Source organism: Halosolutus gelatinilyticus (assembly GCF_023028105.1).
In the GTDB taxonomy this organism is placed as follows: domain Archaea; phylum Halobacteriota; class Halobacteria; order Halobacteriales; family Natrialbaceae; genus Halosolutus; species Halosolutus gelatinilyticus.
The window spans coordinates 2863247-3318784 of sequence record NZ_CP095491.1 but is presented as its reverse complement, the minus strand read 5'-3'; the positions used below and the strand labels follow the sequence as shown (position 1 = coordinate 3318784).

At 65.6% G+C, this 455538-nt stretch carries 420 protein-coding genes, 7 tRNA genes, 1 other RNA gene and 4 pseudogenes (2 of these 432 only partly in view); 216 read left to right on the top strand and 216 right to left on the bottom strand.

Annotated elements, in window-relative coordinates:
• The 3 genes from MUH00_RS16295 to MUH00_RS16285 form a co-directional block, all read left to right on the top strand.
• Positions 1 to 344, top strand: partial view of an HAD-IIA family hydrolase gene (locus MUH00_RS16295; protein ID WP_247000374.1) — the 3' end only. 436 nt of this gene lie to the left of the window's left edge; only the last 344 of its 780 coding nucleotides appear in the window; the start codon falls outside the window, past its left edge; its stop codon occupies positions 342 to 344.
• 121 nt (positions 345 to 465) lie between these two features.
• Entirely contained in the window at positions 466 to 1380 is a 915-nt protein-coding gene (locus tag MUH00_RS16290) for a DMT family transporter (RefSeq protein ID WP_247000371.1), read from the top strand.
• Positions 1381 to 1440: 60 nt separating this feature from the next.
• Positions 1441 to 2493 (top strand): S66 family peptidase, encoded by a 1053-nt coding sequence (locus MUH00_RS16285; protein ID WP_247000369.1) that lies wholly within the window; start codon positions 1441 to 1443, stop codon positions 2491 to 2493.
• A gap of 18 nt (positions 2494 to 2511) precedes the next feature.
• On the opposite strand, the gene MUH00_RS16280 is transcribed toward MUH00_RS16285, so the two are convergent.
• Positions 2512 to 2967, bottom strand: coding sequence for an acyl-CoA thioesterase (locus MUH00_RS16280; protein WP_247000367.1), 456 nt, complete (start codon positions 2965 to 2967; stop codon positions 2512 to 2514).
• A 92-nt stretch (positions 2968 to 3059) separates the two neighbouring features.
• Here MUH00_RS16280 and MUH00_RS16275 point away from each other — a divergent pair, with 92 nt between their 5' ends.
• Positions 3060 to 4832, top strand: a complete 1773-nt coding sequence (locus tag MUH00_RS16275; protein WP_247000366.1) for a TraB/GumN family protein — start codon at positions 3060 to 3062, stop codon at positions 4830 to 4832.
• The gene (locus MUH00_RS16270) at positions 4829 to 5461 is read left to right on the top strand and encodes a zinc metalloprotease (RefSeq protein WP_247000364.1); all 633 of its coding nucleotides are present in this window, start codon (positions 4829 to 4831) and stop codon (positions 5459 to 5461) included. The genes MUH00_RS16275 and MUH00_RS16270 overlap by 4 nt, the downstream gene beginning before the upstream one ends.
• An 88-nt stretch (positions 5462 to 5549) precedes the next feature.
• On the opposite strand, the gene MUH00_RS16265 is transcribed toward MUH00_RS16270, so the two are convergent.
• From MUH00_RS16265 to MUH00_RS16250, 4 genes are all read right to left on the bottom strand, one after another.
• Positions 5550 to 6305 (bottom strand): CehA/McbA family metallohydrolase, encoded by a 756-nt coding sequence (locus tag MUH00_RS16265; protein ID WP_247000363.1) that lies wholly within the window; start codon positions 6303 to 6305, stop codon positions 5550 to 5552.
• Positions 6302 to 6997 carry a CDP-alcohol phosphatidyltransferase family protein gene (locus MUH00_RS16260; protein WP_247000362.1) on the bottom strand — a complete coding sequence of 232 codons (696 nt, stop codon included), beginning with the start codon at positions 6995 to 6997 and terminating at the stop codon, positions 6302 to 6304. The genes MUH00_RS16265 and MUH00_RS16260 overlap by 4 nt, the downstream gene beginning before the upstream one ends.
• Positions 6998 to 7124: 127 nt before the next feature.
• Entirely contained in the window at positions 7125 to 7727 is a 603-nt protein-coding gene (locus MUH00_RS16255; protein WP_247000361.1) for a GNAT family N-acetyltransferase, read from the bottom strand.
• Positions 7728 to 7800: 73 nt separating this feature from the next.
• Positions 7801 to 8376 carry a metal-dependent hydrolase gene (locus MUH00_RS16250; protein ID WP_247000360.1) on the bottom strand — a complete coding sequence of 192 codons (576 nt, stop codon included), beginning with the start codon at positions 8374 to 8376 and terminating at the stop codon, positions 7801 to 7803.
• Between the two features lie 219 nt (positions 8377 to 8595).
• Between MUH00_RS16250 and purM the strand changes: the two genes are divergently transcribed.
• Positions 8596 to 9597, top strand: a complete 1002-nt coding sequence (gene purM, locus MUH00_RS16245; protein WP_247000359.1) for a phosphoribosylformylglycinamidine cyclo-ligase — start codon at positions 8596 to 8598, stop codon at positions 9595 to 9597.
• An 83-nt stretch (positions 9598 to 9680) separates the two neighbouring features.
• Entirely contained in the window at positions 9681 to 10130 is a 450-nt protein-coding gene (locus tag MUH00_RS16240) for a hypothetical protein (protein WP_247000358.1), read from the top strand.
• Positions 10131 to 10143: 13 nt separating this feature from the next.
• Here the strand turns inward: MUH00_RS16240 and MUH00_RS16235 are convergent, their stop codons facing one another.
• Entirely contained in the window at positions 10144 to 10662 is a 519-nt protein-coding gene (locus MUH00_RS16235) for a macro domain-containing protein (RefSeq protein ID WP_247000357.1), read from the bottom strand.
• Between the two features lie 213 nt (positions 10663 to 10875).
• Between MUH00_RS16235 and MUH00_RS16230 the strand changes: the two genes are divergently transcribed.
• Entirely contained in the window at positions 10876 to 11037 is a 162-nt protein-coding gene (locus MUH00_RS16230) for a hypothetical protein (RefSeq protein ID WP_247000355.1), read from the top strand.
• Positions 11038 to 11257: 220 nt separating this feature from the next.
• Here the strand turns inward: MUH00_RS16230 and dpsA are convergent, their stop codons facing one another.
• Positions 11258 to 11803, bottom strand: a complete 546-nt coding sequence (gene dpsA / locus MUH00_RS16225; RefSeq protein ID WP_247000353.1) for a DNA starvation/stationary phase protection protein DpsA — start codon at positions 11801 to 11803, stop codon at positions 11258 to 11260.
• A 339-nt stretch (positions 11804 to 12142) separates the two neighbouring features.
• Between dpsA and MUH00_RS16220 the strand changes: the two genes are divergently transcribed.
• From MUH00_RS16220 to MUH00_RS16210, 3 genes are all read left to right on the top strand, one after another.
• Positions 12143 to 13444, top strand: a complete 1302-nt coding sequence (locus tag MUH00_RS16220; RefSeq protein ID WP_247000351.1) for an MgtC/SapB family protein — start codon at positions 12143 to 12145, stop codon at positions 13442 to 13444.
• 167 nt (positions 13445 to 13611) lie between these two features.
• Positions 13612 to 14688 carry a DUF2891 domain-containing protein gene (locus tag MUH00_RS16215; protein ID WP_247000349.1) on the top strand — a complete coding sequence of 359 codons (1077 nt, stop codon included), beginning with the start codon at positions 13612 to 13614 and terminating at the stop codon, positions 14686 to 14688.
• Positions 14689 to 14866: 178 nt separating this feature from the next.
• On the top strand, positions 14867 to 16207 hold the full coding sequence (locus tag MUH00_RS16210; RefSeq protein WP_247000347.1) for an aminotransferase class III-fold pyridoxal phosphate-dependent enzyme: 1341 nt from the start codon (positions 14867 to 14869) through the stop codon (positions 16205 to 16207).
• A 72-nt stretch (positions 16208 to 16279) separates the two neighbouring features.
• On the opposite strand, the gene MUH00_RS16205 is transcribed toward MUH00_RS16210, so the two are convergent.
• Positions 16280 to 18541 (bottom strand): cation:proton antiporter domain-containing protein, encoded by a 2262-nt coding sequence (locus tag MUH00_RS16205; protein ID WP_247000345.1) that lies wholly within the window; start codon positions 18539 to 18541, stop codon positions 16280 to 16282.
• 234 nt (positions 18542 to 18775) lie between these two features.
• Between MUH00_RS16205 and MUH00_RS16200 the strand changes: the two genes are divergently transcribed.
• Positions 18776 to 19141 (top strand): hypothetical protein, encoded by a 366-nt coding sequence (locus MUH00_RS16200; protein WP_247000343.1) that lies wholly within the window; start codon positions 18776 to 18778, stop codon positions 19139 to 19141.
• Positions 19142 to 19201: 60 nt separating this feature from the next.
• Here MUH00_RS16200 and purD read toward each other — a convergent pair whose 3' ends face one another.
• Positions 19202 to 20557, bottom strand: coding sequence for a phosphoribosylamine--glycine ligase (gene purD / locus MUH00_RS16195; protein WP_247000341.1), 1356 nt, complete (start codon positions 20555 to 20557; stop codon positions 19202 to 19204).
• Between the two features lie 224 nt (positions 20558 to 20781).
• Here purD and MUH00_RS16190 point away from each other — a divergent pair, with 224 nt between their 5' ends.
• The 5 genes from MUH00_RS16190 (at position 20782) to acnA (ending at position 27194) form a co-directional block, all read left to right on the top strand.
• Entirely contained in the window at positions 20782 to 21996 is a 1215-nt protein-coding gene (locus MUH00_RS16190; protein WP_247000339.1) for an MFS transporter, read from the top strand.
• Between the two features lie 49 nt (positions 21997 to 22045).
• Positions 22046 to 22573: a hypothetical protein gene (locus tag MUH00_RS16185; RefSeq protein ID WP_247000337.1), complete on the top strand. Its 528-nt coding sequence runs from the start codon at positions 22046 to 22048 to the stop codon at positions 22571 to 22573.
• Positions 22574 to 22664: 91 nt separating this feature from the next.
• Complete coding sequence (gene thyA / locus MUH00_RS16180; RefSeq protein ID WP_247000335.1) at positions 22665 to 23681, top strand: thymidylate synthase; 1017 nt, start codon at positions 22665 to 22667, stop codon at positions 23679 to 23681.
• Complete coding sequence (locus MUH00_RS16175) at positions 23678 to 24229, top strand: dihydrofolate reductase (RefSeq protein ID WP_247000333.1); 552 nt, start codon at positions 23678 to 23680, stop codon at positions 24227 to 24229. Before thyA ends, MUH00_RS16175 begins: the two co-directional genes overlap by 4 nt.
• Before the next feature lie 145 nt (positions 24230 to 24374).
• Positions 24375 to 27194 carry an aconitate hydratase AcnA gene (gene acnA / locus MUH00_RS16170; protein ID WP_247000331.1) on the top strand — a complete coding sequence of 940 codons (2820 nt, stop codon included), beginning with the start codon at positions 24375 to 24377 and terminating at the stop codon, positions 27192 to 27194.
• A gap of 102 nt (positions 27195 to 27296) precedes the next feature.
• Here the strand turns inward: acnA and MUH00_RS16165 are convergent, their stop codons facing one another.
• From MUH00_RS16165 to MUH00_RS16155, 3 genes are all read right to left on the bottom strand, one after another.
• Positions 27297 to 27536, bottom strand: coding sequence for a hypothetical protein (locus tag MUH00_RS16165; RefSeq protein ID WP_247000329.1), 240 nt, complete (start codon positions 27534 to 27536; stop codon positions 27297 to 27299).
• Positions 27537 to 27544: 8 nt separating this feature from the next.
• Positions 27545 to 27763, bottom strand: coding sequence for a hypothetical protein (locus MUH00_RS16160; RefSeq protein WP_247000327.1), 219 nt, complete (start codon positions 27761 to 27763; stop codon positions 27545 to 27547).
• Positions 27764 to 27878: 115 nt separating this feature from the next.
• Positions 27879 to 29108, bottom strand: coding sequence for a PQQ-dependent sugar dehydrogenase (locus MUH00_RS16155; RefSeq protein WP_247000326.1), 1230 nt, complete (start codon positions 29106 to 29108; stop codon positions 27879 to 27881).
• Positions 29109 to 29248: 140 nt separating this feature from the next.
• Here MUH00_RS16155 and MUH00_RS16150 point away from each other — a divergent pair, with 140 nt between their 5' ends.
• The gene (locus MUH00_RS16150; RefSeq protein ID WP_247000324.1) at positions 29249 to 31486 is read left to right on the top strand and encodes a thioredoxin domain-containing protein; all 2238 of its coding nucleotides are present in this window, start codon (positions 29249 to 29251) and stop codon (positions 31484 to 31486) included.
• A 98-nt stretch (positions 31487 to 31584) separates the two neighbouring features.
• Here the strand turns inward: MUH00_RS16150 and MUH00_RS23095 are convergent, their stop codons facing one another.
• Together MUH00_RS23095 and MUH00_RS16145 are read right to left on the bottom strand one after the other, a co-directional pair.
• On the bottom strand, positions 31585 to 31806 hold the full coding sequence (locus MUH00_RS23095; RefSeq protein WP_345780918.1) for a hypothetical protein: 222 nt from the start codon (positions 31804 to 31806) through the stop codon (positions 31585 to 31587).
• Positions 31807 to 31983: 177 nt separating this feature from the next.
• Complete coding sequence (locus MUH00_RS16145; protein ID WP_247000323.1) at positions 31984 to 32355, bottom strand: TlpA family protein disulfide reductase; 372 nt, start codon at positions 32353 to 32355, stop codon at positions 31984 to 31986.
• Positions 32356 to 32526: 171 nt separating this feature from the next.
• Between MUH00_RS16145 and MUH00_RS16140 the strand changes: the two genes are divergently transcribed.
• From MUH00_RS16140 to MUH00_RS16130, 3 genes are all read left to right on the top strand, one after another.
• Entirely contained in the window at positions 32527 to 33585 is a 1059-nt protein-coding gene (locus MUH00_RS16140) for a Leu/Phe/Val dehydrogenase (protein ID WP_247000320.1), read from the top strand.
• Between the two features lie 115 nt (positions 33586 to 33700).
• Positions 33701 to 34678, top strand: coding sequence for a PLP-dependent cysteine synthase family protein (locus MUH00_RS16135; protein WP_247000318.1), 978 nt, complete (start codon positions 33701 to 33703; stop codon positions 34676 to 34678).
• A gap of 158 nt (positions 34679 to 34836) precedes the next feature.
• Complete coding sequence (locus MUH00_RS16130) at positions 34837 to 35520, top strand: hypothetical protein (RefSeq protein ID WP_247000316.1); 684 nt, start codon at positions 34837 to 34839, stop codon at positions 35518 to 35520.
• A gap of 38 nt (positions 35521 to 35558) precedes the next feature.
• Here the strand turns inward: MUH00_RS16130 and MUH00_RS16125 are convergent, their stop codons facing one another.
• The 6 genes from MUH00_RS16125 to cyaB all read right to left on the bottom strand — a co-directional run bounded on the left by MUH00_RS16125 (position 35559) and on the right by cyaB (position 41953).
• Positions 35559 to 36149, bottom strand: a complete 591-nt coding sequence (locus MUH00_RS16125) for a DUF5804 family protein (RefSeq protein ID WP_247000315.1) — start codon at positions 36147 to 36149, stop codon at positions 35559 to 35561.
• A gap of 268 nt (positions 36150 to 36417) precedes the next feature.
• Positions 36418 to 37596, bottom strand: a complete 1179-nt coding sequence (locus MUH00_RS16120; RefSeq protein WP_247000314.1) for a tRNA sulfurtransferase — start codon at positions 37594 to 37596, stop codon at positions 36418 to 36420.
• 103 nt (positions 37597 to 37699) lie between these two features.
• Complete coding sequence (locus MUH00_RS16115) at positions 37700 to 38584, bottom strand: dihydrodipicolinate synthase family protein (protein ID WP_247000313.1); 885 nt, start codon at positions 38582 to 38584, stop codon at positions 37700 to 37702.
• A 104-nt stretch (positions 38585 to 38688) separates the two neighbouring features.
• Positions 38689 to 39945, bottom strand: coding sequence for an MFS transporter (locus MUH00_RS16110; RefSeq protein ID WP_247000312.1), 1257 nt, complete (start codon positions 39943 to 39945; stop codon positions 38689 to 38691).
• A 156-nt stretch (positions 39946 to 40101) separates the two neighbouring features.
• Positions 40102 to 41307, bottom strand: coding sequence for a methionine adenosyltransferase (locus tag MUH00_RS16105; protein WP_247000311.1), 1206 nt, complete (start codon positions 41305 to 41307; stop codon positions 40102 to 40104).
• A 103-nt stretch (positions 41308 to 41410) separates the two neighbouring features.
• A complete protein-coding gene (gene cyaB, locus MUH00_RS16100; protein ID WP_247000310.1) occupies positions 41411 to 41953 on the bottom strand; it encodes a class IV adenylate cyclase in 543 nt (180 codons plus the stop codon).
• 103 nt (positions 41954 to 42056) lie between these two features.
• Between cyaB and MUH00_RS16095 the strand changes: the two genes are divergently transcribed.
• On the top strand, positions 42057 to 43022 hold the full coding sequence (locus MUH00_RS16095) for an FKBP-type peptidyl-prolyl cis-trans isomerase (protein WP_247000308.1): 966 nt from the start codon (positions 42057 to 42059) through the stop codon (positions 43020 to 43022).
• 88 nt (positions 43023 to 43110) lie between these two features.
• Complete coding sequence (locus tag MUH00_RS16090; RefSeq protein WP_247000306.1) at positions 43111 to 43563, top strand: DUF7972 family membrane protein; 453 nt, start codon at positions 43111 to 43113, stop codon at positions 43561 to 43563.
• Here the strand turns inward: MUH00_RS16090 and MUH00_RS16085 are convergent.
• Entirely contained in the window at positions 43491 to 44117 is a 627-nt protein-coding gene (locus MUH00_RS16085; protein WP_247000305.1) for an RAD55 family ATPase, read from the bottom strand. The genes MUH00_RS16090 and MUH00_RS16085 overlap by 73 nt on opposite strands.
• Positions 44118 to 44328: 211 nt before the next feature.
• On the opposite strand from MUH00_RS16085, the gene pyrB reads away from it, so the two are divergent.
• From pyrB to MUH00_RS16065, 4 genes are all read left to right on the top strand, one after another.
• A complete protein-coding gene (pyrB, locus tag MUH00_RS16080; RefSeq protein ID WP_247000304.1) occupies positions 44329 to 45261 on the top strand; it encodes an aspartate carbamoyltransferase in 933 nt (310 codons plus the stop codon).
• A complete protein-coding gene (gene pyrI, locus MUH00_RS16075) occupies positions 45254 to 45742 on the top strand; it encodes an aspartate carbamoyltransferase regulatory subunit (protein ID WP_247000303.1) in 489 nt (162 codons plus the stop codon). The genes pyrB and pyrI overlap by 8 nt, the downstream gene beginning before the upstream one ends.
• A 350-nt stretch (positions 45743 to 46092) precedes the next feature.
• Positions 46093 to 46932 (top strand): hypothetical protein, encoded by an 840-nt coding sequence (locus tag MUH00_RS16070; protein WP_247000302.1) that lies wholly within the window; start codon positions 46093 to 46095, stop codon positions 46930 to 46932.
• A 227-nt stretch (positions 46933 to 47159) separates the two neighbouring features.
• Positions 47160 to 48107, top strand: a complete 948-nt coding sequence (locus MUH00_RS16065) for a hypothetical protein (protein WP_247000301.1) — start codon at positions 47160 to 47162, stop codon at positions 48105 to 48107.
• Between the two features lie 538 nt (positions 48108 to 48645).
• Here the strand turns inward: MUH00_RS16065 and MUH00_RS16060 are convergent.
• The 3 genes from MUH00_RS16060 to MUH00_RS16050 all read right to left on the bottom strand — a co-directional run bounded on the left by MUH00_RS16060 (position 48646) and on the right by MUH00_RS16050 (position 50850).
• Complete coding sequence (locus MUH00_RS16060; RefSeq protein ID WP_247000300.1) at positions 48646 to 49056, bottom strand: hypothetical protein; 411 nt, start codon at positions 49054 to 49056, stop codon at positions 48646 to 48648.
• Positions 49057 to 49208: 152 nt separating this feature from the next.
• Positions 49209 to 49976, bottom strand: a complete 768-nt coding sequence (locus MUH00_RS16055) for an enoyl-CoA hydratase/isomerase family protein (RefSeq protein WP_247000299.1) — start codon at positions 49974 to 49976, stop codon at positions 49209 to 49211.
• A gap of 205 nt (positions 49977 to 50181) precedes the next feature.
• Positions 50182 to 50850 (bottom strand): helix-turn-helix domain-containing protein, encoded by a 669-nt coding sequence (locus tag MUH00_RS16050; protein WP_247000298.1) that lies wholly within the window; start codon positions 50848 to 50850, stop codon positions 50182 to 50184.
• Between the two features lie 594 nt (positions 50851 to 51444).
• Here MUH00_RS16050 and MUH00_RS16045 point away from each other — a divergent pair.
• Positions 51445 to 52863: a glycoside hydrolase family 28 protein gene (locus MUH00_RS16045; RefSeq protein WP_247003991.1), complete on the top strand. Its 1419-nt coding sequence runs from the start codon at positions 51445 to 51447 to the stop codon at positions 52861 to 52863.
• 17 nt (positions 52864 to 52880) lie between these two features.
• Here the strand turns inward: MUH00_RS16045 and MUH00_RS16040 are convergent, their stop codons facing one another.
• Positions 52881 to 53528 carry a helix-turn-helix domain-containing protein gene (locus tag MUH00_RS16040; protein ID WP_247000296.1) on the bottom strand — a complete coding sequence of 216 codons (648 nt, stop codon included), beginning with the start codon at positions 53526 to 53528 and terminating at the stop codon, positions 52881 to 52883.
• Between the two features lie 141 nt (positions 53529 to 53669).
• On the opposite strand from MUH00_RS16040, the gene MUH00_RS16035 reads away from it, so the two are divergent.
• Positions 53670 to 54113 (top strand): ester cyclase, encoded by a 444-nt coding sequence (locus MUH00_RS16035; RefSeq protein WP_247000294.1) that lies wholly within the window; start codon positions 53670 to 53672, stop codon positions 54111 to 54113.
• 96 nt (positions 54114 to 54209) lie between these two features.
• Here the strand turns inward: MUH00_RS16035 and MUH00_RS16030 are convergent.
• Positions 54210 to 54283: transfer RNA gene (locus MUH00_RS16030), tRNA-Lys, on the bottom strand.
• A 154-nt stretch (positions 54284 to 54437) separates the two neighbouring features.
• On the opposite strand from MUH00_RS16030, the gene MUH00_RS16025 reads away from it, so the two are divergent.
• Complete coding sequence (locus MUH00_RS16025) at positions 54438 to 55892, top strand: DHH family phosphoesterase (RefSeq protein WP_247000291.1); 1455 nt, start codon at positions 54438 to 54440, stop codon at positions 55890 to 55892.
• Here MUH00_RS16025 and MUH00_RS16020 read toward each other — a convergent pair.
• The 13 genes from MUH00_RS16020 to MUH00_RS15960 all read right to left on the bottom strand — a co-directional run bounded on the left by MUH00_RS16020 (position 55889) and on the right by MUH00_RS15960 (position 68349).
• Entirely contained in the window at positions 55889 to 56182 is a 294-nt protein-coding gene (locus tag MUH00_RS16020) for a PRC-barrel domain-containing protein (protein ID WP_247000290.1), read from the bottom strand. The genes MUH00_RS16025 and MUH00_RS16020 overlap by 4 nt on opposite strands.
• Positions 56183 to 56265: 83 nt before the next feature.
• A complete protein-coding gene (locus tag MUH00_RS16015; protein WP_247000288.1) occupies positions 56266 to 57147 on the bottom strand; it encodes a helix-turn-helix transcriptional regulator in 882 nt (293 codons plus the stop codon).
• Between the two features lie 462 nt (positions 57148 to 57609).
• Complete coding sequence (locus MUH00_RS16010; RefSeq protein ID WP_247000286.1) at positions 57610 to 58734, bottom strand: phosphotransacetylase family protein; 1125 nt, start codon at positions 58732 to 58734, stop codon at positions 57610 to 57612.
• A complete protein-coding gene (locus MUH00_RS16005; protein ID WP_247000284.1) occupies positions 58731 to 60827 on the bottom strand; it encodes an acetate--CoA ligase family protein in 2097 nt (698 codons plus the stop codon). Before MUH00_RS16005 ends, MUH00_RS16010 begins: the two co-directional genes overlap by 4 nt.
• Before the next feature lie 96 nt (positions 60828 to 60923).
• Entirely contained in the window at positions 60924 to 61955 is a 1032-nt protein-coding gene (locus MUH00_RS16000) for a metal ABC transporter permease (protein WP_247000268.1), read from the bottom strand.
• Positions 61955 to 62695 (bottom strand): metal ABC transporter ATP-binding protein, encoded by a 741-nt coding sequence (locus MUH00_RS15995; protein WP_247000266.1) that lies wholly within the window; start codon positions 62693 to 62695, stop codon positions 61955 to 61957. Before MUH00_RS15995 ends, MUH00_RS16000 begins: the two co-directional genes overlap by 1 nt.
• Entirely contained in the window at positions 62692 to 63729 is a 1038-nt protein-coding gene (locus MUH00_RS15990; RefSeq protein ID WP_247000263.1) for a metal ABC transporter solute-binding protein, Zn/Mn family, read from the bottom strand. Before MUH00_RS15990 ends, MUH00_RS15995 begins: the two co-directional genes overlap by 4 nt.
• Before the next feature lie 177 nt (positions 63730 to 63906).
• Complete coding sequence (locus tag MUH00_RS15985) at positions 63907 to 64383, bottom strand: YbaK/EbsC family protein (RefSeq protein WP_247000261.1); 477 nt, start codon at positions 64381 to 64383, stop codon at positions 63907 to 63909.
• A 77-nt stretch (positions 64384 to 64460) separates the two neighbouring features.
• Positions 64461 to 64871 carry a DUF7988 family protein gene (locus tag MUH00_RS15980; protein ID WP_247000258.1) on the bottom strand — a complete coding sequence of 137 codons (411 nt, stop codon included), beginning with the start codon at positions 64869 to 64871 and terminating at the stop codon, positions 64461 to 64463.
• Between the two features lie 62 nt (positions 64872 to 64933).
• On the bottom strand, positions 64934 to 66073 hold the full coding sequence (locus MUH00_RS15975) for a YihY/virulence factor BrkB family protein (RefSeq protein WP_247000256.1): 1140 nt from the start codon (positions 66071 to 66073) through the stop codon (positions 64934 to 64936).
• 403 nt (positions 66074 to 66476) lie between these two features.
• Positions 66477 to 66752 carry a PadR family transcriptional regulator gene (locus MUH00_RS15970; protein ID WP_247000255.1) on the bottom strand — a complete coding sequence of 92 codons (276 nt, stop codon included), beginning with the start codon at positions 66750 to 66752 and terminating at the stop codon, positions 66477 to 66479.
• A 459-nt stretch (positions 66753 to 67211) separates the two neighbouring features.
• Positions 67212 to 67358, bottom strand: a complete 147-nt coding sequence (locus MUH00_RS15965; protein ID WP_247000254.1) for a hypothetical protein — start codon at positions 67356 to 67358, stop codon at positions 67212 to 67214.
• Between the two features lie 349 nt (positions 67359 to 67707).
• Positions 67708 to 68349, bottom strand: a complete 642-nt coding sequence (locus MUH00_RS15960; protein ID WP_321576074.1) for a hypothetical protein — start codon at positions 68347 to 68349, stop codon at positions 67708 to 67710.
• A gap of 310 nt (positions 68350 to 68659) precedes the next feature.
• Between MUH00_RS15960 and MUH00_RS15955 the strand changes: the two genes are divergently transcribed.
• Positions 68660 to 69379: a DUF7117 family protein gene (locus MUH00_RS15955; protein WP_247000250.1), complete on the top strand. Its 720-nt coding sequence runs from the start codon at positions 68660 to 68662 to the stop codon at positions 69377 to 69379.
• A 50-nt stretch (positions 69380 to 69429) separates the two neighbouring features.
• Here the strand turns inward: MUH00_RS15955 and MUH00_RS15950 are convergent, their stop codons facing one another.
• From MUH00_RS15950 to glyA, 3 genes are all read right to left on the bottom strand, one after another.
• Positions 69430 to 70323 carry a bifunctional methylenetetrahydrofolate dehydrogenase/methenyltetrahydrofolate cyclohydrolase gene (locus MUH00_RS15950; protein WP_247000249.1) on the bottom strand — a complete coding sequence of 298 codons (894 nt, stop codon included), beginning with the start codon at positions 70321 to 70323 and terminating at the stop codon, positions 69430 to 69432.
• Positions 70324 to 70521: 198 nt separating this feature from the next.
• Entirely contained in the window at positions 70522 to 71463 is a 942-nt protein-coding gene (locus tag MUH00_RS15945) for a hypothetical protein (RefSeq protein WP_247000248.1), read from the bottom strand.
• 105 nt (positions 71464 to 71568) lie between these two features.
• Positions 71569 to 72816, bottom strand: a complete 1248-nt coding sequence (gene glyA, locus MUH00_RS15940) for a serine hydroxymethyltransferase (RefSeq protein ID WP_247000247.1) — start codon at positions 72814 to 72816, stop codon at positions 71569 to 71571.
• A 207-nt stretch (positions 72817 to 73023) separates the two neighbouring features.
• Here glyA and MUH00_RS15935 point away from each other — a divergent pair, with 207 nt between their 5' ends.
• Positions 73024 to 75096 carry a hypothetical protein gene (locus MUH00_RS15935; RefSeq protein WP_247000246.1) on the top strand — a complete coding sequence of 691 codons (2073 nt, stop codon included), beginning with the start codon at positions 73024 to 73026 and terminating at the stop codon, positions 75094 to 75096.
• 391 nt (positions 75097 to 75487) lie between these two features.
• Positions 75488 to 76306: a transcriptional regulator TbsP gene (gene tbsP, locus MUH00_RS15930; RefSeq protein WP_247000245.1), complete on the top strand. Its 819-nt coding sequence runs from the start codon at positions 75488 to 75490 to the stop codon at positions 76304 to 76306.
• An 87-nt stretch (positions 76307 to 76393) separates the two neighbouring features.
• Here tbsP and MUH00_RS15925 read toward each other — a convergent pair whose 3' ends face one another.
• A complete protein-coding gene (locus tag MUH00_RS15925) occupies positions 76394 to 77560 on the bottom strand; it encodes a PGF-pre-PGF domain-containing protein (RefSeq protein WP_247000244.1) in 1167 nt (388 codons plus the stop codon).
• Positions 77561 to 77676: 116 nt separating this feature from the next.
• Positions 77677 to 78225 carry a hypothetical protein gene (locus MUH00_RS15920; RefSeq protein ID WP_247000243.1) on the bottom strand — a complete coding sequence of 183 codons (549 nt, stop codon included), beginning with the start codon at positions 78223 to 78225 and terminating at the stop codon, positions 77677 to 77679.
• Positions 78226 to 78257: 32 nt separating this feature from the next.
• Between MUH00_RS15920 and MUH00_RS15915 the strand changes: the two genes are divergently transcribed.
• The 5 genes from MUH00_RS15915 (at position 78258) to MUH00_RS15895 (ending at position 81828) form a co-directional block, all read left to right on the top strand.
• Positions 78258 to 78962 (top strand): RNase P subunit p30 family protein, encoded by a 705-nt coding sequence (locus MUH00_RS15915; RefSeq protein WP_247000241.1) that lies wholly within the window; start codon positions 78258 to 78260, stop codon positions 78960 to 78962.
• Positions 78946 to 79590 carry a class I SAM-dependent methyltransferase gene (locus tag MUH00_RS15910; protein ID WP_247000238.1) on the top strand — a complete coding sequence of 215 codons (645 nt, stop codon included), beginning with the start codon at positions 78946 to 78948 and terminating at the stop codon, positions 79588 to 79590. Before MUH00_RS15915 ends, MUH00_RS15910 begins: the two co-directional genes overlap by 17 nt.
• Complete coding sequence (locus MUH00_RS15905; protein WP_247000237.1) at positions 79587 to 80072, top strand: Rpp14/Pop5 family protein; 486 nt, start codon at positions 79587 to 79589, stop codon at positions 80070 to 80072. The genes MUH00_RS15910 and MUH00_RS15905 overlap by 4 nt, the downstream gene beginning before the upstream one ends.
• 4 nt (positions 80073 to 80076) lie before the next feature.
• Complete coding sequence (gene psmA, locus MUH00_RS15900; protein WP_247000234.1) at positions 80077 to 80829, top strand: archaeal proteasome endopeptidase complex subunit alpha; 753 nt, start codon at positions 80077 to 80079, stop codon at positions 80827 to 80829.
• A 273-nt stretch (positions 80830 to 81102) separates the two neighbouring features.
• Entirely contained in the window at positions 81103 to 81828 is a 726-nt protein-coding gene (locus MUH00_RS15895; protein ID WP_247000232.1) for a ribosome assembly factor SBDS, read from the top strand.
• A 98-nt stretch (positions 81829 to 81926) separates the two neighbouring features.
• Here the strand turns inward: MUH00_RS15895 and MUH00_RS15890 are convergent, their stop codons facing one another.
• On the bottom strand, positions 81927 to 82241 hold the full coding sequence (locus MUH00_RS15890; RefSeq protein ID WP_247000230.1) for an FUN14 domain-containing protein: 315 nt from the start codon (positions 82239 to 82241) through the stop codon (positions 81927 to 81929).
• A 380-nt stretch (positions 82242 to 82621) separates the two neighbouring features.
• Here MUH00_RS15890 and hflX point away from each other — a divergent pair, with 380 nt between their 5' ends.
• Complete coding sequence (hflX, locus tag MUH00_RS15885) at positions 82622 to 83926, top strand: GTPase HflX (protein ID WP_247000228.1); 1305 nt, start codon at positions 82622 to 82624, stop codon at positions 83924 to 83926.
• A 33-nt stretch (positions 83927 to 83959) separates the two neighbouring features.
• Here hflX and MUH00_RS15880 read toward each other — a convergent pair whose 3' ends face one another.
• Positions 83960 to 86350 (bottom strand): amino acid permease, encoded by a 2391-nt coding sequence (locus MUH00_RS15880; RefSeq protein WP_247000226.1) that lies wholly within the window; start codon positions 86348 to 86350, stop codon positions 83960 to 83962.
• Positions 86351 to 86591: 241 nt separating this feature from the next.
• Between MUH00_RS15880 and MUH00_RS15875 the strand changes: the two genes are divergently transcribed.
• Both MUH00_RS15875 and MUH00_RS15870 read left to right on the top strand, forming a co-directional pair.
• Entirely contained in the window at positions 86592 to 87752 is a 1161-nt protein-coding gene (locus tag MUH00_RS15875) for a thiolase family protein (protein WP_247000224.1), read from the top strand.
• Entirely contained in the window at positions 87749 to 88108 is a 360-nt protein-coding gene (locus tag MUH00_RS15870) for an OB-fold domain-containing protein (protein WP_247000222.1), read from the top strand. Before MUH00_RS15875 ends, MUH00_RS15870 begins: the two co-directional genes overlap by 4 nt.
• Positions 88109 to 88117: 9 nt before the next feature.
• Here MUH00_RS15870 and MUH00_RS15865 read toward each other — a convergent pair whose 3' ends face one another.
• On the bottom strand, positions 88118 to 88942 hold the full coding sequence (locus tag MUH00_RS15865) for a DUF7547 family protein (protein WP_247000220.1): 825 nt from the start codon (positions 88940 to 88942) through the stop codon (positions 88118 to 88120).
• 142 nt (positions 88943 to 89084) lie between these two features.
• Between MUH00_RS15865 and MUH00_RS15860 the strand changes: the two genes are divergently transcribed.
• From MUH00_RS15860 to MUH00_RS15850, 3 genes are all read left to right on the top strand, one after another.
• Entirely contained in the window at positions 89085 to 89750 is a 666-nt protein-coding gene (locus tag MUH00_RS15860) for a DUF7504 family protein (protein ID WP_247000218.1), read from the top strand.
• Between the two features lie 207 nt (positions 89751 to 89957).
• The gene (locus MUH00_RS15855) at positions 89958 to 90710 is read left to right on the top strand and encodes a ribonuclease H-like domain-containing protein (RefSeq protein WP_247000216.1); all 753 of its coding nucleotides are present in this window, start codon (positions 89958 to 89960) and stop codon (positions 90708 to 90710) included.
• A gap of 117 nt (positions 90711 to 90827) precedes the next feature.
• On the top strand, positions 90828 to 91226 hold the full coding sequence (locus MUH00_RS15850) for an acyl-CoA thioesterase (RefSeq protein WP_247000215.1): 399 nt from the start codon (positions 90828 to 90830) through the stop codon (positions 91224 to 91226).
• Positions 91227 to 91282: 56 nt separating this feature from the next.
• Here the strand turns inward: MUH00_RS15850 and ddfA (MUH00_RS15845) are convergent, their stop codons facing one another.
• From ddfA (MUH00_RS15845) to mct, 7 genes are all read right to left on the bottom strand, one after another.
• Positions 91283 to 91573: a DdfA family disk-determining factor gene (ddfA, locus tag MUH00_RS15845; protein WP_247003989.1), complete on the bottom strand. Its 291-nt coding sequence runs from the start codon at positions 91571 to 91573 to the stop codon at positions 91283 to 91285.
• A gap of 359 nt (positions 91574 to 91932) precedes the next feature.
• A tRNA-Thr gene (locus tag MUH00_RS15840) sits at positions 91933 to 92006 on the bottom strand.
• A gap of 12 nt (positions 92007 to 92018) precedes the next feature.
• Complete coding sequence (locus tag MUH00_RS15835) at positions 92019 to 92525, bottom strand: GNAT family N-acetyltransferase (protein WP_247000213.1); 507 nt, start codon at positions 92523 to 92525, stop codon at positions 92019 to 92021.
• A 94-nt stretch (positions 92526 to 92619) separates the two neighbouring features.
• Entirely contained in the window at positions 92620 to 93222 is a 603-nt protein-coding gene (locus MUH00_RS15830; RefSeq protein ID WP_247000211.1) for a CBS domain-containing protein, read from the bottom strand.
• Between the two features lie 119 nt (positions 93223 to 93341).
• Positions 93342 to 94103, bottom strand: coding sequence for a GTP cyclohydrolase III (locus tag MUH00_RS15825; RefSeq protein ID WP_247000209.1), 762 nt, complete (start codon positions 94101 to 94103; stop codon positions 93342 to 93344).
• 136 nt (positions 94104 to 94239) lie between these two features.
• Entirely contained in the window at positions 94240 to 94566 is a 327-nt protein-coding gene (locus tag MUH00_RS15820; protein ID WP_247000206.1) for a DUF5785 family protein, read from the bottom strand.
• Positions 94567 to 94648: 82 nt separating this feature from the next.
• Positions 94649 to 95827 carry a succinyl-CoA:mesaconate CoA-transferase gene (gene mct, locus MUH00_RS15815; RefSeq protein ID WP_247000204.1) on the bottom strand — a complete coding sequence of 393 codons (1179 nt, stop codon included), beginning with the start codon at positions 95825 to 95827 and terminating at the stop codon, positions 94649 to 94651.
• A 153-nt stretch (positions 95828 to 95980) separates the two neighbouring features.
• On the opposite strand from mct, the gene glmS (MUH00_RS15810) reads away from it, so the two are divergent.
• The 5 genes from glmS (MUH00_RS15810) (at position 95981) to citE (ending at position 101429) form a co-directional block, all read left to right on the top strand.
• Complete coding sequence (glmS, locus tag MUH00_RS15810; protein WP_247000202.1) at positions 95981 to 96421, top strand: methylaspartate mutase subunit S; 441 nt, start codon at positions 95981 to 95983, stop codon at positions 96419 to 96421.
• Positions 96422 to 97855: a methylaspartate mutase subunit E gene (locus tag MUH00_RS15805; RefSeq protein ID WP_247000200.1), complete on the top strand. Its 1434-nt coding sequence runs from the start codon at positions 96422 to 96424 to the stop codon at positions 97853 to 97855.
• Positions 97855 to 99132 (top strand): methylaspartate ammonia-lyase, encoded by a 1278-nt coding sequence (locus MUH00_RS15800; protein ID WP_247000198.1) that lies wholly within the window; start codon positions 97855 to 97857, stop codon positions 99130 to 99132. Before MUH00_RS15805 ends, MUH00_RS15800 begins: the two co-directional genes overlap by 1 nt.
• A complete protein-coding gene (gene mch / locus MUH00_RS15795; RefSeq protein WP_247000196.1) occupies positions 99125 to 100288 on the top strand; it encodes a 2-methylfumaryl-CoA hydratase in 1164 nt (387 codons plus the stop codon). The genes MUH00_RS15800 and mch overlap by 8 nt, the downstream gene beginning before the upstream one ends.
• A gap of 97 nt (positions 100289 to 100385) precedes the next feature.
• Complete coding sequence (citE, locus tag MUH00_RS15790) at positions 100386 to 101429, top strand: L-malyl-CoA/beta-methylmalyl-CoA lyase (protein WP_247000194.1); 1044 nt, start codon at positions 100386 to 100388, stop codon at positions 101427 to 101429.
• Between the two features lie 42 nt (positions 101430 to 101471).
• Here citE and MUH00_RS15785 read toward each other — a convergent pair whose 3' ends face one another.
• The 3 genes from MUH00_RS15785 to MUH00_RS15775 all read right to left on the bottom strand — a co-directional run bounded on the left by MUH00_RS15785 (position 101472) and on the right by MUH00_RS15775 (position 104399).
• The gene (locus tag MUH00_RS15785; protein WP_247000192.1) at positions 101472 to 101981 is read right to left on the bottom strand and encodes an OsmC family protein; all 510 of its coding nucleotides are present in this window, start codon (positions 101979 to 101981) and stop codon (positions 101472 to 101474) included.
• A 77-nt stretch (positions 101982 to 102058) separates the two neighbouring features.
• Entirely contained in the window at positions 102059 to 103429 is a 1371-nt protein-coding gene (locus tag MUH00_RS15780) for a hemolysin family protein (RefSeq protein WP_247000191.1), read from the bottom strand.
• 160 nt (positions 103430 to 103589) lie between these two features.
• A complete protein-coding gene (locus tag MUH00_RS15775) occupies positions 103590 to 104399 on the bottom strand; it encodes a hypothetical protein (protein WP_247000188.1) in 810 nt (269 codons plus the stop codon).
• A 119-nt stretch (positions 104400 to 104518) separates the two neighbouring features.
• Between MUH00_RS15775 and MUH00_RS15770 the strand changes: the two genes are divergently transcribed.
• Positions 104519 to 105076, top strand: a complete 558-nt coding sequence (locus MUH00_RS15770; RefSeq protein WP_247000186.1) for a hypothetical protein — start codon at positions 104519 to 104521, stop codon at positions 105074 to 105076.
• 262 nt (positions 105077 to 105338) lie between these two features.
• Here the strand turns inward: MUH00_RS15770 and MUH00_RS15765 are convergent.
• Both MUH00_RS15765 and MUH00_RS15760 read right to left on the bottom strand, forming a co-directional pair.
• Positions 105339 to 105422 (bottom strand) — tRNA-Ser (locus tag MUH00_RS15765).
• Between the two features lie 41 nt (positions 105423 to 105463).
• A complete protein-coding gene (locus tag MUH00_RS15760; RefSeq protein ID WP_247000185.1) occupies positions 105464 to 106204 on the bottom strand; it encodes a hypothetical protein in 741 nt (246 codons plus the stop codon).
• 106 nt (positions 106205 to 106310) lie between these two features.
• On the opposite strand from MUH00_RS15760, the gene MUH00_RS15755 reads away from it, so the two are divergent.
• Positions 106311 to 106529, top strand: coding sequence for a hypothetical protein (locus MUH00_RS15755; RefSeq protein ID WP_247000183.1), 219 nt, complete (start codon positions 106311 to 106313; stop codon positions 106527 to 106529).
• Between the two features lie 34 nt (positions 106530 to 106563).
• Here MUH00_RS15755 and MUH00_RS15750 read toward each other — a convergent pair whose 3' ends face one another.
• The 5 genes from MUH00_RS15750 to MUH00_RS15730 all read right to left on the bottom strand — a co-directional run bounded on the left by MUH00_RS15750 (position 106564) and on the right by MUH00_RS15730 (position 110490).
• Positions 106564 to 107211, bottom strand: a complete 648-nt coding sequence (locus MUH00_RS15750; RefSeq protein ID WP_247000181.1) for a uracil-DNA glycosylase — start codon at positions 107209 to 107211, stop codon at positions 106564 to 106566.
• Between the two features lie 115 nt (positions 107212 to 107326).
• Positions 107327 to 108343 carry a helix-hairpin-helix domain-containing protein gene (locus MUH00_RS15745; RefSeq protein ID WP_247000179.1) on the bottom strand — a complete coding sequence of 339 codons (1017 nt, stop codon included), beginning with the start codon at positions 108341 to 108343 and terminating at the stop codon, positions 107327 to 107329.
• A gap of 413 nt (positions 108344 to 108756) precedes the next feature.
• On the bottom strand, positions 108757 to 108999 hold the full coding sequence (locus MUH00_RS15740) for a DUF7976 family protein (RefSeq protein WP_247000177.1): 243 nt from the start codon (positions 108997 to 108999) through the stop codon (positions 108757 to 108759).
• Positions 108996 to 110072, bottom strand: coding sequence for an Mrp/NBP35 family ATP-binding protein (locus MUH00_RS15735; protein WP_247000175.1), 1077 nt, complete (start codon positions 110070 to 110072; stop codon positions 108996 to 108998). The genes MUH00_RS15740 and MUH00_RS15735 overlap by 4 nt, the downstream gene beginning before the upstream one ends.
• Before the next feature lie 94 nt (positions 110073 to 110166).
• Positions 110167 to 110490: a DUF7969 family protein gene (locus tag MUH00_RS15730; RefSeq protein ID WP_247000173.1), complete on the bottom strand. Its 324-nt coding sequence runs from the start codon at positions 110488 to 110490 to the stop codon at positions 110167 to 110169.
• Between the two features lie 117 nt (positions 110491 to 110607).
• Here MUH00_RS15730 and MUH00_RS15725 point away from each other — a divergent pair, with 117 nt between their 5' ends.
• The 4 genes from MUH00_RS15725 (at position 110608) to MUH00_RS15710 (ending at position 113713) form a co-directional block, all read left to right on the top strand.
• Positions 110608 to 110925, top strand: a complete 318-nt coding sequence (locus tag MUH00_RS15725) for a DUF5783 family protein (protein ID WP_247000171.1) — start codon at positions 110608 to 110610, stop codon at positions 110923 to 110925.
• A 136-nt stretch (positions 110926 to 111061) separates the two neighbouring features.
• Positions 111062 to 111265 (top strand): hypothetical protein, encoded by a 204-nt coding sequence (locus MUH00_RS15720; protein WP_247000169.1) that lies wholly within the window; start codon positions 111062 to 111064, stop codon positions 111263 to 111265.
• 153 nt (positions 111266 to 111418) lie between these two features.
• Positions 111419 to 112270 (top strand): eIF2B alpha/beta/delta subunit family protein, encoded by an 852-nt coding sequence (locus MUH00_RS15715; RefSeq protein WP_247000167.1) that lies wholly within the window; start codon positions 111419 to 111421, stop codon positions 112268 to 112270.
• A 156-nt stretch (positions 112271 to 112426) separates the two neighbouring features.
• Positions 112427 to 113713 carry a TIGR00341 family protein gene (locus MUH00_RS15710; RefSeq protein WP_247000166.1) on the top strand — a complete coding sequence of 429 codons (1287 nt, stop codon included), beginning with the start codon at positions 112427 to 112429 and terminating at the stop codon, positions 113711 to 113713.
• A gap of 24 nt (positions 113714 to 113737) precedes the next feature.
• On the opposite strand, the gene MUH00_RS15705 is transcribed toward MUH00_RS15710, so the two are convergent.
• Positions 113738 to 114436, bottom strand: a complete 699-nt coding sequence (locus MUH00_RS15705) for a ThuA domain-containing protein (RefSeq protein WP_247000164.1) — start codon at positions 114434 to 114436, stop codon at positions 113738 to 113740.
• A gap of 280 nt (positions 114437 to 114716) precedes the next feature.
• On the opposite strand from MUH00_RS15705, the gene MUH00_RS15700 reads away from it, so the two are divergent.
• On the top strand, positions 114717 to 115832 hold the full coding sequence (locus tag MUH00_RS15700) for a Gfo/Idh/MocA family protein (RefSeq protein ID WP_247000161.1): 1116 nt from the start codon (positions 114717 to 114719) through the stop codon (positions 115830 to 115832).
• 143 nt (positions 115833 to 115975) lie between these two features.
• Here the strand turns inward: MUH00_RS15700 and psmB are convergent, their stop codons facing one another.
• Positions 115976 to 116704 carry an archaeal proteasome endopeptidase complex subunit beta gene (psmB, locus tag MUH00_RS15695; RefSeq protein WP_247000159.1) on the bottom strand — a complete coding sequence of 243 codons (729 nt, stop codon included), beginning with the start codon at positions 116702 to 116704 and terminating at the stop codon, positions 115976 to 115978.
• A 194-nt stretch (positions 116705 to 116898) separates the two neighbouring features.
• Positions 116899 to 117078 (bottom strand): hypothetical protein, encoded by a 180-nt coding sequence (locus MUH00_RS15690; RefSeq protein WP_247000157.1) that lies wholly within the window; start codon positions 117076 to 117078, stop codon positions 116899 to 116901.
• Between the two features lie 304 nt (positions 117079 to 117382).
• On the opposite strand from MUH00_RS15690, the gene MUH00_RS15685 reads away from it, so the two are divergent.
• Positions 117383 to 117736 (top strand): DUF555 domain-containing protein, encoded by a 354-nt coding sequence (locus MUH00_RS15685; protein ID WP_247000155.1) that lies wholly within the window; start codon positions 117383 to 117385, stop codon positions 117734 to 117736.
• Between the two features lie 56 nt (positions 117737 to 117792).
• On the top strand, positions 117793 to 118332 hold the full coding sequence (locus MUH00_RS15680) for a CBS domain-containing protein (RefSeq protein ID WP_247000152.1): 540 nt from the start codon (positions 117793 to 117795) through the stop codon (positions 118330 to 118332).
• 118 nt (positions 118333 to 118450) lie between these two features.
• Here MUH00_RS15680 and MUH00_RS15675 read toward each other — a convergent pair whose 3' ends face one another.
• A complete protein-coding gene (locus MUH00_RS15675) occupies positions 118451 to 118861 on the bottom strand; it encodes a helix-turn-helix domain-containing protein (protein ID WP_247000150.1) in 411 nt (136 codons plus the stop codon).
• Between the two features lie 229 nt (positions 118862 to 119090).
• On the opposite strand from MUH00_RS15675, the gene MUH00_RS15670 reads away from it, so the two are divergent.
• A complete protein-coding gene (locus tag MUH00_RS15670; protein WP_247000148.1) occupies positions 119091 to 119636 on the top strand; it encodes a DUF8170 family protein in 546 nt (181 codons plus the stop codon).
• A gap of 57 nt (positions 119637 to 119693) precedes the next feature.
• On the opposite strand, the gene MUH00_RS15665 is transcribed toward MUH00_RS15670, so the two are convergent.
• The 3 genes from MUH00_RS15665 to MUH00_RS15655 all read right to left on the bottom strand — a co-directional run bounded on the left by MUH00_RS15665 (position 119694) and on the right by MUH00_RS15655 (position 123816).
• Positions 119694 to 120668, bottom strand: a complete 975-nt coding sequence (locus tag MUH00_RS15665; protein ID WP_247000146.1) for an aldo/keto reductase — start codon at positions 120666 to 120668, stop codon at positions 119694 to 119696.
• 275 nt (positions 120669 to 120943) lie between these two features.
• Complete coding sequence (locus MUH00_RS15660) at positions 120944 to 121327, bottom strand: hypothetical protein (protein WP_247000143.1); 384 nt, start codon at positions 121325 to 121327, stop codon at positions 120944 to 120946.
• Positions 121324 to 123816 carry a penicillin acylase family protein gene (locus MUH00_RS15655; RefSeq protein ID WP_247000140.1) on the bottom strand — a complete coding sequence of 831 codons (2493 nt, stop codon included), beginning with the start codon at positions 123814 to 123816 and terminating at the stop codon, positions 121324 to 121326. The genes MUH00_RS15660 and MUH00_RS15655 overlap by 4 nt, the downstream gene beginning before the upstream one ends.
• A 278-nt stretch (positions 123817 to 124094) precedes the next feature.
• Here MUH00_RS15655 and MUH00_RS15650 point away from each other — a divergent pair, with 278 nt between their 5' ends.
• Positions 124095 to 124454, top strand: a complete 360-nt coding sequence (locus MUH00_RS15650; RefSeq protein ID WP_247000139.1) for a winged helix-turn-helix transcriptional regulator — start codon at positions 124095 to 124097, stop codon at positions 124452 to 124454.
• Positions 124455 to 124532: 78 nt separating this feature from the next.
• On the opposite strand, the gene MUH00_RS15645 is transcribed toward MUH00_RS15650, so the two are convergent.
• Positions 124533 to 126011, bottom strand: a complete 1479-nt coding sequence (locus tag MUH00_RS15645; RefSeq protein WP_247000137.1) for a short-chain fatty acid transporter — start codon at positions 126009 to 126011, stop codon at positions 124533 to 124535.
• 63 nt (positions 126012 to 126074) lie between these two features.
• Between MUH00_RS15645 and MUH00_RS15640 the strand changes: the two genes are divergently transcribed.
• The gene (locus tag MUH00_RS15640; RefSeq protein WP_247000135.1) at positions 126075 to 127361 is read left to right on the top strand and encodes an MFS transporter; all 1287 of its coding nucleotides are present in this window, start codon (positions 126075 to 126077) and stop codon (positions 127359 to 127361) included.
• A 24-nt stretch (positions 127362 to 127385) separates the two neighbouring features.
• Here MUH00_RS15640 and MUH00_RS15635 read toward each other — a convergent pair whose 3' ends face one another.
• A complete protein-coding gene (locus MUH00_RS15635) occupies positions 127386 to 127832 on the bottom strand; it encodes a UPF0179 family protein (RefSeq protein WP_247000134.1) in 447 nt (148 codons plus the stop codon).
• 314 nt (positions 127833 to 128146) lie between these two features.
• Positions 128147 to 129310 carry a medium chain dehydrogenase/reductase family protein gene (locus MUH00_RS15630; RefSeq protein ID WP_247000133.1) on the bottom strand — a complete coding sequence of 388 codons (1164 nt, stop codon included), beginning with the start codon at positions 129308 to 129310 and terminating at the stop codon, positions 128147 to 128149.
• Positions 129311 to 129340: 30 nt separating this feature from the next.
• Between MUH00_RS15630 and MUH00_RS15625 the strand changes: the two genes are divergently transcribed.
• The gene (locus MUH00_RS15625) at positions 129341 to 129988 is read left to right on the top strand and encodes a helix-turn-helix domain-containing protein (RefSeq protein ID WP_247000132.1); all 648 of its coding nucleotides are present in this window, start codon (positions 129341 to 129343) and stop codon (positions 129986 to 129988) included.
• 326 nt (positions 129989 to 130314) lie between these two features.
• The gene (locus MUH00_RS15620; RefSeq protein ID WP_247000131.1) at positions 130315 to 130707 is read left to right on the top strand and encodes a DUF5518 domain-containing protein; all 393 of its coding nucleotides are present in this window, start codon (positions 130315 to 130317) and stop codon (positions 130705 to 130707) included.
• 192 nt (positions 130708 to 130899) lie between these two features.
• Here the strand turns inward: MUH00_RS15620 and MUH00_RS15615 are convergent, their stop codons facing one another.
• On the bottom strand, positions 130900 to 131880 hold the full coding sequence (locus tag MUH00_RS15615; protein WP_247000130.1) for a DUF7972 family membrane protein: 981 nt from the start codon (positions 131878 to 131880) through the stop codon (positions 130900 to 130902).
• Between the two features lie 256 nt (positions 131881 to 132136).
• Positions 132137 to 132550, bottom strand: coding sequence for a DUF5820 family protein (locus MUH00_RS15610; RefSeq protein WP_247000129.1), 414 nt, complete (start codon positions 132548 to 132550; stop codon positions 132137 to 132139).
• A gap of 619 nt (positions 132551 to 133169) precedes the next feature.
• On the opposite strand from MUH00_RS15610, the gene MUH00_RS15605 reads away from it, so the two are divergent.
• The 8 genes from MUH00_RS15605 to MUH00_RS15570 all read left to right on the top strand — a co-directional run bounded on the left by MUH00_RS15605 (position 133170) and on the right by MUH00_RS15570 (position 143040).
• The gene (locus MUH00_RS15605) at positions 133170 to 135242 is read left to right on the top strand and encodes a PrkA family serine protein kinase (RefSeq protein ID WP_247000128.1); all 2073 of its coding nucleotides are present in this window, start codon (positions 133170 to 133172) and stop codon (positions 135240 to 135242) included.
• Position 135243: 1 nt separating this feature from the next.
• Complete coding sequence (locus MUH00_RS15600) at positions 135244 to 137529, top strand: PrkA family serine protein kinase (RefSeq protein WP_247000127.1); 2286 nt, start codon at positions 135244 to 135246, stop codon at positions 137527 to 137529.
• Positions 137520 to 138848 (top strand): YeaH/YhbH family protein, encoded by a 1329-nt coding sequence (locus MUH00_RS15595; RefSeq protein ID WP_247000125.1) that lies wholly within the window; start codon positions 137520 to 137522, stop codon positions 138846 to 138848. Before MUH00_RS15600 ends, MUH00_RS15595 begins: the two co-directional genes overlap by 10 nt.
• Entirely contained in the window at positions 138841 to 140871 is a 2031-nt protein-coding gene (locus MUH00_RS15590; protein ID WP_247000123.1) for a SpoVR family protein, read from the top strand. The genes MUH00_RS15595 and MUH00_RS15590 overlap by 8 nt, the downstream gene beginning before the upstream one ends.
• A 54-nt stretch (positions 140872 to 140925) precedes the next feature.
• On the top strand, positions 140926 to 141198 hold the full coding sequence (locus MUH00_RS15585; RefSeq protein WP_321576073.1) for a HEAT repeat domain-containing protein: 273 nt from the start codon (positions 140926 to 140928) through the stop codon (positions 141196 to 141198).
• A gap of 81 nt (positions 141199 to 141279) precedes the next feature.
• Complete coding sequence (arsN2, locus tag MUH00_RS15580) at positions 141280 to 141726, top strand: arsenic resistance N-acetyltransferase ArsN2 (RefSeq protein ID WP_247000120.1); 447 nt, start codon at positions 141280 to 141282, stop codon at positions 141724 to 141726.
• Between the two features lie 65 nt (positions 141727 to 141791).
• A complete protein-coding gene (locus MUH00_RS15575) occupies positions 141792 to 142190 on the top strand; it encodes a secondary thiamine-phosphate synthase enzyme YjbQ (protein ID WP_247000119.1) in 399 nt (132 codons plus the stop codon).
• Between the two features lie 256 nt (positions 142191 to 142446).
• Entirely contained in the window at positions 142447 to 143040 is a 594-nt protein-coding gene (locus MUH00_RS15570) for a GNAT family N-acetyltransferase (protein WP_247000118.1), read from the top strand.
• Between the two features lie 743 nt (positions 143041 to 143783).
• Here MUH00_RS15570 and MUH00_RS15565 read toward each other — a convergent pair.
• Positions 143784 to 144443 (bottom strand): glycerophosphodiester phosphodiesterase, encoded by a 660-nt coding sequence (locus MUH00_RS15565; RefSeq protein WP_247000117.1) that lies wholly within the window; start codon positions 144441 to 144443, stop codon positions 143784 to 143786.
• A gap of 193 nt (positions 144444 to 144636) precedes the next feature.
• Here MUH00_RS15565 and MUH00_RS15560 point away from each other — a divergent pair, with 193 nt between their 5' ends.
• The 6 genes from MUH00_RS15560 to MUH00_RS15535 all read left to right on the top strand — a co-directional run bounded on the left by MUH00_RS15560 (position 144637) and on the right by MUH00_RS15535 (position 150586).
• Positions 144637 to 145095, top strand: coding sequence for a response regulator (locus MUH00_RS15560; RefSeq protein ID WP_247000115.1), 459 nt, complete (start codon positions 144637 to 144639; stop codon positions 145093 to 145095).
• 84 nt (positions 145096 to 145179) lie between these two features.
• Positions 145180 to 145902 (top strand): SDR family oxidoreductase, encoded by a 723-nt coding sequence (locus tag MUH00_RS15555; RefSeq protein WP_247000113.1) that lies wholly within the window; start codon positions 145180 to 145182, stop codon positions 145900 to 145902.
• A 650-nt stretch (positions 145903 to 146552) separates the two neighbouring features.
• On the top strand, positions 146553 to 147503 hold the full coding sequence (locus MUH00_RS15550) for a branched-chain amino acid ABC transporter permease (RefSeq protein WP_345780931.1): 951 nt from the start codon (positions 146553 to 146555) through the stop codon (positions 147501 to 147503).
• A gap of 92 nt (positions 147504 to 147595) precedes the next feature.
• The gene (locus MUH00_RS15545; RefSeq protein WP_345780930.1) at positions 147596 to 148909 is read left to right on the top strand and encodes a branched-chain amino acid ABC transporter permease; all 1314 of its coding nucleotides are present in this window, start codon (positions 147596 to 147598) and stop codon (positions 148907 to 148909) included.
• Positions 148902 to 149774, top strand: coding sequence for an ABC transporter ATP-binding protein (locus tag MUH00_RS15540; RefSeq protein WP_247000107.1), 873 nt, complete (start codon positions 148902 to 148904; stop codon positions 149772 to 149774). Before MUH00_RS15545 ends, MUH00_RS15540 begins: the two co-directional genes overlap by 8 nt.
• Positions 149771 to 150586: an ABC transporter ATP-binding protein gene (locus MUH00_RS15535; protein WP_345780917.1), complete on the top strand. Its 816-nt coding sequence runs from the start codon at positions 149771 to 149773 to the stop codon at positions 150584 to 150586. The genes MUH00_RS15540 and MUH00_RS15535 overlap by 4 nt, the downstream gene beginning before the upstream one ends.
• 148 nt (positions 150587 to 150734) lie before the next feature.
• Here MUH00_RS15535 and MUH00_RS15530 read toward each other — a convergent pair.
• Positions 150735 to 151985 (bottom strand): annotated as a pseudogene (locus MUH00_RS15530) (ABC transporter substrate-binding protein); the annotation flags it as partial.
• 347 nt (positions 151986 to 152332) lie between these two features.
• Here MUH00_RS15530 and MUH00_RS15525 point away from each other — a divergent pair.
• Both MUH00_RS15525 and MUH00_RS15520 read left to right on the top strand, forming a co-directional pair.
• A complete protein-coding gene (locus MUH00_RS15525; protein ID WP_247003986.1) occupies positions 152333 to 153877 on the top strand; it encodes an acyl-CoA carboxylase subunit beta in 1545 nt (514 codons plus the stop codon).
• Positions 153878 to 153886: 9 nt separating this feature from the next.
• A complete protein-coding gene (locus tag MUH00_RS15520; protein ID WP_247000095.1) occupies positions 153887 to 154243 on the top strand; it encodes a DUF8022 family protein in 357 nt (118 codons plus the stop codon).
• Between the two features lie 19 nt (positions 154244 to 154262).
• Here the strand turns inward: MUH00_RS15520 and MUH00_RS15515 are convergent, their stop codons facing one another.
• Both MUH00_RS15515 and MUH00_RS15510 read right to left on the bottom strand, forming a co-directional pair.
• Entirely contained in the window at positions 154263 to 154913 is a 651-nt protein-coding gene (locus MUH00_RS15515; protein ID WP_247000093.1) for a hypothetical protein, read from the bottom strand.
• A gap of 295 nt (positions 154914 to 155208) precedes the next feature.
• Positions 155209 to 156609 (bottom strand): cytochrome P450, encoded by a 1401-nt coding sequence (locus MUH00_RS15510; protein WP_247000091.1) that lies wholly within the window; start codon positions 156607 to 156609, stop codon positions 155209 to 155211.
• A 90-nt stretch (positions 156610 to 156699) separates the two neighbouring features.
• On the opposite strand from MUH00_RS15510, the gene MUH00_RS15505 reads away from it, so the two are divergent.
• On the top strand, positions 156700 to 157377 hold the full coding sequence (locus tag MUH00_RS15505) for a helix-turn-helix domain-containing protein (RefSeq protein ID WP_247000089.1): 678 nt from the start codon (positions 156700 to 156702) through the stop codon (positions 157375 to 157377).
• Positions 157378 to 157442: 65 nt separating this feature from the next.
• Positions 157443 to 159275 (top strand): acetyl-CoA carboxylase biotin carboxylase subunit, encoded by a 1833-nt coding sequence (locus MUH00_RS15500; protein ID WP_247000087.1) that lies wholly within the window; start codon positions 157443 to 157445, stop codon positions 159273 to 159275.
• A 74-nt stretch (positions 159276 to 159349) separates the two neighbouring features.
• On the opposite strand, the gene MUH00_RS15495 is transcribed toward MUH00_RS15500, so the two are convergent.
• The 3 genes from MUH00_RS15495 to MUH00_RS15485 form a co-directional block, all read right to left on the bottom strand.
• Positions 159350 to 159934, bottom strand: coding sequence for a class I SAM-dependent methyltransferase (locus MUH00_RS15495; protein ID WP_247000085.1), 585 nt, complete (start codon positions 159932 to 159934; stop codon positions 159350 to 159352).
• A 76-nt stretch (positions 159935 to 160010) separates the two neighbouring features.
• Complete coding sequence (locus MUH00_RS15490; protein WP_247000083.1) at positions 160011 to 160202, bottom strand: hypothetical protein; 192 nt, start codon at positions 160200 to 160202, stop codon at positions 160011 to 160013.
• A gap of 211 nt (positions 160203 to 160413) precedes the next feature.
• The gene (locus MUH00_RS15485; RefSeq protein ID WP_247000081.1) at positions 160414 to 161028 is read right to left on the bottom strand and encodes a DUF8159 domain-containing protein; all 615 of its coding nucleotides are present in this window, start codon (positions 161026 to 161028) and stop codon (positions 160414 to 160416) included.
• A gap of 100 nt (positions 161029 to 161128) precedes the next feature.
• Here MUH00_RS15485 and MUH00_RS15480 point away from each other — a divergent pair, with 100 nt between their 5' ends.
• Complete coding sequence (locus MUH00_RS15480) at positions 161129 to 162397, top strand: cation:proton antiporter (RefSeq protein ID WP_247000079.1); 1269 nt, start codon at positions 161129 to 161131, stop codon at positions 162395 to 162397.
• A gap of 129 nt (positions 162398 to 162526) precedes the next feature.
• On the opposite strand, the gene MUH00_RS15475 is transcribed toward MUH00_RS15480, so the two are convergent.
• The gene (locus MUH00_RS15475) at positions 162527 to 163141 is read right to left on the bottom strand and encodes a universal stress protein (protein ID WP_247000077.1); all 615 of its coding nucleotides are present in this window, start codon (positions 163139 to 163141) and stop codon (positions 162527 to 162529) included.
• 164 nt (positions 163142 to 163305) lie between these two features.
• On the opposite strand from MUH00_RS15475, the gene MUH00_RS15470 reads away from it, so the two are divergent.
• Both MUH00_RS15470 and MUH00_RS15465 read left to right on the top strand, forming a co-directional pair.
• Complete coding sequence (locus tag MUH00_RS15470) at positions 163306 to 164898, top strand: long-chain-fatty-acid--CoA ligase (RefSeq protein ID WP_247000075.1); 1593 nt, start codon at positions 163306 to 163308, stop codon at positions 164896 to 164898.
• Entirely contained in the window at positions 164895 to 165695 is an 801-nt protein-coding gene (locus MUH00_RS15465) for an enoyl-CoA hydratase-related protein (RefSeq protein ID WP_247000073.1), read from the top strand. Before MUH00_RS15470 ends, MUH00_RS15465 begins: the two co-directional genes overlap by 4 nt.
• A 114-nt stretch (positions 165696 to 165809) precedes the next feature.
• Here the strand turns inward: MUH00_RS15465 and MUH00_RS15460 are convergent, their stop codons facing one another.
• Positions 165810 to 166250 (bottom strand): dCTP deaminase/dUTPase family protein, encoded by a 441-nt coding sequence (locus MUH00_RS15460; RefSeq protein ID WP_247000071.1) that lies wholly within the window; start codon positions 166248 to 166250, stop codon positions 165810 to 165812.
• A gap of 323 nt (positions 166251 to 166573) precedes the next feature.
• On the opposite strand from MUH00_RS15460, the gene MUH00_RS15455 reads away from it, so the two are divergent.
• Both MUH00_RS15455 and MUH00_RS15450 read left to right on the top strand, forming a co-directional pair.
• Positions 166574 to 167779 (top strand): cation:proton antiporter, encoded by a 1206-nt coding sequence (locus MUH00_RS15455; protein ID WP_247000069.1) that lies wholly within the window; start codon positions 166574 to 166576, stop codon positions 167777 to 167779.
• A gap of 133 nt (positions 167780 to 167912) precedes the next feature.
• A complete protein-coding gene (locus tag MUH00_RS15450; RefSeq protein WP_247000067.1) occupies positions 167913 to 168578 on the top strand; it encodes an O-methyltransferase in 666 nt (221 codons plus the stop codon).
• Between the two features lie 4 nt (positions 168579 to 168582).
• Here MUH00_RS15450 and MUH00_RS15445 read toward each other — a convergent pair whose 3' ends face one another.
• On the bottom strand, positions 168583 to 169035 hold the full coding sequence (locus MUH00_RS15445) for a hypothetical protein (protein ID WP_247003985.1): 453 nt from the start codon (positions 169033 to 169035) through the stop codon (positions 168583 to 168585).
• Positions 169036 to 169222: 187 nt separating this feature from the next.
• Between MUH00_RS15445 and MUH00_RS15440 the strand changes: the two genes are divergently transcribed.
• The gene (locus tag MUH00_RS15440; RefSeq protein ID WP_247000065.1) at positions 169223 to 169735 is read left to right on the top strand and encodes a hypothetical protein; all 513 of its coding nucleotides are present in this window, start codon (positions 169223 to 169225) and stop codon (positions 169733 to 169735) included.
• Between the two features lie 58 nt (positions 169736 to 169793).
• On the opposite strand, the gene MUH00_RS15435 is transcribed toward MUH00_RS15440, so the two are convergent.
• On the bottom strand, positions 169794 to 170243 hold the full coding sequence (locus MUH00_RS15435; protein ID WP_247000063.1) for a DUF1467 domain-containing protein: 450 nt from the start codon (positions 170241 to 170243) through the stop codon (positions 169794 to 169796).
• 140 nt (positions 170244 to 170383) lie between these two features.
• Here MUH00_RS15435 and MUH00_RS15430 point away from each other — a divergent pair, with 140 nt between their 5' ends.
• Positions 170384 to 170872: a hypothetical protein gene (locus MUH00_RS15430; RefSeq protein ID WP_321576072.1), complete on the top strand. Its 489-nt coding sequence runs from the start codon at positions 170384 to 170386 to the stop codon at positions 170870 to 170872.
• An 18-nt stretch (positions 170873 to 170890) separates the two neighbouring features.
• Here the strand turns inward: MUH00_RS15430 and MUH00_RS15425 are convergent, their stop codons facing one another.
• Positions 170891 to 171706 carry a mechanosensitive ion channel family protein gene (locus MUH00_RS15425; RefSeq protein WP_247000061.1) on the bottom strand — a complete coding sequence of 272 codons (816 nt, stop codon included), beginning with the start codon at positions 171704 to 171706 and terminating at the stop codon, positions 170891 to 170893.
• A 627-nt stretch (positions 171707 to 172333) separates the two neighbouring features.
• Entirely contained in the window at positions 172334 to 173125 is a 792-nt protein-coding gene (locus MUH00_RS15420; RefSeq protein ID WP_247000060.1) for a creatininase family protein, read from the bottom strand.
• 168 nt (positions 173126 to 173293) lie between these two features.
• On the opposite strand from MUH00_RS15420, the gene nikR reads away from it, so the two are divergent.
• The 5 genes from nikR (at position 173294) to MUH00_RS15395 (ending at position 178020) form a co-directional block, all read left to right on the top strand.
• A complete protein-coding gene (gene nikR / locus MUH00_RS15415) occupies positions 173294 to 173719 on the top strand; it encodes a nickel-responsive transcriptional regulator NikR (protein ID WP_247000059.1) in 426 nt (141 codons plus the stop codon).
• A gap of 107 nt (positions 173720 to 173826) precedes the next feature.
• The gene (locus MUH00_RS15410; RefSeq protein ID WP_247000058.1) at positions 173827 to 174201 is read left to right on the top strand and encodes a cupin domain-containing protein; all 375 of its coding nucleotides are present in this window, start codon (positions 173827 to 173829) and stop codon (positions 174199 to 174201) included.
• A gap of 57 nt (positions 174202 to 174258) precedes the next feature.
• Positions 174259 to 174723, top strand: coding sequence for a hypothetical protein (locus tag MUH00_RS15405; protein WP_247000057.1), 465 nt, complete (start codon positions 174259 to 174261; stop codon positions 174721 to 174723).
• Between the two features lie 85 nt (positions 174724 to 174808).
• Positions 174809 to 175960: an acyl-CoA dehydrogenase family protein gene (locus tag MUH00_RS15400; protein ID WP_247000056.1), complete on the top strand. Its 1152-nt coding sequence runs from the start codon at positions 174809 to 174811 to the stop codon at positions 175958 to 175960.
• A gap of 134 nt (positions 175961 to 176094) precedes the next feature.
• On the top strand, positions 176095 to 178020 hold the full coding sequence (locus MUH00_RS15395) for a sensor histidine kinase (RefSeq protein ID WP_247000055.1): 1926 nt from the start codon (positions 176095 to 176097) through the stop codon (positions 178018 to 178020).
• On the opposite strand, the gene MUH00_RS15390 is transcribed toward MUH00_RS15395, so the two are convergent.
• Together MUH00_RS15390 and MUH00_RS15385 are read right to left on the bottom strand one after the other, a co-directional pair.
• Positions 178017 to 178589 (bottom strand): HalX domain-containing protein, encoded by a 573-nt coding sequence (locus MUH00_RS15390; protein ID WP_247000054.1) that lies wholly within the window; start codon positions 178587 to 178589, stop codon positions 178017 to 178019. The two genes, MUH00_RS15395 and MUH00_RS15390, sit on opposite strands and share 4 nt — an antisense overlap.
• A gap of 352 nt (positions 178590 to 178941) precedes the next feature.
• On the bottom strand, positions 178942 to 180921 hold the full coding sequence (locus MUH00_RS15385) for a 3-hydroxyacyl-CoA dehydrogenase/enoyl-CoA hydratase family protein (protein ID WP_247000053.1): 1980 nt from the start codon (positions 180919 to 180921) through the stop codon (positions 178942 to 178944).
• Positions 180922 to 181036: 115 nt separating this feature from the next.
• Between MUH00_RS15385 and MUH00_RS15380 the strand changes: the two genes are divergently transcribed.
• Positions 181037 to 182188, top strand: a complete 1152-nt coding sequence (locus MUH00_RS15380; protein ID WP_247000052.1) for an acyl-CoA dehydrogenase family protein — start codon at positions 181037 to 181039, stop codon at positions 182186 to 182188.
• A 262-nt stretch (positions 182189 to 182450) separates the two neighbouring features.
• Here the strand turns inward: MUH00_RS15380 and MUH00_RS15375 are convergent, their stop codons facing one another.
• Both MUH00_RS15375 and ggt read right to left on the bottom strand, forming a co-directional pair.
• A complete protein-coding gene (locus MUH00_RS15375) occupies positions 182451 to 182948 on the bottom strand; it encodes a hypothetical protein (protein ID WP_247000051.1) in 498 nt (165 codons plus the stop codon).
• Positions 182949 to 183035: 87 nt separating this feature from the next.
• Positions 183036 to 184841 (bottom strand): gamma-glutamyltransferase, encoded by a 1806-nt coding sequence (gene ggt / locus MUH00_RS15370; protein WP_247000050.1) that lies wholly within the window; start codon positions 184839 to 184841, stop codon positions 183036 to 183038.
• Between the two features lie 179 nt (positions 184842 to 185020).
• On the opposite strand from ggt, the gene MUH00_RS15365 reads away from it, so the two are divergent.
• The 3 genes from MUH00_RS15365 (at position 185021) to MUH00_RS15355 (ending at position 189250) form a co-directional block, all read left to right on the top strand.
• Positions 185021 to 185782, top strand: a complete 762-nt coding sequence (locus tag MUH00_RS15365; protein WP_247000049.1) for a helix-turn-helix domain-containing protein — start codon at positions 185021 to 185023, stop codon at positions 185780 to 185782.
• A gap of 130 nt (positions 185783 to 185912) precedes the next feature.
• The gene (locus MUH00_RS15360) at positions 185913 to 188528 is read left to right on the top strand and encodes a heavy metal translocating P-type ATPase (RefSeq protein WP_247000048.1); all 2616 of its coding nucleotides are present in this window, start codon (positions 185913 to 185915) and stop codon (positions 188526 to 188528) included.
• A gap of 143 nt (positions 188529 to 188671) precedes the next feature.
• The gene (locus MUH00_RS15355; protein WP_247000046.1) at positions 188672 to 189250 is read left to right on the top strand and encodes a hypothetical protein; all 579 of its coding nucleotides are present in this window, start codon (positions 188672 to 188674) and stop codon (positions 189248 to 189250) included.
• A 66-nt stretch (positions 189251 to 189316) separates the two neighbouring features.
• Here the strand turns inward: MUH00_RS15355 and MUH00_RS15350 are convergent, their stop codons facing one another.
• From MUH00_RS15350 to MUH00_RS15320, 6 genes are all read right to left on the bottom strand, one after another.
• On the bottom strand, positions 189317 to 189844 hold the full coding sequence (locus tag MUH00_RS15350) for a metal-dependent hydrolase (RefSeq protein WP_247000045.1): 528 nt from the start codon (positions 189842 to 189844) through the stop codon (positions 189317 to 189319).
• A 178-nt stretch (positions 189845 to 190022) separates the two neighbouring features.
• Positions 190023 to 190634: a DNA-3-methyladenine glycosylase family protein gene (locus MUH00_RS15345; RefSeq protein WP_247000043.1), complete on the bottom strand. Its 612-nt coding sequence runs from the start codon at positions 190632 to 190634 to the stop codon at positions 190023 to 190025.
• Between the two features lie 539 nt (positions 190635 to 191173).
• Positions 191174 to 193360, bottom strand: a complete 2187-nt coding sequence (gene katG / locus MUH00_RS15335; RefSeq protein ID WP_247000041.1) for a catalase/peroxidase HPI — start codon at positions 193358 to 193360, stop codon at positions 191174 to 191176.
• Positions 193361 to 193870: 510 nt separating this feature from the next.
• The gene (locus MUH00_RS15330) at positions 193871 to 195211 is read right to left on the bottom strand and encodes a RimK family alpha-L-glutamate ligase (protein WP_247000039.1); all 1341 of its coding nucleotides are present in this window, start codon (positions 195209 to 195211) and stop codon (positions 193871 to 193873) included.
• A 145-nt stretch (positions 195212 to 195356) separates the two neighbouring features.
• Positions 195357 to 196826: an oligosaccharide flippase family protein gene (locus MUH00_RS15325; RefSeq protein WP_247000037.1), complete on the bottom strand. Its 1470-nt coding sequence runs from the start codon at positions 196824 to 196826 to the stop codon at positions 195357 to 195359.
• A gap of 318 nt (positions 196827 to 197144) precedes the next feature.
• Positions 197145 to 197897 carry a GNAT family N-acetyltransferase gene (locus MUH00_RS15320; protein WP_247000027.1) on the bottom strand — a complete coding sequence of 251 codons (753 nt, stop codon included), beginning with the start codon at positions 197895 to 197897 and terminating at the stop codon, positions 197145 to 197147.
• A 200-nt stretch (positions 197898 to 198097) separates the two neighbouring features.
• On the opposite strand from MUH00_RS15320, the gene MUH00_RS15315 reads away from it, so the two are divergent.
• The 5 genes from MUH00_RS15315 (at position 198098) to MUH00_RS15295 (ending at position 202901) form a co-directional block, all read left to right on the top strand.
• Complete coding sequence (locus MUH00_RS15315; RefSeq protein ID WP_247000025.1) at positions 198098 to 199213, top strand: succinylglutamate desuccinylase/aspartoacylase family protein; 1116 nt, start codon at positions 198098 to 198100, stop codon at positions 199211 to 199213.
• 182 nt (positions 199214 to 199395) lie between these two features.
• Positions 199396 to 199824, top strand: a complete 429-nt coding sequence (gene sdhC, locus MUH00_RS15310) for a succinate dehydrogenase, cytochrome b556 subunit (protein ID WP_247000023.1) — start codon at positions 199396 to 199398, stop codon at positions 199822 to 199824.
• The gene (locus MUH00_RS15305; protein WP_247000021.1) at positions 199824 to 200189 is read left to right on the top strand and encodes a succinate dehydrogenase/fumarate reductase transmembrane subunit; all 366 of its coding nucleotides are present in this window, start codon (positions 199824 to 199826) and stop codon (positions 200187 to 200189) included. The genes sdhC and MUH00_RS15305 overlap by 1 nt, the downstream gene beginning before the upstream one ends.
• Position 200190: 1 nt before the next feature.
• Complete coding sequence (locus MUH00_RS15300; protein WP_247000019.1) at positions 200191 to 201054, top strand: succinate dehydrogenase/fumarate reductase iron-sulfur subunit; 864 nt, start codon at positions 200191 to 200193, stop codon at positions 201052 to 201054.
• A gap of 8 nt (positions 201055 to 201062) precedes the next feature.
• Positions 201063 to 202901, top strand: a complete 1839-nt coding sequence (locus tag MUH00_RS15295) for an FAD-binding protein (RefSeq protein ID WP_247000017.1) — start codon at positions 201063 to 201065, stop codon at positions 202899 to 202901.
• A gap of 55 nt (positions 202902 to 202956) precedes the next feature.
• Here the strand turns inward: MUH00_RS15295 and MUH00_RS15290 are convergent, their stop codons facing one another.
• Positions 202957 to 203151 (bottom strand): XapX domain-containing protein, encoded by a 195-nt coding sequence (locus MUH00_RS15290; protein WP_247000014.1) that lies wholly within the window; start codon positions 203149 to 203151, stop codon positions 202957 to 202959.
• 134 nt (positions 203152 to 203285) lie between these two features.
• On the opposite strand from MUH00_RS15290, the gene MUH00_RS15285 reads away from it, so the two are divergent.
• A complete protein-coding gene (locus MUH00_RS15285; protein WP_247000012.1) occupies positions 203286 to 203510 on the top strand; it encodes a MarR family transcriptional regulator in 225 nt (74 codons plus the stop codon).
• Positions 203511 to 203585: 75 nt separating this feature from the next.
• On the opposite strand, the gene MUH00_RS15280 is transcribed toward MUH00_RS15285, so the two are convergent.
• Positions 203586 to 204401 (bottom strand): HD domain-containing protein, encoded by an 816-nt coding sequence (locus MUH00_RS15280; protein WP_247000011.1) that lies wholly within the window; start codon positions 204399 to 204401, stop codon positions 203586 to 203588.
• Positions 204402 to 204448: 47 nt separating this feature from the next.
• Complete coding sequence (locus tag MUH00_RS15275; RefSeq protein WP_247000009.1) at positions 204449 to 204928, bottom strand: redoxin domain-containing protein; 480 nt, start codon at positions 204926 to 204928, stop codon at positions 204449 to 204451.
• Between the two features lie 1103 nt (positions 204929 to 206031).
• On the opposite strand from MUH00_RS15275, the gene MUH00_RS15270 reads away from it, so the two are divergent.
• The 4 genes from MUH00_RS15270 to MUH00_RS15255 all read left to right on the top strand — a co-directional run bounded on the left by MUH00_RS15270 (position 206032) and on the right by MUH00_RS15255 (position 209046).
• The gene (locus MUH00_RS15270; RefSeq protein ID WP_247000007.1) at positions 206032 to 206967 is read left to right on the top strand and encodes a D-glucuronyl C5-epimerase family protein; all 936 of its coding nucleotides are present in this window, start codon (positions 206032 to 206034) and stop codon (positions 206965 to 206967) included.
• A gap of 142 nt (positions 206968 to 207109) precedes the next feature.
• Complete coding sequence (gene tatA, locus MUH00_RS15265; RefSeq protein WP_247000004.1) at positions 207110 to 207421, top strand: twin-arginine translocase TatA/TatE family subunit; 312 nt, start codon at positions 207110 to 207112, stop codon at positions 207419 to 207421.
• Between the two features lie 11 nt (positions 207422 to 207432).
• A tRNA-Arg gene (locus MUH00_RS15260) sits at positions 207433 to 207505 on the top strand.
• 314 nt (positions 207506 to 207819) lie between these two features.
• The gene (locus MUH00_RS15255; RefSeq protein WP_247000003.1) at positions 207820 to 209046 is read left to right on the top strand and encodes a polysaccharide deacetylase family protein; all 1227 of its coding nucleotides are present in this window, start codon (positions 207820 to 207822) and stop codon (positions 209044 to 209046) included.
• 30 nt (positions 209047 to 209076) lie between these two features.
• Here the strand turns inward: MUH00_RS15255 and MUH00_RS15250 are convergent, their stop codons facing one another.
• Complete coding sequence (locus MUH00_RS15250; RefSeq protein WP_247000000.1) at positions 209077 to 210312, bottom strand: acyl-CoA dehydrogenase family protein; 1236 nt, start codon at positions 210310 to 210312, stop codon at positions 209077 to 209079.
• Positions 210313 to 210742: 430 nt separating this feature from the next.
• Positions 210743 to 211510 carry an SDR family NAD(P)-dependent oxidoreductase gene (locus tag MUH00_RS15245; RefSeq protein ID WP_246999999.1) on the bottom strand — a complete coding sequence of 256 codons (768 nt, stop codon included), beginning with the start codon at positions 211508 to 211510 and terminating at the stop codon, positions 210743 to 210745.
• A gap of 258 nt (positions 211511 to 211768) precedes the next feature.
• Here MUH00_RS15245 and MUH00_RS15240 point away from each other — a divergent pair, with 258 nt between their 5' ends.
• From MUH00_RS15240 to MUH00_RS15210, 7 genes are read left to right on the top strand one after another with little or no spacing between them, the layout of a single operon-like run.
• The gene (locus MUH00_RS15240; protein ID WP_246999997.1) at positions 211769 to 215491 is read left to right on the top strand and encodes an ATPase, T2SS/T4P/T4SS family; all 3723 of its coding nucleotides are present in this window, start codon (positions 211769 to 211771) and stop codon (positions 215489 to 215491) included.
• On the top strand, positions 215488 to 217551 hold the full coding sequence (locus MUH00_RS15235) for a type II secretion system F family protein (RefSeq protein WP_246999996.1): 2064 nt from the start codon (positions 215488 to 215490) through the stop codon (positions 217549 to 217551). The genes MUH00_RS15240 and MUH00_RS15235 overlap by 4 nt, the downstream gene beginning before the upstream one ends.
• A gap of 1 nt (position 217552) precedes the next feature.
• Positions 217553 to 218098 carry a DUF7287 family protein gene (locus MUH00_RS15230; protein ID WP_246999994.1) on the top strand — a complete coding sequence of 182 codons (546 nt, stop codon included), beginning with the start codon at positions 217553 to 217555 and terminating at the stop codon, positions 218096 to 218098.
• Between the two features lie 4 nt (positions 218099 to 218102).
• Positions 218103 to 218738 (top strand): DUF7288 family protein, encoded by a 636-nt coding sequence (locus MUH00_RS15225; protein ID WP_246999993.1) that lies wholly within the window; start codon positions 218103 to 218105, stop codon positions 218736 to 218738.
• On the top strand, positions 218732 to 219625 hold the full coding sequence (locus MUH00_RS15220; protein ID WP_246999991.1) for a hypothetical protein: 894 nt from the start codon (positions 218732 to 218734) through the stop codon (positions 219623 to 219625). The genes MUH00_RS15225 and MUH00_RS15220 overlap by 7 nt, the downstream gene beginning before the upstream one ends.
• Positions 219622 to 220125, top strand: a complete 504-nt coding sequence (locus MUH00_RS15215; protein ID WP_246999989.1) for a DUF7266 family protein — start codon at positions 219622 to 219624, stop codon at positions 220123 to 220125. The genes MUH00_RS15220 and MUH00_RS15215 overlap by 4 nt, the downstream gene beginning before the upstream one ends.
• Positions 220122 to 220901 (top strand): DUF7289 family protein, encoded by a 780-nt coding sequence (locus tag MUH00_RS15210; protein WP_246999987.1) that lies wholly within the window; start codon positions 220122 to 220124, stop codon positions 220899 to 220901. Before MUH00_RS15215 ends, MUH00_RS15210 begins: the two co-directional genes overlap by 4 nt.
• A gap of 49 nt (positions 220902 to 220950) precedes the next feature.
• On the opposite strand, the gene MUH00_RS15205 is transcribed toward MUH00_RS15210, so the two are convergent.
• From MUH00_RS15205 to MUH00_RS15145, 13 genes are all read right to left on the bottom strand, one after another.
• Positions 220951 to 222243 (bottom strand): hypothetical protein, encoded by a 1293-nt coding sequence (locus MUH00_RS15205; protein WP_246999985.1) that lies wholly within the window; start codon positions 222241 to 222243, stop codon positions 220951 to 220953.
• Positions 222244 to 222334: 91 nt separating this feature from the next.
• Positions 222335 to 223201: a CheR family methyltransferase gene (locus MUH00_RS15200; RefSeq protein WP_246999983.1), complete on the bottom strand. Its 867-nt coding sequence runs from the start codon at positions 223199 to 223201 to the stop codon at positions 222335 to 222337.
• Positions 223198 to 223716, bottom strand: coding sequence for a chemotaxis protein CheD (locus tag MUH00_RS15195; protein WP_246999981.1), 519 nt, complete (start codon positions 223714 to 223716; stop codon positions 223198 to 223200). Before MUH00_RS15195 ends, MUH00_RS15200 begins: the two co-directional genes overlap by 4 nt.
• The gene (locus MUH00_RS15190) at positions 223713 to 224945 is read right to left on the bottom strand and encodes a chemotaxis protein CheC (protein ID WP_246999979.1); all 1233 of its coding nucleotides are present in this window, start codon (positions 224943 to 224945) and stop codon (positions 223713 to 223715) included. Before MUH00_RS15190 ends, MUH00_RS15195 begins: the two co-directional genes overlap by 4 nt.
• Entirely contained in the window at positions 224942 to 225547 is a 606-nt protein-coding gene (locus MUH00_RS15185) for a chemotaxis protein CheC (RefSeq protein ID WP_246999978.1), read from the bottom strand. Before MUH00_RS15185 ends, MUH00_RS15190 begins: the two co-directional genes overlap by 4 nt.
• A 28-nt stretch (positions 225548 to 225575) precedes the next feature.
• A complete protein-coding gene (locus MUH00_RS15180; protein ID WP_246999976.1) occupies positions 225576 to 229139 on the bottom strand; it encodes an ATP-binding protein in 3564 nt (1187 codons plus the stop codon).
• Complete coding sequence (gene cheB, locus MUH00_RS15175) at positions 229132 to 230289, bottom strand: chemotaxis-specific protein-glutamate methyltransferase CheB (protein WP_246999974.1); 1158 nt, start codon at positions 230287 to 230289, stop codon at positions 229132 to 229134. Before cheB ends, MUH00_RS15180 begins: the two co-directional genes overlap by 8 nt.
• Complete coding sequence (gene cheY / locus MUH00_RS15170; protein ID WP_246999973.1) at positions 230286 to 230648, bottom strand: chemotaxis protein CheY; 363 nt, start codon at positions 230646 to 230648, stop codon at positions 230286 to 230288. The genes cheB and cheY overlap by 4 nt, the downstream gene beginning before the upstream one ends.
• A 136-nt stretch (positions 230649 to 230784) precedes the next feature.
• On the bottom strand, positions 230785 to 231585 hold the full coding sequence (locus MUH00_RS15165) for a chemotaxis protein CheW (RefSeq protein WP_246999971.1): 801 nt from the start codon (positions 231583 to 231585) through the stop codon (positions 230785 to 230787).
• A 232-nt stretch (positions 231586 to 231817) separates the two neighbouring features.
• Positions 231818 to 232594: a DUF5803 family protein gene (locus MUH00_RS15160; protein ID WP_246999969.1), complete on the bottom strand. Its 777-nt coding sequence runs from the start codon at positions 232592 to 232594 to the stop codon at positions 231818 to 231820.
• Between the two features lies 1 nt (position 232595).
• Positions 232596 to 233288: a DUF2110 family protein gene (locus MUH00_RS15155; RefSeq protein WP_246999967.1), complete on the bottom strand. Its 693-nt coding sequence runs from the start codon at positions 233286 to 233288 to the stop codon at positions 232596 to 232598.
• Positions 233288 to 233812 (bottom strand): transcription factor, encoded by a 525-nt coding sequence (locus MUH00_RS15150; RefSeq protein WP_246999965.1) that lies wholly within the window; start codon positions 233810 to 233812, stop codon positions 233288 to 233290. The genes MUH00_RS15155 and MUH00_RS15150 overlap by 1 nt, the downstream gene beginning before the upstream one ends.
• Positions 233813 to 233944: 132 nt before the next feature.
• Positions 233945 to 235492: a TrkH family potassium uptake protein gene (locus MUH00_RS15145; RefSeq protein ID WP_246999963.1), complete on the bottom strand. Its 1548-nt coding sequence runs from the start codon at positions 235490 to 235492 to the stop codon at positions 233945 to 233947.
• Positions 235493 to 235723: 231 nt separating this feature from the next.
• Between MUH00_RS15145 and MUH00_RS15140 the strand changes: the two genes are divergently transcribed.
• Positions 235724 to 235942 carry a hypothetical protein gene (locus tag MUH00_RS15140; protein ID WP_321576071.1) on the top strand — a complete coding sequence of 73 codons (219 nt, stop codon included), beginning with the start codon at positions 235724 to 235726 and terminating at the stop codon, positions 235940 to 235942.
• A gap of 170 nt (positions 235943 to 236112) precedes the next feature.
• Here the strand turns inward: MUH00_RS15140 and trkA are convergent, their stop codons facing one another.
• Together trkA and MUH00_RS15130 are read right to left on the bottom strand one after the other, a co-directional pair.
• Positions 236113 to 237447, bottom strand: a complete 1335-nt coding sequence (gene trkA, locus MUH00_RS15135; RefSeq protein WP_246999962.1) for a Trk system potassium transporter TrkA — start codon at positions 237445 to 237447, stop codon at positions 236113 to 236115.
• Positions 237448 to 237563: 116 nt separating this feature from the next.
• Positions 237564 to 238121, bottom strand: coding sequence for a tRNA (cytidine(56)-2'-O)-methyltransferase (locus MUH00_RS15130; RefSeq protein ID WP_246999961.1), 558 nt, complete (start codon positions 238119 to 238121; stop codon positions 237564 to 237566).
• A gap of 156 nt (positions 238122 to 238277) precedes the next feature.
• Here MUH00_RS15130 and MUH00_RS15125 point away from each other — a divergent pair, with 156 nt between their 5' ends.
• The 3 genes from MUH00_RS15125 to MUH00_RS15115 all read left to right on the top strand — a co-directional run bounded on the left by MUH00_RS15125 (position 238278) and on the right by MUH00_RS15115 (position 242798).
• Positions 238278 to 238763, top strand: coding sequence for a cupin domain-containing protein (locus MUH00_RS15125; RefSeq protein WP_246999960.1), 486 nt, complete (start codon positions 238278 to 238280; stop codon positions 238761 to 238763).
• Between the two features lie 482 nt (positions 238764 to 239245).
• The gene (locus tag MUH00_RS15120; RefSeq protein WP_246999959.1) at positions 239246 to 242458 is read left to right on the top strand and encodes a type 2 lanthipeptide synthetase LanM family protein; all 3213 of its coding nucleotides are present in this window, start codon (positions 239246 to 239248) and stop codon (positions 242456 to 242458) included.
• Between the two features lie 121 nt (positions 242459 to 242579).
• The gene (locus MUH00_RS15115; protein ID WP_246999954.1) at positions 242580 to 242798 is read left to right on the top strand and encodes a DUF8119 family protein; all 219 of its coding nucleotides are present in this window, start codon (positions 242580 to 242582) and stop codon (positions 242796 to 242798) included.
• Between the two features lie 64 nt (positions 242799 to 242862).
• Here the strand turns inward: MUH00_RS15115 and MUH00_RS15110 are convergent, their stop codons facing one another.
• From MUH00_RS15110 to MUH00_RS15080, 7 genes are all read right to left on the bottom strand, one after another.
• Positions 242863 to 243330: a universal stress protein gene (locus MUH00_RS15110; RefSeq protein WP_246999946.1), complete on the bottom strand. Its 468-nt coding sequence runs from the start codon at positions 243328 to 243330 to the stop codon at positions 242863 to 242865.
• Between the two features lie 3 nt (positions 243331 to 243333).
• Entirely contained in the window at positions 243334 to 245028 is a 1695-nt protein-coding gene (locus MUH00_RS15105; protein WP_246999944.1) for a VC_2705 family sodium/solute symporter, read from the bottom strand.
• Positions 245025 to 245474: a DUF4212 domain-containing protein gene (locus MUH00_RS15100; RefSeq protein ID WP_246999943.1), complete on the bottom strand. Its 450-nt coding sequence runs from the start codon at positions 245472 to 245474 to the stop codon at positions 245025 to 245027. The genes MUH00_RS15105 and MUH00_RS15100 overlap by 4 nt, the downstream gene beginning before the upstream one ends.
• 56 nt (positions 245475 to 245530) lie before the next feature.
• Positions 245531 to 247507 (bottom strand): acetate--CoA ligase, encoded by a 1977-nt coding sequence (gene acs / locus MUH00_RS15095; protein WP_246999942.1) that lies wholly within the window; start codon positions 247505 to 247507, stop codon positions 245531 to 245533.
• Positions 247508 to 247828: 321 nt separating this feature from the next.
• Positions 247829 to 250009: a bacterio-opsin activator domain-containing protein gene (locus tag MUH00_RS15090; protein WP_246999941.1), complete on the bottom strand. Its 2181-nt coding sequence runs from the start codon at positions 250007 to 250009 to the stop codon at positions 247829 to 247831.
• Positions 250010 to 250153: 144 nt separating this feature from the next.
• Positions 250154 to 252145 (bottom strand): acetate--CoA ligase, encoded by a 1992-nt coding sequence (acs, locus tag MUH00_RS15085; protein WP_246999940.1) that lies wholly within the window; start codon positions 252143 to 252145, stop codon positions 250154 to 250156.
• 249 nt (positions 252146 to 252394) lie between these two features.
• A complete protein-coding gene (locus MUH00_RS15080; protein ID WP_246999939.1) occupies positions 252395 to 252886 on the bottom strand; it encodes a universal stress protein in 492 nt (163 codons plus the stop codon).
• 152 nt (positions 252887 to 253038) lie between these two features.
• On the opposite strand from MUH00_RS15080, the gene MUH00_RS15075 reads away from it, so the two are divergent.
• Positions 253039 to 253290 carry a hypothetical protein gene (locus tag MUH00_RS15075; RefSeq protein ID WP_246999938.1) on the top strand — a complete coding sequence of 84 codons (252 nt, stop codon included), beginning with the start codon at positions 253039 to 253041 and terminating at the stop codon, positions 253288 to 253290.
• An 11-nt stretch (positions 253291 to 253301) separates the two neighbouring features.
• Here MUH00_RS15075 and MUH00_RS15070 read toward each other — a convergent pair whose 3' ends face one another.
• The 16 genes from MUH00_RS15070 to MUH00_RS14995 form a co-directional block, all read right to left on the bottom strand.
• The gene (locus MUH00_RS15070; protein ID WP_246999937.1) at positions 253302 to 254138 is read right to left on the bottom strand and encodes a hypothetical protein; all 837 of its coding nucleotides are present in this window, start codon (positions 254136 to 254138) and stop codon (positions 253302 to 253304) included.
• A gap of 42 nt (positions 254139 to 254180) precedes the next feature.
• On the bottom strand, positions 254181 to 254945 hold the full coding sequence (locus MUH00_RS15065) for a hypothetical protein (RefSeq protein ID WP_246999935.1): 765 nt from the start codon (positions 254943 to 254945) through the stop codon (positions 254181 to 254183).
• Positions 254946 to 254997: 52 nt separating this feature from the next.
• The gene (locus MUH00_RS15060; RefSeq protein ID WP_246999933.1) at positions 254998 to 255492 is read right to left on the bottom strand and encodes a hypothetical protein; all 495 of its coding nucleotides are present in this window, start codon (positions 255490 to 255492) and stop codon (positions 254998 to 255000) included.
• On the bottom strand, positions 255489 to 256559 hold the full coding sequence (locus MUH00_RS15055) for a hypothetical protein (protein ID WP_246999932.1): 1071 nt from the start codon (positions 256557 to 256559) through the stop codon (positions 255489 to 255491). The genes MUH00_RS15060 and MUH00_RS15055 overlap by 4 nt, the downstream gene beginning before the upstream one ends.
• A gap of 135 nt (positions 256560 to 256694) precedes the next feature.
• Positions 256695 to 258005: an outer membrane protein assembly factor BamB family protein gene (locus MUH00_RS15050; RefSeq protein ID WP_246999930.1), complete on the bottom strand. Its 1311-nt coding sequence runs from the start codon at positions 258003 to 258005 to the stop codon at positions 256695 to 256697.
• A gap of 1 nt (position 258006) precedes the next feature.
• Entirely contained in the window at positions 258007 to 258378 is a 372-nt protein-coding gene (locus MUH00_RS15045) for a DUF3209 family protein (RefSeq protein ID WP_246999928.1), read from the bottom strand.
• 54 nt (positions 258379 to 258432) lie between these two features.
• Positions 258433 to 259659: a CbiX/SirB N-terminal domain-containing protein gene (locus tag MUH00_RS15040; protein WP_246999926.1), complete on the bottom strand. Its 1227-nt coding sequence runs from the start codon at positions 259657 to 259659 to the stop codon at positions 258433 to 258435.
• Positions 259660 to 259720: 61 nt separating this feature from the next.
• Positions 259721 to 260455: a cobalamin biosynthesis protein gene (locus MUH00_RS15035; protein ID WP_246999924.1), complete on the bottom strand. Its 735-nt coding sequence runs from the start codon at positions 260453 to 260455 to the stop codon at positions 259721 to 259723.
• Positions 260452 to 260718 (bottom strand): ferredoxin, encoded by a 267-nt coding sequence (locus tag MUH00_RS15030; protein WP_246999922.1) that lies wholly within the window; start codon positions 260716 to 260718, stop codon positions 260452 to 260454. The genes MUH00_RS15035 and MUH00_RS15030 overlap by 4 nt, the downstream gene beginning before the upstream one ends.
• 26 nt (positions 260719 to 260744) lie before the next feature.
• Positions 260745 to 261803, bottom strand: coding sequence for a precorrin-3B C(17)-methyltransferase (gene cobJ / locus MUH00_RS15025; protein WP_246999921.1), 1059 nt, complete (start codon positions 261801 to 261803; stop codon positions 260745 to 260747).
• Between the two features lie 6 nt (positions 261804 to 261809).
• A complete protein-coding gene (locus MUH00_RS15020; RefSeq protein ID WP_246999919.1) occupies positions 261810 to 262727 on the bottom strand; it encodes a precorrin-3B C(17)-methyltransferase in 918 nt (305 codons plus the stop codon).
• Positions 262724 to 263719: a cobalt-precorrin 5A hydrolase gene (gene cbiG / locus MUH00_RS15015; protein WP_246999917.1), complete on the bottom strand. Its 996-nt coding sequence runs from the start codon at positions 263717 to 263719 to the stop codon at positions 262724 to 262726. The genes MUH00_RS15020 and cbiG overlap by 4 nt, the downstream gene beginning before the upstream one ends.
• A gap of 219 nt (positions 263720 to 263938) precedes the next feature.
• Positions 263939 to 264904, bottom strand: a complete 966-nt coding sequence (locus MUH00_RS15010) for a cobalt-precorrin-4/precorrin-4 C(11)-methyltransferase (RefSeq protein ID WP_246999915.1) — start codon at positions 264902 to 264904, stop codon at positions 263939 to 263941.
• Positions 264905 to 264908: 4 nt separating this feature from the next.
• A complete protein-coding gene (locus tag MUH00_RS15005) occupies positions 264909 to 265730 on the bottom strand; it encodes a cobalt-factor II C(20)-methyltransferase (protein WP_246999912.1) in 822 nt (273 codons plus the stop codon).
• Positions 265727 to 266371: a precorrin-6Y C5,15-methyltransferase (decarboxylating) subunit CbiT gene (gene cbiT / locus MUH00_RS15000; protein WP_246999910.1), complete on the bottom strand. Its 645-nt coding sequence runs from the start codon at positions 266369 to 266371 to the stop codon at positions 265727 to 265729. The genes MUH00_RS15005 and cbiT overlap by 4 nt, the downstream gene beginning before the upstream one ends.
• A gap of 198 nt (positions 266372 to 266569) precedes the next feature.
• The gene (locus MUH00_RS14995; RefSeq protein WP_246999908.1) at positions 266570 to 267886 is read right to left on the bottom strand and encodes a cobyrinic acid a,c-diamide synthase; all 1317 of its coding nucleotides are present in this window, start codon (positions 267884 to 267886) and stop codon (positions 266570 to 266572) included.
• Between the two features lie 191 nt (positions 267887 to 268077).
• Here MUH00_RS14995 and MUH00_RS14990 point away from each other — a divergent pair, with 191 nt between their 5' ends.
• Both MUH00_RS14990 and MUH00_RS14985 read left to right on the top strand, forming a co-directional pair.
• Entirely contained in the window at positions 268078 to 268263 is a 186-nt protein-coding gene (locus tag MUH00_RS14990) for a hypothetical protein (protein ID WP_246999907.1), read from the top strand.
• A gap of 215 nt (positions 268264 to 268478) precedes the next feature.
• Positions 268479 to 268649: a hypothetical protein gene (locus tag MUH00_RS14985; protein ID WP_246999905.1), complete on the top strand. Its 171-nt coding sequence runs from the start codon at positions 268479 to 268481 to the stop codon at positions 268647 to 268649.
• 78 nt (positions 268650 to 268727) lie between these two features.
• On the opposite strand, the gene MUH00_RS14980 is transcribed toward MUH00_RS14985, so the two are convergent.
• The 3 genes from MUH00_RS14980 to cobN form a co-directional block, all read right to left on the bottom strand.
• Positions 268728 to 269537 carry a cobalt-precorrin-7 (C(5))-methyltransferase gene (locus MUH00_RS14980; RefSeq protein ID WP_246999903.1) on the bottom strand — a complete coding sequence of 270 codons (810 nt, stop codon included), beginning with the start codon at positions 269535 to 269537 and terminating at the stop codon, positions 268728 to 268730.
• Positions 269534 to 270247 (bottom strand): precorrin-8X methylmutase, encoded by a 714-nt coding sequence (locus MUH00_RS14975; protein ID WP_247003982.1) that lies wholly within the window; start codon positions 270245 to 270247, stop codon positions 269534 to 269536. The genes MUH00_RS14980 and MUH00_RS14975 overlap by 4 nt, the downstream gene beginning before the upstream one ends.
• Positions 270248 to 270353: 106 nt before the next feature.
• Entirely contained in the window at positions 270354 to 274298 is a 3945-nt protein-coding gene (cobN, locus tag MUH00_RS14970) for a cobaltochelatase subunit CobN (RefSeq protein ID WP_246999901.1), read from the bottom strand.
• A gap of 34 nt (positions 274299 to 274332) precedes the next feature.
• Between cobN and MUH00_RS14965 the strand changes: the two genes are divergently transcribed.
• From MUH00_RS14965 to MUH00_RS14940, 6 genes are all read left to right on the top strand, one after another.
• A complete protein-coding gene (locus MUH00_RS14965; RefSeq protein ID WP_246999899.1) occupies positions 274333 to 276555 on the top strand; it encodes a VWA domain-containing protein in 2223 nt (740 codons plus the stop codon).
• A 113-nt stretch (positions 276556 to 276668) separates the two neighbouring features.
• Positions 276669 to 278258, top strand: a complete 1590-nt coding sequence (locus tag MUH00_RS14960; RefSeq protein ID WP_246999897.1) for a uracil-xanthine permease family protein — start codon at positions 276669 to 276671, stop codon at positions 278256 to 278258.
• A 112-nt stretch (positions 278259 to 278370) separates the two neighbouring features.
• Entirely contained in the window at positions 278371 to 279198 is an 828-nt protein-coding gene (locus MUH00_RS14955; protein ID WP_246999895.1) for an alpha/beta fold hydrolase, read from the top strand.
• A 193-nt stretch (positions 279199 to 279391) separates the two neighbouring features.
• Positions 279392 to 280048 carry a MaoC family dehydratase gene (locus MUH00_RS14950; protein WP_246999893.1) on the top strand — a complete coding sequence of 219 codons (657 nt, stop codon included), beginning with the start codon at positions 279392 to 279394 and terminating at the stop codon, positions 280046 to 280048.
• A gap of 38 nt (positions 280049 to 280086) precedes the next feature.
• Positions 280087 to 280245 carry a hypothetical protein gene (locus MUH00_RS14945; RefSeq protein ID WP_247004087.1) on the top strand — a complete coding sequence of 53 codons (159 nt, stop codon included), beginning with the start codon at positions 280087 to 280089 and terminating at the stop codon, positions 280243 to 280245.
• A 99-nt stretch (positions 280246 to 280344) separates the two neighbouring features.
• On the top strand, positions 280345 to 282444 hold the full coding sequence (locus MUH00_RS14940; protein WP_246999892.1) for an IucA/IucC family protein: 2100 nt from the start codon (positions 280345 to 280347) through the stop codon (positions 282442 to 282444).
• Here MUH00_RS14940 and MUH00_RS14935 read toward each other — a convergent pair whose 3' ends face one another.
• The 3 genes from MUH00_RS14935 to MUH00_RS14925 all read right to left on the bottom strand — a co-directional run bounded on the left by MUH00_RS14935 (position 282445) and on the right by MUH00_RS14925 (position 284340).
• A complete protein-coding gene (locus MUH00_RS14935; protein ID WP_246999890.1) occupies positions 282445 to 282873 on the bottom strand; it encodes a VOC family protein in 429 nt (142 codons plus the stop codon).
• A gap of 526 nt (positions 282874 to 283399) precedes the next feature.
• Positions 283400 to 284086 carry an SRPBCC family protein gene (locus tag MUH00_RS14930; RefSeq protein WP_246999888.1) on the bottom strand — a complete coding sequence of 229 codons (687 nt, stop codon included), beginning with the start codon at positions 284084 to 284086 and terminating at the stop codon, positions 283400 to 283402.
• The gene (locus MUH00_RS14925; protein WP_246999886.1) at positions 284083 to 284340 is read right to left on the bottom strand and encodes a hypothetical protein; all 258 of its coding nucleotides are present in this window, start codon (positions 284338 to 284340) and stop codon (positions 284083 to 284085) included. Before MUH00_RS14925 ends, MUH00_RS14930 begins: the two co-directional genes overlap by 4 nt.
• Positions 284341 to 284607: 267 nt before the next feature.
• On the opposite strand from MUH00_RS14925, the gene MUH00_RS14920 reads away from it, so the two are divergent.
• Entirely contained in the window at positions 284608 to 285528 is a 921-nt protein-coding gene (locus MUH00_RS14920; RefSeq protein WP_246999884.1) for a DUF7983 family protein, read from the top strand.
• A gap of 42 nt (positions 285529 to 285570) precedes the next feature.
• Here the strand turns inward: MUH00_RS14920 and MUH00_RS14915 are convergent, their stop codons facing one another.
• From MUH00_RS14915 to MUH00_RS14900, 4 genes are all read right to left on the bottom strand, one after another.
• Positions 285571 to 286128, bottom strand: a complete 558-nt coding sequence (locus tag MUH00_RS14915; protein WP_246999882.1) for a uracil-DNA glycosylase — start codon at positions 286126 to 286128, stop codon at positions 285571 to 285573.
• 125 nt (positions 286129 to 286253) lie between these two features.
• Complete coding sequence (locus tag MUH00_RS14910; RefSeq protein WP_246999880.1) at positions 286254 to 286598, bottom strand: hypothetical protein; 345 nt, start codon at positions 286596 to 286598, stop codon at positions 286254 to 286256.
• A gap of 956 nt (positions 286599 to 287554) precedes the next feature.
• The gene (locus MUH00_RS14905; protein ID WP_246999879.1) at positions 287555 to 288982 is read right to left on the bottom strand and encodes a sodium-dependent transporter; all 1428 of its coding nucleotides are present in this window, start codon (positions 288980 to 288982) and stop codon (positions 287555 to 287557) included.
• Between the two features lie 1262 nt (positions 288983 to 290244).
• Positions 290245 to 290319: transfer RNA gene (locus MUH00_RS14900), tRNA-Arg, on the bottom strand.
• 152 nt (positions 290320 to 290471) lie between these two features.
• Here MUH00_RS14900 and MUH00_RS14895 point away from each other — a divergent pair.
• The 6 genes from MUH00_RS14895 to MUH00_RS14870 all read left to right on the top strand — a co-directional run bounded on the left by MUH00_RS14895 (position 290472) and on the right by MUH00_RS14870 (position 294183).
• The gene (locus MUH00_RS14895) at positions 290472 to 290654 is read left to right on the top strand and encodes a DUF7511 domain-containing protein (RefSeq protein WP_246999877.1); all 183 of its coding nucleotides are present in this window, start codon (positions 290472 to 290474) and stop codon (positions 290652 to 290654) included.
• Positions 290655 to 290747: 93 nt separating this feature from the next.
• Entirely contained in the window at positions 290748 to 291605 is an 858-nt protein-coding gene (locus MUH00_RS14890) for a geranylgeranylglycerol-phosphate geranylgeranyltransferase (RefSeq protein WP_246999875.1), read from the top strand.
• A gap of 182 nt (positions 291606 to 291787) precedes the next feature.
• Positions 291788 to 292414, top strand: coding sequence for an RAD55 family ATPase (locus MUH00_RS14885; protein WP_246999873.1), 627 nt, complete (start codon positions 291788 to 291790; stop codon positions 292412 to 292414).
• 122 nt (positions 292415 to 292536) lie between these two features.
• The gene (locus MUH00_RS14880) at positions 292537 to 292953 is read left to right on the top strand and encodes a CoA-binding protein (RefSeq protein WP_246999871.1); all 417 of its coding nucleotides are present in this window, start codon (positions 292537 to 292539) and stop codon (positions 292951 to 292953) included.
• Between the two features lie 157 nt (positions 292954 to 293110).
• Positions 293111 to 293764 (top strand): helix-turn-helix domain-containing protein, encoded by a 654-nt coding sequence (locus tag MUH00_RS14875; RefSeq protein WP_246999869.1) that lies wholly within the window; start codon positions 293111 to 293113, stop codon positions 293762 to 293764.
• Positions 293765 to 293901: 137 nt separating this feature from the next.
• A complete protein-coding gene (locus MUH00_RS14870) occupies positions 293902 to 294183 on the top strand; it encodes a DUF7344 domain-containing protein (RefSeq protein ID WP_246999867.1) in 282 nt (93 codons plus the stop codon).
• 12 nt (positions 294184 to 294195) lie between these two features.
• Here MUH00_RS14870 and MUH00_RS14865 read toward each other — a convergent pair whose 3' ends face one another.
• A complete protein-coding gene (locus MUH00_RS14865; RefSeq protein ID WP_246999865.1) occupies positions 294196 to 295176 on the bottom strand; it encodes a PLP-dependent cysteine synthase family protein in 981 nt (326 codons plus the stop codon).
• 94 nt (positions 295177 to 295270) lie between these two features.
• Positions 295271 to 295606 (bottom strand): DUF5798 family protein, encoded by a 336-nt coding sequence (locus MUH00_RS14860; protein ID WP_246999863.1) that lies wholly within the window; start codon positions 295604 to 295606, stop codon positions 295271 to 295273.
• A gap of 238 nt (positions 295607 to 295844) precedes the next feature.
• On the opposite strand from MUH00_RS14860, the gene MUH00_RS14855 reads away from it, so the two are divergent.
• The 6 genes from MUH00_RS14855 to MUH00_RS14830 all read left to right on the top strand — a co-directional run bounded on the left by MUH00_RS14855 (position 295845) and on the right by MUH00_RS14830 (position 300109).
• On the top strand, positions 295845 to 296216 hold the full coding sequence (locus MUH00_RS14855; protein WP_246999862.1) for an Hsp20/alpha crystallin family protein: 372 nt from the start codon (positions 295845 to 295847) through the stop codon (positions 296214 to 296216).
• A 171-nt stretch (positions 296217 to 296387) separates the two neighbouring features.
• Positions 296388 to 296894 carry a hypothetical protein gene (locus MUH00_RS14850; protein WP_246999861.1) on the top strand — a complete coding sequence of 169 codons (507 nt, stop codon included), beginning with the start codon at positions 296388 to 296390 and terminating at the stop codon, positions 296892 to 296894.
• A gap of 125 nt (positions 296895 to 297019) precedes the next feature.
• Complete coding sequence (locus MUH00_RS14845; protein WP_246999860.1) at positions 297020 to 297562, top strand: flagellar basal body L-ring protein FlgH; 543 nt, start codon at positions 297020 to 297022, stop codon at positions 297560 to 297562.
• A 54-nt stretch (positions 297563 to 297616) separates the two neighbouring features.
• Positions 297617 to 297928, top strand: an RNA gene (ffs, locus tag MUH00_RS14840) — signal recognition particle sRNA.
• A gap of 409 nt (positions 297929 to 298337) precedes the next feature.
• Entirely contained in the window at positions 298338 to 299066 is a 729-nt protein-coding gene (locus tag MUH00_RS14835) for a helix-turn-helix domain-containing protein (RefSeq protein ID WP_246999859.1), read from the top strand.
• Between the two features lie 107 nt (positions 299067 to 299173).
• Complete coding sequence (locus MUH00_RS14830) at positions 299174 to 300109, top strand: DMT family transporter (RefSeq protein ID WP_247003981.1); 936 nt, start codon at positions 299174 to 299176, stop codon at positions 300107 to 300109.
• 262 nt (positions 300110 to 300371) lie between these two features.
• Here the strand turns inward: MUH00_RS14830 and MUH00_RS14825 are convergent, their stop codons facing one another.
• Together MUH00_RS14825 and MUH00_RS14820 are read right to left on the bottom strand one after the other, a co-directional pair.
• Positions 300372 to 300620, bottom strand: coding sequence for a YhbY family RNA-binding protein (locus MUH00_RS14825; protein ID WP_246999858.1), 249 nt, complete (start codon positions 300618 to 300620; stop codon positions 300372 to 300374).
• Positions 300621 to 300690: 70 nt separating this feature from the next.
• Complete coding sequence (locus MUH00_RS14820; protein WP_246999857.1) at positions 300691 to 300969, bottom strand: ribonuclease P protein component 4; 279 nt, start codon at positions 300967 to 300969, stop codon at positions 300691 to 300693.
• A 137-nt stretch (positions 300970 to 301106) separates the two neighbouring features.
• Between MUH00_RS14820 and MUH00_RS14815 the strand changes: the two genes are divergently transcribed.
• From MUH00_RS14815 to MUH00_RS14795, 5 genes are all read left to right on the top strand, one after another.
• Positions 301107 to 302192, top strand: a complete 1086-nt coding sequence (locus MUH00_RS14815) for a glycosyltransferase family 4 protein (RefSeq protein WP_246999856.1) — start codon at positions 301107 to 301109, stop codon at positions 302190 to 302192.
• 129 nt (positions 302193 to 302321) lie between these two features.
• On the top strand, positions 302322 to 304106 hold the full coding sequence (locus MUH00_RS14810) for an ABC transporter substrate-binding protein (RefSeq protein ID WP_246999855.1): 1785 nt from the start codon (positions 302322 to 302324) through the stop codon (positions 304104 to 304106).
• Positions 304107 to 304111: 5 nt separating this feature from the next.
• Entirely contained in the window at positions 304112 to 304963 is an 852-nt protein-coding gene (locus tag MUH00_RS14805) for a phosphatase PAP2 family protein (RefSeq protein WP_246999853.1), read from the top strand.
• A 121-nt stretch (positions 304964 to 305084) separates the two neighbouring features.
• Positions 305085 to 306851 (top strand): ABC transporter substrate-binding protein, encoded by a 1767-nt coding sequence (locus MUH00_RS14800; protein ID WP_246999851.1) that lies wholly within the window; start codon positions 305085 to 305087, stop codon positions 306849 to 306851.
• A 17-nt stretch (positions 306852 to 306868) separates the two neighbouring features.
• Positions 306869 to 307729 carry a phosphatase PAP2 family protein gene (locus MUH00_RS14795; RefSeq protein WP_247003980.1) on the top strand — a complete coding sequence of 287 codons (861 nt, stop codon included), beginning with the start codon at positions 306869 to 306871 and terminating at the stop codon, positions 307727 to 307729.
• Between the two features lie 20 nt (positions 307730 to 307749).
• On the opposite strand, the gene MUH00_RS14790 is transcribed toward MUH00_RS14795, so the two are convergent.
• Together MUH00_RS14790 and MUH00_RS14785 are read right to left on the bottom strand one after the other, a co-directional pair.
• The gene (locus MUH00_RS14790) at positions 307750 to 308163 is read right to left on the bottom strand and encodes a hypothetical protein (protein ID WP_246999849.1); all 414 of its coding nucleotides are present in this window, start codon (positions 308161 to 308163) and stop codon (positions 307750 to 307752) included.
• A gap of 191 nt (positions 308164 to 308354) precedes the next feature.
• On the bottom strand, positions 308355 to 309107 hold the full coding sequence (locus tag MUH00_RS14785; RefSeq protein ID WP_246999847.1) for a DUF2797 domain-containing protein: 753 nt from the start codon (positions 309105 to 309107) through the stop codon (positions 308355 to 308357).
• Between the two features lie 218 nt (positions 309108 to 309325).
• On the opposite strand from MUH00_RS14785, the gene MUH00_RS14780 reads away from it, so the two are divergent.
• From MUH00_RS14780 to MUH00_RS14765, 4 genes are all read left to right on the top strand, one after another.
• Complete coding sequence (locus MUH00_RS14780; protein WP_246999845.1) at positions 309326 to 311500, top strand: alkaline phosphatase D family protein; 2175 nt, start codon at positions 309326 to 309328, stop codon at positions 311498 to 311500.
• A gap of 140 nt (positions 311501 to 311640) precedes the next feature.
• Positions 311641 to 311988 carry a BsuPI-related putative proteinase inhibitor gene (locus MUH00_RS14775; RefSeq protein WP_246999843.1) on the top strand — a complete coding sequence of 116 codons (348 nt, stop codon included), beginning with the start codon at positions 311641 to 311643 and terminating at the stop codon, positions 311986 to 311988.
• Positions 311989 to 312057: 69 nt separating this feature from the next.
• Positions 312058 to 312972: a CbiX/SirB N-terminal domain-containing protein gene (locus MUH00_RS14770; RefSeq protein ID WP_246999841.1), complete on the top strand. Its 915-nt coding sequence runs from the start codon at positions 312058 to 312060 to the stop codon at positions 312970 to 312972.
• A gap of 2 nt (positions 312973 to 312974) precedes the next feature.
• A complete protein-coding gene (locus MUH00_RS14765) occupies positions 312975 to 314162 on the top strand; it encodes a DR2241 family protein (RefSeq protein WP_246999839.1) in 1188 nt (395 codons plus the stop codon).
• Between the two features lie 20 nt (positions 314163 to 314182).
• Here MUH00_RS14765 and MUH00_RS14760 read toward each other — a convergent pair whose 3' ends face one another.
• The 3 genes from MUH00_RS14760 to MUH00_RS14750 form a co-directional block, all read right to left on the bottom strand.
• Complete coding sequence (locus MUH00_RS14760; protein WP_246999837.1) at positions 314183 to 314776, bottom strand: DUF7524 family protein; 594 nt, start codon at positions 314774 to 314776, stop codon at positions 314183 to 314185.
• A 6-nt stretch (positions 314777 to 314782) separates the two neighbouring features.
• A complete protein-coding gene (locus MUH00_RS14755) occupies positions 314783 to 314977 on the bottom strand; it encodes a methytransferase partner Trm112 (RefSeq protein WP_246999835.1) in 195 nt (64 codons plus the stop codon).
• A gap of 68 nt (positions 314978 to 315045) precedes the next feature.
• Positions 315046 to 316407: an adenylosuccinate synthase gene (locus MUH00_RS14750; RefSeq protein ID WP_246999833.1), complete on the bottom strand. Its 1362-nt coding sequence runs from the start codon at positions 316405 to 316407 to the stop codon at positions 315046 to 315048.
• A 353-nt stretch (positions 316408 to 316760) separates the two neighbouring features.
• Between MUH00_RS14750 and MUH00_RS14745 the strand changes: the two genes are divergently transcribed.
• Complete coding sequence (locus MUH00_RS14745) at positions 316761 to 317066, top strand: hypothetical protein (RefSeq protein WP_246999825.1); 306 nt, start codon at positions 316761 to 316763, stop codon at positions 317064 to 317066.
• A 21-nt stretch (positions 317067 to 317087) separates the two neighbouring features.
• On the opposite strand, the gene MUH00_RS14740 is transcribed toward MUH00_RS14745, so the two are convergent.
• The 3 genes from MUH00_RS14740 to MUH00_RS23010 form a co-directional block, all read right to left on the bottom strand.
• Positions 317088 to 319688, bottom strand: a complete 2601-nt coding sequence (locus tag MUH00_RS14740; protein ID WP_246999823.1) for a DUF7527 domain-containing protein — start codon at positions 319686 to 319688, stop codon at positions 317088 to 317090.
• Positions 319689 to 319742: 54 nt separating this feature from the next.
• Positions 319743 to 320021 carry a UPF0058 family protein gene (locus MUH00_RS14735; protein ID WP_246999821.1) on the bottom strand — a complete coding sequence of 93 codons (279 nt, stop codon included), beginning with the start codon at positions 320019 to 320021 and terminating at the stop codon, positions 319743 to 319745.
• 306 nt (positions 320022 to 320327) lie between these two features.
• A complete protein-coding gene (locus tag MUH00_RS23010; RefSeq protein ID WP_321576069.1) occupies positions 320328 to 320738 on the bottom strand; it encodes a DUF998 domain-containing protein in 411 nt (136 codons plus the stop codon).
• A 211-nt stretch (positions 320739 to 320949) separates the two neighbouring features.
• Between MUH00_RS23010 and MUH00_RS14725 the strand changes: the two genes are divergently transcribed.
• From MUH00_RS14725 to MUH00_RS14715, 3 genes are all read left to right on the top strand, one after another.
• The gene (locus MUH00_RS14725) at positions 320950 to 321252 is read left to right on the top strand and encodes a DUF7344 domain-containing protein (RefSeq protein WP_246999820.1); all 303 of its coding nucleotides are present in this window, start codon (positions 320950 to 320952) and stop codon (positions 321250 to 321252) included.
• 385 nt (positions 321253 to 321637) lie between these two features.
• Positions 321638 to 322456 (top strand): TrmB family transcriptional regulator, encoded by an 819-nt coding sequence (locus tag MUH00_RS14720; RefSeq protein WP_246999818.1) that lies wholly within the window; start codon positions 321638 to 321640, stop codon positions 322454 to 322456.
• 291 nt (positions 322457 to 322747) lie between these two features.
• On the top strand, positions 322748 to 323128 hold the full coding sequence (locus MUH00_RS14715) for a DUF7344 domain-containing protein (protein ID WP_246999816.1): 381 nt from the start codon (positions 322748 to 322750) through the stop codon (positions 323126 to 323128).
• Positions 323129 to 323536: 408 nt separating this feature from the next.
• On the opposite strand, the gene MUH00_RS14710 is transcribed toward MUH00_RS14715, so the two are convergent.
• Positions 323537 to 324007 (bottom strand): DUF5793 family protein, encoded by a 471-nt coding sequence (locus MUH00_RS14710; RefSeq protein WP_247003979.1) that lies wholly within the window; start codon positions 324005 to 324007, stop codon positions 323537 to 323539.
• Between the two features lie 191 nt (positions 324008 to 324198).
• Here MUH00_RS14710 and MUH00_RS14705 point away from each other — a divergent pair, with 191 nt between their 5' ends.
• The 5 genes from MUH00_RS14705 (at position 324199) to MUH00_RS14685 (ending at position 330240) form a co-directional block, all read left to right on the top strand.
• Positions 324199 to 326040 (top strand): type II/IV secretion system ATPase subunit, encoded by a 1842-nt coding sequence (locus MUH00_RS14705; protein ID WP_246999814.1) that lies wholly within the window; start codon positions 324199 to 324201, stop codon positions 326038 to 326040.
• Between the two features lie 6 nt (positions 326041 to 326046).
• A complete protein-coding gene (locus MUH00_RS14700; protein ID WP_246999812.1) occupies positions 326047 to 328116 on the top strand; it encodes a type II secretion system F family protein in 2070 nt (689 codons plus the stop codon).
• 259 nt (positions 328117 to 328375) lie between these two features.
• Positions 328376 to 329053 carry a class I SAM-dependent methyltransferase gene (locus tag MUH00_RS14695; protein ID WP_246999810.1) on the top strand — a complete coding sequence of 226 codons (678 nt, stop codon included), beginning with the start codon at positions 328376 to 328378 and terminating at the stop codon, positions 329051 to 329053.
• 122 nt (positions 329054 to 329175) lie between these two features.
• Positions 329176 to 329246 (top strand) — tRNA-Gly (locus tag MUH00_RS14690).
• Between the two features lie 463 nt (positions 329247 to 329709).
• Positions 329710 to 330240, top strand: coding sequence for a DUF5946 family protein (locus MUH00_RS14685; protein WP_246999808.1), 531 nt, complete (start codon positions 329710 to 329712; stop codon positions 330238 to 330240).
• Positions 330241 to 330719: 479 nt separating this feature from the next.
• Here MUH00_RS14685 and MUH00_RS14680 read toward each other — a convergent pair whose 3' ends face one another.
• The gene (locus tag MUH00_RS14680) at positions 330720 to 331280 is read right to left on the bottom strand and encodes a DUF5806 family protein (RefSeq protein ID WP_246999806.1); all 561 of its coding nucleotides are present in this window, start codon (positions 331278 to 331280) and stop codon (positions 330720 to 330722) included.
• A 379-nt stretch (positions 331281 to 331659) separates the two neighbouring features.
• On the opposite strand from MUH00_RS14680, the gene MUH00_RS14675 reads away from it, so the two are divergent.
• Entirely contained in the window at positions 331660 to 331875 is a 216-nt protein-coding gene (locus tag MUH00_RS14675) for a ribbon-helix-helix domain-containing protein (RefSeq protein WP_246999805.1), read from the top strand.
• Between the two features lie 31 nt (positions 331876 to 331906).
• Here the strand turns inward: MUH00_RS14675 and MUH00_RS14670 are convergent, their stop codons facing one another.
• On the bottom strand, positions 331907 to 332200 hold the full coding sequence (locus MUH00_RS14670) for an amphi-Trp domain-containing protein (protein ID WP_246999803.1): 294 nt from the start codon (positions 332198 to 332200) through the stop codon (positions 331907 to 331909).
• Positions 332201 to 332314: 114 nt separating this feature from the next.
• Complete coding sequence (locus MUH00_RS14665; protein WP_246999801.1) at positions 332315 to 332866, bottom strand: hypothetical protein; 552 nt, start codon at positions 332864 to 332866, stop codon at positions 332315 to 332317.
• Positions 332867 to 332997: 131 nt separating this feature from the next.
• Here MUH00_RS14665 and MUH00_RS14660 point away from each other — a divergent pair, with 131 nt between their 5' ends.
• The 3 genes from MUH00_RS14660 (at position 332998) to MUH00_RS14650 (ending at position 335726) form a co-directional block, all read left to right on the top strand.
• Positions 332998 to 333573 carry a GNAT family N-acetyltransferase gene (locus MUH00_RS14660; protein ID WP_246999799.1) on the top strand — a complete coding sequence of 192 codons (576 nt, stop codon included), beginning with the start codon at positions 332998 to 333000 and terminating at the stop codon, positions 333571 to 333573.
• Between the two features lie 47 nt (positions 333574 to 333620).
• Positions 333621 to 334598: a flap endonuclease-1 gene (gene fen / locus MUH00_RS14655; protein ID WP_246999797.1), complete on the top strand. Its 978-nt coding sequence runs from the start codon at positions 333621 to 333623 to the stop codon at positions 334596 to 334598.
• 105 nt (positions 334599 to 334703) lie between these two features.
• Positions 334704 to 335726: a zinc-dependent alcohol dehydrogenase family protein gene (locus MUH00_RS14650; protein WP_246999795.1), complete on the top strand. Its 1023-nt coding sequence runs from the start codon at positions 334704 to 334706 to the stop codon at positions 335724 to 335726.
• 10 nt (positions 335727 to 335736) lie between these two features.
• Here MUH00_RS14650 and MUH00_RS14645 read toward each other — a convergent pair whose 3' ends face one another.
• The 3 genes from MUH00_RS14645 to MUH00_RS14635 all read right to left on the bottom strand — a co-directional run bounded on the left by MUH00_RS14645 (position 335737) and on the right by MUH00_RS14635 (position 339690).
• Positions 335737 to 336912 (bottom strand): NAD(P)/FAD-dependent oxidoreductase, encoded by a 1176-nt coding sequence (locus MUH00_RS14645; protein ID WP_247003978.1) that lies wholly within the window; start codon positions 336910 to 336912, stop codon positions 335737 to 335739.
• Between the two features lie 571 nt (positions 336913 to 337483).
• Positions 337484 to 338467, bottom strand: a complete 984-nt coding sequence (gene mvaD, locus MUH00_RS14640; protein WP_246999794.1) for a phosphomevalonate decarboxylase MvaD — start codon at positions 338465 to 338467, stop codon at positions 337484 to 337486.
• Between the two features lie 86 nt (positions 338468 to 338553).
• Positions 338554 to 339690, bottom strand: a complete 1137-nt coding sequence (locus tag MUH00_RS14635; RefSeq protein WP_246999793.1) for a coiled-coil domain-containing protein — start codon at positions 339688 to 339690, stop codon at positions 338554 to 338556.
• A 255-nt stretch (positions 339691 to 339945) separates the two neighbouring features.
• On the opposite strand from MUH00_RS14635, the gene nth reads away from it, so the two are divergent.
• Both nth and MUH00_RS14625 read left to right on the top strand, forming a co-directional pair.
• Positions 339946 to 340629 carry an endonuclease III gene (nth, locus tag MUH00_RS14630; protein WP_246999791.1) on the top strand — a complete coding sequence of 228 codons (684 nt, stop codon included), beginning with the start codon at positions 339946 to 339948 and terminating at the stop codon, positions 340627 to 340629.
• A gap of 109 nt (positions 340630 to 340738) precedes the next feature.
• Positions 340739 to 340990: a hypothetical protein gene (locus tag MUH00_RS14625; protein ID WP_246999789.1), complete on the top strand. Its 252-nt coding sequence runs from the start codon at positions 340739 to 340741 to the stop codon at positions 340988 to 340990.
• Positions 340991 to 341113: 123 nt separating this feature from the next.
• Here the strand turns inward: MUH00_RS14625 and MUH00_RS14620 are convergent, their stop codons facing one another.
• From MUH00_RS14620 to MUH00_RS14610, 3 genes are all read right to left on the bottom strand, one after another.
• Positions 341114 to 341926, bottom strand: coding sequence for an NAD(+)/NADH kinase (locus tag MUH00_RS14620; RefSeq protein ID WP_246999788.1), 813 nt, complete (start codon positions 341924 to 341926; stop codon positions 341114 to 341116).
• Between the two features lie 369 nt (positions 341927 to 342295).
• Positions 342296 to 343654, bottom strand: coding sequence for a M28 family peptidase (locus tag MUH00_RS14615; RefSeq protein WP_246999786.1), 1359 nt, complete (start codon positions 343652 to 343654; stop codon positions 342296 to 342298).
• 221 nt (positions 343655 to 343875) lie between these two features.
• Positions 343876 to 344130: an MTH865 family protein gene (locus MUH00_RS14610; RefSeq protein ID WP_246999783.1), complete on the bottom strand. Its 255-nt coding sequence runs from the start codon at positions 344128 to 344130 to the stop codon at positions 343876 to 343878.
• Positions 344131 to 344243: 113 nt separating this feature from the next.
• On the opposite strand from MUH00_RS14610, the gene MUH00_RS14605 reads away from it, so the two are divergent.
• From MUH00_RS14605 to MUH00_RS14590, 4 genes are all read left to right on the top strand, one after another.
• A complete protein-coding gene (locus tag MUH00_RS14605; protein ID WP_246999781.1) occupies positions 344244 to 345308 on the top strand; it encodes a polyprenyl synthetase family protein in 1065 nt (354 codons plus the stop codon).
• A gap of 97 nt (positions 345309 to 345405) precedes the next feature.
• The gene (locus tag MUH00_RS14600; protein ID WP_246999779.1) at positions 345406 to 345786 is read left to right on the top strand and encodes a DUF7541 family protein; all 381 of its coding nucleotides are present in this window, start codon (positions 345406 to 345408) and stop codon (positions 345784 to 345786) included.
• A gap of 43 nt (positions 345787 to 345829) precedes the next feature.
• Positions 345830 to 346141 (top strand): DUF6684 family protein, encoded by a 312-nt coding sequence (locus MUH00_RS14595; protein WP_246999777.1) that lies wholly within the window; start codon positions 345830 to 345832, stop codon positions 346139 to 346141.
• A 171-nt stretch (positions 346142 to 346312) separates the two neighbouring features.
• Entirely contained in the window at positions 346313 to 346633 is a 321-nt protein-coding gene (locus MUH00_RS14590) for a DUF7520 family protein (RefSeq protein WP_246999776.1), read from the top strand.
• A gap of 60 nt (positions 346634 to 346693) precedes the next feature.
• On the opposite strand, the gene acs (MUH00_RS14585) is transcribed toward MUH00_RS14590, so the two are convergent.
• From acs (MUH00_RS14585) to MUH00_RS14565, 4 genes are all read right to left on the bottom strand, one after another.
• Positions 346694 to 348685, bottom strand: coding sequence for an acetate--CoA ligase (gene acs, locus MUH00_RS14585; protein WP_246999774.1), 1992 nt, complete (start codon positions 348683 to 348685; stop codon positions 346694 to 346696).
• 746 nt (positions 348686 to 349431) lie between these two features.
• On the bottom strand, positions 349432 to 351132 hold the full coding sequence (locus MUH00_RS14575; protein ID WP_246999770.1) for an acyl-CoA mutase large subunit family protein: 1701 nt from the start codon (positions 351130 to 351132) through the stop codon (positions 349432 to 349434).
• Between the two features lie 84 nt (positions 351133 to 351216).
• Entirely contained in the window at positions 351217 to 351960 is a 744-nt protein-coding gene (locus MUH00_RS14570) for an NAD(P)H-binding protein (protein WP_246999768.1), read from the bottom strand.
• A 155-nt stretch (positions 351961 to 352115) separates the two neighbouring features.
• On the bottom strand, positions 352116 to 352922 hold the full coding sequence (locus MUH00_RS14565; RefSeq protein WP_246999767.1) for a CBS domain-containing protein: 807 nt from the start codon (positions 352920 to 352922) through the stop codon (positions 352116 to 352118).
• Between the two features lie 325 nt (positions 352923 to 353247).
• Between MUH00_RS14565 and dgoD (MUH00_RS14560) the strand changes: the two genes are divergently transcribed.
• The 13 genes from dgoD (MUH00_RS14560) to MUH00_RS14500 all read left to right on the top strand — a co-directional run bounded on the left by dgoD (MUH00_RS14560) (position 353248) and on the right by MUH00_RS14500 (position 375159).
• Positions 353248 to 354381: a galactonate dehydratase gene (dgoD, locus tag MUH00_RS14560; RefSeq protein ID WP_246999765.1), complete on the top strand. Its 1134-nt coding sequence runs from the start codon at positions 353248 to 353250 to the stop codon at positions 354379 to 354381.
• An 84-nt stretch (positions 354382 to 354465) separates the two neighbouring features.
• A complete protein-coding gene (locus MUH00_RS14555; RefSeq protein WP_246999763.1) occupies positions 354466 to 355176 on the top strand; it encodes a helix-turn-helix domain-containing protein in 711 nt (236 codons plus the stop codon).
• Between the two features lie 905 nt (positions 355177 to 356081).
• Positions 356082 to 359186 (top strand): glycoside hydrolase family 2 TIM barrel-domain containing protein, encoded by a 3105-nt coding sequence (locus MUH00_RS14550; protein WP_246999761.1) that lies wholly within the window; start codon positions 356082 to 356084, stop codon positions 359184 to 359186.
• Positions 359187 to 359887: 701 nt separating this feature from the next.
• A complete protein-coding gene (dgoD, locus tag MUH00_RS14545; RefSeq protein ID WP_246999759.1) occupies positions 359888 to 361042 on the top strand; it encodes a galactonate dehydratase in 1155 nt (384 codons plus the stop codon).
• 52 nt (positions 361043 to 361094) lie between these two features.
• On the top strand, positions 361095 to 361904 hold the full coding sequence (locus MUH00_RS14540) for an SDR family NAD(P)-dependent oxidoreductase (protein WP_246999757.1): 810 nt from the start codon (positions 361095 to 361097) through the stop codon (positions 361902 to 361904).
• Positions 361905 to 361978: 74 nt separating this feature from the next.
• Positions 361979 to 363082, top strand: a complete 1104-nt coding sequence (locus MUH00_RS14535; protein ID WP_246999755.1) for a Gfo/Idh/MocA family protein — start codon at positions 361979 to 361981, stop codon at positions 363080 to 363082.
• Positions 363082 to 363834 carry a hydroxypyruvate isomerase family protein gene (locus MUH00_RS14530; protein ID WP_246999753.1) on the top strand — a complete coding sequence of 251 codons (753 nt, stop codon included), beginning with the start codon at positions 363082 to 363084 and terminating at the stop codon, positions 363832 to 363834. Before MUH00_RS14535 ends, MUH00_RS14530 begins: the two co-directional genes overlap by 1 nt.
• 141 nt (positions 363835 to 363975) lie before the next feature.
• The gene (locus tag MUH00_RS14525; protein WP_246999751.1) at positions 363976 to 365307 is read left to right on the top strand and encodes an ABC transporter substrate-binding protein; all 1332 of its coding nucleotides are present in this window, start codon (positions 363976 to 363978) and stop codon (positions 365305 to 365307) included.
• Between the two features lie 259 nt (positions 365308 to 365566).
• The gene (locus MUH00_RS14520; protein WP_246999749.1) at positions 365567 to 366586 is read left to right on the top strand and encodes a carbohydrate ABC transporter permease; all 1020 of its coding nucleotides are present in this window, start codon (positions 365567 to 365569) and stop codon (positions 366584 to 366586) included.
• Positions 366586 to 367422 (top strand): carbohydrate ABC transporter permease, encoded by an 837-nt coding sequence (locus tag MUH00_RS14515; RefSeq protein WP_246999747.1) that lies wholly within the window; start codon positions 366586 to 366588, stop codon positions 367420 to 367422. The genes MUH00_RS14520 and MUH00_RS14515 overlap by 1 nt, the downstream gene beginning before the upstream one ends.
• Before the next feature lie 12 nt (positions 367423 to 367434).
• Positions 367435 to 368562, top strand: a complete 1128-nt coding sequence (locus tag MUH00_RS14510) for an ABC transporter ATP-binding protein (RefSeq protein WP_246999745.1) — start codon at positions 367435 to 367437, stop codon at positions 368560 to 368562.
• A gap of 188 nt (positions 368563 to 368750) precedes the next feature.
• Positions 368751 to 372962 (top strand): glycoside hydrolase family 2 TIM barrel-domain containing protein, encoded by a 4212-nt coding sequence (locus MUH00_RS14505; RefSeq protein WP_246999743.1) that lies wholly within the window; start codon positions 368751 to 368753, stop codon positions 372960 to 372962.
• Positions 372963 to 373137: 175 nt separating this feature from the next.
• Complete coding sequence (locus MUH00_RS14500) at positions 373138 to 375159, top strand: beta-galactosidase (RefSeq protein WP_321576068.1); 2022 nt, start codon at positions 373138 to 373140, stop codon at positions 375157 to 375159.
• Between the two features lie 808 nt (positions 375160 to 375967).
• On the opposite strand, the gene MUH00_RS14495 is transcribed toward MUH00_RS14500, so the two are convergent.
• The 14 genes from MUH00_RS14495 to MUH00_RS14430 all read right to left on the bottom strand — a co-directional run bounded on the left by MUH00_RS14495 (position 375968) and on the right by MUH00_RS14430 (position 390230).
• Positions 375968 to 377458 (bottom strand): DHH family phosphoesterase, encoded by a 1491-nt coding sequence (locus MUH00_RS14495; RefSeq protein WP_246999741.1) that lies wholly within the window; start codon positions 377456 to 377458, stop codon positions 375968 to 375970.
• An 81-nt stretch (positions 377459 to 377539) separates the two neighbouring features.
• Complete coding sequence (locus MUH00_RS14490; protein ID WP_246999739.1) at positions 377540 to 379069, bottom strand: NADH-quinone oxidoreductase subunit N; 1530 nt, start codon at positions 379067 to 379069, stop codon at positions 377540 to 377542.
• Positions 379069 to 380592 carry a complex I subunit 4 family protein gene (locus tag MUH00_RS14485; protein WP_246999737.1) on the bottom strand — a complete coding sequence of 508 codons (1524 nt, stop codon included), beginning with the start codon at positions 380590 to 380592 and terminating at the stop codon, positions 379069 to 379071. The genes MUH00_RS14490 and MUH00_RS14485 overlap by 1 nt, the downstream gene beginning before the upstream one ends.
• Complete coding sequence (gene nuoL, locus MUH00_RS14480; RefSeq protein WP_246999735.1) at positions 380589 to 382631, bottom strand: NADH-quinone oxidoreductase subunit L; 2043 nt, start codon at positions 382629 to 382631, stop codon at positions 380589 to 380591. Before nuoL ends, MUH00_RS14485 begins: the two co-directional genes overlap by 4 nt.
• A gap of 1 nt (position 382632) precedes the next feature.
• Complete coding sequence (nuoK, locus tag MUH00_RS14475) at positions 382633 to 382938, bottom strand: NADH-quinone oxidoreductase subunit NuoK (RefSeq protein ID WP_246999733.1); 306 nt, start codon at positions 382936 to 382938, stop codon at positions 382633 to 382635.
• Entirely contained in the window at positions 382935 to 383399 is a 465-nt protein-coding gene (locus MUH00_RS14470; protein ID WP_246999731.1) for a hypothetical protein, read from the bottom strand. The genes nuoK and MUH00_RS14470 overlap by 4 nt, the downstream gene beginning before the upstream one ends.
• Positions 383396 to 383677 carry an NADH-quinone oxidoreductase subunit J gene (locus MUH00_RS14465; protein ID WP_246999729.1) on the bottom strand — a complete coding sequence of 94 codons (282 nt, stop codon included), beginning with the start codon at positions 383675 to 383677 and terminating at the stop codon, positions 383396 to 383398. Before MUH00_RS14465 ends, MUH00_RS14470 begins: the two co-directional genes overlap by 4 nt.
• Before the next feature lie 37 nt (positions 383678 to 383714).
• Positions 383715 to 384176, bottom strand: a complete 462-nt coding sequence (locus MUH00_RS14460; protein WP_246999727.1) for a NuoI/complex I 23 kDa subunit family protein — start codon at positions 384174 to 384176, stop codon at positions 383715 to 383717.
• Positions 384173 to 385261, bottom strand: a complete 1089-nt coding sequence (locus MUH00_RS14455; protein WP_246999725.1) for a complex I subunit 1/NuoH family protein — start codon at positions 385259 to 385261, stop codon at positions 384173 to 384175. The genes MUH00_RS14460 and MUH00_RS14455 overlap by 4 nt, the downstream gene beginning before the upstream one ends.
• A gap of 1 nt (position 385262) precedes the next feature.
• The gene (locus MUH00_RS14450; RefSeq protein ID WP_246999723.1) at positions 385263 to 386927 is read right to left on the bottom strand and encodes an NADH-quinone oxidoreductase subunit D; all 1665 of its coding nucleotides are present in this window, start codon (positions 386925 to 386927) and stop codon (positions 385263 to 385265) included.
• The gene (locus tag MUH00_RS14445) at positions 386924 to 387631 is read right to left on the bottom strand and encodes an NADH-quinone oxidoreductase subunit B (RefSeq protein WP_246999721.1); all 708 of its coding nucleotides are present in this window, start codon (positions 387629 to 387631) and stop codon (positions 386924 to 386926) included. Before MUH00_RS14445 ends, MUH00_RS14450 begins: the two co-directional genes overlap by 4 nt.
• Positions 387628 to 388041 (bottom strand): NADH-quinone oxidoreductase subunit A, encoded by a 414-nt coding sequence (locus MUH00_RS14440; protein WP_321576067.1) that lies wholly within the window; start codon positions 388039 to 388041, stop codon positions 387628 to 387630. The genes MUH00_RS14445 and MUH00_RS14440 overlap by 4 nt, the downstream gene beginning before the upstream one ends.
• A gap of 365 nt (positions 388042 to 388406) precedes the next feature.
• Positions 388407 to 389039: an AIR carboxylase family protein gene (locus MUH00_RS14435; RefSeq protein ID WP_246999719.1), complete on the bottom strand. Its 633-nt coding sequence runs from the start codon at positions 389037 to 389039 to the stop codon at positions 388407 to 388409.
• Positions 389040 to 389066: 27 nt separating this feature from the next.
• A complete protein-coding gene (locus MUH00_RS14430; RefSeq protein WP_246999717.1) occupies positions 389067 to 390230 on the bottom strand; it encodes a 5-(carboxyamino)imidazole ribonucleotide synthase in 1164 nt (387 codons plus the stop codon).
• Positions 390231 to 390451: 221 nt separating this feature from the next.
• On the opposite strand from MUH00_RS14430, the gene ribH reads away from it, so the two are divergent.
• Together ribH and MUH00_RS14420 are read left to right on the top strand one after the other, a co-directional pair.
• On the top strand, positions 390452 to 390862 hold the full coding sequence (ribH, locus tag MUH00_RS14425) for a 6,7-dimethyl-8-ribityllumazine synthase (RefSeq protein ID WP_246999715.1): 411 nt from the start codon (positions 390452 to 390454) through the stop codon (positions 390860 to 390862).
• 54 nt (positions 390863 to 390916) lie between these two features.
• Positions 390917 to 392065, top strand: a complete 1149-nt coding sequence (locus tag MUH00_RS14420; protein ID WP_246999713.1) for a pyridoxal phosphate-dependent aminotransferase — start codon at positions 390917 to 390919, stop codon at positions 392063 to 392065.
• 34 nt (positions 392066 to 392099) lie between these two features.
• Here MUH00_RS14420 and MUH00_RS14415 read toward each other — a convergent pair.
• A pseudogene (locus MUH00_RS14415) lies at positions 392100 to 392207 on the bottom strand (universal stress protein); the annotation flags it as partial.
• Between MUH00_RS14415 and MUH00_RS23005 the strand changes: the two are divergent.
• From MUH00_RS23005 to MUH00_RS14400, 3 genes are all read left to right on the top strand, one after another.
• Positions 392194 to 392577: an HNH endonuclease gene (locus MUH00_RS23005; RefSeq protein WP_321576066.1), complete on the top strand. Its 384-nt coding sequence runs from the start codon at positions 392194 to 392196 to the stop codon at positions 392575 to 392577. The pseudogene MUH00_RS14415 and the gene MUH00_RS23005 overlap by 14 nt on opposite strands.
• A gap of 71 nt (positions 392578 to 392648) precedes the next feature.
• Positions 392649 to 392721 (top strand) — tRNA-Gln (locus MUH00_RS14405).
• 154 nt (positions 392722 to 392875) lie between these two features.
• Positions 392876 to 393088, top strand: coding sequence for a hypothetical protein (locus MUH00_RS14400; protein WP_246999710.1), 213 nt, complete (start codon positions 392876 to 392878; stop codon positions 393086 to 393088).
• A gap of 126 nt (positions 393089 to 393214) precedes the next feature.
• Here MUH00_RS14400 and MUH00_RS14395 read toward each other — a convergent pair whose 3' ends face one another.
• The 5 genes from MUH00_RS14395 to MUH00_RS23000 form a co-directional block, all read right to left on the bottom strand.
• Positions 393215 to 393430: a hypothetical protein gene (locus MUH00_RS14395; protein ID WP_246999708.1), complete on the bottom strand. Its 216-nt coding sequence runs from the start codon at positions 393428 to 393430 to the stop codon at positions 393215 to 393217.
• Positions 393431 to 393924: 494 nt separating this feature from the next.
• Positions 393925 to 394128: a hypothetical protein gene (locus tag MUH00_RS14390; RefSeq protein WP_246999706.1), complete on the bottom strand. Its 204-nt coding sequence runs from the start codon at positions 394126 to 394128 to the stop codon at positions 393925 to 393927.
• A gap of 411 nt (positions 394129 to 394539) precedes the next feature.
• A complete protein-coding gene (locus tag MUH00_RS23235; RefSeq protein ID WP_425603056.1) occupies positions 394540 to 394809 on the bottom strand; it encodes a transcriptional regulator in 270 nt (89 codons plus the stop codon).
• A gap of 56 nt (positions 394810 to 394865) precedes the next feature.
• Entirely contained in the window at positions 394866 to 395498 is a 633-nt protein-coding gene (locus tag MUH00_RS14385; RefSeq protein ID WP_246999704.1) for a hypothetical protein, read from the bottom strand.
• Between the two features lie 151 nt (positions 395499 to 395649).
• Positions 395650 to 395763, bottom strand: coding sequence for a helix-turn-helix transcriptional regulator (locus tag MUH00_RS23000; protein ID WP_321576065.1), 114 nt, complete (start codon positions 395761 to 395763; stop codon positions 395650 to 395652).
• A gap of 520 nt (positions 395764 to 396283) precedes the next feature.
• On the opposite strand from MUH00_RS23000, the gene MUH00_RS14375 reads away from it, so the two are divergent.
• Positions 396284 to 397990: a sensor histidine kinase gene (locus MUH00_RS14375; RefSeq protein WP_246999702.1), complete on the top strand. Its 1707-nt coding sequence runs from the start codon at positions 396284 to 396286 to the stop codon at positions 397988 to 397990.
• A gap of 369 nt (positions 397991 to 398359) precedes the next feature.
• Here the strand turns inward: MUH00_RS14375 and MUH00_RS14370 are convergent, their stop codons facing one another.
• The 6 genes from MUH00_RS14370 to MUH00_RS14345 form a co-directional block, all read right to left on the bottom strand.
• A complete protein-coding gene (locus tag MUH00_RS14370) occupies positions 398360 to 398812 on the bottom strand; it encodes a response regulator (protein WP_246999700.1) in 453 nt (150 codons plus the stop codon).
• 14 nt (positions 398813 to 398826) lie between these two features.
• Positions 398827 to 399171: a DUF7344 domain-containing protein gene (locus MUH00_RS14365; protein ID WP_246999698.1), complete on the bottom strand. Its 345-nt coding sequence runs from the start codon at positions 399169 to 399171 to the stop codon at positions 398827 to 398829.
• A gap of 549 nt (positions 399172 to 399720) precedes the next feature.
• Positions 399721 to 403347, bottom strand: coding sequence for a PAS domain S-box protein (locus MUH00_RS14360; protein ID WP_246999696.1), 3627 nt, complete (start codon positions 403345 to 403347; stop codon positions 399721 to 399723).
• Between the two features lie 211 nt (positions 403348 to 403558).
• Positions 403559 to 403813 (bottom strand): DUF302 domain-containing protein, encoded by a 255-nt coding sequence (locus MUH00_RS14355; RefSeq protein WP_246999694.1) that lies wholly within the window; start codon positions 403811 to 403813, stop codon positions 403559 to 403561.
• Positions 403814 to 404079: 266 nt separating this feature from the next.
• Positions 404080 to 404418, bottom strand: coding sequence for a hypothetical protein (locus tag MUH00_RS14350; protein ID WP_246999693.1), 339 nt, complete (start codon positions 404416 to 404418; stop codon positions 404080 to 404082).
• Between the two features lie 352 nt (positions 404419 to 404770).
• Positions 404771 to 406105 carry a DolP-mannose mannosyltransferase gene (locus tag MUH00_RS14345; protein WP_246999692.1) on the bottom strand — a complete coding sequence of 445 codons (1335 nt, stop codon included), beginning with the start codon at positions 406103 to 406105 and terminating at the stop codon, positions 404771 to 404773.
• A gap of 296 nt (positions 406106 to 406401) precedes the next feature.
• Here MUH00_RS14345 and MUH00_RS14340 point away from each other — a divergent pair, with 296 nt between their 5' ends.
• The 8 genes from MUH00_RS14340 (at position 406402) to MUH00_RS14305 (ending at position 416470) form a co-directional block, all read left to right on the top strand.
• Complete coding sequence (locus MUH00_RS14340) at positions 406402 to 407421, top strand: thiamine pyrophosphate-dependent dehydrogenase E1 component subunit alpha (protein ID WP_246999691.1); 1020 nt, start codon at positions 406402 to 406404, stop codon at positions 407419 to 407421.
• On the top strand, positions 407421 to 408446 hold the full coding sequence (locus MUH00_RS14335) for an alpha-ketoacid dehydrogenase subunit beta (protein WP_246999690.1): 1026 nt from the start codon (positions 407421 to 407423) through the stop codon (positions 408444 to 408446). Before MUH00_RS14340 ends, MUH00_RS14335 begins: the two co-directional genes overlap by 1 nt.
• Positions 408447 to 408468: 22 nt before the next feature.
• Positions 408469 to 408729, top strand: coding sequence for a lipoyl domain-containing protein (locus MUH00_RS14330; protein WP_246999689.1), 261 nt, complete (start codon positions 408469 to 408471; stop codon positions 408727 to 408729).
• Positions 408730 to 408841: 112 nt separating this feature from the next.
• Positions 408842 to 409969, top strand: coding sequence for a guanosine monophosphate reductase (locus MUH00_RS14325; protein WP_246999688.1), 1128 nt, complete (start codon positions 408842 to 408844; stop codon positions 409967 to 409969).
• 281 nt (positions 409970 to 410250) lie between these two features.
• On the top strand, positions 410251 to 411939 hold the full coding sequence (locus MUH00_RS14320) for an alkaline phosphatase family protein (protein WP_246999686.1): 1689 nt from the start codon (positions 410251 to 410253) through the stop codon (positions 411937 to 411939).
• Positions 411940 to 412063: 124 nt separating this feature from the next.
• Positions 412064 to 412726, top strand: a complete 663-nt coding sequence (locus tag MUH00_RS14315) for a helix-turn-helix domain-containing protein (RefSeq protein WP_246999684.1) — start codon at positions 412064 to 412066, stop codon at positions 412724 to 412726.
• A gap of 256 nt (positions 412727 to 412982) precedes the next feature.
• Positions 412983 to 414626, top strand: coding sequence for a twin-arginine translocation signal domain-containing protein (locus MUH00_RS14310; protein ID WP_246999682.1), 1644 nt, complete (start codon positions 412983 to 412985; stop codon positions 414624 to 414626).
• A gap of 206 nt (positions 414627 to 414832) precedes the next feature.
• Positions 414833 to 416470, top strand: a complete 1638-nt coding sequence (locus tag MUH00_RS14305; protein WP_246999680.1) for an oligosaccharide flippase family protein — start codon at positions 414833 to 414835, stop codon at positions 416468 to 416470.
• 102 nt (positions 416471 to 416572) lie between these two features.
• On the opposite strand, the gene MUH00_RS14300 is transcribed toward MUH00_RS14305, so the two are convergent.
• The 3 genes from MUH00_RS14300 to MUH00_RS14290 all read right to left on the bottom strand — a co-directional run bounded on the left by MUH00_RS14300 (position 416573) and on the right by MUH00_RS14290 (position 419568).
• The gene (locus MUH00_RS14300; RefSeq protein WP_246999678.1) at positions 416573 to 416989 is read right to left on the bottom strand and encodes a response regulator; all 417 of its coding nucleotides are present in this window, start codon (positions 416987 to 416989) and stop codon (positions 416573 to 416575) included.
• Positions 416990 to 417220: 231 nt separating this feature from the next.
• Entirely contained in the window at positions 417221 to 418279 is a 1059-nt protein-coding gene (locus MUH00_RS14295) for a glycosyltransferase family 2 protein (protein WP_246999676.1), read from the bottom strand.
• Positions 418279 to 419568 carry a polysaccharide deacetylase family protein gene (locus MUH00_RS14290; RefSeq protein WP_246999674.1) on the bottom strand — a complete coding sequence of 430 codons (1290 nt, stop codon included), beginning with the start codon at positions 419566 to 419568 and terminating at the stop codon, positions 418279 to 418281. Before MUH00_RS14290 ends, MUH00_RS14295 begins: the two co-directional genes overlap by 1 nt.
• Positions 419569 to 419742: 174 nt before the next feature.
• Here MUH00_RS14290 and MUH00_RS14285 point away from each other — a divergent pair, with 174 nt between their 5' ends.
• From MUH00_RS14285 to MUH00_RS23225, 7 genes and pseudogenes are all read left to right on the top strand, one after another.
• Entirely contained in the window at positions 419743 to 420720 is a 978-nt protein-coding gene (locus MUH00_RS14285) for a glycosyltransferase family 2 protein (RefSeq protein WP_246999673.1), read from the top strand.
• 118 nt (positions 420721 to 420838) lie between these two features.
• A complete protein-coding gene (locus tag MUH00_RS14280; protein ID WP_246999670.1) occupies positions 420839 to 422032 on the top strand; it encodes a sugar-transfer associated ATP-grasp domain-containing protein in 1194 nt (397 codons plus the stop codon).
• 290 nt (positions 422033 to 422322) lie between these two features.
• Positions 422323 to 423564 (top strand): PKD domain-containing protein, encoded by a 1242-nt coding sequence (locus MUH00_RS14275; RefSeq protein WP_246999668.1) that lies wholly within the window; start codon positions 422323 to 422325, stop codon positions 423562 to 423564.
• A gap of 165 nt (positions 423565 to 423729) precedes the next feature.
• A complete protein-coding gene (locus tag MUH00_RS14270) occupies positions 423730 to 424647 on the top strand; it encodes a hypothetical protein (protein WP_246999667.1) in 918 nt (305 codons plus the stop codon).
• Positions 424647 to 425666: a hypothetical protein gene (locus tag MUH00_RS14265; protein WP_246999665.1), complete on the top strand. Its 1020-nt coding sequence runs from the start codon at positions 424647 to 424649 to the stop codon at positions 425664 to 425666. Before MUH00_RS14270 ends, MUH00_RS14265 begins: the two co-directional genes overlap by 1 nt.
• A 204-nt stretch (positions 425667 to 425870) precedes the next feature.
• Positions 425871 to 426863: pseudogene (locus tag MUH00_RS23230) on the top strand (PAS domain-containing protein); the annotation flags it as partial.
• A 78-nt stretch (positions 426864 to 426941) separates the two neighbouring features.
• Positions 426942 to 427979, top strand: a complete 1038-nt coding sequence (locus tag MUH00_RS23225) for a sensor histidine kinase (protein ID WP_425603055.1) — start codon at positions 426942 to 426944, stop codon at positions 427977 to 427979.
• Positions 427980 to 428163: 184 nt separating this feature from the next.
• On the opposite strand, the gene MUH00_RS14255 is transcribed toward MUH00_RS23225, so the two are convergent.
• On the bottom strand, positions 428164 to 429504 hold the full coding sequence (locus MUH00_RS14255) for a polysaccharide deacetylase family protein (RefSeq protein ID WP_246999662.1): 1341 nt from the start codon (positions 429502 to 429504) through the stop codon (positions 428164 to 428166).
• Between the two features lie 235 nt (positions 429505 to 429739).
• Here MUH00_RS14255 and MUH00_RS14250 point away from each other — a divergent pair, with 235 nt between their 5' ends.
• Positions 429740 to 431431, top strand: a complete 1692-nt coding sequence (locus MUH00_RS14250) for an asparagine synthetase B family protein (protein ID WP_246999660.1) — start codon at positions 429740 to 429742, stop codon at positions 431429 to 431431.
• A gap of 139 nt (positions 431432 to 431570) precedes the next feature.
• Entirely contained in the window at positions 431571 to 432113 is a 543-nt protein-coding gene (locus tag MUH00_RS14245; protein ID WP_246999658.1) for a hypothetical protein, read from the top strand.
• Positions 432114 to 432140: 27 nt separating this feature from the next.
• Here MUH00_RS14245 and MUH00_RS14240 read toward each other — a convergent pair whose 3' ends face one another.
• The gene (locus MUH00_RS14240) at positions 432141 to 432731 is read right to left on the bottom strand and encodes a DUF7344 domain-containing protein (RefSeq protein WP_425603015.1); all 591 of its coding nucleotides are present in this window, start codon (positions 432729 to 432731) and stop codon (positions 432141 to 432143) included.
• A 378-nt stretch (positions 432732 to 433109) separates the two neighbouring features.
• Between MUH00_RS14240 and MUH00_RS14235 the strand changes: the two genes are divergently transcribed.
• The gene (locus MUH00_RS14235; protein WP_246999654.1) at positions 433110 to 434099 is read left to right on the top strand and encodes a DUF1616 domain-containing protein; all 990 of its coding nucleotides are present in this window, start codon (positions 433110 to 433112) and stop codon (positions 434097 to 434099) included.
• A gap of 687 nt (positions 434100 to 434786) precedes the next feature.
• Here the strand turns inward: MUH00_RS14235 and MUH00_RS14230 are convergent.
• Genes MUH00_RS14230 through MUH00_RS14215 form a run of 4 tightly spaced genes read right to left on the bottom strand, consistent with a single transcriptional unit; the run spans position 434787 to position 440237 of the window.
• Positions 434787 to 436766, bottom strand: a complete 1980-nt coding sequence (locus MUH00_RS14230; protein ID WP_246999652.1) for a glycosyltransferase family 39 protein — start codon at positions 436764 to 436766, stop codon at positions 434787 to 434789.
• Positions 436756 to 437718, bottom strand: coding sequence for a glycosyltransferase (locus MUH00_RS14225; protein WP_246999650.1), 963 nt, complete (start codon positions 437716 to 437718; stop codon positions 436756 to 436758). The genes MUH00_RS14230 and MUH00_RS14225 overlap by 11 nt, the downstream gene beginning before the upstream one ends.
• On the bottom strand, positions 437715 to 438785 hold the full coding sequence (locus MUH00_RS14220; protein ID WP_246999648.1) for a DUF354 domain-containing protein: 1071 nt from the start codon (positions 438783 to 438785) through the stop codon (positions 437715 to 437717). The genes MUH00_RS14225 and MUH00_RS14220 overlap by 4 nt, the downstream gene beginning before the upstream one ends.
• A 51-nt stretch (positions 438786 to 438836) precedes the next feature.
• Positions 438837 to 440237 (bottom strand): nucleotide sugar dehydrogenase, encoded by a 1401-nt coding sequence (locus tag MUH00_RS14215; protein ID WP_246999646.1) that lies wholly within the window; start codon positions 440235 to 440237, stop codon positions 438837 to 438839.
• A 357-nt stretch (positions 440238 to 440594) separates the two neighbouring features.
• Here MUH00_RS14215 and MUH00_RS14210 point away from each other — a divergent pair, with 357 nt between their 5' ends.
• From MUH00_RS14210 to glmS (MUH00_RS14200), 3 genes are all read left to right on the top strand, one after another.
• Positions 440595 to 441266: a helix-turn-helix transcriptional regulator gene (locus tag MUH00_RS14210; RefSeq protein WP_246999644.1), complete on the top strand. Its 672-nt coding sequence runs from the start codon at positions 440595 to 440597 to the stop codon at positions 441264 to 441266.
• Positions 441267 to 441805: 539 nt separating this feature from the next.
• A complete protein-coding gene (locus tag MUH00_RS14205; protein ID WP_246999642.1) occupies positions 441806 to 441952 on the top strand; it encodes a hypothetical protein in 147 nt (48 codons plus the stop codon).
• Positions 441952 to 443760 (top strand): glutamine--fructose-6-phosphate transaminase (isomerizing), encoded by a 1809-nt coding sequence (gene glmS, locus MUH00_RS14200; RefSeq protein WP_246999640.1) that lies wholly within the window; start codon positions 441952 to 441954, stop codon positions 443758 to 443760. Before MUH00_RS14205 ends, glmS (MUH00_RS14200) begins: the two co-directional genes overlap by 1 nt.
• A gap of 969 nt (positions 443761 to 444729) precedes the next feature.
• On the opposite strand, the gene MUH00_RS14195 is transcribed toward glmS (MUH00_RS14200), so the two are convergent.
• Positions 444730 to 445740 carry a carboxypeptidase regulatory-like domain-containing protein gene (locus tag MUH00_RS14195; protein WP_246999638.1) on the bottom strand — a complete coding sequence of 337 codons (1011 nt, stop codon included), beginning with the start codon at positions 445738 to 445740 and terminating at the stop codon, positions 444730 to 444732.
• Between the two features lie 481 nt (positions 445741 to 446221).
• Here MUH00_RS14195 and MUH00_RS14190 point away from each other — a divergent pair.
• From MUH00_RS14190 to MUH00_RS14165, 6 genes and pseudogenes are all read left to right on the top strand, one after another.
• A pseudogene (locus MUH00_RS14190) lies at positions 446222 to 446500 on the top strand (winged helix-turn-helix transcriptional regulator); the annotation flags it as partial.
• A 116-nt stretch (positions 446501 to 446616) separates the two neighbouring features.
• A complete protein-coding gene (msrB, locus tag MUH00_RS14185) occupies positions 446617 to 447027 on the top strand; it encodes a peptide-methionine (R)-S-oxide reductase MsrB (protein WP_246999636.1) in 411 nt (136 codons plus the stop codon).
• A 203-nt stretch (positions 447028 to 447230) separates the two neighbouring features.
• On the top strand, positions 447231 to 450005 hold the full coding sequence (locus MUH00_RS14180; RefSeq protein WP_246999634.1) for a leucine--tRNA ligase: 2775 nt from the start codon (positions 447231 to 447233) through the stop codon (positions 450003 to 450005).
• Positions 450006 to 450192: 187 nt separating this feature from the next.
• Positions 450193 to 450477 (top strand): DdfA family disk-determining factor, encoded by a 285-nt coding sequence (gene ddfA, locus MUH00_RS14175; protein ID WP_246999626.1) that lies wholly within the window; start codon positions 450193 to 450195, stop codon positions 450475 to 450477.
• Between the two features lie 145 nt (positions 450478 to 450622).
• Positions 450623 to 451225, top strand: coding sequence for a DUF420 domain-containing protein (locus MUH00_RS14170; protein WP_246999624.1), 603 nt, complete (start codon positions 450623 to 450625; stop codon positions 451223 to 451225).
• A 150-nt stretch (positions 451226 to 451375) separates the two neighbouring features.
• Positions 451376 to 452419 (top strand): S1C family serine protease, encoded by a 1044-nt coding sequence (locus MUH00_RS14165; RefSeq protein WP_246999622.1) that lies wholly within the window; start codon positions 451376 to 451378, stop codon positions 452417 to 452419.
• Between the two features lie 97 nt (positions 452420 to 452516).
• Here MUH00_RS14165 and MUH00_RS14160 read toward each other — a convergent pair whose 3' ends face one another.
• Together MUH00_RS14160 and MUH00_RS14155 are read right to left on the bottom strand one after the other, a co-directional pair.
• Positions 452517 to 453290 carry an ABC transporter permease gene (locus MUH00_RS14160; protein ID WP_246999620.1) on the bottom strand — a complete coding sequence of 258 codons (774 nt, stop codon included), beginning with the start codon at positions 453288 to 453290 and terminating at the stop codon, positions 452517 to 452519.
• Positions 453287 to 454240 (bottom strand): ABC transporter ATP-binding protein, encoded by a 954-nt coding sequence (locus MUH00_RS14155; protein WP_246999618.1) that lies wholly within the window; start codon positions 454238 to 454240, stop codon positions 453287 to 453289. Before MUH00_RS14155 ends, MUH00_RS14160 begins: the two co-directional genes overlap by 4 nt.
• Before the next feature lie 138 nt (positions 454241 to 454378).
• On the opposite strand from MUH00_RS14155, the gene MUH00_RS14150 reads away from it, so the two are divergent.
• Both MUH00_RS14150 and MUH00_RS14145 read left to right on the top strand, forming a co-directional pair.
• Positions 454379 to 455335, top strand: a complete 957-nt coding sequence (locus tag MUH00_RS14150; RefSeq protein ID WP_246999616.1) for a TIGR03557 family F420-dependent LLM class oxidoreductase — start codon at positions 454379 to 454381, stop codon at positions 455333 to 455335.
• A 103-nt stretch (positions 455336 to 455438) separates the two neighbouring features.
• A protein-coding gene (locus tag MUH00_RS14145; RefSeq protein WP_246999615.1) for a PIN domain-containing protein crosses the window boundary here: on the top strand, positions 455439 to 455538 show its 5' end (the start). Its footprint extends 176 nt past the window's final position; only the first 100 of its 276 coding nucleotides appear in the window; it begins with the start codon at positions 455439 to 455441; the stop codon falls past the right edge of the window.

Genomic DNA, 455538 nt, shown 5'->3' with positions numbered 1-455538 from the left:
GCACCGATCCGGACGTGACGATTCCGATCGAGGACGGCGCGATTCCGGGCTCGGGGGCGATCCTCGCCGCGATGGAGGCCGTCGCCGGCCGCGAACCCGACGCCGTCCTCGGCAAACCGTCCGCGATCGCCGCCGAAGCGGCGACGAACCGCCTCGACGTCGCCCCCGATCGGACGCTAGTCGTCGGCGATCGGCTCAACACGGACATCGCGCTCGGCGCCCGGGCCGGAATGGAGACCGCCGTCGTCCTCTCGGGCGTTACGGACCGCGACGCGATCGCGGCCGCGGACGTCGACCCGGACCACGTTCTCGAGTCGCTTGCCGACGTGGGGACGCTGCTCTAACCCGCAGCGATCGACGCCGTCCCGGACCCGCCCCGACCGACGCCGCCGCGAACACCGCGCGCCGAACTGCTCGAATCGCCGGTACCGCTAGGGATTTCCGATCGACGAGAGTACCGCTGTCATGGCCCGCGCGCTCGACGTGGCGCTGTTTCTGCTGCTGGCGGTGCTGTGGGGGTTCTCGTTTCCGGCGATCTCGGTCGGACTCGAGTACCTGCCGCCGATCCTGTTCGCGGCCGTCCGGTACGACGTGGCGGCGGTGCTGTTGCTCGGGTACGCCGCGTTCAGGGCCGGAACGCGGCTACCGCGGGAGAAAAACGACGTTCTGGCGATCGTCGGCGGCGGCGTGTTCCTCGTCGCCGGCAACGGGATGCTGTTCTACGGCCAGCAGAACGTCCCGAGCGGCGCGGCCGCGATCATCCAGGCGCTGGTCCCCATCTTCACGGCGCTGTGGGCGCTCCTGTTGCTCGGCGAGCGCCTGTCGCCGCTCGGCGCGGCGGGCGTCGCGATCGGCTTTGTTGGGATCGGCTTCGTCGTTCGCCCCGATCCGACCAACCTGCTGGCCGGCGACACCGTGGCCCGGCTCTTCATCGTCTGTCAGGTGGTCAGCGTCGCGCTCGGCACCGTCCTCGTCCAGCGCGCCGGGCCGACGCTCCCCCGCATCCCGCTGACGGGGTGGTCGATGCTCGTCGGCGCGCTCGTCCTCCACGCCGTCAGCGCCGGTCTCGGGGAGGCGCCCGCCGTCGGCGCACTCGCGTCGACGGCGGTGGCCATGATCCTCTACCTGGGGGTCTTCTCGACCGCGATCGCCTTTCTGATCTACTTCACCATCCTGGAAGAACACGGCGCCTTCGAGGCGGCGCTCGTCGCGTACCTCGTCCCGATCGTCGCGACGATCGTCGGCGTGTTCGTCCTCGGCGAGTCGATCACCGCCCTGACGTTCGTCGGGTTCGGACTGGTCGCGACGGGCTTTGCGCTGCTGAAGCGCCGCGCGATCGCGGACGTGACGGGGATCGCCTCCAGCGTCGGCCGGCCGTGACCGTGCGCAAGAATGCCAAACCGCGGTCAACTTTTTGAAACGTGGGTTCGACGATCGACCATGGACGAGTTCGTCACCCCGCCGCCGCTCGAACGGGGCGATCGGATCGCGGTCGTCGCGTCGGCGTCGAACGCGGGTTACCGGTTTCCCCACGTCTACGAGCAGGGGCTCGATCGGCTCCGCGATCGGTTCGACCTGGAACCGGTAGAGTTTCCGACGACGTCAAAGTCCGACGACTACCTGTACGAGCACCCCGAGAAGCGGGCACGGGACGTGATGGACGCCTTCGCGGATCCCGACATTCGCGGGGTGATCGCGGTCATCGGCGGCAACGATCAGCTTCGGATCCTGAAACACCTCGACCCCGACGTCCTCCGGGAGAACCCGACTCGCTTCTACGGCTACAGCGACAACACGAACCTCGCGTTGCACCTGTGGAACCTGGGGATCGTCTCCTACTACGGGCCGTGCGTCATGACCGAACTGTCGATGGAGGGCGGCCTCTTCGAGCACACCGTCGAATACACCGAGCGGGCGTTCTTCGAGGATTCGTTCGGCGAACTTCGACCCGCCGACGAGTTCACCGACGAAATCGGCGACTGGGAGAATCCCGACTCGCTCTCGGAACCGCGAGAGACCGAACCCAATCCCGGCTGGCGCTGGGCCGGCGGGGACGACCCCGTGGAGGGCCGGCTCTGGGGAGGTTGTCTCGAAGTCCTCGACCAGCAGTTCCTGGCCGATCGCTACCCCCCCGACGACGAGGCCCTGGACGGCGCGATTCTCGCGATCGAAACCTCCGAGGAACTGCCGGACCCCGCCTGGGTGACGGGCGTGTTGCAGGCGCTCGGCGAGCGCGAGGTCCTCCGACGGTTCCACGGGGTTTTGGTCGGTCGCCCGGCCGCCCAGTCCTACCTCGAGTCGCGGCCGCCCGAGCGGCGAGAACGGTACAGGCAGGAACAGCGCGAGGCGATCGAGCGCGTCTTCGCCGAGTACAATCCCGACGCCCCGATCGTCTCGAACCTCGATTTCGGCCATACCTGGCCGACGACGCCGGTGCCGATCGGCGCTCGCGTGGCGATCGATCCAGCCGCGAAAACGATTCGCTTCGAGTGAGTCGTCGGTTCGAGCGACCTATCGGGAGCCGCCGTTCCCGTTCTCGCCTTCCAGCGCCACTTCGCGGAGCCGCTCCCCTTTTTCGCTGCTGACGGTCAGATCGGGAACCGGGGTCGGCCGGTTCCGGTCGTCGATCGCGACGTAGACGAAGTAGGATTCGGTCGTCCGCTCGCGTTCGCGCGTCCGCAGATCCTCGCGTTCCGTGATTAGCCGAACCTTGATGCTCGAGTTGCCGGCGTCGTAGACGTAGGCCGTGATGTACGCCGTATCGCCGACCGGGATCGGACGCTCGAAGTTCATCTGATCGACCCGGGCGGTCACGCACGTCTCCCCCGAAAACCGCATCGCGGACATCGCCCCGATCTCGTCCATCCACTTCATGACGTTTCCGCCGTGGGCGACTTCGAGATTGTTCGCGTGGTTCGGCTGAACCATCTCCCGGTTCTCGATCAGCGTTTCCATCAGGTCCGTCATCGGTGACAGTTGCCGAACGACGGCAATCAGTCTTGCCGTCTCGGTCTCTCCCGTCCGATACTGGTAAAAGTCGTCGCCGAGTGTTCCCGACAATGAGCGATGCAGGTGACGCCACCGTGCCCGAGCTTCCCGACCCGCCGTCGGGCGAGCGCGGCTCGGTGCACGTCCTCGGGACGGCACACGTCTCGCAGGCGAGCGTCGACGACGTACACGAGACGATCGATCGGGAAGATCCCGACGTCGTCGCCGTCGAACTCGACGAAGGGCGGTACCGACAGATGCAGGGCGGTGCGCCCGACGACATCGAAGCGAAAGATCTCCTCTCGGGGAACACGGTCTTTCAGTTCCTGGCGTACTGGATGCTCTCGTACGTCCAGTCGCGACTCGGGGAGCGGTTCGACATCGAACCCGGCGCGGACATGCGGGCCGCGATCGAATCCGCGGAGCGAAACGGCCACGGGGTCGCGCTCGCCGACCGGGACATTCAGGTGACGATCCAGCGGTTCTGGCGCCGACTCTCGTTCGCGGAGAAGTTGAAGATGATCGGCGGACTCGCCCTCGGCGTCACCGATCCCCGGACGATCGGGCTGACCTTCGGCGCGGTGTTCGGGGTGTTCGCCGGGGTCGTCTTCGGCGCCTTTCTGGCGCCGTTGCTCGGGTACGGCGACCTCCTCTCGCTCGGCGTGACCGATCCCGCGACGCTCCGCTACGTGGGCGCCGCGGGCGTCGGCGCCATCGTCGGGTTGTTCATCGGATTACTCTTTCTCCCCTCGCTCGAGTCCGGAGGCCAGGACACCGGCGGGCTCGTCAACGGCTTCACGATCCGACTCGTTGGCGGCGTCTTCCTCGGGATCGCCGGCTGTCTCGCGCTGGTGGCGACCGGGACCTTCGTCGGCCCCTTCTCCGCGGCGGCGTTCGAAGGTGCCGGAGGGTACGGGATCCGCGGGATCACCGGCGCGCTGGCCGGACTCGGCGTCGGCGTCGCGACCGGGGTCGTCTTCGGATTCGTCCTCGAGGCGATCGGCGGCGACGCCGAGGAGATCGACGAGATCGACATCGAGGAGATGACCGACGGCGACGTCGTCTCGGCCATGATGGAGGAGTTCCGGCAGTTCAGCCCGCGCGGCGCGAACGCGCTGATCGACGAACGCGACGCGTACATCGCGCACAACCTCCACCAGCTTCGAGAGCAAGGGTACGACGTCGTCGCCGTCGTCGGCGCGGGACACAAGGCGGGGATCGAACGCTACCTGTCGAATCCCGGCGACCTTCCGCCGATGGAGTCGCTGACCGGAACCGCCTCGGGACGCCGGTTCTCGCCGCTCAAGATCGTCGGCTATCTCGTGATGGTCGGGTTCGTCGGCTTCTTCTTCCTGTTGCTCATGGCGGGCGTCCAGAACAGGTTCCTGCTCCAGCTCTTTCTCGCCTGGTTCCTGTTCAACGGCGTCTTCGCGTTCACGCTGGCTCGCCTGGCCGGCGCTCGCTGGACGAGCGCGGGCGTCGGCGGCGCGGTCGCCTGGTTGACGAGCATCAATCCGCTGTTGGCTCCCGGCTGGTTCGCCGGCTACGTCGAACTCAGACACCGTCCGGTCAACGTTCGCGACATCCAGACGCTGAACGAGATCATCGGCGACACGGATCGGCCGATTCTCGAGGCGTTCGAGGACATGTTCGACGTCCCGCTGTTCCGCCTGATCATGATCGTCGCGCTGACGAACATCGGGAGCATGATCGCGACGTTCCTGTTCTTTATCGTCGTCGTCCCCTGGATGGGACACGAGGTCGGCGGCGTCGAGGCGTTGATGGGCGAGCTCATTCAGGGCGCGGAGAACAGTCTCGAACTGATTCGGGAGATCCTCTCATGAGCTATCGAACGCGAGGGGAGCCGGAGCCTGAACTCACGTTCAGCGACAAGGAGCTGTTCGACCTCGGCCTCGCCTGGGTCACGCTGAGCGTCGCCTTCGCGCTGCTGCTGGCGCCGATTCATCTGGGAGGCGTGACCCTCGGCTCGTTCGTGGTGATGATCGGACTGAGCTTCGTCACCGTGGGCGTCGCCTTCCTGTTGCACGAACTCGCCCACAAGGTCGTCGCGATCGAGTACGGCCAGATCGCGGAGTTCCGCGCGGACTACCAGATGCTCTTCCTGGCGATCATGAGCGCTCTGATCGGCTTCCTCTTCGCCGCGCCGGGGGCGGTCTATCACCGCGGGCGGATCACGGTGCGGGAGAACGGTCACATCGCGCTCGCCGGACCGGTAACGAATCTCCTGCTCGCGCTCCTGTTCTTCCCGTTGCTGATCTTTCCGGGGATCCTGGGAACCGTCGGCCACCTCGGGGTCCTGATCAACCTCTTTCTGGCCGCGTTCAACATGATCCCGTTCGGCCCGCTCGACGGGAAGTCGGTGCTCCGGTGGAGTAAACCCGTCTTCGCCCTGGCGTTCGGCGCGAGCGGGCTCCTGCTCGTCGGCTTTTACTCGATCTTCGGATTCATCTAAGCCGACCGCTCGCGTCGACGGCCGGAACCGTCGGCGCGATCCGACGGCGGTCGGATCGCGTTCGGTTTCCGAGGTATCAGGTCGTCGCTCATCCGAAGTGGCGGAGCCGTCCTAGCCCGGATCGGAGTTTGAACCCGACGTTCGTCGCGTACTTCCGCGCCCACCGCGTCGTCGGGGCCAGCGAACCGATCGGGGCGGTTCGCCCCGCCGCGATCGCCGCGAGAAGGGCGTCTTGTTCGACCGGATCGGCCTCGTCGGACTCGAGGAAGACGTTCGTGTACGCCCTGCCGAGAACGCAGGGTGCGTGGGCGTCGCTGCCCGCGATCGTCGGCACGCCGCGATCGGCTGCAAATCGGAAGGCCTGGCGGTTTCGAATCCCGGTGAGTCCCATCGCGTTGTGGACTTCGATTCCGTCGCAGTCGTCGATAACCGACCGAGCGACCCCGTGACGACTCCGCTGAAAGGGGTGCGGAACGACGGCGATTCCGCCGCGATTGCGGATCTCGACCACCGTTCGATCGAACGGCCGACCGGGTTCGGGGCAGCGATCGACGCCGATCGCGAGAACGTGGCCGTCGCGACTCGACACTTCGGCACCCGGGATCCCGACCAGTCCGTACTCGGGAGCGATTTCGGCCGCCGCGAGCGACTGCTCGATCGCATCGTGGTCGGTGATACAGACGCCGTCCAGGCCGATCTCGGCGGCGCGTTCGAGGACGTCCACGATCCGCGTCCGACAGTCGTAGGATCCCTCGGAGTGGACGTGGAGGTCGATCGAGACGGACCGAGAGGCCGCGTCGACGGGTTCGGACGGTCCCCGGTCGGAGGCTCGGCCCGAGGTCATAGATAGCCGAGTTCGAGCGCGACGGCGACGACGCTCGCCGCGATGCCGCCGGCCGCCACGAGAACGTGGCCCACGTTCGTCTTGTAACAGCGATAGTTCGAGATCATGAGCGGCGCGACGGCCAGGACGAGGGCGGCCGTGATCCAGCCGTTCCAGGCGTCGACGAACTGCGCGAGGATGTACGCGCCGACGACCACGACGTTGACGTGAACGACCGTGATGCCGCGGTAGAAACTCCCCTGATCGTCCGAACTAAAGCCCTCGTGGGCGTGACGGACGAGCCGCAGGCCGCCGAAGCCGGCGATCGCGAAACCGACGACCAGGCTCGCCACGAACGTCGGCGCGAGCGCGACGTGGTAGATCAGCGCAGCGGTGACCAGATACGCGAAGACGTCGATGAAGGAGTCGATCTGGAGCCCGTACTCCGACCCGTAGCCGCGCCTCGCGACGTAGCCGTCGAGCTTGTCGAACCCGAACGCGGCGAACATGGCGACGATCCCCCAGTTCAGTTCGCCGGAGACGATGAGCAACGCGGCGGTCCAGGCGAACAGCAGCGACGTCAAACTGCAGTAATCGGCGATCGAGAGCGCCCTGAGAAAGTCGCCGTCGGAGAGTTGCGTTCGGTCGATCGTTGCCCGGGTTCGCCACTCGCGAAGGTTCCCCAGCCCGATCGGGGGGTCACGGTCACTCATAGCTGGCATCCGGAGCATCGGAGACCACGCAGATAAGTTTATTCGACATACTCTATATATCGAAAAATACCTCTAACAAGGTACACGAAGCTCTCGGTAGCGACTAGGCGATTGCTCTCAATAGCCGTCAGGGGTCGGCGGAGCGCCAGCGTTTTTCGAACGGGCCGCAGCGGACGTACCGCCGCCGGGTACCGGGATCGAAGCCGTGGGACTCGAACAGCCGCCGCGACGGACGGTTGTCGACCGCGATCAGCGCGTACAACGGGCGGACTCCCCACCGGCTCCGGGATTCTCCGATTGCCGCCGCGAGCAACCGCGAACCGAGACCCCTGTTTCGGTGGCCCGGGGCGACGTAGAGCCGCCAGACGTACGGACCGTCGAACGCCATCTCCCGATCGAGTTCCGCGATGTGGATCGTCTCGTCGAAACTGAGGAATACCTGGCCGATCGGCGTCTCGCCGTCCCGGGCCACTACCACCAGATCCGCGGCGCTCGCGTCGGCCGCCTTGTACGGCACGTCGAGCTCGTCCCGCGTCGCCTCGTCGGACGGCTCGCGAACCGCGAGGTCGATCGTCGGCGCTCCGCCGCCGTTCGGCGTCCCATCGTACGCCGAAGCGGGTCGGCGAAACGTATCCAGCGCGGCGGCCGCGAATCCGCGCCGGCGAAGGCGGTCGTAGAGCGCTCGACCGTACCGGTTTCGCGTGAGTTTCCACAGCGGAAGTCCGCCCATCTACCGCTCACCGTCCGTGGCCATGCGGCGGGCTTCGCGCTCGAGTCTTGTGAAGATGCGCGCTCGCTGCGGCTCAGGGGAGCGGTATCGATCGCGACGCGGCGTCGATCAGGTCGGGGATTCGCTTGCGGACGAGCGCGAAGAGTCCGGAGAACAGCACGAGCCCGATCGCGAGCCGATCGAACGCCGACGGCGTCGCGGTAGTGACGACGACGATCCCGCAGACGGCCGTCAACAGGAAGTCCTCGGGCGCGCCGGCGTACCGAACCCACCGCTTCGGCCGGTGCCATCGTCCGAGGAGGTGATTGTAGACCGCCTCCTGCGAGGTTCGTCGCCACGGCTCCGGCTCGACGCCGCCGCCGAGGACGTCCACGACGGAGTGGAGGGCTGCGGAGCCGAGAAACGCGAACAGTACGACGCCCGCGACGGTGCCGTCGGCGTGTAGCCGGAGGCCGACGACGCCGGTCGCGACGGGGAGCAGCGCCGGGAAGTGGAGCGTCTTTCGGTGAGTCGCGACGAGGTCCAGGTCGGGAGCGACCCCGCCGAGGAACGCCGCCGCAAGAACCGCCGCAACCGGAGCGGGTTCGCCGACTCCCGGAAGTGCGACCGCCGCGACCGCGACGCCCATCAACGCGTGCGTCGTCGTCATCATAACGGAGTCCTTCAGCGATCGCCCCGTCCTACGACGCGGACGACCATATGCGTAGCCGTTCGTACCGAACCGATCGCCTCGAGAGCGCCGGGTGCGGATACGTACTCGAACCGACCCCTCCGGTGGCGTCGCTACCCGTCGCCGTTCGACCGCGATCGCGGCGGCCGCGCCCGTCGGACCGGTGGCCTTTTGCTCGCGCCACGAGGTCGTTCACCCATGACCGATTCAGCGGGCGATGGGAACGGAACCGACGGGGAACGCCTCACCTACGCCGACACCGGCGTCGACATCGAGGCCAGCGACGATGCGACGGCGGCGCTGTTGCAGGCGTTCGGCAGTGGGCTGACCACCGAGTACGCCGGCCTGCTCGACATCGGCGATCGCTACCTCGCACTCGCGACCGACGGCGTCGGCACGAAACTGCTCGTCGCCGAGGCGGTCGGGGACTTCTCGACGATCGGCATCGACTGCATCGCGATGAACGTTAACGACCTCGTCGCCGCGGGCGTCGAACCCGTCGCGTTCGTCGACTACCTCGCGATCGACGAACCCGACGACGCCCTCGCGAACGAGATCGGCGAGGGACTGGCCGTCGGTTTAGAGGAGTCCGGGATGACCCTGCTGGGCGGCGAGACGGCCGTCATGCCCGAGGTCGTAAACGGCTTCGACCTCGCGGGGACCTGCGCCGGCCTCGCCGGCAAAGACGAGATCATAGACGGCGACGCCGAAGTCGGCGACGCCCTCGTCGGCTTCTCCTCGAACGGCATCCACTCGAACGGGCTCACGCTCGCCCGCGAGGCCGCAACCCGAAACCACGACTACGCCGACCCGTTCCCGGGCGACGAAGCGCGAACGATCGGCGAGGAATTCCTGCGCCCGACCCGGATCTACACCCACCTCCTGGAGCCGATGTGCGAACACGGCGTCCGCGCGGCGGCCCACGTCACCGGCGGCGGCTGGACCAACCTGCTGCGCATGGGCGATCGAAAGTACGTGATCGACGATCCCCTGCTCGCCCAACCGGTCTTCGAATTCGTCCAGGAGGAAGGCAACGTGACGGACGAGGAGATGCACCGCACGTTCAACATGGGCACCGGGTTCGTCGTCGCGCTGCCCGACGATCGCGCGACCGACCTCGTCGCAGAGACGGACGGGCAGGTCATCGGCCGCGTCGAGGAGGGCGCGTCGGTCGAGATTCGCGGACTCTCGCTGTCGTAATCGCGCCGTCGCTTCCGTCGACTCCTGACCGTCACGGACAGAACCTCCACAGATACTTACGAGATGTCACCATCCTCACAGGCATGAAGGTCGACGACCGGATCCTCGAGGCGGCGTTCACGCGGCTTCCCAAACACCGGTATCCGGAACCGGACGAGGACGACGCGATAGTCGATTTCGACGCCGGTCCGCACGATATCGTCGTTCTCGGACACGCCCGTAACGGCGACTCGAGGCATCACTTCGCGCCCGAGGAGGTTCGACTCGGTTCCGACGGCGATCAGGAAACGCTCTCCGTGACGATGCGGATCACGAGGAACGAAGCGGAAGATCAGTTGATACTGACGGGTCCGACCGTCTACTACTACCGGTTGCGCGTCGCGTTCGACGGACCGCTCCCGGAAGAGTACGAGATCACGCACCTCGACGAGGACGGGGACGCGCAGTTCGAGGTGAAGGAGATGCTCATGGTGGATTCAGAAACGTACCTCGAGGCATACGACGACCGACGAGCCGATCGGGACGAACGCTGACCGTCGTAGCCGGCTACTCGCCCGTCGAACCCCGGACCTCGTCCGCGATTTCGAGCAGCGTCCCGTACTCCTCGTCGCTGTACGCGATGAACCGGACGTCCGCGAGCGACGTCGGCTCGTACTCCCGGATCGTCTCGCAGATGATCCGCGCGCCGTCCTCGAGGTCGAAGCCGGCGACGCCGCAGCCGAGCGCCGGCAGAACGATCGATCGACAGCGGCGATCGTCGGCCGTCTCGAGCGCGTTTCGCGTCGCGTCGCGGATGCTCTCCTCGGTCGCCCGGCCGTCCCCGTAGTGAGGCATCGCCGCCGCGTGGATGACGTAGTCGGCGTCGAGATCGTACGCGTCGGTGACCGCGACCTCGCCGAGATCAACCGGCCCCTTCTCGGTGGCCTCCTCGTTGAGCCCTTCGCCCGCTCGCCGTCGGAGCGCGCCGGCGACGCCGGAACCCATCTCGAGGCTCGTTCCGGCGGCGTTGACCAGCGCGTCGGCGGACTGTTCCGCGATGTCGCCTTGCACGACGTCGAACTCCATACCCGCGACTATGATCGCATCCGGTTTGAAAGTGGGCCACGAAGCGCCGGACCGCCACTCTCGCGCCACCGCGCCCGTTCGACCGGTGCCGGACGGGATCGTCACCGGATCACGCGGCCGTCGGACGCTGTGGTTCGCGCTCCAGCACCAGCGGTCCCGCTGTCTTAGGCCAACCAAAACCTTTTTAGTTTTAGGCACGCCTAACTCCTCGTAATGGACGTACGTAGGCAGGAGGCCGACCTCGCGGCCGAACCCGAGGAGCCGCCGGCAGTCGTGACCAGCCACGAACCCCGTCCCGGCAAGGTCGTCTTTACCGAACGAAACAACACCGACGGCTGGATCGCGACCGATCTCATCGTCGATCTCGAGCCCTGACGCGTCCGCTTCGCGTCTCGTGGCATCTCCTTCGTCTCGATGAACGAACGGTTTCTGGGTGCCCCGTCGATCGCGGGACTCGGTCCTCGCGATCGACGGCCGTTTCGAACCGATGCGATCCGCTAGCTGGCGTCACCACTCGTCGTGTACCGATCGCGTCACAAAATGATGGGATCGACGGGCGTCGACGCGGTTTCGTCTCGGCCTCGTTCGACGTCGATTACTTCGTCGCCTCTTCGAGCACCAGCGTGTCGTCCTCGAGGTAGTGCTCGAAGTGGTGGCCGTCCTCCTCGGTCGTCACCAGGATCTCGCGCAGGATCTCGGCCGTCGCGTAGTCGCCGAGGTTCTCCGCGAGTTCGATGCTGTCGCGCAGCGACTCGATGATGTCGCCGTACATCTCGAGGTCGTTGCGCATCATCGTCCGGATGTCGTAGACGTCTTCGCCCTCGAACTCGACCGTCGCGCGCGCTTCGAGGTTCGCGGGGCCGGAGACGGGGACGCCGCCGAGCGCCTGCGCGCGCTCGGCGATCACGTCGGCCGCTTCCTCGACGTGCTCGTAGGCCTCCTCGAAGAACTCGTGGAGCGGAAGGAACTCGGCGCCCTCGACGACCCAGTGGTGCTTCTTGAGCTGGTGGTACAGGACGTACGAGTTCGCCAGCTCCGTGTTCAACGCGTCGACGATCTGTTCGGCTTTCTCCTGGTCGAGCCGGAGCTCGTTCCCCTCGACGGAGTCCGCCGACTGACGGACGGTTTTCTGGGTGCTCATCGTATGTCGCAGTACACGCGCAACCACCTTAAACGTTACCCATGGGAAAACAATTTTTGTCAACCTAAAAAATTCGTTTTCCGATATGCTGCCATCCGTTCTTGAAGTCTGAACTTCTGCGCGGTTCGGCGATCGTCGGCTCCGATCGATCCGTCGGGAGGCCGCGGCAGAATTGCGAACGTGGAGACGTGAGGCGGACCCCGCGAATCCGTCGACAGATCCGAAGGAAGAGCGATAGTGGCGGACGCTTCCGTCACGTGCGCCGATCGAGGCGCCCTGCGCGGCCGGAGAGTGATGGTCGGCATGCCGTTTATACGTGGTCGGCGAAAATTATCGGGGGTGAACGGAGTTACGTTGCAACTCGCGGACGCCCCGCTCGACGACGCGGTCGTCCGAATCGCGCTCGCCGGCGCGCTGGGGATGTTCCTCGGCCTGGAGCGCGAGTGGTCGCAGAAGTCGGCCGGCATCCGGACGTTCTCACTGATCAGTCTGCTCGCCGCCGTGTTCACCATTCTCGCGCTCGAAGAGTCCACCGTCGGACAGGGGCTGCTGATCCTCGGCGGGCTGCTCGTGATCGTCCAGGGCGTCCTGCTCGCGGTCAAGGGGCTGCTCGACGAGGAAGAGGACGCCGGGCTCTCGCTGACGACGTCGGTTTCGATGCTGGTCGCCTATGGCGTCGGGGCGCTCGTCGCCGCCAATTTCATCATCGAGGGCGTCACCGTGGCCGTCCTCTCGTCGCTGCTGCTCGTGCTCAAACGCGAGCTCCACGCGTTCGCGTGGGGACTCTCGCGCGAGGAGATGCGATCGACGACCGAGTTCGCGATCCTGGCGTTCGTCATCTATCCGCTGTTGCCTGCCCGGTACGACCTCACCGTCGGCCCGATCACGATCCCGCTCGAACCGCAGGTGATCTGGCTGATGGTCGTCGCCGTCGCGGGGATCGGCATCGTCAACTACGCGATCGTCTCGACCTACGGCGGCCGGGGCATCGCGATCACCGGCTTCTTCGGCGGGCTGGCCTCCTCGACGGCCGTCGTCGGGACGATGCTCGATCACGTCCGCCAGCGACCCGAGGCATCCTCGTACGCCGTCGCCGCGATCCTGCTCGCGAACGCCGCGATGGCCGCCCGGAACCTCGCGATCGCCGTCGGCTTCACGGTGGGTAGCGGCACCCCGGTTCTCGTCGAGGCGATCGTCCCGCTGGGGGCGGTCATCCTGATCGCGTTCGCGGTCGCCGCCGTCACGGCGGACTGGGGAGAATCCGGCCCGATGGAACTCGAGAGCCCGTTCTCGCTGAAGAACGCCCTCGGTTTCGGCGCCGTCTTCCTCGTCGTCCTCGTCTTCGGATCGCTGGCCGAGAACTGGTTCGGCACCCTCGGCTTCTACGCGACGGCGGTCGCGAGCGGCTTCGTCTCCAGTGCCGGCGCGACGACGTCGGCGGTCGTCCTCTACCGCGGCGGGCAACTCGGTGCCGCCGAAGCGACGATCGCGATCCTGCTCGCGACGGTTTCGAGCATTCTCGTGAAGGCGATGCTCGCGGCGACCTCGACGAACGACGGCTTCCGCAATCAGGTCGCGACCTACAGCGCGCTCCTCCTGATCGGCGGCGCCGTCGCGGCGGCAGCCATCGTCGTCATCTAGGGGCTGATCGATCCGATCGCCTCCCTCGAAACCGATCGGGTCGGTTTCGGCCGGCGCCACGTTCGTCAGCGGCGTGCACATCGCCCGGTTCGCCCGTTGACGCCCATCGTGCCAGTCTGTCGCACAGGACCAGTACATAGAAATGGAATTACCGGCCTGTTGTACCTATGACAGCCTTTGAATCGGTCGATCCGGAGCGAATCCTGTCGGGACGAAGCGATTTGATCGACGCCGACCTCGCGGCGGACCTCTCGCGATATCCGCTGGACAGCGTCGACACGGAGTTTCCACACTGGGTCGGTTCGATCGATGACCCCGACGAGTGGGAGCGGCCGGCGGAGCAGCATCCGGTGTTTTACGGCTGTTTCGACTGGCACTCCGCGGTGCACAGCCACTGGTGTCTGATCCGCCAGCTTCGGCTGTTCGACGACCACCCCGCCGAATCTGAGATCCGATCGGGGATGGACGCGCGGTTCACGGCCGAGAACGTCGACCGGGAAGTCGCGTACTTCGAGCGGAACGAGTCCTTCGAGAAACCCTACGGCTGGGCGTGGTTGCTGCGCCTCGCGGCGGAACTCCACCAGTGGAACTCCAATCGCGCGATGGAGTGGCGGGACGTCCTTCGTCCCCTCGAAGATCGCATCGTAACGCTCGTCGAAACCGAGTTGCTCGCGCAATTGAGACCGTTCAGGGTTGGCACCCACCAGAACACCGCGTTCGCGCTGCAGTGCGTCCTCGATTACGCGCGGGTGATCGGCGCCGACTCGCTCGCGGCCGAGACCGTCGACGCGTCGCGGGAGATGTTCCTCGACGACAAGGACTATCCGATCGAGTACGAGCCCCTCGGCTGGGACTTCCTGTCGCCGGCGCTGGTCGAGGCGGATCTGATGCGGCGCGTCCTCGATCGCGACGAGTTCTCGGCCTGGATCGACGGCTTCCTCCCCGACGTGACGACCGCACCGTACGATTCGCTTCTCGAACCCGTATCGGTGGAGTCGAAGGACGACGGTGGTATCGAACTCCACCTCGTCGGGTTGAACCTCTCGAAGGCGTGGTGTCTGGCCGACGTCGCGGCTGTTCTCGACGGGCACCGGTACGCCGACCCGCTCGAACGCAGCGCGAAGCGACACGCCGAACGCGGCCTGGCGCGGGCGTTCACCGACGATTACGCCGGGGCCCACTGGCTGTCCTCGTTCGCGTTGTACCTGGTGTCGAGAAACGACGGCGGCATCGCGCCGACGTGACGACGTCGGACACGTCTTCACCGTGGGAGGGGCGTTCGTCACGCAGATCCGATCACCGGTGTCGGTTCGAGAGCGATCGTGCGATCATTTGCGACGGAACTGGACAGATCTGGTTCCAGCGTCGGTATTCGATGAAAAACATCGGGTATTTTTACTCACCGGCGCTCCAAATGGATCCATGGACCGAGACACGGTCGAGCCGCAGGTCGAGCGGATACCCGGCGAGCGAGCGAAGCGGTGGGTCGACTACCACCACGAGTTCGCCGCCCCGAGCACCTACGTCTACGAATTCGTCTGGGACGCCCAGGCCGACGCGATCGGCCCCTTCTGCACCGACGTGGACGGCAACGTTCTCATGGACTTTACGAGCCACGTCGCCGCCGCGCCGCTCGGCTACAACAACCCCGCGGTCCGGGACCGACTCGACGCGTTCGACCTCGTCGATCCGCTGAAGATCGCCGGCCAAGATTTCTACGTCAGCGGCGGCGGGCCGCCCGAGGATCCCGACTTCCCCGGCCCGACGCAGCTGATGGATCGACTGATCGCGATGACCGACCACTACGATATGGATCGGGTCTTCCTCTCGAACTCGGGGGCCGAGGCGGTCGAGAACGCCATCAAGATCTGCTACGCGTCGGGCGGTCACCGCGCGGTCACCTTCGACGGGGCGTTCCACGGTCGCACCCTCGGCGCGCTCTCGCTCAACCGATCGAAAGCCGTCCACCGAACCGGCTATCCCGAGGTTCCCGGCGTCGTCAGCGTCCCTTACCCGGCGTCGGACGAAGCGTACGAAACCCGCTGGCGAACCGACGGCCCCGGCGGCAACGTCCTCGCGGACAAACTCGACCCCGACCGAGGGATCATCGATCCCGACGAACTCGCGTTCGTGATCCTCGAACCGATCCAGGGAGAGGGCGGCTACCGGGCCGCCCACCCCGAGTTCGCCCGCGACCTCGAAGCGATCCGGGACCGCTACAGCGTCAAGATCATCGCGGACGAGATCCAGTCCGGGCTCGGTCGCACCGGCGAACTCTGGGCCGTCGACCACCTCGACCTCACGCCGGACGTCATCACCAGCGCGAAGGGGCTGCGCGTCGGCGCGACCGTCTCCCGATCGGACGTGTTTCCCGAGCGGACCGGGCGACTCTCCTCCACCTGGGGCGCCGGCGACCTCATCGCCGCGATGCAGGGCGTGCTGACGATCGACGCGATTCACGAGGAGAACCTCCTCGAGAACGTCCGCGAGCGCGGCGAGCAGCTCAGAGCCGTCGTCGAGGAACGGGATCGCGAGGCGGTGGTCGACGTCCGCGGTCGCGGGCTGATGGTCGCCGTCGAGTTCGACACCAAAGCGCGCCGCGAGGCCGTCGTCGAGGCGGCGTTCGAGCGCGGCTTGCTCACCCTCGGCTGCGGCTACAAGACGCTCCGACTGCTGCCGCCGCTGGACGTGACCGAACGCGAGATCGACCTCGGCGCCCGGCTCCTCTTCGAGGCGATCGACGACGCGGACGATTCGAGGTGACGATCGCGTCCGATCCGGAACAAGCGCCCGGATCGCTCGGATCGTCGCCCGCTCGGGCTCCGGCTCCTCGACTCAGTCCGCACTGAGCACCGCGACTGGACACGGCGCGTTTCGGACGACGTGCTCGACCCGCTGCCCGAGGAACGCCCGTCGCGAGATCGACCGCAGATCCGATCCCATGACGATCGCGTCGGCGTCGGTCCGGACGGCGTGTTCGACGAGTTCGACTTCGGGAGTCTTCGCGGTCGTCACCGTCGTCAGCACCGAGGCGCCGAGCTGTCTACCGAACGCCGCCTCGCGCTCGACGATCTGCTCGCCGATCCCCACCTGCTGGGCGAGGTCGGGGTCGCCGGCGAACTGCTCGTCGGCTCGGGGCTCGTCGACCACGTAGACGATTTCGACGAGCGCGTCCTCCCTCGCGGCGATCGCGAAGGCGAGTTCGGCGGCGTACCGACTCGACATCGTCCCGATCGTCGGCAGCAGTATTCGATCGATCGGATCGTCGGGGACGTCGTCCGTTGCGGCCTGCGCGCTGACGATCATCGCGGGACACGGCGCCTCCTGGATGACCCGATCGACCGTCTCGCTGAACAGCGGCTCGTCGGGATCTCGCCCGGTACCCGCCTCGCCGAGAACGACCAGATCGTAGCCGACCGAGGCCTCGTCGAGGATCGTCTCGGCGACGCTGTCGTCCCGTTCCCGCGTGATCCGTCTCGGCTGTCGCGTCTGGTCGCCCAGGCGAGCCTCGACGGAGTCGAAGATCCGATCGGCCTCGGTGGAGTCGACGGCGGTGTTGGACTCCCGGACGGTCGGTCGCAGCCACGCGACGAGGCCGCGTTGAATTCGGGTTCCGATCTCCGCCGCTCGTCCGCCGCCGGCGTCGCGCGACTCGCTCACGCAGAGGACGTCGAGTTCGATCTCTCGATCACGGAGCAGCGGGGACAGCAGGCGTGCCGCGTACCGGGTGTCGACGCCGCCGCGGGTCGGGAGCAGGACCCGGGTAATGTTCTCGACGAAACTCCCCTGGAGGTACGCCTCCCGATCGATGCGCTCGCGCTCGTCGGGACTCATCTCGATCTTCGGAATCGACCACCGCATGATCGCGGGCGCCATCAGCGACGTCGCGATTGCGACGGCGACGATGATGCTGTACATCTCGGTCGTCAGGATGCCGGCGGCGAGGCCGATCGTCGCAACGACGATCTCCATCGCCCCGCGGGCGTTCATCCCGCCGCCGATCGTGATCCCCTCCCACCGCGAGAGGCCGGCGAAGGGGGAGACGCCCATGATGCCGCCGAACTTGCCGACGCAGGCCACCCCGAGGACGACGAGGCCGACGCCGAACACCGTCGGGTCGAGCAGCGCGACGACGTCCATCCGGAGGCCGGCGATCGCGAAGAAGATAGGCGCGAAGATCGAGAGGGTGATCACCTCGAACGTGTGCCGGAGGTCGTAGTCGAACCGCTTGACCTGCCCGACCAGGACGCCGACGACGAACGCGCCGAGAATCGCCTCGAGACCCATGTACTGGGTCAGCGCCCCCGCGGCGAGCGCGAGCAGCATGAGCGTCGATAGCATCGCGGCGTCGCTGCCGAAGACGTTGTCGACCCAGCGGATGAGTTCGAACGTGATCCGTCGGCCGATCGTGAAGGCGAGACCGAGGAAGACGATCACCGAGAGGATCGTCGTGAGCGCGGATCTAACGTCGAAGACGCCCGTTCGAGCGAGCCCCGCGACCGTCGCCAGGAGGATCCACCCGATCGTGTCGTCGACCATTCCCGCCGCGAGGATCAACTGGCCGATGTCGCGACGGATCACGTCGAGTTCGATGAGCACCTTGGCGATGACCGGGATCGCGGAGATGCTCATCGCGGTCGCGAGAAAGAGGCTGAAGACGACCCGCTGCTCGGGCGCCGCGATGAACTCCGTTGGCATAACCCATCCCAGGCCGAACCCGGTCGCGAACGGAACGAGGATCCCCCCGAGCGAGAGGACGATCGCCGTTCGGCCCTTGTTGAGGATGAGGTCGATGTCCGTCTCGAGCCCGGTGACGATCAACAGCATGATGAGCCCGAGCCAGGAGATCACTTCGAGCAGGTGGAACTGATCCGCCGGCACGACGAACAGCGCCTCGTAGATCCCCGGCGCGATCAGTCCGAGCACCGACGGGCCGAGGAGGACGCCCGCGAGCAGTTCGCCGACGACCGCCGGCTGGCCGATCGACCGGAAGGCTTCGCCCAGCGTCCGGGCGACGAACAGCAACACCGTAAGCTGGGCGATGACGAGGAACAGTTCGTGGTGTCCGAGCGGTTCGATAATCTGCATCGACGTCATTTCTGGATCCTGAAAACTCGAGATCGGTCTCTGTCGTAGTGTGCGACCCGCGAGCACTTTGTTCCACGGGATTGGTAGGTTCGATCACAGTCGTCGATCGGAGACAATCAGGTCGACGGCCGCCGAACGACCGATCACGCCGAGACGGGGGGTGAGCACCGCGAGGACTGCGCTGCGGACGGGCCTCACACTGAAAGCCCTACCCTCTTCCGACTATCGAGCCAAGTGACGTTCATGATCGGCGCGTTCACGCTCGGCAAGAAAGCGGTCACGTTCGGCTACAAACGCTACGGTATTCCGGGAGCGATCGCCTCCGGCGGCCTGGCGCTGGTCGGCTACGTCGCGGTCCGGCGCGCCCTGCGATCGGCCTCGGCGTCCGACGGCGACTCGATCGACGCCGCGCTCGACGCCTCGACGATCAAGAACGCGGTCGAAGCCCGTGGGCTGGAGGCCGTGACGGATCCGCAGACGCTCGACGAGGCGATCGATCCGGACGAACTGGGCTCGGACGTCGATACGGCGGATCTCAGCTCGACGGTGTCGGACGAGACGGACGAGATCACGGACGGGACGGACGAAGAATCGAGCGCGGACGGATAGGCGACGATCTGAATCGGAGGTCCGGACCGTCTCGCGGTACTCGCCGCACTATTTTCCGCGCTACTCGCCGCGGAGCTCGGTCATGTGATCGATCCGCCGCTGGACGAGATCAGCTTTCCCGATGTCGTGGCGCATGTGTAGCCCCTCCTCGCCGGCCACTTCGAGGGCGTCCTCGGCGATCGCCTCGGCCTCGTCGATCGTATCCGCGAGCCCGACGACGGCGAACGATCGGGAGGTTGTCGTGTAGATTCCGTCGTCGCGCTCGTCCACGCTGGCGTAGAAGAGCACGGCGTCGTCCGCGCTCTCTCGCGGGTCGTCTTGCTCCCCGCTCGATTTCTCCGTGGCGCGGACCGACCGCGCCACGCTCTCTTCGTCCACCTGAACCTCCGCGCCGGCCTTCGGGTCGGTCGGGTACCCCTCCGGCACGGCGTACTTGCACACCGTCGCCTGGTCTGCAAATTCGAGTTCCGGCGGTGCCTCGCCGTCGCGGGCGGCGACGAGCACGTCGAGGAAGTCGATCTCGAGGACCGGCAGCGTGTTCATCGCCTCGGGGTCGCCGAAACGGGCGTTGAACTCGACGACCTTCGGCCCCTCGGCCGTGAGCATGAACTGGCCGTAGAGGATGCCGCGATAGTCGTCGAGGGCGTCGACGGTCGCCTCGATGATCTCGACTGCCCGCTCGTAGTCGTCCTCAGTCATGAACGGCAGTTCGAACGTCGCGTCGGAGTAGCTGCCCATCCCGCCGGTGTTCGGCCCCTCGTCGCCCTCGTAGGCGCGCTTGTGGTCCTGGACCGCGGGCGCGGTCTCGAATCCGCCGTTCGCGACGATCGCCTGGATCGTGACCTCCTCGCCGACCAGCCGCTCTTCGAGGACGATCCGATCGTAATCCGACTCCCGGATGTACGCCTTGCCCTCCTCGGCGGTGACCTGATCGCCGATGACCTTCACGCCCTTCCCGCCCGTGAGGCCGGCGGGCTTGATCGCGAGGTCGCCGTCGTACTCGTCGATGAAGTCGCAAGCGGCCTCAGAGTCGTCGAAGGTTTCGAAGTCCGGGCAGCCGGGGATGTCGTTTTCCGCCATGAACCGCCGCTGAAACGCCTTGTCCGTCTCGATGCGGGCGTCGGCCTCCTTCGGCCCGAACGCGTAGACGCCGGCCTCCTCGAGGGCGTCCGCGACGCCGGCCGCGAGCGGCGCCTCGGGGCCGACGACGGCGATCGTCGCGTCGACTGCTTTCGCGTACTCGACGACCGCCTCGGGATCGGTCGTCTCGAGCGTCTCGAACTCGTTCGCGATCCGGGCGATGCCGGGGTTGCGGTTCCCCGCGCAGGCGTAAAGCGTTGCCTCGCTGTCCTCGAGCGCGCGAGCGATGGCGTGCTCGCGGCCGCCACCGCCGATCAGCAGGACGTGTTCTCGCATGGTCGCTAGCGGAGCGCACGAACCTGTAAGCGTTGCTCTTTCTACCGGCGGAAATATGCGCAATCGTGCATATCAGTTTGGGCAGTTAGGGGATGACGGCTCGCGCGTTGCCGTCCGGCTGCTACGCCGTTAGCTGCTCAGGACGCCAACGCCGACCCCCCGTCCGGTTCAACCGGCGATACGACCCCCCGGCGACTATTACGCTGCTCGGTATACGTCGGGGCATGTTCGACGGTCTTCGCGACCGCCGATGGCGATTTGTCGCCTCTGCGGCGCTCGCCGTCGGGTTGGCGGGGACCTACCAGTTCGCCTGGCCGGTGCTCCGCGGTCCGATCGGCGCGCAGTCAGGCGCATCGGGCCCCGCGCTGGGAACGGTGTTCACGGGGATGATCGTCGCACAGACGCTCGCGGCGTTTCCGGCGGGGTGGATCCGCGACCGGTACGGACCGCGACTCCCGATGCTCGTCGCGACGCTGTTCGTCGTGATCGGCTACGCGGGAACCGCGATCGCGCCGACTACGCCCGAACTCTACCTCTGGTTCGCGGTCGGCGGCGCAGGCGTCGGAATCGCCTACGACGTCGCGATCAACACTCCGTCACGGTGGTTTCGAACCAGGCGCGGGCTGGCGACAGGCGCGGTGAGCATGGCGTTCAGCCTAACGAGTTTCGCGCTCATCCCGTTCGTCCACCGCGCCGTCGACGCCGCGTTCGCGACGACGATGCTCGCGCTCGCCGCGGCCGCGGGCGCCGCCTCGCTGGTCGCCGCGTTCGTCATCAGGGATCCGCGGCCCGCGAGCGCGGCGCCGTCGAGCGGGGCGGCGAGCGACGGCGGGGAGGCCACGGCGGACGCGGCGACGGCGATGTCCTGGCGGTCGATGATCGAGACGCGGGGGTTCTGGCTGCTGTACACCGTGTTCGTCGTCGTCAACGGGGTCGGACTCATGGTCATCGAGAAAGTGGTCACCTACGCCGGGGAGCTGGGGCTCTCGACGGCGGAGGCGACCGCCGCGGCGTCGATCGTCGCGCTGGGGCAGGGCTCCGGGGTGCTGGCCGGGGGCGCCGCGTCCGACAAACTGGGCGCCGAGCGGACGGTCGCGGCCTCCCTGTTCCTCACCGGGTTCGCGATCGTCGGGGTCGTCGCGGCCGGCAGAATGGGGTTCGAATGGGCGTTCGTCGCACTCGCGGGGGTCACGATGTTCTTCCGAAGCCCGGCATTCGGCATCCTTCCGGGGGTCGTCAGCGAGCGCTTCGGCCGGACCTACTCCGGAGAGAACTACGGCGTGATGCTCACGGCGAAGCTCTGGGGCGGCGTGTTCGGCGGCACCGCGACGAGCCTCCTCGTCCTGCGAATCGGCTGGTCCGCCACGTTCCTCGTGGGCGCGGCGCTCGCGATCGCGGTCGGCGCGGTTGCACTCGTCGTCTTCGTCCGATCGTCGTAACCGACCGACGCCGGAACGCCTCGGGACGCGCGTCTCGCGGTCGCTTCACGTGAAAGCCGAGACGCCGGACGGCTGGGCGCGTCACTGGTTCCTGGGACTCGTTCACGGCTACGCACAAACCGTCGAACCCCTCCCGGACGGGCGCGCTCGACTCGAGATCGAGAATCAGGCCGAGGCGCCGCTGCTCGTCCGGTTCGTCGCGATCTACGGCGACGTTCCGAACCCGACGATCGACCCCCAGGGCGAGTCGTTCGATCGATCGTCACTCGGTGTCGATCCGGGCGTCGTCGGCGTCGGAGCGAACCGGCCGCTCTCGCCGTCGCGAACAGACCTCGTCATCCCGCCGAAAAAGACGCGGTCGTTCGAAACGACCTACGCGCCGTTCGCGTTCCCCGACGGTGCCGACGCGGACGATTGCGCCGGCGACGAACGCCGGGGGAAGGTCGCGATCGTGCACGGCTCCAGCGGGAGCGCCGCGTACGACTTCACGTACCGTCTCGACGGAGAGCCGACCGCACTGGAAGGGCGAACGGCGACGGTCTGCGACGGCGAAGGGTCGGACGACGGAGCACGCTAACGACGGGCGTCATCGGGGCTTTCCATCGTGGGTCGATCGATGGTGTCGAGAACTCAAACGCATATGTAGGGGCGCTCCAAATGACCCACTGATGCAACAGTACCTCGACCTCGTCGACGCGGTGCTCTCGGAGGGGACGTACAAGCCCAATCGCACCGGCGTCGACACGATTTCGTCGTTCAGCGAGCACTACGAGGTCGACCTCCGGGAGGGGTATCCGCTGCTGACGACCAAGTCGATGGACGGCTTCCGGTGGAACTCGATGATTCACGAGCTCTGCTGGTACCTCTCGGGCGAGGAGCACATCCGCACCCTCCGAAAGGAGACGGGAATCTGGGACGCCTGGGCCGACGACGAGGGGGTGCTCGACACCGCCTACGGACGGTTCTGGCGGCGCTATCCGATCCCTGAGGACGAGGCGCAACTCGACGGCGAGTCCTGGCCCGACGACGCCCACCGGTGGGTCACCGTCGAGGCCGACGGCCGGCGCACGTTCGACCAACTGCAGTACGTGATCGACACGCTCTTGGAGTCGCCGAACTCGCGACGGCTCGTCGTCAACGCCTGGCACCCCGCGAACGCGGCCGTCTCGACCCTGCCGCCGTGTCACTACTCGTTCGTCTTCAACGTCCAGGGCGATCGGCTCAACTGCCACCTCACCCAGCGATCGGGCGACGTCGCGCTCGGCATCCCGTTCAACATCGCCGCCTACGCGATCCTGACCAAGGTGATCGCGAAGCAGACGGGCTTCGAACCCGGTACCTTCGCCCACAGCGTCGTCGACGCGCACGTCTACTGCGGCCGCGGCGATCGCGGCGAGTGGTACGGCGAGAACCTCGACGCGTTGCAGTCCCGGCTGGCCGCAGTCGCCGATCGCGAAGAGTACCTCGACGTCAGGGCGTGGCTCGAATCCGAAGCGCCCGCCGAGACCGCGGGCGGCGAACGCCTCGATCACGTGCCCGGCCTGCTCGAACAACTGTCCCGCGAGCCCCTCGACCGACCGACCCTCGAGATCGACGCGACGTCGATCGACGATCTCACCTACGAGGACGTCCGGTTGCGCGACTACGACTCCCACCCCGGTCTCAAATTCTCGGTGGCCGAATGACCGGCGGCGGCGACGACCTCCCGGCCGCCGTTCGCGACACCGACCTCGAACTCGTCGCGATCGTCGCCGTCGCGGAAAACGGCGTCATCGGGAAGGACGGCGAGATGCCGTGGCACATCCCCGAGGACCTTCGGCACTTCAAGGAGACGACGATGGACCACCCGGTCGTTATGGGCCGGGTCACCTACGACGGAATCCTGGAAGCGATCGGGGAACCGCTTCCCGGCCGGACGACGATCGTCTTGACGAGTCGGGACCTCGAAACGCCGGAAAACGTGATCGTCGCGGACGGCCTCGACGCCGCGATAGAGGCGGCCAAAACCGCGGCCGCGGAGCGCCACGGCGGGACCGATCGAGCCTTCGTCGCCGGGGGCGCGACGGTGTACGAGCAGTTCCTGCCCGCGATCGACCGACTGGTCGTGACGGAGGTCCACGACGACCCCGACGGCGACACGCGGTTTCCGGAGCGGGATCGCGACGCGTGGCGCGAGGTCGATCGGGACAATCGCGACGGGTTCGCGTTCGTGACGTACGATCGGCGCAAATAACTGCGTTAGCGTTCGTACATTGGTATTTGTCCCGCCTTTCTAAGTCCAGTGCTACCGAAGACCATACCGATAAATACGGGGAATATAAGGATTCTACAGACGATTCTCGGGGGATTCAAATGCCATGAGTGTCTCTGGTTCGGCAATGGCAACTACCGACGTCTCGGATGCCATCCGAGAGTTCGAACACGGCGGTGAGACGTACAAAATGGCCGATCTCACGGTCTTGGAGGAGCAGGGGCTCTGCGATCTCGAGAAGCTTCCGGTGAGCGTCCGCATTCTGCTCGAATCGGTGCTGCGGAACGTGGACGGGGACCGCGTCACGGCGGACGACGTCCGCAACGTCGCCTCGTGGCAGCCCGACGTGCCGGACGCCGAGGTTCCGTTTACGGTCTCGCGGGTCGTTCTGCAGGACCTGACCGGCGTGCCGGCGGTCGTCGATCTCGCCGCGTTGCGATCGGCCGCCGATCGCAAGGGCGTCGATCCGACGGTCGTCGAACCCGAGGTCCCCTGCGACCTCGTGATCGACCACAGCGTTCAGGTCGACTACTTCGGCAGCGAGGACGCCTACGAGAAGAACGTCGAGATCGAGTACGAGCGCAACGAGGAGCGCTACCGCGCGATCAAGTGGGCCCAGCAGGCGTTCGACGAGTTCAACGTCGTCCCGCCGGGAACAGGGATCGTCCACCAGGTCAACCTCGAACACCTCGGTCGGGTCGTCCACGACCGCGAGATCGACGGCGAGCAGTGGCTGCTGCCCGACACGCTCGTCGGCACCGACAGCCACACCCCGATGATCAACGGCATCGGCGTCGTCGGCTGGGGCGTCGGCGGGATCGAGGCCGAGGCCGCGCTGCTCGGCCAGCCGATCAACATGTCGCTGCCGGAAGTCGTCGGCGTTCGCCTCTCGGGCGAACTCCCCGACGGCGCCACGGCGACCGACCTCGTGCTCCACGTCACCGAGAAGCTCCGCGAGGTCGGCGTCGTCGACAAGTTCGTCGAGTTCTTCGGTCCCGGCGTCTCCCAGCTTTCGGTCGCCGATCGCGCCACGATCTCGAACATGGCGCCCGAACAGGGCTCGACGATCAGCATCTTCCCCGTCGACGAGAAGACCCTCGAGTACCTCGAACTCACGGGCCGCGACGAGGAGCACATCGAACTCATCCGCGAGTACCTGAAGGCCCAGGGCCTGTTCGGCGAGCAGGACCCCGAGTTCACGGAGGTCGTCGAGTTCGACCTCGGCGAGGTCGAACCGAGCCTGGCGGGCCACAAGAAACCCCACGCCCGCATCCCGATGGGCGACCTCGACGAGCACTTCCCGACCCTGCTCCTCGAGCAGGGTGTCCTCGGTCCGGGCGGTGAACCCGCGATCGGCGACGGCAGTGGTGCGGCCGCAGGCGACTCGACCGCCTCGGGTCCCGGCCTCGCGTTAGACGAGAAGGTCCCCGTCGAACTCGAGGACGGCACCGAGGTCGAGATCGGTCACGGCGACGTGCTCGTCAGCGCGATCACGTCCTGTACGAACACCTCGAATCCGTCCGTGATGGTCGCCGCCGGGCTGCTCGCCCGTAACGCGGCCGAACAGGGGCTCGAAGTGCCGGAGTACGTCAAGACCAGCCTCGCGCCCGGCAGCCGCGTCGTCACCGAGTACTTAGAGCAGGCCGACCTGCTCGACGACTTAGAGGAACTGGGCTACCACGTCGTCGGCTACGGCTGTACGACCTGCATCGGCAACGCTGGCCCGCTTCAGGAGCCGATCGAGCAGGCGATCGACGAGTACGATCTCTGGACCACGAGCGTCCTCTCGGGCAACCGCAACTTCGAAGCCCGCATCCACCCGAAGATCAAGGCCAACTACCTCGCGTCCCCGCCACTGGTCGTCGCCTACGGCCTCGCGGGTCGGATGGACATCGACCTCGAGAACGAGCCGATCGGCACGAACGACGAGGGCGAGGCGGTTTACCTCGCGGACGTCTGGCCGGACAGCGAGGAGGTCCGCCGGACGATCCACGAGAGCGTCTCCCCCGAGATGTTCGAGGAGAAGTACGCGAGCGTCTACGAGGGCGACGAGCGCTGGGAGGCGCTGGACGCCCCCGAGGGCGAGGTCTACGACTGGGATCCGGAGTCGACCTACATCCGCGAACCGCCGTTCTTCCAGGACTTCCCGCTCGAGGCCCCCGGCGTCGAGAACGTCGACGATGCCCGCGCCCTGCTCACGCTCGGCGACACGGTCACGACCGACCACATCAGCCCCGCCGGGCCGTTCAGCGAGGACCTGCCCGCGGGCCAGTGGCTCACAGAGCGCGGCGTCGAACCCCACGAGTTCAACACCTACGGCTCGCGCCGCGGCAACCACGAGGTCATGATGCGCGGCACCTTCGCGAACGTCCGCATCAAAAACGAGCTGCTCGACGGCACGGAAGGCGGCTACACGATCCACCACCCGACCGGCGAGGAGAGCGAGGCGCAACGCGCCTCGGATGACTCGAGCGGAGAGCGAAGCGACCCGCGAGTGACGACCGTCTTCGAGGCCAGCGAGCGCTACCGCGAGGACGGCACCCCGCTGGTCGTCATGGCCGGCGAGGAACTCGGCACCGGTTCCAGCCGCGACTGGGCCGCCAAGGGGACCGACCTCCTCGGCATCCGCGCGACGATCGGCAAGAGCTACGAGCGGATCTACCGCGACAACCTGATCGGCATGGGCGTGCTGCCGCTGCAGTTCGAAGACGGCGAGGGCTGGGAGGAACTCGGCCTCGACGGCACCGAGCACTACACGATCTCGGGGCTGGAGGACGGCCTCGAACCCAACGCTGAACTGACCGTCACCGCCGAAGCCGACGACGGCGAGGTCACCGAGTTCACCGTGACGGCCCAGGTCGACACCCCGGCCGCGGTCGAGTACGTCGAGAACGGCGGTGTCCTCCACCTCGTGCTCCGCCGCCTGCTCCAGCAGGAAGCGGTCTGATCGGGACGATCGACGCGACGGCTCTTTCGGATTCACCTTCTCTTTCGGACGCGGCGACCGGTGAGCTGATTCTCTGTTCGACGATCGCGACCGGTCGTGCGATCACCAGAGCCAGGGCGACGATCCCGCGAACAATCCGAGAAGGACGAGCGGGAACGCGTACCGCCAGGTTCCGATCGGCGGTTCCGCGGCGGCTCCGCGGCGACGGCGGCTCTCGTACGCCAACCACGAACCGACGAGTATCGGCACCGATCCCATGACCAGAAACAGGACCGCGATCGAGGTCCGATCGAACCCGATCCGCCAGCCGTAGGCGAATAGCGCACTCGCCCAGCCGAGCAAGCCGCCGCTCAGCAGCGCCCCGTCGAAATCGGTCGCCGGACGCCGACGGCGGTGAAGGTGACGCCGATCGCCACGCACCAGGCGACGATGAACCAGTCGTCGAAGATCGCCGGCGCGACCGAAACCAGGCGCGAGAACCCGTACGCGAGGCCCGCGGGAACGATCGCTCCGACGAGATAGCTCTCGATCGCCGTCCGTAGTCGCGGCGCGGTCCGTGTACGTTCCACGACCAAAATCCATCAGGATCGGATATAAAAATTCTGTATATCCGATATCTACTATCGTACGACTCGCCGGGTTCGGCGTCATATCGGGTGCCCACACCGAGCAAAGTCAGGGACGCTACGCCGCGTCGGGAACCAGCCTAACCAGCGGCGCGTCATCTTCGTCGACGGCGACGTAGATCGCCCCGGACTCGGGAGCGATCGCGACGTCCCGAAGTCGCCATCCCTCCGCGGTGAGCATCGTTCCGACTGCCTCGATATCGGTGCCGTCGACGGCGAATCGGCAGAGGTAGCCGGCGGCCAGGTTACAGACGAGAAGGTCCCCCTGCCAGTCAGCGAAGGCGTCGCCGTCGTAGAACGCGATCCCGCCGGGCGGGAAGCCGCCGGTCGAGCAGGGCCAGTCGTAGACCGGCGCGATCACGTCGTCCCGATCGTCCGGATCGTCGCCCACCGGCTCGTCGGTGCCGTACTCGCAGGCGCTGGTTGCGACGGGCCAGCCGTAGTTTTCCCCGGCTTCGAGGACGTTGATCTCGTCGCCGTCTCCTTCCCCGTGCTCGCTTTCCCAGACGTCGCCCGTCTCGGGCCGGACGGCGAGCCCCTGCGGGTTGCGGTGGCCGAAACTGAACAGCGAGTCGATCGCGTCGGAGTCGTCGACGAACGGGTTGTCGGCGGGAATCGAGCCGTCCGGTTCCAGTCGGAGCACCGCTCCGAGTTCGGTCCGCGTATCCTGTGCGGTGTGTCCCGGGCCGAAGTCCTTGAACTGGCGATCCCCGACGGTCATATACAGCAGCTCGTCGGGACCGAAGACGATCCGCGAGCCGAAGTGAGCGTCGCCCTCCGCGGTCGGCCTGGCGGCCCGGAGTTCTTCGAACTCCTCGAGTTCGTCTCCGTCGGGGTCTAGTCGGCCCCTGCCGAGGTGGGTCGTGGACTCACCGCCGTCGGTCTCCGCGGCGTAGGTCAGGTACACCCAGTCCTCCTCGGGGTAGTCGGGGTGGAGCGCCACGTCGAGCAGGCCGCCCTGGCCACGGGCGTACACGTCGGGGACTTTGTCGACCGGCTGGCGATCGCCGGTCTCGAGATCGACGGTGAGCAGGCGTCCCTCGCGTTCGGTCACCAGCAGGCGATCGCCGTCGGGGACGAACGCCAGCCCCCAGGGGTGGGTGAGCCCCTCGGCGACGGTCTCGACCTCGTACTGGTCCTCGTCGTCGGGCGGGCGCTCCCACTCCTGTTCCCCTTGGATCCCCGCGAGCGCGTCCTGACAGCCCGCGATCGTCGCGAGGGTGCCGGCCGCGCCGCTCGCAAGGAGGGCTCGGCGGGTCGTCGTCTGATCGCGATCGGAGGGAGTCACGGTCGAACAGTCGATAGCTAGGGCGGCGCGGGCTTGATGGTTGGGGATACTAGCGTCCCAATCTGACGCCGATCGGGTGATACGGACGGATCCGGCCACCGTACGTCGGCCTTTTACGACTGACAACCGTACGCCACGATATGACCACGCCCACCGCGCGCAATCGGCTCGACGAGGAGGAGAGCCCGTACCTGCGCCAGCACGCGGACAACCCCGTCAACTGGCAGCCGTGGGACGAGCGGGCCCTGGAGGCTGCCCGCGAGCACGACGTCCCGATCTTCCTCTCGATCGGCTATTCGGCGTGTCACTGGTGTCACGTCATGGAGGAGGAGAGCTTCGCCGACGAGGCGGTCGCCGAGGTACTGAACGAACACTTCGTCCCGATCAAGGTCGATCGGGAGGAGCGCCCGGACGTCGACTCGATCTACATGACCGTCTGCCAGCTGGTCACCGGGGGCGGCGGCTGGCCGCTCTCGGCGTGGCTCACCCCCGAGGGAAAGCCCTTCTTCGTCGGGACGTACTTCCCGAAGGAGGGCCAGCAGGGGCGACCGGGCTTTCTCGACCTCTGCGAGCGGATCAGCGACTCCTGGACGAGCGACGATCGCGGGGAGATCGAGAACCGGGCGAATCAGTGGACCGACGCGGCGAAGGATCGACTCGAAGAGACCCCCGAATCCGTGGGCGCCGCGGAACCCCCGTCGAACGCGGTGCTGGAGTCGGCCGCCGACGCCGCGCTCCGGAGCGCCGATCGGCAGCACGGCGGCTTCGGCTCCGGCGGACCGAAGTTTCCCCAGCCCGCTCGCCTTCGCGCTCTCGCGCGGGCGTACGATCGAACGGGACGAGAGCAGTATCTCGAGGTGATCGAGGAGACACTCGACGCGATGGCCGACGGCGGCCTCTACGACCACGTCGGCGGCGGCTTCCACCGTTACTGCGTCGATCGGGACTGGACGGTGCCCCACTTCGAGAAGATGCTCTACGACAACGCGGAGATTCCGCGAGCGATGCTTTCGGGCTACCAGCTCACCGGCGAGGAGCGCTACGCTGAGGTCACCCGCGAGACGCTCGAATTCGTCGATCGGGAGCTGACCCACGACGAGGGCGGTTTCTTCAGCACCCTCGACGCGCAGAGCGCCGTCGAGCAAAGCTCGACGAGCAATCAGAACGCGTCGCGTTCTGATGATCTGGACGAAGATGGCGAGCGCGAGGAGGGCGCCTTCTACGTCTGGACGCCCGACGAGATTCGCGATATCGTCGACGACGAGAGCGACGCCGAGCTGTTCTGCGCGCGGTTCGATATCACCGAATCGGGCAACTTCGAGGGCCGGAACCAGCCGAACGTCGTGACGTCGATCGAGGACCTGGCCGATCGGTTCGACCTCGACGAAGACGAGGTGGAAGAGCGACTCGAACTCGCGCGAGAAGCGGTCTTCGAGGCCCGCGAGGAGCGTCCTCGACCGAACCGCGATGAGAAGGTGCTCGCGGGCTGGAACGGGTTGATGATCTCGACTTGCGCCGAAGCCGCCCTCGTGCTGGGCGACGACGACGACGCCGAGATGGCCGTCGATGCCCTCGAATTCGTCCGCGATCGGCTCTGGAGCGAGGACGAAGGGCGGCTCTCGCGCCGATTCAAGGACGACGACGTCGCAATCCAGGGGTATCTCGAAGACTACGCGTTCCTCGCGCGCGGCGCCCTGCACTGCTACGAGGCGACCGGCGATGTCGACCACCTCGCGTTCGCGCTCGACCTCGCTCGCGCGATCGAAGTCGAGTTCTGGGACGCCGATCGCCGCACGCTGTACTTCACCCCAGAGAGCGGCGAGTCGCTGGTCACCCGGCCGCAGGAACTCGATGACCAGTCGACGCCCTCTGCCGCGGGGGTCGCGGTCGAGACGCTGCTCGCGCTGGACGGCTTCGCGGCGGAGGACTTCGAACATATCGCGTCGTCCGTCCTCGAGACCCACGCGAACCGGATCGAGGCGAATCCGCTCCAGCACGCGACGCTCTGTCTCGCCGCGGACCGACTCGAGGCGGGCGCCCTCGAGATTACCGTCGCCGCCGAGGAGCTGCCTAACGAGTGGCGCGGCCGCTTCGCGGAGACGTACCACCCTGACCGGCTGTTCGCGCTCCGGCCGCCGACCGAGGACGGACTCCAGGCGTGGCTCGCCCAGCTCGCCCTCGAGGACGCGCCGGTGATCTGGGCCGGCCGCGAGGCCCGCGACGGCGAGCCGACGCTGTACGTCTGCCGGGGCCGGACGTGTTCGCCGCCGACGCACGATATCGAGGACGCGCTCGAGTGGCTGGGCGACGACGCGGCGATCGACGACGGCGGTCTCGACGGCGATACCGACACGTCACCGGACGGAAGCCCGTTCTGAACGCGGGCGATCGCACCGCCGATTCGAAACGGCGGAGAGGAGCACGAGTTCCTTGTTCGGAAGTACCCCGTGAAACTCGCGAGAAGCAGTCGTCTCGGTCACTCTTCGGTCGTCTGGTAGAGTCCGAACGTGTACTCCAGGCCGGACATGACGAGAGCCATCGTGAGCGCCTGAACGAGGAGGAGTTCCTCACTCAACAGTAGTCCGACTACGAGAACGCCGACACCTGCCGACGCTCCTAAGAAGATCGCATACGGTCCGCGAGAGAGTCCCCGAACCCACTCATCGCTGCGGTTGTAGAGACGTTTCACAGTATGCACGTTCTAACGGGACGGCAGCTCCTGATAAATATGTTATGAGAGCGCACGCACTCGCCGAATCGAACGGCTTAGTTTCAGACATCATTCCGAATAACGAGAGCGGTTACCAACTACCGGAAAAGCGGGACGCTCGAGTCGTCGATCGAGAAAACAGCAACGGTGCCGAGTGCGATCCGATTACAGTTCCTCCTCGAGTTGTTGGGCCAGCCAGATCGCCGGCGGCAGGTCCTCCGACTCGACGAATCGAACGATCTCCGTCCCGTCATCGTCCTCGACGACGATCGTAGGGATGTACTCGATATCGTACTCGTCGACGCCCGGACCCTGCTTGTCCCGATCGAGGGGGATCTCTTCGATTCGATCGTCGGGGACGTCGGCCGCGTCGAGGGCGGCGCCGAAGTCCGGGAGGAGCGCGCGGCAGTCCTTGCACCAGTCGCCACCCCAGACCTTGTAGGTCAGTTCGTCGCGGTGGGCCGCGAGCGTGTCGACGGTATCCTCGTACGAGGCGGCGTCCCACGTCGGGGTCGGCCGCATGGTTTCGAGACTCATGCCAGCGGCTTGCGCGGCGACGGGCTTAACAGCCGTGTTTTCCGCGACCCCGGCGGATCGGCTGCCAACCGACATCGTCTTCGACGACGATCGAAGGGAGCCGATCGGGTCGGCGGCCGTCTGCGGCTCGTGTCGATACAATTTTTACGTCAAACAAAAGAATTATCTAGTATGGTATTCGCGTCGATCAGTGACGGCGGCCACGAACAGGTATCGTACTTCGCCGATTCGGAGACCGGACTGCGAGCGATCATGGCGATCCACGACACGACGCTCGGCCCCAGTCTGGGCGGGACGCGGATTCTCGACTATGGCTCGGAGGACGAGGCGCTGGAGGACGTGCTCCGGCTCTCGCGGGCGATGACCTACAAGGCGGCCGCGGCGGATCTCCCGCTGGGCGGTGGGAAGGCGGTCATCGTGGGCGATCCGGACGAGATCAAGTCCGAGGCGCTGTTCGAGGCGTACGGCCGAGCCGTCGACTGCCTCGGCGGTCGGTACGTCACGTCCGTCGACGTCAACTCCGGCGTCGCGGACATGGACGTCGTCGCTCGGGAAACCGACCACGTCGTCGGTACCAGCGGCGGCCTGGACGATCCGTCGCCGATCACGGCCCACGGCGTGTTCCGCGGCATCCGCGCCTGCGCCGAGTCGGTCTACGGAACCGGCTCGGTTGACGGCCTCGAGGTCGTCGTTCAGGGGCTGGGCAAGGTCGGCAGGTCGCTCGCCGACGACCTGCTCGACCGCGGCGCGTCCGTCGCCGTCTCGGACGTCGATACCGAAGCGGTCGAGGCGTTCGCGCGGGAACGCGACGTCGAGGTCGTCCCGCCGGACGCGGTCTACGACCGGCCGTGCGACGTCTTCGCCCCCTGTGCGATCGGCGGCGTCGTCAACGACGAGACGGTCCCGCGACTCGAGTGCGACGTCGTCGCCGGCGGCGCGAACAACGTCCTCGCCGATCGCCGCCACGCCCGCGACCTTCGGGATCGGGGAATCCTCTACGCGCCGGATTACGTGCTCAACGCCGGCGGGCTGATCACGGTGGCGAAGGAGTACCTCGGCGGCGACAGGGACGAGGCGTACGCGGAGGCCGCCGCGATCGGCGACCGACTGCTGGAGCTGATCGACCGCGCCGACGACCGCGGGACGACGGTGCTCGAGGCGGCCGAAGCGTACGCCGAGGAGCGGATCGCGGAGGGCGATCGGAAGACGCCGGCGATTCCGGGGCGGTGACGCGGTAGCACGTTCGACCGACGCCGCCGGGTCGATTCTCGGCCGGCTCCGATACACCGGCACGACCTGCCTCTGTCCAGTACGGGTTTATGTCTCCGCTCCCTACGGGCCGCCAATGAGAGGCAGCATCCTGGACACGATCGGCTCTCCGCTCGTCCAGGTCGACTCGCCGGAGGGGGTGACCGTCGCCGCCAAGATCGAATCCTTCAACCCCGGCGGCTCGGCCAAGGATCGGCCGGCCCTCGAGATGGTCCGGACGGCCGAACGCGAGGGGGCGATCGAACCCGGCGACTGGCTCGTCGAACCGACCAGCGGGAACACCGGCATCGGCCTCGCGCTCGTCTGCGCCGCGCGCGGGTACGACCTGACGATCGTCATGCCGGCCGACAAGTCCGCGGAGCGCCGCCGGATCATGGCCGCCTACGGAGCGGAACTCGAGCTCGTCGACGGGAACATGGAAGACGCCCGCGCTCGCGCCGACGAACTCGAAGCCCAGGGCGCGGTCCAGCTCGGCCAGTTCGAGAACCCCGCGAACCCCGCAGCCCACTACAAGACGACCGGCGAGGAGATCCTGGCGCAGGTCGGCGATCGGGAGATCGACGCCTTCGTCGCTGGCGTCGGCACGGGCGGCACGATCTCCGGCACTGGAACGCGGCTCCGCGAGGAGTTCCCGGAGATGGACGTCATCGCGGTCGAGCCGGCGCGCAACGCCGTCCTCTCGACCGGCGAGCCCGGCGACGACGACTTCCAGGGGATGGGGCCCGGTTTCGTCAGCGAGAATCTCGACCGGGACCTGATCGATCGGATCGAGACGGTGACGCTCGAGGACGCGGAAGCGGAGTGTCGCCGGCTCGCCCGCGATGAGGGGATCCTCGTCGGCCAGTCCAGCGGCGCGACGAGCCTCGTCTCCCAGCGGATCGCCCGCGAGATCGCGGACCCGGCACTCGACTGTCCGGAGGTGCCGGACGCGTTCGACGAACCGGTCGCGGCGCCCGAACCCGACGGTGGCGAACGGGTCGACGACTGCCCGCTCGTGGTGACCGTCTTCTGGGACAGCGGCGAGCGGTATCTCTCGACCGGTCTGTTCGACTGAGCGGGTCGGGACGCGATCGCTCCCCGTCCGATCGGAGACGGTTGTTCGTCCGACCGAGGCCAGCCTCCGGGCCGGTTCTGGGATCGCATTCAGTCACCGAAATGGATCTTTTACCTTGGCCAACTCCTTTTACCAGCGGTGGTGTAGTTCGCGTCACGATGATGCGGCCATCCAGACGATCGAGACGCGACGTCCTCTGTGCGACGACCGGCGTACTGGCGCTCACCGCGGGTTGTCTCGCCGAAAACGATCCACAGGCGTCCGACGATACCGACAACGGGTCGAAGGACGGCGACGGGCAATCGGAGTCCGGCGACGGCGGCGACGGCGAGAGCGAGGACGGTAGCGAGTCCGAATTCGACGCCTACGAGACGCAACAGTTCTCCAGCCCCGACGTGCCGACCGAGCCCGACGTCGCGATGCACCTCGATCGCGAGGACGCCGAGGCGTGGCTCGCCGAGCGAGACCTCGACGAAGAGTCGCTCACCGAGTTCGTAACCGAAACCTCGTTCGACGAGTCGATGCTGGTCGCGCTCGAGGCCGACGCCCCCACGCCGTGTTACGCACTGGTGCTCGACGGGATCGCACTCGAGGACGAAACGTTGACGATCGACGCGGCGGTACGCGACGAATCCGCCGACGACGAGATGTGCGCACAGCAGGAAACGACCGTCGGGCTACTCGTCCGCGCGACGCCGCCCGGGGGACCGGTGAACGAACTCTCTGCGACGATCGTCGATCGGAACGGGACCGAACACGGGTTCGGTGTCGGCGTCGACAGCGCGAGCAATGAGGCGGGGTCGGACCGCGACGAGTCGAACGAGTCCGATACCGACGACTAGGTAAGTCGGCGGCGCTCCCCGCCCGATCGGGCAGCCGGTCAGGGCGCGTACTCGTTTTCCGTCAGTCGGACGACGAGCGTCTCCTCGACGTCCCGGAGATCGTACTCGGGGAGATCGCCGTCGGTCCGACGCACGTACAGCGGTTCGACGAGCCGTCTGCCGGTGACGGCAGCCGGGGATCGGTCCGATTCGTTCGCCGGATTCGACTCTGCGTCCTGGTCCGCGTTCGCGTTCGCGTTCGTGTCCGCGTCCGAATCCGAATCCGGATTCGTCTCGGCGTCCGATTCGGGACCGACGCGTTCGAGCCCATAGATCTTGCAGAACTCCCCGGTTTCTCGCGGTTCAACCTCGCCGTTTCGCAGCCGTCGGGCCAGCGATCGCGAGAGCCACTCCTCGTCGCTGACGCTCGGCTCCTGCACGAGCGCCTCGTCGACGAAGCGGATCAGGTACCAGTTGAGATCGTTCAACAGCGAGACGGCGGCGCCGACGCTTACCGTCCGAACCGCGATCGAATTCTCGAACGGCCGCCGGAGGTCGTACGTCGCGAGCGCCTCGCGCGCCGTCTCGCGGGAGAGCAGTTCGTACTGCAGATTCACATCGGTCTTGCCGATGAGACAGACCCGGGTCACTGTGAGAACGTGGGCACGGCGCCGTATTGGGGGTTTCGTCTCTCGATGGATCGTAGCTTGAACGTAGATACTGGATCGTTCGCTGTTAGGAACACTCCGAAAGCCCCTGGCCTGTTCGAGTCGGGGGCCTCGCTGCGCGCCTCCCTCACTCCGTTCGGATCGGTGCTTACTTCGCCCGCCTTCCTCGAACGGGCCAGCCCCTTTCAGTCCCACCCGGCGGTGGACGGACGAATAGGCGCTGAGGTGGGCCGATTATAATCGTCGCCGATCAGGGCTCGACCAGTTCCGCGTTTGCCGCCGCCTCTTCCGCGCGTTCGAACAGATCGTCGGGTTCGACTTCGAGCAGCGGTTCGAGGCGGGCGTTGGTCTCGGCCCGATCGGGCGCGACCCGGTTACAGCCGGCGTCGATCGTCGAATCGATGAAGGTGCCGATCTCGCGGGCCTTCGCGACGATGTCCTGTTTGTCCATGGTGAGCAGCGGGCGGTGGATCGGGAGCGTCGTGGCGCGGCTGGTGACGGCGAGGTTCTGGACCGTCTGGCTCGACTTCTGGCCGACGGCCTCGCCGGTGACGATCCCGTGTGCGTCGACCCGATCGGCCAGGTGCTCCGCGGCGCGGTAGAAAAAGCGCCGCATCGAGAGCATCCGGCCTTCTTCCATGGTCTCGACGAGGACTGAGAGCGTCTCGCCGCCGGGGATCTTGTACACCTGCATGCCGAAATTGGGCGCGTACCGCGAGAGGGTGCGGACGGTTTCCATCGCCCGCGCCTCGTGGTCGATCCCGCCGAACGGGCCCAGGTCGACGTACACCGGAACGACGGGACAGCCACGTTTCATCATCTCGTAGGCGGCGACGGGCGAGTCGATCCCGCCGCTGATCATCGCGATCACGGCCCCCTGGGCGCCCAGCGGCAGGCCGCCGGGACCCGGTCGTTTCTCGAGGTAGACGAAAGCGACGTCCTCGCGTACCTCGACGCCAAACGTGATATCGGGATCGTCGAGATCGACTTCAGGGTCGAACTCGCCCTCGACGGCCTCCCAGACGGCGGTGCCGCCCTCGCGGGCGAGCTCCTCGCTGCCGTAGGGTAGGCTCTTGTCCGCCCGTCGGGCGTCGACGGCGAACGCGCCGCCGTCGTAACGGGCCCGTGCGGTCTCGACGAGCGCGTCGAGGATCGCCTCCTTCTCCGTGCCGATCGTCAGCGCCGGACTCGCGGAAACGACGCCGAAGGCGTCAGCCGCCGCGTTTGTCGCGTCCTCGACGGCCGCTTCGGTGGTGTGGATCAGCGGGCGGTTCCAGCGGTTCTCGACGTCGCCCGGGATCGATCGATCGGCCAGGAGCGCCTCGAGATTCTCGACGAGAATCCCCTCCATGTACCGCTTGACGGTGTTACTCTTGGTGTTGACGTCCCCGTGGCGGACGAGGACGGTATCGGCTCCCGGCGGGTGCATGGACGGGGATAGTCGGCCGCGGCTATAAGGGGATTACGAGGGCGGTGCCGACGGCGGAGACGATCCGTGGTGCCGCGACGAGGACGGACCGATCGCGTCGCGATCAGCGATCGGCGGCCGCGAGCGCGTTGTCGATCGCCGACTCGATCGCCCCGGGGTCGTCGACCGACACCAGCGGCGGTCGGACCTCGTCGGAGGGGATCACGTTCCGTCCGACGAGCGCCGTCTTCGTCGCCGGGGCGAAGTCGTACGTCGTACACGTTTCGAACAGTGGTGCGATGACGTCGGCCTGCAGGTCTCGACTCCGATCGGCGCGGGGATCGTCGACGACCTCGCGGAAGACCTCCGGAACGACGTTCGATAGTGCGTTGATGCCGCCATCGGCACCCATCCTGAGAGACGGGACCAGGATCGCGTCGTACCCCTGCAGGCAGAGGAAATCGTCGGGCGTCCGTTCCATGACGGAGAGGAAGTACGCGAGGTCGCCGCTCGAGTCCTTGAGGCCGAGCGCCCGATCGTGCTCGGCGATCGCGGCGACCGTCTCGGGTTCGATCCGTCGGCCGACGCACTGGGGAATGTTGTACAGCAGGATCGGGAGCGAGACCGATTCGAGGACCGCCTCGAAGAACCGCCGGTTTCCGGCCGGATCGTTCGCGTTCGTGAAGTACGGCGCGACGATCGCGGCGGCGTCGGCACCGACCGCCGCGGCCGTCTCGATGGCGTCGACGGTTTCCGAAACGCTGGTCGCCGCAGCACCGGCGACGACCGGAACGTCCGCGTGCTCGACGGTGCGCTCGATCACCGCCAGTCGTTCGGCGGGGGCGAGGCTCGGAAACTCGCCGGTGGTCCCGCAGGGGAAGACGGCGTCGACGCCGCCCGCCTGCACGTGGTCCAGCAGGTCGACGAGCGCCGCCTCGTCGACCGATCCGCCGTCGAACGGCGTCACCAGCGGGGACGTGATCCCCCGTAACACGTTGCGAATGTCCATACGGGACGATGTCCGCGTTTCCTGAAAACGATTCGCATCGATCGATCTGCGCTGGGTCGGAAAAACTGCTGTGCGAGACAGTCGAAAATACCGATCGGCCTCGATCAAAGGGACGATTCCTCGACGGTCGGGCTCAGGTGGCCGGTGTGGCTGTAGACGCCCGCCAGCAGAATCACACCGGCGATGAGCGGGACGATCGCGCTGAGCGCGTACAGCACCTCGAAGCCGATCGTCTCGGCGAACGGAAGCGCGACCATCGGACCGAGGCCGCCGCCGACGTCGCCGAGGACGTTGTTCGTTCCCATCGCTCGTCCCATGCGATCCTCGGGCGTGAGGTCGGCGAGCAGCGCCGTCAGCGGGCCGCCGACGCCGCCCTGTCCGGCGCCGATCAGGACGCACGCGAGGACGAGCCCCTCGACGGTCGTGCCGTAGGCCAGTGTCGCGAATCCAACGCAGGCGGTGAGCAGAAAGGCGAGCATCACGGGGACGCGGGCGCCGACCGAGTCGCTCAGGGCGCCGCCGGCGAGCGTGAACACCGAGCCCGCGAGCACCGTGACGGCCATCAACATCCCCGACGAGCCCTGCGCGTCGAGCCCGAAGAGCGCGATTCCGCGATCGCCCAGCAGGAGCACGAGCGTCGAGAACAGGATCCCGATGTACGCGAAGTAGAGCCCGAAGTTGACGAACCCGATCGTCAGCGCCGGGAGGCTCCGATCGATTTCCCAGGGTTTCACGCTCCCCCGTTCGCCCTCGACGTGCGTCTCCGGGACGATCAAGTACGCGACGCCGCTCGCGAGCGCGGCGAACGACGCCGCGAGGACGAACGCCTCGACGTTCCCCCAGAGGTCGCTGACGACGCCCCCGAGGACGAGCCCCGCGGGGAAGCCGAACGTGATCCCCGCGCGGACGATTCCCATGCTCGTCCCGCGGGAGTCGGCCTCGCTCACGTCCGCGGTGATCGTGTACGCCGTCGCGAAGACGAGCGCGCTCCCGAGTCCCCACAGGACGCGGGCGACGACGAACCACGCCGCCGGTGTCGACGGGAGAAACCACAACACCGGCTCCGCCGAAAGGAGCGCGACGACGTACATGAACGTCGCGAGGCCCTCGATCGCCAGCCCCGCGATGAACGGCTTGCGGGTGCCGATTCGATCGACCAGCGCCCCCGCGGGAGCGTTGCTGACCAGCCGCGTAAACCGGTTCGCGCTCAGGATGAGGCCGACCGTAAACGCCGAGATGCCGAGCACCTCGCCGAGATTCGGCAGGATAGGGAAGATGACGCCGCCGCCGAAACCGACGAAGAAGGTGCTCGCGACGACGGCGAGGACGATTCGGTTGGAACTGGCGGACGGGAGTGACACGGACGATCGCTCGCGAGCGTATTTCGATTCGTAACCCGCTACTCGACTAGCACTGTGAGCCCGATAAAGGGTTTGTCGAATCCGGCGGTTCGATCGTCGAACCGATCGCGAGTCGAGTCGACGGAGAAAAGACGGTAGTAGTTCGGTTTCGACGCGTCAGAACGTCGTCAGTTCGCCGTCGATCACGCGGCGGGTGATCTCGGTCACGCCGGCGAGCTCCGCGTCGACGATCGCCTCGACGTCTCCGCGGACGTCCTCGAGTTCGACGCCCTCCTCGGTGACGACGTGGACGTCGGCGACGTGGGGCCGGTCGATCGGGCGGCCGATCTGGGAAAGGAGGCGCACGCGCAGGTCGCGGATGCCGTCGACCTCGTTCACAACCTCCTCGGCGATCTCGGTCGACAGGAGGTTGTAGATCTTCCCGATGTGGTTGACCGGGTTCTTCCCGCTGGTGGCCTCCATCGACATCGAGCGGTTCGGAGTGATGAGCCCGTTCGCGCGGTTGCCCCGTCCGACCGAGCCGTCGTCGCCCTGCTCGGCGGAGGTGCCGGTGACGGTGAGGTAGATCGAACCCTCCTCGTAGTCGTCGGCCGTGTTGACGTGGACCTCGACCTCGCGGTCGGTGTGCTCGCGGGCGACGCCCGCGACGAACTCGCGGACCGACTCGACGGCGTCGGCGTAGGCGTCCAGGTCGGCGATGTGCTCGTCGATCATCGCGGCCGCGACCGTGACGTCGATCCGATCGCCCTCGCGTTTGCCCATCAGCTTCACGTCGGGGCCGAGGTAGGGGTTTTCGCGCGCAAAGTCGCCGTTCAGACGCCGTTCGGCGTTCAGTACGATCCGCTCGGTTTCGGTCAGCGGCGCGTGTCCGACGCCGAAACTGGTGTCGTTGGCCATGGGGACGCTCACCTCGTCTTCGCCGAAGACCTCCTGCAGATCACCGCTCCCCTCGCCGAGTTTGACGTCGACGACGATGTCCTCGCCGTACTCCAGTTGTGGAATGTTCTCCTCAAGGTACTCGCGAGCGGCCGTGAGCGCGATCCGCTCGGTCGGGATCGTCAGCCCCTCGTAGTGTTTGGTCGCGCGGCCGACGATCAGCAGATAGATCGGATCGACGACCTCGCCGCCCCCGAACGCGGGCGCGGCTTCGCCGGCGACGAGTTGCGTCTCGTCGGTGTTGAAGTGCAACACCTCGCCGACGCGATCGAGGTACTCGCGGGCGAGCGCCCCGGCGACGTTTTCGGCGACCCCGTCGCAGATGGAATCGGGGTGTCCGATCCCCTTTCGCTCGACGATTTCGACTTCTTGGTCTTCGACCGCCTGGCGGTCGATCGGCTCGACCCGAATGTTCCGCTCGCTCATTGGCGGTCATAATCGGAGCGAGGTTCTATAACTTGCGGAAACAGGTACGGGCCGGAATATTCTCTCGGGTAATCGGGTCGACGCGCCGGCGAGAACCGAACGATCAGGGCCCGAGCAGGAGGCCGAGATACGAGGTTCGAACCTGGTCGTCCGGATCGAGCCCTACCCCCTCGAGGATCGCGTAGGCGCCCTCGCGCGCCGATTCGAGTTCGTTCTCGGATTCGACCTCGGTCTCGACTTCGACGTATTCGCCGACGTCGTCGACGGAGTCCAGCGTGATCGCGTACCCCTCGAGCGCGTAGCGATCGCGCTCTTTGCGGACGGTCGCCGCGGGCTCGAAGCCGAGATTCCGGAGGATGGCGTCCAGCTTCTCCCCGTCTCCCACGTCCGTTTCGATCTCCTCGCGAGTCTTCGACTCGTCGTCGATCAGCGGCCCCTTGTACGTGATCCGGGTCTTGTCGTCTCCAGTCTTCGGTCGTTCGCTCCGAATCCGCAGTGCTTCGTCGGTGTCCGCGAACGATCGGTGGGGCGCGTCGTAGTAGGTGTCCTTCTGCACGACCGCGCCGCGAGAGGTCGCCCCGCGATCGTCCAGTCTCGCCCGGACGGCCTCGAGATCGGCGGGTACCTTCACTTCGACCTCGTACATGCTCGTGGGAAGGGCGACCGATCGTAAGTATCGGTCGTTCTCGCGACGGACGACCTCAGGTGAAAACGTCGACCTTAAATGTAGACGGCGGGAGGTACAACGTATGACCGAGGATCAGGAGGCCGAACTCGAGGAGCAGGCCGATGACGCCGAGGAAGAAGCCGAGGACGCCGAGGACGCCGAAGGGCTCCAGCACGGCGACTTCGTCGAGCTCGAATACACCGCCTACACCGTCGAGGACGACCAGCTGGTCGACACGACCGACCCCGAAGTCGCCGAGGACGAAGGCGTCGACACGCAGGGACAGGAGTTCAAACCGCGAACGATCGTTCTGGGCGAGGGCCACATCTTCGAGGACGTCGAGGAGGCCATCACCGGGAGCGAGGCCGGCGACTCCGGCACCGTGACGATCGACGCCGCGGACGCCTTCGGCGAGTACGACCCCGACGACGTCCAGACCGTCAGCGCGGAGAAGATCGACGAGGACGATCGCTACCCCGGCGCGAACGTGCAGATCGACGGCCAGCAGGGCTACATCAGCACGATCATCGGCGGCCGCGCCCGCGTCGACTTCAACCACCCGCTCGCCGGCGAGGACGTCGAGTACGAGTACGAGATCGTCGACGTCGTCGAGGACCGCGAAGCGCAGGCCGCCGGCCTGTTCGAGATGTACCTCGGCTTCGAGCCCGAACTCTGGATCGAGACGGACGAGGTCGAGGAGGAGGTCCCCGTCGAGCCCGATGCAGATGAGGACGAAGAAGCGGGCGAAGATGCCGAACCCGAGTTCGAGACGGAGGTCGTCGAAAAGGAGTCGCTCTACCTCGAGGCCACGCCCCAGATGACGATGAACCAGCAGTGGATGATGGGCAAACAGCAGATCGGCCAGCAGATCATCGACCAGATCGACGTCGATCGCATCGTCGTCCAGGAAGTCATCGAAGGCATGGGCATGGGCGGACTCGGCGGTATGATGGGCGGCATGGGCGGCGGCGACATCGAAGCGGCGCTCGAGGACGCTGACGTCGACGCCGACGAGATCGTCGACGAACTCGAAGGCGCCGAGGAGTAACGCTCGGCGACCGTCGATCGGTAGCGGTCCACGAACGTTCGCGGATCGGATTTTTCGGCCCCCGCGTCGAAGACCGGGATCGGCTGCGGTGCTCGATACGACGAGCGAAGAGGCGGCGAAACCGCCGTCGGAGTCCGCAACCGACCGGATCAAACAGTGGCTCCTGCTCGACGGGGATCGGTCCGCGATCGCCGCGTTCGTCGCGATCGCGTTCGGGCTGACGTACCTGGCGCTCTCGGTTTCCGGCCTCGCTCCACTGACCGACATGCAATCGTTGTTTTACGCGTTCAGCGGGATGATCGCGGGCAACTTCACACTAATCACCGTCGTCGTGTCGATCAACCAGCTGCTGCTCTCTCGGGAGTTGCAGTCGCCGGGCGAACTCGAATCTGAGATCTCGGAGACCAGGAAGTCTAGCGCGGACGGCTCGCGGACGGCCGACGCGACGAGCGCGTTTCGAGCGCCGACTCAGGCGATGTCCCGACTGGTGTCGATCGCGACTTCCTCGACGAGTTCCAGTTTGATCGTCTCGGTCGGCTGATCGCCGCCGCGGAACTTCGGTACCGACAGGTGGTTCTCGATCTCCGTTCCGGAGAGCTCCGTGCGCAGATCGAAGACGGCGTCGGCGGCGTGTTCCGTTCGCGTTCTGTTCGGCGGTATGGGCTCTCCCTTCAGGCAGTGGAGGACGGCGATGCTGTTCGTCTCGAGCATCTGCCGCTTCAGATCGTTGAGAAACGCCATGTAGTCGCCGGCCTCGGTTCGCTCGAGGACGTCCATCGTGTCGATGATCAGGTTCGCGCCGTCGGGAAGCGCGTTGATAAGTCGCGTCGATTCCTCGAGCGGGGTGTCGCTGGTGACGCGTCTGATCGTCGGGCTCCCGACTGCCGACGGCGAGGTTTCGATCGCGTGGCGAACGGCCTCGTCGGACCGCTCGGTCGAGAGGTACAGCGTTCCGCGTGCGGCCGTTAGCTCGTACAGGAGGAGCTCGGACTGGCTGGCCGCGTCGGCGGCGTAGGCGACGATCGAACCCGGTGGCAGCCCGCCGTCGAGCTTCCGATCCAGTACGTCGATTCCCGTCTCCAGCCGACCAACCATACGATTATGACCAATTGCTGTAGTGTCTGTATAACTCTTTGCCTTGAAGTACATTCAACGAATCATCAATTTTCGACGACGCGTGCGCGCCGTCCGTCACGTTTCGATTCACGAGTCCACGACAGATGGCCGCGGCATCCGGGATAAATGCTCGGTCGGCCCGGCGTCGAATGGAGAGATTCAAGGGGAACGCAACTGCCTACACGAACGGATGCGCCACGATCACCTCATCACGAGTAAACAACTGTCGCGGGCGGACATCGAGACGGTGCTCGACCGCGCGGCCGAGATCGACGCCGATCCCTCGATCGTCGGCGATCGCCACGCGGACGCACTGCTCGGACTGCTCTTTTTCGAGCCCAGCACGCGGACGAAGATGAGCTTCGAGACCGCGATGAAACGCCTCGGGGGCGACGTCGTCGACATGGGCTCGGTCGAATCGTCGAGCGTTAAGAAGGGCGAGACGCTCGCGGATACGGTCCGGGTCATCGAGGGGTACGCCGACGCGCTCGTCCTCCGCCACCCGAAGCAGGGCGCGGCGACGATGGCCTGCGAGTTCGTCGACGTCCCGCTGCTGAACGCCGGCGACGGCGCGGGCCACCACCCGACCCAGACGCTGCTGGATCTCTACACGATCCGAGAGAACGCCGGACTCGACGACCTGACGATCGGCATCATGGGCGATCTGAAGTACGGCCGAACCGTCCACTCGCTCGCCTACGCGCTGACGAACTTCGACGCGCGCCAGCACTTCATCAGTCCGGAGAGCCTGCAACTGCCCCGCGAGGTCGTCTACGACCTTCACCAGCGGGAGGGGGCGCGGATCCGCGAGCACGAGTCGCTCGACGAGATCCTCCCGTCGCTCGACGTCCTCTACGTCACCCGGATCCAGCGCGAACGGTTCCCGGACGAGAACGAGTACCAGAAGGTCGCCGGCGAGTACCAGATCGACGCGGCGACGCTCGACGCCGCTTCGGACGACCTCACCGTGATGCATCCGCTCCCTCGCGTGGACGAAATCGCGCCCGACGTCGACGAGACCGACCACGCGGCCTACTTCGAACAGGCGCACAACGGCGTTCCGGTTCGGATGGCGCTGCTCGATCTCCTCCTGCGAAACGCCCGAGGTGAGACCGATGACTGACCGAGACGACAACTCCGACACCGTCGACGATCACAAACTCCGGGTCAGCAAGATCCAGGACGGGACCGTTATCGACCACGTTCGCGCCGGGCAGGCGCTGAACGTCCTCGCGATTCTCGGCATCGACGGCAGCGAGGGCGAGGAGGTCTCGATCGGGATGAACGTCCCCTCCGATCGGCTCGCGCGCAAGGACATCGTCAAGGTCGAGGGGCGAGAGCTGAGCCAGGACGAAGTCGACGTGCTCTCGCTGATCGCGCCGGACGCGTCGATCAACATCGTCCGCGACTACGACGTGATCGAGAAACACCGCGTCGAACGGCCGGACGTCGTCACGGGCGTCCTCTCCTGTCCGAACAGCGGCTGTATCACGACGGGCGACGAACCGGTCACCTCCCGGTTCGACGTCCTCGACGACGGCGTCCGCTGTGGGTACTGCGGACGGATCGTTCGCGACGACATCCCCTCGCTGATCGAATCCTGATCGCCGCGCGACCCAAATCGCCGATCGCCGATCGTCGACTTCGATCGAAACGGACGGACCGTCGATCGACAGACGAATCCGACGCGCGGACACCGATCGACCGGCATCGAGGTGACGACGCGGAGCCGTCGTATTCCGATTATGACGTTATTCAGAATATCTAAGTAGTTCGCGGTCGTACCGTCGGTACATGTCCCGGACAGTCAAGATCCTGCTCGCCCTGATCGCCATCGCCGTCCTCTACAAAGTCGTCCTCAGCGGCCCGTCCGAGGTCGACGTCGAGTACGAACCGACCGAGTAACCCCGCCCGATTCCGAACGGCTTACCCGCACGGCGCCGTACCCTCCAGTATGTACGGCGTCGTCACGCGAAACGCCGAAGAAGTACGGTGGCCGGAGTTCGATCGCGGCTTCTACGAAGTCAAAGACGTGACCGGCCGGTCCGAAGAGCCGATCGAGGACGCCGTGAACATGGTCTCCTGTTTCGGCGACAACGCGGCCGTCGACGCCGATCCGTCGCTCGCGACGGTCGACGACCTCGGCCGGCCGGCCACGCGCGATCGGACGTACTTCGACTGGGCCTACATCTGTCCGTCCCGCGAGGACTATCGCGAGGGCCTCCTGGAGATCATCGACGACTGCGCCGCGGCCAACGAGGACGTTCGCCTCGACGACATCGGCTTCCCCCGCGCCGAGTACTGTCGCTGCGGCGTCTGCGAGCGACGGTTCGAGGAGAGCGAGTACGACGATCGGTTCGAGTGGCGCGCGAGCGTCATCACGGACTTCGTCGCCGAGGCCGTCGACCGAATCCCCGGGACCGTCTACATGACGCTCTATCCGGATCCCTACCCGGGCCATCTCTACGAACGCGCCGGCATCGACCTCGCCGCGCTGGAAGAGCACGTCGACGAGTTCGTCGTGCCGTTGTACGACACGGCTTACGGGACGACCTACTGGCTCGAGACGATCGCCAGGGGGTTCGAGAGCGCGCTCGAGACGCCGTTCAATATCGAGTTGTACGCGGTAAACGTCGATATCGACAACCTGATCCACGCGACCGAGGTCGCCGAGGAGTACGGAACGGGCGTCTTCTTCGGCTACGAGGCGGGCAACGCTCGCGGAGCCCTGCGTCGGATGCGGGCGGACGAACGCGACGGCGTGACGCACGGCGATCCGGGTTCTGGGTCCTGAAACTGGTCTCGCGGGCCGTTTCCAATCGAGTATTACTGGCCGGGCGACGCTAGTTGCTCCGATTACTGGCGCGGCGACGGCCGGTGCGGATCGCTTCTCGCGGCGGTTCGAGCGTGCGACGTCGTTTCAACAGTTGATCCGGTTCTTCCGAGCGGAACTGACGACGCCCTTTATTGCGCTCACTCTCGCCCGTGACGAGCGAGGGTCGACCGACTCTCGTGTGTCCGATGACCGAGCAACACCACTTCCAGCAGCCCCGAGAGGAATCGACCGCGAAGGTGCAACAGGCGACGATGAACCGAGGCCAGGAAGCCATCGAGCAGACGATCGACCTCCAGCGAAACATGGCGCGGACCGCCCTGAGCGCGATGAAGTGGGGAGACACGGCGCAGCGACAGGGCCTCGAGATCACACAGTCGATGATGCAGGGGTTCCCGGGCCAGCAGTTCACGGAGGCGATGATGGAGAGTTACCTGCAGGGACTCGAGGCCGTGATGCCCGAGATGGAGCGAGCGATGGAGAAGGGCATGCGGGCCGCCGCCCAGCCCGGGATGGAGATGGGTCAGCAGCTGGAAGACGCGGGCCAGCAACCGGAGCGGACGGGACAGCAGATGGGCCACACCGACCAGGGGACCATCGGCGGAATGGAGACGCCGGACAGGGGAAGCCAGCAGACCGGCGATCGGCTGACCGGCGAACAGACGGGCCGACAACCGGCCGACCAGTCGACCCGTGGAATGGGGAGCGGACAACCGGATCGCTCGAGCCAGGGAACGGGCGGGCGATCCCAGCAGTACTCCCAGACCGGCGAATGGATCCCACGGGAGGGGCCCTACGGCGGCGAATCGTCCGGGGAAATGGGGCAGCGACGTCTCGAACAGCGGATGACCGGCGGCCAGCCCGGACGGCGATCGCCGTCGCAGACCGAGTACGAAACGCAGTCCCAGACGGGATACGACACCCGACCAGAGGACGGGATCGGAACCGAGCGCCAGTCCCACCAGGAACCGTTCGAACGCGAGACGAACCAACGGCGGTACGGCCGCGAAACTCAGCGAGAGCAGTACGGAGGGGAACAACAGGGCCGACGCGACCAACAGCGGGGTCGCGGCCGCGAGTTCGAGCAGACGACCCGGCGCGGCCGAACCGAACAGCCGCGGTCCGAGCGACGGTAATCGGGAGACCGGCCCACCGAGCGAATCGATACCGACCGACGCGAGTCCGGTCGGGGCCGGGACCGCCTAGCTGATCCCACGGGAGCGGGTTCGAGGCGGTGACGCCGCCGCTCAGGAGTCCGAATCGTTAAATCGGGACGACGGAGACGCCCGACGCAACTATGATACCGAGGAGCTGCCACGGGACGGCACGGAGGTCTCGGCCGACCGGAGCCGGCAGGAATGCGGCAACACTGAAGCTAACGCGTGCGGGGGAGAGCGATCGGAGTAACGGATCCGTCGCACTGCTACGGGGCAGTCCGCTCGTGTCGCGATGTCCCAGCCGTCCAGTTCGTCTTCGTCGGACTGCTAGGCCGTTCCCATCACCCGATCGCCTCGACTCTGAATCGCGCGTACAGACGCTCCTCTGACTCCAATGGCATCGTCGGCGCAGTGTTCGCGATGGGACCGCCTCAGTCGACGCTGCACGAATATCTCGGCACGTCCGCCGAGTGCGGAAAGAAATGACGAATTTCGCACGCGATCGCGGAACCCAGGCCTACCTGTTACGGGTGTCGTCGCCGAGGAGGTCGTCGTCATCGTCGCCGAGGAGATCGTCGTCTGAGCGGCGGTCGGTTCCGGTGTCGGTCGTTCCGGTTCCGGTATCGGAACCGGTCGCCTCCCTGTCCATGTCCGTCGTCCTCCCGGTGCCAGTCACGCCGCCCCCGGAGAGATCGTGCTCGAGGTGGACCTCGTCGTTCGTCACTCGAGCCACCGATCCCTCCTGGAGCGGATAGGTGTCCTCGTCGGATCCGCCCCAGCCGAGTTTGGCCTTGATGGTGTCCGTGATCCCCGGGTCCGGTTCGACGTGCGCTGTACCGTGCTCGACGTCCGCGATGATACCGACCTCGTCGCCGTTTGCGTTGACGACGCTTTTGCCGACGTCGTCGTCGGTAAATTGGGGTGACATTGCAGTAAACTAGACGGCGAAGAATAGGATGATGGTGGTGCTTGCGCTGGCTTGCGGTTCGAGTGGTGGCGAGCCTACAATTCGCCGGCCAGCGACGGGCCAGTCCTACGGAGATAGCGGCTTGCGTGCCTCGGAGCCACGCTCGGGGTGGTTCACGGGTCGAATTCGCGCCCCCGGTCCTCGAGGAAGGCGCTGACGCCCTCCGCGTGGGCCTCCGAGGTGCGGGCCTGAACCTGCAGCAGGTTTTCGTAGTCTAGGGCCTCCGACCAGTGGCGGGCCATGTTCTCGTGCATCGCCTGTTTCATCATGCCGACGATCTCGGTCGGCCGCTCGCGCAACTGGTCTATGGTCTCGTCGACCCGTTCGTCGAGGGCGTCGGCGGGGACCGCCTCGTTAACCAGATCGAGGTCGGCCGCCCGATCGGCGTCGAAGAATTCCCCGGTGAACGCGAGCTTCTTCGCCGCCCGCAGGCCGACGACGCGTGGCAGCATGAACGTCCCGCCGGTGTCCGGAATGAGGCCGACGCGTACGAACGCACAGGAGAACGTCGCGTCCTCGGCGGCGTAGGCGATATCGGAGAGCGCGACGATCGCCAGCCCCGCGCCGACCGCGTCGCCGTTTACCTTCGCGACGATCGGAACGGGACACTCGAGCATGGCTTCGACGACGCGACCGAACGTCTCGGTGACCTCGTCGTACGCCGCCTGGGGCCCGGCCGGTCCTTCGGCCATCGCCTCGATGTCGCCCCCGGCGCTGAAGGCGTCGCCCTCGCCCGTGATGAGGATCGCGTGGTACTCCTCGGGTGACGCATCTTCGATCGCGTCGGCCAGCCTGGCCGCAGTCTCCGTCGTGATCGCGTTGAGGACGCCCGGTCGATCGAACGTGAGCCGCAGTACGCCGTCCGCGCTGTCGACGTTCATACCCCGATCGTGACGGGCCGGCGTAATAATGATGCTCGTTCGAACGGAACGTGCGCGTCGGTCGCGGTCCGACCCGCGGCGAATCGGCTCGCGGCGATCCGATCGGCGGCGATTCGACTGGTCGACGTCGATCGAATAAAACGGTGCGATCGGCCGAACAGCGTGATTCTGGCGGAAACGGTCCCGTGAGACGTCCGGGGCCGGATCAGTTCGTGGGGATGGGCGGTGCCGTCGTCTCCTCCTCGGAGACGTTGAGTTCGGAGGTCACGAGCGCCCGGTACGCGCGGCGGAGCCGCTCGGACAGCGCCTGGTGCGAGATGTCGAGCTCCTCGGAGAGCTCCTGCATCGAGACCTCGCGCGGAATCTCGAAGTAGCCGTGGTCGATCGCCGCAACGAGGGTCTCGTACTGGCGGGCCGTGAGCCCGCACTGCGAGTGGGTCTCCTCGGTGACGTCGAACAGTCGAACGATCGTCGGCGAGACGTCGTTGTCCACGAGTCGATCGTAGAGGGTGCTGACGCTCTCGCGATCGACGAATCGAATGCTGAGCAGCCACGACCGGTTCGACGCGGACGCGCTCAGTACGGTGCCGCTCTCTTCGAGGACGACCTCGAAGACGTCGAGCGTGTCGGGGTCGAACTGGATGTCGTACAGCCAGCGGTCGCCCTCCGAACTGATCAGCGAGTACTCGCCGATCGCGGATGCGTCCGCCAGTGCCTCCTCGAGTTCCTCCTGGGCAGCGCCGGACAGCCACAGCCCGTGCCCGTTGGAGGCGATGACGCGCTCCATCTCACAGCTCAGTGAGGGGACCGCCTCGAAGAGCTCGCTCAGACCGGTGCCGTCCGCCGGAATCTCGATGTCTGCGATGGATGTCATGTGTCTCACTCCTTGCTACAACAGGGAGCACAATAACCCCGTTTCCAAAAGGATTAGCACTGATATTCCCGACTTTCACGATCGCTTACCACTTCGACCGCCAGCAGCGACGCGCCGACGGCCGCGGCTACCGCGCTGATCGGCGCGTGCCGACCGACGACGGCCACGACCGGTACCCGACGATTGCCGCTAGGACCACGGCCTCGACGAGGCGGTTCCCCGAAACGATCGTCCGCTCGATCTCGATGCCGTCCGAGGTGTTTCGTCGGAATCCCCGTGGGTGGGTAATCGTGGGACCGTCCCACGCACTTCGAGCCAGTGCAACTGTTTCGTTCGCCGCCGCGTCGCCGGGCTCGATCGCCGAACGCCGCGGCGGAGTGGCCGATCGCCCCGCCGTCGAGCCGACCCGTTTTGCGCCGGAAAATGGTTCCGCGCCAACTCGTTCGAATACCGCGACAGTTTCGAGCGGAACTTACGACGAGTATACGTAACACCCCTCGCTCTCGAGGGGGAGTCGTGACATCGAACCGCGAACGCAATCTGACGTGTAGTCGACGATCGTACCTGCAGGGCAGTCTCGTCGGTCTCGGATCGATGGTCTCGATCGCCGGCGTCGCGTCCGCGCACAGTCTCGAAGATCACTACGCAACCGTGGTCGACGTGGTCGATGCCGGCGCGGACGACGAGGGCGAAGAGTCCGTCACGCCCGTGCTTCAGGAGCACGCCGGCGACGATACGCTCCTCAAGTTCCCGTCGGGACGGTACTACATGGACGAACAGCTTCGGGTAACCGGCTTCGAGAACCTCGGCTTCGTCGGGGACGGGGCGACGCTCGTGCCGGCGAGCTACCACGAGTTCGACGGACCGCAGTACCGCCTGTTCCGGCTGGGGACCAGCGATAGACCGGGACGCGACCTCCGGTTCGAGAACTTCGACGTCGACCAGACGGCTTCGGACACGGGAATTCGCGTCATCAGCGCCGAAGTCGAGGACGGATTGTCCGTCCGCCGCGTCACGATCCACGGCGTCCACGACAGCGGGACGTGGGGCCCGGGGCTGTTCAACGTGCTCGATCCCGACGGGAGCGGTCTCGTCTATTGCTTCCGCGCGACCGACGGCGCACTCCACGTCGATGACGCACCGAACGACGGCATGTGGCGCGGCCCGACCGGAATCAGCGTCAACCAGCACCATCGCGGCACGCTCGTCTTCCGGAACTGCAGCCTCGGCGGCTTCCCGGACAACGGGCTGTACGTCTCCAGCGAGACCGGCCGGGTCGACGTCGAGCGCGGCTGGTATCAAAACAGCGGCACCGCCTCGATCCGTCTGAGCGGTCGCCGCGGAACGATCACCGACGCCGTTGCCGTCGTCAACGCGGATCCGCACGGCTCGGTCGGCCAGCACCCGATTCGCCTCGACGGCGGCGATCGGTTCGAGCTCGACGGCGTCACCGTCGACGCTCCGCAGCCGAACGGCGACGCGATCAAGATCATGAACGCCGTCGACGAAACGACGATCTCGAACGCGGAGATCACCGTCGGCGAGGCGCCGAACAACGGGATCATGATCGGTGCCGGAGCGGGGCCGACCACCATCGAAGACGTCGACGTCGAGGTCAACGGGAGCGCCAACGCGGTCCGGATCCTCGGCCAGGACGCCGGAGCGGTCGAACTGGACGACGTGCGGATCACCGGTGACGCCCCGGGGACCCGGCTCCGGCACGCGATCTACTGCGAGCGGAACGAGTCCCGGTTCACCGACCTCGACGTTCACCAACCCGGGGACGACAAACGCCGCGGACTCGAACTCCGCGGCGAGGACTACCTCGTCGCCGACAGCGAGTTCGAGACGACCCACGTTCCGATCGTCATCAACGGCGCCGACGGGGTCCGGATCGAGAACTGCACCGCGCGGACAATCGAGGGACCGCACTCCCTTCGAATTATCAGCGACTCGGGCTCCGTTTCGCTCGCGGACAACGACTTCCCCGCGGGCGTGCGGGACGATCGGTAACTGCTCTCGGAGTACGACTACCGATCGGAATCACCGGACGTGTTGGCGACGAATTCGTTGATGATCCGGCTCTCGGCGCGATGTAGCAGCCTACTCGCCGACGATCTCCGGACGTTCAGCGCCGTCGCCAACTCGGCGACCGTACACTCCCGAGGAGTCTCGTAGTACCCGCGCTCGATCGCCTCGTCGATGACTTCCCACTGGCGATCCGTCAAGAGCGCTCTCGAATCGGCGGATTGGGTCAATGACAGGATTCGGTACGGAATGCCGGCCGCGGCTAACTCGTCCGTGTATTTCGACAGCCGTTCGTGCGGGGCTACTAGCATCACGGTAAACCACCCGTCTCGGAGGATCGTCGGATAGAGCGAGACGTTCTTCGATCTGCGCAGCGGGTTATACGACTTCGAGCGCCGGGTCACGAATCGCAGCAGCACCATCTGCTCGTCGGTGTGAACGACTTCGAGAGAGCTGACTTCGGGCGCGTTTTCGAACCGCTGGACCAGCGCATCCCCGTCCGACGTCCGCACTTCGAGGATCACGAGCGCGCCCTCGTCGCGTAACTGGGTCGCCAGGATCCGGAATTCGGCGTCGGGAAACGCAGCGGAGATCGTCGCTAACCATCCGTCGACCGCCATCCCGTCGAGTTTCACTCGCAGTTTCGGCATCGTATCGCGACGGTAGCGCCCGGATGACTTAAAGACAGTACCATGTTTCTACGCGAACTCACGCCGATTCGTTTCCTTCTATCGATCGGGTTGCGACGAATCGGCAGTTCGGCGCGCGACCCGAAATCGAGGCCATCACCCATGTCCGATACGTCACTATCACCGCAAGAGGAAGAACACGAGCGAATCGCCCGGCGTATTCCGGAGACGGTCTTCGGAGACGGCGATCTCGACCTGCTCGACGAACTGTACGCGGAGGACGCCGTCGATCACAACGCTTTCGGGGACCAGCAGGGCCGCGAGGCGATTCGAGAGTCGTACGAAGCCTTTCTCCGGGCGTTTCCGGACGTCTCCCAGACCGTCGAGGACGTCGTCGTGGACGGCGACCGAGTCGCGATGTTCATCACGAGCCGAGGAACGCACGAAGGCGACCTCTGGGGAATCGAACCGACCGGAACAGAGATCGAGGTACAGCAGATGGCGTTCACCCGCATCGAGGACGGGCAAATCGCCGAACGATGGTTCCTCCCGGACAACCTGAGTCTCCTCCACCAACTCGGCGTCGTCGACTTCCCGCCGGAGTGACGCCGCTCCGATCGATTTTTCGCTCTCGTCCCTGTTCATCTCCGAAAAGGTAGCAACGCTCGCGGATCGATCGTCTACACGCGGAAGAACGGTTAGCGGGCCGGGCGCGATTTGAACACGCGACCGTCTGATTAAGAGTCAGACGCTCTGCCTAACTGAGCTACCGGCCCTACACCTCCGACTTTCGCCCACGGACTAAAATACGTTTCCTTTGGCAGACGGCGTGTCAGAGCGGGGCAAGCGTTCCTTGAACCGCGCTGATCGATCAAAATTCGTACTGATCTTCGGGAGCGTTAAGTGCTGTGGGTCCGACCAAACGGTCAAATGAGCACGGGGGTTACCATCTCGTCGATCTCTGATTACGCTATTCTGGGCTGCGGGAGCGTCGGCTACGCCGTCGCGGAGGAGCTCGTCGAGCAGGGGAAGGACGTCCTGATCATCGATCGGGACGAGAGCCGCGTCGAATCGCTCCGTGATCAGGACTTAGACGCGCGCACTGCCGACATCGTGGAAGCCGAGGCCGCTGACCTCGTCGCCGATCGGGACGTCGTGTTGATCCTCGCGTCCGACGTGGAAGCGAACAAACACGCCGTCGAGAACATCCGCGAACTCAACGACGGCCAGTTCGTCGTCGTGCGCGCAAGTGATCCCGTTTCGGGCGATGAACTCGAAGCGCTCGGCGCCGACATCGTCATCAACCCGTCCTCGGTCATCGCCGAGTCCGCGCTCCGGGCGCTGGAATCCGGCGAACTCGAGTACAACGCCGGGAAACTCGCCGCGTTGCTCGAACAGACGGGGACGCGACTGGCGATCGTCACCCAGGACAGCCCGGACCCGGACTCGATCGCCAGCGCGGCGGCGCTGCAGGCGATCGCCGACCACCTCGGCATCGAGTCGGACATCATCTACCTCGGCGACGTCGGCCACCAGGAGAACCGCGCGTTCGTCAACCTGCTCGGAATCGATCTGGTCCAGTGGGACGAGGTCGGAGATCGATCGATCTACGACACCGTCGCGCTCGTCGATCACGCGACCTCCGCGGAGTCGGAGATGGACCTCCCGGTCGACATCGTCATCGACCACCACGAACCCGAGCGCGAGTACGAACCCGAGTTCGTCGACATCCGGCCGAACATGTCCTCGACGTCGACGATCATGACGAAGTACATCCAGGAGTTCGACATGAACGTCTCCGAGGAGGTCGCCACCGCGCTCCTGTACGGTATCCGCGCGGAGACGCTGGATTTCAAACGCGACACCACCCCCGCCGACCTCACCGCGGCCGCGTACCTCTACCCGTTCGCGAACCACGACACGCTCGAACAGGTCGAGTCGCCGTCGATGTCCCCCGAAACCTTAGACGTCCTCGCCGAGGCGATCGCCAACCGGGACGTCCAGGGGAGCCACCTCGTCTCCAACGCCGGCTTCGTCCGCGATCGCGAGGCGCTCACGCAGGCCGCGAGTCACCTGCTCAACCTCGAAGGCGTGACGACGACCGCCGTCTTCGGCATCGCCGACGAGACGATCTTCCTCGCGGGTCGGTCGAAGGACATCCGGATCAACATCGGCAAGGTGCTCGACGACGCCTACGGCGAGATCGGCGAGACGGCGGGCCACTCGACGCAGGCCAGCGCGGAGATTCCGTTGGGGATCTTCACCGGCATCGAGATCTCGGAGGACACGCGGGACACGCTCCTCGAGTTGACCGAGGAGGCGGTCAAACGAACGCTGTTCGACGCGATGGGTGTCGAAGGGAGCGAAGGATCGAACGGCAGCTAGGCGACGAGTTCGTTCTCTTCCTCGTCCGGTTCGCGAACGCGTTCGACGACGTCGTTGATCAGGATGACGTCGCCGACGGCGCGGACCCAGCGGTAGGGAACGATGACGCCCTGTCCGCCTCGCGCCTCGTCCGCGAACAGTTCGCTGTTGAGGTTGCCGAGCGCGAGCCCGGTCACCGCTTGACCGTCGACGTTCAACTGGAGGTCTTCGACTTCGCCGACGAAAATGCCGTTGTTGGAGTACACTTCGCGACCGACGAGGGAGGTTATCTCTTGAGGAGTGTCGTCCATGTCAGGGCCCATGCGTGGCTGGCTCTTAATTCTTGGTCAGACGTGACAGTCGCGCGAACCCGAATTCGATTCGCCTGCGACGATCACCGGTTGTCCGCGAGGGTGAGCGGCCGCGCGTTCGCGCGGACCGACGCGAACTTCGTCCGCGCCCACTCCAGCGCCGCGGGACCGTCGTTGGCCAGCAGCCCCAGCGGCTCGCCGCCCTCGCAGACGACGAGGACGACGAGCGATTCGGACGCCCGATCGCCGGGTGAACGATCGGATCGCGAGCGATCGCTCGCCTCGCCGTTTTCGACGATCAGGAGGGCGTAGGGCAACGATCGAGCCGTCTCGTACAGCGCGAGCCGTCCGGACTCGAGCGCGTCGGCGGTCGGCCGCCGGAACCCGGTGAGCAACTCGCCGATCGCATCGCCGGGGAGCGCGACCTCGACGGAAACGCCGTCGCGGATCGCGCGGGTGTACGCGCCCACGAGGTGCGAGTCGAGACACGGAACGAACGCGCGGTGGTGCGCCTCGGATCGCGTCTCGAGGAGCGCCTCGAGAGCCGCGACCGGCTCGCCGGTGTCGGCCTCGAGAACCGCGTGATCGACGGCCTCTCGATCGATCTCCCGACCGGCGAACAGGAGGTCCGCACCGGCGAGGAGTCGCGGATCGATCGACGCGTCGGCCGGAAGCGCTCCGAGGAGCGCACCCGCGGCGGCGAAATCGTCGATCCGGTCGGCGAGCCGATCGAACTCCGCGAGCGCGAGCGTGCCGGCGATCGTCGTCCGATACTGCCCGTCGATTCGCTCGATGAGTCCGGCGGCTTCGAGTTCCGAGAGCCCCCTGTCGACCGTCGATCGAGACGCCTCGAGCCGCTCGGTGAGGGTCGCGGGGGTCGCGGATTTCGCTGCGAGGCCTCGCAGTACCGGCGCTCGTCGAAGCAAGACGCCGAGCACCGTCGGTTCGACCGCTTCCCCACCCATCGGTAACACGCACGCGACGGATACACAAAATAATTCTTGCCGCGGTGCCTTCGAACGGGGATATCCCGAAATACTTCCTGTCGAAACGCTCTTGAACGGGGAGACCGCACGAAGCGACGGCGGCGTTCGCGCACGACGGAACAGCGTCGGCCGGGGTGGATCACCCGTCGAGAGAGCGGCCCGAGTATTTAAAAAAGGGAAATGTTTAATTAGTAGTTTCAGGAACTGGGATGTGGACCGACGAATGAGTGTATAGGTATAGAGAGTGAAGTACCTGCTGCCGGGGTGCCTCTGACAACCGGCTCGGTTCCGGGGCGGCCGATTTGCCCGGATTGGCTCCCTGGGAACTATTTCGTGCGACGAATATCGATATTCCGACCAGCCTGCGATTCGTCCGCCGATCGGCGGACGCGTTTCGGCGCGGAATCCTTCGAGAGCGCGACGGCCGCCGAACGGCGGTCGTTACCGAAGGATCGCGTCGACGTCGGCGTGGTCGGTCAACAGCGTCTGCATGCGATCGACCGTCGCCGCATTCCGCGTTCGCCCGCTCCGGACGACGTCTTCGGCCCGTTCGACGGTCGTGAGCGTATCCGTCCGGACGGCCAGGACGGGAACGTCCTTCTCGGCCGCCTGACCGAGGACCGCGCCCGACGGGCGGTGGCCGCCGGTCAGGATGAGACACTTGACGCCGGGCGCTTCGAGGGCGGCCGTGTGGATCTCCGCGCGGTCGCCGCCGGTGATGACCGCGGCGTCTTTCGTCCGTCGGAAGTGACGCAGCGCGCTGTCGGCCCCCATCGCCCCGACGGTGAACCGTTCGACGTAGACGTCGTCCCCGTCATCGACGAGTCGCGTTGCGCCGAGTTCGTCCGCGAGCTCGGCCACGGTTACGCCGGACAGCTGTCGTTCGCTCGGCAGCACGCCGAAGACGGTGACGTCCCGGTCTTCGAGGAACGGAACGACATCGGTCTCGAGTCGATCGTAGGCCGCGTCGGGGACGTCGTTGAAGAGGACACCGTCGAGTCGATCGCCGAAGGCGTCGGCCGCGGCGAGGACGGCGTCGATATCTCCGGGAACCTCGTAGGGAGCGACGAGTGCCACGCGCGCGTCGAGCAGCTCCGCGATGTCCGCGTCGGTGAGGTCGACGATGCCGCCCACCTCGTAATCGCCGCCGCCCTCGAGGAACATCCGATCGCGGCCGTCGGCGAGCGACTCGAACGCTTCGCGGACGCGATCGCGGAGTTCGTCGCGATCCTCGCGGCCGCGGATCGCCTGCTCGATGAACGTCGGCGAGTAGACGATCGGTTCGAGGTCGTGGAGTTCGGCGTCGAGGTCGAGCAGTTCGCGCGCGAGCATCGGATCCTCGTCCAGCGTCTTGCCGACGTTGCTCTGCAGCCGGGTCCCCTTCGGTTTCATGTAGCCCACGCTGTCACCCTCGCTCGCGGCGAGTCCGGCCAGCGCCAGCGTGACGGCCGTCTTGCCCGTGCTCTCCTCGAGCGAACCGACGAGGACGGTCTCGACGCCGTCGCTCGCGTCGCTCGTACTGTCGTGGGTGTCGTGGGTGTCGTGGGTCGTATCTGCGTCGGTCATAGTTCCTCCGTATCAAGGGTGAGTCTGAGGTCGATCGCCCGTACGCCATCCGGCCCCGCGACGAGCGGGTTGACGTCGAGTTCGAGGATCGCCGGGAAGTCCGTCACCAGTTGCGAGAGCCGCTGGAGCGTCTCGACGACCGCGTCGACGTCCGCCGGATCCCGGCCCCGGGCGCCGCGCAGCAGCGGCGCGGCCTGGATCTCGTCGACCATCTCTCGGGCCTCGGTCTCGCCGATCGGGGCCACTCGAACCGACGTATCCTCCAAGATCTCGACGAAGATACCGCCGAGGCCGAACAGCAACAGCGGCCCGAACTGCGGGTCGCGGTTCATCCCGACGATGGTTTCAGTCGAGGCGTCGAGATCCAGCATCTCCTGGACCTGTACCCCCAGGATCGTCGCGTCGGGCTGGTAGTTGCGCGCCCGGGAGACGAGATCCTCGTAGGCGTCGTACACGTTTTCGTCCTCGACGCCGACCTTCACGCCCCCGATGTCGGACTTGTGGGTGATGTCGGGGCTGACGATCTTCATCACCACCTCGCCGTCGATCGCTTTCGCGACCTCGCGGGCGCGATCGGGATCGTCGACGATCTCGCCCTCGGGCGTCGGGATGCCGTAGGCGTCGAGCAGCGCCATCGATTCGACGCCGAGTCGATTGGTACCTCGCTCGGCCGCGCGCTCTAAGATCCCGCGGGCTCGCTCCCGATCGACGTCGAACTCGGTGGGGGCGTCGGCCGTTCGCTCGCGGACGGTTCGATAGCGAGCGAGCGCGTCCAGGCCGGCCACAGCGCGCGCGGGGTCAAAGTAGTTCGGGACGCCGACCTCCCGGAGCGCTTCCTCGGCGGCGCGGGCGCGTGTGCCGCCCATCAGGCAGGTGACGACGGGTTTGTCGTGGTCGTCGCGCTTCTCGACGATCGTCTCGGCCAGAACGTCGTACTCGAGCACCGCGGTCGGCGCGCTGACGACGACGGCGCTGCCCACGTTCGGATCGGCCAGCGCGAGATCGAGGGCCTCGCCGAACCGATCGACGTCGGCGTCGCCGATCGCGTCGATCGGGTTGTAGACGTTGGCCTCCTCGGGCATCGCCTCGGTCAGCGCGTCGATCGTTTCGTCGGTGAACTCGGCCATCTTCAGGGTCGAGTCGCCGACCGCGTCGGTCGTCAGCACGCCGGGACCGCCCGCGTTCGTGACGACCGCGACGCCGTCGGTCTCGGGTTCGGGAAGTCCCGACAGCGCGCGCGCGTAGTCGAACAGCTCCTGGACCGATCGAGCGCGGATGACGCCGGCCTGTTCGAGGCCGGCCTCGTAGGCCCGCTCGCTGCCGGCGATCGCGCCCGTGTGCGACGACGCGGCCTGCGCGCCCGCGTCCGTCCGGCCGGATTTGACGAGGACGATCGGCGTGTCGTTGGCGACCTCGCGGGCCGTCCGAACGAACTCACCGCCGTCGTCGATCCCCTCCAGGTAGCCGATGATGACGTCCGTGTCGGGGTCGTCACCCCACTCGCGGACGAAGTCCGTCTCGTCGAGTACGGTCTTGTTGCCCAGCGAGACGACGTCCTGAAAGCCGATCCCCTGCTCGTTGGCCCAGTCTAAGACCGCGGTGATGAACGCCCCCGACTGGCTCATAAAGGAGATCGAGCCGTCGAGCGCGCTCTCGGGACCGAACGTCGCGTTCATGCCGACGTCGGTCGCCATCACGCCCAGGCTGTTAGGCCCGACGACCGCGAGATCGTACTCCTCGGCGACCTCGCGGAGCCGGCGCTCGCGGTCCGCTCCCTCGCCGCCCGTCTCGGAGAACCCCGCGGTGATCACGACGACGTGTCGCGTCCCCGCCTCGCCGATCTCGCGGAGTGTCTCGATCACGGCGTCGGGCGGGACGACGACCACCGCGAGGTCGATCGCCGGCGCGCTCGTCACGTCCGGATAGCACTCGAGCCCGAGGACCACCTCCCGGTTTGGGTTGATCGGGACGACCGTCCCTGCGAACTCATCGCGCAGGTTCTCGACGATCGCCCGACCGACGGCCCCCTCGCGGTCGGTCGCGCCGACCACGCCGACGGTCTCGGGGTCGAATAGTTCGGATAACCGTCCCATCGAGTGAACCTTGTCGGAGGCTCCGGTTAAGCGTATAGCTTACTCCCAGAAGGCGGTGATACCGGAACGGAACGTCGTCCGGACGGCGTCGGCCGATCAGTGCATCGACAGCGCCGTCGCCGATCGGCCGGATGCGAGGACGGCGAGCAGGTAGATCGCGATCGCGACGACGACGATCGAGCCGCCGGCGGGGAGGCTCTGTGAGATCGAGAACGCGAAGCCGCCGACGATCGAGAGCTGGCCGAACAGGATCGAGAGGTACAGCGTCTCGCGGAAGCTGTTCGAGACCTGCGTCGCGGCCGCGACGGGCACGACGAGCATTGCGGCGACGAGGATGACGCCGAGGATCTGCATCGCGCCGACGACGACGATGGCCGTCATCACGACCAGGAGGGTGTTGTACCACGTCACGTTGAGTCGGGCGACGCGGGCGGCCTGCTCGTCGAACGTGATGAAGAGCAGTTGCTTGTAGGTTGCCAGCACCGCGACGACGACGATGAGGCTGAGAACGGCCATCATCCGGGCGCCGGAGGGGGTGACGATCGAGAGGTTCCCGAACAGGAAGTTGTCGATGCTGATCCCCGTCAGGCCCCGGCCGTAGCTGATGATGAGCGTGCCCACGGCGAAGCTCCCGGTGAGCATGATCGCGATCGGGACGTCGCCGTAGGTGTCAGTTCGTTCGGCCAGCCACTGGACGCCGAGCGCGCCGAGGACGCCGACGACGAGAGCAACGAGCAATAGCGACCCGCTCCAGCTGGTCGTCGCGCTGAACAGGAGGCCGATCGCGACGCCGGCGAACGCCGTGTGGGCGAGCGTCTCGCCGATCAACGCCATCTCGCGGTGGACGAGGTAGGTGCCGACCAGCGGGGCGACGACGCCGACGAAGACGCCGGTCGCGAACGATCGCCACATGAACGGGTGGTAGAAGACGTTCGTCCCGAGGACGTCGTCGAGCAGCCAGCCGGCTAACCGGAGCTGCTCGTAGACCGGCGCGACGAGCGGGTACGCCCGCAGCCAGTCGACGACGAGCAGCGCGGCCATCGCGACTGCCAGCAGCCCAGTGAGCGCGACGCCGGCGAGTTCGAGTCGGTATCTCGTGGATCCGGAGAGTGCGGCCGTCGAAGTCATTAGTGGTGGTGGTGGACGACCTGTCCGGTCGAGCCGTACGCTTCGGCGAGCGCGTCGCTGTCGACGAACGACTCGGTGTCGCCGTGGTGGTACAGTTCCGTGTTGATGCAGGCGATCCGATCGGCGCGATCGGTGACGACGCCGATGTCGTGTTCGATCAGGATGATCGTGATCCCGGACGCGTTGAGCGAGTCGAGCAGCCGGTAGAACGCGTCCCGAGACTCGGCGTCGACGCCGACCGTCGGCTCGTCGAGCGCGAGCAGGTCGGCCTCGGAGGCGAGCGCCCGGGCAATGTACACGCGTTGGCGCTGTCCGCCCGAGAGGTCGGTGATCCGCCGATCGGCCAGCTCGGCGATGTTCACCGTCTCGAGCGCCTCGTCGACGACCTCGCGATCGTCGTCGGTCAGCCGCGACAGCCCCGCGTGGGCGAACCGGCCCATCGTCACCGCCTCGCGGACGGTGACGGGCATCGTTCCGCCCCGGTTCGTCGCCTGCTGGGAGACGTAGCCGATGCGCTCGCCCGCGTCGAACTCGTCGACGGGCCGGCCGAACAGTTCGATCGAGCCCTCGTCGGGGCTGCGGAGGCCGAGCATGAGGTGCAGGAGGGTCGTCTTCCCCGAGCCGTTAGGGCCGATCAGCCCGAGGAAGTCACCCTCCTCGACGGTCAGCGAGACGTCTCGTACGGCCGGCTGGTCGCTGTAGGCGAACGTCACGTTTTCGAGTGAGACGACGGAAGTCACTGTGCTCCAAGTGCGTCTCTGAACGCGGGGAGATTTATCTCTTGCATTTGCTCGACGTATCCCCACCCCTGGTCGGCCCACTTCCGGAGCGTCCCCTCGATCGGCGTGACCGGGACGGCGTCGGTCGCCGCGCTGTCCTCGACGAGCGTCGCCGCGAGCGGCGGCAGATCGCCCTCGCCGGGCGCCGCGAACCGATCGTAGAGGATCGTGTCGATCCCCTCCTGCTCGATGAGCTCGATCGTGCCGGAGATCTCGTCGTGGCTCGGCTCGTCCTGGGGCGAGACGCCGATCGGCGAGTGAAGTTCGAACCCGTAGCGGACCTGGAGGTACTGGTAGGAGTTGTGGCCCGCGAGGACGCCCACGTCGCGATCGGCGTCGTCGATCAGCGTGCTGAACTCCTCGTCGATCCCGGCGAGTCGATCGTTGTAGGTAGCGGCGTTGTCCGCAAACGCGTCGGCGGCGTCCGAATCGGCGTCGGCGAGACCGTCGGCGATATTGGTCACGAGGTCCTGTGCGAGCACCGGATCGACCCAGACGTGCGGATCGATGTTCCCGTGATCGTGTTCGCCCCCCTCGTCGTGCTCGTGATTGTGATCGCCATGGCCGCCTTCCCCGTGCTCGTCGCGCTCGCCCGCGCCGTCGTGATTCCAGGCGAGCAGTTCGCCCTCGAGCCCCGCGAGAACGTCGATCACGGCGACGGTATCGTAGTCGGCCTCGAGCGTCTCCGCCGCGTCCTGCGCCCAGGAGAACTCGGGCGTATCGAGATAGACGAACGCGTCGTTCGAGGCGATATCTCGAACGAGGTCCCCCTCGGGTTCCCAGCCGTGGCCCATCTCGCCGATCGGAACCGGGTTCTCGAAGTCGGCTTCGTCCCCGGCCACCTCCCGGGTCCAGTCCCACAGCGAGAAGAAGGCGGCGTACCCGGTCTCGACGCCGTCCGCCCCGCTCGCAACGTCGTCGAGACAGCCCGCGAGGCTGCCCGCCGCGAGCGCCCCCGCACTGCCCTGTAGCACCGATCGTCGTGTCAGCTTCATACTCGTCCATACGAGCCACTGGCTAAAAGAGTTATTATCTTATTCGATATTATTATTAACTCGTGTCTGCCAAGGCGCCTTCGGTTAACAACAACTGGCGCAGTGACAGGGTGTCGTTGTTAACACCGTCCGATCGCGGACCCCGAACCGCTCGCCGCGACTCGAACGGCGAGCGGGTCACTCGGTGACCGGCGCCGGACGCGCGTTGGCGTACCGCCGAAGTTCGTCTGGGACGATCGGGAAGACGGCTTCCGGCGTCCCGGCGGCCGCCCAGACGGTCTCGTGGCCGAGGAGGGTCTCGTCCATCACGATCGGAACCGACTCGTCGTGACAGAAGGGCGGGACGCCCCCGATCGACCATCCCAGCGTCTCCTTGATCCGATCGGCGTCGGCCATCGAGACCGCGTCGGCCCGGGCGTCGAACGCCTCGGCGAGCGCGGCTTCGCTCACGCGGTTCGCCCCGCTCGTGACCGAGACGACGAGGGTCCCGTCGACGTCGAACGCCAGCGAACTGGCGATCTGGGCGACGTCACAGCCGACCGCCGCGGCGGCGTCGGCCGCGGTCTTCGTTCCTTCGGGAAACTCCTCGACGGCGGGGTCGAACCCGTAGCACTCCCGTGCTCGCTCGGCGAAAGTGGCTGCGCGCGGATGCATCGTCACCCACTGTTCGCTCCGCGGAGAAAAATCGTACTGATGACCGGTTCCGGACGTGACGGGTCGATCGCATCCGACTACTCGAGTGAGACCTCGATTTTGACGCCGTTGCGCCGCCGGTAAGCCGGTCCCGGATCGCGGACGACGTCGAAGACGTCGAACCTGATCACCAGCCGCCCGGCGCCGATCGTCGCCCGGAGGACGGGCCCGCGACTCGTGACGACGACGTACGGCGGCGCCGAGACGGGGGGTGCCGGGAGCTCGGCGCCCGCCGCGGCGACCGCATCCGCGAGCACGATCGGCAGCCGCTCGAGGGCGCCGCTCGATTCGAGGCCCGCCCGAAGCGATCGGACCACCCGCTCGGAGTCGGTCGTCCGCGAGGTATCCCACGGTGCCGCGACCTGATCCGCGCAGCGATCGATCGCGTCGACGATCGCGGCGTGTTCCTCCTGAATCCGACGGCGCGCGTCCCGTACCGGATGCGACACGGCTTGTGCTGGAACGCCGACGTACTAATGTGTCCCGCCTCTCCGGCCGGGTCGTCGCCGGCTTACTCGCTCCGACTCTGGACCGTTCCGACCCGCAGGCGGTCGACCCGCGCCAGGAGCCTCCGAAGCGCCCGATTCCACGGGGGTTTGCGGCGGGATTCGACCTGATCCCGGAGCGCCTCGTTCTCGCGTTCGAGTTCCCTGGTCCGCCGTTCGAGGCGATCGACGCGGTCTTCGAGTTCGTATCGACGCTCCCGCTGGACCGCCAGATCCTGCTGGAGTTTGTCTCGTTCGCGAGCGAGCGCCGACGCTCGCTCGGCGAGTCGGTCGCGCTCCCGTTTGACCGAGGTCGGGAGAGCGCCCCGTTCGGACGAGTCCCCCACGCCGGTCGCGCTCCCGGTGACCGCGTCGTCGCGATCGATGTGACCGGTGTAGGTCGCGTTGACGACCGCGCCGGTGAGCAGGACCAGGCCCCCGAAGTACAGCCACGTGAGCACCAGCAGGATCGCGCCGACCGGACCCGCGGATTCGGAGCCGCTCGCGATCGCCACGTACACTTGGAACAGCGACTGGAGGATCGCCCAGCCGATCGCCGCGACGACGACGCCCGGCACCACGTCCCGGATCGACACGTCGACGTCGGGAAAGAGGTAGTACATCGGCAGGAAGGCGACGGTGAGGCCGACGACGAGCAGAATCGGATTCAGCAGTCCGATAAAGAGGCTGTCGGGGAAGAAGGCGAACACGACGCTCGCCGCGCCCGCGGCGAGCAGCGCCAGCCCGATCGCGCCGAGCGCGACGATCGCATCCGTAAGCTGTTCGACGAACGAGTTCTCGGTCGCCGAGTTATAGATCTCCGAGAACGCGGTGTCGAGCCCGCGGAAGATCTTCAGCGATCCCCACAGGACCACGACCAGGCCGATGATCGACGACCCGGCGGTCGCCGGCGAGTCCTCGATCGCGCTCTCGAGCAGGAGTTGCCCGCTCTCGGGGAGAAACCCCTCGGTCGCGGCGGTGACCTGGGTGGCCAAGCCCTCGTCGCCGACGACCGTGACGAGGAAGAACACGAGAACGAGCATCGGAATCAGCGAAATGAACGCCTGATAGGCGATGCTGGCGGCCATGAACGGTACGTTCTTCTCTCGAATTCCGCTCACGACTCCCTTCGCGAACTGTACCGCACCGTGGCTCTCGGCGGACATACCGGCTCGGAGTCGCGCTGAACCGATAGCCGGCTAGCTTGCAAGTTCCGCTTCGTCGCGACCATCGCGACGGTGCGCACCGCGACGGCGAGGCGGCGGCTCATCGGCGCGAGAGACTATCGGCGATCCACCGACGCCGACTCCGATCGCCGCTTCCGCGGACGGAACTCGCACTCGGAGTCGATCGTCCGAGTCCGAGAACCCACGGCGCACCCGCGACGGTCTCCTCGACGATCGCGCGATTCGGCGCTTCAGCCGACGGCGGGGACGATAGGGAGAAACGGAACAGCAATAGCGACGTCGAGTCGCCGTAGCGTCTCGAAGCACACCCAGGTAGCGACGCTCACGAGGAGTCCGGCTACCGGCCCACCGGCGTGATAATCGATCGCGACGCGACCGCGCCTTACAGGTCGACGTACTGGGACTCCCACTCCCTGCGTGCTTCGAGTTCTCGGCGACCGCGCCGAGTGAGGGTGTAGAAGTTCGTCCGGCGGTCGCGTCGTCCCTTCTCGACCAGTCCCTTGTCGACGAGGGTGTCGAGGTTCGGGTACAGTCGACCGTGGTGAATCTCCTTCTCGTAGTACTGCTCGAGTTCTTCTTTGATCGCCAGTCCGTGGGGCTCCTCCTCGCCAGCGATGACGTAGAGCAAGTCACGCTGGAATCCTGTCAGGTCGTACATTGGGAAAGTACCACCTGAACTTACTGTCGAATTTTAATAAGGCTATCGGGTTGTTTCGATCGAAACAGGGCTATTACTATCGCGGGAGAGTCGTTTCGACCGCTTTCAAATGATAACGTCAGTGACGGATACGACGCGCGCATATACATAACCCCAGATTCATGTTTACAGTACAGAGAATACCTCTTTGGATACTTATCAACGGAAACGGCGACGGTGAGAATCGTCCGTAACCGGAGAGAATCCGGTGAAACGATCGGTGCCGTCGCTCCGTGTCGAGTAGAGTAAACAGGAAAGCAGATCGCGTGACGGGAAAAGTGTCACGCGATCGCTTGCCGCCCTGAATTGGTCCCCGCTGACGCTTCGGCCCTCCAAGCGAAGCGTCACGTGTTAGATTTTGCTGACAGTACTTAAATGTGTCGACACCGCCGGGGATAATTCCCGTTCCCTTACACGTACTCAGATGTGTTCCTCTTCGAGTACCCAGCCGATCGCCCGCTTGTAGTACGTGAACATCTCCCTGACACCGTCGTGGCGCATCTCGTCACTCTCGAGGTGCTCCGTGAGGAACTCGTACTGCTCGCGGATTTCTTCTTCGTCGCGCATATGCGCGGTCATTCGTCCCGCCGAGGCAAAAAACGTCCCCCGTCGAAATCGCTAGTCGCGCATTGGAATCGAAGGCGTCCGATCGCTCGATACGGCGCGTAACGTTTCGATCGTAAGTGCGACTTTTTCCCGAAAACAATTCGCCAATTGACACGAATCGCGCTCGAACGACGACCTGTCCGCGTTCGGAACGGTTCGATCGATCGCTCGAAAAATCTGACGGCAGCTCGCAAAACCATGACCAGACGGCGATCGGGTCGCACCGGCGGCCCCGATTCGGAGGTCGGGTTTCGACGCGGCGCGCGAACCGATCGCGCTCGGTCAGTCGCTCGGCGGGGAGCGTCGGTTCTCAGACCTCGGTTGCGTTCTCCGTCTCGTTCTCCGTTTCGTTGCCGGTTCCGCCCGCCCCTCCGGCACCGAGCGTCAGGGTGACTTCCTCGTCGCCGCCATCGATCTCGGCGTTGTCCTCCGCTTCTCCCTCTTCGTGTTCCGCGGTGACAGTGTATTCGCCGTTCTCGAGGTCGTCGAACTCGACCTGGCCTTCCTGGTCGGTTTCGTCTTCCTCTTCGGTCAGTTCGCCGGCGCCGGCGCCTCCGCCTCCGGTCTCATTTCCGGTCTCGTTCCCGGTCTCGTTTCCGGTCTCGTTTCCGGTCTCGTTTCCGCCCTCACCCATTCCGTCTTCGGTTTCGTTCCCGCCCATTCCGTCTCCGGTCTCGTTTCCACCCTCCGTCTCGTTGCCGGCGTCGGTTTCGTTCCCGGCTCCACCGTCACCCGTCTCGGCCGCATTGGCTTCCATGAGTCGAACGGTCGCACCTTCGACCGGCTCGCCGTTTTCGGTCTCGACGGTCACCGTGAGCGTGTACGTCTCGTCACCCGTTCCGCCTCCCGTCTCGTTACCGTCACTCTCGTTGTCACCCGACCCGTCGTCGCCGGATCCTCCCGAGCCATCGCCATTGGTTGCACCGTCGGTACAGCCAGCGAGAACGAGCACACTTGCGCTACCCGCTGCTGCAACGAACGTCCGTCTGTCCAGTCTTCGATGGGACATATATCCTCGTTGTACGGTCCGTTTGGTCTGACTGTGGCTTGCAGATGCTACCTGTTAATCACCTATTGCACAGCGTGTCACCGTCCGTGACGGTAACCAAACCGATCATCTCGGCTGAAACGGTCGAAACAGTTCAGTTCGATCGTACGATTCCGGGACGGTCGGGTCACCGACGGCGTTCCCCGACATCTCTACCCGCGGTTGTGTGCGGCGGTGCGGTGGGCCTTTTGGCGATCGGCCCCTACACGCGCATATGAAAATTAGGGGCGAGCGGGAGTGTACCGAGTGCGGGACGAGGTGGTCCTACTACGAGACCGGCAGCGTCGGCTGTCCGGCCTGCGGAAGCCTCCGCAGCGTCGGGATCGACGACCGGACCGAACACACCGATCTGCAGGTCGCGTTCGACCTCACGCCCGTCCGGAACGCGATCGACGAGCAGTCGACCGAGGACCTCGCGGCGCAGGCCCGCGAGGCGTGCCGCGAGTACATCCGTCGTCGGGGCTTCGTCAACGCCGGCAACCTCCGCGATCTCGACGATACTTACCTCGCGGCGAGCGAACTGCTTCACGTCGCCGACGTCGTCGGTCGCGAGATGCGCCTCGACGAAACCGAAGAACTGTACTTCCTCTCGCTGCTGCGCGACGCTGACGACGGCGGACGCCCCGCCACGGACGAGGTCCCACCCGCCCTACGCGGGCCGCGCGGACTCGCGTACGCGAACGCCATCCGCGAGTACCGCCGCGACGTCCGAACCTGGGCCGAGGACCGATCGCTGACGACCGCCGAACGGAGCGCGCTCGAGACGCTCGGCGAGCACGTCACCCGAATCCGCATGCTGGACGGCGACGTCGAGCCGCGACTGGCCGAACGGCTCGTCGAGGCGACGCGCGATCTGACGAACGGCCTCCGCGGTGACGAGTTCGCGTTCACCCGCGCGCAAGAACGGTTGGACGGCCTCGAGGTCGGCCGCTGAGCGTCGCGATCGCCGGTCCGGACCGGAAACTCGATCGGATCGCGCCGTCCTCAGGGGAGCTCGACCGGCACGTCTTCCTGTAGGCTCGCCGCCTTAACGGTGTTGTAGAGCAACATCGCCCGGGTCATCGGACCGACGCCGCCGGGAACGGGCGTGATGGCGCCGGCCTTCTCCGCCGCGCTCTCGAACTCGACGTCGCCGACGAGTTCGTACCCCTTCTCTGTGTCGGCCTCGATGCGGTTGACGCCGACGTCGATCACGATCGTTCCCTCGGCGATCATCGAGCCGTCGATGAGTTCTGGGACGCCGACCGCGGCGACGACGACGTCGGCGTTCCGGGTCTTCGCGGTGAGATCGTCGGTTCGCGAGTGACAGACCGTCACGGTCGCGTTGCCGTCGTCGGCTTTCTGGATCAAGAGGTTGGCGAGCGGCTTGCCGACGATGTCCGATCGGCCGACGATCGTCACGTCTGCCCCCTCGAGGTCGACACCGGCCGACTCGAGGAGCTTCTGGATGCCGTGAGGCGTGCAGGGACGAAAGCGGGCGTCACCGGCGACGAGGCGGCCGACGTTCTCGGGGTGGAAGCCGTCCACGTCCTTCGCGGGATCGACCCGGCGGATGACCTCGCGGTAGTCGACGTGGTCCGGAACGGGCGCCTGGGCGATGTAGCCGTGAACGTCGGGGTCCTCGTTGAGGTCGGCGATGGCGCCGTACAGGTCCTCGGCCGGCGCGTCGCCGGCGACGTCGACGTGGTGGCTCTCGATGCCGACCTCCTCGCAGTCCCGCCGTTTCATGTTCACGTAGGTCTGGCTGGCGGGGTCGTCGCCCATCAACACCGTCGCTAGGCCCGGTCGCGCGCCCGCGGCGGCGAGCGTCTCGATCGCGTCGGTCAGGTCGTCGCGAATCTCGCTCGCGACGGCGTTGCCGTCGATGATCTCGGTCATCACTCGAGAGGGTGGTCGCGAGGCTAATCAACCCTCGGATTCGTGCTCACTTCCGCTCCGGATGTCGGTAGAATATCCACGTACGTGGGTAAACCAATGGACAGACGCGATCGACCATACTCTGCGAGAATCCTCGTCCCGTCCGCGACCGCGAGACGCGCTGATGGTTCCGATCGCCTCGTCCCGCGGATCGCCGACTCACCGACTGGTTCCCGGCTCCGAGACCTCCCACTCCGCCGTCTCGCGTTCCGCGGTGACGACGGCGGCGTACTCGGTCGAGGGAGTGTAGTAGTCGCGTTTGCCGGCCGCCTCGGCTAGCCGCATCGCCTCTCGCTCGTGGATCTCGCGGGCCGCCCGGAGCGCGTCGTCGGTGAGGTCGACGGACGCCGCTTCGAGTTCTTCCGCCAGCCGATCCGTCCACGCGTCGTCGGGCAGCAAGCAGACGGCTCGATCGTCCACCGACAACGGCGGCCTGTCGGCGACGTGATCGCCCGTCCCTGCCAACTCCTGTCGCTCGATCGCTTCGAGGGCGGCCGTAACCGTCGACCGATCGGCGTCGAGTTCGGCGATCGTCTCCTCGAGAAGGTCGGGGTCGATCGGCGCGTCCAGCGTTTTGGCTTGTGGCGCGGGATCGCGGTCCGACTCGTGTCTGATCGTCTCCTCCGCGACCGGATCGCTGTCCTCGGCGACCCCCGGAAGCGGTTCGGCGGCGAACGGCTCGCCGTCGCGGAACCGAACCGGGACGAACCCGATCGTCTCGTCGGTCGTGATCGCTTCGAACAGGAGCCCCCGATCCGGCTCGTAGGTGTCGAGGTCGAGGCCGATTCCGTCCGGCGGATCGGCGTCGAGCAGCGGGTCCGGAACTGGTGCGACGACGGCCTCGCCCTCTTCCCGGAGTCGCCGCGCGTGCGGCGCGTCGCCCGTCGCGCGTTCATCGATCGCGCTCGTCACGAGCATCGGGAACTTCTCGCGCGCGTCGTCGTCGACCGCCCAATCGATCGGATCGCCGGGCCTGGCCCGCATTCGATCCGCGAGCGCGGAGACGTCGATCGCGAACGTCGACGCGGCCGTCTCCGCCGTCTCCCGGAGTTCGTGAAGCCGATCGTCGTCGGTCGTCGTGCCTATCGGACGCTTGGACATGGACGATCGTACAGGGAGTCGTCTGATAAGACGCGTGCCGGCGAGTGACAGCGTCCGCTACTTGGAGGACAAAAAACGCAGAAACCGCCGATCGTTGTGCCAGTCTTACTCGTACAGCGGGTTCTCGTCGCAGAGCGCCCGCACTTCTTCGCGGACCTCCTCGATGACGGACTCGTCTTCGGGGGCGTCGACGACCCGGGTAATCAGATCGGCGACGCGGCGGCAGTCGTCCTCGTCGAAGCCGCGGGTCGTCAGGGCGGGGGTGCCGGCGCGGATGCCGCTTGGGTCGAACGCCGATCGGGTCTCGCCGGGGACGGTGTTCCCGTTGAGGACGATACCGGCCGCTTCGAGGGCTTCTTCGGCGTCGCCGCCGGACGTCTCGGGGTGGCTCTCCCGCAGGTCGACGAGCACGAGGTGGTTGTCGGTCCCGCCGGAGACCAGCGAGAAGCCGTTCTCGGAGAGGCGCTCGCCGAGGGCCTTCGCATTCGTGACGGTCTGCTCGGCGTAGTCCTCGAACTCGGGTTGGAGGGCCTCCTTGAAGCCGACGGCCTTGCCGGCGACGTTGTGCATGAGCGGGCCGCCCTGACCGCCGGGGAAGACCGCCGAATCGATGTCGTCTGCGAACTCCTCGGTCGTCATGACGATGCCGCCGCGGCCGGCCCGGATGGTCTTGTGGGTCGACCCGGTGACGAAGTCGGCGACGCCGACCGGCGACTCATGGACGCCGGCGGCGACGAGGCCGGTGATGTGCGCGATGTCCGCGAGGTGGTACGCGCCGACCTCGTCGGCCGTCTCCTGGACGCGCTCGAAGTCGATTTCGCGCGGGTAGGCGGAGTAGCCCGAGACGATGACGTCGGGTTCGAACTCCTCGGCGAGATCGGCGAGGCCCTCGTAGTCGAGGTATCCCGTCCCGGGGTCGACCTCGTACTGCTCGACGTCGTAGAGCTGCCCGACGAAGTTCGCCGGGTGGCCGTGGCTGAGGTGGCCGCCGTGGGTCAGATCGAGCGAGAGGATCTTGTCGCCCGGTTCGAGCATCGCGAAGTAGACGGCCTGGTTGGCCTGCGTGCCCGAGTGGGGCTGGACGTTGACGTGTTCGGCGCCGAACAGCTCCGTGGCGCGATCGATCGCCAGTTGTTCGATCTCGTCGGCGTACTCGCAGCCGCCGTAGTAGCGCGACCCGGGATAGCCCTCCGCGTACTTGTTCGTGAGGACGCTGCCCTGCGCGTCGAGGACCGCCTCGCTGACGTGGTTCTCGCTCGCGATCATCTGCAAGCCGTTTCGCTGGCGATCGACCTCACCTTCGAGAGCGTCGGCGACGGCGGGATCGACGTTCCGGACGTGCTCGTGTTCCATGCGCGAAATGCGGTCTGCCGACCGTATAAGTGTAGCCTTCCCCGGCAAGTCGAGCCACTACATCGACGGCGGAAGCGTCCGATTCCACGCTCCGTCACAGCGCGCCGCACCCGGGTCGATCGCCCCAGCAACTGGTCCTCTGTTGTGATTTGTTTTTTCTGTTCACCCGATACATCTAACTTGTCGGAGTGAGATGTAGCACATCGAATGATAGAGTGGGAGGTTGGCGACGGAACCCTCCACGTGACCGACGCGGACAACGCCGAGCTGTCGGTTCGCGGGACGAACCTCCTCGTCGACGGATCGGGTCCCGACGTTCCGCGACCCGTCGACGACACGGTCGTGGTGACGGCGGAAGAGCTTCGGTTCCCCCACGCCGTCGTCTACGCCTTCTCGCTCGGCTCGTCCGATCGGTACGAACTCGATCCTGCGGGCGCACCGCTCTCGTTGCCGCCCGGCGAGTACATCCTCGATATCGACACCGAGATCAAGGCGTACCTGCGCTTCTCGGGCGCCGCAACGGTCGAGAAGACCGACGACTTCGAGTCGACCGTCGTCACGTTTCCCGAGCGGACCCGGACGATCCTCGGATTCCGGAGTCGCCACGAACTTCCGGCCGGGACGATCGCGGTTCCCGACACGCCCGACGGACTCGCGACCGCGATCTCTCACCTCGCCTCCTCGCACAAGACCACCGGCCCGGATCGAACGTATCCGACCCTCAGGGGCCACCCGCCGCTGATCGAACGCAACGACGACCTAGCGGTCGCCGATTGCATCCGATCGGACACGCCGGATACCGGAATCGAACTGCACGTGCCGCCGGAGTACGAGTCGCTGTTCGTTACGGCGCCGCTCGCGTACTACCTGCAGGCGGCGGTGCGGCTCGACGACGGCGAGCGACCGCGACTCCGCCTCGCCGACGTCGGCCGCGAGTCGGAACTCGCTTCGCTTCCCGACCTCGAGCACGACGTCGAACGGCTGCTCCGGAAGACGTTCTTCCTCGACTGCCTGGCACGCAACGCGGGGCCGTACGGAACCACGCTCGCGGAAGTGAATCTCCTCGAGGCGCTCGAACTCGACGCCGCCGAGCTCTACGACGCGTCCCCGCAGGAGCGACTCGACAGGTACCTCGACGTTCCGTACGCGGCGATCGAACACCGGCTTCCGGAGTGGCACCTCTCGACGTACGTCACGCCGAGCCGCGACAACGTCGATACGCTCCCGTTCCTCCTCGATCGCATGAGCATGATTTACCTGCCCCGAACATCGGAGCTGCAGGGTCGAGAGCTGGTCGAGCGCTCGCTCGAAGATTTCTACCGCAACACCCCGACGAGGGTCGGCCGCGCCAGCGCCGGCCAGGTCGCGTCGGTCGATATCGTCAAACCTGAACTCCGCAACGGCCGGGTCCACGGCTGGCTCGCGGACGGCGTCCCGATCGACGTCTTCAAGTCGGCGCCCGAAGCCTACCGCAACCGGCTGTCCTACCTCGAGCGAACGAGCGACGCCACGTCGATCTGCGTCGTCCTGAACGATCCGGAGATGGTCGGCGAGCACGACCACGTCGCGGAGATCTACCGCCAGCGGTCCACGGAGCTGACGATGGACGTCACCGTCACGGAGTCGCTCAGGACGAGCGAGCTCGCCCGGGTCTTCGAGAGCGACTACGATTTCGTCCACTACATCGGCCATTGCGAAACCGACGGCCTCCGCTGTCCCGACGGCTACCTCTCGACGACGAGCCTCGATCGGTGTGGCGTCCAGACGTTCTTCCTGAACGCCTGCGGCTCGTTCTACGAGGGGATGACCCTGATCGAGAAGGGCAGCGTCGCGGGCGCAGTGACGTTTACGAAGGTGCTCAACGACCACGCGGTCAAGGTGGGATCGACGTTCGCCAAACTCCTCGTTCACGGATTCAGCATCGAACGCGCGATGTGTCTCGCCCGTCGGCGCATCATGATGGGCAAAGACTACGCGGTGGTCGGCGACGGCACGCACTCGCTCACTCAGGGAGAGCCGACGACCGTGCGAATTGCCGAACTCGACGACGGCGACGACGAGTACCTGGTGACGTTCGACTGCTACTCGACGCGGGTGACCGGTTCGTACTACTTCCCGCACACCGAGGACAACGAGTACGCCTACCTCTGTGGCAACGAGTCCAACTTCACGCTCTCCGAATCGGAACTGGCGTCCCTGCTCGCGGAATCGGAGTCGTCGGTGATCTACAACGGGGACGTCTACTGGTCAAAAGAACTGTCGTCTCACTTCGACCCGTGAGCGGCCGCTCACGGCCCGCCGTACGTGCTGACTCGTTTTGCTCGCATCGCAGGGATTCGTCGTTGGTCGATTCGATGGTAGTTGGCGGCATCACGGACGGCCCACCACAGCCGATTGCGTGTTACACCCATACAATCGTGTAATAACAAACGGATAGTATATATCTATTGTCATCATTTGAATGACGCTTCTCGGTGTGGAAGAAACGGGTCGAATCGACCCCGACCGACCGTGTAACTATTCCAATGTGTTTGCACGAGATCCGCCGGCCCGTTGGTTGTCTGACGATTTTTGAGACAAAAATTTCCGGTTTGTCGGCCAGACGAGAAGTTGTCCTGTGCAAACGGCCACCAAAATTAAGTAATATGGGTTCGTTTACTTCTGCATAGGCATGACCTCGAATTTACTCAATCATCAGATTGACGATATCCTCGCGTCCGTGCTCGAGGACGCGAGCGGAGACGTGTACATGGTCAACCCGTCGCGAGAAGCTATCGAAGAGTTCGTGACCGTCGCAACGGAGTTCGACGGCACGCTTCCGGCAGTCCACATGCTCGCCGACGAGCGCACCCTGAAGGAGGTTATGGACGACTTCATCGTCGCTTCCAACGCCGCCGATCTCATCGTCGAGGACGCGCTCGCGCTGCGCACGCTCAAGGAGGCGCCGGAGAATTCGCTTCTGGTCACGGGAGATCGCGTCATCGCCGTCGTGCACGCCGGCGATCGCGTCGGCGGCCTCGTCACCGACGACGAGAGCTTCGTCGAGGATACCTACGAGACGTACGCGGCCCGCTGGGAGGACGCCGACACGTTCAACCTCCGAACGCCGCCGATTTCGAGCGTTCGCGATACGCTCTCCGAGGAGATCAGCCCCGACGCCGAAGAGGACTTCACCGCCATTCTCAACTCGCTCGAGACCGCCCGCGGCGACGGCGATGGCCTCGACGAAGTTACCATCTCGCTGCTGGTCGCCGCGAAGAACGAGGCCCTGCTGTACGACATCAGCAAGTGGGGCGAAGACGTCGGCATCGCCTCGAAGGCGACGTTCTCCCGCACCAAGACCAAGCTCGAAGACATGGGTCTGATCGACACCGAGAAGGTCCCGATCGATGTCGGCCGTCCGCGCCTGCGACTGAAAATCGGCGACGACCGACTGCGTGAGGCCGACAACGGCCAGCTCGCGACGGTCGCCCAGAGCATCCTCAACTAGTCGACGACAGTTTTCGACGAGGGGCGGTCCGTACGTTCGGTCGATCGCTCGTTTTTCGGAACCGTTCGATCGCGGCTGCGAACGCCGTCAGCGGCGGCGCTTGAACCAGTATATCGCCACGGTCACGACGATCACCGCGCCGACTCCCGCGGCGGCCGCGAACCGACGGAACGTCGCACCGTCGGACGCTCGATCGCCCCGCGAGTCGTCCGCTTCGGACGGAGGCTCGGTCTCGGATTCCGACGGCGACTCGCCGGTCCGGTCGGTCGCTCGAGGCGCGATCGCGAAGACAGAGAGGCCGGGCGACTCCGCCTCGAACGCGTGAAACGTCCGCGACGTTCCGACGTGTCGCGTCGGGAGCTCGGTCCACGTCCCGTCGTGAAGCCGATAGAGCGAGACCGCATCCGGTCTGAGGTCTCGCTCGACGAGTTGCGCGTCGGCGACGCGGAACCGGAAGGTGACATCGTCGATATCCCCGTCGGCGATCGTGTGATCGACGACCACGTAGCCGAGCGGCTCGCCCGCCGCGATCGACGAGAACGTCTCGCCGGCGGCGGGAGCGGTCCGGCTCTCCGAGATGGAGAGCGAAAAGTTCCCGTCGACGGTCGGCGTGACGTCCAGGCCGTCGAGCGCGAGGCCGTCGGCATCATCCCCGTCGACCGCAATCGACGCGGAGACGCCCGCTCGAGCGCCGTGGACGACGACGTCGACGCCGCTGTCGGGCGTCGGAGCGACGCTGACCGACAGGGGTGTGGCGGATCCGTTCGAGTCGTCACCGTCGCCGATCGTTCCCCCGCCGAAATCGCCGCCGTGGAACCCGCCCGGACCGCCCGGAGATCCCGTCCCGTCGTCGATCTCGTACCCGTTGACGTCGAGATCGACCGTCCGCACGTCGCCGGCGTGCCACTGGACGGTGGGATCTGCCTCGACGCCGTCGACGTAGAACCGGACGATCGCGCCCTCGTCGTCGGTCGTTCCGTCGACCTGCAGTTTCGGATCGAACGCGCCGGCGCCGCCGTAGCGGCCCGCGTCCGCGGTCGTGAGTTCGCCGCGGACCTCGCCGCCGACCGTCGCGGTGACGGTTACGCCCGCCGGAATCGGTTCCCCGTCGGCAGTCAACTCGCCGTAGTAGGCCGCCGGCGGTGGCGGCGGCGTCCCCGCGACGGGAGGCGCGACCGCGAACGCGAGGACGAAGACGACGCCCGCGAGGGCGAATCGAACCCATCGTCGCCGTGGTGTCGTGTATCCGGTCATCGTCGATTAGCTGGCGAAACCGCCGAACCACTCGTGCTGATCCAGGTCCAGCATTTCGGCGAGTTCGTCGTACGTGACGCCGTTCGGGACCCGAGCGGGGACCGTACTCTCTTCGGTCACGTAGACGAAGTACCCGCCGTAGGGGCTGACGGGCTGTTCGGTGACGTAGTCGTCGCCGACGAACCGATCGTCTTCGGTCTCCTGGAATTCGTAGCTGCTAAACCGAAACTCGTTCGGATGGTTGGGAAGTGCGGGCTGCCCCTCGGGAGTTCGTAGAGGTTGAGCAGATCGATCGCCGAAAGGGTCCGCCGCGCGTCGAAGGCGGCCTCCGCGGAATTGTAACTGCGGGGCGCCACGAACTGCCAGCCGGGTTCGAGCGTCCGCTGGGTCGGCCGCGCCGGCGTCTCGTCGCGGAAGTCGACCACCGCCCGCGCGTCGGTTTCGGGTATGACGACGACCGCCTCGAGTGCTTCAAGTCGGTCGGCGCCGTCGGCGAGAGCCCACGTCCCCGCGTCGGCGTCGTATCGGTAGATCGCGCCGTCGAAGTCGTCGAACGCCTCCGCCAGGGTTCCCTCGAGCCCGCCCGGCGTCCCGAAGGAGTAGACGCCGCCGCCGGTCATCTCGAGGTCGATCGCGCGCCCCGATTCCCGGTCGAAAAGACACAACGTCCAAGTCCGGCGCGCGCCTCGACGCGAGTATGTACGAAGCGATCCGCGCCTATCCCGACGGGGACAGTACGGTCGCCAGAGTCGCAAAGGCGGCGGCCGAGTACGGGTTCGAGGGCGTGATCGCGCGAAATCGCGGGGGTTCGCCCGCGGCGTACGATTCCGATCGGATCGCCAACGAGTACGGGATCGACGTCGTCGAGGGCGTCGAGATCCGGGCCGACGACCCCCGGCAGGCGAGCGGCGCGGTCGGAAACCACCGCAGTTCCGAGACGATCGTCGCGGTCGAGGGGGGGTCGAACGCGTTGAACCGGTTCGCCGTCGAGAACGAGAAGGTGGACGTGCTCGCCCGGCCGATGGCCGGGCAGGGAGACGTCAATCACGTCATCGTGAAGGCCGCCACGGAGAACGGCGTCCGACTGGAGTTCGACCTCTCCGACGTGCTCCGATCGGCCGGCGGGCGGCGAGTGCGATCGATCCAGTCGCTGCGCAAGCTCTCGGAGCTCGTCGACCACTACGACGCGCCGTACGTCGTCAGCGCCGGGCCCCGATCGCACCTCGAACTGCGCGCACCGCGGGAGTTGCAAGCGGTGGGCGAGCAGATCGGCCTCTCGGCCGAATTCATCGAGCGTGGGCTGGCCGAGTGGGGTCGGCTGGCCGAGCGCAATCGACGCATCCAGTCCGAGTCGTTCATTGATCCGGGGGTCGAACGAGGCAGGTATGAAGAAGAGCCTTGAGGACCACGCCGCCCGGTTCGACGAGAAAGCGGGCGAGTACGACGAGTCGAAATCCGACGAGTACCGCGCCTGCGCGAACCTCGTGATCGAACACGCCGCGCCCGCAAGCGACGATATCGTCCTCGACCTCGGAACCGGCACGGGAGCGATCGCGATCGCACTCGCGCCCGACGCCGACCGGGTCGTCGGCCGCGACATCAGCGAGGGGATGATGGACGAAGCGCGAACGAAAGCCGGCGAACGGGGAGTCGACAACGCCGAATTCGATCGGGGAACCTTCAGGGAACCGGAGTACGACGGGCAGGTGGACGTCGTCACCTCGAACTTCGCCATGCACCACCTCTCGGACGACGAGAAACGCGAGGCGATCGCGGTCATCGCCGACCTCGAACCCCGCAAATTCGTCCTCGGGGACGTGATGTTCTTCGGCGAGCCCGACCCCTCGGCACCGTTCTACGATCCCGAGGTGGACGATCCCGCGACCGTCGGCGTGCTCGCGGACGCCTTCACGGACGCCGGCTTCTCGCTGACCGCGGTCGAGCGCGTCCACGACCAGGTCGGCGTGCTGGTCGTCGAGCGGACGCCGACCGACGCGGACGAGGTGACCGACGAAGGCGCCGACGAATGAAACACCTCCCGAAACACCTGCGTCCGCGCTGGCGCTACCTCGCCGTCGAACTCGAGAGTTGGCCGGATGCATCGATCGATCGGCGGGCGTTCCAGCGCGAGGTCTGGTACGCTGGCCAGAACCTGCTCGGCGATCCGGGGAGCGCGGCCGCCGATCTGACCGTCGTCCGGTTTGCGTTCGTAGACGGCGTCGGTGAGGCGATCGTCAAGGTCAGACGCGGTGAGACGGAGCCGGCCCGGGCGGCGATCGCCTGCATCGACGAGATCGACGGCCAACCGATCGGGATACGGGTCCGCGGTATCAGTGGCACGATCCGTGCCGCTAATGAAAAGTATTTAGGGCGGCGCCGGCAAGATTCGGACAAGAGAAACGTCGTGTTCGGGAACGAGGAGCGAGTCGCCGTCGTGCGAACTGGATCTGCAGACGTGCGACTCGATGAGGCGTTCGCGGGCGCGACAGACCTCGATTACGATTTAGCGTGATACTATGCAGGGACAAGCCCAACAGCAGGCGTACGACCGTGGCATCACGATCTTCTCGCCAGACGGCCGACTCTACCAGGTCGAGTACGCTCGCGAGGCGGTCAAGCGAGGTACGGCGAGCATCGGCGTCCGAACGAGCGACGGCGTCGTCCTCGCCGTCGACAAACGAGTCCCCTCCCCGCTGCTCGAGGACTCGAGCGTCGAGAAGATCCACAAGGCGGACGACCACATCGGCATCGCGAGCGCCGGCCACGTCGCCGACGCGCGCCAGCTGATCGACTTTGCACGCCGCCAGGCCCAGGTCAACCACCTGCGCTACGGCGAGCCGATCGGCGTCGAGACGCTGACGAAGGAAGTCACCGACCACATCCAGCAGTACACCCAGGTCGGCGGCGCGCGCCCGTTCGGCGTCGCCCTGATCGTCGGCGGCATCGACAACGGCGAACCGCGACTGTTCGAGACCGATCCTTCGGGGACCCCCTACGAGTGGAAGGCGCTGGCCGTCGGCGCCGACCGCGGCGAACTCCAGGACTACCTCGAGGAGAACTACGACCCTGAAGCCGACCTCGACGGCGGCATCACGCTCGCGCTCGACGCGCTGGCGTCGGTCAACGACGGCTCCTTGCTCCCCAACGAGGTCGGGCTGGCGACCGTCGACGTTGAGACGGAGTCGTTCGACCACTTCGACTACGACCGGATCGAGAGCCACCTCGACGAGCACGACCTGCTCGCGACGGACGACGAACCCGACGAGTAACCACCGTAATCGAGACGGCCCGGGGTGGTTCGCGCGACTCGCGCGCGGCCATCCAGCGGTCGTGGCGTCTTTTCATCGGGACCGCTCTGTTCCGCCCGAGGGACACCTCCGGGGTGCGGTCGTTCGGCGTTCGATCGGAATCGAACCGGCGCTCGCACGGTCGCCCGTCGATCGGTTCCCGAGGCCGGGTCGGATCGGAGGCCGGACCGGATCGCGGCGTGAACGGTTCCCCGTCGGGAAACACTCTTTAAATTGGGGGCGGAACGTCCGGGTATGATATCCCTCGACGAGGCGGTGACGGCGCGACTCGAATCGCACGGGGCGCGCTTCGAAGTACTGGTCGATCCGGACGCGGCGCTGGCTATCAAACGCGGCGAGTTCGAGGGCGACCTCGAAGACGCGATCGCCGCGGAAGATGTCTTCGAGGATGCCGCGCGCGGCGATCGGCCCGCCGAGAACGACCTCGAGACGGTCTTCGACACCACCGATCCGCTGGAGATCATCCCCGAGGTGATCGAGCGCGGCGAGATCCAGATCACGGCCGAGCAGCGCCGCGAGATGCAAGAACAGAAGCGCAAACAGCTGATCGACACGATCGCTCGCAACGCGATCAACCCGCAGATGGACAACGCGCCGCACCCGCCCGAACGGATCGAGAACGCGCTCGAGGAGGCCGGATTCACGGTCGATCCGATGGAACCGGTGGAGACGCAGGTCGACGACGCCCTTGACGCCCTGCGACCGGTGATTCCGATCCGGTTCGAGGAGGTGACGATCGCGGTCCAGATTCCGCCCGAGTACGCCGGCAGCGCGCAGGCGCAGATCCGCCAGTTCGGCGAGCTCGAGCGCGAGGAGTGGCAACCGGACGGCTCCTGGATCGGCGTGCTCACGTTCCCTGCGGGGATGCAAAACGACTTCTACGACGTGGTCAACGAGCATACCAGCGGCGAGGCCGAGACGGAGATCGTCAAGGACAAAGACGATCTGAAGACGCGGTAGCGACCGTCGGGTCGTCGATCGGGGGCCTCGTCTGTCGGGGACTACACCGATCGCGGATCGGTGCGATCGCGCGCCCGTTTTGACCGCAGACGGTCCGCTCAGCCGCGGTGGTAGCCGATCAGGAAGCCGCCGACGAAGCCGACGCCGATCGACAGGACCGAGAGGACGGGTCCGGCCCAAGATCCGGCCGCGACCGCCGCGTCTCCGCCGGAGCCGACGAACGCGGCGGCGAGTCGACGCCAGTCGACGGCGACGATCCCAACCGACTCGAGGTACCGGACGATCATCAACTCGATCGCGAGGATGATCGCGAGGGGTTTCGCGAGTCGTTTCGTCCCGAACCCGAGACAGCCCCCGAGCGCTGCCGCCGCGAGTAGCCCGCTGCTGAGCGTCGTCGGATCGACGTCGATCATCACGCTCGGAGGTTAGCGACTAGGATCTTGACTGTTGTGATTAGCGGACAATCGCGCCTCGTGATAGTTCTGTCGGCAGTCGAACGCGAGACGGCGGCGGATTCCGATCGAATCGCCGGAGCGCGCCGTGCACGGGATTCAAGACGGTCGGGCGCGTACGGCGACGTATGAGCGTCGGCCGTTCAACGGAGGTGACTGACCGGCATCTCCACCGACCGTAACGTCGTGTCGCAGTCCGCTGGAGGTCCCCGCGATCCTCGAAGCCGCCGGTGTGTGACTGGTGCCACGAAGACGATCAGGCGTATCGACAGCGAACCAGACGTCGTCGACCAGCGACGCGTCCGCCGGACGGGGTTCGAGTTGTCCGCGGGTGATCGCCCGTGAAGGCGGTGATCGCGAAGCGGGTCGATTCGGGAGCCCCCGACACGAGCGAGATTCGCGACCTCGCTCGGGCCGCCGGATACGAGGTGGTCGACGAAGTGACTCAGTCGCGGACGGCCGATGCCGCGCTCCAGCTCGGCGAAGGGAAAGCCGAGGAACTCGCCGATCGGGTCGCGGAGACCGGCGCGACGACGGTCGTCTTCGACAATCGACTCGGCCCGTACCAGACGTACAACCTCGGCCGGCTCCTGCCCGACGGCGTCGAAGTGATCGATCGGTTCACGCTGATCCTCGAGATCTTCGGCCAGCGCGCCCAGACCCGAAAGGCACAGCTCCAGGTGGAACTCGCCGAACTCCGCTACGAACTGCCGCGCGTCGAGGCAAAGACCAGTCTCGCGAAGCGCGACGAACACCCCGGGTTCATGGGGCTGGGCGAGTACGACGAGAGCCGCGAGCAGGACATCAAAGACCAGATCAGCCGCATTCGGGACGAACTCGAGCGGATCGAGCGGACCGAAGAGCAGCGGCGGGAACGCCGCCGCGACTCCGGCTTCGACCTCGTCGCGCTGGCGGGGTACACCAACGCCGGGAAGTCGACGCTGCTGCGACGGCTCGCCGACGACCTCGACGTCGAGGCGAACGAGGACCTCCACCCGGACCTCGACCCGACGGCCGAGTCCGAGGACCAGCTGTTCACGACGCTCGGCACGACGACTCGTCGGGCCGACATCGACCCCCGGGACGTGCTCGTGACCGACACGGTCGGGTTCATCAGCGACCTACCCCACTGGCTCGTCGAGTCGTTCAAGTCGACGCTGGATTCGGTCTACCGGGCTGATCTCGTCCTGCTCGTCGTCGACGTCAGCGAGGACGTCGACGAGATCCACGAGAAACTCGTCACCTGTCACGACACCCTCTACGAACGCAACGAGGCGCCGATCGTGACGGTGCTAAACAAGATCGACGCGGTCGACGAGGACGAACTTGCGGAGAAGCGGGACGCGCTCTCGGCGCTCGCTCCGAACCCGGTCGCGGTGAGCGCCCGGGAGGGGACGAACGTCGACGAACTTCTCGATCGGGTCGATCGGGAACTCCCCGACTGGGAGCGCGAACGGCTCGTGTTGCCGATGACCGACGACACGATGAGCCTCGTCTCCTGGATCCACGACAACGCGAACGTCGAGGACGTCACCTACGGCGACGAGGACGTCCTCGTCTCCTTCGAAGCCCGCCCGGCAGTGATCTCGCAGGCTCGATCGCGAGCGAGCGAGTTGCGGACGACCGCGGCCACGGAATCGGCGTAGCGCACTGCCGTCGCCGCGAGAAGGCCGATTCCGTTATCTCTCCACGTCTCCGGATCGCTCCCGTTCTAAGACCGGACGATCCGGTGTTCCAAGCTTCGCGAGGTACCTGTAGATCGGGAAGAGGAGGTCCTCTGCCACGCCGCGAACGCTCGGCTCGCTCGCGTAGACGATAACGGGAACGTCGGCGTCATCCGCGAGGTCAATGACGCGATCCGGGGTGCTCCCGAGAATCCACTGCCGGAGGCGACGCGTCCGCGACGCACCGATAACGAGTATCCCGCCGTTCTCTACCGCCGTCGTCACGAGTCCCTCGGCGACCGAGTCGGCGGTGACGTTGTGAACCTCGACCGATCCCGCCGCCGGGAGGGCGTTCAGCGTACGTCCGGGATTTTCGGCAGTGCCGACCTCGCCGGTGGGGCGGACGTTGATGACGTGAATCTTCGATCCGTCTTCGGCGAGGTCGTTGACGAAGGGTAACAGCGCCTCGTGGTGCGGTCCGCCGCCCGCCCCGACGTTGACGGTGGCCGGCACCCCCAACCCTCGTTCGATGAACCCGCTGGAAAACAGCACGTCGCAGGGGGCGTCGAACTCGACGCGCTGGGTTACGTCGGCGCTTTCCTCCGGATACCCCATGAGAATCAGGTCGGCCTGCTCGTTTCTGGCCGCCTGGACGATGCTGAACCCGACGTCGCGCGAAATGTGCCCCTCGACGGTGTAGTCGACGTCGATGTCGGCAGCGGCGAGTACGTCGCCGATTCGCGACGCGCGTTCCTCGGCGGTTTCGGTGACCATCTCGCTCGGTGTCTGGTCCGGAATCTGGGTCACGTTGACGACCCGGATTAGCGGATTACTCGCGTGGAGACTCCCGATCGTTGCCGCCAGTCGAACGTGTGCCGGCGCGCGGTCGGGCCGACGGACGGGAACGAGGAGCCGGAAGCGGTCCGCGTCCGTCGCTGCCGTCCCGTTGCTGGTCGATTCGATCGGCGTTGCTTCGGCCGCGGATCCGCCGCCACTGGCGGCCGACTGCGCCGCCATCTCGTCCGGCGAGTACGGAGAGACGACCCGCTCGAACAGCTCTTCGGTCTCCGGAGCCCCGCCCCAGATCAGATAGGCGGCGAGCAACGCACCGACGAGTACCGTCCCGACAACGACGCCAATGGTCGGTAGATTCGTAATGAGTGCCAGGTTCGCCAGAATGCCGATGATCGGTACCAGCGGCACGAGCGGGACGCGGATCGGCCGCTCGATGTCGGGAAAACGCCGCCGCGAGACGATGAGCGCGATGTTGACGACCGACAGGGGAGCGAGCAGATTGAACGTCGCGAACCCGGTCAGAGCTTCGAGCCCGAGAGACATGCCGCCAAGTCCACCCTCGGCGGGAAACAGCATGATGAACCCGACGATGAGGGTGACGATGGTCGCAGTGACGGTCGTAACGCTCCAGAACGGCGTGCCGTAGACCGGATGAATGCGGGAGAAGCGCCGCGGTGCCTGCCCCTGTCGCCCCATCAGCGACCCGATGCTACTGGCGGCGAGCACGCTCGCGTTTGACGCACTCACCATGCTGAAGATCGCACCCGCAACGATCAGCGCCATGCCGATACTCCCGAGGAAGGCGTTCGCGACGCTTCCCATCGCCGTTTCGCCCTCTTCCGCGATGACTTCGGCCGGGATCGGGGCGTTGACCATCGCGACGATGACGAACGCGTAGAGGATCGTGACGGCGACGATGCTCGCCGCGATGGCGCGGGGAACCGTCTTTCGGGGTTCGATGATTTCGCCCGCGCTGGCAGCGATGGCCGAGAAGCCGAAGAACGTGATGAACGCGAGTGCGGCGATCGAGACGATTCCCGTGACGTCGGTCGAGACGGCCGCAGTGAACGTTCCGACCGTCTCTGCCGGTGCTTTGTACGCGAAGGCACCGGCGATGAACGCGATGAGAACGGCGACTTTCGCCCCGCTGACGAGGACCTGAAAGGTCCCGCTCTCCTCGGTCCCCCGGGCGTTTAGCGAGCCCAGAAGGATAGCTGCCAGCACGCCGATCGTTCCGTGAGGGACCGGCCACCCGTGTGGCAAGATGAACTCGAAGAACCACTCGTCCATCGTCGCGAGATAGAACGCGGTCGTCCCCGTATACCCCAAGAATAGTGACACGCCGACCGCGTATTCCAAGAGATCGCGATCGAACGTTCGCGAGCTGAACAGGTAGCCGCCGCCGTTCTCCGCGTAAATCGAGGCGAATTCGGAGTACGAGGCCGCCGTCACCCCCGCGATGAGCGCCGCGATGACGAACGCGATAACCGCGCTACTTCCGATCGCGGCCACCGCGGTCCCCGAGAGCGAGAAGATGCCGGCAGCGATCATCGTCCCCAGCCCCAGCGCGAAGGCCACCCAGAAACCGAGGGTCCTCGTGTGTTCGACCATAGCACAGGTTCGGCTGGGAATCCGGTAAACGTTCAGGCGTAACACGCAACCAGGCTCCCCCACCGAGAGCCCGTCACCGGCCTCGAACGAACGGCATCTGGATGCGATCCGACGAGCGTCGCGTCGTTCCCGGGTTCCGTCGACGGGGCGACGCGCGAGACGGGGACCACGCGTCGCCCCCCAAGCCGATCGCTGGCCCCAACCCCAACGATATAAATCGCTGACCCCAGTCCAGTAGGATATGGAACGTGTTGCAATCATCGGTGCCTCCATGACCCAGTTCGGGCAGCGCGAGGGCGAGTGGATCCTGGACCTCCTCGCGGAGGCCGGGATCGACTGCCTCGCCGACGCGGGTGTCGACGCGGCGGACGTCGAGCACCTGTACGTCTCGAACATGGCCAGCGGGGAGTTCGAGGGACAGACCGGGGTGATGAACGCGCTGGCGCACGACATCGACGCGATGCCGGCGTACACCCAGCGGATCGACCAAACGAGTTCGAGCGGCGGTGCGGGCATCTACGCCGCCTGGCAGTCGGTCGCCAGCGGGGCCAGCGACATGACGCTGCTGGTCGGCGGCGAGAAGATGACCCACAAGACGACCGGGGAGGCGACGGACGTGATCGCGTCGCTGACCCATCCGGTAGAGTACAAGACCGGCGTCACCCTGCCCTCGTTCGCGGGGCTGACCGCCCGCCACTATCTGGAGCGGTTCGACGCGCCCCGGGAGAGTCTCGCGAAGGTCGCCGTCAAGAATCACGAGAACGGCGTCGACAACCCGAAGGCGCAGTTCCGGAAGGAAGTCGACCTCGAGACGGTGCTCGAGTCGCCGATCATCGCCGACCCGCTGCGGCTGTACGACTTCTGTCCGATCACCGACGGATCGGCGGCGCTGATGCTCTGTCCCGAAGCCGTCGCGAAGGAGTACACCGACGACTACGTCGTGATCTCGGGTATCGACGGCGCGACGGACACGCACGTCGTCCACGAGCGCGAGGATCCGACCGTGATGGACGGCGTCGTCGAGAGCGGGACGGGCGCTTACGAGATGAGCGGGCGCGGACCCGAGGATATCGACGTCGCGGAACTTCACGACATGTTCACGATTCTCGAGTTCCTCCAGATGGAGGGGCTCGGCTTCGCCGAGCAGGGCGAGGCCTGGAAACTCGTCGAAGAGGGCTACACGGAGCGCGACACCGGCGAGTTGCCGATCAACACCTCCGGCGGACTCAAATCGAAGGGGCACCCGCTGGGCGCCAGCGGCGTCGCTCAGGGCGTCGAGATCTACGAACAGCTGATGGGCGAGGCCGGCCCGCGACAGGTCGAGGCCGACGTCGGCCTCTGCTGTAACGTCGGTGGCTTCGGCAACTGCGTGATCACGACCATCATGGAGGCAGCACGATGACGATGGACGCAACCCGGTACGAGGACGGCTCGATCAGCTACCCCGGTCACCCGCGCGGCCCCGGCGGCGCGGAACCGGCGGAAACGATCGACCTCAGCGAGTACACCGCCGAGGTCGTCACCTGGACGACGAGCACCGCGACGCCGCCGGGCGTCCGCGAACCCAACACGCTCGCGATCGTCGAGTTCGACGTCGACGGCGAACCGGTCCGGGCGATCGGGCAGGTGACGACCGACGAGATCGAGACGGGCGACGAGGTCCGCCCGGTCCACGTCGAGGAGCTCCGCGAACCCGGGGCCGGCATCCGAGAACCCGAGAGCCAGGCCTGGGACGGCTACCGGTTCGAACCGGTGTAAGTCGCGCCGTTAGTTTTCGTTTTCGTCGTCGTTCCCGTCAGTGCCGTCGGCGGCGTCACTGTCGCCGTCGTCGCGGTTCGATCCGTCTTCACCGTTCGTCCCGTCGTCCCCGCGGCTCTCGCCGGTATCGTCTTCACGCTCGTTCTCGTCCCCGTCCCCCGCGTCGTCTTCCGGCGCGTATTGATCCTTCAACGTCTCGAGTTCGGCGTCGACGTCGACGGCCGCGTTCGAGGGCTGATCCTCCTCGGTAGCCGTGTCATCACCGTCCGCGTCATCTCCGTCGCTCTCGCCCGGGCGGTCGATGTCGATGTCGACCCGAGTCCCGCCGCTCGATCGCTCGCCCGCGTCGAGTTCGTCCGTCACCCGCGCGAGGCGTCGATCGACGTCGTCGCGTAACTCGCGCGCCTCGGCGAGGAGATCGCGGGCGCCGTCGTCGGCTGACAGCGCGCCGTCGGTGGCAGCCCGCTGGAGTTCCTCCAGGACCGTATCGAGCTGTGACAGCGTCGTCCGCCGGAGCGTGCTCGCCCGTTCGGTCACGTCGTCGGCCGCGTCCGTCGTCCGTTCGCGGACCTCACGCTCGGTTCGCACGAGCCGGAGACCGCGCTGAAACGCTTCGAGGGCGCGGACGCTGGCCTCGAGTCCGGCGAGGAGCGCGGGGATGGCGACCTCGTCCGTCATCCGAAGCAGTTCGGTCGGAGACGGCGGGCGGGGAAGCGGCGGTCGGCCGCGAACGCTCGGTCGTCGATTCGTCGCCCGGAGCTCCCGACGAAGCTCGTCGACCGTTCGCGTGAGTTCGCGAACCGCCTCCGTAAGTTCGTCGTCGCGTTCGGTCATGCGTCACGTACGTCCTCCGATGCAAAAAGCCGGCCGATCGTTTCGCGGCCGCGATCTCGAGCCGGCGTTTCGCTCGAAATCCCGTTGAAAGAGGGTCCAGGTCGCAATATTTATTGGCGACCTATCTGTTAGTTATAAAAGAATGGAACGCGAGTCCGGGCGCGGCTCTTCCGATCTGGCGACGTTTGCGCAGGCGCTTACGACGCTCAAGCGGGAGGGGAGCAACCTGCTACTCGTGGGGGCGGACACGGCCGACGTTCATCACGCCATCTGTCACCGGTTGCTGGGGGAAACGAGTCACGGTTCGCGCTACCGGCTCTTCGTCACGAACGGCGACGATCGGCGGGTAGCTCACGAACGGGACTCGACGACGGAGACGATGCGGATGATCGACTACGCCGCGCTCGAACGCGCCGCGCTCGACGTCCCGACGGCCTCGGATCGGACGCCGATCGGGAGGCTCGGGATCGAAATCATCGAAGCGATCGACGACCTCGAAGCCGTGGCCCACGGCCTCGACCCGGCCGAACTCCGGGTCTGCGTCGATTCGCTGGTCCCGTTGCTCGAGGAGCACGCGGCCGAAACGGTGTTTCGACTGCTTCAGATGACGACCTCGCGGGTCGATCGCGCTCGGGGGATGGGCCACTACCACCTGCCGCTCGATCGAGCCCACGAGGCCGTCGTCCTCTTCGAACCGCTATTCGACGCGATCGTCGAGGTTCGATCGCGCGGCGATTCGTACGAACAGCAATGGGACCTCCGCGATCGGGGGCTGACCACCGATTGGCTCCCGCTCTCCCGCCGGTGAGCTGCATCCCATCGATCGGACGCTCTCACTCGGGCAACGGCGACGACGAGTAAGCGCATTGTTCGCTCACTCGCGCTCACGGGTCGCTACGCTCCCCGTTCGCGATTCGCGGTTCAAAGCGAACGAAGTGAGCGAGAACCGCGCTTGCTCCGAACCGCGCACTGGCCGATCCAAGCGTTTTTCACATCCCGGCGCCCCTGCACTGGTGTGCGAATCGAGAACAGTTTCATTCCCGTTCGCGGCGTCGGCGAGATCACCGAACGCCGGCTATGGGAGAACGGAATCACTCACTGGGACGAGTTCGACGGCAGCGTGGTCGGCGACACCCTCGCCGATCGGATCGAAACGTTCATCGACGACGGGCGAACCCACCTGGAACGGGGCGACGTCTCCGTCTTCGCCGACGCGCTCCCCGCCACGAGTCGGTGGCGGCTCTACGAGAACGTCAGGGCGGAGACGTGCTTTCTCGACATCGAAACCACGGGCCTGAACCCGAGTTGCAACGACGTCACGACGGTCAGCCTCCACCGGGACGGGGAGACGGCGACGTTCGTCAAGGGGCGCGATCTCACGGCTCGTCGACTCGAATCCGAACTCGCGGACGCCGCGTTGCTGGCCACGTTCAACGGGCAGCGCTTCGACGTCCCCTTCCTCGAAACGTGTTTCGATATCGACGTCTCCATCCCCCACGTCGATCTCATGTACCCCTGCAAGAAACTCGGTCTCGACGGCGGGTTGAAAGCGATCGAATGCGAGCTGGGGATCGATCGCGATGTGCCGGAGATCAGCGGTCGCGACGCCGTCCGCCTCTGGTACGAATACGAGGGTGGCGACGAAGCGGCCCTCGAGACGCTAATCGAGTACAACCGGGCCGACACGGCGAACATGGAGCCGCTGATGGAACTCGTCACCGATCGGCTCCACGAGACCGTCTTCGAAGCGGCCCGTTCTGACGGGTAACCGACGCACCGATCCGATGAGCGCGACTCGCAAATTTCCGCCGGCTGTACCGGCCGGCGGCGCCCCGCACGATCTCGCACGTACTTATACGGTCGTTCACTTCGTAGCCCCGGAAACATGACCGGATACACGTACGAAACCGATATCGACGTCCGGCTTCGGGACATCGATTTCATGGGCCACGTCAACAACGCCGTCTACGCGACCTATCTCGAACAGGCCAGGGAACGCTTTTTCATCGACGTCGTCGGCGTCTCACTCGCCGACGCGGCGACGGTCCTGGCGAACCTTGAGATCGACTACGCTCGGCCGATCGAGGCCGGCCAGGACGTCTCCGTCGCCCTCCGAGTTCCCGAACTCGGCGATTCGAGCGTCCCGATGGCGTACGAGATCCGCGCCGACGGACAGCGGGCGGCGACGGCGCGGACCGTTCAGGTGATCGTCGACCGGGAAACGGGCCGATCGGCGCCGATCCCGGCGGCGTGGCGGTCTCGAATCGAGGCGCATCGGGACTGACCGCATCGCCACTGGGGTTGGCGAGGTATCCGCGAAACGCGACAGAAGACGTCTGCTCAGGAACTCCGTTCGAGTTCGGCGAGTTCCACCTCACCGGAATCCGTTACGGCGACGTGATACCCGCAAAAGGGGAATTCGACCCGTCCGGTCGATCGACTCGCCCCGTTCTCTCGGGGGGCAAACAGTGAATCGAGCGCTTCGGGGTTGACCGCGTCGTAGAGTGCATCGTACTCCGGCGGTTCGAGATCGATCGGATCGATACCTTCGCGCTCGGCGATTGCAGCGATAACCTTGTAACTAAGTGACATGCCTTCGTCGGCATCCGAACGATCGAGCGAGAGTAGCATCGACCAGAGTCTTTCTTCGATCAGATATAAATCCTCTGGCCCCAACGCGTGCTTGTAGCACATATATGTCCTTCAATGACCGCTATCCGACACTCCAGTATATTTTGGACGTCGAGTTCGCAATGATCTATCGATATTCGATACTTACTGAACGTTTCAAGGGATAATATTCGTCGGGCAAGCAGGGGTTGTACGGACAGGTGACCGACTCATCCGTCGCGTGACACTATTCCGCGGTGGGGGAATTGATACGAGTTTCGATATCCTGCTGTCGATCTGTTCGATCGATTTCGGATCAATCGAGAGGACTACTAGAAGTACGTCATTTTCCCGGTCGCGTCGGATACCGGATCGAGGGAAGCCAGGGCGGGGATTTGAACCCCGGAAGTCTCGATTACAAGTCGAGTGCATGAACCGCCCATGCTCCCCTGGCGCTACCGATTCCTTATCCGTCCTCCTTTGAGTGTGTGTCGTTTTCCGACGAATCGTCGATCGATCGGGCCATCCCGATCCGGTAGGTGTCGTACCCGCGATCCCGGTAGAACCGTCTCGCGGCCTCGTTGTCGGCCATCGCTTCGAGGATCACCACCTCCGCGCCCCGGTCGGCGAGTTTCTCCTCGGCGACCTCGAGCAACGCGGCGCCGATTCCCCGATCCCGATAGTCGGGTTCGACGTAGAGGTTCGAGAGCAGCCCTCGCGTGGCGTCGAGTTCCAGCGACCCGCGCTCGATCGAGAACGTGGCGAATCCGACGAGGTCGTCGTCCGCGCGGGCGACGAGTAGGCCGCCCGTATGCAGGTGGGCGGCGAGTGTGTCCCGCATCGCCGTCCGGTTCGCCCCGGCGCGGACGTACGAGCCGTGATCGCGCTGGCTGCGAGCCAGCCGAACCCACAGCTCCGCGATCGCGTCGAGATCGGCCCGCGTCGCCGGCTCGATCGTCGGCTGAACGGTCATTACGCATCTTCTCGACCGCGAACCCGAAATGGCTTCTGCTCGGCACTGGGCGGGTTTCGAATGGGAAGCAAGGATCGGAGAACGGCGGCGACGCTCACACCGATCGACAGTCGGAACAGACCAGCTGCCCGTTGGCGTCCCACAGCGAGTCGGCGAGCGAGCCGCACGCCTCGCAGACGCCCTGCGTCGAGTACTCGTCGCCGCCGTTGGGGAGCAGTTGCGGTTCCTCGACGGCGGGGCGGGCGTTCGTCCCCTCGACGGGCCGTTCGTCTTCGATCGAGCGATCGATCCCCTGCGCAGGCGACGGTGTCGCCTGGAGCGAGCCCGCCGCGGTGATGACGTCCCGCTGGGTGACGACGCCGAGCAGTTCGTCCTCGTCCTCGACGACGATGTTTCGCACGTTTTCGCGGGCCATCGTGGTGGCGACGTCGGCGAGGGAGCGATCGGGGGAGACCGAGACGACCGGCGAGGTCATGACCTCCGCGACCGGCGTTTCGGCCGGATCGCCTTCGTCGGCGACGAGTCCGAGGACGTCCCACTCGGTCATGACGCCGATCGGTTCCGATCCGCGGAGCACGACGACGCTACTGGTTTGCTCTTCCCGCATCAGCCGGACGGCGCCGAGGACGCTATCCGACTCGCTGGCCCCGACGAATTCGGTCGTCAGGACTTCTCTGACCGACAGTTCCGATCCCATGTGCGAACAATACGCACACATCGGCTAAAAGCTACCTCCGGCACGTTTAAGAGAATACGCAGTGAAGTTCGACATTCCGGCGTCGTCCGGCGGTTTTTGCGCCCGAGAGAGCCGACAGATTACCAGTCGAGTTCGACCCTCGTTCCGTCGGCTCGACAGGTTTCGAGGGCGTGTTTCGCACCCATTCCGGCCTCGTGTGCGGTGGCCCCGCGGCCGACGCCGACCTGGAGTTCGACGTCGACTGTCGCTTGGACGTGGTAGATCGCGTCCTCGTAGTCGGCGGCCTCGAGGTCGGGACAGACGACGATGACGTTGTCTCCGCCGACGAAAAACGAGAGGCTGTCGTGGGCGTAGCGCATGTGTCGCATCAGTTCCGCGTACCCCTGTTCGATCTCGATGAACGTGTCGAAGGCGTTGAGTTCGTCCGTGTACTGGCCCGTGGCGTTGATCACGTCGAAGTGGGCGATCTGGACGTCCCCGTCGGTCCGGTACTCGTCTTCGACGACGCGACCTTCGAGACACTCCCGGCGGTTCTTGTCCTGCGCGCTGCCGGCGTTCTGAATCAACGAGGTGGCGTCGGCGAGCGCCTGCACCGGCGTCGTTCCGGTCGCGACGCCGAGGCTGAGCGTCACGGGATACCGGTTCCCCACGGACTCCTGGAGGAGTTCGTGGTCCGAAAGCGAGAGGCCGTTCGTGACGGCGATCATATTGTCGAAGCGGGTGAAGAACACGTACCCGTAGCGATTCCCGACGAACTGGGAGATGTCGGCGTAGAGCCGAGACTGGAGGGTCTGGAGGTCGGCTTCACGGCGCGGCTCCGGCGTCACCGTCCACGGCCCGTAGTTGTCGATCTGAACGAGCGTTACCTGCGTGTTGGTCACGGTGCCCGAAAATTTCGAACGGCCTCGTATAAGTGATACGTAATCCAGATTCGTGATGCGGCCGCGACGAGGCCACAGATCGACGCGATCGTGCGCTGGGCGGGCGATCGCACAACTGAATACGGAATCGCCCGGGTTACGCGGGTTTCTTCTCCGGATCCGACCCTTCCGGGTGGTACTCCCAGAAGCCGCCGGCGCGCATCGCGTTCCCGACGGCCTTGTGCATGTCGACCATCGTCTCGAACTCCTCGGGTTCGACGTACTCGAAGATCTCCCGGAGCGGAACGACCGTCCGGTAGTTGATCCGGATCGGATCGTCGCCGTACTCCTCGACGAACTCGTCGCGGGAGAGGGTGAAGTCCTCCTCCTCGTCGATCTTCTTGGCGATGATCGCCATGTCGTACTTGCGCATCCCTTCGCTTCCCTCCTCCCCGTCGGGATCGTGTGGCCAGTCCGCGCTCATACCCGGACGTGTGTGTGGGGGGCGCAAAAGGGTTACTCTTGCCCGCGGACCGACCGACCTCGCTTCCGGCGAGAGCCGTCCGTCAGTCGTCGGCCGTCGGCTCCGCGTCCGCCGTCTCGCCCAGTATCTCCTCGCGGTGTTCGTTCAGTAGCGGCGCCCGACCGCGCGGTCTCGGGTTCGTCGCCGTCATCTTGATCGGCGAGCCCGAGATCTCGACCTCGGCGTCGGCGCCGGGCTGTTCGACCGGAACGAGCATCTCTCGTGCGTGCACGTGCGGATCCTCGAAGATGTCTTCCGTGTTCTGGACTGGAGCGACCGGGACGCGTCCCTCGAGCGCGTCGATCAGCTCCTCGTTCCCGAGGTCGGCCGCCCACGCGGCGATCTCCTCGCGCAGTTCGTCGCGGTTCTCGAGCCGCGAGGCCGGGTCGGGGTAGTCGGCCGCGAGATCCGGCCGATCCATCGCCTCGCAGACCGCCCGCCAGTGGTTGTCGCCGAACGCGGCGATAACCGCGTGCCCGTCCGCCGTCTCGAAGGCATCGTAGGGGAACAGCGTCGGGTGGGAGTTGCCGCGTCGGGACGGCGGCTCGCCCGTGTAGGATTGCTGGTAGATCGCCCGCTCGGTCATGCTGATCATCGCGTCGTACATCGCGGTGTCGACGTACTGACCCTCGCCGGTTTGCTCGCGGTGGTTGACCGCCGCGAGGATCCCGATGCAGTTCAGCGTCGCCGTGAAGAGATCGCCGATTCCGGGACCGACCTTCGTCGGGGGGCCGTCCTCGTGGCCCGTGATCTCCATCACGCCGCCGAGCGCCTGCGCGATAAGATCGAACGAGGGCTGGCCCTGCCTGTGCGTCTCGCCCGTACGCGGATCGCCGAAGCCGCGGATCGAGGAGTAGATGAGCTCCGGATTGTACTTCCTGAGCGTCTCGTAGCCGAGATCGTACTTCTCCATCGTCCCCGATCGGTAGTTCTCGACGACGACGTCGGCCTCCTCGACGAGCGAGAGGAAGTCCTCGCGATCGGCCTCATCGCCGAAGTTCAGTTCGATGCTTCGCTTGCCGCGGTTGACGCTCTGGAAGTAGCCGCCGTAGGCCTCGTATTCCGGATCGTCGACGAACGGCGGGTTCGATCGAATGAGGTCGCCGCCGGGGCGTTCGATCTTCACAACATCCGCGCCCATGTCCGCGAGCAACATCGTACAGTACGGACCGGCGAGAACCTGGGTCAGGTCGAGGACGCGTAGGTTCGACAGTGCTCCCATGTAGGCGTTCATTCCGAACCAGCCCCAAAACCTTTACTATAGATCATGAAGATTTGTGATTGTGTCCCATACGAGGGCTGAAAACGTCCTTAAAGAATATTATCATGGAAGATCATTAAGTTTATAGTCGCGTCTCTCAATCGGTTGGATACGATGTCCCAAACGGTCGTCCTCGGCGTGATCGGTTCCGACGCTCACGTCGTTGGCATCACGATATTAGAGCAGGCCTTCAGTGCAGCTGGCTTCGACGTCGTCAACCTCGGCGTCCAGACCTCCCAAGAGGAGTTCGCCGAGGCAGCGGTAGCACACGACGCGGGCGCCGTACTGGTCTCCTCGCTCTACGGCCACGCCGAGCAGGACTGCCGGGGCTTCCACGAGGTTCTCGAGGAGCACGACGTGGACGCTGTCACCTACATCGGCGGCAACCTCGCCGTCGGACAGGACGACTTCGAGCGGACCCGCGAGACCTTCCGCGAACTCGGGTTCGATCGCGTCTTCGACTCCGAGACCGATCCGGAGGACGCGATCGCGGCCCTCAAACAGGATCTCCAGATCACTCCGACGGAGTCGAAGCGCGTCACCGTCAACTCCTAAATGATACGAGACGAACGCATACCCGCCGACGAGCTACGGCGTATCGACGAGGAGATCCGGTCCGACTGGTCCACGGGGGCGGACGTCGACTTCGAGGACGCGATCGCGTACCACGAGTCGCTGCCCGACGCCAAGCGGTTCGCGGACGTTCTCGAGTCGGCGACCAAGCCGCTCTTACAGCCCCGAGCCGGGGTGCCCCGGCTCGACGACCAGATCGAACTCCTCGAGTACCTCCACCGGGAGGGGCAGGCCGACCTGCTACCCACGACGATCGACTCGTACACGCGCGACAACGAGTACGAGAAGGCCCAGGAGGGACTCGAGAAAGCCCGCGAAACCGATGAGGATACCCTCAACGGGTTCCCCGCCGTCAACCACGGCGTCGAGGGCTGTCGCGAACTGATCGACTCGATCGACGCCCCGATCGAGGTCCGCCACGGCACCCCCGACGCGCGGCTGCTCGCAGCGACCACCTTCGCCGGCGGCTTCCAGAGCTTCGAGGGCGGACCGATCTCGTACAACATCCCGTACACGAAACGCCACGGGCTCGAGGAGACGATCGAGAAGTGGCAGTTCGTCGACCGGCTCGCGGGCGCGTACACCGAACGCGGCGTGCGGATCAACCGCGAGCCGTTCGGCCCACTGACCGGGACGCTCGTCCCGCCGTCGATCGCGATCGCGATCATGATCGTCGAGGGGCAACTCGCGGCGACCCAGGGCGTCCGCTCCATCACGCTCGGCTACGGCCAGGTCGGTAACGTCGTCCAGGACGTCGCCGCCCTCCGGGCGCTGCGGTCGCTCGGCGAGGAGCACCTCCCCGACGAGGTCGTCGTCACGACCGTCTTCCACGAGTGGATGGGCGGCTTCCCGCCCGACGAGGCCCGCGCCAACGGCGTGATCGGTCTCGGCGGGATGACCGCTGCGATCGCGAAGCCGGACAAAGTCATCACCAAGTCGCCCCAGGAGTTCCAGGGAGTTCCGACCAAGGAGGCCAACGCCGCCGGCCTGCGCACGACCCGACAAGTTATCGACATGGCGATCGAACAGGAGATCGACATCGACGGCGTCGGGGAGGAACAGGGTCTCATCGAGCGCGAGACGCGCTGCCTGATGGGTACCATCTTCGAGCACGGCGACGGCGACGTGGTTCAGGGGACGATCAAGGCGTTCGACTCCGGCGCGCTCGACGTCCCGTTCGCGCCGAGCGACAGCGCGCGAGGCGACGTTCTGCCGGCTCGCGACGACGACGGTCGGGTCCGCATCTACGAGTGGGCAGACCTCGCGATGGACGACGAGATCAAGGAGATCCACAAGGCGCGACTCTCCCAGCGGGCGGCCACGGAGGGTCGCGACCAGTCGTTTCGCATGGTGGCCGACGACGTCGATGCGATCAGCGACGGAAAACTCATCGGTCGACCCCAGGGTGATGTCTGATGCAAATCGAAGCAATCCACGCGACCCCCGGGTATTCGGGGTTCTTCTTCGACGACCAGCGCGCGATCAAGGACGGTGCACGGCAGGACGGATTCACCTACGACGGCGAGCCCGTCACCGACGGCTTCGACGAGATCCGCCAGGCGGGCGAGACGATCGTCGTCGATGTCGAACTCGCGGACAGGACCGTCCACCGCGGCGACTGCGCCGCGGTCCAGTACTCCGGGGCCGGCGGGCGCGATCCGCTGTTCACGGCCGCGGAGTACGCGCCCGTCGTCGAGGGCCCCGTCGCCGAGGCGCTCGTCGGCCGCGACGCGACCGACTTCCTCGACAACGCCGAACTGCTCGAGGAGTTGCAGGTGGAGGGCGATCGGCTCCACACGGCGATCCGGTACGGCGTCTCGCAGGCGCTGCTGACCGCTGCCGCGGAGGCCCGGCGGACGACGAAAACGGACGTGCTGGCCGACGCACTCGGCGCCGAACCCGCGACTGAGCCGGTGCCGGTCTTCGGTCAGTCCGGCGACGATCGGTACACGAACGCAGAGAAGATGTTCGTCAAGGGCGTCCCCGTCCTCCCGCACGCGCTGATCAATAGCGTCGAGAAGATCGGCAGGGACGGCGAGACCCTCATCGAGTACGTGGAGTGGCTGGTCGACCGATCGCAGGAACTCGGCCCCGACGGCTACGAGCCGCGGTTTCACGTCGACGTGTACGGGATGATCGGCGAGCTCTTCGGCGCACCCTACGATCGCGACGAGGTGATCGACTACTTCGCCGCGATCGAGGTGGCCGCCGCGCCGTACCCGATCCAGATCGAGGGGCCGATGGACGCCGGCGGCCGCGAGGACCAGATCGCGGCGATGGTCGAACTCCGCGAGGGGCTCCGATCGGCGGGCGTCGACGTCGACATCGTCGCCGACGAGTGGTGTAACACCGTCGAGGACGTGCGGGCGTTCGTCGACGCCGAGGCAGCCGATTTCGTGCAGGTCAAGACGCCCGATCTGGGCGGCATCCATCGCAGCGGGCAGGCGGTCCGCTACTGCGAGGGAACCGAGACCCAAGCGTATCTGGGCGGCACCTGCAACGAGACCGAAACCTCCGCACGCGCCTGCGCGCACGTCGCGCTCGCGACGAACGCCGCGCAGGTGCTCGCGAAGCCCGGCATGGGCTTCGACGAAGGGTACATGATCGTCGAGAACGAGATGCGGCGGACGATCGCCCGCCGGAAGCGAGACTGTACGACGACTGAGACAGACGAGATCACCGCAGATGACTGATTGGACCGATCCAGACACATTCGCAAAGGCGATCGAACAGGTCGAGACCAAGGAGAAGGGGAACTACTTCGAGAACTTCGAAGAGGGGGACGTCATCGAACACGATCCCGGTTTCACCATCACGAGGTGGGGCAACGAGGCGTGGATGAGTCAGACGCTCAACCACGACTCCGCCTACTGGCGGACCGACGCCGCGAACGCGCGCGGGTTCGACGAACCGCCGATCCACCCGGACTACCTCACCGCGGCCACGCTCGGCATCACCGTGGAGGATCTGAGCGAGAAGGGCGGCTACTTCCTCGGCCGCACCGACGTTCGGTTCCCCGGCGCGCCCGTCTACGCGGGCACCGAACTCCGCGTCGAGAGCGAAGTGGTCAGCACAGCGACCTCGAGTTCCCGCCCGGAGTACGGCATCGTCTCCTGGCGAACACGAGGGAAAGACGCCGAAACGGGCGAGGTGCTTTGCACTTACGAACGGACGAACATGATCCCGCGGCGCGAGCCGATGGCGACCGACGGAGGCAGTGGGGGTACCGACGGCGCGCGATCCTCGTCGGAGCGCAGCTCCGACGGTGGTGCCACAGCCGCCGAAGAAGACGGCGACGACGGTCCCGACCTCCCCGCGGAATTCGTCACGCCGGAGGGCGGCTACTTCGAGGACTTCGTCGACGCGCTCGATGCGGCCGAGGGTCGCGACGCCGCCGTCGCTTACCGCCACGAGCGCGGCCGCACGCAGGACAACGTCACCGTCGCCTCGTTGCCGCTCGCGACGCTCAACACCGCCAAGCAGCACCACAACGTCGACGTGATGGCCGACTCACCGTCGGGCGACATCGTCACCTACGGCGACGTCACCCGATCGACGGCGCTCGGCCACGCCCGATCGGACGAACGGACCTGGCGCGAGGTGGGCTTCGACGATGAGAAGTTCCACACCTTCGTCACGCCCGGCGACACCGTCTACGCGTTCACGCGCGTCCTCTCCGCCGCGGACAGCGTCGAGGACACCTCGACTGGCACTCGGATGTCGTCCGAGAACGACGTCTCGACCGACGAGGCGGGGACGGTCCGGTTCGAACACATCGCGTTCAACCAAGACGACGATCCCGTCTACTCGGGGACGCGAACGGCGGAGATTCAGAAGCGGCCGAATTGAACCGATCGGGCGCCGTCCGAACCGAGACGATCGACCACCACGACCGACCGCAGACATCAGCGATCCCAACGAATCCGGCCAACGCAACCACGAACACATGACCGACGACATCCGACTCTGTCGAACCTTCCAGACCGCACCGGCCGCCGTTCCGAAAGACGACTCGGCGAAGTACCTCCGTTCCGGCCTCGAGGCCGAGGGCTTCCAGGCGCCCGACTGGCTCGTCCCCGACATGGAAGACGGCACGGCGCCGAACATGAAGGACGAGGGCTTAGAGAACACGATCGACCTCGTCCCCGAACACGAGTTCCCGGGGGAGATCTGGCCTCGCGTCGAGTGGAGCTACGAGGACGCATCGTTCCGCGATCGGGGCCGCGAGCAGACCGATCGCCTCGTCGCGGAGATCGGCGACGAGATCGAGGGCGTCGTCGTCCCGAAGGTCGGCCGCGTCGAGGACGTGCGACGCGCCGCCGAGGTCGTCGCCGAAGCCGAGGCCGAACACGGGCATCCCGACGGCTCGATCGGCCTCTCGATCATCGTCGAGACCGGCCGGGCACGATCGGACCTCCGAGAAATCTCGAGGTTCGGCGAGCAGTCTCGGCTCACCGCACTCGTGTTCGGCCCCGTCGACTACGCCGCCGAACTCGGCGCCCGCGACCTCGGCGACGGTCGCCCGCGCTGGGACGCCCTCTTAGAGGAGCTCTCGAACGAGGCCAGCGCCGCCGGGTTACTCTCGATCGGCGGGCCGTTCGACGACCTGTTCAAAGAGCGCGCCGGCCTGACCTACTACAACGCGGACGCCTACGCGGACCAGGTCGAACACGAGGCCCACCTCGGGCTCGACGGCTCCTGGTCGCTGTACCCGAAGCAGACGATCCAGGCCAACACGATCCACATGCCCACGCCAGCGGAGCTGGAACGCGACGTGAGCAAGATCGAGCGGTTCAACGCGGCCAAGGCCGAGGGCACCGGCGCCGTCACCCTCGACGGCCAGATGGTCGACGAGGCCACGTTCAAGGTCTTCCGGAACACGATCCTGCAGGTCCGGGCGATCGACGAGACGCGGCCGGAGCAGACCGCAGACTACTACGACGCGGACCTGCTCGATCGGGCGCTCGATCTCGAACTGTCCTACAAGTAGCGGCCGCCGTTTTTCCGCCGGTTTCCGGGTAGCGCGCCGCCGTTACTCGAACGACCAGGACGTCTCGATGCTCGGCGGATTCTCCAGCGTCTGGTACACCACGCAGTAGCGTTCGGTGTACTTCTCGACCGCCGCTTTCGTGTCTTCCTTGAGGTCGCCCTCGACAGAGACGTCGAGGCGGATGTCCTCGAAGCCGACCGGGACGTCCTCGTCGACGCCCATGGTGCCGCGGAGGTCGAGGTCGCCGCCGGCCTCGACGCTCACGTCGGCGTCGACGCCGAAGTTCTCGATCACGGCCTGGGCGGTGAGTTGTGCGCACGCGGCGAGCGCCCCCAGCAGGAGGTCGCCGGAACAAGCGCCCGATCCGGGGCCGCCGGCCCCTTCGTGCAACTCCGCCTCGTAGATCGCGCGACCGATGTCGACGCTACACGCTCGGGCGTCCTCGTCCTGCTCGTCGCCGGTCGCGGTGAGCGTGATCTGGGCCGCTTCGGGGTTCTTCTCGTACTCCTTTTTCAACGGTTCTTGTTCTTCCCGCAAGTCAGTATCTACCACGCTAGTGTGTCTGGCCGGCACGAAAAAAGAAGCTATGGGGCGAGTGACCGCCCGCGGCCGGTGTCGGACAGCGTCGGTCAGTTGGACTGATCGGACTCGTCATACTCGACTGACTCTCCCCGCCGCTGTCCCTCCTGAATCACGATCGAGGAGACGCGAGCGCCGTCGACGCGATCGACCGTGAGCGCGTAACCGTCGACCTCGACTCGGTCGCCAGCCTCCGGCGCGCGCCCCAGTCGATCGAGGACGAGGCCGCCGATCGTTCCGAACTCGTCCGCTTCGAAATCGGCGTCCAGGCGCTCGTTGACCTCGGAGAGGGGAATGGCCCCGTCGACGAGGTACGCACCGTCCTCGCGGCGATCGATCGAGGGTTCGCGGCCGTCGACGTCGAACTCGTCGCGGAGGTCGCCGACGACCGCTTCGACGACGTCTTCGACGGTCGCGATCCCCTCGAAGACGCCCCACTCGTCGATCACCCCGGCGAGCTGGCGCTGCTCGCGCTGGAACTGTCGCAGGAGGTCGCCGATCGTGGCGGTCTCGGGGACGACCGGCACGTCTCGTGCGATGTCCCCGACCGTCGCGTGGTCCCACTGCCCGTCGCCGTCGTCGGCGTCGATCGCCCGCAACAGATCCTTGACGTCGACGTAACCGACCATCTGGTCGCCGTCGTTGGCGTCGAGAACCGGATACCGGGTGTGACCCGCGTCGAGGACCAGCGATCGAAGTTCCGAGAGAGGGAGATCGGCGGGGACGGAAACGACGTCCGGTCGGGGGACCATGACTTCCCGGACGGCCGTGTCGTCGAGTTCGAAGACGTGCTCGATCATCTCCACTTCGCCCTTATCGATCTCTCCCTCGTGCCCGGAGCGCGACAACACGGTCAGAATCTCCTCCTCGGAGAGCGTTTCATCGGTTTCCGAAGCGGGCGGGATGCCGATCAGGCGCGTGAAGAAGTTCGCCGTCCCGTTGAAGACGATGATTCCGGGGACGAACAGGTAGTAGAAGACCTTCATCGGAGGGGAGACCAGCAGGGCGACACGCTCGGCCTCGGCGATGGATATCGTCTTCGGCGCGAGTTCGCCGAAGACGACGTGCAGGAACGTGATGAAGCCGAAGCCAATGGCGAACGAAACGAGGTGGAGAGTGCCCTCGGGCAGGACGGGGGCGAGAACCGGTTCGAGCAACGCCGCGACGGCGGGTTCGCCGAGCCAGCCGAGTCCCAGCGAGGCGATCGTAATCCCCAGCTGGGTGACGGCAAGGTAGTCGTCGAGGTTTTCGACGGCCTCCTGCAGGAGTTCCGATCCCGCCTGCCCCTCCTCGACGAGCGTTTCGACGGCCGTCGATCGGATCCGGACGTACGAGAACTCGGCGGCGACGAAGAATCCGTTCAGGAAGACGAGAAAGAACGCGCCGGCCAGCCGCGCCGCGGAGAGCGCGACGTCTACCATCTCCCCCTCGCCGGAACCCGCGTCCGTCTCGACGCCGTCTGCTCGTCGGTCTCAAGCGTCCGCGATCGGTCGCCGATTGCGTTCGTGGCGGCGGCAGTGATCATACTCGAGTATCGTACCCCCGACGGGATAGGCGCACCGGAGACAGGTGCAACGAGGCCTAGATGGTGAGCAACAGGAGCGAGTACCCCGCCGCCCCGGCGGTGAACGACCAGAACCTGCTGCGGCGCTCGGATGGGAGTTCCTCCTTGATCACGTTGAGAACGACGCCCCCGGAGAGGAACGCGAACAGGACCGCGAGCGTGAACTCGCCGACGGTCGTCGCGTAGCCGACGAGGAGGCCGAGAACTACCGCCACGGCGAGCACCCAGCGGCCGTATCCGCGGTAGAACCGCCCGTGGTGATCGCGGAGGCCGACGTCGTTCACGACGAAGTGCATCGCCATCGCGACGAAAAAGAACGCCAGGTTCACCGCACCCGGCGTCTCGGGGTGGACGAGGAGGTAGCCGATCAGCGCGTTGTACGCGGCGAACGACCCCGTGTGCAGCCAGAAGACTCCGTCCGACGAGTCACGATCGTCCGCTCGCCGTGGGTGGTTCGACTCGGCGTTCGAGGTCGAATCCGCGAGATCGACGGGGGACTCGAACCCGACCTCGGCGAACCGTTCGAGCCCGTAGAAGGCGATGAACCCCGCGAGCGTGACGAGGTAGATGTGGTAGTCGATCGCAGCGAGGATCGTCCCGCTCTCGTCGATCGTCTCCGCGGCGGCCCCGACCTGGGGGAGGATGTGGACGAAGACGTACGCGACTGAGACGCCGCCGGCGAACGAGAGCCATCGGCTTCGCGGGATCGCGTTGAGGAATCGAAGTCGGCCCGCGAAGACGTGAACGAGCGCGAGACCGATCGCGAACAGCGGGGCGAGAACGTCGACGACCCCGCTCGTGGGAGCGACGGATAGCAATCCGCCCATCGGTTCCCTCGTCGCTGCGATCGTCGCGTGCATCCCTCTCACCACATTCGATCGTCACCGCCTTGGCCTCGCTGCAGGCGAGGCACCTACCCTCTTCCGCGACGTCGCCTCGAACGGGGATGGTCAACGCATTCTGGCTCGATCGGGACCTCGAGAGGACCGCGAGGTGGCTCGTCGATCGACACGTCACGAGCAGCGTCTTCGAGTGCTCGATGGTGCTCACGACCGCGATCCAATTGAACGGCTACCCGGAATCGCCGCCCGAGGCCGAGGGCCGGGACCTGTACTTCACGCACCCCGACCACCCGCTCACCCGATGGGCGGCGCGGTCGTACGATAACTGGCGGCTGCTCGAAGCGTACACGCGGGCGGCCCACGAGGAGTGGCGGTACCGGTGGGACCACGAGTCAGACGATCGACACGGCTGCTGGGCCACCGTTCGATCGCTGGACGCCGACGCGGTTCGGGACCTCGAATGGCCGACCGATCGATCCGAAGACCCGCCCCAGGTCACGGGACGGTGGACGGCCGACGACGTCGTCGACGCCTACCGCTACTACTACGCGAACGAAAAGCGCCACCTGTTCCAGTGGTCGAAGGACCGATCGATGCCGCCGTGGATCCCCGACTACACGGTGCCCGAGGACGGCGATCGATCGGATGATGGAGGTGAGTGAGCGGGAGGCAGACGATGGTTCGATCGCTGTCGCTCACGAAATCGCTCCAATAGGTCGCGGAAAAACGGTGGGGATGGGATTCGAACTACGCCCAGACGTGCTCGCTTCGCTGCGCGCGACTGGTCTAATTGAAACCCCGTCTTGACGCCTTCACACTCGCGATACTCCTCGTGGTTCGAAAGACGCTCCGCGTCTTTCGTCATCACGAGACGGCTTCGCCGTCTCGAACGACTGCGCTCGTCGTGGTGTGCTCGCGAGAAGGCGGTGGGGATGGGATTCGAACCCATGAGGCTTGACAGCCACCTGCTCTCAAGGCAGGCGCGTTAGGCCGCTTCGCTACCCCACCTCACCACCCCCTTTTCCTCGCGCCCAAAAATGGTTATCGGTCTACCCCCGATCGAGATCCCGGTCCGGCCCGACGACCAGCCCCAGTTCCTCGACGATCGCAGCCGTCGTCTCTCCTCCTGGTCGGTCGGTCGTCGATCGGGCGTCGAGCCCCGCGATCGTCGCGCACAGCCCCGCTTCGGTCTCGATCGTCGGGAGCGTCGGCGCGAATCCGAGGCTTCGATCGGCCTCCTCCGCTCGGGCCGAAAGCGTCGACAACGCGGGCGCGTCGTACGCGTCGGTGAAGTCGATCGTCTCGGCGAAGCCGGCGAAGTAGACCCCGCCGGCGGTCGACGGCCCGAGCACGACGTCGTGGCGGCGCAGGGTCATCGCCGCGCCGTCGAGTTCCATCCGGGCCACCAGCGGCGCCGTCGGTTCGAGGACGCCGACGCTCTGAGCGTCCTCGCGTTCGAGCAAGTGGGTGACGGTGTTTCCGACCCTGGCGGCGCGGGTCGACCCGACCTGGCGTTCGAATCGGACGTTTTCGACGTCCGGAAGGGCGTCGGCCGCGAGCGCTCGGATCTCGGCCTCGGGATCGCCGTTCGCGTGGTCGTCGGGAAGGGCCTCCGCGTCACGGTAGTTGACCAGCAAGTCGCCGCCGCTCGACGCGGCGGCCCGAAGCACGTCGGTCGCTGCGGCCTCGTAGAGCGCGACCGCCTCCGACTCCGAGACCGGCGTCCGATCGACGAGCGACGACAGCACCAGCCCGTCCCGGGGCGGATCGACCGGGACCACGATGATCATACGCTCACTCCGGCCCGGCCGGCCTTGAACGCGGCGCTTCCGCCCGGTCCGCACGGGACGTGCCATCCCCCGACGACTTATGAGGCCCGAGCGTGTGCGGTCCCGTATGGATATTCGAACGAGTACCGGGTTGCTCGCGACCCTCACGGCCGTCCTGCTGGGGATCGTCGGCGTCTGGGGGTTCGTCGACGGCTACCTGCTCGGTTCTCCCGGCGCATGGTTCGCGCCGACGATCGGATCGCTCGTCGTCGCCGCGATCGCCGTCGGGACGCTGGTGCTGCTCGGCGCTCGATCGAAGCGATGGCGCGAGAATCCCTACTGGTAGACGGTCCGCCTTCGCCCGCCGACCGAACTCGGTTCTAGCGCTCCTGGCGCCCCTTCGTCTGCCGGTAGTCCGACGCCATCAGCTCGACGAAGTGCTCGAGCCACGCCTGGGTCTGGTCGTCGGTCTGCTCGCGGGGCTCGATCATCGGGACGAGCTCGAAGCCGCGGCCGCGGATCGTGGTCGCATGCGTCTCCGGCAGCGAGAGCTTCTCCGCCGGTGTCGTCGTGTACTCCTCGCCGAGCTCCTCGAGGGCGCGCTCGCCAACGGGGACGAGGATCTCCGGGTTGATCATCCGGATCTCCGCGTTGAGGTAGGGCTCGCAGGTGTCCACCTCCTCGTCGGTGGGTCGCCGATCGGGATCGCGACAGCGGGTGAGGTTCGTCAGGTAGACGTTCTCGACGCGCGGCCGCTCCGGGGGCGATGTCGCGTCGCAGAGGCCCACCCGTTCGAGCATCCGACGAAGGGAGGTTCCGGCCGCGTCGTCGGCACCGCCGGGAGCCGCAAACGGGGCCCCCAGCTCGTCCGCGGTCGCGGTCGGTCGCTCGCCGACGAACAGGAAGTCAGCGCCGACGTCGCCGTAGCCGTGAACGACGTTGGTGCGCGTCTCGCAGAGCGCCGGACAGTTCCGACACTCCTCGTCCATGCCGAAGGGGTTCGCTCGGGATCGCTGATTCGCGTCCACATTCGATCCTGGCGGTAGAAAACTAAAAGCAACGCGCCTGACGGGCAACGTTCACGCGAGCGCCAAAATACTGCGGTCGACGAGACGAGGTTCGAAAATCGAACGGGTGCTGCGATTATTCTTGGGAGCGCGCCGCGTCGATCCATTGGGCGGCGTTCGCTTCCGAGATATCGGCGGCTTCGGCGACGGCGCTCGCTTGCGCGTCGGCGAGGTCGCCGATCGTCTCGATGCCCGCTTCGGCGAGGCGATCGGCGTAGGTCCGGCCGACGCCGTCGATCGATTGCAGGCCCTCGTCGGCAACTTCAATCCCGCCTTCGGCCGCGGTTTCGATCGCGTCGTTCGTTTCCGGCCTCGCGTCTGCGGTCGCCTCGGCGGCTTCGCCGACCAGATCCTGGGTGCTCTCCCGAGTCGTTTCGGCGACGTCTCCGGTTTGCTGCTGGGCCGTCCTGACGGTCTCGGTGACCCGCTCGGATTGCTGCTGGATGGCCTCGGTGGCCTGCTCGGTCTGTTGCTGGACGTTCTCGGTCGCCTCCTCGGCGAGCCGAACGCCCTCGACCGCCTGCTGTTCGGTCTCCTGTTGCGCCTCGATCACCGACTCGATTGACTCGGCGACCACCGTCTGCTGCTGCTCGGTCAGGTCGTCGAACGCATCGAGGAACTCCGACTCGAATTCGTCCCAGGCTTCGTCCTGCGTCCGTTCGAACTCGTCGAACCCCTCGTCGATGGCCGACCGGACGTCGTACCCGTCCGCGTCGAGGACCGATTCGATCGCGTCGAACTGCGCGTGCAGCAGGTGCTGGAACAGGTCGGCGCTCTGCTCGAACCCCTCGTTCAGCAGTTCCTGGGTCTGCGTTGCGTTCTCCTCGAACTGCTGGTCGATCGTCGATCGGACGTCGTACCCGTTCTCGTCCATCGCCGCCTCGAACGCCTCGAGTTGGGCGTCGAAGAGCTGGCGGACGAGTTCGGTTCCCTGGCTCTGAGCGCTTCGCTGCGCCGCGATTCCGTTGCGGAGGAGCGTTTCGGCGGCGTTTTCCTGCATTTCGAGTCCGCTCTCGAACAGTTGCTGGCTTTGCTTGATCGACTGGCGCTGCAGTTCGAACGTGGCTTCGATCGGTGTCGTTACGTTAGTCATGGAAATCACCGGATTCAGTGACGGGCCGTCGGGCGCCTCGTCGCTGGTTCGTATCCGGACGGAGCGGCCACACTCGGATAAGTAATACCCTTGCATGGGTACAAGAACCATCAGATGGTATGGAAATGCAGCCACCGACGTGCGAGGTGTGGGAATACGTTCATCGGATAGTGCAGGGACACGTGACCGATCGCGAATGCACATGAGCAGACAGTCAGTACCGGAATCGACACGGATCGGAGACGCCGCTACCAGACCACGAACCGCGGGGACGCATGGACTGCGCTCCGCCGATCGGCCGTGCTATCGGGTCGGTTCTCCGCGTTGGATTCGGCCGCTTTCGACGCAGTACGGACACTCGAACGATCGACGGCGTTCGGCGTCGGTCGACGACTCGAGCGCGGTTCGATCGGTCAGCGATCGAGCCCGCCGCGTTCGACGACCTCGAGGATGAACTTCACGTTTCGAACGATCTCTTCGGGCGTCGTCTCCTCGTCCTCGTCGTAGAGGTCGCTCGTCCGGTACAGAACGTTCGCCAGTTGTTTGCTCTCGCTGGTCTCGCCCCGAATCTCGTCGGCGATTTCGCGGAGGGTGGCGACGCGTTCCGGGTCCGGTTCGAACCGATCGTCCGCCTCGGTCTCGTCTGCGGCGGTCATCGATCGGCGGAGGGGGCCCGGTTGCGCTGCGTTTGAGAGATGCTGCGCCGGTGGACGATCCCGGTGTTGTTGGCGACGTTCTCGACGATCGTCCGGAAGGCGTCTGCGGTCCCATCCCCGTCGGCGAGGACGGTCGGCTTGCCGCCGTCGCCGCCCTCGCGAACGGACGGATCGAGCGGGATCGACCCGAGGAACGGCAACTCGTGTTCGTCGGCGAACGCCTCGCCGCCGCCGGAGCCGAAGATGTCGTGTTCGCCGCCGCAGTCGGGGCAGGCGAACGTCGACATGTTCTCGGCGATGCCGAGCACGACGGTGTCGTGCTTGGCGAACATCTCGAGGCCCTTGCGGGCGTCGTCGAGCGCCACGGCCTGGGGCGTCGTGACGATGACCGCGCCGGTGACGGGCATGGTCTGGAGCATCGTCAGCTGGGTGTCGCCGGTCCCCGGCGGCAGGTCGACGACGAGGTAGTCGAGGTGGCCCCACTCGACGTCCTCCGTTAGCTGCGTGATGACCTTGTGGACCATCGGGCCGCGCCAGATGACGGGATCGTCCTTGCCGGTGAGGAATGCCATGCTCATCAGCTTCACGCCGTACTTCTCGGGCGGGACGAGGGTTTCGTCCTCGGTGGCCATCGGCGGCTCGTCGGCGTCGACCATTCGGGGGACGTTCGGCCCGTAAACGTCGGCGTCGAACAGCCCCACGCGGGCCCCGAGTTGCGAGAGGCCGGCGGCGAGGTTGACCGCCACGGTCGACTTGCCGACGCCCCCTTTCCCGGAGGCGACGGCGATCACGTTCTTGACGTTCGGCAGGACCTGTTCCTCGGCGGCGAGGTCGTCGCGATCGGGGATGCTCGCGGAGAGATCGACCTCGAGGCCCTCCTCGGAGAGCGCCCCGCGAACCTCGCCGGCGAGGGCCGTCTCCGTCGGGGAGTACGGCGCGCCGAGCGCGAGATCGATATCGACTCGATCGCCGTCGATAGCGATCTCGTTGACGAGCCCGAGCGAGACGATGTCGTCGCCGAGTTCCGGATCTTCGACCGTCCGGAGGCGGTCGCGAACAGCGGATTCGTCCATACAGGTAGCAGCGGTCCGCGGTCGAAAAGGATTGTGTTCACTACGGACGGTGCCAGCGCTCGGTGACCCGGTAGGCGGTCCGGACGATCGATGACTACGCGTTAAAATCGAACCGCGGCCCGCCGTAAGTCGGCGGATCGGGATCGAGTTCGACGCCGCGTTCGTACCGGACGAAGTTAAGGTAGAAGGGCCGCCCGCAGCCGTCGATCGGTTCGCCCTCCGGATCGGTGACGGGGCCGTCCTCGCCGCAGACGAACGCGATCCCGTCGGCCGATTCGAGGTTCTCGTCGTCCGGGTGGGCGTACTCCCATCCCGGCTGGCGAACCGTGGTGACCGATCGGTCCGCGAGATCGGGCGCGCGCTCGACGCCGGTGACGGCGCCGCAGTGCGGACAGGCGTATCGGACGGTGACGGTCATCGGCGGGACTAGGTCCGTCACGGACGTAAGCCTGCGGACTTCACCGGAGGGAGTCGGCGATCGGCACCCGAATCCCGCTCCCACCAGCGTTATCCGTCTCCACCCGAACGGGCGGATATGACCGAATTCGACCCGGCGAAGTTCGAGGAGAAGTACGTCCACTACTTCGAGGAACTCCAGGAGGCGTACTCGAACGCCTACCAGCAGTTACACGGCCGGTACGACTCAGAGGTCCTCCGCGCGATCGATCGGCAGATACTGAGCGAGAGCGAACCCGTTTACGAGGGAAACGGCGAGTTCCGAGTCGACCTTCCGGACAACCCTGCCGATCGCGTTCCGAACGTCGCCGAGCACGACCAGTTCGAGGTCGTCCTCGAGGAGCTCGTCGATCGGATCGAGGCCGAGTTGTGTCGGGGCTTCGAGTTCAAGGAGTGACGATCGGGGCACGGGGTGCGACGATCGAGTGATCCGCGAGTACCGATCGGGTGATCCAAACCGACGATCGGACGTCCGCGACGCGTACCTGATTCGAAGGGACTAGCGTTTTGCATGTACTCGTCGTAGACCGGGCATGGACACGGAGGGTCTCGGGGAAGTCGCCGTCCACTACGTCGTGATGCTGATGATCCTGTTTCTCGCGCTGATGGCGTTGAACGCGGTGATCGAATCGCCGAGCTTCTGGCTCGAACTCGCCATCGTCTTCGTGGTGGCGTTTTCGTACCGACCGATCGTGCTCGGTCTCGGGATGGCCCCGAGCCGGTGGGAGCAGCAGTAACGCTGTACACCCCGCGTTCCGATCGGCGGCGGCGCTCGGGAACTGTCGTGAGCGTCCGTCGTCCTCGTTCCCGGTCCGTTCGGGACAGAGATCCGATCGTTTCCGGTGACGGTACCCGGAACACCTTTGCCGCTGACGGGAATTCGTGCAGGTATGATCGACGAGACGGTCGAGGAAATCCAGGAGATGAAGACCCACAGCTCCTCGGTAGTCGCCGTAAACGCGACCCGCGCCCTCGAGGAACTGATCGACCGCGAGTTCGCCACCGTCGAGGAGTACGAGCGGGCGCTCGAACGGAACGGGCGAGCGCTCCGTCGGGCGAATCCTTCGCACGCCTCGCTGCAGAACGCCGTTCGCGCGGTCGTCGACCAGGTGACGGCCACGGGAGCCGACAGCGTCGAGGAAGCCAAGGGGTACACGACGGAGGCGATCGCCGACGTCGTCGCGCAGGTCGAGTCGGGCAAGCGACGAGCGGCGGAGAACGCCGTGGCCCACCTCGAAGACGGCGCGACGCTGCTGACTCACGACTACTCCTCGACGGTGATCGAAGCCCTCGAACGGGCGGTCGAGGCCGGCAAGTCGTTCGACGTCTACATCACGGAGGCCCGGCCGCGATACATCGGGCGCAAGACGGCCCGGACGCTCGCCGAACTCGACGGGATCGACCCGACCCTGATCATCGACAGCGCGAACGGACTCTACCTGCCGAAGTGCGATCAGGTCGTCGTCGGGATGGACTGCATCGTCGACGACACGCTGTACAACCGGGTCGGAACCTTCCCGATCGCGACGACTGCGGCCCACCTCGACGTGCCCGTCACCGTCGTCGGCGCGTCGTCGAAGATCGTCACCGAGGGGTTCGTCTTCGAGAACGAGTTCCGACCGGGCAGCGAAGTCATGCCCGAACCCGCGGACGGGTTCGCCGTCGAGAACCCGGCCTACGACGCCACGCCCGTTTCGCTGCTCGACAGCGTCATCACCGACGACGGCCGCCAGGAATTCTGAGCGGTCGGACGCGGCCGCGACCGATCGTCGAAGAGGCCCCGGCCGCCGGTTCGATCCGTCGATCGTCCGTTCGATCGGGACGTCGGAGAGACGCGGGAACCTGACAGTCGCGCGCGCGTGCAGACAGGCTATCTCCTCGTCCGTCGTAGAGGTGTCATGCGCCTGGTACAGGTGTTCGTTCCGCACGGCGATCTCGATCTCGTTCTCGAGACCGCCGATACGACGGGCGTCGAGTACGCCGTCTCCGAGGAGACGAGCGGCGGAGAGTTCGAGGCGCTCGTCTCGATCCCCACCTCGCCGGAAACCGTCGAACCGTTTCTCTCCGCGCTTCGCGCCGCCGGACTCGACGAGGATTCGTACACTGTCGTCACGACCGCGGAGACGATCATCTCGAACCGATCGGGAACCGCCTCGGGCCCCGCCGCCGGGACCCGAATTTCGCGAGATGAACTGCGGTCGCGGGCCGCGGCGCTCGCACCCGCGGCGTCGACGTATTACCTGTTGCTCGTGGTGAGTACGGCGATCGCGACGGCCGGATTGTTGCTCGATTCTGCAGCGACGATCATCGGAGCGATGGTCGTTGCACCGCTGATGGGGCCGGCGCTCGCGGCGAGCGTCGGCGTCGTCGTCGACGACGAGGATCTCGCGAGTCGGGGCGTCGTCCTGCAACTCGGTGGGCTCCTCGCCGCGATCGCGACCGCGGCGGCGCTCGGCTGGCTGCTCAGAGGGACCGTGTTGCTCCCGCCCGGATTCGACATCACGACCGTTCCGCAGGTCAGAGAGCGAATCACGCCGAGCGCGCTCGCGCTCTTTCTCGCGCTCGGCTCCGGTGTGGCGGGGATCATCAGCCTCGTCCGCGACGTCGGCTCGGTGCTCGTCGGCGTGGCGATCGCGATCGCCCTCGTCCCGCCGGCGGCCACCGTCGGACTCGGCATCGCCTGGGGACACCCCGAAGTCGTCGTCACCGCGGGTACGCTCGTCCTCGTCAACCTGCTCTCGGTCAACCTCACCGCGCTGATCGTGCTGTGGGTCTCGGGATACAGACCTCACCGGTCGGATCGGGTCGATCACGCCTACGGGCGGCTGCGATCGCGAGTCGTCGTGCTCCTCGTCGCGATCGCCGTCCTCTCGGTCGTCCTCGGGGGCGTCACCTACGGGACCTACCAGACCGCCGCCGTCGAGCACGATATCCAGACCGAACTCGAGATGATGAGCGACGATTCCGTGTTCGGAGAGCTTCGGTTCCGAGCGGTCGACGTCGAGTACGAACTCGTCGACGTCTACACGGGTGCTCAGCCGTCCGTAACCGTCGTCGTCGAGCGGCCGCCCGGCGAACGGGAGCCGCCCGATTTCGCCGATCGCGTGCGCGATCGACTGGAAGACGCGGCCGGGGTCGACCTCGACGTCACCGTTGAACTCGTCGACGCGCAGCGAAGCGGCTGATGCCGCGGCGTCCGTCCCGCCGCGTCAGTCTCGCCGGCCGAACGATCGCGGCGAGCCCTCGACGGGGCTGGCCCAGTCGACGGCGTTGTCGATGACTTGCTGGACGGCCTCGTTCTCGTAGATCGGGTACGTCTCGTGGCCCGGTCGGAAGTAGAAGACCCGGCCCTTCCCGCGCCGGTAGCAACAGCCGCTGCGGAACACCTCGCCGCCCTCGAACCAGCTGACGAACACCAGCCGATCGGGTTCCGGGATGTCGAACGGCTCCCCGTACATCTCGGTCTCGGGGAGTTCGATCGACTCGTCGAGGCCGTCGGCGATCGGGTGGCCGGGATCGACGACCCACAGCCGCTCGGTGGCGCCGTCCTCGCGCCACTGGAGGCTACAGGAGGTCCCCGTGAGCCGCTTGAAGATCTTCGCATAATGGCCCGAGTGGAGGACGATCAGTCCCATTCCCTCTAGCACGCGCTCGTACACTCGATCGACGACCTCGTCGCTCACTTCGTCGTGGGCGACGTGGCCCCACCAACAGAGGACGTCGGTCTCCGCGAGCACGTCCTCGGTGAGTCCATGCTCCGGCTCGTCCAGGGTCGCAGTTCGAACCTCGCGGCCGCGATCGGTCAAGAACTCGGCGATCGTCTCGTGGATCCCGTCGGGGTAGACGGCAGCGGCGTCGTCGTCTTCGCGCTCGTGTCGAAACTCGTTCCAGATCGTGACGGCTCCCATACCCGAACTGTCGCGCTCGGACGATCTTAGCTCGGGCGGTTTCTCGACGCGAATACCGGATAAAAGTTTGGATACTGCTGTCAGAATCGGTCACTGTCTGATAAATCCTATCATTCTCGCTGAACGGTAGAACGATTGCACAGATTAATCAGTCACAACCCTTATTTTGGTCGCTACCTGTGTACCTCTATGGACTCCTGGAATCGCACGCAACTGACGTCGAAACGACTCGTTTCTCACCGATCGCTTACACGACCCTCAACGAAATCAGGTGTTTCGAATGAGTAGGGCAGGAGTCGGCATCGGGATCGTCGGACTCGGGGGAATGGGTCATCTTCATGCACGAAGTCTCGAGGACCTCGGCGCGAGCGTCGTCGCGGGTGCCGACCTCGTTCCCGATCAGCGGGATCGGTTCGCCGACGAGTTCGCCGCGAGGACGTATGAGACACACGAGGGGCTCGTCGTCGACGACGACGTCGACGCGGTCGTCGTCACCACGCCCAACCGATTTCACGAACCGATCACCGTCGACGCGCTCGAGGCCGGCTGTCACGTGCTGGTCGAAAAGCCCCTCGCCCACACGTTAGAAAGCGCAGAGCGCGTCGCGGCGGCCGCAGCCAGAAGCGACACCGTCTGCATGGTCGGCTTCCATAACCGCCACGCCGCGTCGATGGCCATGTTCGACGAACAACACGCCCGCGGCCGCTTCGGCGATCTGACGCACGTCGAAGCCAACTACGTGCGACGACGCGGCGTCCCCGGTCCCGGTTCCTGGTTCACCGATCCCGATCTGGCCGGCGGCGGCGCCTTGCTCGACATCGGCGTCCACGCGCTCGATTTGGCCCTCTACGCGCTCGACTTCCCGGAGATCGCGGAGGTCTCCGGCGTCACCCGGACGACGTTTGGAACGCGCGAGGAGTACGCCGACCCCGACGGATTCGGCGACAACTGGAACGCCGAAGCGGAGACCTACGAGGTCGACGATTCGGTCAGCGCGTTCATCCGGTGTGCCGACGGACAGACGATCTCGCTCGAAGCCGCCTGGGCTACGAACCGCGACGAGAGTATGGACTTTCGCGTCCGCGGCACCGAGGCCGGTGCGCGCTTCGACATCGGCGATACGAACATGACGATCCTCGAAGCCGGAACCGCCGGCTGTGACCACTACGCGGACGTCGATCTCGGCGGCGATCCGTCGTTGACCGGACACAGGACGCAGGACGAAGCGTTCCTCGAAACGGTCGTCGCCGGCACGGGCGCCGAAACCAACACGGTCGAGGAGGCGCTGACCGTCCAGCGCGTGATCGACGCGATCTACCGATCGAGCGATCTCGGTCACTCGGTCGCGATCGAGGAACCCGAGGTTCCGGTAGAGCGGCGCGCCCGGATCAAATAACTCTCCTTTCTCGCTTTCCCGTCGGCGGTTCGTTCACCGCATCGATCCGCCCTGCGATCGAAACTGGGCGTGGTCGATTACGGCCCGCTTTCGAGTCGATCGAACCGTGCGTGAAAAGCCGTCGAACCGCGTTCGAGCCCGTTCTAGAGCACTTCGTCGAAGTCGTGGTGGCCGTGGATCTCGACGCCCTCGTCGGTGATTTCACAGAGGAAGACGCCGTTCCCGGAGCCGGTGTCGCGCTCGACCGCGGACTTGATGCCGCGAGCGGCGATCGTTTTCGCTTCCTCGTTCGAGAGCCCCTCCTCGTAGGCCTGTTCGAGGTGACCGTAGGCGAGTTGCATCCCCGAGCCGGTGACGGTGTAGTCGTCCTCCATGACGCCGCCGGCGGGATCGATGCTGTAGACGTGACTGCCCTCGTCGTCGACGCCGCCCAGGATCGGGTGAATGGCGAAGAACGGACCGCCGCGAGCGAAGTTGCCGGCGAGGGTCGCGAGGGCCTCGATGCTCATGTTCTCGCCGCGCCGAGCCTCGTAGAGGTTGACCTCCGCGCGCAGGCTCGAAATGAACGACTGGGCGCCGCCGACGCTCCCGACCAGGGTCAACGCGCCGGTCGGGTGAATCTGCTCGACCTTCTGGACGTTCTTGTTCGAGACGAATCGGCCGCCGAGACTGGCGCGCATGTCCGTCGCGATGACGACGCCGTCGGCCGTCGTGATGCCGATCGTCGTCGTTCCGGTCTTGTTGACGTTCTGGAGATCGGCACGCGAGAGGTCGTTCTGGGGGAGCGAGCCGATCTCGGGCTCGTACGGGTTCGGATCGTCGGCCATCTGGTCGACCGTCCGGGAGAAGTCCGAGTCGTATGGTGTACGCATTGACGGAAGGGTACGGCCGGCACGATATAAAACCCCGGCGGTCACCGCTGGCGTTTCCGCTTTTTGCTTGTTTTGCTCCCGTGTGTGCGTGTGCGAAGCACGAACAGACCTCGGCGACTCGGTTGCGAGCGATCGACCGACGGTGCGACCGCTCGGCAGTTCGAGGGCGACAAAACGAGCGTGCGATCGGCGGCTTATTCCATCTGTGACTGTGCGGCCTCGTAGGCCTCTCCGACGCTCTCGAGGAGGCGGTGCAGCGGCAGCGTGACTCCGACCTGGCGGGTGATCATGGCGAGCGGCATTGCGACGATCCCGATCACAATGCACAGCTGGTACAGTGCAAACAGGGTCGCGCGGTACACGCGGGATTTCATCACGTTCAGCCGTGGCTCAGACGAGGGTAGTATATAAGCTTTCTTGAGTTACAAAAACCATAATGGTCGTTAATTATCTACTGGGTCGGCGCAGTCGTGCGGTTCAACTCCGGTTGAAATCGAGGCAACTTGAGGCGGAGTAATTTCGCAATTCGACTATCCAGGTCCGAATCCACCCGGCCAATTCTCGTAACTTATGGGCATGATCGGACTCACGTGCGCGCCTCGGCGCCGTCCCGCCCGTCGCTCCGGGTGCGGCAAACGGAACCGCAAAGCAGGAAACCCCCCGGGACGACCACGACGTATGGGAAACTATCTCGTCGCGATGGAAGCTGCATGGCTGGTCCGTGACGTCGACGCGATCGACGACGCGATCGGCGTTGCCGTCAGCGAAGCCGGGAAACGACTCAATAGCGCGGACATGGACTACGTGGAGGTCGAGGTCGGAGCGACCGGTTGCCCGGCCTGTGGCGAACCGTTCGACTCCGCGTTCATCGCCGCCGATACGGCGCTCGTCGGTCTCGGCCTCGAGATGGAAGTGTTCAACGCCGACGGCGAGGAGCACGCCTCCCGAATCGCCAAGAGCGAGGTCGGCGGCGCGCTGCGGGACGTGCCGCTGTCGGTGGTCGAAATCGTCGAGGTTTCCGACGACGAGTGATCGGCGGCCGGGGTGTCACCCAAACAGCTTTCTATAACCCGTAGTTATTGATTGGTATGGAACTCCCCACGCCTGCCGACCTGCGCCAGCGCCGGACGGAACTCGGGCTGACCCAGAGCAAACTCGCCGACAAAGCCGACGTCTCCCAGCCGCTGATCGCCCGAATCGAAGGCGGCGACGTCGACCCGCGGCTGTCGACGCTGCGGCGCATCGTCAACGCCCTGGAAAAAGCCGAGAGCGACGTCATCCGCGCGGCGGACCTGATGAACGAAGCCGTCGTGAGCGTCGCGCCCGACGATCCGGTCAGCGAGGCTGCACAAAAGATGGAGGCCGAGGCCTACTCGCAACTGGCGGTTATCCAGGACGGGATCCCCGTCGGCTCGATCAGCCAGAGCGATCTCGTCCGTCTCGACTCGGAGGCCCGGGACGAACCCATCGGGGACCACATGAGCGAGAGTTTCCCGACGGTCTCGAAGGACGCGACCCTCGACGAGATCAGCAACTTGCTGGAACACTACAAGGCCGTCATGATCACCGAAGCCGGCGAAACCGTCGGTATCATCACCGAAGCCGACATCGCCGCGCGTCTCTCCTAATCGGCTCGATTCGGCGGCGATCCGACGGCTGGCCGAGAGCGGCCACCCCGCCGACGATCGATGCGTCGCAGTCAACGGTCCCGCGCCGACGTCCCGTCAGGCCCCGCGTGGTCGGCGGTCAGCGATCGGGTCGGGGCGCGTTCTCGTATCTGATCATCTTCTCGGATTTATCGGAAATCGTCTCGTAGATGCGCTGAAGGGTCTCCTCCGCCCGGAGCAAATTGTGCGTTTCGAGGAACTGACGGCCCTCGTCGGTGAGGCCGTAGAACTTCCAGGGGTAGCCCTGTCGTCGGTCGTCGTCCGGAAGCGCGGCTTCCTCGACGATACCGATGTCGATCAGTTTCTGGACGTGCTTGTATACGGTCGCGTCGCTGACGCTCGGATTCAACTGCTCGAGTTCGTACATCGACGGTAACTGCTCGGGGTGTTGCAGGATGTTGGCGACGATCGCGAACCGCGTCTCTTGCGTGACGAAATGGAGGAGTTCGCGAGTCTCCGTTCCCCCGGCCGCTCCCACGTCGGTGCTCATGGCGCCACCTACGGCGTCCGCCACCAAGTAGTTTACCCTGGAGTAAATCACTCTGCAGTAAATCAGACTGTGCGTTCCCGCCTCGTGGAACTGATCCGATCGACGGGCGCGTACGGGAGATTCGAAACCGACTCGAAACGGAGTCGGCGGTGGAATCGGAACCGGTGATAGAATCGGAATCGGAAACGGGTGGGTAAATTCTATCAGGCACCCGCGTGAAACGGCGCTCATGACCGACGAGTCGCAGGTTCCCGAAGACGTGCTCGCGAGCGCGACGGATCGACTCGCGGCGGACGACCTCTCGATCGCGGACAACGAGGAACTCCTCCGCGCCCTGAGCGAACTGACGCCGATCTACGAGCGTGACCGGTCGTACTTCGTCCTCGGAAACTACGATCGGGAGCAGATGCGCCGCCTGAACCTCGTCGTCGATCGGCTCAACCGCCGACGAAGCGCCTACGCGTTCCGCATGTCCGACGTCCGCGGCGGCTGGGACAACGGCATCCAGAAGTTCTGTCTGATTGCGGACCTCGTCACGCACGTCGTCGGCGTCGCCGAGCAGGAGCCGAGCGGCTTCCTCGTCGAACAGGGGCTGCTCGTCGGGACCGAGGAGTACTTCGACAAGAGCTACGTCCTCAAGCGGGAGTACCCGGACGAGGACCGCCCCTACGGCTGGATGGAGGACGGCGTCTTCGATCTGCTCGAATCCGAGGAACGGCTGTACGAGTGGCGCACGGAAGCGGACCTGATCGCCGTAGTTGAGAAGATTCCCTGAATTTTCGAAGAATCTTCGAACCCGCTTCGAGAGTGTCCCGTGCCGATCACGACGGTATCAGGAGTGGCCCGACACCGGAACCGGTTCGTACGGCTCCTCGAGGTACGCGATGTCCGACGCCGACAGCGAGATATCGATCGCCTCGACGGCCTGCTCTAAGTGTGCGACGCTCGTCGTGCCGACGATCGGCGCGTCGACCCACTCTTTGTGCAACAGCCACGCGAGCGCGATCTGGGCCATGGTGACGCCCTCGTCCGCGGCGATTTCCGCCACCCGCTCGTTGATCTCCCGCCCGCCGCCCTCGCGGTACGGGTGCTCGTACAGGTACTCTTCCGTCTCGCCGCGTTTCGTCGCGTCGATCTCCTCGTGGGGCCGCGCGAGGTAGCCCCTGGCCAGCGGCGACCACGGAAGGACGCCGACGTTCTCCTTCTCGCACAGCGGCAGCATCTCCCGCTCCTCCTCGCGGTAGACGAGGTTGTAGTGGTTCTGCATCGTGACGAACCGATCGAGCCCCAGTCGGTCGCTCGCGTACAGCGACTCGGCGAACTGGTGGGCCCACATCGACGAGGCGCCGAGGTACCGGACGTGACCGCGGCGAACCGCATCGTCGAGCGCCCGCAGGGTCGTCTCGATCGGCGTGTCGTCGTCCCAGCGGTGGATCTGGTAGAGGTCGATCGTCTCCATCCCGAGTCGCTCTCGACTGGCCGCGAGTTCCTGTTCAATCGCCTTCCGGGAGAGGCCGCCGGAGTTCGGATCGTCCTCGCGCATCTGGAAGTACCCCTTCGTCGCGACGACCGACTCCTCGCGGTAGCCCTCCAGGGCCTCGCCGAGGATGCGCTCGGACTCGCCACGCGAGTACATGTTCGCCGTGTCGAAGAAGTTGATCCCGAGGTCGATCGCTCGATCGATGATCTCCGCGCTCTCCTCGTCGTCGAGGACCCACTCGCGCCAGTCGCTCGAACCGAAGCTCATGCAGCCGAGACAGAGCCGACTCACTTCCATGCCGGTGTCACCGAGCGTTGTATACTCCATGCCCGCGGCTACGACGGCATCCGGGAAAACAGTACGCGGGCCGGAAATCGACGACGCGATCGAGGATCGGTGTACTCAGACGCTGACTCCGGAATAGTCACAACTGATACCACCACGAAAGCCTCACCCGTATCGGCTGATCGGCCAGGCTAGGGGGGATGAAAGGGGCTGAGCTTTCGTGGTGTTCTCAACCGATGCGCTGCTGAAAGTTGCCACGCTAAACGTGCCCCTGGAATAGTCATTCAGATCAAAACTAAAGACGCCGTGATCGGGGCTCAAACGATCCCTCTGACCAACGAGCCGAGCATCGGCAGCCCGATCGCGCTGGCGACGACCAGATAGACGACTGGCGCCATCTCGATCGCGGGCCAGGTCGCGCCGCCGAGCGAGACGGCGAAGACGACGAGGACGAGGAGGCCGAACCCGATCGCGATGCCGATCCCTCGCCGGAACGACGGGGCGACGAGCGCGACGGCCCCGCCGCCGAGGACGAGGCCGAGCCAGTGGAACCACGCGGCGACCAGCCCGATCGCGACCGCTGCGACGAGTGCGACGAGGTGCGTTCGTCGATCGGTCCTGACGCGATCGAGTGCGGTCGCCGACGCCGCTCGAGGCGCCTCGTCCAGATCGCGTTCGGGTTCGCCGTCGTGCGCGCTCACGACGATCCCTCCTCGAAGGTGACGGTCGTCTCCGCGTCGTCGATCGACCGGGCCATGGACTTCTGTTCGTTGTCGACCCACCGCCGGAACTGATCGTCGTAGTGGGCCGAAAAGTAGTCACCCGAGTTGCCGCCGGGGAGGATCGCCGTGGCCTCGCCGCCGGGTTCGACGACCATCCGCCAACTCGAGCCGACCGCGTCGTCGACGCGGTAGTTCATGACGGTCGCGGGAGAGCCGTCGGCCGGGCGCTCCGGGTAGTTCAGGAAGGGCGCCTCCGAGCCGAAGGGGTGTTCGACGGCCCCGGTCGTGTTCCAGTCGCCGTAGACCTCCCACCCTTCTTCGTCGATCTCCTCGACCGTCGCTTCGAGCGCCTCGATCGCGAGTTCTGACCGCGATCGGCCCTCGAAGACGGGACTCTCGTCGGGGATCGTCGCGAGCACCCAGTCGTTGGGGTGGTAGGACGAATCGAGGTCCGCGTCCTCGAAGATCGGTTCGAAGACGCGCTGCCGGAAGTGGTCGATCCAGCGCGCGAACGCGAGCGCCCCGGCCGAGTCGCGGTCCATGCGGCGATCCCAGTCGGCGAGCGTTTCCGCGGCGTCGGCGGCCGCGTCCGAGACGCCTCGACCGTCCGAGTCGTCGCGGCCCTCGCGCTCGTCGATCGCCGCGAGAAGCTCCGGCACGAGCTGGTCGGCTCGGCCGTCTCGAGTGTCGGCCTGAAGGTCCCGATGGAAGTGGAGGTCGGTCGGCTCGCCGCGCTCGACCCGCTCGTCGAGGCGCTCGTAGATGCGCGCGCCGCGGTACGGCGACGCGTAGGCGACGCCGACGTAGTGGCTCGGATCGTCGGCGACCCGCTGGTTGGCCGTCGCCAGCACGTCGGGATCGATCGCGTGGGGCTTCTCCTCGAAGGGAACGAACCCGTCCCATGAGGACTCGCCGAACGGCTCGAAGCCCTCCCACTCGCCCTCGCCTGCGGAGCCGTCGAAGATTCGGTTTCCGGAGACGACCTCCCCGTTGATCCGTCGGATCGGCAGCTTGCCGGTCGCGTAGTAGAGCGTCCGCCCGTCGGCGTCGGCGTAGACGAGGTTCTGCGTCGGCAGGTCGAACGTCCGGGTCGATTCGAGCAGGTCGGCGAGCCCGTCGCTGCGCCCGAACTCGTAGATCGCCTCGGTCGTCCGGGTCGCGGTGTGGCCGGTCCACGCGACGCCGACCGTCCGCTCCTCGCGCTCGATCACTGGACCGTGGACCGTCTTGCGGAGGGTGAGCGTCCGATCCTCGCCGCCCGCGACGACGACCTCGCGCTCCTCGGTCTCGAACTCGCGCCACTCGCCGCGGTAGCGGTACCGATCGCCCTCGTCGTCGATCTCGTACCGGTAGCAGTCCAGCACGTCGGCGCCGACGTTGGTGAACGACCAGGTGCCGCGCTCGTTCGCCCCGACGACGACGAACGGCACGCCGGGGAACGTCGCCCCCCGGACCGACGTCTCGGGCGTCTCGACGTGCTGTTCGTACCACACCGGCGGCGTCATCAGCGAGAGGTGCGGATCGTAGGCGAGGATCGGTCGCCCGCTGACGGTGTGATCGCCCGAGACGACCCAGCTGTTCGAGCCGACGCCTGGCGGTGACTCGAACCGGGAGAGGTAGCTCGTCAGGGCCACGCCGATCGCGGTCTGTTCGCCCGAGGTGACGTTATCGCCGTTGCCGTCGCCGCCGCTCTCGGACCTCTTGGCGCCAGATCCGTCGCTGCGATCGGAACCGTCGGCATCGTCGCCGTCGTCGAGCCGATCGGCCTCGACCGCGTCCCGCAGGATCGGCGTCTCGTGATCCAGCCGGTCGGGATAGAGTTCGTCGGCGAGGTCCGCGCCGAGCCGATCGGCGACCAGCGCCCGTCGGAGCTCGCCGAAGTTCCCGGTCAGGTTCCACGAGATCTGTTTCTCCATCAGCATCGAATCGACCGGCGTCCACGGCCGGGGCTCGTACTCGAGGAGTTCGAACTCCAGCGGCAGCGGTTCGCGATCGATCGCGGCGTTCACGCCGTCGGCGTAGGCCTCGACGAGCGGTCCCGCCGGCGTCTCGGCGACGACGTCCCACGTCGCCTCGGCGGCGCCCGCGAAGTCCATCCGGACGTGGAACTCGTCGTCTTCGAGGGTCGCCTCGCCGACGACCGCCGAGAGCTGCCCGCGCATGACGCGCCGTTGCAGATCGAGCTGGAAGAGGCGATCGAACGCCTGCGCGTAGCCGACGGCGAAGTAGACCGCCGGTTCGTCGTCCGCCGCGACGTGCGGAACGCCGTCCGAATCGACCCGGAGGGTGGCCTCGCCGTATGGACTCTCGACCGACTCGGGAAGCGATCGGTCGGCCGCGTTCCAGGCGCGGCCGGACAGCGGTGCGAACGCGTCGAGGAGTTCCCGCGCCGACGAGAGCGTGAGGCCGCCGATGCCCGCCGCGAGCGCGCCGGCGAGCAGCCCGCGGCGCGTCGTGTCGGATGGCACAACGGGTCCCTTTCGGCCGGCCTGTCTTAACAGTCACGCCGATAACGTGTTCCGGGGGCGCCGTCCCTCACGGCGTCTCGGGATCGGTCCGCTCGACGATCGCTCTGACCGCGAAGAAGGCCGCGGCGGCGAACGGGCAGTACTGCCCGAGCAGGGCCCAAGCGATCGTCGTCGGGATTCCAATCGCGGTTGCATCTCCGTCCGAAAGGCGCTAACCTTCCGTTAGCTGGTTCGGTGCCGAACCCCTATAGTGGTGGAGGCCCAACGATCGGGCAGCCATGCCACGAGCCCGGACCGACGCCGAGACCCGCGAGCAGAACGCCGCCGCCTGTCCCATCATCGAGTCCCTCGAGCAGATCGGCTCGCAGTGGCGGCTCACCGTCCTCCACACGTTACTCGACGGCGAACACCGGTTCAACGAACTCAAGCGATCGACCGGCGCGAACGCCCGTACCCTCTCGCGGGTCCTCGACGACCTCGGCGAGATGGGGTTCGTCGAACGGCGCATCGAGGAGGATTCGCCGATCGCCACCTACTACAGCCTCACCGAGAAGGGCGAGTCGCTCGAACCTGTCTTCGACGAGATCGAGTGCTGGGCGGGCGAGTGGCTCGACGACGATCGCGTCGAAGCCCAGTAGTCTCGCCGAGGCCGCGCTGGTCGCGATCCGATCGGCCGCGATCGAATTCGGGACGAGGGACCGATCGAACCGATGCGGTCAGTACGGTAGGACGTACAGCACGATCGCCAGGAACGGGATCAGAGCGAGCAGCATCGCGATCGCGTAGCCGAACATCTCGCGGGCTCGAATCCGGGTGATCGCGAGCAGCGGGAGCGCCCAGAAGGGGTTCAACAGGTTCGTGTGTGCGTCCCCGACGGCGTAGGCCATCGTCGCTTGCCCGATCGGAACCCCCATTTCCTGGGCGGCCTCGAGGACCGACGGACCGAGGACGATCCACTCGCCGCCGCCGGAGGGGACGAAGAGGTTGACGACCGCTGCGGTGAGCCAGGCGATCACGGGGAACGTCTCGGGCGACGAGACCGCGAGCAACCCTTCGGCCATCGTCTCCGCGAGGCCCGATCCGGTCATCATCCCCTGGATGCCCGCGAAGAACGGGAACAGCAGGATGATCCCCGCGGCGGCCTCCGCGGCCTCGCCGAATCGTTCGCGGTAGACGGCCGGCCGCGTGTAGATCAACAGGCCGACGAACAGGAACGCGAAGTTCAGGACGTTCAGGTTGAGGGCGTCGAGCCCCTCGGTCGCGAACAGGTAGGCGACCACGGCGACGCCGGTCAGCGCGATGAGGCCGCCGAGGAGGAGGCTGTTGTCGATCCGCTCGGCCGGAACGGGCGTCCCGCCCCCGCTCGCGCCGGATTCCGGCGTCGATTCCCCCACCGCGCCGTCTCCAGCGGCAGTCCCGTCGGCGACCTCGTCGTCAGCGCCACCGTCCGTTGCCGTCGCGAACAATTCCTCTTCGGGAATGTACTCGCTGATCCCCGTCGATCGCTCCGCCGGGGGCGTCAGCAGGTACAGGACGATCGCGGCGAAGGCGATCGACAGCGCGGTGAGCGCGAGCGCGTACGTGCTGAAGATCGTCGCCGACGTGCCGAGGGGAGCGTCGACGATTCCGAGTTCGATGAACTCGTTCTCCGGGGTCGCGAGCAACAGGGGCGCCGACCCGGACAGGCCCCAGTGCCAGGTGAGTCCGAGGCCCATGTACCCCGCCACGCACAGCAGGGGATAGTGGACGTCGATGCCCTTTCGGTAGGCCGCCTTTCCCATCTCTCGAGCGAAGATGGCGCCCACGACGAGGCTGAATCCCCAGTGGACCCACGCGAGGGCCATCGAGACGACGCCGACGAGGACCACCGCCTGTCCGCTACTGGTAGGGACGGCCGCGAGTCGCTGCAGGCCGCGGTTGACCCAGGGGTGGTACGCGATCACGAACCCCGTCATGATGATCAACACCATCTGCATCGCGAACGTCAGGAACGCCCAGAACCCGTCGTACCAGTGAAACACCATGTCCGCCGGCCCCTGTCCCTCGACGACGACTCCGACCACGAAGACGACGTAAGACAGGATGACCGCGAACAGGAACGGACTCGGCATCCACCGCTCGACCGCGTTCGCGATCCGTTCTCCCGCGCGTTCGATGACGTTACCGCGTGCCGGTGTTGTTTCTCTCGACGACATCGGAACTATGTCATCAACCTTTATACTAATAATTATGTGACAATGTCTCGTTAGTTGGATCGTATGGACCCCGACGGCGAGACCGTTCGGAGATCGAGTGACTCCTCTCGGCCTAGTGACGTGATCGGGGGCGGCTGGCGGGACGTGTATCGCGGCTGGCACGTCGTCGCCGGCGGGTTCGTCGGCGCGTTCGTCGTCTTCGGCCTCTCGTACGCGTTCGGCGTCTTTCTCGAACCGATCCAACGCGATCTCGCGCTCTCGCGATCGGGCGTCTCGTTCGTCTTCTCCCTGCAGACGGTCGTGATCTACCTCGCCGCCGCCGCCCTGGGCGTGCTCGCGGATCGATTCGGGGTGCGGCGACTCCTGCTGTTCGGCGCGGTCGCGCTCGCGCTCGGCGGCGTCTGGACTAGCCGGGCGGAGACGTACGCCGAACTGCTCGCCGCCTACGGAGTCGTCACCGCGATCGGTCTCGGGGCGATCTACGTCGTCTCCTACGCGACGGTGCCGCGGTGGTTCGAGCGCCGTCGCGGCCTCGCGACCGGCATCGCGACGGCCGGATTGGGGATCGGAATGGTCGCGACGGCGCCCGCCGCGAGCGCGCTCGTCGGAACCGCCGGCTGGCGCGACGCCATCCTCGTCCTCGTCGTCGGCGCCGCGATCGCGATCGTCCTCGTGGCGCCGCTGTTCGCCGACGATCCGGCCGCGGCGGGCGTCGATCCCGGCAACGAGTTCCCCGCCGGTCCGCCGGATCGCGATCCGCCGGACTGGGCGGCCTATCGGCGGGAACTGACCGCCGTGGCGACCTCGCGGCTCTTTCTCCTCGTGTTCGCCGGCTGGGTGACCGTCTACGCGACGCTGTACGTCGTTCTCGTACACGTCGTCCCCTACGCCGGTGAGGCGGGCCTCGGCGAGGGAGCCGGCGCCGTCGCCATCGCGCTGATTGGGATCACGACGGCCGCGGCCCGGATCGGCGTCGGCGGCCTGGCGGATCGGCTCGGTCGGATCGAAACCTTCGTCGCGTGTTCGGCCGTGATGGGCGCGACCACCCTCGCTCTCCCGATCGTCGACTCCGCGATCGGGCTGTACGCGTTCGCCGTCGCCTTCGGCATCGCCTACGGCGGCAACGGCGCGTTGCTCTCGCCGCTGACGGTCGACCTCTTCGGGGCGGGGAACCCGAACGCCGTCTTCGGGCTCGTCTCGCTCTCGTTCGCCGTCTCCGGACTGACCGCGCCGTGGCTCGCTGGCCTCACGTTCGATCTCGCGGGGACCTACGCGCCCGCGTTCGTCGGCGCGGGAATCGCCGGCCTGTGCGGGGCGGGACTGATCGCGATCGCCGTGCGAGACGCGTAACTGCCGGCGGTCCGGCGGTCGTTCCTAGTCGTCGGGATCGAGTTCGACCAGTTCGAGCGATCGATCGAGGTGACAGACGTCGTGCGGCGGGTCGCCGTGGCTCCGCTGGATTCGGTACTCCCGATCGAACTCGAGGCCGTCGGGTTCGCAGTACTCGTGACTCGGGCACTCGACGTACGGACACGGGCCGGGGAGGGTCGTTTTGCTTCCGGCGAACGCGCCCTTCGAAGTGATGTTTGCCATCACGGGGACGGGCTCGACCTCGACCGCTCGAACGCCGCCGTCGTGCATCGCACACTCGAGGGTCTGGGCGTTCTCGCGCACATCCGTGACGCGGTACTTCCTGCCGGCTTCGAGGTTGAGACACTGGCTGCGGTACGGACAACCCGCGCAAGCGTCCGCCTCGCCGTGGTAGACGAACTCGGTCCCCGGTTCGGCGAGCCGGGGGCCGATGAGCGTAACGGTCGACATACTCCCGGATTCGATCCGATAGCGGTTAAGCCTCACGTCGGGACGGCGACCGGGTCGAGGGCTCCTCGTCCCGATCGCCGTACAAAGTGGTGAACGGGGATCGCTTCAGGTCGGTTCTCAGGCCGGCATATCTGTTGCGATAGTTGTACGCTCTGACTGCCCCAGCTTGAGCGTTCGTCATAAAACGCTGCATACTCGTGGTCTGTTCTCTCAGCGTTCTCCTTCCGCTTGTACACCATCGTGGTCGGCAGCCACTCGTCGTTGTCCGGTTGCAGGTTCCGGTCCACCGAAACGGTATTCGAAATCTGGTCAATTCAGGGAGTGATGACCACTTTTCCGGTCGCCTCACCGGAGTCCAACAACCCGAGGGCCTCACTGGCATCTTCGAGGGGAAATCGGCGGTCGACGTGAGTTGTCAGACTGCCGCCTGCAAGTAACTCGAACACCTGTTGGAGATCCTCGCCGAATCGATCCGGCCAGCGCTGGACGTAGTAGAACGTCGCTCGCCGATCGTTCGGCAAAACGGTCCACAGCGCGATGCGACCAAAGAGCGGGACGAATGGCTTCAATCGATGTCCGGTCGCGTCGAGAGCAGCGGCTACTCCGTACGAGACGAGCGTCCCGCCGGGCCCCAGCATTCGCCACGAATCGACAACGGCCGTCCCACCGAGATGGTCGAACACGGCGTCGACGCCATCCGGAGTGAGTTCGGCGACCCTGGAGGGAACGTTCTCAGTACGATAATCGATCGGCGTCGCCCCCATGGCACGGACAGTGTCGTGTTTCGCGGCCGACGCAGTTCCGAGCACCTGGACGTCACGCAACCGAGCGAGTTGTGTGAGTACCGTTCCAACTCCACCTGACGCACCGTGAACGAGGACGGTCTGTCCGGGCCGAACCTTCGCGACGCGGTGGAGCATTTGCCACGCCGTCACGCCGTTCGTGACAAGCGCGACGGCTTCCGCCGGATCAACGTCTGTAGATACCGGAACGACGTCGTCGGCCGAGAGAACGATGCGGTCAACCCATCCACCGGTTTCAGTGAGTGCAGCAACTCGCTGGCCGACCGAGAGATGGTCGACTCCTGTCCCTACGTCGATGATGTTGCCGACGATGTCGTAGCCGGGAACGAACGGAAACGAAGGCTGGTCGAAGTAGCGGCCGCGTAGCATCTGGACTTCGGCAAACGAGACGCCCGCTGCTTCGACGCGGACGAGGACTTGACCGTGTTCCGGGCGTGCGATCTGCCGCTCTCGTAACTGAAGGACATCCGGCCCCCCCTTTCGAGGCATGACGACCTCAGTCACCGTGACCGTTTCCTCGGACCCCGTGTAGCCAGTTGCAGCCCTCGACAGGCCGAGCGACTGTTTGATCGAGTCGATTCGAGGTCGTTCGAGCGAGTTCGTAGTCATCACTCTTCGATAGGCGCCCCTCAAGCCTGGCTCCGAGTCTAAATATCTTAACACGTTTATGTGCATAGCGGTATTTCGTTGGGCCGGGGATCATGTATGGCCGAAGTCCGTCTGGAAATCGAGGCGCCCGCAAGCGAGTGGTACGTCCAACTCTCTACCGAGCATCCGGCCGACGTGTTGAATCTACTGACGCTCTACGATGAGGGCTCACGATTACTCGGTGTGTTCGAAGTGGAGACGACCGATCTCGACGACCTACAGGGAACGCTGGACGAGATTTCGTCTATTATCGACTATGAGGTGATTCACACCGACGAAGGCTTCGCCGTTATCAAGTATATAGTAACTGAGTCGCTCGTCTATTCGGCAACAGTGGCGTCGGGAATTCTTCCGCCAGCCTCGGTCAGAGTTCAGGACGGTGTAATGTCCGTCGAAATAAAGATGCCACACAACCAATTGTCGGACGCGGTTACAGCTATCGAAGCAGTTGGAGGATCGTGTGAACTCCTTTCGGTCTCTGGAACGGGGGGTGCCGCAGGACTCCTAACCGATGGCCAACACCAGTTTGTAACCGAAGCGGTGCGACACGGTTACTACGACACACCACGACGATGTACGCTGTCCGAGCTAGCCGCCCTACTCGATGTCTCACCCGCGGCCGCGAGTACGATGGCCCATCGGGCCGAAGAACGAATCGTCAAAGAGTTCGTTCAGCGAGCCGACGGATCGCTGCCCAGCGAGTGATCTTCGACTCATTCGAACAACGCGTGGCTCTCGTTTCGGTTCGATTTCAAAATCCTTCGATAGAGTCGGTGTAATTGCCGCAAATGGACATTTCAGAATCCGTCTGGCAGTCCGGCAGAGAGCGACGATCTATTTCCAGTTGGGACGTAATCGGCATGCGTTTCTCTCTACGCATTCGAGGACCTCGGAGCACGTCGGGTACGGGTAGTGTTGGTCCTGCCGAGAATCTACAGCCCGGTAACTCCCTCGTTCTACGCCCGGTATGACCGTATTAGCATGTTAACGCGTTTTCTTACTCGGCCGTGTCGCGAACATCAGGATGCGCCATGAAATCAGAATGGAGCATGAACTGGAAGGCGATTGGAACTGGACTCGTCATCGGCGCCATCGTGGCGTTTGTTGGTGAGGGAAGCGCGTTTGGAGAGATGCTGTTCCCCGAAAACGCCGCGTACGTACTCGCCGGATTGTTCGGCGGCATGGCGGCTGGCTACCTCCGCGGTGATTCGATGCGGGCGGGTGCGTACGCTGGTGGGACCGTTGGTATCATCGGCGGTGTTCTGGCGCTACTCACGACGAGCGCCCTGTACGCGGGGGTCGGAGCCTGGGCTATCCCAACCGCGGGGCTAGTATTTGTCATCCCCGGCATTGTTGGCGGTGCAGTTGGCGCGATCGTGAACCGCAGTCGGCCAGTTCGTGATTCGGCGAAGGGAGCCGCGTAGTCATCGACACTGTGTTCGATGGGGGTTCGTGATGCCGAATATCCGATCTGGCTAACACTGATCATTTTCATTTAAATAACAGATGTTTGGACATACTTGAACAGGATTAAAAGCGTATGCGAGCGCACCGGTCTCAACTTCTGGCGCCGTGAAACGCTATGTCCTGTCGCTTGTCGCGGAAACAGGATCGAGTTAGTCGGTCGATTCCGGTATGAACGGCCCGTACGTCGCCGTTTGACGGGCGATCGTCGCCACACGGAGAATGTACGCGCTCAGTATCGCGAGCGGGACGAGCGTTGCGACGATTATCGCTCCCGCGATACCCACGAGCAACGCGTGTGGCACCGACAGCCCGGCGATATCTCGATAGACGAAAATCCCGACCGCCGCGATCGTCACTGCGGGGATACCGGTGTAGATGAGTAATCGAGATAAGCGCGCCAGCTGCCGTTCGACGACCACCGTTTTGAGAAATTGCCTCGCAGCGTCGATTTCGACGAACAGCTCGTGGATCCGTTGTAGTTCTTCCGTCGGTTGGTCGTCCCGGTCGGAGGCTTCCCTCTGGAGCCGTCGTATCTCGTAGGACTGATGCGAGTTATCGTAGCTGAGCACGACGGTGAACGTCCGAAGCATGCTCGCATCGGACCTCGCCAATTTGTCATTCGCTTGATCCGCTTCGTCGGCGATCGATCCGGCGACCGACTCGATGTCGGCTGTCGCTCGATCGTCCGCTGGACGGTTCCGTCCGCGCTGAAGGGACCTGGCAGTGTCCGAGATAGCCGAGAGAAGCGTCCCGAAAAAGGGAGTCGCGTAGGGTGAACTTACGGCGGTGTCAGTTCGCTCTTCGACGCGCTCTCGAAATTCCGTGATGTCGCGCCGGCGTTCGTAGAGGTCCTGTATCGACCCGAATTCGTGCGAGAGGACGATTTGATTCACCCCGACCGAGATCGGGATGAGCGTCAACAACCCGTTGACGGTGCCGTTGAGGTACCACATAACCCGCGTCGGCGTGGTTACCGTGGCGATACCGAGTACCCCAACCGCGAAAAACACCGCCCCGATCCCGAGCAGCATGACGAGCGAGACCAGCAGTCTATTTCCCGTCAGCAAGAACCATCGTCCGAGTCCCTCGGCAGGGCTGCGATCAGCCGAATCCACGGTCGTTTCGCGCATATTCTCCTAACGTACGCGAACGAGAGTTGCAATTATTAATGGTGAGTTTGCAGTTTCGTCGCCGGAAAGTGGTCCTCGAACTCGCCGGCGACCCGCTCACTTCGGGCCAGTACGTGGCGAATCGGTCAAATCGGACGTTTCCCGATTCGAGATACGGAATCCACGCCGCTGACCGCCGTTACGGCGTTGACGCGGCTCGCGGGCGCGGAGGAACATACCATACTGCCGTTCGTGCGTTCGGCTCCGGATGGCCGGATCACGAGTCGTCGTCTCTGCCGGTCAACTCATCGAGCTTCTCGAAGTAGCGCTCCCTCGGCACCTGGTATAAGCCCCGATAGTCGATCTCGCCGTCGTCGAACCGCCGCGCCAGATTGATCGCGCGGTCGATCGCTTCGCTCCGGTTTGCAAATCGGAACTGCTCGTCGAGCGAGACCTCGGGTTCGAGGTAGAAGGTGACGAACCAATCGTCTTCGATCGTTCGATCCGTGGGGTTGGTTCCGGGACGGCGCGTGCGCTTCCCGTGAGTCACGTACAGCGTCGGCAGACAGGGCGGCGGGAACTCAGTCGCGTCGAAGACGTCCGGCCGGTAGGCGAGCACCGCCCGGCCGTCGTCCTCGTCGCTCCAGACGGTCCACGACTCCGGCAGGGCGTCGAAATCCGTCTCCGTCATTACGCCCGGGTAGGGCCGTCGCGCCTAAAGCACCGTCGTCATCTCGCGGGTGGCACAACGACGTCGCGCCGCTCGGCGAGGAGCCCCGATCGACGGACGATCGTCGCTCGATCGCGCGCGAGCGAATCCGGCGGACGCAAGCCGTTCGTTTATACCGTTTCGCCCCCAGTATGGTCCGTGATACCTACTACCAATGAATGGTTCTGGCAATAATTGTGCGGAATTAAGTCCTGGTAAATATCTTTTGGGGCCAAGGTTAAGTAGCTGTATTACTCACTCATTAAATACTATCGGTATCCGTTCGCCGGACCGATCCACTCCGCGCCCGTCCCCGGCGCCCGCCGCGTACTCCGGCTATCCGGACGTCACACGGCGATAGTGGTACTAGCTCACACATGGCACGACAATTTCGCGCCGCCTGCGGCGATTCGCGCTCTCCGAGAGCCACGCCAGCAAATCAAGTGAGCACGTGGCATACGCGTCAGGGTGACGCGGCTTCGCGGTGGTCGGCGGTCCGGCCACGCGACGGGGCAGACGCTCGATCGGCGGTCGCTTCCCGCCGACTCGACGCAACGGACGGGAAGCGACGACAGGGGAACACCCAACTGGCAATGATACCATGACCGGTGACATCGAGACGCTCGAGAAGCTCAGTACGGATTACAAGGAATCGATGCCCGCGGACCTGCGGGAGACGAAGTCCTTCGACTGGTACTTAGAAGAGTGCTACGAGGATCCGAAGATCTCCCGCAACGCCCACCAACGCGTCGCGGACATGTTCGATTACTACGGCACCACCTACGACGAGACCGAAGGGGTCGTCGAGTACCAGCTCGCGTCGGAAGACCCGCTGAACGACGGCGAGAACACCTTCTACGGGAAGGTAATCCACCAGTCGATCCACGAATTCGTCAACAAGGTCAAGTCGGGGGCCCGCAGGCTCGGTCCGGAACGGCGAATCAAGCTCCTGCTCGGCCCCGTCGGCTCCGGGAAGTCCCACTTCGACAAGCAGGTCCGTCGCTACTTCGAGGACTACACCCTCCGCGAAGAAGGACGGATGTACACGTTCAAGTGGACCAACCTCTGCGACGTCATCAAGGATCAGGACCCGGCCGACGACACGGTTCGATCGCCGATGAACCAGGACCCGCTCGTCCTCCTCCCCCTGGAGCAGCGCCAGCGGGTGATCGACGACCTGAACGAGAACTTAGACGCGCCGTATACGATCCAGAACGAGCAGTCGCTCGATCCGGAAAGCGAGTTCTACATGGATCGGCTGCTGGCATACTACGACGACGACCTCCAGCAGGTCCTCGAGAACCACGTCGAGATCATCCGTTTCGTCGCGGACGAAAACAAGCGCCAGGGCCTCGAGACGTTCGAGCCCAAGGACAAGAAGAACCAGGACGAGACCGAGCTCACCGGCGACGTCAACTACTCGAAGATCGCCATCTACGGCGAGTCCGATCCCCGGGCGTTCGACTACTCGGGGGCGTTCTGTAACGCGAACCGCGGCATCTTCTCCGGGGAGGAGCTGTTGAAGCTCCAGCGCGAGTTCCTCTACGACTTCCTGCACGCCACCCAGGAGCAGACGATCAAGCCGAAGAACAACCCCCGGATCGACATCGACCAGGTGATCGTCGGCCGGACGAACATGCCCGAGTACAAGGACAAGAAGGGCGACGAGAAGATGGAGGCCTTTAACGACCGCACGAAGCGGATCGACTTCCCGTACGTGCTGTCGTACGAGGACGAGGCGCTCATCTACGAGAAGATGCTGAACAACGCCGACGTCCCCGACATCAACGTCGAGCCCCACACCCTGGAGATGGCCGGGCTGTTCGGCGTCCTCACGCGCATCGAGGAGCCCGACACCGAAACCGTCGACCTGCTCTCGAAGACCAAGGCGTACAACGGCGAGATCGACGAGGGCGACGACATCGACGTCAAGAAGCTGAAGGAGGAGGCCGCCGCGAAGGCCGAGATCGGAGAGGGGATGGTCGGCGTCTCGCCGCGCTTTATCGGCGACGAGATCGCCGAGGCGATCATGGACTCGAAGCACCGAAAGCGCGGGTTCCTCTCGCCGCTGACGGTGTTCAACTTCTTCGAAGAGAACTTGGAACACCACGGCTCCATCCCGGAGGAGAACTTCGAGCAGTACTACCGCTACCTCGAAACCGTCCGCGAGGAGTACCGCGAGCGGGCGATCGAGGACGTCCGCCACGCCCTCGCGTACGATATCGACGAGATCCAGCGCCAGGGCGAGAAGTACATGGACCACGTGATGGCCTACATCGACGACGACACGATCGAGGACGAACTCACGGGCCGCGAGCAGGAACCCGACGAGACGTTCCTTCGCTCGGTCGAGGAGAAACTCGACGTCCCCGAGGACCGCAAAAACGACTTCCGCCAGGAGGTGTCGAACTGGGTTTCCCGGCGCGCCCGCGAGGGCGAGGCGTTCAACCCGCAGGACAACGAGCGCCTGCGCCGCGCCTTAGAGCGCAAACTCTGGGAGGACAAGAAGCACAACATCAACTTCTCGGCCCTCGTGAGCGCCAACGAGTTCGACGACGACGAACGCTCCGCCTGGATCGACGCCCTGATGGAGCAGGGCTACTCCGAGGAGGGCGCAAAGGAAGTTCTCGAGTTTGCGGGCGCCGAGGTCGCCAAAGCCGAGATGGACGGATAACATGGCCGGCGACGATTACGTTACCGAGGCCGATCGCACGCTCGAGGAGACCTACGAGGAGCCGATGGCCCTCGCCACCTACGTCGATCGGGTCTTCGAGAACCCCACGATCGCCTCCCACGCCTCGAAGTACCTGCTCGAAGCGATCGAAGCCGCCGGTACGCGCGCCGTGGTCGAGGAGGGCGAGGAGAAGGAGCGCTACCGCTTCTTCGACGATCCGCACAACGACGGCGAGCACGCGATCCTCGGCAACACCGAGGTGTTGAACGGGTTCGTCGACGACCTGCGATCGATCGCGGCGGGCCGGGCGAAAGACGAGAAGATCGTCTGGTTCGAGGGGCCGACCGCGACCGGGAAATCCGAACTCAAGCGCTGTCTCGTCAACGGCCTCCGGGAGTACTCGAAGACCCCGGCGGGCCGTCGGTACACCGTCGAGTGGAACATCACGACGGCCGACGCCGGCGAGCGCGGGCTGAGCTACGGCGGCGATCCCACCGCCGCCGACGAGCAGAACTGGTACGAGAGCCCCGTCCAGACCCACCCGCTGTCGGTGTTCCCCGACGAGGTTCGCGAGCGGATCCTCGACGATCTCAACGCTCGACTCGACGATCACGTCCCGGTTCGGGTCGACGCGGAACTCGACCCGTTCTCGCGGGAGGCGTATAACTTCCTGGAGGAGCGCTACCGCCGCGAGGGCGAGGACGAACTGTTCTCGGCGATCGCCGACGACAAGCACCTCCGCGTGAAGAACTACGTCGTCGACGTCGGGAAGGGCGTCGGCGTACTTCACAGCGAGGACGACGGCCGCCCCAAGGAGCGGCTCGTGGGGTCGTGGATGCACGGGATGCTCCAGGAACTCGACTCCCGCGGGCGCAAGAACCCGCAGGCGTTTTCCTACGACGGCGTGCTCTCGCAGGGCAACGGCGTCCTCACGATCGTCGAGGACGCCGCACAGCACGCCGACCTGCTCCAGAAGCTGTTGAACGTCCCCGACGAGCAGTCCGTCAAGCTGGACAAGGGGATCGGGATGGACGTCGACACCCAGATGCTGATCATCTCGAACCCCGACCTGGAGGCCCAGCTCAACCAGCACGCCGATCGAAACGGCATGGACCCGCTAAAAGCGCTCAAGCGCCGGCTCGACAAACACCAGTTCGGCTATCTGACGAACCTCTCGCTCGAGTGCGAACTCATCCGGCGCGAACTGACCAACGAGACCGAGGTCTGGACCGCCGAGAGCTACGACGAACTCGCCGATCGCATCCGCGAGCCCGTGACCGTGGCGGTGAAAGGCCAGGACGGGCAGACGAGACGCGAGGAACTCGCGCCGCACGCGATCGAGGCGGCCGCCCTCTACGCCGTCGCCACCCGACTCGACGAGGAGGACCTCCCAAACGGACTCGACCTCGTCGACAAGGCGCTGATCTACGATCAGGGCTACCTCCAGGAGGGCGACACCCGCCGGGAGAAAGACGAGTTCGACTTCGACGACGACGGGCACGACGGCGACCACGGCATCCCGGTGACGTACACTCGGGACACGCTAGCCGAATTACTCCAGAGCGATCTGGACCGACACCACCCCGACCTCCCGGTCGAGGACGTCGTCATGCCGCGGGATGTCCTGAACGCGATGGCCGAGGGCCTCGCCGACGCGCCCGTGTTCTCGTCGGCCGAGCGATCGGAGTTCGAAAACCGCGTGGTGCCCGTGAAGAACTACATTTTCGACCAGCAGGAGTCCGACGTCATCGAGGCGATCATGCACGAGAAGCGCGTCGACGAAGAAACCGTCGAGGAGTACGTCGAGCACGTCTACGCGTGGGAGACCGAGGAGCCGCTGTACAACGATCGCGGCGAGCGCGTCGAACCCGACCCGCTGAAGATGAAGCTGTTCGAGGTCGAGCACCTCGGGCGGTTCTCCGAGTCCGACTACGAGTCGAACCTGCCGCGAGAGAGCGTCCGACAGTTCCGCCGCGAGAAGGTGATCACGTCGCTGAACCGCCACGCGTGGGAACACCGCGACGAGGACTTCTCGGTCCGGGACGTCGACCTCACGGCGATCCCGGTCATCAAGACCGTCCTCGAGAGCCACGACTGGGACGACGTCGAGCGCACGTTCGAGGACTTCGACCCGCGCCAGTGGGACGACCCGCCGAGCGGCACCCAGACCGAGTCCGTCAAGGCGGATACGATCGAGACTATGGTCGACCTCTTCGACTACTCGGAGGCGTCGGCCGAGCTAACCAGCAGACACGTTATGGGACAGGTGTGTTACAGATGGGACTGAGAGACGACCTCGAACGGTTCCGCGAAGTCGGCGAGGAGCGCCGCGAGGACCTCGCGGACTTCATCCAGTACGGCGACCTCGGACATAGTCGGCCGGGGGAGATCAACATTCCCGTGAAGATCGTCTCGCTGCCGGAGTTCGAGTACGACCAGCGCGACCAGGGCGGCGTCGGGCAGGGCGACGGCGGAACGCCGGACGTCGGGCAACCGGTCGGCCAGCCCCAACCCCAGCCGGGCGACGACGACGGCGACGGTGACGAGGCCGGCGAGGAGGGCGGCGAGCACGAGTACTACGAGATGGACCCGGAGGAATTCGCCCAAGAACTCGACGAGGAACTCGGGCTGGACCTCGATCCGAAGGGGAAGAAGGTCATCGAGGAGAAGGAGGGCCCCTTCACGGATCTCACCCGGACTGGACCCGACAGCACCCTCGACTTCGAGCGGATGTTCAAGGAGGGGCTCAAGCGAAAGCTCGCGATGGACTTCGACGAGGAGTTCGTCCGCGAGGTGTGCAAGGTCGAGGGCTTCGGCCCGCGCGACGTGTTCGAGTGGGCCCGCGGCGAGAACCTCCCCGTGTCCATGGCCTGGATCGAGGAGGCCTACGACGACATTCCCGCGAGCGAACGGGGCACGTGGGCGTCGGTCGACGAGATCGAGGAGAACGTCGATCGCCAGACCGTCCAGCAGAAGATCCGCCGCGAGGGGATCAGACACGTCCCCTTCCGCAGGGAGGACGAACGCTACCGCTACCCCGAGATCATCGAGGAGAAGGAGAAGAACGTCGTCGTCGTCAACATCCGCGACGTCTCCGGCTCGATGCGCGAGAAGAAACGCGAACTCGTCGAGCGCACGTTTACCCCGCTTGACTGGTACCTCACGGGCAAGTACGACAACGCCGAGTTCGTCTACATCGCCCACGACGCCGAGGCCTGGAAAGTCGAGCGCGAGGACTTCTTTGGCATCCGAAGCGGCGGCGGGACGAAGATTTCGAGCGCCTACGAACTCGCTGCCGAACTGCTCGAGGAGTACCCCTGGGCCGACTGGAACCGGTACGTCTTCGCGGCGGGCGACTCGGAGAACTCCTCGAACGACACCGAAGAACGCGTCATCCCGCTGATGGAGGAGATCCCGGCCAACCTCCACGCGTACGTCGAGACTCAACCCAGCGGTAACGCGATCAACGCGACCCACGCCGAGGAACTCGAGCGCCACTTCGGAACCGACTCCGACGACGTGGCCGTGGCGTACGTCAACAGCAAGGAGGACGTGACGGACGCGATCTACGAGATCCTCTCGACGGAGGGTGAGACCGATGAGTAAACGCAACTCCAACGCGGACCGATTCCGCAAGCAGGCGATCGCCACCGACCTCGAGGAACCGGTCACGGAGGCCAGAAACCTCGCGCAGAAACTCGGCCTCGAGCCGTACCCGGTCAAGTACTGGATCGTCGACTACGACGAGATGAACCAGCTCATCGCCTACGGCGGGTTCCAGTCGCGGTACCCCCACTGGCGGTGGGGCATGCAGTACGATCGCCAGCAAAAACAGGGCCAGTACGGCGGCGGGAAGGCCTTCGAGATCGTCAACAACGACAACCCGGCCCACGCCTTCCTCCAGGAGTCGAACACGATCGCCGACCAGAAGGCCGTGATCACGCACGTCGAAGCCCACTCGGATTTCTTCTCGAACAACGAGTGGTTCGGTCTGTTCACGGGAAAGCAGGCCGACGAGGCGCAGGTCAACGCCGCGGCGATGCTTGAGCGCCACGCCCGCGCGATCGACGAGTACATGTCCGACCCCGACATCGATCGCGCCGAGGTCGAGAAGTGGATCGACCACTGTCTCTCGCTGGAAGATAACATCGACCAGCACACGGTGTTCACCCGACGCCTCGACATCGAAGGGCCGGACGACGCGGAGATTGACGAGGACCTGGCGGCGAAACTCGACGAGCTCGGCCTCTCCGAGGAGATCAAAGGCGAGGTGTTCGACGACGAGTGGCTGGAGAAGATCGAGGGCGAGGAGGTGCCGGCGAACTTCCCCGAGATGCCCCAGAAGGACGTCCTCGCGTTCGTCCGCGAGTACGGCAAGCAGTACGACGAGGAGGCCGGTCGCGCCGTCGAGATGGAACCCTGGCAGCGCGACATCCTCGATATGATGCGCGCGGAGGCGTACTACTTCGCCGCCCAGAAGATGACAAAGGTGATGAACGAGGGGTGGGCCGCCTACTGGGAGTCGATGATGATGACCAACGAGCGCTTCGCCGGCGACGACGAATTCCTCAACTACGCCGACCACATGGCGAAGGTGCTCGCCTCCCCCGGTCTCAACCCTTACAGCCTCGGCTTCGAACTCTGGGAGTACGTCGAGAACACGACGAACCGCCGGGAGGTACTGGAGCGACTGCTGCGCGTCGAGGGGATCTCGTGGCGGAACCTGGCGGACGTCGTCGACTTCGACGGCGTCCTCGAGACGCTGGAGCCGCCGGACGCGCTCGACACGATCGACCCGGATACCCTCGACGACCTCGCGGAGCTGCCGGAGGAGTGGGTCGATCGCGAGGCCCTGGAACGAGCGCGAGAGGGCGAGATCGACGCCGCGAAGTATCCCTGGAAGGTACTCACGTACGAGGGACTCGCGCGGCGGCACTACTCGCTAGTCCGTCGGCAGCACCGCGGCTTCCTCAGTCGCGTGAACCAGAACGAACTCGAGCGGATCGGCCGCTACCTGTTCGACGACGCGCGCTACACGTCGGTCGAGGAGGCCCTTGCGGACGTCGACTACGCCGCCGGCTGGAACCGGATGTTCGACGTGCGCGAGAGCCACAACGACGTCACGTTCTTGGACGAGTTCCTCACGGAGGAGTTCATCACCGAGAACAACTACTTCACGTACGAACACTCCCAGGCGACCGGCCAGTTCCACGTGGCCAGCGACGCCGCGGAGGACGTCAAGAAGAAGCTTCTGCTCAAATTCACCAACTTCGGCAAGCCGACGATCGCCGTCTTTGACGGCAACTACAACAACGCCAACGAACTCCTGCTCGGTCACCAGTACAACGGCGTCATGCTCGATATCGGGCAGGCGAAGGAGACGCTCAAGCGCATCTTCGAACTGTGGGGTCGACCCGTGAACCTACTGACGATCGTCAAGGAAGTCGACGATCACGACATCGAGGTGGCAAAGCGCCGCAACCGCGAACCGGAACCGGAAGAGCGCGGCAAACTGATCCGGTACGACGGCCACGAGGTCACGCTGGAGGACGTCCCGTGGGAGGAGGTCGAGCACCTCGCTGCTGACGATGTCGACTACGACACGAAGCCCGACGAGTGGCTCGCGTGAATCGGCTCGCCTAACGTCCGTTTCTTCCTGAAATTCGCGCAGAAAACTGTCAAAATGCTTTTATCGCCGATTCGATATACAGCGGACACGAGGGACGGGGACGGGGGCGGAGCCGCCGAGCGGAGTCGCGGACCCGCCGCGTTCGACCTGCCGTCGGTACTCGCACGACTCGACGACGACAGCGCGCACGTCCGGGCCAGCGCGTGCGTCGCGCTCGGACACGGCCGAGCGGGCGAGGCGGCCGATCGGTTAAACGTGCTCGCGGAGGACGATCCGGACTCGAACGTTCGCGAGCGGGCCGCGTGGGCGCGCGGTCGGCTACCGTGAGGGTCGGTTCGTCGTCGGAGTCGAACGACGCTCGGTGCGACGCTGGAAAACGTATTAGCCCTGCTACCTGATAGGGCTCGTATGGCCGACGCGCCGATATCACTGACCCGAGCCGACGACGGGAGAGGGCTATCGTACCTCGAGTCCCTGCTGGAGGAGAACGACCTCCCGTCGCGGGACGTCCGATCGAAGCCCGAGTGTTTCTACGTCGGGTACGCCGACGAGGATCCGATCGGTGTCGGCGGGATCGAACGCGACGGGAGCGACGGACTGCTCCGATCGGTCGTCGTCGAGCGATCGGTCCGGGGAACCGGATACGGGACGGCGCTGTGCGACGCACTGGAGGCCGAGGCTCGCGGCGACGGGGTCGAGGCGCTGTACCTGCTCACGATGACCGCCGTGGAGTTCTTCGTCGCTCGTAGCTACCGGGAGATCGATCGCGACGACGCGCCCGAGGCGATTCGGGAGACGACGGAGTTCGCCGAACTCTGCCCATCGACGGCCACCTGTATGCGAAAGTCCCTGTAGCGTCCGGTCCCGACCGACGCCGCGCCGACGTAACGAACTTCGTCGTTCGCCCCGATCGCCCGAACGTGACACGCAACACGTTCACCGTCGAAACGGACGATCGACTGACGACCGTCGACGTGACCGATCGGATCGCCGACGCCGTTCCGGCGGAGCTCCGGTCGGGGACGTGCACGGCGTTCGTCCGGCATACGACTGCTGGCCTCGTCGTCCAGGAGAACGAACCCCGGCTGCGCGGCGATATCGAGTCGTTCCTCCGCGATCTCGTTCCCGACGAGGGTTACGCCCACGACGAACTCGACGGCAACGCTGACTCGCACCTCCGGGCCACGCTGCTCGGGCCGGACGTGACGATCCCGATCGTCGACGGCGACCTCACGCTCGGGACCTGGCAATCGATCCTGCTGGTCGAGTGCGACGGCCCGCGAACGCGGGAGGTGTCGGCGACGATCGTCGGAGACTGAGCGTCGGTATCGCTCCCGCCCGATCGATTTCGGGTGTGAGTCTTGCACCGCGTATTTTGCTCCGTCTGCCACGACGACCACTTTACAGGCTAAGGGCTCTGTTGAAACCCTTCGTGATTGATACAAACAGTCTGCTGAATACAGAGGATGGGTTCAGTACGACAGCATTGTTTGTTTCACGCCGAAACAGGTGAACTATCCGCTCAGTAGATCTGCGTACTCAACAATGATTACTGACGGCTACGAATAGTACACTATGTTTCCTGAACGCATCGAGACGGAACGCCTCCATCTCGAACGAATTTCACACGACACTGTCGATGTATTTGTTCTCCATGAGTTCTACGGCAATGGCGACGAAACTGCGGAAATGTTCGAATACTGGGATTCGAACCCTCACGACACGGTGAAAGAGACGTACGACTACGTGGACGAAGCAGAACAACTGTGGAACGATGGGGAGGCAGCAAAATACGTGATACGACCAAAGGAAGGCGAAGACGGGGCAGGTGCCATCGCTGGAACGACGGGCCTGTACCCCGACTGGGAGAAACGGTCTGCCAGCCTCGGTATCATCCTCGACAAGCGATCTTGGGGGCGCGGGTATTCAGGTGAACGAGCCGATGCCATCCTCTCTGTCGCGTTTGACCGACTCGACCTCGAACTCGTTGTTGCCGCCCACGTTGGCGGGAACGAGAAGTCTCGACGAGCAATCGAAAGGTACGTTGAATGGTATGACGGCCAATACGAGGGGCTTTTGCGGAATTGGCATCCACAGGCAGATACCGTAGCCGACGTTCACAGATACACGATTTCACGAGAGGAGTATTTCGAGGCATCCGACCGCTAATTAGTTGTTCTGCATTGGGCGATCACCGCCTTCGCAAATCGAGCCATATCTCATGCGACATTCGCGCTGTGTATTCAACACGGCTGCTAAAATCTATCACCGTTTGAGGGTTTCAACAAAGCCAGGCTAAGAGATCCCCTCGAAAGCTCCCGCGACGCTCGAGTCGGAGGGTTCGCTGCGGTTCTCGCCTCCCGGCGGTCGGCTGCGGTCCTTACTCTACGAGACGCTGCGCATCTTGCAGATCCCTCGCTCGTCGCACTCGCAAGGGCTGCGCCCGCCGTCCTCAGGCGACGCGGCCCCTTTCAGTCCCGCCCGAGCCTCGCCCTCCCCAGCCGACTCGTTCGCTCGCACACTCGCTCACTCGTCCCTCACGAATCGGCGAGGGATCCTCGCAATCGCTCGGATCCCTCGCCAGCGTGCCGTGGCCAGGAACGCGGCTCCGCACATCTACGAGCCGTGCCGCGTGACTCGGGGGAGGGCAGGAACAGTGTCAGACCTGGTGGATTGAAAGGACGAGGCGGGGTCGCGTCGGAGTGGAGTCGCTCAGGCAGCACTATCCGAACGAAGTGAGGATATCTGTCTGAGCGACCGCGGACCCGCCGAGGGCTTTCGTCGTGGTAGTTTCCGTTGAAAAGGCGAAGGAGCCACCCTGCAGAGATATCCCGAAGTGATCAGTCCACACCCGAAATCGATCGGACACAGCGTTCGGAACGCGGGAACGCAACTCACAACAGACCGGCGACTCAAACGCAGATCGGCCGATCGGCCGACACGTAGTCGACGCCGCGCAGCTCGAGCAGTTTGGCGGTGAGGGGCCGTTCGATCGACCACGAGTGAACTTCGAGGCCGAGCGACTTCGCCCGGGGGACGAGTCGCGTGGTGAGACAGCGCCAGTAGTTCGCGCCGATCACGTCGCAGTCGAGTTCCACCGCGGTCGTGACGGGCGCGTCGAGGTGGCGACTGGCCAGCAGGCCCGTGGGCTGGCTCGGATCGATCTCACGGACCGTCCGCAGTTCGGGCGCGAGAAAGGACGTCGTGACGACCCGGTTCTCGACGTCCTCGATCGCGTCCAGGATGTCCGCGGCGATCCCTAGCTCTTTCATCTCGAGGTTGATCTCGACGGCCGGCGGCAGGGCCGAGAGGACCTCTTCGAGCGTGGGAACCCGCTCGCCGGATTCGAGGACCGTGTACGTCCGGAGTTCGTCGAGACCGGTGTCGGCAACGGTGCCGATCCCGCCCGTGACGCGGTCGATCGTCTCGTCGTGAATGACGACCAGTTCGCCCGATCCGCAGCGGCGGACGTCGAACTCCACGGCGTCGGCCCGGCCGGCAGCGGACGTGAGAGCGGCGATCGTGTTCTCGGGTGCCATCGACGCGAATCCGCGGTGCGCGATCAGTCGCATTCGCCGCTAGCAACGGTCGCGAGCGGCATTAGTTCCTCGTCCGATTTCACGTTCGTCGACCGACCAGCGGGAATCGTAAACGACCGTCGTTCCAAAGTGGATAGGATGCAGCGTTAAGCACTTCCGGTAACTATCAGACGGTACCCCAGATGAGACGTTTTACCGTGTGGTGTCCTCGAGGAAGTGCTTCGTCATGACCGACGAGGCTTCCGCTCCGGCCGACGAGGTCCACGTTCTCCTCGTCGAGGACAATCCGGGCGACGTTCGGCTCACTCAGGAAGCTTTCGCCGCCGTTCCGACCGAGACCACCATTCATGTCGCGACCGACGGCGACGAAGCGCTCGAGTTCCTCACCGAGCGGCACGCGAATCCGTCGACTGCGGTCCCCGATCTCGTCTTGCTGGATCTGAACCTCCCCCGCATGGACGGCTTCGAGTTCCTCGAAGCGATCCAGGGGGAGCCGGCGGTAGCGACGATTCCGATCATCGTGCTGACGAGTTCCGAAGCGACGGAGGACGTCCGGGAGAGCTATGCGAAGTGCGCGAACGCCTACCTCACCAAGCCGACCGATCCCGACGCGTTCGTCTCGATCGCCAGCGCCGTCGAGCGGTTCTGGTTCGACGAGGCTGCACTGCCGCCGGTTCCCTCCTGACGAGCGGCGCGGCTCGGCCACGCCCGATTTCGAAGCGGGAAACCGACCCCGAAATTGATCCCACCGGACGACGCACTTTTTCGTATGGCACCGACCAGAACGTACGACGTCGACTTCGACGGCACGGTCGCGATCGTCACCGGCGCGAGCGGGGCTCTCGGGAGCGCGACCGTCGATCGGTTCCGGGAGGCCGGCGCGACGGTGTGCGCCGTCGACGTCGTCGCACCCGACGACGAGGACAGTCTGCTCGACCGGGATGAGGGAATCCACTTCTACGAAGCGGATCTGACCGACGAGGACGACGTCTCCGACCTCGTCTCGACGATCGTCGACGAACACGGCCGCATCGACCACCTGCTGAACATCGCCGGAACCTGGCGCGGCGGCGATCCGATCGAGGAGACCCCGGTATCGGAGTTCGACATGCTCGTCGACATCAACCTGAAGACGGCGTTTCTGGCCTCGAAGCACTCGCTCCCGCACCTTCAGGAGTCGGAGGGCTCGATCGTGGGCGTCAGCGCCCGATCGTCGCTTTCGGGAGGTGAGGGCGACGGCCCCTACCGGATCACCAAGGCCGGCATCCGGCTGCTGACCGAAACGCTGGCCGAGGAGAACCGGGGCGCCGTCCGCGCGAACTGCGTCATGCCGAGCGTGATCGACACGCCGGCGAACCGCGAGATGATGCCCGACGCGGATCACGAGTCGTGGGTCGATCCCGGCGACATCGCCGACGTGATGGCGTTTCTCTGTAGCGACGGCGCGTCGGTGACCAGCGGGGCCGCCGTGCCGGTCTACGGGGAGGCGTAAACGGCATCTGCTGGCTTCTAACGAGCGGTCGAGCTCACTCGGCCGCTTCCTTCTCGCGGTCATCGGTCGTACGCCTGCCGATGTGTGAGGGGGCCGATCGCGAGTCCAGTACTGACGCCTTCTCCGGCGCGTCGAGGCGGACGATTGCGCCGTTTGCAGACACTCGACAAACTCCCGTATCGGCCGTTCTCGCCCCGGCTCTCGTCCGTCTATGATTCCCGATATGTGTAACTCGGTTTGAATTGCGTGAATTATATCTACCCGCAGTGTAACAGTCAAGGCAGATATGTGCACAGTTGACGTGCAGCAGTGCTCGTACTGGGGGTGGGACATATGACTATACGACTGCGAAACCGGGCCGAGAACGTTTTCGATTGGTTCCGTTGTACGGACGAACGTACAATTTTCGTATGGTTGACTGATCTGCATAACATCACTATTCGAACAGGTGGGGGAGCGCCGAATTCGGCCGGAGGAACTGTATGAGCGTAGAAACCGCGCCCGATCGAGTGCGGCGAATAGCCGTCGAACAACCGCTGGCACTCGTCCTCGTCTTCGTCGCCGTCCTGTTACTGGTCGACATGGTTCGCCAGCTCGCGACCGGCGATCTCACCGTCGCTCGATTGGTTGCGCTCACCTGGGACGGTCTCATGCGAGGCTTGGTCATCGGCCTCGCCGGCGTCGGCCTCTCGATGACCTACAGCATATTGAATTTCGCCAATTTCGCCCACGGTGACTACATCACCGCGGGCGCGTTCTCGGGATGGGCGGCGACCTACATCGTCGCCGGCGGCTTCGGCTCCGAAGCCGACATGATCTCGCTCGCTCTCGTCGGCTCCGGCGGTTCCGTATTCGGCGGCGCGCTCGGAATCAACGTCGCGGAAACGCCGCTGGCCGTGATCGCGGGCCTGATCGTCGCCGGGGGGGTCGCGATCGTCCTCGCGCTCGGGGTCGATCGATACGGGTTCAAGCCGATCCGCGACGCCGGCGGGATTCCGCTGCTCATCACGAGTATCGGCGTCGCCTTCGCGCTCAGGTACCTCCTGCTGTTCGTCTTCGGCTCGGACACTCGCGGAACGACGGCGATCGGATCGATACCGCAAACCCGTCCGGAGATCGTCGACGGAACGGTTCAGTTCACCGCCCACGACCTGGCACTCATCGTCGTCGCAGGCGGGTTAATGCTCGGCGTTCACCTGTTACTCCAGCGGACGAAACTCGGCAAGGCGATGCGGGCGATGTCCGACGACGAATCCCTCGCGCGAATCACCGGCATCCCGACCGAGCGGGTCATCCGTTCGACCTGGATAATCGGCGGCGGACTCACCGGCGTCGCGGGGTACATGTTCGTCCTCTGGAAGGGGACGATCGCGTTCAACGACGGCTGGCTGTTGCTGTTGCTCATCTTCGCGGCCGTGATTCTGGGCGGTATCGGGTCCATCTACGGCGCGATCCTCGGGGGCCTGGTCATCGGAGTGACAGCTTCGACCGCGGTCATCTGGATCCCGTCCGGGTTTGCCCGCGCGGCAGCCTTCGTCGTGATGATCCTCGTCCTGGTGGTTCGTCCGCAGGGCATCTTCTCCGGGAGGGCGACAGCATGACCGATGCGGATTCCGGTTCCGACGCGGACGAATCCGGATACGGCCAGAGCGCCGCTCAAAACGTCTCCAGATTGTTTGGCTACGACGCGGCCATGCTACTGGCGCTGTTACTGGGGATCTACGTGGTCTACTTGATCGGCGGCCTCATCATCGGATTTCCCCTCCGCGGGCTCGTGAATCAGATCGGCCAACTCACGTTCTGGATCGCCGTCTTCGGAATGGCGGCGCTCGCGTTGAACCTCCAGTGGGGGTACACCGGACTGTTCAACATCGGGATCGTCGCGTTCATGGCGACCGGCGTCTACGTGACCGCGATCCTCTCGAAACCGGTCTACGGTTCCGGCACCAGCGCCGCGGAGGTCGGTGGGCTGGGACTTCCCCTCTGGATCGGTATCATCGGCGGCATGCTCGCCGCGGCGCTCATGGGCCTGATCGCGGCCCTTCCCGCGTTGCGCCTGCGCGCCGACTACCTCGCGATCGTCACCATCGCGCTGTCGGAGATCGTTCGCTTCACCCTGCTTTCGGATACGTTCAGCGGCTCCGACGTCGGCGGCTACAGGATCGGCCTCGGCGGCGGCGACGGGATCATCCTCGACTACGGCGATCCGCTCGAACTGTTCATCAAAGGGCTCAGTTGGCCGTTCGATCTCTTACTGGGACAGGAACACGTACTCTGGGAGGACGTGTACCTCGGCGCGATCGTCGAAACCGCCGGGCTCGTCATCACTACGAACCCGAAAGCCGTCGTGGATAACTTCGTCTACGCCGGACTGTTGCTCGTCGTGATGGGCGGGTTCTACGCGCTTCTGGTTCGAACGGGGAACTCGCCGTTCGGTCGAGTGCTCAAGGCGATCCGCGAGGACGAAGACGTCACGAACGCCCTGGGGAAAAACACGAATCAGTTCAAGATCAAGTCGTTCATGGTCGGTTGCGCCCTGATGGGGCTCGTAGGCATCCTCTGGTTCGGCACCCAGGGGTCGGTAACGCCGAACACGTTCCGACCGCGCATCACCTTCTACATCTGGATCGCCCTCATCATCGGCGGATCCGGCTCGAACACGGGGAGCGTCCTCGGCGGCGCTATCTTCGCGGCGTTCCTGTATCAGGGTCCGCGCTACTTCAAAAATATCGTCGAAAGCGCTCTCGGCGATCCCAGCGCGCCGCCTAGTTTCGGCCCTGCGATCGCGGAGCTACCGGACGTCGTTCCGTTACTGTTGTACACGCTCGACAGCCTCAGACAGCTTCAGCTGGTTATCATGGGACTCGTACTCGTCTGGCTCATGCACAACCGGCCGGAGGGGATATTAGGTCACAGGAAAGAGATCGCTGCGAGCGTCCCGTTAACGAGGCCGAGGCGCGAGCAGTCCGGCACCCTGGCCGCCGACGGGGGCGATCTCGATGAGTGAATCCAATCCCTCCGAACCGATTTCATCGCCGGGTCCGTCGTCCCCAGCGGACCGATCCGGGGAGAACGCCGGCAAGGACGAGCCTGCAGCCGCTCACGACGTACCGTTACAGGTCGAGAACCTCCGTAAGGAGTTCGGCGGCATCACCGCCGTCGACGGGGCGTCCTTCGAGATCGAACGCGGTACCATGACCGGGCTCATCGGTCCCAACGGCGCCGGCAAGTCGACGACGTTCAACTGCATTACCGGCGTCCACAAGCCGACCGCCGGCACCGTCCGATTCGAAGGAACCGATATCACCGGCTTGGAACCCTATCAGATCGCAAACCGGGGACTGGTGCGTACGTTCCAGATCGCGCGGGAACTCGAAGAGATGACCGTTCTCGAGAACATGATGGTCGCGCCGAAGAACCAGCGCGGGGAAGCGCTCTGGCGATCCGTCCTTCCGTACGCTCGCGACGGCGTCAAAGAGCAAGAGCGGGCGTTGCTCGATCGGGTGTGGGAGACGCTCGAGTTTTTCGACATCGATCATCTGGCCAACGAGTACGCCGGGAACCTCTCGGGCGGACAGCGGAAGTTGCTTGAACTCGCGCGCGCGCTGTTGACGGATCCGCAGATGCTGTTGCTGGACGAACCGTTCGCCGGGGTCAATCCCTCACTGGAAGAGCGGCTCCTCGAGCACATTCACGAACTTCGCGAGGAAGGCTACACGTTCCTCATCGTCGAACACGACATGGATCTCATCATGGAGAACTGTAAGCGGGTCATCGTAATGCACCAGGGTCGTATTCTCACCGAAGGGACGCCGAACGAGGTTCGCAACGACGAAACCGTCATCGAGGCATATCTCGGAGGTGACGTATGAGCGACGACCCGATCGACGCGAACGCGGGCGCCGACGGAACCGACGGGGGCGTGCGCACCGACGGCGCGGGAGTGACGAGCGCGGCGTCCGAGGTCGAACTCCACGAGGATAGCCTGCTGGCGGTGCGCGACCTCGATGCGGGGTACGGCGATCTGCAGATCCTGACCGACGTCTATCTCGACGTCGACCCCGGGGAGTACGTCACGATCGTCGGTCCGAACGGGGCCGGAAAGTCGACCCTCATGAAATCCGTCTTCGGGTTGACGGAGCACATGGGCGGGACCGTCACCTTCGACGACGAGGCTATCACCGGAAAGAACCCCGAGGATATCATCCACCTCGGCCTGGGCTACGTTCCCCAGAACGACAACGTCTTCTCCACGCTATCGGTTCGGGACAATCTGGAGATGGGCGCGTACATCCTCGACGAGGTGCCACAGGAACGCCTCGAGGCGGTGTTCGAGCGGTTCCCGATCCTGGAGGAGCGCCAGTCGCAGAAGGCCGGAAACCTCTCCGGCGGCCAACAGCAGATGCTCGCGATGGGACGAGCGCTGATGCTCGAACCCGAGCTACTGTTGCTGGACGAGCCCTCCGCGGGGCTCGCGCCGGACCTCGTCGACGATATGTTCGATCGGATCGACGGGATCAACGAGACGGGCACGGCGGTCCTGATGGTCGAACAGAACGCCAAGGAGGCCCTTCGGCGGTGCGATCGCGGGTACGTCCTCGTCGACGGGAAGAACCGCTACGAGGACGCCGGAACGACGCTGCTCAACGATCCGCAGGTTCGCCGGGACTTCCTGGGCGGGTAGCCGGACGAAACCGCTTTTTCGATCCCATCGTCGATTCTTCGATCGTCTCGATCCGTCGCCGGGGATCGAGCGCGAGGGCGACGCGACTACTCCGAGCGGGCGCAAAGAAAAACCGTCGACGTGTTCGTTCGATCGCCTAAATCTCGCCGTTGACCTGCATGGCCGGCAGCTCGGCGGCCTGGATCATCGGCCCGCCGGTCGACGCCAGCGCCCCGGTTTCGGGGAGCAGGATGCCGACTTTGATCGTCCGATCGAAGCCGCCGGGCCCTTCGTCGGCCATCTCGCCGGCGCCGTCGGGATTGTCGCTCTCGAAGGTCTGCGTCGTGACTTCGGAGGTACTGCCGTCGGCGAACTCCCACAGCGCGTACGTCGCGGACGCGGGATCGCCGTTTTCGTCGAAGTTCACCGCGCTGGACGCTCCGTTGTAGAAGACGTCCTTGCCGTCGGCCGCCGCCTCGACGCCCTCGACGAAGTTGCCGGGTCCGACTTCCATCCCTTCGGGATTGGCCACGCGACGCATCTGATCGCGGATGGCCGTACCGTCGTTCTCGCCGGCCGCGGCGTTGGCGAGGATCTGGACGGCCACCGAGTCGTACGACTGGGAAGTGAACACGCCCGGCGTCTTGTCGTAAGCGTCTTCGAACAGCGACTCGAAGGCGTCCTGATTCGGACCGCCCGCGGCCGGCGCGGTTCCGAGCACGTTACTCATGTCGGCGCCGACCTGCCCGGGAATATCCGGATCGCGCAGACCGTCGGGAACGAGGACGCTCTGGTTCTGATCGGCGACGCCGTAGAAGTCACGGAACAGCTGAATTCCGTCTTCCGGATAGCCGATCACGACGAGCGTGTCCGGGTCGCCCGAAAGCGCTTCGTTGACGACCGAGGAGTACGACGATTCGCCCTGGTTGAACGCGACCTGCGTCTGCATCTCTCCGCCGACGTCGCCCTCGAAGATCTCCGTGAACCGCTCGGAGAGCTGCTGGCCGTAGTCGTTGTTGACGTAGAGAGATGCCGCGGTCGAGGCACTTTGTTCGTCGGCCGCGACTTGGGCCATCACCTGGCCCTGCAGGAAGTCCGAGGGGGCCGTTCTGAAGATGTAATCGTCGTCTTCGAGATTCGTGACCGACAGCGCGGTACTGGACGGCGAGCACCCCACCACCTTACCGTCAATGAGAACTTCCTGACAGACCGGCACGTTCACACCGGACGACGCCGATCCGCAGATGGACGGAAAGCCCGCATTGACGAGCGAGTTCGCCGCGCTAACTCCACTCTGGGAGTTTGTCTCGGTGTCCTCGACCTTCGTCTCGATTTGCAAGCCGATCTCGCTCCCGCCGCCGCCGTCGCCGGTTTCGTTACCGTCGTCACCCCCGCCGAGACAACCCGCGACGCTGATCATTCCCGCTGCACCGGCACCCTTCAGAACGCTTCGTCTTTTGACGTGACGCGCCATACCATAGCAAGGAAACTCGGACTATATAGTAATTGCGTGAAATAGCAGGGTCGTTATATGGTGTCTCCACCAGATACGATTACAGTGTTATTTTCGTATCATCTCGTTTTCAGCGTGCGGATCAACCGATCGAACCGGCTGTTGCGATTCGATCGAAATCTATCCCGTGGCGTCCCAGAAGCCGCAGTTGCACCGCGTTCGCTCGCCCTCGATCGTCACGTTGCAGAACGTTTTTTGTCCGCGTCGCCGTTGTCTCGGCCGATGATTCGGCACGGAGGGCCCCGAACATGACCATGGAGAACCGCATCACGGAGTTAGAGGAGCTACGGGAGGAAGCGCTAAAGGGCGGGGGTGAGGATCGCATCGAACGGCAACACGACAAGGGGAAGATGACCGCCCGCGAGCGGATCGACTACTTCATAGACGACGGCACCTTCACCGAGTTCGATCAGCTCCGAACCCACCAGACGAGCCAGTTCGGGATGGAGGAGAAGAAGATCCCGGGCGACGGCGTCGTCACGGGCTACGGCGAGGTCAACGGCCGAACCGTCTTCGTCTTCGCACACGACTTCACCGTCTTCGGCGGCTCGCTCGGGGAGGTCTTCGCCGAGAAGATCTGCAAGGTCATGGACATGGCGATGGAGGTCGGCGCGCCGATCGTCGGCCTCAACGACTCCGCGGGCGCGCGCATCCAGGAGGGCGTCAAGAGCCTCGCCGGCTTCACCGAGATCTTCCGGCGCAATCAGGAGGCAAGCGGCGTCGTCCCGCAGATCTCCTCGATCATGGGCCCCTGCGCCGGCGGGGCGGTCTACTCCCCGTCGATCACCGACTTCATCTTCATGGTGAAGGACACGAGCCACATGTACATCACCGGCCCCGGCGTCACCAAGACCGTCACCGGCGAGGAGGTCACCCACGAGGAACTCGGCGGGGCGATGACCCACGCCGACAAGACCGGGGTCGCCCAGTTCGCCTGCGACAGCGAGGAACAGGCGCTCGACGACATCAAGCGCCTGCTCTCGTACCTCCCGCAGAACAACGTCGAGGATCCGCCGCAAGTCCAACCGTGGGACGACCCCGATCGGCGCGACGAAGACCTCGAAACCATCGTTCCGTCGAGCCCCCAGAAGCCGTACGACATGGTCAACGTGATCGACTCGGTCGTCGACGAGGGCTCGTTCTTCGAGGTCGCGGAGAACTACGCGAAGGAACTCGTCGTCGGCTTCGGGCGTCTCGACGGCCGCTCCGTGGGAATCGTCGCGAACCAGCCCCGGGTCAACGCCGGGACGCTCACGGTCGACTCCTCGATGAAGGGCTCGCGGTTCGTCCGCTTCTGTGACTCCTTTAACATCCCGATCGTCACCTTCGTCGACGTCCCCGGCTACATGCCCGGCACCGATCAGGAACACCGCGGCATCATTCGCCACGGTGCGAAGCTTCTCTACGCGTACTCCGAGGCGAGCGTCCCGCTGCTGACGGTCATCACCCGCAAGGCCTACGGGGGCGCCTACTGCGTGATGGCCTCGAAGAACCTCGGCGCGGACGTCAACTACGCCTGGCCGACCGCGGAGATCGCCGTCATGGGCCCGCAGGGTGCGGTCAACATCCTCTACCGGAAGGAACTCCAGGAAGCCGACAACCCGGACGAACTCCGCGACGAACTCATCGAGGAGTACCGCGAGGAATTCGCCAACCCGTACACTGCAACGGACAAGGGCTTCCTCGACGACGTGATTCTCCCCACCGAGACGCGACCGCGGCTGATCGACGACCTCGAGATGCTCGAAACGAAACGCGAGCAGAACCCGGACAAGAAACACGGCAACATCCCGCTGTAACGAGTTCCAATGGCATCCCAGAACCACGCAGACGGGGCCGACACGGCCCGGCCCGCGGCGGGCGAGGACGAACCCGGCGCCGACGAGGCGATCGAGGCGGGCCTGCTCCCCGCGGACGTCGCGATCGACATCCCCGACGCCGCGGACGACGAGGAGGCGGCGGCGATCGCCGTGGCGGTCGGCGCGCATCTCCACGACCACGCGCTGGCGGCGGCCGCCGCGGCGGCGTCGGACGAGGAGACGTGGGACGACAAGCGGTGGGCGTTCGCCGGCCGCGTCCGCGCCCAACAACACAAAACCGTCCGCGTCCCGCGCGATTCGCCGATCGATCCGTGGTCGGCCGCGGGTCGAACCGATCGATTCTGAGCAGCGGCCGATCCTGCGTTCAGTATTTCGGGTTCGGACGCATCGACTCGATCACGTCGACGGCGATCGCTTCGACGCCGTCGATGCAGCCCTCCTTGCGATCGTCGTGGTGTTGGACGACGACGCCGCGGACGCCGTCGCCGTCGTGGGCCGGGAGCAGGAATCGCCACTGCCGAGCCGTCTCCTCGCTATAGGTGCTTTGATAGAGCGCTATCTGCTCGCCCTCGTACGCGAGCGAGCGGTCCAGCCGCTCGTTCTGCCCGTGGAAGGTGACCCAGTTGGTCGCGGCCTCCTCGTCGGTGATCGGCGACTTGTGCTGTTGGACGAGCAGGTTCACCGGATACGACGTCGGCCGTTTCGACGCCACGTGTCCCAGTTGCGCGCCGACGATATTCCCGCCCTCGTTCAACTCCTCGTTGTACTGCTCTAACGTGTCCGGGTGGTCAAAGAGAATCGGGAACGATCGATCGCCCTGATCGAACGCAACGAAATCCCCGGTGAGACCGTCGCAGGGACCGCCGTCCCCGCCGTCGGTTTCGTCCGCGTCGCCGGAGCCGTCGGCGTCTCGATCGGCTCCGTCCGCGGATTCGCCGTCGGTGTCGTCTGCCTTGTCGCTCTCGGCGGCGTCGCTGGTACACCCGGCAAGTGCGCTCGTCCCCGCAAGCGCCATCAGTGCGAGGAGTCGTCGTCTACGGTACCGGCCGTCGGAACGGTGATCGGAATCCATGATGATTCGGGGAACGGACCCATCGAGCCGGTCGCGCCGACGTGGCGATCGACGTCGCCAGCCTGCGGTCGCCGCGGGCCGACGCCCGCGAGAACTCGATGCTGCGCCGTTCGGTCGACCGCACCGACGGCTCGAGCGGCGATATACTCATTCGATGAACGACGTTCACCGCGTGAAGCGCCGTCACCGGCGGTTCGCGATCGTCGGCGCGGGCGCCGGTGCTCTCGGCGGTCGATCGCTATCGCTCTCGAACCGTCACCAGCACGTCCTCGACGGGCGCCAGCGTGGCCGCGACTTTGAGTTCGGGGTCCGGATCGCTCTCCAGGTCGAACCGGACGCGCCGGGCGATCGTCGCCAGCACGAGTTGTAGTTCCATCCGCGCGAAGCGCATCGCGACGCAGTGGCGGGGCCCGCCGCCGAACGGGAAGTACGCGTACTCGGGCAGCGACTCGCGCATCTCGTCGGTCCAGCGCTCGGGCCGGAATTCGTCGGGATCGTCGTAGAACCGATCGTCGACGTGCAGGCGAAACTGCGGCAGCGAAATCTTCGAACCCTCCGGAATGCGGTAGCCGTCGATCGTGACGTCCTCGATCGCCTCTCTGAACTGGACGAACGCCGGCGGGTAGAGTCGCATCGCCTCGTCGACCACTTTCCCCGCGTACTCCAGGTTCGAGAGGTCTGCTATCGTCGGATCGCGATCGGGACAGACGCGATCGACTTCCGACTCAAGGCGGGCGCGAGCGCCGTCGTGCCGGGCGAGCAGGAGGACGGCGTAGGTGAGCGCCAGCGAGGACGTCTCGTGGCCGGCGAAGAGGAAGGTGACGAGTTGATCGCGAACTTCGGCGTCCGAGAGGGCGGCCCCGTTCTCGTCTTCAGCGTCGAGCAGCGTCGACAGGAGGTCGTCTCGATCGTCGCCGCCAGCGGCGCGGCGCTCCGCGATCAGCGTTTCCACCGCCTCGTCGAACCTGCGCATTCGCCGTTTGTACCGGAGGTTTCCGGGCGTCGGCACCCACATCGGGAGGAACGCCGAGAGGCGACGCGAGTCGCCGCGTTCGTTGAGTTCGCGTGCGGCGGCCGTGACGGCGTCGCGACGGTCGTCGAGATCGAGGTCGAACAGCGTCTTCGTGAGGATCTCGAGGGTGAGACCGGAGAACTCGCGGTTGGCCGCGATCGTCTCGCCGTCGGTCCAGTCCTCGACCGCGTCGACCGTACGATCGACGATCGCGTCGGCGAACGCGGCGACCTTCGCCGGGGTGAACGCCGGCTGGATGAGCTCGCGCTGGCGCCGCCACCGTTCGCCGCGGGTCATCAGCAGCCCTTCGGGGGCGAACTCGGGGCCGAACTCCTCGAAGTTGTAGCGCTCGAACCGGTGGGCGTCCTCGACGAGCACCCGTTCGACGTGGTCGGGGTGTAACAGCGTCGTCCACGTCTGGCCGGCGAGGCGGTACCGGACGACGTCGCCGTAGCTCGCCAGGTCGTCGTAGAACGCGAACGGGTCGCGGACGAACTGGAGCGTGTTCCCGATCACGGGCCAGCCGTCCGGCCCGGGCGGGGCCTCGCCGTCGGAACTGTCCGTCCCGTCTCGATCGCCGGTCTCCGTCGATCGGCGTTTCGCCGCCGAGGCGTCCGTGTTGCTCATACGAACGGCGGTAGGAACCGATCGCCGATGGCGCTTCGGTCGAATACACTAGCCCGTTTAAGTACCAGCGAACCGAACGCTCGGTGGAGCGTGAAGTACCTCGACGTCGCGTTTCGCCAGCCCGATCGGATGCTCCACCCGATGCAGCGACTCATCCGTCACGAGGACGCGGTCGTCCGGGACGAACTGCGGGCGTGGAACCTCGCCCCCGATCTGGACGTGGAGTACGAACTGTTCTACGTCGAGACGACCGATCGCGATCGGTACGTCGATCGCCTGGAGTCGACCGACTCCGTCCGGTCGTACGATCTCGTGGAGATCGACGACGAGGCGTGTTACGTCTACGTCTGCCAGGAGACCCGGGCGGAGGATCGGCTGTTTCGCCGGGCGTTTTCCGAGTTGAACCTCGTGGTCGTGCCGCCGATCGTCTACGACGAGGACGCCGCGATGCGGATGACGATCGTCGGCGCGGGCGCCGACCTCCGGGCGCTGCTCGAACACCTCCCGCCGGCGATCAAGTCGACCGTCCACGAGGTCGGGGAGTACGATCGACGCTACCCCTCGATCGCGGGCGATCTCACGGACCGTCAACTGGAGGTGATCGCCGCGGCCGTCGACTGCGGCTACTACGACGTTCCGAGAACGGGGTCGGTCGCTGACGTCGCCGATCGGCTCGACTGCGCGGCGAGCACGGTATCGAACCACCTGCAAAAGGCCGAGTCCGCGCTGATGCGTCGTCTCGTTAACCGCCGGTTATCAGCGAATTGACGGGGCCGGGGCGCTTCGGTGTTGCGAAAAAGTAAGGTAGTGGCCCCGTGACGCTTTCAACAGCAATGTTCAGGAAGGTTCTCGTGGCGAACCGCGGGGAAATCGCCGTCAGAGTGATGCGAGCGTGCGAGGAGCTGAACGTCGGGACCGTCGCGATCTACTCCGAGGCGGACAAGGACTCGGGACACGTGCGCTACGCCGACGAGGCGTACAACGTGGGTCCAGCGCGCGCGGCGGACTCGTACCTCGACCACGAGGCCGTCATCGAGGCCGCGCGGAAGGCCGACGCCGACGCCATCCACCCCGGCTACGGCTTCCTCGCGGAGAACGCCGAGTTCGCCCGGAAGGTCGAGGAGACCGAGGGGATCACCTGGATCGGCCCCGAAAGCGACGCGATGGAGTCGCTGGGCGAGAAGACCAAAGCCCGGACGATCATGGACGATGCGGGCGTTCCGATCGTCCCCGGGACGACCGAACCCGTCACCGAGCCGGAAGCGGTCAAGGAGTTCGGCGAAGAGCACGGCTACCCGATCGCAATCAAAGCCGAGGGCGGGGGCGGCGGCCGCGGGATGAAGGTCGTCTGGGACGAGAGCGAGGTCGAAGATCAACTCGAGAGCGCGATCCGCGAGGGCGAGGCGTACTTCGACAACCCGTCGGTCTACTTGGAGCGGTACCTCGAACAGCCCCGCCACATCGAGGTGCAGATTCTGGCCGACGAGCACGGCAACGTGCGCCACCTCGGCGAGCGCGACTGCTCGCTCCAGCGCCGCCACCAGAAGGTCATCGAGGAGGGCCCGTCCGCCGCGCTGACGGACGAACTGCGCGAGAAGATCGGCGAGGCCGCCCGCGAGGGCGTCGCCGCGGCCGACTACACCAACGCCGGCACCGTCGAGTTCCTCGTCGAGGAGGATCCCGACCGCGACGGCCCGCTCGGTCCCGACGCGAACTTCTACTTCCTCGAGGTCAACACCCGGATCCAGGTCGAGCACACCGTCACCGAGGAGATCACGGGCTACGATATCGTCAAACGTCAGATCCGGATCGCCGCCGGCGAGGAGCTCGACTTCGACCAGGACGACGTCGAGATCGACGGCCACGCGATGGAGTTTCGGATCAACGCCGAGAACGCCGCTGAGGACTTCGCGCCCGCGACCGGCGGCATGCTCGAAACGTACGATCCGCCGGGCGGGATCGGCGTCCGCCTGGACGACGCGCTCCGGCAGGGCGACGACCTCGTCACCGACTACGACTCGATGATCGCGAAACTGGTCGTCTGGGGCGAGGGCCGCGACGAGTGCATCGAGCGATCGCTGCGCGCGCTCCGGGAGTACGAGATCGAGGGCATCCCGACGATCATCCCGTTCCACCGGCTGATGCTGACCGACGAGGAGTTCGTCGAGAGCACGCACACCACGAAGTACCTGGACGAGGAGATGGACACGAGCCGGATCGAGGAGGCCCAGGCCCAGTGGGGCGGCAAGACCGAAAGCAGCGCCGCCGACGATGAGGACGTCGTCGAACGCGAGTTCACCGTCGAGGTCAACGGCAAGCGCTTCGAGGTCGAACTCGAGGAGCGCGGCGCCCCGGCGATCCCGACGGGCGGCGACGGCGGCGGTGCGCAGGCGGCCAGTCCGCCCCAGCCCGCGGGCGATTCCAGCGGCGGCGGGAGCGCCGTTGAGGCCGACGGCGAGACGATCGACGCCGAAATGCAAGGGACGATCCTCGGCGTCGAGGTCGACGTCGGCGACGAGGTCGACGCGGGCGACGTCCTCGTCGTGCTCGAGGCGATGAAGATGGAGAACGATATCGTCGCCTCCCGCGGCGGGACCGTTTCGGAGATTGCCGTCGAGGAAGGCGAGAGCGTCGACATGGGCGATACGCTGGTCGTCCTCGAGTAATCCCGACGCCCGCGAGTCCCCGAAAGTCACCGTTTTCGATCGGATCTCGACGCTCTATCGGAACGGCCGTCCGATCACCCGCGGCCGGCGTTCTCCGCGATCGCCGAAACCCAGTTCTCGTGTACGTCGACGCGCCTCGGCTCGAGTGCGGCCTCCCGGAGCGCGCTCCGGAGTTCGTCCGGACCGTAGTATTCGAAGTACCGATCCTCGCCGTCCCGCGGTTCCGTCTCCGATCGCTTCACGGAGAGGTAGACGATTCCGGCGTCGGCGAGGACGCGCCGGAACTCGCGAAGCGTCTCGACCGCGTCCGGCCGCGGAACGTGCAGGAACGAGGCGCAACTCCAGACGCCGTCGAACGCGCCGTTTCGAAAGGGAAGCCGGCGCATGTCGCCGCGCGCCAGCGACGTCGCGGGGAGCCGATCGCTCGCCGCGCGGAGGAACGACGGCGTGATGTCGAGGCCGGTCGCGTCGTACCCCGCCGAGACCATGGTTTCGAGGTCCGATCCGGGGCCACAGCCGACGTCCAGGATCCGATCGCCGTCGAGCGCGTCGAAGAACGCGTCGCCGAACCGGGCCGCGATCGACACGGAGCGGTACTTCTCGACGTAGGCGTCGGGATCGGACTCGTACGCGTCGAGGGTTCGCGAAACCTCATCCATGCGCGAACGTGTAAGGTGTCCTGAATAGGCGTTCCGGTCGGACGGGGTTGGGCGACCGTACCGGGCGCGTCGAATCCTACGAGGAGACCAGCGATCGGACGATATAAGAGATCGCCGTCGACGCGAGTATCGTGACGACGAAGATGATCGCGAGTCGAACGGGGAGCGAAGCGACGGTCGACTTCGCGATCCCGACGCTGACGAGCCCGGAAACGCCGCCGATGGCCGCCCTGATCCACCTCGAATCGATCGCCGTTGCGGATTCCACTCGGCGCGAAACCGCGATAATTTTCTCGGAGCCCCTCATTACACAGTGAAATCGATCGCGGAACGAACGTGTAAGCGTGTCGATCACTCCGAAGCTGCGCCTACCGGCGACGCGGTCGCCGTGTCCGTACGATCGCGCAGTAGTCGCGATACCGGGGATCGCGGACCGACCAGCAGCTGCCGCCGGCGATCCCGCTCCAGCAGAGTCGCGGTCACTCGCCCGGCGCCACGTCGGGCTCGGGCGGCTCTCGCCGCGTCTCGATCGTCCCCGCGACGAGTTCGCCGTACTCGCCGGCCGAGAGCCGATCCTGCACGTACCGAACCGCCCACTCCGTCGCGATCTCCGCGACGCCGATCGTCTCCCCGTCGGGCTCGAGGAAGACGAGTTCGAGGGCGAGCGCCCGGAATCCCGCGTCGACGAGCGCGGCGTACGCGCCGGCGATCGAGCCGACGATTTCGAGCGTTCCGTGGCGCTCCGGCGCCGTCTCGACGTACTCGAGGTGGAGTTGCTCGGTCTCCTCCTCGACGGTCTCGAACGCGACGCCTCGCTCCTCGAGCGCCGCGGTGAAGCCGTCGACGTCAGCGATTTCGAGCCCCGATAGCTCCTCGATCCGCGCTTCGAGGACGTCCGATCGCTGGCGGACGGGCAGGTCGGGGACGGCCTCGACGATCGGCCAGTGTTCGTTCGGCGGGAGTTCCTCGCCGACGTCCTCCGTACAACCGGCCAGCGCGATCGTCCCGGCGATCGCGGCGGCCCCCCGACGGAGGGCCGACCGGCGGCTCGTCCCGCGGGTGACCGACCGCTCCCGATCGGCGGACCGGCGCATGTGCCGTCCTGCAACGGGGACTCCGAAAAACGATCGGGTTGCAGGTAGCGACGGCCGGCTCTCGAAGGCTTTTCCGCGCGTTCGTGGTAGGGCGAGGTACATGGCCGTCGAGTTGTACGACGTGCTCCTGGTCGTGGTGGGGATCACGTTGCTCGGGATCGCCGTCCTGCCGCGGGTGGTCGCCAAGCGACCCATTTCGATGCCGCTGTTCTTCGTCGCGTTCGGCATCGCCGTCTTCGCGCTCCCGTGGTTTCCGGCGCCGGACCCGCTCGAACAGAGTCACCTTACCGAGCGGCTGGCCGAACTCGGCGTCATCGTCGCGCTACTGGCGCTCGGGCTGAAGATCGATCGCCCGGTCGGACTGCGGCGGTGGTCGGTGACGTGGCGACTGCTGGCGATCACGATGCCGCTGTCGATCGCCGGCGCGGCGCTGCTCGGCTGGTGGCTCGTCGGACTCCTCCTCCCGTCGGCGATCCTCCTCGGGGCGGTCATCGCTCCGACCGACCCGGTTCTGGCGTCGGAGGTGCAGGTTCACGATCCGGGCGAGGGGATCGAGGAAGTCGAAGAGGACGATCCCGAGGAGACGGCGGTAAACAGCGAACACGAGGTCCGGTTCGCCCTCTCCTCCGAGGCGGGATTGAACGACGGTTTCGCGTTCCCGTTTACGAACCTGGCGATCGCGACGGCCCTCGTCGGAATCGCCCCGGGGAACTGGCTCGGCGAGTGGCTGCTCGTCGACGTCGCTTACAAGATCGTCGTCGGCGCGGTTCTCGGGGCCGGCCTCGGCTGGGTGCTGGCGAAGATCATCTTCGCGACGATGCCGGAGACGCGGGTCGGCCAGTCGGTCAAGGGCGTCGAAGCGATCGCCGGCACCCTGATCGTCTACGGGATCACCGAACTGATCGGCGCGTACGGGTTCATCGCCGTCTTCGTCGCGGCGACGGCACTCCGGGAGTACGAACGAACGCACGAATACAACGAGACCCTCCACGAGATCTCGGAACTCTCCGAGCAGCTCCTGCTCGGCGTGATCATGGTGTTCTTCGGGGGCGCGATCGCCGGGGGGTTGCTCTCCCCGCTGGGCGCCGAGGCAATCGTCGCCGTGCTGGCGATCGTCTTCGTCGTCCGCCCGCTGGCCGGCCTCACCGGCCTGCTCGGCTACGACTGCCCGTGGGTCGAACGCGGCACGATCGCCTTCTTCGGCGTCCGCGGGATCGGCTCCTTTTACTACCTCGCCCACGGCCTGAACGAGGCGGCGTTCGTCGGCGCCGAACTCGTCTGGGCGATCGTCGGCGCCGTCGTGCTCGTCTCGATCGTCGTCCACGGCGTCACGGCTACGCCCGTCGTCTCGTACGTGACGTCGGAGTGATCGCCGAGGAACGGTCGACTCCTTTCTCGCGGCGCGTCGATCGCCCCGGCGCCCGATTCGCCGCCGCGACGGGCGCGTCTGCCCGCGGACAGCGCTACGATCGTCGGGACAAATCGGCGCGATCGGCCGTCAGTCGTCCCGACTCGCGATCCGCGCGTCCCCGCTGACGGCGTCGACGTGGACCTGCACCGGTCCGGACGCCGTCTCGAGGGCGACGATCCACGAGGCGCTGGTCCGGTGTGGCTCCTCGCGAACCGAGACGCCCTCGTATCCCGCGTCCGTCGCCGCCTCGCGAGCGAGGCGAGTCGCCTCCGCGGCGTCGTCGACCCGAATCCCGTCGGACAGTCTGACGGTGACGACCGGCACCTCGGCCATCCGGACGACCCGTTCCGTGACGCTCCCGGCCAGGACCCGGTTGAGTCCGGTCCGGCCCTGCGTTCCCATGACGATCATGTCGATCCCCTCGGCGTCGACGTAGTCGAGGATCTCCTCGTGCGGAACGCCCCGCTCGACGGACGTCCGCACGGCGAGTCCCTTCCCCTCGGCGTCGGCTTCGATTCTGGCGACCGCGGCCCGCGCGGATTCGATCGCCTCCTCGCCCTCGAGCGTGCCGAAGGGGCCTTCGGGAACGATCGACAGCGCGTGGACCGTCGCGTCGAACTGATCGGCGATCGTCAGCGCGTGGTCGATCACCCGGCGCGTGCCGTCGCTTCCGTCCGTCGGGATGAGGACGTCCTCGTACATCGCGTGACGGACGTTAGGAGCACGCCCGTAAATACTCTCGAGTTGCGCGGGCGATCGCCTCGGCCCGACTCGCCGGGAATGGTTACCTACGGTAAATCAAATTGCCCTATTAGCCAAACGATGTAAACCTTTTTTACGACACACGGAAACACATCTCTCTAACCATGGCAAATCTTGTCACGAGCATCGCGGCGGCCGTCGAGGAGCACGGGGACGCCACCGCGATCGGATTCGAGGGTACGGAGACGTCGTACGAGGAGTTCTGGGCGCAGGCGGGAGCGTTCGCCGCCGCCCTCGAGGAACGGGGCGTCGGCGCGGACGATCGCGTGGCGATCTACCTGCCGAACGTTCCCCCGTTCGTGATCGCCTTCCACGGAACGCTTCGCGCCGGCGGCGTGGTCGTGCCGATGAACCCGCAGTACAAGGCCCGCGAAATCGGCCACCTGCTTGGCGACAGCGGCGCAACGGTCGTCGTCGCGCTGGCCGATCTCGTCCCCTTCGTAAAGGAGGTTCAGGACGAGACCGACGTCGAACACGTCGTTAGCGTGGGTGAGACGGACGGCGGCGAGGCCGACGGCGTCACGCCGTTTGAGGAGTTCCTCGTCCGGGGCGATCCCGAGATCGTCGATCGCGACGGCGACGACGTCGCGGTCCAACCGTACACGAGCGGGACGACGGGCACGCCGAAGGGGGTCCAGTTGACCCACGAGAACCTCGCCTCGAACGCCTCGATGGCGGACGAGCTCATCCCCGACGGAATCGGCCCGGACGACAAACAGCTCGGCGTCCTGCCTCTCTTTCACATCTACGGAATGACCGTCGTGATGAACGCGACGCTGTTCAGCGGGGGCACCTACTACGCGGTTCCCCAGTGGGACGCCCAGGAGGCCGTCTCGATCGTCGAGGAGCAGGAACTGACGCTGATGCACGGCGTTCCGGCGATGTACAACGACATCATCAACCAGCCGAACGCCGAGACGTTCGACCTCTCCTCGCTGCGGCTCTGCGGCGTCGGCGGCGCCGGCATCCCCGTGGAGGTCCTCCGGCAGTTCGAGGAACTCTACGACGTGACGATCTACGAGGGGTACGGCCTGACCGAAACCAGCCCGATCACCCACTTCAACAGCCCGATCGACGGCCGCCGCGTCGGAAGCATCGGCAAGCCCGTCCCCGGCGTCGACTCGAAGATCGTCGACGACGAGTTCGAGGAGCTCGCTCCCGTCGAGCGGGGGCCGATAGACGAAGCCCAGGCGGACCTCGACGAGATCGCGGGCGAGATCGTCGTGTCGGGGCCGAACGTGATGAAGGGCTACTACGGCCTGCCCGGCGCGAACGAGGAGGCCTTCACCGAGGAGGGCGATGGACGCTGGTTCCACACCGGCGACGTCGGGTACCGCGACGAGGACGGCTTCTTCTACGTCGTCGATCGCGAGAAGCACATGATCGTCACGGGCGGCTACAACGTCTATCCGCGGGAGGTCGAGGAACTCCTCTTCGAGCACGAGGCCGTCGCCGACGCCGCCGTCGCCGGTATCCCGGACGAGCGCCGCGGCGAGACGGTCAAGGCGTACGTCGTCCGCGCGCCCGACGCCGGCGTCACGGAGGACGATATCAAGGAGTACTGCCTGACTCGCCTCGCGGCGTACAAACACCCCCGCGAGGTCGAGTTCGTCGACGAACTCCCGCGGACGACGACCGGCAAAGTGCAGAAGTTCAAACTCCGCGAGCGCGAGGGGACGGCGGAGGCCGGCGAATGACCCTCGGTGACGCGGTGCGCCTCGAGATCGAGGCCGACGGCGCCGCGACGATCACGCTCGACCAGCCCGATCGCCGGAACGCGCTCTCCAGAGAGATCGGCGCGGGGATCGTCGAGGCTCTGGAGGAGATCGAAGATAGCGACGCCCGCTGTATCGTCGTGGAGGGTTCCGGCGGGGCCTTTTCCGCCGGCGGTGACATCGAGGCGATGGTCGAGGGGATTCAGGAGGACGTCCCGATCGACGATCGGGTCCGAACCCTGGAACGGACGACCAGCAGGACGATCGCTCGACTGATCGAGTTCCCGCTGCCGACGATCGCGATCGTCGACGGTCCGGCGGTCGGTGCGGGGGCGAATCTCGCGCTGGCCTGCGATATGCAGCTGGCGACCGAGGACGCCGCGTTCGGCTTCGTCTTCCGGCAGGTCGGTCTGAGCGTCGACGCCGGTACCTCCTACCTCCTGCCGCGGATCGTCGGCGAGAACGTGGCGAAGGAACTCGCCCTGACCGGCGAGATCGTCGACGCCGATCGCGCGGCGGAGCTCGGGCTCGTCAATCACGTCTACGCCGACGACGAGTTCGACGAGAAGGTCGACGCGTTCGTCGAGCGGATCGTCTCCGGGCCGCCGGTTGCGATGCGCCACACGAAACGGCTCGTCGGCGAGGGCCTCGACAAGACCGTCGAACGGGCCATGACCGACGAGGCGGTCGCGCAGGGGATCGTCTTCGGCACCGACGATCACGAGGAGGGCGTCGCCGCCTTCTTCGACGATCGCGACCCGGAGTACGTCGGCCGGTGACGACGGGCGCCGTCGGCCGTCACTCACCGGTCGTCGCCCGCGGGCGACAGAGCGACCTACGACGTTCGATCGAGCGCGATCGAGCGGACGCTTCGGGGTCCGACAGGGTCGGCGCTACTCGCTACCGATCGGCAGCAGCGTCGACACGCGGGCGTTCTCCTTGAGTTCGAGGCCGCCGTCCGGGACCGAAAGCGGGAACAGCGGCAGGTGCGAGGTGACCTGCACGGTCGGGTGGGAGCCGCCTCGCGCCAGAAGTTCGTTCCGCGGCTGACACAGCAGCGGCGCGTCGGGATCGGTCAGGAACTCGTTGTGCTGGAGGACGTACCGGCCGCCCTCGAGCGTCCACCAGCCGTACTCGTCGTCGGGGTCCCGGAGCTCCGTCGGGACGGGATCGAGGTCGGCGTCCTCGAGTTCGTCGCCGCCGAAGTCGATCCGACCGGGGTCGGCGACCTCGTAAACGGCGCTGACCGTCAGATCGATCCCGTGCTCGTGGACCTGTACCGGTTCGTACACCAGGTTATCGACGAAACCGACGAGCGGATGTTCGTCGCTCATTTCAACGCTATCGACGGTCCGGAACGGCAAAAAATCTCGCGTCGTCCCGTCGCCCGGCGACGTTCGCCGTCGTCCGTCCGCGGCCTTCCGTACCGAGCCGTGAAACGCCGTGTTTACGGCGAAACGACGGGTAGGACGGGCCGAACGGGCTGCGTCACGACTCCCGGAAGCGGCTCGAGTCCGATCGGGCCGCCGTCGTCGATCGCTTTCCGTCGCGTGAGCGCCGGAACCGAGCATACGCACCCATTACTAATGCCGCCCATCGGCGAACGGACGATGGCATGGCTGTTGCTCGCGCTGGCCTCGCGAGGAGGGTCTCGTAGATGGCGTCGCTCGAACTGTTTCTGGTCGTCGGGGCGAGTCTGCTGGTCTCGCTGGTCCTGAGCGAGGCGATCGAACGGCTGGGCGAACCGGGCTTTCTCGGGGAGATCGTCGCCGGCATTCTGCTCGGGCCGTCGGTGCTCGCGCTCATCGGCACCACGGATCAAACGAGCCCGTTCATCCTCATTGCGACCATCGGCGGGCTCCTCCTGTTCTTCGACGCCGGCTACCAGCAGATCAGCCTGGACCAGTTGCTGGCCGCGTTCCGGCCGGTGCTGATAATCGGGCTCTCGGGCGTGATACTCCCCTTCGTCGTCGGCTACGTGATCGGCACGTTCTACGGCTTCGGACTCGAGGCGAGTCTCTATCTCGGGCTCATCCTCTCCGTCACCTCCGTCTCGATCGTCGTTCGGACGCTCCTGGCGCTCGACAAGCTCGACACGCAGTACGGCCGGTGGATCCTCGGCGCGTCGGCTGTGGACGACATCATCGGGCTCCTCGGAATCTCCCTCCTTCCCCTGTTCTTCGTCGCCGGCGGGACGGGGCAGACCCTCTCCGCACTCGGACTGGCCGTCCTCTTTTTCGTCGCCTTGGTCGTGTTCTACCGGTTCCTCCTGGATCCGATAGCGAACCTTCTCGCGAACTTTCAGGTCGACGAGGCGGACTTCATCGCCGTTCTCGGGCTCCTGTTCGTCTTCGGCTACGCGTCGAACGCGGCGAACCTCTCGTACTTCATCGGCGCGCTGGCGATCGGGCTGATCGTCTCGACGAACAAGCGACTCGAGGGCAAGGACCTCCAGTCGAACGTGTACGGGATCGCCTACGGCGTGTTCATCCCGCTTTACTTCGTCGCCATCGGCGCCCGAATGGACCTCGGCGCTCTGACCATCAGTTCGTTCATCGTCGTCTTCGCGATTTTCGGCCTCCTCTCGAACTTCGCCGCGGGCTACGTCGGAAACCTCCTCGCCGGGGGGCCGCGGGAACACTCGCTGATCTTCGGGTTCGCGTTACTGCCGCGCTCCGAGTCCGGCATCGCCATCGTCGCGCTCGGCGTTACCCAGGGCATCATCGACGAGCGGATCTTCGTGGCCTATCTGGTCGTCTTCGTGATATCGGTGCTCCTGACCCCGTCGCTGTTGAAGCGGGCGGTCGCCCGCGCCGAAGCGAGCGGCTCCGTTCCCTCGTCGACGAACGATAGTTCGGGGTGAGACACGGGAACCGCGACCGGGGTTCGACGGCGGCCGTCGCAGCGTTCGGCGGCGAGACCGCCTCGGGGAGGGCCGCTCGCCCGCGTCGACGCGCACCCCAACGGTTAGGTGTTGTCGGGTCGCGTCACACCGTATGTCAGTTCTTCCCGACGACGTCGAACGATTCGTTCGCGCGATCGGCCCCGAACCGGACGAGACGCTGCGCGAGATGGACGCCTACGCCGAACGTGAGGGGTTCCCCCACGTCGGCCCGGAGGTCGGCGCATTCCTCCGGTTCGTCGCCCGTCTCGCCGACGCGGAACGGATCTTTGAATTCGGCTCCGGCTACGGCTACTCCGCCTACTGGTTCGCCGAGGTGCTCCCCGAGGACGGCGAGGTCGTCCTCACGGAGGTCGACGAGGACGAACTCGACCTCGCCCGCGAGTACATGGCCGCCGGCGGCTACGACGACCTCGCCCGGTACGAACTCGGCGACGCGATGGCGACCGTCGACCGCTACGACGGCCCGTTCGACGTCGTGCTGATCGATCACCAGAAGTACCGGTACGCGGACGCCTTCGACGCGATCCGGGAGAAGGTTCCCGTCGGCGGCGTTATCGTCGCCGACAACGCGATTGCGGCCGGCCCGATCGAGTTCGAGAAGTTGCTCGCCATAGCCGAGGGAGAGACCCCGGAGGAGGTCAACGAGCACACGCGAGGGATCGCCGACTACCTCGATCGCGTGCGGACCGATCCGGCGTTCGAGACGATCGTGCTTCCGCTCGGAGAGGGGATCGCCGTGACTTACCGCGTCGACTGAGAACTCAGTAGTCGGACGCCGTCTCGCTGTCTAGGACCTGCTCTTCCGGCGCATCGGCGCCGGGCTGGGCGCCGTACTCCCGAAAGCCGAGAAACGCCGTGGCGGAACACGCAGAGAGCAACGCCGCCCACGTCGCCCCGCTGAGCGCGAGTACGATCGCGCCAGAGGGCCCCGGGGCGGCCGATCCGACGGCTTCGAGGCCGACGGCGTGAACCCCGGCGACCGCGAGAAAGGCGACCCAGCAGGCGAGCGCGCAGGACGCGAGCGTCCGCCGAGAGACCGCGTTCGCGTACCTCGCGAGGCAGTAGACGCCTGCGACTGCGAGCGCGGTCGCTCCGAGCGTCGGAGCCAGGGCGTCGACGGTGGCGGTCGCGGCGCCGGCACCGGCGAAACAACCGGACGAAACAGCGAGCAGGTGTCGATCCGAACGAGTGAGAGTCGGAATCACGTCGTGCACCGTTTTCGTGAGGGCAGTATCCCATCGGATAAATACCTGTTGGCTGTCCGCGATCGGCGATAGCGCGGCGCGATCGAACGGGCCGAAGTGGTCGAATCGATCGAGATCCGGCAGCAGGATCTCTGCTCGATCGAATGTTCCAAACGCCATCCTAATAAATATAACCTGAAGGGGGTATAGCTGTCGTATGAGCCGATCGCACACGTACGAGGGCAGCCCGGCGACGTTGCTGTCGATAGGGTTGTACACCAGCGGATTGAGTTCGGTCATCGCGGGACCGGTTTTCGGCAGTCTCGCAGCCGTGGCCGCGATCGGGATCTACGCCACTCGTGCCGACTCGATCCGTACCCAATTCGAAGAGTTCTACGAGACCACCCGAATCAAAAACGAGTGGTGGTGGTACGGTCCGGTTCTCTTATTACTCGCGTTGGTAGTAGTGAACGCGGCAGCTATCGCATCCGTCTCGGGATGGGTACCCGAAACGCTGGTCGTGTTGATCGTGCTCCCGCTGACCGTCGTCTTCGTCCCGTGCGTGGTATTCGATCATCTGTACTTGCAAAACAGCGGTTCGGATTGGACCCCGATGTGGCAGAGTTATCCGTTCGTTCTCGTCGTCGGGTATTTCACGTCGCTTTACGTGTCGATCGCCGTTCTGAGTTACTATCTTATTCGACGATCGATCGTCGCGAAGAAGCTGTGATTCGATTTCCTCCCGCTCGCGCACCGTCCGTCGATCCCCCGGTGAACGCGGCAGTGAGCTACTCGTCCCCCTCCGAGAGGATGCGCTCTTCGGGCGTCGGCGCACCGGGATGGATACCGTACGCGGCGAAACCGTAGAGTACCGTCATCGCGACCGCACAGCAGACCGTCGCGCCGGCGATCGACTCAAGGGCCACCGCGGCGATCGGTCCGTCGAGCGCCGCGCCGACGGCCGCGGCCGAACCGCTCGCGGGGGCCGTCGCCAGCGCGTACGGCAGAAACGCCGCGAACGCGAGCAGCCACCAGCGGCGGGTCGCGGTTCGGAGTCGGTCGGGGGCGCGCTCTCGGGCGGCGGTAGCGACGCCGGCGACGCCGAGGGCGATCAGGAGCAACGCGGGGAGCTGCCGATACGGCGACGCTAACGCGGCATTACTCGCGACGCCGAGCGTGACGAGGGCGACGGACCCGACGTGCAGCGGCGATCGGAGGGGCGAAAACGGCCGGTCCATGGCTGCTGGGCGGTAGCAGACAGCCGTACAAAACTCTCGCGAATTCACGCGCTCGGATCGCCTGGATCGACAACGGTCCGCGGCGCCGGTCGACAACAAAGGACGTATTACCGGTGCCGCCGAGTCGAACGTGAGAACGAATGTGGAGCGGGAGTGCGACTCGCGGAGACTCGGGGAACGCGGGCGACGAGACGCGGCTCCCCGGGCGACGGTGGGTAGCGATCGCGAAACGGTTCTGGAAGCGCCGCGTCCGCGAGCGCCCCGATCGGTACCAGGCGTACGTCTCCCTCCCGATCGACGGCGATCGACCGGGGGACGGCGAGATCCACGACTGCGTCGAGGACCTGGAGCGCGTGTTCGAGGGCCGGCTCGACGTGTACGCCCGGACGGACGGGATCGCGGTGGTGAGCGATCGTGTCCCGGCCGACCAGTTCGACAGGGACGCGTTCGAGACGACCCTCGATCGCCTCGAGGCGTGTTACGCCGGGACGCACTCGGTGGCGCGACTCGAGAAGTGGCGACCGGCGGGAAGTCGGCTCGTTAAATCCTTCGTCGTCGTCCCGGTTAAACCGCTCTTTCCGCGCGATTCCGCTGCGAGAGCGTCGCGGGTTCGATCGCCCGCGGAATAACGGCGACCGAAGAGCGGTTCAGTCGTCTTCGCTCGGGCCGGGACCGGGTTCGGAGCCGGGTTCGCGATCGCTGCTCCGGGTCTGACCTCCGGTCGGGCTTTCCGCTCCTCTCGATCCGCCGGAACCCTCCTCGTTCGGCGCGACCGAGGACGTCCGTCCCATCCAGCGATCGATGTTCTGGGAGACGTAGTCCTTGCCGCCCCAGCCGAACGCGACGCCGGCGCCGATCGCGACGGCGGCGGCGAGTCCCCACGCGAGCGCTCGCGCGAAGACGTAGAGGATGCCGACGTCGATCCCCATCGTGTCGAGGCCGATGACGAGCGCCGTGAAGTAGAGGAATATTCGCGCGCCGTTGGCGAACCAGCCCGCGTACGCGCTCTGGGTGGCGGCTTGCGTGCGTTCGATGGCGTCACCGATGAAGTCGGCGACGACGAAGCCGAGCACGATCACGAGCAACCCGGCGATGAAGGCCGGCAAGTACGCGACGGCCGTCGAGATCCACTCCGACAGCGTCGGGATCGCGAGGGCGTTCGCGGCCGCCAGAATGGCGAGGCCGTAGACGAACCACTTCGCGAGCTTTCCGAATGCGCTCGAGACGGCCCGTTCCGTGCCGCCGAGTATGCGCCCGAGCGGCGTCTCGAGGACCATTCGGTCGAGTTCGATGCCGTCGGCGATCCGGCGAACGATGCCCGCGGCGATGCGGCCGAGAATCCAGCCGATGAGAAGGATCACGATCGCGCCGACTAACCGCGGGAGGAACGTGACGAGATCCGCGACGGGATCCTGCAACCATTCAGGAACCTGTGCCTGTTGGGCGGGTTGTATCGGTACCATGTGTGAACGCCGTTGTCGCGTCCAGCCTTCGTAATTGAGTGTCTATTAAACCATCACGAAAATAACCTGTTCGTCCTGGAGACGGCGCGTCGATTGAAGTGTGCGTTATCGCGAATTGCGCGGCGACCGAAACGCGGCGCCGTAGGGAGAGAAGTCGCCGCGACAAGCGAGCCGGGCCGTATCGGAGCGATCCGAGATCACTGCGCCCGCTCGCGATAACAGAGAGTTGACGTCAAGAGTATCGACCGGGTCAGTTTTTCCGTCGCGGTCTCGGCCGACCCGGCACCAGCCGATCGACCGTATCTACCGAGTTTCGTTCATGATCGCCATCGCTCCGCAGCCGGTAACGAAGCCGATTCCGGACCCGGACCGCCGGGTTTCACCGAAGTCGTTCGGGAGACGATCGACGGCTGCTCGTCGAAACCGACCGTCGTCACGAAAACGCCGAAAGAGGCGGGTTAGGCGGCTACCTCGCGGCGGTTCGTGTTCGGAACCGGCGATCGGCTGACCGCTCGATCGGCGAACGACGCAATCCGATCCGAACACGTTCAATTTGAGTGATGAGTTCGGTAATAGACCATTAGCCGACCGATCCAGCCGTGTGCGCGTGTTGCGCTTAGCACTCCGCTATACCCCGTTTTCGGCCCCTGACTCGACGTGCGGTTCCGGCAGGAGGTCCGCGATCGGCCGATCGTCGAGCCACTCGAGCAGCGAAACCAGTTGCTCGGTCGCGGCGTCGAACAACCGTTCGCCGATCTCGGGCGTCGCGTCGGTCTGGTCGCCGAAGACGCCGTTCGGGCTGTTCTCGATCGCGTCGTAGAACGTCCGTGCGCCGTGGACGCGGGCGACCTCGTGATCGAAGGTCGCGCCGCCGTCGCGAGCCTCCTCGAGTCGATCCTCCCCGACCAGCTCCCCAGCGATGTGCATGCACATCGCCGTCTCCTTCGGGCCGCCGTGGGGGCCGAGCGTCTCGAACACCTCATCGATCAGTCCGGGGATCGACTCGTCCCACATCCACTCGATCGCGTACGCCGTCCCGTCCTCGTGCAACCGCCGACCGACTTCCCGGAGGTGGGCGACGTTGCCCCCGTGGGCGTTGACGTAGACGATGCGATCGATCCCGTGGTAGGTCAGGTTCCGCGAGAAGCTCTCGACGAAGTCCCGAAAGACCGGCGCCTCGACCCACATCGTCCCGGGAAACTGCCGGTGGTGGGAGCTAACGCCGATCGGCAGCACCGGCGTACAGAGGAACCCGGTCCGATCGGCCGCCTCGCGCGCGAGCGCTTCGGCGATCAGGTAATCGGTCCCCTCGGGGAGCTGCGGACCGTGCTGTTCGGTCGATCCGAGCGGGACGATCGCGACCGACTCCTCGTCGACGTACCTCGAGAGGTCGGGCCAGGTCTGGTGCGGGAGATACATGGGTACTCGTCGCCGCGGATCCGGAAAACGGCAGCGGCTGTCCGGCCGCTCGCTCGCGCTCGACGGGCGCCCGTCATCCCCGTTCCAATCCCCGTCGAATCGCGCCTCGGCCTTCTCGATCGAAAATCGATGATAAGCCTTAATAGTTTGTCCCGGTCGGATTATTACATGGCAGTCGTCAGCGTCTCCATGCCGGACGAACTCCTCGAGCGACTCGACCAGTTCGCGGAGGAACACGGCTACACGGGCCGAAGCGAAGTCGTCAGGGAAGCCTCGCGGAACCTCCTCGGAGAGTTCGAGGACACTCGACTCGAGGAGCGAGAGCTGATGGGCATCGTCACCGTCCTCTTCGATTACGAAACGACGAGCGTCGAGGAGCGAATGATGCACCTACGCCACGAGCACGAGGACCTCGTCGCGTCGAATTTTCACAGCCACGTCGGCGACCGGTACTGCATGGAGCTGTTCGTCCTCGAGGGCGAACTCGCGGACATCTCGACGTTCGTCGGGAAGATCAGGGCAACCAAGGACGCCCTGACCGTCGACTACTCTGTCACCCCCGTCGACGGGTTCGACCCGATCGCCCGGGAGTGACGGCGCGGCGTCGCCGGCCGAGTAGGGCGATTGGCGCATCCCGGCGACCGCGCTCCGCTCCGACGGGATCAGTATCATTTTACTGTCTTCCCGTAGAGGATCTGATCATGGCTTACCGGAAGGTGAACTACGAGGACGTCGATCAGGTTTCGAGCGCGATGCACTTTCTCAGCGATCCGCTCGAAACCGAGCAGGTGGGGGTGACGATCGCTCGCTGCGATCCCGGCTGGAAGAGCAAGCCCCACGACCACACCGACAACCGCCACGAGGAGATCTACGTGCTGATCGAGGGCGAGGCGACGGTCATCGTCGACGACGATCCCGTCTCGATGGAGACCGGCGACGCCCTCTGGATCCCGCCGGCGGCGACGCGACAGATCCGCAACGGCGGCCGGGAGAGCGCGTTCGTGCTCGTCAGCGCACCGAGCCTCGGCGAGGACGAGGGCGACGACGAGTGGCTGCTCTCCGGGTTCGCCGGCTAGCCAAGATCGGAAGCCGGAGGGTTTTGTAGCCCCGCGTCGTCCTCGACGGATGAGCGGATGTACTCGAAACACCACGCCGTCGTCTCGCTCGTCGTCGCCGGACTGCTCGGCTACGCGCTCGCGCCGATCGCCGTCGCCGGAACGACGGTTCCGACGCCGCTCGTGGTCGCGTACGGGGCCGCGGTCGGCGTCTTCGTCGACCTCGATCACCTGCTGATCGCTCGTTTCAAGACCGGGACCTGGGACGCCGTTCGGTTCTGCCTCGCCGATCCGATCGCCGCCGTCGCCGACCAGCGCCGGATCTTCGACCCCGGCGACGTCGGCGTGCTCTCGCGGCTGCTGAGCCACCTCCTGATCGCCGGCCTCGTCGTTCCGCTGCTCGCCCTCGCGAGCGTCCCGATCGCGATCGTCACCGGCGTCGTGCTCTACGTTCACGTCGTCACCGACGTCGCCTGGGACATCTGGCGGCTCGATCGCCACGCGAACCTGTCGACGGACGAACTGATTCGGGAGGTCCGCTAGGATGGCCGGATTCGCCGATCGAAGACGGAACCGGCTTGCATCGGTGTCCACCGCCTATTTGGGCGTTGCGGCCGACTGACACCACATGGATCTGCTCGACGACAGCATCGTCCCGGAACGCGCGCGCGGCGTCAAGGCCGAAGCCCGCGAGTTCGCCCGTGAGCACATCGAACCGAACGCCCGGGAGTACTTCCAGTCCGGCGAGTACCCACACGAGATCCTCGAAGCGGGCCAGGAGGCGAACCTCGTCGCCCAGGACATCCCCGAGGAGTGGGGCGGTCGGGGGTTCGACCTCCCGCAGTTGCTCGCGCTCACCGAGGAGTTCTACCGGGCCGACGCCGGCATCGCGCTGACGCTGCAGCTCGCGAGTTTCGGGTGCGAGATCACCTACGAGTTCGGGACCGACGAGCAGTGCGAGGAGTACGTTCGGCCGGTCGCCGAGGGCGAGCAGATCTCGGGGCTCGCCGTCTCCGAGCCGGAGACCGGCAGCGACCTGGCGGGGATGCAGACCCGCGCGGAGAAGGACGGCGACGAGTACGTCTTAAACGGCGAGAAGTACTGGATCGGCAACGGCGTCGAGGCGGACTGGGTGACCCTCTACGCGCGGACGGGCGACGACGAGGACAACCGGTACGCCAACCACTCGATGTTCATCGTTCCGACGGACACAGACGGCTACGAGGCCGAACACATCCCCGAGAAGATGGCGATGCGCGCCTCGAAGCAGGCCCACATCACGTTCGACGATTGCCGGATCCCCGAGGAGAACCTGATCGGTTCCGAGGGAACCGGCTTCATGATGCTCGCCGACTTCTTCAATCACGGTCGCATCGCCGTCGCCGGTCACGGCCTCGGGCTCGCCGCCGCCGCGATCGAGGAAGCCTGGGAGTTCACCCACGATCGCGAGGAGTTCGGCCGGACGATCAACGAGTTCCAGGCGGTCCAGCACGGCCTGGCGGACATGCTCATCGAGTTCGAGAGCGCCCGCGCGCTCGCGTGGCGTGCCTGCGAGAAGGTACAAAACCGGGACCACGCGGGCTACTGGGCGGCAATGGCCAAAACGAAGGCGACCGAGACAGCCGTCGACGTCGCCGAACAGGGCATGCAGTTCCACGGCGGCCGATCGATCCTCGACGAGCGGCGGATCGCCCGCGTCTACCGGGACGCGCGGATCCCGGTCATCTACGAGGGCGCCAACGAGGTGCAGCGGAATCTGGTCTACGGACAGGCCCCGTGAGGCGCGACGGCCGCGGGTATCGCTCGGAGCGACGGTTCGGTCGAAAGAACAATCCGTTCCCTCGTCGATGGGGCGACTATACCCGACCGAACCCGTCGTGACGGAGGTGGTCACGCATACCGAACCCGCCCGAGATGAACCGGCCGCGCGTCCTCTGCGTGAGTAGCGATCGCTCGGCTCGGGCGTCGATTACCCTCGCACTGACCGACACGCCAATCAACGTGGTCATCGCGCAGGATACCGAAACGGCCGTCCGCCGCCTCGAGCGGGAGTCGATCGACGCGATCCTCGTCGACGCGGATTCGATCGGCCGGCTCTCCGATCTGGTCGCGTCGATCGAGTCTGCGGCGCCCGAGACGCCGACGTTCGTCTGCTGGAGCGACGATGGCTCCATCGGCGTGCTGGGCGAGGTCGTCGGCTGCGAGGTCGATGCGGATTCCACGGGCCGACTCGCAGCCGTGATCACCGACCGACTCGCGGAAACGGGCGGAGCAGGGCCGTCGAGCGGTGACGCGAGTGCCATACCCGTCGAGAAGGGGGCGTCCAAACTCGACGCCATCGTCGGCCGGATCAGACGCCAACTGGTCGGCGCGACGTCGCCGGTCACCGTCGAACGGGTGCTCCGCGAGGAGTTTACCGAGAGCGAGGCGTTCACCTTCGCCTGGGTTGGCGAGTACGATCACGGCGAGCGAGCGGTCGTTCCGTGGCTGACCGACCCCGAGGCGATGGAGTGGCCGATGCAACGGACGTTCGCGATCGGCGACGGCGAACAGCCGTTGCTCGAACGGGCGATGCACGACCGGGACCTGCAGCACCTCCAGCCCATCGCGGGGAACGGTTCCGCCGTGCCCTTCGGCGACCACGCCGTTGCGCAGGGCGTCCGATCGGTCGCGATCGCCCCGCTCGCGTCGGCGATGGATCTCTACGGGGTGTTGGTCGTGTACGCACACGAGTCACTTTCGCCGCCCGAACGGGAGACGATCGCGTCGGCCGCCGAGACCGCGTCACACGTGCTCGAGTCGATCGTGGTTCGCGGTCGACTCGACCAGCAGGAACAGGCGCTTCACCGGTACGAACGGCTGGTCGAGACGGCGGGCGACGGCATGTGCGTCCTCGACGCCACGGGACACTTCACGACGGTCAACGACGCGGGCGCGGAGATGACCGGCTACAGTCGCGAGGGGCTGCTCGGCGAACACGTCTCGTTGCTGTTCGACGAGGACGACGTCGAGGCCGGCGAGGAGACGATCCGAACCCTTCTCGAGCGCGGCGATCGCTCCGCCGCACTCGAACTGTCCCTCAAGACGAAGACCGGCTCGACGATCCCCTGCGAGATCACGATCGCACCCCTCGTTCGGGACGGAACGTTTCGAGGCACCGTGGGCGTCGCCCGCGACGTTACGGAGCGAAAACGCAGCGAACGGAAACTCCGCGAGCAGAACGAACGTCTCGACGCGTTCGCTCAGATCGTCAGCCACGACCTTCGGAACCCACTCGGCGTCTCGCAGGGCTACCTCGATCTCGTGGCGGAAACGGAGTCGCTCGAACACGTCGAGAACGTCCGCGACGGGCTCGATCGCATAGAGTCGATCATCGAGGACGTCCTCGCGATCGCTCGGGACGGCGAGTGGGCGGCCGACGTCGACGTCGTCGATCTCGAACGGACGGCCGACGAGGCGTGGGAGCACGTCTCGACGCGAGAGGCGACGCTTTCGACCGACGAGACCATGTCGATCGCGGCCGATCGCTCGCGATTTCTCCGGCTGCTCGAAAACTGCTTCCGGAACAGCGTGGAACACGGCGGCAACGCCGTCACCGTCCGCGTCGGCCCCCTCGGAGAGACCGACGATTCGCGAGGATTTTTCGTGGAAGACGACGGCCGGGGCCTCCCGCAGGAGTTACGAGAGCGGATCTTCGATCCGTCGGTCTCGTCGTCTTCGGAGGGGCTGGGAATCGGCCTCTGGATCGTCAGAGAGGTCGCGACGGGACACGGCTGGTCGGTCACGGCGACCGAAAGCGAGAACGGAGGGGCTCGGTTCGAATTCGAAACCGGCGGCTAGTTCTCCGACTGGAGGTTCTGGAACGCGCCGACGAAATCGTCGTGGGACGTCATTCCCGAAACCGTCTCGTCGACCCGGCGTTCGAGTTCGTCGACGCGCTCACAGAGGGTCCGATACTCCTCGTTGTCGACGAGTTCCCGATCGGCCTTTTCGGACTCCAGCAGCGCCTTCTTTGAGACGAGTGCGTAGTACTCCTGGATGTCCGTCTCGTAATCCGATCGACCGACGACGTCGTCGACCATCCTCAGGAGTTCGTCCTTCGAGACCGGTTTGACGAGGTAGTCGTCGAATCCCATCTCGATGATGTCGAAGTCCGGATCGACCGCCGTCACCATGACGACGCGACAGTCGTAGCCCGCATCCCGGATTTCGGCCAGAACGTCGTCGCCGGAGAGCCCGGGCATTCGTCGATCCAACAGGACGACGCCGACGGATGCGGTCATCATCTCTAGGGCTTCCGATCCGTCGTAGGCCGTCTCGACCGTCCAGTCGGTGTCGAGCCAGGCTGCAAACAGATCGGCGAGACGAGCCTCGTCGTCGACGACGAGCACCTCGGGCCCGTCACTCATTGGCTGATCCCTCCGTTTCCGTCATCGATTGCAGCCACGGCCGACACATGGATCCTCTGTGTGATAAACCTCGCGACCACGCATCAAATTCGGGATACGACACGGCCGCTCGGTTCCTCGTTTCGCCGTCTCGATGGGCAACCTATCGCGTCGGGGAACGTGCCGGATTCGGAACCGCCGTCACCTCGACGACTTCCGCCTCGAGTTCGAATCCGGCCATCTGCGAGTTGCTATCGCCTGTCGGTGCGATCGATCGTCGGGAACCCGATTCACGACCCGTCAGGCAACTTCGCCGCGCGTGACGGTACGGTGACACCCCTCCGGACGGAGCCGATCCTCCAAGCGGTTCCGGTCACTTGCCTTCGAATTCGGGCTCGCTGTCGCCCATGAACGCGGTGATCCCCTCCATCAGGTCGTCGGTCGCCATCAGCTGGCCGAACGCGGCGGCCTCGTACTCGAGTCCGGCGTCGGTGTCGTGGCGGCCGGCGAGCATCGCGCGCTTGGTGTACTTGGTCGCGATCGGCGGTCCGCCGGCGAGGTCGGCGGCGAGGTCGAACGCGGCGTCTTCGAGCTCGTCGTTGTTGACGACCTCCTTGACGAAGTCGAACCGTTCCATCTCCGTGGCCTCGTAGCGCTCCGCGGTGAGGATGATCTCCTTGGCCGGCCCCTCACCGATCACGTTGGCGAGCCGCTGGGTGCCGCCCCAGCCGGGGATCAGGCCGAGGTTGAGTTCGGGTTGGCCGAATTCGGAGCGCTCGCTGGCGACGCGAATGTCGGCGCAGGTCGCCAGCTCCATCCCGCCGCCGAGACAGTAGCCGTCGATTCCGGCGACGACCGGCAGCTCGGACGCTTCGAGTTTGCCAAAGACCTCCTGGCCCTTCTTCGAGAGCTCGACGCCGCCGAGCGGATCTGCGCCGCCGGCGGCCATACTCTGAACGTCGGCGCCGGCCGAGAACGCTTTCTCGCCCTCGCCGGTGAGGAGGATCGCGCGAACCTCGTCGTCGTCTTCCAGGAGATCGATCGCCTCGGAGAGTTCCTCGAGAAGGTCGTCGCTGATCGTGTTCATGCGGTGGGGACGATCGATGACGACGTGGCCGACCATCTCGCCCGGATACTCGACGCGGATCGTATCGAACTCGACGCCGGCCTCGTCGTCCGCGTCGGGCTCGTAGAACGAGCCGATCTCCTCGGCGCGCTCTCGGAGGTAATCGGCGGGCTCGTAGCGCTCGTGGCCGCTCTTCTCGTGGGCCTCCTCGAGCGTCTCGAGGGCGTTCCCGAGGCCGAACTCGTCGACCACCTTGACGGGGCCGTCGGGGAAGCCGGCGCCGAGCTGCGTCGCTTCGTCGATCGACTCCGGCGGGGCGACGTCGCCGCCGATCAGCTTGGCGGCCTCGTTGGCCATCGACGCGATCAGGCGCTTCTCGACCAGTTCGGACTGCTCGTCGGTCGGGATCTTGGCGCCCTCGCCGTCCTCGTAGTCGTAGAAACCCTTGCCGGTCTTCTTGCCGAGTTCCTCGTTCTCGACTTTCTCCTCGAGCAGCGGACACGGCTCGTAGGCGTCGCCGAGCACCTCGTGCAGGTAGTCGAGCACGTGGTAGCTGACGTCGTTGCCGACCTGGTCGCCCAGCTCGAAACTCCCCATCGGTAGCCCCATCCCATACTTCGTCGTGGAGTCGACCTCGGCGATCGTGGCCTCGTTCTCGTGGACGAGCCAGCAGGCCTCGTTCATCAGGGGCACGAGGATGCGGTTGACGATGAAGCCCGGCGAGTCCTTGTGGACGCGCACGGGCGACTTGCCGAAGTCCTCGGCGAGGTCCTCGATCACCTCGAGCGTCTCCTCGTCGGTCTCGGCCCCGGAGATGACTTCGACCAGCTGCATCCGCACCGGCGGGTTGAAAAAGTGCATACCACAGAACCGCTCGGGGCGTTCGGTCACTCCCGCGAGTTCCGTGATCGAGAGGCTGGAGGTGTTCGTCGCGAAGATCGCGCGGTCGGGTGCGACCTCCTCGAGTTCCTCGTAGACGTCCTTCTTGATCTCCATCTTCTCCGGGACGGCCTCGATGACGACGTCGGCGTTCCCGCAGGCCTCCTCCATGTCGACCAGCGGCGTCACGCGATCGAGCGCCGCGTCGGCTTCCTCCTGGCTGAGCTGGTCGCTCTCGGCCAGTTTGCCGAGCGACCACTCAATCGACTCGTAGCCGTTCTGGACGAACTCGTCTTTGATATCGCGCATGTTCACGTCGTAGCCGGCGATCGCCGCGACCTCCGCGATACCGTGACCCATGTTCCCCGCTCCGAGAACTGCGATGGTGTTGATATCTTCCAGCTCCATGGTCACGTATGCTATCGCAACCTCTTTCAACGTTTCCCTCATCGATCGAAGAAACTACATTTAGGTTTATATCTGGTTACAAAGGATTTTACCGGAGGAATGGTAACGAACATCTATGGAATTCGGTCTCTCCGAAGAGCAGCAACAGATCCGCGACGAAGTCAAGCGGTTCGCGGAAAACGAGATCGTGCCCGTCGCCGAGGAGTACGACACGGAAGAGAAGTATCCGCACGACGTGGTCGAGAAGGCTGCGGAGATGGGGCTCACCGGCGCGTATATCCCGATCGAGTACGGCGGCGCCGGCTACTCCATCCTCGACACCGCGATCATCACGGAGGAGTTGTTCTCCTACGACCCCGGCATCGCGCTCTCGATCGTCTCGACGTCGTTCGGGACCGAAGCCATCCTCCGATTCGGGACGGAAGACCAGAAGGAACGGTTCCTCGAACCCGTCGCGATGGGCGAGAAGATCTCCGGCGCCGCGATCTCCGAACCCGACACCGGGTCGGACGTCTCGTCGGTTTCGACCCGCGCCGAGAAGGACGGCGACGAGTGGGTGATCAACGGCAACAAGATGTGGATCACCAACGGCAGCGTCGGCGACTTCTTCGTCGTGCTCTGTAAGACCAATCCGGATGCCCAGGGTCGGTACAACGGCTTCAGTCAGATCGTCGTCGAGTCCGATCGGGACGGCTTCTCGGCCGAGAAGATCACCGGGAAACTCGGCATCCGCGCCTCCGACACCGCCGAACTCATCTTCGACGACGTCCGCGTACCCGAGGAAAACCTCATCGGCACCGAAGACGCCGCGTTCATGCAGCAGATGCAGTTCTTCGACGAGACTCGAACGGCGGTCGCCGCGCAGGGCGTCGGCATCGCGAAGGGCGCGACCCGGGCCGCCCTCGAGTACGCCCAGGACCGCGAGCAGTTCGGCAAGTCGATCAGCGAGTTCCAGGCGATCCAGCACAAACTCGCCGAGATGGCCACCCAGACCGAAGCCGCGCGCAACCTGACCTACAAGGCCGCCTGGAACGTCGACGAGGAGAACGACATCACCAAACTCGCCTCGATGGCCAAGGAGTTCGCCTCCCGCGTCGCGGTCGAGGTCGCCGACGAGGCCGTCCAGATCCACGGCGGCGCCGGCTACGTTAACGACTTCCCCGTCGAGCGACTCTACCGCGACGCCAAGATCACCCAGATCTACGAGGGCACCACCGAGATCCAGAAGAACATCATCGCCCGCGAACTGCTCGGCAAAGGCTTCTAGAGCCGGAATTTCCCCTGAGAATTTCACGTTGCGTTCTTGCGATCCGACGGCAGCATAGCTGCCACGCGGGGTGTTGTCACTCGGTGAAATTTCGATCAAAAGCTACGGAAGACGGCCCTGCTCACGTCGTTCGCAGGCTGCGCCTTCCGAGCCTTCGTTCGCTCCGCTCACGAAGACGCTTCTCCCTCCGTTCCGGCCCGCGTAGCGGGCCTCCACATCAGTCGTCGGCCCACTCGTATCTGAGGCGTTTCGTTCACAACTCTCAACTGTTCCAATCGGAGTCCGAATCCGAATCGCCGTCGTCGGAATCCGAATCCGTATCTCCGTCGTCAGAATCCGAATCCGTATCTCCGTCGTCGGTATCGGAATCAGTGTCCCCGTCGTCGCTGTCCGAGTCCGTGTCGCCGTCGTCCCGATCCGTATCCGAATCGGTATCCGTATCGCCGCCACCGGATGTCCTCGCGCGATCGACCGCCGGCGCGTACTCCTGGGTGGCCGGCGCCCGATCCCTCCGGTCGGGCTCCGTCACTGCCGGCGACGTCCGTCCCTCGGGCACGGCGTCGGCGTCGAAGACGTACAGCACGACGGGCGGGAGGACGTAGGCGCCGATCGCGAGCGCCGCGAACCACGGGTCGACGAAGACGAGGATGCCGAAGATCGTCAGGGCGGCGGCGGCGGCGGCGTGGATCGGCGTGGTCGTGTACCGTCGGTAGAACGACCAGAAGCCGCGGAGTCGTCCGTCGACCGTCGGTGACGCCATCAAAGCGACGTACGTTCCCCGGAGGGAAATCCGTTAGTGCGCGTCGGCCCCGGTTGCCCGGGGACCGATTACGACCGAGCGCGACTCTCAGTCCCGATCGGGTCCGCATCCGCCACCGCTGCCGGGTCGATCGAGGCCGACGGCCTGGCCGGCGCGGTTCGGATCGGCCGCGCCGGTGAATTCGTCCTCGCCGATGTCGATGACCTGGACGTTTCCAAGGGTGCTGGGTTCGTCGTCCCAGTCCTGCCCCCACGCCGTGGTGGTGTCGCGGGCCGCCGCCGGGACGCCCTCGTCCCAGCCGATCCCGCCGCAGTAGTGGGTGTAGATGTTCGGCTCCGTGACCGCCTCCAGCGGGCCGAGTCCGTAGACGTACCGGTACAGGATCGTCTGCAGCGTCGTGGAGATGATCGACCAGCCGCCGGGCGACCCGGCGGTGAACTCCGGCTCGCCGTCGCGCAGGACCAGCATCGGACTCATGCTGCTCAGCGGACGCTTCCAGGCGTTCGGCTGGTTCGCGCCGCCCGGCGCGAAGTCGAAGTCCGTGAGCTCGTTGTTGATCATAAATCCGCGACCGGGGACCATCTTGCCCGAGCCCATGAACTGCTCGATCGTCGAGGTATAGGAGACCGCGTTGCCCCAGCGATCGACGACCGAGAAGTGGGTCGTCTGCCCGTCGTCGTGGATTTCCCCCGGATTGCCGCCGCCGAAGCAGCCCTCGGTGTCGTCCATGACCGATCGGCCCAGTTCGATCAGGTCCGCGCGCTCCTGCAGGTACTCGTCCGAGAGCAGTTCGTCGATCGGGACGTCGACGAACTCGGGGTCGCCCATGTGCTCCATCCGATCGCCCCACGCGACGATCGTCGCCTCGGCGATCAGGTGGTACAGCTCCGGCGATCGGAGCTCGTACTCGTCGATACCGAGGAACTCGAGCATCCGGAGGATCATCGCCACGACCGACGGGCCGGAGCTCGGGAGCGGCTGCCCGACGAGTTCGACGCCGCGCCACTCCTTGCGGACCGGCTCGTCGAGGGTCACATCGTACTCTGCGAGGTCGTCCGCGTCGACGGCGCGCTCTGGGTCGCGGGCGTGGCGCTGGATCTCGGCCGCGAGATCCTCGGCGATCGGTCCCTCGTAGAACGCGTCGGCTCCGTCGCGTTTGATGCATTCGAGGGTCCCGGCGAGATCCGGATTGGTCATCGTGTCGCTCTCTTCGTAGAGGGCGCCGTTCTCGTCGGTGAAGACGTCGAGGGCCGCCTCGTTGAACTTCGCTGCGTTGGTCGCGATCTGCTCGGCGAGGAACCAGTCGACCGTAAAGCCGTCGCGGGCCAGTTTGATCGCCGGGTTGATCAACCGTTGTCGGGATTTGCTGCCGTACAGGTCGCGCGCCGTCTCGAGCCCTTTTACCGTTCCGGGTGCGCCCATCGCCTCGCCGGTCTGGATCGCCTGGTCGAAGGGGATCTCGTCCCCCTGGTTGTCGAGGAACATGTCCGGCGTCGCCCCCTGCGAGGCGCGCTCGCGGCTGTTGACGACGTCGACCGAATCCGACTCGGCGTCGTAGACGACCATGAACCCGCCGCCGCCGATCCCCGAGCCGTGCGGTTGCGTGACGGTCAGGACGTACTGGAGCGCGATCGCGGCGTCGATCGCGTTCCCGCCCTCCCGGAGAATTCGCGCCGCGACGCCGCCGGCGATCGGATCGACCGTCGAGACCATCCCGCCCGCGGCGGTCACCTCCTGCCCGCAGGTGAACTGCGGGTGATCGCAACTGAAGCCGGGGACGTCGGTGACCTCCTGATACTCCCGAGCCGCGGTCGCCGGGGCCGATCCGACCGCGATCGCGCCGGCCGTCGTTCCGGTGAGCGCGAGGAATCGCCGACGATCGATCCCCGGCATGTTTCCGCCGTTTACGCCGTTTCCGCGTTTTCGTTCCCCGTCCGACGAGTTGTATCTTCCCGGCATAAGTCACGAACAAGGTACTGACATGCAGCAATGAATATCCCGTCAGATTTCAGGGCCTGAAAACGACCTCGCGAACCGGGAACCCTATTCCGCGCGACCGCGTATTCGCTCGTATGAGAGAATTCGTCTTCGCCCTCGAGTACGAACCCGGGACGAACCCCGTCGCCGACGTGCTCGCGGACCACCCGGACACGACGATCCGATCGCTGTCGTGTCACGTCACGAGCGACAGCCTCTGGCGGGTCGATCACGCCACCGGCTCCGAGCAGGCGCTCGCGGAACTCGAAGCCGCGTACGAGACGGCCGACTACTTCGCGGACTGTCTCGTCAAGGACGACTGCGGCGCCGACTGCGAGGTGCAGGTGCTCGATCGATCGAACGGGACGCTGGTCGTCTACACCTACTGGGAGCGGACGAACGTCTGCACGTCGGTTCCCCACGTCGCGCTCGAGTACCTCGGCGAGGGCCTCCTGTTCGAGACCTACCGCGAGGGGCGGCGCTACCGCTGGCGGATCGTCCTCGGCAGCGACGCGCCGATCCACGAGTTCTTCGACGCCCTCGGCGAGGAAGTCGGCGAGTGTACGGGCATCGAGATGCTGCGGGTGACGGAACTCGATCCCGATCGAAACCGTCCGGAGTCCGAGGGAGAGTTACCGGACGAACAGCGCGAGGCGCTGCGAGCGGCCGTCGAACGCGGCTACTACGAGACGCCGCGCCGGATCGAACTCTCCGACCTCGCCGACGAACTCGACGTGCCGCGATCGACCCTCTCCTACCGGCTCCGGCGGGCCGAGGCCAGCCTCGCGTCGACGTTCGTCGCGGAGGACGCATCGATCGAAACGCTGACCGCTCCCTCCGAAACCGCGGGGATCTGATCGCGATCGAATCGAGCCGGCTCGGTCGCGCCGAAGTCCGTTCGGTCCGGGACGACCCCATTCCGAACGGGCGCCGGATTTGGCGTGCGCCAAATAATCCGTATGGGTCCCGGGCTACTACTGGTTCGTAATGACTGCGTCTACTCCCTCATCTCCCGATACGCCGCCCGACGCGGCCCGGACACTCGAGTTGCGCGTCCCGGAGATGGACTGTCCCTCCTGCGCCGGCAAGGTGACGAACAGCGTCGAGCGACTCGACGGGATCGACGACATCGACGCGCAGGTGACCAGCGGCCGCCTCGTCGTCGCGTACGACCCGACCCGCGCCTCCGAGGCCGAGATCCGCGATCGGGTCCGCGCGGCCGGCTACGCGATCGACGACGCGGAATCGGAACTGACGGTTTCGGTTCCGGAGATGGACTGCGCCTCCTGTGCGAATAAGGTCGAGAACGCCCTCGCGAGCGTCGACGGCGTCCGCGAGATCGAGGCTCGCCCGACGTCTGGCCGCGTCACCGTCACCGTCTCCGAGGAGACCGGCCCCGAAGCGGTCGTCGACGCGATCGGCTCCGCCGGCTACGACGCGACGCCGGTGAGCGACGAGCGCGACTCGATTGGCGATCAGGACCCGGTCTGGAAGAGCCGCCGCGCCGTCTCGACCGGCGTCGGCGCCGTCCTCCTGAGCGTCGGCCTGGTGCTCGAATACCTGCTTCCGGCCGCCGATCCGACGCTGTTCGCCGCGATCGGTCGCACCTACGATCTCTCCGCGATACTGTTCGTCGCGGCCGCGGCGATCGCCGGGGCGCCGATCCTGCGAAACGGCTACTACTCGGCGCGAAATCGGAGTCTCGACATCGACTTCCTGATGAGCGCCGGCATCGTCGCGAGCGTGGCGGCTCACCACCCCTTCGAGGGCGCGACGCTCGCGGTGCTGTTCAGCGTCGCCGAGTTGCTCGAGCGATTCTCGATGGACCGCGCGCGCGACTCGCTGCGGGAGTTGATGGACCTCTCGCCGGACACGGCGACCGTCAAGCGCGACGACGGAACCGAGGAGACGGTGCCCGTCGAGACGCTCGAGCGCGGCGACGTCGTCGTCGTTCGACCCGGCGACAAAATTCCCGCGGACGGCACGGTTCTGGAAGGCGAAAGCGCGATCGACCAGTCGCCGATCACCGGCGAGAGCGTCCCCGCCGACAAGGCGGTCGGCGACGAGGTGTACGCCGGGACGATCCCCGAGTCGGGCTACCTCGAAGTCGAGGTCGAGAGCGAGGCCGACGACTCGACGATCGCCCGGATCGTCCGCATGGTCGAGGACGCCGAACGCGAGAAGACCGAGCGCGAGCAGTTCGTCGATCGGTTCGCGAACGTGTACACGCCGATCGTGGTCGCGCTCGCCGTGGGTTTCGCCGTCGTGCCGCCCCTGCTGGGGGCGTCCTGGAACTACTGGTTCATCGTCGGCTTGACCCTCCTCGTCATCGCCTGCCCCTGTGCGTTCGTCATCTCGACGCCGGTCAGCGTCGTCTCGGGGATCACGAGCGCCGCCCGTAACGGCGTCCTGATCAAGGGCGGTCGCCACCTCGAGGCGATCGCCGAGAGCAACGTCCTCGCCGTGGACAAGACGGGAACGCTCACCGAGGGCGACCTCTCGGTGACCGACGTCATCCCGCTCGAGGGCGCCGACGAGGAGACCGTCCTCCGCCGGGCGAGCGCCGTCGAACGTCGCAGCGAACACCCGATCGGGCAGGCGATCGTCGGCTACGCCGAGAAGCGGGGCGTCGCTGTCGCCGAGTTCGACGTCTCGAACTTCGAGGCGCTGACGGGCAAGGGCGTTCGCGCCGACGTCGACGGGCGAACCCACTACGTCGGCAAGCCGGACCTGTTCGACGGGCTCGCGGATCTCGAACACGCGCACGCGACCACCGACGGCGGTACGTCGCTCGCCGAACTCGGGTACGACGGGCAAGATCGGCCGCAGTGCGATCGCGAGGGCTGTCTGGACGTTCTGTCGGAGGTCGTCCCCGATCTCGAGGCCGAGGGCAAGACCGTCGTGATCGTCGGCACCGAGGACGGGCCGATCGGCGTCGTCGGCGTCGCCGACCGAGTCCGCCCCGACGCGAAGTGGGCCGTCTCGCGGCTGCAGGCCCAGGGCGTTCGCGTGGTGATGCTCACCGGCGACAACGAGGGAACCGCCCGCGCGATCGCGGCCGACGTCGGCATCGATGAGTACCACGCCGAACTGCTCCCCGACGAGAAGCTCGAGTGGATCGATCGGCTGGAGCGCCGGACCGACGACGGACGGGATGGCGACGATCGGGAGGGTCGCGTCGCGATGGTCGGCGACGGCATCAACGACGCGCCGGCGCTCGCGAGCGCCTCGGTCGGCATCGCGATGGGTGCTGCCGGGACCGATACCGCGCTGGAGACGGCCGACGTCGCGCTCATGGGCGACGACCTCACCAGACTACCCTACCTCTATGACCTCTCGCGGACGGCGAACGACGTCATCCGCCAGAACATCTGGTCGAGCCTGGCGGTCAAGGCCGTCCTCGCTGCTGGGGCCCCGCTCGGTATCGTGACGGTGATCCACGCGGTCGTCATCGGCGATATGGGGATGAGCCTCGGCGTGACGGGCAACGCGATGCGGCTCGCGCACGTGGACCCGGAGGTTCCCGATCGGTTCGAAAAACGGGACGAAGAGCGGTGCTGTTCGGACTCGCACTGCGCGAGAAACGAGTCGAGCCCCCGATAGTAGCCGTCGGTATCCCGGAGGAATTCTCCGAATCTGTAGGTAAGGTAGAGACTCCCGAGCGTGCCGCCCGCCGCACCGTGATCCACGGGTTCGGCGTCATCCTTAGATACAGTTCCGCACCTATGTGAATGTGATCACACCACATGAGCCACAACAGCGAACGGCAGTTGGAGCCTCGGACGATCGAAGGTGTCGAAGCGCTCGTCAGCACCGACTCCGGCGAGATCGTTCTCGACGTCCCGGCGGCGAACCCGCGCTACATCCGCATCGAAGAGGGCGATACGGTCCAGGAGGGTGATATCCGCGCGCGAACGGCGGAGGAACTCGCGTCCGGGTCACTCAGGAAGTGGACGATCGAGACGATCGGGCCGACGACGGTCATCGGGACGGAGCGAGAAACTGGCGAGCGCCGCGAGTGGGACCGCGAGTCGCTCGAACGAAAGCTCGCAACGGGGGGGCTCAGCACGAACCTCACGGATTTCGAGCGGGTGAACGTGAGCGGACAGTCGGACGTGGACGACGTGACGGTGACCGCCTACGGAAACGACAGCCGAAAGTTCACCCAGACGTACCGCCCCGTCGATAGCGACGGTGACGGGACCGAACGCCGCCTCGAACTGACGGAACCCGACGAGCGCGTTGAGACGTTCGACCCCGACCTGCGCGGGCGGTTCGATCGCGCGGTCGAACTCGCGCTGCGAAACGACGGGTACGCGATCTGACTCGCCGGTTCCGTTTTCCGCGCTCCCCTCGGCGGTGCGCGCTACTCGCGGCGGCTTCGGATAGCGCTATCCTTGGACCGCGCGCCGGATCGATTCGAGTCCCGGTCGACCGTCCCGCCACCACAGCGCGACGCCGGCGACGAGAACGATCGCTTCGAGCCACAGCGTCGTAACCTCGACACCCGCGAGGGTTCCGAGCACTTTCGTTCCCGTGTACGGTGGCATCGGCGTGATCGGCCAGAGCAGGAAGCCGAGTTCGCGGTAATCGCCGGCGAGCACGTGCCACGGAACGTCCGTCGCGACGTGGGAGCAGTAGCCGATCGCGAACGCGACGCCGAGCCGATCGTGTCCGCGACGCCGTGCGAGCAGCCAGACCGCGACGACCGCGGGAATCGCGAACAGCAGCGAGTGGCCGACAGTTCGACCGACGTCGACCGCGCCGAGCAGCCAGGGCGGTTTGTCGATCAGGTCCGGGACTGTGGCGCCAAGCGCGGCGACCATCGCGGGCGCCGACGCGGGCGCCTCTCCCCGATCGAGGCGCACGTAGGCCGCGTAGCAGACGTATCCGACGACGGGATGGACGATCGGCTGCATCCGCTCTCCGGTACCGGCGCCACCGTGCTAAATTCAGCGCCTGAGACCGAGTACCGACCCGGAACTCATCGGCGCCCAGCGTTCGCTCGCGGAACGCAAGTTCTGGACCCTTGACGATCTCGCGGCGTCGGACGGCGACGTCACGCCGCGCGAACCCCTCGGCGGTCTCGGCGTTCGGTCAGCCTTCGTACTCGGCCCAGATGTACCGCGACGCGAGGCTTCGGTGCGGCCGCCACGGCTCGGCGATCTCGCGCATCTCCGCCCGGGTCAGTTCCTCGCCCTCGTTGTACAGCCGTTCGATGCCGCGGCGGATCGCGAGGTCGCCGAGCGGGAGCACGTCGGGCCGCTGCAGGACGAACATGAGGTACATACGGGCGGTCCAGGCGCCGATTCCCTTGATATCCGTGAGTTCGGCGATCACCTCGTCGTTCGTGTAGTCGGCAAGCCCCTCGCGCGTGAGATCGCGCTCCTGGAACGCGAAAGCGGCGTTTCGAACGTAGTCGACTTTCGTCCGGGAGAGTCCCGCGTCCAGCAACTCGCCTCGCGGTGCAACGAGGATCGACTCCGGGGTGACGATGCCGTCGAGCGTTTCGAACACGCGATCGCGGACGGCGGCCGCGCTGGCCGTTGACAACTGCTGGTTGATGATCGACACGCAAAGGCGCTCGAACTCGTTCTCGACCGGTTCGAGCGGATGGGGATCGTGACGATCGATGACGGTAGCCATCACGGGGTCCTCCCGAAGGATGGTTTCCGGATCGTTCCGGACGGCGGGGTCGGGGTCAGCCATCGTGACAGTAACTCGGTCCGACCGACCAAAAGGACGTTGATAGGCGATGCGAGTCGAGATTTCCGAGTCCCGAAGCGGCGGTGTCGACTGCAGAGCCGCGGAGTGATCCCCGGACGTCGACCGTGCCAGCGCGCGATGGCGAACGACACACCACCGGCCGACGCGTGCGAACCGGAACGGCGACGGATGACCACCGACCCCGAACGGATCAGGGAGTGGGCCGAAGTGCGTGCCACCGTTCGTCCGGATTCGCGGCGGCGAAGGCCCGGCCACTCGTTCGCTCGCGCGGATCTCGGTCGGGACGAGTTCGAGGATTCACTCCGGCGGGGCGAGACCGTGACGACCGAACCGTCGAGACGCAGGTCGTCCAAACGCTGATCGTCGAACGGGACCCGATCGAGAGCGAGATGGTCGAGTCGGCCGTCGTCGACGATCGACCCGCTGTCGATGCCGAGGGCGTTGCGAGACCGGATCGGGGACCGTGGCTACGTTCCACCGAGACGTCGGACGCGGCTATCGATCCGGACGCTCGGCTGCGATCACTCGAGGTCGAAGCGATCGTTGGTCATCACCTTGTGCCACGTATCCACGAAGTCCTGTACGAACTGCTCCTCACTGTCGTCGGACCCGTAGACTTCCGCGATGGCTCGGAGCCGGGCGTTCGAACCGAAGACGAGGTCGACGCGGGTCGCCGCCCACTCGACTTCGCCCGTGTCGCGGTCGCGCACCTCGTAGATGTCGTGGGCGTCCGCGGGCGCCTCCCACCCCACGATGTCCTGGGTGTCCTCGGCGTCTTCGGCGGCCTCCCACTCGTAGTCCATGTCGAGCAGGTTCACGAAGAAATCGTTGGTCAGCGTCTCCGGCCGGTAGGTGAAGACGCCGAGCTCCGACCCCTTGTAGTTCGCGCCCAATGCGCGCATGCCGCCGACCAGCACCGTCATCTCGTCGGCCGTCAGGTCCAGGAGGTCGGCCTTGTCCACCAGCAACTCCTCCGCCGAACGGTCGTGGTCGTCGCCGAGGTAGTTGCGGAACCCGTCGGCCTTCGGCTTGAGCGCCTCGAAGGACTCGACGTCGGTCTGTTCCTGCGTGGCGTCGGTGCGGCCCGGTTCGAACGGGATCTCTACGTCGTACCCGGCGTCCGCCGCGGCCTTCTCGACGGCCGCGTTGCCGGCCAGCACGATCAGGTCGGCCAGCGAGACCCGAACGTCGTCGGATCGGGTGCCGTTGAAGTCCTCCTGAATCGCTTCCAGCGTCGAAAGCGCCGTCTCCAGCTGGTCCGGTTCGTTCACTTCCCAGCTCTTCTGCGGCTCGAGGCGAAGGCGAGCGCCGTTCGCGCCGCCGCGCTTGTCGCTGTCGCGGTACGTCGACGCCGACGCCCAGGCGGTTTTAACCAACTGGGAGACGGACAGGTCCGACGCGATGATCCGCTCTTTAAGTTCGGCGGTTTGCTCGTCGCCGATCAGGTCGTAGTCGGCGTCGGGGATGGGGTCCTGCCAGGTCATCTCCTCGTCCGGAACTTCCGAGCCGAGGAACCGCTCCGACGGGCCCATGTCGCGGTGGATCAGCTTGTACCAGGCCTTCGCGAACGCCTCCTGGAACTCGTCCGGGTTCTGCTGGAAGCGCTCGATGATCTCCCGGTAGTCGGGATCCCGCTTGAGCGCGACGTCCGTCGTCAGCATCATCACGTCTTCGTTCGCCGACGGGTCTTCGGCGCCCGGTGCGGCGCCGTCGAGTTCGCCGTCCTTCGCGGTCCACTGCCACGCACCGCCGGGGCCCCTCTCCGGCTCCCACTCGTACTCGAGCAGGTTGTTGAGGTAGCCCAGGTCCCACTGGGTCGGCGTGGCGTTCCACGGCCCCTCGATTCCGCTGGTGATCGTGTCGGCCCCTTTGCCGGAGCCGTGGCTGCTCTCCCAGCCGAGACCCTGCTGGTCGATCGAGGCCGCCTCGGGATCGGGACCGACGTGCTCGTCGGGATCGCCGGAACCGTGGACCTTCCCGAACGTGTGTCCGCCGGCGATGAGCGCGGCCGTTTCCTCGTCGTTCATCGCCATGCGACCGAACGACTCTCGGATCCGTTCCGCCGACCACTCCGGATCCGGCTCGCCGTTCGGACCCTCCGGATTCACGTAGATGAGGCCCATCACGGTGGCGGCGAGTCCCTCCCGAAGGGTATCCTTCTCGTCGAAGCGGTCGGACGCTTCCCACTCGGTTTCGGGACCCCAGTCGACGGCCTCGCTCGGCTCGAATTCGTCCTCGCGCCCGCCGGCGAAGCCGAACGTCTCGAATCCCATCGACTCGAGGGCGACGTTCCCGGCCAGGACGATCAGGTCGGCCCACGAGAGTTTGCGGCCGTACTTCTGTTTGACCGGCCAGAGCAGCCGTCGCGCTTTGTCGAGGTTCGCGTTGTCGGGCCAACTGTTGAGGGGCGCGAAGCGCTGCGTGCCGCCGGACGCGCCGCCGCGTCCGTCGCTGGTGCGGTACGTGCCGGCACTGTGCCACGCCATTCGAATGAAGAGCGGCCCGTAGTGGCCGTAGTCCGCCGGCCACCACTCCTCCGACGTCGTCATCACCTCTTCGATGTCCGCCTTCACTTCCTCGAGGTCGAGCTTCTGGAACTCCTCGGCGTAATCGAACTCCTCGCCCATCGGACTGACGCTGCTAGCGTTCTGATCGAGAACCTCCAGGTTCAGCCTGTTCGGCCACCAGCCTCGGTTTGACCGGGTCATCAACGGGATATTACCGCTTTCTCCTATTAAGATTTCCTAATCCGATGAGGAAGTCTTCGTTTCAGGCCAAGCAATTTTCTCCTATTGTAAATTTTCTTCAGTAGCGTGTTCGCGCCGTCTATTCGACACGGCCGCTGTAATCCGTCTCTCGTCGCGGGTTTCAACGAGGTTGACCGCGCTCCCTATTCGAGGGCGCAGATGGTGTCAGTCAACGGCCCCCTCTGAATCGGTGCTGCGGAAGTTCCGATCGTTCGGCCCGAGTTCGTCGGAGCCGGTCGGGAGCGGCTTCCGTTCCCTCTCGGTTCGGTGAGACGCACCCTGTGGTCACCGAATTCGCGTTTTTTGGGGATTTCGCTGGTCACCGCGATATCGCGCCCGACCGGACGGGAACCGGAACGAGAGAATTGAATGTAATTTACATTCGAAACGATAGATTTTCTATAGCAGCCAAGATAGCTTCCGAAATAGAAAGTCAAATCTCTCAGTCCCGCTCGGGCGTGTCCTCGCCGTTCACTCCTCCTCTTCGGGCGTATCGGGCACGTCCCGATCGACGCGTCGGCTGACGTCGACGCGGTAGTTCTCCAAGATGTCCCGACCCAGAAGGACGGGGTAATCCATGTGGCTGCGATCCTCGACGCTCGCGGTGACGGTGTGCTGGTTGCCGCCGACGCCGACGACGATGTCGACGACGGGGCGGCTCTTGGCGGTCTTTCGGCTGCCGGATTTGACTTTCGTGATCGCTTTGATCGGCCCGGCGCCGATGTCGGCGGCGAGGGACGTGTCGATACTCGTCCGGGTTGCGCCGGTGTCCGATTTGGCGTAGACGGTCGTCGAGCCGCTGGTTCCCGATAGGACGACCTCCTCGGTGTAACCGATGATGGCCGGCTCCTCGTCCGCCGTCGTCATCTCCACCGGGAGCGCCGTCGGCTGGGAGTCGTCGAGCACCGCGGAAAGGTCGCGAACGCGATCGGTATCGACCTCGCCGCCGGCCCGTTCGATCGCCAGTTGGGCGATGTACGGCGCCGGGCTGACCCCCGTCGCCTGGTAGAGGCCCTTGAATCCCGCCGTCGGGTTGACCTCGAGGACGAACCAGCCCTCTTCGCCCTCGACGAGGTCGACCCCAGCGTAATCGAGATCGACGGTGGTGGCGGCGCGCCGAGCCATCTCGCGGGCTTCTTCGGGCAGGTCGTTGGTAGCGTCCTCGACCGACCCGCCGAGTGCGACGTTCGTCCGCCAGTCGTTGTCCGGGGCGTACCGGTACATCGCGCCGATGATCCGGTCGTCGACGACGTAGACCCGGACGTCGCGGTGTCGCGCGTCGTCGCGATCGATGAGTTCCTGCAGGAAGGCGTATCGGTTGCCGACTTTCGCGTTGATCGGTTCGCCGGGGCCGATCTTCCACGTGCCGCCGCCGTGGGTGCCGATCGCCGTCTTGTAAACGGCTTCCTCGCCGTATCGGTCTCGGACGGCGTTCAGGTTCTCGTTACTGAGCGCCAAGGTGACGTCGGGGACTCGGACGTCGTTCGCGGCGAGTGCCGTCGCCGTCGAGAGTTTGTGGAGCGCGGTGAGCACCGCGTCGGGTGCGTTGAGCGTCGGTACCAGTTTCGAAAACGTGTTCGCGAGCCCGAGCTCTTCGGCCGGATGCTCCGTCTTCGAGAGCAACATCCGGTTGGCGATCACGTCGACTTCCGGTTCGATCACGACGCTCCCGTCCGTGACGCTGATCGACGTGTTCTCTGTTCGCAGCCAGGCCGTGTCGTGATCCAGCGCCTCGACGGCGTTGAGGATCGCTTTCGTTTCCTTGCTCGTGTGTAAACTCAGTACCCCCACGGTGACAGAATCGGCGGCCATATCCGATAGAGGGCAACTGTGCGGATAAATATTAGCACTGAACCGCAACCCTGCACCGCGTTTTCGGCCGATTCTACAGTCCGATAGCACGTTCCGATCGAGCCGCCGCTCGGGTCGCGTTACCGCGGATCGCCGCTCGCCCGACTCACGTCACCACCGATCGGACCTGGCTCGGATCGACCAGGCCGCTCGCCACGGCGAGCACCGCCCAGGTGAGCGCGCCGACGCCGATCGCCGCGGCGAGCATCACCACCCCCGAGATCAGCGGCGTCACGAGGAGGACGGCGATCGCCATCACGCCGGTGATGGCGCAGATGAGCCCGATCCGGCGCGCAAGCCGTTCGACCCGCAGCGAGAGTTCGCTGTGGACGATGTAGAGGTTGACCGCGACGTAGAACGTGTGGGTCACGACGGTCGCCGCGGCGGCGCCGACGACGCCGACCGTCGGGATGAGCAGGAGGTTCAGTCCGAAGTTCGCGAGCGACGCCGCTCCCTTCGCGATCGCCCGCGAACGAGCGCGCCCGAGGTAGTCCAATCCGTCGCTCGTCAGGTTCGTGATCGCCATGAGGACGACGAAGCCACAGAGAATCTGCAGGACGGGCACCGCGCCGGCGTAGTCGGCGCCGAACACCATCGTCACGAGCGGGTCGGCGACGATCGCGAGGCCGACCGCGGCCGGGATGTAGAGCAGCATCATCTGTTCGAGCGACGTCTCGTAGATATCCCGCGCCTCCTCGAGCTCGCCCGCCGCCTTCTGCTCGCCGAAGTTCGGCGAGATGGTGAACCCGAGCGCCTGTGCCGGCGCGAGCACGAAGTCCGTGATCTGTTTTCCGAGAGTGTAGAAGGCGACCGCGACGGGCGAGAGGAAGTAGCCGACGAGGACGATGTCGATCCGCTTGTCGATGACGTTGGCGCTCCGCGTGGCCGTCAGCGGTACGCTGTACTCGAGCAGCCGTCGCGCGAGGCCCTCCTCGTACTCGTCCGCCGGTTCGTACTCGCGGTAGAACTCGAGATAGAGGATAGTCAGGCCGACGGCGGCCGCGATCGCGTAGCCGACGATGTAGCCGAAGAACGCGCCGAGCGCGCCGAGTCCGAGCAGGGCGAACGAGACGGCGAAGATCAGCCGCGAGGCGCCGCTGATCGCCTGGACGGTCGCGCTGTAACCGAGATGGTTGAATCCCTGGAACGAGATCTGCGTGTAGGTGCTAAACGAGAAGGCGACGACGTAGAGGACGCCGGCCGCGAGAAACGGCGCGACCTGCTCGTCGCGCAGCAGGGTCGCGATCTCCTCGTGAAACCCGAGCAACACGCCGACCACGATCGTGAGCACGACGAGTTTGAACGCGATCGTCGACCGGATCAGGTGCGGAATCTGTCCCGGGTCCGCTTCGCGGTACTCCGAGATGTACCGCGCCGCGGACTTGCCCACCCCGAGATCCGCGAACAGCTGGATGATCGCGAGGATTCCGATCGCCCAGTAGAGCGCCCCATAGGCGTCGGGCTCGAGCAGGTACCGCGCCAGTAGAAACATCAGTAGCCCGCTCGAAACCATGTACACGGCTCGAGCGACGAACGTTGCCTTGAACCCGCGAACGATGTGCTCAGCTCTATTCATTCGAATGGAATCGACGACGTCTGAACGCCCGCACGCTCCCGTCAACGGTGCCGCCGAGGGAGTGGTCGGGAGCGGCTGGCCGGGCGAGAGCGATCGACTGTCGATGGAGCCGTCGTACCCGAACGGTCGACCGAGTGGTCAATTGTAATGCAGAGGACAACGGCCGGCCGACGACTGTAGCCCCAGCGAAACGGTCGGTAGCGGGACTCAACAGCAGCCGAAATGGTCAATTACACCTGAATTCAACGGGGTGCTGACCGAACCGTCGAGGCGAAAACGAGCGGGGTGTGAACGGCACCGGTAGCGAAGGCCGCCCCTTCAGAGGTAGGACGCGTCCCACCGGGTTCCCTTCCGGCGGTTGCCGCAGGTGTTACACTGGATGCGACCCATGGTGTCCATCGCGTTCTCGAGCGAATCGCAGTTGCCGCAGAACCAGCCGTAGCGTTCGGACGCGTCCAGCGTCTCGTAGGCGGCGTAGAACGGCGATTTGGAGCCGCGGGCGGCTTCACTGTAGCTGACGTAGATCGTTTCGCCGTCGAGTTCGAGTTCGTCGACCGCTCCCCACTCCTCGCCGCTTTCGATCTCCCCTTCGACGTAGACGTTCTCGGTGAACGTCTCGTCGCCGATCTCGACCTCGCGCCGGCTGGCGCGTTCGAAGCCGTGGTCCGCGTAGAACCCGTTGCCGCCCTCGTTGTCCTCCAGGACGAACCCTTGTATCCGATCGGCTCCCGAATCGAGGAGTTTCTCGCGGGTCCGAACCAGCAGCCGCACGCCGGTTCCCGCGCCGCGGTGGTCGGGATCGACGTGGAGCCAGAGGATCTGACCGGTTCGGCGGCGCTCGCCGACGAGTTCGCTCTGGGAGAAGGCGACCGGTTCGCCCTCGCGCTCGACGAGCAGAAAGAGCGTCTGATCGGCCTCGATCGCGTCGATCAACTCGTCGCCGTACCACTGTTCGATCGCGTCCTCGATCGTCTCCTCGTCGAGAAAGTCGGTGTACGTGGAGTTCAGCGAACCGCGGGCGATCGAGCGGATGTCGTCGACGTCCGTCTCCGTTGCTTCCCGTATTTCCATGAGCCAGTATAGCACGGCATGGTACTAAACGTATGCCCAGGGGGACAAAATCGCCCCCGTCGCGCTCGGGCGGTCGGAAACGACTTCGCCCCGGATCGCGGAGACGGCGAGTTGCCGCCGCCGACCGGCGATCGCGGGCCCGGCGTCACCGGAATCGCCGGGGGGAGAAGATTCACATTACTGCCGCCGGAGACTGGTATATGAGCGACACGCCCGACGACCCTCCCGACGATCGATCCGATCCCGGCGACTCCGACCCGATTGCGGACGCGTTTACGTACAACGGCGGCCGGGTCGACCCCGGTGAGTCGGCGAACATCCGCTACGGAATCAGCGAAACCTACCTCGGCGATCCCGTCCGGATTCCGGTCACGGTGATAAACGGCGAACACCCCGGGCCGACCGTGTTCCTCTCCGCGGCGGCCCACGGCGACGAACTGAACGGGATCGAAGTCGTCCGCGAGGTGGCCCACGACTGGGATCACTCGGAGCTCCACGGGACGCTCATCTGTCTGCCGGTGATGAACGTTCCGGGCTTTCTCGCCCAGGAGCGCTACCTCCCCATCTACGATCGCGACCTCAACCGATCGTTCCCGGGCCGGGAAGGCTCGACGAGCGCGAGGCGGATGGCCCACCGGATCTTCACGAACTTCATCGAACCCTGCGATATCGGCGTCGACTTCCATACCTCCACGCGCGGGCGAACCAACATGCTTCACGTCAGGGCGAACGTCGAGAATCCGACGGTCAACCGACTCGCCCACGCGTTCAGTTCGAACGTCATCATCGCCGGCGAGGGGCCGTCGGGGACGCTCCGGCGCGAGGCGACCGCCGCCGGCGTCCCGACGATCACGGTCGAGATGGGCGAGGCTCACCGGTTCCAGCGCAGCCTGATCGATCGGGCGCTGACCGGCGTCGCGAGCATCCTCGCGGAGTTCGGCCTCCACCCGGATTCGTCGGTCCACTGGCCGGGCTGGCGGACCGTGATCTACGACGACGACGAGAAGACCTGGCTCCGCGCGGACGCGGGCGGCATCGTCGACATGAAACGCGGTCGCGGCGCGCTCGTCGACGAGGGCGACGTGATCTGTACGATCACCAACCCGTTCAAGGAAGAAGACGACATCGTCACCGTCGAAGCGCCGTTCACCGGGCTGATCGTCGGCGTCCTCGAGAATCCCGTCGTCTATCCGGGGAACCCGCTCTGTCACCTCGTCGGCCTCTCGCCGGATACGCTGACGGCCCTCGAGCGCGAGCGCCGACCGCAACAGTCGCAGACGCGACTCGAAAACGGCGGTCCCGAGTCGTTCGCTTGAGAGCGGTTCGTCGGTCCGTCCCGAGAGAGCTGAATTGATTTGTGTCCGGCCCGAACCCGATCGGGTTCGGAGCCGGACGAGAAACTATCGGGATTCGAGTACTCTTTTCCGGAAGGGAACGGAACTGCGAGACGGCAAAAGTAACTTCTATACCGTCACGGTCAAACGATCCACATGAGCGTATGAGTCAGTCTTACAATCGCGGCCTCATCGAGGACTTCGGTCGGTGGAAGGAGTTCTCGGCCGGGATGTGGGCGTGGATCTTCCACAAGTTCACCGGGTGGATGCTGATCGGCTACCTGTTTACCCACATCGCGGTGCTGAGTACAGCTATCGGCGCGGCGAGCCAGGGCGATGGGATGATCGCAGCGGAGACGGATATGTACACGACGACGATCCAGGGCCTCGAAGAGCTCTTTATCGTCCGCATCCTCGAGGTCGGCCTGCTCGCGGTGGCCGTCTTCCATATTCTGAACGGCCTTCGCCTGTTGATGATCGACCTCGGCGTCGGACTCGACGCACAGGACAAGAGCTTCTACGCCTCGCTGGTCCTGACGGGTGCGATCACCGTCGCCAGCGTGCCGACGTTCCTGGTCGGGGTGAGCATCTAATGGCCGAGCGCTACTCTTCGTTCACGCCCGGCGGAACCGCGTGGTTCCTCCAGCGGATCACGGCGGCGTTTCTGGTCGTCACTCTCGCCTTCCACTTCTTCCAGTTGCACTTCGTCACCCACGCGGCGGACGTAACCTTTGCAGGCACGCAGCTCCGAATGGAGAACGTTGGATACTTCCTGACGATGGTGTTGTTCCTGATCGCCGCCGCCTTCCACGGCGTCAACGGCGTCTACAACGCGCTGGTCAACCAGGGACTGGACGGCACGCAAAAGAAGGTCGTCCTGGCGGTATTAGTCATCGCCGGCGTCGCACTCGTCGGACAGGGTATCTACGTCGCGATCGCTATGGCAGGGTGGAGCTAACATGAGCACGCAACAACCCGAAACCCAGGAAGCACCGGAAGACCCGGAGATGAAGGGCGCGAAGTCTCCGGTCGACGAACGAGAGCGGGAAGGCGGGATGGTCGACCAGACGGCGGTCGATCGTTCCGACCTCGAGGGGGAGACGGTCCACATCAAGGTGTTCCGGTACGACCCCGAGGTCGCGGACAAGCAGGAGCCCCGCTTCGACGATTTCTACGTACCGTTCGAGAAAGGGATGACGGTCCTCGACGCGGTCATGTACGCCCGCGACGAGTATGACTCGTCGCTGACGTTCCGTCACTCCTGTCGACAGGCCGTCTGCGGCTCCGACGCCTTCTTCGTCAACGGCAAGCAGCGGCTGGGTTGTAAGACCCAGATCGCGGACCTCGAACAGCCGGTTCGGATCGAACCGCTGCCACACCAGGAGGTCGTAAAGGACCTGGTCGTCGACATGGACCATTTCTACGACCAGATGCACGCCGTCGAGCCGTACTTCCAGCAGGAGGACCTTCCCGAGGGCGACCTCGAAGAGCAGCGCCAGTCGCGGGAGAACCGCGAGAAGGTCAAGATGTCGACGCGCTGTATCTGGTGTGCCTCCTGCGTTTCCTCCTGTAACATCGCGGCCGGCGACAACGAGTACCTGGGCCCGGCGGCGATCAACAAGGCCTACCGGTTCGCGATGGACGAGCGCGAGGACGACGAGATCAAAGAGCACCGACTCCGCATCTTGGAGCAAGAACACGGCGTCTGGCGGTGTCAGACTCAGTTCTCCTGCACCGAGGTGTGCCCGAAGGACATTCCCCTCACCGAGCACATTCAGGAGCTCAAGCGTGAGGCCGTGAAGAAGAACCTGAAATTCTGGTAACCGAAACTATGTACGAACACGACGTTATCGTGGTCGGCGCCGGCGGCGCCGGCCTCCGGGCCGCCATCGCAGCGCACGAAGCGGGCGCCGACGTGGCGATGGTTTCGAAGCTCCACCCCGTCCGCAGCCACACCGGCGCTGCGGAGGGCGGCATCAACGCGGCGCTCCAGGAAGGCGACGACTGGGAACTGCACGCCTACGACACGATGAAGGGGTCGGACTACCTGGGCGACGCCCCGGCCGTCGAGACCCTCGCGAAGACCGCTCCCGAGGAGACCATCAACCTCGAACACTGGGGGATGCCCTTTTCCCGCGAGGACGACGGTCGCGTCTCCCAGCGGCCGTTCGGCGGCCTCTCCTACCCGCGGACGACCTACGCCGGCGCGGAGACCGGTCACCACCTGCTGCACGTGATGTACGAGCAGGTCGTCAAGCGCGGCATCCAGGTCTACGACGAGTGGTACGTGATGAACCTGGCGACGACCGACGAACCCGATCCGAACGATCGCACCTGCCACGGCGTCGTCGCCTACGACGTCCAGTCCGGCAAAATCGACGGCTTCCGGGCGCGAAACGGCGTCGTCCTCGCGACCGGCGGGCCCGGGCAGGCGTTCGACCACACCACCAACGCCGTCTCCTGTACCGGCGACGGTCACGCGATGGCCTACCGCGCCGGCGCGCCGCTCGAGGACATGGAGTTCATCCAGTTCCACCCGACGTCGCTCCCCTCGACGGGCGTGCTCATCTCCGAGGGCGTCCGCGGTGAGGGCGGCATCCTCTACAACAACGAGGGCGAGCGCTTCATGTTCGAGTACGGCTACGCGAACAACTCCGGCGAACTCGCCTCCCGAGACGTCGTCGCCCGCGCCGAACTCACCGAAGTGGCGGAGGGACGGGGCGTCAACGACGAGTACGTCCACCTCGACATGCGCCACCTCGGCGAGGAGCGCATCATCGATCGCTTGGAGAACATCCTCCACTTGGCGGAGGACTTCGAGGGCGTCGACGGCCTCGTCGAGCCGATGCCGGTCAAGCCCGGCCAGCACTACGCGATGGGCGGCATCGAGACCGACGAAAACGGCCAGACCTGCATCGAGGGCCTCTACGCGGCGGGCGAGTGCGCCTGCGTCTCCGTCCACGGCGCCAACCGCCTGGGCGGGAACGCCCTGCCCGAACTGATCGTCTTCGGCAAGCGCGCCGGTCAGCACGCCGCAGGCGCCGACCTCGGCGATCCGGAGATCAAGACCGGCTTCGGCGAGGACGTCGAGGTCGAAGACGGCGTCGACCTCCCCGTCGAACCCGGCGACGCGGGTCTCGGCGCGGACGAGGGCGTCGCCGCGGACGGCGGGGTCTCGGCCGACGCCCAGGGTAGCCTCGAGCGCGCCGTCGAGCGGGAGCGCGAACGCGTCGATCGGCTGATGGACAAAAACGAGGGCATCCAGCACGCGGAGATCCGATCGAAGCTCCAGAACGCGATGACCGACTACGTGAACGTCTTCCGCACGAGCGACGGGATCAAGAAGGCGCTGCGGATCATCCGCGAGTGCCGCGAGGAGTACCAGGACGTCTACGTCGACGACCCGTCGCGGACGTTCAACACCGACCTCCAGCACACGATCGAGACGCGGAACCTGATCGACGTCGCCGAGACGATCGCCCTCGGCGCGCTCGTGCGCAACGAATTCCGCGGCGCCCACTGGCGCCAGGAGAACCAGGAGCGCGACGACGAGAACTGGCTCAAGCACACGCTCATCTCGTGGAACGAGGGCGAGCCGGAGATCTTCTACCGCCCCGTCATCCTCGAGGGCAAGGAGAAGACCTACGAGCCAAAGATCCGCAGTTACTGAGCCAAACCGCGGGCGATTTCGACGACTTTTTGCGACCGATCGCCGGGCCCCGCGATCAACTGCCGAGGGCTTCGAGGAGGTCCACACCGACGCCGAAGTAGTCGATCAGCTTGTAGCCGACGAAGATTCCGACGATTCCCATCACGCCGGGGAGTTCCGGCGGTGCGGGGATCGGAACGTTGAGAAAGCGAAACAGCGCCCCGGTTAGCAGTCCGGTCACGAGTGCGAGGACGGTAATGTGTGTTGACATCGGTTCTTCCTGCTGATTTTTCGCGGCGACTACAAAAGCATCGCGCCTGTCCCGTCGGGGATGGACCGACGCTCGATCGACAATCGTCGGAGACGGGCAGAAAGACTAACAGCGCACACGTGAATCCACCGCACATGGGCGCGTCACCGTCACGGGGGGAGGACGTCTCGGTTCCCGACGATCTCGATTCCGCGCGTGCGAAGCTCGTCTACCTGTACGTCGCGCTACACGGCGCCACGACGGTCGACGAGCTCCGATCGGCGCTCGGACTCAGCCGGGGGACGGTGCTCTCGATCACCGGAACGCTCCGCGGCGAGGGACACTTAGAGCGGACCAATCGGGGATTCGAAATCACCTGATCGGTGCCGTCGTCCGACCCAGCGCCGGGGGCGTTCCGTTGGCGCTGCGACCGGCCGGTGCCCGGGAGACGCGACCTACAGTTCGATCCGCTCGACGAGTTGGTCGTGGTTTTCGTTCGTGTTGACCGCGACGATCCGGATCTCGTCTTCGAGCCCCGAGCCCCGGAGTTTGGCCTTGAGCAGGTTGTCGACCTGGTAGACGCCCGCCGCGTTGGTCATCGCGATCTCGACCATCACGGGCCGGCTGTCGCCCTCCTGCAGCGACACGCTACTGATCGCCTGGCTCGAGAGGGTGTTGATGCCGCGACCGCCGTACTCGTAGGGGATCCGCGATCGGCCGCGCTCCATGTCGAGGGCGTCGGCGACGCGGATGACGCCCGCCTCGGTCGTCAGCGGCGTCTCGGCCTTGTGGTGACAGAGGATCGCGTGAAGCACCTCGGCCTTGACGCGGACTTGCTCGGCGAGGTCGTAGAACTCGGGGAGGATGCGATCGAGGACGTCCGCCGCGAGCGGGATCGAGTAGTAGACGTGTTCGTCGCGGTGGACGACGTGGCCGATGTCGTGCAGCGCCGCGGCCAGGGCGATGATGACGGACTCGTCCTCCTCGTCGAGACCCTGCTGGCGGGCCCCGTTGAAGTCCACGTCGCCGGCCTTCAGGAGTTCGTACAGACAGAGCGCGCGGTTGCGGACGATCTCGATGTGTTTCACGCCGTGGTCGTTGTAGCGCATCCGATCGACGGCGTTGACGTTTTGCGCTTCGAGGTAGGTCTGAATCTCCTCGTCGGTATCGACGAATTCGAGGACGCGATTGAGTTTTTCGTCGGGGAAATCGTGCTCCGCGTTGGGATCGTAGACGCGGCCGGCACTCTCGTCGTCGACAGAATCGCTCATACACGAACCTCGGGTGCGGACTAAAAAAGCGCTGCGACGGTGGTAGATTAGGCGGCGTCGGCGACGGCGTCCTCGACCTCGTCGTACTCCGGTTCGACCCCAGGATCGTCGCTGACCCACGCGTAGGCGATCTGACCGTCGCCGTCGACGACGAAGACGGAGCGTTTAGCGACGCCGTAGACGCCGAGGTCGGCGAAGTCCATCTCGACGTCGTAGTCCTCGATGAGCTCCTTGTTGAGGTCGCTGATGAGGCCGAACTCGAGGTCGTTCTGCTCGCGGAACTCGTTCAGCGTGAACGGGGAGTCGCGGCTGACGCCGTAGACCGTGGCGTCGACGTCCTCGAACGCCGCGAGGCGGTCCTGGAACGTACACATCTCCTCGGTGCAGACGCTGGTGAACGACCCGGGAAAGAACGCGAGGACGATCGGTGCCTCGTCGGCCAGGCGCTCAGAGAGGGTGAACGATTCGATGTCGCCGTTTGCGAGCGGTGCCGTGAAGTCCGGTGTGGCGTCTCCGGTCGTTGCCATCGTAGTCCACTTGCGAGTAAGACGGAAAGACAGTTTCGTTCGCGGAACGGAAATCGGGTGTTCGCGGGGGAGCATGGGGAAGTGACCTCCAGAACGAAATCGCAGGGATCCGCGGGGTGGCGATCGAGAACGGAGTCGTACCGACGATTTCAGGGCAGAAGCTCAAGGGTACGCGCCGAGATCCTACGGCAGGGGATGGGAACGAACGGAAGCCACCGCCGGCCGGTCGACGGCGATTCTGACTGCGAGCACGACCGTGACGTCGAGAGCCCGGCGGCCCGCTGTAACCACAAGAAACGATCGGCGACGGATCGACGACTTGGGCTGTGTTATGCCTGTCGCGAGACGAGCGCCAGCGATCGCGACCGATGGATCTGACCGGTCGGCGGGTCGTCGTGCGACGACCTGCTTCGATCTCGTCGGAACCGACGTCGACTCCGGCGGGGTTCCGTCGAAGGACCGTTCCGGTTCGATAACGTCCATGAAGGCGCTGCGTCGGGGACGTTTCTAGCTGAGTGGTCCAAAAAGATTATTTTCCCCATAGGTTAGGAATAAGTTACTACGTATATGCTCTCTGGAGGTATTTTCCGCAAAGTGATCTTCGAAAGCAATCTCTCGAAATCGTCGAACAACACGATCACTCAAATTTAGAACCACGGCCGCACCCAGACTGGCAGGGTTTCGGATCTCTCCGTCATAATGCGCATCTGTTATATGGGCTTGCTTCAGCGTACTATACGTCAGGAATAGCTAGATGATGGTGCATCGACGCCACGGACTTCCGCGTGGTGGCAGTTGCGACGGACCGCTGCAACCCATCTCCGCTCTTGGTATCCCAAACTACAACCCCCGACGTTTGGGGCGATCTCCGATCCGGTTCCACGTCGCCAACCGAAACGGGGCGTCGCTGCACCGATTTCAGAAAGACACCGGCAGTTATATTTCCGGACTAGCTCTCGGACAGTCATTGAGTCTAGAATCCACACCAACTGTTGATGGGTTCGACCGTTCCCGATCCGAGTTAGCAACAAAATTCACGATTCCGTGAAATCAGATCTCAGGGGTACAACTCTTTAACCCGGTCTACATAGTACGCCAGAAACATGATAGACCGCCGTTCGGTCCTGCGGTCCTTGACTGCTCCGTTTGCAGTAGCCGTAGGCGGGTGTGCGACGCCGAGGGCAACGCAAATAGAAACGAACCTCACACTCAACGAATTCGACTATAACGCGTGGCCCCAACGGACGACTAACGCAGTCCGTTTTGATCCCGAGACGGCGCTGACTCTCGATTTAAAGACGCACGGTGAGGACGATGCCGAATCAGTCCACGCGACGAAATCAGCACGAACGCTGATCGATCTCGCCCAGTGCATCCGTCATAGCGAATCCGACTCCAGCGTCTACGCGGAGGCAAGTCGTCGCTACGCCGAGCGATTCGTCGACACCGCGGCGACCGGCCCCCAGAACGGTCTGTATTTTCCATACGATTTCGACTTCCCTCTACACGGCGACGAAGACGAGCTTCTCACTGCCCCGTGGTACAGCGGGATGGGCCAGGGTATCGCCCTCAGCGCCTTCGCCCGGCTTGCACATCTGACCGACGACCAGTACTATTACGGAATCGCCGATCGAATCTGGACGACGCTCGCGACCCCGCGCCCAAGCGATACAGATGATCCTTGGGTCGTGACGATCGAGGACGGCCAGTATTGGATCGAAGAGTATCCGATTCACCCCCCTGCACACACGCTGAACGGCAAACTGTTCGCCGTCTGGGGATTGTACGAATACTGGCGCGTTACCGACCGAGAGACCGTCAAAAATCACACTCTCGCAGCAATGGATACGATATCTAAAACTATCGATGACTTCCGCGTTCCGGGAGATGTGAGCCTGTATTGCCTGAAACACGAGGTTCAGGACGAGTCATATCATCACACCCATATTATTCAACTAGACGATCTGTACCATCTGACCGGTTACGAACGATTCGCCGAGTACCGCGACGCCTTTCGCGACGATTTCGATCCCAAGTGACCGCACCACTTCCGTTCGGTCGCTGATCGACGTCCAACCCGCCGCGTTCCGCGTCGATCGCGGAAACGGGACGTAGCTGGGACGTTCCTAGCTGAGCGGTCCAAAAAGGTTATAATTGCCAGCCGGTAAGCCACGCATAGAGATGGTAGCCGAAATCGCACCGCTGTTCATCCCCGGCGCACCCGGGGGTCCGGAACTCTTGATCATCCTTTTCATCGCCATCTTGCTGTTCGGGGCGAACAAGATCCCGAAGCTGGCCCGCTCGACCGGCGAGGCGATGGGCGAATTCCAGAAGGGGCGTGAAAAGGTCGAAACGGAACTCGAAGAGATGCGCGACCAGGGCTTCGAGGAGGAGGACGAAGAGGACGACTTCGTCGACACCGAACCGGTCACCCGCGAGGAGACCGAATCGGAGATCGAATCAGAAACCGAATCGGAAACCGGATCCAACTGACGTTTTCGCCGGGGCGTGTGGCCTAGCGGAGAGGGCAGGAGGTTCCTAACCTTCTGATCGCGGGTTCGAATCCCGTCACGCCCGTTTTCCTGCGAGCGACAGCGCGAGCAGTGAAAACGGCCCAGGGATTCAAATCAGGGAGCAGCGAAGCGAGCACGTCCGCTCACGGTTCGAATCCCGCCACGCCCGAGATCGCACGGAAGAGCAACGACGCCTGCGAGCAACGCCGGACACGATCGCACCGTCCGGTCGTGCTCGGCGATCACTCTCGTCGCGCTCGCGACGCCGTCAGCCGCTTCGCGAGCGCTGCCGATCCGTCCGACGGCCGCCGGTACCGGATCGATCGCGTAGCCGACGCATTACTTTCCGCGTCGTTCGTATCCATCGTATCGAGGGTGATGAATCGGCGGACGTATCTCGCGACGGTGACGCTCTCGCTCGGCGGCTGTATGGACTACGGTACCGACCCGGAGGGAACCGAATCGGACGACGGGACGAGCGAGTTCGGCGAGGGAGCGGCGGAATCCGTCGCCGTCGAGGCCGGCACGTACGACGACTTCGACGAGCTCGACGACTGGCTGGTCGCCGCGGGGTCGCTCGAGGCGGACGAGAACCGGGCGTATACGGGCTCGCAATCGGCGCGGCTCGAGGCGACCGACGCCGACGACCGGGTCGGCATCGTCACCGCGCCCGATCGATCGCTGGACCTGTCCGGACACGTCCCCGGACTAGCGGTGGCCGCGGACGAGGCATCGCCCCTTCGCGTGGAGGTCTACGACGGCGACGGGGATTTCGTCAGGTACCGGACGCGGGTCGAGGGCGGCCTCCCCATCATGCGCCACAATTTCGGCGTCTCGTACGTCGCCGGGGAGCCGGATCTAACGGCGATTTCCCGGATCGAACTGAGTCGACCGGCGGGCGACGAGTCGGCGGCCGACGTCTGGGTCGACGACCTGCACTTCGTTCCCCGACCCGACGCGGGCGTCGTGTTGCTCCAGTTCGACGGCGGCTACGAGACGGACTACACGCGCGCGCTGCCGATCCTCGAGGAGGCCGGCGTCCCGGCGACGACGTTCGTCACGCCCGATCGGCTTCGCGGGGACCCCGCACACGAGGGCGATCGATTGACGGTCGGGCAGGTCGAGACGCTCGCGAACGCCGGCTGGACGATCGCCAGTCACTCGGCCCGCGGGCTCGCGCTCACGAACGTGAGCGATCCGACGGCGGACGTCGTCGGCGCCGGCCGGTGGCTCGAGACGAACGGATACGGCGACGGCGCCCGGTTCCTCTCGTATCCGACGGGGCGGTACGACGAGTCCGTTCTGGCGCTGGCGGAGACGCATCACGACCTCGCGTTCGGGGGACGAGGCGCCGTTCACGGATACGTCACTAACCCGTCCCTGGTTCCGCGGGTCATCGGTCCGAACGCCGACGACGCGAGCGCGCTGATGGACCTAACGGCCGAGCTCGGCGGTATCACGTCGTTCGTCTTCCACCGACTCGACGACGAATCCGCCAGCGACCTCTCGGAGATCGTCGACGCCCTCGTCGACCGGGAATCCGCCGGCGACCTCTCGATCGCTACGCCCGCGGAACTCGCGGATCAGTACCGATATCGCGAGTGATGGGGCTGTCGCCGCCGTCGGATCCGTCGCTCAGCCGTCGAGCGGCTTGCTCGGTTCGCCGAACCGGGTGACGGGTTCGAGTTCGGCCTCGTCGACGTCCTCGAAGGCGTTTCGCGCGATGACGCGCCGGTGGACCTCGTCGGCGCCGTCGACGATGCGGAACTGGCGGACGGATTCGTAGAAGTCGGACAGCGGCAGATCCTTCCCGATGCCGTTGGCGCCGCAACACTGGACGGCGAGGTCGATCGCGTCCTGCGCGACGTTCGCGGTGAATACCTTGCACATGGAGACGGGAACCCGGGCCTGATCGCCGGCGCTGATCCGATCGGCCGCGTCGCGGATCGCCGTCCGGGCGACGTGCAGTCGCGTCTCCGCGTCGGCGATCCGGTGGCGTAGCGCCTGCTTGTCCGACAGCGTCGAGCCGAACCCCTCGCGCTCACTCGTGTAGGCTTTCGCGATGTCGAGCGATCGCTGGGCCATCCCCGAGAACCGCATGCAGTGGGTGAGTCGAGCGGGGCCGAGTCGCTCCTGTGCGTGGGTGAAGCCCTCGTTCAGTTCGCCGAGCAGGTGTTCCTCGGGGACGCGGACGCCGTCGTAGACGATTTCGGCGTGGGACTCGCTGCGAGCGCCGCCGCCCATGTGGGGAACGTTCCGGACGATCTCGACGCCGTCGGCGTCGGCGGGGACGACGAAGATCGAACAGCCCTGGTAGGGGTGGGCGTCCTCGTCGGTCCGGGCGAGGACGAACAGGACGTCGGCCTCGACGCCCTGGGTGGTCCACCACTTGTGGCCGTCGATGACCCACTCGTCGCCGTCCTTCTCGGCGGTGGTCCGAATCATCTTCGGGTCCGATCCGGCGCCCTGCATGGGTTCGGTCATCGAGAATCCCGATTTGATGTCGCCCGCGACGAGCGGTTCGAGGTACTGCTCCTTTTGCGTCTCGTCGCCCGCGAGCTCGAGGAGGTGCATGTTCCCCTCGTCCGGCGCGTCGACGCGCATCGCGATCGCGCCGAGAACGCTGCGTCCGGCCTCCTCGAAGACGGGCAGCGCGTCTCGGAAGTCGATCCCCATGCCGCCGTGCGGTTCGGAAATCTGGGGCGCGTAGACGCCGTACTCGCGCGCCGCTTCGCGAAGCTCCGCCACCGTACCGTTCGAGACGGCCGTGCCGCCGGCGCGTTCGCGTTCGATCGGAAGCACCACCTCCTCCATCAGATCGTGTGCGCGCTGGGCGAGTTCCCGAGCCTGATCCGAGTCATCGTATCGCATGTTCGCTCTTCGTTCGCACTCTCAACAGGTATATCTGCCGTTCGATGTGGTAAGCAAAACGCCAAATATTCTACCTTCGGTAATTATTTTGGCCAATTTAGCTTACGAGAACAGCACCATGAGAATCATATTGACGGCTGGAAATCTGGCGCGATCAGATTGGCTGGAGACCGATCGGCTCGACGAGGGACGCTCGGACGAGCCCGGTTCCGGGCGGCGTCGACGATCTACGAGGTGGTCGCCTTCGGCGAGGTGGTTCCGCGGCGCCAACTCGAAGGCGACGGCGACGAGCCTCGTCGACGGGGCAGACGGCGGATAACCGCGCGATCTCGGTCTCGAATTCCGCCGTTGCGTTCGCTCCGGCGGTGCGAATCGACGGCGCGTTCCCGACCGGTTTTCTAGCCGACTCTACCAACGGGACCGTGAACGATCACCGCGCCGTCCAGCCGCCGTCGGCGGCGAGCACCGCGCCGGTGACGTAGCTCGCGGCGTCGCTCGCGAGGAAGACCGCCGGCCCGGCGATCTCTTCCGGATCGGCGAACCGACCGAGCGGCGTGCGATCGAGGATCGACCGCCGGAGTTCTTCGTTCGCTTCGAGGTCCTCGGTCAGTTCCGTCGAGACGTAGCCGGGAGCGATCGCGTTGACCCGCACGTCGGGCGCCCAGTCGAGCGCGACGCTCTTCGTGAGGCCGACCAGGCCGTGTTTCGACGCGACATACGGGTGCTGGCGCGGGAGGCCGACCAGGCCGCCGACGCTGGCGACGTTGATCACCGATCCGCCGTCGCTCTCGAGCAGCGAGTCGGCGGCCGCGGTCGTCACCTCGTAGGCGCCGTCGAGATTCACGCCGAGTACCCGATCGAAGCTCTCCGCGGGGACGTCCTCCGGGCGGCCGAGCGCGTCGTCGGGATTGAAGCCGGCGTTGTTGACGACCACGTCGACGGGGCCGAAGGCGTCCTCCGCCGCGGCGATCGCGTTCGTCACGTCGTCCGGATCGGTTACGTCCGCGGGGACGGCCAGCGCGTCGCCGCCGTCGTCGTCGATCGTCTCGGCGACCGTCTCGATCTCGTCGGTCGATCGGGCTGCGGGAACGACCGCCGCACCCGCGGTCGCGAGTTCGACGGCGATCGCGCGACCGATGCCGCGGCCGCCGCCGGTTACCAGTGCGACTCGTCCGGAGAGGTCGAAGAGTTCACTCATGAACTGCCACGTGTCGTCCCTCACGAGGGCCGTTCTTGTCGACCTTTCCGATCGGCGGACCTCGATTGACGATACCATACGAGGTGTTATGATACAGAACTTACTCTTCGGGCATTCGTTTCTCCGATCATATGATGGAACTGAAACATCCTGGCGTGTGACTCCAGAAGTAGATGTTACGGCCTCCACCCGCTGAAATTATCAGAAGTGGTAATGTGTGCATGAATTTTTTGAAGGGTGAGTGATAGGGTGGTTCCAATGGCTATTGACGAGGCCGACCAGTCGGATGCCGGGCACTTTTCTGACGGCGAGGCGTCCGATTCTGCGTCGGAGGACAAACGATTCCACGAGTCAGACTCGGATTCGAGCGTCCGTGTCGGCGACTACACGTGGGCGGATTTCATGGCAGAACACGGGCACGGGGACGAAGTATCGAAGCTCTACCCCGACGATTCACCCGGGGCCGAGGATCAACTCGGTCTCGATACCGCCGGGGCGGCCGAACCGGCGATTCCGCGCGGCGCGGACTGGGAGCGGGTCGAGTTCGACCCCGCATCGTACCTGGGATTCCACCCGGACATCCTCGAATCGATCGTCGCGGACCCCGCGAAACCGAACGCCGAGGCGCTTTGGGACGTCTTTTTGGACTACGTCGACCCCGAGACGACGCCGGTCGTCAAGGACGTCTACACGTGGGAGCACTACAAGTGGGAGTACTACTACGAGGACGACGGCAGTCGACCCCGCGATGGCGACGGCGATATCATCCGTCACGACGAGGAAGACGCCCTCGGATTCGACCCTGACACGCTCGAGAGCCGGCTTTCGATCGGCGACGACATCGCGATGGAACTCGACGACATCGTCGAGGAGCGGACGGTCAACGTCCAGGATGACTTCGACGAGGACGAGTTCTTCTCGACGGCGGACGGCAACACCACCGTCACCAATCGCTACGACCTCGAGAAGGCCGTCCCGATGGAGAAGAAGACCCACTTCCAGGAGGTCGAGCGCTACTGGGTGAACAAACCCTACGCCTGCGTGGTCATCTTCCACTCCGAGAAGGAAAACGAGAAGAAGTACTCCGTGATCGAGCCGTACTGCAACGAGATCGAAGAGGAACTTCAGGAGTTCCTCTCCGGCAAACTCAGGACGGCGATCAAATACTCCGACGAGGGAATCAAAGAGAAAGCGAGCGAGGACGGCCGACGCGAGGTCATCGAGGAAGAGACCCAGCGGCTGTTAAAGCGGTACGATCTCTTCGAACGATCGTCGGACGGGACGACGACGATGGGGCTGTTGGAGACGGTCCGGAACCTCCTCGACGACGAGGACGACGAGACCGACGGGATCGAAGGACCGAAACAACTCCAGGGGATCGAGGTTCGACCGGAACCGGCGATCCTCGAGGACGACCCGGATACGCTGAACGAGTACCAGGTCGAAAAACTGCTGTACCTGCTGAAGCGCGATTTCATCGGCTACGAGCGGATCGACGGCATCAAACACGACATCAACGTCGAGGACATCTCCTGTGACGGCTACAACTCGCCGGTCTTCGTCTATCACTCGGAGTACGAGCAGATCATCTCCAACATCTACCACGGCAAAGAGGAGCTCGACGACTTCGTCGTCAAACTCGCCCAGCGATCGGGGAAGGGTATCAGCAAGCGGCTCCCGCAGGTCGACGCGACGCTCCCCGACGGCTCCCGCGCCCAGTTGACGCTCGGGCAAGAAGTGTCCGACCACGGGACCAACTACACGATCCGGCAGTTCAAGGACGTCCCGTTCACGCCGGTCGACCTCATCAACTGGAACACGTTCAGCTTAGACGAGATGGCGTTCCTCTGGCTTTGCATCGAGAACCACAAGAGCCTGATCTTCGCCGGCGGTACCGCGTCCGGGAAGACGACGTCGCTGAACGCCGTCTCGCTGTTCATTCCGAGCAACGCGAAGATCGTCTCGATCGAGGACACCCGCGAGGTCGAACTACCCCAGCGCAACTGGATCGCGAGCGTCACCCGGCCGTCGTTCGCCGACGACGAGCAGGGCGACGTCGACGAGTTCGACCTGCTGGAAGCCGCGCTCCGTCAGCGTCCCGACTACATCGTGATGGGCGAGATCCGCGGCGAGGAAGGACGGACACTGTTCCAGGTCATGTCGACCGGCCACACGACCTACACCACGTTCCACGCGGACTCCGTCGACGAGGTGTTGAAGCGGTTCACGACCGACCCGATCAACGTCTCGAAGACGATGTTCACCGCGCTGGATCTGGTGTCGATCCAGACCCAGACTCGGGTCCAGGGATCGAAGGTCCGCCGGAACAAGTCCCTGACGGAGATCAACCACTACGAGGCCGAACACGACGAGATCAACGTCCAGGACGTTTACCAGTGGCAGGCCGAGACCGACGAGTACCTCAAGATGGGGGACTCGAACACCTTAGAGGAGATCCAGTTCGATCGGGGCTGGAATTCGGAGAAACTCGAGGAGGAACTGTTCAAGCGACAGGTGATCATCGCGTACCTCATCAAGAACGAACTGAACACGTACGCGGAGGTCGCCGCGACGGTCCAGGCGTTCATCAACGATCCCGACACGATCCTCACGCTGATCGCGAACGGCAAGCTCGAGGACAGTCTCGAGGACCTCCGGGAGATGGAGAGCGTGCTGATCGACGTCGATCCGGAGAAGGAGGAACTCGTCCCGCGACCGGGATCGACGACAGAGACGTACAACCTCTCGATGGACATCCTCGAACGGGCCGAGGAGTCGCTGTTCGAGGAGTACCGCGGCAAAACCCCGAGCGGACTCGCGAGCGCCCTGAGCGACCTCGAAGACGTGGACCCGATCGGCGTCGGCCGTGCGGAGTCGGACGACTTCGACTTCGCGGGGGCCGTCGATAGTAGCATCGAGGAAGACGAGTGGGAACTCGGCGACGGGTCGATCGCGTTCGGCGCCGGAGCCGACGCCGAGTCGGAGGATCCCGCGTGGCTCAGCGACGACAGCGGGTTCGACCTCGACGGAGACGGGGACGACGGGGCGACGGCCGAAGCCGAGTCCGACGCGATCGGTGCGAACGCGACGGCACCAGCCGCGAACGCGGGCCCGAGCGGCGCGCAAAACGAGACGCCGGCGCTCCCCGGACGCGCGTCCGGCGCGAACGCCGAACCAGGTGACGGGAGCGGGGCCCTCGCACCCGACCCCGAAACCGGAACCGCCAGCGCCGAGAGCGAGTCGGGGGTTCTCCCGTCCGACGACGCCGACGATGGCGATCTCGGCGGATTGTTCGACGACATGGGTGAAACCCTGGACGAACTCGACGAGGCAGTCGGTACGCCGCCGGCCGAAGCGACCGAGGGAGCACCGGCGCGCGATACGTCCGCGTTCGACTCGCTGTTCCCCGACGACGACCTCGACTCCATCTTCGATCCGGACGGAGACGAACGGGAAACGGACGACTTCAGCGATCAGTTGAACCCGGACGAAACCAGCGGGGAGTCGACCGACGTCACCGTGCGGTTCGATGCTTCGGAGCTGGCGGACGATCGCAGCGAGGAACCAGTCGACGAGGACGAGCCGACGCCGCCGACGATCGAACTCGGCGAAGAATCGGCTGCCGAGGACGACGCGGAAGGCAGCGAGCTCGACGGCGATCGATCGCCCCCGGTCGAGGCGGACGACCCGCCGGGGTCGACGGACGAGCCGATCGGGACTGCGGATGCCGACGACAGTCGAGACGAGGCTGCGACTCCCGACGAGTCGGTGGCGGCGGACCGCGCCGACGACGGCGGGGACGGCTCGATATTCGGCGACGAATCGAGTTCGATCTTCAGCGACGACGAGGACGACGCGGCCGACGACGACGGATCGCTGTTCGATGCGGCCGACGACACCGACGACAATTCGATCTTCAAAACCGACGAGGAGGCCGACGGCGGAATCTTCGGTGAGAGCGACGAGGAGAGCGACACATGAGCCTGCGAACGGACACGAGCGGCGGCTCCAGTGACGTCTCGACGAGTTCCGACGCGTTCGGCGAGCGGTTCTATCCGCTGTACGTTCGCCTGTTCGGCGAGGAGAGCGAGTTCGTCGCCGACGTCGAGAAAAAACTCGCACAGGCGCGGATGACCGACACGGTCGAGCTCTACCTCTCCCGGGCGCTCGGCGTCGGCTTCATCGCCGGCCTCGGGCTCTGGCTGCTCGGGTTGATGCTCGGGTACGGGCTGTTCGCCACCGGCCTCGTCCGCGTCGACGCACTCCTCGGCATTCCGATCGGCAACGAGCAACTCCTCCATCTGATCGACACCCTTCGGGTTCCCGCGCTGGTGATCGGGACGGGAATCCTGTTCGGGACGATCGGATTCGCGCTCGGGTTCGGCTCGCTGGCGGCGATCCCCTACTCGCGGGCGTCGACGCGCAAGCGCGAGATCAATATGCTCCTGACCGACTCGGTCTCGTTCATGTACGCGCTGTCCGTCGGCGGGTTGAACCAACTCGAGATCATCGAGGCGATGGCACAGGCCGATGACACCTACGGCGAGGTCGCAAAGGAGTTCCAGAGCATCGTCAAGGAGACGGAGTACTTCGACGTCGACTACCGGACGGCGATCCGAAAGCAGGCACTGGAGACGCCGAGCGACGAACTCTCGCAGTTCCTGACCGACATGCTCTCGATCGTCAACAGCGGCGGCGACATGGAGAGCTTCCTCGAGGACAAGAAAGAAAAGCACATGCGGACCGCCAAACAGGAACAGGAGCTCACCCTCGAGACGCTCGAGCTGTTCGGCGAGATGTACATGACACTGTCGCTGTTCCCGCTGCTGTTGATCATCATCATGGTCATCATGCAGATGATGCCGCAAGCGAGCGTGACGAACGAGATGCTCTACCTGACCGTCTACGGGCTGATTCCGCTGACCGGAGTCGGCTTTATCGTCCTCGTTTCGACGGTCAAACACGACGAACCCGGCGACGGCTACCTGAGCCTGGGCGGGGGCGATCGCCGCGTCCGGAGCGAGCAAGAGCGCGGGCTGCTCAACCTCGGGCTCGTCGAGCAGTTCACCGGCGAGCACAGCGTCTTCGATCGGATCAAAAACCGCGAGGGGACCCACGAGACGATGACCGTCCTGACGCGGCCGCACATCTTCTTCCGGGACGATCCGCTGTACACGCTGTTTCTGACGGTCCCGATCGCGACGGTGGTCGTCGTGACGGCGATGGTGTCCAGCTCGGCGCCGACGTCCTGGGACGGGCTGCTGGCCAACCCCGTCTGGGGGACGTTCGTCTACCTGTACCTCCCGCTGTACGTCGTCGCGATTCCGCTGTCGATTTTCCGGGAGTGGAACGTTCGCCACCGGAACACCGTCGTCAACAAGCTCTCGGAGGACCTGCGGAAGCTCTCGAGCGCGAACGACACCGGGCTCACGCTGCTCGAGTCGCTCAAGTCGGTCTCGGACACGACGAGCGGGAAGCTGGCCCGCGAGTTCGAGATGATGCACACGAAGGTCAACTACGGGATGAGCCTGAAGGAGGCGCTCATCGAGTTCAACAACAAGTACCACATTCCACGACTCGCCCGAACGACGCGCCTGATCACGGAGGCACAGGAGGCGTCGAACCAGATTTCGGACGTGCTCCGGACGGCCGCTCGCGCCAGCGAGAACCACGACGACATCGAGCGCGAGCGCAAGTCGCGAACCCGGATGCAGGTCGTGATCATCATCATGACGTTCATGACGGTGCTCGCGGTGATCGCGATCCTCAAGACGCAGTTCATCGACACGATGGCGGGCCTCGAGACCAGCGGTTCGGACGTCGACACCGGCGGTGCCGGCGGGGAACTCGCCCAGGCGAACTTGAGCGAGAACGTCCAGATCGACCTGCTGTCGGTGTTGTTCTTTCACGCCGTGACGCTGCAGGCGATCATTTCCGGGTTCATCAGCGGCTACATCCGGGACGCGGACCTGCTGAGCGGACTCAAGTACGTGATCATCCTCGCGACGATCGCACTCGTGGGCTGGGCAGTGGTGGCCTAACATGACGCGCAGATACCGCTCGGGATCCCGATCCGGGACCGGAGGGGCGAAGACCGGTTCGGTCCCTCGCTCGGATCGGGGCCAGACCACGCAGGACTTCGCGGTCGGGATCGGGATCTTCATCCTGACGGTCGCGTTCGTCTTCATGTACGTCCCGTCGCTGTCGGCGCCCCACGAGTCGTCGATCAGCGGCGCCGAAACGGCGCAGGCCGATCGGATCGCGGACCGGATCGTCGAGAACGCGAGCACCGAGCGGCCCAACGAGCTCAACGCGACCACCTTCAAGGGCAACTACACGGGAGACTCCGAGGAGCTGGTCGCGACGCTCGGCCTCCGGGCGAGCAAAGATGCGAGCGGTGACGTCGATGCCGTCTTCGACAGGGTCAACGTCACGGTCGAACGACTCGACGGCACCCCAGTCGGATCCAACTGGAACGGCGGGCACACGTACGGGAACCAATCGGCGGCCAGTTCCGCTCGCATCGTCACCGTCGACGACTCGATCGATTGCGAGCCGGCCTGTCGGCTCATCGTGAGGGTCTGGTGAGACCATGCTCGACAGGACAGTGCAAACGGAACGGGCACAGGCGTACACGCTCGAGGGGTTCATCGGCGCGATGATCCTTCTGCTGGCGGTCCTCTTCGCCCTGCAGGCGGTCGTGATCACGCCGACGACCGGCGGTCTGGCCGATCGGACCGTCAAGGCGCAGCTGCAACAGGAATCCCAGGACGCGCTCACCGTCTCCAGCCAGGACGGAAACTTATCGGAGACGATCCGAAACTGGAACGAATCGGACGGGGCGTTCTACAACGCAACCGAACCCGCCAGCGGACAGGACGAGAAGACATACACGGCGTCCGAGTTCGCGAATCAGTCCAGGCTCGGCGCGATCCTGCACGATCGGTACACCAACGACGGCTGGAGCTACAACGTCGAACTCGTCTCCTACAACGACAGCGTCGACGGGTTCGAGAGCACCTACATGGTGTACCAGGGATCGCCGCCGTCGGACGCGTTCACCGCGAGTCACGTGGTGACGCTGTACGAGGACGACCTCCTCACGAGGCCGAATGAGTCAGGTGCCAAACCGACGCTCGCGGAGACCACCGAGTACCCGATTTCGCAGCGATCGAGCGGCGACAGCGGCGTCTACAATCTCGTCGAAGTGCGGGTGATACTATGGTAATGCCGGATCGGAACGACGATCGGACGGACGGTCACGACCGCGGACAGCTCATCCTCATCGGTGCGATCACGCTCGCGTTCATCATCCTCGGCGTCGTCGTCGTCTTCAACGGCGTGCTCTACACCGAAACGCTCTCCTCGACGGCGACGAACCAGGGCGCGTCGGACGACACTACGATCGAGGCCGAGATCGAGGGCGGTATCGGCGGAATCGCACGCTACGGAAACCTCGCCTGGGAAGCGGACGATCGCTCCGGGTACGAGAACGAACTCGAAGACGTCATCGAAGACGACGGCGGATTCGCCGAGCAGTACCTGAACGCGACCGCGAACAATCGACCGGTGGTGACGACGGTAGGCGGGGCGACCGTGCGTGAGGACGCCAGCGCCATTACCGACGCCGAGATAGGCGGGTCGAACGTCGAGTTGGTCGGATCCGAGCGGGTGGGCCACTTCGCGCTCGAACTGAGCCAGGGCGGTGGCGGCGAGGTCACCATCGATACGGAAAGCGACTCCGTCACGATCCGGGACGACGGCGGGACCTTCAACGTTACCGGTCTGAACAGCTGTCAGATCCACGGTGACGAAGTCCGGATCGACCTCGTTACCGGTGACGTCAACGCCTCGACCGACGGGGACTGCGGACTCGATCTTATCGACTACGAGGCGACGTACGATACGATCACCGTCACCGAACGTTTAGGCGGGGTAGACGGACGCTATAGCCTCGTCGCGAAAGGGACTGACACCGTCGATCTCTCGGCGATGCCGACGGTGAGCGAGCAACACGCCGGCGCCTGGACGGTCGAAATCGAGATCGAACGCGATTCGAACGACCTCTCCTACCAGAAAACCCACGAGTTCGACGTCTACGGTGATGGATCATGATCGGTCCGGGTCCCATCACACGCGACGATCGGGCGCTGTCGATCACCGTTACGCACGTGCTGACGATCGGCATCACGACGATTCTCATCTCGATGCTCCTGGTCTCCGCGGGGACGATGCTGGATTCGCAGACCGATCGAAGCGCCGAGAGCTCCCTGGAGACGATCGGGGAACGAATCGCCGGCGAGATCGCGGCCGGAGACCAGATTGCGGTGGGAAGCAGCGACGACGTGACCCTCACCGCCGAGCATCCGCGTCGGGTCGCGGGATCGGGGTATCGAGTGACGTTACTCGAGTCGACCCACTGCGACGAGGGGCCGTTGCTCACCGACGAGACCGACTGTCTGCGGTTGACGTCGTCCGGGTCGGACGTCGTCGTCTACGTTCCGCTGAAGGTCGATACGGACGTCGATCACGAGAGTTCGGCCGACGGAGGCCTGATCGAAATCAGGTACGACAGCGACCAGGACCACATCACGATCAGGAGTGGGTATCAATGAGAAGACCACGTGAAGCGCTCCGGACGAGAGGCGAATCGGATACTACTGATGATCGCGGCGTTACCGAGGTACTCGGGTTCATTCTCGTCTTCGCAACGATCCTGGGATCGGTTGGGCTTTTGTACATGACCGGATTCCAGGCGATGTCCGATTACCAGGAGAACGAACAGCTCACCAACGCCGAACGCGCGATGGACTCCCTCGCGGACAACTTCAACGACGTCGCCCGCTACGACGGCGTCGATCAGCGGTACGGCGAGCTCACGCTTCGCGGCGGGACGATTAGAACCGGCGGCGAAAGCACCACGATCGAAATAAACACCAGTAAAACGGATTCGAAAGAGATCGAACTCGGATCGCTGGTCTACGAGTCCGGCTCGGATACCATCGCCTACGAGGGCGGCGGCGTGTTTCGCGGAAACGGGGAGGGGAGTGCGGTCATCAAACAGCCACCGATCCGCTGCTCGGGCGATACCGTCGTCATCTCGATCGTGAAACTCGAGCACGACGACGAACGTTCGGTACAGAGTTCCGACGGCGTCGGACTGACCATTTCGGAGGTCGGCCGCGAACGGCAGACGAATATGTCCGAAATCGAGTCGTCACCGCCGACGAGAAAGGTGACGATAACCGTCGTGGACGACAAGCCGTACGGAGTCGGGTGGGGGCACGCGCTCAGGCGAAACGGCTGGAGCGATGCTGGGAGTGGCGAATACGTCTGCAAAGGCGTAGACCGACTGGAATTACAGCTCGTTACCGCGAAAGTCGACTACTGAACACGAACGGGACGTTCGATAGGCGTCTTTTCCCGATTCCGTCCCGCGATCAGTCCTGATCGGTGTCCCAGTCCCCAGTCACCATCGCTCGCAAGCCCGATCGATTTGCCAGATCCTCGACTCGCGCCGCTCGATCGGCGACGGTGCCGCCGGTGTTGAGATACAGGCCGTTCGAGAGCCGTTCGGCGGCGGTCATCGGCGTCCCGTCGGCGTGAACCGGCTCGTCGTTCAGGACGGTCTCGTCGCCATCGGACGGGCTCCACGGGACGGAAACGCCGGCCAGTCCCCGATCGAGGCAGTACTCCGCGGCGTGGACGAGCGCGTTCGTCGACGTCGAGTGACCGATCGCCCCGATCGAGCCGCGCTCGGCGAAAAAGCGGACCACGTACTCACCGGTGATGTCATCCCCGTCTCCATCGGGTGCCGCGTTCGCCTCGGTTTCGTCGGTCGTCCCCGCGTCGGCGTTCGGCGTGGTCGTTCGCTCCGCGCCGCCGTCCTCGTCCGTGGCCGAGTTCGAAGCGGGTCGGACCGATCGATCGGGGCCGTCCGCCGTCGTGCCGTCGGTGTCGTCGGGGGAACCGGAGGCGTCGGTGGCGTCGTCAGCGGCCTCCGGCGGTCGGTCCGTCGCGTCCGCCGCGTCCGTCATCGAGACCGTCGGATCGGAGAATCGTATCGCGACCCCGTCGTCGGGGCCGTCCGTTTCGGCGGCCGGCGGGAGCGGGACGTCGTCCGCGAACGACGTGACGAGGCCGTCGAGAAAGCGATCGGTTGCGGCGGCGAACTCCCGCTCGTACGTCCCGTCGGTCGCGTCGGTGAGCCTGTCGACGATAGCGTCGGCGAGGGTGGCGCGTTCGAGGGCGAGTTGGCGGGCGACGTGATCGCGCTCGTGCCGTTCGAGGCGGCGCTCGAGGGCGTCCCTGGTGAAGTGGTCGAACGCCGATTCGTAATCGACGATCTCTGCCATCCGACACTCGACGTGATCGACGTCGCTCGTGCCGGCGAACAAGAGCGCCTGCCGGCCGTTGGTGTAGATCGCTCGATCGACGCCCGTCCACACCATCGTTCGATAGATTTCCGACGCGCGGTCTCGATCGAGCGGTGCCGGGAACGGTTCGACGGCGACGAACAGGGCGGGAACCGACTCGACGAGACACGCGTATTCGAACGCCGTCTCGTCGACGGTGACGTCCGTTCGGCACGATTCGGCGTCCCCGTTCCAGCCGAGCGAGTCGAGAAGCGGGCCGACGACCCAGGCGCGCGTCTCCGCGAGGGTTTCGGGCGGCGAGGAGTCGACCAGCGCCCGGAACCGGGACGCGAACGGGCGGAGATCGAGATCGCTCATCGGACCGAGCTACTCCGGGCAGCGTGATGTAACGTCCGGTTGTCTATCACGAGCCGACGCCGCTCGTCGACGCGATGCGATCGACGCAGAATCAGAGGCGGGATCGGGTATCCGTACGGCCGGCGTTCGGATCGGTATCCGCGTTCGCCGGATCTCGCTGGTAGATCCGGAGCCGAGCGTTTCTGACGGAAAACGCCGATTTGAGGTTCGGCGGGATGGTTTCGGCTTTCCCGATGACGAGGTAGCCGTCCCGGCGGAGCGATCGCGAGATCGTCCGAAGCATCGGCTGCTTGTACTCGTTATCGATGTATATGAACAGGTTGCGACAGATGACGAGGTCGAACCCCGTCTTGGATTCGTCGTTGATCAGATCGTGCCGTTCGAACCTGACGTTTCGCTTCACCTCGTCGCCGATTTCGTACCGGCGGCCGTCGACGTCGACGTACGCCTCGTAGTCGTCGAGGAACTCGAGTTGCGCCGACAGATCGACGGTTCGCGAGTCGCAGTAGACGCCCGATCGAGCCGTCTCGAGAGCGGGTTCGCTGATGTCCGTCCCGAGCACGTGAACCGCGGACTCGTCGATTCGAGGGTCGGCGTGGGCGAGCAGCGACAACGAGTACGGTTCGCGCCCGTCCGCGCAGGCCGCGCTCCAGACGCGAACGGCGCCGTCGGCCGCCGAGAGTCGACGGAGCACCTCGCGGATGCCGGCCCAGACGTCCGGATTCCGAAAGAAGCCGGTCACGTTGATGCTCAGCGAATCGAGCAACGCCTCCTGCTCGTCCGGCTCGGTTCGCAGCCGGTCGAAGTACTCCTCGTACGTGGCCGACTGGGTTCGTCGCATTCGCGAGGAGATGCGGCGATCGAGATAGCTGTCGTTGTAGTGGCTCGTCGCGAACGACAGCTCGTCTTCGACGAACTCCAAGAGGGCGGTGAAGGCCACTTCGCGTCCGTCGCTCACAGCTCGGTCACTCCGTTGACGCCCTCGGCCGACGATTTCACCACGAGGTCGCCGGTCCCGGGCGTGAACTCGACGGTGCGGCCGTGTTCGCCGCCGACGTCTTCGGCGACGAGCGGGACGCCCAGCTTCTCGAGTTCCTCCTTCGCGGCGACGATGTTCCGCTGGCCGACGCCGTCGCCGAAGCTCTCGAACTCGAACATGTCGCTGCCGCCGGCGATCTTCGCTTCGACGGTCGTGTAGTTGGCGCCCTGTTCGACCATTCGTCGAAGGAGCGCTCGAATCGCGGTATCGGCGTACTTTCCGGGCTTGACGTCGCTGTTCTCCGCGGCGTCGCCGTCGGGCAGCATCGTGTGTGCGAGTCCGCCGATTTCGGTTTCCGGATCGTACAGCGCGATCGCGAGACAGGAGCCGAGTCCGTACGACTTCAGCGTGTCGTCGCCTTCGCTGACCGCCAGTTCGGAGATGCCAACCTGGACCGGCGTCGGCGCGCCCGGTTCTGTTCCGTACGTCTTCATGCGTTATCGACTTCCTGGAACTCCGCCGTCGTCGGCGCGTCTTCGATCCGATCGACGTCCAAGTTGTTCAGCGCCCGCTCGAGGTCGTCTTCGTCGGGAATCGCGTACACCTCGCAGTCGAACTCGCGCCCGTCCGCCACGACGACTGTGTCGAAGACGAACGCGAAGTCCTGGTTCTCCCCGAGTTGGATGATCACGGGATCGACCGCCGCGGCGCCGATGTCGTGGATGAACTCCGGAGTCGAGTGGTCGATCGTCGTATCCAGGACGTTCGCCCAGCCGTCGAGGAAGCCGCTGGCCATGATGTTCCCCAGTTCCTTGATGGCGCTGGTTCCCATCTGTCCGAATCCCTCCTCGTCGACGCTCGTCGGGACCATCGCCTCGACGATCTCGTGGGCGGATTCCTCGTCGAACAGGAAGACGAGATAGCCACTCGGCACCCCGTCAAACTCGAAGGCGACGCCGACGAGCGTCTCGTCTGCGATCTGTTCGGGTATTGCCTCGAGGGAAAGGAAGTTCAGTCGACGGATCTCGACGCTGGTCTCGATGCCGGTCAGGGTGGTCGCCGTCTTGGCCACTTCCTCGGCGCCGCGTTCTGCCATCCGATCGAAGCCGTCGAGTTTGTCGTAATCGATTCCGTCGCTCGTCCGCAACTGCTCTAAGAGCCGGGACATCGACCCCTGTTTCGGAAACAGGTAGTGACTGAACCCGACTTCGGTGCCGACCGTCTCGATCTGGCTCTGGAAGAGCAGCGCCAGGTCGTTCTCGCCCGGCGCCTCGTCGATGGTGCCGAAGTACGGCTCGGCCGTTTGCCCTTCGACGAACTCGGGCGTCGAGACGTCGATCACGGTTTCTAAGACGTCCGCCCAGCCGTCGATGAAGCCGCTGTTCATGATGTGGCCGACTTCGGTCGCCGCGCTTTTCGTCATCTCGTCGAACTCGTCCGCGGACTCCTCGAGGAGCGTCTCGACCATGCGGAGTGCGTTCTCGCGCTCGAAGACGATCACCGAGTACCCCTCGATCGCGCCGGTGAGTTTGACGCGTACGCCGACCTTGTCGGCGCCGTCGTCGAAGTCGCGTTCGATCTCTCGGCCGCGCATGAAGTTCAGCTTCGTCACGCCGACCCGTGTTTCGACGTCGGTCATGTGTGTCAGCCGTCCGGCGGCTAACCCGGCGCCCTCGCGGGCCATTCGGTAGAACGTTCCGAGTGCGTTGACGTCGAGTTTCATGCGGGTTGCACTTCGATCGCGTTGACCATTTCGACGAACTCCGCTAAGTCCGGGAACGCGTAGATTTCCGCTTCGATCTGGTAGCTGGGCACGGTCAGGTCGGAGTCGAAGAACAACGCGAGGTCGTCGCCGCCCAGCCCGGCCGTGCGAACGACGATGTCCCCCGCCGGCGCGTAGACCAGTTGCGGAGCCGCGATGTCGATCGCCCGACCGAGGACGTCCGCCCAGCCGTCGATGAAACCGCTGGCCATCATGTTCCCCATCTCCTCGACGGCGCTTCTGGCCATCTTGCCGGAGACGTCGGACATGTCGTCGACGACGTCGCGAAGCATGATCGCGGTGATCTTCTTCGCGCTCGCCTCCGGAAACAGGATCAGGATGTGTCCGTGCGGCGGGTCGAGCAGGCGGACGCGCACGCCGACGCGTTTGCCGGGTTCGAGCTGTGTTTCGATATCGTCGACGTCGACGAAGTTCGTCTTCGTTACTTCCATCTGGGCGTTCTCGCCCGTCAGCTTACTCATGTTGTCGGCGACGCCGTTCGTACCGACCTTTGCCATTTCGTTGATGAAGCTCAGTTTTCGGATGTCGACTTTCATCGTCATGAATTCCTCCGTGTATGTTCGCGTTCGTTCATAGTGTGGTCACGTCCAGAATGTTGACGACCTCGCCCCGGCCGCGAACGGTCGCGCCGCTGAGCCCGGGAATGTCGCTCATGAAGCCCTCGAAGGGTTTGACGACGACTTCCTGTTGACCGTACACCTCGTCGCAGTGTAACACGACCGGCCGGACCTCGTCTCGGATCCGAACGATCATCCCGTCGCCGTTGGCGCCCGGAGCCGGCGTCTCGAGCGCCTCGTCCAGGTGGATCACCGGATACTCGCCGTCTTCGTCCCGGAAGACGGTACTCCCGTCGACGGTCTCGACGGTCGTGGCGGCGCCGATGTCGTCGACGGCCTTGGTCGGCACGCCGAACTCCTCACCGCCGCACTCGAGGAAGAGAATGTCGTCGATCGCGACCGTCACCGGCAGGGTCATTGTCACCGTCGTTCCCGCGCCGGGTTCGCTTTCGATCTCGACGGTCCCTTCGAGGTCCTCGATCGTCCGCTTGACGACGTCCATTCCGACGCCGCGGCCGCTGACGTCCGTCACCTCGTCGGCCGTCGACAATCCGGGATGGAAGATGAGGTCGTAGGTATCCTCGTCGGCGAGTTCGGCTGCCTCCACCTCGTCGAGGACGTCGGCTTCGACGGCCTCGTTCCGCAGGCGCTCGGGGTCCAGTCCGCCTCCGTCGTCGGAGACGGTGATCCGAACGCGATCGCGGGATCGATCGGCCGTGACGGCGACGGTTCCCTCGCGGGGCTTGTCGGCCGCTTCTCGCGCTTCCGGCAGTTCGACGCCGTGGTCGACGGCGTTGCGAACCAGGTGGATGAGTGGATCGCCGATCCGGTCCAAGATACTCCGGTCGAGTTCGACCTCCCCGCCGGTCATCTCGAACTCGATCTCCTTGTCCTGGTCGCGCGCGATGTCGCGGACGACCCGGGGCAGCCGGTTCGTGACCGTATTCAGGGGGACGAGGCGGACGTCGGTCACCGTCTCCTGGAGTTCCGTCGTCAGATCCTCCAGGTCATCGAGTTCGCTCGCGATCGTCTGCAGATCCTCGCCCGAATCGACCGCGTGGCGAAGTCGAACGCGGCTCGTAACCAGCCCCTCGACGAGGGTGAGCAGCGAATCGATCTGCTCGACGTCGACCCGGACCGACTGGACCTCGTCGGCCTGCTGCTCCGCGTCCGGCCGTTCGGACGTCTCTGGAACGATAATGTCCGGGATCTCAATCTCCGGCTCGTCGACGATCCGGACGACGCCGTCTTCGTCACCGTCCGAGCCGTCGTCGGCTCTCTCGTCACCGAACGAGGCGTCCGCCGAGTCGCCGTCGCCGGCCGCGTCGAACTCCGCCGCAGCCGTCGCGATCGCCTCGTCGTCGAACGCGTCCTCGTCGAAGGTCTCGTCTCCAAAGGCCTCATCAGCGAACGCGTCCTCCTCGAACGAATCGTCGTCGAAGGTCTCGTCGTCGAACGAACCGTCTTCGAACGTCTCGTCAGCGAATGCCTCGTCGCCGAACGAATCATCGTCGAACGCGTCGTCCGCGAACGTCTCATCTTCAAACGAATCGTCGTCGAACGAATCATCGTCGAAGGCCTCGTCCTCGAAGGTCTCATCGCCGAACACGTCGTTGAAGGAATCGGTCGCCTCGGTGTCATCGAGGGTGAACGAGTCGCGTCGAGCGATGTCGTCCGCTTCGGCGCTCGCCTCGTCCGTATCCGGATCGAGATCTCCGCCGGCGTCCGACTCGATCGACGCCGTCTCGGACGCCTCCGGTGTGACCGACTCGGTATCGGTCACCGGTTCGTCGGGCCGTTCGCGATCGGCCTCGAGATCGGCCGTCACCGTCTCGTCTTCGCCGTCGACGTCGCTCGACGACGGCTCGTCCTCGTCGATCGCCGCGGCGTCCGCAGGCTCGTCGGCGATCGAGTCGGCATCTTGGTCGATCGACTCGTCGAACTCGACCGCGGTCCCGGCGTCGGATTCGGTTTCCGCGTCGCCGTCGGCTTCGACACCGACACCCGCGTCCGTGGGCTCGGGCTCGACGTCCAAATCGTCGTCCCCGTCGTCGAGATCTGCCGCCGTCTCGATCGGCTCGTCCGCTTCGGTTTTCACCGTCGACCCGTCCGCACCGTCGGCTTCCGCAGTGGATTCGTCCGCGTCGCCGGCTTCTGCTATCGATTCGTCGATCTTGCCGGCTTCCACCCCAGACTCGTCCGCGTCGTCCGCCGGTGGCACGTCTTCGGCTACCGCCGCGTCGTCGGCCACAACCGCGTCGTCGGTCGCGTCCGCACCATCGGCTTCCGGAACCGATTCGTCCGCGTCGTCGACTTCGAACAGCGCATCGGCATCGGTCTCGACGGCGTTGCGATCGAGGAACGAGCCGTCCTCGACGTCGTCGCCGAGGAGTTCGTCCATGCCGATCTCCTCTTCGTCGTCGAACTCCTCGAACTCGAGTTCCTCGAGTTCGTCCTGGAGCTCGTCGAAGCCGACCATCTCGACCTCGTTTTTGAGTTCCTGGAAGACCGCGCTGGCGTCGTCGACTTCGTCATCGGCGTCGTCCGGCGCCGAACCGGCGGCCTCGTCCGTCGCGTCCGCAGCCTCGATCGCGGCGTCCGACTCGATCGGCCCGTCGTCGCGTTCCTCGTCGTCGAAGAGGTCGTCGAACGACCCGGCGTCGCCCATGTCTTCGAACGGTGCGAGGTCGTCGTCGTCGAACTCTTCGACCTTCTCGTCCAAGTTGTCGAACTCGTCGAACTCGTCGAGTAACTCGTCGACGTCGAGATCCTGCGCGTCGTCGGTGGAGAGTCCGTCGCCCGGATCCGCGCGATCGGCCTCGGCGTGCTTGGCCGCGTCCGCGTCGACCTCGGCGGCTTCGAACGCCTCCGTCACGTTGACGAGTTCGAACGCGGCGACCTCGTCGACGGGCTTCAGCCCCGACTCGATCGCGGCTTCGCCGACCGCGCTGCCAAAGACGGCGTCGAAGCTGCCGCCGTAGGTCTCGTCTTCGACACTCTCGCGCGGCGGATCGGTTCCGAGGAGTTCGAAGGCGTCGATCAGGGCCTTGACGACGAGGATTCCGTTGTTAACCGATTCGTCCGGCGTGATCGCGAGACGCGCGAGGTAGGCGTCGTGTTCGTCCTCCGCCGGCGGGTCGAACTGCGAGACCAGTCGCCGGATCTCGTCGTCCGTGGGTGGGTCGGTCGACGGCACTCGCCGCGGCTCGTCGAGTCGGCTGCGGAGCGCCTGGATCGTCTCCGACGGATCGGCGTCGATCTCGCCCGACGCTTCGACCTCCTCGAACATCGTCTCGAGTTCGTCGACGGCGTCGAAGATGACGTCCATTAAGTCCGACGTCGCGTCGAGGTCGCCGGACCGGACGGCGTCGAGTACGTCCTCGATCGCGTGGGCGAGGTCGCTTGCCGGTTCGAGACCCATCGCCCCGCAGTTGCCCTTGAGGGTGTGGGCGATCCGGAAGATGTTCTCCATCGCGTCGTCGTCGTCGGGCGCTTGCTCGAGCGTTAGCAGAGCGTTGTTCAACTCCGTGATTTGTTCGTTGCTCTCCTGTACGAAATCGGTCAGATAGTCACTCATCTGTCTCACCGTCCGTCCTGAACGCGTCGACGATTTCGGCGGCGATCTCGCCCGCGGGCGCGATGTCGTCGACACAACCCGTCTGGATCGCCTGACAGGGGATGCCAAAGACCGGACTCGTCGCTTCGTCCTGTGCGATGGTGTGCCCGCCCGCGTCGCTAATCGCCTCGATCCCGGCCGCGCCGTCGCGCCCCATTCCGGTCAACACGACGCCGCAGAGCGGATCGTCGACCCACTCGGCAGCACTTCGCATGGTGACGTCGATCGCCGGCCTGACGCCGTGGATCCGTTCGCCGTCGTCGAGGCGGAGGCGCAGCGTTCCGCCGACGGTTCTCGCCACTTCGAGGTGACGATCGCCCGCGGCGACCACGGCTTCCCCGGCGTCGAGTCGACCGCCGTCCGTCGCTTCCCGGACGTCGTACTCGCTGAGCGAGTCGAGGCGGTCGGCGAACCGAGCGGTGAACCCCTCGGGCATGTGCTGGACGACCAGAACCCTGGCCTCCAGCGCCGCCGGTAACCGCGTGAACAGGTGTTCGACGATCTTCGGCCCGCCGGTCGACGCGCCGACGACGACGGTCGGCGTCCCGTCGATCGACACCGGATCGACGCGGGACGACGATCCGGCTACCTCGACCGAGCCGCCGGACGGGTCGGCCACGGGTCGGGCCGCCGCCGGAGCGTCGCTCCGGGTTCCCGGCCGGGTCGCCTGGGCGCTCGCCGTCGTCCGAGCGAGCGCCATCGAGGAGACGTCCGCGTCGGCGAGGGCGTCGACCTTCTCTACGACCTCCGTCGCGAGGTGACCGATGTTCCGCGCCCCCGCGTCGGCGCTTTTCGGGTCGGGTTTGTGCAGGAAGTCGACCGCGCCCCGCTCGAGCGCGTCGAGGGTCGCTTCGGCTCCGGCTTCGGTGTATGCGCTGAGCATAAGGATCGGCGTCGGATCCGCCGCCATGATCCGCTCGACCGCCTCGATACCGTCGATTTCGGGCATCTCCACGTCCATCGTCACGACGTCGGGAGCGTCCGTCGCGACGGCGTCGATCGCCCGGGAGCCGTTCGGTGCCGTTTCGACGTCGTATCCGGCGTCTGTGAGCGCGTTGTCGATGACTGTCCGCATAAACCGCGAGTCGTCGACAACGAGTACTCGCGTCATGCCGCAACGACGTCTGAGAGGGCCTTCCTGACGCTAGGTTCTTCGAACGGCTTCGTTACGTACCCGTCAGCGCCAGCCTTCACGGCGAGTTTCATCTTCTCCCGCTGTCCGACGCTCGTACACATGATGACGCGCGCGTCCGGATCGAGTTTCTTGATCGCCGCGGTGGCCTTGATGCCGTTACACTTCGGCATCACGATATCCATCATTACGATATCGGGATCGTATTCTTTGTACAATTTGACTGCTTCAGCGCCGTTGGACGCCTCTCCGAGGATGCGGTAATCCTGCTCTAAAATCTGACGCAGTAGATTCCGCATAAAATGTGAGTCGTCCACGATGAGCACCCCTGTCGACATTCAGTAGTACACCAAACGCTGATAGAAATACAACTACCATAAATGCTGTCTCTCGATTATCAGTAGTGAGAACCGTCGAATACTGGCCCGAGAACCGGGTCAACCCGTCGCTTCCGAACTGCCGTTTCCGCGGGGGTCAGGCCCCTTGACCGGAAGCGAGCAGGAGCGTGTCGACGTCGATCAGGGGGATCACCTCGACGACGATCTCCTCGGCGGGCGATTCGTCCGTCGAGTCGGACTCCGCCTCGGCGGCCTCGTCGTCCGGTGCATCGATCTCGAACGGTTCGCCCATCGCGTTCCCGATCCCGGTCCTCGACGCTCCGCCGAACGACGACAGCGCCGTCGATCCTCCCGATCCGACTCGAGCCCCGGTGCCGAAATTCGCCGGCTCGTCCGACCCCCGCTCCGTGGCGACCGCGCTCCCGACCTCGAGCGCCGGTGTGTGCTCCAGTTCGACGATCGCTTCGACGAGCGGATGCTCGAGGACCTCCCCGGAAAAGTCCCGATCGGCGACGGTCGACTCGTCGACCACGTTCCGCTCCGGAACGCCCTCGACGTCGACGACTTCGTCGATCCAGATCGCCGCCGATTGCTGGTCGGTGGGACGATCGAAGACGAGCAGTCGTTCGCGTCCCGCTCGCTCCTCGGTCGTAGGAAAGTGGACCCGAGGATCGATGACGACGGTGATCTCGCCCCGGAGATCCGTCACGCCCTCGATCGCGGGCGGCGATCGCGGGACCCGGGTCAACGACTCCGGAATCTCCGTAATCGTCTTGATCTCGTCGACCGGAAGCGCGAGTTTGTGCTCGCCGAGACCGACGACGACGAACCACCTGTGTGCTTCCTCGTCGTCCGCCCCGTCCGACTCCCCTCGTTGCTGGTCCTCCGCACCGTCGATATCTATTCCGAGAAGTTTTTCGGGCAGATCCGGGGCCATGTTCCTGTTCGAGTATCACATTCCATCAATAAAACGTTGACTCCCGAGATCGTCCGGCGCGTTGATAGTCCGCGCTTCGCGGTGCACCGATACGACTCCGTTCGAGTCCGCCGTTCGAAATGTTTATTCTCCCTGGATAGGAGGGCTGAGAACGCGCCGCGATCGGCCGTCGATCGACGTCGTCACCGCGCCGATCGCGGCCCGCGTCCCGCGGCTCCGGTACCGGTCCATGTCACCGCAGACCCGGCGGCGGTCCGCGGTCCGAATCGTCTTCGACGTCGACGTCGAGACCCAGTTCCTCACGCTGCTCCCGAAGGCGTTGCATCTGTCGATAGTAGTATCCGACCCCGACGCCGCCGAGGAGGACCACCGCTCCCACGAGGCCGGCGAACAGCAGTATGTCTCGGCTGTGGTAGAATCGGATCGAGATCGTGCTGTCCACGTTCTCCCACGTCAGCCGTTCCCGATCGCCGTCGACGATCTCCCGCTCGTAGCCGCCCGGGTTGACGTCGCCGAACAGGAAGTTCGAGGTGCGATGGCCCTTAGGGAGCGTCACTTCGTACGAGCCGTCGACGTAAGCGGGGAGGCGAAACGTCTTGCTGCCGGCGTTTCCGGAGAACGCGAGCGTCCCGTTCCCGTCCGGGACCCGCACCTCGGTGCTCGATCGACCCTGGTCGACGTCGAGCTCCGAGCCGGTCAGTTCCGTTCCGTTGGGGTACCAGTAGCGGACGCCGTGGATATCGAGCGCTTCGTCCCGGTAGAACGACGACCGGTACAGCGAGAGTTTGTCGGTGCCGTTGAGATCGTACACTGCGCGGAACTCGCCGTCCCCGATCAGCCCGCCGCCCTTGATGTCGATCGCGACGTCGGCGTCGCTGTCCCTGAGATCGCCGTACTCCGCATCACGATCCAGCTCTTCGTCGGAGATCCCACCGAAGATCGTCGAGCAGCCGGCTGTCGTGGCGAGCAGTGCGACCGCGACGATCGCGAGAACGCGCCGCCGATTCATGTTAGGAGACGACACAGCGCAGTTCGGCCGGCAGGTACTCGCCGACGCTCGCCAGCAGTCCGGGCGGATCGGTGTCGTCGGTACAGATCACGCTCTGTTCGAGCAGGCCGAGTCGCTCGACGGTGACGTAGTCTTGGGCGTGGCCGGCGCGGTTGAGCGTGGCCCGCACTTCGGCCCGCGTCGCGCTGTTGACGTTCAGTCGGCCGGGGCCGCGGGACCACTCGTAGAGCCGATCGATCTCCTCGTCGGCGAGCCGGGACGGCCCGTCGCCGCCGTCGGCCGCGCCCCCGTAGACGAATCGCAGCGGCACGTGCTGGACGAGCCCGTACCGTTCGCGGATCTGCGCCGGCGACCCGGGCCCGAGACCGAGTTCGTCCGCTGGAATTCGAATGCCGTCACCCTGCCCGGCGTCGAGGACGAAGCCCTCGTCGTCCCAGGACTCGAACGTCCCGACGTAGGTCTCGTCGGGTTCGAGGTCGGGGACGATCTCGCCGAACTCCTCCCGCAGGACGTTTCGCGCGACGACGGCGTCGTCGCCCTCGATCGTCACCGACGGGAAGTCGTCGTGACGGAGGCCGACCTCGTAGCTGACGTCGAGATCGCCGATCTCGTTGCCGACGAGCGACCGCAGCGAGTCGAGCGCCCGGTCGCGGGCGTCGCCGTCGACGTACAGTTTGGTTGCGAGGACGACCATCAGGTTCCCGCGTCTAGGTTGAGTTCGTCTTCGAGCGCGTCGAGGCGCTCGTCCATCGCGTTGACGAGCCGATCGTTGTCCATCGATTCGAGCGGCGAACCGCACTCCGGACACTCGAAGCCGAAGTCCATCGCCTCGCCGAACTCGAATCGGATCGAACAGATCTCGCAGAGGTAGAACTCGTGGTTGCGCTCGTACTCGCGGCGGTCCTCCAGGGCATCGTGGAGGCGGTACATCTCCTCTTCTAAGTTCTCCGGGATATTGTCGTACTCGAAGGTCCAGAGGTAGGTCAGCCACCCCGAGTCCTCGTCGCGCAGCCGGCGGTACGTGGCGAGATCGTTCTCGTAGAGAATGAACAGCGCCCGACGCACGTCGTTCAATTCGAGGTCGAGTTCCTCGGCGAGTTCCTCGTCGGTTACTTCCCCGTCCGGCGGCGCCGCCGCGACGGGCATCCCCTTGGGACCGACCAGCTCGTGCAAGTACTTCTGGATGACTGGATCCTCGAGCAGGTCCTCAAAAGCCATTACCTAGCTATAGCGGCATCCGGCCATTAAGTCTTGTCAACTGCTCCGCGCGCGACGACGCGGGCCGCGCTGGTGAATTACGATCGCCACCGACGACGAGCCGTTCGTGCGCGTCGATCGGAAACGGCCGACTTAGCGGTTCCAGAACGCGCCAGTGAGCAGGACGAGCGCGGGGATGATTTCGAGACGGCCAATCCACATGAGAAAGACCATCAGGAGTTTCGAGGTCATCGGAAAGCCGTTGTAGCTTCCGAACGGCCCGATCGGGCCGAATCCCGGGCCGATGTTCCCGAGCGTCGCGATGCTCGCGCTGATCGCGTCCAGTGCGGTCAATTCGATCTGCCCGGTGCGAGAAGCGTCCAGCGCGATCAGGACGGCGGAGACGCCGAAGATGATAACGTAGATGAACGAGAAGCCGAGGACGCCGCGGACGGCGTCCTCGTCGACGACGTAGCCGCCGAGCCTGATCGGCCGGACGGCCTCGGGGTGGGCGGCGGTGAACAGCTCCCGGTGGGCGAACTTCAGGATGATCAGCCAGCGGATGACCTTGATGCCGCCGCCGGTCGAACCCGCGCTGCCGCCGACGAACATCGCGAACAGGAGGACGATCTGGGTGTTCGCGTCCCACTCCGCAAAGTCGCTCGTCGCGTACCCCGTGGAGTTCAGCAGCGACACGATCTGGAACGTGGCCTGCCTGAGCGCCGGTTCGATCGTTCCCTCGGTCGACCCGCCGAGATCGCCCAGCGCCGGCGCCGCCCCGCCGTAGAGGAGCGCGCCGGTGATCGCCGTCAGAACGGCTATCGCGCCCGCGTAGGCACGAAACTCGGTGTTTCGGATGAACCGAAGCGGTTCGCCGCGGAGCAGAAACCAAAACAGTGCGAAGTTCGTCCCCGCAATCGCCATGAAGGGGATGACGACCCACTGGACGATGGGGACGAACGCCGCGATGCTGTTGGCTTCCGGAGAGAATCCACCCGTCGGCAGGGTCGTGAACCCGTGGGCGACCGCGTTGTAGAACGTCATGTTCTCCGCGAGCCCGACCAACTGGAGCCCGTAAAGGATCGCGATGTAGACGACGGTGAAGCCGAAGTAGACCAGCCAGAGGATCCGCGCCGTCTCGGCGATCTTCGGCGTGAGTTTCTGGAGTTCCGGCCCTGGAGCCTCGGCGCGGATGAGCTGAGCCCCGTTGACGGCGAGTTCAGGGAGGATCGCGATCATCAGCACGATGATCCCCATCCCGCCGAGCCACTGGGTGAGTTGTCGCCACATGAGGATCGCGTGGGAGTGGCGCTCGAACGAGATGTCGCCCATCACCGTCGCCCCGGTGGTCGTGAACCCGGACATCGACTCGAAGAGCGCGTTCACTGGGTGTGCGAGGGCCGATTGCGATCCCGGTCCGTAGCCGGCGAGAACGTACGGGATCGCCCCGACGATCGCCACGGCGAGCCACGAGATCGCAACGAGCAACAGCGCCTCCCGCGGCTGGAGGTCGGGATCGGGGTCGAGCCGTTCCAGCCCGTAGCCGATCGCGACGGTGAGGACGATCGTCGCAGCGAATTCGAGGATGTGTTCCCGATAGATAAGCGCGACGGCCAGCGGGACGAACATCGTCAGCGCGAGGTACTTCAGAACGGTCCCGGTGAGCGCGAGGCTCGCGCGCCAGTCGATTCGAACGCTCACTCAACCCCCTCCGCCCCGTCCGACGTCGCCGTCCACTCGTTCGCGATCACGCTATAGCGGTTCTCAAAGGGACGAGATATTAAACCATCGTGATTGGCGATCGGCGCCGCCGATCGTCCGGATCGGACGGAGGGGGCGTTCGATCGATCGCCCGCGCGACGGCCGACAGGACGCGGCCGTCTCGGCATGGGACGATGGAACGTATATCCGTGCCGGCCGCGTACGAGTCACATGGTAATGAACGTACGCGCCCCCAGCCTTCGGTCGCCGCGGACGTTCTACGACGTTTTCGGTATCGTGGTGGTCTCGATCACGATCATGGCCGCCATCCTTCGGCTCTGGCACGGCACGGTCGTTCGGGTCGAGATGCTCGTCTTCATCGTGCTCGTCTTCCTGTGGGTGATCTGGGCGATGATGCGGATCCTCGAGCGGTCGGCGACCCGCAGGTGAGGCCGAACGCGAAGCGAACGTTTCGGAGCGGCCCGTTATCGATCGGATTCGAACGCTTCGAGCGTCGGTCGGCGTGAGCATTTGGTGGTCGCGTTCGATGGAGACGAGCAGCACGTCGTCGTCGAGGAGTCCGGACGCGACGCGTCCGGTCCGCGGACGGTCACCCCCGGTCAGATGTCGTTAATAACGGCGTCGAGGACCTCCGCGTCGACGAAGAGGACGACGTGGTCGCCGGGCTTGACGACCGTCGTCCCGCGCGGGGTCACGAGGTCGCCGCCGCGGGAGATCGCCCCGATGACGACGCCGTCCGGCAGGTCGGCCGTGAACTCGGCGATCGGTCGACCCGTGAGGATGCTGTCGGCGGTCGCCTCGATCTCGATCACCTCCGCCCGATCGTGTTCGAGCATCGCGACCTTCTCCGTGTGGTCGGCGCGGGTGAACCGAACGATCTCCTCGGCGGTCTCCTCGCGCGGGTTGACCGCGACGTCGATCCCGACGGTCTCGAAGACGTCGGCGTACTCGGGGTGTTCGATGACGGCGACCGTCCGATCGACGCCGAGGCGGCGGGCCAGCAGCGACACGAGCAGGTTCTTCTCGTCGCTGTCGAGCGCGGCGATGACGATGTCGGCCTCGTCGATGTGCTCCCGGGCGAGAAATTCCGCGTCGGTCGCGTCGCTTTCCATCACCAGCGTGTTCGGCAGTTTCTCGGCGACCTCGCGGGCGCGGTCGTGATCTCGTTCGATCAGCCGCGGCCGGTTGCCGTGCTCCTCGAACAGTCTGGCGACCTGGAAGCCGATCTCGCTGGCGCCGACGATAACGACCTCCTTCGAGCCGTTCGCCTTCGACGTGACGATGTCGTCCGCGAACCCCTTGACGGAGTCGGGGCTACCGATCACGACGACCTTGTCGTCCGCGCGGATCACGGTGTCGCCGGTCGCGACGATCATGTCGCCGTCGCGGAAGATGCCGGCGAACGTGAGCGAGTCGTACCGATCGGCATCGCGGACCGACAGGTCCGCCACCGGACTCCCCGGATCGATATCGAACTCCGCCATTCGCACGAGGCCGCCGGCGAACATCTCGACGTCCTGGGCGGCGCGGAGCCCGGAGATTCGAAAGATCGTCTGCGCGGTCAGTAGGTCCGTACAGACCATGAAGTCGACGCCGAACGCGCCCTGGGATCCCTGCCACGTCTCGAGCAACGGTCGGCGCTTGACGCGAGCGATGGTGAACGCGTCGCTGACGGTCTTCGCGGCGCCGCAGGTGACGAGATTCGTCTCGTCGTCGTCCGTGCAGGCGATGACCAGTCCGGCGGAGTCGACGCCCGCCTCCAGAAGCCAGTCGACGTTCGTCCCGTCGCCTTCGATCGCGAGGACGTCCAGCGAGTACGTCAGATCATCGACTGTGCTGCTGTCGCAGTCGACGATGACGACGTCGTGTGAGTCCTCGAGGTTCGTCGCGATCGTCCGACCGACCTCGCCGGCACCGACGATTACGACGCGCACGGTGATCCCTCGCGTGACATTCCTGCCGTGGATTTCCTCACCGGGTGCAAATACGTTACGGACCATCACTGCGACGGAGTTCGATCGCGTCCAGCCGCCGACGTGTCGGCGGTCCGCTACGCCGAGTCGGGCTCCGAGTCGGCCGGTTCGACCCGTTTACCGGTCTCCATCGGGATTACGCGTCGATCGGCGTCCGCCCAGTCCCGATCGAGTTCCCGACCCTCGAAGAGCCGATCGAGGAAGACGGCGAGGCCGGCGACCTCGGAGTGGGGCTGGTTCGTCACGCCGACGTTCCAGTCGGCCTCCTCGTAGACGTCGAAGGGGACCTTCTCCGCGCCGACGATCAGCAAGAGCGGTTCGCCCCCGGTGAAGGCCGATCTGATCTCGGTCTCGACGTCCTGGACGCGCTCGCCGTACATCGTGAGGTGGACGACCTGGCCCTCCCAGCCGCGGATCGTCGCTCGCGGCGAGTCGGTGAGTTCGACGTCGAAGGGACCGCCGAACCGATCAGTGATGTCCGCGACGGTGTCGCGGGACTGGCCGGCGTTGTCGGGGAAGACGACCCGATCGGCCCCGAGCGCCCGCGCGGTCAACCCGACGTGGGTCGTCATCCGCTCGTCCCGGCCTGGCCGGTGGCCGAGGCGAAGGACGACGATTTCGGGGTACTCCTGCATGACCGAACCCACTGGACCGGGAGGTTAGGGGGTTTCGTTTCTCCCGCGTCGCGAGCGGCGTCTGCCGCTCGTTCCGCTCGACGACCCGATCGGCCGTCGACGGGGTCGGCGCGCTGCCACCGGTGACTATTCGTTACCGGCCGTTCCTGTGAGCGTATGGACACGGTCAACGAATCGGACCTCGACTGGATCGGGTACGATCGCGACGAAACCGACGGCGAGGTCGAATTCCGCCGCAAACATCTCTCGAACGCGGTCGACGCGACCGACCTCGGCTGCAGCCTCTACGAACTGCCGCCGGGGTCGAAGTCGTGGCCGTACCACTACCACGCGGCCAACGCAGAGGCCCTGTTCGTCCTCTCCGGATCCGGGCTGCTCCGCGTTGCTGACGGCGAGAAACCGATCGAGGCGGGAGATTTCGCAGTCTTTTCGGCGGGCGAGCGCGGCGGGCATCGGATCGTCAGCGACGGCGAGGAGCCGCTTCGGTACCTGATGGTGTCGACGATGAACGATCCCGACGTCACCGTCTATCCCGAGACGGAGAAGTTCGGCGTCTACGTCGGGTCACCGCCCGGGGGTCGTGACGAGCGATCGCTGGAGGGATACTATCGGATCGACGACGACGTCGACTACTGGGACTGACTGCCCCCGCGCTGAACTCGCGAGCCTTCGCAGCGGCGCCGCCCCGCTCGTCCGCCCTCGTCTGCGTTACGACCCGACTCGCCCGTCGATCGGTCGTGTCCGGAACCGAGCGATTCGACGCCACTGACGGACGGCTATAGGCGCTGAAGCGCGTGTTTTCCGAGACCTTCCTCACTTACAGCATATGTCTATTTGGTTGTATTAGATACTGCGAACCCGCAAAAATTTTATCATTGATCGTTACATACGGACGAACGCCATGTCCGGTATGAGAAACCACGTCGTTGACGACTCGATCGACAAACAGGCGTACGACGCGGAATTCGTGGCCGACGATTCGTCGGAGTCCAGTTGCCCGATCTGGTGTACGTGCCCGTAACGGGTGGTCGATTTCGGTCCCTCGAGAATCGACGGCTCGGGGCGTCGCCGATCAGCGGGAACCGCACCGAGAACGAACTGCATCTTTTCCGATACATGAGACGATGACTTCCGTGTTTACCGACGAACAGCGGCGCGAAATCGTTGGCCGTGCACGCACACTCTTCGAACGGATCGAGGGCCCGACGAACGTTCGAGGCGACGCCCCGCCGATCGATCCCGACCAGATCGTCGACGCGTGGAACGCGCGATTCCCTGACGACGAAGCGTTCCGAAACCGGCTGTCCCGGGACGGACTCTCCGAAGAACTGGTCCGCGAACACGCGGCCGCGACACGCTTTCCCGCCGACGAACCGCTCCCCGACTGGATCGACGCGCTCGAGGCGCTGATCGGATACGTCGAGGCGTGGTCGCCGGAGGAGCAGTCGGCAGTCCGAGTCGACGATCTCCCGTTCGTCGACCTGCTCGTCCCGATCGCCGAGTTCGCGCGAGAACGCGTTCCCGAGGCCGCGGTTTCGGGGGACGCGCTCGATCCGATGGTCGAGTGGCTTCTCCGCAGGCTCGAACGGCTTTGCGTCCGGCCGCTGTACGTCGAGTTCAAAAGCCGCGTGGCCCGACGCGATCCGGACCGCGCGCGGGCGGAGCCGGACGCGTACGCCGATCCCCCGACGACGTACTACGAACGGTTCGTCGAGTCGGCGTTCGACGGCGGGTTCGCCGATCTCTGTCTCGAGTATCCGGTTCTCGCCAGACACCTGGTCCGACTCGTCTGGGACTGGACGGACGCCGTCCTCGAGGTCTCTCGGCGAATACGGGCCGATCGTCGAATCCTGCGCGATCGCTTCGGTGCCGTCGGCGCCGTCGAATCGCTTCGGCCGCTCGGCCGAGAAACGCACTCGAACGGGCGCATCCCGATCCGCGTCTCGTTTTCCGGGTCCGACGTCGTCTACAAGCCGCGCCCGGTCGATGCGGGGATCGCGTTCTACGAGATTCTCGATCGGCTCGATGAGCATCTCTCGATACCCTCGTTCGATTCTCCGACGTACGTCCCGCGAGACGGATACGGCTGGATGGAGGCGATCGAGTATCGCGATCCGGCCGACGATGCCGCGGTCGAACGGTACTACGAGCGCGCCGGGGCGCTCGTGTGTCTGGGATACGTCCTCGAGTTCATCGACGTGCAGTTCGAGAACGTCATCGCCGCCGGCGAACATCCGACGATCGTCGACGCGGAGACGGTCTTTCACCCGTACGTCGAGCCGACCGGGAAGAATATACGAACCGGCATCGGGAGGACGCTCGACGAGTCCGTGTTCCTCACGGCGCTGGTGCCGGTCGACGCCGGCGTTCCGGACGACTTCGACGGCGTCGACTTCCGAACCGCTACCGGCGCCGGTTCCGGGCGCGACAGCGATCGCCACGGGCAGTTGAGTCCGAGGGAACAGAAAGCGAGGGTGCTCGCCGGCCTCGGAAGTCGGAGCGGGGCGACCCGGTTGTCGGTCCGGACTCGTCCGGTCATCGAGGCGGTGAACACCGACGTGATGTCGGTTACCTTCGAGCCGGTAACGAGGGATGCAACGACCAACACGCCCACCGTCGATGGGGACGACGAACCGCCGGCCGATCATCTCAACGCCTTCGTTCGCGGATTCGACGAAACCTACCGGACGATCGCGACGCTGCATGCCGACGGACGCTTCCGTTCGGAAATTGCGCCGGCGGAGCTGATCGCCGGGGTCGAAAACCGGCTCGTGTACCGGCCGACTCACCGGTACACGGCCGCGCTTCGGCGGATGGGCGGACGAGAGTCGCTGCGGGACGGCGTTCGGACGACGGTCGAAATGGAGGGGCTCGCGGTCCCGTTCTTCGACGGCAGCATCGAGACCGACGAGTACTGGCCGTTGTACGCGGCAGAACGGGCGGAACTCCGTCGGCTGGACGTTCCGCGGTTTACGTCGTGCATCGACCGGCGGGCGGTAGAGCACCGGGGGACCGATCTCGGCGTCGCCGCGGACGAATCGGGATACGAACGGTGTCGTCGCCGCCTCGAGACCATGAGCGACGACGACAGACGTCGCCAGATCGGGATACTTCGGGAGTGTTACGGGGATTCGGGGACGGAAACGGATCCACCGCCGACGGCAGTCGACGCGACCGACGATCGGCTTCGCACGGCGGCCGTCGAGGCGTTCGACGACGTGCTCGAGTCGGCCGTCGAGACGCCCGCGGGTCCCGCGTGGACGTTCGTCGATCCCACGCGCGCCGGGACGACCCGGCTGGTCCTTTCGGACGATTCCCTCTATTGCGGGACCGCCGGAATCGCGCTGACCGCGGCGGCGCTGTACCGCGCGACCGGACGACGCCGGTATCGACAACTCGTTACGGAGATCTTCGAACCGTCGCTCGATCGCCCATCTCCGCCACGGGGACCGGTCGATCTCGGCGGACCGAGGGGGATCGGATCGACGATCTACGGTCTCTCGGCGGTCGCGGACCTCCTCGACGAGGACCGGTTCCGGCGGGCCGCGATCGACGCGGCGGGTTCGGTATCCGAAGACCGGCTCGGGGCCGACGGCACGGCCGGCGTGATGGCGGGATACGCCGGGACGTTGCTGGCACTGCTCGCGTGTTACGAACGGTTCGGCGACGCGACCGTCCTCGAGAGGGCGCTCCTGTGCGGCGACCGTCTCCTCGAACGGGTGACCGACGGTAGCAATCGAGTCCGGGGACCGGCCGGCGGAACGCGACGGACTGCGGGGTTCGCACGCGGGTCCGCCGGAATCGCGTACGCGCTGGTCAGACTCGCCGCGGTAGCGGGAGAACCGCGGTACGCCGAGCCGGTGCGCGACGTCCGTGCGACGGATCCGGCGACGTCGGCGTCGGTGGTCGCACCGCAATCACGTCACGCGGACTGGGACGGCGAGGGCTGGTGTTGCGGCCGAAGCGGGATCGCGCTTTCGTGGATCGGCGTCGCCGAGCGGCTCGGGGCGCCGAGGTACCTCGAGGCGGCGACCGCTGCGCTCGGTGCGACCGCTCGTTCGGAGCGATCGCCGCTTGACAACCTGTACTGTGGGAACTTCGGTCGAGTCGAGGCGCTACTCGTCGGTTCGAACCGCGGACGCTGTGACGGCGACGTCGCAACCGAATTCCTGGGACGGTGTCTTCCGCGTCGGGAACGCGCGGGTTCGTTCTCCCTGACCGGCCACTCGCGATCGGCCGTCAACCCGTCGTTTTTCGGCGGGATCTCCGGAGTTTCGTACACGCTTCTTCGCGTTCTGTACCCCGATACCCTCCCGTGCGTGCTCCTCCTGGAGTAAGCGACGACGCCCTCGCAGTCGGCGCCGCGGTTCCCGTCCCCCGAACGCCGATAGGCTTTTTCAGGAGCCGGAAAAACTCGTACTCCATGGCTGAAACCGGGGTTTGGCGGGTGAGTGATCGATGACCGGAATCCGCGAGCGGCTCGAAACCGCCCGCGAAGAGCGCTGGGGGATCCTCGCCGACTTGGTGTTCGCGATCGTCTGGGTGACGACCGTTGACTTATTCTTCAGGCTGGTCGACGGCCCGACGTGGGCGTACTACATGCTCATGGTCGCCGGCGTCGTCGCGTACTTCGGCTTCTTCACGAGCCTCAAGGTAGCGAAGGAAACGCAGGAGTAGGCCGATCGACGGGGGCGGCGCTGATCGGCGTCGCGTCGAAAAAACTTCGGTTGATCCGATTCGGTTAGTCGCGGTCGTCCGCTCGCGCGTCGACGACGAGGACCGGAACCGTCGTCGATCGGAGCGTCCGTTCGGTGACGCTCCCGAGCAGCGCCCGGCTGATGCCGGAGCGGCCGTGGGACCCCATCACGATGAGGTCGATGTCGTTGTCCGCGGCGTAGTCCTCGATGAGCGCGTGCGGTCTCCCGGCGGAGACGTGCTCGACGACCTCGAGGCCGCGCTCGCGGCCCCGCTCGGCGACGACGTTCGTCGCGGCCTCGGCGCGTTCTCGCACTTCCCCCATCTCGCCGTAGTGGCCTTGTCGGATGCGGTCGACCTGTTCGACGCCGAGGCTGAGGCTCATCGAGTCGGTGTCGACGACGTACAGCGCGTGGACCGTCGCCCCGTACTTCTCGGCGATGTCGAGCGCGTGTTCGATCGCCATCTCGGCGGTTTCGCTGCCGTCCGTCGGAACGAGTATTTGTTCGTACATGGATCAGTCGTCCGCGGGGGTCTGGCCCCCGTCGGTTGCGACGACGTCTTCGGCGGTCTTGTGCTGGCCCATCGGTTCGGGGCTGTGACACTGCCGGACGATCCGCTTGGTCTCCATCGGCGGCTCGGTGGTCACGAGCGAGACGATGATCGTGACCGCGAAGACGATCGGCAGGGAAACGAGTGCCGAGCCGATCGCCGGCATCCACTGTGCCAGTCCAGCCGACAGCGGCGCCTCGAGGGACGAGATGTACGTCGGAACGATCTCGTTGATCATCGGGATCGACCAGAGGACAAGCCCGGTGGTCATGCCCGCGAGGGCGCCCTGGCGGTTGGCGTTCTCCCACCACATCCCGATGAAGAACATCGGGAACAGCACGGTTCCGGCCAGCGCGAACGCGTACCCGACGAGCGCGGCGATCGACGACGCGGGGTTGAGCGCCGCAAGCGTCGTGATGGCGCCGAGCACCAGGATGCTCAGGCGGCCGACGAGGATCTGCTCGCGCTGGGTCGCGTCCTCGTTGATGATGTTCGTGTAGATGTCGTGGCTGATGGCCGACGAGCCGGCGATGAACAGCCCGGCGACCGTCGCGATCGCCGCGGCGATACCGCCGGCCCCGACCAGTCCGACGAACCATTGGGGCAGTTCGGACAACTGGGCCGCCAGCACGACGATGACCTCGCTGGCGGCGCTGCTCATGCCGGGGTCGCCGTACGCCGGTCCGATGTCCTGGCTGTAGAGGGAGGTCCCGAACGCCGCGAACGCCGGCGCGCTCCAGTACAGGAGGCAGATGAAGAACAGCCCCCAGACGGTCGACCAGCGGGCCGTCCGCTCGCTTTCGACCGTGTAGAACCGGACCAGCACGTGCGGCAGGCCGCAGGTGCCGACGATGAGCGAGAACGTGGTCGCGATCCACAGGTAGTAACTCGAGTGGGTGAACGGTTCGGAGAACTCGGCGCTGAGGTCGTTGATCAGCGCGCCGTACTGGATCTGCGGGAGCACCGTCGAGTAGCCGTTGACGTAGCCGACGACGAACAGGCCGGCCAGGAACGCCACGATGAGGATGACGTACTGGACGGCCTGGTTCTTCGTCGCGCCCAGCATGCCCGACAGCGTCAGGTAGCCCACGGTGATCGTCATCATGAAGATGACCATCATCTGGTAGCCGTCCAGGCCGGGGATGAGGCCGCCGTAGTCGCCGAAGATGTACAGGCCGACGAGCGCCATCCCCTTCGCCTGGCCGATCGCGTAGACGAACCCGATGAGGAACGTCGTGACCGCCGCGATCGCCCGCGCCGTGTCGGAGTTGAAGCGGTCGCCGACGAAGTCGGGCGCCGTGTACTTCCCGAACCGGCGCAGCTGCGCGGCCATGAAGATGAGCAGTATGAAATATCCCGTCGTCCAGCCGACGACGAACACCAGCCCGTAAAACCCGGCCAGCGCGATCGACGCCGCCATGCCGAGGTACGACGCGGCCGACATCCAGTTGGCGCCGATGGCCATCCCGTTCTCGACGTTCCCGATGGAGCGGCCGGCGACCCACATGTCCTCGGTGTCGGCCACGCGGAACATGTACCCGATGGCGAGGAAGAGTCCGAGCATCCCCAGCACCAGGATGGCCGGAACCGTCTTGAACGAGATGTTGAGCGCGTCGGGCAGGAGGCTCTCCTGCAGCGGGACGACCGGAACCCCCGTCATTCGTCGGCACCTCCATCGGTGGCCGCGGCCTCGGTGCCGCGGTCGGTCTCTTCGATGGTCGCGTGGTCGATACCGTACTTCGCGTCGAGCGCGTCACGCTTTCGCGAGTACCAGAACGACAGGATCAGCGCGCCGGTCGGCGCGCCGAACGCGACGAGGAAGTAGTGCCACGGGAAGCCAATCAGCGGCATCTGGGTCGTCATCGCGTCGGTCGCCAGGTACGTCGCCGTCACCGGCCCGAACACGATGAGCACCCAGATGACGAAGCCCGTCCAGACCACCCGAAGGTGGTCGCGCATGAACGGCGTGCTCGGCTTCAGAATGTTCACCTCCCGGTTGAGATAGTCGGTGTTTCTGTGCTCCTGGGCGGCCGATGACGCCACGCCACCGTCCGTCTGGAGTTCGTTCGATTCGTCCCGCGGATTCTGAGTGGTATTGTCTGCCATATTTTGAACCGTGATAGTTCGTTTCCGTGTGTATCCTACATATAAGTTGAGGACGATTACTCGGCCTCGACCTGATCGGCGATCTCGTCGACGATCTCCGGATTACGGAGCGTCGAAGTGTCGCCGAGTTCGTTCCCGCTCGCGATGTCCTCCAGCAGGCGGCGCATGATCTTCCCGGATCGCGTCTTCGGCAGTTCGGGCGTGAAGATCACCTCTTCGGGCCGGGCGATCGGGCCGATCGAAGTGTCGATCGCCTCGCTGGCCCGCTCGTCGAGGTCGTCCTGGTCTTCGTATCCGTCTTCGGGGATCGCGTAGACGTATACCGCTTCGCCCTTGACCTCGTGTTCGCCGCCGACGACGGCGGCTTCGGCGATCCCTTCGACGCCGACGACGGCCGACTCGATCTCCATCGTTCCCAGACGGTGGCCGGAGACGTTGATCACGTCGTCGACCCGACCCAGGATGGTGATGTAGCCGTCGTCGTCCAACTTGGCGCCGTCTTCGGGGAAGTAGACCCATTCGTCTGCGTCCTCGTCGGAGTACTCCGCCCAGTACTCCGAGAGGAACCGATCGTCGTTGTTGTACAGCGTCCGCAGCATCCCCGGCCACGGGTTGTTGACCGTGACGTAGCCGGCTTCGCCGCCGGACACCTCCTCGCCCTCGGCGTCGACGACGCGAGCGTCGATCCCCGGCAGCGGCGGGCCGGCGGAGCCGGGCTTCATCGTGTTGACCCCCGGCAGCGTGGTGATCATCATGCCGCCGGTTTCGGTCTGCCACCAGGTGTCGACGATCGGACACTTCTCGTTGCCGATGTGCTTGTAGTACCACTTCCACGCGCGCGGGTTGATCGGCTCGCCGACCGTTCCGAGCAGGCGCAACGAGGAGAGATCACAGCGTTCGGGGTACTCTGCCCCCCACTTCATGAACGCGCGGATCGCCGTCGGCGCCGTGTAGAAGATGTCCACCCGGTTCTCCTCGACGATCTCCCACAGGCGGTCCTTCTCCGGATAATCGGGCGTTCCCTCGTACATGACGGTGGTCGTCCCGAGCGCGAGCGGCCCGTAGACGATGTAGGAGTGGCCCGTGATCCAGCCGATGTCCGCCGAGCACCAGTAGGTGTCTTCGGGTTTGATGTCCAACACCGCACGGGAGGTCCAGGCGGTGTACGCGAGATAGCCCCCGGTGGTGTGTTTCACCCCTTTCGGCTGACCCGTCGTCCCCGACGTGTACATCAGGAACAGCATGTCCTCGGCGTCCCGCGAGACCGGCTCGACCGACGCGCCCTCGTGGTCGGCCATGAGTTCGTCCCAGTCGTGCTGGTTGCTGCCCAGCGAGTGGCTGAGATCGTCGCCCAGCCGATCGACGACGACGACGTCCGAGACGTCGTGCTCGACGCTTTCGAGGCCTTCGTTGGCCTTCGAGATGTGGTCGAGGGCGTCGCCGCGGCGGTAGTAGCCGTCGCAGGTGACCAGGTACTCGCTCTCGGCGGCGTTCATCCGCGTCGCCAGCGCGTCCGCCGAGAAGCCGGCGAAGACGACCGCATGTGGCGCGCCGATTCGGGCGCACGCCAGCATCGCGATCGGTAGCTCCGGAATCATCGGCAGGTAGAGCGTGACGACGTCGTCCTCCTCGACGCCGAGGTCGCGTAACGTCGCCGCGAACGCTTCGACCTCGTTCAGCAGGTCGCCGTAGGTGTAGGTGCGGGTCTCGCCCAGTTCACCCTCCCATTTGATCGCGGCACGATTCTTGGCACCCTCTTCGACGTGGCGATCGAGGCAGTTGTACGAGGCGTTCAGCGTCCCGCCGGTGAACCACTCGTAGAACGGCGCGTCGTCGTCCTCGAGGACGGTCTCGTACTCTTCGTCCCACGAGAGGAGGTCGGCGGCCCGTTCCCAACACTCCGGCCAGTTCTCTTCGAATTCCTCGTATACCCCCGGATCGGTCACGTTTGCCTGCTCGACGAACGACTCGGGAGGCTCGAACGCGTCCTGCTCCTCGAGTCGTGCTTCGAGGTTGGCATTCTCCTGTGACATGATACACACTACCAATACACAAGAACCGTAGTAAAGACAGCATCTAGCTGTACAAAACCGAGCCGGCCGTAAGGCTCCTCACAAATTATGATTGTTGTTTAACATCACAAAATAAAGTCTGTTACGGATTCAGAACGGTTCTCGATTCGGCGAACCGGAACGGGTGACGACACATTTCGATCGTATTTCCCACGGAAAATACCGCCCGTCCGGGGTTGTCTCTAGAGGTTTAGGGTGTGCGAACCGACGCGGTGCGAGCGCCGGCGCCGCTCGACCGAGTCGTCGAGGGGCGTCCGGACTCGAGCCGATCGGTCCGTCCGATCACTCGCCGCTCGCCGGATCGTCGAAGAACGTCCGGAGCAACTCGTGTTGTCCCTTTCGCAGGTGATTGTGCAAGGTCGGCGACGAGATCCCCATCGCGTCGGCGACCTCCTCGGCCGTGCTCTCGCGCGGCCAGTCGTAGTAGCCGCCGAAGTACGCCGCCCGAAGCGCGGCCTCCTGCCGATCGGTCAGGCGATCTTTCAGCCCCTCGCGGAACTCCTGGGCGGTCTGTACCGTCCGTTCGGTTTCGCGCTTTCCGGCCAGTTCGCACTCGGGAAACGCCGAGCGAACGCCGTTGACGATGGTCCGGAGGTCGGCGTCGGCCGCACACTCGCCCGCGATCGTCGCGCGTCCCTCCTCGATCGTCGCCTCCAACACCGTCACGCCGTACTCCGTGAGCGTGAGCGTCGGCGTCGAGCCTTCGACGACGAACTCGAGGCGACAGCCGCCCTCGTAGGTCTCGATCAGGCGACAGTCCTCGATGCCGGGATCGGCCGCCGCCCGGTCGAAAATCTCGCTCGGCGGTGCACCTTCCAGTCGGGCGTAGTAGAGGTGGGTCGTCTCGGAGACGGCGACCAGCGAATCCAGTTCGAACCGGCAGCCGAATCGGCGCGAGGCGTCGACGAAGAACGAGCGATCGTCCCGGCAGACGAGTTCGAGTTCGAGAACCCGATCCGACAGGAGCAGGTTCCGCCGTCTGACGGCGGCGATCGCGTATCCCACCTGTCGGCCGATCGTTTCGAGCCACGTCCGTTCGGTCTCGTCGAACGCCTCCGGACGACCGGACGCGACCGTGAGCGTCCCGTAGACCGTATCTCCGTACGAGAGCGCTACGCGGGCGAGTGACACTGTCTCTACGTCGACGGACCCGGCGACGTCCGGCGCCTGCACGACAGCCACGTCCGCGCCGTCGGTCGGCGGATCGGTATCGCGCCAGTCCGTGGGAACGAGCGGCTCGACGGCGCCGGGTTCGATCCCGCCGGAGGCGCGCCACTCCCGCCGCCGGTCGGCGAGGACGGTCCGATCGATCCACGCGAACTCGTAGGCGCCGGCGGCGGTCAGCGCCGCGCACGTCTCCGTTTCGACCTCCTCGTGATCGGCCGCCGAGAGCAACGAGCGGGTGACGTCCCTGTGACTGCGGGCGACCGCGTACAACCGATCGAGCTCGTCGCGCGCCGAGCGGGCGTCTTCGACGTGTTCGTGGTAGGTCGAGACGTCGCAGACGAAAAGCGCGTAGCCGCGGTGGCGACCGTCTTCGCAGCGAAGCGGAGACACCGTCTCGACGGCCCGAAACCGCGATCCGTCGCCGCGAACCAGCCACGCGTCGCCCTCGTAGCCGTCGTTCTCGCGCGCTCGCTGGAGCGTTCGTTCGGGGACATCGCGATCGTCGTCGGTGTAGAACGTCGAGAGGTGCGTCCCGACGATCTCGCCCGCGCGGTACCCGAACATCGACGCGGCGCTCCGGTTCCACCGATCGACGTAGCCGTCCTCGTCCAGCCGGACGACCGCGCAGCGATCGCTCGCGGCGAACAGCGATCGGACGAGCGAGTCGTCGGAAATCGCGTGCGCCGTCGCCGTCTCGGGCCGGCCCCGCCCCTGATCGTTCGACCGTTCGACGCCGGCGAACGCGTCGACGAGTTCGTCGTCCGACGGCTCCGGCAGGTAGGATTCGAGCGCCTCGAAGCTCCGCCAGCCGCCCGCCGCCTTGACGGCGCGGGGATTGATCTCGTGGTCGACGAGGGCCGTTCGAGCGAAGTACCGCCGGAGATCGTTCGTGGCGACGTCGGCCAGCGACGGGTCGTCGACCCGCTCGCTCGCCCGATCGGCGACGCCCGACACCAGCATCTGGAGCCGCCGCGGCGTGACGGCGAAGATCGGATCGTCGTCCGCGAGGCCGTTACTTCGGACGTACCGTCGCAGTTCGCGTTCGACGTGCGTCGGCAGGTAGGCGGTTCGATCGGTCCGATCGCCGTCGTCGGTCGGAATCCGCAGAAAGTACCGCGGCGGATCGGTTCGGACCTGCTCGATGTCGCCGACGGTCAGCCGCGTCAGCTCCGGCGGTCGGAGACCGACCTCGCCGCAGAGCCGGACGACCAGCGCCTCGCGATACGTTTCCGCGGCGTCGAGGAGCGATTCGTACCGGCGCCGCGTGAGCCCGGCGTCGATCTCCACGAGACTCATGTTTCGCGCTTTCTGACGACGCGAACATAACTGTATCGTCTGCTCCGCTGCGATCGGTCGGAGAACCGGACATTCGGTTCTCGGCCCGAACGCGGTCCGATCAGTCCGCGGATCGCTAATTTCGGATTCTCTGGATCTGCGAAACTACTCGTCGACCGCGTCGGCACCGAAGATCTCAGCCTGGATCTCGCCGACGATCTCCGGATTCCGAAGCGCGCTCGTATCGCCCAGTTCCTCGCCGTTTGCGACGTCTTCGAGCAGGCGGCGCATGATCTTCCCGGATCGCGTCTTCGGCAGTTCGGGCGTGAAGATCACCTGTTCGGGCCGCGCGATCGGGCCGATCGTCGCCTCGACGTTCTCGACGATCGCCTCGCGGATCGCCGCGTCGGGATCGTTGTGTCCATCCGTGCTCACGTAGGCGTAGATCTCGGTCTCCGCCGTCGCGTTCGATCGGCCGACGACGGCCGCTTCCGCGACGCCGTCGACGTTGGTGATCGCCGATTCGATCTCCATCGTGCTGAGGCGGTGGCCGGAGGCGTTGATCACGTCGTCGACCCGACCCAGGATGGTGATGTAGCCGTCCGCGTCGATCCGGGCCGCGTCGCCGCTTTCGTACCACCATCGGTCGTCCCCGGGATCGGAAAAGCGCCGCCAGTACTCCGCGACGAACCGATCGTCGCCGTCGTACAGCGTCCGGGCCATGCCGGGCCACGGCCGAGCGAGCACGAGGTACCCGGCTTCATCCGGCCCGACTTCGTCGCCCGAATCGTCGACGACTCGGGCGTCGGTTCCGGGCAGCGCCGGCCCCGCCGCGCCGGGTTTCATCTCGTCGATCCCGGGCAGCGTTGAAACGGTGATGGCGCCGGTCTCGGTCTGCCACCAGGTGTCGACGATCGGGCACTCCTCGTTGCCGATGTGCTCGTGGTACCAGCGCCACGGACGCGAACTGATCGGCTCGCCGACCGATCCGAGGAGGCGTAACGACGAGAGGTCGTATCCCTCGGGGAACTCCTCGCCCCACTTCATGAACGCGCGGATCGCCGTCGGCGCCGTGTAGAAGACGTCGACCGCGTTTCGATCGACGATCTCCCAGAGGCGCCCCCGATCGGGGTAGTCGGGCGTTCCCTCGTACATGACGGTGGTCGTCCCGAGCGCGAGCGGCCCGTAGACGATGTAGGAGTGACCCGTGATCCAGCCGATGTCCGCTGCACACCAGTAGGTGTCCTCGGGCTTGACGTCGAGGACGGCGTGGGAGGTCCAGGCGACGTGGGCGAGGTAGCCGCCCGTGCTGTGGACGACCCCTTTCGGTTGACCCGTCGTCCCCGACGTGTACATCAGGAACAGCATGTCCTCGGCGTCGCGGGGAACCGGTTCGACGGTCTCGCCCTCGAACGCCTCGCGGAAGTCGTCGTAGTCCCGTTCGTTCTCGCCGAGCACGTGCGGGAGGTCGTCGCCGAGCCGATCGACGACGATCGTCTGGACGTCCTGTTCGAGGGCGATCCGGGCGTTGTCGGTTTTGGCCTTCTGGTTGAACGCGTCGCCGCGGCGGTAGTAGCCGTCGCAGGTGATCAGGTACTCGCTCTCGGCGGCGTCCATCCGCGTCGCCAGCGCTTCCGACGAGAGCCCCGCGAAGACGACGCTGTGCGGGGCGCCGATCCGAGCACACGCCAGCATCGCGATCGGCAACTCGGGAATCATCGGCAGGTAGATCGTAACGGCGTCGTCCTCGCCGACGCCGAGCGCGCGAAGCGCCGCCGCGAGTTCGTTGACCTCCACGTACAGATCCCGGTAGGTGTAGGTCTCGCGCTCGCCGCGTTTGCCCTCCCACCGGATCGCGGTGTGAGTCTTTCGTCCCGCCTCGAGGTGCCGATCGAGACAGTTGTACGAGGCGTTCAGCGTCCCGCCGGTAAACCACCGGTAGAAGGGCGCATCCTCGGCCTCGAGGACGGTATCGTACGGTTCGTTCCAGGTGAGCAGCTCCGCGGCCCGCTCCCAGCACGCGGGCCAGTTCTCGTCGAACGCCTCGTATATCTCTTCGTCCGTGACGTTCGCCTGTTCGACAAACGCCGCAGGCGGACTCCGAGGCGCCCCGGTGGGCGCGGGCCGTTCCCGTCCCCACCCGTTCCGATCGACCATGTCTCGTCCGAATCGATGTCGGTCAGACGAATAAACGTTCCTCCGAAAACCGGCTGCCGACGGGGGGATACCGACGGTCGAAGCGCCGATACCGTTCCGGCATCCTGAACGATTCTCCCGCCTGGATTCTGGTGATCGGCGTCTCGGCCCATCGATCGCCGTCGCCCTGATCCGATCGCCCGCGGGATCGCTTCGCCCCGCTGCGCTCTCGAGTCGTTGCGTCCTGTCCGCGGGCGATCGAACTCGGGTCTAAAACGTCGAGTCGATGTCCGAGACCTCTTCGGCATCGACCCCGGCGGAGGGGTGGCGGACGACGTACACGTCGTACCGGTGATCGTTCGCGACGGGGCTGCCGACGCTCGACTGCGGCGCGATCACCGAGCCGGCGTTTTCCGATCCGATGAACACGACGGACGCCTCGATCTCCGCGGCGATTCGGCGTATTTCGCGGACGACGTTCGTCGTCGCCGTCGCCGTCGGCTCGTCGGAGCTGACCCGTTCGACGCTGAACGTCGCCTCCGGGGCCACCTCGTCGGCTCGCGTCTGGATCCCCGCGGCGATTCGCTCCGGATCGAACGGCTCGCCCCTGGTGATCCACCCTCGGTCCGCGGCGTAGTCGGCGTCGTCGGGGATCACCGTGAGCACGACCACTTCCTCGTCGAGCAACTCGCCGAACGTCGAGGCCTTCTCGAGCGCCATCGCCGCCAGATCGGACCCGTCGAACGGAACCAGGAGCGTCATATCACTCCCTCATACGAGGGCGGTGGTAAATGTTCTCCCCGAACCGAACCGCTCGCGCCCGACGGCCCTCGTTTCGACGGATCCGCCACGAAAATCGGTCGATCGGCACCCGAAAACGTGGAACACTTTACGGCCCGGTCGCAACCATCGGTATGGCCCAGGAGCAGGAGGTTCCGGTCAACCGCGCGGATCTGCTCGTCCTCGCCGCCGTCTCCGTAGTCGGCGGCGTACTCATCGCCTCGTGGATGCTGCCGCCCGCGATCACGCCGCAGTACCTCAACGCGATCATGGTGTCGACGATGCTGCTCGCGTTCTTCTTGTTCATCCCGATCATGGGCGCGCGGCTGTTCATCGACGACTGGCGGGACGGTGAGAACGGCGACCGCGACGGCGATCAAACCTGATCCGGTCGCTCTCACTTCTTCTTCGGCATCGTCGAGTATCTCCGCACGGCTCGCATGTCCGCTCGCTCCGAGGGCGGCGGCGCCATCGTGGAGAGTCTCGCCGGACCGCTCGACTCGGTTCCGCCTCCCCAATCGGAGTCGAAGAGGCCGCCGTCTTCCCCGTCCGATTCGGGTTCGTCGTCTTCCGCCGATTCGTCGCCCTCCGCCGCGCCTTCTCCCGACCCGACGTCCGCCGCGTCCGCGGCAGCGTCCTCGAGTTGATCGCGAAGCGACGAGACGTCGTCGCCGACGTCCTCGAACCGATCGGCCAGGGCCGATCGCACCCGGTCTCCGACGTCGCCCGTCACGGACGAGTCGGCTTCGTCCTCGACCCCCGATTCGGTCTCTCCCGTGGACGATTCGTCCGCGGACTCCGCTTTCGACCGATCGGCCGTCTCCCCGTCTCCATCTCCGTCGCCAGCATCGGTCGCCGCCTCGCCGTCACCCTCACGGATCGACCCGCGGAGCCCCTCGATCGCCTCGTCGAGTTCGCCGCCGTCGCTCCGATCGGCGAGGTTCGAAAGGTGGAGCAACCGCTGGAGGGTTTCCAGGCTCACCTGGTCTCCTCGCGCGATCGCTTCGGGGATCGAGCTCGGTTCGCTGCCGTCGGGAAGCGTGTCGAGGTCGACCGCCGCGAGCAGCTCCCGCGGCTCGGCGGATTCGAGCAGGTCGTTCGCCTCCCGGGCCGTTTCGGCCAGCGATCGATCGCCCGAGTCGCCCCCGTCGGACTCGTCGGAGAGGACCGATCCGCTCGCGGCGCCGGCCTCGCTTAACAGTTCGTCGACCCGTTCGCGTAGTTCGTCGCTCATGGTGATCACACGGTATGTCGCTGTTCGCCCCCGGTCGCGGCCTCACTCGCTCGCCTCGGCCTGTTCCTCGTCCTCCGCCTCGTCTTCGCCCTCGCTCGTCACCGTTTCCACGATCTCGTCGGTCATCTCCTCCCGGCTGAGGTTGGCCTTCACCCCGATCTCCTTGGCGATCGACTGCAGGTCCTCGTAGGACATCACCCCGAGGAAGTCCTCCAGGGTCTCCCGCCGCAGATCCTCGAGGTCCTCGGCCGACGGTTCGGATTCGCCTTCCGCCTCGGCCTGCTCGTCCGTTTCGCCTTCGGCTTCCTCCGCCTCCGCTTCGTCGCCTTCCGCCGGCGCTGCTTCCTCGTCGGCGTCTTCGTCCGGGGTTTCCGACTCGTCCTCTGTCTCCTCTGTCGCTTCCTCGTCCGCGTCGTCCTCTTCGGCTGACTCCTCGCCGTCGAGCAACCCGCCGAGTCGACCGCCGTCGCTCACGGACCCGGCCAGCGACTCGACCGCCGATCGGCCGCCGAGTTCGTCGATCGCGTCGTCGACCCCGGTTCGAACGGCGGTCGCGACGTTCGATCGAAGCTCCGAGAGGCCGCGTCCCTCCTCGAAGCCCTTCGCGAGCGTTTCGTGGATCTCGCGGCCGATCGAGGCGCCCACCTCGCGGCCGACTCGCTCGCCGAACTGGCGGCCGACCGCCGCGCCGAGTTCGTTCCCGTCGATCTTCTCTTCGAGACTCCCCTCGCCGAGCATGTCGCCGACGTCGACCTGGTTCGTCACCTCCTCGGTGACGGCGTCCGTGAGTCCCTGATCGTCACTCATCGGTCCCACCTCGGGGCGATCGATCGTCGGTGAGACGGTTCGCCGTCATGGGTCAGTCACCCTCGTCGCCGTCGGACTCGTCGGATTCGTTCCCCGCGTCCGAGGCTTCCGATTCCTCGCTCTCGGCGTTCTCCTCGGACTCCGTCTCTTCCCCTTCCGCTTCGGATTCGTCTTCGTCACCCGCCTCCGATTCGGCTTTCTCCTCAGCCTCGTCGCCTTCGTCCGCTTCCTCTTCGCTCTCGTCTTCTTCGGTCGCTTCTCCTTCCTCGGCCGCTTCGTCGGCTTCCTGCTTTTCGGCCTCCTCTTTGGTTCCGAGCAGTTCCTCGACGACGAGGTGGCCGATCGATCGGCCGACCGACTCGCCGACCTTGCGGCCGACGAGCGCGCCGATCTGGGCACCGAGGGCTTCTCCGAGCGGGCGATCCTCGTCGATCTGGTCCTCCCACTGGGTGCCCTCGATCAACTCCTCGACGTTGACGTTCTCGGTGATCGATTCGTAGTCGATTCGCTGCGTGACGGATTCGGTGGATTCGGATTCCTGACTCATGCTTCAGCCTCCGCGGCCGCTTCGTCGTCCCCTGTCGGCGCTTCCTCCGGTTCGAGTTGCTCGAGCAGTTGCTGCAACGCGCTGCGAACGACCGTCGCGATGAGGTCCTCGATCGGCAGCCCCGGAACCAGCCCCAGGAGCCGCTCCTTCAACCAGCCGGCCGCGCCGGCGAACTTCGATCGAACCCACTGGACGGCCGAAGAGAGTCGACCGCCCTCGGCTTCCGCGCCCTCTTCGGACTCCTCCGCTTCTTCGTCCGCGGCTTCCGCGCCTCCCTCGGATTCCTCGCCGGCGCCGCCGAAGAGACTCCGCAGCATCTCGCCCGGCTTCGCGAGCAAGTTCCGCAGCCCGCTCTTGAGGGAGTCAGAGAGGTTCCCGAGGAGTTCCCGAGGCTTCCCGAGCAGCGACGTGAGTTTGTCCATCATCGCGCTCGGACCGTCGAGCAGTCCCGACACCGCGGACAGCAGGTTCCCGAGCAGGTTATTCTCCCCCGGTCGCGCCGACACGTCGAGGGTGACGGGATTCAGGTTGACCTCGAGCCCGAGCAGGTCGAGGAACAGCCCGTCGAGGTCGAGGTGGAGGACGCCGGACGCGTCGTCGCCCTCGTAGACATCGTCCGCGTCTTCGACGTGGTACTCGTCTTCTTCTTCGGATTCGGCTTCCTCGGCTTCGACCTCCGCTTCTTCGGGCTCCTCGCTCGGTTCCTCTTCCGCCTCCACCTCGCGTTCGTCTTCTTCGGCTTCTTCCCCCTCGTCCTCCTCCGCTTCGTCCTCGGCTTCTTCCGTCGCGTCTTCCGCTTCCGCTTCGGACTCCGCTTCGGCTTCGTCTTCCCGGTCAGCCTCCGCGTCCGGTTCGTCGGCCTCGTCTTCGACCTCGTCGCCGGCTTCTTCGCTCTCGCCCTCGCCCTCGTCTTCCTCCGGTTCCTCGACGGCCTGTCCGCCGTCGGTCATCACCCGCCGGGGGTCTCGCTCGCCCCGATCGGTTTCGTCCGGACGACGCGAGCGGGGTTCGACGTCCACGGGAGCCGAACACTCCGCCTCGCCGTCATCTACTAACGGATCTGTCATTATATACGACCAGAGACGGCCGACAGGACTGTGGGGGTTACCCTTGCGTATGCGATGACCACCCGAATTCAGTCGGATCGAACGCCGACGACGGCGCGAAAGGGTAGTTAGCGGGGTGTCGAAAACGGGCCGCGGCTATCGACCGACCGAGCCGACGCGAAGGGCGTACTCGCCGCGCGTCTCGCCCTCGTCGTGATACTCGACGGGTTCTTCGATCGCCGCGATCGTCCCGCGATCGACGGCCGCCGCGGTCGCGATGCCGTCGACCCGTTCCGAACGCTCCTCGCCGGAGTCGAGGTCGAACCAGCGGACGGCGTGCGTCTCGGGATCGCGCACGCGGAAGTTCTGCGCGCAGGGGGCGACGATCGTCTCCCCGTCGGCATCGAGGCCGTGGACGAATCCGCGGACGTCGGCGTCCCAGACGAGCGCGCCCTCGGCGTCGAACGTCGCGATTCGGTGTTCGTTCGGGTGGCGATTCTCGGTCTCGCGGCGCTCTTTCGCGTAGGTGTTGCCGGTCACGAACGCGACGCGGCCGTCGCTCGCGTGGGCGTGGGTCGGATAGGCGTACAGCGTCTCGTCGCCGACGTCCCTCTCGACGGCCAGGTCGACCCGCCACAGTTCGGCGCCGCCCGGTCCGAGCAGGTAGCCGCGCTTGTCGCCGTGGCTCGAAACCGCGAGTCGATCGCCGTCGAAGGAGACGTCGCCGACGCGGCGATCGCCCGGCGTGCCGGGATCCCACGTCCACGCCGGTTCGCCCGAGGCCGCGTCGAGGACGACGAGGCCGTTATCGTGATCGCCCGTACAGCGGTTGTAGCCGACCGCCAGTCGCCCGCCGCCCTCGTCGAGGCCGAGTGCGATCGGCGAGGCGTCCGTCTCGTACCGCCAGCGGACGGTGCCGTCGGCGTCGAACGCGAGGACGGTGCTGTACCACCGTCGATCCTCGCCGTCCCGTTCGTATCGCCGGGCCGCCGCGTAGATTTGGGCGTCCTCGCCCGCTCCGTCGGTTTCGAGCGCGACGACGTACGGCAGGTAGAACACCGTCTCCTTTACCGCTTCGCCGACGTCCTCGACGGCGTCGTAGCGCCACCGCCGTTCGCCCGTCGCGGCGTCGTAGGCCGCGATCGTCCCCATCTTGCCGCGGCCGGCGACGACGACCGTCTCCGCGCTACCGGCGTCCGTGCCGTCATCTCGATTGGCGTCGAGGCCGGCGATCCCGACCGCGTGATCCGGGTGGGTAGTCGTCCATCGCGGCTCCAGCGAGTCGGCGTCGAACGCGGTGACGGTGCCGTCCCACTGCCCCGCGAGGACGAGGTTCCCGGCAACGTGGACGGTCGATCGGGTCCACATGTGTCGACTTCGCGCGCGCTCGATGTCGCCGAGTTCGACGCGACGGAAGGCACCCTGGCGATCGGATTCGATCTCGGCGTCGGATTCGGAGCGCGCCATCTTACTCCTCTACGGGGAATGTTTCGTGGAGCGTGTCGTGAGCCTCTCCGAGACCGTCGAGGACGCTTTCCCCGTGCGCCGCGATGCGCTGGATCGCCCGCTCGGCGTTTCGAACCTCGAGGAGCCGACCACGCGTGTAGTCGTACGCGGGATCGTCTCGGTCCATCGTGGCGACTTCCTCCTCGAGGTCGACCAGCGCGGTGTCGAGGTGTCGCTGGAGTTCGGTGAGGGTCTCCGCGTTTGCGAGTCCCTCGATCGGGCCCTCCAGGTGCCCTTCGAGTTCTTTCTCCGCGTGTTCGCGGGTGTGTTCGTCCCCGATCCCGAGGACGGTCATCAGTCCGAGTCGTAGCGCTTCGATTTCGTGACAGCTCATGTGTGCGTTTTCGGTATGGTGATTGTCGGATGTGATTAGCGTGCGATTCTACTCCTACAGCATCTGATCGACGAGATCGCTGACGATGCGATCGCGATCGAGGTGGTCGGCGACGATGCGTTCCGCGTCGCCCGCGTCGACGTCGCCGTACCAGACCCCGTCCGGGTAGACGGCGACCATCGGCCCGTCGCCGCAGCGACCGAGACAGGACGATCGCGTGATCCGCGCGTCGCAGTGCTCGGAGTCGCGAACCTTCTGGCGAAGTCGTTCGATGACCGTTGGCGATCCCATCTCGGCGCAGGTCCGGTTCGTACACACCGCGACGTGTTTGTCCGGCGCGTCGTGGCTGTGCGGTTCGTCGTCGACGACGTCCCGGTCAGCGTGGGCCTCCCGGTGGGCGAGCGCCCGGAGCATGGCGCGGGCGCCGCCGACGTCTCGCTCGTACCCCGCCAGATCGACCTTGTACTTGCACGTGTCGCAGGACATCTCGACGCTGCCCGTTCGGGCCTCCTGCCACCGATCGGCGAGGACGTCGAGCAGCCGTGAGTCCGTCCCGAGGGGATCGCCGGCCAGCGCGTCGACGTACGGGTACTCGTCGTCGAAGTCGGCGGTCCGGTCGCGGACGCGCCGGGTGAGCACGCCGTCGCCCAGCATGTACGGGAGGACGACGACCGCGTCCGGGCGGTGCTTCGATAGCCCGTGGAGGGTGTCGTCGAGCGTTGGGTCCGTGACGCCGATAAAGGAGGCCTCGACCCGAGCGAACTCGCGGCCCTCGTACAGCAGGCGGGCCAGTTTGTGGACGTCGCCGTTCGCGTCCGGATCGCTCGATCCGCGCCCACAGAGGACGACCGCGACGTCGTCTTCCGTCCGATCGATGCCGAGTTCGCGCTCGACCGCGCCGGCCCGATCGTCGAGCAGGTCGACGATCGCCGGGTGGATCCCCAGGTGCGAGCCGTTGTTGATCTCGATCTCGTGGGCCGCGCGAGCCCGATCGATCGCCAGCGGCACATCGTTTTTGACGTGGCTCGCGGCGAACAGCGAGCAGTGGACGACCGTGACCTCGCTCGTCACCGTCGCGAGGGAGGCGAACGCCTCGCCGATCGCCGGATCGGCGAGTTCGAGGAAGGTGGCGTCGACCGGAACTCCGAGCCGGGATTCGAGGCCGGCCGCCAGTTCCCGCACCTGCTCGTTGGACTTCTCTCGCCGGGAGCCGTGTCCGATCAGCAGGACCGCCTCGTCGTCGAACGCCGTCGCGGTCGGGGTGTCGTCGGGTGCGCTCATCGTGTTTGGATCGCGTAGATTCGTCGCGTCTGGGTCGTGTCCGGGTTCGGTGCGTCTCTCGCTACGTCTCGTCGTACGCCTCGGCCCGATCGAGGCTCCGTTCGAGTTTTCGCCGGCGACCGGGCGCGAACAGCCCGGTCTCCTCGCAGCCCTCGTAGAGCCACGTGCCGAAGGCGGGCGCGGCGTCGTCGTCGACGCCGAACCAGTAGCCGCCCGAAGACGTCCCGGAGAGGTCGCCCGTCGGCGCGGCCACCGGGCAGTCGGCGATCAGTTCCCGCGTGACTTCGAGCAGGTCGCGATCGTCGTGGACGAACGAGATGCCGACGGTGTCGCTTTTCGACTTGAAACAGATCGTTCCGCAGCCCTCGAGCAGTCCCCGGAGCAGTTCCCGATCGTACCCGGCGAAGGCGCCCAAACGGTAGCTGCCGCGGCCGTCGACCGGAAGGCCGAGCGCGCCGCTTCGTCCGAGGAGGCCGCCGTTTCCGTCCTCTGCGTTCTCACCGTCGGCGCCGATCGACAACGCGTACTCGTCCTCCGTCCGGGTGATCGATGCGTCGTGGGCGTACTCGCGGCTGGTGGTATCGTGTTCGACGTCGCCGCCGACGATCGCGGCCAGCACCCGCGCCGACTCCTCGTCGTTGGTGACGACCTCGATACCCTCGTCCGAGACGTCGCCGCTCCCCGCGACGTGGCCCCAGAAGTACGCCGTCGCGGGATGGCCCGCGAGCGGGTCCGCCGGGACCTCGATCTCGGTCGTCTCGACCGTGTCGTCGGTCTTCGATTCCGTCTCGCTCATTCGGCCACCTCCTCGACGACGATCGCATCCGTCGGACAGGCCGCCGCGGCCTGTTTGGCCTCGTCGATTCGATCGTCGTCGAACGTCGCGACGATGCGCTTGGCGGTGTCTGTGACTTCGCCCTCGCAATCGTAGATCGGGTCCGCGTCGGGGTCGATCGTCGCGAGGCCGTCTCCGCCCTCGACGAACCGCGGGTCGCGGGTCAGGCAGGCGAAGATCCCGTCGCAGGCGTCGGTCTCGATGGTGACTTCGTATCGTGGCATGCTGGATTGGGGTGGTTCGCTGGCGCTCAGTAGTCGTACTTCGTCTCGTAGCCCCGCGGCGTGACCATCCGATCGTCCCAGACGTACGTCTCCTCGTTGCCGACGACGATCGTGGTCGTCATGTCGACGAGCTCGCTCTCGCCGAGGTCCTCGAGTTCAGCGAGTTCGGTGATCAGCACCCGCTCGTCCTCGCGGCCGGCGCCGTGGACGACGCCGACGGGCGTATCGGGATCGCGGTGGGTCAGGAGGATCTCGCAGGCCTTTTCGAAATTATCGCGGCGCTTGCGGCTCCAGGGGTTGTAGATCGCGATCGTAAAGGACTCCCTGGCCGCGGCGTGCAGGCGCGACTCGATCTCCGGCATCGGGACGAGGTGGTCCGACAGGGAGATCGAGACGGTGTCGTTGACCAGCGGCGCGCCCAGGCGAGCGGCGCAGGATTGGGCCGCCGGCACGCCCGGAATCACGTCGAAGTCGACCGTCGACGCCGTCGCGCCCTTCGACTCGAGGATCTCGAGCGCGAGGCCGGCCAGCGCGTAGACGTTCGGGTCGCCGCTGCCGACGATCGCCACGTCGTTGCCCGCGAGGGCGCGGTCGATCGCCTCCTCCGTTCGCGAGACTTCGCCGCACATCGGCGTGTCGTACAGCTCGTCGGCCGCCGCGGTGATCTCGTCCGGGATGAGTTCGATGTAGGTCGTGTAGCCGACGATGTGCTCGGCGTCGAGTAACGCCGCCTTCGCGCGTTCGGTCATGCCCTCGGAGTGGCCGGGGCCGAGCCCGACCGCCGTCAGTTGGCCGGGGTCGGCGTCGAAGTCGTCGATCGTCGCGCCGACCTTCTCCTCGGTGGACTGTTTCTTGCTGGACGCGCCGCACTTCGATTCGGAGGCCAAGGAACCGGAATCGGAACTCGATGCGCCGCACTTGGAACCGCTCGAACCACTCGAATCGCCGCTCCCGCCTGAGGCCCCGCAGTTCGGATCCGAGGACGAAGACGAGGTGTCCGTCTCCGCTTCGGTCTCGGTCGAGGCGCCGCACTTCGATGTCGATTCGTCGTCAGCGTCCGCGTCCGTAGTGGTGTCCGTGCTCATGGATCGTTAGAAGTCGTCGACGTCACGCCCGCCGCGCGGGGTGACCAGGTACGTTCGATCGTCGTTGCGCCAGGTCTCGGTCTCGTGGGTGCCGATGATCAGCGAGGTTCCCATCCCCGACACCTTGTCGTCGTGATCGGCGGCCTCGCCGAGGGTCGTGATGAACTCGCTCTCGCCGTTGCGGCCGGCGTCCGCGCGGCCCGCGTCGTTGACGATCGCCACGAGGGCGTCGTCCGTGCGCTCCTCGCGGACGATCTCGACCGCCCGCTCGTAGTTGCGCCAGCAGTTGTAGAGGACGATCACGAAGTTCGAAATCGCCGCGGCGCGCAGCTTCTCCTCGATCTCGTCCCAGCCGCGCCACTTGTCCGACAGCGAGACGGTGCAGAAGTCGTTGCACAGCGGCGCGCCGACGTTGGCCGCGCCGCCGAGCGCCGCGGTGAGGCCGGGGACGATCTCGATCGGGACGTCCGTCGCGTCCTCCTCCTCGGCCATCGTGAAGATGAGGTCCGACTTGCCGTAGACCGACGGATCGCCACCGGAGACGTGGGCGACGTCCTTCCCCTCGCGAACGTAGTCGAACGCCGCGCGGGCGAGTTCGATCTGTCGACCCATCGTCGAGCGAACGATCTCCTGCTCGAAGCCGTCGTCTCGAGTTGCGAACCCGCCGTCGTCGACGGCCTCCTCCGGCGGAAGCGTGCCGTCCTCGCGGAGGAACGCCTGGTAGAGACTCGAGGCGATGACCACGTTCGCGGACTCGATGACCCGTTTGGACTTCGCGGTCATGTGGTCCGGCAGACCGGGGCCGATCCCGACGACGTAGAGGGTGCCGCGATCGTCGGGGGCGCCGTCGGCCGTCGCGTCCGCGGTCGCATTCGCGTCCGCATCAGCGTCAGTGGACTCGGCGGCGTCGCTCTCGGAACTCATCGACCGATCGCCACCGTGACCTCGTTCTCGTAGCTGATCTTCTCGAGCACCAACTCCTGCTCGCGGCCGCCGGCGATCGCGCTGGCTTCGGAAACCCCCGGCCAGCCGATCAACTCCTTCGATTTGGAAGGAGTCGGCCCCTCGTGGTCGAGCAGCGTCTCCTTGTCGAAGACGACGACGCCGAGGCCCAGTTCCTGTGCGGCCTCGAGCAGCCCCTCCTCGTCTTCCTTCCGGGTCGCGGTGGCGACGAACTCGACGTCCGAGCGGTCGTAGTCGGTCCGATCGAGCGCCTCCTCCCACGCGGCGAGGAACGAGTCCTTGCTCGCGCCGGAGACACTGCCGGTGCCGATGACGATCCCATCATCTTCGTTGCGCTTGAGTACCGTCACGTCGTCGCCGACGAGGACGACTTCCGGGCCGTCGAGTCGCGCGACGGGATCGAGGTTGTCGTCCAGCACGGCGAGGTTCGTCTTGATCGTCGAGTCGCCGTTGACGACGTGGGCGTTCATCGCCTTCGCGCGCGACTCGACGCCCTGCTTCCCCGCGGCTTCCGACGCCGTCGTCATGGCCGGCACGGCACCCATCGTCGCCAGGTCCTGTGCGACTTGGTTGGCGCCGTGGTGGCCGCCCGTGATCGGGATCGCCCACGTCAGTTCCTCGTCGACGACGCAGATCGCCGGGTCCTCCCACTTGTCGTCGAGCAGGTGGGCCGTCTTGCGCATCGCGATCCCGGAGGCCATGAGGCCGACGAAGCAGTCGTACTCGCCCCAGTGCTCCTCGAAGACGTCACTGTGGTACTCGAGGATCTCGATCGCTTCGTAGCGGCCCTCGAGTTCGGCCTTGATCTCCTCAGCGGTCTCCATCTTCCGCCCGAAGGAGACGATCGCGATCTCTTCTGCAATCTCGCCGTCCGAATCCGGCGTCGAACAGTGGCCGCCGGAATCCGCACTCGAGTCGTCCGTGCCGTCCGCCTTCTCAGTTCCTGAGCTCATGATGAAACCTCCATCGTAGCGAAATCGTCCTGCTCGCGCCCATCCGGCCCGCCCAACCCACCGCGTGGGCGGGGATGAAAGGGGCCAGACCCGTCGGCGAAGGCGGGCGACGTAAGCACCGCAGGGAGGGAGCCTCGCGACCGATCGAGGCGCGCAGCGAGCCCACCGAGTCGACGAGTCTGGGGGCTTTCACCGTGTTCGCGGTCACCGTACTGCAGCTCAGTCATCGTTCGCCTCCGTCTCAGCTGAACTTCCCGAAGAACCGCGATTGGCCCAGTCGCCGTAGAGATACGATCGCTCGTAGCCGGCACCCGTGACCGCGTCACCGATAACGACCATCGCTGATGCCCGGTAACCGGCCTCCTCGACTTTATCTGCAATATCGCCGACCGTCCCGACGATCGCGTCCTCGTCCGGCCAGGAGGCGCGGTAGATCACGCCGACCGGCGTCTCGGGGTCGTGGCCGTCCTCGAGCAACCGATCCATCGTATCGCGCACCGCGTGGGTGCCGAGGTAGATGCACGTGGTCACGTCGCCCATCCCGACGAAGTCGGAGATGTGGTCCTCCTCCGGGCTCAGAGTCTTGCCCTGCGGTCGGGTGAAGGCGATGTGGTTCGAGACCTCGTTGAGCGTCAGTTGGGTCCGCAGCGTCGCGCTGGCCGCGAACGCCGACGTGACGCCGGGCACGAAGTAGGTCGGCACGCCCTCGTGCTCGAGGGCGTCCATCTGCTCGAGCGCGGCCCCGTAGATCGCGGGATCGCCGCTGTGCAGTCGGACGACGTTCTCGCCGTCCTCGTAGGCGTCGCGCATCAGCGGGATCAGTTCCTCTAAGTCCTTGCCCACTGAGTTCACCAGTTCGGCGTGGGCGCAGTACTCGTCCAGGAGTTCGCTGTTGACCAGCGACCCCGCGTGGACGACGAGGTCGGCCTCCTCGAGCAGTTCCTTACCCGCAACGGTCAGCAGCCGCGGGTTACCGGGGCCTGCGCCGACGAAGGGGATCCCCTCCTGCTCGTCGCCGGCGTTGTGCTTGAAGATCCGATCGTCCAGTTCCTCGCGGCGGCGCTCGCCCTGTTCGTCGATCGCCGCTTGGGGGTCGCCGCCGTCTGTCCTCGCGCTCGGTTCGATCGTCCCGGTTGTGTCCGTTTCGTCAACGTTCGTCTCGGCCGTCTCGTCTGCGTCCGTCATCGTCTCAGTGGCCCCCGCAGTCGCCGTGTTCGCAGCCCTCGGCGCGTTCGATCTCTGCCGTTTTCCCGCCGTCAGCGACCGGTTCGTTGCTCGATGCTTCCTCGTCGCTCGACGACCCGCTGGAGCGTCCAGCGTCGGCCTCCCGCGTGAAGGCCGCCGTCGCCTGCTCGACCTCGAGATCGGCTTTCTCGGCGTACGCCAGCGTGTAGTAGTCGCGTTCCTCGAGTTCGCCGGGGTCGTCCGTGACCAGCGTCCCGCCCTGTTCCATGAACAGCCGGCGGCCGTAGGTCACCTCGTAGCCCGCCTCGACGAGGCCCTCGTGGGTCGCCGGCGCGTCGGTGACCTTGAACAGGATCATCCGATCGGGGCCGGTCGGACTCGCGCCGTTTGCGGCCTCCCGGAGCGAGAGTCCCGCGCCGGCTTCGATCTCGATCCCCATCGCGGTCGCAAACGCCGTCACGGCGCTCACGCCGGGAACGATCTCCAGATCGACCTCGGGATGGAAGGCGTGGATCGTCCGCCGGAGGTGGCCGAAAGTCGAGTAGACGTTCGGATCGCCCAGCGTGACGAACGCAATGTCGCCGTCGCGGGCGTTCGGCGCGATCTCCGCCGCAGCCTCCTTCCACGCGGTTCGTAGCTTCTCCTCGTCTCTCGTCATCGGGAAGTCCAGATCGCCGATCTTCGACTCGTCGACGTGTTCCAGGGCGACGCTTCGCGAGAGACGACCGGGGGAGTAGACTACGTCCGCCGCTTTCAGGATCCGCCTCCCGCGGACGGTGACGAGGTCCGCCTCACCGGGGCCGAGTCCGACGCCGTAGAGGGTCATCGATCGGCACCTCCGACGTCTCGTTCGATCCCTTCGGCGGCCCGTCGACCGCCGTCAGTGGCGACCCGCTTTCCGCCCTCGTCGCCCGCGTCCGACGTCGCGCTCCCGACCAGCATGTACACCGGGTTGTCGGAGTCGAAACTCGTCGCGCCGGCCAGTTCGTAGCCGCGGCTCACCTGGAACTGGACGACCTCCTCCAGCAGGTCGCGATCGCGGAACGCCTGCGCCGCCCGCCCGGCGACCTCCAGCCGCGAGACGTTCATGACGACGCGATCGACCTCGGTCTCGACGGCGTGATCGAGCACGGCCTCGAAGTTTCGACTGCCGCCGAGAAAGAGCGCGTCGGCGTCGGCGGGCAGGCCCTCGGGCGCTTCGGCGTTCCGTAATTCGACGTCGGCTCGGACCGAGCCCGCGTTCGCCGCGAGATTCTTCTCGGTCGTCGCGAGGCGTTCGGCCTTCCGCTCGAGAGCGGTTACCCGCCCCGCTCGCTGCGCCGCTTCGATCGTGACGGCCCCCGTACAGGAGCCGACCTCCGCGAAGTGATCGTCGTCCGTCAGCGTGAGTTTCGACTGGACGACGGCGCGGACCTCCGGCTTGGTTGGCCCGGCCTTCGCGTCGTGTGGAAGCGCGATGGGTGGCATCACCCGTGGCAACAGCGGCCGCCCCTAAAACAATTTTGTTTGGAGTAAAGAAAGTAAAATTGCCCACTTTCACTTTAGATAGGGCAAATGTCGTTGTTCACTCCCAGGAGAACGTCGGCTGGACTGAAACGAACATTCGGATCGGGTCGAGAAAAAGCCGGGGCGACGGTCGGGGGAAGTTCGATCGACTCAGAGCGCTCAGGGGGCGATCGACTCGAGAAACCGATCGAACGCGCCGCTTTCGGGGTGGACGTGGACGTAGGTCCCGAGCGACTCGTACTCGGTCAGGCCGTCATGGTCGCCGTCGATGCCGTCGCCGCGAACCGTCTCGAAGGCGAATCGCGCGTCGGCGTCGACGTCGGCGCTCGAGTAGTGGAACTCGTGGCCGCGGATCGTCTCGCCCGCGCCGGCGGTGAGAGTTCCCTCGACCGCCGCGAGTTCGACGTGATCGAGCGCCCGGTACCGATCGTACATCGTCACGTCCGCGGGCAGGATGCCGGCCATCTCGGCCCGTTCGCCATCGACGGTCGTCAGCGATCGGCTCATGGTCATCAACCCGCCGCACTCGCCAAGGACGGGGAGGCCCTCGCTCGCGCGGTCGCCGAGTTCCGCGAGCGTCCCCGCCGCCTCGAGTTCGGCCGCGTGGAGTTCCGGGTAGCCGCCGGGGAGGTAGACGCCGTCGCAGTCGGGGACCGGATCTCCGGCGACGGGCGAGAACGTCACGAGGGCGGCCCGCTCGCGGAACCGCTCGATCGTCGCCGGATACCGGAAGCAGAACGCGGCGTCGCTGGCGATCGCGACCGTCGCGTCGACCGGACCGGCTCTCTCGGCTGCCTCGGGCCGAACTTCGGGTTCGGCCGCGTCGCTCGCGGTCGCCGCCAGCCGGTCCGCGTCGATCGTCTCCGCGGCCTCCCGGAGCGCGTCCGTCGGGAGCGCCGCCTCCGCGCCCATCTCCAGTCCGAGATGTCGATCGGGGATCTCTAGATCCGAGGAGGGCGGAATCCGACCGAAGAACTCGAGGTCGTCCGGCAGGGCGTCGCGGATGCCCCGCTCGTGGCGGCCGCCGTGGGCGCGCTGGGCGACGATCCCCGCGACCTCGATGTCGCGCCCGATCGCCGCGGCGTACTCGCGAAAGCCGAGTGCGGTCGCCGCGACGCTCTCCATTCCGGCCTTGGCGTCGACGACGAGGACGACGGGCAGATCGAGCGCTTCCGCGACCATCGCGGTGCTCGAGCCGTCACCGTCGTACAGCCCCATCACACCCTCGACGACGCAGAGATCGCCGTCGCCGCGCTGGTAGTTACGACGAAGCCCGTCCTCGCCCTCGAGCCAGAGGTCGAGCGTTCGCGAGGGGCGGCCTGCGGTCGCCTCGTGGTGACTTGGATCGATGAAGTCCGGTCCGGCCTTCGCGGGTTGGACCGCGTAGCCGGCGTCGGCGAGCGCCCGCACGATCGACAGCGTCGCGACCGTCTTCCCGACGCCGGAACTGACGCCGCCGAGGACGAACCCCCTCATCGCCCACCTCCCGATTCCCGATCGCGGTCTCCGTCGCTCGCTCCGAGCGGATCGGCCCTTCCGCGTACAGTCATTGTCGTTGAGTTACGACAACTGAACTTGAATCCGTCGGTGATCTCGACGCCTCCTGTTTTTATCGGTGGTTCGAGAAGATACCAACACTCATGGTGGTCTACTCACATATTTTCCACATGAGCAGTTCACTGCGAATCATCGGCCTCGGGTTGCTCGGCATCGTCGCGCTCTGGGTCGCCCTCGAAATCGTCGCGATCGTCATCGGAGTGGTCTCGTGGATCGTGAGCACGCTCATCACGATCGTCGTTCTCGCCGTGGTATTGTACATCGGGTATCTCGTGGTTTCGTCGGTTCTCAGCTGATTCCGCGGCCTTCTGACCGGCAGGATCGGTTTGCGGTTCCCGACCGACCGCCGGTCCGGGACGCTCGCGTCCGTCGCGTGACTGTACGGAGTTGCGATTGATCTTGCCCACCGGCGAGCGGCGATCCGTGCCGCGATCGCGCAATCCTGATCCGCGATACCAACCCTCATTACCGAGTCGTTTACCTGCCCGAACCCGTTACGGGCATCAGTGCAATGACCGGGGAGCACGACCACGACGTCGAGTACCACCTCCGGGAAGCGCTGCGACACCTCGGGGAGGCACAGGAGAACGGAGAGCTACGAAAGACCAACGACGTCGCGATCGACCAAGTCTCGAATACGATCGCGTCGGTTCTCAACGAACACAACCAGGACGGTTCCTGAACCGAATTTTTGCGAGTGCGATCGATGACGGGGCGACTAGCGGTGTCTCGATCGAAACGACCGATCGCGTTCGGACGACTACGCGGTCTGAACGGGCTGGCGAACGGCGAGCACGACCAGATCGGAGAACGGCGTGTCATCCTTGCCGGTCCCACCGGCGTATTCGGATAACTCCGCGAGCGTGAACCGGTGGACTTCCTCGTCCTCGTGGGTCAGTTTCTCGAGCACCAGCGCCTCCAGATCGGGGTTCGCGCCGGTATCGAGCAGGAACTCGGCGATGTCGCCGGGCATCCGATCGAACGGCCGCGGGAGGACGAGCAGGTGCCGATCGCGGGCGGCCGAAGCGAGTCGATCCATGTCGACGTCGAGGTCCCCGCTCTTGTGGAGCGTGACGAACTCGGCGTCCTCCATCGGCGTCCGGGCGCGGCTGGCGGCCACTTGCAGCGAGGAGATGCCCGGGATCACCCGGATGGGTCGCGGATCGGCGTCCCGGCGATCGGCTACGCCTTCCACTGCATCCTGGACCTTCCCGACGAACTGGTAGCCCGAGTGGTTGGGGTCGCCCATCGCGACGGCGGTTCCAGACTCGCCGGCGGCTACGCGTTCGCCGAACTCCCGGAGCGCGTTGGCCTCGTCCTCGTACCCGCAGGTCAGCAGATCCGCGTCGGTCCGGTCCTCGACGAACTCCGTGACGGTTGTGAAGCCGACGACGACGTCCGCCTCGCGGAGCGCCCGCTCCCCGCGGGGCGTGAGGTACTCGAGGTTGCCGGGGCCGACGCCGACGGCGTAGACGGGGTCCCCGGCCGACTCGTCGATGTCGGGTTCCGGGCTCGCGGCGGCGAACGTCGCCGGATCCGGCCCGCTGTCGAGGTCGTAGTCGTCGGTCATCGCTCCTCGCCGCCGTCCGACTCGTCAGCGCCCCGACCCCGGTCCGCGCGCGTCTCGACGCCGAGATCCAGGTCGAGTTCGCCCGTCCGCACGTCCGTCGCGACGTGGATCAGTTCGTTCGTCAGGGCCGCGGCCAACCCGCTCCCGCCGCGCCGGCCGACGTTCGTGATCGCTGGCACGTCGTACGCCTCGCTGACCTCCCGGATGCGCTGGCGACTCTCCTCGGCCTTGACGAAGCCGACCGGCGTCGCGACGATCGCCGCGGGTCTGGTCCCGTTCTCGATGCAGTCCGCGAGCGCGAACGCCGCCGTCGGCGCGTTCCCGATCACGGCGATCGTGCCGTCGTAGACCCCCTGCCTGTCGAGTTCGAGCACCGACGCCGCGGTCCGGGTCATGCCGGTTTCCTTCGCGAGTTCGGCGCCGTTGCCGATCGCCTTGCGCTTCTCGCAGTCGTGCCCGCGAGACGTGATCCCTGCCATCGACATCGTGATGTCGGTCACGATCGTCGCTTCGTCGAGCACGGCACGAGCGCCGGCGCGGACGGGGGCGTCTTCGTCAGCTCCGATCTCGTCGCTTCCGGTGAACTCGAGCAGGTGCTGGAACTCGATGTCGCCCATCGAGTGGACCGACTTCTGCCGAATCCGATCGGCCAGCGTCTCGTCCGGGACGAACTGCCGGACGATGTCCATGCTCGTCTCGGCGATCTCCATGGCGTTCTGCGTCGTCGCGCCCAGATCGGCGTACTCCCGATCGAACTCTCGCTTCTCGTCGGTCCGCCCACCGTCGACCCGCTGGCCGTCGGACCGCTGCGCGCCGTCAGTCATCGGTCGCCACCTCCGCGCCGACGGCCTCGTTGGTCGTTCTGGCCTCCAGATCGCCCTCGACTTCGAGGTTCAGGTCGCGCAGCCGATCGACGGTCTCGTCGTCGGCGTCCCAAAGGTCGCGATCGATCGCCTCGAGCAGCGTCTCGGTGATGGACTCCAGCGCCCACGGGTTGACCTCCCGCATCCAGTCCTGTCGATCGGCGTCGAAGGCGAACTTCGCGGCGACCTCCGCCCAGAGCGCATCCGAAACGACGCCCGTCGTGGCGTCCCACCCGAGCGTTACGTCGACCGTCGTCGAGAGGTCGCCGGCGCCCTTGTAGCCGTGGTCCTCCATCGACTCGAGCCAGTCGGGGTTCAGGACGCGGGCACGCATCGCCTTGCGGACTTTCTCCTCGTTCGTGTAGACCGAGACGTTGTCCGGATCCGACGAGTCGCCGACGTAGGAGGCCGGTTCCTCGCCCGAGACCTCGGCCACCGCGGAGATGAAGCCGCCGTGGAAGGCGTACCAGTCCGAGGAGTCGAACTCGTCTTGCTCCATCGTGTCCTCGAGCTTCACGGTGGCGTCGACGCTCGAGAGTCGGCGCTCGAAAGCGCCGTGAGCGTCCGAAACTCGTCCTCGTGAACCCATCGCGTAGCCGCCCCACTGGACGTAGATCGAGGCGAGGTCCGATCGATCGTCCCAGTTGCCCTCGTCGACGGCCTTGTTCGTCCCGGCGCCGTAGCCGCCGGGTTTGGTGGTGAAGACGCGGTGTTTCGCGGCTTTGCGGGCCGCTTTCTCGTCCAGACCGTCGGCCTCCAGTTCCGCTCGCTCCTCCTCGACGTGCTTTTTCACGTAGTTCATCTCGTGGGGTTCGTCGAGGTCGACGACGGCCTCGACGGCGTCGTGGACGACGCCCGCCGCGGCGGGGAAGGCATCCCGAAACAGCCCCGAGACGCGGGTCGTCACGTCGATCCGTGGCCGATCGAGTTCCTCCAGCGGGATCGGTTCGACGCCGTCGATCCGGCCCGCATCGGTCCACTCGGGTTCGACGCCCATCATCGCGAGCACCTGGGCGATCGTCTCACCTCGTGTCCGAACCGTCGGGGTGCCCCAGGCGACGACGCCAATCTCCTCGGGGTACGCCTCGTTGTCGGCGTAATGCCGCTCCAGAACTCCTTCGGCGACCTCCTTTCCGACCTGCCAGGCGGGTTTAGCGGGAATCTTCCGCGGGTCCAGCGTGTAGAAGTTCCGTCCGGTCGGCAGCAGGTCGACGCCGCCGCGGGTCGGCGCGCCGGAGCCACCCGGCGGCACGTACTCGCCCGAGAGCGCGTCCGCCGTTCTGGGAATCTCGTTCTCGGCACCCTGCACCCGCGGCTGGGCCTCCTCGCAGATGTACGCGAGCACCTCCCGCAGGTCGTCGTGGGCGCCCGATTTCGCCCGCGCGTCACCGATCGTCTCCAGGTCGACGACGAGCAAATTCATGTTCACCTCACCGTCAGACCTCGTCTGACGAGCCTCGTCCTCGCGACGTTCGGACGAGACGTCGTCCGGCCCCGCCTCTCGTTCCGACTCGGGCACGTCGAAGTCGTGCTCGGCGAGCGTCTCGACCAGTTCGAGGCTCGTCTCGTGGACGACGTCGGCGGCTTCGGCGTAGGTCATGCCCAGGGCCTCGTCGTACTCACCGGGCGACTCGAGCATCGTCTCGTAGTCGACGCCGAGGGCTCCGGCCACGCTCTCGCGCAGGCTCGGCGCGCCGGGGTTCTCGAGTCGCGTGAGGGCGACGAGGTACTCGATCAATCGATCGCCCGCCGGCGGTTCGGACATCGTGTGCAGTCCCAGCCGGATCTGGGTCGTCTTAACGTCGGTGAGGTACTCGTGGATCCGCTCGACGAGTTCATCGGCGTCGACGTCGTCGCCCTTGACCTCGCCCTCCGCGAGCGTTGAGCCAGCCTCGTCCGGGCCGCGAACGTCGGCCTTCTGGTCGATCGTCCCCGCGATCCCCAACTCGACCGCGAGATCCAGTTCCTCGACCGTCTCGCGGAGCAGGATCTCCAGGTGTTCGCCGTCGTCGGCGCGGGCGTCCTCCATCCCGGCCTCGCGGTACTGGTTCGCGAGTTCCTCGAGTTCCGCGAGTTCGTCGTAGGTGCCCGCCGATCGCATGACGGGCGTGAGGTAGTCGACGATCGCCGCGTACGAGCGGCGCTTGGCCTGCGTCCCCTCGCCGGGGTTGTTGACGATGTAGGGGTAGACGTTCGGGAGGTCGTCGACCAACCGATCGGGCGCGCTCTCGCCGTTTAGGCCGACGGTCTTGCCGGGAAGCCACTCGAGGCTGCCGTGGGTGCCCAGGTGGACGACCGCGTCGGCCTCGAACGTATTCCGGAGCCAGCCGTAGAACGCGTAGTAGTCGTGGGGCGGCTGCAGGTCCGAGTCGTGGTAGACCTTCGAGGGGTCCATCCCGAATCCGCGCGGGGGCTGGACGGTGACGAGGACGTTCCCGAATTCGACCCCTGGAATCGCGAAGGGCCGGTCGGGCGCTTCGCCCCACTCCTCGATAACGTTCTCCCGGAACCGATCGTCGGTCGCCGAGAACCACTCCCCGTACGTCTCGGGAGAGACCACGTCGACGGACAGCCCTCGGACGTCCTCTGGCGCGACCCAGCGATCGTCGAGGGTGAGTTGCGACGTGAGTTTCTCGACGAGTGTCTGGCCGCCGTCGGGCATCTCGTCGTCGAGGTCGTAGCCGCGGGCGTCGAGTTCCGCGAGCAGGTTGACCGTCGACTCCGGACTGTCGAGGCCGAACGCCGTGCCGATCCCGTCGTCGCTCGGCGGGTAGTTGTGCAGGACGACGGCGACCTTCTTGTCCTCGTTCGGCGCGTGGCGCAGTTTCGCCCAGTTCACGGCGAGGCGGGTCGCGTGGTCGATCCGGTCCTCGATCGGGAAGTGGTGTTTCGGCGCGGAGCCGATACCGGCCTCGTCGTCCGTTCGCTCCTTGCCGGAAATCGGATGCGTGATGACGTTGCCGTCGAACTCCGGCAGGGCGACCGAAAGCGCGAGTTCGAAGCCCATCACGCCGGTCTCGCTCGACTCGTAGCGCGATCGCGATCGCATGGTCGTGATCGTCTGGATCACGGGCACGCCGAGGCGATCGAGGAAGACGTCCTCCGCAGAATCTCCCTCGTCGCTCGCCGAGCGGCCGCGCTCGTCCATCGACAGGGAGAACATGAACGAGGAGAGCACGGCGTCGACGATCGGCTGGCCCGCATCGTCCAGGAGCCAGTTGTCCGTCACCCACTCCGCATCTTCTTGCTCGTCGGTGTCAGTGGCGGGATTGCAGAAGATCGGCAGCGCGTTCGCGCCCTGCGCCTCCAGCGCTCGGACCTGCGCGTCGACGTACCGGGTGTTCTCGTGGGTCCAGTGGGATTCGTAAAACCAGATCGCGATCGTCGGTTTCCCGGGGTCGTGGGTCTCGAGCAGGCCCTCGTACTCGATTCCGGGGTAGTCGGGGTGGTAGACGCCCTCGGTCGGCAGTTCCGCCGGATCGCCGTACTCCCCGTCGCGGTCCGCGTACTCGGCGAGAAGGAACCGACAGCAGTTTTCGACGTTGATCGTCCCGCCTTTCTCCAGGTATTCGTAGACGCGATCGCGGTGCCCCGCGGAGACGGTCGTGTCCTCGAACGCGAACGCGTCCCCGGTGGACTTGACGATCAGCGGGACGCCAGCCTCCTCGAGCGCGCCGGTCGCGTAGTCGTACCCCGGCATGCTGTCCTCGGCGCCGTGCAGCCAGAAGATCGCCGCCGCGGCGTCCCGCAGTTCGTCGACGAACGATTCGATCGCGGCCTCGTCGTCCAGGTCGCTCTCCGATCGAACGACCAGGTCGACGTCCCCGAGTCGCTCGGCGGCCCGCCCGATCGAGCCGAGCTCGTTCTCGGTCGCCGTGTAGATGCCGATCTGTGTCATCGATTTTTTAAACCTCTATTGTATTAGAGCAACTATGGTTGCATACGCCGGGGGCAAAAAGCTATCGTCGCTCCCCTTTCCGGCGATCGTCGGACAACCGGAGCTAAAGCGGGTGTTGCTGGCCGTCGCGGTCGACGACGGGCTCGACGGCGCCCTGATCGTAGGCGAGAAGGGAACCGCGAAGTCGACCGCCGTTCGGGGGCTCGTGGAGCTCCTGCCCGACCAGCGAGCGATCGCGGACTGTCGGTACGGCTGTTCGCTGGACGATCCGAGCCTGCAGTGTGGGGACTGCCGTGAACGGGACGCCGAGGACGCGCCCGTCGAGACGCGGCCCGTCCCGCTCGTGACGCTCCCGCTGGGCGCGACCCGCGATCGGGTCGTCGGGACGCTCTCGGTCTCGGACGCCCTCGCGGGGGAGGCGGAGTTCGATCCCGGCTTACTGGCCCGCGCGCACCGCGGCGTACTCTACGTCGACGAGGTCAACCTGCTGGACGACCACCTCGTCGACGTGCTCCTGGACGCCGCCGCCTCCGGCGTCAACACCGTCGAACGCGACGGCGTCAGCGTCTCCCACCCGGCGAACTTCACGCTGATCGGCACCATGAACCCCGAGGAGGGTGACCTCCGGCCCCAGCTTCGCGATCGGTTCGCCCTCCAAGCCACCGTCGCCGGTTGCCGAGAGATCGACGACCGCGTCGAGATCGTCGATCGGGCGCTCGGAGACGTGGACGGGGCCGAAGACGGAACCGCGAACGCCGATCCGGCCGCGGCGTACGCGGATGAGATCGCCGCGCTCCGCGAGGACCTCGCCGACGCGCGGGACCGACGGCCCTCGGTCGCCCTCCCGATCGACTGCAAGGAGGAGATCGCCCGCCTCTGTCTCGACGCCGGGATCGACGGGCACCGCGGGGACATCGCTACGGCGCGAACGGCGATGGCGATCGCCGCGCTCGAGGGCCGGACGACGGTGATCGAGTCGGACGTCCGCGAGGCGGCCGCCTATGCGCTCTCACACCGTCTCCGGAGCGATCCGTTCGAGGAGGAGCCGGATTTGGACGAGCTGCTCGACGAGCGCTTCGACGACGCGGCGGAGGGAAACGAGGACGAGAACGAGAACGGAGACGACGGTGAATCGGCGGGCGAATCGAACGAACGCGAGTGTGAGGCCGGTGAACCCGTCGATCGCGATGCGGCCGACGGTGACGACGGCTCGGGCGACGGAGACGCCGATCCGGACCGATCGCTCGACCGGTCCGAGCCCGAACCGTCCGATTCCGACGACGGGGACACCGGCGATCGATCGGGCGGAACCGGCGACGGCCGACCCGCGGATGGAAACCCGGCGCCCGCGGAAGCGGGTGGTGACGGCTTCGAGGGGGACGAAGGGGACGAGAGGAACGATGGGAACCAATCGAGCGACGCCGAGTCGAACGAACCCGCTCGGCCGCTCGTTCCCGGCCAGCGGCGCGCCGGGATCGGCGAGGCGCGGGCACCCGATCTCGAGACGTCGAAACTCGACGACGGCGCCGGAACGAAGGCCAGCGGGTCGCGGGCGCCGACGACGCCGAGCGTCGACAACCGCGGCGCTCGCGTCCGGACGGAACCCGCCGCGGGAGACGGGCCGATCGACGCCGCCGCGTCGGTGCGATCGGCGGCGGCCCGCGGCCGGAACCGCGTCGAGAAGCGGGACCTCAGACGGGCCGTCCGCGCCGGCGAGACGTCGGTGACGATCGTCTTCGCGGTCGACGCCAGCGCCTCGATGCGGCCGGCGATGCACACCGCCAAGGGCGTCGTCCTCGACCTCTTGCGGGACAGTTACGAACGGCGCGACGAGGTCGCTTTCGTCGCGTTCGCGGGCAAGGGCGCCGAGGTGCTGTTGCCGCCTACGGACAGCGTCTCGCTGGCCGCGCGCCACCTCAAGGACCTCCCGACGGGCGATCGGACGCCGCTTCCGGCGGGACTCGAAACCGCAAGGCGGGTGGTCGATCGGGCGGAGACGGACGCCGCGGTCGTCGTGGTCGTCACCGACGGCCGGGCGAACGTCGCCGACGGGAGTCCGACGGCGGCGACCCGCCGCGCTGCTCGGCGCCTCGCGGGGTCCCAGACGTCGGTGATCGTCGTCGACGCGGGCGCCGACTCCCGAGCCGGCCTGTCGGAACTGATAGCCGGCGAGGCCGACGGCGAACTGGTCGACCTCGCGTCGCTGTCGGTCGAGCGGGTCCGCGCGGCGGCCGATCGCGTCGCGTCGAACGACTAACGCCCGTCCGAGATCGCAGAGTGCACGTCCGGAGTTTCACCAGTTATCCGCGTGACAGCTCTGCGACGACGGATCGGCAGCCATTTGACCACCCTCACACGTTATCCGACGAGATGCCTGACGAGGGGGACGAACCACGTACCGGGAACGCCGACGCCGCGGGCACCCGCGACGTCAGCGACGACATCGAGTACGGAATCGACGATCGGCCGCCGATCGACGAGTCGGTGGTGCTCGGCGTCCAGCACTACCTGACGATGGTCGGGGCGAACATCGCCGTGCCGCTGATTCTGGCGGACGCGATGGGGATGATGGAGTACCCCGAGGTCACCGCCCAGTTCGTCGGCACCTTTTTCGTCGTCTCCGGGATCGCGACGCTGGCGCAGACGACGTTCGGAAACCGCTATCCGATCGTCCAGGGGGCGCCGTTCTCGATGCTCGCGCCGGCGTTGGCGATCGTGATCGTCGTTACGAACGGCGACACCGGTGGTAACTGGCAGGACGCCTTGCTCCAGTTACAGGGGGCGATCATCGTCGCCGCGACGGTGCAGGTGGCGATGGGATACTTCGGCCTCGTCGGAAGATTACGACGTTTCCTCTCGCCCGTTGTCATCGCCCCGACGATCGCCCTGATCGGGCTGGCGCTGTTCGACGCGCCCCAGATCACGGGCCCAAACCAGAGCTGGTGGCTCCTGGGGCTGACGCTGGGACTCATTCTGCTGTTCTCGCAGTACCTCGACGTCAAACACCGCGCGTTCCAGCTGTACCCGGTGATCCTGGCGCTCGTGATCGCCTGGGTCGTCGCCGCGGCGCTGTCGGTGACCGGGACGATCGGCGACACGCATCCGGGATACGTCGCGCTCGGCGACGTCGCCGAGGCGCAGCCGTTCCTGCTGATCTATCCGTTCCAGTGGGGAACGCCCGAGATTACGGCGGCGTTCGTCGTCGGCATGTTCGCGGGCGTGCTCGCCTCGATCGTCGAGAGCGTCGGCGACTACTACGCCGTGGCCAACCTGACCGGTTCCGCGGCGCCCAGCGAGAAACGGATCAACCACGGCATCGGCATGGAGGGGCTGATGAACGTCTTCTCCGGGATCATGGGCACCGGCGGCTCGACCTCCTACTCCGAGAACATCGGCGCGATCGGCCTGACCGGCGTGGCGTCGCGGTACGTCGTCCAGATCGGCGCCGTCGTCATGCTGGTGTTCGGCTTCGTCGGCTACTTCGGCCAGCTGGTCGCGACGATTCCGGATCCGATCGTCGGCGGCCTGTTCATCGCCATGTTCGCCCAGATCGTCGCCGTCGGCGTCTCGAACCTCCGACACGTCGACCTCGACTCCTCACGAAACGTCTTCATCATCGGGTTCGCGCTGTTCGTCGGGTTGGCGATCCCGGCGTACATGGGAAACTTCGAGAGCACGCTCGCGTTCCGCGACGCGGTCGGCCTCGAGGCCGCCCTGTCGACGCTGCCGGTCTGGCTCGAGGCCGCCGCACGGGTCGCCGTCGACACGGTGTACATCGTCGGTTCGACCGGCATGGCCGTCGGCGGCCTCGCGGCGGTCGTCCTCGACAACACGATTCCGGGCACTCGCGAAGAGCGCGGGCTGGCCGAGTGGGAGCGAATCACCGAAGACGAGTCCGAATTCAGCACCTTCTGGGAACGCTGGGTGGGGACCGACGTCGACGCTCGCGGCGACACCTGACCGGGTATTCCGTAGGCACTGATCGGGACGGCCACCGGCGGCGAACCCCCCGATCGCGCCAACCGAAACGCAACCCGGCGAACTTTAGGTCTCCGACCCCCAGAACAGTGAGATGCCAGAACTTACGCGCGAAAACGGTACCATCTGGTACGAGACGACGGGCGACGGATCACCGCTCGTCTTCGTCCACGGCGGCTGGATGAACGGCGAGGCGTGGGCCCCGCAGGTCGATCGGTTCGCCGACGAGTACCGGGTCGTCACGCTCGACGTCCGGGGTCACGGCAAGACGGGCCCGACCGAGCCGGATCGATACTCGATCGAACTCTTCGCCGACGACCTCGAGGCGCTGCTCGGCCACCTCGACCTCGAGGACCCGGTTCTCTGCGGGCTCTCGCTGGGATCGATGATCGTCCAGGAGTACCTGTCCCGACACCCTAATCGGGCTTCGGGCGCGATCCTGGGCGGCGCGATCCGGTCGCTGCCGCCGATCGATCTGCCGCCGGGGGTCAAATCGGCCGCGTCGCCGCTGCCGCTGCTCTCGACCTCGCTCGCGATGACGGGGCCGAAGACGACCTTTCGAACGATGCTCGGCTCCATCCGGACGACGACGGGCAAGCCGTGGCTAGCGTGTACGCCCGAGGTTCGCGAAACCGCGCTGGACGCCGTCGGCGACGTGTCGCGATCCGAGTTCCGGAAGGTGTTCGGGGCGCTCTATCGGTACGAGCCGCCGGCGCTCGATCGCGTGGCGACGCCGACGCTCGTGATCCACGGCGCCCACGAGGCCCCGCTCGTGAAGAAGCAGGGCCGGCGGGTCGCGGCGACCGTCGCCGACGGCACCTGGCTGACGATCGACGGGGCGGCCCACCTCGTCAACCAGGATCGTCCGGAAGCGTTCAACGACGCCAGTACGGCGTTCCTCGACGATCGCGTCGGTGCGTGATCGCCCGCGTACCGGTACGCACCCGTCCGTTTTCGGGCCGATCGAATCGATCGGTCTCCGCCTCGCCCAAAGTGTGTTGGAGCCGAATAGAAGGTTCCCGACGTGTTAGGGCGGGGTGACACTCGGAACTGCGCGGATCCGTCGGCCACGGAACGTCCTTCCGGCGATCGATCCGTCGCGCGTCGAGTAACCAATGAGTAGCCAATCACCGCACTCCGACGACGCCGACGCGACGTCGATCAACGAGCACTGGGCGACCATCTCGCAGCACGTGATCAACAGTTACGTCGAGGCCAACAACGCCGTGTTGGCGGCGATGGGGCTGACACCGTCCGCGTCGACAGCGTCCCCGTCGCGGGACGCGTCAACGTCGACGCCCACGCCGGTTTCTGCGGTCGCGTACGGCGACGAACAGTGGACGACGGAGCGATCGACGGACGACCTCGACGAGCTCGGCGTCGGCGACGTCGTCCGGTTCGGGAAGCCGATCACGGAGGCCGACGTCTCTGCGTTCGCGCAGGTCAGCGGCGATACGAACCGCCTCCACCTCGAGGACGAGTTCGCCGAGGAAACCCGATTCGGCGGGCGTATCGCCCACGGAACGCTCGTCGGCGGGACGATCAGCGCCGCGCTGGCCCGGTTCCCAGGAACCACGATCTACCTCTCGCAGGACCTCGAGTTCCTCGCGCCGGTCGACATCGACGACGAGGTCACCGCCGAGTGCGAGATCGTCGAGATGCTCGGCGACGACCAGTACCGGGTCCGAACGACCGTGACGAGCGACGACGAGACCGTCGTCGACGGCGAGGCGGTCGTCATGATCACGGACTCGCCCGCCGCGGACGAGTAGTCGGCGCGAGCCGACCGACCCCACCGCGGACGTCGGAGGTGGTCACCCTGCCAGTCACGATCGTCTGCGCGAACTGCGAGCACGAACACCGGATTCCGGAGCGGCCGCTCGATCGGGATCGCGGCGGAACCGTCTGTCCCGCCTGCGGCGAGCGCGGGTATGCGGTTCGACACGCCGGGCTTCAGTGGCATCCGTGATCGCCCGCCGGACCGCGTTCGTCCACGAGGTCGATCGCGGCGTTCGATTTTGGAAACCCTGCACGGACTTCTTGGTGCTACTGCTCGTATGGGACGACGATGACGGATCGGACCGATCCGCTCGCGGTGCGCCCCAGAACCGACGCCGAGCGGGACGCGTTCGCCGCTGCGACGCGGTACGCCGACGCGAACGGCCTCGAGCCCCCGCCCGAACGCGCGTATCTCGCGGCGCTCCCGATCGCGCGATCGATCGTTTCCCGACGGCTGGTTCGCGGCCTGCTCCGCGGCGATCCCCACGCGCTGTCCGAATCGACGATCCGCGCCGTCGACGACGCGGCGGCCGCGATCCGCGCCGCGCTCCCCCGGTCCGAAGACGCGGACGAGCCGCCCCTCGAGTCGCGGGTTCCGGACGCGTGCGATCGAATCGCAGTACTGCCGATGCCGGACTCCGAAACCGTCGTGGCCGCGCCGATCGACGGGCGCTACGGCTACGATCGACTGCGTCTCGCGGAGCCGATCCGTCTGGCGACAGCCGACGGAGTCCGGACGCTCGCCCACCCGACCGAACTCGTTCCCCCGCTCCGACGAGCGGGCGCGTTCTGCGACGATGCGCAGGCGGATCGGATCGAACGCGAACTGGCCGAGAGCACCGCGAACCTCGCGCTGGCTCGCGCGGTTCACCGGATCCACGCGGCCGAATTCGAGCCCGGCGAGCCAGTCCTTGGCCTCGCTTCGAGGGTGGGCGGCGGCGCCGACTCGATCGTCGATCGCATCCCCGCCGCCGACGCTCCCGCCGCGCTCGAGCGACTCGTGACCGACGGCCACCCGCTGCACCCGAGCGCGAAGATCCGCTGCGGCATGTCGGCGACGGACGGGCTGACGTACGCTCCGGAGTGTACGGACGCGATCGACGTTCACTTCGTCGCCGTCCGCGCCGATCGGGCGCGGGAGACGTCGATCGACGATCGGTCGCTCACAGATCGGCTCTACGCGGCGTTCGACGGGCTCGGCGAGGCGGTCTCGCGGACGGTCCCGTCCGACGCGGACGAGTACGTGGCGATTCCCGTTCACCCGTGGCAGTTCTACCACGAGATCCTCGATCGGTACGACGACCGACGGCGGGACGAAACGGTCGTTCCGATTCCGGGGTACACGCGGCCGGCGACGCCGCTGCTCAACCTCCGAACCGTCGTGCCGTTCCGGGGCGACGAGACCGAGGACGGCGAGACCAGTGAGGCGCCGCCCCACTGCAAACTCGCGATCGGCGTCCAGTTGACCAACGTCGAGCGGACGGTCTCCCCGCAGGCGGTCCACAACGGTCCGCGCGCGACGCGACTGCTCGACGCGATCGCCGCCGAGGAGGCGTTTTCGACCCTCGGCTTCCTCGCGGAACCCGCGGGGACCTGCTACTACCCGCCCGGCGGCCCCCACGTCGAGGGCGAGGCGTACCACGACGTCCGGCACCTCTCCGCGTTGCTCCGATCGAATCCCCGAAATCACCGCTTCGCCGGCGACGATCGACGCGTCGTTCCGGCCGCCGCGCTCGTCGCGAATTCACCCCCGACGGGGGTCCCCCTGGTCCGCGAGGCCGTCGATCGGTACGCGGCGGCGACCGAGACGACTGCTCTCGCGGACGGGGCGCGATCCTTCGTCACCGCGTACGTCGAGGCCGTCGTTCCCGATCAACTCCGTCTGCTCTCGGCGTACGGCATCGCGCTCGAATCACACCTCCAGAACAGCTACGTGGTCTTCGAGGGCGGTCGGCCGGTCGCGACGCTCGTCCGCGACTTCGGCGGCATCCGCGTCCACGAGGGCCGGTTGGCCGATCGGGGGCTGTCGATGGGTATCTACCCGAACTCCGACCTCGAGGCCGACGGCGAGCGGGACCTCTACTGGAAGCTCTACTACGCGCTGTTTCAGAACCACCTGACCGAACTGTTCGTCGCGCTGATCGAGTCGACGCCGCTCGAAGCCGACGACTGCTGGGCGATCGTTCGCGAGCGCTGCCGCTCGGCCTTCGACGCGGTCCGCAGCGACGGGTCGGTCCCGGAGGCGCGGGTCGATCGGGACGAGACCGCGCTGTTCGCCGATCCGGCGACGCACAAGGCGCTGACGACGATGCGACTGGAGGGAAAGCGTCACGAGTACGCCACCAGTCCGGTGTCGAACCCGCTTGCGGGCCGATCGGGATCCCGATAATTAGGGCTCGAACTCCACTCCCGTTACATCCTCGAACGTTCGCGTCGGATCGACGGGTTCGGTGAACACCAACGTGTATCCGTCCGGATCGGCGATCACGACCTCGCGCGTATTGTGCGCGGTTTCGGATGGCCCCTCGACGATCGTGTCAGCCTGTTTCGCCCGCTCGGCGATGTCGGCGACGGTCTCGCTCTCGACGGTGAAGTAGATGTCTACGCCGCGTCCCTGCCCATCGGGATCGATCTCGGCCTCGCTCGGGACGAGCAGGATGTCGGCGTACTTCCGATAGCGAAGGTGGGTGAGACCCGGCATCTGGAAGATGATCCCGAAACCGAGGACGTCCCGGTACCACTCGGTCGACTGCGTGACGTCGGAAACCTCGAGGCGATCGAACATCGGCATCGGATAGATTTCGTCGTCGGAATTCATCGTGCGTTCTCCGCCGCGGAATCGGGTTCAGCCGGCGTCCGCTCGAGTTCCGAACCGATCGGTCGTTCGTGCGTCGTCCGGCCCTTCAGGACCGGAAACTGGATGGATAGTTGCATTTCTTCGTGAAGGTCGCAGCGGTGCATTCGCTCCCCGTGTGGGAGCCTCGATTCTGTGAGGTTGGCGCTTGACCCCACTCTACGTGGACGTGCGTAGTGCGGAGAAAACGGAAAATGCGAACGGACGTTACAGCATCATCGTACCCGGTAGTCACTCGCAGTCATAAATATTCCTGCCGATGGTGTGCGACGCGTTAGTTCATCACCAGGTGCGAAAGCTACCGATCTGCGGTGCGATCCGGCGGGGAACCTGTGGATTCCGATATTCCACGACCAGCCACGAACCGTAGCGAACGGCTATCGGGACCGGACGGTCGGACTACTGGACCGGGTTCGACCTGTTCTTCCTGTGCCGATTCGGCCTAGGGGTCCACGCGAAGCGGGCGAACGCCCGACGGAACTCGGCCGCGCTAGTCGGACGACGTACTATCGTCACGGCGGCGGCCTGCGACGGAGCCGACGGCCGTGGATATCAGCCCGAAGAGGGTTTTCGGTGACAACACGGTGCGAAGAGAGGTCGGGCCGGGCGGCGGTGGTATCTGGTGGCGTTCGTCCCCGGTTGCCGCGCGACGGGCCAGTTCCAGACGCAGGCTCTCCTCTCCGCGGGCCATCGCCCACTGGTGATTCGCCTCGAAGACGGGACGCAACAGGAACGAGAATCGGCGCAGTAGCGGCTTCTCGGCGCGCACCCGCCACTCGTAGGTCACCGCTACCTGGTCGCCGTCCTGGCGCAGCGTCCACTCCCCTCGTCCGACGAAATCGCCCTGCGCCTCAAGGGCGAATCCGTGCGGGTAGTCGGATTCCGTGACGCGAAAATCCCAGCGCAGCGTGTAGGGCAGCCACCCCGTCGTATACAATGAAACCTCCTTGCCGATACCGTCCTCGTCGCCCGGCTTCGTCAACTGCGCGTCGAGGTACACGGAGGGCCACCAGCGCGGCAGGTCTGTGGGGTCCGAGAGGACGTCGGCGACTTCCTCCACGGTCCCCTGCACGCGCCAGCGAGTGACGAAGTGGTACTCCGTCGCGCTCGTCGACGGCGCGTTCGACCGCCCCGGTCGCACCCGCTGGAGAATCCGCGCGAGAGACCGCAACGTCATGCGTCGGTTCCGGCTTCGTTTCGATACGCGAACGCGACGAGTCCGAGTATCCGGAGCGGGCCGCCGATGAAGAGCCAGCTCGTGGAGCGACTCCGGTCGAAATCCGTGCGCGCGGCGACGACGGCGAGCATCAGGGCGATGGGAACGGCCAGGGCCTGCAGGAGATATCGAGTCCCGTTCATCACTCGCGCGGTGAGCGTCGAGAGCGTCCGCGGCCGGCCGGCCGTCATTCGCTCGGGGGCGACTGTCATCATCGGAGTACTAACACCCGTTTGAGTGCCGAGGGAGACTGTAACTATGGTAATCGAGAGACGACGGGATCTCATAAATCTGGCGACGGCTCGAGTACTCACGCGACGGCTACGGCCGATCGGTAGCTGTTCGACGTACAGGGTGACTCGCCGAAGTGCCGTAGAGCCGCCGAAATCGATCGCGATCGGTCCCGCCGCCGGGGGCGACCGAACCCGAACCCGGCGAGTACGCGGCCGTCACTTTTGCGGATTCGGAGCAAACGATCACCCATGAGCGAACTCTGGCATCGTCTTCAGCACGTCTGCGACAGTCTCGATCCGGGGACGGTGCTGGTCACGCCCGTCTCGGAGCGATCGTTCGAGATCGAGGCGGTCGACGAGGACCGGATCGCAGTCCGGTTTCGGGACAGCGGCGAGGACCGATCGCTCCGCCAGGCGCAGTTCGACGTGTTGATCGATCGTCTCGACGACGGCCCGCTCTCGATCGACGCGCTCCCGCCGGGCGTCGAACCGTACGCGGCCGTGTTGAGCCTCTCGGAGGAGTTCGGCTCCGACGGCGAGACGCTCTCCCGAGACGACGAGGCGACCGCGGGAGAGAGCCCGCACCTCGTGCCGCCCGAGGAGGCGCGGACCAGACCCGAGCGCGTCCACGACGACGCCGTGTTGCTCGCCGACCTGCTCGATCGACTGGACGCCGACGCGGACGATCTGCCGGCGCTCGACACCGAGACGCTGACCGACCTGTACGTGCTCCTCTCGGACGTCCAGCGCGGCGCCGATCGGCTCAGACGCGGCGCGAGAGAGCCCCTGCTCGATCGACTCGGCCCCGAGCAACGGCTGCACGGGCGGTTCGGGACGATCCGGCGAACCACCCGCGAGCGGCGGCACCCCAAAGACGACGAGGTCGTCCTGGACGCGCTCGACGAGCACGGCATCCCGCACGAGTGGGTCCTCGGCGTCGATCGAGAGAAGTTAGACGTCGTTCTGGCGGCGACGGATCTGGACGAGGACGCGGTCTACGACGTCGACGAACAGGTGTACGTCCAGAAGACGGGCGTCGACGAGGGCGAGAAGGTCTCTCGGCTGCAGGGGCTGGCCGATCGGCTCGCCGACGCCGACGTGGACGAGGGTCTCCACGAGGAACTGGCCGATCTCGAGCAGCGAATCGACGAGGCGCTTTCGGCCGGCTGATCCGGCCGTCGTCCCGATCGGCCGCAGCGCGCGCCTCACCGCTCAGGCTCGGTCGAACGCGGCCGCCAGATCCGTCTCGATCACCTCGACCTTGCTCCGATCGTACAGCGCCGCAGCCGGGTGAAACGACGGCACGACGAGCCGTCCCTCCCGTTCGATCTCCCGGCCGTGCAGGTCGGTGATCGTCTCGTCGGTATCGAGGATCTGCCGCGCCGCGAAACTCCCGAGCGGGACGAGCACCGCGGGATCGACGCGATCGATCTCGGCCTCGAGCACGGGCCACCACCCCTCGATCTCGGCGACGTGCGGATCGCGGTTCTCCGGCGGCCGGACCTTCACGAGGTTCGTGATGTACAGGTCCCCCCGATCGTGGTCGATCGTCTCGAGCGCGCGGTCCAGCTGCGCGCCGGCCTGGCCGACGAAGGGTTCGCCCTGGGCGACCTCCTGTTTGCCCGGCGCTTCGCCGACGAGCACCACGTCCGCGGACAGCGGCCCGCGACCGGGGACGAATCGCTCGGGATCGCGGTGCTCGTCCGGGACCGTCTCGAGTGCGCCGGCGAACTCGGTCTCGAACGTCCAATCGAGGTCTCGATCGCTCATCGTGCGGGCGTACAATCGTGACGGGGAACACCCTTTCCCCTACGTGTTCATCCCCGGCCGTCGGCTGTGTGACTTCTCGGGGGCACACTCGCACCGATTCGATCCGGCTTCGGATAGCGACCTTCTCAGCCGTTCGTCGTCGTATTTTCTGCCGCCGGTTCCACGTCGGCAGTGAGGAGGTCAACGCCGAGTGCGATGAACGCGAGGTAGAGCGGCGCTTCGATCCCTACTGCCGGTACTCCGACGAGAACGAGTGGACTGAGGACGAACACGGCCGGGAGAGTCACGGCGAACAGCCCGGCCGATAGCCGGCTCGCGTTCGTCCTCGTCCAGAGGACGATTCCGTAAAGCGAGCCGAAAATCCGTATCCCGAAGGACGCGGCGCTGACGAGGGTCGCCACCGGCGAGATCGGGATTCCGAACAGTCCACGAGTTATTCCCAGCACGACGATCGTGCCCGCATAGCTCATCACCGACACGGCCAGCGCAACGGCGACGCCCCGTCCGGCGTTTCCGTACCTGGGTCCGTATCGAGCGTGGCCTCCCGCTAACGCGACTACCAGCAGGGCGTAGCCGATCGGCGTTATCCGGCTAATTGCTCCGGGATCGATACCGGTCCAGCTCGGCTGATCGAGAGGCTAGCTAGGACGAGCCCGCCGATGATCCCCGCGAGGCCCGCGAGTTTCAGTCGCCGCGGCGTCCGCCATGTCGTAGGGAACACGTGAATCGGGTCCGCTCGGTTCGATGACATCGGCTCAGCCCTCGCCCCCTCCGAAGCGCGGGGCGCCGATAGCAAGGGAAGGACAGCCGCCAGACCGGCGAGTGTGCACACCCCTTAAATACGGATGCCGGCGGCATCCAGGGATCGAACGAAACGGGCGAAATCATCGGATGTGACGTCGATAGAACGCCGGCTACGGGTTACGGATGCACACCGACTCGAAGGCGCGGCGTGGTACCGGAAGCAGCCGAGCACTCCTGCTGTCCGCTCTTGCCGAACTAGAGTTCATAAATACCTCGCGCAGAGATGCGGGTCCAGCGATCGGGCTTCCGTTCTTATCGACGGACCCACGGTCTGTGTAGCTATGAAACCCGTCGTGAACAGAGAACGGATCGCGTTCGCATCCAGCGTAGCCTACGTGTGGGGGTGATGAACTGATCGAGGCCGTGCGTATCTCGGAGGAGAGATCGATGCGAGCGAATTTGAGAATATCGACTGATTTGTTCTAACGTAGGCTGGCAATCGCGTACTCTTGGCGGCTCACTTGTGCGACGGTCGCGGCCGCCGTCGACGGCGCCGGCCGACCGTAGTTGATTCTGAGTAGTGTCTGTAACTTCTTTTTCGTTGTCGGCTGAGATTCAAACTTCTCGACCACCGAATCGGCGGCTTGGAACAAAAGGTCCAGGTCACCAAGCTGACTGATCGTCAGTCCATGTTCTCGGTCGATTGAGGTCGATTCTTGGAAACGGAACGGCGGGCCACCAACACAAACGGCACCAGCGTTAGCAGCGTCACGACCAGCAACAGCCCCGTTCCCGCCGAGAACCCGATAAGGACCGTGACGTCGGCGTAGAACGTAAAGAGCAGGAACGTCGGGAAGAGGGTCCCGATCGCGTACCGCCACGGGATCGCTAACGGACGCGAGATCGGTCCCGCGCCGTTGAGGAATTCATCGATCGCGGCCGGACCGAGCACCCAGGCCGTGTACACCATGAACCCGGTCAGGCCGAGCACCAAGAATAGATCGACGAGGTGGTCCGCGAACAACGTGAACACCGCGGGGCTGAACGCATTCACGCCACCGGCGAGCGCGACCAACACGAACAGCCCCCAGGTCGCCGTCGACCGCTCGAGGTCGAACTCGTCGACCAAGAGCGAGACCGGGATCTCGAGCATGCTGATCAGGCTCGTCAGGGCTGCGAGGAGAACGACGAAGAAGAAGACCGCGCCGAGGAGTCGTCCACCGGGCAGGTTCGTGAACGCGCCAGCGATACCGACGAACAAAGCGCCGGGACCGCCCTCAGTCGGGCCCGGCGCGAACGAGAACAGCAGCGGGAACACCACGAGTCCGGCCAGGATGCCGACGGCGAGATTGAGCACAGCGATGGCGGAGGCGTCGAGGGGCAGCGAACGATCATCGTCGACGTAGGAGGCGTAAGTGATCATCGTTCCACCACCAATTGAGAGGGTGAACAAGGCCTGGCCGGCGGCCGATCCCAGCACCGACAAAAAGTTCTCCGCGAGGTAGGCGCCGTCAAATCCGAGGTAGAATTCATACCCCTGCGCGGCACCAGGCTGTTGGGCCGCCCAGATCGCGAGCGCGATGAGCAACACGACGATGCTGGGCATCATCACCTTCGTCGTCGCCTCGATGCCGCGTCTGATCCCCGCGGTGACGATCAGGGCTGTGGCCGCGAGGACAGCGAGCTGGTAGCCGAACGCTTCGGCACCGTAGCTGATCGCCGCGAAGTGGGTCTCAGGGGCCGCAAAATAGGCGCCCGTTGCGCTCTCGAGAAAGTACCGAAGGATCCAGCCACCGACGACACTGTAGAACGACATCAGCATGATCGAGGTGACGACACAGAGCGCGCCTAACGCTGTCCATGCGCGCGAACCGGCGAGCGATTTGAACGCCCCGACCGGGTTTCGATTCGACCGCCGACCAATCACGAACGCGGCCAGCAGCCCCGGCACTCCGACGACGAGGACGATGAGCAGATACAACAGCAGAAAGGCGCTTCCGCCGTTCTCCGCGGTCATCCATGGAAACCGCCAAATGTTCCCCAATCCGATCGCGCTTCCGACCGCGGCTAGAATGAATCCGGCGCGGCTTGCCCAACTCTCTCGTGCCATCCTGTCTCAGCGAATTAACTCGGCGTGTATAAGGATTATCGTTGAATCGATACGAATGATTGTGATGGTTCGTCAGAAACGGAATACTCGCCGAAAAACCGAACAACAACGATACTAACCGACATCTCGATAATGTATTCTATTTGATTGTTTGGGCTCAATCCTGGGCGGATTAGACAGGTACTTGACACAAATGACGATCATCACTCGTCCGTTCACTCGGTCCCACTAGCCTCGTTCTCGTGAGCAATCGTCATCCCACAATCGTGGATCGCGCCTGTACCATCGTAGTGCGACGATCGGTGCAGGGATGACGACCAGTTTCGCCCCATCACCTTGCGTCACTTTGCGGCTATCGGCGTAGAAGCCGTTGATTCCACTCATGAGCGGCCGTACTGGTTCTCCCCTCCCTCATAAATTCATAGGGCCGCCTGAGTGTCTGTGTAGATCGCCAGTGTATACGCTTTCCGGGCAGTCATCGGAAACCGTCGGATGACGACCCGATAAGGGGTGGTCAGAGGCACAGGGGGGTGACGGGCGAACTCACTGCCTTTTCGACGATCGGTTGTCGGGCAACGCGTCACCGATCGCATTTTACTAGCGCAAAAATGCAGTAGAGATCTGTTCTGTATAGGGTAAGCAGGTAACGAAACGGTGTTTGATTTCACTGGTGGCTGTTAGGAGCAACGTGCTGAATACAGAGGATATAGTCAGCATGCCCGTGAACTTCCAACGGATGGGTTGTGGACAAAACTTATTATTTCTTATCAAAAATAGAACGTGCATGGTACACTGCTCTGATTGTGAAGTAACGCTCTCGGAGAAAGAGGATGTTGAGTTCATAGAAATGGACGCTTCTATTGGATTTTTCGCATCGTCGAAACGATTCTACCTGATTGCGTGTGGTCACTGCGGCGCGGCAATCGGAGGCGGCGTAGCAGGAGCCAAGGCCTGATACGCCAACGTAGTAGCCGTAGTGTCTACATTTACTGTCGATAGTTTCGTTAAAAGCCTCCACTATCCAGTGCAAGATTTGTGCTCTGTATTCAGCATTACCTCGATAGACTATCACCGAACAAGAGTTTCAACAAAGCCAAATTAGTTACTTTGCGGAGTTGGTGGGCAGCCGAAGTTGTAGCGAACCTTTTGCCTTACGGGAGCGACGACCGACCCGTCACGTGTTGAAATCAAACGGTGCTGGCCGGCGCTCAGGCATCGAAATCGGCCGCTGTCCGGTCAATTCACGCCGAGAAGTGTCGGGATGGGCGCTGCAGGATTTGAACCCGCGACAACTTGGTCCGAAGCCAAGCACTCTGTCCAGACTGAGCTAAGCGCCCGCACCGTTTCTTTCCTGTCGGTCCCGTATAAGTCACTCGATTCGAACCGGTTTCGACAGGTTTCGACACACCGATCGGCCCGCACCACTTCTCACTGGCTGAAAACCGCCTGCGGGGGTCATGGGGCTGGCGAGACGACTTGAACACGTGCCATGACGGTACACGAGGCCTCCCGCCCCGAGGACAGTCGGACCGTAGCAGCGCCGCTCGAGCTACTCACCGACGACGAGGACACGTGGACGGCCGTCCCCGTCGACGCCCGCGGCGACGATCGGGTCACGCAGTGGCTCTCGATCGAAGCCGAGGGGCTTTGCGATCTCGAGGACTGGCAGTAGGGCCGCCGATCGCCCCTCCTCGTTCGATCCCGTCTGTACAGGTATTGTCCGCGGATCGTACCGTTTAACCGCTCCGACTGAGCACCTTCCGGTATGACAGCGGCGGAGACGGCCCGCGGGTTGCTCGAGCTGACACGGCCGGTAAACGCGATCGCGGCGAGCGTGCTGACGTTCGTCGGCGCCTTCGTCGCCGGCGGCGCGGCGGACCAGCCGATCGCGGTCGCGGCGGCCGTGGCCGCGACCGGGTTGGCCGTCGGCGCCGGAAACGCGATCAACGACTACTTCGATCGCGAGATCGATCGGATTAACCAGCCGCAGCGGGCGATTCCGCGCGGGGCGGTGAGCCCGCGAGGAGCGCTGGCGTTCAGCGGCGTCCTCTTCGCGGCGGCCGTCGCGGTCGCGCTCACCCTGCCGAAGGTGGCGGTCGCGATCGCGGCCGTGAACCTCGTCGCGCTGATCGCCTACACCGAACTGTTCAAGGGACTTCCGGGGGTCGGAAACGCGCTCGTCGCGTCCCTCGTGGGGAGTACGTTCCTGTTCGGGGCGGCCGCGGTCGGCGCCCTCGGCGTGCCGGCGGCGGTGCTGTTCCTCCTGGCGGCGGTCGCGACGCTGACCCGGGAGATCATCAAGGACGTCGAGGACCTCGCGGGCGATCGCGAGGAGGGGCTAAACACGCTGCCGATCGCGATTGGCGATCGGCGGGCGCTGGTCGTCGCGGCGGGATTGCTCGTGCTCGCGGTGCTGGCCAGTCCGCTGCCGTACCTGCTCGGCTACTTCGAGGAGGCGTACCTCGCGGTCGTGCTGCCGGCGGACGCGATCATGCTGTACGCGGCCTACGAGAGTTTCGACGATCCGACGGCTGGCCAGTCGTATCTCAAATACGGAATGTTCGTCGCGACGCTCGCGTTCGTCGTCGGTCGGGCCGCGCTCGGCGTTCCGGTCGCGAACTAATCGGGGGCGGCGGACGCGACGACGCGGATGCGCTCGGCGATCGAAATCGCCCGCCAGAGCCGGGAACTACAGTAATGAAAAGTATTATAAGCTGGTTGCTGCATTTTCATACCACACGACGGAGTAGACAACGGTACCAGCAGCGGTCGATCGGACGCTGGTGATGGATGTGAGTATCTGGTATGTATGACCTCGCAGACGTCCTCCCGGACGCTGAACTCGATCCCGGGTCGAACGTGCTCATCGCGGGCCCTCCACTGACCGGTAAGCGCCAGATCGCGCTCGATATTCTCGCGAGCGGCGCGGATCGCGGTGACGGGTCGATCATCATCACCACGAAAGACAGCGCGGATAAGGTCCTGGACGAGTACACTGCGCAGGTCGACGGAGACGCCGATATCGGCGTCGTCGACTGCGTGACGAAACAGCGCGGGATTGGCGCGGTCGACGACGACTCCCGAATCAAATACGCCTCGTCGCCGGTCGATATGACGGGAATCGGGATCAAACTCTCCGAATTCCTCCAGGAGTTTTACGAGGGCCGTGGTCGGACGGAGAGTCGCGTCCTCTTGTACTCGGTTTCGACCCTGCTCATGTACTCGAACCTGCAGACCGTGTTTCGATTTCTCCACGTCTTTACCGGGCGAATCCAGAGCGCGGAAGCCCTCGGCGTCTACGTCATCGACTCGACGGCCCATGACGATCAGACGATGAACACGCTCAAACAGCTGTTCGACGCGGTCATCGAGGTCGAAGCGTCCGACGACGAAGACGAGCCGAAGATTCGGACCGCCGGGCTCTCGACCTGAACGTCCGCTCCGGATTACGTTCGCTGCCGTTCTGGACCAATGGTGCGCCGCGGGGGATCAAACCTCGATACTGCACTGCCTCGACCCCGGAACGTTTATCGGCTGACTGCGTACCGCTGCGTATGCCGATCGACTCCGACGAAGCCGTTCGGGAGATCATCGAATCGCGCGCCGAGACGATCGCCGTCGTCGGCTGTTCGAGCATGCCCGGGAAGGCAGCCCACGACGTGCCGCGGTACATGGTCGAGCACGGATACCACGTGGTCCCGGTCAACCCCTTCGCCGACGAAATCTTCGGTCGCGAGGCGTACGACTCGCTGACCGACGTCGAGCAGGAAATCGACCTCGTCTGCGTGTTCCGGCCGAGCGAGGAGGTCGGCGGCGTCGTCGACGAGGCGATCGCCCGCGACGACGTCGACGTCATCTGGACCCAGCAGGGGATCCGCGACGACGAGGCGGCCGCCCGCGCGGAAGCGGCGGGTCGGGACGTCGTCCAGGATCGCTGTCTGATGGTCGAACACCGGCGACTGGTGGCGTGAACCGCTGGAGTAGTATCGCGTTCGACGTGGTGCCGGGAATCCTCGCGGGTGGTCTCGTCCTTCCGATCGCCTCTCGTCGCCCGTCGATCGAGACCGCGGGACTGCCGTCGACTTCGAGAGGCGCTCTGCTTATCACCGCTGCGATCCTGCCGGGAGCATGAGTCTCTTCGGAGAATTCCACGTCCCCTCCGACGCCTTCGCGCTCTCCCAAACGCTACACGAATCGCCCGGGACGACGATAGAGATCGAGCGAGTCGTCGCCACCGAGAAGATCCTGACGCCGTACTTCTGGGTCGCCAGCGACGACCCCGACGCGTTCGAAGCGGCCGTGGTGGACGATCCGTCGGTCCGCAACCTCCGGACGTTAGACGAGTTCGATCGTGCCACCCTCTACCGGGCGGACTGGACCGACAACGTCGGGACGATCGTCTACGCGTACACCCAGATCGGCGCGACGATTCTGGAGGCGACCGGACAAGACGGCCGGTGGGAGTTACGGATGCGGTTCGACGATCGGGAGCGACTCGACAAGTTTCGAGGCTACTGCGACGACAACGACATCCCCTTTCAGCTGATCCAGTTACACGAACTCGCACAGCCGCTGTCGGGGAGTCAGTACGGACTCACGGAGAAACAACACGAGGCGCTCGTGACCGCCTGGGAGCTGGACTACTTCACGTCGTCGGACGTGACGCTGACGGATATCGCCGCGGAACTCGGCATCAGCCAGCAGTCGCTCTCCCAGCGGCTCCACCGCGGGTACCACTCCCTGATCGGCGAGACCCTGATCGTCACCGCACCGTCGGAGTAGCCCTCCCGCGCGCCTTAAAGGACTGTGATAACAGCGTGCGTACTCATCGCCGATCACCGCCTACGACGAGTATGAAAGCGGACTCGTCACCCCTCGATACGGCGCTCGCTCTGTGTCGAAACGAGCGTCGCCGGGCCGTGCTCGCGATTCTTGCCGACGCCGATCGAACGCTCACCGCGCAGGATCTCGCGAAGGAACTCGCAACGCGAGAACGCGAGCGGCCGATAACGGACGTCTCGGGCGACCTCGTTACCGAGATATACGGACTCCTCCACCACGTTCACCTCCCGGCGCTGGCCGCCGCGAACGTCGTCGACTACGACCACGAGCGAGGGCGCGTCGAACGAACGGGTGAGACGCCGGAACTGGACGCGATCGTCGCGGCGTGTATGCAACTGGAACCGGCGTCCCCGTCGTAGTCCCCGGACCTCTTACGACGTCCACTCCTCGAACGATCGGTAGATTCCCTTCGAGAGGTAGCGTTCGCTCGAGTCGGGGAAGATGGTGACGATCGTGTCGTGTGGCGCGTCGACGGTCCCGGCGTCGATCTGCCTGGCGACCCGCTTCGCGGCGGCACAGGCCGCGCCCGCGCTCGAGGCGACGAGGTGGCCCTCCTCGCGTGCGAGCCGTTTCAACTCTTCGTGCGCGATCCGATCGGGAACCGCGTAGACGTCGTCGACCAGCTCCGGGTCGAACAGTTCGTTCGTCTCGACGTTGTGCGTGCCGATCCCCTCGATCTTGTACTCGCCCTCCTCGCGGTCCTCGCCGAGGAACTCGCCGTACAGCGATCCCTCGGGTTCGACCGCGGCGACGTACGTCTCGGAATCTTGCTCGAGCGCGTAGCGGGCGAGCCCCATGAGCGTTCCCGCGGTGCCGCAGCCGGCGACGACGGCGCCCACTTCGTCGTCGAGCGCCGCGTAGATCTCGGGGGCGGTCGTCTCGTAGTGCGCTTGCGTGTTCAGCGGGTTCGAGAACTGCTGCGGGACGACCGCGCCGTCCAGCTCCGCCGCGAGTTGGTGTGCGCGCTCGATCGCGCCGTCCATTCCGTCTTCGGTGGGCGTGTTGATGATCTCGGCGCCCAGCGCGGCCATCAGCTGCTGTTTTTCGACGCTGAACCGTTCCGGAACGACGAAGATCGCGTCGAGGCCGAGCTGTTCGGCCGCGATCGCGAATCCGATTCCCGTGTTCCCGGCCGTCGGTTCGACGATCGTCCCACCGGCGGGCACGTCGCCGCGTTCCAGCATCCGCTCGAGCATGAACCGGCCGATGCGGTCTTTGACGCTCGCGCCCGGGTTGAACGATTCGAGTTTCGCGTAGATCCTGACGTCGCCGGGCGCGTCGTGAACGCGAACGAGCGGCGTCCGACCGATCGTCTCCAGCACCGAGTCCAGCGGTCGCTCGTAAGCCGTCATGGTTCTGGCAAATGTTGCCCCGACTGATAGCTGTTACTAAAACCGGAGGTCGGTCGGAACCGTGGCGGTGGCCGGTTTCGAGGCCGATATCGGGCTACTCGGCGGTCACGTCGCCCGTGCCGGACGCGGCGTCGGATTCGTCCGTCGTATCGTCGGCGCCTTCGCTCTCGGCCGCGAGGTCGTCCGCCTCGTCGATCGCCGCCTCGGCGAGGATCCGCTCGCCGTCGAGGCCGTGTTCGTCGGCGATCGCGAGCAGCAACGCCCGCTGTTCGGCGAGCTGGTGATCCATCCGGCTGACGGTATCGTGCGTGTCGTCGACCTCCTCCTCTAGGTTTGTGATCCGTTTCTGTAGCTCCTGTACCTGCTTGTACATCGCCTCGGCGCGATCGGAGAGTCCCTGCAGCTTCTTCGCGGTGCTTCCGAGTCCCATGGGTGAGAGATATATCGACTGACTAATGGGCCTTTTCCTCTCCGCGGGGCCGCGGCGCTCTCGGCGCAGTGAGTACCGTCTTCTCGGTCGACGTTCGCCGGTCCGTTCCGACGCCGTTTTTCGTCGACGGCAGAAAGACGCTCCGAGCCGCCACCTTGGATAAGATAACATACCACATAATTCAAAGGATTTATTACGAACCGCATGCAATCGACAGCTGAATTCGAAGTGATCAGCGATGGTGCTCCGGCCAACGCCAAGCACCTGGACCCAGGGCCTCGACGTGCCCTCCCGGCTGTTCTGCGATCGCGACAGCACGGACTACGAACCGTACGAGGAGGACGACGAGTTCGTCCTCACGATCGATGTGCCGGGCTTCGAGACCGACGAGATTTCGCTGGCCTGGAACGACGGCGTCCTGAACGTCGCCGCCGAGCACGTCGACGACGAGCGCGGACGCAAGAAGACCGACCACCGTCGGTTCCGGTTCCCGGAGGACGTCGCCGAGGACGAGATCGGCGCCCAGTACACCAACGGCGCCCTCGAGACCTCCCTGTCGACGGCCGACCCGTCCACCCGCAGCACGGAGATCCCGCTCGAGGGCGAGTAACTCCTCGGCGCGATCGCCGGCGTAACGGCACCCGGCTTCCGCCGGCGAACCACACCCGCTCGGAGTCGGCGCGTGCGCGCCTCCGTCGCGTCGATCGGTCGTTCTGTTCCCGACCTCGTCGTACTCGCGCGTCGACCGGCTGCGAGAACTCCACCGACCTCAGCCACGACCATGCGACTTCGCGTAAAACCGCTCAAACGGAAGGACGGGGAAAGCGGGCTCGCATCGATCGACCGCGCGGCAATGGAGGAACTCGGCGTCAAAAGCGGGGAGTTCGTCGCGATCGACGGCTGCGACGGTCGAGTCATCGCCCGGCCGGCTCGATCGCCACGTCGAGGTCGGCGAATCCGACGAGGAGGCCCGCCGCGAGATCTTCGCGATCCACACCCGCGATCGGATCGAGGGGACGACGTCGACCTCGACGAACTCGCGACCGACACCGAGGGCTACACCGGCGCGGACATCGAGGCCGTCTGGCGCAAGGCCGCGATGACCGCGGTCCGCGAGCACGTCCGCGCCGGCGCGGCCGGCGAGCAGCGAGATGTCGAGTCGATCGAACTCACCGCCGCCCACTTCGAGGCGGCTCTCGAGGAGATTTCGCCCGACGCGGCGGCCGAGTTCGACGCCGAAACGGGCGACTTCGACGACGTGCTCGAAAAAGCCGGCGGCGAGGCGTAGGGGCGGTTCAGCCGCCGGCATCGTTCCGGGGCCGTCCGCCGGTCCGCGTCCGTCACTTCGCGCCGGCCTCCCGATTCCTCCTCGCGACGAGAAAGCATTTATTTTCTAACCCGAATGGGGATGATATGCGCCGCCGTCACCTCCTCGCTAGCACTGCCCTCTTCGCCGCCACCGCGGGGTGCTTTGCGGACGATCGGTCCCCCACCGAGACCGACGACCCGCCGACGCCGCCTGCGGTAACCGAACTCGAAGGGGACGCGGCCGACCCGCCGCTGTCCCTGTTCGCGCGCGATCTCGGCGTCGACGGCGCCGACGATGCGACCGCCGCGATCGCCGTCCGGATCGGCGACGACGGCGGCTCCCACTGGGTCGTCGCGATGGCCGATACCGACGACGCGATCGAGACGACCGTCTCCGTCGCTCGGTCAGACTCGTCCGACGAACCGCTGTACGAGGCGACTGTGGGGCTGTCCCGATCGACCTACGCCGCCGTCAACCTCAGGGAGCGCGACCGCTACGCGATCGCGTTCGAGTGGGACGACCACCGCGAGGTCGTCACCGTCGCAGAGCGCTACGTCGACTGTAACGAGTCGACCGGCGCCGTGCTGCTTGACCCCGACGGCGAGGCGGCGATCGTCGAAGAGACCGAACTAACCGAGTGCAATTGACTCGCCGTCCCGCGATCGGAGACGAAAGGCCCTTAAGTACCGATCGTCTACAGGATAGTGGATAGGTCGGGCAGTTAGGCCCTGCTCGCCACCCGCACTATGGCCTTCAGCGGGGACCGAACACCGCGGGCGTCCGGTCAGACCGGCCGGGGCCCCGGGAGCCAACGTGGAAGCCTCGTCCGTCGGGGACAGCGGTCCGCGGTGGCCGTCCGCAGGGACGACCCATCGCGGTTAATCGGCGACAGCCCATCAGGCGCGGAAGCGAGCAGTGGACCGCCGGACACCTGTCGCTCGACGGGTCGCGGGGTGGAGAAGGCAACCGGGATTCCCCCGGCCGGAACGCCGGGCAACCGCGGCTTCCGCATTCATACCTACCGATCTTTTACGCTGCGCTCTACTTCGACGACGACAGCTACGCTGCCGCACGTCTCGTCGACGCTCGGTAAAAGGTCGATCAAAAGCACCGGAAGACGTTCCTGCTCACTCCGCTGTGCGGGCTGCGACTTCCGAGGTTTCGTTCGCTTTGCTCACGAAACCACTCCTCCTTCCGTTCACGTCGCTCCCGTTAGTCGCTCGTTCACATCAGTCGTCGGTCCGCGCTCCCGACGGTCGCTCACGATCGATCGTAATGGCATATGCCTGCCTTTCTCCGAGTCGCGCGCCTCTCACTTCGTTCGAGACGCGTTCCCGGCCACGAGACTCGTACCGGTCGGATAGCTCACCCATTTACTGCTCCAACCGCAACACGGTTGGTCGTCCGCCGACAGGCATCCGTATGATCGAACTCGCGCTGACGGTTCGGCAGTGCGATTGCCCGTTGAGCGCGGCGAGCGCCGTCCACGACGTGGCGTTCGTGACCCCCCACTGGCACTACCACCACGATCGATCCCAGCTCGAACTCCGCGTCCTCGCCGAGGGGAGCGATCGGACGGCCGTCGAGCGCGGTCTGGACGTGATCCGAACCCACGAGGAGACGGACGCCTTCGAACTCCTCGCGAAACAGGGGCCCACGGCGCGGGCGCGGGTCACGATGGGGACGACGACGATGATGGGGACGGTCGTCGAGCACGACGGCTACCTCACTGGCCCGTTCGAGAACGTCGACGGGAGCGAACGGTGGGCGATCGGCTTCGACGACGAAGCCGCCGTCGACGGGGCGCTCGAGGCGTTCGAGACGCACGACGACGAGTACGAGATCCGATCGCGGCGGCGGCTCGATCCGGCCACGGTCCTCGAAGACGTCCGCGCCGGCGGCGTCGGCGCGACGGTGCTCGAGGGGGCGCGCCGGCTGACGGCGACCGAGCGGGAGACGATCCGCCGCGCCGTCGGCGCGGGCTACTACGACGTGCCCCGCGAGGCGACGCTCGGCGACCTCGCCGACGAGTTCGGAATCTCGGACGCCGCCGTCTCGAAGACGCTCCGTCGCGCCGAGGGGAAGCTTCTGGGACCGACGGTGGCCGCGCTCGCGTCGAGCGATCGCGACGATCGCACTCGCGTCGATTGAACGGACCGTTCGCCCGAAACTGATGGGGCCGCCAGTTCGGGGTTAACATCCTAACGGGAGCACCCATCCTCGGCTACTGCGTACGTTTCGACGTGATCTGGGATACGATGGAGTCGGGTTCGACTCCGCAGACCGTGTTGGCGACGATGTCGACCTATCTGTTCGCGCTGGCGCCGCTGGCCGCGGCCGCCCTGTGGGGCGGACTCTACGTCGTGAGCAAGTGGGGCTTCGATACCGTGCCGCCGCTGACGCTCGCGTTTCTGCGCGTCGTCGTCGGCGCGACCGCGTTGCTCACCGTGGTTCGCCTGACGTACCCGAGACGTCGGTTCTCCCGGCGCGATCTGGCTGGATTCGTCGCGCTCGGCGGAGCGGTCGCCGCCTCCCTGGCCACCCAGTTTCTCGGCACGGCGCTAACGACGGCGAGCCAGGGCTCGCTCATCACCGTGCTGACGCCGATCTTCACGATCGTCCTCGGCGTGACGATCCTCGACGAACGACTCTCGAAGCGCCTGCTGGTCGGCGTTCTGCTCGCCACCGGCGGAACGATCGTCGTACTGACCGGCCAGTACGATCCGTCGGAACTGGCCGGCGCCGCGACCACGGGGATCCTCATGCTCCTGCTCGCGAGCGCGACCTGGGCGCTGTACACCGTCTGGGGCAAACCGCTGATCGATCGCTATTCCGCGCTCGAGACGGCGACGTACTCCTGCGTCGCCGCCGTCCCGATGCTCGCGGTCCTGGTCCCGCTGGAGGTCGCGGTGACCGACGCCTCGCTGCGATCGATCGAGCCCACGCCCGAACTGCTCGTCGCGATCCTCTACCTCGGCCTGCTCGGGACGGCCGCGGCGTGGTATCTCTGGTACAAGGGAATGGAGTACGTCGACGCGAGCGTCATCTCGGCGTTTTTCTTCGCCCAGCCGATCGTCGGCGCGCTCTTCGGCGCGACCCTGCTCGGTGAATCGCTGGGTTCCCGGTTCGTCCTCGGCGGCGCCATCATGGCCGCCGGGGTGTACCTCGTTTCGACGACGCGAGCCGCGTCGTGACCGCCGGGTCGCGGGCGACGAAACTGGCGTACGGAAGTCGATCGACCCGGCGAAACGGGACGCAGGGGAACCATTGAAAATCCTTTCGAGACGCGTGTTCCGGCGGAACTACCGTTCGCTACGGGCGCGCCGATCGGTCGGAACGCGGCCGTATCCGGCTATCGATCGCTCAAACTAGCTCCGATCGCGGCGCCGAATGCGACGCCGATCGGACCGAGGTCGGACCCCTGCGCCGGATCGGCCTGCAGGGGCGGGAGTGCCATCACCGATACATCACCGCGGTGTGCCCTCGCGTGTCGACGAGGCCGGCGTTGACACGATCGGCGAGGTCGGCCGCCTTCTCCTCGGTCGACCCGCCCGCTCGCGCCGCCCGAAGGAACTTCACCTTCACGAGGTCGCGATCGGCGAGCTGATCGTTCAGTTCGTCGACGACCGAATCGATGCCGCTCTTGCCGACCCAGACGGTCACGTCGAGATCGTGGGCTCTCCGCTTCATCTCGTCGTCGTTCATAACCCCGGCTAGCGGTGCGATCCAGTTGAATCTTCGTAAAACGGTGCGTCCCGCCTCGCCCGCCGGACGGTCACTCCCGATACGGATACCGGGCGTGGGCGCCGCAGTCGCAGGTGATCACCACGTGTCCGTTCTGCAGCCTGACGCGGGCGTTCTTCCCGGGCCGGAGGTACGCGTCGCACTCGTCGCAGGTGAACCGTCTGAACTCCCGCGGTAGCGTGAGCCGATTTCGCTCCGCGACACGGCGAGCGAGACGGACGTAGTAGCGCGCCCGATCGTCCTTCCCCTCGGCGGCCGCCGCTCGAGCGAGGTCGTGGAGGCGATCGATCCGCTCGGCGGCGATGCTCATATCCGACCTTTCGTCGGTCGCCCTATTTGTGTTGTGCTCCGCCGCGCGGACCGTTCGGCCGGCCGATCCGGGCGGGATGTGAGAGAGACAGAGCGGTACTGTTTTCGGCTTCCCCCAAATCAGTTCGGACGAATCCCGTGCGCGTGCTCAACTATCTCGAACTGCCGTCGGTTCTCGAGCGAAGCGGCATCTCGACGGCCGCGGCCCAGCAGCGGACCGCCCTCTCGCGGATCGCCGAGGAGTCCGATCGCGAGGGCGACCTCGCGGTCGTCACCGATCCCTGGAACGGCTCCGCGAGAACGCTCCCGGCGCGACTGACCCGCGGCGAGTCGCCGATCGTCGACTACGACGTCGCACACTGTCACGCCATCGGTCCCGGGTCGCTCGCGATCGCCCGCCACGCGAGGCGAACTGGGCGGCCGCTCGTGTTGCACGCCCACGTCACCCGCGAGGACTTCCGGGACAGTTTCCGGGGGTCGAACGCGCTCTCGGGTCCGCTCGGCCGGTACCTGCGCCGGTTCTACTCGCAGGCCGATCTGGTCTGCTGTCCGAGCGAGCGGACGAAAACCCGCCTCGAATCGTACCCGGTCGACGCGCCGATTAGCCCGATCACGAACGGGGTCGACCGGGCGTCGCTCGCGGGGTACGAACGGTTTCGCGAGCCCGGTCGCGATCGGTTCGACCTCGACGGCCTCGTCGTCTTCGCCGTCGGCAACGTCTTCGAGCGGAAGGGCCTGTCGACGTTCTGCCGGCTCGCGCGCCGGACGCCGTACGAGTTCGTTTGGTTCGGCCCGTACGATCGCGGTCCGCTGGCGAGCCGAACCGTCAGACGGTGGACGGCCGATCCGCCCGACAACGTGACGTTTACGGGCTGGGTCGAGGACAAGCGGATCGCATTCGGCGCGGGCGACGTCTTCTGTTTCCCCACGCACGAGGAGAACCAGGGGATCGCGGTCCTCGAGGCGATGGCCTGCGGGAAACCGGTCGTGCTCCGGGACATCCCCGTCTTCGACGAGTTCTACACCGACGGCGTGGACTGTCTCAAGTGCGCGACCGAACGGGAGTTCCGCGAGGCCATCGATCGACTCGCCGCCGATCCGGCCCTCCGTCGGCGACTCGGGAAGCGTGCGCGGGAAACCGCCGCCGAACACGACCTCGGGACCGTCGGACGGCGACTCCTCGACTGCTACCAGCGGGTCGCGCGAACCGATCCCGCCGACTAAGGCCGCCTCACGGCCGATTTCGCGGCCGCTCGTCGATCAGGGGGGCACTTCTATTTAGTACCCTCCATATAACCAAACGGAGTACACAATATTGTTATATACCCACGGAGAACTCTGAAAGAGACTTGAATGAATCGAGATTCGACCACTCCCGTTGACGGCGTCAGCAGACGGTCGGTCCTCGCCGCAGGCGCGGCCGGACTCACCCTCTCGACCAGTGGCTGTATCGATCGCGTCCAGAGCGTCGTCGACGACGAGGGAACCGAGCAACTTTCGATCTCCATCCTGACGGTCCCCGCGGACGGAGACAGGGAGAACGTCCAGCTCGCCCGCCATCTCGAGGAGAACCTCGAGGCGGTGGGCGTAGACGTCTCCATCGACATGCGATCGCGGTCCGAAGTGCTGGAGACGGTATTGATCGAGCACGACTTCGACTGCTACGTCGGCACGCATCCCACCAGTGATGATCCGGACTTCCTCTACGAGGCCCTCCACTCGACGTACGCGAGCGAAGCCGGCTGGCAGAACCCCTTCGGGTTCACCAGCATCGCCTTCGACGCACTGCTCGAAGAACAGCGGCGAACCGACGGCGAGGCGCGCCGACGAAACGTCGGCGAAGTCCTGAACGCGCTGGCCCAGGAGAAGCCCTTCGATCCGATCTGCGTTCCGGACGCGTACCGGATCGCCAGAACGGATCGATTCGAGGGCTGGGACGGCGGCCACCTCGGGACGCGCCACGGCTACCTTGGCCTGAAGCCGACGGCCAACGTCGATCGGCTCCACGCGCTGCTCACCGACTCCCGGCCGTCGCGGAACGTGAACCCCCTCTCGGCGCCCTATCGCGATCAGGGACCGACGATCGGCCTGCTGTACGACTCGCTCGTGACCGTCCGCGACGGATCCTACGAGCCCTGGCTCGCCGAGTCCTGGGAGTGGCGCGAGCCGGACGAGAACGCGACCGAGAACGAACTGGCGACGGCGACGATCGCGCTCCGCGAGGGCTGTGTCTTCCACGACGGCGAGCCCGTCACCGCGCGGGACGTCGCCTTCACCTACCGATTCCTCGGAGACACGGCTCTCGGCCGAGCCAACGCCCCGTCGCCCGCGCCGCGGTACCGCAGTCACGCGGCGGCCATCGAGCGGGTCAAGATCGAGGGCGACCACCGACTCACGATCGGCGTCTCGACCGGAACCGAGGCCGGGACCCGCGCGTTGGCGGTGCCGATCCTCCCGAAACACCGGTGGGAAGCGCAGGTCCTCGATCGGTCCGACGGCGGGGACTTCTCGGCACCCCAAGGCGAGTGGGGGCTCGTCACGATGGACAACCTTCCCCCGACCGGCAGCGGCCCGTACCGGTACGCGGACCACGCCGAGCGCGAACACCTGACGCTCGTGCGCTTCGAGGATCACTTTACGCGCCGGGAGAACGTCGACCAGCCGGAAGCGCCCGTCGAGGAACTCCGGTTCACCGTGGACCCGGGCAGCAAGTCCTCGATCAAGCGCATCGATAGCGGCGATGCCGACGTCACCGCCTCTCGCCTCGGCGCCCACGCGATCGTGGAGATCCCGGACGGGTCCGACTTGACGCGGCTGGAGTCGCCGTCGCAGACGTTCTACCTCCTCGGGTTCAATACGCGAACGTCGCCGTTCAGCAACTCGCACTTCCGCCGGGCGGTCGCGCAACTGCTCGACAAGGCGTCGCTCGTCGAGAACGTCTTCGACGACCACGCGCGGCCCCTGGCGACGCCCGTCTCCGACGAGTGGACGCCCGAGGAGCTCGCGTGGAACGGGCAGGACCCCGTGACGCCGTTTTTCGGCACCGACGGCGAACTCGACGTCGAACGAGCGAGACGAACGTTCGAGGGGGCAGGCTTCAGGTACGACGACCGGGGCCGGCTCCTGAGCCGGCACTGATACCAATGCTCGCGGAAGTACTGGCGCGAGTCGTCGCCGTCGTCGGGGTAGCGCTACCGCTCGCGATCGCGATCTTCGTCGGCCTCGAGCGCCTCAAGCGGACTCACACGGAGTGGAGAGCCCGACTCCGGACGAGTGCACCGGTCATCGTCATCCTGTCCATCGTCCTCGTGTGCAATCGGATCATGAGACGGGCCGGCCCGTCGATCTCCCGCGATATCGGGATCCACGTGAATTTCTACGAGATCGAAGGGGAGTTCGTCCTGCTCTTCCAGCGGATCGCATCCTCGGAGATGAACACCTACTTCACCGTCGCCTACGTGTACGGCTACACCTTCCTGCTCATCTTTCCCGTCATCGCGTACTTCGCGCTATCGAACACGCGACCGTTCCGGCGACTGCTGACGGCCTACTCGCTCAACTACGCGATCGGGGTCGTGCTCTACGTCCTCATCGTCGCGTACGGCCCCCGGAACTACATGCCCGAGCTGGTGTCCGAGACGATGCTGTACGACAACAGCCCACAGTTCCAGTACCTCACCCAGGAGGTCAACGACCGCCGGAACGTCTTTCCCTCGCTGCACACCTCGCTGTCGATGACGGTCGCCTGCTTCGCCTACGCGACCCGCGACGAGTACCCGTCGTGGCTTCCCGTCGCCGTCGGGCTCGCCCTCAGCATCGTCGTCTCGACGATGTACCTCGGCATCCACTGGGGGATCGACGTCGCCGCCGGAATCGCGCTCGCGCTCGTCTCCGTCGCCGCGTCGGATCGACTGGTCGATCGGTGGTCGCTGCGGGACCTCCGTGACGCGGTCGCGTCCGTCCGAACGACGGTCGACCGACAGCTGGATCGGTAGCGCCGAGACGTCCGGCCGAACGCAGATCCGAGGCCGCGTTCAGTCAACTTCGGGCGGCCCGCCCGGACGCCGCAACACAATACTGTTATATCGCCGGTATCGAAGTGCAGGCACGACACAGATGGCCGAGAGACGGACGGGCGGTTCCGAGGCCGGGTACAGTCGGCGGGCGATGCTCGCGGCGGCGGGCGGGTTGACGGTCGCCACCAGCGGCTGCGTTCGGCAGGTTCGCAGTATCGTCAACCGGGACGACATCGAGCAGCTCTCGCTCACGATCACGACGCGGCCCGCCGACGGCGATCGGGAGAGCATCCAGCTCGCGCGGGAGATCGCCGCCGTCTTCGACGCCGTCGGCGCCGACGTCTCGATCGAGATGCGGTCGAACGAGGAGGTCAACCGGGCGATCCTGTTCAACTACGACTTCGACGTCTACGTGGGACAACACCCCGGCGGAACCGATCCGGACTTCCTTTACGAGGCGTTGCACTCGCTCTACGCCGACGAATCCGGCTGGCAGAACCCCTTCGGCTTCACGAACCTGCACGTGGACGAGTTGCTCGAGGAACAGCGGCGGGTCGATCCGGCCGATCGGGACGAAGCGGTGGCCGACGCGCTCGAGGCGATCGCCCTCGAACAGCCGTTCGTGCCGATCTGCGTCCCCGAAGAGCACCGGCTGGTCCGGACCGATCGGTTCGATGGCTGGGGCGATCGCCACCCCGCGACCGGCCCCGGCTATCTCGGCCTCGATCCGAGCGACGGCGTCGACGGGATCCGAGCGGCCCACACGGACGCCCGACCCTCGGAGAACGCCAACCCGATCATGGCCGAATACCGCGATTTGGAGGCGTTCGTCGATCTGCTGTACGACCCGCTCGCGATCGAAATCGACGGCGAACTGACGGCCTGGGCGGCCGAGTCGTGGGACTGGAACGACGGCACGCTCGCGGTGACGCTCCGAGATGACCTTCGGTTTCACGACGACGACGCCCTCGACGCCTCGGACGTCGCGTTCACCTACCGGTTCCTCGCGGACACCACACTCGGCGAGGGGGTGAGCCCGTCGCCATCGCCCCGGTACCGCGGGCGAACGTCGGCCGTCGACGCGGACGCGATCGAGTTCGACGACGACGAGGGCCGCGTCGAACTGCCCGTCGACGCGAACCGACCCGTCGCCGAGCGCGCGCTGACCGTCCCGATCCTGCCGGAACACGTCTGGAAGCCGCGATCGGCGGCCGCGGACCTGCCCGGCGTCCGCGTCGCCCAGGGGACGACGGAGGCGGTCGTCACGGACAACTGGCCGCCGATCGGGAGCGGCCCCTTCCGGTTTTCGAGCCGAAGCGAGCGCGAACACGTCACCCTCGAACGGTTCGACGACCACTTCACGCGCCGCTCGGGCGTCGAACTTCCCGAACCGACCGTGGAGACGGTCCGCTTCCAGATCGATCCGCGGAGCACGTCCGCGATCGAACTCGTCAACACGAACGAAGCGGACATCACCAGCGACGCGCTGGAAACGTACGTCCTCGACGGCGTCGAGGAGACGGACGACACGCGACTGCTCGAGTCGCCGTCGTGGACGTTCTACCACCTCGGCTTCAACGCGCGGAAAGCGCCGTTCTCCAACCCCCGGTTCAGGCGCGTCGTCGCGCGGCTGCTCGACAAGGCGTGGCTCGTCGAGGAGGTGTTCCACGGCCACGCCCGACCGATCGCGACGCCCGTTCCCGAGGAGTGGACGCCCGGCAGCCTCGAGTGGAACGGTGAAGACCCCGAAACGCCGTTTCTCGGAACCGACGGGACCGGCGCCCTCGACGTCGAGGCGGCGCGATCGGCGTTCGAGGAGGCCGGGTTCAGATACGCCGCCGACGGGACGCTCCGGGTGAGACAGTAATGCTCGAAGAGTCGGTGATGCTTGAGGAAGTGCTCGCTCGGCTGGTCGCGGTCGTCACCGTCATGCTCCTCGTCGGGATCGCCGCGTTCGTCGGACGGTATCGGCTCCGAGATACCCGACGGGAGTGGAAGACACGCGTTCGAGAGGTCGTCCCGATCACCGTCGTCCTCGCGAGCGTGTTGCTGTTCAACAGCGTCGCCAGGCAGATCGTCCCCGACCTCTCGTGGATGTTCGGCTGGAACCTGACCGAGCCCATCTACGAGCTCGAAGGCGAGTTCGTCCTCTGGCTGCAGTCGTACGCGACCCCGGAAGTGACGGCCTTCTTCTCGTTCACCTACATCTACGGCTACGTCTTCCTGCTCGTCTTCCCGGTAGTGGCGTACTTCGCGCTCTCGAACACCCGGCCGCTCCGGGAGCTTCTGACGGCGTACACGCTCAACTACGCGATCGGACTGGTGCTGTACGTGCTCGTCATCGCCTACGGGCCGCGAAACATGATGCCCGAAGTCGTGGCCCTGCTGTACGACACCTACCCCGAGTACCAGCACCTCACCCGGCAGGTCAACCGCAACACCAACGTCTTTCCGTCCCTGCACGCCTCGCTCGCGTCGACCGTCGCCTTGCTCGCGTGGAAGACGCGGCGGGTCTATCCGAAATGGGCTGCCGTCGCGGTCGTCCTCGCGATCTGCGTCTCGCTCTCGACGATGTATCTGGGCATTCACTGGGCGATCGACGTGATCGCGGGGATCGGGCTCGGCTACGTCAGCGTCGACCTCGCCGGCCACCTCGTCGGTCGCTGGTCGCTGTCGGCGCGCGTCACGAGGTGGCGGGAAAAGCGCAGGGCGGTGGATGCGGCGCTTCCGGATTCGGAGAACTGAGAAGCGCAGACGATGCAGGATTAGTCGTCGTTTTCGAGGGCGTCGGCGATGCGCTTGAGCGCGCGGGTCTGGTCGCGCATTTCGTCGCGAAGCTGTCGAACCTCGCGGACGAGTTCCTCGTTTCCGCCTTCGCCACCGCGGCCGCCCGGACCGCCGGGGCCGCCGGGGCCGCCGCCCATCATGCCGCCCATCATCTGTGCGAACGGGTTTCCGCCCATGCCGGGACCGCCCGGGCCGCCACCGCCGCCGAACGGGCTCTCGGGCGCCTCGCCTTCGCCCTCGCCCTCCTCGGCGCGCTTCTCGCGGATCTCCTCGACGCGCTCGCGGAAGGATTTCTCTTCGCCGTCGCCGCCGCCGTTGTCCGGCTCGTCCGTGGGTTCGTTTTCGTCCGACATACCTTCGGATTCTTGACCGCCGGGGAAAAGGGTTGCCATGTTTCGGACGATCGAATCGGTTGGCAGCGCTGAAATTCGAGCGAAACCCGAGCGGTTTCGGAAGACGAACCGAGGCCGTTGGAACGGAGACCGGGCGCACGATACCGACCGATCGGTGTACATCGCTCGGATGTAACTCGACCTGCAGAACGAACCGCGCGGACCAGTTCGGGACCGGGAAGGGCGTTTCGTCACCCGAACGACCCGAGCGACGACTGCAGTCGCTTTTCCGTCGTCCCCTCGTCGAGTTCGTAGCCCACCAGATCGCGCATGTCGACCGCGTACGTCGTGCCGCCGCGTTCGACCACGAGTAGTCGCCCCTTCACGCCGACGACGGTCCCGGAGGCGATCGTCTCGCGAACCGGGCGGACGTCGACGTCGATCCCGTGGTCGAACGCGTACCGATCGATGACGTCGAACGCTTCGAGCACCGCCTCCCAGGCGGTTTCGTCGACCTCGCTCGCAAGGGCGTCGACCTTCGCGTCGGTCCGGACGCGATCGACCAGCCGGGCGGCGATCTCGGCCTCGATCTCGCGGGCGATGCGACCGTTCGAGACGGTGTGAACGTGGGCCGCGCGATCGGCCCCCTGTTCTCGCAGCCGGGTTTCGAGGCGGCGGTGTTTGGTCACGCCGACCTTGAACGTGTCGGGCGCGAACGCCGCGATGTACACCGCGTGCTCCTCGTAACAGTCCATCTCGTCTTTCAGGCAGGTTCCGGTGCACCGGGCGCAGATCCAGGTGCTCGTATGGTACTCGCAGTACGGTGCCGCCGGCCGATCGCAGGGGACGTGCTGGCCGTCGTCGATCGTCCCGGCGCAGTGGCGGGTCCCGAGCGAGTACGAGAGCACGTTCCCGGCCTCGAGCGCCACGCGGTCGACGGCACCGCCGTCGCTCACCAGCATCGCCGACCCGCGACCGCTCGGCTCGTAGCCCACCAGTTGCACGCCCGCGGGTTCGGGCCGGGCGTAAATAGGCGTAGCGCTCTCGCTGCTCGAACGGGTTCGCCACTGAACGTCACGGCAACGGTTCGTCTGCGTGTGTGGGAGTACACGCTACTACGTATCGATACGGCGACGAAAAGACGAAATTATGTCCTATATTATGTAATTTACTAAAAATATATAAATTATTGTATTCATCTCACCAGATATTTACTGCGATCATGACGAACGCGCCTCGCGATAGACTGGGCGAACGGGCGACGAACAATCGACGAACGTTTCTACAGACGATCGGACTGGCTGCGACCTCGGCGGGGCTGATGGGGACCGCAGCCGCCCAATCGAACTCGGACGCGGATTCGAATTCGAACGCGTCGGAATCGGCGACCGATCCCGACGACTTCGTCTCGCTGACCCACGGCGTCGCCGCGGGCGACGTCACCGACACGACGGCGGTCGTATGGACTCGAACCGCCGACGACGCGACGATCCACGTCGCGTACAGCCCCGACGAATCGTTCGATCGCGTCGGCTACGACCGGACGAACGTCGACGCCGAAACCGACTACGCCGGTCACGTTCGGCTCGAAAAACTCGCACCGGGGACTCGCTACCGGTATCACGTCTGGGCCACGGCCACGGACCTGCGGTACCGACCGGTAGGCGGTCGACGCGGAAACGGAAGAGCCGAGAACGAATCGGAGTCCGACGAGGGGCGCGGACCGCGATCGGATTCGGAGCCCGCCGGGCGCGGGAACGGCAAACCGAGTGACGAAATCGTTCCGGACGCGGTCGAAAGCGGTACCTTCGTCACGGCGCCGGCGCCCGACGACGAGGCGAGCGTTACGTTCGCCTGGAGCGGCGATACGTGGGGTTACGGGGACGATCCCGTCGAACCGCCGTTCCCGGGCCTCCGGACGATCGCGGAGCGCGAACCGGACTTCTTCCTCTATCACGGTGATACGATCTACGCCGACGCGCGGACCCCGGCCGGCAAGATCACCGAGAACACGCCGATCGACGACGCGCTCGAAATCTACCGCGCCAAGTACAAGGAGATGCGCGATCCGCCGGCCGAGATCGCGGAGCGGACCTACCTGCAGGAACTGCTCAAGTCGACTTCGGTCTACACCGTCTGGGACGACCACGAGGTCATCAACAACTTCGCGGGGCCGATCGAGCCGCTGATGCCCGAGGGGCGACGAGCGTTCCGCGAGTACTGGCCGCTCGACCGCGACGAGACCGCCGATCCCGGCGAGTCCAACCGCTTCTACGACTCGTTCCGATGGGGGAAACACGTCGAACTGTTCGTCATCGACACGCGCCAGTACCGCGACCCGAACGTCGGCCTCGGCTCGAAGACGCTGCTCGGGGCGGACCAACTCGAGTGGCTGAAGGAGTCGCTCGCCGACTCCGACGCGACGTGGAAGCTGCTGGCCTCGCCGGCTCCGCTGGGATACCCGTCCGACTCGTGGGCGACCGAGGCGGATCGAACGGGATACGAGGCGGAGCTCCTCGAGATCGTCAACCACGTTCAGACGGCGGAGATCTCGAATCTGGTCGTCGTCGCGGGCGACGTTCACAAGTCCGTCGTCGGCGCGTTCGATCCGAACGACGACGGCGCGTTCGAGTTCTTCGAGGCGACCGCCGGTCCGCTCGGAGCCCCCGCCGGCGCGCCGGACGATCTCTACCCGGCGCTAAATCCGACGGAGTTCTTCGCCAAGGGCGAGTACACCAACTTCGGCACCGTCGAGGTCGACGAGTCGGGCGAGACGCTGACGATCGACATCTACGACGAGGAAGGGACGGAACAGTTCTCGAAGACGATCCACACGTCGGATATCGATCCCGGGACCGAACAACGCGACCGCGTCGAGAGCACGTTCGACGACGACGCCGAGGGCTGGCTCATCTCGCAGAACGGCGGGAGCAACCGTCCGACCTACCGCGCCAGCGGCGGCAATCCCGGCGGACACATCAGCGACGACGAGGATCAGGGCGGCATCGCCTGGTACTATCAGGCGCCGTTTAAGTTCCTCGGCGACCGCGAGGCGTTCTACGGCGGGCAGTTATCGTTCGATCTTCGCCAAGCCCGGACCGATCGGCAGTTCGACGCCGAGCCCGTCGAAGGCGGCGACGTGCTGCTCGCGAGCGGCGATCGGAAGCTCGTCTACGAGTTCCGCGGCGACCAGGGCAATCCGGGTGAGGAGTGGACCTCGTACGAGGTCCCGCTCACGGCCGACGCGATCTGGATCGATCTGACGAGCGGGGAGCCGCTGGCGACGGAAGAACGGTTCCGCGACGTCCTCGCGAACTTGGAAGTCCTCCGCATCCGCGGCGAGTATCGGGCGGGTGACGACACGAGTTACCTCGACAACGTCGTAGTAACGAAGTAGTATCGATACGTACTGGCGAGGCGACGCGAGTGTTCGCGAGCCGTTTCGTGCTCTCGACGGCTCCTCGCCCCGTCACTTCCTCCCCCGTCGAACCGACGAATCGAGGGAAGACCTATTTTCCCCACCCTCGAAGCGAACGTATGGAACTCGAGGGTTCGCTCGAGGCGACGGTATCGACGGACGAATCGGAATCGGAGACGGTGACGTTCGCGCTCACGGTGACCAACGCTGGGGACGACCCGCTCGAACTGCAGTTCTCGGACGCCTGCCGGGCCGAGTTCGTCGTCGAGAGCGAGGGCCGCGAGGTCTGGCGCTTTACCGACGGCCGGATGTTCGCGCAGGTGCTCGGATCGGAGACGATCGATCCCGGCGCGCGGGCGACCTACGAGGGCGAGTGGAGCGATCCAGAATCCGGCGAGTACACCGCCCTGGGAGCGCTCCAGTCCCGAAACGCGACGTACGAAGCCCGGACCGAGTTTACGGTGTGAACGCGGGCCCCGGATCGCGCGTTCTCCACGTTAGGAAGTCCTAAACCGTCCCCGCACCAACTGCCGGCTATGCAAGCGCTGGTCATCGCGGCTCACGGATCGCACCTGAATCCGGACGCCTCCGATCCGACCTACGCACACGCGGACCGCGTTCGCGAAACGGGCGCGTTCGACGAGGTTCGCGAGGCGTTCTGGAAGGAAGAACCCCACTTCCGCGAGGTCATCCGCACCCTCGAATCCGACGAGGTGTTCGTCGTTCCCCTCTTCATCAGCGAGGGATACTTCACCGAACGGGTGATCCCGCGCGAACTCCGCCTCGAGAAGTGGGACCCTGACCTGTGGGAGTCCGACGGTACCGAGGCCTCCGACGCGACGCTCGAGGCGAGCGACGTCGACAAGACGATCCACTACTGCGGGCCGATCGGCACGCACGACGCGATGACGGACGTGATCGTTCAGCGAGCCGAATCCGTCACGGGCGATCCCGGCGTCGGCGAAGGGGTCGGCCTCGCGGTCGTCGGCCACGGCACGGACCGCAACGAGAACTCCGCGAAGGCGATCGAGTACCACACCGAGCGCATCCGCGAGCGTGGTCGGTTCGACGAGGTGCGCGCGCTGTTCATGGACGAGGAACCCGAGGTCGACGACGTCACCGACTACTTCGAGAGCGAAGACGTCGTCGTCGTGCCGCTGTTCATCGCCGACGGGTACCACACACAAGAGGACATCCCCGAGGACGTGGGGCTGACCGAGGACTACACAACGGGGTGGGACGTCCCGGCCGAGGTCGACGGCCACCGGATCTGGTACGCCGGCGCCGTCGGCACCGAGGAATTGACGGCCGACGTCGTCCTCGAACGGACGGCCGACGCGGGCGCCGATATCGGCGACGCAGTGGACGAGATCCGCGCCCGCGTTCGATCAGCGACCGACGGCGACGGCGGCAGCGGCCGTGCAGACACGAACGCCGGCGCGGGTGACTGATCGTGTCCCTGACGACGACGGCCGTCGACGCCCTCCACGAGGCCGCGGAGGCGGACGGCGACCTGACATTCGACGGCCTCCGCCTTGCGGTCGACGACGACGGCTACCGCCTCGAAACCCCCGCGAGCGGCTGGGCGGGGCTCGACGAGGCCGAACTCCGCGACGCACTCGAGGCGATCCCGGCGTACGTGACGAACTGGCGCTACTGGAGGCGATCGATCGGCGGCGAGGGGACCGCCCGCCAGGCGTTCCTCCGGTGGTGCGAACGGGCGCCGATCGACGGCGAAGCTACCGACCGATCGGGCGACGGGGACCCCGACGAACGCGGCTCCGCCGACCGCGAGAAAACCGGTGCGACGCTCGCCGTCCCCGATCGGTACGAGGCGCTCCGGGGGGGCATCGATCGCGAGTGGGGGCAACTGAGTATCACCGCTCGATTCGTCGACAGCGACGGCGCCGACCGGCTGCCGGGCGAACGCGTCTACGACCTCCGGCACGTCGACGACGCCGATACCGACCTCGCAGACCTCGACGCGTACGACGACCCTCGGACGGCCCGCGAGATCGCGACGTACGACGAGGACGGGCGGTACCGGCCGTTGAAGACGGCTCCGACGCTGGTTTCGGGATGGGCTTTCACCGACCTCTCCGGGGCGGAGCTCGTCGAGGCGATCGAGTTCTTCTACCCGGCGACGATCGCCAACTGGCACCGCGAACGGCGCGGCGAGCTGGACGTCGACCACTGGCGCGGGACGGCCGAACGACAGACCGGCATCTACGACGTGGTCGACGAACTCCCCCGGGAGGCCGTCGAGTGGATGGCCGAGGCCTGCTGTGCCGACTCCCAGTGTCTCCGCCGCCGGGAGTGGCAGTACGACGAGGACGACGACCTCGACGCGGACGGCGGCGACGGCCGCTTCCCCTGTCGAGAACCCTGTTCGCTCGTCGTCGCCGCCGCGCGCAAGTGGGCGATCCTCGAGTCCGAGGCGGAGCGCACGTACGAACTCGAGTTGACGATGAGCGAGCTGAACCAGCTCGAAGCGCTGATCGACGCGGTCGCCGACGGCCGGATCGACGAGATCCGCGAGGCCGACGTCAACGACGGCGCCAACCGCTATCGGGCGCGCTACCTGCGGGCGAAGCGGTTCGACGACGAGGGCTCCCTCCGGGCCCGCGAGGTCGACGACTGACACGATCGGGCGGGACAGTCCTAGTCGTACAACAGGATTCCGAGTCCGACGGCGACGCCCAGAACGACGATCGCCAGCCCGCCGAACACAACGGGGCCGCCGATCGTCGTCGCCGTCGCCGTCGCGATCGCCACCGCGACGAGTCCGAGACTGACGACCGCGAGTGTCCCCGAATCGAGTCCGAATCCCGCCGAAAGGCGAGTCACCACTTGCTCCGCGGGCGACGGCTCGGGACTCGTTCGCGTCGGTTTCGAGAGCGACTCGTCGACGTCGACCTGCGGCGGTCCGGGCGTGACGGTGACGTCGATCGAGATCGACTCCGCGCCGTAGCCGGCGATCACTTCGAGCGTCCCGCCGGCCGGCTCGTCGAGACGATCGGCGTGGACGGAGATCGGGACGTGCGTGACGTCGTCCGGTTCGACGTAGTAGTTCGACCGGTCGATCGTCGCGACGCGATCGAGGTCGTCGTCCAGCCGACAGTGGACGTGCGCGGGCGCCCGGTGGCCGCGCAACACGAGGTCGACCGGTTCGCAGGTCTCGACGCTCCCGACGTCAGTTTCGAGGGCGTCGTCGGGCTCGCGATTGACGTCGACGGTGACCTCGAGGGGAGACACGGTGGATCAGGCCGGTGTCTCCTCGCGCATGTCCGGCGGTAGCAGGTTCGGGATGCCGTCGTCGATCGGGTACCGCTCGCCGCACTCGGTGCAGACCAGCGTCCCGCCGACGACCTCCTCGTCGTCGTACTCGGCGTCCTCGAGTTCGAGATCGTGTTTGTCGAGTGGACAGCAGAGAATCTCCAGTAACGACTCCTTCATGATAGCATGACTGGGTGCATCCAGCAAAAGGCTTCGGGATCGTCCGGAGCGCTGGACGGGCCCGCCGTCTACTCGTACGGGTTCTCGACGACGACCGTCTCTTCGCGGCCGGGGCCGACGCCGACGCAGTAGATCGGTGTGTCAAGTTCGTCGGCGATGTACTCGAGGTACGTGCGCGCGTTCTCCGGGATCGCGTCGTATCCGTCCGCGGCGACGTCGGCCCAATCGACCTCGGGCCAGCCGTCGAACGTCTCGAACGTGGCCTTACAGCGGCCCCACTGTTCGGTCGTCGGCGGCATGGTGACGATTTCGTCGCCGTCGAACTCGTAGCTGTGACCGACCTTCACCTCGTCGAGGCCGGCGAGCACGTCGACGTGGTTGACGGCGAGACCGGTGAACCCGTTCGCGCGGGCGGCGTGGCGCAGCATCGGCATGTCGAGCCACCCGACGCGGCGGGGTCGACCCGTGACGGTCCCGTACTCCCCACCTTCGTCGCGGATGTAGGTCGCGAGCTCCTCTTCGTCGCCGGCGCCGGCCTCGGGGTCGTAGTCCGGGGTCTGCCCCTCGACGCCGCCGAGCTCGGTCGGCAGCGGACCGGTGCCGACCCGGGAGAGGTACGCTTTGACGATCCCGATCACTTCGCCCCGTCCGACGACGGTTGGACCGAGTCCCGTGCCGACGGTCGCGCCGCCCGCGGTCGGGTTCGAGGAGGTAACGTACGGGTAGACTCCGTGGTCGATGTCGAGGGACGTCCCCTGTGCGCCCTCGAGCATGACGTTGTCGCCGGCGTCGATCCGCCCCTGTAAGAAGGTGCCGCAGTCGACGGTCATCCCCTCCTCGGCGAGTCGCTCGCCGTACTCGCGACAGTGGTCGTAGAGGTGGTCGACGTCGAATTCGGCGCCGGTTTCCTTCCCGAAAACCTCCTCGGCGAGCGCCTTCTTCTGCGGAACGACGTACTCGAGGCGTTCGCGGAGCACGTCCGGGTCGAGGAGGTCGCCGACGCGGACGCCGCGCCGCCCCGCCTTATCCTCGTAGGTCGGGCCGATGCCGCGCTTGGTCGTCCCGGCCGCGAGGTCTTCCTTCTCGGATTCCTCGATGCCGTCGAGCAGCCGGTGGTAGGGGAGGATAACGTGTGCGCGTTCGGCCACGCGGACGTCGGGGTCGAGACCGCGCTCGCGAAGCGCGTCGATCTCGTCGAACAGTGTCTCGGGGTTGACGACGCAGCCGTTGCCGAGCACGCCGGTCTTGCCCCGGACCGCGCCGGACGGGACGAGGGAGAGCTTGTACTTATCGCCGTCGTGAACGACGGTGTGTCCTGCGTTGTCGCCACCCTGATACCGGGCGACGACGTCGGCGGCGTCGCCGTAGATATCGACGACGCCACCCTTGCCTTCGTCGCCGAGTTGCGACCCGACGATTGTGACGGTCATAACAGCGGCGGATTCTTGCCGGGCCGATAAACAGATTACGGTATGGCCGGGACCGTACCGCGATTCGCGACGAAACTCCCGTCGAGACGGGCTGAACGTCGGGACGCCGCTCCCCGATCGCGCCGCGTCGCGGCGTCTCGCCGTCGCCGAGTCGGACCGACGACAAGGAACGTATTTATCCACGCGAGCTATACGTGACTGCGGGACACACGAACGGCGAGCGGAGAGCGGCGGCGATCGTAGCCGGAAGGCGAAACGTTAACGGATGCCACGCACTATCGGCAAAGCGAGCGCGGTCGGTTCAGTCGCCGAGAGTAACTTTTAAAAGGTCCAAAGACAAGTTAACAAATGCCATGATAGACCGACTTGAGAAGGAAGTTGATATGTTGGAACGACATCTGCAGGTCCTGAAGATGGTCATCGAGAACGAGCCGATCGGGATCGTCAAGATGTCGAACGAGACGGGGTACCCACACCACAAGGTTCGCTACTCTCTTCGCGTTCTCGAGGAAGAGAACCTCATCGAGCCCTCCAGCCAGGGTGCGATCAAGACCGAGCGCACCGCGGAGTTCGTCGACGAACTCGACGGCAAGATCGACGACATCATCGACAAGCTCGAAGGAATGAAGATCGAAGACGTCGCGGAGATCGAAGGCTAATCGACTGAGACGGAGCCGATCTCAGAGTTCGGGTACGTTCATGTGGAACCCTTCGGAACGGGATTCCACGAGACAGAGGTGGTATCCCGCCTTCCGCGAGAGGTTCACGTAGCTGAGCCTCGAGCCGCGGCTGAGGAAGCCGCCGCTCGTCGCCTGTTCTGCGATCTCGAGTGCGCCCGGTTCGAAGTAACTCGACGTCACGACGACCGACGCCGCGAGATCCGGATAGTTCGCTTTCACCGCCGACGCGTGCTCTTCCATCTCTTCGAGCATACCTTTCGTCGCCGGTGTGCGGGACTCGTTCAGGTTCGCGACCACCAGCGGGTTCCCCATTTTGTCGTAGGCGATCGCGTCGAACTCGACCCGATCCGGAACCTCGGCCGTGTCGTCGTCTTCCAGGGAGACCGACGCGTTGAGCTCCGCGCGATCGATCCGCGGAATCGCGTCGTACAGGTCGGCCAGCCCGTCCGCGTTCCCGGTGTCGCGGATCTCGTAGAGGACTCGCTCCGTGAGCCAGTTGACGAACCGGTAGGCCATCGTGGACGCGAGGAACTCCTCGAACGGGCGGCCGTCGACGGCGACGTCCGCCGCGTCGAACTGGGTGTGGTGCTCGAGTCGCAGGTTCGCCGCGACCTCGCTTCGATCGGCGGCGCCGTCGTGGGCCTTCTCCAGGGTGGGCTGGCTCTTCGAGTCGTACCGGACGAAGAGGTTCGTCTGCGAGAGCGCCCGCTGGGGCGGCAGTTCGGTCGCGGCGGTACTCCCCGCTTCGTCCGCGGCGGCCGACGCGGCCGCGTCGGCGGCCTCCTCGCGAGCCCGCTCGAGCTCCGTTTCGAGGTCGTCGATCCGCGACTGGAGCCGCTCGACGGTCGACGCGAGTTGCTGGTTCTTCGAGTGCAACTCGTCGCGTTCGGCTTCGCGCTCCTCTGCTTTCGCCTGAAGTGCGTCGCGTTGCTCCTCGAGGGTCTCGAGCCGGTCGGTGAGCTTCTGGACCCGCTCCTGGGTCGCGCCGTCCGAGCCGCTATCGGCCCGGGAACGGGACCGAGACTGCGACCGCGAGGGTGATCGAGAACCGGCGCGTCCCTCTCGACGGCCGTCCGCCGAGTCCCGCGCGTCCGCCGACGAGCGGTTAGTCGAACCGGACGAACCCGTCCCCGAAGCGCTCTGATCGGCGCTCGCGGTCGATCGCGCCTGCGACGATCGCGTCCGCGACGACGTCGGCGTCTCGCTGTTGTCCGGATCGATCGACGGGATGCTTCGCGTCTCCCGCCACTGCTCTTCCTCCTCGAACCGCTCGTCGAGGTCGCTCCCGGCGGAGGACGACTCGGTCGCCGCGGATGATCCCCCGTCGTCGGTCGACTCCGTCGCGGTCGACTCCGACGAGTCATCGTCGTCGACCCACGAGATGTCGTTTCGATCCAGTTCTTCGGCCGCCGCTTCGATCTCCTCGAGATCCGGATTCGGCGCCGGCTCGGTCGCCGATTCGCCGTCAGCGGACTCGGATCGATCTGGCTCGGAGACCGCCTCCCCGGCGCTCGCATCCGTCGGTTCCGACTCCACGTCCGCGGCGGAGAAGTCGACGGACACGCCCTCGTCCGTCGACGCGGGAGCGTCCGTCCCGGATCCGTCGACGTCGTCGGCCGAGCCGTCCGGTGCGGTCGACTGTCCGGACTCCGCGTCCTCGATCGGCAGGTCGGACGAGATCCCCGCCGTCGAGTCCGACTCGGTCGAGGACGCGGTCCCGTCGTCGGGACCGTTCGCGGCGGGACCGAGATCGATCTCCGTATCGGTGATCCCGGCCGACGCCGGCTCCGGGTCCGCGTCGGCCGTCGTCGTGATGCCGGTAGGATCGTCCGTGAGATCGATCCCGCCCGTCGCGAGCGAGTCGTCGTCCGAGCCGTCGGCCGCGTCTTCGATCGGGGCCCCGTCGCCGGAGAGGTCGATCGATTCGATCGCCGATGCGGCCGACTCGTCGGTCGATCCCGATTCGCCGGGCGATCGTCCGGAATCGGCCGCGGTCGACGACGATTCCGACGTCGGTTCGACCGCCGTCGAGGACGCATTGCCAGAAGCGGGATCGACTTCGGCTCCCGGGACGTCGGTGACGTCGACGTCGACGTCGATCACTTCGTAGATGCCCACCTCGTCGGCGGCGCGTTCGAACGCCTCGTCGCCGGTGAGCAGGCGTTCGGCGTTGCCGATGTAGGCCGCGGCCATTCGCCGACCGCCGTAGTAGACGACGTAGTAGTCGCCGCTGAGCACGTTTTCGCTCAGCACCAGGTACCCCGTGAACGAGCCGCTCTGGAGGGTGTCGTCGACCTCGCGGAGCGGCGTCTCGTTCGTGTAGTACTTCGCCCTCGTCTCGCCGCCCCGCTCTTCCATCGAACAGAGCAAGGGAAGGGACGGGTCCGATGCCTCGTAACGGGTCCCCGACGCGTTCTCGAAGTCTTCGATGTCGCCGTCGACGACGCCGACGACGCGACCGTTGAGCATGAACAACCACGTTCCGGCAGCGGTTACGGCTCCCGAAAAACCCGAGTCAGCGAGATCGGAGAGCCCGTCGTAGCCGCCGTTGAACGGGCGAGAATCCCATCGTTCGACGCGCTCCTGCGTGCGCGAATCCATAATCCAACAAGTGGGATACGGACCAAATACGTTTCGCCTAGAACTCAGGATCGGCTATATTTTCGACTCGGCGTCCTCGGCGAGTTCTTTCATTCGCTTGCCAATTCTGCCGGCGCTCGAGAACTCGTCGTCGCTCATCGCGTTCGCCAGGGCGTTCCCGAGGACGAAGACCGCGTGTTTGTGTTCGCTTTTCGATTTGTGGACGTGAGACGGATCGACGTCGAGCTCCCGGTACTCGTCGAAGAGCGTCTCGTCGACCTCCTCGCGCTCGGAGAAATATTCCATGATGATGACGAGTTCTTCGTGGAGCTCGAGGAGTTCGTCTTTATGCATGGCCGGCTATAGGGAGGGTTTCGGTTTAAACGTTGTGTGCCGATCGATCGCAAAGCCGGTTTCACACCCTCAGCTGCGCGATATCGCGACTGGCATCCGATCGCGGGAGATCGATCCGAGGAGAAGCAGGACCCACGCGCCGAACGCGAGCGCGACGACGAACTCGGCGACGGCGAACCACGCCCAGGGATCGCTCGCGCTCGTCCGAAACAGCAACCAGGCGATTCAGGTCACCGGATGGACGATACCGAGTCAGATCGACGCCAGTCCGAGTCGCGGCTCGCCCGCGATCACCTGGCCGGAACCCTATACCCACTGCGCGAACGGTGCGATGCCGAAGAACGCCAACGCGGCCGCGACGTGCAGCTCAGTGTCGAGGTAGACCGCCGCGTGGTCGAGGAAGAACACCCCGACGACGATCATCCCGCCGACGGCGACGAGCACCAGGGCGACACCCGCGCGCTCGACGACGTGACGGCCGGCCCGCCAGAGTCGCCACCCGAACGGGAGGCCGAGCAGTCCGCCAACGATCAGCCCCCCGTTGAACAGCCAGAACGTTTCCGCGCCATAGCGCTCCATCTCGGTGAGGGCGTGACCGCGCCACGTGAACGTCTCCGGCGAGGCGACGATCGTCGCGAGCAGGAGCGAACCGAGGGCAACGACGGGAGCGGCGAGTCCGCACCGCGTCGCGATTCCCTGCCAGTCCGTATCGGGCATCGACACGGACTCGGGGGTACCGGGACATCAAACTGACCGTTCCGGAACCGTTGAGAGTCGATTCTTCGGCCGGCACCGTGGGAGAATATCGGTCGCTACCGGTACGAACTATGACACGGCGGTCACTCGGTTAATCAAAACATAGAAATATCGTGAAAATTTATACGTTTGATAAGATTGGAAGTGTACTTCTACCCATAGGAATAGTTGCATGATTGATAAAATGTTTGACGCGTTAGCAAATGACACCCGCCGCCGGTTGCTAGTCGAGTTGTTGGATCACAATCCACGACAGGTCGCGGAACCGCCTGGCGTCCCTCGAGAAGGGAGTGACAGGGACGATGAACTGACCCGCATTTACCACGCTCACCTGCCCAAGTTGGACGATTACGGCTTTATCGAATGGAATCAAGAAGAACACGTCATAACGAAAGGGTCCAGCTTCGACGAAATCCGGCCCGCGCTCAAGCTATTGAACGACCGTCAAGAAACGCTTCCGGCCGGATGGGTGTGACGGCGATCGAACGGCCAATTTTCAACAATATCGAGTGACGGACGGCAGGAGTGACGTCACGAGCAGGAGCCGGCTACCTCCGGGAAACTCCGATCACCGGCGAAGCGTTGCTGGTCTCGAACCCGATATCAGCCGAGCGGAATCGGCTAATCTCATCGTCTGTAGAGTAAGCGGCGTGCCCCATCGTGGTTGGGCCAAGAGAGGCACACCAATGGAACATACCGAGTCCCCTACTCAAGTAGTTTGTGTGATTATTCGAGTGAAAATCCATTTCTTCGTCTCTGACCATAACGGGCTGCCCGTTTTCGGCGGATCCATGCATGAACCCTTTTCCGCCTTCGGACCGAACTGTCCCTGTTCGAATCAGCGAACGAGTGGTTGGGCCATGACACAAGACGACATCACCGACGAGGCGGTAAGCTTGCTGCAAGAGCTGGGGCTGCAGCAGTACGAAGCGCGCTGTTTTCTGGCGCTGACGCAACTCCCGAGCGGGACGGCCAAAGAGATTCACGAGATTTCGGAGGTCCCCCGAACGCGGGTCTACGACGCCATCCGCGTGCTGGAATCGCAGGGACTGGTCGAAGTCCAGCACTCGAGTCCCCAGCAGTATCGCGCCGTCAGCATCGAGGAGGCTACCCGTACCCTCCAGCAAAAGTACAGCAGGCGAATCGAGACGCTCAAGACGCACCTCGAAGCGGTCGAACATCACGACACCGAGACGGCCGACGATCACGTACGAGAAGTGTGGTCGCTGTCGGGTCGGGACGCGATCGACTCGCGGATGCTCGATCTCATCGACAAGGCAGACTCGGAAATCGCATTCCTCATCGTAGACGAATCGCTCCTGAGGGACCCGCTGTTCGAACAATTGCACGACGCGGTGGAGCGAGACCTGTCGATCATCCTCGGCGGTCGAACGGAACCGATCACGACTCGATTAGGGGCGGAACTCCCGAACGTCCGGGTGTTCGAAACGGGGTTAGACTGGCTCATCGGCCCGGCGGCCGATCACGAAGTCGCGATCAGTCACATCCTCCTCATCGACCGTGAGACGCTTCTGATCGGGTCGTACTACCCGGACGCCGAGGAGAACAGTGCCCAAGAACACGCGATCTACGCCACGGGGCTCGAAAACGGCGTAGTGGTCCTCCTCCGCCGATTGATCGCGTCGGGATTAGTCCCCTCCAAAGACCCGGCAACGTAACTTCGGGAGATAGGGTCGAGTTCGGTCGGTCGTGATCCGCAACATGTCCGTTGGCTCGAACCTGTTACTCGTCGGCGGAAACGGAAATCGCGACGTCCCTCGCCGGTGACGGTCGCGTCGAGCATCGCGGCTACCGCACAATCGTCGCGAGCACACGATCTGTCGAGCGTAGCACCGACCGATCTCGGGGTTCCGCCGGACGTTACTCGGTTGATCAAAACAACCGTTCCCCGTCAAAATATTCCATTTTTAATGGTGTCGAACCCGTCATCCAGGCAGGAGGGACCGTGAATGATCGACAACGACGAGATATTCGACGCGCTGGCGGACAGGGACCGACGCCAGTTATTGGTCAGGTTATCCGCCCGCGATCCCCAACGCGTCCCGGAGCTATCCCCCATCTCCCGGAAAATCGTCGCGGCCAACGAGGAATTCGTCCGCAGATTTCTGTCCAGTTCCCAAACGATCGCTGGTGTAAACGAAGACCGCCTTCGTCTCCACTACGTTCATCTTCCCAAACTGGTCGACTACGGGTTCATCAGGTGGGATCGAACGGAGACCGTCGTCACGGAAGGGCCCCGATTCGACGAGCTGAGGCCCCTTCTCGAACTGTTGGACGTCCACCGGAACACCGGTTCGGCAGACGACCTCGTCGCATCCCTCCGTCGTTGAGGAGACCGCGTATCGTTACGCTCCTGCACACGGGTGATACCGATCGCGTACGAGGGCTCCACCAGCGCGGTCACCCTTGTACTCGATCCACGACCGGACCGGCCGCTCAGTTAGCACCCGTCTGCATCTGCCGCCTGCGCTGTCGCGGGGAACCACGCGAGTTCATTATTGGTCGTGACGCGGACCGCGACGCGCTCGTCCGGGTCGATCGATCGGAAGTCGGCAGCCTCCTCCTGATCGTGCGTGGCCGGACTGGCCGTCCCGCCGGGGTCACTCCCCGAGACGCCCGTTCGGCTCCCGAGTTTCCGTTCGGCGCGGGCGACCCCGGCGATCGCCGGTGCACGTCTGGGTTAGGCGAGCCGATACGCATCCCGCTGGCGGCTCCCGTGCGGATGAGAAAATCAGCGGTTAGAGTTCGACGCCGCTGGGGATGAGACTGTGCTGTCGGAGAAGATCTCCGTCGTCGTCGTAGACGAGGAACATCTGCTTGTCGAAGGCGACGAACGGCTCGCCATCGAGCAGAATCTCGACCTCGTACCGGCCATCGTCCTCAGGTACCTCTTCGCCGTAGCCGCGGGCGGCCCGGATGAATCGAAGGACGTCTTCGGCGCTCTCGTTGAGTTCGAGGATGTACTCGCCGGTGATGCGGTTGGTCACGCTCACTACCCCCGCGGTATCGTCCCCGAGCGGTTCCTGGAGGCGGAGGGCGGTATCGGTCTCGCCGGCGTCGAGAACGTCTCCGTCGGGACCAGTGAGGCGCTCGCGAAGGTCAGTCGCTGGGCCCGTGAAATCGATCGTTACCGAGGGCTTTTCGGGTTCGCCATCGGTTTCGACCCAGTCGACATCGCTGACGTCTAACGTGAAGTGCTCGCGCCTCATTCCGTACATATCGGTTAGTACTCCCACCGTATGAACGTAACGCACGCAGAAGTGGGCGACCGACCACGTCCCGTCGGACGAGCGATTCGATATGCCCGTCTCAGGGACAATCAATCGGCCATCTGATTTAAGTCGGTCGAGTCTCGAGATACCACGAGAGCGGACCGGATCGTGCCGTACTGGGGCTACAGATGTCAGATTCCATATCGGGTAACGGGGGCGATCGCGGTCGGACCGAAGTCGACGCCGGCCCGGCGAACGGATCGACGGAGTCGGCGCCGTCGGACGGGGCCGCGGCGGACGAGCGGAACGAAGGTGCCGGACGGGACGTCCTGTCGAGCGCCGGACCGAGGGACCGACTCGACTCGACGATCGAAACGGCCCGGCGGACGATTCGCCGGGTCGTCGAAGTGTTGCAGGGATCGCAGATCGAGGTCACCAGCTACGATCCGAACGCCCACGGCCCGTTGCTCGCGTACGACGGCGAAGCGGGGTTCGAGGAGGTCGAACGGTACTGGGTCGACGCGCCGTTCTCGTTCGTCTCGATCCAGCACGACCCCCGGAAGAACCGGCACCTGTACCACGCGGTCGAGCCCAGACTGCGGGCCGACGAGCGGGTGCTCCTGGAGACGCTGTTCGACGACGTTCGCGATCCGTTGCTGTACCGCGAGCGCGGCGACGACGACGTCGAGACGCTCCTGCGGGAGACGATCCACGAGTTCCTCGAGCGCTACGGAGCCGAGATCGAGATGCCGACCTTCTACCGGCTGTTCTACTACATCCACCGCGACTTTCGCGGCTACGGGCGCCTCGATCCGATCATGCACGATCCCCGCGTCGAGGACGTCTCCTGTGACGGCTACGACCTTCCGATCTTCGTCTACCACGACGAGTACACCGATATCGAGACGAACGTCTCCTTCGGGAAGGAGGACCTCGATCGGTTCGTCGTTCGACTGGCCCAACACTCGGGCCGGCACATCTCGATCGGCGATCCGATGGTCGAGACGACCTTGCCCGACGGCTCGCGCGCCGAACTCGCGCTCGGCGAGGAGGTGACTCCGCGCGGGTCGGCTTTCACCGTCCGCAAGTACGCCGACGAGCCGTTCACGCCGATCGACCTGCTCGAGTACGGCACCTTCAGCGTCGAGCAGCTAGCCTACCTCTGGCTCGCGATCGAACACAACAAGAGCCTGCTCTTCGCGGGCGGCACCGCGAGCGGGAAGACGACGAGCATGAACGCCATCTCGATGTTCATCCCGCCCCGATCGAAGGTGCTGACGATCGAGGACACCCGCGAACTGCAGCTCTATCACGACAACTGGCTCTCCTCGGTCACGCGCGAGCGCATCCACGAGGGCAAGGACGTCACGATGTACGACCTGCTGCGATCGGCCCTGCGCCACCGCCCGGAGTACATCGTCGTCGGCGAGGTCCGCGGCGAGGAGGCGATGACGCTCTTTCAGGCGATGAACACCGGTCACACGACCTACTCGACGATGCACGCCGACTCCGTCCAGACGGTCATCAACCGGCTGGAGAACGACCCGATCAACGTCCCGCGATCGATGGTCCAGAGCCTCGACATCCTCTCGGTCCAGACGCTCACGCGCCTCGACGACGGCCGCGTGCGGCGCAACAAGGTCCTCGCCGAGATCGAGGGAGTCGACCAGCGCACGGGCGAACTCGACTACTCGACGGCCTACACGTGGGACGGCGAGACGGACAGCTTCCGGGGAAGCGGCAGCCACGTCTTGGAGGCGATCCGCGACGAGCGCGGCTGGACCCAGCGCGAGCTGCTGACCGAACTCGAGAACCGCGAGCGGTTCCTCGAGTACCTCCGGGCGAACGGCATCGCCGACTACCGGCGATTCACCGCGCTGGTCAACGAGTACTACGCGGACACAGCGCCCGTTCTCGAAACGATCGGCGAGGCCGACTTCGAATCGGAGGCGGAAGCGCACCGGAACGCAGCCGCGAGCGATCGAGCCGGACCGAACACCGAACCCGACGAACCGATCGGGACGGGCTGATCGACCATGGGCGTCTCGAACTTCGTTCCGCTCGCGGTCGCGGTCCTGCTCTGTTCGCCGCTCGCCGCCCGCCGAATCGATCGCGTCGATCGCGTTCTCACTCGGGCGGCCGTCCGCGTGTTCGGCGGCTACGTCGACGAGTTCGAGAGCGAACACCCCGACAGGGTGTCGGCGCTACGGGCAGCGCACTTGCCGACCACCTACCGCGAGTACGGCTCGAAGACGCTGCTGTACGCCGGCGTCCTCGGCATCGTCGGCTCGATCCTCGGCATCTACGCGATCTGGGGCGCCCTGCTCGTCCTCTCGATCGATCCGGAGACCATGCGCGAGGCGCTTCCGACCGCGGTAGCGTTTCTCGCGAACGTCGGCGGCGTGCCCGCGCTCTCGATCGCCGAACTGTTCGCGCTGCTGTTCGTCTCCTGTCTCACGCTCGGCGCGATCGCGGCGGGCGGAACCTACTGGCTCCGGTGGTGGTACCCGACGTACGCCGCCGACGGCCGCGCCCGGCGGATCGAGGCGGGGATGCCGTCGACGGTGGCGTTCATCTACGCCCTCTCGCGCAGCGGGATGGAGTTCCCGAAGGTGATCCGGATCGTCGCGGCCCAGGACGAAACCTACGGCGCCGCCGCCGAGGAGTTCGAGATCGCCGTCCGGAACATGGACACGTTCGGGATGGACGTCGTCAGCGCCGTCCGGGAGATGGGCCGGCGAAGTCCGAGCCCGCAGTTCCGCGAGTTCACCGAGAACCTCGCCAGCGTCCTCCAGAGCGGCCATAGCCTCTCGGCCTTTCTCGAGCGACAGTACCACGACTACCAGGAGGAATCCGAGTCCCAGCAGGAACGGATGCTCGAGTTGCTCGGCACCCTCGCGGAGGCGTACGTGACGGTCCTCGTCGCGGGACCGCTCTTTCTGATCACCGTCCTGGTGATCATCGGAATCGCCGTCGGCGACACGCTCGACCCGTTGCGGGTGCTGATCTACCTGATCGTCCCCTTCGGGAACCTCGCGTTCGTGATCTACCTGAGCACGATCACCGACACGATCAATCCGGGCGAAGCGGTCCAGGACGAGTCGTCGCGGTACGCCCCAGCGAGCGACGCCCCGCCGATGACAACCGACGGCGGAGTCGCCCGCACTCGCTTCGTTGAGAACGTCGCTCGCGTCGAGTACTACCGGCAGCTGGACGGGCTCCGCGATCGGATCGGGAATCCGATGCGGACCGTCCTCGACCGGCCGACCCTGACCCTCGCGGTCACCGTCCCGATCGCCCTCGGGGCCCTCCTCTGGCACCTCCCCGACGCATTCGCCGGCGGCGGATTCGACGCGACGGCCGTCGACGACGCGTTCGCGCTGGGCCTCCTGTTCGTCCTGGCCGTTTTCGCCGTCTTCTACGAACTCCACCGGCAGCGGATCGACGCGATCGAGGCCGCCGTCCCGGATCTGCTCGATCGCCTCGCGAGCGTCAACGAGGCGGGGATGCCGATGGTGTCGGCGGTCGACTACGTCCGCGACTCCGACCTGGGACCGCTCGGCGCCGAACTCGATCGCGTCTGGTCGGACGTCCGGTGGGGCGCCGACCTGCAGACCGCGCTCCACCGCTTCGAGTTGCGGGTCCGCACCCGATCGACCTCGCGCGTCGTGACGCTGCTCGCCGAGGCGATGAACGCCAGCGGCAACCTCGCGACCGTACTCCGGATCGCGGCCCGACAGGCCGCCGCCGATCGGCGTCTCAAACGCGATCGGCGCCAGTCGATGGTCGAGTACACGATCGTCGTCTACGTCTCGTTTCTGGTGTTTCTGTTTATCATCACGGTGCTGGCGGCCTACCTCCTTCCGAACCTCCCCGCCGAGAGCGTCGAGATGGCGGACGGCGCGGCCGACATCGACGGCCTCGGCGGGCTCTCCGCGGCGGAAACCGTCGAGTACGGGACGCTGTTCTACCACGCGACACTGATTCAGGGGCTGCTCTCGGGGCTGATCGCCGGCCAGTTGAGCACCGGCGACATCAGGGGCGGCGCGAAACACGCCGTCGTGCTCGTCGCGCTCTCGTACCTGTTGTTCGCGGTTCTGGTTTGAGTCGAGTGGTTCAGCTACGTTCGTTCGGCGTCGATCGGTATTGAGAACACCATGAAAGCCCCTGCCGCGCTCGACCCTCCGGGACTCGCTGTGCTCCTCGGACTTCGTCCTGCGGTGCTTGCGTCGTCCGGGCGAGTCGAGCGCGACAGCCCCTTTCATTCCCACCCACGGTGGCATTACCAGCCAGCCGGTATGAGTGGGGATGAAAGCTAAGTTGTTGCGAACGCTTTTTGCACCGCCCCCGACGAATACGACCACGATGGATCGTCGGGCCGCCGTCCGCGACACGTACGATCGGATCGCGACGCACTTCGCGTCGACTCGCGAGTACGCCTGGCCCGAGGTCGAGGCGTTCGTCGCGGAGGCGATCGACGCCCCCGACGATTCCGATCTCGACGCCACCGGCCTCGATCTCGGCTGCGGTAACTGCCGGCACGCGGAGTTGCTCGCCGCGGCCGGCCTCGATCGGGTCGTCGGCCTCGACGTCAGCCGCGGCCTCCTCGAAACCGGCCGCGGTCGGGCCGCCGACCGCGAATTCGACGTCGCGCTCTGCCAGGGCGACGCCGCCGCACTTCCGATCGCCGACGGGTCGATCGACGTCGCGGTCTACGTGGCGACGCTCCACCACCTGCCGACCGCCGACGCGCGCCGAGCGAGCCTCGACGAACTCGCCCGCGTCCTCGCGCCCGGCGGCCGGGCGCTCGTCAGCGCGTGGTCGACCGCCCACGATCGGTTCGACGAGACCGAGGGGTTCGACACGACGATCGAGTGGACGCTCCCCGGCGGCGAGACGGTCGATCGGTTCTACCACATCTACTCGCCCGCGGAGTTCGAGGGCGACCTAGAGGCGAGCGATCTCGCTGTCGTCGAGTGGGAGATTTCGAGCGGGAACTGTTACGCGACGGTGACGGCTCCCGAAATGACGACGGCCGGATGAGTACGGGTCGGCGATCGAGCCCTGCGTGCGGTCTGAGATCGGCACGCGATCGGACAAATCGCAAGCCGGAGTGCGCTCCGAAAAGCAAGAGTCTTAATAGTGGAGCGAAAAACGAGAGGTGCGCGCGGATGGTCTAGTGGCAGGACCTGAGCCTTCCAAGCTCATGGCCCGGGTTCAAATCCCGGTCCGCGCATATTTTTACGCGAACAACCCCGCAAGCAGCAGAAATTACGCGGATTTGAAGCGCGCAAGCCACAGCGTCCGAACGGAGTGAGGATGATCGTCTTGCAGTCGGGTTCAAATCCCGGTCCATACATAAGACGGCTTCGCAGCCCGGCGTTTTTCCCCGGAATAGACAACTAGAGGATATGAATGTTAATCCGGAGTACAACTGTGCTGAACGCCGCGATCAGGTACGAATCACCCAAGATGGGGAGCCGATCGAGTCGGAGACGGTGGCGGACAGGGCGCGGGCGGATATGGGGTATGGCCCGTCGCGCTGATACCACCACGACAGAGAATGATTGTGACTGTTCCCGCCTTTCCCATGGATTCCGTGTTGGCCGTGCGTGAGAGCGTGTATCGCGCTGAAGGAGTACGTACCAAACGCATACTCATGAAAGCGGTTATCTCCGAGAGGGGCTTTTTATCAGCCAATGACGTCCTCGGACGACGTGATCGAATGTAACGGGTGCGAGGGACTCGTTCCCGATGGAGAGTACCCGGGGTTTCGACCGGATAAGAATCCTGGTGCGACGTCACCCGGGTGTTGGAAGATGTTCTGTGAGGAGGTTCTGGTGCGGGAGTACAGCGAGTGGAATTATCCGCCGATCCACCAGCTGACCGTCGATACGTACTGGGCACAGCATCCGGGCGAGAAGACGCCACAGACGACGCAGTCGGTAATCGTCAATCTCGTCGGCCTTGACCTGTACTTGCACAAGGGGATGAACCCCGAGACGGTCAGAGAGAAACTCGACGGGCTAATAACAAGGCACAAAGACGAGTTCACGTGGCTCGAACCGCCGGAGACGAGGGGTGATATTACTGTCGTTGATGTTGCTGAGGCGGACGATCTCGACGAACATACTGCGCTCGTGCGTGACTGGGCGAGAGCAGTCTGGGACGCGTGGAAACCCCATCATCCGACACTCGACCAGTGGATCGCGCGGGCACTCGAGTCCTGAGCGACGACAGAACAAACCACCATCCGAGCGTCTGAAACTCCCGGTCGCTCCCGCTCCGACCCCTCGTTAGCCCCGATAGGTCGGTGACCGATATGCGCGATATATTCAGCACGACTCTACTAACACCATTGGTAGCTGATAGAAGCAATCGCGTTAGGTTCGCGGGCGCACTTGACAGTCGTTCCATTGGAAGGTGCGTGAAACCCGGACCCCATCTCAGTGAGAACGGATACCCGTTTCGAGCGGGTACAACAACTCTCGTCAGTGCTTTCCTTCTCGCTGAATCCAGATGTTGACTACGTCGCCCAGAAACGGCTGTCCGTCTGCAGTTTGACGGTACGCATGCGAGCCACAAGGACCTAAGCGAGACCGTCTTCGGGCGGTTCAAATCCCGTCCGCGCACTTTTCGACGGGTTACACTGTGGGCCACCGGATTCGAAAAAGAAATCCTGAGAGGCGCTGCTCTACCGCTACCGTTGCTATCCTTCCGATTCGATCGCCTCCTCCCCCAACCGCTCGCCGCAGTTCGGGCAGCGATCGTACCGGAGTTCGAGGCTCGATCGGTGGACGTCCTCCATCGCGGCTCTGATCCGGTCTTCCGCGTGGACTTCGGCGTCGTGCGAGAGGGACGCGCCTTCGACTTCGATCAGGAACCGTGCGGTTTCCGTCGCCTCGTAGACGATGTCGTCCACCTCGTCGGCGGTGAAGAAGTCCGAGTAGGCGCCGTAGAGGAACGTCGCGCCCGCTTTGCGAACTTTGTCCGCGAACGATCGCCGCGCCCGGTAGACGGACTGGCGCGTGTACTCGTCGTCCATGAAGGGGACGAGGTCGGGAAGGTTCTCTCCGACGGTCGTCATCTCGACGCCCGTCTTGGTGCGGAAGTCGGCACAGAGGCGGGCGATCGCCCACTCGCGGGCCGTGAAGGTGACGCGATCGCGCAGGAAGTCGTTGACGCGGTCGTACTCGGCGCGTTCGAGTCGCTCGAATCTGTCGTGCTCGCTCGTCTCGGGGTGCGAGGATGAATTGCTATCTTCGGGCATGGTGTGTTCTGCGGTTGCCCGCACCAGTATCACGGGCCGGACGAGGGTAAGGCTGTCTCCCGACTCGCCGCGCCTTCGGGGCTCGAATTCCGGGCCGACGCTTCCGCTCCGGCGATGAGCGGCTCCGCCCCGTGGGGACTCGTTCGGAGGCCCCATTCCGATCAGGAGCGGCGGCGTTTCGAACCGATCGTTTCGACGTGACCGAGTGGAAACGAACGCCGTTCTGTTTCACTTTCACCGTGCTACGCGAGGGCTTTTTACCGGTCGATACCACCTACGCACATGGTCTCCGGGAGTACCAGCACGACGCTCCGCGCAGGGGGAGTCGAACCGAGTGTCCACTCCTGTCCGGATCCCGGTCGAGACGGGGAGGTCGATCGTGACGCGTAGCTCGGCGTCGGATGACGCGCCGCCGAGGGCGAAACACTCTCGGCTGGAGCCCCGACAGACGCTCGATCGCGTGACGTTCCGAGCGACCGACGAACAGCTGGCGGCGCTCGAATCGCTCGTCGACGCCGACGTCTACCACACCCGGAGCGAGGCGATCCGCGCGGGGATTCAACGGTTGATCGAACAGCACGAGCGGAACGATTGACCGAGTGAGCGGCCGGCGCGATCGGGCGGCGTTACTCCTCGGTTTCCTCCTCGTCCTCCGATTCAACCGGCGCGCCCTCGCGACGGGTCGACCACTCGAGTTCGATCTCCAGTTCGAACTCGTCGGCGTCGTCGCCGATCTCGCGCTCGAGTTCGAGTTCGTACTCGACGGAGTCGGTCGGCGTCGGGACCGTCACCGTGATCGTGCCGTCCGAGACGGTCAATTCCTCCGTGGTTTCGATCGCGTCGGCGATCTCGCGGAGCCGATCGGCGGCTTCCGCGGGCGTCTGTTCGAGTTCGGTCTCGAGGAGTTGTTCTTCCGTCATCGTGCGATCGTATCAGGGAGAGTTACAAAAAGCTAGGCAGCGCAGACGCGTGGCATCCATCGAGGGAACGGGACCGGCGATTAACCCGTTTTCGCGGGCGCGACGGCATTCACCTCAGTCTTCGGATACCGACTCGACGGTCCGACCGTCCAGGTCGACGACGGTGGCGAAGACGAGCCCCAGCACGGTTCCGAACAGGAGGTGCCCGAGGAGGCTATCGATGGCGACGGTCGGGAATTCGGCGGCGGACCCGGCCGCGATCGCTTCCATCCAGACGGGGAGGACGAGCACCGGCAGAATCGCCCAGATCGCGAGCCCGAAGACGAAGCCGGTGGCGGTCACCCGGAGCCACTGCCCGGCCCCCGAGAGCGCGTCGGTGTCGGCGTCCGCCTGCAAGACCCCGAGTACGGGCTTGCGCGTCACGAGGAACCCGAAAACGAGTCCCAGGACGATGCCGTGGGCGATGTGGATTGTCCACCCGGCGACGCCAGTGGGTTTGAGCCCGTAGAGCGCTGGAATGGCCGCGTCGAGGATCTCGGGATCCACGAGCCACATGAAGAGTCCGAAGGCGGCGGCACCGACGGCGCCACCGAGCGCGCCGCCGATCGACCAGCCCATCGGACGACGGACGTCGAACGCGGAGGTCGTGTCGGGCTCTGCACTCATGGTATCCGCGGCTAGTCGCATCCTCGGAAAAAGGGCTCCCCCAGCGCTGGCAAGCAGTTCGATCGCCGGCGCCTCCCGCGACGTCGCGCCGGAATGGATGACTTGTAGTGGCTGGCGCCCGAACGGGACGTGTGGAGTGCAAACTGCTGGGGTGGCCGCCGGACGGGCCGAAACTGCGGCTCGATCACGAGCGGTTCAGCTACGCCGGGAAGTTCGTGATGACGAACACCGGCAAGGCCGTCGCGCGCGACGACGCGCGGGAGAGAGCGCCGATCGTCGCCGCGGTCGCGTTCAACGAGGACCGCACCGACCCCGAAACGCTGTGGTTGCGGTACGTCACGGTCGCCCGCGATCGCCGCGGCGAGGGGATCGGCCCGCGACTGCTCGCGTTCGTCCGCGATCGCGCCGTCGAACGCGGTTACGATCGGCTGCGGATCGCCGTCAACAACCCGTTCGCCTACGAGGCGTGCTACCGGACGGGGTTCGCCTACACGGGCGAGACGACGGGCATCGCGGAACTGATCCTCGAGTACGAGCGGGAGGCCGATCGCGGCGCGGGATCTGACGACGGCGCGAATCGCCGCCGCAATCGCGAGCGGTACCAGGCGGGTCTCGACGAGTTCCGCGATCGCAACCTCTCGGCGGAGGAGGACGGCTTCCTCGAATCGCGGCGCGGCAGCGACGCGCCCGAACGGGTCGATCGATAGGAACGGAAGCCAACGTTTCAAATCCGAGTCGATCCAATAGCTCTCCAATGGGAAACGCAGCACTTCGCGACATCGCGGTCATCGAGGAGATTCCGTTCTCCGAGGTCGAGGGCGTCGTGGCCGTCGACGCGCACAACTGGCTCTATCGGTATCTGACGACGACGGTGAAGTGGACCAACGGCGACGCGTACACGACCGCCGACGGCGCCGAGGTGGCGAACCTCGTGGGCATCGTCCAGGGGCTCCCGAAGTTCTTCGAGAACGGCATCACCCCGGTGATGGTCTTCGACGGCGGCCCCTCCGAACTGAAGACCGACGAGATCGAGTCCCGACGCGAGCAGCGCCGCTCCTACGAGGAGCAACTCGAGGTCGCCCGTGAGGAGGGCGACGAGATCGCGATCGCCCAGCTCGAGTCGCGAACCCAGCGACTGACGCCGACGATTCAGGAGACCAGCCGCGAACTCTTCTCCCTGCTCGACGTTCCGATCGTCGAGGCGCCCGCCGAGGGCGAGGCGCAGGCCGCGCACATGGTCCGCCGCGGGGACGCCGACTACGTCGGCTCGGAGGACTACGACGCGCTGCTTTTCGGCGCCCCCCTCACGCTTCGCCAGTTGACCAGCAAGGGCGACCCGGAACTGATGGATCTCGACGCGACGCTCGCACACCACGACCTCACCCTCGAGCAGTTGATCGACGCGGCCATCCTCATCGGCACCGACTTCAACGAGGGCGTCGACGGAATCGGCCCGAAGACGGCGATCGCCGAGATCACCGAGCACGGCGACCTCTGGAGCGTCCTCGAAGCTCGCGGCGACAGCGTCGAGTACGGCGATCGCGTGCGCCAGTTGTTCCGGGAGCCGAACGTGACCGACGAGTACGAGTTCGACGCGACACTCGATCCCGATCTCACCGCGGCGCGCGAGTACGTCGTCGACGAGTGGGAGGTCCACGCGGACGAGGTCGCCCGCGGCTTCGAGCGGATCGAGGAGAGCGTCGCGCAGACCGGACTGGACCGCTGGACGTGACGGAGTCGGTCGCGTCCCGCGAGATCGATACCTGAGGACCGAGCGAACCAGCAAAACGATCGGCGGACCGAGGACCGAAGTTTCGCGCGCTCCTTCTCCCGTCCGATGAAGGCCTACGAAGTGCAAGAACCCACGAGCGACTACTCGGGCGTCGTCCAGACCGAACGCGACCGGCCGGAGCCGGACGCCGACGAGGCGCTCGTCGAGCTGCGCGCGGCGTCGCTGAACTACCGCGATCTGGCCATCGCCCGCGAGGACCTCGCGTATCCGGGCGCGGAACTGCCGGTCGTCCCGCTCTGCGACGGCGCCGGCGAGGTGGTCGCGGTCGGCGACGACGTCGAGCGGCTCTCGGACGGCGACCGCGTCGCGACGCCGTTCGCCCCCGACTGGATCGACGGTCCCGTCGCGCTCGAGAAAGTCGCGCGGACCACTGGCGGCAACGTCGACGGGACGCTGGCCGAGTACGCCACCTTCCCGGCGGAGAGCCTCGCCGTGCTCCCCGAACACCTCTCGTACGAGCAGGGCGCGACGCTCACCTGCGCCGGCCTGACCGCGTGGCGCGAACTCGTCGAGGAAGGGGATCTCGGCGCCGACGAGCGCGTCCTCGCGCTCGGTACCGGCGGCGTCTCGACGTTCGCACTCCAGTTCGCGACGATGCGAGGGGCCGACGTCTTCGTCACCTCCTCGAGCGACGACAAACTCGAGCGCGCCCGCGACCTCGGCGCGACGTGGACGCTGAATTACGAGGAGACGCCCGAATGGGGCGAGGCCGTCCACGAGGAGACCGGCGGCGTCGATCACGTCGTCGAGGTCGGCGGGCCGGGCACGCTCCAGCAGTCGATCGAGGCGGCCGCGTTCGACGGCACCGTCCACCTGATCGGCGTCCTCTCCGGCCCAGAGGGACAGGTCCATCCCGGCCCGATCCTCCAGAAGGCGCTCACCGTCAGGGGATCGATGGGCGTCGGCAGCCGCGCGATGTTCGACCGGATGACCGAGGCGATCGCTGCTGCCGAACTCGAGCCGGTGATCGACCGCACCTTCGGCGTCGCGGAGGACGAGGTCCGCGAGGCCTACCGGTACGTCGACGCCGGCGAACACCAGGGGAAGGTCGTCATCTCGCTCGAGTAGCGGCGGACGCCTAGTCCTCCCGACCGAACCGCCGCGAGACGAACTCGCGATAGGCTCGTCCGGTCGCGTTACCGACGGCGCCGACCGACGAGAGGTACCCGAAGCCGACGGTTTCCTTGAGGGCCTTCGCGGGTTTCCCCGTGACGACGGCGGGGCCGACCTGCGCGACGGCGTCGTCGCCGACGCTGACCAGCCAGCCCGGCGAGTCGAACGCGAACGGCTCGAACTCGAGGACCGAGTCGTCCACGGTCGCGGTTCCGGCCGCCTCGTCGCGTTCCGCGGTCACCACGCGGGAGATGTTCTCGGCGACCGTCCGCGCCTCGCGCACCGCCGCCTGCGCGCTCGCGGGGACCGGCTCCCCGTCGGCGTCGGTCACGCGAACCGCGTCGCCGAGCGCGAACGTCCGCTCGTCGAGGCGCAGGTCGCTCTCGACAGCCGGCCGCTCGCGCGCCAGCGCGTCCGAGCCGCGGATGCCGCCGGTCCAGACGAACTGATCGTACGGGACTCGCTCGCCCGACTCGAGGTGGACGTGCGTCTCGTCGGCCCGCAGGACGGGCGCCTCGGTTCGCACCTCGACCCCCTGTTCCTCGAGCGCCGACCGAACCGCCCGCTGGAAGTTCGACGGGAAGCCCGGCGCGACGCTGTCGAGTTGCTCGAGGACGGTGATCGTCGCGTCGCCGTACTCCTCGTCGACGAGCGCGGCTAACTCGCCGGCGACCTGGACGCCGGAGAGGCCGGCGCCGCCGACGACGATGCGGCCGGCGGCGGCCGATCGGATCACCTCGAGCGCCCGCGATCGAATCCGGATCGCGTGCGAGAGCCGCTTGAGCGGCGTCGCGTGCTCGCGCACGCCCTCGAGATCGTAGTAGGCGGTCTGCGCGCCGAGACAGATCGCCGCGACGTCGTACTCGAGGGCGCCGCTCGAGAGCGAGACGACGCGCTCCTCGCGGTCGACGTCTTCGACGCGAGCGACGCGGACGGCCGCCCGCTCGAGCACCTGCGGCAGCGAGACGGTGATCGCCGTCGCGAGCTCCGGCCGCCGAACGACGCGGTGCAGTTCGTGCTGGACGAGGTGATCCGGCGACTCATTGACCAGCGTGAGGTCGACCCCCTTGGGGAGGTCGTCCTCGAGCAATCGCGTCAAGGTCAGGCCTGCGTAGCCCGCGCCGAGCGCGACGACGTGCATGGGGAGGAGTAGGGGCTCGAGTCGCATAGTGTCCTCGGAAACCGGAAGCGCGGTCCCGATACGGTAGGTTACAAGAACTAAATAATAGCAGTTTGAACGGATCGACAGTGTCCGCTAGTCGCTCACGCCGCGAGGTGCTCGCCGTGTCCACGCCGTTGACCGGGGCGCTCGCCGGCTGTACCGCGGTTCGAACGCGGCTTCGGGAACGACGTCTCGGACCACCGGATCGCCGGACCGCCGGGTTCCGGCCGACTGGCATCCACAGCCCGCACAGTGGCCGATGGCCGACTACGGTCGGGCGCGGACGAGCCACAATCCGTACCCGACGCCGCCCAAGGACGCCCATTCGATCGCCTGAACGTACGAGACTACTGCGAACGTGATTCGATCGGTGGTCGCCGCCGAGGAGACGACGGTCGTCCGAACGGACGAGGAACCCGTCGCACTGAACGCCGAAACCGGTCGTCCGCAGTGGTGCCGATCGCGGGAGAGACGCTGTACGTCGGAACGGACGGCAACGTCTACACCCTGCGAGCGTAATAGCTGGGACGAGATCGCGCCGCTCGAGCCGTTAAAACAGATGCTCGTCGTCGTCGAGCAGGCGCGCGGGACCGCCGACGTTCCAGACGGTCGTCGAGACGCCGCAGTCGGAGATCTCCTCCTCGACGCGATCGGCGTGTTCCTCGGTGGTGTTGACGTAGACGCTGGCGCCGGTGTCGGTCGAGAAGTACGCCGGGATGCCCTCCTCCTCGCGGAGTTCGCGGACGCGGTTGAAGATCGCCAGCGTCGCGGGCTGCCAGTAGATCCACCCCGAGGGGCCGGTCATCGTCGTAGCCGCGAGCGAGAGCGAGTCCTGCTCGGCGAGTCCGAACGCCCGATCGAAGTCGTTGTTCCGGAGGGCGTCACGCATCTCGGCGATCTGGCCGTGGATGTGGGCGTTGCGGGCCTGGAACATGTGGCTGTCGGCGGCCTCCTCGTGGGCGTCCTCGGTCTCCTTGTGGTAGGGGACGAGCCCGACGACGATCTTCAGCTCCTCGTGGAGGTCAGTCGGGATGCGCCGGGAGCGACAGTCCTCGTCGTTGAGCCCCGTGTGCAACTGCGAGAAAGCGCCGGTGACCGCCCGAGCGGCGGAGGCCGAGCCGACGCGGGCGATCGTCGAGACGTCGCCCGTGGAGACGTCGAGTTCCGCGGCGTCGGCGAGCGCCACGGCCGCGGCGGCGAATCCGGACGAGGAAGACCCGAGGCCGACGTTCGAGGGGAAGCTGTTCTCGCTTTCCAGTCGAATGGGGTAGACCGTGTGGGCGGCGTCGGACATCCCGCGGGCCTTCTCGACGACGGCCGCGACGCGCTCGTAGGCCCGACCGTCGAGTTCCTCGCCGTCGACGACGAAGGTGTCCTCGTCGTAGTCCATCGAGAACTCGACGGTGGTTCGCGTGTGACTCGGCGCCGTACAGAGGCTGATGCTGTCGTGGTACGGGAGCCGTTCGATCTCGTCGCGCATCCCGTGATACTTGACCAGCCCCTGAATCGGGTGGGCCATGGCCGTGGCTTTCATATCCGCATACGCGCATGACGACCGCTTAAAGGTCACGGCATCCGACGCTCTCGTCCGGCGATCGATCCGATCGGTGCCCGACGCGCTCAGCTGAGCGCCGTTTCGAGGGACCGGCGCCACTCCTCGAGGGCTTCGAGGTCGGTCGCGATCGACGCGAGTTCGCCCTCGAGGTCGTCGATCGATTCGTCGAACTCGGTTTCGAGTTCGGTCGTCGCCTCGTCGAGCATCTCCGCGGCCGTCCCCTGGTCGAGCGCGTCCTCGACCGCGGCGAGTTCGTCGTCGACCTCCGTTTTGAACGCGTCCAGACGCTCTTCGAGGCGCTTCTCGACCCGATCGAGCTCCGAACGCAGCTCCTCGTCGACGTCGATCAGGTCGGCTTCGAGGTTCCGAACGTCGCTTTCGAGGGCGGTCCGCAGTTCCAGCAGCCGATCGTCGATCGTCGACTCGAGGTCGGTGACCGTCGATTCGAGCGCCTCCGTTCGCGACTCGAGGGTCGATTCGACCTCGTCGACCCGATCCGCGAGCGTCTCGGTTCGGCCCTCGAGCGTCTCGGTCCGCGTTTCGATCGCGTCGGCTCGCGAGGCCACCTCGTCGGCGACCGAATCGAGTTCGGTCTCGAGGTCCTCGATCGACGCGTCGATCGCGTCGCGCCGCTCGCGCACGTCAGCTTCGAGTTCCGCGGTCGCCGTCTCGAGATCCGCCGTTCGATCGTCGAGTCGGACGATCGCGTCGTCGATCGATTCGACGTCCGCCGCGAGATCCGCGAGGCGGTCGTCCCGGTCGTCCCCTGTCCGCTCGAGGGTCGCGAGCTCCGCCTCCAGCGTCTCGACGTCGTCCCGCGCCCGGTCGAGTCCGTCCTGGACGTCCGCGAGGACGGTCTCTGCCGTCCCGTTTTCGTCGAGAAACGCCTCGAGCGCGTCGGTGTAGGCCGCGAGCGATTCGACGGTCGATTGCAACCGTTCGATGCGGACGTCGTTGTGGGTTCGCGTTCCCTCGACGATCGGCGCGTCTCCCGCCTCGGCCGACGCGTCCCCCGTGTCGACCGGCGCGTGGTCCGCCTCGGTCGTCCGTTGTACGCCGGCGTCGATGTTGAGCGCCAGTCTGAGCGCTGCCCGCCTGGCCCCCGCCTGATCGTTCTTGAGTTCGGCCAGCAGTGCGTCGACGAGCGAACCGTGCTGTCCCGATTGCCATTTCGCTTCGAGCGTGTCGTCGTGCGTGGTCATGCCTTGGTCACCCTTCCGCCGCTCCTCGGATCCCGTTCGAGCTCCGATCTCGCGCCGGCCGATCGGCCGGAACTCGTCGCGCGGGTCGTTTTGACCGATACGGAGGTCGGAATAATAATAGTGTTCCACGATCTGATACAAATGGCATTGAATCGACATTTTACACCGCCTGGGCCTATGATACCTGTCGGCGGCCGCCGGCCGCGTCGACGCGGAATCCGAACGCTCAAACGACGAGAATCCTAGCAGTCGTCTATGGGAACCCCACTGGAGACGCGGCGCGAGCAGGCCGAGGAAATCGTCGATCGGCTCGAGGAGGCGTACCCCGATTCGACGATCTCGCTGCGGTACTCGAACCGACTCGAGTTGCTGATCGCGGTGATCCTCTCCGCCCAGTGTACGGACGAGCGCGTCAACACGGAGACGAACCACCTCTTCGAGAAGTACAACGGACCCGAAGACTACGCGAACGCGCCCCAGGAGGAACTCGCGGAGGATTTGAGTTCGATCACCTACTACAACAACAAGGCGAAGTACATCCGCAGCGCCTGCGAGACGATCGTCGAGGAGCACGACGGCGAGGTTCCGGACACGATGGACGAGTTGACCGACCTGTCGGGCGTCGGTCGCAAGACGGCAAACGTCGTCCTCCAGCACGGGCACGACGTCGTCGAGGGGATCGTCGTCGATACGCACGTCCAGCGACTCTCGCGCCGACTCGGGCTCACCGAGGAGGCGCGCCCGGAGACGATCGAGCGAGACCTGATGGAGATCGTCCCCGAGGGCTACTGGCAGCAGTTCACCCACCTTTGTATCGACCACGGACGGGCGACCTGTACGGCCCGGAACCCGGACTGTGCGGACTGCGTGCTCGCGGACATCTGCCCCTCCGAGAAGGGTGACAGCGAGATCGACCTCGCCTCGGGCGAGCCCTGGTAGTCGATCGAAATCGTCGGAAGACCGCGGGTTCGGCTCGTACATTGCGACGCCGACCTGTGCAAGCCCAACGCCTTTTCGGAGATCGCTGGTACCATCGGATGGGATCACAATGTCCAATAACAGCGACGAGCGCCGCGAGACCGGGAAAGAGGAGCACGGTCGGGACGTCGAACTGGCCCACGAGGATCCCGACGCCGAGGAGGACGAGGAGCTCACTGAGGAGGAGAAAGAAGCCCGCGAACGGCAAGACGAGGAGCAGCGCCGACAGGACATCGAACACAAGTCGGTCGATCGGGAGGACGACGCTCTCGAGAACGCGAACCCGGACCACCATCGGGACGAGGAACCGTACAACAGTTAACGCGCCAGAATCTATCGCGATCGCGACCCGCGATCGACGACCTGACGACCGCCGGCGCTCGTACGTTTTTTCGCCCCGATCGCCCCGAGCACCGCCGAGTCCGGACGGCGGACTATAAGTCGCCTACGAGTCGCGTTCGTTCCCGGAAACGACGAGCGTCGAGAGCGTCCCGTCGACGCCCACCGAGACGCTCGCGTCGGCGGCGACCGTCCCCACGGCCCGATCGTCGGCAAGCAGCCGAACGTCTCCCTCGTCGCGTTCGACGGTGAGCACGACGTCGTCGTCGGGGAGCACCCACCGCCGCGTATCGGTCACGAACGGGGCGATCGGCGAGACCGCGACGGCGTCGACCGCCGGCGAGAGCTGTGGCGCGTCAACGGCCCGGGCGTAGCCGTGGCTGCCGGCCGCCGTCGCGACGACGACGCCGTCGGCCCGAAACCGGGCGATCGGATCGTCGCGACTGGTGATCGCGTATTCGGAGATGCGGGCCGGTTCGGCGGTGACGAGCGTGACGTCGAACAGCGCTCGATCGCGAGCGGTCGCCGATCGGGACGCCAGTTCGACGCCGAGTACCGGTCTGGGTCGTTCGATCGCCTCGCCGTCGAGCGCCGCCGCGATCGCCGCGTCGAGATCGGTTCGATCGACCGCCTCGATTCCCGGTACGGTGCCCGCCGGAAGGACCGGAACGTCGGGCTCCGTCCGGGCGATGGTCGTCAGCGCCCGCTCGCCGATCGTGACCAGCAGCGACGGCCTCGCTGAGAGGACGTCTTCGGCGGCCCCGGTCACCAACTCAGCCTCGCGATCGTCGAGCGCGGCCGCGATCGCCTCGACCGCCTCGACGCCCTCGCCGCCGGACTGCGGGCCCGTCGCATCCGTTTCGGCGTCGACGATTCCGACGATCGGATCGTCGCCCGCCAGCCACGCGGCGGAATCCATGTCCCCCAGTTCACACCGATCGTTCAAAAGGGTGCGGTTATTCGTCGTTGCCGCATTCGCATAGCGCGTTCCATCGACTTGGATCGTTGGTAACACCGCGAAAGCCCCTGGCGTGCTCGACCAGTTGTGACTCGCTGTCGTTCGAGAGAGCGAAGCTCTCTCGTGATGACGAGACGCCGAAGGCGTCTCGAACCACGCTCCTCGAACTCCGTCCTGCGGTGCTTGCGTCGTCTCACCGGATCGAGCGCGCCAGCCCCTTTCATTCCCACCCGTGCCGGCTGATCGGTCTGCTACTGGGGCGGGAATGAAAGGGGATGCCAGTCTCATAAAGACGGGCGCAGCAAGCACTGACCGAACGAAGTGAGGCCGTTACAACTCGTCGTAGGGCCAGTCGCCGGTGATCCGCATGCCTTCGGCGAGATCCTGCTCTTCGAGGTCTTCGACTATCGCCTCCGGATCGCGGTGCTCGATCGCCGTCTCCGAATCGGCGAGTTCGACGACGAGGTCGGTCAGGAGGATCGCCTGCTCGCGCAGCGTGCGCGACTCGAGTTTGTCGAGGGTGTCGGCGTGAGTGTGGCCCCAGCCGCGGCCGACCTCGTCCGAGGTCGAGGAGACGTGGTAGCCGGGGACGCCCCACCGGACGAACGGCCAGTGGTCGCTGTGGGGGCCGAGTTCGGGCACCGTCTCGATCGGGTGGTCGTACCGATCCGCGATGTCGGTCGCGGCCCGTTCGAGGGCTTCGAAGCCGTGGGTGGTGAACGAGAGCGTGCGGTCGCCGACGACGCCGTCGTTGTTGACGATCGCGCGGATCGCCTCGCGGTCAGTGGTTTCGGCGTGGTAGCTCGACCCGACGAGGCCGACCTCCTCGGCGCCGTAGGCGACGAATTCGACGCGCGTGTCGAGGTCGTTCTCGCGGGCCGCGAGCGCGGTCGCGATCTCGACGAGCATCGCCGTCCCGGCGCCGTTGTCGAGGGCACCCTCCGCGATGTCGTGGGCGTCGACGTGGCTCGTCACGAGGACGCGCTCCTCGGTGTCGGGGCCGAGTTCCGCGTGGACGTTCTGGCTCCGCGTCGGGTCAGACTCCGTCTGACTGACCGACGAGCGTGACTCGTCGACATCGTGGCGCTCCGCCTCGACCGAGACCGCGATCGACTCGCCCTCGTACCGACGGGCCAGCCGTGCGCCGACCTCGCTCGAGACGCCGACGGCCGGGATCTCGCCGATCGGATCCTCCTCGGTGCCGACGCTTCCCGTGGGCGGCAGGCAGCCCTCGACGTGATTCTGGTAAACGAACCCGGCCGCGCCGTGCTCGACCGCGTGGTAATACTTCTCCCGGCGGTGGACGTACCGATCGGCGTAGCTCGGAACGTCGCTGCGGACGACGACGATCGCGCCATCGACGTCGGCGTCGTCGAAGTCCTCGGGCAAGCCGTAGCCGAGGTCGACGAGCTCGGCTTCGACGCGGTCCGACGGACTCCGGGGGAGCGCGATGCAGCGCAGGCTCTCCTCGGCTGTCTCGATGGCGCTCTCGCCGCGGGTCCAACCCTGTACGTCGAAGGTCTCGAGGCGGGCGTTTCGCGCGCCGGCGTCCGCGAGCGCGTCCCGCGTCAGTTCCGCCGCCTCGCGTTCGCCGTCGCTGCCGGCCATCCGGTCGCCGATGTCGACCAGTCGCTCGAGGTGCGTCCAGCCGACGTCGCTGGTGAAGACGTCGCCGATCCACCGTGTCATGCCAGAGGTGTGGACGCACGGCGGTGTAACCCTTCGGAATCCGGCCGATCGGAACGGTCGATGCCCGGCCGGCGATCGAACAGAAAAAGAACGTCCGGTAGCGAGGCTAGGCCACTCCGTTCCCGTGATTCCGACGTGAGCTGTCGCCGGGTGATGCGCCGGATCGGGTACAGTCGCCGATCCGGTCGCGACAGTCGAATCGAGTATCGTCGTCGAACCGGCTACAGTTCGCCTTCGGCTTTCAGCCCCTCGATGACGTCGTCGACGAGGGTGTCGACGTCCTCGTAGGGGAAGTCCTGGTGGCTCGAGGCCGTGGTCCCCAACTCCATCGCGGTGAAGCTGAGATCGCCGGACTCGAACGACGTCGCCGGCCCGTTGGGCAGGGCCGGAACGAGGTCCATCTGGTTACTGACGGGGTAGTCCGCGCCTTCGAACGCCTCGACGAGTTGCTCGCGAAGTTCGGCTTCGTCTGCCATACGTCTCCATCCCGGAGCCGTCAGAATAAGGATTCTGAAACCCGTATAAATCCAATCGTCGTTTGCACACGAATAACTGAATCTTTTTGAGTCCGCTCTGTCTCTGGGGGGATATGCGGGAGACGCTTGCCGAGTGGCGGCCGGCCATCGACGAGGCGATCGCCGACCTCGTCCCACGGGAGATCGACACTGACTATCTCGAATCGTTCTTCGGCGACCCGACCTACGAGTACGACCCGGACGGGATTCAGCGCGCGCTGTCGGACCCGCTCTGGGACCTGCTCGATCGGGGCGGAAAACGCTGGCGCGCGGTGCTCTTTCTCGTCTTTGTCGACGCGTTCGGCGACGATCCCTCGGAGTACCTGCCCTACGCCTGTATTCCGGAGATCCTCCACAACGGGACGATCATCGTCGACGACGTCGAGGACGAGGCGTCGATGCGCCGCGGCGAACCGGCGTTGCACCACATCTACGGCGAGGACGTCGCGCTGAACGCGGGGAACGCGATGTACTTCCTGCCGCTGAAGATCCTGACGGAGAACCCGGCGGAACTCCCGGCAGAGCGGCGGCTGGCGGCCTACGAGATGCTGATGTACGAACTCAACCGGACCCACCTCGGACAGGGGATGGACATCTGCTGGCACAACGAACGCGAGGTCCGGATCACGCCCGCGGAGTACCTCGAAATGTGCGCGTGCAAGACCGGCTGCCTGGGCCGCATCGTGGCGCGACTGGCCGCGATCATCACCGACCGGCCCGCCGACGTCGAGGCGGCCGTCGCGCGGTACGCGGAACTGACGTCGGTCGCCTTCCAGATCGGCGACGACATCCTCGACGTGGAGAACTCCCTCGGCCGCGCGGGCGAGTTCGGCAAGGAGTTCGGAAACGACATCCGCGAGGGGAAAAAGACCCTGCTCGTCATCCACGCGATCGAGCAGAGCGATCCCCAGACGGCACACCGGCTCGAAACGATTCTCGAGACCGACATCAACACCGACGAGGAGATCCTCGAGGCGCTCTCGATCATCGAAGATGCCGGCAGTCTCTCCTACGCCCGCGACCGCGCGCTCGACCTGGCCGCGGACGCCCGCGAGGCGATCGACGGCATCGACGTCGATCCGGCGGTCGAACGCGAACTCCGCGAGTTCACCGAGTTCGTCATCGATCGCGATGAGTGACCGCGATCCGCTCCGATCGAACCTATCAGCTGTCGTGTCTGTTCTCGTTCGCTACTCGTAGGACCAGTTACTACACGGGTCGCGTCGTAGGGTGGGTATGGCCGATCACTCGACCCGCGCCGATCGACCGACGAGGACGAGCCCGTGGCCGATCCTGCTCGCGCTCGGCCTCGTCTTCTCGGAGGTCGGCATCGTCATCGACCTCGTTCCGGTCGCCGTCGGCGGCCTCGTGCTATTCGCCGGGAGCGTCGCCGGCTTCGTCACCGAATCGGGACGCGTCTCGAGCCCGTGGCCGATCGTCGCCGGTCTCGGCGCGATCTTCGTCGCGGTCGGAGCAGCCCTGCTCGCCGTCGGCACCGACCTGGTGACGATCGCCGGAGCCGAGGGGCTCGTCGGCCTCTCGACTCGCGGGCTCGCGATCGCCGTCGCCGGCGTCGTGTCGATCCTCGGCGCCGCGATCGGCAGGGACAGACGCTAACGTACGACCGACCCACCGCAACAGACACGCTCGAAACACGATCATGAGCCGACGCGCATTCGACACCGAACTCACGCTCGACCTCGCCGTCAACGCCATTCCGCTGGCGATCGTCCTGTTCTTTACCGCTGCGTTCGCCCTGTTCAACCCGTGGGGGTTCGAACCCCTCGAATCCGGCATCCAGTTCGCGATCCTCCTGTCGGTCGCGGTCACGCTCGCGGCCGTGACCTTCCTGGCCGCGCGGGTGATCGAGAGCGACCCGCGGACGCACCACGACACGGTCTCGTCGATACACGTCCAAGGTGGGACGGAGCCGACCGACGACGACGGAACGGAGGGGCCCGATTCAGAGTGAACCGCGCGATCGAACCGGTCCGTCAGGTCACGATGAGAACGAACCCCGTCACGGCCATCAGGAGCGCGATCCCCGCGAGCACCAGCCCGAAGAGTTCTTTCTCGTCCATGTCGGGGTCGTCACCGAACTGTAACTAAAACCTATGGCACGCGCCGTGATCCATCGATCGCGATGACCGATCGAACCGACGATAGCGGGCGATCGACCGCGCGGACCGAGGAGGATCGTGACGATCGCCGGACCGTGGTGGGCTCGCGGGTCGTCGTCGCCTTCGGCCTCGTACTCGTCGCCGTCACCGCCGCCTTCGGGGCCGTTCTCGGTCGTGTCCTTCCCGCGCGGACCGGCGTCGAGGAGACCGTCCTTCTGGGAATCACCGTTCCGGTGTCGCCGGCGGCGTTCGCCCTCTACGGGGCCGTCACCGTCGGGATCGCGACCGGGGCGGTCGTGCTTCTCCTGCGGCTGGTCGCTCGGTTCGACGAAAACGCGGCGTAGTGCGATCCGGCGATCGCACGCGACGGCGCCCGACGATCGACCCTCGACCGCGACGAGTCGTCAGTCGCCCTGCACCTGGTCGTCGATCTCATCGACGATCTCCGGATTACGGAGCGTCGAGGTGTCGCCGAGTTCGTTCCCGCTCGCGACGTCCTCCAGCAGGCGTCGCATGATCTTGCCCGACCGCGTCTTCGGCAGTTCGGGCGTGAAGACCACCTGCTCGGGCCGGGCGATCGGCCCGATGGAGTCCTCGACGCCCGCGACGATCCGATCGCGCATCTCGTCGGTGGGCTCCTGGCCATCCTCGAGGATGACGTACGCGTAGACCGCCTCGCCCTTGATGTCGTGGTCGCCGCCGACGACCGCCGCCTCGGCGACGCCGTCGACGCCGACGATCGCCGACTCGATCTCCATCGTTCCCAGACGGTGGCCGGAGACGTTGATCACGTCGTCGACCCGGCCCAGGACGGTGACGTAGCCGTCGTCGTCGAGTTTGGCGCCGTCCTCGGGGAAGTAAACCCACTCGTCTGCGTCCTCGTCAGAGTACTCTTTCCAGTACTCCGAGAGGAACCGATCGTCGTTGTTGTACAGCGTCCGCAGCATCCCCGGCCACGGATTCTGGACGGTGAGGTACCCCGCGCTGCCGGCGTCGACCGGTTCGCCCTCGGCGTCGACGATCCTCGCGTCGATCCCCGGCAGCGGCGGGCCGGCGGAGCCGGGTTTCATCGTGTTGACCCCCGGCAGCGTCGTGATCATCATGCCGCCGGTTTCGGTCTGCCACCAGGTGTCGACGATCGGACACTCCTCGTTGCCGATGTGCTTGTAGTACCACTTCCACGCGCGCGGGTTGATCGGCTCGCCGACCGTTCCGAGCAGGCGCAACGAGGAGAGGTCGTGCCTTTCCGGATACTCCTTCCCCCACTTCATGAACGCGCGGATCGCCATCGGCGCCGTGTAGAAGATGTCCACCCGGTTCTCCTCGACGATCTCCCACAGGCGGTCCTTCTCCGGATAATCGGGCGTTCCCTCGTACATGACGGTGGTCGTCCCGAGCGCGAGCGGCCCGTAGACGATGTAGGAGTGGCCCGTGATCCAGCCGATATCGGCCGCACACCAGTAGGTGTCCTCGGGCTTGACGTCGAGGACGGCGTGAGAGGTCCAGGCGGCGTACGCGAGATAGCCCCCGGTGGTGTGTTTCACGCCCTTCGGCTGACCCGTCGTCCCCGACGTGTACATCAGGAACAGCATGTCCTCGGCGTCACGCGAGACTGGCTCGACCGACGCGCCCTCGTGCTCCTCGATCAATTCGTGGTAGTCGCGGGCGTCGGTGCCGAGGAAGTGCTTCAGTTCGTCGCCCAGCCGGTCGACGACGATCGACTGGACGTCGTGGTCGACGCTCCGCAGTCCCTTGTCGGCCTTCTGCTTGTGGTTCAGCGCGTCGCCGCGGCGGTAGTAGCCGTCGCAGGTGACCAGGTACTCGCTCTCGGCGGCGTTCATCCGCGTCGCCAGCGCGTCCGCCGAGAAGCCGGCGAAGACGACCGCATGCGGCGCGCCGATTCGGGCGCACGCCAGCATCGCGATCGGTAGCTCCGGAATCATCGGCAGGTAGAGCGTGACGACGTCGTCCTCCTCGACGCCGAGGTCGCGTAACGTCGCCGCGAACGCTTCGACCTCGTTCAGCAGGTCGCCGTAGGTGTAGGTGCGGGTCTCGCCCAGTTCACCCTCCCATTTGATCGCGGCACGATTCTTGGCACCCTCTTCGACGTGGCGATCGAGGCAGTTGTACGAGGCGTTCAGCGTCCCGCCGGTGAACCACTCGTAGAACGGCGCGTCGTCGTCCTCAAGGACGGTCTCGTACTCCTCGTCCCACGAGAGGAGCTCGGCGGCCCCCTCCCAGCACTCCGGCCAGTTCTCCTCGAACTCGTCGTAGATTCCCTCGTCAGTGACGTTCGCCTGCTCGACGAACGACTCTGGCGGCGCGAACGCGTCCTGTTCCTCGAGTCGCGCTTCAAGTTCCACGTCGGCTTCGCCGTCGCTGGATTCGTCGCTCATGTCTAGTGATATCCTCGATCATGACCGAGATAAACGTTCCCATCGATCGCACCCACGTCTGGCGGTTTTCGTTTCTCCGAATCCACGCCGATCCGCGAAAAGGCGCACGGGTAGGAGTGGACCGATCAGTGAGAATATGCGTAAGCCGAGTTTTGTCACGCTTCGGTCCAATCGTGCTGAACGGCTACCGCGGGATGACTGCCGCAAAACGCGTACAGAGAACTCTATAGGCGTTTCGCGTAACAGTGAGTGAGGTCTCCGGCACGCGGACGCATACGCATCAATTAATTGGTAGCAGCCACTCGAGTACGACGACACCCTGGCTCGTCCCGAGGACGATCACGTCGTTTACGAGTATTGGCGGTCGCGTATCGATGGAGCCTCTAGCTTCCAATACCCAGCGCTTCTCGCCCCGCACTGCTCTGTGGGCTCGGTCACCGGTTGAAGTGCGGCCACATCTCCTGCTCGATCAGTTCCGTGGAACCGCAGCAGCCGCACTCTTCGGGGGCATCGTATCGGTGGCCGCCGTCGGACTGCGCGGAAACCGTACCGGCGTGTACCACCTGACACTCGGCACAAACGTACTTTTCAGGCATCTCTGGGGTGTGAGCCATATCGATTCCTACCCCGACCAACGAGATATAGCCCGGGTGTCGTTCCCTCGAAGAACAGGGACCGGGGTCGACGCGCTGGACACCGCTCCGTTCAGCCCGCCGTTTCGCCCGCGAATCGGTCTCGAACCCGATTCATGCCAGTCCAATCTCCTCGCTGTAGGCGCCGTGGGCCTCCTCGAACACCTGCATGATCTCGCCCATCGTCGCGTAGACCTTGACCGCGTCGACGATCGCCGGCATCGCGTTCTCGCCGCGATCGACTGCCTCGCGGAGAGTCTCCAGCGCGTCCGCGACGGCGTCGTCGTCCCGCTCGGCTTTGACCTCGGCGAGCCGATCGAGCTGTCGCTCCTCGGTGGTCTCGTCGACCCTGAGGATCTCGGGACTGGTGTCCTCCTCTAACGTGTACTCGTTGACGCCGACGACGACCTCCTCGCCGCGTTCGACCCGCTCCTGGTACTCGTAGGAGGCCTCCTGGATCTCCCGGAGGAAGTAGCCCCGGTCGATCCCCTCGAGGATGCCGTCGCGGACGGAGCCGTCGCCCATGTCGCGGATCTCCTCGATATAGCGCATCGCCCGTCGCTCGGTCTCGTCGGTGAGCGCCTCGATCGCGAACGAGCCGCCCATGGGATCGACGATATCGGCCGCGCCGGATTCCTCGGCGATGATCTGCTGGGTTCGAAGCGCCACGCGAACCGCCTTCTCCGAGGGGAGCGCGAGCGCCTCGTCGAAGCTGTTGGTGTGCAGCGACTGGGTGCCGCCGAGGACGCCCGCCAGCGCCTGAATCGTCACCCGGACGATGTTGTTCAGCGGCTGTTGGGCGGTCAGCGACTGGCCCGCGGTCTGCGTGTGGAACTTGAGGCGTTTCGATTCGGCCCGCTCCGCGTCGTACCACTCGTCCATCACCCGCGAGTAGATCCGTCTGGCCGCCCGGTACTTCGCGATCTCCTCGAAGAAGGAGTTGTGACAGTTGAAGAAAAACGACAGGCGCGGCGCGAACTCATCGACGTCCAGCCCGCGATCGATCGCGTCCTCCACGTAGCCGAAGCCGTCGGCGAGCGTGAAGGCGAGCTCCTGGACCGCCGTCGAGCCCGCCTCGCGGATGTGGTATCCCGAGATCGAGACGGGGTGGAACTTCGGCGTCTCCTCGGCGCTGAACTCGACGACGTCCGTGACGAGGTCGAGCGAGGGCTCCGGCGGGATCACCCACTCCTTCTGCGCGATGAACTCCTTGAACATGTCGTTCTGGAGGGTGCCCCGGATCTGCCCGCGGGGGACGCCCTGCTGGTCGGCCAGCGCGATGTACATCGCGTAGATCACCGGTGCGGAAGGGTTGATCGTGAAGGAGGTCGAAATCTCGCCGAGGTCGATCCCGCCGAAGAGGATCTCCATGTCCCGCAGCGTGTCGACCGCGACGCCTTCCTTCCCGACCTCGCCCTGGCTCATCGGGTCGTCGGAGTCGATCCCCATCAGCGACGGCATGTCGAACGCCACCGAGAGGCCCGTCTGACCCTGGTCGATCAGGTAGTGAAAGCGATCGTTCGTCTCCTCGGCGGTCCCGAAGCCGGCGAACTGGCGCATCGTCCACGTCCGGCCGCGGTACATCGTCGGGTACGGGCCCCGAGTGTACGGTTCCTCGCCCGGGAAGCCGAGATCATCCAGGTAGTCGAGGTCGGCGACGTCGTCGGGCGTGTAGAGCCGATCGACCTCGACGTTCGAGACGGTCGCGAACCGGTCCTGTCGTTCGCCGTGGCGATCGAGCACCGGACCGAGCGTCTCCTCGTGCCACTCCTCGCCGGCCTCCCGGATCGCCTCGAGCTCGTCGTCGTCGTACATACTCGCAATTTTTGCCGCGCCGATCATTAAGGATTCCGGGAACCGACACCGACCGTCACGAGGGAGATACGCACGGAGATAGTGTCAGAGTCGCATCCGTTCGTGATCTGCCTGGACGCGATCGAACGCCCAGTCGACGTCGACGAGGTTTCGGGGAGCGCCCTCGAGACCGTCGCGACTGACGACCTCGACCGTTCGGTTGCGCGCGTCCGGCGTGAACGGCGCGGCGGCCGCGAGGCGCGCGACGTCGATCCGGGCGATCGAGCCGGTCACCGAGTCGCCGCCCTGCCCGACGAGTAACTCGGCGCTCGGCGGGTCGTTCGTCAGTTTCCCCGGACGAACGATCGTGTAGTCGATCCCGGACCGGCGAATCGCGGCTTCCGCGTCCCGTTTCGCCCGCAGCGAGCCGCGGATGAGCAGGCGCGCGGGCAACGAAAGCCCGCGCTTCGAGTTGCCGACGCCGATCGCGCTCGTGTGGACGAAGTGAGTCACGTCCTCGCTCACCGCCGCGGTCAGCAGGTTGAGAACGCCGGTCCGATCGACGAGTTTCCCGCCGATCGTGTGGCGGTAACTCGGCGGCGTTCCGAGCGCGCAGTAGACGATATCGCATCCCTCGGCGGCCGCGACGGCGTCCGCCGGGTCGAAGAAGTCCGCGACGGCCACCTCGTCGGCGCCGAGGCGATCGAGCGTGTTGACGTCCGCGTACGATCGGCACGTCGCGCGGACGGTGAGGTCGGTTGGCCGAAGGACGGAGAGCAGTTCGGATCCGGTTCCGCCGGTCGCGCCGGCGATCAGGACGCGGTCGGCGGTTGCTCCAGGGGGCGTCATCACCGGAGGTACTCCCCGGGCACAGAAAACCCTCACCAGCGGTCAGAAACCCGGACTGTCCCCGGACGCGATCGGACGGAAAACCTTCGATGGCGGACGCGTGCGGCAGGACGGGCGCCCGCATCCCGCTGCGCGCCCGACCCCCGCGGACGAGATCAGTCGCCCGACTGGAGCCGCTTCGTCGTCTGGACCAGCGGGTGGCGCGCGTAGTCGACGACGTCGATGTCGTCGATCCGTTCTAAGTTCTCCTTCGCGGCCGTCTTCGCCATCCCGAGATCGATCGCATCGTCGATGACGATCACGTAGGCGTCCATCTCGTCGATTCCGAGTCGATCGGCGGCGAGCACCCGGTGGTGGCCGTCGGCGAGCAAAAGCATTCCGTCGTTATCGATGACGACGAGGGGTTCGGCGAGGCCGTGTTCCAGTTCGTACCGTCTGCCCTCGAGTTCGTCGGCGTAGACTCGCCCCTGCGTGGGCGTCAGTTCCCGCAGCGGGACGGTCCGGCGTTCCTGTCGGAGGTCGGTGTCGTGGATCTGTTCGAGCGTCCGCATCAGTTTCCCCACCTTCTCGGGGGTCGCGCGCTCGATCTGGCTGCGGATCACGTCGGCGTTCGAGATGATGCCCACGAGGTTCCCCGCGTCGTCGACGACGGGCAGTTTTTGGATGCCCGATCGAAGGATGACCCGCGCCGCGTCGGTCACTTTCATCTCGGGGTGGGCGACCAGCAGATCCGTCGTCATCACCTTGAATATCGGGTCGTCCTCGTCGGCCAACAGCAGATCGCGGGCGCTGATGAACCCCTCGACGCGGCGGCGTTCGCAGACGGGAAAGCCGCTGTGCTCGTCGCTCTCTGCGATCCGGGTCGCGACCTGTCCCACGGTCGCGTCGGGCGAGACCGTCGCCACGTCGCGGGTCATGTACTCCTCGACCTGGGGCTTGCTCCTGTCCGACGCAACCTCCATGGAGGGCCGTAAGGCGTCCGCCAGCAAAAGTACTGTCCCGCTCGCGATAGCCGCCGTTCGGGGTACCGCTCGTCGAGACGAACCAACCGGTGAACCGTCGCGGCGCGAGCCGACGCACCGCGGTATCCCGTCCTGGACGCCAACATTGCCGTTCACACCTCTCGCGCTCTTCGATCGTCGACTGGAGGTCGGTACGAGGGCGCCGAACCGGGCAGCGCTCGTGCGAACAGCCAGGAGTTCCGTCGACTCGGCTCTGGCCCTATCCGAGCTATCGCTACGAACACGCGTATCAAGGCTTAAGACCGGCGAACGTGTTTGACAAGCCATGGCACGGATCGTCGACTACGAACTGTTCAAGGTTCCCCCGCGGTGGCTCTTCCTCAAGATCGAAACCAGCGACGGGGTGGTCGGATGGGGCGAACCGATCCTCGAGGGACGCGCCAAGACCGTCAAAGCCGCGGTCGAAGAACTGATGGACGGCTATCTACTGGGCGAGGATCCGAGTCGAATCGAGGATCACTGGCAGACGATGTATCGCGGCGGCTTCTACCGCGGCGGCCCGATCCTCATGTCGGCGATCGCCGGCATCGACCAGGCGCTGTGGGACATCAAGGGCAAATACTCCGACGAGCCGATCTACGACCTGCTGGGGGGTCGCACTCGCGATCACGTCCCGTTGCACAAGAAGATCGTTCCGGACGGCGTCGGCCAGATCTCCGAACTGGCGTCGAATGCGGTCGACGAGGGGTACACTACGCTCAAACTCCTGACGGCGTATCAGACCGCGCCGATGGAATCGACGGTCGATATCGACAGGATCTGCGAGTACCTCGACGAGGCTCGAGAGGCTGTCGGGCGGGAGATCGACATCGGAATCGATCTCCACGGACACATCTCGACGAGCATGGCGTCGCGGCTGCTCTCGCGACTGCAGGAGTACGACCCGCTGTTCGTCGAAGAACCGGTTCGGCCCGAGCACCTCGGAGTGCTGGAGCGGTCGTCGTACCACGACATCCCGATCGCGTACGGCGAACGGTTGTACTCGCGGTGGGAGTTCCGATCGCACTTAGAACAGCACCGCCTGGACATCGCACAGCCGGACATCTCTCACGCCGGCGGAATCACCGAAATTACGAACATCGCCTCGATGGCCGAGACCTACGGGGCCACGCTGATGATCAGTTGCTCTGTCGGTCCGATCGCCTACGCCGCCTGTACGCAGCTCAGTCACCACATCCCCAACGCCGTCCAGCAGCCCGCGCTGGGCGAGCGCTACATCGACGCTTACGTCGACAACGTGGACGTCATTCGGAGCGAGAACGGTCGCGTCTCCCTCTCGGACGAACCGGGATTGGGAATCGCGGTAAACGAGGAAGGGGTTCGAGAACACGCGGGAAAGGGAAGCGACTGGCGGACGCCGATCCGCCGGTACAACGACGGCAGTTTCGTCGAGTGGTGATGTCCGCTGCGAGCGGGCAGCCGCACCGATCGCCCGGTGTACACTAACAGTATACTTATTGGCGATTGTTACCTGGGGGCTCGTATGTCTCGAGAGGATCGGATCTCGGCGACGCAGACGGCGTTCGAAATCCTCGACGTGATCTACGAGCGACGGGGTGCCACGGCGGCGGACCTGATCGAAGCGACCGGTCGTTCCCGGAGCGGCGTGTACAAGCACCTGCGGACGCTCGTGGCGGTCGACGCCCTCGTAAACCGCGACGGCGAGTACGTGCTGGGACCGAAGTTCACCGAGTACGGGCTGGAAGCGACGGATTCGAACTCGGTGCTGTATCAGACGGACAAGATCGACGAACTGGCACAGTCGTACGACGCCCCGACGAACCTGTGGCTCAACGAAACCGATCGCTGCCACTGCGTCCACACGTCGCTCGGGGAGGGTCGGGAGTACCCGCGGAGTCGGGGTGACAGCGAACGCCTCGTCGAGAGTCCGCCCGGAAAGGCGATCCTCGCCCACCTCCCGTCGGCGCGCCAGACGGCTCATATCGGCGGGGAAGACGCGGAACTGACGGCGCAACTCGAAACGGTCCAGGAGGGAAAACTACTGGAAGAACCCCTTCCGTTCGCACCGGAGTGGGTCTCCATCGCGACGCCGGTGTTGGACCCCTCCGATCGACCGGTCGCCGCGATCGAAGTCGTCGTTCCGATCGATCGGGCGAACGGGATCGACATCAAAAACAATATCAGCGGATTGCTCACGGAGACGGCAAACAGGATGCGCGTCGAGATGCTGTGACCGGTGGGACCCTCTGGCGTCCCGTCGGTACTCGAACCGTGACCGGGCTATCTGTCGAGCGTGCTGCACAACGATCAGTTCACGAACGCTTTTCAAATATACCAAATTTAGGTACTACTACGAATACTGCTAACTCTGCAATAGATTCGATCGAATAGAGGTTCGAGAGTGGGTGAACACGGGCGAGCAATAGCCCGAAACTGGCCGCGGTTCGGATCGAGCTACGATCGGGAAAGCGACGGTTCAATGCCGGTGTGTGCTGGATATCCGTTGCTATCGATTCCGTCCCGGTCAAGTAGACGAGCAGGCTCCTGTACGAATCAGGATTCGGTCACTAAGGTACACGATTGGTCAGCTATTCGGAATATATTATGAGTATATTGCCCAATAGCTATTATATGGCCCAGAATTTTCAGCAATTCCTTACGAATCCGATGACGGTGAGTTCGGTAGCCGGCTTCGGTAGCGATACGATCAACTCAGGTGTAGATACTGACATGATTCCTAATCCATGGTTCGCCAGTAAAGTTGAAATATTGGTATTTAACGTTCGACGGCCATTTACGATCGTCGATCCGACTAGCAATGGATTGGCGATCGATCGGGGAGGGCGTCGTACGGGAGCCCCGGCGAACGCGGTCGGGAACTGGTCGCTGCGATCGCGGATTCGAACGAGTCACGACGGTGAGACGAGTTATCACGTTGCGGCCGCGTCGTATAGTTGTGTACTGCACTGCGTGAACGGTTTCGATTCGAACCCTAAGCCGGCCCATTTTTATATCATAACAGGAGATATGAGGTGAAAAGCCGTGTCACGAGAGCCAGCGCAACTAGCCGGATTAGCAGAATATATAGAAAATCCGACAAATCTTACGGAAAACACCGAACCGCCGCACGTCCCGACGGTGCCGTACGAATCGACCGCGGCAGCGATGGCCGCCGCCGATCGGCTGACCGAACCCGAGTCGAGATGGGCCGAGTCGAAGTACGTTCGACTCCTGAACGGCGAGTGGTCGTTCTGCTGGGCCGAGCGGCCGGCTGAGCTCCCCGATCGACTCGAGGACGCGGCGAATTGGGGCGCGATCTCCGTTCCCGGCGTGTGGCAACTCGACGGCTACGATCGGCCGATCTACCGAAACCACGCGCTGACCTGGGAGCGAATCCCCGAAGTCGAGTCGGAACCGGAGCCGCCGAACGTGCCCGAGGAGTTCAATCCGGTCGGCACGTACCGTCGAACCGTCGACGTACCGACGACCTGGGGCGAGGATCGACGCACGTTCCTCCACTTCGAGGGGGTGAAATCCGCGTTTTTCGTCTGGATAGACGGCGAGTACGTCGGGTACGACCAGGGGTCGATGACGCCCTCCGAGTTCGACGTGACCGACGCTCTCGACGTCGGAGGCACCCACACGCTCACGGTCCAGGTGTTTCGGTTCTCGGACGGAAGCTACCTGGAGACCCAGGACATGCTCCGTTTCAGCGGTATCTTCCGCAGCGTCTATCTCTACTCGAAGCCGCCGGTTCACCTCCGGGACTACGTCGTCCAGACGACGTTCGACGACGCATATGAGGACGCGACGCTGACGGTCGAGGCCGATCTCGGCGGCGCGGTCGAGAGCACCGACCCATGGACGATCGCCGGACGGCTCTTCGACGAGGGCGGAACCGAAGTGACGACGCTCGAAGCGACCGCCGTACCGGCCGACGACGCCGAGGTGACGCTCCGAACGACCGTCACCTCGCCCGCCGCCTGGTCCGCGGAACGGCCGACGCTCTACGATCTGGTGCTGGAACTCCGGGGCGCCGACGGTCGGGTCGTCGAGGCCGTCCCGGAGCGGGTCGGCTTCAGGGAGTTCGAAATCGAGGACGGGCGGGTGCTCGTCAACGGCGAGCCGATGACCGTTCGCGGGATCAACCGTCACGAACACGATCCCGAGACCGGTCGAACGGTACCGTTCGACCGCGTCCTGACGGAACTGCGGATGCTGAAACGACACAACGTCAACGCCATTCGGACCGCCCACTACCCGAACGACCTCCCGGTGTACGAACTCGCGGACGAACTGGGGCTGTACGTCGTCGACGAAGCCAACGTCGAGACGCACTTCAACATGAATTTCGTCAACGAAGCGCCCGCCTTCCATCGATCGTTCGTCCGGCGGTTCGAGGGGATGGTCGAACACCACAAGAACTTCGCGTCGATCTTCGCCTGGAGCACCAGTAACGAGGCCGGGGAAGGGGCGCCGCACAGGGAGATGGCGGCCTACGCCCGCGAGCGCGATGGCACCCGGTTCGTCTACCACCAGGGCTCGGGCGCGGCACCCTACGACGAGTACCACGAGAACATGACCGGCACGGCCCCGTTCGCCGACATCTCGGGGCCGCGGTATCCGGTCCCCCACACGCTCGTCCAACACAGCGCGGTCGAGGACCGCCCGTTGATCATGGGCGAATACGCGCACGCGCTGGGCAACAGCCTCGGCCTGCAGGACGCGTTCTGGGAGCTGGTTCGAGAGATCGACGGCCTCCAAGGCGGGTTCGTCTGGGAGTGGACCAATCAGACGCTCGCGGGGGAGGTGGTTCCCGACGGGAACGCGGACGAGTGGTGGTTCGACGATGACCCCTTCCTGCTCGACGGCGTCGTCTTCTCGGATCTGTCCCCGCAACCCGAGCTCCGGCAGTTGAAGAAGACACAGCAGCCGTTCGCCTTCGAGGCCGTCGCGATCCGGGAGGGCGTACTCGCGGTTACGAACCACCACGCCGTTACGAACCTCTCCGCGTTCGAGACGACGTGGGAGCTGACCGTCGACGGGAACCCCGTCCAGTCGGGTCGGCTCCGCCTCGACGTCCCCCCATCGCGAACGCGAGGAGTGATCGTCCCGTTCGACCGATCGACGCTCCCTCCTGGCACCGAGTGCCACTTGACGCTCCGCGTTCGCCTGCCCGAGGAGACCGACTGGGCGGCGGCGGGCCACGAAATCGGATTCGAGCAGTTCGCCGTGCCGATCGAACTTCCGGAGCCGTCGTCGATCCCGACGGCCGACGGCGGTCACGTTACCATCAAGGAGAGCGAGACGGCGGTGACCGTCGCCGGCGATCGGTTCCGCTATCGCTTCGATCTGGAGCGGGGCTGTTTCCGCGAGTTCCGATACGGGGACGCGGTCGTCGCACGGGACGGGCCGCTGTTCGGCGCGTTCCGGGCGACGGTCCCCAACGAGGGGGTCGTCGATAGCGATACCGAGTGGGGGTACGACAACGAGTCGGAGTGGCTGTCGCTCGGACTGCACGACCTCGAACAGACGGTCGTCGAACACGCCGTGGGGAGGACGGCCGACGGAACCGCGCACCTGTCCGTGGCGACGATCGCCCGCAACCCCGACGGAATCGGGCTGTTCGAGGTCGACTACGACTACGACGTGGACGGAACCGGAACCGTCGTAGTGACGATCGACGTGGCGCCAACCTCGGCGCTGCGTGACTCCCTGTCGTCGTGGCTGCCGAGACTCGGCGTGCAGTTCGACGTCCCACCGTCGGCGACCGATTTCGAGTGGTTCGGTCGCGGTCCCGAGGAGACCTATCCCGACCGAAAGACCGGCAGCGCGATCGGGCGGTACGCCGGTAGCGTCGACGACCAATTCGTTCCGTACCGTCTCCCGTCGGATAACGGGAACAAAACGGACGTTCGCTGGGCGAGTTTGACCGGCCCGACCGCGGGGTTCGCGGTCGTCGGAGACCGCCCCCTCAACGTCCGACTGGATCGGTACGAGAACCTCGCTGAAGCCGCCAGCCTCTCGGACCTCGTCGCGGCGGACGGAACGAGACTGTTCGTCGACGTCGCCGTCTCGGGCGTCGGGGGGACGCCGGTCAAACCGCTTCCCGAACATCGGGTGATGCCCGAACCGGCCTCGTTCGGACTCACCATCCGCCCGTACTATCGCGACGAGACGGAATCCGCCGTCCTCGCCCGCGAAATACAGCTGCGGAACGATATCCCGCGATCGAGAGAGTAAACGGATATTTCGGCCGCGGGACCGAGCCTTCGATCAATGGGCGCCTCGCGGCCCTCGTGAAATGTGCTTCGGTTACGCGGATCCTCAGTTTCGAGCGACCGACGACTGGCTTCACTCCGCTTCGAGAGTCGAACGAGAGCACTTGCTGCCGTTGCGTTCCGAGTTCGCGGGTAGCGTACGGACGCCGCGCCCGCACCTATAGTAAAAAATAATGAGTGAATCGGCCGGTGTTCACCGTTAGTGCACAAAACGGCGCCGAGAAATTACACCCGTATGTCTGTAATTAGTTTGCCGAGTTCACTGTTAGTGCACGATCCGACGGTGTGATCGGACGATCGGCGGCCGCCCGATCTCCTGTTCGGGCGGGCACCGAACGGTTCCGAACTGGCGATCGACTGTGCCGTCCGGAACCGTGTGCTCTGCGGAGCAGGGGAAATCCTCGTCGCTCGACGGCCACAGTCTTCTCGATTCCCAACGTCCGCTCAGGCCGGTCGAGGTTCCTAACCGTGGATCGAGTGCTCGCGTCGGGACTCGCGTCGGACTCGTACGCCCCCGTGTCCGCCGCGTTCGCGACGACGACCGCGAATCGGCGAGCGACCGCGCGAACGGCGTCCGACGACGTCCGCTCCGGCCGGGGAGATCGGAGGACCTCTCGAAACGACTAAATAAACTGGTCGGAATTACCCCTGGTAGAGCGACAAATGACCGAGATCGCCGACTACGAGCTGTTCGAAGTACCACCGCGATGGCTGTTCCTGCGTCTCGAGGCGGCCGACGGCACCGTCGGCTGGGGCGAGCCGATCGTGGAGGGACGCGCCGAAACCGTCGAAACGGCGGTCGAGGAGCTGCTCGACACCTACCTGCTGGGCGAGGATCCGAGTCGAATCGAGGATCACTGGCAGACGATGTACCGCGGCGGCTTCTATCGGGGCGGGCCGGTCCTGATGAGCGCGATCGCGGGAATCGACCAGGCCCTGTGGGATATCAAAGGGAAGCGCCTGGACGTGCCGGTGTACGAACTGCTCGGCGGTGCGGCGCGGAATCGGATCCGGGTTTACCAGTGGATCGGCGGCGATCGCCCGTCCGACGTGGCCGATCAGGCCCGGAAACAGGTCGAGGCGGGCTTCACGGCGTTGAAGATGAACGCCACCGAGGAGATCGAACGCGTCGACGATCCGGCGACGATCGACGCTGCCGTCACCCGACTTCGCGAGGTTCGCGACGCCGTCGGCGACGAGGTGGACGTCGGCGTGGACTTCCACGGACGCGTCTCGAAGCCGATGGCCAAGCGGCTGGTCGAGGGGTTGGAACCGTACGACCCGATGTTCGTCGAGGAGCCGGTCCTGCCGGAACACAACGACGCGCTGCCGACGATCGCCTCCCACACCACGACGCCGATCGCGACGGGCGAACGGCTGTACTCCCGGTGGGATTTCAAGGAAATCTTCGAGAGCGGCGCGGTCGACGTGATCCAGCCCGACCTCAGCCACGCCGGCGGCATCACCGAGGTCACGAAGATCGCGGCGATGGCCGAAGCCTACGACGTGGCGATGGCTCCGCACTGCCCGCTCGGCCCGATCGCGCTGGCCGCCTGCCTGCAGGTGGACGCCTGCTCCCCAAACGCGTTCATCCAGGAACAGAGTCTGAACATCCACTACAACGAGACGAGCGACGTGCTCGATTACCTCGCGGATCCGTCCGTGTTCGATTACGAGGACGGCTACGTTCGAATCCCGAGCGGGCCCGGTCTGGGCATCGAAATCGACGAGGACCACGTCCGCGAGCAGGCCGAAGTCGGGCACGACTGGCACAATCCGGTCTGGCGACACGACGACGGCAGCGTCGCCGAGTGGTAACGGACCGTCGTCGGGGCGGTGATTATTTGGTGGCCGCGGCGAGAGTCCGCGCATGGCTTTCGACGATCCGACCGCGAACGCCGTCGAGAACAGACACGAGGATACCGTCGCGCTCGTCACGGGGTCGACCCGCGGAATCGGCGAAGGAGTCGCCCGTCGCTTCGCCGCCGAAGGCGCGGCCGTCGTCGTAACGGGCCGCTCCGCGGACGCCGGGAAGCGCGTCGCCGACGACATCGAATCGCGGGGCGGCGAGGCGGTATTCGTCCGCGCGGACATGCGAGACCCGGCCGAGATACGGGCGCTCGTCGAACACACCGTCGACGAGTACGGCCGGATCGATACGCTCGTGAACAACGCCGGCGTGCAGACCGAGACGACCGTGAAGGAAGCGACCGTGAACGATTGGGAGTTCGTCCTCGAGACGGACTTTCGATCGTTCTGGCTCTGTGCGAAACACGCGGTCGAGCACGTGCCGGAGGGCGGGACGATCCTCAACACCTCCTCGAACCACGCGTTCCTCACGATGCCCGGCCTGTTCCCCTACAACGCGATCAAGGCCGGGATAAACGGCATGACTCGGGCGATGGCGCTGGAACTCGGTCCCGAGGGGATCACGGTCAACACCATCAATCCCGGGTGGATCGAAATCGAACGAACCCGCGAGGAACTGGGCGAGGACTACGAGTACACCGAGGAGATTCACCCGGTCGGCCGTCTCGGAACGCCCGCCGACGTGGCCGGTCTCGCGGCGTTTCTGGCCAGCGATGACGCGGCGTTCATCACCGGCGAAACCGTCTTGATCGACGGCGGCCGCTCGCAGGTGATGCAGGACGAGCCGTACCTGGACTACCGCCGGGGGTGAACGCGGGGCATCGCCGCCGACTTGCGTTGCCGCTTCGCGATCGTTTTTATAGACCCAGCGGGATTGATGTCGTGATGCCTTACACGGTCGCAGTTGTCGGTACTGGTGCGGAGCCGGACGACCCGGGACGGGACGGCTACGCGATGGCGTATCACCACGCGGCGGGATACGAGAATCACCGCGAGTGTACGCTCGTCGCCTGCGCCGACATCGTCAGAGAGAACGCCGAGGCGTTCGCCGACGAGTTCGACGTCGACGAGGAGAACGTTTTCGTAGCGTACGAGGAGATGCTGGAGGCGATCGAGCCGGATATCGTCTCGATCTGCGTTCCTCCGTCGATCCACGCCGAAATCGCGCTCGGGTGCATCCGCAGCGGCGTCGTCGACGCGATCCACTGCGAGAAACCGATGGCCGACACGTACGGCGGCGCGAAGCTGATGACGCAGGAGGCCAGCCGCCACGACGTTCAGCTCACGTTCAACCACCAGCGTCGGTTCAGCGACGCCGTCAGAACCGCGAAGGACCTGCTCGACGCCGGCGAGATCGGCGACCTCCGACGGGTCGAGTTTTCCGCGCCGGTCGGTATCTTCGACTACGGGAGTCACTCCTTCGACCTCTGTAACTACTTCAACGACGAGACCTCGGGCGAGTGGGTGCTCGGTCAGATCGACTACTCCGAGGAGAACGTCCTCTTCGGCACGCACAACGAGAACCAGGCGATCGTCCACTGGAAGTACGAGAACGGCGTCCACGGCGTCGCGGCCTCCGACAGCACCGGCGCCGGCGGCCCGGCCGGCGCGTTCGCGTGTCACAACCGCTTGATCGGCGCCGACGGCGTCATCGAGGTCGGTCCCGAGGGCGACGGGGACGAGGAGGTACCGGCGCTTCGCATCCGCCGGGACGGGGAGGGCTGGACCCCCGTCGAGACCGAGGACGGACTCCACGGCTGGGAGTTCATCGATCGCGCCATCGCCGAAAACGTGCGCTGTCTCAGCGAGGGCGAAACGCCCGAACTCGGGGCGGAAAACGCGCTCAACGCGACGGAACTCATCTTCGCCGCGTGGGAGTCCGCCCGGCGACGGGGGCGGGTCGACCTTCCGCTGGAGATCGAGGACAATCCCCTGCAGGCGATGCTCGATGCGGGGGACCTCGCGCCGGCGCCGGCGGGTGAGGACTGATGGTCGAGTTCTCGATCTGTCTCGAGATGGTGTACGACGACGAGCCGTTCCGCGATCGGATCCACCGAGCCGCTGCGGCCGGCGTCGGTGCCGTCGAGTTCTGGGACTGGCGCGGGAAAGATCTGGACGCCATCGAGACCGCCGCCGCAGAGTCGGACGTCGAGATCGTCGGCTGCGTCGCCGGCGGCGTGCTGACCGATCCCGGAGCGGCCGACGACGCGGTCGAGACGATCCGCGAATCGATCGAGACCGCTTCGGGGCTGGGGATCCCGACGCTGATCGCGACGACCGGGCCGGACCAGGACGGACTCGATCGGCCGCAGCAGCGAGAGAACGTCGTGGACGTCCTTTCGCGGGTCGCGGCCGACGCCGAGGCGGCGGACGTCGCGATCGCGCTGGAACCGCTCAACACCGACGTCGACCACCCGAGGAATTACCTGTCCACAAGCGAGGAGGGGTTCGAGATCGTCGATGCGGTCGGTTCGCCCGCCGTCACGCTGTTGTACGACGTGTATCACCAGCAGATCACCGAGGGAGACGTCATCCGGACGATCACCGAGAACGTCGACCGAATCGGCCACGTACACGTCGCCGACGTGCCGGGCCGCCACGAACCGGGGACCGGCGAACTGAACTACGAAAACGTCTTCCGGGCGATCGACGACGCCGGCTACGACGGGTTCGTCGGGTGCGAATTCTCGCCGACCGGCGATCCCGACGCGGCGATCGCGGCCGTCCTGGAACTGAACTGACCGAGCATCACGCGCGGGTTTCGGGTCCGATCGCGGGCGTTTCAGCGTCGATTAGCGGCACGATCGTACCGCCTCTCCCTCATAATTGTTAATACCGGTATTTTAATATACTCCGTATTCGATTGTGAGATCGTACTCCCCATGACAGAGTCTTCAGACCCGAATTCTCGGCGTCGACAGCTGCTCAAAGCGCTCGGGATCGCGGGCACCGCTGGTCTCGCAGGCTGCGTTAGTTTCGGCGGCGATGCCGACGATAGCTCCGGACCGTCGACGTCAGAGCTGGCCCCCTCCGCGAACGGCTGGGCCTGGAACGTCGCAGCGAAAGCGCTACAGGACGCCGCTAAGCGGTACAACGACGAGGAAGGGGCGGACGTGACGGTCAAAGAGCTGGGCGGCGATGCCTGGGAACAGCGGTTCCAGACCGCGATTACGAGCGGCACCGGTGCGCCCGATTTCTCCGCGGTTCAGAACTACGACGTGACGAACTACGCCAGCATCGGCGGGCTTCGCGACCTCACGGACCGGATCGAAGAGGCGGGGATCGTCGAGGAGATCGTCGAGGGCAAGTGGCAAACCGTCAGTTACGAGGACGCCTACTACGCGATCCCGTGGGACATCGGTCCCACCGGCGTCTTCTACAAGCGGGACCGATACGAGGACGCCGGCATCGACGTCGAGGCCATCGAGACGTGGGACGACTTCATCGAGGCCGGCCAGCAGCTCCCGAACGACGTGGCGATGATCAACCTTCCACCCCAGGAGATGTCCCAGCTGTGGCGGATGCTCCTGCGACAGCTCGGCGGGCAAGCGTTCACCGAGGACGGCGCGGTCAACGTCGACAGCGAAGAGAGCGTGCGCGTCGCAACGCTCATCCGGGACATGAACGACGCCGGAATCACGACCCGGATCGAGCTGTGGTCCGGCGGGTGGTTCACGTCGTTCTCCGAGGGCACGCTGGCCTCCCTCCCGAGCGCGGCGTGGATGGATGGGACCCTGCGAGCCGAGCTGAAGGACACGTCCGGTAACTGGGGCGTATACAAGCTCCCCGCGTTCGAATCGGGCGGCACCCGCGCGTCGAATCGCGGCGGATCGAACCTGGCGATTCCGTCCCAGATCGACGACGGGGAGACGGTCAACCGCGCGTTCGACTACTGTCTGTACGCGATGACCACGCCCGAGGTACAAAACGCGATGCTCGAAGAGTACGGGCTCTTCCCATCGCTGACGTCGGCCTACGAGGCCGATATTTACGACCAGGAGCAGGACTTCTACGGCGGACAGCCGATCTTCAGCCTGTTCGCGGAGGTCGCCGAAGAGATCGAGCCGTATCGCTACACGACGGACACCCCGGAGGTGCAGGACGCGATCGAGACCGAACTCGGGAACATGCTCGACGGGAACAAATCCCCCGAGGACGCGGTCCGGAACGCCGCCGAGACCGTCGCCGACCGAACCGGCCGTGAGCTGGCGTAACGTCCGAAACTATTTGACGTAGATCTACGTACACGCCTTTGACACCGCTAACCATGGATTCAGAAAAATCGAGAACCGGTGCCAGAACACCCCCGGTGACGTCGCGGTACCGGATCGTTCGAAGCGCCGCCGATCGGCCGTCGTTCGACAGCACGGACGAATCGCAACTGGACGCTCCGGGCGGACCGGTCCCCGCGGCGCCGACCGTAGGTCGGCGACGTCTGGACGAGAGGCCGACGAGTGGGGGGCGCTGACGCCGATGGTTCGTACCGCCATCCAGTCCACGGTCCGAACGTCGAGAACGTATCGACAGCTCGCCGATCGGATTCGATACGCTCGCCAAGACGTCTCCGAGATCGTCCCGACGATCCCGGGGCTTCCGTACGCGTATATTTCGCCGTTTTTCATCCTCTTCGGGATCTTCCTGCTGTTCCCGACGGCGTACACGCTCTACCTCTCGTTCTTTAGCTACGTCGGCGTTTCGAACGACATACTGCTCACGATCACCCTGGGTCCGCTCGAAATCACGATCCCGACCATCGCGAACCTGGAGTTCGTCGGGCTGTCGCACTACGAACGGCTGATCTTCAGGGACTCGTTGTTCCACCGGTCCCTGTTCAACACGGCGTTCATCTTCTTCGTCCAGGTGCCGCTGATGGTGACCCTGGGACTGGCGACCGCGCTCGTGTTGGACTCGAAGTTCATCCGAGCGAAGGGGCTGTTCCGGACGCTGATCGCGCTCCCCGTAGCGACCGGACTGGTCGCGTACTCGACGATCTTCCTGTTGCTGTTCAACGATCAGGTCGGCCTCGTCAACTACCTCCTCACGCAGGTCGGCTTCTCGCCGGTCGCGTGGTTGGGTAGCGCGTGGGGCGCGCGGATGACGCTCGTCATCGCGGTCACGTGGCGCTGGCTGGGGTACAACACGATCATCCTGCTGGCCGGCCTCCAGACGGTCGCGCAGCCGCTGTACGAGGCCGCGGAGATCGACGGTGCGACGCGGTGGCAGAAGTTCCGATACGTGACGCTACCGCAGATCAGACCGGTGTTGCTGTTCGTCGTCGTCTCCTCGACGATCGGGACCTTCCAGATCTTCTCCGAACCGTACATCATCACCGGCGGCGGCCCGTCGAACGCGACGATCACCGTCGTCCAGTACATCTACAATCAGGCGTTCCTCCAGCTCAACCTGGGATACGCCAGCGCCGTCTCGGTGCTGCTCGTGATAATCGTTAGTGCTATGTCCATCGTCCAGATTAAGTACGGAGGTGAGAAGTAGTGCGATCGCAAGAACGCGACGAAGCGCTGTGGAAGTTCGGAAGCTACATCTTCCTGTTGACGCTGGTGGTGCTCGTGATGATCCCGCTGTACTGGATGATCGTCGCCGCGACGATCCCGCAGTCGGAGTTCTTCTCGTGGCCGCCACGGTTGATTCCGGGGGCCCACTGGCTCGAGAACTTCCGGGCGCTTCAGGAGAACGTCGACTTCGTCAACAGCATGCAAAACAGCATCATCATCGCGGTCTCGTACACGATCCTGTCGCTGATCCTCTGTTCGATGGCCGGGTTCGCCTTCGCGAAGTACGAGTTCCGGTTCAAGGAACCCCTGTTCTACTTCATTCTGGCGACGCTGGTCCTGCCGATCCAGCTGCTGATCATCCCGCTGTACCTGCTGATAACCCAGATCGGTTGGACCAACTCGTTCCTGGCAGTGATCCTGCCGTGGGCGGCGAACCCGCTCGGGATCTTTCTGATGCGCCAGAACATGAAGGCGATCCCCGACTCGCTGCTGGAGTCGGCGCGGATGGACGGTGCGACGGAGTTCCAGCTGTACTACAAGATCGCGCTCCCGACCATGCTCCCGTCGCTCGCGGCCCTGTCGATCATCCTGTTTCTCAACCAGTGGCAGGCGTTCCTCTATCCGCTGGTGGTCCTGCAGGATCCGGAGGTGTACACGATCCCGCTCGCGCTGGCGGATCTCGTCGACCAACAGCGCGTCTACTTCGACCAGATCATGGTCGCCACGTCGCTCGCCGTGACGCCGATATTCGTCGTGTTCCTGACCATGCAGCAGTACTTCATCAAGGGAATCCTCTCGGGAGCGGTCAAAGAATAAGGTGTGCTCACAATGGCAACAATCGACATTACGAATTTACGCAAGGAGTACGGTGACGGCGGTGAACAGATCGTCGCAGTCGACGATTTCGACCTGACGATCGAGGACGGGGAGTTTCTCGTCTTCGTCGGTCCGTCCGGCTGCGGAAAGACGACCACGCTCCGATGTATCGCCGGGTTAGAAGACGTGACGGACGGCGCCATCGAATTCGACGGACAGGACGTGACCGACCAACGCGCGCGAGAGCGGGACGTCGCGATGGTGTTCCAAAACTATGCGCTGTACCCCCACATGACCGTGGGGAAGAACATCGGGTTCCCGCTCCGCCTCTCGACCAAACTGTCGTCCGATGAGATCGACGCCGAGGTTCACTCCGTCGCGGAACTGCTCGGGATCGAGGATCTACTCGATCAGAAGCCAAGGGAGCTCTCCGGCGGCCAGCAACAGCGAGTCGCGCTCGGGCGGGCGATCATCCGCGATCCCGAAGTGTTCCTCATGGACGAGCCGCTGTCGAACCTGGACGCCAAGCTCCGCTCGACGATGCGGACCGAACTCCAGGAACTCCAACAGGAACTGAGCGTGACCACGGCGTACGTGACGCACGATCAGACCGAGGCGATGGCGATGGGCGATCGCATCGCCGTCCTCAACGGGGGCGAACTCCAGCAGGTCGGCACGGCAAGCGAGGTCTATCGATCGCCGGCCAACGAGTTCGTCGCGGGCTTCATCGGCAGTCCGAGCATCAACCTCCTTTCCGCCGACGTGGACGGGGCCGTCCTCCGCGGGCCAGGCGGGTTCGAGTACGCGCTCGAGGACCCCTCGCTCGTCGACGGTCGGGACCGAGTCCGCGTCGGCGTGCGACCGGAGGACCTCGATCTCGTCTCCGACGGAAGCATGCCCAGCGAGGTCACCGTCGTCGAGCAGATGGGTAACGAGAACTTCCTGTACGCCAAAATGGGCGAGATCGACCTGACCGCCCGCATCGACAGCGAAGTCCACCCCGACGAGGGGATGACCGTCACGTTCGGCTTCGACGAGGACGATCTCTATCTCTTCGATGCCGACACGACGGAGTCGGTCAAGACCAAGACGACCGACACCGACGTCGATCTCGACCAGTACGTGCAAGCGGGGCGCTGACGCGGCGTCGGACGCCCGATCTCGGTTTCGATCGCCGGCCGGCGGACGGAACCGGATTTTCGAAGCGACGCGCCGACTTTGGACCTGACGCAGCGGTCCGATCGGCTCAATATGGAGGATCTTTATCGCCGTCGTCTCTTCCATACATTTATTACTTATTGATGTGTGTTATAGTCCGGACCACGTCTATGTCAAGAGATAACAGCAACCGCGGCATCGGAGAGCCGTCTCTCCACCGTCGAACCGTACTTTCGGCCGTTTCGGGCGCCGCGTTGGGTGCGACGCTCCCGATCGGGGGTGCCAGCGTAGCGCCGGTGAACGAATACGACGACGTGCTCTCGTCGATACAGTTGACGCCCCGTCCCGCCACGACCGACGCGGGGGGAACGCGGTCGCTGAACGGAACGTGGGAGTTCGCGCTCTCGCCCGGCGAGCGACCGCCGTCGTCCTCGTCGAGGCGCGTCACACCGGATCTCTCCGGGGCCGGCAACGACGGAACGCTTCGGAACGAGCCGCCGATCGTCACGGATCCGACGGAACGGGCGGTCGACCTCGCCGACGAGAGCTACGTCGCGGTCGGTGACGCCGACGGCGTCGACTTTACCGAGCCCGGATTTTCGATCCAGTTGACGTTCAAATACGCCGGCGACGGCCCGCTTTATGCGAAGGGGGATCAGTACGCGCTGGGCGTCTGGGGCGGCCAGCTGTCCTTCTGGACGGAGGGCGGCGGGAACTGGCCCGGCATCGACGCCGGCGACCTCAGCCGCGGGCACTGGTACACGACGACGCTGGTCGTCGACGACAGCGAGATCAGACTCTACCTCGGGACGACCGAGATCGGAGCGACGAGCCACGACTTCTCGTCGCTTCCCAGCGCCGACTCGCCGCTCCACCTGGGCTACGACTCGGGGAACGACGACCACGGGTCTCCCGTGGTCGACTCGTTTCGAGCGTTCGACACGGTGCTCTCGACGGACCGGATCGATCGCGGATTCGATCGCGTTCCGGACAGCGCCGTCGCCTGGCTACCGCTGAACGAAGTCGAAAGCGGGGTGACCCCGGACGAGTCCGGCGCGGGTAACGACGGCGTGCTGTACGGCGATCCGGCGATCGTCCCGGGACGCGACGGTCGGGGCGTCGACGTCTCCGGCGACGGCTACGTCTCGGTGGCCGCCGACGAAACCCTGGACTTCTCGTCGCCGGGCTTTACCCTCCGGACGACGGTGAAGTACGACGGGGGCGACGGACCGGTGCTGGACAGGGGCCACAGCGCCGTCGCCGACGGCGCCGAACAGTTCGGGCTGGGTATCTACGACGGAACCGTCAGCTTCTGGCTGCAGACCGACGCCGGGGACTGGCCGAGCGTCAGCGGCGGCGATCTTTCGACGGGCGAGTGGCACACGGTTACCGTCGTCGTCGCCCGCGACGAGTTGCGCCTCTACGTCGACGGCGCTCGGGTGGGTTCGTCGACGCACGACGCCACCGACCTGGCGAGTAGCGACGCGCGGTTCGTCGTCGGCGGGTCCGATCTCGACGTCGCCGTCGCGTCGACGCGGGCGTTCGATACCGCGCTTTCCGACGATCGGATCGAGCGCGGATTTCAGGCGGTGCCGGACGGCGCGGTTCTGTGGCTCGACTACGATACGATCGAGGACCTCGGCGTCGAGTGGCACGACGAGGACGTGCCGGGCCAGTGGGCCTACGACGGCTACGCCGTCCCGAGCGGTTCCGAGGAGTGGTACCCGCCTGACGGAACGCTCGGCTGGTACCGCCGAGAGTTTGAGGTTCCCGACGGGTGGGCCGACGGGCGGCTCCTCCTGCGCTTCGACGCAGTCTACAGCGAGGCGCGCGTATTTGTCAACGACTCCGAAGTCGGTCACCACGTCGGCGGCTACACCCCGTTCGAGGTCGACGCCACGGATGCGGTGACCGCGGACGGCGCGAACGCGCTGGCCGTGGCGGTCGCCCAGCAGTCGCCGGCGGACGACATGGGCTGGCAGAACGTCACTGGCGGGATCACGCGGGACGTGACATTGCTCTCGGTCCCCGACGTTCACGTCGCGGCGTGCGACGTCACGACCGGCCTTCGCGGGTCGTCGGCGGCCGTAACCGTCGAGACGGCGATACGCAACGCTGGCGCGAGGGGGGTTGAGTCGGCGACCGTCACCGTTACGCTAACCGATCCGGAGGGGGCGACGGTCGCGACCGCCGAACGGCCCGTGTCGGCCCTCGACGCCGGCTCGTCAGGCGAATGCTCGTTCGAACTCGAGGCGTCGGATCCGCAGCCGTGGAATCCGGAGCAGCCGCGCCTGTACACGGTCGACGTGACGATCGAGGCCGACGGGACGACCGAAACGATCAGCGAGCGCATCGGTATCCGCGACGTTTCGGTCGTCGGGAACGAGCTCCGCCTGAACGGCGAGGCCGTCACGCTGCGGGGCGTCAACTGGGAGGAGATCCACCTCGCCGAACACGGTCACGCCGTGCCGGCCGAGATCACCCGCGAGGACGCGCGGCGCCTGAAGGAGGCGAACGTCAACTACGTGCGGACGGCCCACCACCCGACCTCCGAGGCGTTCCTCGACGCCTGCGACGAACTCGGCATCGTCGTCGAGATGGAGGCGCCGCACATGTTCGTCGGCCGCGGCCGCGGCGATCCCGACCCTGACGTGGTGCTCCGCCAGACGCTTGAGATGGTCGAACGGGACAAAAACCGCGCGTCGGTCTGTCTCTGGTCGATCGCCAACGAGTCCGAGTGGTACGACGCGTTCGACGCCGCCGGGAGACTGGTGGCGGAACTCGATCCGACGCGTCCGACGATCTTCAACCACGACGCGTACGATCCCGACGATCCGTGGCACGACGTCTACGACGTGCGCGCTCACCACTATCCCGCCTTCCGAACCGGGTCGACGGTCGAGGAGCACGCCGACCTGGACGAGCCGATCCTGTTCGACGAGGCCGCCCACACGTACTGCTACAACGATCGGGAACTGGTGACCGATCCGGGGCTCCGCGACGAGTGGGGACTCCCCTTCGAACTGATCTGGGAGCAGTGCCGGGCGGCCGACTCGGTCGCCGGCGCCGCTATCTGGGCGGGCGGCGACCACCTCGAACAGTGGGGCGAATACCGCTGGGGACTCCTCGACCGCAATCGACGGTCCCGCCCCGAGTACTGGCACGTCAAGAAGGTGTACTCGCCGGTGCGGGTCGCCGACGCCGAGTGGCGCGGCAACGGCAACGCCGTGACGCTGACGATCGAGAATCGCCACGAGTTCGTCGACCTCGCCGATCGATCGATCCGGTTCGAGGGGACGCCCGGTTCGGGGCGGCGACCGATCCACGTTCCGCCGGGCGAGAGGACGACGGTGACGCTCCCCGTCGAGGACGATCGCCTCGAGATGACGGTCACGCATCCCGAGGGACACGCGATCGAGAGGATCGTGGTTACGCCCGAATCCCCGCGAGTCGAGATTCCCTCGGAACCCGCAACCGAGCCGTTCGCCGACGACGACGGGACGCTGTCGGTCGCGACCGATGTCTACTCCCTGGATATCGACCGGGAGAGTGGGGCCGTCGAGGTCAGGACGCCTGACGGCGCGCCGTTGATCGTCGACGCCCCGGAACTGGCACTGACGCCGACCCAGCAGTCGACGGGGCGGGACTACGCGTCCGCGATCGACCACCGACTGTCGGATCGGACGGTCGCCGACGTGACCGTAGCCGAGGACGGCGCGGCCGTCTCGATCGCCGTCGAGTACGACGACGCCGCGGGGACCGTCCTGCTTCGCCCGCTCGCTGACGGGCTCGAAGTCGAGTACGAGTTCGCGTTGCACGACTCCGTCGACGCCCGCGAAGTCGGCCTCGCGGTGCCGACCGCGACCGACCTGATGACCCTCTCGTGGCTCCGGGACGCGCAGTGGAGCGTCTACCCCGACACCCACATTGGTCGCCCCGGCGGCACCGCGTGCGCGTTTCCGGACGGATCCCGACCGAACCACGAGGAGATCCGTATCCGCAGCGGCCAGCCCTGGAAGAACGACGCAACGAAGCACGGATCGAACGACTTCCGCGGGACGAAGCGGAACGTGTACGCGGCCGACCTCACGGCGGCCGGCGGGCACGGGCTGGGCGTTCGTTCGGACGGCGATCAACACGTCCGCTCGCAGGTCCGCTCCGAAAGCATCGAATTCCTGATCCTCGATCGATCGCTGTCGGGCACGAACGCCGACGGCTGGCTCAGCCGCCACCCGGTCGTCGACCAGGATCCGACGCTGGCGTCCGGCGAGACCCTTCGGGGGAGCGTTACGCTCCAGGTGATCGACGGTGACGCGAACGCTCCGAACGGCGAGAGCGAACACGCGTCAGCCGATCCGGACGGCGCCGGCCGAACCCGATGACGCGGACGTCGCGCCGGTCGAGCCGACTCCACGAGTCCAGCGCCGATCGGTAGCTCGCGGGATCGAGTGCGACCTGAGGTGCGTCCGGAGCAGCGGGACGTCGCGGCCCCGAACGATTCGTTTCTATCGGCGGACGAAACACTATTGATCCGTCCCATCCCACGGACAGCCGTACATGAGTATCGGCGTCTGTTACTTTCCGGAGCACTGGCCGGCGGAGCGGATGGAAGAGGACATCGAACGAATGGCCGAAACGGGAATCGAGTACGTTCGGATGGGGGAGTTCGCCTGGTCCCGAATCGAAGCCGAACCCGGCGAATTCGACGTCGAGTGGCTGGAACGGGCGATAACGCTGATCGGCGACCACGGGATGCAGGCGGTCCTCTGTACCCCGACGGCGACCCCGCCCAAGTGGCTGGTCGACGAGCACCCCGAAATCCTCCAGGAAGAGGCCGACGGAACGACGAGACACTACGGCAGCCGCCGGCACTACTGCTACAACTCGGCCGTCTATCGACGCGAAACGCGACGGATCGTCGGCGCCCTGGCGGACCGGTTTGCGGATCACCCGGCGATCGCCGGCTGGCAGACGGACAACGAGTTCGGCTGTCACGGAACGGTTCGGTGCTACTGCGACGACTGCGCGAGCGCGTTCCGGACGTGGCTCCGCGAGCGGTACGACGGTATCGATCGGCTCAACGAAGCGTGGGGAACCGCCTTCTGGAGCCAGGACCTGAACGTCTTCGCGCAGGTCGATCCGCCCCGCCACACGGCCGCGTCCCACCACCCGTCTCGATTGCTGGATTACTACCGCTTCTCGAGCGACAGCGTCGTCGAGTACAACCGCCTCCAGACGGAGATCCTTCGCGAGGCCGACGACGACTGGTTCGTCACGCACAACTTCATGTCCCACTTCGACGCGCTGGACGCGTACGACCTCTCCGCAGACCTCGACTTCGCGTCCTGGGACTCCTACCCGACCGGTCACGTTCAGGCCCAGCGCGAGACCGTTTCCAGGGACGAACTCCGGGTCGGCGATCCCGACCAGATCGGCCTGGACCACGACCTCTTCCGAAGCGCCACCGGCTCGCCCCTGTGGGTGATGGAACAGCAACCCGGCGACATCAACTGGCCGCCGTACTCCCCCCAACCTGGCGACGGCGCGATGCGGTTGTGGGCACACTCCGCAGTCGCACACGGTGCCGACGTGGTCTCGTACTTCCGGTGGCGACGGTGCCGGATGGGCCAGGAGCAGTACCACAGCGGTCTCCTGACGCAGGACGGGGCGCCGGACGCGGGACTCCAGGACGCAACGCGGGCGGCGCGGGAACTGGCCGACCTCGGCGAGACCGTCGGCGATAGCCTCTCGGTCCCCGACGCCGCCGTCGCGATCGTCCACAGCTACGATAACGCGTGGGCGATCGGGATCGAGCGCAACACGCCCGACTTCGACTACTGGCAGCACCTGGAGACCTACTACCGCGCCCTCCGCCGACGATCGGTGACGGTCGACGTCGTTCCCCCGCGCGCCGACCTCGACGGGTACGACGCGATCGTCGCGCCGACGCTGTACCTCGCGGACGACGAACTCGCGGCCCGCCTCGACGACTACGTCGCTGCCGGCGGCGAACTTCTCGTCACGATGCGCTCGGGAGTCAAGGATCCGTACAACAAACTCCACGACGCGCCCCAGCCGGGGCCGCTCCGCGACCTGGTCGGGGCCGAGATCCGTCGACACGAGAGCGTTCCGGCCGAACTGGAGAGTGCGATCTCCTACGGCGGCGAGCGGTTCGACAGCCGCGTCTGGAACGAATGGCTCTCCCCGACCGCCGAAGCCGTCGACGTTCTGGGCCGGTACGAAGGCGAGCGCGCCGACGGAGAGGTGGCGATCGTCCGCAACCCCGTCGGCGACGGCAACGTCACCTACGTGGGAACCTGGCCCGACGACGATCTCGCGAGCGCGCTCGTCGGGGACCTGCTCGATCGAGCCGACTGCGAGACGGCCGACCCGCTGCCGGAACAGGTCCGGTTCGCGCGACGCGACGGACTAACCTGGATCGCCAACTACCGATCGGAACCGCTCGCGATCGCGGCGCCGTCCGACGCAACCTGGTTCCTCGGCGGGAGCGAGATCGAAGCCTACGACGTTGCGGTAACCGACGCCCCGCCGACAGACCTCGCCCTGAACGAGCGGTGAGGGGAGCGGTAGCTGCGGCCCGCGGCGAGTTCGATCGCCGTCGCCACTCCGGGAGTCCGAGTGGCCGAATTCGTTACCCGTTCCCCGACATCTCTGACAAAAATATTAGATGTATCTAAATCTGATACTCGTGGTTGGATTCGCTATAAAGCAGTCCTGGTTCACACACAGATGAGATAACTAACACATCTGTTCCGTGCGGCCGCCCTCGGTCGCCCCCGATCGGGTTCCGAAATCCGACTATCGGCTGACGGTTCGATCGAACGGAATCGCGTCGCCTTCGCCAAATCGCGGATTCGCCTCGCCGGTCGACGGGACCGGCCGTCCATCGTCGTCGAGCTGGAAGCCGGATCGCCTCCGCGTCCGGCGCTTTTCGAAGCGCAGGGGCGATCGAGCGGATGCAACGAACACATCGAAGACGGCGACGCCGAGAAGGGCGGTTTCTCGCCGGTTCTGCACCGCAACAAAGAGCGCCACGTCGCGAGTGTTGTCTCCGATTCCGATGCGATACGGGAGAGAGCAACGGAAGGAAACAAAGCGTAACGGACACATACGATATTTAGTATGATCGGTTATTGGTGTCTTCTATGATGATTGTGGAGTGTGGAACAGACGACGCCATATGCTAGCCGCGAGGATCGTAGTCCGATCTCGTGGGTCCGCTCCCGACGGAGATTGCCGGTTAACCCAGCGTCCCAAAATGGGGGGCGATCGGATCACACAACGAGTCCCGGGTCGGTCTGTTGAAAACGCGTTATCGAACTGCCTCGTCGCCGGGCCGCTCTAGACCCGGCGTGCGCCTGACGAGCTACTCCGGCTCGCCGTCGCCGGCTTCGCTCGTGAACAGCCACTCGCTCGTTCCTCCGGAGGCCCCGACGGGGATCCCGGGTTGGGTCCAGATCGCCTCGAAGAACCGGTTGGTGATGACCTCCTCGACGACGCTGACGATCGAGTCGACCTCCTGCTGGTCGTCCGTGCTGCCGAGGATGCCGATCTCGAGCTGGGCGCCGGCCATGTCGGCGTGTCCGCCCGCGCTCCCGATCTGGTCGAACGCGTCGCGCAGCGTCTCACCGAGGTCGACGTCGTTGGCCCGCGATCGGGCGGAGAGATAGGCCATCTCGTCCTTAAAGCCGAAGACGAGCGTCGTTTCGATGCCCTCCATCGCCAGCAGCTGTTCGGCCGCCTGGGGCAGCGCGTCCCGATTGGAGAGCCGTCCGACGCTCGCGACGGCGACCGAGTCGCGTTGCTCGCGGTTCTTAATCGCTCGGGCGATCGTCTCCAGCGTCTCGCCCTCGACGGTCGGCTGTTCGATCTGCTCGAGGACGGTGATGTCGACGTGCGGGCGGAGGACCGACGCCGCGTTGAAGTCCGCTGCGGACACCTCGCGGGTGAAGTCGTTCGTGTCGACGCGGATGCCGTACAGCAGCGCCGTTGCCGTGCCCTCGTCGAGCGAGACGCTGAACCGATCGAGGTACTCCGTCAACACGGTACTGGTCGCGCCGACGTGTTCGCGAAGGTCGACGAAGTCCGCGGGAACGGGGCCGCGGGGCGGGTGGTGGTCGATGACGATGTCGACGTGAAGACCGGGCGGCAACTGGTCGTTGACGCCGGGCCTGGAGTGATCGATCAGCGCGAACGCCGCGTATTCCTCGAGCGAGTCCCCCGGATCGAGATTCCGCAGGTCCAACCCGAGCAGGTTGACCATCGCCCGATTTTCCTGGTGGGAGATGTCACCGTAGTAGCAGGCGTCGGCGTCGACGCCGATCGCCGTCGCGATGTCGGCCAGCGCGACCGCGCTCCCGATTGCGTCGGGGTCAGGGTTGTCGTGCATGACGACCGCCAGTCGCCCGTCGATCGATTTCAGGTGGTCGCGGAGGCGGATAGCGGCCTGCGCTGAGGTGCTGACGGTGTCGTCGAGCACGCGATCGACGAGCGCGCGTTCCGCGTCGACGACGTGATCGGCGAGGTCGCGACAGGCCGCTCGATCGGCCGCCGTCGCGTTCCCGCCCATGTAGACGACGATCGACGCGTCCGGGAACTGCGCCCGGGCGCGTTCGAGCGCGGTCCGGTTGACGTCGGTGCGATCGCCCGCGACGAAGATGACGTCCGGCGTCTCGAGGGACGCGATCGTCTCCGGAGCCGTCGGATCGGCTCGACGGGCGGGCACGCTCTCGTCGCGAAGCGTCTCCACTACGTGCTGATCCTCGGTGATCACCAGTAGCCGGCCGCCCTGATCTGGCAGTTGCTCGACGACGTGACGGCCGACAGTCCCGAACCCGAGTACCAGCCGAAACCCCATGCGTACTATACGGCGGCTTGCGAGCGCGACGGGTAAAAGGTACCGGGTCGCCGATTCAGGCCGACGTCGGACCGACCCGCGTCAGGCCAGAACCGCGGACGCCGCATCGAACGCGGCGTCGACGATCGGGCCGAAGCCGGGTAGGATGACGACCGTCATCACGGCGGCGAAGACGATCGCCGCGTAGAGGCCGATCGGCTGGGCGAGCGCGTCCCGCGGGACGACCGGTTCTTCGATCCACAGCGCCTTCACCAGCCGCGAGTAGTAGTACAGCGAGAGCGCGCTGTTGACCACCAACGCGACGGCGACGACCAGCATCGCCGAGTTCGCCGATGCGGCCTCGATCGCGCCGAAGAACAAGAAGAACTTGCTGAAGAAGCCGCCAAAGGGCGGGATACCGGCGAGGCTGAACATGAAGACCGCCATCGCGGCGCAGGCGACCGGCGCCCGCGAGGCGAGGCCGTTGTAGTCCTCGAAGGTGCGACCGACGCCCCAGTACTCGGCCAGCGCCACGAACAGGAACGCGCCCGTGTTCATGAAGCCGTAGACCAGCAGGTGCATCATCGCGGCGGCCATGACGAACTCGCCGCCGTCGACGGAGAGGCCGGCCAGCCCGATCAGCACGTAGCCGGCGTGACCGATCGAGGAGTACGCGAGCATCCGTTTGACCTTGTCCTGGGTCGCGGCCGCGAAGTTGCCGACCGTCATCGTGACGATCGCGAGGATGATGAAGGCCCACGTCCAGTCGAAGCCGATGAGCGCGGCCGTCTCGGAGAGCGGGAACGCCGTCGTGAACACGCGGAACGTGATCACGAAGCCGGCGGCCTTCGAGGCCGACGAGAGGAACGCGCTGATCGGTGCGGGTGCGCCCTCGTAAGCCTCGGGCGCCCAGAAGTGAAACGGGACGCTCGCGGTCTTGAACGCGAAGCCGGCGATCAGCATCAGCATGCCGAGGCCGAGCAGGCCGCCGAATCCGTCGACGTCGCCGCCGAGGGCGAACGCGATCGCGTCGAGTTGCAGCGATCCCGTCACCCCGTAGACGAGGCTAACCCCGTAGACGAATATGGCCGACGAGAGCGCCCCGATCAGGAAGTACTTCAGGCCGGCCTCGACGCTGCCGCGATTATCCTTGAGGATCGCGACGAGCGCGTACGACGGCAGGCTCGAGAGTTCGAGCGCGATGAAGATCGTTGCGAGGCTGTTGGCAGTGGCCATCGTCGCCATGCCGGTCGCCGCCAGCATGACCAGCGAGTAGTACTCGGCCTGGTAGGTGTGATCCTGCAGGTAGTCGTAGCTCGCGACCGCAACCAGCGCGGTGACGATCGCGACGACGATGGTGAAGTACAGCGCCAGCTGGTCGACGACCAACTGCCCGTCGAACAGTTCGATCGGGCCCCCGGTTTCGAGGCCGAACGAGCCGACGCCGGCCGCGAGGAACCACGCGGCCACGCCGAGCGAGGCCAGCGAGCCGACCGCGGCGGTGCCCGCCAGCAGTCCCCGGTTCGTCGATCGAGGCGAGATGCTGTCGACGAGGAACAGCGCCATCGCGGTCCCGGCCAGTATCAGTGCCGGCGCGAGTGCGGCCCAGTCGGGGAGTTCGATCACCGCCATCACAGGTCACCTCCGCGTTCGACGATCGGATTAACTGCGTCCGTTATCATCTCCAAGATCAGGTCGGGGGCGACCCCGAGTGCGATGATCAGCGCGAGCAACACGAACATCGGCGCGATGTCGTGCAGCGGGGCCGACCCGATTTCGTAGTCGGTTTCGAGCCGGTACGGTCCGAACACCGCCCGCTGGAGCGCGAACAGCAGGTAGCCGGCGACGATGACGATGCCGAACATCGCCAGCGCCGTAAAGAGCGGCATCAGGTCGTGGATTTCGGACTGGAAGGCGCCGAAGAAGATGTAGAACTCGGCGGCGAAGCCGGACATCAGCGGCAGCCCCATGTAGCCGAACGCGCCCGCGATCAGGACCCCGACCGCGATCGGCATCCGATCGGCCAGCCCGGACATGTCGGTGACCATCCGGGTGTGGGTGGCGTTGTAGATGACGCCGACGGCCATGAACATCAGCCCCGAGATGAGGCCGTGGCTGACCATCTGGAACGTCGCGCCGCCGACCCCGAAGTGGGTGTAGGCGATCAGGCCGAGGATCACGTAGCCCATCGATGAGACCGAGGAGTAGGCGACGATCCGCTTCAGGTCGGTCTGGGCCAGCGCGAGCATCGCGCCGTAGATCACGCTGACGACCGCGATCGCGGCGATCGGCACCGCGTAGGCTTCGACCTGGTCGGGGAACATGGTGAAGTTGAACCGCAGCAGGGCGTAGGTTCCCATCTTCAACAGGACGCCCGCCAGCAGCACCGACGCGGGCGTCGGCGCCTCGACGTGGGCGTCGGGAAGCCACGTGTGGAACGGGACGACCGGGACCTTCACCGCGAATCCGGCAAACAGGGCAACGAAGACGATCGACGCGAGCGTCGCGCCGCTTACGCCCGCGAAGCCCTCGGGGCCGCCGTCGAGCATCGCCGACGCGACCTCGGGCAGCGCGAAGCTCGAGACGTCGAGCCCGAACACGAGCGCGACGAACGCACCGAACATCACGAGCGACGCCACGTTCGTGTAGACGAAGAACTTGATCGCCGCGTACTTCCGGCGCGGGCCGCCCCAGACGCCGATCAGCAGGTACATCGGGATCAGGACGCCCTCCCAGAAGATGAACCACAGGAAGAAATCCAGCGCCGCGAAGACGCCGATCAGGTTGGCCTCGATAAAGAGCAGGAGGCCGTAGAACTGCGACTCGCGCTCGTCGATCGGTGTCCACGAGGAGACGATCGCGAGCGTGACGAGGATCGTCGTTAACACCACGAGCGGCGCGGAGATGCCGTCGAGGCCGACGAACCACGAGATCGTGTACTCGCCCAGCTGGATCCACTCGAACCGCGACTCGAAGGCGAGGTCGCCGTCGAGCAAGGCGTTGCCACTGCCGTCGAAGGCGGCGAACAGCCAGAGACCGATCGCTGCGGGGACGAGGCTGATGGCGAACGCCAGTTTGCCGGCGATGCGATTCGGTGCGACGAACGTGACGAGCGCACCGACCAACGCGACCGCGATGAGCGCTTCTATCATCATACGAACCACCCTCCGAGGAGGCCGAGCACGATCAGCAAAGCGATGAACCCGCCGATCAACAGCGCCGCGTAGTTGGTGACGATACCCGTCTGGAGCCGTTTCATCCGATCGCTACCGAACAGGCTGGCGGTCGAGACGCCGTTGACGGCGCCGTCGATGACCGTCTGATCGAATCGATCGGCCGCGCGAGCCAGCGGCAGCGTCAGGCCCTCCGCGAGCCAGACCTGGTACTCGTCCTGGTAGTAGTTGCTCCGCAGCAGGCCGTACGCGCCGCCGAGCTTCTCGGTGTGGCGGACGGGTTCGGGCACGTTGTAGAGGACGTGCGCGAGCGCCGCGCCGCCGATCGCGAGGCCGAGCGAGAGTCCTGCACTGAGCAGGACGGTTAGCTGTTCGGAGCCGACGTAGCCCTCCTCGAACGGCACCGTCTCGTGGTAGGCGTGGTAGGTCAACCCTTCGACGGCGCCGTAGTCGCCGTCGAGCCAGTGTTCGAGGTACGTCACGTCGATCCCGGCCAGCTTGTACACCGGCGCGAGGTTGGCGACCCCCGCGACGAGCGCGAGCACGCCGAGCACCACGAGCGGGGCCTTGATCGACCAGCCGACCGGGTGCGGATCTTCGGCGGCCTCGCTGCGAGGCTCGCCGTGGAACGTCAGGAACACCATCCGGAACGTGTAGAAGCCGGTGAAGAACACCGCGAGCAGCCCCATCGCGAACGCGGCGAGGATGACGGGTTCTTCGAGGCCGACGATCAGCGCGTCGAACAGCACCTCGTCCTTCGACCAGAAGCCGGAGAACGGGACGATCCCCGCGAGCGCGAGCGCGCCCGCGAGGAACGTCCAGTAGGTCACGGGCGCTTTGTCCTTCAGGCCGCCCATCTTCCACATGTCCTGTTCGTGGTGCATGAGGACGATGACGGCGCCGGCGCCGAGGAACAGCAGCGCCTTGAAGAAGGCGTGGTTCATGAGGTGGAAGACGCCGGCGACGTAGCCGCCGACGCCCAGGCCCAGCATCATGTAACCGTACTGGCTGATCGTCGAGTACGCGAGCACCTGCTTCACGTCGTCCTTGACGACGCCCATCGTCGCCGCGAACAGCGCCGTGAAGCCGCCCACGAACGCGATGATCGAGAGCGCGGTCGGCGAGAGCGCGTAGTAGCCGAACATCCGGGCGACCAGGTAGACCCCGGCCGCGACCATCGTCGCCGCGTGGATGAGCGCGGAGACGGTGGTCGGGCCCTCCATCGCGTCGGGTAGCCAGGTGTGCAGCGGAAACTGCGCGGATTTGCCGACGACGCCGCCCAACACGAGCAGCCCGGTGATCGTCACCCAGGTCTGGGCGTCGAAGCCGAACAGCGTCGCGCCGTCGTCGATCGCCGTCTCGGCGGCGACCACGAATGAGTTCTCGCCCGCGAAGGCGACCGTCCCGAACGTCGCCGCGATCGCGACGACGCCGACCAGGAAGAAGTAGTCGCCAAAGCGAGTGACGAGGAACGCTTTCTTCGCGGCCGACGGAGCCGATTCCGTGCGGAACCAGAACCCGATCAGCAGGAACGAACACAGCCCAACGAGCTCGAAGAACATGAACGCCATCAGCAGGTTGTCCGCGAAGACGAACGCGAGCATGCTGAACGTGAACAGCCCGAGTTCGGCGTAGTACCGGGGGAGTCCGGTCTCGCCTTCGGCGTTCATGTACCCGAGGCTGAAGACGTGGACGAGAAACGCGATCAGCGAGACGATCACCAGCATCAGCGCCGAGAGCGGATCGATCAGGATTCCGAACGTGAATTCGATCGTCTCGGCGCCGGTTCGGCTCATCGCGTCGCCCGCCGTCCACGTGTAGAGCGTTTCGTGATACGCTTCGCCGCTCGCGACCGTCCAGGCCATCAGCAGCGAGAGCAGCAGCGAGCCGCCCGTCGCGACGATGCCCGGAATCGCCCCCTTCTTCGGCAACTGCCTGCCGAAGACGAGCGCGATGACGAACGTTGCGAGCGGGAACAGTGCGATCGCCGGAGCGTAACTAAAAGCACCTGTTCCTGCCATCTTACCACCTCATCGTCGTCGGAACCGTGACGTCGACGTCACGGAAGTTGCGGTACAGCACCAGGATGATCCCGAGCCCGACGGCGACCTCCGCGGCGGCGAGCGCCATGGTAAAGAGCGAGAACACCTGCCCCGTGAGGTTGCCGTGGTAGAACGCGAACGCGATCAGGTTGAGGTTCGCCGCGTTCAACATGAGTTCGACGGACATCAGGAACAACAGCGCGTTGCGCCGCGTCAAAATGCCGAAGAGGCCGATACAGAACAGCCCCATCGACAGCAGCACGTAGTACTCGACGGCGACGGTCACCGATCGTCACCCCCCGCGGTGCCGTCGAGTTCGGACTCGTCTCCCGCCGTGCCGGCCGATTCGGCCCCGCCGTCGGCGAGGGCCGTGCCGTCCTCGCGGCCGGCACCCGGCGTCGACGTCGAGTCCGCCGTCCCGGTACTCGAGAGCGCGGCGACGGGTTCGCCGTGTTCCTCGCGCTTTGCAAGCACGAGCGACGCGTCGAGCGCGGCGTCCAGGACGATCGCGATCAGCAGGAACGAGACCAGAAACGGCTCGGCGTCGATCTCCTGTAAGTCCGTCAGGCCGAGCAGCGCGTAGCCGATGTTCTCGGTGATCGTCGTGCCGGCCGGCGCGAATCCGTCGGCCGGCATCGAATCGAACGGCGTGTTCAGGACGATCACCGCCATCGCCGCAAACAGGACGACGGCGAGGATTCCGGGCGCGAGCGTCGAGCCGAGCCGCAGTTTCGGACCGTTCGTCATGCCTGTACCACCTCGTCTGCGTCCGCGTCCGCCGAGTCGTCGCGCTGGGTCAGCATCACGGCGAACGTGATGAGGATGAGCACCCCGCCGACGTAGACGAGGATCTGCATCATGGCGACGAACTCGGCCGCCAGCATCACGTAGTGCACCGCGACGCTGACCAGCGACACGCCAAGCATCAGCGCCGAGTGCCACGGATCCCGCAGGAGCACGACGCCGAGGGCGCTGGCGAGCGTGACGAACGCGAACAGCGCGAACGCGATCAGCTCGTATGTCATTGTTCTAGCACCCGAAATTGGCGGGACGGGCGGCCCGTCACTGGTAATCGACCTCCCCTTCGCCCTCGCCGATCCACGCGCTCCGGTCCGGTTCCCGAGACTCGAGCGGATCGATGTCCTTGTACCACGGCACGGCCTTCAGCTCCTCTTTGTTGTAGATGAAGTCGTGTTTCGTGTCCGCGGTGAACTCGAAGTTCTGGGTCAGGAGGATGGCGTCGACCGGACACACCTCCTCGCAGAGGCGACAGTAGACGCACTGGCCGATGTGGAGGTTGTACTGTTCGCCCTGTCGCTTGTCGTCCGTCACGATCTGGATCGTGTCGTTCGGACAGACGTTCTCGCACTGGCGACACCAGATGCACCGCTCTTGGCTGAACTTGTGGACGCCGCGGAATCGCGGCGAGACGTCCGGCGCGGTCTCCGGGTACTCGACCGTGAACGTCGAGCCGTCCAGCGCGTGTTTCATCGTCGTTGCCATCGATTTGAGTATCCCGATCATGCTATCAGCCCCACGATAACCGCGGTCAACACGAGGTTCGCGAACGAAAGGACGAGCAGCCCCTTCCAGCCGATCTCGATCAGCTGGTCGATCCGGACCCGCGGTACCGCCGATCGGAGCCACTGGGTCAGCAGGAACACGCCCCATATCTTGACGATGAACCAGACGATCCCGAGTTCGGCGGGACCGGGGCCGGCCGGCCCGCCGAGGAAGATCGTCGCGATGATCGCGCCCCCGAGGAAGATGTGGAGAAACTCCCCGAGGTAGATCAGCACGAAGTAGACCGAGGAGTACTCGGTCTGGTAGCCGGCGACGATCTCCGTCGGCGCCTCGGGCGTGTCGAACGGGTTCCGGCCGACCTCCGCGAAGTTCGCCAGCAGGAAGAGGATGAACGCGAAGGGGTTGACGATCGCGTACCACTCCGGAATCGCGACCGGACCGAGCGAGACGAGCGTCCCCTCCTGTGCGGCGACGATCTCGCTCATCCGCAGCGAGCCGGCGAAGATCACGACCGACATCCCCGTCACGACGAGGGGGATCTCGTAGGCGACGTTCTGTGCGACCGCCCGCAGGCCGCCGAGCATCGAATACTTGTTCGCCGACGCGTAGCCGGCCATCACCAGTCCGATGCTCGCGATTCCTGAAACGGCGAAGACGTACGCCAGGCCGACCTCGGGGTTGGCCAGTTGGATGCCGCTGCCCATCGGAATCACGGCGAAGCCGAGCAGGGCGGAGGAGGCGACGACGATCGGCGCGAGGTCGTAGGCCGGCCGATCGGCGTTCTCCGGGATGATCAGCTCCTTCGAAAGCAGTCGCACGGAGTCGGCGACGATGATCAGGATGCCCGCCGGACCGAGGCGGTTGACCGCGATCCGATCGGTGAACGCCGCGGTGATCTTGCGCTTGGCCCACGGCCCCGCGACGCCGGTCATCGCGAGCATCAGGTTACCGACGACGAACGCGGCGAGGAAGGCCGCGACGAGTTCGCCGGCCACGCCGAACTGATCGAGTCCGGTCAGCTCGCCGATCTTCTCCGGGAGCAAGACCGTCTCCTGGAGCGGAACCGTCGGTACCGTTCCGACCATGTTAGCGGTCCACCTCCCCGAGGACGATGTCGAGGCTGCCGAGCGTCGCGATCAGGTCCGGGACGTACTCCCCTTCGCTCATCTCTTCTAACGCCGAGAGGTTGTGGAAGCACGGACTGCGGATCTTGAACCGGGCGGGCTTGTCGGTACCGTCCGACCGGATGTAGATGCCGAGTTCGCCCTTCGCGGCCTCCACCGCGCGGTAGACTTCGGTGTCAGCGTCCGGCTTGAGCGTCCGGGGGACGTTGGCCTGGATCTCGCGGTCGTCCTCCGGCCACTCCTCGAGCAGGTCGAGACACTGCTCGATGATCTTCGCGGACTCCTCGACCTCCTGCATGCGCACGAGGACGCGGCTGTAGTTGTCGCAGCCGTCCTCGGTGACGACGTCCCAGTTCAGATTCTCGTAGTAGCCGTAGGGATCGTCCCGGCGCAGGTCGTAGTCGATGCCGGAGCCGCGGGCGACCGGGCCGGTACAGCCGTAGTTTTTAGCCACCTCGGGCTCGAGGATGCCGGTGTCGATACACCGAACCTGGAAGATCTCGTTCGAGGTGACGAGATCGTTGTACTCGTCGATTTTCGCCGGCAGGTCGTCGAGGAAGTCCCGCGTCTTCTCGAAGAACTCCTCGCGGGGTTCCGGCAGGTCCCAGGCGACCCCGCCAAGCCGGAAGTAGTTGAACATCAGCCGCTGGCCGGTCAGATCCTCCAGGATGTCCTGAACGACCTCCCGATCGCGGAAGGCGTACTGGAAGACCGCCGTGAAGTCGCCGTAGACGTCGAGACAGAACGTCCCGAGCGCGAGCATGTGCGAGGCGATCCGGCAGAGTTCCGCACCCATCGTCCGGACGATCTGGGCGTACTCGGGCACCTTGATGTCGGCCAGATCCTCCGCCGTGCGCGCGTAGGCCCACTCGTTTAACAGGCCCGCCGAGACGTAGTCCCAGCGATCCGGGTACGGCATGATCTGGTGGCGGTAGGTCCCCTGCTGGCACATCTGCTCCTCGCAGCGGTGGAGGTAGCCCACGTCGGGGTCGACGTCGATGACCGTCTCGCCGTCGAGGGTGGTTTTGAGGTGGAGCACGCCGTGGGTCGCCGGGTGGTGCGGCCCGATGTTCAGGAACATCGTGTCCGACTCGGCGTCGTGGTGATCCGGCTGGATCGGGTTGGCGTGCTCGGAGAGGGTCACAAGCTGCGGTTTCTCCTGGTCGTAGCCGAGCGAGAGCGGGTGGCCCTGCCACGTTTCGGGCAGCAGGATCCGTCGCGGATCGGGGTGGCCCTCGTAGTCGATCCCGACGAGGTCGAACGCCTCGCGCTCGTGCCAGTCCGCCGTCCGGTAGACGGGTTCGGCCGTCTGGCTCACGGGGTCGTCGATCGGCGTCGGGACGACGATCGACACCTCCTGCGTGGGATCGGCGTACTTCTTCAGGTGGTAGATCGACTCGTACCGGTCTGCGTACTGCTGGGCGGTGAGACAGGAGCAGTGGTCGAAGCCGGCCTCCTCCTTGAGGTCCGAGAGGACGTCCTGGATCTCGTCCGGGCGGACGACGAATCCGGGCGCGTTCAGGTGATCGTCCCGCGCGAGCGCGCGATCGCCGAGCAGCGCCTCGAGTTCTTCCTCCGTGGTCTCGACCGGCGGCGTCTCGACGGGTTTCTCGAGCCCCGTGCTCATGGCGAATCAGCCCAGTTGTAGCGCATGACAAGGTCGTCCTCGTCGATCTCGTTCGCGAGCTTCTGGACGAGCTCGTCGCGGGGCAGGTCGCCGAACTGTTCGAGTTCGTACGGCTTGACCACGACGGGCGTGCTCTCGCCGTTCTGAATCCGCTCTTGTAGCTTCATGACGCCGTAGACGAGCGCCTCGGGCCGGGGCGGGCAGCCGGGAACGTGGATGTCGATCGGAATGATCTCCTCGGCGCCCTTGACGACGTTGTACCCCTCCTGGAACGGGCCGCCGGAGATCGTACACGATCCCATTCCGACGACGAACTTGGGTTCGGGCATCTGGTCGTAGACCCGCTTCATGCGGGGCCCGAACTTCGAGACGATCGTACCGGGCACGATCATCACGTCGGCCTGCCGCGGCGAGGCGCGGGGAACCCCGGCCCCGAATCGGTCCAGGTCGTGTTTGATCGCGTACGTGTGGATCATCTCGATGCTACAGCAGGCGATTCCGAACTGCAGCATGAACATCGAGTTCCCGCGAACCCAGTTCATGAACTTGTCGAACTTCGTGAGGATGAACGGCGACGCGCCGAACGCCTCACGGAGCTTCGAGTTGAAGCGATCGTCGACGCCCTCGCCCATCCGCGAGTCGCGGGTATCCGTCGACGGAGCGGTACTCTCGTAGATTTCCTGACGCGGTTTGTCGTTGCTCATGGTCGATCAGCTCCGGAATCGATCTGCCGCGGCGTCTGCGCCCACTGTACGGCACCGCTGCGCCACGCCCACGCGAGTCCGACCAGCAGGACGGCGACGAACAACAACATCGGCCCGAGCGCCTCGAGGAGTCCGTACTCCTCGGCCCCGAGCACATCCCGATAGACGACCGCCCACGGGAACAGCAGGACGGTCTCGATGTCGAAGACGACGAACAGAAGCGCAACCATGTAGTACTGAATATTGAACCGGATGCGCGTCCCACCGGTCGGCACCTCGCCACTCTCGTAGGTGGCGCGTTTGCTCGTTTCGGGGACGGTCGGTCGCAGGAGGTACGATACCGTCATCATCCCGATCGGTATCAGTAAACCCACCAGCGCCAACGCCCCGATGGCGATCCAATCATTCATCTGGGTAACGTCCGAAGGTTGAGACCGAACGCACATAAGGGTTGATTCTTTGGTTTGCGGCGGAATTCGAGCGCCAGCGCCGACGTTCTCGGTTCGAAATCAACGTGAATAATCACGACAGTCTATGCACGACCGTGAACACCGCCGCCGGAACCGGTATCCGTCCATTACTCGCCGATGCGAATCGCACGCCGACGTCGCCTTCGCCGGGTCACCGGACATTGACTCGGCCGGGTCGGTCGGTAGTCGCCGGCTATCGACCCCGGCGATACCGACAGTCACGTATCCGTCGCCGAATCGACGCCCCGTCGGTTCGATCCGCCCGTCGATGCGAACCCGCTCGCTCGCGTACCGCAACTTCGGAACTAATCGTTCGAGAACGCCTTCGTCCCTCGATCGTGTAGCTCGCGCGAGACGGTTCCGACGTCCTCCTTCAGGTCCTCGTGGTAGGCGACGAGCCGATCGCGGACCTCGTCGTGTCGGCGCGCGAGGATCTGGGCCGCAGACAGCGCGGCGTTGAAAGACTTGCCGGCGTCGACCGCGACGATCGGCGCGCCGGTCGGCATCCCGATGACGCTGTCGACGGACTTCTCCTGGACCGGCACGCCGATCACGGGGAGGGGATACGCGATCGAGGCCGTCATGTTGGGCAGGTCGGCCGACTTGCCGCCCGCGCCCGCGATGATCACCTCGATCCCGCGATCCTCGGCCGTCTCGGCGTACGCGGTCATCAGTTCGGGCGTGCGGTGGGCCGAGGTGACGTACGTCTCGAACGTGAACCGTTCCTCGGGCGGGTTCTCGAAGTCGGTCTGTTCGGCGAAGCCGAGTTCGTCGACGAAGGCGTCGTACGCGCCCGGACGGCGGCCGCCGGTCATCATCACTTCGAGGTCGGAGTCGCTCCCCATCACGACCCCCACGTCGGGGGTCTCCTTGCTCGGACGGTTCTGGTCGGCTTCGCGGTGCAGTCGATCGATCAGGTCGGAGACGCTGTCACTCATTGGTAGGTGGGTCGCGGCGGATGGTCGTTATTCGTCGGTGAACGTGACGGACGCTACGAGTCCGCGGGCGGTTTCGAGCAGGCCGTCGGTCGACTCGTCGCCCCGCGCCGTCAGCGTGACGTGGCCCATCTTTCGCAGGGGCCGGGCCTGGCGCTTGCCGTACCAGTGCAGGTTCGCGCCCGGCGTCTCGAGGATGCGATCGACGCCGCAAAGCGCTGCATCCCGCGGTTCCTCGACGTCCGCGAGGAGGTTCTTCGAGACCGTCGGCGCCCGGAGGTCGGTCGCGGCCAGCGGCCAGCCGAGCACCGCGCGGACGTGCTGTTCGAACTGCGAACTCTGGGCGCCCTCGATCGTCCAGTGGCCCGAGTTGTGCGGTCGCGGTGCGATCTCGTTGAGCAGAATCTCTCCGTCCGTTGTTTCAAAGAGTTCGATCCCGTAGACGCCGCGGCCGTCCATCACGTCGAGGACGTCCGCCGCGACGTCGCGCGCCTTCTCCGTCACCGCCTCGATCGATCCGGCGGGGACGATCGTCTCCCGGAGGATCTCCGCCTCGTGGACGTTCTCGCCGATCGGGAACGTCGCGATCTCGCCATCCCCCTTCGCGGCGATAACCGACACCTCGCGCTCGAAGTCGACGAACGCCTCGACCATTGCGGGACCCGCGACGGATTCGAGCGCGTCCTCGGCCTCGTCTTTCGACTCGACGGGGACGTTCCCGCGGCCGTCGTAGCCTCCCGTGCGCGCCTTGAGCATCACCGGTGCGCCGTAGTCGTCGATCGCCGCGCGGACGGCGTCGGCGTCTTCGACTTTTCGGAACGGCGGCACCGGGATGCCCGCGTCCGCGAGTTCGCGCTTCTGGACGAGCTTGTCGTGGATCGTCTCGAGCGTCGACGGCTTCGGGTGTACCGGCGTCCCCGAATCCTCGCTCACGCGATCGAGAACCATCTGGTCGGCGAGTTCGATCTCGAACGTGAGAACGTCCGATCGCGCGGCGAGTTCGCGGATCCCCGCCTCGTCGTCGAAGTCGGCGACGATCTGATCGCGGGCGACCGGCGCGGCCGGGCAGTCAGGCGTCGGATCGAGCACGACGAGTTCGACTCCGAGCGGCGCCGCCGCCTCCGCGAGCATTCGTCCGAGCTGCCCGCCGCCGACGACGCCGATCGTCGGTCCTGGCGTCTCCAACGTTGTCATTGCGCGCCGATTGTTCTCGCCGCCGCTTAAGGATTCTCACTTTCGGTCACGATCGTGCCTACCGCGTGGAGTAGCCGGATCGAATTTGAGCACGATCGAGAACACCACGAAAGCCTCTGCTTCGATCGATCGCGACACCCGAATCGAGTCGCTCCGAACCGCCGTCGAAGTAGTCACACGAGAACGGTACCTCTTTTACCCGTCCTCACCACCGCTCGGGTATGACCACGCTCGGACTGGTGGTCGCGGAGTTCAACCGGCCGATCACCGAGCAGATGGAGCAGGAGGCCAAGGCGGCCGCGAACGCCGCCGGCGCCGAGGTGTACGACGTGGTGTCCGTCCCCGGCGTCTACGACGCGCCGCTGGCCGCCGATCGGCTCGCTCGCCGCGACGAGGTCGACGCCGTCGTCGTCATCGGCACGGTGATCACCGGCGACACAGACCACGATCAAGTCATCACCGACGCGGCCGCCCAGCGGCTGTCCGACGTGAGCCTCGAGCGTGATACGCCCGTCACCCTCGGCGTGACGGGTCCAGGGATGTCCGCCGCCGAAGCCCGCGAACGGGTCGCGAACGCGGCAAAAGCCGTCGACGGCGCGCTCGATCTCGTCGACGAACTGCCCGACCCCTGATCGCGATCGGGTCGCCGTCCGACCCTCGATCGCAACACCATCACGATTGCAACCATGACCATGGAATTCACCGACCGCGTAACCCGAGTGGAACCGTCCGCAACCCTCGCGATATCCGCACTCGCGACCGAACTCGAGGCCGACGGCGCCGACGTCGTCGACCTCTCCGTCGGCGAACCCGATTTCCCGACGCCCGAGAACGTGATCCAGGCGGCCAAGGACGCCATGGACGCCGGCCACACCGGCTACACGACCTCGGCCGGCATCCTCGAGCTTCGCGAGGCGATCGCCGACAAGCTGGCTGCCGACGGCCTCGAACACACTGCCGACGAGATCATCGTCACGCCTGGCGCGAAGCAGGCGCTGTACGAGGTCATCAGCGCCCTGATCGACGATGGCGACGAGGTCGTCCTGCTGGACCCCGCGTGGGTCTCCTACGAGGCGATGGTGAAGATGGCCGGCGGCGACCTCACCCGCGTCGACCTCTCCGAGTACGACTTCCAGCTCGAACCCGGACTCGACGACCTCGCCGACGCCGTCTCCGACGATACCGACCTGCTGATCGTCAACTCGCCGTCGAACCCGACGGGCGCGGTCTACTCCGACGCGGCGCTCCAGGGCGTCCGCGACCTGGCCGTCGAACACGACGTCACGGTCATCTCCGACGAGATCTACAAGGAGATCACCTACGGCGTCGAGCCCACGAGCCTCGGCACGCTGGAGGGGATGGCCGATCGGACCGTGACGGTCAACGGCTTCTCGAAGGCCTACTCGATGACCGGCTGGCGGCTCGGCTACTTCGCCGGCCCCGAGGACCTGATCGAACAGGCCGGCAAGCTCCACAGTCACTCCGTCTCCTCGGCCGTGAACTTCGTCCAGCACGCGGGCATCGAGGCGCTCGAGAACACCGACACCGCGGTCGACCAGATGGTCCAGGCGTTCCGCGAGCGACGGGATCTCGTCGTCGACCTGCTCGACGAGCACGACGTCGACGTCGCGGTTCCGGACGGCGCGTTCTACATGATGCTCCCTGTTGACGCTGACGACCAGGCCTGGTGTGAAGGCGCGATCGAGGACGCCCACGTCGCGACGGTCCCCGGCAGCGCGTTCGGCACGCCGGGCTACGCTCGCATCTCCTACGCGGCGAGCGAGGAGCGGCTGAAGGAAGGCATCCGGCGCCTGGCCGAGGAAGGGTACCTGTAGCGGTCCGACCGCCGAAACCGAGCTACTCGATCGACTACCGAACGATCGTCATCGGAACCGGCGCTCGTCGGGCGACTGTTTCTGCGACGCTCCCCAGCAGCACCCGCGAGACGCCCTCGCGTCCGTGGTTGCCGATCAATATCAAACGCGTAAAACAGGTCTGTGAGTGGTGCGGTCGAATCTCAACTGTTCTCAAATCCAGAGTCGAACGGGATTCTGTTCGGTTTTGTAGTCGGAACTGCTTCAACCAGTGGCTCTCTGCGCAGTGGGAGGATGCTGAAAATCCATACAACGGCCGATGGCGAGCCGTAAAACGAAAAGCGTTGGAACGCGACGATCACACGCGCCAACACTGCGGTATAACTCGCGATGAAATTGAGCACGAACCGGATGTCCATCATATCAAACCAGTACGGGAATTCAACGATCCCCAGCTCGCACACACCCTCGAGAATCTCATCTGTCTCTGTCGAAATTGTCATCGATACGTCGAACTCGAATTGACCGATTGACTTTCCCTGTCCCCAGGGGCAAACAATAACTCATAAACCGTTCTGTCGCTAAGCTGAATTTGCGCACTCGAAGTCCCGTGGTGTAGTGGCCAATCATCTGAGCCTTTGGAGCTCAGGACGGCGGTTCGAATCCGCCCGGGACTACTAACTCAGAGTTTTGAATCCTGATAACCGTGAGCGGAGGCTGTGAGGCGGGCTTCTAAGTACGTCGATCATCGTGAAACGCCCGATTCGGTAAGTATGTGTGCGAGTGTATCAGAGGAGAACGTTTATTTCCTAAACAGCACCCAGTGACAGCATGGCGGAAACGCTCACAGCCCTCTACCACCGCAACGAAGTGTTTTGGCTTGGATTATCCGTAGTCGTCCTCGGGGTAATAATCCCTGAATCGCTCGAATTTTGGGGGATCCACCTCTCAAGTTGGTTTGTTGTCAGCGGTGGTGGTCTTCTGATTACGAGTGTTTTCGTCGGTTTCTATAGACTCCTCACGCCGACGAAAGTGCCGAAGTAGCGGATGAGGGTGAGAAGCAACACAACGATATACGGACGCTCTATACTGATCACTGGGGCTGTGTCGTGTTCTCTAGAGAGCTTCACAAGAAAGATACTGAAACGACCGTTCAATAGAGATGCGAGCCTACTGGTTGTACCGCTGGAATAAGATCCAGCCCACCGCGACAATACCAATTAACAGGAACGCCACGGCGAAAAATCCGAACTGGGGGCCGAGTGCGTTCGAGAGGCCGAGGAGATCAGTCCGTTTGGCGTATCCCAGTCCGAAGAATATCCCCAGGACGATGGCACCAGCGGCGATCCGCATCCCCAACTCCTTCAAGAAGTTCGAGAATGTCAAATTGATGCTATATGAGCTCTCTTTTTGGTAGGTATTTGTATTCGGTGGAGTCCGCATCGCCAGAATGTTGTTGTGCGATTCAGTTGATAAGGCCTTTACGACGCAGTCCGAATTACTGGCTGATTAGAACGAACCTCCAACAGCGATATACGCAAAGATCCCAACCACAGTTGCAATCACGTCAAGAACAAACAGAATCGCGTAGTCCTTTGGTTCCATACACCTGTGGTTCTGGGCTTGTCACTAAGCGTTTGTGGAGAGAAGGTCAGTCAGTTCATGAGCGATACTGAGCGCTTCGAGTCTCCCGGTAACCTAGTCGTCACTTGTATGACCGGGCGGTGAAACCCGGCGATACCAGCCCTATCCGGCTAAAACTCGCCCTCTTATCTGGCATGTTCGCACGCCAAAAATGATGAGAACTACTCAGAATCACCTGCTCACCATACGCCGAGCGGATATCGGATGTAGCACAGATGCGGGTCAGTGGGCGTCGTCTACGCCAGTGCGATCCCGACACCGACGGCAAAACACGTCAGCGCGAGGCCGGCAAGCGTGACTGTCGTCCGGTCGCGGTGTCCATCGAGGTCGTCGGAGTCGAACCCACTGAGGCCGGTCAGGATACCGAGACCGACAGCGACCCCGGAGAGGCCGCCAGCGAACGCCAGCGCCGTCCAGATTTCGAGTCCGTGCTGTCCCACTTCTCGTGCAGCCGTCCCGGCAAGGAGGACGCCGGTTACTATCGGGACCGCAGCTGTCGCCTTGTTGGAGGGAATTAGTTTAATTTTTGACCCGATTCTCAAAAGCGTTGCGGTGACGTTCCGCGGACGATGGTCAGTACGTAGACAAACGTACCTTTTTCCGGCTCGGGTGCGCTCGGCGCAAAAATCTACGCTAAAAAGGCAGAACGGTCGGCTTCGCCTCACGTTCAGTGAAGCGCGCTCACTGCGTTCGCGCGAATGCTCGGCGGTCACTGCACCGCCTATATTCAACACGCTTCTTCTATCAGACGGTGAGGGTTTCAACAAGGCCGGATTGAAGGAGGAGAGACAGGCGGATTTAGCGACATCGCCCGGTGGTATGGTTTTGAAGACTCGTGGCGATTGGTAGAGTTACTCCATTTCACGGTTTGATCGATGCGCTGTTTCGTGTTCGTCTACGAATCCGCTTAATTCTTGAAGGTACGCTTGGAATGCAGTAACGCCGGCTTTCGTGATATGGTAGCGCGTTTCGAAGCCATTTTGAGCCCACGCGCGTCGATCCTCAACATATCCTGCCTGCTCTAATTTCTCTGCATGTGAGGCGAGATTCCCATCTGTGAGATCCAGATGATCTCGGATGCGAGTGTACGAGACGTCTCTGTGTTTGTATAGAACTCCCATGATTCGGAGTCTAGTCGGCTGATGGATGAGTTCAAGATCCGATGGGAGATCCATTTTCACCCTCGATACGTGATTATCCAGCCTGTGGCGAAATACGCGACTCCCTGGATGAGTCCGAGGGCAAATCCTTCCCCGGTGAGTGAGAGGTCTGTCTGGTGAGTTGCGATGCTTGCGAGTAGGATCGCGGTGCCGGCCAGTATCATCGGTGTCAGAATCCATCTCGCGTTGAATACGAGATAAAAGACGACGCCGATGATGGCTGTGAGGATGCCTCCAGTGATGCCCATGATGATGTATATGGTTGCACCAGATCCGAGTATGATTGAGACGCCGGCTGCGATTACGAAGAACAGGATGGTGAATCCAATTCCTAGGGCACCTTCACTGAGTGAATTTTGATCCCGGCCGAGTGTGATCGAGTGCGTGGACCAGAGTGTTGATGTGATGGCGACTGCGCCGGCTATCCATGGTAGCCAAAGGACTGCGAGTGCGAGTGAGCCGTTTTCGAGATTGGTTAACCATGGGTCGGCTGCCGTGTAAGAGATCGGGATCGCTGCGATCGCCAGTGCGAAGACCATGAGGTTCAGGCCGAACGTGCGCGCGGTCAGGGTTTCGTCGTACCCCTCTATCTCTGAGAGTGCCTGTGCTGCTTTGTTTGCGGGGAAGTCTTCGGTCGTATCTTCCGTCATCGCTTCTTCCTTATCGCCGCAAACATATATCGAATTTGAGTCTTTGTAAGGCAAAGACCGAAATCACGGCTTTGTAGCTCTGTTGCTATCCTATTTTAGCGACAGTATATGGAGGAGGACAGTGGGTCAGCCGCTGCACAGCTACACGTTCTCAGCCGTCAGTTAGCGAAAATATTTTTTTGACTGGGACATCCAAGTGATCAGCGAGTTTCAGGGCCAGTTCTAAACTCGGGTTGTACTTTCCCGTCTCAATAGCATTAATCATCTAACAGGAAACGTCCATCTCGATCGCTAGCTCCTCTTACGTGAGATCGTGCTTCGCACGGTAGACTCTCAGTTCGTTTTTGACCGGCATCTATAGTCCATAGAAACGATGGTATGCTAATGATCCGAGATAGACTGCAAAGCCGCAGAAGGCTACTGGCCACGCGAGTTTGAATCCGCCCGGGACTATGAACTCGGAGTTTTGAATCCTAACAGCCGCGAGCGGCGCTTAACGGTGGTACAAACGGCGAGTCGGACCTCGACGACCCAATTTGTTGCTATTCGATAAATATGAGTGCGGGCCTAACGCGGCTACCACTATCAGTTACCTGTAATGTTAGTAGAGTAGTGCTGAATACAAGGCGCGTATCTTGCACGGCTGAGCAGCGCGGACTGATTGATAGTGATACACGCTTAATTATCGCTTGTAGTGAAAAGTGGAATTAGGAATTAAGCAGGTATTTGCCCTTCTCTAATCGCCGACACCAAGCGTTATAGGTTCATAGCGTCACTTGGTGGTAATGGGATCCCCGGGACCGGAACAGGCCGTTACTTTGGAGGATATACGGGTGTTCTTCGCACAGTTGGACCAACCATCGACATCGGTATCGACCGGGGAAGTCGCCGAGACGCTCGGGCGCCCCCGTCGAGCCGTGCGAGACCGCCTACAGGAACTCGTCGAGCGCGGGGAACTCCAAACCAGACAGATGGACGACTCCGTCGAAATTTGGTGGGATCCCGAGGGGCGTCACACGGATGACACACAGCGAGGCGGTGCGCAGTTCAGCGCCTTCGTGAGTGCTGTCCAGGACTACGCCATCTTCAGGCTCGATCCCGACGGCACGATCGCCAGCTGGAACGATGGGGCCGAGCGGATCAAAGGGTATGCCGAGGAGGAGATCGTCGGCGAGCACTTCTCCACTTTCTACACTGAGGAAGACCGCGCCGAAGACGTCCCCGAGCGGAACCTCAAAAAAGCAGCAGTCGAGGGTACGGTGAAGGACGACGGCTGGCGCGTCCAGGAGGACGGCTCGCGGTTCTGGGCGAACGTCACCATCACCGCAATCCGCGACGACAACGGCGAACTTCAGGGATTTACGAAGGTCACGCGCGACATGACCGAACGCCGCGAGTATGAGCGGCAGTTAGAGACGCAGGCCGAGCGGCTCGAACGCCAGCGCGACGAGCTTGAGGAGGAACTCGACGACATCTTCGAGCGTGTCAACGATGCGTTCTACGCCCTCGACGAGGAATTCCGGTTCGAGTACGTGAACGACCGCATGGAGGAGTACTATGGCAAGCCAGCGGGGGAATTCCTCGGACAAACCGTCTGGGAGGTGCTCGGTGTCGATGAGGACGACCCCCTCTTCGAGAAGTACGAGACGGCGATGGCCAGCCAAGAGCCGACGACTTTTGAGCGCTACTCGGAGCTGTTGGACTTGTGGGCGATTGTCCGCGTCTACCCCTCCGAATCAGGCCTCTCGGTGTACTTCCGCGATATCACCGACCGGAAGACCTATGAGCGGAAGCTCAAGGAGTCCAACGAGCGACTGGAGGAGTTCGCCTATGCGGCCTCCCACGACCTTCAAGAGCCGCTTCGGATGGTCTCGAGCTATCTTCAACTCATCGAGGACCAGTACGCTGACGACCTCGACGAGGACGGCGTGGATTTCATCGAGTTCGCCGTCGACGGCGCGGATCGGATGCGGGACATGATCGACGGCTTGCTCGAATACTCTCGCGTTGAGGCGGAGGGCGATCCGTTCCAGCCGGTGGACCTGAACGCCATCCTCCGGGACGTGTTAGCCGACCTCCGGTTCCGCATTGAGGAGCACAACGCCGAAATGTCGGTCGAGAACCTCCCGACGGTCCATGGCGACGTCAGCCAGCTCCGCCAGCTCTTCCAGAACCTGCTGACCAACGCCATCGATTATAGTGGCGAGGATCCGCCCCGGGTCCACGTCTCAGCCGAGCGCGATGGGGCGATGTGGCAGGTCTCGGTGAGCGACGAGGGAATCGGCATCGATCCCGACGACCAGGAGCGGATCTTCGAGGTCTTCCAGCGCCTCCACACCCGCGAGGAGCACGACGGAACGGGGATCGGGCTCGCGCTGTGCAAGCGAATCGTTGAGCGCCACGGCGGCGAGATCACGGTGGAATCGGAGCCGGACGCAGGGGCGACGTTATCGATGACGCTACCCGCCGCGGACGATCCGAATCAACTGTAGATACCGCGCTGCTGCATACGTTCTCTGTATTCAGCACTCGATTCTTGGCAGTTAGCAGATAGATGGTTGGCTCGGCTGGTAACGCTCCCACCTAAACTGGACATGGATTTCACGACTCTCACTGAATAAAGAAACTGTGCGTTTGCGGCGAGCAAATCCGTGAGCCACAGTATCCTCGGCGGTTCGAACTGATGGATCGAGAGGAACCGGAAGCGCGGGGCTATCGGTGGCTCGCGCAACGATCGGACTGCCGAACGGGAGGTTCCCTCGAGGACTGGACGGATGGGGGAGCAATTTCCGATCGCGACAGAGGTTGCATAGGATACCAACGGTTCATCGGTCGCCGATATCGAAGGCCGGCGAGCGGTCTCACGTACCGGATTCCGGCGCTCGGCCGATCGACAACCAGAACTCCTCGAGTTGGATAACGGTCTCGATGAACTGGAGCGGATCAACCGGTTTCGTCAGGTAGGCGTTCGCACCGAGGCAGTGCGACTTGACGATGTCCGTTTCCGACTCCGATCCAGTCAGCATGACGACGGGGATACTCCTGAGTTCGGGATCCTCGTTGACTTCGTCGAGGACCTCGTCGCCGTTCGTTCGCGGGAGGTTGAAATCGAGCAGCACGATCGCCGGCCGAGGTGCGTCGCTGTAGTCGCCACGTCGATGGAGGAAATCGAGCGCCTCGGCGCCATCGCAGACGACGTGCAACGTGTTCGCGATCTTCGCCTCTTTGAACGCTTCTTTCGTGAGCCTGACGTCGCCGGGGTTGTCCTCGACTAACAGGATGTCGCTCGGATCGGCCACCTGATGAGCAGCCATAGCTATCGATGGATCTACCCGCGACGGCCATCGTTCCGTGACAATTCCAGATACGGTTCGACGGCGTACATAGCCTCCCTGACGGCGATCAATCCTCGTTCAGTGTCGTGGTCGATTATCTTGGAGCGATCCAGCTTCGGCAGATGGTTGTGGTGGAGGCTCAGCACGACCTCCGTTCGGAGATCGTTCGGTCGACCGCGGTCGTTCGATTCCGCCGCGACCACGCTATCGACGAGTTCCGCCACCGGGACGGGGCGTCGGCGCTCTAGGAGCTCCTCGAGGACGATGCGACGGCGTTCGTTGGAGAGTACCTCCAACGCCTCGTTCACGTCCCACGAACGCGATGGCGCTGTGACCATTGTACCTGCAGTAGAACGGAACGGGCCAAAGAGTGGTGTCCTAAAGAGTTTAGTTTCATCGGGCCGACCGATCGGTAGTTGGTTCCAGTACGAATCAACTCTCAGAGGCCATCACGAGCCCATAATCAGCCGATTTGGGATGGATCCTTCGCCCCTCCACGAAATCGTCGTCTCCCTCTCTCGTCGAATGCTCACGTCCGCTTCATGAGCAGTACCTACATACGTTGAACGGGAGGAAACGGGCGCTCTCGTCGTTCAGCACGGTTCCGAGCGGCGGAACGAGTCGCATGGCCGATCCGAACACACAGTGCAGTACATCTACTGCCGTTCTTCCGATATCGCCGTTATGAGGGGACGTGGGCTGATTCTAACCGCCCGAGGTCAGCGATCTCCTCACGGCGCACGTTGAATTGATTTGGTCCACCGATAACATCGTGTGGTCCGATTCGGTTCGCCGCATTTCCATCCAAATCGTTTAGGAAGCGGCCGATACCGCGGATCGATACCAGAAGTGCGCTCGACCCACCGAGCGGGAGCGACGAGTTCAGTCTACGGGATCTCCGCTCCGTCGACCAGCGCCTTGACGAGCTTCTTCTCGCCAGCGCGGAAGTGCTGGTGGAACGTCGCCGGGGCGACACCGAGCGACTCGGCCACCTCCTCCCCGGAACTGTCGCGCGGCCACTCGAAGAATCCGGCGTAGTATGCGGCGGCCAGCGCCGCCCGTTGGCGGTCAGAAAGCGCCTCCTCGAGCGCCGCTTGGAACTCGCGGCAGGTCTGTACTGACCGCTCGCGCTTTCGCTTGCTCGCGAGTTCGGAATCGGAGAACCGCGATTTGACCGCCTCGACGGCGGCCCTAGTGTCGGCCGTCTGGGGTAGGTCCGACGTGATCGTGCCGCCCCCATCAGCGAACGTGGCCGTGTGAACGGATGCCCCGTACTCGGCGAGCGTGGATGCCGGCGACGAACTGGTGACGACTAGCTCGATGAGGAAGGCGTCTTCGTGGTCGTTGACGAGCCGCGTCCGTTCGACGAACGGATCCTCGTCGGCAAGTTCAAGGACTCGCTCGGGTGACGTTCCCATTACCGTGAAATACTGCAGGTACGAACCATCGGACTGCGAAGTGATCCCCTCCATTTCGAACTCGGCGCCGGTCTCGTCGGACGCCCGGACGAAAAACTGCTCCCGGTCCTGGATTTCGAACGTGAGCTCCTGAACAGCGTCGGTGAGCAGCGCCTTCTTGCGCTCGACCGCGTTGATCGCCAGCCCGATCGTCTTCCCAAGTTCGAGCAGCACGGCCTGCTCCCGGGCGCTGAACGCGTTCGCCCGTGATGAGTATGCGACGAGCACGTCGTAGACCGTCTCCTTGTACACGAGGGGGATCACCGCGGCGAACGGCTGGCCGCTGTCGCGGAGGCCGACGTCCCCAGAGTCGCCGACGGCCAGTTCCGCTCCGAGGTCCTCGAAACTACGGATGATCTGGATGTCGCCCGACTCGACGGCCGTCGCGATCGGGTCGATCTCGTCGCTGGAGAAGGTCGTCTCGAGGGCGTCGACGTCGATGCCCGTTCCCGTCTTCGGCTCGACGCCGTTGACGCCGCCGTCCGCCTCCCCGGTCCACGCGGCGTGGTACAGCTTCGAATCGGTCAGCGTCTTGCAGACCGTCTCCTCGATCTCCTCTCTGTTCGTCGCTTGGACCAGCCCCTGGTTGACCCGACGAATGACCGTGTTGATCTGATTGAGCGTTTCCAGTTCGTCGCGGTGACGACCCAACTCGATCTGCTGTTCTTTCACCCCGGTGATGTCGTCGATGACGCCGACGAACCGATACACTTCGTCGTTCTCGTCGCGAAGCGGGAAAGCAAAGTTGTTGACCCATCGGGTCGATCCGTCGGGGCGAACGATACGGTACTTCTCCTGGAACCTGAGCGCCCCGTCTTTGCTCCGCGGCGTCCGCGTCGCCCGCTTGACCGCATTCTCGACCCGTTGCTGGTCTTGGGGGTAGACGGCGTCGACGTGGTTCATCAGATTGTCGTACACCGAGTCCCGCGACCGGCCCGTGATCTCCTCGTAGGCCGGGTTGATGTACATGACCTCGCTCATATCGGCGTCGGCCATCCAGATGGCGCTGTTGATGTTCTCCGCGATCTGTCGGAGGCGGGCCTCGCTTTCGCGGAGTCGCCGCTCGCGTTCTTTCCGGTCAGAGATGTCCGTGGCGATGACGACCGCCTTCTGGACGTCTCGGGCGCCGCCGGTCATGGGCGCGATGCCGAGGGCGGCCCAGACGCGATCCCCGTCGGGGCGTTCCAGGGTAAACTCCGAGTTGAGTACCTGCTTGCCCTCGTCGAACACCCGGCTCAGAAGGTCCTCCGGCGCCACTCGCTGGCCCTGTGCGCCGTACAGCTTCCGCTGCGAGACGTCGAGTGTCTGATTGGTGATCTCTTCCATGGTCAGCCCCAGTAGGTCCCCCGCCCGGTCGTTTACCCGCGAGATGTCGCCGTCGGGCGTGATCACTCCGATCCCCACCGGACTGGTCTCGAGGATGCGTTCGATCAGCTCGCGTTCCTCGCGCAGCGTTTCCTCGCGCTCCTTGCGATCGGTAACGTCCTTTCCGATGATCACCGCCTTCTGAACGTCGCCCGCCGGTCCGGGGATGGGCGCGATGCTGATCGACAGCCAGATGCGGTCGCCGTCGGGCTGGCCGAATTCGAACTCCGTGTCGAGTACGCGTTCGCCGTTGTCGAACACCCGACTCAGCAGGTCCTCGGGCGCGACCTGCCTCCCTACCGAATCGTACAGCTTTCGCTGCGAGACGTCGAGGGTGCGGTTGGAAAGTTCGTAATCGGTCAGTCCGAACAGTTCTTCGGCCCGGTCGTTCACCCGCGAGATGTCGCCATCGGGCGTGATCACTCCGATCCCCACCGGACTGGTCTCGAGGACGTGCTCGATAACGTCCCGCTCCTCGCGCAGCGTTTCCTCGCGTTCCTTGCGATCGGTGATGTCCGTGGCGATGACGACCGCTTTCTCGACGTCGCCCGCGTCGCCGGTCATGGGCGCGATGCCGAGGGCGGCCCAGACGCGATCCCCGTCGGGGCGCTCCAGGGTAAACTCCGAGTTGAGTACCTGCCTGCCCTCGTCGAACACCCGGCTCAGCAGATCCTCGGGCGGCACCTGTTGTCCCTCCGAGTCGTACAGCTTTCGCTGCGAGACATCGAGTGTCTGATTGGTGATCTCTTCCATGGTCAGCCCCAGCAGATCCTCCGCCCGGTCGTTTACCCGCGAGATGTCGCCGTCGGGCGTGATCACTCCGATCCCCACCGGACTGGTCTCGAGGATGTGTTCGATCAGTTCGCGTTCCTGCCGGAGCTCTTCGACTCGCTCCCGTCGCTCCGAGACGTCGCGGACGACGCCGACCGTACCGTGTGTCTCGTCGTCGGAGCACAACGGGGTGATCCGCTCCTCGACGGGGACGGCCTCGCCATCGGCCGTACGGACGACGAACTCCACCGAGGTGCTTCGCCCGTCCCCTCCCCGTCCGAGCAGGTCCTCGATTTCGTCTTCGCGTCGGGAGATCGCCGCCTCATCGAGCAGGACAGACGCGTGCGCTCCGAGGAGGTCGTCGCGCGAGTATCCGGTCATTTCGACGAAGGTGTCGCTTACCATCTCGAAGCGACTGTCGGGATCCAGCTGGTAGACCCCGTCACCGGCCATCTCGGCGATCGCCTCGTAGCGGTTGATCGCCCGCTCGTACTCGCCGGCGGCCGTGTTCTCGCGAAGGTATCCCGCAAAGAACCGTTGACCGTCCAGTTCGAACTCGCAGACGTCGATGCTGATCGAAACGTCGCGGCCCTCCTCGTGCCGGACGTTCAGTTCGATCTGCTCGCGGTCGTCTATCCAGCAGCCGTCGACGGGTCGGACCCGCGATCTGTGTTCGTCGACGACGAACGCCGCGAGCGATTCGCCGACGACGTCGCTCGGCTGATAGCCGAGAACGTCCGAGACTGCCGCGTTGGCAAAAGCGATGGACCCGGCGTCGGTGACCGCGACGGCGGCGACGGGCGAGGCACCCAGTAGCGCACGGAGCAACTGGGCGTCATCCGGTCGTAGTAGGGCGGTTTCGTCCACGGAACTTCCCTGAATTCGCCCGGTAATCGGCTCGTTATCCGTCTGGCGGCTCATTGGTTGTGCTGGTTGATCGGGTGCCGTTATAGCCGGTCTCCCAAAGATCTTTAGTCGGCGGGAGGACCTGCCAGCGAAGTGATGCTCGAGGTGGAGTTCCAGCGGCGTCACCATCAGCCGTCGAGGACGCCGACCGATCAGCCCAGCACCCTCGCTGCAGCCAGACCAGCCACCAAACTTGCGATGACACCGCGGGCCATCCTGGATACTATCAGTGGAAGCGAGGTGAACTGAATTCGGGAGCGTCGAGGTTGTACTGGTGGTTGATAGCCTGGATGTCCACTTCTGCCAGTACTTCGACCCCCTTTGCGAGCGCCTCGCGGACCGCCTCTTCGGCGGCCGAAACGGAGGCGGGCGTCACGACGCGGATCGCCGTTTCGATGCCGAGGCGATCGATCGCGGGATACAGATCCTTCGTGACCAGCTCACGAACGAGTTGGTAGCCGTTCTTGGCAGACGTTATCACACAACGGTTGTGCACAGTTCGAACGGCCGTATTAGTGATTTTATTGTGAGTGGTCTGACACGGGTGCGCGATCGAACTTTGGGCGCTACCACTGCTCGAACGGCGGTCGGAGTGCGTACTGGGTGCGCGATCGTATCGAGCCGACTGCTCTCAGGGAGGCAGTTCGTCCGGAACTATCCTGCTGCGAACAACGTCGTGAGTAACGTGTATCCTCGCCGGTTCGAATCCGCTCGGACCGACGTCCGCGCTTCCCAAGACCAATTGGATCAGTAATCCTGCTGTCCAATCTCCGACAATCGAGGCTGGTTCGAATGCGACACACGGGTCAAAACGACACGGGCGCTGATCGCACCGAGCGAGCTGATGATCAGGAACGAGCAGAAGTACCACGGTTGGGATTGAACGACCAGAAGCCCCCTCGCGGGAGCGGTCACGATGCCGAGCGCCAGCAGATAGAGGACGCTGAGGAGGGCAAGCGACGAGCGGGAGTAACCGTGCCAATAGAGAAGGCCGACGAGAACGCCTGAAAGCAATCCGAGCTGGCCCGAGTGGAGTTCTGCAACGTTGCTGAAAATCGACGAAAGGATCGTCTCGACAGTAGCCATAGATCTACGTCTTCCTTCTCGAAAATCGCTGTATGAGTTACCCTACAATTGTGTACCCATTACAACGATCGCGTACCCCGCGACCCTGCGATCGGCACGAGGTATGACGTGACCTGTGACTTCGGAACCTGATGGAGTGCCCCGCTCGCCGTCGCTTCGGCCTCCCAGCGTGGAATTCCCGATCCGCACCGAAAGGAAATTCCCGAGGGGGTGCGTGGCTCGCGGATCGTCGAACGACGGTCACCGTTGCGTCCGGTTGGCGAACCGATGACCGGAACGGCGGTAGCGATGTCGAGTCGATCGTTCGCGAGGCGAGTGCGATCGAGACGCCGAACGACCGCTCACGATCAATTCAGTTCAGCCATCCGCCGCATTCGCGAGCGTCCAGTCGGCTGTCGGTCCTCGAGATCCACCGCAGTTCGTTCCAGCTCAGCCGGTAGTGACAGGTCTCGGGCGTTCTCTTCTCCCAGTAGATGGTTCGAATCGACGGGACGTCCGCGTCATCCCGCGTCACCGTTATCGGCGTGGGTTCGCCAGGATCGGCCTCTTGCTCCATCGCCTCGAGCGTCGATTTCGGGGGCGGGGAGCCGACGTTCCAGCCGAATCCCGAGACGACGATCAACGCGACGACGACGACGGCGATCCACCGGTAGCGGCGCGCACGGCGCGCGTCGCGCTCGCGGGAGTTCGTCGCGTCCGACCGCCGCGAGGGCATCCGCTTCACGGCGACGGCCACGCCGAGCGCGACGAACGTGACCCACAGGAGCGCGTCCGTCGAGCCGTCCATGTCGATAATCAGCACCTGAAAGGCGAATATCGCCCCGCCCGCGGGCAGCCACCAGTGCGTCCGGAAGTCGCGGGCGGCGCGGGCCCAGCCGTAGAGCGCTACCGGGAGCAGCACCGCCCCGTAGCCGAACACGATCAGTATCAAGTAGATGCGCTGGGCCAGCGTATACGACGACCCGGCGACCAGCGGCGCGACCACCGTCTGTACGACCATGGGAACGAGCGCACCCGCAAGCGCGAACGCGAGGACGACGGCTCCGGTCACGACGGCGGCTCCCGCGATCGCCGAGAGCGCATCCTTCCCACCGTTTCGCTGGTACGCAATTCCGACGACCAGCGGTGCGAAAGCGGTCCCCGACTGCCACGAACCGGCGCTCAGCGCCGCGGCGACCCCGGCGAGAAACGGCCGATCGGACAGGGCGAGCGCAAGTGCGAGGACGCCGAAAAACAGCGAATAGAACTGCGCCCGGACGCCCAGCAGCGGGAGGGCGAAGAGCTCCGGGACGACGAACATCGTCAGCCCGGCGGAGACCGCCGCCGCGTCGTCCTCGGTCACGCGGTACGCCACCCATCCGACGAGCAGGACGCTCGCGGCGGCGACGAGTTCCGTGAGCAGCACGCTGAGGCCGTGAAGGACGAGCATATCGCCGCCTGAGAGGAGGGCGAGGACGGCCGTGATCGCGAACGGAATGGGCGGATTCACGTCCCAAACGTCGACGTACGGAACGCCGCCTTCGATGATGTACCAACCCACGTGCTGGAAGAACGCCGCGTCGGTCGCGATCATCGGCCACGCGGTCAGGAAGTACGCGACGAGTCCGCCGCCGAACAGGACGGCAACGGTCAAACCGAGGACGGCGAGCCATCGGGACCGAATCTTGGTGAGCGAGCAGATGGACATGGTGGAGGACTCCTACGGCCGCGAGTATGCACACTAGAGAGCTACCTCAAAGTGGTGGTCGATTCGCCGTGCGTTGATCGAAGAAATCGGAAAGCCCCGCTTCGGGTAATCGCTCCTCGAGTTCGGCGATACCTCCGCCCTGTAGATCCAGTAGAGACGTATACGCCCCGTAATACCGCCGAACGTCGGCAACAAAAATCCGATTCTGCGCCCCTGCGACCCCCGGATACGCTCAAGTAGGAGGCTGGTGTAGAACCCCGAGGAATTCCATGGTGGCTGTTACCGAATTACAAGCCATGTTCGAGGACATGGTCACGGCGCGGTACTACGAGGAGCGCCTCCAGGAGGAGTATCTGGAGGGGAAACAACCGGCGTTCGACATCTCGGCGGGACCGATCCCCGGCGAACTCCACCTCGCGGCGGGACAGGAGGCGGCCGCCGTCGGCGTCTGTCAGCACCTGCGCGACGACGACGCGGTGACGGCACCGCACCGGCCCCACCACGTCGCGATCGCGAAGGGGGTCGACCTAAACCGAATGACGGCCGAAATTTTCGGCCGCAAACCCGGCCTCAGCGGCGGGAAAGGTGGGCACATGCACCTCTACGATCCGGACGTGAACTTCGCCTGCAGCGGCATCATCGCGGAGGGGTGTCCGCCCGCAGTCGGAGCGGGTCTCGCGGCGAAGAAACGAAACGAGGACGGCGTGGCGGCGGCGTACCTCGGCGAGGGAGCGATCAGCCAGGGCGCCTTTCTCGAGTCGCTCAACCTGGCGGCCGTGCAGAAACTGCCGGTCGTCTTCGTCGTCGAGGACAACGACTGGGCGATCAGCATGCCGAAAGAGCGCGTCAGCGACGTCGAAGACGGGTCCCAGCGCGCCGGCGGGTTCGATATGCCGGGAGTTCGCGTCGACTACGACGACGCCACGGCCGTGTACGACGCCGCCGAAGAGGCGATCGGTCGCGCCCGGGCGGGCAACGGGCCGACGCTGCTGGAGGTTCAGGTTCACCGCCGGATGGGCCACTTCATGGGCGACCCCGAAACGTACCGGCCGGACGAAGACAAGGAAGCGGCACAGGGCCGGGATTCGATCGAACGGCTCGCCGAAGAGCTGCGGGCCGCGGGAGTCGACGACGGCGACCTCGACGAGATCCGCGAGCCCGCTCGCGATCGCGTCGACGAGGCGATCGCGTGGGCCAAAGAGCAGCCGGAACCCGATCCCGAGGACGCGTACGAGGACGTCTTCGTGAATCCGCCGTCCGGCGCGACGACCGACGAACCGACTCACGAACTCGCGGAACCCGGAGGTGGCGACTGATGGCACAACAGGAACCGCAAGCGATCGAGCGAGACCTGACGATGAGCCGCGCGATGGTCGAGGCGATCGGTCACGAGATGCGCGAGAACGACGAGGTCTTCTACATGGGCGAAGACGTCGCCGACTACGGCGGCATCTTCGACAGCACCGAGGGGTTACTCGAGGAGTTCGGCCGCGATCGGGTTATGGACGTGCCGATCAGCGAAACCGCGTACCTCGGGGCGGCGGTCGGCGCCGCCCAGCGGGGGATGCGCCCGATCGCCGAACTCATGTTCGTCGACTTCTTCGGCGTCGCGATGGACCAGATCTACAACGTGATGGCGAAGACCGCGTACATGAGCGGCGGGAGCGTCGCCGTGCCGATGGTGCTGACGGCGGCCGTCGGCGGCACGTACAACGACGCCGCCCAGCACTCCCAGACGCTGTACGGCACCTTCGCCCACCTCCCGGGGATGAAGGTCGTCGTTCCGTCGACCGCCTACGACGCGAAGGGACTGATGCACAACGCTATCCGCGACGACGATCCGGTCGTCTACCTGTTCCACAAGCGCCTGATGGGGATCGGCTGGATGCCCGCCCCCGACGGGCCGAAAACGGCCGTGCCGGAGGAGCCGTACGTGATCCCGTTCGGCAGCGCCGACGTCAAACGCGAGGGTGCGGACGTCACCGTCGTCACGCTCGGCCTCCACGTCCACCGGGCGTTCGAGGCGGCCGAGACGCTCGCCGAGGACGGGATCGACGTCGAGGTGATCGACCTCCGGTCGCTCGTCCCCCTCGATACGGAGACGATCCTGGAGTCGATCGGCAAGACCGGCCGACTCGTCGTCGTCGACGAGGATTACCTGTCGTTCGGGGTAACGGGCGAGATCGTCGCGACCGTCGCCGAAGAACGCCTCGCCGAGCTCGAAGCGGTCGAGCGGGTCGCCGTTCCGGACGTTCCGATCCCGTACGCCCGGCCGATGGAGGACGAGGTCGTTCCGAACGTCGACGATATCGAAGCGGCGGTCCGATCGGTCTGCTCGTAACGATGGTCGGGGACGATCACCGATGACCGAACCCGATCGGATCGCCATCGAGGCGGCCGACGTCTGGCCCGAGGACGTCGAGGAGACGGAGGCCGTCGTCGTCAACTGGTTCGCGAGGGAGGGTCGGCGCGTCGAGGCCGGCGAACCCGTCTGCGAGATCCAGATCGAGAAGGTCAGCGTCGACGTGCCGGCGCCCGTCGCCGGCGAGCTCGTCGCGATCGAATGCGACGAGGAGGAGGCTTTCACGCGCGACGACGCGCTCGGGCGGATCGAACCCGCGTGACGGCCGTCGGCCTCGATTCCCGCGGAGTTCCCGGCCGCCGATCGCCCCGTCGATTCGCGCCGCTCGCAAGCCGAGATCCTTATAGGGCGGGGCTCGTGAGTAGGAAGGGGTCATGAACGATTTACGCACGGGGTTGAGCTACGGTGACGTGCTTCTACTCCCGAAGCGATCGCCGGTCGATAGCCGCAGCGACGTGGACCTCTCGACGGCGCTCACGCCGAACGTCGACCTGGACGCGCCGCTCGTTTCCGCGGCCATGGACACCGTCACCGAGGCGGAACTCGCGATCGAACTCTCGCGTGCCGGGGGAATCGGCGTGCTGCACCGATTTCTCACGCCGGGGGAACAGGCCGAACAGATCGAGGAAGTGATCGCCGCCGGTGAGCGAGTGGGCGCCGCGGTCGGGATCAACGAGGATTACGTCGATCGGAGCGGGGCCCTCGTCGAGGCGGGCGTCGACGCGCTCGTGGTCGACGTGGCCCACGGCCACCTCGAACGGACGATCGACGCCGTCGCAACCCTCCACCAGGAATTCCCGGAGACGGATCTCGTCGCCGGCAACGTCGCCACGCCGGCGGGCGTCGAGGATCTCGCGGCGGCCGGCGCCGACTGCGTGAAGATCGGAATCGGCCCGGGATCGCACTGTACGACCCGGAAGGTCGCCGGCGCCGGCGTTCCGCAACTGACCGCCGTCGACGATTGCACGACGGCGGCCGAGGGCCTGGACGTCACGATCTGCGCGGACGGGGGTATTCGGACGTCCGGAGACGCGGTGAAGGCGCTGATGGCCGGGGCGGACACCGTGATGCTCGGGAGTCTCTTCGCCGGCACCGAGGAAGCACCCGGCGCGGTCGTCGAGGTCGACGGCACCCGGTACAAGCGCTCCCGAGGGATGGCGACCACGACCGCCGCCGAGAAGCGCGACGACAAGGAGACCGACGTCCGCGCCGACGAGGGCGTCGAGGCGCTGACGCCCTACAAGGGCCCGGTCGCCGAGGTCGTCGACGAGTTCTGCGCCGGCATCCAGTCCGGGCTCTCCTACTGCGGCGGGCACACGATCGCCGACGCCCGCCGGAAGGCCGAGTTCATCCGCGTCGCACCGAGCGCCCAGGAGCGCGAAGGGTACCACGCGGATCACGACTGGGAAGGCGTCAGCGTGGACAGCAAGGCGAAAGCCGGGAACAGGTCGCAGGCGGCGGAGAGCGGCGAGGCGACGAACGCCGCCGAGAGTGACGACTAATACCGCGAGTCCACGGCGCGACGCGCGGGTCGCGATGTCCGGTGCCGGTTTGATCGGAGGCGGGACGACGGTCCTCCGAAACGAACGCGAGAGAACAGTCCCGGTGACGCGAACTCGGTCGCCTCGATGCGCCTTCTTCGCGGGTTTAACGGAACGATAATGAAGTCTATCGGCTCCCTCGCGGGAAGATAGAGTACCGTGTTAGACCGAACGAGACCGCCGAGGACGTCTCGGAAGCGGTCGATCGGAACCCCTAGCCACGAACGAGACCTACTGCACCGATGACCCGGACGTTCCATCGAGACGACGACGCACCGACGAGGAGTACCGCGAACGAAACGACCAGCGTGGAGACGCTTCTCATCGGGATCGACGCCGGCTGCCTGCCGGTCTTCGAGCGACTGTTCGAGGCCGATCGAATACCGACCATCGAGCGACTCTGCTCCGAGGGCGTCACCGCACCGCTCGAATCGCAGATTCCGCCGTGGACGCCCAGCGCCTGGCCGTCGATCTACACCGGCGTCAACCCCGGGAAACACGGCGCGATCGGTTTCGTCGGCTACGACGGCTACGACTGGCACGTGACGAGCAACGAGGACGTCCACGAACACCCGCTGTGGACGCTGCTGGACCGGCACGATCGTTCGAGCGTCGTGGTCAACGCACCCGTGACTCACCCGCCAGACGAGTTCGACGGCGCGGTGATCCCCGGCTTCCTCGGCCCCGAGGACCCGCTTTGCCACCCCGAAGGCCTTCTCGACGAGGTTCGCGACGCGATCGGCGACTACCGCGTCTACCCGAGATACACCCGCGACGACGACTCGCTGTCCGACGCCGAGAAACTCGCGGAGTATCGGCGCCTGATCCGGATGCGCGGCGAGGCGTTTCGCTACCTCGTCGGCGAGTTCGATCCCGACTTCGGGTTCGTCCAGTTCCAGAAGACGGACACCGTCTTCCACGAGTTCGACGGCGACGAAGGCGCGGTCGAACTGGTCTACGAGGAGACCGACGACCAGATCGCCGCGATCCTGGAGGCGTGCGATCCGGACCGCGTCTTCCTCGTGAGCGACCACGGAATGGGCCCGTACGAGGGGTACGAGTTCCGGATCAACGAGTTCCTCCGCGATGAGGGCTACCTCGAGACGACCATCGGCGGCAAGGGGATGCCGTCGTGGACGCCGATGCGCCGACGGCTCCGCGAGGGCGAGGAGTGCGACACCTGGGAGCCGGGAACGGTCGCCCGCGCGGCGTCCGTCGCCGCCCAGTTCGGCGTGACCGCGAGCCGAATCAGGACCGCCCTCGAACGAGTCGGCCTGGCCGACGTCGCGAGGGCGTACGCCCCCGGCGGCGTCTCGCGGACGGCGAACGAGCAGGTCGATTTCGAACGATCGAAGGCGTACGTCCGCGCCCGCACCGAACTCGGCGTTCGGATCAACCTCCAGGGCCGAGACCCCGACGGCGTCGTCCCGCCCGACGAGTACGAGCAACTGCGAGAGGAGCTGATCAGGGCGCTGCAGGGGGTCGAAACGCCCGACGGCGAGCCGTTCTTCGAGACGGTCGCGCCGAGAGAGCGGTATTTCCACGGCGATCGGAGCGATCACACCGTCGACATCGTCACGATCCCGAAGGACTTCGATCACGCCCTTACGGAGCAGGTCGGCCCAAGCGACGGCGACTACTTCGGGCCGGCCGAACCCTGGAATCACAAGCTCGACGGGGTCTTCGTCGCGACGGGCGAGGGGATCGACGAGGACGCCGCGATCGATCGGACCCACATCTTCGACGTCGCACCGACGATCATGGCCGCGATGGGCGTCCCCTACAGCGATCGCATGGACGGCAGCGTCGTCCCCGTCGTCGACTCCGTCGGATCGACGTCCTACCCGGCGTACGATCAGGACGGCGACGAACGACCCGAGGCGGGCGAGGGCGTGACCGAACGATTGGCCGATCTCGGCTACATGCAGTGAGCCGACGATCCGACGCACGACGGCGCGCAGCGAGTCGCCGGCCGGCGGTTCGTGCGGTGCAACCGTCGTTACTCGCTGTATAAATATGGGCCGCCGCTCGGAGCGGTCCCACACCGACAGCTCGATGGGATTTATCGCAGAAGTCCACCTCGTCCACGACGACCTTCCGCTGGTTCCGACGATGGAGCGCCATCCCGGGACGACGCTCACGTACGAGTACGGGACGCGGGGGAACGATCGGCGCCTGCAGTTCGTCTCGGCGTTCGGCGACGAGTTCGCACGCCTCGAGGACGCGATGGACGCCGATCCCACCGTCTCGGAACCGACCCGCATCGCCACGTTCGAACACCGGGCGATCTACCGATTCGCGGTCGAGACTGACCTCGAGATCGTTCCCGATCGGTGCGCGGCGGACGGCCTGTTCGCCTTTTCGATCACGGGCGGACAGGGGAGGTGGACCGTCCGCGTGTACCTTCCGGATAGAGACGCGCTGACCGCGTTTCGATCGCGGTGTCGCGACCGCGGCGTCTCGTTTCGCATCGCGCAACTGTACGACTCCACGGTTTCCGACGACGAGACCTACTTCCTGACCGATCGACAGAGAGAGGTCCTCACGATGGCGTACGCGGCCGGCTACTACGACGTTCCTCGGACGATCACACAGGACGAACTCGCCGAACGGCTCGACATCTCCGATTCGGCGGTCTCCCAGCACCTTCGACGGGCCGTCTCGGAGCTGATCGCCGCGACGATCGAAAACGGCCACTCGCCGGACCACTACAGCTAATGCGCTCGGCAGGTTCGAACCCCGTCGCGGGCGGTTCGGCGCGAGAATGCGTTTCCCCGGCGGTACTCGCGGTTTCCGGCGGCACCGGTCGTCGATCGTCCATCCGGACCGCGTCGGTTGCTGCGGACGAAAACGTTGCAGGACGCGGATCCACCAGGAAACCGCCGGTTGCCGAACCGGACGGCGAACTTAAAAGCTTGCTATCCGAACCCCTAGTTACTGAACCCCTTCATTACTCAAAGAACAGTGACTATCAATGTCGGAACGAAGCGATTTGCGACGTTCGAATCGGGGGGATTCTTGTCATTCTGGGTCGACCGATCGCGGGGCCGGTCGATCCGCTCTCGACGAATCGATCGCCTCGTCTCGATCGAGACGGACGTTTCTCCAGGGACTCACGGTCGCCGGGGCGGCCGGAATCGGTTTGACAGGTACTACCAACGCGTCCGACCCGTACGACCGCTACTACGACGAGTACGGGTCCGTCGTCGACGTCGTCGACGCCGGCGCGGACGACACCGGTAGAGAGTCGATAACGCCCGTACTCGAGGATCTCCGGGCCGACGACACGCTGTTCGTGTTTCCCGAGGGGGAGTACTTCATGGACGAGCAGTTCCGGTTTACCGGGTTCGAAAACGTCGGATTCGTCGGCGAGAACGCGACCCTGGTGCCAGCCGACTACCACGCGTTCGACGGCCCGCAGTACCGGCTGTTCCGACTCGGCGTATCGTACCGGCCCGGCCGCCGACTCCGGTTCGAGGGATTCGACGTCGATCAGACGGCACCCGATACGGGAATCCGGACGATCGAGGCCTACGTCTCCGATCGACTCGAGGTGCGCGACGTCACCGTCCACGGCCAGCACGACAGCGGCACGTGGGGGCCGGGGCTGTTCAACGTCACCGACCCCGACGGCTGGGGTATCGTCGAACGGTTCCGGGCCCCAGACGGCGGCGAGTGGGCCGAGAACACGCCGAACGCCGATCGCTGGCGCGGCCCGATCGGGATCGAGGCCAACCAGAACCAGGGGACGCTCGAATTCAGACGCTGCTGGCTCGGCGCGTTTCCGAACAACGGTCTCTACGCGGCCGGCGGCGACGGGGAGATCGTCGTCAGCGGTGGGCTTTACAAGAACAGCAACGGGGCGAACATACGCGTGGGCGGGCATGGCAGCGAGATTCGGTGGCCGACCATCGAAATCGACGACACGCGGCCGAACGATCGATCCCAGCGCGGGATTCGAATCGAGAACGGGCGCAACATCGAAATATACGGGGCGGCGATCGATATCACCTCGCCGAAACCGACCAGCCACGCGGTCTCGGTGATGAACACCTGCGAGAGCGCCCGGATCGAGAACACGACGATTCGAATGCGCGGTTCGGACGTGAACCACGGCATCGTTCTCTCTCCCAAGTGCGGAAAGACGGCGATCGTCGACACGGAGATCACGCACGAGACCGCGGGCGGCTACCCCCTGTGGATCCGGGCGAGCGATCGAACCGAGCAGATCGTCGCCGAACACCTCACGGTCACGGGGCGAGCGGGCGACGGCGGCGGCTTCCGCGACGGAATCCGGTGCGAACGGAACAACTGCCGCTTCAGTCACGTCGACGTCACGCAGTACGGGCGCGACGGCGTAGACCGGAACGCCGTCGTCAACACGGCATCGGACGTGACGATCTACCGGAGCGAGCTCCGCGCCAGCCAGTACCCGTACGTCGACATCGGAACCGACGCGCTCGTCCGCGACTCGGACCTCGAATCGGCGGGAGGTCACTCGGCCGTCTGCCTCTACTCCTCCTCGCGGAATCCGTCGTTCAAGAAGAACCGCCTCGCCGACGGGATCCGCGATCTGGGCGCGAACGGCGTTACCACCTGGGATAACTCGTACTCGTAGTTTGACCACTGGCACCACAGTCGCATCCGATCCCCGCTGACCGTTCGATCGGTCCTCCCCGCCGCGGATCCGCGGCGGCTGTCGTTTAACAGCCGTATAATAACGCCCCGACGGCGGCACCGTCCGCGTACTGTGAGTTCGTCGGACGCTGAACGATCGTCGGCGCTGGGAGCTGCCGACCGCGGACTCGAACGCCCACGGGTACAATGAACAGGAGCATTGCGAGCGGCGTCGTCTCGGTCGTCAGTGCGAAGATAGTCGTCCTTGCGCTGACCACGCTCTCGACGCCGCTGCTCTACCGATTTCTCGGCGCATCGGAGTTCGGCCGGTACGCGTTCCTCTTGTCGGTGTTCGCCATCTACATGATCTTCGTCAGTTCCGGCATCACCGACGGCGTCCGCAAGTTCCTGGCGGAGGATCGTGGCGTCGCCAACTGGAGCGATCACGTCGTCGGCTTCTACTTCCGACTGGCGGTCCTCCTCGCGATCGCCGGCGCGCTCGTGCTGGTGCTTGCGACCTGGTCCGGGCTCGTCGCTCGCGCGTTCGGGGCCGACGTGACGATCTACTTCTACGTCTTGGCCGCGCTCGTGATCACGGCGCAGTTTCGCGACTACGCCAGGAAGACGCTGATGGGATTCGGTCTCGAGCGGTACTCGGAACCGCTGAAGATCCTCGACAAGGTCGGCTTCGTCGCGATCGCGATCCCGCTGGCGTCGCTCGGCGTTGGCGTGATGGGAGTGCTCGCGGGTCACCTCGTCGCGAGTCTGCTCGTCACCGTCGCCGGGCTGGCGCTCGTGCATCGCCGGGTGTCGCTGTCCTGCGTGTTCCGCCGACCGCCGGAGCGGTTCCCCCGACGGCAGATGCTCACGTTCAACTCGTTGAACATCGCGCTCGTGTTCCTGCTGATGTCGCTCTACCACATCGACATCGTGATGCTCCAGCGGTTCAGGGAGAGCGCGGCCGTGGGGAACTACAAGGCGGCGCTCACGCTGGCCGAGTTCCTCTGGTTCGTCCCGCTGGCGATCCAGACGGTGTTCGTCCACTCGACGTCGGAGCTGTGGTCCCAAAACCGCCGCCGGAAGATCTCCGAACTCGCGTCCAGGGCGACCCGCTTTACGTTCCTGCTGACGGCCGTCATGGCGGTCGGGCTCGGGGCGCTCGCGGACGCCGCCGTGCCGATCTACTTCGGCGAGGAGGCCATCCCGGCGATCGAACCGCTCCTGTTGTTGCTCCCCGGAGCGCTCGGATTCGCGCTCGCTCGACCGATCCTGGCAGTCTCGCAGGGTAACGGTACGCTCCGGTACCCGATCGCGGCGACCGGAAGCGCAGCGCTGATCAACGTCGTGCTCAACGCGGTGCTCATCCCCCGGTACGGAATGCACGGCGCCGCCGTCGCGACCAGCGTCGGTTACGGCACGATGTTCGTCTTCCACTGCTGGAGCGCCCGCCGCGTCGGGTTCGACCCGCTCGCGGACGCCCGTCTCGGTCGGGTCGCGCTGACGACCGTTCTCGCGGCCGTGCCGATCGTCGCCCTCTCGGCGGCCGTCGCGAACCCCTGGCTCGCGCTCGGCCTCGTCCCGCCGAGCGGGTTCGCGATCTTCCTCGTCTTCGCGCTGCTGACGGGCGCGCTGGATCCGGCCGAACCGTTCGAGGTCCTGGCCTCGTTCCCGGATCCGATCGGGACGAAGGCGGGGGCGATCCAGCAACGCGTCGAAGGTGTGGGGGCCGACGCGCCGGGACGGAACTGGTTACAGAGCCTGCTGGCTCTCGCGGGACTGTCCCTGCTCGTCTCCGGCCTCGCTCTCGGCATCCTGAGTCCCGACCTCCAGTATATCCCGCCCTGACGACCGGGTGGAACGAGGACGTCCGTCGGCGAAGCGATCGTCCTCGAATCGGCGCGCCGAATACGTGTCGTCTTCCCGGCGGATCTCTCTCCGGTATCCGCCCTATCGAATGGCGACGACGGTGTCGATGCGCTCGGCGATCGCGTCGTACTGTTCCGTCCCGACTCCCTTCCGGAAGTAGTCGGTGACACCGCGAGCGGCGGCGTCGCTGGCCACCGCTTCGCTTCCTTTCCCAGTGAAGAGGATGAAGGGGAGATCGGGATTCTCCTCGCGGACGGCCTGCAGAAACTCGAGGCCGTTCCGCCCGGGCATCTCGTAGTCCGAAACGACGCAGTCGAAGTCTCCGCCCACGATTTGCTCGAATCCCTCGCTGGCGCTACGGGCCGTCTTCACGGTGAACCGATCGTTCTTCCGTTCGAGAAACACCGCGGTCAAGGCGGCGAAGTTCGGGTCGTCATCGACGTGGAGAATGCGGACCGTTCTCCGCCCGGTACGAGGATCTGCCGTCGCGCCAGTCATTCGGGACACCTTGCTGCGGTGGCGAGCGGAGCGACGGCGATCTCGATCGGAGGGTGACACCCTCCCTGTTCGGCGAGCATGTGGCACGTACGCGGGCAACGGAGATAACCTCACTACCAAATATCACGGTAACACGATCGCGTTCTCGGCGTTCCGGCCGCATGGCTGTCGGACGATCGACGGCGGAACTCGCTCGAAGAATCGAAGACTGGCGGCGCGCCCGCCTCATCGCTACTGGACCTGCGTCTCGAGGTGTTCGCTCTCGGCCATGTCGAACACCATCGCGAACAGGAGCAGCGTGACGCCGCCGAGGACCAGCAGGACGCTCATCGAGCCGTCGACGATCGACCCCCCGATACCCGAGAGCGTCGCGGCCGCGGCGGCGGCCGCGCCGATCGCGCCGATCGCGGCCGTCGCGGCGCCGAGGATGTAAAACAGTGCGAGCGGGTGGAAGTCGAGCACGAGGTGTTTCGTCGTCAGCCGCCAGAGGAAGTTGCGCAGCAGCATCGACGAGACCTTCGGGACGTACTGCGAGTACGCGATGCTCGACTCCTCCTCGCCGTAGACGGCCGGCATCGCCACGTCGGCGACGCGCATTCCGCTGACGTTTAGCTTCACCAGTAGGTCGTTGCAGTAGCCGTAGTACTCGTAAAGGGCCTCGACCTCGATCGCTTCGAGCGCGTCGCAGGAGATCGCCGTGTACCCGTTTTGCGGATCCATCGTCTTCCAGTAGCCGGCGGCGACTTTCGTCAGGAACGTCAGCATCGCGTTGCCGACGAACCGGAACCGGGGCATCTCCGCCCGGTACTCCCGGAGCAGGAGCCGGTTCCCCTTCGCGTAGTCGGCCTCGCCCTCGACGATCGGATCGAGCAGCCGCGGCATCTGGGAGAGGTCCATCTGCCCGTCGGCGTCGACGGTCACCGTCGCGTCGACGGCGTCCGCGAGCGCCGCGAGGTAGCCGGTCTTGATCGCGCCGCCGGCGCCGCGGTTCTCGCGGTGTTGGATCGGGACGACCCGTCCGATCGGGTCGCGGACGCTCGCTCGGGACGCGAGGGCGGACGTCCCGCCGTCGGCTATGAGTCGTCCGGCGTCCTCGCGATCGTCCGTCGGCCGATCGCTCGCGTCTTCGCGAGCGGCCGCGAGGATCTCGTCCCACGTGCCGTCCGTCGACTGGTCATCGATCGCGTAGATCCGATCGACGTAGTCGGGCATCTCCCGGATCACGTCGCCGACGAACCCCTCCTCGTCGTAGGCGGGGATCACGACGCCGACAGTCGCACCGCGGTACATCAGTTCTCCTCCAGCAGGTCCGACGCGGTGACGACGTTCACGTCCTGCGCATCGATGTACGCGAGCAGGTCCTCGAACGCGCGCTCGGACAGGCCGCTGTCGCCGATGTGTTCGAAATGCAACACCGCGAGCTGCCCGTACGCGGCGGCGTGGTCGACGTACCGCTTGGTCGTCTCGCCGGCGGCGCCCGAGAAGAACCCCAGGTTGTGCGGGTCGGTGAGCGGGAGCCCGTTCGGGGCGCCGCCGTACCGGAACGCCTGCTCGTGGTACTCCCTGACGAGGTCGAGGGTATTCGATCCGAGTACGTTCCGTGGCGTGACGAAGTGGCGTGCGCCGTCGGCGAAGCCGCGGTTCTCGAGGTACGCTTTCGTCCGTCTGATCATTCCCTCCTGTTGCTCTGGGGAAAACTCGTGGATGAACTGCGACCCCGTTCGCGGGCGGGCCGCCAGGTCCCAGCCGGCGTCGTTCAGGTCGCCGAGTTTGTCGATCGTGAGCCGGCCACCCTCGCCGACGGCCTCGGGGATGACGGCCTCGACGCCCGCAAAGCCGTATTCCTGCATGTGCTCGAACGCGCGAGCGTGGTGACTCTCAAGCGTTCCGTCGAACAACAACAGCACCGCTCCCGTCTCGGGCCGATCGACGGCCCGGAGATCGTCGACCCGACAGTCGATCGAGCCGGTCGGATCGCCCCGACGGCGGGCGCTCAGTCGGATCTCTCGCACGTCGGAGAGGTCGGGCTGGGTCTCGATGTCGTCGGTGCCGAAGTCGACCCGGACCCACCGATCCGTCGGTCCGGTGAGCGTTCGACTCAGCGTGTGGACGTTGCGCGAGTTCGGCGCGAATAGTTCGAGTCTGAGGTGCAGCTGCTCGCGTCCGGTGTAGCTGACAGCCAGCGAGAGGTTCTTCTTGCGCAGGTCGATCCCGTCGGTGTACGTCTGGTAGACGCCCGCGTACTCCGACTCCTCGGGCGCGGTGAGCCGAGCGGACTGCGAGCCGGCGTACGGGTCGTCTGTCGTGGCTTCGAACTGTCCGGCGTCGATCATCGACACCCAGTCGTCCAGGGCCTCGAAGGAGTCGATCGCCTCGCCGGGAAGGCCCGGCACGTCGCCCCCGTCGCCGCCGTCGTTCCCGTCGCCGCCGTCGTTCCCGTCGTCCGAATCCGGCTGAGACGGCGTCGGATCGTCGTCCATACCGGACCACTCGCGAACGCTCGACAGGCACCCGGCGAGGCCGAGCGTTCCGGTCGCCGCTACCGCGGTCACGAACGATCGTCGGTTTCGGTTCGTCATCGATGGGGGCGACGAACCGTTCGCTCTTTCTTATACAGCTGTTAGACGCTCGTCGTCCCGCTCGGAGCGACAGGGTGAGCCGATCGATTCGCCTCGCTGCGGTCGGCGATGGCGCCCGAAAACCGTCGTTTACCCACTCGATAATAATCCCGTGCGAGCCGGTAGCACCGAGAAATGACTCGCGTCAGCGTCGTTATCCCGACGTACAACAGAGCGGCAACGCTTTCTCGCGCGATCGACAGCGCGCTCGACCAGACGATCGACGACCTCGAGGTGATCGTCGTCGACGACGGCTCGACCGACGACACACCGTCGGTGCTGTCGGAGTACGACGATCCGCGGGTTCGGCCCGTCGTCCACGCGACCAACCGGGGTGCGAACGTCGCCCGAAACACGGGAATCGAACGCGCCCGCGGGGAGTACGTCGCCTTCCTCGACTCGGACGACGAGTGGCACCCGGAGAAACTCGAGCGGCAACTTGCGGTCCTCGAGAATCGATCGGACGAGTGGGTCGGCGTCTACTGCGACACGGCGTACGACCTCTCGGGGACGACCGGTGCGATCCGGGGAACCGCCGCCACCCTGCTCGCCCGCGGAGACGACACGCCCACGCGGGAAGGCGACGAGGAACTGATCGGCGAGATCCTCGCGGACAACGTTCAGCCGGGCGCCGGGTCGACGCTGCTCGTCCGGACGAGCGTCGCGGCGGAGGCCGGCGGCTTCGACGAGACGCTCGATCGGTTCCAGGATCCGGAATTCTGTCTGCGCGTGCTCGAACACGGCAAGCTCGCCTACGTCGACGAGGCGCTCGTCAGCCGCGAGGAGACCGGACATCCGCCGGCGGCCGTGATCGAAAGCGCGAGCCGCCAGTACCTCTCGGCGTACGAGGACGAGGTCGAACGCTTCGAGGCGATGGGGTACGAGATTCGATCGGCACACGAACTCCTCCTCGCGAAGCGGTACGCCGCCGAGGGTCGACTCCTCCGGGGCGCGTGGCACCTCCGGAAGGCGTCCGTGTCGCCGCGGCACGTCCCCGGCCTCTGCTGGACCACCGGGACGGGCATTCGCCGTCGCCCGCTGCCGATCGTCGCGACGATCGGCGTTCTCGCCGTCTCAGTACTCCTCGGCCGATCCGCGCTCGGGCGATCGTGATCGGGCGCGTCGGGACGGGCGTGGGGAGACGTGGCTCGCGACGTATTCACATCTGAAACGGTCCTGAAACGGTCTTGACGGATCGATAACTAACACCGGCGCTCCGGCAGGGACGACCGTGAACGTCCGAGAACTCTACCGCACGGCCAAGGGACTGCAGGGACTCGCGTCGACCGAGTTCGAGTCCGACGGCGCCCGATCGCTCCGCCGCCGCCTCTGGCTGTGGCGGCGCGGGTTCGTCAGCCCGTCCGACGCCGTCTACGACCTCACGGAGTCGACGTACGAGGACTACCTGACCGACTACCAGCGGTACGTCGGAACGCGGGGGATCAACGGAACGTGGTCGGTCGCCCTGTCGAACAAACTCCTCTTTCACCGCGTGATGGGGCCGTTCGACGACTACCGCATGGCGGTGTACGGCATGCTCCGCGACGGGGCCATCCACCCGGTCGACGGCCCGTCGACGGCGCCGGAGTCGCCGACGGCGGGTCGCGAACTGACCGACGGGGGTCGCGCCGTCCCCGCGTCGAACGGTGCCGATTCCGAGACGGTCGCCGGATCGGCCGACGGCGATCGCGGACCGTCCGCCGCGTCAGCGACTCGTAACGCGGCCCAGCGGGTCGTCGAACGTCTCGACGACGAAGGAGCGCTGGTCCTCAAGTGGGTCCGCGGCGGCGGCGGAAACAACGTTCTCCTGTGCGAACGGACCGACGACGGGTTCCTGGTCAACGGCGACCGCTACCCGGAGACCGCGTTCAGATCGCTGGTCGCGGACCTCGACGAGTACCTCGTCTGCGAGTTCGTCGAACAGGGCTCGTTTTCGGCGGGGTTCTACCCGACCACGCCGAACACGCTTCGCGTGATCACGATGTACGACGACGAAGCGGGCGAACCGTTCGTCGCGGCGGCGATTCACCGGATGGGAACCGCCGAGTCCGAACCGCTGGATAACTTCACGCAGGGCGGCCTCTCCGCGGCGATCGATCGCGAGACGGGTGCACTCAGCGCCGGCGCCCGACCGCCCGTCGACGGTGAGGTCGAGTGGCACTCGGCGCATCCGGACACCGGCACGCAGATCGAGGGGGAACGAGTTCCGGGCTGGAGCCGGATTCGGGACCGACTGCTCGAGATCGCGGACGTGTGCTCGTTCGTTCCCTACGTCGGCTGGGACGTCATCGTTACCGGCGAGGATGGCGAGTTCACGATCATCGAGGCGAACAGCTATCCCGGCATGAAGTCCGTCCAGGTTCACGGGCCGCTGTTGGCGGACGATCGCGTGCGGCGGTTCTACGAGCGACGCGGCGTCTGCTAACCTGTGTAACGGGTCCCGTTCACCGCCGAGACCGGCCCTCACCACCGCATCCGACCTGTACTCGCTGCAACCGTTGTCGAACCGAAACCGTCCGTTCGGATCGAAGTGTCTGTCGAACGCACTGTTTCGAAGACGGATCGGTCGACCGTCGTGTCGGTACGACGATCGTTTCGAAACGGGATCGATAGGCCACCGTACCGGCCTCTCGATCGTTTCGGAAGCGAAAGGGCGTTCGTTCTGCCATTACAGTCAAGATAGTAAAGCAGGCGGTCTTCCAACGCGGCGATCACATGGAGCGAGAGTTGCTCTCACGACGATCTGTACTGACCGCCGCAACCGGCTGTGCGCTCGCGAGCGCAGGCGTTGCGATGGCCGACGACCAGTCTGGCGACGAGACGGATGGCAAATCGGCCGACACCGGAGACGTCGTTCGCGACTCGTTCACGATCAGGACCGGTACGGACGAAGAGACGACGGTATACGTGGCCGAGGCGCCGACAGACGGCCCGACGGCGGTCGTGGTCGGCGGCGTGCACGGCAACGAAGTCGCGGGCTACACCGCGGCCGACCAGATCGCCAACTGGACGATCAAGGCCGGGACCCTGGTCACGATCCCCGAGGCGAACGCCGTCGCGATCGAGCGCCGAACCCGGACCGACGACGACGGCGTCGATCTCAACCGGCAGTTCACCGAAGGAAGCGAGCCCGAGACGGAACTCGCACGCGCCATCTGGAACGTCGTCGCCGACTACGATCCCGACGTCCTCATCGACCTCCACGAGTCGACGGGGATCTACGCGGGCGATCCGGTCGACGGCGTCGGACAGGCGATCTTCCACTCCGACGGCGACGCGGCCGCCGACGCAGCGAACGCCGCCGAATACGTCACCCGCAACTACGTGGACGATCCCGACCTGGCGTTCCAGACCGGCCCGTTCTCCCATCCCGACACCGACCCGATGGGACTGCTCGTCCACAAGGCCGCCCGCGATCTCGGTGCGGACGCGTTTCTCGCGGAGACCCTTTCCACCGACATCGACCTCGAAACCCGCGTGCAGTGGCACTCGGCGATCGTCGAGCGTCTCCTCAAGGACGACCTCATGCTCGACGACCAGGATAACGGCCACGTCCCCGACGAACCCGTCGACGAGGAGCCGGAGAACGAAAAACCGGACGAATCCGCGGACGATGGCCCGGACGGCGACGAGCCCACCGAGGGCGGCGATGGAGACGCCGGCGACGCGCCGAACCGCGAACCGCCGGTCGCGAAGCTCAAAACGGTCCCGGAAGGCGCCGACGAGCGCGCGCTCGAACGGGGACAGACCGTCACGCTCGACGCCTCGTGCTCGTGCGCTCCCGACGGCGAGATCGTCGCTTACGAGTGGGACGTCGACGGTGACGGCTCGTTCGACGAGACCGGAAAGACGATCGAGGTGACGATCGGCGCGTCCGGCGACCACACGGTCGTGCTGCGCGTCACCGACGATGCGGAGCTGACGGATACCGCGGAGATCACGCTCTCGACCCGCTGACGAGGCGGCTCTTCTATCGAGTTTCCGGGTCCCGATCGCGTCGACGGAGCGCCGAACTTGCGGTCCGGCTTCGGAGCGCGCTCGGATTACGCCGTCGCGTAAAACGGGCGTTCGAAACGCTCGATGAGTACACTGATACGATAGTGACGTTCACCTGTTCGTGAGATGCCCGAAAAAGAGAGGTCGCCCTGGACGTCGCGTCGCGACGTGTTGTCGGCAGTTGCTGGAACCGGCGCCGCCGCGTTCGGGGCGATCGCGCCGAAACGCGCGACCGCCGCGACCGCTAGCGACTCGATCGACGTCCGTCCGCTCGGCACCTTCGAATCGACGCTCGACAACTGGCGAGCCGACGGCGACGCCGCGTTGTCGAGGGTCGCCCGAGACGACCGTCCGGTGGCCGTCACCGAAGGCGAGTACGCCCTCCAGGTCGCCGTCGACGGCGATCCGTCGCCGACGATTTCGCGGCCGGTCATCGACCTCGATCTCGACCTGTCGACCCACCCGTACTTCGTCGCCGACGTCGTCCCGGGCCCGATCGACGGGAGCGACGCCCCCGTCGCCTTCCGATTCCGACTCCATCGTCCGACGGACATACTCGAGGACTGGTCGGCGCAGGAACCGATCGTCGAGTCCGACCCGATAACGGTTCCGCAGGCCACGCCGGGGCGCATCTACTGGGACACGAGCGACCTCGAAACCGACCTCCTCGGCGCGGTTTCCCGCCTCGAGATCGGCTGGTACCCGGCCGATCGCGATCCGGACGCGGATGCTGGCGGCGATGCCGGTTCGTCGGCCGAACCGTTCGCGTACCGCGGCGGCGTCGTCTTCGACGCCGTCCGCGCGACCGCCTCGATCGATCCCGTGGGGAGCGCCCGCCTCGCGGCGACGATGCGGGACCTCCAGTTCGACCACGGTGCGTACGTCCGGACCGAGGTGGCCGAGGAGTTCGACGGCGGAGAGGCGGGCGCGTTCGTCTTCGCCGACGGCGCGACCGAGCCGTACCGGTTCGAGACCCTCGCCGCGGACCGATTCCTGCTTACGGTTGCGGACGCCGAGATCGAGTTCGGCGGCGGGTGGTCCTGATGGTCGAGCGCGCGACGTCGGCGACGACTGTCACGCTGCTTCCGGGCCACAGCGAGAACAGCGCGGCGGGCGGCGACGCCCTGGACAGCGCGATGCCCGACTACGGCGGCAAGTGCCTCGACGCGTGGTTCGTCGCCGACGCTGTAACCGACCTCCCCGACGACTTGGAGACGATCCGGGAGATTCGAAAGCACCTCCCGGAGTACGACGAAGGGCTTCGACAGTACCGCCTCGCGAACCGGATCGAACTTTCTTTCGCCACGCCCGACGGTCGGAACGTCGTAGACTCGAGCATCACCCTCGGAACGAACGCGAACGAGAAGCCATCGTACGTCGGCGTCGAGGGGGAAGACGGGGAGGAGAACGTCGTCACGGACATCATCGAGCGCGACGACCTCGACTGGTTCGGCGGCGAGACCAAGCTCCGAGCCGACGTGGAGAACAAGCGGTTCGAGAGCGATGCCGTGCGCGAGAAGGTCGAGGGCGTCGAGGGCGTGCGTGCCGCTGTCCTCTTCGGCGGGAGCGACACGTACATCGAGATCATGCGCGAGAAGTTCTACGAACTCGGCCCCGTAGAGTTTCTGGAGGTGACGGGGATGGACGCGGAAGCGGTGCCCGCATTCATCGTCCAGCCGCCGACGATGTACACGTTCCTCGAGCTCGCGGCGATGGCCGACGGGACGACCCTCGCCCGCGTCTGGGACGCGAGCCCGTACCCCAAACACTATCTCTACGTCGACGAACGAAAGCGCGACGAGACCGCGTTCGAGGAGGGCAGCAGGCTCTCGGGCGGCGAGTGGCGGGCGAACGAGAACGCAAACGAGCGGTTCGGTCAGTGGGTGCTGGAGGAGCAGGATCTCCGATCGCCGTTCTCCCCGCACACGAGGTCGGGATACGAACGGTACGTCGACCACGCCACCTCGGTCGGGCCCTTCCCGGCGATGACCTACGGTGAGGATGGCGACGAACTGACGGCGTCGGCGGTGGCGTCTCACCTTCCGCCGCTGTTCCCGTGGTAGACCGCCGTTCGCTCCGCCGGTTCTCACCGGGACGTCCGTCGAAGGAGATCGGTTCGAACGACCGCGTCGAACGGGTTCGACGCGGGACGTCCTCAACCACGTACCGACCGCGTAGCGCCGATATCGGCCCGAGCGGGAGCGATCTCGCGAGAACGCTATCGCGACCGCCAAGCGCTTATAGGGCCACGGCGATATTTGGAGGCAATGGGATCCCCTGGACCGACGTCGGACGTCACGAACGATGATCTCCGGGGGGTCTTCGGCCGATCGGACCGGCCGTCGACGCCGCTCTCTACCGCGGAAGTCGCCGAGGCGCTGGAGTGCCCTCGCCGAACCGCGCGCCGTTGTCTGGAGGACCTCGCCGAACGGGGAGAGATCCAAACCAAACTGATAGACGATTCGAGCCGGGTGTGGTGGAAGCCCGACGGGCACCTATCGGATACCCCGCGGCCGAACGAATCGCAGACCAACGTCATCCGCGACGCGACCGAGCGCCGCGAGTACGAGCAGCAACTGGAGAAACGGGTTGAGCGACTCGAACGGGAGCTCGACGACGTCTTCGATCGGGTCGACGACGGGTTCTATGCCCTGGACGACGAGTTCCAGTTCGAGTACGTAAACGAGCGTGCCGAGGCGCACTTCGGCGAGTCGGCACAGAAGCTACTCGGGCGGAAACCCTGGGAGGTGTTCGATGTCGACGAATCCGATCCGATTTTCGAACCGTTCGAGACGGCGTTGGCCGCCCAGGAACCGGCGAGTTTCGAGCGGTACTCGAACCCGCTGGGGATCTGGGCGAAAGTTCGAATCTATCCGTCGGAGTCCGGCCTCTCCGTGTACTTCCGGGATATAACCGACCGGAAGAAGCGCGAACGGGAACTCGAACGGGCGCACGACCTCCTCGAAAAGACGGAACGCGTTGCGGACGTCGGCGGCTGGGAGATCGACCCGGACACGCTCGAGGTGTTCTGGACCGCGAACCTCTTCGAGATCCTGGAGGCGCCCTACGACGAGGAACCGTCGCTGGACGACGCCCTCGACGTCTACCACGAGGACGACCGACCGGTCGTCGAGAGCGCCATCGAAGACGCGCTCGCCTCCGGCACCGCCTTCGACGTAGAGGTTCGGTGCAGGACGGCCGACGACGACGTTCGCTGGCTCCGCGTCAAGGGCGATCCCGACGTCGCGGATGGAGACGTCGTCTCGCTCCGCGGAGCGATCCAAGACGTAACCGAGCGGAAAAAGCGCGAGCGAGAGCTCCACCGCATCCGGGATCGAATGGAGTTCGCCCTCAACGCCACCGACGCGGTCGTCTGGGACTGGAACGTCGAGGACGACGAGGCTTCGTTCTATCCCTCGGCGAAGTCGCTATACGGGACCGAGATCGGAACGCTGGAAGATTTCGTCGAGGAGATCCACCCGGAGGACAGACAGATGGTGCGACGAGGTATCGAGAACTCCCTCGAAACCGGCGAGCCGAAGTACGAAGAGATTCGCTTCGTTCGAGGCGAGGAGGTGCGGTGGATCGAAGCCCCCGGCTACCCCGTTCGGGATGACGACGGTCCGACGCGGATGGTCGGCGTGGTTCGCGACATCACCGAACGGAAGACGTACGAGCACAAGCTCAAGGAGTCGAACGAGCGCCTCGAACAGTTCGCGTACGCGGCCTCTCACGACCTCCAGGAGCCGTTGCGCATGGTGTCGAGTTACCTCCGGATCATCGAGGACCGATACGCCGACGAGCTCGACGAGGCCGGCGAGGAGTTCATCGAGTTCGCCGCCGACGGCGCCGATCGGATGCGCGAGATGATCGACGGCCTCCTCGAGTACTCCCGCATCGAAACGCGGGGCGACCCGTTCGAACGCGTGGACCTAAACGCCGTCCTCGAAGCCGTGCTGGCCGACCTCCAGTTCCGGATCGAGGAACACGACGCCGAGATTACGACCGAGGACCTTCCGGATGTCAGGGGTGACGCCAGTCAGCTCCGCCAGCTGTTTCAGAACCTGCTCGAGAACGCGATCGAGTACAGCGGCGACGAGCCCCCGCGCGTACGCGTTTCGGCGACGCGGACCGACGGCGAGCGGGTCCTGTCGATCAGCGACGAGGGGATCGGCATCGATCCCGAGGACCAGGATCGCATTTTCGAGGTGTTCCAGCGGCTCCACACGCAGGACGAACACGCCGGCACGGGCATCGGACTCGCGCTCTGTAAGCGAATCGCCGAGCGCCACGGCGGCGAGATTCAGGTCGATTCGGAGCTGGGTGAGGGAGCGACGTTTTCGGTGTCGCTCCCGACACCGGACGCTACCGAATAGTTCGAACGTACCGTTCCGCTGTACATCCTCCGTATCCAGCACGCGGCGTTTGACGGCTATCGAGCACGATATGCGACTTCCTGCTCGACCGGTGCGGATCGCTACTGCCAGTCCGACCCGTGGCGGATTCGACGGGGTTACGCCCCCGGAGCGCCCGAGAAGGATCGATCGCGAGATCGGGAAATCAGTGGCCGCTCGTGCGCAGTTCCCAGAGATCGTCGAGGCCGATCACCTCGACGTCGGCGCCGTCGATGTATTTGAGCAGCGCCTCGTAGTCGCCTTCCGGCATCGTGTTGTTCGCGTCGAACGCGTGGAAGTTCAACACCGTACACTGGTTGTGTGCCGCCGCGAGGTCGACGCAGCGTTTCGCGATGTCGAGGTCGTGGCCGATCGTCCGCGGGAGCACCAGCGGATCGAAGCCGTGGACGTTCGTCGTGTTGACGTTGCCGGCCTGGTTGAAGCCGCCGCAGTAGTGGTACGTCGTCTTGTGCTTGAGGCTCGTCTTGTTGAAGCTATTGTGCGGGTAGACGATGTAGCTCGCCCCCTCGAAGTCGTTGTCGATGAACCACTGTTTGTCCTGGCGAAGTCGCTTCTCGATGGCCGACTCGTCGTACTCGTGAATCGGGTCGTGGGTCCCGTGGACGACGATCTGGTCGCCCGCGTCCTGTCGCTCGAGCAGTTCCGAGACCGTCATGATTCCGTCTCGACCCTGTTCCGTCCACCGGGGAACCGGCGCCTGAACCGATCGGAAGCCGTACTCGTCGTGGAGCGGCGCGGCCGTCTCGTAGTAGTCGCGGAATCCGTCGTCCCAGCTCAGGACGACGTACCCGTTGTCCGGGCGCTTGTGCGTCCGCAGGTCGTCGATCCACACCTCCGCCTCCGGCATGGAGTGGAGGATCTGGATCTCGAGGAAGTCGAGGTGGTCCATCGCGGGTTCGTACTCGCTCTGCTCGAAGACGCCCGGACTCGATCGGAACCAGCCGACGTCGGGCGCGCGGTACGTGATCTCCCGAAGCGAGTGAATGCGTTCGCTCCCGAACTGGTCGACGATTCGCAGGTTGATCGTCAGGTTCCGCGGCGTCGTCGTTCGGACCGCGAACGACAGGTCGGTCCCCGTGAGGTCCTCGCCCTCGACGCTCCGCCGGACGATCGCCTTCTCGCCCTCCGCCGCCGTCAGTTTGAGGCTCTGCTCGCCATCAAAGACGACGTTCTGGTCTCCCTCAGCGGTCCCCTGTACGGCCTCCCAAGCGTCGAGATCCGCGAAGTCGTCGAATGACTCGCCGGGCTGTCGGAACCGTTCCCGGCTATTGTACTCGGTTTCGAGCGGCGGAACGCCGTCGGCGAGCGCCGGGTCGTCGTTCCCGCCGCCCTCGTCGTCCGAACCGGTCGACGGTTCGTCAGTGGATTCGTTGTCGGGGCTGTCCGACGACGACCGGAGCCGATCGGCACAACCCGCGGTGGCGGCGATGCCGGCCGCGCCGGACAGTGCGAGAATCCGTCGTCGGGTCGTTCGATGCTGTGGCATTGGCGGCCGAAGCTACCGACAGCGACCCCATTATTATGGGTCCGATAGGCTCGGAACGGCGCGACTCCGCGGGTCGAGAGAACCGCCGTCTGCGGCCCCGTTCGGGGCTTAACGATCCTATAGTAATGGTGGCGACCTTCGGATGGGTAGTCCAGTGAAGCGTACGCGAGCGAGACGGCGGTTCGACGCGGTGCGATCGGACGCGTCCGCTGCGTTACGGAGGTGATCGGTTACGATGCACAGGGAACTCTTCGGCGTATTCGGCGACAGCGAGACGTTCGAGCGGTTCAGATCCAGCGACGAGTTCGACGCGGTACTCGACGGACCGACCGCGACGGTCGGCATCAGGGACAGCGATCTCGGAACGCCCGGCTGGAGCGCTCGGTACACCGGCGACGACGGCTACTGCGTCGTCTGGGGCGAAGCGTACGCCCCAGGCGACGTATCGAACGTCGCCCGCTGGCTCTTCGACCGATACGAGACCGAGGGGCTCGACGCGCTATCGGCGCTCAACGGTTCGTACCTGATCGTGCTCGATCGCGAGACGAGCGACGGCGCCGTCGTCGTCACGGACCCGGTCCGATCCCGGGAGTGTTACTACACCGACGACTCCGGGCCCCGCGTCTTCGGGACCGATCCCGCCGCGGTCGGCAAGACGATCGCGGAACCGACGCTCCATCGGGACGGGATCCTCGAGTTTCTGCACCTGGGCGTCACACTCGGCGAGAAGACGACCGTCGAAGAACTCCGTCGACTCCCGATCGACAGTCGGCTCGCGCGAGCGTCGATCGATCGGCTCGATCGGTTCCGCTACCGTCCCGAGGAGTTCGACTACGTGGCCGAACTCGCCGATCGGCTCGAACGGGCCCTCCGCAAGCGGGCGTCGTTGCCCGGGCGAAAGGGCGTCCTCCTTTCGGCGGGGTACGATTCGCGAATCATCCTCTCGCAGCTCGATGTCGAACGAGGGTACACCGTGGGCGCGCCGACGGCGCAGGAAGTGCGCGGCGCGAAGCGCCTGGCCGCCCAGTACGGTGCGGGCCACACGGCCTTTCCGCCGGACGAACGGTATCTCCTGCCCGACGAATCGAAGGTCCGCTACTCCCACGGAATCAAGGAGTCGCTGCACATCCACCACGCCGGATACACGGCGTCGATGAACGTCGACGTGATGTATCACGGACTCCTCTGTGACACCTTCTTCCGGGGTCACTTCACCGCACAGGACACCGTCGACGTCGCGGGCAAACGGGTTCCGCTCGGCCGCCTGGATCCCGACCCGGATCCGATCGAGACGCTCCTCGATAAGTTCGGCTACAGCCGCGAGGCGAGTCTCGAACTCGCCGATCGACTCCCGTACGACGTCGATCCGGAAGCGTTCGTCAGGGACGCGATCGCCGACGAGTTCGAATCCAGGCGGTGGCGGGCGGACCGCGTACAGAACGCACTCACGTGTTGTGGCATCGCCAACCAGCCGTCGGTCCCCTTCCACAACCACCTCGCCGATCACTTTCTGACGTCATTTCTGGCGACGGACCGCGAGTTGATCGACTGGCACCTTCGAACGCCGCCCGAACACCGAACGACCGACACCTTCCTCCGGGCGTGCGAGTCGATCGACGGCGATATTCTGCGATACCGGCCGCCCGATCGACCGCACGACACCGTGCTGCTCAACGAAATCGAAGGGTTCGTTCGGCGGAAAACTCCCTTCCTTTCGTCGTTCGAGCCGCCGTGGCCGAACCGCGAGACGCTCTTCGATCGACACGACTTCGATCGGCGCCTGCTGGCTGACGCCGAGCACGTCCACGACCTGCCGGCCAGGCACAAGCTCCGGCTCATCGACCTCCAGCGGTGGGCGGGTCGCTGTTTGCAGACGCGGGAACGATCGCTCCCCTGGTTGCAGCCGCCGCAACTTCCGAAAGCGTGATCCGACGGGCTCTATCCAGATTGTGATGTTTTTCGGCACCTCAAATTTCGGTCCCTGACCGCTCTAACGACCGTTTATATCGTTCGTAGTACGGTAAACCGAGAGAATACTTATATACCAAGGAATTTTAGCGTGGAATATGCGTCTGACGCCGTCCTGGTTCAGTTCGTCCTCGGACGTTTCCGAGGGGGAACGTCCCGAAGACGCCGACACTACGTCGGGGATTACGATCTATTATCCCTCGCGGAACGGTCTCTCGACGGCCGATACCGAGGACGGCGGTGACGCGGAGCAGTACGTCCCGGACTCGAATGCCGCGCTTCTGGTCGATCTAGACGAGATGTCGACGCCCGCGACCGTCGACGAGATCACCGACCAGTTGATCGAACCCGCTCACCCGCCGATCGACACGTGGGCCGACGTTCACGAGCGGTTGTACCGGGACCGACTCCCGGCGCTCGAGGCGGCGGGTGAGATCGAGTTCGACCAAACGCAGGGACTCGTCGAACGGGCGCGGCCCCGATCGGGCGGACGCAGATCTGGCATCTCTCCGACCGTCCTCGGCGTGCTCGCGGCCGGCTTCCTGATTCTGCTTCTCGCGATCGTTTCGGCGTCGGTTCTGACCGCGCTGACTGTCACGCTCGTCACTACGGTCGCCGTCTGGTTCGTCCCGTGTACGTAGAATACAGCTAGTCGTTGTGGCTGCCCATCAGTTGATGTTCCAGCTGATGGTCAGTACCGTAAAGAGGAACAGGATCAGCGCGCTCAGGCCGATACCCGAAACGAGGGAAACGAACGGGAGCTCCATCACTGCGCCGATCAACACCGCGTAGCCGACGACCGTCGCACCGATGTAGTAATCGCCCCAGGCTCCGTCGTCTGCGCTCGTTTCGTCCGCCGAGTCGGCCTCCGGTTCCAATTCGAGGTATTTGTCGATCTGATCGGCGAGCGGCTTCCGCTCGACGATGCCGCGATCCTGCTGATAGTCGATCACGCCCGCCTCGTCGAGCTTCGAGAGGTGGGACTGGTACAGCGGGATGTAGACGCGCTGGCGTTGTTTCGACGTGAGCTCTTCAACGGTCGTATCGTGTTCCCACGCCGCGACCTGCTCTGCGACGTCGCGCATGCGTACAGGCCCGTCCGTTCCGCGAAGATACTGGAGGACCATCCGACGCCGTTCATTTTGCAAGAGATGGAAGATTTCGTCTTTCGAAACGTCGGGCTCCTCGGAAGAACGGACGGGTTCGTCGTCCATACCATGCTCGCAATGTTCCTCAGAGCTGATATGTATCGCTTTCATCGCCTCAGTCTTCTCTATCCATAGGCCAGTAATAAAGTGTTGAAACCGTGCATTTCTGATCGATTTATTTTAGCCGAATTTACCGGCACCGTGAACGTTTTTGTTACTTTTAAAACAGCAGTATAGGGCGTGAAAATCCATATATCGGGATGTTCAGAAATACTTGATCAAATTTATTTCCCCGATTCAGGGGGGAATCCATGTCGACGTTTCGCGTTCGTTCCGCTCGGTGCAATCGTTCAGAACTTCCGAAAGCGTCTTAAGCAGAATCGGTATCGAAATTGTGATAATTTGGCGGCGGACGGACACCGAACGACCCCCGTCAGACGGGGCTTACTCGGGCGATAATAAACCGCTGTCAGCCACGAGTGCGTACAAATGAGCGATTCCAACTGGTGGTTTCTCGATCAGGCGATCGTCATCGCGGTCACGGGCGCCATCACGCTTGGCGTGTTTACCGGTATCGGAGGGGTCGGACGGATCCTGCTGGTACTCCCGCTCGTCCTCTTTTTCCCCGGGTACGCGCTCGTCTCGGCCCTCTTCCCGGACGAACCGAACGACGATTACCAGTCCTTCGACGAAGAGAAAACCGGGCTCGGAAACCCCCTGCTGGTGAGCGGCGGTCCACCGCTGATCGAGCGACTCGTCCTGTCAGTCGTCTTCAGTCTTACCCTCGTTCCGGCGATCACCCTTTTCGCGACCGTGACCCCCAGGGGTATAGCGGTCGAAACGGTGCTCCCCGGACTTGCGATTCTCACGATCGCGCTCGCGCTCGTCGCGATCGGTTCTCGCCATCGGTGTCCGCCAGCCCGCCGATTCGCGCCGACGCTTTCATCAGTGTCACCGTTTTTCACCCGGAGCCGAGCGACGGCATACGATCGGACGAATCGGCGGCCGTACAACGCGGCGATCGCGATCGGGTTGGTTCTGCTGGCCGTGAGCGGCGGCTTCGCAGTCGCCAACCCGCCACAGCACGACGGATTCACCGAGTTCTCGATAAACACGGAGGAGGTCACCGGGGATGTCGAGACGATCTACAACTCGACGTACAGCGCCGGTGAGACGCAAGAACTGGAGGCGACGATCACGAACCGGGAACACAAGGAGCGGACGTACACGACCGTGGTCTTGCTCGAACGGGTGAGCTACGAGGGGGATAACGTGACCGTTCACGAGGCGAACGAACTGGACCGGCAGTCGGCGACCGTGCCCGACGGCGAGACGCACCGGCAGACGCTCGAAATCACGCCGACGATGGAGGGCGAGGACCTCCGGCTGACCCTGCTCCTCTACGAGGACGAACCGCCGGCCGAACCCAGCACCGAAAACGCGTACCGCGCCGTTCACCTCCCGATCGTGGTCGAGTAGCTGCGGCCGTGAGAGAACCTCGCGTTCGCGCATCTCCTGCGCTCGCCGCGTACGAACGTGGTGCTGTGACGGCCCACTACGGCCGTCGAGGCGGACGCTGTCGTCCTCGGTCCGCAACCTCCCCACGTCGTCGATGACTCGTTTTCTCTGACTTGGGGTCGCCACCGGTGACTGCACTCGATCGACTGTCCGTCGTTCCGTTACTCGCTCTCGCGGCGCTCGCCACCGTTGATGGGGCGATCACGGTCCGACGGGGCGTCCGTCGCCGCATCTCGTTCGCATCTCGTCGATGACCCGTTCGAGACGGCGATCGTCGCCCGCGGGTCGTTCGCTGGCAGGTCGCGACGACCGCCGGCGAGCCATCCCGCGCGAGTCCGAGAGTGACGATCGATTCGTCAGATCAAAAGCCGTCGAGGATCTCCGCTGAGACGCTTTTCGAAATCACACGATGGAGCAAGGGATCCCCGGCCGGAACCTGCCTCAGACGCCGCACAGTTGCTTCGAACGGGACGCGAGCGCGTGGCGACGTGGGGCACCTGTCCTTCCCTGACCGGGCGATCGAAACGCCTTCTATCCGACTCGACGATCGGCCGTCGACGACGGCTCGCGGGAGTCGGTTCCGACGCGATCGCTACCGACGATCCGCGGTGCTCGCGTCGGTAGCGCCCGGAGAAAGAGCATCCGACGTTAGCCGGACGCCGGCGACGGCGTGCACATCGTCACGTCGCCGTTCGTGTAGACTGTCGCCTGCCCCGGCCGGCACAGCCGCTCTCGCGAGATCTGTTCGATCCGGCCGTACCCATTCTCGTCGTCGAAGTAGATCGCGTCGGACGACTGGGTCGTCCGGTAGACCGTATAATTGTGCGTGGCACTCCCGTTTTCCGGTACTGTCGCCGTCGTCGTCGACGGATACGCGCCCGTTCGATCGAGCAGCGTCTGGTACGGGTGATCGGTGTACAGTCGCTGATCGGGACGGATCTCGCTGCCGTCCGGCGAGCCGGTCAACTCGGCGATCGATCGGGCCGCCGCGAGTTCCGACTCGTCGTAGGCCAGCCGTTCGTGCTGATCGTCGAAGACGGGGTTGTCGATGTTGCTCTCGGCGGCGAGCACCATCGCTCCCGGATACACCAGCACGAACAACAGCAGCACGGAGACGACGAGCTTCGGCGTGAGCGTTCCGCTGAGCGTTCGCAGTCCGATCGCGCCGAGGATCGCCATCGGCGCGTAGAGGAACGCGAACCAGCGCGTCGGGATGAACGTGTGGATCCCGAACATCGGGAAGCCCATGACGAACACCAGCATGAACGCCGCGGCCAGCATGAGCGTGAACACCGACTGCTCGGCGCGTCGACGGTGGACGATGTACAGGCAACCCACGAACGTGGCGCCGAGCAATAACAGAAACCCGAGGTTGTCCACGTAGGGAACGAGCTGTTCGAGCAGTGTGGGCGGGCCGTCGGGGCCGCCCGCCTCGGCGGGGTCGCCCGACCCGCTTGCGATGTTGAGGAAGCCGGCGCTCTCCTTGACGGTCTGGGCGAAGAAGCTCAGGACCGTCTCCAGAAACGAGTTCTTCCGGTAGGGCGTCAGCGACCAGACGAAGATCGTCAGCCCGACGTTGAAGACGACGAGCCCGACGAGGTTGACCGGCTTCTTCGCCCGGAAGACGTTCGCGTCGAGCCGCGTCAGCCCGAGCGGGCCGACGACGAACACCACCTGAGCGATGAACGCCGCCAGCAACAACACGAGCGTGATGAACGTCGACACCTGGTGGGTGAGGATCACGGCGACGCTCAACAGGAGCAACACCGAGAAGTCCCGGATCGTGTACTCGATCCGCATTACCCGGATCAGCGCGTACACCAACCCGAGGAAGAACACCAGCCCGAGGCTCGTGGGGATGAGGTGGATCCCCCACATCACGACGTGGCTTGCGAACGCGTAGAACGCGGCCGCGAGCGTCGCCCACCGCTCCGAGACGAGCAGGTTCGTGCCGGCGTAGACCAGCAGGATCGACAGCGGCATCGCGAGGCCGATCGAGAGGAACAGCGCGGTCCGCACCGGAACGTCGTACAGCAGCGCCGATGCCGCGACCAGCAGATGGTAGAACGGCGACGCGTAGTGCTTGTCGTCCGAGATCGCGCCGAGCGATCGCTCCGAGAGGATCCCCTCTATCAGTTCCGTGTGCGTCCAGACGTCGATTCCGACGTATCCAGGCGTCGCGTACAGAGCGGTGAACCGGAAGACGAGCGCGAACAGGACGATCTGGAGCAACACCAGCGCGTTGTGATAGTCGCGATCGCTCGTGAAGACGATCTGCGCGACCACGAGCGTACCGACGACGCTCGCCAGCGCGAAGAAGAGGTCCGTTCGCGCCCCCTGGAGTACCGTCAGGGCGACGAGCCCCGCCAGCCCGGTCAGGACGACGCCCGGGAGCGCCATCGACACCGACGACGGTAGCGTCGGGAACGCCCGCGCGTCGTCCTCCTGGTAGAGCGAGAGGAGGTACAACGCGCACGCGGTGCCGAGGACGACCGGGACGGTGTTGAGGTAGATCTGCGACGCCAGCAGCCGCAGCGGCAACAGCATCAGCGCGATCAGGAGGCCGCCGATCGCCGCCACCGTGTCGAGGCGCAGCGGCCGGAGTTCGGAGAGCGATCTATATTTCATGGCTCACCTCCCTTGGACTGGGCCGTCCCTCGGACCGATCGAGGATCCGGCGATACACGCCGAGGAGGTCGTCGGCCAGCGACTCGCGACCGATCCCGTCGAGCGCTTCGCGAGCGTCGGATCGGTCCCCGTCGGCGACGACTCGTTCGAGGCCGTCGATCAGGTCGCGGTCGTCGTCGCTGACGACGCAGTTCGTCGCGCCGTCGATCGTTTCGCGGACGAAGCCGACGTCGGTCGAGACGATCGGCAGGTTGCACGCGGCGGCCTCCTTGACGACCATCGGGCCGCTCTCCCGCCTCGAGGTGACCAGCAGGACGTCGCTGGCGTTCATGTAGTAGGGGATCTCCTCGTGGTCGACGCCGGAGACCGTCCGTAGCTCGAGGTCGGCGTCGGCCCGCTCGACGAGGCGGCGCGCCCGCGGAAAGTCCTTGACCGATCGGGTCCGGTCGTAGGGAAACAGCGCGATCGGGCGGTCGGTCTCCCAGCCGACGCGCTCGCGGGCTTCGGCCCGCGCGATCGGCCTGAACAGGTCGGTGTCGACGCCGAACGGGATCACTTCATGGTCGGTCTCGAGTTCGCGCGATAAGGTTCGACTCGGAACGACCGCGGCGTCCGCCCGACGGGCGCCGTAGCGGCTGAGCGACCGGAGCCACCCCCGCTGGCTCATCAGGTCCGTCCCCCACAGGGTCAGCACTACCGGCCGGGTCGGCTGCGCGAGCGCGAACGGCGCGACGAGCCCGTAGTTCGCGTGGACGAGGTCGTACTCGGTCGAACGAACCGCCGAGAGGATCTCAGGATAGTACCGCACGTAGTCCGTCGGCGACCGAGAGGAGTCGCCGCTGTACTCTCCGGGTACGGGGAGGACCGTACAGTCGACGCCGCGATCCTCGAGCGCCGAAATCTGCTGGTCGAAGAACGGCCGCGGCGAGGTGACCAGCTGGAGGACGTTCATGAGTGGGACGCGTTGGCCGCCGCCGTCGATCGGTTCGACGCGGACGCCCGCGCGTGCTTTTCGATCTGTCGGACGACGAACTCGGTCACGTCGATCCGATCGGCGAGCAATCGATCGCGGAGGCGCTCCCACGGCGCGTCGTCCTGTTCGGCGATCGCCACCGCCTGTTCGAGCCCGCGGATGTGGCGCGACTCGCCGTGGTAGCCGAACAGGAGGCCGTACTCCTCGATGTCGGCCGTGTATCCCAGCGAGAGCGCGTTCACGTACACCGCCGGCGTGCCGAGCACGGCGGCTTCCGCCGCGGTCGTCGCCCCCTCGCTCAACACGACGTCGGCGCAGGCCAGCAGGTCGTGCATCCGGTCCGGCGAGGTCGCGAACTGGTACGATTCGAGGTCGGCCGGCGGCTCCCCCTCCGCGGCGAGCAGGACCTCGAGACCCGCCTCTTCGAGCCGTTCGACGACCTCGCGCGGATCGTCGAACCCGCCGTGACCGACGTCGTGGGACGCCTCCCAGCTGCTGAGGCGAACGACGGCGAACCGCTCGCCAGGTTCGAGGCCGACGGACTCGCGAACGGACGAGTCCGGCTCGAACCGATCGGGGTGCAGGTAGGCCAGTTCGTGGTAGCCCGGGTACGTCACCTGTTTCGGTCCGATCTCGTCGCGGTAGCACGACGGCGTGCAGATCACGTCCGCGAACGGATAGCCGAGCCTGGTGATCAGCGTCGCGTGTTCCGTGTCGTAGAAGACGACGCTCGTCGTGCGCAACGCGGACGCGACGTGGGCGGCGGCGACGCCGCCGATGGCCGCGATGACGTCGGGATCGATCCGCCGCGCCCGTCGTAGTAGCCGCGTCTCGTAGGTCGCCTGGACGGCCGCGAGCGAGAGCAATCCGCCCGATTCGCCGGCCAACACCTCGTGGTCGATGTCGTACGCCTCGAGGAGGTCGATCGCCACGTCGTTCTCGCGGGCGAAGACGTGGATCTCGTGGCCCCGCGCCTCGAGTTCCGCGATCGGATGCCGGAAGAAGTGGACGTGGCCGGGGTGCTGGATCGTTATCACGGCTCGCATCGTCGATCCACCTCCGCGCGAGGAGCGCAGGGACGCCGGTGTGGCATCTGTTCACAACCTCCGGTAGACGAATCCAGCCTCGACGGCCGCCGCTTCGTCGAGGGCGCCGGTCACGTCGACCAGCGCGGGATCGGCTTCGAGCTCGGCGGTCACGGCCTCGAGATCGAGCTGTTCGAACTCATCGTGCGGCGTCGCGAGCAGGATCGCGTCGACGCCTTCGAAGGTGAGGGTCTCCTGGACGTCGAGATCGAACGCGTCCCGAACCGCCTCGTCGTCCGCGAACGGGTCGAAGCCCTCGACGTCGACGTCGTACTCCTGAAGCGAGTCGACGACGTTCGAGACCTTCGAACTGCGGATGTCGCCGACGCCCGGCTTGTACGCCAGCCCCATGACCAGCACGCGACTCTCGCGCAGGGTCTTGTTGCACTCGTTGAGGGCCTTGATCGTCAGCTTCGCGACGTGGTCCGGGACCGACTCATTGACCTGCCGGCTCGTGCGCACGAGTTCGGGTTCGTACCCGTCGCGGGCCGATCGGTACGCGAAGAAGTACGGATCGACCGGGATGCAGTGCCCGCCGACCAGTCCCGGACGGTAGTCGTGGAAGTTCCACTTCGTACCCGCCGCTTCGAGGACCGCCTCCGCGTCGACGCCCATCCGTTCGAGCGCCATCGACAGCTCGTTGACGAACGCGATGTTGACGTCGCGCTGGGTGTTCTCGACGACCTTGCACGCTTCGGCGACTTCGATCGACGGGGCGCGGTGAACGCCCGCGTCAACGATCGACTCGTACAGCGTCGCCACGTCGTCGAGCACCGTCTCGTTCTGCGCGCTGACGACTTTAACGACGTCCGCCAGGCCGTGGTCGGGATCGCCCGGCGTGGCCCGCTCCGGCGAGTAGCCGACGAAGAAATCCTCGCCGGCGGTGAGCTCGGAGGCCGCTTCGAGCGCCGGGACGAGGGCTTCTCGAGTCGTTCCCGGGTAGACGGTCGACTCGAGAACGACAGTCGTTCCCGGCTTCATCTTCGATCCGACGGTCGTCGCGGCGCTCTCAACGTAGCTCAGGTCCGGCCGATCGGCGTCGTCGATCGGCGTCGGCACGGCGACGATGACGTAATCCGCGTCGGCGATCTCGCTCGCGTCCGTGGTGTAGGAGATGTCGTCGTTTCGAACCGCTTCGTTCGAGAGGTCACCCGTCGTGTCGAATCCCGCCTGCAGCCGTTCGACCGTCGACTCGTCGACGTCGTACCCGATCACGCGGTAGTCCGACTGCGCGAACCCGACGGCGAGCGGGAGGCCGACGTAGCCCAGGCCGACGACGCAGATCGTCGCTTCGCGCGCGGACGACTCGGCGGCGTGCTCGTAAGAGATCTCCGAGCGGGACACCCCCTCGTCGCGCTCGTCGTTCGCTCGCTCGTCCGCTCGCGTTTCCGTGTCGCTGAGTGTCGTGGTCATAGGTTGACGTTGTCTGATGGAGCGTCACACGCGATCGTGCGACGGTGGCCGTTCGGAATTGGTGCGCCCGCGATCAGCGGGCGTGCCTCAACAGCGTCCAACCCGACGTGGGCCGTTTACTATACCGCGGATAAACGATTGCAGCAGCGACACGGGCGAGAATCCCCCTTCTGTGGGCGCCGTCGGCGGCCAAAACGACCGGGAAGGCGAAAACCGGCGGTTCCGACGTTTAGAAAGGTGCTAAACACCACTATACGAACCTATAATGAAGGGGTTCTTCCCCCAAGGTCCAGTGCGGTCGGCGCCCGCGACGACCACCGAGATCGCACGTCGACCGTAAGCACACCGCGATAACCCATGGCGTCCACTTCCCAGATCGGAGTCGGAATCCCGTTGGAGGCGGTTCGTAGCACCCGCTCGATCGAGACGGCTCCGGCTGCGATCGCCGATCACGGCGCGCACGCGATCACGGCGAGGGCGATTTTCCCGGCGATCGACGATCGACCCGGGGGCCCGTTGTCCTGGCTGCAACTGCTTCGCGCGTCGTCGATCTGGGAGACGGCCCTGATCGCGGTGCTGTTCCTACTAATCAGCTGGCTCGTCGGGCTTCGAGTGGCTGAAGCGTTGTCGGAACGCGGCGCCGGAATCGCACCGCTCCGGTCGCCGACGACCGACGCGAACGAATCGGACGAATCGGACGAATCAAACACAACGGACGAAACGGAACGGTCACGCACCCACGACCACCGGGCGTACGAACACTATCTCTCACCCGAGACCCCACCCGAACTCCTGAGCGACGAAGGGAGGGTAGTCCGCCTGCTCGTCGCGAATCAGGGACGCATTCGTCAGCACCAGATTGCGGACGAAACCGGGTGGTCGAAGTCGAAAGTGAGTCGGATCTGCTCGCAGATGAGCGCGGACGGCACGATCGAGAAACGATCGGTCGGCCGCGAGAACGTCATCATCTTGCGCGACGGATCGTCGGACGAAGACCGGTCGGACGACGTCGAAAACCCGCTTCCCTGAGCGCGAGCCGAGCCGGTTGTCACACACCCTTCCCCTCCGGACACCCTCCGGAGAAGGCGGACGCGCTACCAACGTCTCCTCCCTTCTGTCGCTTCTCGATCGGTACCGAAATAGCCGCGCATCAGTTCTCGCAACGTCCAGGAATCGATTTTCGTCCCGGCCCCGTACTGCATCTCGATCATATCACCGTCGAATTCGCGAAGCAGAGAGGTCCAGTTGTCATACGAATACGGCGGACGACGAGCGGCGGACGCCACCTCAATCGACCGCGACCCTCGCCGATCGCGGCCGTCACCGCTGCGCCGTCGTTGTCTCGCGACCGCCGGTTCCGCGGCGTCCGGGGCGTCGCCTCTTCCGGACCGCGACGGTCCGGGTTGAGCGGCGAACGAGCGCGATTGCGCGACGTGAAACCGAACTCGACTTTATTCAGCCGATAGCGACCGTCTTACCGGTCGTATAGTAATGGACGCTGTCGGCATCGGTGGGCGTAGAGACCCGCCCGTCCAGTCGTGGACGACCGACGCGGGTCGGTGATACCAATGACACGGAACAGCACTGCACTTCGGGCAGCGGTCTCGAACCGACTTGAATCGACCGTCACGGCCGCGGCGATGTTCGTCGCGGGCCGTCCCGTCGGTGACGCGACGGGACCGATCACCGCCGTCCGATGGGAGGTGAGCGGCTGATGTGCGGGATAATCGCGCGCATCGGACAGGGAGAAGCGGCGGACACGCTGCTCTCGGGGCTCGAAAACCTCGAGTACCGCGGCTACGACTCGGCGGGCATCGCCGTCCAGAACGGCTCGGGCGTCAAGGTCCACAAGTGTTCCGGCGAAGTGGCCGACCTCAAATCGACGCTCGACTCGCGGCCCCACGGGAACATGGGCATCGGCCACACCCGCTGGAGTACCCACGGCCCTCCCACCGACGAGAACGCCCACCCGCACACGGACATGGCGCGTAACGTCGCGGTCGTCCACAACGGCGTCATCGACAACTACGACGAACTCAGGGCCGACCTCCAGGCGAAGGGCCACGAGTTCGAAAGCGACACCGACACGGAGGTCATCCCGCACCTGATCGCCGAGTACCGAGAAACGATCGGCGACACCGAGGCGGCCGTCCGCCGAGCCGTCGAGACGCTCGAGGGCAGCTACGCGATCGCCGCGATCGTCGACGGCGAAGAGCGGGTCTACGCGGCGCGAAAGGGATCGCCGCTCGTCCTCGGACTGGACGACGAGGAGTGGTTCCTCGCCAGCGACGTCCCGGCGTTCCTCGATCACACCGAGGACGTGATCTACCTCGAGGACGGCGACCTCGTCGTCCTCGATCCGGACGCCTACCGGATCACCGACCTGGCGGGGAACCCGGTCGAGCGTCCGGTCGACACCGTCGACTGGGACCCCGAAGACGCAGGAAAGGGCGAGTACGACCACTACATGCTCAAGGAGATCCACACCCAGCCGACGGCCCTCTCGAACGCGATCGAGGGTCGGATCGACGACGGCGACGCCGCGTTCGAGGACCTGTCGGACGGGGCGTTCGCGGACGTCGACACCGTCCAGTTCGTCGCCTGCGGCACCTCCTATCACGCGGCGATGTACGGCGGGCAGCTACTCCGGACGGCCGGCGTCCGGACGGAAGTCCTCCGCGCGAGCGAGTACGACGTGACGTCCGGCCCGGTCGACGAGAACACGCTCGTCGTCGCGGTCACCCAGAGCGGCGAAACGGCGGATACGCTCGATGCGGTCCGAGAAGCGACGAGCCGCGGTGCGCGATCGCTCGCCGTCACCAACGTGGTCGGCTCGACCGCCGCGCGAGAAGCGGACGACGCGATCTACATCCGGGCCGGGCCGGAGGTCGGCGTCGCGGCAACGAAGACCTACTCCTCGCAGGCGGTCACGCTCGCGCTGCTCACCCAGCGCATCGCCGCCGACATCCCGGACGCGACGCCCGCGGCGGACCGCGAGGCCATGTTCGACGCGCTCGCGGATCTCCCCCGGCACGTCGAAACCGTCCTGGAGACGACCGACGCGGAGGCGCTCGCCCGCGAGTACTTCGACAGCGAGTCGTACTTCTTCATCGGCAACGGGTTCGGCCACTCGGTGGCCCTCGAGGGCGCGTTGAAGTTCAAGGAGATCACCTACGAGCACGCAGAAGGGTTCGCCTCCGGCGAGCTCAAACACGGCCCGCTCGCCCTCGTGACCGAGGAGTCGCCCGTGTTCGCGGTCTACACCGGCGGCGACGACGAAAAGACGAAGACGAACGCGATCGAGGCCCAGTCCCGCGGCGCGCCGATCGTCGCCGTCGGCCCGGAGGACCACCCGCTGGTCGACGTCGCCGACGCACACCTCTCGGTCCCCGACACGCATCCCGTCTGGGCGGGACTGCTCGCGAACGTCCAGCTCCAGTTGCTCTCCTATCACGCGGCGAAACTCCTCGATCGACCGATCGACAAGCCGCGCAACCTCGCGAAGAGCGTGACGGTCGAGTGAGCCGATCGCACCGACGCTGACGATTTTTCGACGCCGTGTTCAACAGCGACGCGCCCGTTTTCGGTAGCCTTCCGCGTCGTCTCGATCGCGATCTCGCTCTGGCGAACCGACCGGCCGTCCGCCGTCCAATCCCCGCCCGAGAGCGATCCTCGTAGCTCTCGCCCGCTCGAAACCGATCGAGCGTCTCGTGACCGATCGCTCGATCGGCGGCAGTCGACGGGCGCCGCGGCGCTCCTTCGACGGGAAGCCGACGAGCCGGTCTCTCGACTCCGAGCACCCGAACGCAACTAGTGTGGACGGTCCGGAAACGCGAACGCGCTCGGCACTGACGTCGCGTCCCGTCCGCGCGCTCGCTGGCATCGCGGTCGCGTCCCCTGGCGCCGACTGACGTCGTCGACGTCTCGCCGGATCGCGCGGCCGCGATCGAACGCCACGTCCGATCGGCTCATGTTTGCCGGTGGCGACCGTCGAACGCGAACCGGAAGCGGTCTATCTTCGGCGAAACCGATCGTCCGCGGTTGCTATTCGACAAAACGGGTTGTCAGCGGTCGTCGGCATAACAGATCGTCGATCGCCGAGCGACCCGAACCGCCGCTCGAGCCGTGGATCGACGGAGAACGAACATCGCACTCGAACGCCGTCCGGGCCGTTGTCGACGCGATTCGATCGACGAGCGCGACGGCGGCCGAGCGCGACGCGCAAAACGAAAACCGCTCCGAAACCGCGGCCAGTCGATCGGAGGTCGCCCCGGTTGAGCGGGGATTCCGAGCGGCGATTCGTTCCCCGTCGCCTCGTCGGCCCCGATCGAATCGGCGTCCGCCGCTGCCGATCGCGTCGAGTGGCTTTGTCGCCCCGCGATCGACGTTCGGGCGACGAGCCTGAAGGCGAAAAACCAGGTACGGAGCAGCGAGCCGATTGCGATCGGATCTTGTACTACCCTGCGCGAAAAGAGCCGCCCGGACTGCTCTACTAGTTCTGGTCGAGGGTCAGGAGGATAACCTCGTCGTCGCCGTCGACTTCGACGGATTTGACCGTTTCTTCGTAGCCGTCCGCGGACGCCGTCACGGTGTACTTGCCGTCCTCCAGTTTGAACTCGGCTTTGCCGTCGTTGTCGACGTCTTTCTCCTCGCTCGACGGGAAGAATCTAGCGTCCTCTTTGACTTCGACAGTGGCGTTCTTGATCGGCTCACCGTTGTCGCCCTCGACGAGTACGGTCAGCGTGGAGGGCGAAGCGCCGTTACCAGCGTCGTTATCATCACCATCGTCGCCGCCGTCGTCGGTGGCGGAGAGCGTCAGGGTGACCGTCTCGTTCGCGCCGTCGATCTCGGTCGTCGCGTTCGCCGCTTCGTACCCGTCCGCGCTCGCGTTGATCGCGTACTCCCCGTCTTCCAGGTCGAACGCGGCCTCGCCGCGCGGGCCGGTCTCTTCGTTGTTGGTCGATCCCGACTGCGAATCGACCTCGACGGCCGCACCCTCGATCGGGTTGCCGTCGTCGTCCTCGACGAACACCGTCAGCGCGTGCGTTTCGTTCCCGTCGGATTCGTTGGCGTTGTTACTTCCGTCTTCGCCGTCACCGCTGGTCCCGTCGTCAGTTTCGTTCCCGCCACCGCCGGTTCCGGCATCGGTTTCGTTCCCGTCACCGCCGGTCCCATTCCCGTCACCGTCGTCGGCAGTCCCGTCTCCGCCGTTTTGTCCCGTCCCGTCGCTATTGTCTCCGCCGGAACCGTCCGCACCGTCGTCGCCCGAATCGTCTCCAGTTGTATCCGCCCCGTCGTCGTTCCCCGACCCGGCTCCGTCCCCCGAGTCCGACCCGCCCCAGTGGTCGGTGATCGGGCCGAGGGTACCGCCGACGGAGACGACGCCCGCGGCGAGCGTCAACCCGGCGACCAGGAACACGACGCCGCTGATGGTGAGCAAGATTTGGACGCTCGTCTGTATCGATCGCGTCTTCGAACGCTGCTCGGTGGCGCTCCGTCGCATCGTTACCACCGACGCAGGGTGTTCGGTCGACCGCTCGCTCGCCGTCCGATTCGCCCTCCGGAGAGCCGATTTCGACCGATCGCGCGTCGATCGGTCGAAACGGGCCACCGCGGTGGTCCGACAGCGGTGCTCCTTGCAGCGCGTGGATGCGAGTGGTTCATTACGTTGATCGTTTCGTGGTTCGGCGGTTCACTATACGGTCGATAAAACCGTTTCACTCGTCGAAACGATACGCGAAAGGAACGCGAGGTCGGACCGAACCCGGAGCCAGCGCGTCGTCACCGACGCTGCAGGTACCAGGCGCCACACCGAGGACCCCGAACGTGCCGTCGTGCCAGTCGAGAGGGGCCGTTCAACTAGTAACCGTGCATAACTGTAGTACGATACGTGACCATATTGGTCCGGACGGCGAGCCGGTTCGTATGAGCGATCTGCCGGACGGGGACGCGAACTGGAAATCCGGTATGAAGGCGAAGAGTAGTGTCCGACCACGCTCACCGCGACGCTGATCGGGAAGATGTGGCACGCCGCGATCGTTCATCGACTGCTCGACAACGGACCGCTCGGGTTCAACGCTCTCAAGACCGACGTGGACGGTATCTCGAGCGAGGCGCACTCGGACGTCTCGGAGGATCCGGAAGAGAAGCGTCTGGTCGACGGGGCGATCGTCAGCGAGATACCGGTTGCGGAGTACTCGCTGACCGACCTCGGCGAATCGCTCGCACCGATCATCCTCGAGATGGCCGCGTGGGGTGTAACGAACGCCTCACGGAACCGTTCGATTCGCCACCGCCGATCGGTGCGACCGCACCGGAGCCGCGACCGAACACCGCCGGTGGGGCGACACTCAAATGGCTGCGAACCCTACTGCGGGGCATGACCGATCGACTCGACGAGGAGCGAGTGCAGTCCGACGACGACTGGAAGGACCGGCTCTCGGGCGACGAGTATCAGATCCTGCGACAGTGCGGGACCGAACCGCGGTTTTCCTCGGACCTGCTGGACGTCAAGGAGGACGGCGTGTTCCGGTGTGCCGCCTGCGGCCAGGCGCTGTTCACGAGCGACGAGAAGTACGAATCGGGATCGGGGTGGCCCAGTTTCTGGGACCCGACGGACGACGACGCAGTCGAGACCAGGCCCGATCGCAGCCACGGGATGGTCAGAACGGAAGTCGTCTGCAGCAACTGCGAGGGGCACCTCGGGCACGTGTTCGACGACGGGCCCGAACCGACCGGGAAGCGATACTGCATCAACGGGGTCGCCCTCGAGTTCGAGTCCGACGAGTGAGGCGCCAGCGTGCGGGCGGAGTCTCGCGGCGAGGACTGTTACTGACCCAGACGGCAGCGCGGAATCGCCTCCGTTCGACGGCGCTCGAATCGCCGTTGCCCCGATCCCTTCCCGGTAATCGGATCAGCCGAGACCGGCGCGATCGGGCGGCCGAACAGTGATATAGCCGGCGCACCCACTACGCGACAACGACTTCCCCGAGAATGACGAGCCACTACGATCACGCACAAGTGCGGGAGTTCTGGCAGTACGTCTGGGAGCGCGACGACGTCTACGCGGTCGACGAGGACGCCGACGATCCGACCTACGTCCTCGGGATGTTTCCCTACACCTCCGGGACGCTCCACATGGGGCACGTCCGGAACTACGCGATCACCGACGCCTACGCCCGCTATCGACGGATGTGCGGCGACGACGTCCTCCACCCGATGGGCTGGGACGCGTTCGGACTCCCCGCGGAGAACGCCGCGTACGAACGGGCGAGCGATCCCGAATCGTGGACGCAAGCCTGTATCCGCCGGATGCGCGAGGAGCTCGAGACGATGGGCTTCGGCTACGACTGGTCGCGGGAAATCACCACCTGCGAGTCCGACTACTACCGCTGGAACCAGTGGCTGTTCAAGCGACTCTACGAAGCCGGGCTCGTGGAGTACGAGGCGGCGACGGTCAACTGGTGTCCGGACTGCGAGACCGTCCTCGCCGACGCGCAGGTCGAGGAACGCGAGGGCGAACGCAGTGACCCCTCGAATCGAGCGAGCGGCGACGCCGCGAGCCGCGAGGACGAGCGCAGCGAGTCCTCGGACCTGACGAACGGCGAAGCCGCGAGGCGCGACGGCGAACGGGTCTGCTGGCGCTGCGAAACGCCCGTCGGCCGCCGCGAACTCGACCAGTGGTTCTTCACGATCACCGACTACGCCGAAGACCTCCACGAGGGGCTGGACGACCTCGAGAAGTGGCCCGACGGCGTCCGCGAGATCCAGCGCAACTGGATCGGGCGCCAGGAGGGCGCTCGGATCCCGTTCGAGATCGATCGACCCGACGCGACCGGGACCGACGACGCGGGCGAACCGGACGACGGAACCATGACGGACACGATCGACGTCTTCAGCATCCGCCCCGACACGATCTACGGGGCGACGTACCTGGCCGTCTCGCCGGGACACGCCTTCGCGCGGGAACTTGCCGACGCGGACGACGCGGTCCGCGAGTACGTCGAGCGGACGCGCGAGCGACGCCCCGATCGGGCGGGCTACTCGGGGATCGAAACCGACGCGACGGCGATCCATCCGCTAACGGGCGATCGAGTGCCGGTGTACGTGGCCGGCTACGTCCTCGAAGACGTCGGCACCGGTGCCGTCATGGGCGTGCCGGCGCACAACGATCGCGACCACGCCTTCGCTCGCGAGCACGACCTGCCGATCGAGCGCGTGATCGTTCCGGAGGACGAACCCGTCGACGTCGACGCGGAGGCCTACACCGGCGAGGGGCTCCTCGAGAACAGCGGCGAGTACGACGGCCTCGAGAGCGAGACGGCCCGCGATCGACTGCTCGCCGACGTCGGTGCGATCGAGGTGGACGTCACCTACCGCCTGCGAGACTGGTTGATCTCGCGCCAGCGCTACTGGGGAACGCCGATTCCGGTCGTCCACTGCGACGACTGCGGTCGCGTCCTCGTCCCCGACGAGGAACTCCCGGTGGAGCTGCCGGAGTTCGTCCGAACCACGGGCAACCCCCTGGAGGAACACGAGTCCTTCCGCGAGACCGACTGTCCGGAGTGTGGCGAGCCCGCCCGCCGCGAGACGGACACGATGGACACCTTCGTCGACTCCTCGTGGTACTACCTGCGATTTCTCTCCCCCGATCTCGACGACGCGCCGTTCGACGCCGATCGCGCCGACGAGTGGCTCCCCGTCGACGTCTACGTCGGCGGCGAGGAGCACGCGATTCTCCACCTACTGTACATCCGCTTCTTTACGCGGGCGCTGGCCGACCTCGGCCTGCTCGATCGGCGCGAACCCGTCGAGAAACTGGTCAGCCAGGGAACGGTGCTGTACGACGGCGAGAAGATGTCCAGTTCGAAGGGGAACGTCGTCGCTCCCCGGGAGTACGGCGCGGAGACGACGCGGCTGTTCCTCCTCTCGGCCGCCCACCCCGAACAGGACTTCGAGTGGACCGCGAACAACGTCCGCGGCGCCTACGACCTCCAGCAGAGCCTCTACCGGATGGCCACCGCGTTCGTCGACGAGGGTGAGACGCGCGTCGAGCGCCGCCCCCGCGACGAGTACCTGGCCGACGAGATCGATCGGACGATCGCCGCGGCCACCGACGAGTACGAGCGGTTCCGGTTTCACCGAGCGGCGACGGAGATCCGGGACCTCACGCGGCTGCTGCGACGGTACCGCGAGTACGGTCGGCCACACGGCGAGGTCTACCGACGCGGGCTGTTGACCCTCGCGGCGCTGATCGCGCCGATGGCGCCGCACCTGGCCGAGGAGGTGTGGAACAAGCTCCGCGGCGAGGGACTCGTCGTCGAAGCCGACTGGCCGGAGCGCGAGGGCGTCGCGTACGGTCTCGAGCGCCGCCTCGTGGAGACGACCCTCGACGACGTCCGGGACATCGTCGACACCGCCGCGATCGACGATCCCGAACGGATCGAACTGGTCGTCGCGCCGACCTGGAAGTACCGGGTCGTCGAACACTACCGGGGCGCCGACGCCGACGAATCCCCCGTCGGCCGCGCGCTCGCCGACGACGGTGTCGCGGTCGATCGCGAGGCCGTCGCATCGTTCGTCGGGGACCTGGCCGGCTACGCGGAACTCGACCGCCACCTGTCGCCCGAGCGGGAGCGAACGGTCCTGGAGCGAGCGAGATGGCTCATCGCCGACGAGTTCGACGCCGACGCGACCGTTCGAACCCCGACAGACGACGAGTCGGCGGCGAAGGCGCGGCCGGGCAAACCCGCGATATATATCCGTTGACTATTATATAATTTTGGAGATACAATTCCGAAATCGGGACGATCGCACGAACGAGGTGCGAGCCGAACCCGACGCCCCCTCACTCTTTTCTCCCATCGATACCGACCCAGTCGATACCAATCGACTATCAGAAGTCAGATGTAAACAGATAGCTTTATTCCGCCCGATTCGGAAGGTGGAACCGAGCATGGAGGGGGGTGGTGACGGTATCGACACCACGGTTTATCAGTCGCCGAGTCAGTCAGTCGTCGAAACGATCGCAGCCGTCGAGGGAATTTCGGCGGAGGAACTGGGACCGCCGGAGTACGAACCGTTGCACACCGTCGTCGATCCCGCGGCGCTCGACGCGCTGTTCGCGAGGCGCACCGACGGCCGACCTCGGTCCAGCGGCACCGTCTCGTTCGCGTACTGCGGATACGAGGTCACCGTCGAACGGGATGGATCGGTGAGTCTCGAGGACCGGGAGGGGTGACGTCCAGGAGCCGTCGGATCGAAGCCCCGCCCGGGATCGGACTAACGATCCCGGCCGATCGATCGCCTCGATTTCGTGCGAGGATCGATCCCGCACTCGTTCCGGAAGGGGAAGACAGATACGGCGTCTTCCCTAATCCCCGACAATGGCAACTGCGGACGCGAGACGGCGACTTCGCAACCGACCGCTCGGGACGACGGTGCTGTTGACGGTCGTCGGGTACGCGCTGGTCATCGGAACGTTCGTACTCGAGATTCCGTTCTACCCCGATCTCACGAACGCGCAGATACACCTTCTCTCACACGTGATCGCCATCATCAACACGATGGCGACGGTGCTGCTGATCGCCGGCTGGTACTGGATTCGGACCGGCAAGATCGAAAAACACAGGCTGGCGATGACCGGAGCGTTCGGACTCATCCTCCTGTTTCTGGTCGTCTACCTGCTCCGCGTCGGCGGCGGCGGCGAGAAGTACTTCGTCGGTCCCGATTCCGTGTACTACGCCTATCTGATCATGCTGGCGATCCACATCATCCTCTCGATCGTCGCCGTGCCGGTCGTCCTCTACGCGTTGATCCTCGGGCTCACGCACACGCCGGCGGAGCTGCGCGGAACGTCGCACGCCCGGATCGGCCGGATCGCCGCTGGGTCATGGATTCTCAGCCTCGTCCTCGGCGTCGTCACGTACCTGCTGCTCAATCACGTCTTCGAGTACACGTTCACGCCGACGATCGCGATTCCCGCATAGATCGCGCTCGAGGATGCTACGGATCGCGATTTCGCAGTCGTTCGAGGAGCCGGCCGTCAACCATGTTACCATGCACCACTAACCTTATTACCAACCTTCCCTTACCTCAGGTGATCGACGGCCACCAGCCGCCGAGCACCGAGTATTTCGATGTCCGCACGCGAACCGAACTTCACCGAACTGTACCGCGACGTCGCCCCGGCCGTCGTCTCGATCTACGTCGACGGCGATCGATCGGGTCGCGGAGCCGGCTCCGGCTTCGTCTACGATCGATCGGGGGCCGTCATCACCAACCACCACGTCGTATCGGGCTTCGGCCGGACCGAAAGCGCCGGTCGAGTCGCCGATCCGACGCTCGAACTCCGCTTCAGCGAGGGCGACTGGCGCGTCGGCCGCGTGGTCGGAACCGATCCCTACACCGACCTCGCCGTCGTCGAAGTCGAGGCGCTCCCGTCGTACGTCGATCCGTTGCCGGTCGCCTCGGAGAATCCGGAGCCCGGACGATCGGTCGCCGCGTTCGGGAACCCGATGGGTCTCGACGGGACCATCACGACCGGCATCGTCAGCGGCATCTCACGGACGACGCCGGTCGGCGGCGGGTTCGCCATTCCCGACGTCGTCCAGACCGACGCGCCGATCAACCCAGGCAACAGCGGCGGTCCGCTCGTGGCCGTCACGGCGGACGGGGCGCCGGAAGTCGTCGGCGTCAACCGGGCACGAAGCGGGGACAACATCGGCTTCGCCATCTCGCCGGCCCTCGTCTCCCGCGTCGTCCCCGAACTGATCGAACGCGGCCGGTGCGACCACGCGACGCTCCACGTCAGCACCCTCGACGTCTCGCCAACGGTCGCCGAAGCGAACGGCCTCGACGAACCCGGCGGCGTCCTCGTCGTCGACGTCCGCGAGGGTCCCGCGAGCGGCGTTCTCGGCGGCTGTCACTCGACCCGTCGCGTTCGCGGTCGCGCCGTCCCCGTCGGCGGCGACGTGCTCGTCGGGATCGACGATCGCGACCTTCGATCGACGGAGGAACTGACGAGCTATCTGCTCACGGCGAAACGGCCGGGCGAAGCCGTCGATCTCACGGTTCGTCGTCGATCGGGCGACGCCCGGGAGACGGTCCGTCTCGCGGGTCGAACCGGCATCCCCGCTGATAGCGGTAGCGGCGCCGACACCGGCGGCATCGAGATTCGGTGACGATCCGGTAGCACGTCGCGGTCGACGGGACCGTGGTGCGAGTCCGCGGTTCGGACGACCGATCGGAAAACTCGGGTGAGAGGTATCGTCCTGCAATTCAATCGGTCCGCGGGATCGATCGCGCGCCGAGCGCGAACGCGACGACGGCGACGACCGCGAGGATCGCGAGGTTCGCGATCGCGGGATCGACGCCGGCGACCGGCGGCGCACCACTCTGCGGGTAGGTCGCGGCCCGGACGCCGCGCGCGAAGTAGGTCAGCGGCGAGAGGTTCACCAGCGGCTCGAACCAGCCGGGAAGCTGATCGAGGGCGATGAACGTCTCCGAGAGGAACAGGAGCGGGAGGCCGATCGCGTTGCTGGCGGCGATCGCGCCGTCCTGGGAGCCCGTGTAGCTGCCGAGCACGGCGCCGACGCCGCAGAAGCAGCCGACGCCGACGAGGACGTACGGCACCAGCCACGGCGAGAAGACGATCTCGGCGCCGGTCAGCAAGACGACCAACGCGAGGATGAGCACGCTCGCCAGCCCGATGATGACGGCGTTGACGACCGTCTGAGCGAGCAGCCATTCCCCTCGCGTCAACGGCGTCGTCGCGAGTTTTTCGAAGCGGTTGCCCTCCCGGTGGCGCGCCACCTCGCTGCCCATCCGGGACAGCGGCGTGAAGAGAACGACGACGGCGAGGTAGCCGGGGACGTAGTAGGCCGCCGGCTCCGTGAACAACCCCTCGCCCGTGGGATCGGTTCGGACGAGCGCCCCGAAGATGACGATGAGGATCACCGGGAAGAAGAACGTGAAGAAGACGGCGGTCCGGCGGCGGACGAACGATCGCCAGCCGGCGCCGGTTTCGGCGCGAACGCGACCGACGCGGCTCACGCCGTCTCACCCGCTTTCGCGAGGTCGCCGCGCGCTCCGATCCGATCGGTGCGGGCGCGTTCCGCGTCGTCGGCCAGCGCGAGGTAGACGTCCTCGAGGTCGGGTTCGGCCCACGCCAGCCCCGTGTACTCGACGCCCTGATCGTCGAGGTAGTCGACGACGGTCCCGATCTCGGCGGGTTCGACGTCCCGGACGACGACCGCCTCGCCGCGGCCGTCCGCGTCGATCGGGTACGCGAGGTCCGCGAACGCGTCGGGGTCGGCCGCGGTCTCGATCGTCAGGCGGTTCGAGCCGCCGTGGTCCCGGACGAGCGACTCGGGCGTTCCCTGTGCGACGATCGCGCCGTCGGCGAGCAGGCCGACCCGATCGGCCAGCCGTTCGGCTTCGGCCATGTCGTGCGTGGTGAGGACGACGGTCGTCCCGCCGGCGGCGAGGTCCTCGATCAGCCGCCAGACGGTCCGACGGCCCGCGGGGTCGATGCCGGTCGTCGGCTCGTCGAGGAAGAGGACGTCCGGGTCGTTGACCAGCGTCGCGCCGACGCAGACCCGCCGTTGCTGGCCGCCCGAGAGGTCCTCGTACCACGTCCCTCCAGCGTCCGCGAGGCCGACATCTGCGAGAACGCCGTCGGGATCGCGAGCCTCGTCGTAGAGGCCGGCGTAGTACGCGAGCAGCTCGCGGGCGCCGAGCCGATCCGGCGGCGAAAAATCCTGCGGGAGCACGCCGAGCCGACGCCGATCGACCGTCGTCGGCGACTCGCCGAGCACCCGCACCGTCCCGGAGTCGGGTTCGGTCGTCCCGGTCAGCGCGCGGACGAGCGTCGTCTTGCCGGCCCCGTTCGGACCGATCAGCGCGAACACCTCGCCCGCCTCCACCGCGAGCGACGCTCCCGACAGTGCCGTCGTCTCGCCGTAGGTTTTCCGTACGTCCGTCGCCTCGACTACGGCTTCCATACGGGCGGCTATCCGCCGGCGGTGGGTAAGCGGTTCGATTCCGGTTCCCGAAGCGCTTCGTCGTCCGTCGGAGGTCGCCGGTCGCTCTTGCCGTCGCAGGCTGAAGCGTTACCCGGACGACGGTGGTAGCGGGCCGCTATGACCCAACTCGGTTACACCCTTTCGAGCGAGGAACACGGACCGAACGTGCTCGTCGAGAACGCCCGCCACGCCGAAGAGGTCGGCTTCGACTTCGTCTCTATCTCGGATCACTTTCACCCGTGGATCTCCGCCCAGGGCGAGTCACCGTTCGTCTGGTCCACGCTCGGCGCGATCGCGGCGCGAACGAGCGAGATCGACGTCGGCGTCGGCGTCACCTGCCCGACGACGCGCATCCACCCGCTGAACGTCGCCCACGCCGTGGCGACGATCGACGTGATGTTCGGCGATCGGTTCACCTTCGGCGTCGGCACCGGCGAGAACTTAAACGAGCACGTCACGGGCGAGCGCTGGCCGGAACACGACGTTCGGCTCGAGAAACTCGAGGAGGCGATGGACGTCATGCGCGCGCTCTGGACCGGCGAGACGACGAGCCACCACGGCGAGCACTACACGGTCGAGAACGCGCGCCTCTACACCTGCCCCGACGAGCAGCCGACGACGATCGCGAGCGCGTTCAACCCGCAAACGGCGGAGTGGGCCGCCGAGCACGGCGACGGCCTCTGGACCGTGGGCCCGCAAGAGAGCGTCCGCGAGACCTTCGAGGATGCCGGCGGCGAGGGTCCGAAATACACGCAACTTGACGTCTGCGTCGCCGAGACCGAGGACGAGGCGATCGAGACCGTCTACGAGAACTGGCCGAACGGCGCGCTGCCGGGCGAACTCTCCCAGGAGCTCTCGACCCCGGCGCACTTCAAACAGGCGACGCAGATGGTCGAGAAGGCGGACATCGCGGAGGGAAGCACCGTCACCGATTCCGATCCGCAGGCCCACGTCGACAGCATCCAAGAGGCGATCGACGCCGGCTTCGATCACGTCTACGTCCACCAGATCGGCCCCGAGCAGGAGGCGGCGATGGATTTCTACGAGGAGGACGTGCTGCCGTCGTTCCGGTGAGCGTCAATCCGGAGCCCCCTCCGTCGCGGGTTTCGAAAACACGAGACAGTAGGTGTGATCGTAGCCGTAGCCGAATCGGTCACGGGTAAGTTCGACTACAGTGATGGAACTCTGGGAGGGAATCCATCTCGCCGAGTCGACCGACCGCGAGCGAACGGTGGTGAAGAACCTGCTCGGCGACCTTCGAGAAGTGCCGTTCGATC

Excerpts from the sequence above, each read along its gene's own strand:
- MUH00_RS14435 (WP_246999719.1), bottom strand. The coding sequence starts at position 389,039 with ATGAGTGACAGCGTCTCCGACCTGATCGATCGACTGCACCGCGAAGCC.
- MUH00_RS16095 (WP_247000308.1), top strand. The coding sequence starts at position 42,057 with ATGACCGAGGATCAGGAGGCCGAACTCGAGGAGCAGGCCGATGACGCC.
- MUH00_RS14470 (WP_246999731.1), bottom strand. The coding sequence starts at position 383,399 with ATGACGAACGGTCCGAAACTGCGGCTCGGCTCGACGCTCGCGCCCGGA.
- MUH00_RS14285 (WP_246999673.1), top strand. The coding sequence starts at position 419,743 with ATGACTCGCGTCAGCGTCGTTATCCCGACGTACAACAGAGCGGCAACG.
- MUH00_RS14850 (WP_246999861.1), top strand. The coding sequence starts at position 296,388 with ATGCGACTTCGCGTAAAACCGCTCAAACGGAAGGACGGGGAAAGCGGG.
- MUH00_RS14235 (WP_246999654.1), top strand. The coding sequence starts at position 433,110 with ATGAGCGATTCCAACTGGTGGTTTCTCGATCAGGCGATCGTCATCGCG.
- MUH00_RS15590 (WP_247000123.1), top strand. The coding sequence starts at position 138,841 with ATGAGTAAACGCAACTCCAACGCGGACCGATTCCGCAAGCAGGCGATC.
- MUH00_RS16025 (WP_247000291.1), top strand. The coding sequence starts at position 54,438 with ATGAGCACGGGGGTTACCATCTCGTCGATCTCTGATTACGCTATTCTG.
- MUH00_RS16215 (WP_247000349.1), top strand. The coding sequence starts at position 13,612 with ATGACAGCCTTTGAATCGGTCGATCCGGAGCGAATCCTGTCGGGACGA.
- MUH00_RS15495 (WP_247000085.1), bottom strand. The coding sequence starts at position 159,934 with ATGGATGAGGTTTCGCGAACCCTCGACGCGTACGAGTCCGATCCCGAC.
- MUH00_RS15100 (WP_246999943.1), bottom strand. The coding sequence starts at position 245,474 with ATGGCAGACAATACCACTCAGAATCCGCGGGACGAATCGAACGAACTC.
- MUH00_RS15120 (WP_246999959.1), top strand. The coding sequence starts at position 239,246 with ATGACTTCCGTGTTTACCGACGAACAGCGGCGCGAAATCGTTGGCCGT.
- MUH00_RS16250 (WP_247000360.1), bottom strand. The coding sequence starts at position 8,376 with ATGACGACGACGCACGCGTTGATGGGCGTCGCGGTCGCGGCGGTCGCA.
- MUH00_RS15555 (WP_247000113.1), top strand. The coding sequence starts at position 145,180 with ATGGCACCGACCAGAACGTACGACGTCGACTTCGACGGCACGGTCGCG.
- MUH00_RS15290 (WP_247000014.1), bottom strand. The coding sequence starts at position 203,151 with ATGTCAACACACATTACCGTCCTCGCACTCGTGACCGGACTGCTAACC.
- MUH00_RS15155 (WP_246999967.1), bottom strand. The coding sequence starts at position 233,288 with ATGGTCGTCCTCGCAACCAAACTGTACGTCGACGGCGACGCCCGCGAC.
- MUH00_RS15585 (WP_321576073.1), top strand. The coding sequence starts at position 140,926 with ATGCTTTTATCGCCGATTCGATATACAGCGGACACGAGGGACGGGGAC.
- MUH00_RS14510 (WP_246999745.1), top strand. The coding sequence starts at position 367,435 with ATGGCAACAATCGACATTACGAATTTACGCAAGGAGTACGGTGACGGC.
- fen (WP_246999797.1), top strand. The coding sequence starts at position 333,621 with ATGGGAAACGCAGCACTTCGCGACATCGCGGTCATCGAGGAGATTCCG.
- MUH00_RS14735 (WP_246999821.1), bottom strand. The coding sequence starts at position 320,021 with ATGCATAAAGACGAACTCCTCGAGCTCCACGAAGAACTCGTCATCATC.
- MUH00_RS14930 (WP_246999888.1), bottom strand. The coding sequence starts at position 284,086 with ATGACGTTGCGGTCTCTCGCGCGGATTCTCCAGCGGGTGCGACCGGGG.
- MUH00_RS14420 (WP_246999713.1), top strand. The coding sequence starts at position 390,917 with ATGACCATGGAATTCACCGACCGCGTAACCCGAGTGGAACCGTCCGCA.
- MUH00_RS15065 (WP_246999935.1), bottom strand. The coding sequence starts at position 254,945 with ATGAGTGACGATCAGGGACTCACGGACGCCGTCACCGAGGAGGTGACG.
- MUH00_RS15110 (WP_246999946.1), bottom strand. The coding sequence starts at position 243,330 with ATGTACGAACAAATACTCGTTCCGACGGACGGCAGCGAAACCGCCGAG.
- nikR (WP_247000059.1), top strand. The coding sequence starts at position 173,294 with ATGGCAGTCGTCAGCGTCTCCATGCCGGACGAACTCCTCGAGCGACTC.
- MUH00_RS16015 (WP_247000288.1), bottom strand. The coding sequence starts at position 57,147 with ATGGGTGGGGAAGCGGTCGAACCGACGGTGCTCGGCGTCTTGCTTCGA.
- MUH00_RS15195 (WP_246999981.1), bottom strand. The coding sequence starts at position 223,716 with ATGAAGACGTACGGAACAGAACCGGGCGCGCCGACGCCGGTCCAGGTT.
- MUH00_RS14610 (WP_246999783.1), bottom strand. The coding sequence starts at position 344,130 with ATGGCAGACGAAGCCGAACTTCGCGAGCAACTCGTCGAGGCGTTCGAA.
- MUH00_RS14375 (WP_246999702.1), top strand. The coding sequence starts at position 396,284 with ATGGGATCCCCGGGACCGGAACAGGCCGTTACTTTGGAGGATATACGG.
- MUH00_RS15620 (WP_247000131.1), top strand. The coding sequence starts at position 130,315 with ATGAAATCAGAATGGAGCATGAACTGGAAGGCGATTGGAACTGGACTC.
- MUH00_RS15965 (WP_247000254.1), bottom strand. The coding sequence starts at position 67,358 with ATGCGCGACGAAGAAGAAATCCGCGAGCAGTACGAGTTCCTCACGGAG.
- MUH00_RS15430 (WP_321576072.1), top strand. The coding sequence starts at position 170,384 with ATGTGGAGCGGGAGTGCGACTCGCGGAGACTCGGGGAACGCGGGCGAC.
- MUH00_RS15640 (WP_247000135.1), top strand. The coding sequence starts at position 126,075 with ATGGACCCCGACGGCGAGACCGTTCGGAGATCGAGTGACTCCTCTCGG.
- MUH00_RS15520 (WP_247000095.1), top strand. The coding sequence starts at position 153,887 with ATGGCATCCCAGAACCACGCAGACGGGGCCGACACGGCCCGGCCCGCG.
- MUH00_RS15125 (WP_246999960.1), top strand. The coding sequence starts at position 238,278 with ATGGACACGGTCAACGAATCGGACCTCGACTGGATCGGGTACGATCGC.
- cobJ (WP_246999921.1), bottom strand. The coding sequence starts at position 261,803 with ATGAGCACGGACACCACTACGGACGCGGACGCTGACGACGAATCGACA.
- MUH00_RS14980 (WP_246999903.1), bottom strand. The coding sequence starts at position 269,537 with ATGACCGACGACTACGACCTCGACAGCGGGCCGGATCCGGCGACGTTC.
- MUH00_RS15245 (WP_246999999.1), bottom strand. The coding sequence starts at position 211,510 with ATGAGTGAACTCTTCGACCTCTCCGGACGAGTCGCACTGGTAACCGGC.
- MUH00_RS15915 (WP_247000241.1), top strand. The coding sequence starts at position 78,258 with ATGTACGAAGCGATCCGCGCCTATCCCGACGGGGACAGTACGGTCGCC.
- MUH00_RS14705 (WP_246999814.1), top strand. The coding sequence starts at position 324,199 with ATGTCAGATTCCATATCGGGTAACGGGGGCGATCGCGGTCGGACCGAA.
- MUH00_RS14240 (WP_425603015.1), bottom strand. The coding sequence starts at position 432,731 with ATGAAAGCGATACATATCAGCTCTGAGGAACATTGCGAGCATGGTATG.
- MUH00_RS14990 (WP_246999907.1), top strand. The coding sequence starts at position 268,078 with ATGAGCAGTTCACTGCGAATCATCGGCCTCGGGTTGCTCGGCATCGTC.
- MUH00_RS15255 (WP_247000003.1), top strand. The coding sequence starts at position 207,820 with ATGAATCGGCGGACGTATCTCGCGACGGTGACGCTCTCGCTCGGCGGC.
- MUH00_RS15030 (WP_246999922.1), bottom strand. The coding sequence starts at position 260,718 with ATGCCACGATACGAAGTCACCATCGAGACCGACGCCTGCGACGGGATC.
- MUH00_RS14290 (WP_246999674.1), bottom strand. The coding sequence starts at position 419,568 with ATGACGAACCGAAACCGACGATCGTTCGTGACCGCGGTAGCGGCGACC.
- MUH00_RS15180 (WP_246999976.1), bottom strand. The coding sequence starts at position 229,139 with ATGAGTGACTATCTGACCGATTTCGTACAGGAGAGCAACGAACAAATC.
- MUH00_RS14490 (WP_246999739.1), bottom strand. The coding sequence starts at position 379,069 with ATGGCGGTGATCGAACTCCCCGACTGGGCCGCACTCGCGCCGGCACTG.
- MUH00_RS14720 (WP_246999818.1), top strand. The coding sequence starts at position 321,638 with ATGACACAAGACGACATCACCGACGAGGCGGTAAGCTTGCTGCAAGAG.
- MUH00_RS15805 (WP_247000200.1), top strand. The coding sequence starts at position 96,422 with ATGATACGAGACGAACGCATACCCGCCGACGAGCTACGGCGTATCGAC.
- sdhC (WP_247000023.1), top strand. The coding sequence starts at position 199,396 with ATGAGTCAGTCTTACAATCGCGGCCTCATCGAGGACTTCGGTCGGTGG.
- MUH00_RS15105 (WP_246999944.1), bottom strand. The coding sequence starts at position 245,028 with ATGACGGGGGTTCCGGTCGTCCCGCTGCAGGAGAGCCTCCTGCCCGAC.
- MUH00_RS14775 (WP_246999843.1), top strand. The coding sequence starts at position 311,641 with ATGGAACTCGAGGGTTCGCTCGAGGCGACGGTATCGACGGACGAATCG.
- MUH00_RS14740 (WP_246999823.1), bottom strand. The coding sequence starts at position 319,688 with ATGGATTCGCGCACGCAGGAGCGCGTCGAACGATGGGATTCTCGCCCG.
- mvaD (WP_246999794.1), bottom strand. The coding sequence starts at position 338,467 with ATGAAAGCCACGGCCATGGCCCACCCGATTCAGGGGCTGGTCAAGTAT.
- MUH00_RS16060 (WP_247000300.1), bottom strand. The coding sequence starts at position 49,056 with ATGTCACCCCAATTTACCGACGACGACGTCGGCAAAAGCGTCGTCAAC.
- MUH00_RS15325 (WP_247000037.1), bottom strand. The coding sequence starts at position 196,826 with ATGAATAGAGCTGAGCACATCGTTCGCGGGTTCAAGGCAACGTTCGTC.
- MUH00_RS14205 (WP_246999642.1), top strand. The coding sequence starts at position 441,806 with ATGACACGGAACAGCACTGCACTTCGGGCAGCGGTCTCGAACCGACTT.
- MUH00_RS16140 (WP_247000320.1), top strand. The coding sequence starts at position 32,527 with ATGGTATTCGCGTCGATCAGTGACGGCGGCCACGAACAGGTATCGTAC.
- MUH00_RS15075 (WP_246999938.1), top strand. The coding sequence starts at position 253,039 with ATGGCCCAGGAGCAGGAGGTTCCGGTCAACCGCGCGGATCTGCTCGTC.
- MUH00_RS15690 (WP_247000157.1), bottom strand. The coding sequence starts at position 117,078 with ATGAAATCCCGCGTGTACCGCGCGACCCTGTTTGCACTGTACCAGCTG.
- MUH00_RS15970 (WP_247000255.1), bottom strand. The coding sequence starts at position 66,752 with ATGTACGACCTGACAGGATTCCAGCGTGACTTGCTCTACGTCATCGCT.
- MUH00_RS14315 (WP_246999684.1), top strand. The coding sequence starts at position 412,064 with ATGGGATTTATCGCAGAAGTCCACCTCGTCCACGACGACCTTCCGCTG.
- MUH00_RS14960 (WP_246999897.1), top strand. The coding sequence starts at position 276,669 with ATGCCTGACGAGGGGGACGAACCACGTACCGGGAACGCCGACGCCGCG.
- MUH00_RS16150 (WP_247000324.1), top strand. The coding sequence starts at position 29,249 with ATGACCACGCCCACCGCGCGCAATCGGCTCGACGAGGAGGAGAGCCCG.
- MUH00_RS14830 (WP_247003981.1), top strand. The coding sequence starts at position 299,174 with ATGGAGTCGGGTTCGACTCCGCAGACCGTGTTGGCGACGATGTCGACC.
- glmS (WP_247000202.1), top strand. The coding sequence starts at position 95,981 with ATGTCCCAAACGGTCGTCCTCGGCGTGATCGGTTCCGACGCTCACGTC.
- MUH00_RS14825 (WP_246999858.1), bottom strand. The coding sequence starts at position 300,620 with ATGAACGACGACGAGATGAAGCGGAGAGCCCACGATCTCGACGTGACC.
- MUH00_RS15330 (WP_247000039.1), bottom strand. The coding sequence starts at position 195,211 with ATGGCCGCCGATTCTGTCACCGTGGGGGTACTGAGTTTACACACGAGC.
- thyA (WP_247000335.1), top strand. The coding sequence starts at position 22,665 with ATGCAACAGTACCTCGACCTCGTCGACGCGGTGCTCTCGGAGGGGACG.
- MUH00_RS15390 (WP_247000054.1), bottom strand. The coding sequence starts at position 178,589 with ATGAGTGACGGGCCCGAGGTGCTCGTCGTCGACGACGAGGCTCGTCTC.
- MUH00_RS15735 (WP_247000175.1), bottom strand. The coding sequence starts at position 110,072 with ATGGACGAATCCGCTGTTCGCGACCGCCTCCGGACGGTCGAAGATCCG.
- MUH00_RS15130 (WP_246999961.1), bottom strand. The coding sequence starts at position 238,121 with ATGCAGGAGTACCCCGAAATCGTCGTCCTTCGCCTCGGCCACCGGCCA.
- tatA (WP_247000004.1), top strand. The coding sequence starts at position 207,110 with ATGGTAGCCGAAATCGCACCGCTGTTCATCCCCGGCGCACCCGGGGGT.
- MUH00_RS15780 (WP_247000191.1), bottom strand. The coding sequence starts at position 103,429 with ATGGTAGACGTCGCGCTCTCCGCGGCGCGGCTGGCCGGCGCGTTCTTT.
- dgoD (WP_246999759.1), top strand. The coding sequence starts at position 359,888 with ATGACCGAGATCGCCGACTACGAGCTGTTCGAAGTACCACCGCGATGG.
- MUH00_RS15925 (WP_247000244.1), bottom strand. The coding sequence starts at position 77,560 with ATGACCGGATACACGACACCACGGCGACGATGGGTTCGATTCGCCCTC.
- MUH00_RS14795 (WP_247003980.1), top strand. The coding sequence starts at position 306,869 with ATGCTTGAGGAAGTGCTCGCTCGGCTGGTCGCGGTCGTCACCGTCATG.
- MUH00_RS14770 (WP_246999841.1), top strand. The coding sequence starts at position 312,058 with ATGCAAGCGCTGGTCATCGCGGCTCACGGATCGCACCTGAATCCGGAC.
- cbiT (WP_246999910.1), bottom strand. The coding sequence starts at position 266,371 with ATGCCACCCATCGCGCTTCCACACGACGCGAAGGCCGGGCCAACCAAG.
- MUH00_RS14645 (WP_247003978.1), bottom strand. The coding sequence starts at position 336,912 with ATGCACGTCGTCGCGCTCGGCGCGGGCTACGCAGGCCTGACCTTGACG.
- MUH00_RS14665 (WP_246999801.1), bottom strand. The coding sequence starts at position 332,866 with ATGAGTGCAGAGCCCGACACGACCTCCGCGTTCGACGTCCGTCGTCCG.
- MUH00_RS15400 (WP_247000056.1), top strand. The coding sequence starts at position 174,809 with ATGGATCTGCTCGACGACAGCATCGTCCCGGAACGCGCGCGCGGCGTC.
- MUH00_RS15675 (WP_247000150.1), bottom strand. The coding sequence starts at position 118,861 with ATGAGCACCGACGTGGGAGCGGCCGGGGGAACGGAGACTCGCGAACTC.
- MUH00_RS14440 (WP_321576067.1), bottom strand. The coding sequence starts at position 388,041 with ATGAATGATTGGATCGCCATCGGGGCGTTGGCGCTGGTGGGTTTACTG.
- arsN2 (WP_247000120.1), top strand. The coding sequence starts at position 141,280 with ATGGCCGACGCGCCGATATCACTGACCCGAGCCGACGACGGGAGAGGG.
- nuoL (WP_246999735.1), bottom strand. The coding sequence starts at position 382,631 with ATGGCAGGAACAGGTGCTTTTAGTTACGCTCCGGCGATCGCACTGTTC.
- MUH00_RS14855 (WP_246999862.1), top strand. The coding sequence starts at position 295,845 with ATGGTGCTCCGGCCAACGCCAAGCACCTGGACCCAGGGCCTCGACGTG.
- MUH00_RS16280 (WP_247000367.1), bottom strand. The coding sequence starts at position 2,967 with ATGACGGACCTGATGGAAACGCTGATCGAGAACCGGGAGATGGTTCAG.
- MUH00_RS14995 (WP_246999908.1), bottom strand. The coding sequence starts at position 267,886 with ATGAGGGGGTTCGTCCTCGGCGGCGTCAGTTCCGGCGTCGGGAAGACG.
- MUH00_RS14820 (WP_246999857.1), bottom strand. The coding sequence starts at position 300,969 with ATGAGCATCGCCGCCGAGCGGATCGATCGCCTCCACGACCTCGCTCGA.
- MUH00_RS14810 (WP_246999855.1), top strand. The coding sequence starts at position 302,322 with ATGAATCGAGATTCGACCACTCCCGTTGACGGCGTCAGCAGACGGTCG.
- acnA (WP_247000331.1), top strand. The coding sequence starts at position 24,375 with ATGGCAACTACCGACGTCTCGGATGCCATCCGAGAGTTCGAACACGGC.
- MUH00_RS14935 (WP_246999890.1), bottom strand. The coding sequence starts at position 282,873 with ATGAATTCCGACGACGAAATCTATCCGATGCCGATGTTCGATCGCCTC.
- MUH00_RS15820 (WP_247000206.1), bottom strand. The coding sequence starts at position 94,566 with ATGAGCGCGGACTGGCCACACGATCCCGACGGGGAGGAGGGAAGCGAA.
- MUH00_RS15615 (WP_247000130.1), bottom strand. The coding sequence starts at position 131,880 with ATGCGCGAAACGACCGTGGATTCGGCTGATCGCAGCCCTGCCGAGGGA.
- MUH00_RS15210 (WP_246999987.1), top strand. The coding sequence starts at position 220,122 with ATGAGAAGACCACGTGAAGCGCTCCGGACGAGAGGCGAATCGGATACT.
- MUH00_RS14460 (WP_246999727.1), bottom strand. The coding sequence starts at position 384,176 with ATGATCGGGATACTCAAATCGATGGCAACGACGATGAAACACGCGCTG.
- MUH00_RS15365 (WP_247000049.1), top strand. The coding sequence starts at position 185,021 with ATGAGAGAATTCGTCTTCGCCCTCGAGTACGAACCCGGGACGAACCCC.
- MUH00_RS15220 (WP_246999991.1), top strand. The coding sequence starts at position 218,732 with ATGGTAATGCCGGATCGGAACGACGATCGGACGGACGGTCACGACCGC.
- MUH00_RS15600 (WP_247000127.1), top strand. The coding sequence starts at position 135,244 with ATGGCCGGCGACGATTACGTTACCGAGGCCGATCGCACGCTCGAGGAG.
- MUH00_RS15395 (WP_247000055.1), top strand. The coding sequence starts at position 176,095 with ATGAACCGGCCGCGCGTCCTCTGCGTGAGTAGCGATCGCTCGGCTCGG.
- MUH00_RS15360 (WP_247000048.1), top strand. The coding sequence starts at position 185,913 with ATGACTGCGTCTACTCCCTCATCTCCCGATACGCCGCCCGACGCGGCC.
- MUH00_RS14520 (WP_246999749.1), top strand. The coding sequence starts at position 365,567 with ATGGTTCGTACCGCCATCCAGTCCACGGTCCGAACGTCGAGAACGTAT.
- MUH00_RS14180 (WP_246999634.1), top strand. The coding sequence starts at position 447,231 with ATGACGAGCCACTACGATCACGCACAAGTGCGGGAGTTCTGGCAGTAC.
- MUH00_RS14370 (WP_246999700.1), bottom strand. The coding sequence starts at position 398,812 with ATGGCTGCTCATCAGGTGGCCGATCCGAGCGACATCCTGTTAGTCGAG.
- MUH00_RS14455 (WP_246999725.1), bottom strand. The coding sequence starts at position 385,261 with ATGGTCGGAACGGTACCGACGGTTCCGCTCCAGGAGACGGTCTTGCTC.
- MUH00_RS14890 (WP_246999875.1), top strand. The coding sequence starts at position 290,748 with ATGACAGCGGCGGAGACGGCCCGCGGGTTGCTCGAGCTGACACGGCCG.
- MUH00_RS15250 (WP_247000000.1), bottom strand. The coding sequence starts at position 210,312 with ATGCGATACGATGACTCGGATCAGGCTCGGGAACTCGCCCAGCGCGCA.
- purD (WP_247000341.1), bottom strand. The coding sequence starts at position 20,557 with ATGCGAGAACACGTCCTGCTGATCGGCGGTGGCGGCCGCGAGCACGCC.
- acs (WP_246999774.1), bottom strand. The coding sequence starts at position 348,685 with ATGAGCGACGAATCCAGCGACGGCGAAGCCGACGTGGAACTTGAAGCG.
- MUH00_RS15605 (WP_247000128.1), top strand. The coding sequence starts at position 133,170 with ATGACCGGTGACATCGAGACGCTCGAGAAGCTCAGTACGGATTACAAG.
- glmS (WP_246999640.1), top strand. The coding sequence starts at position 441,952 with ATGTGCGGGATAATCGCGCGCATCGGACAGGGAGAAGCGGCGGACACG.
- MUH00_RS14865 (WP_246999865.1), bottom strand. The coding sequence starts at position 295,176 with ATGACGGCTTACGAGCGACCGCTGGACTCGGTGCTGGAGACGATCGGT.
- MUH00_RS16085 (WP_247000305.1), bottom strand. The coding sequence starts at position 44,117 with ATGGTTGGTCGGCTGGAGACGGGAATCGACGTACTGGATCGGAAGCTC.
- MUH00_RS14430 (WP_246999717.1), bottom strand. The coding sequence starts at position 390,230 with ATGACAACGTTGGAGACGCCAGGACCGACGATCGGCGTCGTCGGCGGC.
- MUH00_RS14880 (WP_246999871.1), top strand. The coding sequence starts at position 292,537 with ATGCCGATCGACTCCGACGAAGCCGTTCGGGAGATCATCGAATCGCGC.
- MUH00_RS14885 (WP_246999873.1), top strand. The coding sequence starts at position 291,788 with ATGTATGACCTCGCAGACGTCCTCCCGGACGCTGAACTCGATCCCGGG.
- MUH00_RS15205 (WP_246999985.1), bottom strand. The coding sequence starts at position 222,243 with ATGAGCGATCTCGATCTCCGCCCGTTCGCGTCCCGGTTCCGGGCGCTG.
- MUH00_RS15650 (WP_247000139.1), top strand. The coding sequence starts at position 124,095 with ATGCCACGAGCCCGGACCGACGCCGAGACCCGCGAGCAGAACGCCGCC.
- MUH00_RS15705 (WP_247000164.1), bottom strand. The coding sequence starts at position 114,436 with ATGGGAGCCGTCACGATCTGGAACGAGTTTCGACACGAGCGCGAAGAC.
- MUH00_RS15190 (WP_246999979.1), bottom strand. The coding sequence starts at position 224,945 with ATGAAACTCGACGTCAACGCACTCGGAACGTTCTACCGAATGGCCCGC.
- MUH00_RS16210 (WP_247000347.1), top strand. The coding sequence starts at position 14,867 with ATGGACCGAGACACGGTCGAGCCGCAGGTCGAGCGGATACCCGGCGAG.
- MUH00_RS15385 (WP_247000053.1), bottom strand. The coding sequence starts at position 180,921 with ATGGAGCTGGAAGATATCAACACCATCGCAGTTCTCGGAGCGGGGAAC.
- MUH00_RS15665 (WP_247000146.1), bottom strand. The coding sequence starts at position 120,668 with ATGGAGTATACAACGCTCGGTGACACCGGCATGGAAGTGAGTCGGCTC.
- MUH00_RS14265 (WP_246999665.1), top strand. The coding sequence starts at position 424,647 with ATGGTCGAGCGCGCGACGTCGGCGACGACTGTCACGCTGCTTCCGGGC.
- MUH00_RS15150 (WP_246999965.1), bottom strand. The coding sequence starts at position 233,812 with ATGGCTTTTGAGGACCTGCTCGAGGATCCAGTCATCCAGAAGTACTTG.
- ddfA (WP_246999626.1), top strand. The coding sequence starts at position 450,193 with ATGGAGGGGGGTGGTGACGGTATCGACACCACGGTTTATCAGTCGCCG.
- MUH00_RS14170 (WP_246999624.1), top strand. The coding sequence starts at position 450,623 with ATGGCAACTGCGGACGCGAGACGGCGACTTCGCAACCGACCGCTCGGG.
- MUH00_RS16040 (WP_247000296.1), bottom strand. The coding sequence starts at position 53,528 with ATGCCGAAACTGCGAGTGAAACTCGACGGGATGGCGGTCGACGGATGG.
- MUH00_RS15280 (WP_247000011.1), bottom strand. The coding sequence starts at position 204,401 with ATGAGCGATTCTGTCGACGACGAGAGTGCCGGCCGCGTCTACGATCCC.
- MUH00_RS15880 (WP_247000226.1), bottom strand. The coding sequence starts at position 86,350 with ATGGTCGAACACACGAGGACCCTCGGTTTCTGGGTGGCCTTCGCGCTG.
- MUH00_RS14910 (WP_246999880.1), bottom strand. The coding sequence starts at position 286,598 with ATGAGCTATGCGGGCACGATCGTCGTGCTGGGAATAACTCGTGGACTG.
- MUH00_RS16135 (WP_247000318.1), top strand. The coding sequence starts at position 33,701 with ATGAGAGGCAGCATCCTGGACACGATCGGCTCTCCGCTCGTCCAGGTC.
- MUH00_RS15055 (WP_246999932.1), bottom strand. The coding sequence starts at position 256,559 with ATGACAGATCCGTTAGTAGATGACGGCGAGGCGGAGTGTTCGGCTCCC.
- MUH00_RS16105 (WP_247000311.1), bottom strand. The coding sequence starts at position 41,307 with ATGAGCGAGCGGAACATTCGGGTCGAGCCGATCGACCGCCAGGCGGTC.
- MUH00_RS14605 (WP_246999781.1), top strand. The coding sequence starts at position 344,244 with ATGCGGGAGACGCTTGCCGAGTGGCGGCCGGCCATCGACGAGGCGATC.
- MUH00_RS15895 (WP_247000232.1), top strand. The coding sequence starts at position 81,103 with ATGATATCCCTCGACGAGGCGGTGACGGCGCGACTCGAATCGCACGGG.
- tbsP (WP_247000245.1), top strand. The coding sequence starts at position 75,488 with ATGACCTCGAATTTACTCAATCATCAGATTGACGATATCCTCGCGTCC.
- MUH00_RS15270 (WP_247000007.1), top strand. The coding sequence starts at position 206,032 with ATGATAGACCGCCGTTCGGTCCTGCGGTCCTTGACTGCTCCGTTTGCA.
- MUH00_RS14680 (WP_246999806.1), bottom strand. The coding sequence starts at position 331,280 with ATGCCCGAAGATAGCAATTCATCCTCGCACCCCGAGACGAGCGAGCAC.
- MUH00_RS15875 (WP_247000224.1), top strand. The coding sequence starts at position 86,592 with ATGGAACGTGTTGCAATCATCGGTGCCTCCATGACCCAGTTCGGGCAG.
- MUH00_RS15955 (WP_247000250.1), top strand. The coding sequence starts at position 68,660 with ATGAAAATTAGGGGCGAGCGGGAGTGTACCGAGTGCGGGACGAGGTGG.
- MUH00_RS15090 (WP_246999941.1), bottom strand. The coding sequence starts at position 250,009 with ATGAGTCTCGTGGAGATCGACGCCGGGCTCACGCGGCGCCGGTACGAA.
- MUH00_RS14985 (WP_246999905.1), top strand. The coding sequence starts at position 268,479 with ATGACCGGGGAGCACGACCACGACGTCGAGTACCACCTCCGGGAAGCG.
- MUH00_RS15770 (WP_247000186.1), top strand. The coding sequence starts at position 104,519 with ATGGTCAACGCATTCTGGCTCGATCGGGACCTCGAGAGGACCGCGAGG.
- MUH00_RS15565 (WP_247000117.1), bottom strand. The coding sequence starts at position 144,443 with ATGCGACTGATCGCGCACCGCGGATTCGCGTCGATGGCACCCGAGAAC.
- glyA (WP_247000247.1), bottom strand. The coding sequence starts at position 72,816 with ATGGAACACGAGCACGTCCGGAACGTCGATCCCGCCGTCGCCGACGCT.
- MUH00_RS14330 (WP_246999689.1), top strand. The coding sequence starts at position 408,469 with ATGACCGAACCCGATCGGATCGCCATCGAGGCGGCCGACGTCTGGCCC.
- MUH00_RS16035 (WP_247000294.1), top strand. The coding sequence starts at position 53,670 with ATGTCCGATACGTCACTATCACCGCAAGAGGAAGAACACGAGCGAATC.
- MUH00_RS15080 (WP_246999939.1), bottom strand. The coding sequence starts at position 252,886 with ATGACGCTCCTGGTTCCGTTCGACGGGTCCGATCTGGCGGCGATGGCG.
- MUH00_RS15525 (WP_247003986.1), top strand. The coding sequence starts at position 152,333 with ATGGAGAACCGCATCACGGAGTTAGAGGAGCTACGGGAGGAAGCGCTA.
- MUH00_RS15745 (WP_247000179.1), bottom strand. The coding sequence starts at position 108,343 with ATGACTAACGTAACGACACCGATCGAAGCCACGTTCGAACTGCAGCGC.
- MUH00_RS16255 (WP_247000361.1), bottom strand. The coding sequence starts at position 7,727 with ATGGGCGGACTTCCGCTGTGGAAACTCACGCGAAACCGGTACGGTCGA.
- MUH00_RS14965 (WP_246999899.1), top strand. The coding sequence starts at position 274,333 with ATGGTTGCATACGCCGGGGGCAAAAAGCTATCGTCGCTCCCCTTTCCG.
- MUH00_RS14250 (WP_246999660.1), top strand. The coding sequence starts at position 429,740 with ATGCACAGGGAACTCTTCGGCGTATTCGGCGACAGCGAGACGTTCGAG.
- nth (WP_246999791.1), top strand. The coding sequence starts at position 339,946 with ATGGGAACCCCACTGGAGACGCGGCGCGAGCAGGCCGAGGAAATCGTC.
- MUH00_RS15035 (WP_246999924.1), bottom strand. The coding sequence starts at position 260,455 with ATGAGCGAGACGGAATCGAAGACCGACGACACGGTCGAGACGACCGAG.
- cheY (WP_246999973.1), bottom strand. The coding sequence starts at position 230,648 with ATGTCGACAGGGGTGCTCATCGTGGACGACTCACATTTTATGCGGAAT.
- MUH00_RS14860 (WP_246999863.1), bottom strand. The coding sequence starts at position 295,606 with ATGGGACTCGGAAGCACCGCGAAGAAGCTGCAGGGACTCTCCGATCGC.
- MUH00_RS15595 (WP_247000125.1), top strand. The coding sequence starts at position 137,520 with ATGGGACTGAGAGACGACCTCGAACGGTTCCGCGAAGTCGGCGAGGAG.
- MUH00_RS14445 (WP_246999721.1), bottom strand. The coding sequence starts at position 387,631 with ATGAGCAACGACAAACCGCGTCAGGAAATCTACGAGAGTACCGCTCCG.
- MUH00_RS15350 (WP_247000045.1), bottom strand. The coding sequence starts at position 189,844 with ATGCAGCCGATCGTCCATCCCGTCGTCGGATACGTCTGCTACGCGGCC.
- MUH00_RS14600 (WP_246999779.1), top strand. The coding sequence starts at position 345,406 with ATGGCCGATCACTCGACCCGCGCCGATCGACCGACGAGGACGAGCCCG.
- MUH00_RS15910 (WP_247000238.1), top strand. The coding sequence starts at position 78,946 with ATGAAGAAGAGCCTTGAGGACCACGCCGCCCGGTTCGACGAGAAAGCG.
- MUH00_RS16115 (WP_247000313.1), bottom strand. The coding sequence starts at position 38,584 with ATGGACATTCGCAACGTGTTACGGGGGATCACGTCCCCGCTGGTGACG.
- MUH00_RS16130 (WP_247000316.1), top strand. The coding sequence starts at position 34,837 with ATGATGCGGCCATCCAGACGATCGAGACGCGACGTCCTCTGTGCGACG.
- MUH00_RS15985 (WP_247000261.1), bottom strand. The coding sequence starts at position 64,383 with ATGCATCCGCGCGCAGCCACTTTCGCCGAGCGAGCACGGGAGTGCTAC.
- MUH00_RS15830 (WP_247000211.1), bottom strand. The coding sequence starts at position 93,222 with ATGGGATCGGAACTGTCGGTCAGAGAAGTCCTGACGACCGAATTCGTC.
- MUH00_RS15730 (WP_247000173.1), bottom strand. The coding sequence starts at position 110,490 with ATGACCGTCACCGTCCGATACGCCTGTCCGCACTGCGGCGCCGTCACC.
- MUH00_RS15475 (WP_247000077.1), bottom strand. The coding sequence starts at position 163,141 with ATGTACGAGGACGTCCTCATCCCGACGGACGGAAGCGACGGCACGCGC.
- msrB (WP_246999636.1), top strand. The coding sequence starts at position 446,617 with ATGACCGATCGACTCGACGAGGAGCGAGTGCAGTCCGACGACGACTGG.
- MUH00_RS15300 (WP_247000019.1), top strand. The coding sequence starts at position 200,191 with ATGAGCACGCAACAACCCGAAACCCAGGAAGCACCGGAAGACCCGGAG.
- MUH00_RS16010 (WP_247000286.1), bottom strand. The coding sequence starts at position 58,734 with ATGACCGACGCAGATACGACCCACGACACCCACGACACCCACGACAGT.
- MUH00_RS14555 (WP_246999763.1), top strand. The coding sequence starts at position 354,466 with ATGTCTCGAGAGGATCGGATCTCGGCGACGCAGACGGCGTTCGAAATC.
- MUH00_RS15800 (WP_247000198.1), top strand. The coding sequence starts at position 97,855 with ATGCAAATCGAAGCAATCCACGCGACCCCCGGGTATTCGGGGTTCTTC.
- cobN (WP_246999901.1), bottom strand. The coding sequence starts at position 274,298 with ATGACACAGATCGGCATCTACACGGCGACCGAGAACGAGCTCGGCTCG.
- MUH00_RS15560 (WP_247000115.1), top strand. The coding sequence starts at position 144,637 with ATGACCGACGAGGCTTCCGCTCCGGCCGACGAGGTCCACGTTCTCCTC.
- MUH00_RS14270 (WP_246999667.1), top strand. The coding sequence starts at position 423,730 with ATGCCCGAAAAAGAGAGGTCGCCCTGGACGTCGCGTCGCGACGTGTTG.
- MUH00_RS15420 (WP_247000060.1), bottom strand. The coding sequence starts at position 173,125 with ATGTATCTCCCGCACCAGACCTGGCCCGACCTCTCGAGGTACGTCGAC.
- MUH00_RS15405 (WP_247000057.1), top strand. The coding sequence starts at position 174,259 with ATGTACTCGAAACACCACGCCGTCGTCTCGCTCGTCGTCGCCGGACTG.
- MUH00_RS14895 (WP_246999877.1), top strand. The coding sequence starts at position 290,472 with ATGACGGTACACGAGGCCTCCCGCCCCGAGGACAGTCGGACCGTAGCA.
- MUH00_RS15510 (WP_247000091.1), bottom strand. The coding sequence starts at position 156,609 with ATGAGCAACACGGACGCCTCGGCGGCGAAACGCCGATCGACGGAGACC.
- katG (WP_247000041.1), bottom strand. The coding sequence starts at position 193,360 with ATGACCCGGTCAAACCGAGGCTGGTGGCCGAACAGGCTGAACCTGGAG.
- MUH00_RS15945 (WP_247000248.1), bottom strand. The coding sequence starts at position 71,463 with ATGTCCAAGCGTCCGATAGGCACGACGACCGACGACGATCGGCTTCAC.
- MUH00_RS14875 (WP_246999869.1), top strand. The coding sequence starts at position 293,111 with ATGAGTCTCTTCGGAGAATTCCACGTCCCCTCCGACGCCTTCGCGCTC.
- acs (WP_246999940.1), bottom strand. The coding sequence starts at position 252,145 with ATGGTCGATCGGAACGGGTGGGGACGGGAACGGCCCGCGCCCACCGGG.
- MUH00_RS15460 (WP_247000071.1), bottom strand. The coding sequence starts at position 166,250 with ATGAGCGACGAACATCCGCTCGTCGGTTTCGTCGATAACCTGGTGTAC.
- MUH00_RS14210 (WP_246999644.1), top strand. The coding sequence starts at position 440,595 with ATGGCGTCCACTTCCCAGATCGGAGTCGGAATCCCGTTGGAGGCGGTT.
- MUH00_RS15050 (WP_246999930.1), bottom strand. The coding sequence starts at position 258,005 with ATGGCGCGCTCCGAATCCGACGCCGAGATCGAATCCGATCGCCAGGGT.
- MUH00_RS15515 (WP_247000093.1), bottom strand. The coding sequence starts at position 154,913 with ATGGCGCTTGCGGGGACGAGCGCACTTGCCGGGTGTACCAGCGACGCC.
- MUH00_RS15990 (WP_247000263.1), bottom strand. The coding sequence starts at position 63,729 with ATGAAGCTGACACGACGATCGGTGCTACAGGGCAGTGCGGGGGCGCTC.
- MUH00_RS14780 (WP_246999845.1), top strand. The coding sequence starts at position 309,326 with ATGACGAACGCGCCTCGCGATAGACTGGGCGAACGGGCGACGAACAAT.
- MUH00_RS15010 (WP_246999915.1), bottom strand. The coding sequence starts at position 264,904 with ATGACGGACGCAGACGAGACGGCCGAGACGAACGTTGACGAAACGGAC.
- MUH00_RS16190 (WP_247000339.1), top strand. The coding sequence starts at position 20,782 with ATGTTCGACGGTCTTCGCGACCGCCGATGGCGATTTGTCGCCTCTGCG.
- MUH00_RS15775 (WP_247000188.1), bottom strand. The coding sequence starts at position 104,399 with ATGGGCGGATTGCTATCCGTCGCTCCCACGAGCGGGGTCGTCGACGTT.
- MUH00_RS15740 (WP_247000177.1), bottom strand. The coding sequence starts at position 108,999 with ATGACCGCCGCAGACGAGACCGAGGCGGACGATCGGTTCGAACCGGAC.
- MUH00_RS15225 (WP_246999993.1), top strand. The coding sequence starts at position 218,103 with ATGCTCGACAGGACAGTGCAAACGGAACGGGCACAGGCGTACACGCTC.
- ggt (WP_247000050.1), bottom strand. The coding sequence starts at position 184,841 with ATGCCGGGGATCGATCGTCGGCGATTCCTCGCGCTCACCGGAACGACG.
- MUH00_RS15410 (WP_247000058.1), top strand. The coding sequence starts at position 173,827 with ATGGCTTACCGGAAGGTGAACTACGAGGACGTCGATCAGGTTTCGAGC.
- MUH00_RS23010 (WP_321576069.1), bottom strand. The coding sequence starts at position 320,738 with ATGCCCGATACGGACTGGCAGGGAATCGCGACGCGGTGCGGACTCGCC.
- MUH00_RS16055 (WP_247000299.1), bottom strand. The coding sequence starts at position 49,976 with ATGAACGTCGACAGCGCGGACGGCGTACTGCGGCTCACGTTCGATCGA.
- MUH00_RS16290 (WP_247000371.1), top strand. The coding sequence starts at position 466 with ATGGCCCGCGCGCTCGACGTGGCGCTGTTTCTGCTGCTGGCGGTGCTG.
- MUH00_RS14325 (WP_246999688.1), top strand. The coding sequence starts at position 408,842 with ATGAACGATTTACGCACGGGGTTGAGCTACGGTGACGTGCTTCTACTC.
- MUH00_RS15020 (WP_246999919.1), bottom strand. The coding sequence starts at position 262,727 with ATGAGTTCCGAGAGCGACGCCGCCGAGTCCACTGACGCTGATGCGGAC.
- MUH00_RS14320 (WP_246999686.1), top strand. The coding sequence starts at position 410,251 with ATGACCCGGACGTTCCATCGAGACGACGACGCACCGACGAGGAGTACC.
- MUH00_RS16230 (WP_247000355.1), top strand. The coding sequence starts at position 10,876 with ATGGACGTACGTAGGCAGGAGGCCGACCTCGCGGCCGAACCCGAGGAG.
- MUH00_RS15450 (WP_247000067.1), top strand. The coding sequence starts at position 167,913 with ATGTCAGTTCTTCCCGACGACGTCGAACGATTCGTTCGCGCGATCGGC.
- MUH00_RS14195 (WP_246999638.1), bottom strand. The coding sequence starts at position 445,740 with ATGCGACGGAGCGCCACCGAGCAGCGTTCGAAGACGCGATCGATACAG.
- MUH00_RS15375 (WP_247000051.1), bottom strand. The coding sequence starts at position 182,948 with ATGGCGTCACCGACGGTCGACGGACGACTCCGCGGCTTCTGGTCGTTC.
- MUH00_RS15850 (WP_247000215.1), top strand. The coding sequence starts at position 90,828 with ATGACCGGATACACGTACGAAACCGATATCGACGTCCGGCTTCGGGAC.
- MUH00_RS15630 (WP_247000133.1), bottom strand. The coding sequence starts at position 129,310 with ATGCACATAAACGTGTTAAGATATTTAGACTCGGAGCCAGGCTTGAGG.
- MUH00_RS15305 (WP_247000021.1), top strand. The coding sequence starts at position 199,824 with ATGGCCGAGCGCTACTCTTCGTTCACGCCCGGCGGAACCGCGTGGTTC.
- MUH00_RS15570 (WP_247000118.1), top strand. The coding sequence starts at position 142,447 with ATGTTTCCTGAACGCATCGAGACGGAACGCCTCCATCTCGAACGAATT.
- MUH00_RS16265 (WP_247000363.1), bottom strand. The coding sequence starts at position 6,305 with ATGACCTCGGGCCGAGCCTCCGACCGGGGACCGTCCGAACCCGTCGAC.
- MUH00_RS15670 (WP_247000148.1), top strand. The coding sequence starts at position 119,091 with ATGACCGACGAGTCGCAGGTTCCCGAAGACGTGCTCGCGAGCGCGACG.
- MUH00_RS16045 (WP_247003991.1), top strand. The coding sequence starts at position 51,445 with ATGGTCTCGATCGCCGGCGTCGCGTCCGCGCACAGTCTCGAAGATCAC.
- mch (WP_247000196.1), top strand. The coding sequence starts at position 99,125 with ATGACTGATTGGACCGATCCAGACACATTCGCAAAGGCGATCGAACAG.
- MUH00_RS15235 (WP_246999996.1), top strand. The coding sequence starts at position 215,488 with ATGAGCCTGCGAACGGACACGAGCGGCGGCTCCAGTGACGTCTCGACG.
- MUH00_RS23235 (WP_425603056.1), bottom strand. The coding sequence starts at position 394,809 with ATGGGAGTTCTATACAAACACAGAGACGTCTCGTACACTCGCATCCGA.
- MUH00_RS15500 (WP_247000087.1), top strand. The coding sequence starts at position 157,443 with ATGTTCAGGAAGGTTCTCGTGGCGAACCGCGGGGAAATCGCCGTCAGA.
- MUH00_RS14845 (WP_246999860.1), top strand. The coding sequence starts at position 297,020 with ATGCGCCGCCGTCACCTCCTCGCTAGCACTGCCCTCTTCGCCGCCACC.
- MUH00_RS14495 (WP_246999741.1), bottom strand. The coding sequence starts at position 377,458 with ATGGGGTTTCGGCTGGTACTCGGGTTCGGGACTGTCGGCCGTCACGTC.
- MUH00_RS16200 (WP_247000343.1), top strand. The coding sequence starts at position 18,776 with ATGATCGGCGCGTTCACGCTCGGCAAGAAAGCGGTCACGTTCGGCTAC.
- MUH00_RS16050 (WP_247000298.1), bottom strand. The coding sequence starts at position 50,850 with ATGACATCCATCGCAGACATCGAGATTCCGGCGGACGGCACCGGTCTG.
- MUH00_RS16205 (WP_247000345.1), bottom strand. The coding sequence starts at position 18,541 with ATGACGTCGATGCAGATTATCGAACCGCTCGGACACCACGAACTGTTC.
- MUH00_RS14915 (WP_246999882.1), bottom strand. The coding sequence starts at position 286,128 with ATGAGCGATCGAGACCTCGATTGGACGTTCGAGACCGAGTTCGCCGGC.
- MUH00_RS15275 (WP_247000009.1), bottom strand. The coding sequence starts at position 204,928 with ATGGCAACGACCGGAGACGCCACACCGGACTTCACGGCACCGCTCGCA.
- MUH00_RS14700 (WP_246999812.1), top strand. The coding sequence starts at position 326,047 with ATGGGCGTCTCGAACTTCGTTCCGCTCGCGGTCGCGGTCCTGCTCTGT.
- MUH00_RS14220 (WP_246999648.1), bottom strand. The coding sequence starts at position 438,785 with ATGCGAGCCGTGATAACGATCCAGCACCCCGGCCACGTCCACTTCTTC.
- MUH00_RS15345 (WP_247000043.1), bottom strand. The coding sequence starts at position 190,634 with ATGGCTGACCCCGACCCCGCCGTCCGGAACGATCCGGAAACCATCCTT.
- MUH00_RS15935 (WP_247000246.1), top strand. The coding sequence starts at position 73,024 with ATGATAGAGTGGGAGGTTGGCGACGGAACCCTCCACGTGACCGACGCG.
- MUH00_RS14595 (WP_246999777.1), top strand. The coding sequence starts at position 345,830 with ATGAGCCGACGCGCATTCGACACCGAACTCACGCTCGACCTCGCCGTC.
- pyrB (WP_247000304.1), top strand. The coding sequence starts at position 44,329 with ATGCGCCACGATCACCTCATCACGAGTAAACAACTGTCGCGGGCGGAC.
- MUH00_RS14790 (WP_246999849.1), bottom strand. The coding sequence starts at position 308,163 with ATGGCAACCCTTTTCCCCGGCGGTCAAGAATCCGAAGGTATGTCGGAC.
- MUH00_RS15480 (WP_247000079.1), top strand. The coding sequence starts at position 161,129 with ATGGCCGTCGAGTTGTACGACGTGCTCCTGGTCGTGGTGGGGATCACG.
- MUH00_RS14535 (WP_246999755.1), top strand. The coding sequence starts at position 361,979 with ATGCCTTACACGGTCGCAGTTGTCGGTACTGGTGCGGAGCCGGACGAC.
- MUH00_RS15115 (WP_246999954.1), top strand. The coding sequence starts at position 242,580 with ATGACCGGAATCCGCGAGCGGCTCGAAACCGCCCGCGAAGAGCGCTGG.
- MUH00_RS15725 (WP_247000171.1), top strand. The coding sequence starts at position 110,608 with ATGACCGAATTCGACCCGGCGAAGTTCGAGGAGAAGTACGTCCACTAC.
- MUH00_RS16175 (WP_247000333.1), top strand. The coding sequence starts at position 23,678 with ATGACCGGCGGCGGCGACGACCTCCCGGCCGCCGTTCGCGACACCGAC.
- MUH00_RS14505 (WP_246999743.1), top strand. The coding sequence starts at position 368,751 with ATGTCAAGAGATAACAGCAACCGCGGCATCGGAGAGCCGTCTCTCCAC.
- MUH00_RS15165 (WP_246999971.1), bottom strand. The coding sequence starts at position 231,585 with ATGGCCCCGGATCTGCCCGAAAAACTTCTCGGAATAGATATCGACGGT.
- MUH00_RS15140 (WP_321576071.1), top strand. The coding sequence starts at position 235,724 with ATGGTAATGAACGTACGCGCCCCCAGCCTTCGGTCGCCGCGGACGTTC.
- psmB (WP_247000159.1), bottom strand. The coding sequence starts at position 116,704 with ATGCGTACACCATACGACTCGGACTTCTCCCGGACGGTCGACCAGATG.
- psmA (WP_247000234.1), top strand. The coding sequence starts at position 80,077 with ATGCAGGGACAAGCCCAACAGCAGGCGTACGACCGTGGCATCACGATC.
- MUH00_RS14905 (WP_246999879.1), bottom strand. The coding sequence starts at position 288,982 with ATGGCACGAGAGAGTTGGGCAAGCCGCGCCGGATTCATTCTAGCCGCG.
- MUH00_RS14150 (WP_246999616.1), top strand. The coding sequence starts at position 454,379 with ATGACCCAACTCGGTTACACCCTTTCGAGCGAGGAACACGGACCGAAC.
- MUH00_RS16260 (WP_247000362.1), bottom strand. The coding sequence starts at position 6,997 with ATGAGTGACCGTGACCCCCCGATCGGGCTGGGGAACCTTCGCGAGTGG.
- MUH00_RS15710 (WP_247000166.1), top strand. The coding sequence starts at position 112,427 with ATGCGCCTGGTACAGGTGTTCGTTCCGCACGGCGATCTCGATCTCGTT.
- MUH00_RS15625 (WP_247000132.1), top strand. The coding sequence starts at position 129,341 with ATGGCCGAAGTCCGTCTGGAAATCGAGGCGCCCGCAAGCGAGTGGTAC.
- pyrI (WP_247000303.1), top strand. The coding sequence starts at position 45,254 with ATGACTGACCGAGACGACAACTCCGACACCGTCGACGATCACAAACTC.
- MUH00_RS14800 (WP_246999851.1), top strand. The coding sequence starts at position 305,085 with ATGGCCGAGAGACGGACGGGCGGTTCCGAGGCCGGGTACAGTCGGCGG.
- MUH00_RS15540 (WP_247000107.1), top strand. The coding sequence starts at position 148,902 with ATGAGTGAATCCAATCCCTCCGAACCGATTTCATCGCCGGGTCCGTCG.
- MUH00_RS14400 (WP_246999710.1), top strand. The coding sequence starts at position 392,876 with ATGGCGGAAACGCTCACAGCCCTCTACCACCGCAACGAAGTGTTTTGG.
- MUH00_RS14215 (WP_246999646.1), bottom strand. The coding sequence starts at position 440,237 with ATGACCACGACACTCAGCGACACGGAAACGCGAGCGGACGAGCGAGCG.
- MUH00_RS15680 (WP_247000152.1), top strand. The coding sequence starts at position 117,793 with ATGGAACTCCCCACGCCTGCCGACCTGCGCCAGCGCCGGACGGAACTC.
- MUH00_RS16240 (WP_247000358.1), top strand. The coding sequence starts at position 9,681 with ATGAAGGTCGACGACCGGATCCTCGAGGCGGCGTTCACGCGGCTTCCC.
- MUH00_RS15285 (WP_247000012.1), top strand. The coding sequence starts at position 203,286 with ATGGGCGCGTCACCGTCACGGGGGGAGGACGTCTCGGTTCCCGACGAT.
- MUH00_RS15185 (WP_246999978.1), bottom strand. The coding sequence starts at position 225,547 with ATGACGATGAAAGTCGACATCCGAAAACTGAGCTTCATCAACGAAATG.
- MUH00_RS14615 (WP_246999786.1), bottom strand. The coding sequence starts at position 343,654 with ATGACACGGTGGATCGGCGACGTCTTCACCAGCGACGTCGGCTGGACG.
- MUH00_RS15535 (WP_345780917.1), top strand. The coding sequence starts at position 149,771 with ATGAGCGACGACCCGATCGACGCGAACGCGGGCGCCGACGGAACCGAC.
- MUH00_RS14365 (WP_246999698.1), bottom strand. The coding sequence starts at position 399,171 with ATGGTCACAGCGCCATCGCGTTCGTGGGACGTGAACGAGGCGTTGGAG.
- ddfA (WP_247003989.1), bottom strand. The coding sequence starts at position 91,573 with ATGCTACTCTCGCTCGATCGTTCGGATGCCGACGAAGGCATGTCACTT.
- MUH00_RS14255 (WP_246999662.1), bottom strand. The coding sequence starts at position 429,504 with ATGCCACAGCATCGAACGACCCGACGACGGATTCTCGCACTGTCCGGC.
- MUH00_RS23000 (WP_321576065.1), bottom strand. The coding sequence starts at position 395,763 with ATGATTAATGCTATTGAGACGGGAAAGTACAACCCGAGTTTAGAACTG.
- MUH00_RS14920 (WP_246999884.1), top strand. The coding sequence starts at position 284,608 with ATGAGCGAACTCTGGCATCGTCTTCAGCACGTCTGCGACAGTCTCGAT.
- MUH00_RS15230 (WP_246999994.1), top strand. The coding sequence starts at position 217,553 with ATGACGCGCAGATACCGCTCGGGATCCCGATCCGGGACCGGAGGGGCG.
- MUH00_RS14715 (WP_246999816.1), top strand. The coding sequence starts at position 322,748 with ATGATCGACAACGACGAGATATTCGACGCGCTGGCGGACAGGGACCGA.
- MUH00_RS16285 (WP_247000369.1), top strand. The coding sequence starts at position 1,441 with ATGGACGAGTTCGTCACCCCGCCGCCGCTCGAACGGGGCGATCGGATC.
- mct (WP_247000204.1), bottom strand. The coding sequence starts at position 95,827 with ATGGGAGCACTGTCGAACCTACGCGTCCTCGACCTGACCCAGGTTCTC.
- MUH00_RS14570 (WP_246999768.1), bottom strand. The coding sequence starts at position 351,960 with ATGACGCCCCCTGGAGCAACCGCCGACCGCGTCCTGATCGCCGGCGCG.
- MUH00_RS14225 (WP_246999650.1), bottom strand. The coding sequence starts at position 437,718 with ATGAACGTCCTCCAGCTGGTCACCTCGCCGCGGCCGTTCTTCGACCAG.
- MUH00_RS14275 (WP_246999668.1), top strand. The coding sequence starts at position 422,323 with ATGGAGCGAGAGTTGCTCTCACGACGATCTGTACTGACCGCCGCAACC.
- MUH00_RS15950 (WP_247000249.1), bottom strand. The coding sequence starts at position 70,323 with ATGACCGAGATCATCGACGGCAACGCCGTCGCGAGCGAGATTCGCGAC.
- MUH00_RS14670 (WP_246999803.1), bottom strand. The coding sequence starts at position 332,200 with ATGACGGAAGAACAACTCCTCGAGACCGAACTCGAACAGACGCCCGCG.
- MUH00_RS15890 (WP_247000230.1), bottom strand. The coding sequence starts at position 82,241 with ATGATCGACGTCGATCCGACGACGCTCAGCAGCGGGCTACTCGCGGCG.
- MUH00_RS14725 (WP_246999820.1), top strand. The coding sequence starts at position 320,950 with ATGATTGATAAAATGTTTGACGCGTTAGCAAATGACACCCGCCGCCGG.
- cyaB (WP_247000310.1), bottom strand. The coding sequence starts at position 41,953 with ATGTACGAGGTCGAAGTGAAGGTACCCGCCGATCTCGAGGCCGTCCGG.
- MUH00_RS14695 (WP_246999810.1), top strand. The coding sequence starts at position 328,376 with ATGGATCGTCGGGCCGCCGTCCGCGACACGTACGATCGGATCGCGACG.
- MUH00_RS14345 (WP_246999692.1), bottom strand. The coding sequence starts at position 406,105 with ATGTCCATCTGCTCGCTCACCAAGATTCGGTCCCGATGGCTCGCCGTC.
- MUH00_RS14805 (WP_246999853.1), top strand. The coding sequence starts at position 304,112 with ATGCTCGCGGAAGTACTGGCGCGAGTCGTCGCCGTCGTCGGGGTAGCG.
- MUH00_RS15835 (WP_247000213.1), bottom strand. The coding sequence starts at position 92,525 with ATGACCGTTCAGCCGACGATCGAGCCGGCGACGCGGGCCGATCTCGAC.
- MUH00_RS15440 (WP_247000065.1), top strand. The coding sequence starts at position 169,223 with ATGAGCCGATCGCACACGTACGAGGGCAGCCCGGCGACGTTGCTGTCG.
- MUH00_RS16270 (WP_247000364.1), top strand. The coding sequence starts at position 4,829 with ATGAGCTATCGAACGCGAGGGGAGCCGGAGCCTGAACTCACGTTCAGC.
- MUH00_RS15700 (WP_247000161.1), top strand. The coding sequence starts at position 114,717 with ATGAGTAGGGCAGGAGTCGGCATCGGGATCGTCGGACTCGGGGGAATG.
- MUH00_RS14650 (WP_246999795.1), top strand. The coding sequence starts at position 334,704 with ATGAAGGCCTACGAAGTGCAAGAACCCACGAGCGACTACTCGGGCGTC.
- MUH00_RS15545 (WP_345780930.1), top strand. The coding sequence starts at position 147,596 with ATGCTACTGGCGCTGTTACTGGGGATCTACGTGGTCTACTTGATCGGC.
- MUH00_RS15465 (WP_247000073.1), top strand. The coding sequence starts at position 164,895 with ATGACCCTCGGTGACGCGGTGCGCCTCGAGATCGAGGCCGACGGCGCC.
- MUH00_RS15720 (WP_247000169.1), top strand. The coding sequence starts at position 111,062 with ATGGACACGGAGGGTCTCGGGGAAGTCGCCGTCCACTACGTCGTGATG.
- MUH00_RS15645 (WP_247000137.1), bottom strand. The coding sequence starts at position 126,011 with ATGTCGTCGAGAGAAACAACACCGGCACGCGGTAACGTCATCGAACGC.
- MUH00_RS16070 (WP_247000302.1), top strand. The coding sequence starts at position 46,093 with ATGTACGGCGTCGTCACGCGAAACGCCGAAGAAGTACGGTGGCCGGAG.
- MUH00_RS16145 (WP_247000323.1), bottom strand. The coding sequence starts at position 32,355 with ATGAGTCTCGAAACCATGCGGCCGACCCCGACGTGGGACGCCGCCTCG.
- MUH00_RS15070 (WP_246999937.1), bottom strand. The coding sequence starts at position 254,138 with ATGAGCGACGAACTACGCGAACGGGTCGACGAACTGTTAAGCGAGGCC.
- MUH00_RS15610 (WP_247000129.1), bottom strand. The coding sequence starts at position 132,550 with ATGACGGAGACGGATTTCGACGCCCTGCCGGAGTCGTGGACCGTCTGG.
- MUH00_RS16275 (WP_247000366.1), top strand. The coding sequence starts at position 3,060 with ATGAGCGATGCAGGTGACGCCACCGTGCCCGAGCTTCCCGACCCGCCG.
- MUH00_RS14710 (WP_247003979.1), bottom strand. The coding sequence starts at position 324,007 with ATGAGGCGCGAGCACTTCACGTTAGACGTCAGCGATGTCGACTGGGTC.
- MUH00_RS16020 (WP_247000290.1), bottom strand. The coding sequence starts at position 56,182 with ATGGACGACACTCCTCAAGAGATAACCTCCCTCGTCGGTCGCGAAGTG.
- MUH00_RS14950 (WP_246999893.1), top strand. The coding sequence starts at position 279,392 with ATGAGTAGCCAATCACCGCACTCCGACGACGCCGACGCGACGTCGATC.
- MUH00_RS15550 (WP_345780931.1), top strand. The coding sequence starts at position 146,553 with ATGCGAGGCTTGGTCATCGGCCTCGCCGGCGTCGGCCTCTCGATGACC.
- MUH00_RS14745 (WP_246999825.1), top strand. The coding sequence starts at position 316,761 with ATGATAGACCGACTTGAGAAGGAAGTTGATATGTTGGAACGACATCTG.
- MUH00_RS15060 (WP_246999933.1), bottom strand. The coding sequence starts at position 255,492 with ATGAGTCAGGAATCCGAATCCACCGAATCCGTCACGCAGCGAATCGAC.
- MUH00_RS16235 (WP_247000357.1), bottom strand. The coding sequence starts at position 10,662 with ATGGAGTTCGACGTCGTGCAAGGCGACATCGCGGAACAGTCCGCCGAC.
- MUH00_RS15240 (WP_246999997.1), top strand. The coding sequence starts at position 211,769 with ATGGCTATTGACGAGGCCGACCAGTCGGATGCCGGGCACTTTTCTGAC.
- MUH00_RS16005 (WP_247000284.1), bottom strand. The coding sequence starts at position 60,827 with ATGGGACGGTTATCCGAACTATTCGACCCCGAGACCGTCGGCGTGGTC.
- MUH00_RS15755 (WP_247000183.1), top strand. The coding sequence starts at position 106,311 with ATGGATATTCGAACGAGTACCGGGTTGCTCGCGACCCTCACGGCCGTC.
- MUH00_RS14155 (WP_246999618.1), bottom strand. The coding sequence starts at position 454,240 with ATGGAAGCCGTAGTCGAGGCGACGGACGTACGGAAAACCTACGGCGAG.
- MUH00_RS14975 (WP_247003982.1), bottom strand. The coding sequence starts at position 270,247 with ATGGAGATCGCCGAGACGAGCATGGACATCGTCCGGCAGTTCGTCCCG.
- MUH00_RS14335 (WP_246999690.1), top strand. The coding sequence starts at position 407,421 with ATGGCACAACAGGAACCGCAAGCGATCGAGCGAGACCTGACGATGAGC.
- MUH00_RS14305 (WP_246999680.1), top strand. The coding sequence starts at position 414,833 with ATGAACAGGAGCATTGCGAGCGGCGTCGTCTCGGTCGTCAGTGCGAAG.
- MUH00_RS14750 (WP_246999833.1), bottom strand. The coding sequence starts at position 316,407 with ATGACCGTCACAATCGTCGGGTCGCAACTCGGCGACGAAGGCAAGGGT.
- MUH00_RS15455 (WP_247000069.1), top strand. The coding sequence starts at position 166,574 with ATGGCGTCGCTCGAACTGTTTCTGGTCGTCGGGGCGAGTCTGCTGGTC.
- MUH00_RS14300 (WP_246999678.1), bottom strand. The coding sequence starts at position 416,989 with ATGACTGGCGCGACGGCAGATCCTCGTACCGGGCGGAGAACGGTCCGC.
- MUH00_RS15380 (WP_247000052.1), top strand. The coding sequence starts at position 181,037 with ATGGAATTCGGTCTCTCCGAAGAGCAGCAACAGATCCGCGACGAAGTC.
- MUH00_RS14165 (WP_246999622.1), top strand. The coding sequence starts at position 451,376 with ATGTCCGCACGCGAACCGAACTTCACCGAACTGTACCGCGACGTCGCC.
- MUH00_RS14485 (WP_246999737.1), bottom strand. The coding sequence starts at position 380,592 with ATGATGATAGAAGCGCTCATCGCGGTCGCGTTGGTCGGTGCGCTCGTC.
- MUH00_RS15870 (WP_247000222.1), top strand. The coding sequence starts at position 87,749 with ATGACGATGGACGCAACCCGGTACGAGGACGGCTCGATCAGCTACCCC.
- MUH00_RS23225 (WP_425603055.1), top strand. The coding sequence starts at position 426,942 with ATGGAGTTCGCCCTCAACGCCACCGACGCGGTCGTCTGGGACTGGAAC.
- MUH00_RS15715 (WP_247000167.1), top strand. The coding sequence starts at position 111,419 with ATGATCGACGAGACGGTCGAGGAAATCCAGGAGATGAAGACCCACAGC.
- MUH00_RS14925 (WP_246999886.1), bottom strand. The coding sequence starts at position 284,340 with ATGATGACAGTCGCCCCCGAGCGAATGACGGCCGGCCGGCCGCGGACG.
- MUH00_RS15905 (WP_247000237.1), top strand. The coding sequence starts at position 79,587 with ATGAAACACCTCCCGAAACACCTGCGTCCGCGCTGGCGCTACCTCGCC.
- citE (WP_247000194.1), top strand. The coding sequence starts at position 100,386 with ATGACCGACGACATCCGACTCTGTCGAACCTTCCAGACCGCACCGGCC.
- acs (WP_246999942.1), bottom strand. The coding sequence starts at position 247,507 with ATGTCACAGGAGAATGCCAACCTCGAAGCACGACTCGAGGAGCAGGAC.
- MUH00_RS15315 (WP_247000025.1), top strand. The coding sequence starts at position 198,098 with ATGAGCGACACGCCCGACGACCCTCCCGACGATCGATCCGATCCCGGC.
- MUH00_RS14245 (WP_246999658.1), top strand. The coding sequence starts at position 431,571 with ATGCGTCTGACGCCGTCCTGGTTCAGTTCGTCCTCGGACGTTTCCGAG.
- MUH00_RS14465 (WP_246999729.1), bottom strand. The coding sequence starts at position 383,677 with ATGACATACGAGCTGATCGCGTTCGCGCTGTTCGCGTTCGTCACGCTC.
- MUH00_RS14540 (WP_246999757.1), top strand. The coding sequence starts at position 361,095 with ATGGCTTTCGACGATCCGACCGCGAACGCCGTCGAGAACAGACACGAG.
- MUH00_RS14940 (WP_246999892.1), top strand. The coding sequence starts at position 280,345 with ATGACGGATCGGACCGATCCGCTCGCGGTGCGCCCCAGAACCGACGCC.
- MUH00_RS14450 (WP_246999723.1), bottom strand. The coding sequence starts at position 386,927 with ATGAGCACGGGGCTCGAGAAACCCGTCGAGACGCCGCCGGTCGAGACC.
- MUH00_RS14385 (WP_246999704.1), bottom strand. The coding sequence starts at position 395,498 with ATGACGGAAGATACGACCGAAGACTTCCCCGCAAACAAAGCAGCACAG.
- MUH00_RS15425 (WP_247000061.1), bottom strand. The coding sequence starts at position 171,706 with ATGGTACCGATACAACCCGCCCAACAGGCACAGGTTCCTGAATGGTTG.
- MUH00_RS14590 (WP_246999776.1), top strand. The coding sequence starts at position 346,313 with ATGACCGATCGAACCGACGATAGCGGGCGATCGACCGCGCGGACCGAG.
- MUH00_RS14835 (WP_246999859.1), top strand. The coding sequence starts at position 298,338 with ATGATCGAACTCGCGCTGACGGTTCGGCAGTGCGATTGCCCGTTGAGC.
- MUH00_RS15760 (WP_247000185.1), bottom strand. The coding sequence starts at position 106,204 with ATGATCATCGTGGTCCCGGTCGATCCGCCCCGGGACGGGCTGGTGCTG.
- MUH00_RS14310 (WP_246999682.1), top strand. The coding sequence starts at position 412,983 with ATGTCGGAACGAAGCGATTTGCGACGTTCGAATCGGGGGGATTCTTGT.
- MUH00_RS16120 (WP_247000314.1), bottom strand. The coding sequence starts at position 37,596 with ATGCACCCGCCGGGAGCCGATACCGTCCTCGTCCGCCACGGGGACGTC.
- dpsA (WP_247000353.1), bottom strand. The coding sequence starts at position 11,803 with ATGAGCACCCAGAAAACCGTCCGTCAGTCGGCGGACTCCGTCGAGGGG.
- MUH00_RS15635 (WP_247000134.1), bottom strand. The coding sequence starts at position 127,832 with ATGTCGACCGTTACGCTCATCGGCCCCCGGCTCGCCGAACCGGGGACC.
- MUH00_RS15160 (WP_246999969.1), bottom strand. The coding sequence starts at position 232,594 with ATGAATCGGCGGCGCGTTCTCGCGATCGTCGCGGTCGCACTGCTCGCC.
- ribH (WP_246999715.1), top strand. The coding sequence starts at position 390,452 with ATGACCACGCTCGGACTGGTGGTCGCGGAGTTCAACCGGCCGATCACC.
- MUH00_RS14635 (WP_246999793.1), bottom strand. The coding sequence starts at position 339,690 with ATGACCACGCACGACGACACGCTCGAAGCGAAATGGCAATCGGGACAG.
- MUH00_RS15045 (WP_246999928.1), bottom strand. The coding sequence starts at position 258,378 with ATGAGCTGTCACGAAATCGAAGCGCTACGACTCGGACTGATGACCGTC.
- MUH00_RS14340 (WP_246999691.1), top strand. The coding sequence starts at position 406,402 with ATGTTCGAGGACATGGTCACGGCGCGGTACTACGAGGAGCGCCTCCAG.
- MUH00_RS15860 (WP_247000218.1), top strand. The coding sequence starts at position 89,085 with ATGGAACGCGAGTCCGGGCGCGGCTCTTCCGATCTGGCGACGTTTGCG.
- MUH00_RS15685 (WP_247000155.1), top strand. The coding sequence starts at position 117,383 with ATGGGAAACTATCTCGTCGCGATGGAAGCTGCATGGCTGGTCCGTGAC.
- cbiG (WP_246999917.1), bottom strand. The coding sequence starts at position 263,719 with ATGAGCTCAGGAACTGAGAAGGCGGACGGCACGGACGACTCGAGTGCG.
- MUH00_RS16065 (WP_247000301.1), top strand. The coding sequence starts at position 47,160 with ATGACCGAGCAACACCACTTCCAGCAGCCCCGAGAGGAATCGACCGCG.
- MUH00_RS14360 (WP_246999696.1), bottom strand. The coding sequence starts at position 403,347 with ATGAGCCGCCAGACGGATAACGAGCCGATTACCGGGCGAATTCAGGGA.
- MUH00_RS15485 (WP_247000081.1), bottom strand. The coding sequence starts at position 161,028 with ATGCGCCGGTCCGCCGATCGGGAGCGGTCGGTCACCCGCGGGACGAGC.
- MUH00_RS14230 (WP_246999652.1), bottom strand. The coding sequence starts at position 436,766 with ATGAAATATAGATCGCTCTCCGAACTCCGGCCGCTGCGCCTCGACACG.
- MUH00_RS14500 (WP_321576068.1), top strand. The coding sequence starts at position 373,138 with ATGAGTATCGGCGTCTGTTACTTTCCGGAGCACTGGCCGGCGGAGCGG.
- MUH00_RS14295 (WP_246999676.1), bottom strand. The coding sequence starts at position 418,279 with ATGTACCGCGGTGCGACTGTCGGCGTCGTGATCCCCGCCTACGACGAG.
- MUH00_RS15295 (WP_247000017.1), top strand. The coding sequence starts at position 201,063 with ATGTACGAACACGACGTTATCGTGGTCGGCGCCGGCGGCGCCGGCCTC.
- MUH00_RS14620 (WP_246999788.1), bottom strand. The coding sequence starts at position 341,926 with ATGGATTCCGCCGCGTGGCTGGCGGGCGACGATCCGATCGTCGGAATC.
- MUH00_RS14625 (WP_246999789.1), top strand. The coding sequence starts at position 340,739 with ATGTCCAATAACAGCGACGAGCGCCGCGAGACCGGGAAAGAGGAGCAC.
- cheB (WP_246999974.1), bottom strand. The coding sequence starts at position 230,289 with ATGACGCGAGTACTCGTTGTCGACGACTCGCGGTTTATGCGGACAGTC.
- MUH00_RS14955 (WP_246999895.1), top strand. The coding sequence starts at position 278,371 with ATGCCAGAACTTACGCGCGAAAACGGTACCATCTGGTACGAGACGACG.
- MUH00_RS14525 (WP_246999751.1), top strand. The coding sequence starts at position 363,976 with ATGACAGAGTCTTCAGACCCGAATTCTCGGCGTCGACAGCTGCTCAAA.
- MUH00_RS14575 (WP_246999770.1), bottom strand. The coding sequence starts at position 351,132 with ATGTACGACGACGACGAGCTCGAGGCGATCCGGGAGGCCGGCGAGGAG.
- MUH00_RS15435 (WP_247000063.1), bottom strand. The coding sequence starts at position 170,243 with ATGGACCGGCCGTTTTCGCCCCTCCGATCGCCGCTGCACGTCGGGTCC.
- dgoD (WP_246999765.1), top strand. The coding sequence starts at position 353,248 with ATGGCACGGATCGTCGACTACGAACTGTTCAAGGTTCCCCCGCGGTGG.
- MUH00_RS16000 (WP_247000268.1), bottom strand. The coding sequence starts at position 61,955 with ATGACTTCGACGGCCGCACTCTCCGGATCCACGAGATACCGACTCGAA.
- MUH00_RS15320 (WP_247000027.1), bottom strand. The coding sequence starts at position 197,897 with ATGGAAATACGGGAAGCAACGGAGACGGACGTCGACGACATCCGCTCG.
- MUH00_RS15865 (WP_247000220.1), bottom strand. The coding sequence starts at position 88,942 with ATGACCGAACGCGACGACGAACTTACGGAGGCGGTTCGCGAACTCACG.
- purM (WP_247000359.1), top strand. The coding sequence starts at position 8,596 with ATGACCGATTCAGCGGGCGATGGGAACGGAACCGACGGGGAACGCCTC.
- MUH00_RS14685 (WP_246999808.1), top strand. The coding sequence starts at position 329,710 with ATGACGTCCTCGGACGACGTGATCGAATGTAACGGGTGCGAGGGACTC.
- MUH00_RS15215 (WP_246999989.1), top strand. The coding sequence starts at position 219,622 with ATGATCGGTCCGGGTCCCATCACACGCGACGATCGGGCGCTGTCGATC.
- MUH00_RS14565 (WP_246999767.1), bottom strand. The coding sequence starts at position 352,922 with ATGGAGGTTGCGTCGGACAGGAGCAAGCCCCAGGTCGAGGAGTACATG.
- MUH00_RS15005 (WP_246999912.1), bottom strand. The coding sequence starts at position 265,730 with ATGACCCTCTACGGCGTCGGACTCGGCCCCGGTGAGGCGGACCTCGTC.
- MUH00_RS15355 (WP_247000046.1), top strand. The coding sequence starts at position 188,672 with ATGAGCCACAACAGCGAACGGCAGTTGGAGCCTCGGACGATCGAAGGT.
- MUH00_RS15040 (WP_246999926.1), bottom strand. The coding sequence starts at position 259,659 with ATGAGCGCACCCGACGACACCCCGACCGCGACGGCGTTCGACGACGAG.
- MUH00_RS15975 (WP_247000256.1), bottom strand. The coding sequence starts at position 66,073 with ATGTCCGCCGAGAGCCACGGTGCGGTACAGTTCGCGAAGGGAGTCGTG.
- MUH00_RS14350 (WP_246999693.1), bottom strand. The coding sequence starts at position 404,418 with ATGGCTACTGTCGAGACGATCCTTTCGTCGATTTTCAGCAACGTTGCA.
- MUH00_RS14755 (WP_246999835.1), bottom strand. The coding sequence starts at position 314,977 with ATGAAGGAGTCGTTACTGGAGATTCTCTGCTGTCCACTCGACAAACAC.
- MUH00_RS14530 (WP_246999753.1), top strand. The coding sequence starts at position 363,082 with ATGGTCGAGTTCTCGATCTGTCTCGAGATGGTGTACGACGACGAGCCG.
- MUH00_RS15470 (WP_247000075.1), top strand. The coding sequence starts at position 163,306 with ATGGCAAATCTTGTCACGAGCATCGCGGCGGCCGTCGAGGAGCACGGG.